The following is a 461,373-nucleotide window of genomic DNA, read 5'->3' on the forward strand; positions in this document are numbered from 1 at the left end:
CGGGGAGCTGCACTTGCAACGCGGCGTTTGGCTTTTCTTTCTTCGATAGCCTTCTGCTGGCGTCTTTTGATGTGCTCCTCATGCTCGGCGCTCCATGTTGTGAATTTCTGCATTGCTGCAGTTTCATCAAACAAACCCAATTTTACACCACGTAGTAAATGCTTCAGATACAATACCCCCTTGAAGCTAAGGATGCGGCGAACAGTATCTGTCGGTGTAGCACCCTTGTTCAGCCATTCCAATGCTTTTTGACGATCCAGTTCGATAGTCGCAGGAATTGTCAAAGGATTGTAAGTGCCTAACTTTTGGATGAATTTACCATCTCGAGGACTTCTAGCGTCAGCAACAACGATGAAGTAAAAGGGCCTTTTTTTTGAGCCGTGTCTTTGCAATCTAATTTTAGCTGCCATTTTAAATAGAAATTTAAGGCGTTAAAAAATAATAATTAATCCCGAATCAATAGGTTTTTTATCACTGATTTGGGGGATCAAAGGTATATAAACTTTTATGGAACTACAATAGAAAATTCGTTTAAAAATAAAATAATTCGAATTTGACAATCAATTACAAGTTTCAAACGTTTTCCTGACTTCACTATGACAAAGAAGGATGGAGCCCATTGACTAAAAAGGTTTCTTCATTCCGCCAAACCCACCGGGCATCATTTTACCAAAAGCGCCCATCTTATTCATGTTCTTCATCATGTCGCGCATTTGCTCAAACTGCTTCATAAAGGCGTTGACCTCGGCAATGTCTTTTCCCGAACCCTCGGCGATCCGCTTGCGGCGGCTGCCATTGATCAGGTCGGGGTTGGCGCGTTCGCCGGGCGTCATCGAGTCGATAATCGCTTCAATGCCTTTGAAACTGTCGTCGCTGATATCCAGGTCTTTGATCTGCTTGCCCACGCCCGGGATCATGCCCAGCAGGTCCTTCATATTACCCATCTTCTTGATCATCTCCAGCTGCGCCTTGAAGTCTGCAAAATCAAACTTGTTTTTGCGGATCTTGCTTTCTATTTTTTTTGCCTGCTCCTCGTCAAACTGTTGCTGGGCACGCTCTACAAGCGATGTAATGTCGCCCATACCCAGGATCCGCTGTGCCATCCGCTCCGGATAAAATACATCCAGCGCATCCATCTTTTCGCCATTGCTTACAAACTTGATTGGCTTATTGACCGTGTACTTGATCGAAATGGCCGCACCACCGCGGGTGTCACCATCGAGCTTGGTCAATACAACGCCGCTAAAATCCAGTCTTTCATTAAAGGCTTTGGCAGTGTTAACGGCATCCTGGCCGGTCATGCTGTCCACAACGAACAGTATTTCCTGCGGGTTTACAGCATTTTTAATATTTGCCACCTCGGTCATCATTTCCTCGTCGATCGCCAGGCGACCGGCGGTATCGATGATGACTACGTTCTTGTTTTTGCTCTTTGCACTGGCCACAGCGGCCTGGGCGATGCTTACCGCATCTTTGTTTTCCGGCTCCAGGTGCACTTCGACGCCGATCTGTTCGCCGAGCACACGCAGCTGCTCCATTGCCGCAGGGCGATAAATGTCGGCTGCCACCAGCAGCGGATTCAGTTTCTTCTGGCTTTTCAGATAATTGGCCAGTTTTCCGCTAAAGGTCGTTTTACCGCTACCCTGCAAACCTGCGATCAGGATTACAGCAGGGTTGCCTTTAGCGTTGAAAGGCGCTTCTTCGCCTCCCATGAGCTCTGCCAGCTCATCTTTCACGATCTTTACCATCAGCTGTCCGGGGCTTACAGCGTTGATCACTTTTTCTCCAACCGCTTTATCCTTGATTTTATCGGTAAAATCTTTTGCTATTTTATAGTTCACATCCGCATCTACCAGTGCGCGGCGTATTTCTTTCACGGTAGCGGCCACATTCAGCTCGGTAATTCTGCCCTGTCCTTTAAGATTCTTAAAGGCGCTGTCTAATTTATCCTGTAAATTGTTAAACATCGTACTGTATTATTAAAAACGGAGTGCAAAGATAAGAATAGTCAGCAAGTGAGCGGACGGAAGTCAGGCATCAGAAAGGAAAAGTCCGCCGTCAGAAAGTTCATAACGCAACCATGCCTGTCCATCGGCTTGAGATGCGGTACTTTGAGGCTATTTAAAAATAAATTTTGTTTGTTTGATAAATTTTATATAATTGCGACTTATTGAGTATTAATTTTTAGTGAAGATGAGTAAACAGAAGTTCACATTGGAGTATCCCGTTCGCTGCTCCCCAACTATATTGTATGAGTTTTTAGCAACTTCTAACGGGTTGGGAGAATGGTTTGCCGAGCACGTGGAAGATCGTGACGGTAAATTCTATTTTGGCTGGAACGGGAGTTACGAAGAAGCGGACGTTCTGGAACAGGAAGAGGAAAGCTTTATCCGGTTCAAATGGACAGGCTCTCCTAAAGATGAATATTTTGAGTTCAAGATCGATAAATCTGAAATCACGAACCAAACAATACTGGTGATCACCGATTTTGCTGAAAAAAGGGATATTAAAGATCAAAGCCAGCTTTGGGACTACCAGGTAAAAGACCTGTTCCATCGCCTGGGCAATTAATCAGCAGATTGACTGCTTGCCGGAACCGTTTCTAAAATGGCCCTGATCCAATCGAATTGTCTCATCAATACTTCGGGCGAACTTTCAATTTGCTCAATATCTATTGCTTTTGCCAGTTTTATAAAAGGCGCGGATTGTATTTCTTCCTTAAAGCTTTCGGGGGTATGATCCTTAAGGGACTGATAAGCAGGTTGCGACACGTCGTGCAGCCATTCGTCACCACTACAACACAACACAAAGCCATTTTTCTGCAGCACAGAAAAACCTTCAATGAGCCGGGGTGCAGCCCATTGCTGCCACTGGCCGGATACATGAAGGGTGGTACTTAAAAATTGTCCCCACCAAAACAAGGTCCTGACCGCAAAAATATTTTCCTTCACAAAACAACGGGGATGATCCAGCACGATCCACGGAAGTCCCAGGTAATTTTCCCCGCGGGAGATCTTAGCGCCGGAGTGCAACACTTCCGCCGGCAAGGCAGACGATTGCAGCTGCTCCGACTGCCACTCCGCCAGTTGCTCAAATGCGGTTTTGATGTGCTGAAGTATTTGATTCTTTGTTAAAATCCATTCAGCATTGGTAACAAGCGCGATATGCTGGGATGAAAGCTGTATTTTTGCTGATTGCATTCGGTAAAGATATACTATAACGGAGGTGAAGAAACTAGATAAACTCATCATAAAGGCTTTTATTGGTCCGTTTGTGGCCACTTTTTTCATTACGCTGTTTGTGCTGATCATGCAGTTTTTCTGGCTGTGGATAGACGACTTCGTAGGGAAAGGATTGGACGCGGGCACTATTCTGAAGTTTATCTGGTATCAAAGTGCGGTACTGATCCCACTGGCGCTGCCGCTGTCTGTGCTGCTGTCTTCGCTGATGACCTTTGGAAACCTGGGTGAGAGCTTCGAATTGGTGGCTATCAAATCGGCAGGTATTTCGCTGTTGCGCTTCATGCGCCCGTTATTTATTGTGGCCAGCGGTATCGCATTGGGCGCTTTCCTGTTTTCGAACTATATCATCCCCGTAGCCAACCTGAAATCGCGCACCTTGCTTGCCGATATTGTGCTGGCAAAACCCGCATTCGCGATCAAAGAAGGTGTCTTCTTTGACGGCATCGACAAGTTCGCAATCAAAATAGGAAAGAAAGAATCCAACGACAGCATCATCAGGGACGTGATCGTTTACCAGGACAACCGCAACGACCTGCAGGATAATTTCCTCGTAGCGAAGGATGGTGTGATGAAACCCTCTCCGGATAAGCGTTTCCTGGATATTGTGTTTAAGAATGGCTGGAGATATGAAGAGCGCGGCAACCGCAGTGACTCGTCAACAGAGTTTGTGCGGCTTGGATTTAAGGAGTATAAAATGCAGATGGACATCAGTGCGTTTAACTTCAAGAAGTCAGACGACAGTGCCAACATCAACAATGAGAAGATGTACAACATGCGGCAGCTTGATGCCGCGATCGACTCGATCTCCAGGTTCAACAACGAGGTCTCGAATAATTTTGAAAAGAACATGTTCTCCAACCTGGTCATTTTAAATTACCGGGACAGCGTGGTGAAAGGCGGAAAACTACCCGATTCCATCCTGAATTTTCAGGCGAACATAGACGCGTATATGTCGGATAAAAAAGACTCCGTCAAACGCGCCAGGGATTCCGTCGCCACAGCCAAAGCTAAAAAGGATTCGTCGCGACTGGCGGCCAAAAATGCGAGGTTGAATAAGCGTAAGAAGAAGTCCGGTGCAATGCCCAAGTTCTATATCGATTCCGTGTTGTCCAAGCCCGCTGCGGCTGATACAGCAGGAAAAGCAAAAGCCGATAGTACAAAGAAGGACAGTACAAAAAAAGATACCGCGACAACCGCCAGGGCGCTTCCTGGTAAGAAAATAAAAAGAGATCGCAACAGTTTCGATGCACTAATACCGGATAGCGCGCGGGAACAGATCAGAGAACGGGCCATCAGCAATTTGGAAAGCCTGAAGACCAACCTGGATATGAATGCCGGTAATATCGTTGAGCAGGAAAAGACCTTGCAGAAATATAAGATCGAGTGGCATGATAAAATAACATTAGCACTCGCCTGCCTGGTATTATTTATGATCGGTGCGCCGTTAGGGTCCATTATCCGGAAGGGTGGCCTGGGCATGCCGATGATCTTTGCCATCGTCTTCTTTATGGTGTTTTACTTTGTACGTACCCGCGGACAAAAACTGGCGCGGGAAATGGAGATGAGCGCATTCACCGGAATGTGGCTGGCGATCTTTGTGCTGACGCCTATCAGCATTTTCCTGATCTACAAAGCGATGCATGACTCGAATCTGTTCAGCAAGGAATTCTATACAAGGCTGAAGCGCAAAATATTAAAGCGGTTCGGGAAAGAATAGGCAATAAGCAATAGGCAAACGGGGAACAAGCAAAAGGTAAGGGGCAGTTACCATGAGCAATAAATCACCCGCCAGCTTTTCTGTTTCGCCTGCTGTCATTTGTAGCCGTCATTTTATTATTTATAACTCTCAACTATATGGAACAAGCCGCTCCGCAACTTCAGAATTTCAGAGTGCAAAGGTGGGTGGCGGTGGTATCTGTGATTTTACTGGTAGTAAAGTTTGTAGCCTATTACTACACCGCCTCGGTAGCTGTATTGACCGATGCGATGGAAAGCATCGTCAACGTAGTGGCCGGCCTCATCGGCCTGTACAGCCTGTATGTGGCGGCACAGCCGAGGGACCAGAATCATCCTTATGGACACGGTAAGGCCGAATTTCTTTCCGCAGCGATCGAGGGCGTACTTATCGGTATTGCAGGTATTTTTATTTTATACGAGGCGGCTATGAAATTGATACATCCGTCTCCGGTCAAAAGAACAGACCTGGGTATTATCCTGATTTCAGCAACCGCGGTGATCAATTACATATTGGGCGCTATTTGTGTGCGACTAGGCCATAAAAACCATTCGCTGGCCCTTGAGGCAAGCGGGAGACATCTGCAGACAGACACTTATTCTACGTTAGCCGTCATCGCAGGATTGATCCTGGTGCACTTTACCCAACTGATCTGGATCGATTCGATCGTAGCTATTTTACTGTCGCTGTTCATCCTTTACACTTCCTACACGATTACGAGAAGATCAATCGCTGGCATTATGGACGAGGCTGATACACAATTGTTAAGTGAAATGGTGGCGCTGATCAACCGCAACCGGGGAAGCAATTGGGTAGACCTGCATAACCTGCGCGTGATCAAATACGGAAGCATTTTGCATATCGATGCCCATCTCACTGTGCCCTGGTATTTTACAGTCGTGCAGGGGCATCACGAAGTGGACGTTTTTTCAGAGCTGATCCGCAATGAGTATGGATCTTCCCTGGAGCTATTTGTACATTCTGACGGCTGTATCGAAGGCCCGCAATGTCCTATCTGCCTGAACCAGGAGTGTCCTGTGCGAAAGCATCCGCTGGGAAAAAAGATCGAGTGGACTTTGGAAAATGTTTTAAAAAATAAACGTCATAATACTCAAACTACATCATTAATTTTGTAGACTTGTATTTATGCTTACCAAAAAATCGCAATATGCCTTTAAAGCACTGACTTATCTGGCAGATAAGCAAAAGGATGGTCCTGTCCTGATCTCAGAGATTTCTCAAAAAAAAAAGATACCGCTTAAATTTTTAGAGAATATCTTGCTGGAGCTCAAAAAGGCGGATATTCTTGACAGTAAAAAAGGCAAAGGCGGAGGCTACTTTTTCAAAGTGGATCCTGCCACCATCAAGATGGCTAAGATCATACGGCTTATTGATGGTCCTATTGCCATGCTGCCATGTGTAAGCCTGTATTTTTATGAGCGATGTAAGAATTGTAATGAAAAACACTGTGGCCTGCACGATGTGATGGTACAGGTGAGAGACGCTACCCTGAATATTCTCGAAAACAGGACGTTAGCAGATTTACGCGATTAATGATGTAGGCTACATAGAAAATAATAATTACTTTACATAGCTGAATGTGCAAAACTCACATCTTTGCACAAGTTCAGATAAATAATCACTGCTTTAAAAAACTAATTGCTGGCGACCTTGCCGTAACAAGGAGATGGCCCTTACGAAGCCTCCACTTCTCCGGTTATAACTCCGTAAAAGTTCATTAGCAAAAGAATAAACCGATCGCACACAGATCCGCGACGTTGGCTTTCGTTTCGAAATCCTTCAGGTATCGTAACGTATTGAAGTGTATGTTAGGCTTTAGACGAGGCTTGTATGTGATGCAACTAATCTTCATTCACGTTATGGACGCATGTCAAAAGGATGTTGAACTCCGCCAATTATAAGCCAGCCGCGGCGGCTATCTAACGGAGACGCTTATCTTTCCCGGGTTTGGTGGGACGTGAGAACATAAATCCTTACACAGTAACTGTCGCTTTTCTGCAATGGGTTTTATCGTCCGTTCCGATTATCGACAGTCTTTTTATTCTTTCCTTAGGCTGAAGGTATGGCTTACAAATTCGGCAAAGCGCTTTACATCAAATGGTTGCATTTGATGCAAATGAAAGGGACGCCGATTGCTTAAAAATATCGATACACTTTCTGGTCGCATTATTGATTAAATACATATATTGTGTTGAGAAAAACAAAAGCTACCATTGATGAATTTAAATTGTTAGCTGTTGCCGCTTGGGTGATTAGACACTAATGCTTTGAAAAACTTTAAAACAAAATTTGCAAGACACATTGCCGTTTTTATTAAAAAGCAATGCCTTGACGCTAGCGCTTTGCAGCGTTTACAACGACCTGGCGATGTGCGTATTTTTCCAACGAATTAACTACTACATGAGACATGATCAGCGCTTAGAGAAAGAGCGCATGATATACCTGAGAAAAAAATACACGGAAATATGAACCATCATCTTCAATCACTCCAATCTGTGTTTTGGAAAAAAATAACACAGGCCAGAAGGACGGCGTTTATAGCTTGTCTGTTAACGCTCACCTTGACAGCATCTGCCCAAAAGAAACTTAACGTATCGGGTGATGTCGTCAACAGCGCGGGACAACCCGCCATTGGCGTCAGTGTAGTCGAAAAGGGGACCGTGTCTGCAACGGTAACGAGCGAGCAGGGTAAATTCAATATCACAGTGTCATCGGGCGATGCGATTTTAGTGTTCTCTTCCGTCGAGTATGAAACGAAGGAAGTGCCCGTCAACAATCAGTCGTCTCTCAAAGTGGAAATGTTGAGAAAAGATGGCGGCCTGGAAGAAGTGGTGGTTACGGCGTTGGGAATTCAAAGGAAGGCAAAGAGTCTTACTTATTCAACGCAGGTCGTAAAAGGTGAAGATATCACAAAAGTGAAGGACGCAAATCCTATGAACAGTCTGATAGGTAAAGTATCCGGGCTGCAGATCAACCGTAGTTCTTCGGGCATTGGTGGTTCGGTAAACATTACGCTGCGCGGCCTAAAGTCGCTGAGAAGTAACCAGCCCTTGTATGTAATAGACGGGTTACCGGTGACCAATGTAGCGGGTAGCGGTCCCACCGGAGCTTTTGGCGGGAACACGGATCGGGGCGATATTTTAAGCACTTTGAACGCTGATGATATTTTAAGTATCAATGTTTTGAAGGGGGCATCGGCATCTGCTTTATATGGAAGCGAAGGCGCCAATGGCGCCATTATGATCACCACCAAAAAGGGGGCGTCAGGTAGCGTCAAGATTGACATTTCAAGTTCGGCGATGATAGATCAGGTGTTTTACCTCCCCAAGCTTCAGTTCAGGTACGGGCAATCGCCGACTGCTAAAAATGATAGTGAAGAAAGCTGGGGGCCTAAAGGCGAATTCAAAGATCATGTGAAGGATTTCTTCAACACCGGAAGTACTTTAATTAATAGTGTCGCTTTGAGCGGTGGCACCTCAAAAATGCAGAACTATTTTTCATACGCCAATACGACCAATAAAGGCGTATTGCCTACAAATACGTTTAAGCAGCACACTCTTTCTTTCAGAAACTCAACTAAGTTTTTTGACGACAAGCTTAGCTTTGACGGAAGCCTGATGTACTCTTCGCAAAACATTCACAACAGGCCGTCTTCCGGATTTTACTACGGTGCGTTAGCCGGAGTTTATATGTTTCCACGTGGTTTGGATTTTGAATATTACAAACAAAATTTCGAATATCTTTCGCCTAGCAGAAACCTGATGCTCCAGAACTGGTACAACATCAATGCCGACGCCGGCCTTTCAGGGACACATTATACTCAGAACCCTTACTGGGCACTTTATAGAAATCCGACAGATCAGCTAAGGCAAAACCTGATAGGTTCCATCAGCCTTAAATATATGCTGAACGATTGGTTGACCCTGAGCACCAGGGGAACTTTGAATCAGATCTGGAATAAGTATGAACGGCGGGTATATGCGGGCACACAGGGGGTCTTTTCGGGACAAACTTCCACGCAGCTGCCCGTCGATAACGGCCGGTATCTGCGAGACGAAAGTTCAGGCCTTAACATGTATGGAGATATATTGCTGGTCGGCAATAAGGACCTGTCAGATGATTTGTCGCTAAACTTCACAGCAGGTGCGTCCATTTCAGACTTCAGAAACAACGGCTGGGAGCTGGATGCGAGAAAACTAAAAGCGGCCAATGCGTTTTCCTTAAACGCTATATTCAGAGAAGAGCCCAATAGCATCGCTAATCTCGTTGAATCATTTGGCAGATTTCAAAAGCAGGCCGTGTTCGCATCTGCTAACCTGGGATTAAAGAATATGATCTTCGTAGACCTGACCGCGCGCAACGACTGGTCATCCACGCTTTCCAACACACCCAGTGAAAAATCCGGATACTTTTATTACTCGGGTGGCTTGTCTCTTGTGTTGAATGAGTTGGTGAAAATGCCTGGGTGGAACAACCTGAGCAAATTGAGATTCACCTATGCTCAGGTAGGTAATGATGTGGCACAGTATGCTTCTATCACACCTGAAGCCAGATTCGGAAATGGAACCATTGATATTAACAATTCGGATATATTCGAGAATCAACCGCTTCGGCCCGAGTTGAGCAAAAGTTTTGAATTAGGGTATGAAGGTCGCTTTTTTAAAAACAGGTTGAGCCTGGATGTCGCTTTATACAAAACCAATACACAAAATCAATACGTATCCTTTACTGGTCCTCCCGGCTTGCTCAATACCACTTTGTATCTGAACGCGGGCAATGTTGAAAATAAAGGGATCGAAATTGCCCTGAATTATGATGTTATAAAGCAAACGGCCTTCAACTGGACGACGGGTTTCAATTATACGGCCAACCGGAATGAAGTACTGGAACTGCATCCTAAGTTGGGTGCGACTTATCCCATCGGGGGCAATTTCAATGTACTTCGTGTAGGCGGATCCTTTGGCGACTTCTGGGGCAGAAGGTTTCTCAGAAATGATGCAGGAAAGATAGTGGTGAGTGATGACGGTGTGCCGCAGAATACTTCAGACGGATATATCGGTAGTTCCAATCCTAAATCGATTGTGGGGTGGAACAATAGTTTATCCTACAAGGATTTCTCATTGTCTATGAGTATTGATGGTCGGTTCGGAGGAGATGTGATCAGCATCACACAAGGTTTCCTCAACTCTTTTGGTTATAGCGAGGAAAGCGCCGCAGCCCGCGATGCGGGATTCTTAACAATAGATGCTGTAACCCGCGACGGCGCTGCTGTCACGCAGACAACCGCTGAAAAATGGTATAAGGGCATTGGAAACAGGGATGGTATCATTGAAGGCCAGGTATATGATGCCACAAATATCCGGTTGAGAGAAGTGTCTCTCGGATATCAGATTCCGGTTAAATCAAAAATTATTAAACGGGCTAACGTCAGTCTTGTCGGCAGGAACTTGTTCTTCTTCAAGAACAATGCGCCCTACGATCCTGAGTTAAACACTACAACGGGCGTTGGAGGTCAGGGCTTCGACATTTTCGGATTACCCACCACCCGTAGTTATGGACTTAACCTTAAGCTGAACTTATAACAACATCATCATTGACTCATTTTAAAATACACAATATGAAATGACCATAAAAATTTTTGAGCAGATCATATCCAAAGCGATGAAAATTTTTATGCAAAATTCCCTGCCCGTTCGGTCAGGCGGGCATGTGGCCATTAAAAACAATAAAAAATATACACATGAAATTTCCAAAATATATGCGGCTCATTTGGGGCTGTCTTCCTGCCTTACTTTTAATAATAACAGGATGTACAAAAAACTTTAAGGATCTTAATACTGATCCAAGAGCCTTAACAGAAGAGCAGTTAGATGCTGACTTCACCTACATCTCGGCATTGCTGCAGCAAGCACAAAGAAACATTATTCCCCAGTCCGTAGGTACCTACCAGTTAGCGCAGAATCTTTCCAGCGACGCCTATGGCGGGTATATGGCTATTGAAGCAGATTTTGCTTCTAACGCAAATAATCTTCATTACAACCTCATTGCCGGCTGGAATAATAATATATGGACCAGCCGCTACAGCAACGTAATGAACCCTACCTATAAAATTATTGAACTCGCAAAAGACAATCCTAATTTTAAGGACCTGGAAGCCTTTGCAAAAATTATCAGGGTTTCAGCCATGTCGCGGGTTAGCGACAAAATAGGACCGGTTATATACAGCGGATACAATGTGTTGAATAGTGAGGGCTTTGTAGCTTATGACGCTCAGAAGGATGTATACCCTTTATTTTTTAAAGATCTTGAGACCTCAATCAACATTCTGAAGGAACTCTCAAATAGTGCCGTATCCGCCCAAATGAAAAAATCAGACTTAGCTTATACAACTGACAGTTACAAAAACTGGCTGGCGTATGCAAACACCTTGCGATTGCGGTTGGCATTGCGCGTCGCTTATGTTGACCCGGCATTAGCCAAAGCCCAGGGGGAAGCATCGCTCAACCCCGCTAATGGAGGTTTACTTACTGAAAATAGCCAAAACTGTTTCATTGTTTTAAGTGTTCCGCATCCGCTCAACATCATTGGTTACGAGTGGAGCGATACGAGAATGGGTGCTCCCATGGAATCCATTTTAGGTGGGTTAAAAGACCCCAGAATCGAAAAGTATTTCGAACCAGCCACGGATCCTCTTCTTGCAGGCCAATACAAGGGCATTCGGGCAGGCATCAACATTGACGCAAAGTCTCGATACGACGCTTACTCAAAACTGGATTATTTTGTTCAAGACAAAATGCAGCTGATGGTAGCCGCCGAAGCCTGGTTTCTGAAAGCCGAAGCTGCATTGAGAGGTTGGGCGAACGCGGGCGACGCACAAACAAATTACGAAGCCGGTATTGACCGTTCTTTCGAAATGTATAATCTGGGAGACAAGGCAGCTGCATACAAAAACGATGGCACGAGCAAGCCCAAGCCTTATATAGATCCGAAGTCCATTACGCCAGGCGAGAATAATGTACCCGAGGGATCTCCTCATCTCAGCACGATCACTATCAAGTGGAATGAGGCCGATACAAGGGCCAGAAAATTAGAAAGAATCATCACACAGAAGTGGATCGCCCTTTTCCCGGATGGCGAAGAGGCATGGAGCGAATACAGAAGGACGGGATATCCGGTACTGTTTCCCATTGTAGCTAACAAGAGTGGCGGTGTAATACCAACTATTCCAGGCATCCGCAGGATACCTGTTCCGCAAATAGAATATACCACCAACAAAGGTGGTGCTGATCAGGGCGCGGCTACGCTGAACGGTCCCGATAACGGCGCTACGCGGCTTTGGTGGGACGTAGAAGACAAAAGCTTTTAAAAATTGCTGATAATCAATATTTAAAGGCCGTATCAACCCCAAATACGGCCTTTATATTGAAACCAGACAAGGCAAAAACCCGGTCCAAAATGCCCTTTTCAAGTTATTACCCTACCAAGTTGGTAGGTTTTGAGAAATGGCCTATATTTGCAGTCCACTTTTAAAATTATACTATTATGTCATTAAGATTAGGCGATATCGCACCAGACTTTACGGCACAATCCACCGAAGGTGAAGTGAAATTTCACGAATTTTTAGGTGACGGATGGGGAATATTATTTTCTCACCCAGCAGATTATACGCCCGTATGTACCACCGAATTAGGTAAAACAGCGTTATTAAAAGAGGAATTTGCTAAAAGAAATACTAAAGTTTTAGCAGTAAGTGTGGATCCGCTGGATAGCCATATCGGGTGGAAAGGTGATATTAACGAGACGCAGAACTGCTCCGTTGAATTTCCTATTCTCGCTGACCCTGACAGAAATATCGCGACCTTGTATGATATGATCCACCCCAACGCTTCCGAAAAAGCAACGGTGCGTTCTTTGTTCATCATCGGTCCGGACAAAAAGATCAAACTGATCATCACTTACCCTGCTTCCACAGGTAGAAACTTCACAGAGGTGCTTCGCGTATTAGATTCATTGCAGTTAACTGCCAATCACAGCGTGGCCACTCCTGCAGACTGGAAACACGGTGAAGATGTGATCGTCGTGCCTGCTATCAGCACTGAAGACGCTATCAAAAAATTCCCTAAGGGTGTGAAAGAGGTAAAGCCCTACCTTCGCTACACGCCACAACCTAATATTTAGCTGACTGTTGGCAGATGACAGTTGACGGTGTATCGCATCTGTCATCTGTCACCTGTCAACTATCATCTTTCAAACAATGTTCTCGGAAAATCAAATACAGGAAATAGAAAACGCTTCTCTGGCAGAAGCCATCGAAATCGTATCGAAGCAGTTCCCTGCGGAGACCGTTTTTTCAACTTCTTTAGGACAGGAAGACCAGGTATTGACGCACGTCATCGCGCGCAACAACCTGCCCGTTCGCATTTTTACCCTCGATACAGGCCGTCTGTTCTATGAGCATTACGAATTGCTCGAAAAAACGAATGCCCGTTACAAAACCAACATACAGGTCTACTTTCCTGAAGGTCCGGATGTAGAAAAGTTTGTAGCGGAAAAGGGAGTCAATGCTTTTTATGAGTCTGTAGAAAACCGTAAAGAGTGTTGCTTTATCCGGAAAGTGAAGCCCCTCAACAGGGCGCTGCAGGGAGCGAAAGTTTGGATCACCGGCCTTCGCGCCGAACAATCAGACAACCGGAAAGAAATGAAGATGCTGGAATGGGACGAAACCCGCCAGTTATATAAATTTAACCCGTTGATCCATTGGTCCTACGATCAGATGATTGATTTCATTAAGGAAAATAATGTTCCATACAATCCGCTGCACGACAAAGGCTTTGTAAGCATTGGCTGTGCGCCTTGTACCCGTGCGATCGAGCCGGGCGAAGACGCGCGCGCCGGTCGTTGGTGGTGGGAAGTGTCGCACAAGGAATGCGGACTTCATGTAAACAGCTAAAATAATTTTGGGCCCGGCTGTGGTGCTGCTATCTGCATAAATTCCGCCAGCTGGCGGGCACTGCACCCTCCGGAAAAGCCCGGCAACCATATATCGATTGTCCTCCGCTCCTTCAGGGAGAAAGAGGTTAACAAAATAAAAAATGAACAAGTACGAATTAGACTATTTGGAGCAACTCGAAGCTGAAAGTATTTTCATCATGCGCGAGGTAGCTGCCCAGTTCGAGAAGCCGGCATTGCTTTTCAGTGGCGGTAAAGATTCCATCACGCTCGTGCAGTTAGCAAAAAAAGCTTTTGCGCCCGGCAAGATCCCTTTCCCTTTGGTACATATCGACACGGGACATAACTTCCCCGAAGCGCTGGCCTATCGCGATGCATTAGCGAAGGAATTAGGCGCAGAGCTGATCGTACGTAAGGTAGAAGATACGATCAAGGCTAAAAATCTCACCGAGCCCAAAGGTAAATTTGCCAGCCGCAACTGGTTGCAGACACACACTTTATTAGACACGATTGAAGAGTTTAAATTTGATGCCTGCATTGGCGGCGCCCGTCGCGATGAAGAGAAAGCCCGCGCCAAAGAGCGGATATTCTCCGTGCGTGATGAGTTTGGCCAGTGGGATCCGAAGCTGCAACGCCCGGAATTATGGAACATCTATAACGGCCGCATTCACAAAGGCGAGAACGTACGGATATTCCCCATCAGTAACTGGACCGAGCTCGATGTGTGGAGCTATATCAAAAAAGAAAAAGTAGAATTACCTTCTATCTATTTTGCTCATGACAGGGATGTGCTCGTACACGAAGGCCAATTGATCGCTGTGTCTGATTTCATAACAATAGAGGAGACAGATACGATCGTCAACAAACGCGTGCGTTACCGCACAGTGGGCGATATGACCTGTACCGCTGCTGTCGAGTCCAATGCTGAAACTTTGGACGAAGTGGTAAATGAAATCATGGCTACGCGCATTTCTGAGCGCGGCGAAACCCGCATCGACGACCGTGTGACCGAAGCCGCTATGGAAGACAGGAAGAAGGGGGGCTACTTTTAGTCCCCCAGCCCCTAAAGGGGTGTTTATGTTCTTTTCAATAATACTTTTCATTTCTCGGTGTGATTCACTGATACAAAAATATATTCCCCTTTAGGGGTTAGGGGTTCTATGGACATTCTACGATTTATAACAGCAGGAAGTGTTGATGATGGCAAAAGCACGTTGATCGGCCGTTTGTTGTACGACAGCAAAAGCATCTTGGTAGATCAGCTGGAGGCTTTGGAAAAGCAGTCCAAAAACAAAAACGCTGACGGTATTGATCTCGCGTTGCTCACAGATGGTTTGCGTGCCGAGCGCGAACAAGGCATCACGATCGATGTCGCTTATCGTTATTTCAATACACCGAGAAGGAAATTTATTATAGCCGATGCGCCCGGCCATGTGCAGTATACCCGCAACATGATCACCGGCGCTTCCAATTCAAGCCTGATCGTGATCCTCATCGATGCGCGTGCCGGTGTGATCGAGCAAACACGCCGCCATTCGATCATCGCCTCTTTGTTGAAAATGCCCCACGTAGTGGTAGCCATCAATAAGATGGATCTGGTAGATTTCTCAGAAGAAAGATACAACGAGATCAAATCGGATTATGAGAAAGTAGCCAGTCAGTTGAAACTAACCAACATTACTTACGTTCCCATTTCCGCTTTGAATGGTGATAATATTGTAGCACCTTCAGAGAAGATGTCCTGGTACAAAGGACAGCCGCTGTTGCAGTTTTTAGAAGAGGTCGAGGTTTCCGAAGATATTAATCATACAGATCCGCGTTTCCAGGTGCAGTATGTTATCCGCCCCCAAACAAAAGAGTTGCACGACTACCGCGGCTATGCCGGCGAAATCGTAAGCGGCGTGTATAAAAAAGGGGATAAGATCACCGTATTACCTGCAGGCATTGAAACCACGTTATCCAAAATCGAAATTGCCGGCCAAGAAGTAGAAGAAGCTTTTGCGCCACAGGCCGTTGTATTGCATCTGGCCGATGATATTGACGTAAGCCGTGGCGATACTTTCGTTCACACCGGCAACCAACCAAAGGTGGAAAGTGAGATCGAAGTGATTCTGTGCTGGCTCGACAACAAGCCATTGATACAGGGCAACAAATATTTTCTCCAGCATAAAGGCAGGTTGCTGCGCACCATCGTTAAAGAGATCGAATATAAGCTGGATGTAAACACGTTGGAACACACGCAGGTTACCGATAATGTTAAACTAAACGAAGTGGTAAAAGCCAGGATTAAAACGGCTCAACCGCTGGTTTACGATCCGTTCGACAAGATCAGCGACTATGGCAATGCGATCTTAGTAGACGAAACCAGCAACAGTACGGTGGCGGCTGTATTGTTGTCGTAGTTCGTCATCCCGAGCGAAGTGAAACGTAGCCGAGGGATCTCCTTATAAAAAGAAGTAAGCTACTATTACATAAAAGATTTCTCACTCCGCTGTTGCTACGTTCGAAATGACGGGACGCAAAAATTTGCCGTATAGATTTAGTATAGAACAAATACCATTTATAAATAAGTAATGATCATTCCTCACCATAAAGCAGTAACTCCGCAAACCGGCATTGGGTCCGTCGTTCTTGCGGCTGCCGGGCCTGGCGATCATGATCTGATTACGGTAAAGGCTGCCAACGCATTGAAAGAGGCGGAGGTCGTATTGATTGATCGATTGGTAAGCGAGGTAATCCTGCATCGGTATGTTTCTGCCCATGCAGAAGTCATCCGGGTGGGAAAAGAATGTCGTAATAACGTATCCACACCGCAGGAAGTCATCAACCAGCTTTTGGTCAAATATGCGCTGGAAGGAAAAAGAGTCGTCCGGTTAAAAGGCGGAGACGTATCGATCTTTTCAAACGTGCTGGATGAACTGCAGGTACTGGTAGCGCATCAGATCCCGTATGAAATTATTCCGGGCGTGACTGCGTCTTTAGGGGCGGCGGCTTATGCCGGTATCCCGCTTACAGCCCGTGGCTATGCCACTTCCGTAAGGTTTCTTACTTATTACAAATCTGATATTGTAACAGACGAGCATTGGAAAGACCTGGCCAAGACCCACGACACGTTGGTTTTTTATATGTCGTCCGGGACCTTGCAAAATGTAGTAGCAAAGCTGATGGAGTTTGGTGTTGCCAAAGACGTACATGTGGCCGTAGCCGAGCAGGCTACTACCTGTTATCAGCGGATTCACGAGTGCAATATCTATGAATATGCTGCCAAACTGAAACATAAAAAATTTGCTTCTCCTTCGTTGGTCATTATTGGTAAAGTGGTGGCGCTGCACCAGCAATTTAAATGGTTAAAAAACAGCGAGCACGATCAACAATATTTTGTATCAGTAGGAGAAGGAATACAAAACATAAACGAACTTAATAAACCTGTAAAGCATGTTATCTGAAGATAAACTGCAGAAGATTAAAGATTTTACGTCCACGCTGTCGCGTGAGGAACTGATTTGGTTGAATGGCTATATCGCCGGGAAAGCGGGTGGATTGCAGGCTGCTTCAGGCAGCGCAGCGCCTGCCGGCATTGCAAAAAAGATAACGCTTGCTTACGGAACCGAAACCGGAAATGCTAAAAAACTGGCCACTCAGCTGGCGGGCATAGCGAAGAAGAAAGGCATTGGCGTTAAGCTAGCTGGCCTCGATCAGTATCGTTTTAATGACCTGGCCAAAGAAGAATATTTCTTTGTCGTGATCAGCACACAAGGCGAAGGCGAACCGCCCTTGCTGGCCAAAAAGTTTTATGACCAGCTGCACGAAACGCAGGTGGAATTAAAAAAGATGAATTTTGGCGTGCTCGGATTGGGAGATACCTCCTATGCGCAGTTCTGCAAAACCGGGGAAGATGTAGATGCACGACTGGAAGCATTAGGCGCCCATCGCATGTTACCCCTGAAGAAATGCGATGTAGATTATGAGGAAGATTCGCTGCACTGGATCGACAACGTGGTAACCGCTTTGCAAACCAGCGTAGGAAGCGTGCCTGCTACCGCGGCCGCGGCCCCCGCCGAAGAGAAAAAACCTGCGGGAAAAAAGCACTATAAAGGCACGATTGTGACCAGTATCAACCTGAATGATCGCGGTAGCAATAAAGAGACTTATCACGTAGAGATCAGCACGGATGAGGACCTGGATTATTTACCGGGTGATGCGCTGGGTATCATTCCACCCAACTGCGATGCGGCTGTTCAGCAAGTGATCGAATTAACAGGCATTGACCCCAAACTGGAAATACAAACCGCAAAAGTTACCGCTCCGGTAGAGGAGTTGCTTCAGAAACACCTGAATATTTTATATCCTTTAAAATCTACCATCAAGCAGTATGCGGCGATAACAGGTCATGACATACCGGAAGAAACCCGGTTGAGTCTTCCCGATCTGCTGAAGCAATTTCCGGTTAAGGACGCTAAGATGTTTGAAGAAATAGTAAAGATCCTGACGGCACAGGCGCCGCGCTTGTATTCGATTTCTTCTGCACCGGGAAGTCATGGGTTGAATGAAATTCACATTACGGTAAGCAAAGACGAGTATTATGTAGAAGATGAGAAGCGCACGGGCGTAAGCAGTGAATATTTCTCCACAAAGCCCGTCGGCACTGAGTTTGAGTTCTTCATCCAAAAACAGAAGCATTTCCGTTTGCCGGCAGAAGATAAAGATGTGATCATGATCGGCCCCGGAACCGGCATTGCTCCGTTCCGTTCTTTCATCGCTGAGCGCGATGCGCAGGCAGCAAGTGGCCGCAACTGGCTGTTCTTTGGCGAGCAGCATTTTGTAACGGACTTTTTATACCAGACTGAATTGCAGGATTATTTACAAACAGGTGCGTTAGCCAATCTTGATGTAGCTTTCTCCCGCGATCAGAAGGAAAAGATCTATGTGCAGCATCGTATGAAAGAGAAAGGAGCAGAATTATATGAGTGGTTGCAAAACGGCGCTTATATGTATATCAGCGGAAAACGCGAACCAACCAGCAAAGACGTTGAAAAAATGCTGGTAGATATTTTCAAAGAACACGGCAACAAAACGGAGGAAGAGGCAGAACAGTACCTGCATCAGTTAGTAGAAGAAGGACGTTGGGAGAAGGATGTATATTGATAGAGAAGTTAACAAGTTAAAAGGTTAATAAGTTGAAAGGGATAAAGGGTTCCTTGCCAACTTATCAACAGGTAAACATATCAACTATAAGATGAGCGAACAATCACCAGTAGAGAAAATAAAAATAGCCAGTAAAGGGTTGCGCGGCACGTTGAAAGAAAGCCTGCAGGATAATTATACGGGCGCAGTGCGCGAAGACGATACGCAGTTAATGAAGTTTCACGGCATGTACCAGCAGGATGATCGTGACAGGCGCGAAGAGAGGAGCGCGAAGAAGCTGGAATGGCTGTACTCCTTCATGCTCAGGTTGCGCCTTCCCGGCGGGTTTTTAACGCCGGAGCAATGGGTAGCGATGCACCATGTAGCGGGCGAGCATTCCACCGGAACGATAAAGATCACCACCAGGCAAACGGTACAGTTGCACGGCATTTTGAAATCGCATATCAAACCCACCATGCAATCTTTCAACCTGGCCGGGCTGGATTCTATTGCCACCTGCGGTGATGTGAATCGAAACGTATGCTGCACCTCCAATCCCGGAGAATCGCCGGTGCATGAGGAAGTGTTTCAGTATGCGTCCAAGATCAGCGAGATGGCGAAACCCAAAACCCGCGCCTGGTACGAGATCTGGATTGGTGAGGAAAAAATTGGTGAGAAGGTAGAAGAAGATCCTTTGTATAAAGACCGGTACTTGCCGCGTAAATTAAAGATAGGGATCGCTGTTCCGCCTAATAATGATGTCGATATATTTATCAATGATATAGCGTTGATCGCGATCATCGAAAACGACAAGTTGATAGGTTTCAACCTTGCTGCCGGCGGTGGTTTAGGTACTACCCATGGCAATCCGAATACCTACGCCAGGCTGGCTACCGTGCTGGGATTTGTAGAGAATAATGAAGAAAAAATATTGAAAGCGGTGTACGAAACAATCACCGTTCAGCGGGATTACGGTAACCGCAGCGATCGCAAACTCTCCCGCTTAAAATACACGATCGATAAGCTGGGCGTAGACAAATATCGCGAAGAGGTCGAAAAGCGTTGCGGCTTCAAGCTGGAGCCTGCAAAACCTTTCGAGTTTACCGAGCGCATCGACCGCTACGGCTGGGTGCAGGATCACCGCAAGAACTGGAACTACACCGTGTTTATTGAAAACGGGCGCGTGCTCGACGGGGAAGGTATCGACCTCAAAAGCTGCCTGTTAGAGATTGCGGAATTGGGTAAGTGCAACTTCCGGTTCACGGCCAATCAGAATGTGATCCTCACGGATATCAATGAAAAAGATAAGGCTGCTATTGAAGTGATATTGAACAGGTATGGCGCGATCGAACATACGAACAATGCCGGCGCATTGCGTAAAAATGCCATCGCCTGTGTGGCTTTCAATACCTGTCCGCTCGCGCTGGCCGAAGGACAAAGGTACCTGCCTACTTTGATTTCAAAGCTTGAACCGATACTGGAAAAGCACAGCATGCACCATGATAACCTGGTAATGCGGATGACCGGCTGTCCTAATGGCTGTGGCCGTTCTCCAAATGCTGAAATTGGATTTGTGGGCACCGCCTATGGAAAGTATAACCTGCACATCGGTGGTGACCGGCTGGGGCAGCGCTTAAACACTAAATATAAAGACAGCCTCGACGAAGCACAGATCTTGGATACCCTGGACGGCTTATTTGGTGTGTATCAGAAAGAGAAGAAAGGGGATGAGACCTTCGGGGATTTCTCATACCGCAAATGGATTTTGTGATTAGCAAATAGTTAATGGTTCATTGCGATGGATACCATGAGCCATAATTCATAAACCATGAACCCAACAAACATGAACAATAAAAGCTTTATCAAACTGTTGTTGCAAAACAATGCCCGGTTAGGGAATCTTCCTGACAAGGATCTCGCGCATCAGTTTATAGATGATATTTTTCAGTTTTTATTTATACCGAAAACCGGTGTGAATCAAAAAGAGACCGATCTTGAAAAAGGTTTGTATGCCTTGAAAAGTCATTTGGCAACATTGATCTATGATGTGGTAAATGACGGTGCCAAGTCGCAAACCCAGGCGGAGTCGTTCTTTGAGGCATTGCCCCGGGTATATGCAGACTTGCAAAAAGATGCAGCGGCCTTTATCGCCAATGATCCCGCCGCGTTGAACATCAGCGAAGTGCTGCAGGCGTACCCCGGATTTTATGCCATTGCGGTCTACAGGATCTCGAATCAGTTGTGGAAGCAAGGCATTAAAAACCTGCCAAGGATCTTTACCGAATACGCGCATAGCAAAACCGGAGTAGATATACATCCGGGCGCTACCATTGGCGACAACTTTTTTATTGATCATGGCACCGGCGTAGTAGTAGGCGAGACCACGGTGATCGGGAACGATGTGAAAGTCTACCAGGGCGTGACCATTGGGGCTTTAAATTCTGCCAAAGGCAAGAAGAAAACAAAACGTCATCCGACTATTGAAGATAATGTCATCATCTATTCCGGTGCGACCATCTTAGGCGGCGAAACCGTTATTGGCCGGGATAGTGTGATTGGCGGTAACGCATGGATCACCTTTAGCGTCCCTGCCAACTCTCTTGTTTATAACCAGAGCGAGGTCGCCGATAAGGATAGCTTCTCTCACAAAGATTCCGTAAGCAAGATCTTACAGGCTTCCAAAAAATAATAAGACGCGGCAGGACGAAGTCTGTACATTTCGTCCTGTTGGCAATCCGATATTCCGTATTTGATCTCTGATATAAGATCAACATTTTAATCACTGTATCCCTTCGAAACGAATTTGAGCGAAACCTCCCATAACAGTAATCCATCTGGTTCCGGTAACAACCTGTTTCCTGTCTTTATCAAGCTGGAAGGGTTGAAACTACTGGTCATTGGCGGAGGTCCCATCGGGTTAGAAAAGCTGCAGGCAGTGATCAAAAATGCGCCGGCCACTTCAGTAAAGCTCGTAGCTGTCGAGATCAGTGAAGCAGTCAGATCATTTGCGGCACCGTTACCCAATATCAGCCTGGAGCAAAGAGCTTACCTGATATCAGACATACAGGAAGCAGATCTCGTCATCGCAGCTGTTAATGACATCACGGTAGCTACGCAGATCAAAGCCGATGCAGATGCCTGCGAGAAGCTGGTGAACGTGGCCGATGAACCCGACCTCTGCGATTTTTATCTTGGTTCCGTAGTAAAAAAGGGCAACCTGAAAATTGCTATTTCCACCAACGGAAAATCTCCCACTATCGCTAAACGGCTAAAAGAAACGCTCAACGAAGCGATTCCTGATGAGATCGACCAGGTGCTGGATAACATGCAGGCTTTAAGAAATAAACTCTCCGGTGATTTTGATCACAAGGTCAAAGTGCTCAACAATGTTACCAGGTCGCTTGTAGACAGCCCGGACGAAGCTTTACAGGAATACGAAACCAACGACGAAGCAGCGGCGGAAATCGTCGAATCCACGGACGTCGTAGCCACCGCCCAGAAAAGTACGAACTGGTATCTGATCGTGTTGGGAATTGTTTTGCTGGTCGGATTGAGTGTGTATGCGTTGTATTCTTTCGGCCTCGTCGACGATGTGTTGCAGGTATTGAACAAAGACCATCACCTCTTCTACTGGATGTTGCTTACAGGCTTTCTCGCCGAGATCGTTGCCGGTTCTATGGGCATGGGTTATGGCGTTATCTGTACTACTATTCTGTTAATGATGAACGTGCCTCCGCCTGTTGTGAGTGCCAGCATTCATTCGGCAGAGTCTTTTACCACCGCTGCCGGCAGCATCAGCCATTTCAAGCTGGGCAATGTCAATAAAAAGCTGATGAAAGCGTTGGCTTTGCCCGCGATCATTGGTGCGGTGATCGGTGCATTATTACTGACCTATGTCGGTGAAAAATATGCTGCCATCACAAAGCCTTTTATTGCTGCGTACACCTTGTATCTCGGTGCGCGCATATTAATGAACGTCTTCAAGAGCAGGGACAAAGCTGTCATCAAAAAGAAAAAGACCAACATTCCGCTGTTGGGTTTGGTAGGGGGCTTCATCGATTCCTTTGGCGGTGGTGGTTGGGGCCCTTTGGTTACCGGCACCTTTATCAAAAATGGTCGCACCCCCCGCTATGTTGTAGGAAGCTCTACCGTCGCAAAATTCATACTGACGGTCACCAGTGCCGTTACATTTGTGTTCACTATTGGTATATCCCACTGGAACATTGTTGCAGGGCTCTTAATAGGCGGCATTATCACGGCGCCATTCTCAGCTATGCTCACCGCTAAACTTCCGGTAAAGAAAATGTTTTTAGTGGTGGGGGTGCTGGTAATCGTAATGAGCCTTATCACTATTTGTAAGGCCCTGTTTACTTAGAAAAATTTTTTGAGAAATTACCCTACTTGTTTGGTAGACTAATAATTTCATCTATATTTGCACTTCTATTTACGTTTTATGTATCAGGAAATACAATTTTCATGTTGTTGTAAGCCCCGTCAATACTGGATGCGCACTTGCTGTTAAGTAAGAGCTCATTCCTTTTTTTTATACAATTAGTCTACTTAATCTATAGACTATAATCGACGCTACTCTAAACCATTCCAAAATAAAAATCCAATAAGAACAATGAAATCGCAACCAAGAAAGTTTACGCGCATCGGTTCATCATCTGTCAGGTTCCGGCTCATCGCGACCCTGCTTTTCGTGGCTATTCCTTTTTTCACAAAAGCACAATTGACCGGTCGGGTGGTGAATGAAAATAACACAGGCCTACCTGGAGCAAGCGTTGTGATCAGGGGAACATCCCAAGGTATTACAACCGATACATCCGGCGTTTTCACGCTGACACCGGTACCGGCTACGCCCTTCACGATCTCCGTTTCATCCGTCAACTATGCGCCACGAAATGTGGTGATCCGGTCTGTTCAGGACACGGTGCTGATCCGGCTCGAAGTGGTTTACCAGACCGACACCGTAGTGATCACTTCCAGGAGAAGACGGGAGCTGTCGCAGGATGTGCCGATCTCCGTATCTGTGATCGGAGGTAGCCAGATTGCAGAAACCGGCGCTTTCAACGTAAACCGGGTCAAGGAACTGGTGCCTTCCTTGCAGCTTTACACCTCCAATCCCCGCAACACGGGGATCAATATCCGCGGGCTGGGCTCTCCGTTTGGATTGACCAACGACGGGCTCGATCCCGGTGTGGGCTATTACGTGGATGGGGTTTATTATGCACGTCCGGCTGCTGCAACATTGGACTTTATTGACATAGAGCGGTTCGAGGTGCTGAGAGGGCCGCAGGGAACTTTGTTTGGTAAGAATACGACTTCCGGTGCCATCAATATCACCACCAAAAAGCCAAGTTTCGTGCCCGGTGGCAACCTTGAAGTGAGTTATGGAAATTACGGCTATATACAAGCCAAAGCTTCTGTGACAGGTCCGCTCACGAGGCGTTTGGCCGCAAGAGTATCCTTCTCGGGAACACAAAGGGACGGCGTAGTCAAGAATGTCCGCACCGATAAGTATACCAATGATATCAACAACCTGGGCCTGCGCGCGCAGTTCCTGTACAATGTTTCAGACAATACCCAGGTGACGCTCGCGGGCGACTACAATAAGCAAAGGCCCGACGGTTATGCGCAGGTAGTAGCAGGCGTAGTTCCTACGAAAAGACCGGCATACCGGCAATTCAACGCCATTATTGCCGATCTGAATTATACCTTGCCGAGTACGAATGCGTTCGACCGGGTGATCGATCATGATACTCCCTGGAATTCGGGCAATGAAATAGGAGGGGGATCTTTCAACATTGATTCAAAGATCGGCCCCGGTACCCTGACCGCCACAACAGCTTACCGCTACTGGATCTGGGAACCCTCCAATGACCGGGACTTCACGGGTTTGCAGGCATTGGCCAAATCACAAAATCCATCGAAGCATAAGAGCTTTTCGCAGGAGATCAGGTATGCGGGAGAGATCAACAACCGGCTCAGTGGTGTGGTAGGTGTCTATTACATCGGCCAGGAAGTAAAGACCACGGGTACCGAAGAATCTGGCCGCGATCAATGGCGCTTCTCACAAAGCTCTACCAGCGACCTGTGGAAAACGCCCGGCCTGTTTGAAGGATATGGCATCAAAACCAATTCTTCTATTAAGTCCTTAAGTGCAGCCGTATTCGCCAACATTGATTGGGAAATCGTGAAGCACCTGCACCTGCTGCCCGGCATCAGGCTGAACTATGACGAGAAAACGGTTACCTACAACCGGGCAACTTATGGCGGCTTACAAACCACCGATCCGGCGCTGTTGGCATTAAAAAGGGGTGTTTACAGCGATCAGTCATACGACGCCGATGCCTATGAGCGCAATGCTACTTACCAGGCAACACTGGCTTACCGGCCTTCCGGGAGGATCAACACTTTTGCTACCTATGCCACCAGCTATAAACCTGTGGGAGTTAACGTAGCGGGCTTGCCCACGGTCAACAATCAGCCGGCAACCGATCTCGCTGTGATCCGCCCGGAATATACCAGGCATTATGAGGTGGGTGTTAAAACGACGCCGACCAACGATATCACGTTCAACGTTACCGTGCATCATTCGGATATCAGGGATTATCAAACCAATGTGCAATCGCCTGAGCTGGGCGTGAATAGGGGCTACATCGCCAATGCCGACAAGGTTCGTGTGCGAGGTGCCGAGTTGGACGCGACATACCGGCTCAACCATCATTTCCATTTTTACGGAGCTTTGAGCTATACCGAAGGGAAATATGTAAAGTTTACCAACGCGCCGCTGCCGTTGGAAGAGACCGGTGCCACGAATGCTGATGGCGTTCAGGTAGCGTTCAAAGATATCTCCGGCGGGGATCTGCCGGGTATTTCCAAATGGAGCGGCTCTGCGGGCGGGGAATATTCCACACCATCATCCTTGTTTGGTCGTGCCAACCGCTTCTTTATCGGGCTCGACGCATTCGGCAGATCTTCCTTTTCCTCCAGTCCTTCGCCTTCAGCTTACCTGAATATCCCCGGCTACAGCCTGGTTAATGCGAGATTGGGATTCCGCGCGGCGAAAGGCTTTTCTGCCTTTATCTGGTCGAGAAACCTGTTCAACAAAGATTATTATGAGCAACTGCTGCCGGCCGGTGGAAATGCGGGCCATTATGCAGCGGTGCTGGGCGATCCGAGAACCTACGGCATCACCTTAAATTATACGTTCAACGGCCGCAATTAAGACCCGGAAGGTTTTTGAAACTGCACAGGTCTTAACACTGGCGCTTCATCAAGCATAACAAAGGATTTTTTATTTTGGCAATCGATAGCCCGCTGTTTTTACAGGGGGCTTTTTCCTTTAAACCTTGCCCGATTCCCGGAGTCCAAGTGCCTGTATTTTACATCTTTCCAAACAGAAGTTGCAGGAAATTAACATTTAAAACGTCAAAGGGTGTATGAGAAAATGGCTGACGGTTTTTTGCTTTATACTGTACCAAACGGTGTCCTCGCAGGGAGTGCCTAAAGAATTGTACTTCCAGCCCGGATTTGCCTCCGGCGCGGGCGTTTCCAAGGTCTTCGAAGAGGTGAATTATATTCCCCTGCAAACGACCAAAAAAAGCCTTTTTGGGCGGATCCGGGAACTGATCGTTTCCGATCAATACTTTATCATCTGGGATTCGGATACCAACTTCATCTACTTTTTTGATAAAAAGGGAAAATTTATCAAGAAGTATCGCCCGCCCAACTGCACGATCAAGACGATCCAGTTAGACAAAGCACGGAATGCGATCTTCATTTCAGGCAGCAATAAAAATTTCAGCTTTTCAGCAGCAGAAGTTGAAAAAATGATGGAAGACCCTACCAACGCGTCTTTCGCGCGGTTCACCTGGTCGGCTTATTATGACTTGACAGATATTCAAAAGGAAAAAATAGAGCGCGTCAAAGGTTTTAGTCTTTCCCTGGTTTCGCCTGCCACTTACAACGATAATTGGTGGGCTTACAGCTATATATATTCCAATAGAAAATTTGCCGACAGGCTAGATTATCAACTGAAAATATATGATGGCAAAGAAAATATAAAAGGATACTTTCCTTACAATAAAAGAACAGACTCTTTTCATTACAAACCTGATCAGATCGTCTTTGTGCCCACTGAAGACAAAGACAGGATGTTGTTTACGCGGCCTTTCGATTACACTTTTTATGAACTGACAACAGACAGCGTCAGGGCGCTCTACAAACTCATCATGCCTATGGAGGTCTCATTGCCGAAGTCTTTCTTCTCTTTTCCGTTCCGCTCCCAGAATGACATTGATCAGTACCGCTCCCAAAATGGCAGCCTGGTGTGGGAGCTGGATAATGTTTGTAAGGCACAGCAATACCTGTTCTTTACACTCGATTACCACAAAAGCTGGCGGGAAAAATATTTCATGTATGATGAAACCTCCGGCCGCTTTTATAACACCACCAAGATCAGCGCCGACAGCACGAATGGCTTTTTGCCTGTATTGCCGGGCTATATACAATACAGGGATGATGAGTATATATACACCAGCGTGTCGTCCAACACTATGTTCCAAAGCCGGGATTATAATGAGAAGAGAGCGCCTCAATATCCGGCCGCTGTGAAGGAATATTTTGAAAAAGGGAACCGGATGGACAACCCCGTGATCATTCAATTAAAACTAAAAAATAAAATAGGATAATGCGGAGTTTATTGATCGTTTTAATCGTTTTGTTGCCTTCCGTGTTATTTGCTCAAAAAGACACAGCCCGCATCGGTTCGATAACGGGCATTGTGAAAGACTCTGCGGATGATTATGCCTTGCAATCGGTAACCATAACGGTATATAAAAATGCCGACTCTTCCCTGCTTACCTACCAGATCACTGGTGAAGATGGTGCATTCACACTCAGCGATATTCCTTTTTTTACGCCCGTAAATGTCAACTTTTCTTTCACGGGATACAGCCCCTATTCGAGAACAGTCACCCTTGATACGAATAACCGGGCCTTTAATTTCCGCAATGTGATGCTGCCCAAAAGCCAGGGCCTTTTGGATGAAGTGATTGTAAAAGCCGTAGTGCCCATTACCATGAATGGTGATACATTAGAGATCAATCCCGGCGCCTTCAAGCTGGACTCGAATGCAGTTGTCGAAGACATGCTGCGTCGTGTACCAGGTGTAACGATGTGGGGCGATGGAACCATTACGGTCAATGGCAAAACGGTCAATAACCTGTATGTGGACGGCAAGCCATTTTTTGGAAGTGATCCAACATTGGCTACTCAAAACCTGCCGAAGAACGCGATCGAAAAGATCCAGGTGTACCGGGAAGAAGATTATTCCAAAGACAACTTTGATGAAAATCCAACGGACTCTTTGCTGACGATGAACATCAAGCTCCGGGAAGATAAGCGGTTCGGCTACTTCGGTAAGGTGGGCGGTGGATTAGGTACAGACGACCGGTACGAGGTCGATGGCGCAGGACTGGCTTACAATAAAAAACTGAGAGGCGGCGCGGCTTTTAGTACCAACAATATCAATAAATCCGCGGGCTTGCAGGAGATGCTCCGGCAAAGCTCTTACCGCAATTATAACCCCAACAACCAGTATGTAGCCAACCTGAATGCGGATGGCATCAACCGGGTGCTGTTTGCGGGAGGCTTTATGCAATACGATTTTTCTGAGGTGAACAACAGCCGTTTAAATAACCAGATACGGGCGAATTATGATTTCAGGAATACGAACACCGTGCTCAGTTCACTGACGGATTCCAGGAACACGGCCTCCGATGAGATCATCCTGCAAAATTCCAGGCAGGAAAGCAACACGACTACTAACGCGCATAATGGCGCTGTGAACTATAACAAACGGGACCAGGATAAAGATTTTTCCGTTAATGCCAACCTGCGAAGCTCCGATAATAACAGGAGCTCCAACAGTTTTTCGACGCGGGCCAATGAAGGGGGTGCCGCTTTGAGCGAAAGTTCCAAATCCTCCTTCTCCCGTGGAAACAGCAGTGGCGTTGACTTTTCTACTTCTTTTAGAAACAAGGACGATGACGACCGCAACCTCAAAAGCTTTGGCATCAATTATAACCTTACTTACGATCAGAATGAAAATGAAAGCACGAGCATCACAGATTTTATTTCCTATGAAAATGCCAATGCCAACCGGTATTACAATCGCAGGAATGACAATACCTCCAACAATTTCAACAGCGCCCTCGGCATGAACTACAACGCGCTCAAGCGTTTGCTGTTCGGCAACTTCAATGTTTGGGATATCAATATGGTAGTAACCAATCACGTGAGTCTTTCCCGGTCAGATGCTGATATCCGCGTAAGTGATTACGATTCTCTGTCCGGAACCTATATTGCTAACGACTCACTGACGAATACTAACCGGGTGACCAGGATCATCGACCGCCCGGCGCTGCGCCTGTCCAAAAACTTTTCCCGGCGCCTGTCAGACCGCTTCAGCCGATACATTAACATCAATGCCAACCTGCAGGGGCAGCTGCTCAGCGAAAAAAATGAATCCAATTTTTCTTTTAGAAATATCGACCGGTCCTTCAACTTTTTCACGCCTTCTGCTTCGATCAGTTACAATTACCAGCGCTATAACAAGTATACTGTGGAAATGAACCTGTCCGGTAACTCTTCTCCGTCGATACCGACCATTGATCAGTTGAGGCCCATCGTTGATACCAGTGTCAACGTGTACAACATCAATTTTGGTAATCCCAATCTGCAGCCTTCTGTTACCAATGCGCTGAGCTTTAATTTCAATTACCGGCGCGAAGAGCCTTCCAAAAAAGCGGATTATAATTTCAACGTGGCAGCTAGTGTGAACGATATCAATGATGCCGTTGTAGACAGCAGCTTTTTCGACAAAGAGAGCGGCAGGAGAACGACCTACCTGATCAACATGGATGGCCGGCGGGTATACACGGCCAACTTCAGGGCAGGTACTTCTTTAAAGATGAAGAATAATAAAGTGTTACAGTTCAACTATTCCATAGGATATTCCAATACCACGTCTCCCAACTATATAGACGGCTTCTATACGATTGCCCGTGCGGATAATATCAATAACCGGCTGAATGTGTTTTACACACTCGGAGATATAGGAACAGTGCAGGTTTCCCAGAGTATTCAATCGAGCAACAGTACGCAAAGCCGCAATAATTTCGATGCGATCCGGGCCGTGAACTATGTAACCCAGGGCAACCTCAACATCAATCCGGTGAAGAACCTGACGATCAGCAATACCGTCAATTATGTCACTAACAACACAACGGGACAAAGCTCCACGCTATGGAACGCTTTTGCCACGTACCGCTTCCTAAGCAATAAACAGGCAGAGTTGAAGCTCTCTGCGATGGACATCCTGAAGCAAAACAAAAATATCACGACCACCGCGGTTGTGGGCAACCTGACAACGACCGTAAACAATGGCTTGCAACAATTCTTTATGGCGACGCTTTCTTATTATCCCAGGATGTTTGGCGGCAGGCAGTCCCGCTCAAGCCGCCGCAGCGAAGCCGGTGAAGTCCGCCGGGAGCGTCGCGTCGAAACGGAGAGGCGGACCGAACGCCGTTCATCCGGCGATAGCGGCACCGACCGGGGCCGGTCCGGTGGCATGAGAAGAAGGTAGTCCCGCTTCGAAGAACCCGCGCAAAAAACCGGATAAATTAACGGGAAGCGCTCCATCAGCTTACCTGCAGGATGCGCTTTTATCCTGGCTCTGAAGTGTAAAAAATCCTGCGTCCGCCACCTGTTGTAACCAGTGTATCGTTAACGATGCAAATTTCGTACATTTGCGCTCCGCAGGCGGATTTGTTTATTGTTCATCCTGCGTAATAAAATTGAACTAATAAAACGTTACGAACGTCCCCCGGTTCCCACGTTATATAAAGTTCCAATAGCAATATTGTAAACTTAAAATCGTCACGATGAGCGCAATAAGAGACTTATTGAACAAGCGCATATTGGTACTGGATGGGGCTATGGGCACCATGATACAGCGCTACCGGCTTACAGAAGAAGACTACAGGGGTGATCGCTTCAAAGACTGGCATACCGATGTAAAAGGCAACAATGACCTTTTAAGCATTACCCGGCCCGACGTTATCAAAGCCATTCACAAAGAATATTTACTGGCGGGTTCCGATATCCTCGAAACCAATACCTTCAGCAGTACATCTATTGCCCAGGCAGATTATGATATGCAATCCCTTGCGCATGATCTGAATGTGGCATCAGTACAATGTGCGCGTGAGGCAATAGATGAATTTGTCAATGAGCTGTCTGTTCCGGATGATCAGAAATCAGTCATCAGAAATCAGAAATTTGTGGCGGGAGCTATTGGTCCGCTCAATAAAACATTAAGCCTTTCTCCTGATGTCAACAACCCCGGCTACCGTGCCGTGACCTTTGATGAGGTGGTTGCTGCTTATACCGAACAAATACATGCCCTGATCGAAGCAGGCACGGATATTCTCCTGATTGAAACCATTTTCGACACGTTAAATGCCAAAGCCGCCATATTTGCTGCGAAAAAATATTTCAGAGAACATCCCGGAACAGAAAAAGAGATCATGATCAGCGGTACTATTACCGATGCTTCCGGGCGTACGCTCAGCGGACAAACCTTAGAAGCCTTCTATATCTCCGTAGCGCATGCCAACCCGTTAAGCGTTGGTCTGAACTGTGCTTTAGGTGCTAAAGAAATGCGGGCGCACGTAGAGGAACTGTCTCAGATAGCATCCTGTTATGTATCCGCTTATCCCAATGCCGGTTTACCCAATGCCATGGGAGAATACGACGAATTGCCTACAGAGACCGCGGCTTTCCTGGATGATTGGGCCAAACAGGGATTTGTGAATATCGTTGGTGGCTGTTGCGGTACCACGCCCGATCATATACGCGAGATAGCGAAAGCAGTAAAAGATATGACGCCGCGTGTGTTGCCAGTTGCAGAAGCAGCGTTGTAAAGAACATCTTCGCAGTAAGGCCAGCTTAACGCGGTTATCTATACAGCCAGAATCCGAGACACGAAAGAGTATCCCCAAAAATAGTTTGAAACAAAAATGTCAGAACAAGTTACCATAAAACCCTATCTCCGTCTTTCCGGTTTAGAGCCATTGATCGTTCGCCCCGAAACGAACTTCATCAATATTGGCGAACGCACCAATGTGACAGGCTCAAAAAAATTTGCCCGGCTTATCCGCGAAAACAAATACGAAGAGGCGTTGAGTGTGGCCCGCCAGCAGGTGGAAAACGGCGCACAGGTGATCGACATCAATATGGATGATGCCTTGCTGGACGGCGTTCAGGCGATGACTACTTTTATCAACCTGTTGCAGAGTGAGCCGGATATCTGTAAAGTGCCGTTGATGATCGATTCATCTAAGTTTGAGATCATCGAGGCGGGCCTGAAATGCGTGCAGGGCAAGTGCATCGTGAATTCTATCTCTTTGAAAGAGGGGGAAGCGAAGTTTATTGAACAAGCCATTACCTGCCAGAATTACGGAGCCGCGGTGATTGTCATGGCATTTGATGAGCAGGGGCAGGCGGATACCGAAGACAGGAAAGTGGAAATTTGTCACCGCGCCTACAAGATACTTACGGAACAGGTAGGATTCAAGGGCGAGGATATCATATTCGATCCCAACATTTTTGCGGTTGCTACGGGGTTAGAGGAGCACAACAATTATGGCGTTGATTTTATCGAGGCGACGCGTCGCATCAAGCAATTGATGCCGCTCGCGGGTGTCAGTGGGGGTGTGAGTAATCTCTCCTTCTCGTTCAGGGGTAATGAACCGGTCCGCGAAGCCATGCACTCCGTTTTCTTATACTATGCCATCAAAGCGGGCATGAATATGGGCATCGTGAATGCCGGTCAGCTTGTGGTGTATGATGAGATTGAACCGCAGCTGAGAGATTTATGTGAGGATGTGATCCTGAACCGGAACAACGAGGACAATGAGGCAACAGAAAAATTGATCGCGTTTGCTGAAACGGTAAAATCAGAAGGTAAAGTAGAAAAGAAAAATGACGCCTGGCGCCAGGCGCCGGTGGAAGAGCGCCTCAAGCATGCTTTAGTCAATGGGATCACCGATTATATTGATGAAGATACCGAAGAAGCAAGAGTAAAATATCCAAGACCCCTCGAAGTGATAGAGGGGCCACTGATGGCGGGAATGGACGTAGTGGGTGATTTGTTTGGCGCCGGTAAAATGTTTCTTCCGCAAGTGGTAAAAAGCGCCCGGGTGATGAAAAAATCAGTAGCCTGGCTGACGCCGTTCATTGAGCAGGAAAAGCTCAATAACCCGGTTGCCAACAAAGGCGGTGCGGGAAAAGTGTTGATGGCTACGGTGAAAGGGGATGTGCATGATATTGGTAAGAACATTGTAGGCGTGGTATTGGGATGTAATGGCTATGACGTGATTGATCTGGGCGTTATGGTGCCTGCCGATAAAATATTGGATACCGCAGAAAGGGAAAACGTGGACATCATTGGTCTCAGCGGCCTGATCACGCCTTCGTTGGATGAGATGGTGCACGTGGCCCATGAGATGAAGCGCCGCAATATGACGCAACCTTTGTTGATCGGCGGTGCCACGACTTCGCGCATGCACACGGCGGTAAAAATCGCTCCCCAATATGACAACGGCGTGATGCACATTTTGGATGCTTCCAGGAGCGTGACCGCAGTGAGCACCTTGCTCGGTAAAGAAAAGCAGGCGCTGCTTCAGAAAACAAATGAAGAATATGAGGGCCTGCGCAAGCAATTTGCCAACAAGAACAAAAAAGAACTGATCTCTTACCAGGACGCTGTTGCTGCGAAGGAACAGATGGACTGGGACAACTACGCACCCGTTAAACCGGCCCTGGATGGTGTGAAGGTGTTTAAGGATTATAGCCTGAAGGAGATTGCGCAGTATATCGACTGGAGCCCGTTCTTTATCGCCTGGGAAATGCCGGGACGATATCCCCAGGTGTTGGAAGATGAAAAGTTTGGGGCCGAAGCCAGGAAATTACTGGCCGAAGCTGAAAAAATGGTCGAGCGTATTGTCAATGAAAAATGGTTTACGGCAGATGGCGTGATCGGCTTCTGGCCGGCCGTAAGCAATAATGCAGATACCATTACTGTGACCACTCCAAACGGCGATGTGAAGTTGGAATCGTTGCGGCAGCAGTCTAAAAAGGCCGCCGGTCATGCCAGCTTTTCTCTGGCTGACTTCGTGATGCCAAGCCCAACCCTACGGGAGAGCCCGTTATCCGAAGAAGCAGCTAAAGTCCCATTGACGGACTACATGGGCGCTTTTGCCGTGACCATTCACGGGGCAAGAAAACATATTGATCAGTTTGCAGCGGCTTTCGACGACTACAATAAGATCATGGTGCAGGTGCTGGCGGACCGGTTTGTCGAAGCTTTTGCAGAGTGCCTGCATGAAAAGTCGAGAAAGGAATATTGGGGCTATGCAAAAGATGAAAATCTCTCCAATAAAGACCTGATCTGGGAAGAATATCAGGGGATTCGTCCGGCACCGGGTTATCCTGCCTGCCCGGATCATACAGAAAAAATAAAGCTCTTTGATCTGCTCAGTGTGACGGATAATATCGGTATCACGCTTACCGAGAGCCTCGCAATGGATCCTCCTGCTTCAGTTTGTGGTTGGTATTTTGCGCATCCTAAAAGCCATTATTTCGGTCTCGGAAAAATAGGGCGTGATCAGTTGGAAGATTATGCAAAGCGTAAAGGAATGAGCCTGGAAGAAGCGGAAAAATGGTTAAGCCCGGTGCTGGAATAGCATATCCGCTTTAGAAAGTATTTGTGCTGCATCAGATCGTTTCAGCAGAAAATATATCGGCTGAATCAATGTCTTGTATAAGCCAGCTGCCTTCGGCTATCTCAGCTTCCAATTCGCCGGAATCCCATCCACAGTAGCCGATACATATTTTGAGATCGTTGGAGGTAAGCTTCTTGTCGTTGATAAGCCTGATCACTTCTTTAAAATCGCCTCCAAAATAAAGGTCGTCAATCACATGGCTACCGCCAGGTATCAGCTCATTGCGGCGGTGGATGAAATAAAGATGTTCTTTATCGACCGGGCCGCCTTCGTATAATGGAAAAGCAGGACTGCTGCTGAATTCAACGAGCTCGTTTAAGGGCCGTTCAAAGACTTTATTGATCACGAACCCCAGCGCGCCTTTATCGTTGTACTCCGTGATAAGGATCAAGGAGTCATCAAAATTCGGGTCATCCATGGATGCCGAGCTCTGCAACAAAATACCGGGACGAATATGCATCTGCTATTTCTTTTTCTTGTACTTGATCTTCACGTTGGCTACACCCGCGTTGATCATATCTAAGCGCTTGGCCGCCTTTTTAGTCAGATCAATGATCCGGCCTTCCACAAAGGGGCCGCGATCGTTAATGACTACTTTTATTCTTTTGCCATTATTCAGATTTGTCACCTTTACTTTAGTGCCGAAAGGCAGCGTTTTATGAGCAGCCGTCATCTTCGTTTGCTTAAAAACCGCACCACTGGCGGTTTTCCGGCCGACAAACTTGTCAGCATAGTACGAGGCTTTCCCCGTCTCCGTTATTTTTCTGCTGCAGCTTACAAAGCCGAGAGCGCACACAAGAATGATTACCCAATATTTTCCGGACATAGTTTAATTATGTTATGGATCAAAAATAACAGATAGTTGGCACAACATGAGCATAACACCAGGCAGAAATGGCGGCTATTAGCTAATCAGGTGATTTAGAAGTTAAAGCGCAAGCTGCCGAATACGCCAAAGTTTTTGATGGAAGCAGCAGGCTGACTTTCGGGAAGAACCCGCCATATGAAGTCAACGCGCAATACACGTAGGATATTGTCAACACCGGTGCCCAGCTCCAGGTAGGTCTTACCATCTAATGATAAGAAGTTATTGCCCGGCTTGAAGTTCAAAGCCTTATTATCGGGAGACAGCGAGCCCCACAAAGCCTTGACGGTGTAGAACTGCCTGAACTTCAGGCGGGGCGCCAGTTTGAATATCCCGTTCCCGATATTATGTTCATAATTGATCCCGGCAAACTGATCGTGAATATACTGGTATCGGATCATAGTATTAAAAGCATACTTGTTATAATAATACAACTCATTGCCCGGAGCCACATCAAGAAAAGTATAGGGAGCAGTACCGAAGGTTTTTCCGGCATATACCTGGTAATTAATGATGCCAAAGGGAGGCGTTTTGATATAATCGGAAACGGCCACCAGCGCTTTTGAATAATGATACCTGCTGTTCAGGACACCCGGTACTGCTTTTGTGTAAGTCGCTTCCACAATGGGATAGGGGCTGCCCAGGCTCGCCCGGTAAAACGTAGATTCCAGGAATTTTTCAAGGAAGGCAAACCGGAGCCGAACAGCAAACTCTGTGGTTGTAAATCGCTTCATGCCGGGTTCGAAAGCCTCGGCTGGGAGCAGATTTGCCAAAGGTGTATAGGTTCGGTTGACCGCACTGGCCTTTACTGAAAAGCCGTTGCGCAGCTCATTAAAAAATTCAAAGCTGTATTCTTCCAGGTTGATGAACTTCATTGGTATATCTGGCTTGCGCACGGCAAAGGAAAAGATATTGTCAGAAGAGATCTCACCATAATATCGTTGACCGAAATCGAGGTCGTTTTTATAAGAGAGCGACCAGTATTGGCGGGGGTCTTTTCGGGGCAGGTAAAACAATTCGCCCATTCCCTTCAGTTTCCGGTCCTTAAAACCATAAGCCAGGTAGGTCTGGTACCTGAATTTCTTATTGAAATGCTTGTTGCTTCCCACGTCAAATCGCATCCGGAAGCCTTCCCATGCATTGCCCGAGAACCAGTTGTAGGCCGATCCGAATTGCACATTTCCGACATTGAAATATCCCGTGCCGATGAATTCGAGTTGCTTGGTCAGCTTTTGGTAAACAGGTGCATTTAAGATCGTATCGATCATCTTAACAATATTCCGTTCCGTTGTGCTCAGCTGTTCATGCCGCGCAGTATCCCAGTAGCTACGGTTTTTTTCCTGTGCATTGGTCAGTGTGATAATTTCCTCCTGTTCTTTGTTGAGCTGTAACTTTCTAACCACAGAGCTGTCATTCACTACCACGTTCCGGTAGGTGCTCGTTTTCCGGCCGATCAGTCCGGGTGTCTTATTACCGACGGGAGCGATGTCCACGACCAGCTTTTCACGGCTGACGAACCAGTTGCTATCGGGAAGGCGCGTGAATTCCTGGATGTAGCTGAATCGTTCCATGAAGTTCACATCTGCTCTTTTGTCCAGGGAAAGGTTCATCTTCTGAATAGCGAAAGTGCCAAAGTGTATCCAGCAATCACCTTCGAAGGTGTTCATGCCTTTTCGCCGGGGATGGAACAGCAAATGATAGTAGCGGTCTCCGCTGATATACTGCGTGTCAGCTACCGTATACTTATAATAGAAATCGCCATTATCGCTTACCGGGCTGATAAACTCTTTGTTGAATACATTAATGAAGTTGTTGTATACGTTGATCACCTGGTCCATTCCTCCCAGGAATTTTACCATGCTTTCGTTCTTGACGCCGTTCGTGTTCGCAGCGATAATTTCCTCACGACGTTTGAGCGGTTTTTTCTGGTAATAATAGTTGGATATAGCCTCCGTCAGGTAGGCCGGTAAGATCCGGATCCCTTCGGAAGTGTCTATGTTTTGATTGATCAGGTCGTTGAGCGGGCGCAGCGGTTTTAGCCGGGTAATTTTCTGAAGGCTTTTGAAATTCTTAAGATCTACTTCCAGTTTATTGTATAGCTCGTAAGAAAAGTTGTTGAATTTGTAGCGGTTGTTCTCCGGTTTGTGCTCAACCAGTTTCTTCCAAAGCCACAGGCCTTTATCGATCTTTGATTTCACGATCACCATGTCGCCGGTACCTCTTTCCAGGGGGATATTGACCGTCAGCTCGTTTGAGTCTTTATTGATCTTCAGGTAAAAAGGTTCATATCCGACATAAGTAACGATCAACGTGTCGGAAGGCCAGTCGCTGATCGAAAAGGCAAACCGTCCGGCAGAGTCTGTAATGGCGCCTGTATTGGTATCCTTAAACAGAACGGATGCGAAAGGAATCGCTTCCTCGCTATGTGCGTCTTTGACCAAGCCCCGCAGCGTCTTTTGGGAAAAGCCGGTTAAGTACCCCAGCAGGAAACAAATCAGGAGTAAAATCTTTAGGGTACGGTTCATCAGCTGCAAAGCTACGATTGTTTTAGATTGAAAAAGTGGCCCATGATACGCTTCCTTAAAGCAGAAAAAGAAGCGCCGCAAGGAGCTTTATATAGAAGCAAATTTTAATTATTTTTGTATCACTTATAAAATAAAAAAATATCTCATGTCACATCAAGCATCAGCCTTCGCCGAGATGGTGGATAAACTTCGGTATAAAAGCGAAGAGGAATTGAAGCATTTGTATCTGCTGATGTTTCAGGATGAGCTTGAGGATAAGTGGGCCGACAGCAAAAAAGATAACAACATGGCACCTGTTTCGGAAGAGATGATAGTATCCGCCATCATCGAAAACCGCTGCAAAGATCATGTTTAAGATCATCATAGACGCTAATGTGTGGATCAAATATGCCCGGGCGAAGATTATTGCGCCGTTATTAAATAGACTGGTGACCTATCGGTTAATTCCGGTCGTAAATAATTACCTTCTTTCAGGGATTTTTGAAGCGGTAAAGAACAATTGGATGCATGCGTCGGACGCTTATAAACTAATCTCCTATCACATGAGTGCTGATCCAAAAGATCATTACTTATTTGATCTTGCTATTCAGAATCGCTGTGTCTTTCTCATAACGGATGATTCTAAATTATTGGATCAGAAGTTCCCGCGTTTTTATATTCATTCTTCTTCCTGGTTTCTAAAAAAGTTTCCGGCATAGTGTTCCAGGCAATTCAACTTCATTAACTTCCATAACATGTTATCCGTACATAAATTTACTTTCAACCCGATCCAGGAAAATACATACGTGCTTTACAGCGACAATGGCGATTGCTGCATCATCGATCCGGGTTGCTACTTCGAAGAGGAGCGCCAGGAACTGGTTCGCTTTATTGCATCCCAACAGTTGAAGCCTGTGTTATTGCTGAACACCCATTGCCACCTGGATCATGTGTTCGGTAACAAATTTGTCAGCAATACCTGGAACCTGCCGCTGCACCTGCATCAGGCGGAGGAGATCGTGTTGAGCTTTGCTCCAAAATCTGCGGACATGTATGGACTGCCTTTCGACAATTATACCGGTGAGATGATCCACCTCCTGCCAGGCGAAAAGATCAGGATAGGCAACGATGAATTAGATATCCTGTTCACGCCGGGCCATTCACCCGGAAGTGTCAGTTTTTACAGCAAGGAAAATGGATTCATTATTAGCGGTGATGTGTTATTTAGCGGCAGTATCGGGCGCACTGACCTACCAGGCGGAGATTATGACCAGTTAGAGCAGTCCATTAAAACCCAACTCTACGTGCTGCCCGATGCCACAAAGGTTTATTCCGGGCATGGAGGCGGCACCAGTATAGGTTATGAAAAGAGAAACAACCCTTTTGTGCGGGAAGATTAGAAACGTGCATGCCTGTCGCAAAATGCCTTTAAAAAGTCGCTAACATGTATTTTCTTAAGTAATTCCGCAAAGTATGTTTGCATTATAAAATCAACAATAATGGAAACAACAGCTAAAGTACTTACAGTAACCGCAACGATCCAGGCGCCCATCGAAAAAGTATGGAAATTATGGACTACGCCCGAAGATATCCGTAACTGGAATTGTGCCTCGCCCGACTGGCATTCTCCCTATGCTAATCACGACCTGAGACCGGGCGGAGCCTTCTCTTATCGCATGGAAGCAAAAGATGGCAGTTTCGGTTTCGATTTTTCCGGAACCTTTGACGAAGTCGAAGCTGGAAAACTTCTCGCTTATACATTAGGCGATGGAAGGAAAGTGAACATCCGCTTTAGTTCTAAGGAAGGTGGAACCTATGTGGAGGAAAGTTTTGAAGCAGAAACCGAAAACTCCCCGGAGTTGCAACAAGAGGGTTGGCAGTCGATACTGGACAACTTTAAAAAATATGCGGAAACAACAAACGATTAGCATCATCCAGCTAACCACTTACACCATAACATCCATGCCTCAACAGCCCAACGTTGAGGATCCATGGAGCGATATCTGAACAAACTAAAAACAAACACATCATGAAAGCTACAAAAATCATTTATTGGGTGACCACCATTCTTATCTTTTTATGGGAAGGTGTTATGCCTGCTATGTACTCTCAGAGCGATCTTGCCAAACAAGGGCTGAGCCATTTGATGTATCCCACTTATTTTGGAACGATGCTCGTCGCTTTTAAAATAGTAGGTGCTATCGTGCTGATCATACCGTTTAGGCACTGGATCAAGGACTGGGCTTATGCAGGATTTGCCTTCACCTTCGTTTCTGCGGCCGTATCGCACGGAGTCATCGACGGAGTCAGTAATTTCCAGACGATCATGCCGATCCTCTTTCTGGCGATCTTATTTGTCTCTTATTACTGCTACAAGAAGATCTACGTCTTAAATCCCGCTTATGGCAAACGTTAAAACGCTAAGAACTTGTCCAAACGGGCATCGCTACTATAAAAGCAGCGATTGTCCCGTTTGCCCGGTTTGTGAAAAAGAAAACAGCCCCCAAACCGGGTTTTTGTCCGTGTTGACCGCGCCCGCCCGCCGGGCGTTGCAAAGCGCCGGTATTGAAACGGTCAGGGACCTGGCCAATCACTCAGAGAAGGAGATTCTTTCATTACACGGTATCGGCAAGAGTTCGCTGCCTGCCTTGCGGGAGGCTTTACAGGAAGCGAAGCTCAGTTTTAAACCAGATACTTAGGAGGGCTAATGTTTACAGCCACCTTTTAAGCAGGATTCGGAATAAAAAATTAACTTAGTCCAACTATAACCTGAGAAAACAAAGCTGGTTTGTAGAACATATATGTTTTTCAAACAAAATCCTGTTATAAAACTACTACTGCCATTCATTACCGGCATCTGTGTGCAATGGTATCTTCGGATACCGATCGCGGCGAGTGGTATCGCTTTCGCTGTTAGCCTGGCGCTGTACCTCCTGTTAAGCCGTCAAAGTCCTTCCAGGAAATGGAAATATGCCCCTGTGCACGGGTTTGTATTGATGATCGCTGTGTTTTGCGTTGCAATGATCATCACGTGGTTTAAAGATATCCGGCATGATCGTCGTTGGTTCGCTCACACGTATCAACCGGGTGCTGCTATTATGATTACAACCAGGGAGACTCCGGTAGCAAAGGACCGGTCTTATAAGGTGGAAGCAACAGTGGAGCAACTCGTCGGTCAGAAAACGACGGAACCCGTCAGGGGACGCATCATTATTTACTTTAAGAAAGACAGTGTAAACGCTGCCTTGCCTGCCGGAAGCCGGCTGCTGATCTATAAACCATTACAAGAGATACAAAATTTAGGTAATCCCGGCAGTTTCGATTATAAAAGATATGCGCTGTTTAATGGCATCACGCATCAGGTATATCTTACTGCAGCTGATTACGGTCGCTTACCTGGCCATCACTTATCATTTGTAGAAGAATTGCTGTCGCAAATAAGAAAGTATGTGCTTCATGCCATACAATCCAACGTCGCTGGAAAAAAAGAGGAAGGTCTGGCGGCGGCGATGCTGATCGGTTATAAAGAAGACCTCGATAAAAACCTGTTACAATCCTACACCAATACCGGTGTCGTACATGTCATTGCTGTGTCCGGTATGCACCTGGCTTACCTTTATTTTATCATCAGTTTTTTATTAAAGCCGCTACTCAGAAAACGGCAAACAAAATGGCTGCATGCCTTTCTCGCGCTGGCTTTGCTTTGGGGCTTTGCCTTGCTGGCCGGGGGGGTGGCTTCGGTTGTCAGGGCAGCCATCATGTTTACTTTTATCGCTCTCGGGCAGCAAATCAACAGGAAGGTATCTGTCTACAATTTGTTAGCGGCCTCGGCTTTGTGTCAGCTCTGTTATAATCCTTACTGGCTCTGGGATGTGGGCTTCCAGCTGTCTTATGTGGCGGTGTTGAGTATCTGTATTTTTAGCAAGCCCATATATCATTTGCTGTTTGTAAAAAATAAAATACTCGACCGGATATGGGCGCTGACTTCGGTGAGTATTGCGGTGCAGGTATTAACTACGCCTCTTTCATTATACTACTTTCATCAATTCCCGGTTTACTTCCTGCTGGGCAACCTGGTCGTGGTACCGGTTTCGACCGTGGTGCTGATCGGTACGCTGGCTGTAGTAATCGCCGCGCCGATTAACGCACTCGCTTCCGTTCTGGGGCGGATATTAGAGTCGGTCATTTGGTGGCTCAACACTTTTATCGAACGGATGGAGGCCTTTCCGTTTGCCTTATGGACGGGTATTTCGATTAACGAGGCACAGTTGCTCCTGTTATTCGTTATCATTTCAGCGGCAAGTGCCTGGCTGATGAAGCGATATAGAGCCGGTTTTTGGCTGGCTGCCACCGGTTTGATCCTGTTCTTTTCCATAAGAAGCTACTCTTTTTACCAGGCAGAACAACAGCAGAAGATTATTGTATACAACGCCAACAGGCTCAAAGCCATTGATGTGATCTCCGGCCGGCAGGTCTGGTTTCTGGGCGACTCGGCGCTATTAACGCATCAAAAATTAAAAGATTTCGTTTTGACACCTTCCCGCACTTTGTATCGGGCTGTTCCCGCCGACCAGATCAGCGGCGTCTGGCAGGAAGATAGTTTTATACGAATCGGTTCCAAAAGACTGCTGCTACTCGACCGTCCCTTAAATGACACTCCCAGATCCGGGCGGATGCAGGCTGATATTGTCATATTGTCCGGGAACCCAAAACTCTATATTTCCGAGCTGTGCCGGCATATCAAAGCCCGCCAGGTGGTGATCGACGCGTCAGTGCCCGCCTGGAAAGCCGCTTACTGGAAACGGGACTGCGATTCACTGAAAATTCCCTGCCATCGCGTCGCTACCGACGGCGCTTTTGTAATGAGCCTGCATTAGCGTACATTTGCGCACTCATTGAAATCCTTACATCATCGTTTATCACATGAAGAAACTGGGCTTGGTGGGCGGCATTAGCTGGGTTTCCACCATTGATTATTACAGGTATATCAACGAAGGCGTCAACAGGGAGCTGGGCGGCCTTAACTATGCCGAGTGCCTGATCTATTCAGTCAACTTCCGGGAGATCCATGATAATAACATGACAGGAGATTGGGACGCCACGTTTAAATTGCTTACACAGGCCTGCGATAGTTTGAAAAGAGCCGGGGCTGAAGCTATTTTGCTCTGCGCCAACACAATGCATTTGCTGGCCGACCGCGTAGCCGATCATATCCAAATGCCGCTGATCCATGTAGCCTCGGCGACGGCCGATGCGATACAGGCCAAAGGACTAAAAAAGGTGGTACTACTGGGAACCCGTTTCACTATGGAACGTGATTTTTTCAAAAATAAACTTTCAGAAAAAGGGATCGAAGCGATCACTCCTGACGAAGCCGACCGGTTGTACATCGCGGAAAAGCTGGAGATAGAGCTTTACAAAGGGATTTTAAAAGAGGAGACCAGAAAGGAGTTCATCCGGATCATTGACCAGTCGATCGCACAAGGCGCTGAGGGTGTTATATTAGGATGTACAGAAATCCCGTTACTTATTAAACAAGAACATTTAACCATACCGACCTTCGATACCACAAAAATACATTCCGAGGCGGCCGTGGCATTTGCTTTAAGTTAAATCAATATTTATCACATATCTATCATGAACAAAAAAATCCAATCGGCACTGATTTCAGTTTTTTATAAAGACGGACTGGAGCCTATCGTTAAAGAGCTAGCCCGCCTTGGGATTACCATCTACTCAACGGGCGGCACACAAAAGTTTATCGAGGACCTGGGCATAGAAGTGGTGCCGGTTGAAAACCTGACCACCTATCCTTCCATCCTGGGTGGACGTGTTAAAACCCTGCATCCATCAGTGTTTGGCGGTATTTTAGGCAGAAGAGATCTGGAAAGTGACGTGCAGGAGATGCTGCAGTATAAAATTCCGGAGATCGATCTGGTTATTGTAGATTTATATCCGTTTGAGGAAACAGTAGCGTCGACTTCGGAAGAAAAAGCGATCATCGAAAAAATAGATATTGGCGGGCCATCCATGATCCGCGCGGCCGCCAAGAATTTTAAAGATGTGTTGGTGGTAGCGGCTAAAAAAGATTATGGAGCTATTACGGCGCTCTTGCAATCTCAAAACGGAGAGACAAGTATTGAACAGCGCAAATCCTTTGCAGCCAAGGCTTTCGAGACAGTAGCGCATTATGATGTAGCAATAGCTAATTACTTCAACACCACTAATGAAGATGTGCAATACTTCTTCCATTCCGAAACACATCCGAAGATCATGCGCTATGGCGAAAACCCGCATCAGCAGGGCGTTTTCTACGGAGACTATGATAAGTTATTCGATAAATTAAATGGCAAAGACCTTTCCTATAACAACCTGGTGGATGTGGACGCAGCCGTGCAGTTGATTGCTGAGTTTGATACTACCTCGGCAGGAGAACAGGATGTGGTTTTTGCGATTATCAAGCATACCAATGTTTGTGGCGTCGCTTCCCGGAAAACGGTTGCAGATGCTTGGGGTACGGCTCTTTTGGGTGATCCGGAAAGCGCATTTGGCGGCGTGTTGGTAACAAACGGAACGATCAACGAGGTTACCGCCAATGCGATCAATGAAATTTTCTTTGAAGTATTGATTGCGCCTTCCTTCGAAGAAGGAGCGTTGAATATTTTGAAGTCTAAAAAGAACCGTATTCTGCTGCAACTAAAAGAATTGCCAAAAGTAAAAACGCAGTTCAAGTCAGTGCTGAATGGCGTGTTGCAACAAGCCACTGATGAGGGCTCCTACACCGATTGGAAAGAAGAAGGCGGCCGCACCGCAACCGACGAAGAAACAGCAGACCTGGAGTTTGCCAATATTATTTGTAAACACCTTAAGTCAAATGCCATTGCGCTTGTGAAGCATAAGCAATTAGTCGGCAAAGGCGCTGGTCAGACCAGCCGCGTGGATGCTGTAAGACACGCGATTGAAAAAGCAAAACAGTTTGGCTTTGATCTTAATGGCGCTGTGTTGGCAAGCGATGCGTTTTTCCCTTTCAATGATAGCGTACAAATCGCGCATAAAGCAGGCGTAACAGCTTTCATACAACCCGGCGGATCCATCAGGGACAAGGATTCTATCGAATATTGTAAAGAAAATGACCTCGTCATGGTCCTTACAGGAATGAGGCATTTTAAACATTAATACTTCACGCATAGCGTATGACAAAGGCAACGGATGTATCATTCGTTGCCTTTTTGTTTTTTAGCAGACGAGCTGTAACTTTAAGAAAAATAATAATACCTATGTCACTACTCCGCCACATAACAAGACTGCTTTTCACTTCCACCAATTAAAGGCTGCTCCGTGCGCTGCGAACTATTTAAAAAAGGGCAGTACCAAAAAATATTCATCTATTTTCGATTGGGATGGCCTTGTGCCGTATGTTTCCAAAGAAGTGACGAACGCGAAGCGGTATACGTTGTTAACAAAAATAGTCACTATAAAAAGAGGCAATTTAGTTGAGAAAACGAAAGCAAGGCGCTAAGTGTTTTTACTGAAAAAAGCCGCCTTTTAAAGCCGCTTTTTTTATTTATATCGAGTTGTAACTGGTTGATAATTTATAAAAAACAGGTTATCAAACCATCACCATTTCCAACTGAAGTTTCGCACATTGTGTGAATAACAACTTTAGAAATTCTCTCGTTTATGCGATTAATTTGTAAAAGGTTTTTGTGACAGCCGTTAACAATTACTTAAACGTGGCGAGGGGATAAGCGAACTGCGGCAGCGATCAACGACGGCCGATTGAAAGGCCCTGAATCCAATTCACTAAACAATTAATTTTTAATAAAAGGAAAGGCTATTTGCCTGATAGTTAGCTGCTTAACAGGTAGCGCTAAAGGGTCTTTGTCTCTCTTCGATTTTATAAACCTTATTTGCATAAATATTTTTAATTATGGGATTATTCGATAAACGTGTTAACTACAAGCCTTTTGAATATCCTGAGGTACTGAAATTTACCGCAGCGATCAACAATTCTTTCTGGGTACATTCCGAAGTGGACTTTACCGCCGACACGCAGGATTTTCATTCACACCTGACGCCTTCCGAGCGCAACGCCGTGAAGCGCGCCTTACTGGCCATCGCGCAAATTGAAGTAGCCGTAAAATCATTTTGGGGCAACTTATATAATCACTTACCCAAGCCAGAGCTTAATGGATTAGGCGCCACTTTTGCCGAGTGCGAATTCCGTCATAGCGAAGCCTATTCGAGACTGGTTGAAGTGTTAGGATATAACGATGAGTTTGGCAAGCTGATAGAAGTGCCGATCATCAAAGAGCGCATCAAGTATTTGTCCGGCGTGTTGAGCAATATCAAGTCCAATGACAAACAGGAATACAGCATTGCGTTGATACTATTTACCATTCTTATTGAAAACGTATCCCTGTTCAGCCAGTTCGCTATCATCCTTTCATTTACCCGTTTCAAAGGCTGGATGAAAAACGTAAGCAATATTATCGCCTGGACATCAGTCGACGAGCAAATACACGCCAACGCTGGTATTTACCTGATCAATAAGATTAAAGAAGAATATCCGGAAGTGTTGAATGAAGCCGCTTTGTCACGCATCACTGATATGGTGAAGGAGTCCGTGGAGATCGAAGAACAGATCCTGAACTGGATCTTTGAAGAAGGCGAAGTTGATATCATCAACAAAAAGGACCTGGTAAACTTTATCAAGTTCCGCGTGGATGAAAGCCTGAACAAAATCGGCCTTCCTTCTCAATACTTCATCAGCAGTGAGCAGTACCGCCCGATGCGCTGGTTTGAAGAAGAAGTGTTTGCGAACAGCATGGATGACTTTTTTGCAAAACGCCCGGTAGACTATACCAAGCACGATAAAAGCATCACGGCGGATGATTTATTTTAGTCCATCGACCCTGGACTTCGACTACAACAAAAGCCCGTTAAACAATATACTTACAAACCTGTTAAAAACTGTACAAAATGGAAGTAATGGACCCAATGATATCTAAAGAACTGTTGACAGAAAAAATGTGGTGGAAAAATTCCGAAAGCGAACAAATCCTGAACAGGGGTTATTTGCTGAAAGGAGAAACCGTAGAAGGCGCTATTGAGCGTGTGTGTGGTGCAGCCGCACAGCGTTTATACAAGCCGGAGCTGAAAGAAGCATTTATGGAAATGGTCGAGCGTGGCTGGATGAGTCTGAGCTCGCCGATCTGGGCCAATATGGGTACGGAAAGAGGTTTGCCGATATCCTGCTTCAATGTACATATTCCTGATAACATTGAAGGCATTACACACAAGCTGGGTGAAGTGATCATGCAGACCAAAATAGGCGGCGGTACTTCGGGTTATTTTGGCGGCTTGCGCGGGCGCGGTAGTGCAGTGACCGATAACGGGAAAAGCAGTGGTGCGGTAAGTTTTATGCGTTTGTTCGACACAGCCATGGATACCATTTCCCAGGGCGGTGTACGCCGCGGGGCTTTTGCGGCTTACCTGGATATAGACCATCCGGATATTGTGGAGTTTTTACAGATCAAAAGCATCGGGCACCCGATCCAGAATTTGTTCACCGGCGTTTGTGTGCCTGACTACTGGATGCAGGACATGATCGATGGGGATAAAGATAAACGTGAGATCTGGGCCAAACTGTTGGAAAGTCGTCAGCAAAAAGGCTTGCCGTACATTTTCTTTACTGATAATGTAAACCGCAACAAGCCGCAGGTTTACAAAGACCTGAACTATGCGATCAATGCCAGCAATCTTTGCTCGGAAATCATGTTGCCGTCTTCACCTGATGAATCGTTCATCTGCTGCTTATCGTCCATGAACCTTGAGCTGTACGATGAGTGGAAAGATACTGATGCCGTTCGCCTGGCGATCTTTTTCCTCGATGCAGTGTTGCAGGAGTTCATCGCTAAGACAGAAGACAACCATTACCTGGCCAGCGCCAACCGCTTTGCTAAAAGGCACCGCGCTTTAGGTTTGGGGGTATTGGGCTGGCACTCTTATCTGCAAAGAAATATGATCCCATTTGAGGGGCTGCGCGCTAAACAACTGACCAATATCATCTTTAGCAACATCAAGGAGCGTGCAGAAAAAGCTACTCAGGACCTGGCGCGTATTTACGGCGAAGCGCCTGTGCTGAAAGGATACGGTAAAAGAAATACAACATTATTAGCTATTGCGCCTACCACTTCATCCTCTGCGATCCTGGGACAAACCTCTCCGGGTATTGAACCATTCAGCAGCAACTATTTCAAAGCTGGTTTGGCGAAAGGAAACTTTATGCGTCAGAATAAATACCTGAAACAATTACTGGAACATAAAGGCCTCGATAATGAAGATACATGGCGCAGCATCATGCTGAACCATGGAAGTGTGCAGCAACTAACCGGGTTGACCAAGGAAGAAAAAGATGTGTTCAAAACGTTCAAAGAAATCAGCCAGCTCGAGATCATACAACAAGCGGCGATCCGCCAGCAGTATGTAGATCAGAGCCAGAGCCTCAACCTGAATATACCGAGCAACCTGCCGGTGAAAGATGTAAACAAACTGATGATAGAAGCCTGGCAGCTGGGCGTTAAAACATTATACTACCAACGCAGCCAAAGCGTGAGCAAGGAGCTGGTGACAAGTTTGGTGACTTGTAGTAGTTGTGAAGCGTAAGTAAGTAGATAAGTCTCAAATGCACGGGTGAGTACGACTTGTTCTGTTCGTGCATCGATGGCCAAAATAAAGAATCCCGGATGTCTGAAAGGAGATGCCGGGATTTTTTATGAATTAAAGTGAACATGTGCTGAAGCTTATTTGGTAAAGCGATTTTCACGAAGGAACTTCGCATCATCATCAAACAAACAGGAATGAATGAATCAAAATTTGCTGAACTGAGTAATGAAGCGCTTTTAAAAAGCGAGAAGCGCTTCAAGGGTTTAATGATAGCGCAAATCGTGGCGCTGGTGTTACTGGTCGTTGCCTCGGTAGTTATCACGATGAAGAAAGGTGTTGGCCTTTTCACGGTATTTCCCCTCATTTTCGTGTCCTTTGTCTTTATCTCACTCAGGTCTTTAAGGGAGATCCGGAAGGAAATTCAATCACGGCAATTGTAATCCTTGAGTAAGATCTATATATTCAGTGGCCTGGGCGTTGATCAACGTGTGTTTGATCACATTGACTTCGGCACTTTGGACATTCAACATGTTGGTTGGATCAAGCCGATGAAAGATGAATCGCTTCAACAATATGCCGGGCGTATGGCGGCTGCCATCAACACCGAAGATCCGATCCTTATCGGCTTGTCTTTCGGCGGAATGCTGGCGGTTGAGATATCTAAGATCGTTACTACAAAGAAGATCATCCTTATCGCATCAGCCAAGAACACCAATGAGCTGCCCCAAAACCGCTGGCTCGGATGGATGATTAAGTTGATCCGATATATCCCGAACTCCTTTTTTATTAAACCTAATTTTATCGCTGACTGGCATTTCGGTGTAGAGACCGATGAAGAGAAGCGATTGCTAAAAGCTATTTTGCAGGATACCGACCCGGCTTTCTTTCGCTGGGCCATGAACCAGATTATTCACTGGGACAACGAGCATAGTCCACCTAACTGTATCCACATTCATGGGGACAAGGATCGCATCATTCCTATTCAAAATATAAACGCTGACTTCGTCATACGCGGTGGAGGTCACTTCATGACGGTTAACAGACCGGATGAAATTGGCCGTATCATCCGGCAAGTGTGCCGGGATGGAATTTAATAATACTCCTCAGCAACCTCAATAATGCAATTGATTGACAGTGGGTAGACAGGGAAGGCTGCCATATTATTGCTCCAAGTTTTAATATCGTTTAGAATGATTTTTGTATTTATCCGATATTAAGGATAAATTTGTATTTTTGTGTATATGAAATGGCAGGACTATCCTTTTGAATTCGATGGTTGGGAAAAACACATCGAAAGGATCACGCTGAAAAAAGCGGAGCTGGATAAACTACGCCCGCTGCCTGCTTACGCTTTAAAAAGCATCAAGGAAAGCCTTGCCCTGGAATGGACTTACAATTCTAACAGTATAGAAGGCAACACACTTACCCTGCAGGAAACAAAACTGGTCATTGAAGAAGGGATGACCGTTAAGGGAAAGCCATTAAGAGAGCATTTCGAGGCGCTCAATCATGATGAAGCGATTGATAAGATCGAGTCATTGATCTCGCCGCGGTATGTGTTGAATGAAAGAGATATTCTGGATGTTCACGGGCTGGTTCTGCAAAATATTGAAAAGGATTTTGCCGGCAGATACCGCACTTCAGGTGTGCGTATTACGGGGGCTAATTTTGTTCCGCCCAATGCATTGAAAGTCGACGCTTTCATGTCTGAATTGATTGACTGGGTGAACGGCAGTGCCCTGGACACGATCGTCAAAGCGGCTGTTTTTCATCATCGGTTTGTGTGGATACATCCTTTTTTTGATGGTAACGGAAGGACTGTTCGCCTGGTGTTCAATCTTCTTCTAATGAAGGAAGGATTTCCTCCGGCTATCATTTTAAAAAACGACAGGAAGAAATATTATGATGCGCTGAACGCGGCTAATAAAGGGGATTATGGCAAGTTGCTGTTGCTGGTATTGCAGGCCCTGGAGCGCAGCGTAGATATCTACCTGAGTTCTCTTAATAACACATACGACGATTATCAATCTATTTCCAATATCGTTAATGAACCTGAAGTTCCTTACGGGCAGGAATACGTGAGCCTGCTTGCCCGAACAGGTAAAATAGACGCTTTCAAAGAAGGCCGCAACTGGCTGACGACAAAAGAAGCAATCATGGATTATATTGATAAGCGCGAACGGAAGCGCTTAAGGAATAAAAAAATGAAAAGTGAATAGGGCGTATTGTCTATTCACTTTTCATCATCATTTTAAATTTAAACTTACTGTTTCACTTTTCTCACTTCATAAAGGTCTGTTCTGCGATCCTTGATCGTTTTAACGGAACCGTAGTTGTGAAGCTCTTTCAATAGCGTAAGGTCCACATCGACGATCAGTGTCATTTCTGTATTGGGTGTCGCTTCTGCTTTTACCGCATTGGTAGGAAAAGCAAAATCAGAAGGCGTAAATACCGCGGCCTGTCCGAATTGAATATCCATGTTATTAACACCCGGCAAATTGCCCACGCAACCCGCAATGGCAACATAGCATTCGTTTTCGATGGCCCGAGCCATTGCACAATGTCTCACCCGCGTGTAGGCGTTCTGAGTGTCGGTCAAATAGGGTACAAACAGGATCTTCATTCCGTCCAGCGCCATCAATCGTGAAAGCTCGGGAAATTCGACATCGTAACAAATCAGCACGCCGATCTTTCCACAGTCTGTATTGATCGCAGCGATCTTATCACCGCCTGTAATACCATAATATTTTGTTTCGTTGGGCGTGATGTGGATCTTGCGATATTCGCTCAGCTTTCCGTCGCGGTGGCACAGGTAAGCAATATTATACAATTGCCCATCTTCCACCACAGGCATGCTACCGGCAATAATGTTTACATTGTATGCAATGGCCAGTTCCGAAATTTTAGTTCGTATCTGCTCTGTCTTGGTCGCCAGCTGATGCATAGCCTCCCGGGTGTCCAGGTGGTTAAACTCTGCGAGAAGCGGAGAGTTGAAAAACTCGGGGAATAAAGCAAAGTCTGCCTGGTAAGCGCTCAACGTGTCCACAAAAAACTCTACCTGGCCATAAAAGTCGTCCAGGCTGGAGAATTGTCGCATCTGCCATTGTACCAGGCCCAGCCTGATAATGCTGTCGCGCATCGCATTTTTCTTTTTGGAATAATAGATATTATTCCACTCCAACAGAACGGCATATTCCTTTGATTCCTTATCACCTTTCAAATAGTTGGTGAGCACTTTGACTACATGAAAGTCATTGGCCAGCTGAAAGCTTAATACAGGGTCATAAATTTCTTTGTTTTTTACTTTGGCAATGTATTCTTTGGGGCTTAGCTCTTCACTGTATTTATGATAGTTGGGGATACGGCCGCCTACTTTGATTTCTTTCAGGTTGATTGTTTCGCACAATTCTTTCCTTGCATCGTATAATCTTCGTCCCAGTCTTAGTTGCCTGAAATCCGGATGTACGAATACCTCTATACCATACAATACGTCGCCGCTATCATCATGCGTATCGAAACGATAGTTATCTGTTATTTCCTCATAAGTGTGTTCATCTCCAAACAACTCATAATTCACAATGATCGAAAGGGCGCAGGCTACTACCTTGCCGTCCACGGCCACGCAGATCTGTCCGTTTGGAAATACTTCCAGGAGCTTCGCAATGGTTTGTTTACGCCATATGCCCCCGATGCCATCATAAGCTTCAATCATCGACGCTCTCAGCTGTTCATAGTCTTCAATCTCAAGTTTTCTTACTTCTACTTCCATTAGTTGATTTTAAGTTAATACAAAGCGTACTGCACTGCAGCACAAATCAATATACAAAAAAAAGTTCAATACACATAACGCTTTATTTTAAGATTATGCTAACATGAGAAGCGGGTAAATTTTTGTTCGTTTCTGTGCCGTCGCTATCTTAGCTTTTCAATTGATAAGTGACATAGCAGTCTTTATTGTTGACACTAAACTGAGAGATCATGATAGCTCCATCTAAACCTTACAATGAAGCCGAGAGGATCAAGGACCTGTATTCCTATTCAATCCTGGACACGCTTTCGGAAGAAGACTTTGATAACCTGACCATTATTGCTTCCGGGATATGCCGTACTAATATCTCTATGATCAGCCTGGTCGACGAAAACCGGCAATGGTTCAAGTCGAAGCATGGATTTGATGCTGTTGAGACAGAACGCGACTACTCTTTTTGCGGCCATGCTTTGAATGCGCCCGACGACGTGATGATCGTGCCGGACGCCAGGGCGGATAAGCGTTTTTTCGACAACCCTTATGTGACTGGCGTTCCTAATATCATCTTTTATGCAGGTGTTCCTTTGGTAAGCGAAAGAGGCTATCCCCTGGGTACGCTGTGCGTGATGCACGATAAGCCCCGGCAACTGACCGACAAGCAGATCCACTCCCTGAAGGCGCTTTCTAAACAGGCGATGAACCTCATCGAACTGAGAAAGAAAAAGAGCCAGCTTGAAAATGCTACGGCCCGGCTGGATGTGAAAAATAAGTCCCTGGAAAAGTTCGTTTATTCCGTAGCGCACGACTTGCGATCACCCCTCAATAATATCATCAGCGCGACCGAGTTGTTAAGCATGGCCTACAGCGGCGATGAAGACGCGGAACATATGGTGGGATTGATCAAAGGATCTTCTACGCAATTAAAAAAGCTGATAGAAGATCTGCTGGAGCAAAGTCAGTCAGAACGCCAATTACGCGAGCAGCTGGCCGACGTCTCACTTAAAGAGCTTCATGGGGCGTTGTGCAATCTCTTCGTCTTTAATGACAGGTGTACGATTACTTTTAAGACCCACCTTGAAAACGTTCATATCAACAAACTGGCGTTAGAACAAATATTGATGAACCTGATCTCGAATGCTATTAAGTACAATGACAAGGATAAGGCGGAAGTTGAGATCGGTATTACTGACAAGGGCGATGAATATTGTTTTTATGTCCAGGACAATGGGAAAGGGATTCCAGAAACATTACGATCATCTGTGTTTGACATGTATGAGAGCCAGGAAGAGAAAGACCGGTTTGGAGAAAAGGGATTTGGCATCGGATTGGCCATCGTAAAAGAGCTGGTGGAAAAGATGGGCGGATCGATCACCTTTGATTCTACTGTTGGCGTGGGGACCCGGTTCATGTTCACGTTAAAGAAATAAACGGTGTTCTAGGAAGCCATTTCTTTTTCAAACTGCATCTGGTGAAGCCGGGCATAGAAACCGCCTTTAGCCAACAGCTCACTGTGAGTGCCGGCTTCCATCAATTTGCCTTTATCTAACACCAGGATCTTATCAGCTTTACGGATCGTGCTTAAGCGGTGAGCTATGACAATAGAGGTCCGGTTCTGAATGAGCTTATCCGTCGCCTTCTGGATCAGCAACTCACTCTCTGTATCGATCGATGAAGTCGCTTCGTCCAGTACCAATATCGAAGGGTCGTATAACAACGCCCTGATAAAAGATAACAGTTGCCGCTGTCCCAAAGAAAGGGTAGCGCCACGTTCCTTTACGTTGTAGTCATAGCCGCCGGGCAGCCGCATGATGAAATCGTGCATATCGATCATCTTTGCCGCCGCTATCACCTGGTCCTTTGTGATATTTGGATTGCGGAGGGTGATATTATCGATGATGGAACCTGAAAAAAGAAAAACATCCTGGAGTACAACGCCGATATTCTCCCGGAGGTATTCCGGCGACAGTCTCCTGATATCTATACCGTCAATTTCAATACTACCTTTCTGGATATTGTAAAAGCGGTTGATCAGGCTGATGATCGTGGTCTTGCCGCTGCCGGTATGACCCACGATTGCCACTGTTTGCCCCGGCTCAATTCCGAAGCTGACGTCTTTCAGGACCCAATGTTCATCGACGTAAGCGAAGTGTACCTCCTTGAAATCAATTTTGCCCTTTACGCGTTCGTCTGGTTGAAAGTAGCCGCCTTCCGGTGTTCTCTCTTCATCGGGATTATCTAATACTGTGAATACCCTGTCGCTGGCGATGACGCCCATTTGTACGGTATTGAACTTGTCTGCGATCATCCGCAGTGGCCGGAAGAGCAGGTTGAGACATAAAATGAAGGATACGATGACGCCTTGCTGACTTTGCTGCAGGTCAAGTGCTTCTTTTGCCGTGAACCACACCACCAGGCCGATTGATAAAGCCAGAACAATTTCAATCACGGGAAAGAAGACGGAGTAGGCAAAGATGGCGCTGATATTGGCGTTGCGATGTTGCTTGTTGATCGCTTTGAATTTATTGAATTCATTGCGTTCGGCTGCAAACGCCTGAACCACGCTCATGCCGGACAGATGTTCCTGCGCATAGGCATTGAGAGCAGCTACGGCATTGCGCACTTTGAAAAAGGATTTGTTGATACTCTCTTTGAAATAGTAAGTAGCCACGATCATGATCGGGAACGGGATGAGCGCGATCAGGGTGAGCTGCCAATCCACCCAAAACATGTAGACCAGCACGCAAATGATAGAAAGCAGGTCGGCAATGATCGGGATGAGCCCGTCTGAAAATATCTCGTTAATGGATTCAATGTCGTTGATGGTGCGTGTCGTCAGCGTGCCGATCGGGGTTCTGTCAAATTGCCGCAGGTTCAGCCCCAGGATCTTCTTGTACACGGCAACCCGCATGTCCTTAACAACGGCCTGGCCCAGCCATGCTGTGATGAACGAAAAAACAAACCGCATCGCTGTCTCCAGCAAGATGATCCCCATCTGGATCATCGTAATATAGATCACCATCCCCGGAATGGATTGCGCAATATATTTATCAACTGTAAGCTGTATCAGGAGCGGGCGCACGGGCGTTAACGCCGCCAGCACTACAGCTAGGATCACCGACCAGTAAAACCTGGATTTGTAAGGGGCCGCATACTGAAAGATGCGTCGCAATTTGGATACGTCAAAAAATACGTTCTTCTTTTCCTGCTGCATTAGACGCAAGATATAATAAATGGTTCATAGTGCATGGCTGATGGCCAATGGACTTGAACCATAAACCAGGAACGTGGATTAAATGTCTTCTTCGCCGGTCTCCTTTTTATAAGCCTTGATGAACAGGGCACCGAGATTCTTGTAAGGAGGGATGTAATCTTCCATACCGGTAATATTGGCCGCTGCTCTGAACTCTTTCCAGAACGGAATCCAATCGACATCTTTTTTCTGCCTTAGATTTTCCAGGAAGATCCGGATAAAGGGAAGGTTGATATCGCGATATCCCGTTTGTTTGGAAGAGATGATGTGAGCGTCGCTCGACTTTTTAAGAATCGAATCGATCAGGAAAAAGCCGCCACAGGATCCCATAAAAACCACACGGGAGGTAGGCGTAATGTAGCTTACGCTGGTAGGCGCATGGTAGCTGTGTCCCCGGTGAAAGGTCACCGTTGGTGATAAATTATTCTTTTCAAAGTATTCCTGCATCGCATTCTGGGCTACGAAGTCCTCGTCTTGCGTATTGGGCAACGGCCGGTTGGCATATACATAAATAGGAACGCCTGAGGTTGATTTTGCTACAACATATTTGCTGTTGCTCTGATCGACCCGCCATTTAGGATCATTATTAAAAGTGCGCACAAAGATGTCGAAGTCCATCATACCATCTTCGTCTCCATAGAAAAACATTTGCGTGATAATTTCTCCCTTTTCGTTGGTGAAGCTGTTAAAAGGAATATTATACACCGGGGGAATACCCAGCTCTTTGGTCAGGTCAATGTTCTTCGTTGGGTCCGCTGACATGAACAGCTTGTCCAGGATATTGTAAATAGCCATACCGCGCTTATTGTTCGCTCTGGCATTCGCCTGGTAATTAGATTTTACGTTAGCCAGCATCTGCTTAGCCAGGTCGGGCAAGGTTTCGTAAAGGCTTGCGTAAGAGTCCGCTACATCCACCCCATCTTCCAGTCCTTTGGATTTCTCCAGTCCTTTTACAAATGCGGTCATCAGGTCGCTCGCATTTTGCTTATTGGGAAAGGTAGTGAGAAAAGTTTTTAACGTATTGTAACCCGCAGCCTGGCGGATAAACTTCCGGTAATGATCAAATGACAATGTTACGAGCAATGAATCGCCCCGGTTGTTGATCTTGCTCATCATTAACGGGAATACGCCACTTGTATAACTGCTCGTGTATATCAGACCGTCAGTCAGCACTGCCAGATAATATAGTTCCTGTGCGGTAAGATCTTGCAGACAACGGAATCGTACCGCGTTGGGAGATTCGTGCAAGGCATTGATCTCGTTTACAAACTCGTCACTCGCTTTCTTTTTCATCCACGCTGCAATCACATCGTAGCCAATGGCCGTATCGCCGCTCAAGGCACGGCGGCTGTAATCCATGCGTGTTTTCACCAGTAGGCGGTAATATTTTACCCTGTCATTTTTTGCCGCATCCAGTTCCGCCATCGTCACTTTTCCTTTCACCAGATTATCGAGGAAAGGGAAATAGATCTGGCCGCTTTTCATCTCCGACAGGCCGACCACTGTCTGCACAAAATTGTCGTCCTTAATACCCCTTATTTTGTAAGAAAGTTTGCCACCGCCCTGGGCGTAAGAATATAATTGCTCAGGGTAAAGGCGTCCAATGGCTTTGATCAGGCTATCCGCATGTTTGGAGTCTGTGTATTTCGTTAACCTGTAAAACGTTTTGTCCGGGTATTGCCTTGCATATTTCAGGATCAGCAGGTCTTTTAATTCACTATAGTCCGGGTTTTCTTCAAAAATGCGCGGCAAGGTTGCCGTGTAGACAATATCATATGAAAAATGCTGTAAATAAGGAATGATCGATTCTTTGGCAGTATTTACCTCGATCAGCTTTTTGTACAGGGAAAATATTTGCAGGAAATGGCTGGGCAACACTTCTTTTTTTCTCCAGCCCGTGCGCATGTGCCTTAAAATATCGGTAAGGCCCACCAGGTAGCCGGGTTTCAGGCGTTGTTCGATTTGGGCATCTGTTTCCACGAGGTAGCGGATCGCATCAACCTGGTTGTTAATAGCCGCGGTAGCCAGCTTGCTCACGCCCGGATTATTTTCGATTGCAAATTCATCATCTTGCTTGCCGTCGCTGCCCAGCAATAACTTCTTTTCTTTAAGTATGTTGTCGTGAAAAAGCTGCCGGTTGATCGGAACGGTGACGCCATTGCCTTCGCCCTGGCTCCATAAAGCTGTTGCGCAAAAGAGAGATAAAACCAATGAAAATAAAGCCTTTCCTGTCATAACTATAGATTGATCTTGCCTGCAAAGGTAATTTGATATATAAACGTAAAAAGTTAAAAGATGTTCTGGTTGGCGGTTTGGTTGCAATCTGAAACAGCGCCTTACGCGCTGTTGATTCATGATCCGCTTGTTGCCGGACCTTTGGCGCATAACGCATCAGTGCCGGTGTTTGTCCGGGAATATATTGGGTCAGCCGCTCCCGGTCTGAAGAGCGTTACACGTTGGAGTAACGGAAAGCAGCGTGGCGCCGCTGTACCAATGCCAGAATGCCAAACAATACGGCACAATAAAACAGGTCACCGGCAAACGCATTGAAAAACATCTCTGAGCTCATGCTATTATAAAAAGGCAATGCGCGCAGATAAGTAGTCGCCAATGTAAGGCCCGGTTCGTGCATAATCGTTCCTGCGGCAAAATAATTTCCCACCCAAACGCCGAAATTGGAAATGATCCAAAAGATTGCGGACCCGGTCAGGGAATATCCCAACACTTTCACTGTTTTAGGCTGGTGCAACGATGTGCCGAGCAGCACGATCAACAACATGCCTGCGTATACAAAAGCCTGGGAAATAATCACAAAAGGCTGAGAGAAGCTGTAGATTCCCATCTTCCCTGTCAGCTGCAGTGCAATATCCGAGATGAGATAGGCTCCGATGGGAACCAGGTAGGCCTGCCATTTATTTTTGAACTGGGAGCCGCCAAATAAAGCCATCGCTACCAGTGGTGAAAAATTGTAAGGATGAGGTAACAGCCGGCTCATGGCTGCCAGAACGATCATGATAATAAGCAAACCTGCTCTTACATTTAATTTACTCATGGTACAAAAGTAGTTAGTTTTATAAATTTGCATCCTTAATACCATAAAAATGAAAAAAATAATTATTGCGCTGCTGCTTATGGGTCCGGCCATTTTGGGATACGCGCAACCCCCTGCGGGGCCTGCTGAGGTTGGAAACGTGTACGGCGCGAAAACGACTGACAAGGGAGTGGAGCCGCTGGCAAAAATCACTAAAAAGCTGTCAGAGAAGGACTCAGTGTCAACAAAGATCACCGGCAAAGTATTGGCTTCCTGCCCTAAAAAAGGGTGTTGGATGGACGTAGAACTGGCGGATAAGAGTAAAATGTTTGTGAAATTCAAGGATTACGCCTTTTTTGTTCCAACAGACATCGTTGGCAAAACCGTGGTGTTGGAGGGCATCGCCTTTAATAAAACCACCTCTGTGGCCGAACTACAGCACTATGCGAAAGATGCCAAGAAGAGCCAGGCAGAGATCGATGCCATCAAGGAGCCGCAAAAGCAACTTCGTTTTTTAGCTGATGGTGTTTTGGTGGTAAAATAGCCGTTGTAACAGCAATTTCCGGATTAAAGCGAGATAAAAATTTGGGAACGATCAATTCCCATTATTTGTAATAATATCCTACTTTTGCAGCCTGAAAAATTAAGGCTGGGAAGCAGCCATAACAAAACCAATTATAAATTAAGTATATGCCAGAAATTAAACCCGACGAAATAAGCGCCATATTGCGGGAACAATTAAGCAATTTTAATGCTCACGCAGACCTGGAAGAAATAGGTACTGTGTTACAGGTAGGGGATGGTATCGCCCGCGTATACGGGTTAGGAAATGTACGTTATGGGGAACTGGTTGAGTTTGAAGATGGTGTACGTGCTATTGCGCTTAACCTGGAAGAAGACAATGTGGGTGTGGTATTGATGGGAGAAGGTAAAGACATTAAAGAAGGATCCAAAGTGCGTCGCACCGGCCAGATCGCCTCTATCAAAGTGGGCGAAGGCATGGTAGGACGTGTGGTAAATACATTAGGTAACCCGATCGATGGTAAAGGCCCGATTGCCGGCGAGTTGTATGAAATGCCGCTGGAGCGTAAGGCACCGGGTGTAATTTTCCGTGAGCCGGTAAAAGAGCCGCTGCAAACGGGTATTAAAGCTATCGATGCGATGATTCCTATCGGTCGCGGACAGCGTGAGCTGATCATTGGTGACCGTCAGACAGGTAAAACAGCGATCGCTGTAGATACCATCATCAATCAAAAAGAGTTTTTTGACGCTGGCAAACCAGTATACTGTATTTATGTAGCGATTGGTCAGAAAGCATCTACCATTGCCGGTGTGATGAAAACTTTACAGGACAATGGCGCTATGGAGTACACAACCATCGTTGCGGCTTCTGCTTCCGATCCTGCACCATTGCAGTTCTATGCTCCTTTCGCGGGCGCTGCTATCGGTGAATTCTTCCGTGATACCGGTCGTCCGGCGCTGATCATTTACGATGATCTTTCCAAGCAAGCGGTGGCTTATCGCGAAGTATCGCTGTTATTACGTCGCCCGCCAGGCCGTGAGGCTTATCCTGGTGATGTATTCTACCTGCACAGCCGTTTATTGGAGAGAGCTGCGAAAGTGATCAACAATGATGAGATCGTGAAAAACATGAACGATCTTCCTGAGTCTATCAAACACCTGGTAAAAGGTGGTGGATCGTTAACCGCGCTTCCCATCATTGAAACTCAGGCGGGAGACGTTTCTGCTTATATCCCTACGAACGTAATTTCTATCACTGACGGACAGATCTTCCTGGAATCGAGCCTGTTCCTTTCCGGTATACGTCCTGCGATCAACGTAGGTATCTCTGTAAGCCGCGTGGGTGGTAACGCTCAGATCAAATCGATGAAGAAGGTAGCTGGTACCCTGAAGCTGGACCAGGCGCTTTATCGCGAGCTGGAAGCGTTCTCCAAATTCGGTGGTGACCTTGACCCGGCTACTAAAAACGTAATTGATAAAGGCGCACGTAACGTAGAAATTCTGAAGCAGCCACAGTATTCTCCTTTCGCCGTAGAAAAGCAGGTGGCGATCATCTACCTGGGAACCAACGGATTGATCAAAGAAGTACCGGTAAGCAAAGTGAGAGATTTTGAAGATCATTTCCTGATGGAAATGGAAAATAAATTACCTGAAGTAATGGCCGAATTCAAAAAAGGAAATCTTCCTGAAGACGGAATCAAACAGATGGTAGAGCTGGCTAACAGCCTGATTCCACAGTATAAAAATTAAGCTGCGGCCTCCGTTCACTTACTTGACTGACGGAGAGCTAAAGTATATATTTTAATTTTTTAATAAGCCTTGTTCTACGGAACAAGGCTTACGCTTTCTGGAATTATTTTGGAATGCGTATATTAGCTGGTAAAAAATCATATGGATCGCCCTATAAATTGCTTGATCGTTGATGATAATAAAGTTGCACGCATGTTGTTGCAACAAATCCTCATTAAAATTGAGGGTATTAATATACTTGGCGAGTTCGACGATCCGCTGAAGGCGAAAACATATATCGAAAACAATGCGATAGATATATTATTCCTCGATATTGAAATGCCTGGTCTTACAGGGCTGGAGTTATTGAGAATGTTACCTAATCGTCCGCTCACCATTTTCACCACAGGCAAGCCGGCTTATGCGGTGGAGGCTTTTGAACTGAACGTGGTCGATTATATCGTCAAACCTTTCTCCCTGGCGAGAGTTATGCAGGCCGTTGAGCGGGCTAAAGAATTGTTGAATAGTGAAAACGTAAGAATAGGCAAGGATGATTCCAGTGATTTTGTGTTTGTGAAAGACAACAGGATCATCCGGAAGCTGAACATGAACGATATATTATGGATTGAGGCGAAAGGAGATTACATCAAGGTGAATGTACCGCAAAAAAGTTATGTGGTACACGGCAGTTTGAAAGCCATAGAGGACAAATTGCCTTCCCAGAAGTTCATGCGCATACACAGAAGTTATACCATCGCGTTAGATAAGATCGATTATATTGAAGACAGGATTGTTTATGTACACGGCCAGGCCATTCCTATATCAGAATCTAACAAAGACGCACTGCTGAAGAGCCTGCAATTACTTTAAGGTCGCCAAACAGTTATGAATCAAAAAGGTGTCGCTTTTTTCTCCATTGTAATATTAGCGTTGGCATTGATGGCGTTGATCGTAGTGACGCAGTTTTTTACAAACAAATCTACATCAGCGCTGACAGTGGGTAACCACCAGGCCGTGGAGACCTTTGGGCTTAACAATAACCTTCAGTTATTGGTCAACATGTCTTTTGAACTGGAGAGAAAGTTCAGAAGTGCGCGGGTAATGACTGACAAAAGCAGGCACAACCCACTTGCCGATTCCTTAACGGCCTTTGGGTATAATGCATTCCTCATCGTCAATCAGGGTCTTCCGGAAGGGCAGGCAACAGCGGAGCGCATCAATAGTATTATCGATTCGCAGGTCCACTTTTCAGAGAGAGTAATCCAGGAAGCCAAATCCGAAGATAAAAGCCGCCTGTCGCTTGCTATCGATTCACTAAGGGCATTGGGACCGGGGCAGAAGGTGCTGGAAAATTGTACAAAACTGCAGCAGGAACTGCGCAATAATCTGCAGCATACCCTGGACAAGAACTCTGATCAGGCCAGCCAACTGTCTTTTTTCAATCGGGTATTAGCTATTTTCTCCATCATCGCGATCCTGGTGTTGGCTACCATTATTATCCGTCGCCAATCGCAGCAGCTAAAGCTCATCGAAGAGCTGAAGGCCGCAGAGCTCGCAGCGCTTAAAAGTAAAAACGCCAAAGACGAGTTCCTGGCCAATATGAGCCATGAGCTGAGAACGCCTTTGAACGCTTTGATCGGCTTTGGAAAATTGCTTGACAACACGGAGCTCAATACACAACAAAAAGAATACGTTGATATTATCAAGTCGAGTGGGTATAACCTGCTTCACATTGTGAACGATGTATTAGACCTTTCTAAAATCGAAGCGGGGAAACTGACTGTGGCTCACCGGCCCTTCAATCTCTACGATCTTTTTATCAGGATCGAAAAGATGTTCTCCGCCACCATCAGGGAAAAAGGCCTTCGTTACAAGTACTATATCGACGAACATATTCCTGAATTTGTAATCGGAGACCCGGACCGGTTGCAGCAGGTTTTTATCAACCTGATCAGCAATGCGATCAAGTTCACATCAGAAGGCGGCATAGATGTAAGCGCCGGCATCGTATGGATAGACGAAGAGCAAAAATTTTATAAGCTCAGTTTTACTATCCGCGATAGCGGTATCGGAATACCTAAGGACAAAGTGGCTACGATATTCGAGCGGTTTGAACAGCTGGAACAAGGTACCCAGCGGCAACATGGCGGAACAGGTCTGGGATTGACCATCGTAAAAAACCTGGTGGAAAGAATGGGCGGCTCCATTTCGGTATACAGCCATGTAAATGAAGGATCTGAGTTCAATTTTACCTGTATACTTGAAAAGTCAGCGGCGGTAGAAGAACCGGCCAAAAAGATGACTACCCGCAGGTTTTCGTTTGAAGGATATAAAGTATTAGTGGTAGAAGATAACAGGGCTAACCAGGTGTTGATCAAGCATCTGTTCAATAAATACAAGCTGCAGCCTCAATTGATCGATAACGGTCAAAAAGCCGTCGATCTTTTGAAAGAGACGTCGTTTGACCTGATCTTTATGGATATTCAAATGCCGGTAATGGACGGCTATACGGCAATTTCCACCCTGCGAAATGAACTAGATATCAAAACACCTGTTATAGCTATGACGGCCTATGTTTCGGAAGGAGAGGTGAAAAAGTGCCTGGAGGCGGGTTTCTCCGATTATATGGCGAAGCCGCTGGATGAGGAATTACTCGTTCAAAAAATGACCACGTATCTTCATCATGTCGAAGTGGAAGAGCCTGTGGCCGAGGTCCAACAGGATGGAGAGCTGGAATTCCTGAAAACAGTCGTGGGCGATAACCGGGAGATGCTGACAGAGATCCTCAACGAGATGCGCTGGCAATGGGATCAGGATAAAAAAGACCTCTTGTTTGCGGCTGAGCACAAAGACCAGGAAGGCGCTCACAGGGTGTTGCACAGGATGAAGTCTACCTTCTTATCGTTGGGTCCTAACCATTCCGTATATAAAATCCTTTCAGAGCAAGGCAACCGGCTGGCAGGCGACGCGGAGGAGCTTTCTATGAAGAGTGCCGCTTTTGTGGAAGAAATTGATTTGTTAATCAACAAGACGCTGGATTATGCCATTGAGGAATAAAGCAATGTATACGAAGATGACCAATTCTTCGTTAAGTATATTGTGGGTCGGCGCAATGATCCTCCTGTTGGCCATGCTGTATAACTGGAGAAGCAAAGAGGTGCCCCATTCCGAAGTGGTGGGTATGACTCCGAACAAAAAAGGCATTTTCGTCGATCAATTGCTGTTATCTTCAAAAGATCTTACATTGGTAGAAAGTGTTAATCTGATCAACCTCTCACTCAAGGGAGAAGGAGATGGCAAATCGGCTGATCCGGACTCTGTATCTTACTCCGCTCCTGAAAGGAAGTTGAAATATTCCAAAATTTTGAAAAACAAGATCAGGGAGATATCTGAAGCACCAGAAAATAATAACGACGGCTATATTATCAAGCCGTTACCCCAATAACACGGACATGCATACAAAGACGCTGGTTATAGCACTGGTTTCGTGCATCCTCCTTTTTTCATGCAGCACGCAACAACGCATGTGGTCGGCCAGAAAAAAGACGGAGGAGGCAAGGCGCACCATTGAAAGAGATACCGTAACCCTGAATGCCATTCATTTTTCAATCATAGAGAAAGATGAGAATGAAGCCGTCGATAGTTCTCTTAGTAACAGGTTCGAAGAAGTGATCGGCCAGCTCAGGCAGGATCTCAACGGGATCGAGAGAACCGTGAAGGCCGTGGAATTCTTCATGGACAACCGGTCCAACTTCAGCGGCCCGGCTTACAATGCGTCGGTGGCGGCACACGTGAGCCGGCTGGACTCCTTTATTCTTCAGAAAGAAAAGCGGGACCGGATCTATGAACTGCTGAATGAGGCCGTCCGGATCAAGGCTTTTGAAAAGTACTCCCTCGGTGCGTTCTTCGATCCCGGTGTCTATAAAATGTCCCCATCCAGCTTCAACCGCCTGGAGCAATCGTTTTTGCCGGCGATAGATTCCATGGCGACTCTTTCCAACCGCTATGCTGACTTAAAAAGAAGCATTCACCTGGTTGTTGTTGGCTATGCCGACGCGCTACCCTTTAGCACGGAGACCCCCCTTTATAAAGAACTCAAGAATTATTTGAAAGTGGAAGAACCTACCAGAGCACAACTCAATCTGGCGCTTTCCGACCTGCGGGCTGCTGAATTTTTACGCAACCTGAATCTGATTTTAAAGAAAAATGCTGCCAAGTTCGTCAGTTTTGACCGCCTTACTGTTGGTAACAGCAGTTACGGACGGGGCGAAGCGCTGCCATTCAAAAATCTCACGGATTATACCGACAATGACGAGCGTAGACGGGTCGTTGTATTCTATTGGGCGATCCTGCCTGAACTGGAAAACCTGCATTTAGCAAACGTCAAAAAGCCTTAATCGAAAAAATAAGGCCATTCATCGAATTTTTAAGCCGTTTCATCGAATATGACTTATTTCACCTGGAAATTTGAGCTATCTTCATGTCGGTTTAGAGGGCTTAGAGTGGGCTTCGGGGCCTTTCCAGGTCAATCGTTCGCCCCTCTTTTTTTTATGGCCCTTTCCCTCTTGCTAAAACAATGAATATGGACCTTAAAAGTCGCATTACATCACATCTTAATCTCGAAAATGATTTGATCCTGTCTGCCAGCGATTACTTTAAAGAGCCGATAGGGTACATTGAAAAAGCAGTCGACCTGATCACGGAAGCGACATTGACCGCGCTCAACGGGCAATTCGAAAGTTTGGAGAAATCAGATGAGTTATTGAAAATAGGCAAGGAATGCTCGGTCCTGAAATTTCGTGATTTCTTCGGGCCGGACTATTATATTTTACAAAAGGGGAGAGGAATAAACTCAGAAATATTTGGAGTAGCGCTTGTCAATACGATAGACGAGATCGCCAAAGAATGCAAAGTAAGAACCAAGACCGTTAATTTACTGATGGCGTCTACCACTCCGGCTATCTTAAGCCTGCTTCATACCGTCAATAAGGATCGCCGACTGACGCCGCTGGAAGTTCACAAGGTTTTGACCACAAATAAAATCAAAGCCTACACTTTGAAGATCGCAAAGATGGCCAAAAGGCTGGTCACGAAGCCCGGTTTCACCAGGAAACCCAGATAACTATTCTTCAATCTTTTCGTCTACAAGCTTCGAAGTTACTTCGGGCATTACCTTTTTGATAGGGTTAGATCGTTCGTCCTGGTATTCTTTCCGGTAACGAATGATATCCACGCATTTATAGACCGCTTCCAGGAAGGACGCCGGATCGGCAATGCCCTTTCCGGCAATATCAAATGCAACTCCATGATCGGGCGAGGTGCGCACAATATTCAGACCTGCTGTATAATTGATGCCTTCGCCTATTGCCAATGATTTGAACGGAATTAACCCCTGGTCGTGATACATGGCCAATACCGCATCAAATTTCTCATGTTGCCCGCGCGCGAAAAACGCGTCCGCGCTGAACGGCCCAAATACCAGCTGGCCTCGGTTTTTAGCTTCCCGGATTGCCGGCTTAATGATCGTGTTTTCTTCGTCGCCGACCAGTCCATCGTCTCCTGCATGTGGATTGAGCCCCAACACGGCGATGCGTGGTTTACTGATGCCGAAGTCCGTCGCCAGAGATTGCTGGATCAGTTCGAGTTTGCTTAAAATAAGCCCGGTGGTCAGGTGGCTGGCGATGTCCTTCACCGGTACGTGTTCCGTAACCAATGCCACCCGCATATTCTCTGCACACATCATCATGACTACGTCCTTGGCCTGGAAAGCATCCTTCAAAAACGGCGTGTGGCCGGTATAAGAAAAGGATTCGCTTTGCACATTGCTTTTATGAATGGGCGCAGTCACCAATCCCGCAATAGCCCCCTCCTGCAAGGCCTGAACCGCCGAACGTAGCGACAGCACCGCATATTTGCCACCGGTCTCGTTCAAAGCGCCCGGAGTGACGGCGATCTCTTCCTCCCAGCAGTTAAAGATATTGACCTGCTTGGGGTTGACACGGGAGAAATCTTTGATCGGGTTGAAGCTGAAATTGGCATCAGTAGCCAGTTTCCTGTAAAAATTGATGACCTTGTTATTCGCAAATATGATCGGGGTGCAGATGTCCGTGATTCTCGAGTCAGAAAAAGCTTTCACGATCAGCTCAATGCCAATGCCATTGATATCTCCACACGAAATTCCGATTGCAGGTTTATTTGTATTCATAAAACGTAGTGTGTAAAAGTAAACAATTATTTTTTAGTGATCGCAGGCTGATCGGGGCTGTTGTACCGCGTAAATAATCCGGTAAAAAATCATTTCCTGACAACTAACTTTGCGCCATGTATGTACTAAAGAAATCTTTGGGGCAGCACTTTCTTAAAGATGAAAATATCTGCCGCAAGATTGTGGAAGCGCTTCAAAAAGATCCGCTGGATCAATTGCTCGAAGTAGGTCCAGGTGGAGGAGCGCTCACCAAATACCTGATGGAGCTTCCCGGCATCCGCTTCAAAGCGATTGAAATCGATGATGATAAAGTGGCTTATCTGTCAGACACCTACCCGGCTTTGAAAGATAAGATCATACATCAAAGTTTTCTCGATGCAGATGTGCCGTTTGAAGGGCCTTTTACCGTGGTGGGTAATTTTCCTTATAATATTTCAACCCAGATCCTTTTCAAGATACTGGACTGGAAAGAGCAGGTGCCCGTAGCAGTAGGCATGTTTCAGAAAGAAGTCGCACAAAGAGTGGCTTCGCCCGCCGGGAGTAAAGTATATGGGGTGCTTAGCGTGCTGATACAGGCCTTTTATGAGGTGCATTATTTATTTGATGTACACGAAAATTGTTTCAACCCGCCACCCAAGGTCAAGAGCGGTGTGATTAAAATGTATCGAAGAACTACAGTGGAGCCGATGAAAACCGAACGGCTTTTCTTCACCCTGGTAAAAACAGCTTTCAACCAGCGCCGTAAAACCTTGCGTAACGCAGTTCGTTCACTATTCGATGCCGGGGTGCTGTCTGATCCAATTTTCGATCAACGTGCGGAGCAACTGTCAGTGGCGGATTTTGCTGCTTTGACTTTCAGGATGGGGTAATCATAATATTGTTATTAAAAAAGAAGAGTCCCTAAGCCCAGCGTATAAACGCGAGCGGATAGCGGGACATTCATCAACCATAAAAAGAAAATATACGCGGATGAAAAAAGTGATCATTACCGGTAATGCACATCCGGTTTTGCAGCAAACATTGACTCAGAAAGGCTTTGATGTTTCTTACGAGCCTGCAATCTCGTATGAAGAACTGAAAGCGAAAGGAGCAGGTGTTGCAGGATTAGTGTTAACCACGCGGATCAAAGTGGATGCGGCTTTGATCGATGCGATGCCGGAACTGGAGTGGATCGGCAGACTTGGAAGCGGCATGGAGCTGGTAGATGTGACGTATGCAAAAGAAAAAAATATTCTGTGCGTGAGCAGTCCCGAAGGCAACCGGAACGCAGTAGCAGAACATTCATTAGGGATGCTGTTGATGTTGATGAATAAAATGAATATTGCGATCCCCGAAGTAAAACAAGGCATCTGGCTACGCGATGAAAACCGGGGCACCGAGCTATCTGGTAAAACAGTGGGCATCATCGGGTATGGAAATACGGGCAGCAGCTTTGCCAGGTTGTTGCAGCCGTTCGACGTAAAACTACTCGCTTACGATAAATTCAAAGTGGACTTTGGGACAGACTTTATACACCAGGCCACACTGGAGCAGGTTCTGGAAGAAGCCGATGTCATCAGCTTCAATGTGCCCCTTACCCCTGAAACACGATACATGCTGAACGCGGAATTTGTGAGCAAGCTGAAAAAGAAACCGATCATTGTAAGTGCCTGTCGCGGCAAGGTCATCAACACGGCCGATCTGATCGACGGATTGAAACAGGGGCTGATATCCGGCGCCTGTTTGGACGTGCTGGAAAATGAAAAGCTAGACAGCTATATGCCCGCAGAAAGGGAACAGCTCGAACAGCTGCTTTCTTTCCCGAATGTAATCGTCACGCCTCATATCGCTGGTTATAGCCATGAGGCCTTCCTGAAAATGGCTACTGTCGTACTGGAAAAACTCGGGCTATAAGGCGTCGATTCTTTAACAATTCGTTTATTTATATTAACGGATCTTTTCATTATATTTGTAACAATTGATAGCAACGCTCTGGTTCGTGTCCGGAGCGTTGTTATTTTTTTGTTTAAAACATAAAATGACGAGTTATGAGTGCTATTCAGTATGTAACGAAGGAGACGCTGGAGCAAATGAAGGAAGAACTGCAACACCTGAAAGGGGTGGAACGTCCTGCTGCGAGCAGGGCTATTGCTGAGGCGCGGGAAAAAGGAGATTTAAAAGAGAATGCCGAATATGATGCAGCCAAAGAGGCGCAAGGCCTCCTGGAGGCCAAGATTGCTACTTTAGAAGGAGCCCTTGCTAACGCGCGCGTGTTGGATGAGAGCACTATTGATACCAGCAAGGTGTCTATTTTGACCAAGGTAAAGTTGACGAATCTGAAAACTAAAAAGCAGGTTACTTACCAACTGGTGAGCGAACAGGAAGCCGATCTGAAAGCTGGAAAAATTTCAGTAAGTTCTCCGATCGGACAGGGCATCCTGGGCAAAGAACCTGGTGAAGTGGCCGACGTTCAGGCACCTGCCGGTTTGATTCAGTTTCGCGTAGAAGAAATCAGCTTATAAATTTTTTTTATTTGAGAACCGGCTACGGCCGGTTTTTTTTATTGATAACCTCGAAAGTTTGAAGCGATTTGTTTAGAGATACTTTGGTTAACTTTGAATGGATCCTACTCGAACAATAAAACGCAGCATAAAAGAGAAACGCATCTTAAGCTCCCTGATTGCATCATCTCAGCAACTGCATCATGTCCAAAAAATACCGCTTATTACGGCGGATAAGCAGTTCAAGACCATTGAGGAGCTTGATCTGGTACTTTACGAACCTTAGATTAATAATACAGCTCATGACTATATTTTCAAAGATTATTGCAGGAGATATACCTTCCTATAAAATTGCAGAGAACGATCAGTTCATTGCATTTCTTGATATCATGCCGCTAAGGAAAGGCCATGTATTGGTTGTGCCCAAAATTGAAGTAGACAAGTTATTCGACGTTCCGGACGATTATCTTTCCCAACTGCTGGTGTTTGCCAGACCTATCGCAAAGGCAATAGAAAAGTCTTTTGACTGTAACCGTTGTGGCGTAAGTGTGGTGGGCATAGAAGTACCTCACGCACACGTACATCTAATCCCGATCAACGATGCCAATGACCTCAACTTCTTGCAGCCCAAATTAAAAATGGATGAAGCGGAGATGAAAGAAACGCAACAATTAATACTTAGCCATTTATTATGACCGGCATTCATGAAGCGCCAGCTGATCTGGTTTTGACGCAGCCTTTCCATACCTGATCATGAAGGTGATGCTCAGCAGGAAGCCGATAAAGGCCATGATTGCACCCACGAACGCAGGATATTGATAGCCTAAGCCAAAAGTCATAGGCAATCCACCCAGGTAAGCGCCTACCGAATTGGCCATGTTGAAAGCCGCCTGCATAAAAGCTGCTCCCATCATGGCAGATTTTTCCGCCGAGCGGATCATCAGGATGTTAATGGGCGATCCCACAGCCATGGCCAACAGGCCGCAGATAAAGGTCAGCGATACCGACAGTGCCTGGTTTTCGGAAAAGAAAAAGACCGCGATCAATGCTGCCACCAGCGAGATAAATAAAATGGCAGCTGCCTTCTCGGGTTTCATCTTGTCTGCCATAATACCTCCGATAAAATTACCAACTACCATGCCTGCCCCTGCGATCAGCATCATGTACGACACCGATTGCGTCGAAAAGCCGGATACATGGGTCATCAAAGGCGATATATAACTGAACCAGGCAAACAATCCGCCAAAGCCGATCGCTGTGATAAAGATGATCAGCCAGGCTTTAGGCGTCTTAAAAAATTGAAGTTCATCTTTGATGCTCGTTCCTGCGTTCAAATGAACGGGAGGTAACCAGAGCTTGATCGAGAAGGCCGTCAGCAGGCCGATAAAAGCGACAATGACAAAAGCCCAGCGCCAGCTAAACTCGTGACCCAGGTAAGTTACCAATGGTACCATCACCACGTTGGCAATCGTCAGTCCGGCAAACATCATGGATATCGCCTGTGCCTGTTTGCCTTCCCTGGCAAGCCGTGAAGCCACTACTGCACCGATTCCAAAAAAAGCACCATGAGGCAAACCCGAAAAGAAACGGGAGATCAATAAGGTGTAATAGTCAGGAGCAAAAGCCGAAAAGGCATTGAAAAAGGTAAACAGTCCCATCAAAGCGATCAGCACTTTCTTGGGGCTGTATTTCACCGAAGCTGCTACCAATAAAGGCGCACCCACGATAACGCCGATCGCATAAGCAGAAATAAGATATCCTGCTTCGGGGATACTCACCTGCAGGGATGCCGCAACATCCTGCATCAATCCCATGATGATAAATTCTGTAGTACCTATTGCCAATCCCCCTAACGCCAGGGAGAATAATTGTTTATTCATTATGGATAATATTAATGGGGCGGCTTAGTAGCGAATGGGCCTTTGGGCTGCCTTTCTCTTGTTTATGATCAATTAACACGTTAATATTGTGTTATGGATACACAAAAGTAGTCAAATTTGTTTAATCGTTTAAACAAATGATCTAATTTTGTCTTTCAATTTCCTGAACCGGCGGATCAGGCTCGAACTAAACCTTCCTTCCGACCTGGTGTCATAGAACAAAAGTGTTTTCAGAAAGTTCAGGATCATAGACAACCCGGAGCTGCCAGCTCAACCCATTATTGTTGACAGCAACCGGTATCATACGACAAAGACGAAGTAATGGAATGTGAACTGCGTAGAACTAAGAGGTGCATTCTTTATAAAAGTTTTGGTCGATTATTTCATATAAAAGCTACTACAATGAAGAGAATAGCAGTCGACATGGATGGCGTACTCGCCAATTGTTTTGAACAATTTATCAGGTATGAATATGCCGAAACCGGCATCAGGAAGACCCTCCAGGATGGTCTTGGTAAACCTGAAGGCGAAGCTTTTGAACGTGCAAGAACGTATTTATATCAACCCGGATTCTTCAGGGATATGCCGGTGATACCCGATAGCCAAGAAGTACTTTACAAACTGAATGAGCAGTTCGAAGTGTTTATTGTTTCTGCCGCTACGGAGTTCCCCCAGTCGCTGACCGAAAAGCAGGCCTGGTTAAATGAGCATTTCCCATTCATCCACTGGCAGCAAATGGTTTTCTGCGGTTTTAAAACGATCATTCACGCCGATGTGATGATCGACGATCATTTTAAAAATCTCGACGGATTTAAGGGGCGCACGATCCTGTTCACCCAGCCCCACAATGAACTGGCCAGTGAGGGACGACATAAGCGCGTCCGCGGATGGAAGGAGATCGAGCATTTGCTGCTCAACCCGCAAATGCACGCGGAACACAGCGCCCCGGCTGATTTTTCGCCTGCTATCAGTAAGTATGCGTAAGTGATCAGTTAGGGGCGGTTGACCCGCGAGCAATAAGTTCGGCGGGCACCAGCCGTAATTGTTCCGGTATATTTCGTTCGAGGCGATCCATCAACAGTCGAGTGGCCGTCTGACCCAGTTCGCACATGGGTTGCTTTACAAAGGAAAGCTGGGGCTGTACAAAATCAAATACTTCGCTTTCATCGAATCCGATCAGCTGGATATCCTTAGGAATATTGATGTTCTTTTGCTGTATATATTGCAGTGCATGAACGGCAATACGGTTCGAGGCAAAGAAAATGGCGTCGACAGCAAGCGAACCCAGTAAAGTGGCTATGGCTTTGGTGATTTCTTCTGCATCGTGGTTCAGTCCAACTTTTTTTACAAGACTGGCGGATGTTGGGATCTTGTAGTCTTTAAGCGCCTTGCTATATCCTTTTGTCCGGTCGTTCAGGTGGTGAAGTCGAGTCTTATAATTGATCAACCCGATCTTCTTCCTGCCGTTTTCAATGAACAGCTTCACTGCATCATAAGAGGCCTGGAAGTTGTCTACATGCACACAATGCGTTTCGATATCCGGAAAGTACCGGTCCACGATCACAAAAGGAAACTTCGATTTTTTTAATTGAATGATGGTATCCTCGGCACCTTCGGGCGGCAGTAAGATCAATCCATCGACCTGTCTGTTTAGAAAGGTGTTGACCAATTGTTCAAATTTGGACAGGTCTTCATCCGAACTTCCGAAGAGCACCGTATAGCCATGCTTTGCCCACTCGTCTTCTATGATCCGTGCCAGGGTGCTCGAAAAGGGATTCGATATGTCGGCCACGATCAAGCCGATTGTGTTGGTTTTGTTGGTCTTTAAGCTTTTTGCAATCTGGTTGGGGCGATATTGTAATCGCGCTGCAGTTTTCCTGATCCGCTCCGCAACGTCTTTATTGATCCGGTTGATGAACCTGTTGTTCAACACATACGAAACCAATGCAACGGATACACCCACTTCGCGGGCAATATCTTTTAAAGAAACTTTTCCGGGCTTTTTCTGCATATCAACAAAAATAAACTAATACTGTAAAGGTCGTGACCTGATTACGGATGTTGTGATCCTGGCAAGTATCAATAAGACTGCTTTCCGCAAAGGTGCTAACCTGCTTTTTAAACACCGCTCATCAATTTGGTGCTACAATTTCTTTCTCAAGATGTACTTTCGTTGAACGCTTCACTAAAAACTATTCAGATGCTAAAAAGAATTTTTTGCTTTTGCTTATCACTGATCTGTCTTTCAACTGGTATCGCGCAGTCCGTCAACTGGTCGGCTGATGGCGCTGCTTACTACGCGGTGGAGGAAGGTGCTGTTGTACGTTACACACTTCCTGGTAAGGACAAAAAAGTGTTGGCTGACAAGGCAAAGTTGACGCCTGCCGGCAGAGCCGCACCGATTGAGATCAGGAGTTTTACGATCAGTGATAACGAGTCCAAAATATTGATCTATAATAACACGCGCAAGGTATGGCGACAGGACACCCGTGGCGACTATTGGGTGTATGATGTCGGAACGGGCAAGTTGCAACAGTTGGGCAAAGGCAGACCGGAGGCCTCGTTGATGTTTGCAAAGTTGTCGCCCGACTATACTAAAGTGGCCTATGTAAGTGACTATAATTTATACGTTGAAGATCTGGCCACCGGAACGGTGAAAGCGTTAACAACCGATGGCGACCGTAAAAATATCAATGGCACGTTCGATTGGGCTTATGAGGAAGAGTTTTTCTGTCGCGACGGATTCAGATGGTCGCCGGACAGCAGGCAAATCGCTTACTGGAAAATTATCACCGGCGATACCAAGGTATACAATATGGTCAACAATACAGACTCTATTTATCCCGCATTGATCCCTATTGAATACCCGGTGGCAGGAGAGAAGCCTTCTGTTTTTAAGATCGGTGTGGTGCAACTGTCGGATGCTTCCACAAAATGGATGAACATCCCTGACGATGCGGTTTGGGGCTCTTATGCGCCGCGCATGGAATGGGCTGCTAACAACGATGAACTCATTGTGCAACATTTGAACAGGCGGCAGAATGAAAGCAGCCTGATGTTGTGCCAGACAAAAACAGGGGCATCTCAATCCATCTTGAAAGAACAGGATAGCGCCTGGTTAGATATTTTACCCTTGTGGGATGAAGATTATGCCAATGGGGGCTGGGACTGGCTGAATGGCGGTAAGGAATTTCTATGGCCTTCCGAGAAAGACGGATGGCGGCACCTGTACCGGATCAGCCGCGATGGTAAGAAACAAACGCTGATCACAAAAGGAGCATACGATGTAATGGACATTGCGGCGGTTGACGAAAAAGGCGGGTATGTTTATTTTCACGCGTCTCCTGAAAACGCCACTCAGAAATATTTGTATCGCACCAAACTCAATGGCAGCGGCAGTTTGGAGCTTTTAACTCCTGAAAAATATAAAGGTACCAACAGTTATCAGCTTTCGCCAACAGCAAAATATGCCATTCATAGTTTTTCAAATTATTACACCCGTCCTTCAATGGATTGGATTTCGCTGCCTGCACACCAGGCTATCGGGACTTCGCAGGTGGATGTGGCAGTCGCTGCTGCCGATAAATCCAAATCGAATGTGGAGTTTATCAAGATCACCACAAGCGACGGAGTAGAAATGGATGCATGGATGTCAAAGCCTCATGCGTTTGACAGCACAAAGAAATACCCGGTGGTTTTTTATGTGTATACAGAGCCCTGGGGACAGACGGTTAAAGACAGCTATGGAGCGGGCCGCAACTTTTTGTATGCAGGTGACATGGCAAAAGACGGATATATCTATGTTTCGATAGATAGCCGCGGAACGCCGGTTCCCAAAGGAAGAGCGTGGCGTAAGTCATTGTATAAAAATATCGGTATCCTGAACATCCACGACCAGGCCATGGCCGCGAAAGAGCTGCTGAAGCGCCCCTATCTTGATGCAGACCGCGTGGCTGTGTGGGGCTGGAGCGGTGGCGGTTCTACCACGTTGAACCTGATGTTCCAGTTTCCGGAGATCTATAAAACAGGCATTGCTGTAGCGGCAGTGGGCAATCAGCGCACCTATGACAATATTTACCAGGAGCGTTATTCAGGCATTCCTCAGCAGGATGAAACGCCCTATGTACAAGGGTCTCCGGTTACGCATGCTAAAAATCTCAAGGGAAATCTTTTGTATATACACGGGACGGGCGATGACAATGTGCATTATAACAACGCGGATATGTTGATCAATGAACTGATCAAATACAACAAGCAGTTCCAATTGATGAGCTATCCCAACCGTTCACATAGCATTTCGGAAGGAGAAGGTACAACGGCACATCTACAGACATTGTATACGAACTATCTGAGACAATACTGTCCGCCGGGCGGAAGGTAAAGGCAAGTAGAAAATAACAAGTAAAAGGGCGGGTAAAACTATCAATGTTTTTACCCGCCCTTTGATATGATCCAATTCTGTAATTAAAGTCTTATCACTTCCGCCTTTCCGCCCAAAGTTCGTTAAACGACTTCTTTGGAAACGCCAGTTTGCTTCGATCCTTCGTCCAGGCGCCTGCTATACTGTTGATGAATTGCGTCTTCACTTTACCATTGCTTACATTCATCCACTTTCTTTTGAGCATAGCGGTCTTCCACATTTTCCAGGCCACATGCTCCACGAATGGGGCATAGCCCTTCTCCTGAGCCTCATGCCTGTTCTCCAGTAAAAGTTCATGCAGGTTGATGCGGACTGCGCAGACTTCCGTGCAGTTGCCGCACAAAGAAGACGCATGGCTTAAGTGTTTCCATTCCTTCATCGGTTTCAGATGCGGTGTGATCACTGATCCGATCGGCCCGCTGTAGGTGGTGTCATACGTGTGGCCGCCAATATTTTTATAGACAGGGCAGGCATTGAGGCAAGCGCCGCATCGGATACAATACAATGCTTCCCGTGTTTTCTCATTAGCCAGCATGTTGGTGCGGCCGTTATCGAGCAGGATCACATACATTTCCTCCGGTCCGTCCGTTTCGCCCGCCTGGCGGGGCCCTGTAACGATGGTGCTGTAAGAGGTCACCCGTTGCCCTGTTCCGAAAGTGGCGAGCAAAGGCCAAAACAGCGCCAGGTCTGCCATAGAGGGGATGACCTTTTCAATGCCGGCGATAACAATATGGGTTTTAGGCATCGAGCAACTGAGCCGTGCATTACCTTCGTTCTCGGTGATAGCGATGCCGCCTATGTCGCTGATGATAAAGTTAGCACCCGTGACGCCCACTTCAGCCTCTGTGTATTTTTGCCTCAGCTTATCACGCGCTATCAGGGTCAATTGTTCTGCGCTCAGGGCAGGATCTGTACCCAGCTTGTCGGCAAAGAGCCGCGCGATATCGTCCTTGCTTTTGTGCATCGCCGGCGTTACAATGTGATACGGCGTTTCGCCGTCCAGCTGCTGGATGTATTCGCCCAGATCTGTTTCGATGCTTTCGATGCCTTGTGCTTCCAGGTGTTTATTGAGGTGGATCTCCTCCGTCACCATGCTCTTGCTTTTTACCACCGTTGAGCAGTTCTTCTCCTGGCAGATAGCGATGACGGCGTCTGTGGCCTGCTTTGCATCCTCACACCAGATGACTTTGGCGCCTCTTGCCGTTACCTGGGCCTCAAATTGTTCGAGTTGCTGATCGAGGGTTTCAATGGATTTCCATTTCAGGTTTTTCGCCCGCTCCCTTGCCAGGGCCAGATCCGCAAATTGCTGTTTACCCAGGGGCACCGTGGCATTATACCGACCGATGTTAAAATTGATCACCTGCCGGTGGTCGCGGTCGGCCGCTTTTTCTTTGCTTTTTTTATTAAAGGCTACAGAAGTATTAGACATATATAAATCAAGGATGGCTGGAAAAATAAGCAGATCAGGATTCGTGCTGATGCGCAGCTACCGCTTGCTCGAGCACTTCATAAAATTCCTCTCCGTATTTTCTCACCAGGGGTTCTTTTAAAAACTGGTAAACCGGGACCTTTAGTTTTTCGCCGAGAGAGCAGGCCGGGCTACATAGTTTCTTGCGGGGTTCATAATTGAGTCTTTCATAATCGCCATGTTTGCCGGGATAGGCGATAATAGGATACAGGTGGCAACTGATCGGTTTTTTCCATTTGATCTTCCCGTCGTTGTAAGCCTGTTCGAAAGCGCATTTGATGAGACCATCTTTTTCGCGGTAGGCATATACGCAGATTTCATTATCGCTGGGAAGGGTAGGCGTCACCCAACCAAATTCTTCGTCGTATTGATATCTTCCTTTTTTTTCGACCTCTTCAATGGCGTCCTTTGTCATGTAAGGTTTCACCACCTCGTAATACCGGTCCACTTCTTTCAGCTCCGCCTTGCTCAATGGCGCTCCTGCGTCTCCCTCTTCGCAACATCCTCCTTTGCACTTGGTCAGATCACACACAAACTGCGCCTCTGCGATGTCGTCGCTAATTATCTTGTTTTCGATTATAATCATGATGCAAAAGTAATGCAGCAGGGCTCAGGTTGTTCCTATTACTTGGGCTTAATTACGATCTGGGCTTTTTTGACACGGTTGCGTTCCACTTCGAGCACGGTAAATTCAAAGTCACCGGTGCTGACAACGCTGCCTTCGTTGGGTAATTCGCCGGATATTTCATTGATCAGTCCCCCAAGTGATTCATTATCACCGCGCACTTCTTCGAAGGTATCGACAGGGAGCTGCATGGCCTTACATACATCCCGCAGCATGGTGCTACCCTCAAATATATAAGTGTTATCGTCGACCTTCTTGTTGTTGATCTCATCCTCATCAAACTCGTCTTTGATATCTCCGATCACTTCTTCCTGGATGTCTTCCATTGTGATGATACCGCTTGTTCCGCCAAACTCGTCTACCACGATGGCAAAATGCATGCGCTTCTTCTGGAACTCCAGTAAAAGATCTTCAATCAATTTTGAGTCCGGTACAAAGTAGGGAGGCCGGATGACGGCATGCCAGTCAAAGTCTTCTTCGTATAAATGAGGGATCAGGTCCTTTGTATTCAAAATGCCCTCAATCTCATCCAGATCGCCTTTATACACAGGGAGCCTGGAGTACTGCAATTCTTTGATCTTGCCGACCAGATCGCTGAAGCTGGTATTGTATTCGATCGCGCTTACATAAAGGCGGCTGCGCATCACTTTTTTGACAGAGATCTTCCCGAATTTCACGATGCTCTTCATGATGTTCTTTTCTTCGGGCGAAGCTTCTTCGTCTGTCTGTACGTCGATCGCTTCGTCAAACTCCTGCAGGCTGTTGGCCTCGGCATTGTCGGTGCCCAATGTTTTTCCCAATCCGTCCGCGACAGCAACAATCCCTTTACTGATCCGCCTCAGCAGATAGTGAAGGATCTCGACAATAAAGAGCAATACCGGCCACTCGTAAGCAAAGCGCAGGCTATTTTGTCTCGCCCATACACGCGGAAAGATCTCCAGCGGAAATATGATCAGCAAGGCGATCAACAGCCACTTAACGGCGATCGAATATCCGCTATGCAGGTATTCCGGCGGGGTATATTGATTGATCAGGTAGTTCGTAAGAATGATAAGACAGATGTTCAGTACTGTTTTAGAAATGATCATCGTGGCATACACTTCCTTGGGCTCATCCAGGAGATCGATAATGCGCCTGGCGGCGGGCTGCTGTTTGGTTTTTAAGATATCAATGTCTTTTTCATGCAGCGAAAAGACGGCTGCCTGTGAGCCCGAAATCGAAAAGGACAAAAAAACCAGCAGTAACAATACCACCACCAACACGGTGCTGCTTTGGGCATTAGCCTGCAGTTCGATCTGCAGCAGGCGGTCAAAAAGTAAAGTAGTTATTAAGGGTGTATACAAAACAGTATCGATTAGTTATTTACGCTATGTGACAGGTATTTCCAACGCTTAATAATTGATGTTTCCTGTTTCTTCATTCTCTTCTGAGGGCCGCTCTCCGGGTCCTTGTTCGTCGTGGTCATGGGCCAGCCCGTCCACTTTTTTATCCAGCATGATCAGATTTTCGCCCACCACTTCTGTGATGTATTTTTTAACGCCATCCTTGTCTTCCCAGCTACGCGTGCGCAGTCTGCCCTCAATATACACCAGGCTTGATTTGTGAAGAAATTTTTGCGCCAGATCCGCCAGGCCTCTCCAGAGAACGACCGTATGCCATTCGGTCTGGGAAACCAGTTTGCCCGATCTGTCCTTAAACGTCTCGGTGGTTGCCAGTGGAAATTTAGCCACGGCAATATTGCCTTCCAACTGTTGCACTTCGGGGTCTTTACCTAGGTTGCCGATCAACATAACGCGGTTAACTCCTCTCATATTGAATATAAATTTTTCTTATGTAAGTATGTATTAAGCGATTGGTACTCTAAAATTAATTTTTTTTAATTAATTGAAAAAATTAATAAAAAAACGATGGTTTTTATCGCCTTTGAAGGAAAGAGCCTGTGTTTGCATCGCATGGCAACAACGAAAGTCTAGGGAGTGTAACGGTCGGATAAATAATCATTTATGATTTTTGGAAAAGAGGTGGCCCCTAGTTCTTCTGTATTGAGCCAGCTGAATGGATCCAACGATGAAGGACGGTCAGCAACCGTGCTTTCAATAAAAAATGCATGGATCTGCTGGTGCGTCAGCTTTTGAGTGTACTTCCTGCTGCGAACGGTGCCGGTAACCGGCTGATGGATCCAGCCTGACTGAATTGCCGTTGAATATACAACGTCTGCCGCCTCATCTGTCTCCGTTTCGATCATGGGAAACTCATGCAGGTGTTGCCATATGTCCTTTCCGGTGCGCTCGCGCACCGCAATCCGACCCTGATGCGTGACCACAAAAAAATGGAAATACCGCTGCCGCTGCCTGATCTTTTTTTCTTTCACCGGCAGAACAGCAATTTTATTTTCTAAAAACGCGACGCAATATTTTTTGAATACACAAATATCGCAAAGAGGGGCGGCCGGCTTGCAGACCGTCGCACCAAAATCCATGATAGCCTGGTTGTATGCCGCCGGAGCCTTTTTGTCCAGCACCTGCATCGCGAGCTCTGTAAACCGTTTTTTCCCGTTCGTGCTATCGATAGCATCCGCTATACCAAAGACCCGCGACAGGACCCTGAATACGTTGCCATCCACCACCGCGTGGGGCAGATCATATGCAAAGGAGGCAATAGCCGCCGCTGTGTAAGGGCCCACTCCTTTCAGTTGAAGGATGGCATCGTACGTTTCAGGAAAAATACCACCTGCTTCATTATAGATATAGCGCGCCGTGGCAATGAGGTTGCGGCAACGGGAATAATAGCCGAGGCCTTCCCACAATTTAAAGACCTTTTTTTCGTCGGCTGTCGCAAGATCGCTGATCGTAGGAAATGCCGATATAAAGTTGTTATAATATGCCAGTCCCTGCTCTACCCGGGTCTGTTGAAGTATAATCTCACTCAGCCAGATCTTATACGGATTCCGTTCTCCCTTCCATGGCATCTGACGATGATTCTCTGAATAATGCCATTTTAACAGCAATTTTGAAAAATTATTGAATGTCAGAGGTTTATGTGTTAAATTGCCCAACAGTTTTTAATAATTTCTTAATGAGTATAAAAATTGGATTAATAATTGTGTATGAAAAATGAAAGATGCATAATCTGCTGTTTTACAGTTTACTCTATTAGTTAAAATAACATTAAAATCTATGCGAAAGGCAGACTTAGTAAATAAGATTTCCGACAAAACGGGTATTCCCAAAGTCGATGTATTAGTTACCCTCGAAACCATGTTCAAAGAAGTCAAAGATACGTTGGCCTCGGGGGAGAATATTTATATCCGCGGCTTCGGTAGCTTCATCACGAAAAAGCGAGCTGCAAAAATAGGCCGGAATATCAAGAAAAACGTAGCAGTGCACATTCCTGAGCATTACATTCCTGCATTTAAACCAGCGAAGGAATTCAGTATTGAAGTAAAGAAATTAAAAGAGCCTAAACCAGACACAGGACCCGGTGAAGACGGGGACGATTAAAAAATGCTCCCTCTTAACTGGCTGCAGCTAAGTTTTTCTCAACTTATTTTTAAACAATTTATAGGGTATTGGGGTTACCTTTGCAGTTCAAACTTTTTTGATTGTGAAGAAACCTCAATATTTTACTATTGCTATTGCGGTAGTGGTGCTTTGTGTTTTACTGGCCTTTGGCCAGACAAAGCCCGGTGCTGCGCACGCTGCTCATGAGGGCGATCAACACGATCACGATGCTCCGGCATCGGCCGCACCTCTTTTAACATCTTCGTTTTCAATTGATAGCGCTTTGGTTATGGCTAAGGGCAAGTTATCCCCCGAGGTGGCTACCGAAGTTACGGAGATGGAAACTGCTGTGCGTCAGTCAACCGACAATGAACAAAAGTTGCACGCTTTTCACCAGCTTTCCCAATTCTGGAAGGAAAAAGGGAAGGCGTTCATTCCCTATTCCTGGTACATAGCTGAAAGCGCAAGGTTGGAAAATTCAGAAAAAAACCTCAATTTTGCAGGCCATTTGTTTTTGGACAACCTGCAGAACGTGGAAGATCATGAAATGGTGAGGTGGATGGCCCTGCAGGCAAAAGATTTGTTCGAAAGATCTTTGAAGTTAAATTCGGATAATGATTCGGCGAAGGTCGGCCTGGGAGCGACATACATGTTTGGAGGTATTTCCAATGCCCCCATGGAAGGGATCGGGAAGATCCGCGAAGTGGTGGCTAAAGACAGTACCAACATTTATGCACAAATGACCCTGGCGATGGGCTCGCTGATGAGCGGACAAACCGTGAAGGCAATGGAACGCCTGGAAACAGTTACGCGCATTGATCCGGATAACCTGCAGGCTACTTTGTTACTGGCGGATATTTACGAGAAGCAAGGTAAAAAGGAGACTGCTATCCAATATTATCAGAAAGCATTAACGATGTCGGGTTCGCACGCGGAGATGAAGACTGAGCTTACAAAAAGAATTAGTGCTTTAAAAAAGCAGAATTAACTATTATATTAACAAGATTTAAATTATTTAACTATGCCTTGTGGTAAAAAAAGAAAACGTCATAAAATTGCAACTCACAAACGCAAAAAAAGACTGAGAAAAAACCGCCATAAAAAGAAGTAACCTTTCTTTTTATTAAAATATTCTACATAGAACCCCGTAGATTCATTTGCGGGGTTTTATGTAATTATATTCGTTTTCGGATACTTTATCGTTATATGCATTTCCAGCCTTCAATGCCATATACTTCTTGCCTGCATTAATAACGTATAAAGTTATTTAGGTTTACTTTTAAGGCATAGCACATGTTCAGTATGTAATGAATAAAGAAATTGTAATTAATGCCGCTCCTACCGGTGTGGAAATTGCTTTGTTGGAAGACAAGAAACTGGTAGAGTTGCATAGCGAAAAAAGCGATGCCCGCTTTGCCGTGGGAGATCTGTATCTCGGCAAAGTCAAACGGCTGATGCCGGGGCTCAATGCAGCCTTTATTGACGTAGGATTTGAAAAAGATGCATTTTTACACTACACCGATTTAAGCCCCTACGCCAAGTCGCTGCTCAAATTTACCAACCAGGCGATGTCCGCCACCGAAGCTAAACCTCTCGATTTTTCAAAATTCCAGGTAGAGCCAGAGATCGTAAAAACGGGAAAGATCGGCGAAGTTCTGGGTGGCAAACCTCATGTTCTCGTTCAGATTCTAAAAGAACCGATCGCGGCCAAAGGACCCAGGCTAAGTTGTGAATTATCGCTCCCCGGCCGGTTTGTGGTAATCACTCCCTTTAATAATATCGTAGCTGTCTCAAAAAAGATCCATTCTTCTGAAGAGCGAAAAAGGCTGCAAAGAATTATTGAAGCGGTAAAACCGAAGAATTTCGGGGTGATCGTTCGTACCGCAGCGGAGGGAAAAAATACGGCAGAACTCTATGAAGACCTGGGCAACCTGGTTAACATCTGGAATACGGTACAGCAAAACCTAAGAGGTGCGGTCGCTCCTTCCAAGATCTTCAGTGAACAGAACAAGACCAACAGTATTTTAAGAGACCTGCTGAGTGCCGACTACAACCGCATCGTAACGAACGATAAAAATATTTACACCGAGACCAAAAACTACATCCAGAAGATCGCACCTGAAAAGGCTGAAATCGTCAACCAGGCGCAGGGAAATGTTTTTGATACGCTGGGTATTACCAAGCAGGTAAAAGGGTCTTTTGGGAAAACCGTCACGCTCAACAGCGGCGCTTACCTGATCATCGAGCACACCGAAGCGTTGCACGTGATCGACGTGAACAGCGGCTACAAGAATGTGGGGAACAACCAGGAGCAGAATGCGCTGGAGACCAACCTGGAAGCCGCCGCAGAAATTGCCCGGCAGTTGAGGCTCCGCGATATCGGCGGGATCATTGTGGTTGACTTTATCGATATGAAGCTTTCTGATAATAAGAAAAAGCTGTTCGATAAAATGGAAGAAGTGATGACGGCTGATCGCGCCAAGCACTCTGTGCTGCCCATTTCCAAATTCGGCCTGATGCAGATTACCCGGCAGCGGATGCGTCCCGAGGTAAACATCAACACCCAGGAAGTATGCCCCAGCTGTAATGGCAGTGGGAAAATATCTTCCACACTGGTGTTGGAAGATGAGATCGAAAAGAACCTCAGCTACCTGATCACGCACAAGCATAAAAACCTGAAATTGGTGGTGAACCCCATCATGCATGCTTATCTCACGAAGGGGCTTTGGTTCAGTAGCAAGATAGCGAAGTGGAATAAAAAATTCAATCAGAAAACGCGTCTCGAAAAAGATAACGCTTACCAGTTAACCGAGTATCATTTCTTCGACGCGAATGATGACGAAATAAAATTTTAAGCCTGTTAAGCCACCAGGCAGCAAAGGCGTACCACGTTTGGTTTATCGTAATCAAACGTTGTGCGCTTTTTTTGTTTTTGGGGGAAATATACAGCGTGTTGATGCCGCTGTTCTTAATTCTTATTCAGCAAAAACCAGAACGGTTTCAGGTGTTCATTTTCTGCCGCAGCCAGTATCTTGTTTTTTTTCGAGGTAATGCCGCGTCGCGTGACCAATTCATGCGCCTGGCAAAATCCTTCCTGGTTGTCCACGGAGGCAACAATATCATTGATGCATTCCACGCGGGTATCAATCGCTTCCGGCTGAATGGCATCGTCTTTAATGATCAGGATAATATCTCTTCGATACTTGCTCATGTTTAGAGTCAAATGCACAAGTGTGCTTTAGTAAATTTACTTTATTTTACAATTAATTATTCTTAAAGGTTCAATTTTATACTAATTTTTTGATTGAAGCTAATGCCACAGTACCAACGGCCGGGAAATGGAAGATCCTGGTAGCCCCGCTTGATTGGGGACTGGGACACACCACCAGGTGTTTTCCGGTCATTAATGAATTGATCAATAAAGGTGCCACTGTGATCCTCGCGGGCAACGCCGTCCAGCGCCGTATTTTAGTGGAAGCATTTCCCCAATGTTTGTTTTTGCACCTCGAAGGCTACAATGTAAAGTACAGCCGCTCGGGAAGGGGATTTTTGACTAAACTGTTTCGCCAGCTGCCACGCCTGGCCTCGGCGATCCGGAACGAAAACCGTTGGTTAAAGAGTGTGGTCAAAGAACAGGGCATTAACGGGGTCATCAGCGATAATCGTTTTGGCTTGTACCACCCAACCGTTCCTTGCGTATTTATGACCCACCAGCTCCAGATAAAAACCGGCTTGGGTTGGCTGGGTGACTGGCTGGCGCGCAGGGTGAACTATCAGAAGATCAACCGCTTCTCTCATTGTTGGATACCGGATTTTGAGGAAGCGTCTAATCTTGCGGGAACGCTTTCCCACCCCAGTGTGCTGCCAGGCCTATCCTGCCGGTATATCGGTCCGTTGTCGAGGATGACGCCGGGCATCAAACAGCTGAAGGGCGACAAGATCGTCGTGTTGCTTTCCGGGCCGGAGCCGCAAAGAAGCATTTTCGAAGCGCGTGTTTTTGAGCAGGTCCATGATTGGCGCCAGCCGGTGATCATCGTTCGCGGGCGACCTCTTGATCCGGAGGTGCCTGTTGTTGCTAACGCGATCGTTTATAATCATTTACCAAAAGAAGAACTGGAGGCCTTACTAAAAGAGGCTGCCTACGTGATCTGCCGCAGCGGGTACAGCTCGGTTATGGATATTAATGTCGTGGGCGTAAAGTCCGTTTTGGTGCCCACGCCCGGGCAGACAGAACAGGAGTACCTGGCCCAATACCTTATGCAGCGCGGCTTTGCCATCGCCTGCCGCCAGGACCGGTTTCAGCTACCGCAGATCTTGAAACAAGCCGAGGGCTTTAGCTACACCGGGTTTATAGATACTGACGCGAAGCTGATGTCAACCGCTGTTGACCAGTTTTTAACCGACTGCAATAAAAAGGTTTTTTAGAATTTAACCAGGAATCCCACGCCGAGCATCGACTTGATCTGCATCGCCGGGGAAGTGTTTTCCGGGCCGAATAATCGCGCATCGTCGTCATAGATCATGTCCAGGCTGTACGTTACTGTCAGGAATTTAGTCAGCTTCATGTTGATGAGATTGGTCCAGAACAGATCGACGTTTTTCGGTTCTTCGAGGTAGTTGGAATATAGATCGAGTTTGCTTTTGTAAGAAAACATTTTATTGATCTCTTTATAATAGTTGAGCGAGGCAAAGGAGCCGAACTCGGTCTTGGCATGCTGGCCCATTTCAACGCCGTAGGCCCCTGCGGCGGATAAAGAATCGTTGGTAACGATCGTCCAGCGAACGGTAATGGGCGACACGAAAGCAGAAAAATCTTTATTGGGTTTCCATTCAAAACCGGGACTCAGCAGTACGTATGCCGGAGACAGAAAATTTGAGCTCAGGTTCCGCACACCGTCATCTTCGTATGTATATCCTTTGAACATCTGCGACCGGAAATTGAACAAAGCGCCTGCATTCCACTTAGGGCTGATTGCATAGCCGTATTTTGAAACCAGGTCAATCCGGTCGTCGTTTTTCCTGCTTCCCAGGGAAGTGGTGTTGATATAGCCCAGATTCAGATCTAACGTGTTATCCCAGCTATGCCTGTTTTTCTTATAAAAAGCGTAAACGCTCAGGTTGCCGTTGACCGACAAAGAAAATTTATCGCCCCCCGCGGCCCAGTTGCTGAGTGATCCTTGCGCAATGTTCAGTCCTACAAATCCTCCTGTTTTCCATGTTTTATTCGTGGTATCGGAGGGGTCTTTCTTGATGGTTCTTTCTGCGTCTTTTTTCAGGCCCCTTACCATCTCATCCTGGGAAGTGGCTTTCAAACTGATAAGTACTAAGGCAGCTACAATTATTTTTTTCATTCGTAAATTTTGATTTAATGGTCAGCGCTTATCCGACTCGTTTCGGATACTGACCGGTTTGATTCTTTTATTAATGGCTTTGTTTCAATTAGTGTGTATCCGGACGCTGGAAATAGAGGCCCCGGCAGATTTCATTTCAGCCGCTCTGTCAAAGAAAAACAACTTGCATTCCTGGTGTTCCTGGGAACAGCGGGTCAAAGAAAACAAAAAGTTTAATTATATCAGCAGTATTGCTGCTTTTTTTACGAAGCAGGGCCGTCGGAAGACATCCTTGATTCGTCACTTACATGAATACCTACCGGTCGCAAGCCGGCCATCAGGCGGTGTACCGATAAAAATCGACGGGCAAAAGGGAGAGTTTCTAAAATTAAAATTATATTTGGCTAGCTGGGCGATGCTTATGCAGCGGGAAGAATGTGAGATCGGTGGTACAGGGATGGTGCGATTGACGAGATAGGCGCAAGCGGTCTAACACCGATGAAAAACGCAGGGGGGAGGTGGAGCATGAGATAAGTTTTGATGGAACATTTCCGGGCAAAAAAAGGTCTTTAACACAATGCTGTACAGGTGTAGCAGCCAGACGAAGGTTGTTGATCCACCCTTATCAACAAAAAAACCTTTCCGCTTGTAACGAAAAGGTCTTTTTAATGCTGTAGGGGGAGGGGTCGAACCTCCACGAGGCGGTTAGCCGCAACACAAAGTTAGTGGTCAATCCTGGTCGGCCTGACGGTCGGCTCTATGCTGTGTTTATCCCGTGCTCCTCACCCTCGAGACAAGAGGGCATGTCTGCCAAAAGTTTCATCACCCCACAATTTTTAAGAACTTTACCTGCGTTGCAGGCTTTGTTAAGACAAAAGTAAATATTAGGCGCTATTCGTTCCAAATATTTTAATAATTTTTTTTAAAATATAGTAATTTTTCAATAAATTGCGTTTATCATTTGATTATATCAAATTTAAGCTGCTTAAATATGAATTCTAAATTAAATCTTGATCGCCTGGATTTGCAGATTATTGAGCATATGATGGATGATGCTGAGATATCGTATGCCGATCTGGGGAAGAAATTATTTGTATCGGGCGGCACCATCCATGTCCGGATTAAGAAGCTGCAAAAAGACGGTGTTGTGAAGGGAACACGTCTGAACCCGGATCTCAAGCTGCTGGGTTATGATGTCATTGCGTTTATCGGCATTTACCTTAAAGAAAGCTCTCTCTACGACTCTGTAGCCAAAGAATTGCACAAGATCAAAGAAATTGTCAGGCTGAATTACACTACGGGTAATTACAGCATGTTTGCCGAGATCGTGTGTAAAGACATTTCCGAATTGAGAGTGGTCCTGCATGAAAAACTTCAAAAGATCAAAGGGATTGAAAGAACTGAAACACTCATTTCTCTCGAAGAAAGCTTTTCCCGAAGCGTGCGCATTTTAGACTAAGGCGGCGCTGATCAGGGCTCCAGCATTTTCAGGAAGTCGGCCTCAGTGATGATCTTAACTGTATTTAATTTCTTAGCCTTATCCAGCTTGCTGCCTGCATCTTCACCAACGACCAGGTAATTTAGTTTTGCGCTGACGCCGCTCAATATCTTACCTCCTTTGGCTTCGGCCATCGCCTCTGCCTCACTTCGTTTTAATGTAGGTAACGTCCCGGTAAACAAGAAAGTCACATCTGCCAGCTCTCCGCCGCCATGCATTTGTTTCTTACTATTTTTCATTTCGACTCCGAGGTCCTCCAGTTCTTTCAGCATGCTGATGTTGTCTGCATTGCTGAAGAAATGAACGATACTGCCGGCCACTTTGGGGCCGATATCCTCCAAAGCCTGCAGGTCTTCCAGGGTCAGTTCTTTCAATTCAAGCAGGTGACTTACCTTTTGTGCTAATACTTTCGCGGTCGTCTCGCCGACGAAGCGTATGCCCAGGGCAAATATGAGCCGGTGCAAGGGTTGCTTTTTGCTTTGCTCGATCGCTTCTTGAAGTTTCTCGATCGATCTGGCTCCAAAACCTTCCAGTTTGCCAATGGCATCAAAGTCAAGTTTATAAATGCCGGGGATATCTTTGAGCAGACCCAGGTCGTAAAACTTTTTAATGTTCGCTTCTCCAAAGCCTCTTATATCCAGCGCATCTTTGCTCACATAATGGATCATCCGCTCCACTACCTGTGCCGGGCATTCGATGTTCACACAGCGCCAGGCGGCTTCGCCTTCTTCTTTAAATAGCTTGCTTTCGCAGATCGGACATTGTTGGGGAAACCTGATCTGTTGTTCTTCGCCGGTGCGCAATTCGGACAACGGCTTTACAATGTAGGGTATCACATCGCCGGCTCGCTCCACCAGCACGGTATCGCCAATCATCAGGTCTTTTTCCCGGATCACGTCTTCATTAAAAAGGGAGATAGAGCTTACCGTCACCCCGCCGATGTACACGGGTTCGATCTTGGCGACGGGCGTGATGGATCCCGTGCGGCCAACCTGGAATTCTACGTTCAGCAATTTGCTGGTGCCCTGGCGGGCTTTGAATTTGAAAGCCATCGCCCAGCGCGGGTGGTGGGAGGTCATGCCCAATTGTTCATGCAGGTCAAAGTCGTTGACCTTGATCACCATCCCGTCAATTTCATAAGGCAGGTTGTCTCTTTCTTCTTCAAATTTCAGGCAGTAATCAATCACCGCGTCAATGCCGTCAAATACACGCATCTCTTTCAGGGGGCTTCTAAAGCCGAGGTCCCATAGGAGCTGCAAAGAGCCGGCATGCGTTGTTAAGGCCTCCGGAATCTCTTTTCCAGGCATCAACGTGTAATCGCTGATATGATACACAAACGCTTCCAGGTTCCTTCTTCTCACCTCCTGCGGATCTTTGATACGAAGGGTACCGGCTGCCGCATTCCTCGGGTTGGCCAGTGGCGCCAGACCTTTTTCTACCAGGGCGTCGTTGTATTTCTTGAAATTATTCTTATTCATGAGCACTTCGCCCCTGATCTCAATTTGCTGTATGCCATAATCGGAGAAACGGGCAGAAAGGGGCAGGGAACGGATCTGTCGCACATTGCTTGTCACGTCATCCCCGGTGACACCGTTTCCGCGCGTAGCGCCGCGAACCAGATAGTCGTTTTCATAGATCAGGGAGATGCTTCCCCCATCAAACTTTGGTTCTACGCAATAGGTAAGCGTATCAAGTTTGGACAGCTGCTTCGCTTTCCGGTCAAAGTCCTTGAGATCTGTTTCGTTATAAGAGTTATCAAGCGATAACATCGGCACCAGGTGGGAAACAGTAACGAAGTTGCCGGTAAGTTCCTTGGCAACGCGTTGCGTGGGTGAATCTTTTGTAATCCAGTCCGGATGCGCGTTTTCGGTTCTTTCTAATAACTTGAACAGCTGGTCATATTCCCCATCCGCTATCAACGGATTGCTCAGCACATAATACCTGTATTCATGAAAGCGCAATGCTTGTTTTAATACCTCGAGTTGTTCCCGGCGGGCGACCAGGTCTTCGGATTCTTTCAGAAACTGTTGCGTGCTATCCTGTAGTTGGATGGTTTTTTCTTTGCTGTACATATTGATCGATAAAGGCGCGTTAAAAGTAAAGTTTTTCTTTCAGGAATGGTCTTCCGGTCTGAACTTTAAACGTGTTATTGCGGGGTGTTAATGGAGCGGTTGCCCGTTTTGTAACAGCGTAAAAACTTTTCGGCAGGCAGTTTGCATCCTTAAAAAAATACATTACGTTTGTGTATATAGCACACGTTTACTGAGATGGTACAACATTCAAATTTAAAAAGCGCAGCTGCCGAAAAAAGCAGTCATCCGGAATACTTCAATATTGCGGTGTCGGTGGATTGCGTCATTTTTGGTTACGAAGAAAAAGAACTGAAAGTACTGCTGATCCAATCTGACTTTGAGGAGTTTTCCGGGCTGCATTCTTTGTTGGGTGACCTGGTTAAACCGGATGAGGATCTTGATGCTGCGCCTTACCGGGTGTTGAAAGAGCGTACCGGGCTGGATGATGTCTTTTTACAGCAGGTGCACACGTTTGGACGCGTGAACCGGCACCCTTCCGGCCGCGTGGTGAGCACCGCCTATTATTCGCTGGTACACATCAACAGTCATAAATTAAATATTGATACCAACGACCTGCACTGGCATCCCGTACAAAAAATAAAAAAGCTGGCCTTTGACCATAAAGAGATCCTGGATACCTGCGTGAAGATGCTGCAGGAGCAGATCATGGAATATCCTGTGGTTCACAACCTTTTGCCGGAAAAGTTTTCGCTTCGCGCATTACAGGAGCTGTATGAGGCGATCCTGGGAACGCCGCTCGACCGGCGCAATTTCAGGAAGAAGATTGCGCTGAAAAATTGGTTGTCTGAGCTGGAAGAGCTGGAAGAAGGGGTAACGCACCGCCCGGGCAAGCTGCATAAGTTCCGGGTAAAGGCGCAGCAACCTGCTTCTTCAAAGAAAGCGAAATAGATCGCTGCTTTATTGTTTTTCAATTAAAGTTACTGACCGGAAAAAATACCGCCCAGGTTTACGGTAATGGAACAATGCTCCTGCAGGGTCAAAGTGATGTTGTCTGAAAAGGACCGTAATTCATACTGACCATTTTTCAATTCATAGATGTCGATGGTTTCCGCTTCCGCATCTACGATCAGGTAGTACTGGACCTTCTCCTGTTCATAAAGCTGGTATTTGGTATTCCGGTCTTTTAAAGCGGTGGAAGGCGAAAGGATCTCAACCACCAGCGCCGGTGGAAAATCAAGGAATGGTTTCGTGATGGCTCCGCAAACGATCAATATATCAGGGATCAGTACGGTGTCATCGCTTATTTTATAGTCTATCGGTTGATAAACATTGCATTTAATGCAGTCAGAATTCCGAAGACTTAACATGAGCTCCGTACTTAACTCAGCCGCCACGCGCTGATGCCCCGGCATGGGATTTCCGTGTAGGGTAAGCCTTCGATTAACTCACAATGGCCTTTCCAGAAAGCTCGATCGGCATAAGTGTAATAAGGTAACAGTTTGTAGTGGTTGCGTCTCATCACATAAATATATATATAATGGGTTTAATATTTTCAGGTGATGTGCGCGAAAAATAATAAGAAATGCGGCCATCTGTCTATCGGTTAAAATTAACAGGTCAAAATTTTTACTGAAAATGAATTAGTTACAAAGGTGTCTTAAAAAATAGTTGCCGTTCGTGCACTTTTGTTGAAAGAAGGGGTGTACTTTTGCACTCCTTTTCTGACAGGTGTCGGATTGGGCCGGGGGATAGCCCGGTTTTTTTTATAACAAATTGAATTAATTAAAATGAGCAAACAACATTTCACCACGAAGCATGCGAACGAGGCTACCGTGCAGCGTAACTGGTACGTTGTGGACGGTACTAATCAAACCGTAGGTCGTATGTGTTCCCGTATTGCCGCTATTTTGCGCGGTAAGAACAAAGCGTCTTACACTCCACACGTAGACACCGGGGATTACATCATCGTTATCAACTGCGAAAAAGTTAAGCTGAGCGGTAACAAAATGGACCAGAAAGTGTACGATACATTCAGCGGATATCCCGGTGGACGTAAAGAAGAGCTGGCGAGCGATCTGCAAAAGCGCCGTCCTGAAGTGATTATCGAAAGAGCGGTAAAAGGCATGTTGCCTAAGAACCGTTTAGGTCGTAAGATGTACAAAAAACTTTTTGTATACGCCGGCGGTACTCATCCTCATACTGCACAACAACCTAAGGAGTTAAAATTTTAAATTCTGTATAAAGTATATAGTATTCAGTATTCAGACCGCATTTACCCAGTCTTTATACTAACTTCTAAATACTAAAATCTTCAATAAATGGAAAAACAAAAAAACGCAGTTGGTCGCCGTAAAGAAGCAGTTACCCGTATATTCATCAGCAAGGGTACCGGCACTATCACTGTGAACGATAAAGACTATAAAAATTACTTTTCCCTGGTATATCTTCAAAACCAGGTAGAACGTCCTTTAAAAACAATCGAAGCTGCAGACAAATATGATGTAAAGATCAATGCTGCGGGTGGTGGTGTTAAAGGCCAGGCGGAAGCTGCTATGCTGGGTATTGCCCGTGCATTGGTAGACCTGAATGCTGAGTATCGCCCTGCTTTAAAAGCTGCCGGCTTGCTGAAGCGTGATCCACGTTCTGTTGAGCGTAAGAAATTCGGTCATAAAAAAGCGAGAAAAAGCTACCAGTTCTCTAAACGTTAATTTGTTTAGATGTTTAAAGTTTAAGGTTAGCATCCTTAAGCAAACTTTAAACTTTTTACTTCAAACTTTAAACTTATACTTTAAATGGAAAATAATAATACATCATTACAACAGCAGCTTCTGGAAGCGGGCGTTCATTTCGGTCACCTGAAGAAGAAATGGAATCCTAAAATGTTGCCTTACATTTTTGCTGAAAAAAAAGGTATCCACATTATTGATCTGAACAAAACGGTGGAGTGTCTGCAGGAAACAGCAGCTGCTATGAAACAAATCGCACGCAGCGGTAAAAAAATCCTGTTTGTTGGTACTAAAAAGCAAGCTAAAGATATCGTAACCGAGTGCGCTCAAAGAGTAAGCATGCCTTATGTAACTGAGCGTTGGCTGGGTGGTATGCTGACCAACTTTAACACCGTTCGTAAGAGCGTGAAGAAAATGCAGAGCATTGAGAAAATGCTGGCGGATGGTTCTTTCGACAGCATCACAAAAAAAGAGCGCCTGACCTTAACCCGTGATAAAGATAAAATGGAGAAAGTATTAGGTGGTATCGCTCAACTGGGCCGTGTACCTGCTGCTTTATTCATCGTGGACATCGGGCACGAACATATCGCATTGGCTGAATCTAAACGCCTGGGTGTAACTACTTTCGGTGTGGTAGATACCAACTGCGATCCTAACAAAGTAGATTTCGCTATCCCTGCTAATGATGATGCAACAAAATCTATCGCTATTGTGGTGAACTACATCACTGCTGCGATCGAAGAAGGTTTGGCTGAAAGGCAAGCGGCAAAAGATGAAGATGTAGAAGACAACTTCGCAGACGAGAATGAAAAGCAAGCAGCAAAGATCCAGGCAGAAGCGGAAGCTGAAGCAGGTCGTGGCGGTCGTGGCCGTAGCGCCGGACAAGGCGGCGGCGGTGGCCAACGCAGAAGAAGCACTGGCGGCGGAGCAAGAAGCGGAGCACCGAGAAGATAATTAGTTGTTAGACCATGGTCCATAGACGATTGACCATGGTCTATGGACTTTTTATTGTCCCGGCTGATGAATACAGCTCATCAAAATTGTCCGTCCGAACGACAGCCTGAGCAGATCATGCTGGTAAGGATGTTATTCGGGGGCAACGAAGTTGATGCTTATTCTCAGCCCGGCTCAAATAATAATTAGCAAAAACATTATGGCAGATGAGCCGATATGTCTCAGCTCATCTGTCGTAAATCATAAATTTTTAATTATGTCTACAGTAACAATTACAGCACAGGATATTAACAAGCTGCGCCAGGCTACTGGTGCGGGGATGATGGATTGCCGCAAAGCGCTTACCGAAACTAACGGTGACTTTGAAGCAGCGATCGACTGGTTGCGTAAGCAAGGTCAGAAAGTGGCCGCTAAACGCAGCGATCGTGAAGCTAAAGAAGGTGTGGTAATCGCACAAACAACTGCCGATAACAAAACTGGTATTGTGGTGTGTGTAAGCTGCGAAACTGACTTCGTATCTAAAAATGAAGACTTCGTTGCTTTTGTACAAAGCATCGCCGACGCTGCGATCAGCTCAAACGCGAACTCTATCGATGAGCTGAACGAAACAAGCGTTAACGGAACGAAAGTAGCCGAGTTGATCAACGATAAACTGGCTTCTATCGGTGAGAAGATCGCGATCACTAAATTTGAAAAGATCAACGCACCTTATGTTGCTTCTTACATCCACGGTGCTTACCGTATTGGTGTATTGGTAGGTCTGGACAAAGAATCTGCTGAAGCAGGTAAGGACGTAGCGATGCAGGTAGCGGCTTTAAGCCCTGTAGCAGTAGATGCTGACAGCGTTCCTGCTGATGTGGTAGCTCGTGAGAAAGCGGTGATCATGGATATCATGAAAGAAGATCCTAAGATGGCGGGCAAACCAGAAGAAATGCTGTCTAAGATCGCTGAAGGTAAACTGGGTGCTTTCTTTAAAGAGCAAACTTTAACAGCTCAGGCGTTTGTAAAAGACGGCGGAAAATCTGTTGGAGATTACCTGAAAGAGAATGGTGTGAAAGTGATTGAATTTAAAAGAGTAGCGTTAGGTTAATCCACGCTTCGATGATAAGTTGAAAAGCGCTTCGGAAACGAAGCGCTTTTTTGATATCTTGGAAAAGTGTAGCTTGCGTCGTCGTGGTTTGCTAGCAGCGACATATTTTGGGTTGTATTCCAGTAATAATTTTTGGCGGAAAACTTATATTCTTCATTGCTATCGATTGCAGAAATGAGCCAGTTTGACGAGCCTTTTTTTAAGAACGTATTTCATCAGAACTATGACAAGATTTACTCTGGCTTTTTGAAAAAGACGAAGTCTGAAACTATTGCCGACGAGTTAACTCAACAAACGTTTATTAAATTTTGGGAATACAGATCCTCATTTGATTTTTCGCTACCCACATTATTACAGCTTCACCGAAAAGCGAAGCTGATTTTTATTGATTGGCTCAGGAAGGAAGCGCATCAAAGGAAAATTAAATCAGAACTTTTAGATGCCGGCACAAAAAAAGATGATTCACATACAAATATTGAGCTTACCAATACTATTCTTTTCGCTTTGGAACAACTTCCCAATATGAGAAAGAAAGTATTTCGCATGTCTTATATAGAAGGGTTTTCGAGGAAAGAGATAGCAGAGCATTTAAAAATTTCTCAAAGAACAGTTGATGCCCATTTAGCCAAAGCTTTGCAGCAATTAAGAAAAGCGATTGCTTTATCTGCTGTATTATCCGCAATTTTAAAATAAATTTTTCCGGAGTAGGTAATTTCTCATTTCCAAACGTACAATAAGTTAAGTATGTCTGATAAGGGTATAAAGCCTTTAATTGAGCGTTTCTTGGCCAATAAAAGTGATTACGTAGAGGCGGAGGAAATCAGTGGGTTTTTAAAGAACGATATAGCGGCTTTGGACGAAATTGATTTTTTTGAAACGCTGCGACCGGAAGAAGTGGTGCGCGTACCAAAGGCTCACAAAAACGCAGTATTATTTAAAGTACTGAAAGGCAAAAGCCGGATCAGGGTTTTGGTATCCCGGACGGCAATTGCAGCAAGCATTGCAGTGTTGCTATTTTTTGGGGTTCAATATATCAATCATCCGGCTGTTCCCGCGGGTCATACCGAAAGCAGTATAACGCACCAGACCATAAGAAATAACACGAAAGGTTTGATGAATTACACACTGCCCGACAGCTCGGACATTGTTCTTATGCCCAATGCGGAAGCGATTTTTAGAAGTGACTTTAACAACAGAAGGCATATTTCGTTGCAATCCGGCAGTGCATATTTTAAGGTATCAGAAAATGTATATAAGCCGTTCATAGTAACTGCTAATGGGATAGATATAACAGTATTGGGTACGGAATTTTGGGTGCAAGACTTTAAGAGTACCGACCAGGTAAGTGTTACTCTTGAAAGAGGAAGCGTGCAGGTGAATGCCGGAGATGGAAGTTTTAAAATGGATACGATCGTTCTACAACCCGGACACACCTGTTTTATTGATAAATCAACAGGTTCCGTATCGGTTTATGCCAGCAAAGTAACCAAGAGTAAAAAGTCTGTTGGCATAAAGGAAAATGAGCAGCCACCAGTTAAAGGGGACGTCGTTTGGACGAATGCAGAAATTCAATTTTATAACACGCCGATGAAAAGTGTACTGAGAGGCATCGAGAATACATATCATGTTAAAATCATTGAAGAGCCGGGCATGGAAAAGACTTATTTAACAGGACGGGTTTTCTTTTCTGATTCTTTAAACACAATTATTAAAACAATTTGTGAGTTGAGCGATATGTCATATGAAAACAAAAACGATACAATATTTCTAAAAAGACGTCATTAAAGAACAGAGCTGTAGGTAGCTGCGAGTTGGAAAACGCCGATGCTTGCCAGTATTCTGCGCGGTCACGGAGGCCATTTGCTGAACTAAAACAAACGGATATGAAAAAAACTGCAATGGGAATTTTTTGTATGATTGTCATGTGCTTATGTGTGACAGACGCTTATTCACAAGCGGTGGATGTAAAAGGGAAAGTGCTTTCTGAAAAAGGAGAGGCGCTACCATCTACAACCATTACCGTTGAAAGTGTGAAAACCGGCGAAAAACAAACCCTTACTTCAGATTCGCTGGGATTGTTCGAGCTAAAAGCACTGCGGGCGGAAAATAAGTATCACCTCTTATTTGAACACGTCGGCTATGAACCGGAATCTATTTACAACTACTCAGTGCTTCAAAACGAAAACAACCTGCTAATGGTTCGCATGAAGGTTATTAAAAACAGCTTGGACGAAGTGGTGGTGGTTGGATATGGAACGCAGAAGAAAGTGTCCATTACAGGTTCCGTCTCAACGATTAATGGTGAAGAGCTAACTACTGTACCTGCGGCAAATACTGCTAATGCACTGGCGGGCAAATTGCCGGGTTTGGTTGTTCGTCAGAGCAGTGGACGGCCCGGAGCAGACGCTCCCAATTTTAATATACGGGGTTTTGGAAGTAATAATAGTTCTGATAACCCACAAAACGAAGGGCCTTTAGTGATAGTAGACGGAGTTCCGAGAGAGTTTACCCAGATTGATCCCAATGAAATTGAAAGTGTCAGCGTTTTAAAAGATGCGGCTGCTGCAGTTTATGGTATACAATCTTCAGCCGGTGTAATTTTGATAACTACTAAGCGAGGAAGAAAGGGGAAGCCTGTAATTTCGCTCAACTCGACCTATTCACTGCAGCAAAACACAGCGCTCTCTAAGTTTGCAAACTTTCAGGAACATTATAGATCATTGGCCTATGGCGATGCCGGAGACCAGGAAGAGGTTATTTCAAATCTTGAAGGCAGAATTACTCCCGAAAGGCTGGAGGCTTTGCAGAACGGATCCGACCCGGGTACCGACTGGATTGGCCTCACCATCAGGGACTACTCTCCCTTTCAGCAACATAACGTAAATGTTAGAGGAGGAAGTGACAATATTCGCTATTTTGGATCGTTGGGCTATTCCAATCAGTCTTCAATATGGAAGTCCGGCGATTTTCCTTTTATTCGCTATAATGCAAGATTGAACCTTGATGCAACGATAAATGAATTCTTGAGCGTAAGTCTTGACTTCGCGTACCGAAAAGAAGAATCAGAAATATATGCCACCGATGGAGAAGGCGATTTTAGCCAAATCGCTTTGTCAGAGCCCGGGTTTCCATCTTCCCTGCCAAACGGTTTTCTTCCGGTTTCCAATTCAACTCTTGCTAACTATAATCCTATAGCTATTACAACCAAAGATATTACAGGCTCTAACGCAACTACGTATGATGTGTTTACCGGTAATTTAGGAGCAAGGTTCAAGTTGCCGTTTTTTACTCAGATAGAATCTTTCCTGAATTTTGGTGTGGATAGAAATTTCAAATTTCAAAAAAATTTTTACAAACCGTTTACTCCGTATTATTATAACGGAGAAAGTTATACCGCCGTGCCACCAACTGCAGATTCAAGGCTTGCCCAGTCGCAAACCAATGGCCAGAGCATCACTACCCAGATTGGCGTAAGGTACAATGAGGATTTTGATAAGCATAGTTTATCCTCTGTCTTTTTAATGGAATCGCGATCCATCAATTCGGCTTTTTTTACGGCAAAACGTACCAGCTTATTGTCAACAAGCATTCCCTACCTTTTTGCCGGAGATCCGGGTACACAGACCAACAACGGCAGCAATTCCAATTTTGGCCGCTTAGGTTATATAGGAAGAGTTAATTATGCTTATGACAATAAATACCTGTTAGAACTTTCCGGCCGGTATGACGGCTCCCCATATTTCCCCAAAGAAACCCGGTTTGGCTTCTTCTCTGGTGTTTCAGCCGGCTGGGTAATTTCGAAAGAGTCTTTCTTTAGTCAGGAGTCTTTCGTACACAACTTAAAGCTTCGTGCGTCTTATGCGCAACTTGGAAATGACAATGCCAACAGTTACGATTATATAGAGGGCTTTGATGTTGTTACAGGCAATGGCGGTTATATTATTAACGGGAAATATAGCGCAGCGCTGCGAACACTGGGCATTCCTAATAAAAGAATTACCTGGCAAAGAAGTAATACTTACAATGTGGGCCTGGACGCTCAGTTTTTCAAAGGAGACCTGGGTGTAGAAGTGGATGTATTTTACAGGAAGAGGTTTAACCTGTTAAGACGGGATGACATTACGCTACCATCCGTAACAGGAGCCGACGTACCCTTGTCTAATATTGAAAGCAGGGATAACCGAGGTTTTGAATTCCTGGTCTATTATAGAGGAGACTTCAAAGACGGTAACTTTAGAACAACGGCTAATATATCATGGAACAGAGAGAGGTATTTGGATTATGTTGAGTCTGAAACATTCGAAAATGCGGATCAGGAACGAATAAACAGACGCTCAGGCCAGTGGGTAAACCGAAGCTTTGGTTATGTTTTTGACGGATTCTTTAATTCGCAGGAAGAGATAGATAATGCTGTTATCGACTACAGCGGCGGGAATGGCAACGGGAGTATAAAACCGGGAGATATACGGTTGAAAGACATCAATGGCGATTCGCTTATAAACTCCAACGATCAGGTGGTAATAGGAAGAGGCGGAACTCCCGAAATTATTTTCGGTTGGAATAACCAAATAAAATGGAAATCTTTCGATCTGGAGTTCTTCTTTCAGGGTGCTGCCAACTTCAACATCGGCCTGTCTGATCTGGCGAGAAACGTGGACACCAGGGTTCCATTGAAGTATGTAGCAAATAATGTCTGGACGCCTGAAAAGGGTAATAGCGCTGAGTTCCCGGCAAGGAGCTCGGGAATTACTAATAAAGGGAACATCGATAAATACTTTTTAAACGGTAGCTATGTGAGGCTTAGAAACCTGGTTTTAGGTTATAGCCTACAAAAAAGCTTTCTTTCAAAAATCGGATTCTCTCAGGCACGATTCACTTTAAGCGGCACCAACCTGTTACTTTTTGATAGATTAGGAATATATGACTTTGACGCCGAAGTAGGCTCGCCGCTCCAATATCCAATTCAGCGCGTATTTAGTATCGGCATGAATTTGTCATTCTAAAAATAGCGGTCGACTAACAAAACAGACACATGAAATGATTATGAAGATTATCGGTAGTTTATACCTCCGTCCAAACGGTGATAACCGATGATAATTTTTATGCAAAATTCCATGTAACAATTGAAAAACGATTTAAAAGTAAGCACATGAAACTTTTTCAATTATCAGTAATAGCAACAACATTTTTATTATCATCCTGCTCAAAAACTTTGGACGTTGGCCCCCTTGATATAATAGGTGGTGACGCCGTTTGGAAAGACGAAAGTTTGATTAACGCATACTTTAGTGGATTATATGACGAAGCGGATCTGATTTATGGCCTGGACGAAACCAACAGCGGTAACTTCCTGGCCCAGTATCATGGAACTACACATTTTGGCGCAGAAGCTACCAATCGCCAAGGTGGACAGATGAGCTTTACTGATGGTAGGCTGGCGGGAGACCAGACCAACATTCCGATTGGCAGCTGGCGTTATGAATACGTCAGAAATATTAATACAGCAATTGAAAATTTGGCCGGGAACGTTGATCTGACAAAAGATTTCATTGAACAGAAGTTAGGAGAGGCTTATTTTTTTAGAGCTCATGTTTATTTTGAAATGGCCAAACGCTACGGAGGCGTTCCAATTGTCGATAAAGTGATTGATGTTACTACAGGAAATACAGAGGAATTCTATGTGCCGAGGAGTACGGAGGCAGAAACTTACGATTTCATTTTGCAGGACTTAAATACGGCTTATAGTTATTTAAAAAATAAGAGTTATTTAAAAACGGCAGTATCTAAATGGAGCGTGCTTGCGCTGAAAAGCCGGTCCATGTTGTATGCAGGTAGCATTGCTGCTAATAACGCTAAGTTGACTGTAAAAGATCCAAACAATCTGGTAGGCATCGACATTTCGCAGGCTAAGAAATATTACACAGCTTCGTTGGAAGCATCTAAAGAAATTATTAATGAAGGGCCATTTCGGATTAAGAAAGACGAAGCTGACCTGACTGCAAATTTTAGAAACCTTTTCATCACAGAAAACAGCGAAATCATTATGATGATGGAATTTTCCGGCTTGGGTGGAAGGTATAATGATTTGGAAGCACTTACTCATCCCCGGGTTAAGGCCTATGAGTATTGGGGAAATATGGTGTCACCCTATTTGGAAAATATCGAAGCGTTCGAATACAGAGACGGAACTCCCGGCAACATGCTGCATGGCACCAATAATACACTCAGAGCGTCCTTCAAGAAGGGGAGCTTTTATTCATTAGACCAACTGTTTGGACAAAAAGATTACAGAATGAAGGCTACCATAGCTATCCCACAAACAGAATATATCGGAGAACCCATTTATTACCATCTTAGTGTAACTGACGTCGGATATGCCAATTCAGCAGGGGTACCCCTAAAGGCCCAAAATCAAAATACCGGCCCCAACAGAGGGCACACAGGGCTGGGACAGCTGAAGTTTTTAACCGGAACGCCTTTTTTGCTAGGGGAAGGCTCTAACGATGTGCCCATTTACAGATTGGGGGAAATCTATTTGAACTTTGCAGAAGCTGCCTTAGGAACAGGTCAGGAAACAGGAAAAGCGTTGATGCTTGTAAATGAAATCCGCAACAGAGCGGGGCTGTTGCCATTAACAGCCTTAACGCTTGATAATATCATTCAGGAGAGGCGGGTAGAGCTAATGTTTGAACACCATCGCTATTGGGACTTAAGAAGATGGAGAATGGCAGAGACAGAATTAAGCAAAAATTATAGCGGCATCGACTGGGTTTGGAATGTAGAGCAAGGCACTTACCAGGTTACTATGAAACAAAATGTAGAACAGTTTAGCCGCTTGTTTAAGCCTCAGCATTATTATTTTCCCATTCCGCAAAATGTAATCAGAGATGACAAGCTTACTCAAAATCCTGGTTATCAGTTTTAGCGGTAAAGCAATCATCATTACAAGCAGGCAGGTATATGCAATGTTCTTACCTGTTCGGCATACAAAACAAGTCGCATGAAGTATATTTTATTCTCGTTCGCTTCCTTAATGGTATTACCATTTTTTGCAAACGCTCAATACGACGATAACAAAAAGCCCAATATTATCGTAGTACTGGTTGATGACCTCGGCGTGTCCGATTTGGGGTATGTTCAAAGTAAATTTTCAACTCCCAATATCGACAGGCTAAAGAAAAACAGCGTGTTTTTCCCGAACGCAAGAGTTACCACACCAACTTGTAGCCCCAGCAGGGCCATTTTGCTAACGGGGAAATCATCGTTAGATCATGGCATAATCAGGCATATTCCCACTACCAGTAAAAAAGATGGCTTTGATGAAAGCGGAGCGACCAGCAAAACTTATAACTATTGGGAGCCGGACCCCGCAAGAGTTCCATCCAAAAACTGGTTAGACCTGACGCAGATTACCTATGCCGAAGAGCTTCAAAAAAGCGGTTATTATAATGTGTTTATCGGCAAATGGCATTTAGGTCATCAGCCTTTTTATCCCACTCACCAGGGGTTTGATGAGCAGCACCTCGTTACGAATGCCGGTGCACCCACGCACTACTACCCGCCGTATTTCAGCAGTTCACAAGATGTGCAATTTGATCTGCCTTATCTTACTGACTCACTAACCTCGCTGGCTTGCAACTTTATCCAAGGATATCATAAGCAACGGCCGTTTCAACTTTCATTATATTATTATAATGTTCATGGCCCCCATCAGGGTCGAAAGGATTTGGTAAAGGACTATTTGGAAAAAGGGCTTTCAAAAATTGATGCTGAGTATGCGGCAATGGTTACTTCAGTAGACGAATCACTAGGGAAAATTATAGAAGTGTTGAAGAAGAGCAAACAATGGGACAATACTGTTTTGTTCTTCGTCGGTGACCAGGGCGGATATTTCAACAACGTACCTTATCGGGGAAGCAAAATGAAAGAAACTCTTTTTGAGGGTGGAGCAAGAGTACCATTCTTTATATACGCCCCCCAGTTTTTTAAAGCAAAAACGATTCAGAAAGCTGTTACTACGAATGACATTTTCCCTACGATTATGGAGTTTGCCGGCAAAAAAAGTGCGCCAAAAAATAAGTATAAAGAAAGCCTCAGTTTATTTCCGTTGATCAAAAGCGGGCGCTTCCCCAACCGGATTATATATTCTTACAGAGCTTACGAATCTTTATATGCAAGCCTGTTGGATAATCAATGGAAATTCCTTGCATACAGAGATGGGCGCACACACCTGTATAATCTGGCAAATGACGTTTCCGAACAACACGATATAAGTAAACAGCATCCCGGTAAAGTAAAGTATTTTATTAAAAAACTTAAACAATGGGAAGCCTCAAAACGGGTTCAACAATACAGCCCGTTTTATAAATATTCGATGGAGAAACTCTGATAGCCGATTGCCCGGCAATAAAAAGCAATAAATGATAAAAATAACAAAAAACAGTGTGAATTATTTTTACACCCAGGAATGTAGAAGCGCAACTTGCCTGAACCAGGCATCGGCGCTTACGCGGACAGGTTTCAGCCAGAAAAAATCAGAGCGAATCCGCCAGCTAAAATACCTGCGAGTGAAAGAAGCTGTCTTATATATACTCTTCACTGCAATGTTTTCATTTGCAAATGCTATGACCCAACCTGTCAGGTGTACCTCTCCCAATAAGAAAGCGACAATCCTTGTAAACTGCGAATCGGACTTGAACTATTCGGTAGTGTTTAATAATGATACCCTGATAACCACCTCTCCAATTAGCTTCTCTTTGAAAACGATAGGCCAGCTTAATAAGTTCAAACTATTGAAAGCTACGTCCTCCGGTGTATTGGACCATTGGACAAGGGCCTGGGGCAAGAAAAAGAAGGTGATCAATCATTTTAACGAGCAAAAAATTGAACTTCAGGAGCGTGTAAGCGGGATTCTGGTAAACCTGTATATCCGCGCTTACGACGATGGCGTGGCGCTTAGGTATGAGTTCGCGGCTCAAAAGGGATTGAGTGGTTTTGAACTTTCGGATGAGAATATTCATTTTGCTTTTTCAAAAAACTACTCCGGCTGGATGGCGGATTACAAAAAATTCCGGTCTCATCAGGAAGATTTTTTCCTGCAGAAAAATCTTTCCGATATTACAAGCAAGCAACTAATAGGGTTGCCCGTGCTGTTGCGAGCCGCAGATGATCGCTACATGGTGATTACAGAAGCTAACCTGACAGATTGGTCAGGTGCGTCTTTGGTAAGGGCCGATACAAAAAATACGCTGGTCACCAAACTCTCCCCTTATTTAGACGACCCCCAGGTTGCTGTAAAAAGAAAGGTGCCGGCAATATCGCCATGGAGAGTAGTGATGCTGTCCGAGAACCTGTCAGGCTTGATTGAGTCCGATCTGATAGCCAACCTCAACGATCCAAGCGAAATAAAAGATATATCATGGATTAAACCTGGTGTTTCTGCCTGGGATTGGTGGTGGAGCAACAAATATGCGCCCTCAGCGAATTTTGAACTGGGTCCTAATCAGGCCACAATGAAATTTTATATCGATTTTGCTGCTGAAATGGGCTGGGAATATCAACTTGTAGATTGGCAATGGTACGGCTCACCATTTGCACCTGATGGTGGTGAGGACGGAAATCCGAAAAGTGACATTACGAAGCCAATAGCTGGTATCAACATTGAAGAACTGGTAAAATATGCTAACAAAAAAGGGGTTAAAATAATTATATGGCTACATTGGTGGCATTTACAAAGGCAAATGGATGAAGCTCTCGCGCTATACGAGAAATGGGGCGTCTCAGGAATAAAAGTTGATTTTATGGCGAGGGAGGATCAGGAAATGGTAAACTTTTATCACGAAGTAGCTAAAAAGGCGGCGAAACACCATCTGCTCGTAAATTTTCACGGCGCGTACAAACCGACAGGCATAAGCCGCACCTATCCCAATCTTATCACCCGCGAAGGCGTTTATGGCAATGAACAAACGAAATGGTCTGACCGGTTAACTCCTGAACATAACGTTACGCTACCTTTCACACGTGGTCTGTTAGGGGAAATGGATTATACACCAGTTGCTTTTCGCAATGTAACGCCAGAGAACTACGCGACTGAAAAAAATACTAAAGATCATTCTCCGGTCGTACAATCAACACGTTGTCACCAACTGGCAATGACAGTAGTTTATGAAAGCGCATTAGGCGTTTTTTGCGATGCACCTGATAATTATAAAAAAGGAACCGGGCTCGACTTTTTAAAATTAGTCCCTACTACCTGGGATGAAACAAAGGTGCTGAATGCCGCTGTGGGCGACTACATTACTATTGCCCGCAGGTCAGGCGCTGATTGGTTTATTGGTAGTATGACTGATAGTTCACAACGAAATTTTGTAATAGACTTACCCTTTTTAGAAAAAGGGAAATATCGCGCAACAATTTGGGAAGATGCAAAAGATGCCGATGTCAATCCTATGCATGCTGTTAAAAAGGAAATGGAAGTAAAAGACGGCGGCCGTATCAATTTGAAATTGGCTAAGGGAGGCGGAGCCGTTGTTTATTTACAAAGAATAAAATAGACCAAAGTTCGCGAGATACCTATATGTCATATAGAGTTAGGGGGTTGATGTGCTTTATAGGAAGCATTTTATTTTGTAACCAGTATCTTCTTAGCATAGGCTACACACTTACTCACTTCTTTCACCGCGTCCGATCCTTCAGGGATTTTATATTCCAGTTCGATGGAAACCGGGATGTCATATTTCTTTTTCTTTAGCAGCAGGAGTATTTCTTTGATCGGGGTATCGCCTTCTCCCCAGGGAAGGTTGGCGGCTCCGCGTTCTTTGGTCTGCCGGTCTTTCATGTGAAAGGAAGTAATGCGATGATGTTTTGCTTCGATGAAAGCCCGTAAAGACGCTTTCGTGTTGGCGCCTCCTGCGGCAATATAATGTCCGCAATCAAGATTGATCGAATTATAGGGCGACTGGCTCAAAGCCAGGTCCCATACGGTATCTGTGGCCTGGGTGTGGTTGTGATAGCCCACATATATTTTGTGCTTCAATGCCAGGTTGCCCAGGCGTTGGGAAAGTTCAGGATCTTTCGGCAGCTCGACGGTGATCGATCGGGCGCCCAGGACCTTCGCCGCTTTCATTACGTATTCAATTTCTGCATCCGTACTTTTCATCGTCAGGGCGTCCGGTTGTTTATAAGCATAGATCTTCACGCCGGCCTTATCGAACATGTTGCGTACCTCTTTGAACCGGTCCATCGAAACAGAAGCTCTCCATTGAGCCAGCTGGTCCTTGTCTTTGGTAGCAGGCTTTCCGGCATACACTTCCACCGCGTCGCCCATGAGCTCAACGGCGCTCAGGCCGCATTCTGTAATGTATTTCAGGATTTGGGCAATGTCGCCCGGCATACTTCGGAAAGAATAGGTGATTGTGCCTATCTGCACGCCACCAAATTTTGACGACGGCTTTGCCTGCCATAAACTATTGGCCCAGCTTTCAGAGCTGGCAAGGAATAAGCCTGCGGAGGCCAAAGACATTTTTGCAAGGAATTCACGGCGGGAGCGGCTACGGTTGGAAGACATAGTAATATCGTTAGATTGAACTTTAAAATTAGGCAAGTCGCAGCGAATTCAGCGTTATTTTTTGATCAGAGTCTTTGTCATTTTACCCATTGATCGATCAGGTCGTTGAGCTCTTCTTCAAGCCCTGTGTCAGGCATGGTTGTACCTGCGCGCCGGTACCAGTATCCCGCGTTAAACTGATCTCCTTCCACCCGGTGCAGGTAAGCGTGTAAGCGGTCAAACTCTTTAGTCCCTTCGCGCGCCTGCGCGACTTCGTGGGCTTCGTCCCACTGACCTTTTGCTGCATACCATAAACCTTTTTGCAACTCACTAAGTGTTGCGGGCGGCGTATTTGTTTCAAGGGATTGGCGAAAAGAGAGGATATCCATCATATGTTATGTTTAGAATGTAAGCGTTTCAATAGTGGCCGCTTCATAAGGAGGGCAAGCTCCTTTTTTGGACGCGACAAAAGCGCCTATTTTGCAGGCAAATTCAAGTGCGGTTTCAGGCGTTTCACCTTTCAAATGCCTGGATAAAAACCCTGCGAGGAAGGAGTCTCCACTGCCGATCGTGTCAGCTACCTGCACCCGGTAGCCTTCGTGATAATAAAACCGGTTGTCATAAAGCAACGCAGCGCCATCCGCGCCTTTAGTGATGATGATCACAGGAACGGAGAACTTTGTGCTTAATAACTGCACTTGCTTTTCGAAGTCTGTTTCGCTGCCATACCAGCCCGCAATCAATGCCAGCTCGTGGTTATTCAACTTCAGGATATCAGCCTTTTTCATCAGGTGCTCTAAAGTCGACTTCTCATAATGGGGCGGACGGAGATTGATATCTACCACGACTTTCTTCGCCGCATTCAGCAGCGAATACAAACTTTGCCGGGCATGTTCGCTTCTGGCTGCCAAACTGCCGCAAACAAAGTAGGAAGCCGCGGACACCTGGTCCAATAAGGCTTCCGGCGCATCAATAAAATCCCAGGCCACGGGCGCCACGATGTCGTATTCCATCTCATTACCTTTTTGTGTGGCGATCACGATACCGGTTTCGTGATCTTTGTCGGTCTGAACCAAAGAAGTGTCAATCTGGTGGCGCTCTAAAAAATGAAGCAGCTCCCGCCCATTCTCATCATTCCCTATTTTGGAGATCAACCCTGCCTCGATGCCCAGCCGGTTCAGGTGATAGCAAACATTCATCGGCGCTCCACCTGGCACTTTTTCGTCAGGCAACACATCCCAAAGTATTTCGCCGAAGCAAATTGTATTCATAGTCTTTAATTGGTATTTACAATGTGAAGTTTATCTTTCCGCAATCAATTTCTTTATCGTTAATTCTATAAAAAAGATTTTGCCCTTTTCCTTTTAAGCCAAGACCAGTACGCAATGTACCACCTACGCCATTGTTAGAAAGAGCTACAACATGAAAACTACTTGATTTTCCTGGAGGAATAGTTCTTTTTAATGAAGATGATCTATGAAGAGATTTATCTAAAAATGATTTTACTGTGAGGCCATAATCAGGCAAAGGTTCTTTATCAATCGTCATGGTGTCAGCAGAAAGAAGCAATTTCATAAAGTTACCCGATGAGGATGGAATCTCGAATGCGTTTAAGGGAAAATCAATTTCCAAGTCAAGAGGATTATTTGTGTCATTGATAACCTGAGTCCAAAACACAGCGTAGACATATTTCTTACCACTGGAATCTGTATAGTTTTGTCCACCTTTTGGGAGACTGTTTTTTATTATTAAGCGTCCGTTGTTTGACTGCCTATATTCATATTTGGTATTGATATATTTTTCGTTGTAGTCCGTTGCCGACTTTTGATCTCGGGCACTTTTTGCCGAGTTTAAAGTTTTCATATTTGCGCTGTCCGGTGTTGATTTACCGCCTTGCTTACAGGAAAAAAAACCTGTTGCTGCTAACATCAATATTATTGTATTTTTTCTCAATTTTAGGTTTGTGCATTCGTTCTTATACTGATATCGGATTTACTCTTATTTGTCCGCCAACTGCTTTTAAAACTTTCATAATAGTTGAAAATTGCGGTTTAGCTCCTTCGGATAGTGCTTTGTACAGGCTTGGCCTACTCATTCCTGTTTCTTCAGCTATTTTGGTCATGCCAATTGCCTTGGCAATATGTCCGATTGCGGCTACAATTTCAGTATCACTTCCTTCTTCCAGAGCCGCATTTAGATATTCAGCAATCATTTCATTACTGTCTAAATAGTCTGCTATATCAAATTTTGAGGTTCCCATTTTTACTTTTTTAGCTTGTTCCAAATTTCTTTCGCCTTTTCTATGTCTTTCTGTTGAGTGGCCTTATCTCCGCCAATTAGCAGAAGGATAATTTTTTCGCCAGTTTCTTTGAAGTAAATTCTGTAGCCTTTAGCATAGTCGATTTTCAATTCGCTAATTCCGTTTCCAACCGATTTACAATCTCCAAAATGTTCTTCGTTTTCCAATTTTTGAAGCCTAAACAAAATTTTTGCTTTTGCTCTCAAGTCAATCAACTTCTTAAACCATTTGTCAAATTCTGTGGTTTTTTCAATAAAGTACATTCTTTAAATTGTATTCATTTGGATACAAAAATATATAAATGTTTCGAGTTAGAAAGCTTTGTTTTTAGGGTTTTGCTCCTCCGAACATTGGCCGAAGGCAAACTTTTGTTTGTAATCAAAAAGATGATCATTTGTGTTAAAATCTATTAGCCCCTTTTCTTAAATCCATTCGTCGATTAGTTTTAAATCATCGTTACTGATCTTGATCTGCATCGCCCTGGCGTTTTCTGTTGCCTGCTGCGCATTGCGTGCACCGGCTAAAGCAGCTGCTACAGCAGGTTGGTGGAACGTCCAGGCCAATACTAACTGCGCGATCGTAGCGTCGTATTTTTTCGCCAGGTCCGCCAGGTGATCCGTTAATTTCTTCACCTTATCAAAATCGAATTTTTTGAAATAGTTATTACGGTGATCGTCAGCTGGCAGGGAAGACATGTTTTCATATTTGCCGGTCAACAGGCCCCGCTCCATCGGGCTATAGGCAATGATGGAAAGATCATGTTGCTGAGCATAAGGCACCACTTCAGATTCAATGTCTCTTTTCAGCATACTGTAAGGCACCTGGTTGCTTTGAAGCTTTACGGTTTGTTCCGCTTCTTTCAACTGCGCCGCATTGTAATTACACACGCCTATGGCTCTCACCTTTCCGTTCTGCAACATTTTTTCCATCGCCCTCATTGTTTCGTCAATAGGTGTAGTAGTGTCCGGCCAATGCAACTGGATCAGGTCGATATAATCTGTCCCCAGTCTTTTCAGACTGGCTTCCACATCTCTCAATGCCGTCTCGTATCCACCGTAGCGGTAGATCTTTTTGGGGTTACCGGCATTATCTTTTCCTTCGAAAGCAAAGTCACCTTTCTCCATATCCCACACCATCCCAAACTTGGTGAGGATCTGGACCTTGCTGCGGTCGTAACCTTTGATCGCTTTGCCCACCAGCTCTTCACTGTAGCCAAAGCCATAAACCGGCGCAGTGTCGATAGAAGTGACGCCGTTGCCGATATAAGCCTGAATGGCCGCTATGGAATCTTTTTCTTCGTTCCCGCCCCACATGAAGCCACCAATGGCCCATGCGCCCATTGTAATAGGGGTTATTTCCACGTTGCTGCTACCTAATTTTCTTTTCATATGTACGTAATTTTTTTATGATCCCGGCTAATAAATATAGGGCCCGCCCGGATGACCAGTCGGACGGGCATCGGTATTGCGTCGCACAGCGTCATCTTTAGTACTGCTATCAACCTACATAAACGATGATTACCAATTAGCAAGTTGACGGTCGATAAGAAACCACAATGCCATTTAACAAGATTAAACTTTTAAGCCCTCAAACTTCAAACCATTATCATATCAACTTTTGAACCCTCGTCTGTCTCTATTATTTTGAGTCAGACGGAGACCGTCAGACCTCGTCAACTTTTCAACTTATAAAACCCTTAAACTTTTCAACTGTTCCCTATCTTCGCCAGACAATTAACCATAAAATAAGTAGAATGCAGCCTAAATACAAAAGGATTTTGTTAAAACTTTCGGGTGAGTCTTTAATGGGCAACAAAAACTTCGGTATGGATGCCGATGTGATTACCCAATATGCCAACGAAATACAAGCCATTGTAGACCTGGGCGTGCAGGTGGCCATTGTAATTGGCGGAGGAAATATCTATCGCGGCATGAACGAAGCGCAAACCGGTATTGAGCGGGCGCATGGCGATTACATGGGCATGCTGGCCACCGTGATCAACGGTATGGCTTTGCAAGCCGGGCTCGAAAAAGCCGGGATGTTTACCCGCCTGCAAAGCGCTATTAATATGGAGCAGATTGCGGAACCTTATATCCGTCGCCGTGCCATCAGGCATCTGGAAAAAGAGCGTGTCGTGATCTTTGGTGCCGGTACGGGTAACCCCTATTTCACAACCGATACCGCCGGCTCGTTAAGGGCTATTGAGATCAATGCAGATGTGATCCTGAAAGGCACGCGCGTTGACGGCGTGTATACGGCAGACCCCGAAAAAGACGCTACAGCCACGCGTTACAGAACCGTCTCTTACCAGGAATGCCTTACTAACAATCTCCGTATCATGGATATGACGGCGTTTACCCTTTGCATGGAGAATCATTTGCCGATCATTGTCTTTGATATGAACAAAGAAGGAAATCTTGCCAAAGTGGTGTTAGGCGAAGATGTGGGCACGTTAATTAGTTAATGGTCCATGGCTGATAGCTGATGGCTCATTGTTGAAAATGCTGCACTTCGTTACGATCATTATATAAATTACGATCCCTGCGTTATGAACATTGCTGACATACGTATTCAATACGCACAGAAAAGTTTATTGGAAGCTGAAGCTTTGCCTGATGCCATTGATCAGTTTGGTCAATGGTGGCAGGAGGCCCTGAACGCAGCGTTTACGGAAGTCAATGCGATGACCCTTGCAACGGCAGATTCGGAGGGCAACCCCGACGCCCGGATCGTCTTATTGAAGAACTTTTCAAAAGAAGGGTTCACCTTTTTCACTAACTACGAAAGTCAAAAGGGACAAGAGCTGGCGCAAAATCCCAAAGCCTGCCTGGTCTTTTTCTGGAAGGAGGTTGAAAGGCAGGTGCGCGTCACCGGCAAGGTTTCGAAGACCAGCCGGGAAGAAAGCGAGGCCTACTTTTTTTCAAGGCCGGTGGGCAGCCAGTTAGGCGCCTGGGCTTCGCCCCAAAGCTCAGTGCTGGAAAACCGCGAGCAACTCGCTGAAAAACTGGCAGCACTAAAAGACAGCCTGGATGCAGGCAACCCCATCGGTAAGCCGCCTTATTGGGGCGGATACATTGTAAAGCCCATCGCCATTGAATTCTGGCAGGGGAGGCCCAACCGCCTTCATGACAGGCTGCGATATACTTTGCAGGCTGATCAGAGCTGGAAGATAGAGCGTTTAGCACCTTAAAGAGTTTAGCTGATAAGTTGATAGGATAAGGCTATGGCCATTCTCGCCTAAGTTCCTTACTGGAAAATTTCCCGATCTCGTAAGTATAATTTCCCGATCCGGCATCTCTTCATTCCGGGGAAATCTAATTTTTGCAGGAAAAAGTTTCTTATGGCCTGTGATTTTCAGTCCCTGTATTACGGAGAAGATGGATATGTGGTGCGTTGCAAGCAATGCGGCCACTACCAGGTAGCGTTCATTTCGACCATGCTCACGTTGAATGAAGCCGATTTCTTTGTCTTTTGCAAGCAAGTAAACTATAAGGCGGCGCAATCCTATTCGAATGTGAATCATGACTCAAAGATCATCATGATCGCCACCCCTTCGACCGATGTACAGCTGATACTGACCCCTTCAGAACTATGCCGCCTTCAGAAAACGCTCGAGGAAGCCGACACCGAGATCAAAGCGCAGGCAATGCTATGCCTATTTAAATAAGAAAAATCGCAGCATCAAAATCTACGACCTGCTATTAAGCCGCAGTCAGCCCAAATACAGCGCGTTCATAAGAAGCGACAACCTGGTTCTGTATTGGGGATTCCCATTGTTCTGGAAGAGAAAAGCAGATTAAGTCGCTATGTGCCCGTTAACAGAGCGGTAATGCGTTGCTACCCTTGAGCGAAAAAATAAATATTACCCGAGGGACACTTATCAATCCTGACATATCGCTGTTCCACAAAAAGAGCCTGTATCAACGATCGGGCAATAGGTTAAACTATTACCAGGCCGTATTGATACAGGCTCGTATAAATTTTTTTTGCAGACCGCGGATGAGCGCGCAACTGCTTAGTTAGCTGCTTCTTCTTTTTTGGCCGCTAATTTTTTCTTCACTTCAGGAGAAATCGCAGGGCGGCTTTTGCCGTAAGATCCTTTAAAACGTTTTCCTTTCGCGGTTTTTTTATCGCCTCTTCCCATAATTGAAATTTTTTGCAAAAGTACTAAAAAAAGGGGATATAGGCCATAAAAACGGCCCGGGTCCTAAACTTTCAGGATTCGCTCTTCCCGGGGGCGTGGATATTATCGGAGAGGTTGGGTATGGCCGTCTCCGCTACAGGCTGCGTAACCGGCATGCGTGTATCCGGCCGGTATTAGGCATAAAAAAATGCCCTGCAATGCTGCCGGGCATTATAGAATAGGATTGTCTACTGTTAGATTTTAGAAGAAAGCTCTTTACCAGCTTTGAACTTGGCAACTTTTTTAGCTTTGATTTTAATAACAGCGCCTGTTTGTGGGTTACGACCGTTGCGGGCAGCCCTTTTAGTAACAGAAAAAGTACCAAAGCCAACCAAAGTTACTTTATCGCCTTTTTTCAAAGTTTTAGTAACGGCTTCTACGAAAGAGTCTAAAGTGGCGTTAGCCTGTGTTTTAGTAATACCGGCATCTTTGGCAAGCTTTTCAATTAATTCTGCTTTGTTCATAGTAAAATTTTTAATGAGTTTATTTGGAAAACAAATTTAGAAGCTTTTGCATCATACGAGCAAAATATTTTGTTATAATTCATTTTATGAAATCTTCTAAAAGGCAGATGCAGCAAGCGTTTGCGCAAATCGGAGCGAGCAGCATTCACTGGATTATTTTTGTCGGTTTCTCTGAAACCCGCTCCAGTAAAGGCTTTCAGCGCTTTTTCTCGCAAATACAGTCCTGTAGGGCCTTTTAGAGTAATATAGCATTTTTTTGGAAACGGCAAAGAGCAAAAAAAATCTTTTGCACATTCAATTCACAACTTCCATAACGGTCCGGAATGCGATGAATTGATTGCCCCATTGGTCGATTGTTTCCTGCCGGAGCGCGGTAGAAAAGCGGGCCAGGTACTGTTCGTAATCCGCTTCGCTGGCCGCATGATACTGGACAGCGTAGGTGGGCCCTTCGGCGTCATCTACCCCTTTCAGGCGGAGGATCGTCGCTTTAAAAAAGCAGCCGGTTGCCAGTACGGCCGGGATATGATGTTCTTTCATCCAGGACAGCCAGTCGGACTGGATGGCCTGCGACACTTTTGTGGTGACGTTGTAGATGAGGAAGGTGGGCTGTTCCATCAGGGATTTAATTTTAAGTAGATAGGGCAGTGGTCGCTGTGTTTCACGTCCGGAAAAATCTCAGCATCGGCCACTTTACTTTTTAACGGATCTGTGACGGTGATATAGTCGATACGCCAGCCTTTATTATTCAGGCGGACACTGGGGAACCGCTGGCTCCACCAGCTATACCGGTGGGCAGCTTCGGGGTGAATGATCCGGAAAGTGTCGTTGTAACCTTCGCTGACAAACTTGTCCATCCACGCGCGTTCTTCCGGCAAAAATCCGGATGACTTTTTGTTGCCTTTGGGGTCGTGGATATCGATCTCTTTATGAGCGATATTATAATCCCCGCAAATGATCAGTTTCTGATGCTTCTTTTTTAATTCATTCAGGTAAACAAAGAATTCATCCAGCCACATGTATTTAAAGGCTTGTCTGACATCACCACTGGTGCCGGACGGGAAGTAGGCGTTGATCAAACGGATGTCTCCAAAATCCAACTGGATCACCCTTCCTTCATCATCGCTGACCTGGTGGCCTGTTCCATATTCCACATGGTCCGGTTGTATTTTTGTGAAAACCGCCACGCCACTGTATCCTTTTTTCTGAGCAGAAAACCAGTAGTCCTGGTATCCGAGCTCATGAAGGGCGGCGCAATCGATATTGTCTTTTTCTGCTTTTGTTTCCTGCAGGCAGATGATATCTGCAGGATCGGTTTTTAACCAGTCTATAAATCCCTTTTTAATGGCAGCACGTATCCCGTTGACGTTATAACTGATTATTCGCATGGTCTTGTCATTAAGTGAAGCAACAAAAATAAGATGTTGCTTCGTTATCGTTTTAAATTTATATTCGCCTTAATGGTGGGCAGGCCCTGGTCTGTCCTAATCGCTAATTGGATTTTATATATGCAAGAAAAAAAGAAAAAGGCGGAACAGATTGCTGAACCTATCATACCCGCGAAAGAGCACGTGTACCTGGACGGACCCAAGAGCAGGGGATATGAGTTTATCTTTTTGTTTAAAGTGGCCTGGGAGTTTTTAAAGGGCTTTAGAAACCTGCATTTCATGGGGCCTTGTGTTACTGTCTTCGGTTCGGCAAGATTCAAGGATGATCATATTTATTATAAGAAGGCCGTCGAGTTTGGCCAACGTATTGCGGGTACCGGATTCACAACTATGACCGGGGGCGGCCCCGGCATTATGGAAGCGGCAAACCGCGGCGCTTTTGAAGCCGGCGGACAATCGGTGGGCTGTAATATTAAGTTGCCCTTTGAACAGCATTATAATAAGTACCTCACTAAGGCCGTCACCTTTGAGCATTTTTTTATAAGAAAGACTTTGCTGATAAAATACAGTTATGCTTTTATCATCATGCCGGGAGGCTTCGGAACAATGGATGAATTTTTTGAGACATTAACCTTGGTGCAAACCAAGACCATTACGCAGTTCCCGATCGTATTATTCGGAAAAGATTTTTATGCAGATCTGATGGTGGCGATAGAGGATATGGCTGAAAAAGGAACGATCTCGCGGGAAGACCTGGACCTGGTGTTGCTCACGGATGATATCGACGAAGCTATGTCCCACATCAGCAAGTACATTACTTCTAATTACAAGATCAAGCGACGTCGACGTATTCCGTGGTTTTTCGAAAAAAAATAATCCTGTTCGGGATGGCAATGAGGGTGCGTCGTTTCCAAAGATCTACAACGTATCAGGAATTTTTATAGTTTCCTGATGAAGGAAAAGAGATGGACGCCCATCTCTTTTCCGGATTTTATTTAAATGAATAGCCGATTCTCAGGTGGACGTTGCCAGCTACCTGTCCTCTATTTTTGAACTGTTCTGCGTTTTTCCCAAAAAAGTATCCGTAGCCGATTCCGGCACCCACTTCATAGTTAAACTTACCTTTTACCCTTCTGATTCCCCAGGAAGGTATCACAAATAAATCCTGGTAAGGCGTGACGTTTTTGTCCTTAGAAATAACGAACCAGTCAGGGTGGTAGCCTGTGTACAACGAAAAGAAATTAGCGCTGTTTTTCGCCACGCTTTTTTGTCTTTCTGCTCTCTTCTCGATATTATAATAAAACCGGGGCTCCAGGCTGATGACCGGAATCAGCCCTGCTGCAAACCCCAGGTCCTTAGAACGCCTGGCGTCCCAAAAGGCGGCATCCAGGCCTATCTCACTTCTGAGCGCCCATTTATTGCCAATTCTGGATTCATTATGTAGCCACAGGCCAAGAACTCCGGTTTGAAGGCCCCAGGTAGACTTTTCGACCTGTGGCGTGGCTGTTTGCGAGAAGGCTTGAAAAAGCGGAAAAAGGGATAAGAGTAGTAATGTTACTTGTTTTGTCATAATAAGTTTTAATTGTTTACTAAAATGCTTCACAGCGTTTCGAAACGGATGCATTGATTTAAACGAGGCCTCGTTTTGGTTTCGGAACACAAAAGTAGGGGTAATGAAATGATCCGGTTTTTTGATAAAGTAGAGATTTATTGATGTTTTTTTGCGTTTTCTCTAAAACTTCAACTAGACAAACGGTTGCGCTTGAATAAAAATCAAAAACTGATGCTAATCAAGAAATATATTATAAACTTTTAAATTTATTAATTTTTTAATATTGTAATTAATTGTAAATTAAACATTTATGAGTAATATTAGCTGGTTATCGTGCGCTGGAGCGCCTAACCTGTGTGGTACTGAAGGGGTTAGCGGTTTACGCAGTAAGAAAGTCAGGATGGACTGGCCGCGTTGATGCGTGAGTGAAGCGGATGTGGGTTTGTTATTGATTCGGCTTCAGAAAAGCCGGGAATCGTTTTGCTATTTAAAATATAAACGGATAGCCTATGCCCACCTGTAATTGGCTGCCTTTGAAAAACGGGTAGGCAAAAAATTTGTTCTGATAGGCAGCATTTGGTCCGTCGGGGCTGGGATCTTTTACTTTATAAGCATAATCAAGGCGGATCACGAAAAAGCTGAAGTCCACCCGCAGGCCGACGCCCGACCCGATGGCCAGGTCTGTACCCAGCCTGGAAATGTTAAACCGCTCCTCTGGTCTGCCGGCTTCCTGTTTGAGAAACCAGATATTACCAATATCGGTGAACGCGGCTCCGTTGATGGGAATGCCCGCTACGTTAAATAAAGGCATGCGGTATTCTATGTTGGCTTCGAGTTGCACATCTCCAAAGCGATCGGGAACGATCTCCTCACCTTCTATCGAAGGGTCATTGTCAAAGTATTTAATAGCGGAACCAGGGCCTAATCTTCTTAGCTGCCAGGCCCGCATACTGTTGGGGCCGCCGCTGTAGTATTGCTTAAAGAACGGCAATTGCGCGCGCTTCAGCGGGTTGGCAGTGGCGTCCAACTCATAACCTATGCCGCCGAAGCCGCGTAGTACCAATCCGCTTTTGCTGCTTAACTTGATCAGTTTGGCATACTCTGCGTCAAACTTGACAAAGCGATACAGTTGTTCGTCGAGGAAACTGTTTTGGACCAACCCGGTGAGCAGGCCCGAAGCCTCAAGGTTCATCCTGATCACGTTGATATTTCTTTTGTTAGCGCTGTTCCAGGGCATGGAAAAATTGGCGATAACAGAAGTGATCAGACCATCAGAAAACAGATTTTGTATCGAAGGGTTTTCTTTAATCAGCGTTTCAAGGCTGTCTCGCTTGCGGATATAAGAATATTCAATATTCGGGATCTTCACACCGAGATTGAAGCTGCGGTTGGATATCGCATAATCTCGCGCACGCCAGAGAAATTCGTAGCCCCAGGAAGTATTGAAACTGGTAAGGTTAAAAAGAAACCTTCTTTCCGTATTGGCGGCATTGAAACTGAGGATGGATTGAATATTACCCCGGAAAGACTCTCTGAAATTATTCATGCCTGGAAATACATACCTTGGAAAGATCAGCGAATTGCTGAGGCTCAGCTGTTGCGTTTGAATCAGCTGGTTCGAATTGAAGCCGCCGAGTTCCACGCCATATCTCACGTTGGTGTTTAATAAATTGGCGCTCCGCAAAAAGTTCCGGTTTTGCAGTCCCAGGTTCATACCCAATCCGACAAAGTTTCCGCTGATCACGCTTTGGCTGAAACTGCCTTCAAAGTTCGTGGTGAAATTATATTTTGGCGCCGGCGTCAGTCGCATTACAAAATCAACGGTGTCCGAAGCTTCACGGGGAATTTGCGCGATGTCTACCAATCTCCAGGTGCCCAGGTTGTTAAATCGGTTGAGCGTTCTCAGGTAACGGTTCTGCCGATACAACTCGCCGCGGGTGAGATAAATATATTGCGGGAATATCTTGGGTTTAAACTTATTCGAATGCTGTACCACGGTCACATTCCGGATCGTTTCCGACCGTTGCTGCCGATTGGTAGTATCCATGCGGGTATCTGGATAGACCGTGACATTTCCTACATAGAATTTTCGGAGATTGTTAGAGTCTTCGCCGCTTTTACGCCTGATCTCCAGGTCTGCTGTTGGATTTTCCTGGCGTTCCCGGAGCTTTTGGAATTGGCTCATTTGTTCTAACGGGTCTAATGTAGGTTCCAGAAGGTCAAAATCCAGCGTGTCCCAAAGACCGTACAGGTTACCGCGGGAGAATAAAAGATACCCGTTGTTGCGATACAATTCCACCAGCCGGTCCAGTTCTGCTGAAATAGGCGCCTGAGCAAAAGGATCTCCCTTTCTGATCAACGCATCTTTTTCGCTGCTGTCTGCCAGCGTCTGAAGCCTGTCGTTCTGCATGGTGTAAGCAAGCGAATCAATACGGGTTACCGGTCCGGGCCATACATTGAAATTAATGAAGGCTCTTTGCTGATCTCCCACCTTTTTAATGCTCGTGGTATAATTGATAGAATCATTGAAATATCCTTCGGCAGCAAGGTAGTTATTCATAAACTCGGCTGACTTGTTGATCAGCGCCGTATCCAGCGGCTGCGGGTTCTTTAAAACTTCCCAGAATACTTTGTCAAGTTTCCTCGCCGCGATGCTGTCATCCAGCTGTTCATACAAACCTCCTTCCAGTCTTGCTGCTTCATCGTTCTTCAGGCCTTTTTGTTTCACGTCGATTTTTGTTTCGAAAATATAAGGCGCATTTTTGGGTTCGTTTCTCACGATAGTGAAAAGGGTGCAGGAGGAAAAAACGAATACCATTATAACTGGTAAGAGAAGAAGCGGCGTATTTTTGTATGATCGAACGTTTTTATGCAATTGATTGATTTATCTTAACAGGATGCTTACAAAATCTGAGGTCAAATATATTCAAAGTTTAAGCCAAAAAAAATTTCGGGACAGCGAAGGACTGTTTGTGATCGAAGGACCAAAGATCGTGGAAGAGGCCCTGATCTCGCAACACCTGAAAATTAAGAACCTATATGGTTTGCAAGAGTGGATCAGCGGGCACGCGCCTGTGATAAAAGGTCTGGCGGTTGTATCCGTTTCTGAAATGGAGCTATCCAGGATTTCGCAACTGAAAACCCCCAACCAGGTAGTTGCTGTTGTCCATATTCCGCAGATCAAAAACACAAATTCGGATGACCAGTTGATCCTGGCGCTGGATGGGATCCAGGATCCGGGTAATTTGGGAACGATCGTCCGCATCGCAGATTGGTTCAACATCAGGCAGATTATATGCAGCAGTGACTGCGCCGATGCCTATAATACAAAAGTGGTGCAGGCTTCTATGGGAAGTATTTTCAGGGTCAGCATAGTATATACAGATCTGTCTGATTGGATGGATGAGCATACAGACCTCGTTTTCTACGGAGCCGCGCTCGATGGCATGCCGCTTAAAAGCTATCGACCCGTGCAAAAAGGGGTATTGGTGATTGGCAACGAGTCAAAAGGGATACGAAGTGAAGTCATGAAAAGAATTCACCAAAGAATAACGATCGAGAAATGGGGCGCGGCTGAATCGCTAAATGCCGCGGTAGCTACAGGTATCATCTTGTCGCACCTGAAATAGAAGTTGGTCGAGGCAATAGAAACCAGGAGGGTCGGGCAGAGCTGTTTGTAGTTGCAAGTTGTTAATGACTACTACCTGAAGTGTATCGCCTTGACAGGTTGTATTTTTTTAACGATGTAAGAGGGGATGAGCAACACCAGCATGCAGATCAGGAAGGTGATGCCGCAAATGGCAATTACCTCTCCGGCGGTTATTTGCACCGCTGCCCTGTCCATATAATAAGCTTCTTCATCCAGTTTAATGAAACCGGTTTTGATTTGTGCATAGAGGATCGCCAGGCCGATGGCCGCGCCGGTCAAAATGCCGCGCAGTGCAATGATCAGGCTGTGTCGCAGAAATATCTTTTGAACCATCCAGTCAGATGCTCCGATCGCTTTCAGAACACCCACCATTCTCATCCGTTCCAAGACCAGTATGATCAGACAGGTGATCAGGTTGATCACGGCCACGACGATCATGATGCCGATCAATACGTTGCGGGTAGTGTCCTGCATATTCAACCAGTCAAAAATATTCGGAATATAATCTTTGATATTCTGCACGCTCCAATCCTCGTCAAAACCCGGTAGTGCAGACAGTTGCTGCGTAGCTGCATCGACATATTTATAATCAGTCAACACCACTTCATAACCACCGATCTGGTTGTCCTGCCAATCGTTGAGACGTCTTATCAGCTGAATATCGCCAACAGCAAAAGAGTTGTCAAAATCGCCTACACCGGTTTTAAAGATGCCGCGTACTGTCAGCCGGTCAGGTCGCTTGGAGCCGTCCGGCCGGATAAAATAGATCAGGACCCGGTCGTTCAGTTTCAGGTTTAATTCACGCGCCGTTTTCTGGGAGATCATGATGTCCCGGCTGTAGGTGCTGTCGTTAAAACGGATAAAAGTTCCTTCTACCATGAACTCCTTAAGGTTGGCCGCATCATATTGCCTGTCAAGGCCTTTCACCAGTAGTCCCTGCAGGTCGTCTTTCGTTTTGAGAATGGCATACCGGGTAGCAAACGGATAGATGGCTTTTACATAAGGCAGGGCCTTGATCTCATGAACGATCTCCGAATTCTGTATGATAGGAATTTCTTCAGAGATCAGCGAAGAATAAGGCAATGCCTCCTGTACCCGCACATGTCCCCAGAAGCTGAACACTTTTTCACTGACCTTTTTCTGAAAACCGTTAGCAAACGCCAGCGTCAAAATCATGGCTGCTACGCTGATGACAGTTGCAACGATCGAAAGCCTGATGATGAACCGGGAGAAAGATCTGTTCCGGTTGAATGCGATCCGATTGGCTATGAATGCTGAAAAGTTAATGGTTGAAAAGTTGACAGGATAGGTAAATAGGGAGTAGTAAGTAGCAGAGCAGGATTTCCCTGCTCACTATTTTCTACTCCCTGTAAAATTATTTAGTCTTTTTGGCATCTTCCAGGAACTTGGCCAGGCCAATATCTGTGAGCGGATGTTTTAACAAACCGAGGATGGGATCCAGCGGACAGGTACATACATCGGCGCCTGCTTCTGCACAACGAACGATATGATTGCTGGTGCGGATAGAAGCCGCCAGGATTTCTGTCTTATATCCCTGGATGTTGAAGATATGCGCGATCTGCTCGATGAGTTGCACGCCGTCCCAGCCGCTGTCGTCTATACGTCCGATGAAAGGGGACACGTATTTCGCTCCCGCTTTCGCTGCCAGTATAGCTTGTCCGGCGCTGAAAACCAGGGTACAGTTGGTCTTGATCCCGTTATCCGTAAACCATTTAATCGCTTTTACACCGTCTTTGATCATAGGTACTTTCACTACGATATTGGGATGCAAGGCGGCCAGTTTTTTACCTTCTTCTACGATTTCTTTGAAATCGGTGCTTACGACTTCAGCGCTGATATCGCCGTTTACAATATTGCAGATATCTACATAGTGTTTCATGACCGCTTCCTCTCCTTTGATGCCTTCTTTTGCCATCAGTGAAGGGTTGGTGGTAACGCCATCTAAGATGCCCATGTCATATGCTTCCCTGATCTGGTCGAGGTTCGCGGTGTCGATAAAAAATTTCATTTGATTATTTTTTTTGATTGTGATAGCTGTACTGTTAAAAACAGGTATGTCGCATCGCTGCCGGCCGGCGAATCACGAATACCTGAATATATTGTGTTCGCAAACCTGTCAGCACTGCCAATGCTAAAGTAATACAATAAAGCTAAATGAGGTGGAGTAGGGGAATAAAAAAAGCAGGCTACTCACATCGCGCCGCTACAACCGTCTATCCTTGCTGCCTTCCGGCCCTGGGGAGTTTCAACAGGAGCTGGCCGTATGAGACCTGCAACTGCGAAGGTAGGGATTATTTCCCAAAGGGTAAAATAATTAATGAGAAGAAGACTCTAAAAGCAGAAGTTTGCGTGCCTTAATTTAAGATCAGGTTGATTTAGGAAATATTCTTTTTACCGGGATCTTGTTTTGTCATAATGACGCTTTATACAATGATGCTATTGTGATCCGGAAAAAACTCATAAACTACTACATAAGGGAAGCGGTTCAATTTCCCTTGCCTTATTCGATAACCGCTAACGGTCTGATTTGTATTTTATAAGACATGGCGCTTAGCTTTGTCCCTAGCCATTTCTTTTACTTCATCCCAGCTGTAGGATGTTCCGGTTCCATTAAGATAACTTTCCCGTTCCGCCTGGATCAGTTTTCTCCTTTTAGCAGTAATATCTAGTTCATCTTCAAATAAAGTATAGATGGCTTCGACCTTCTTATCTTCAATTGTTTCGAGGAAATAATGCAAGCGCTCCGGGATGGTTTCTGTCTGCATAATGATCTGACTTTCTACAGATTTACATGAACTTGTGCATTTTGGGGTGACCGGTTCAGCAGATGGCTATGTTTCAGATCGGAAAAAGCCTGATGTTGCAAAGAGCTTGGCTTGTCGTTTGGCTATCTTGCGTTCTGATACTCTTCCTTCCACTCGTGCTTCCATCTTCGATGGCTCCAAAGCCAGTTGTCAGGATACTGCCGGATATTGGTTTCCAGGTAGTTAACAAATTGTTGGGTAAGCTCCAGGTCCGTGTTTGATTTGGGGTGTTCGGTGGCTATTTCGAAGCGGGTTTCGTAATATCCCCTTTTAATGCGCCGGATGGTGGCAAAGGCAATCACCGCATCGGTAGAAATCGCCATCTTGGCTGAGCCGGTAATAAAAGCGGTTTTGCGCCCGAAGAAATCGAACCAATTGGTCTTATCGATCCGGCCGGGACTTTGATCTGCGATAAGGCCAATACAGTAAAGGCTTTTGCGATAGGGCAGAAACTCGCGCGTCATATTGGTCGCAGGAATGAGCACGGCACCTCCTCTTGATCTCATTTTTTTAAAAAGCCGGTCAAAGACCTTGCTCGACAAGGGCAGGTAGACGCCCAGGTATTGATGCTTCACTTTTTTTGCCAGCATGCTGTTGCCCCATTCCCAGTTGAAATTATGACCTAAATGGACCTGCACCGGCCGGCCTTGTTCGTAATAGTGGTTGAGCAATTCCCAGTTGCCACTGAACCGTTTTTCAAAAAAGGAATCAGGGGCGGAGAGCAGCTTGAGCGATTCGATCATCGAATCCAGCAATTTATGATAGAAGCCTTTGCAGATCGCGATCCGCTCCTGCTCCGACTTTTCAGGAAAGGCGATCAGCAGGTTATTCATCACCACCTTTTTACGATACTGAACCACATGGTACAATATGCCATATATGCTATCTGATATAAAATGCAATATCCGAAGCGGGAGCAATGATACAAGGTAAAAGAAGCCGTAAAGAAGGTAATACATTGTTGGTCGGCTATAATTGCCGGATTCTGATTTTTTTAGGTGTGATCGTTATAAATACCGGATGTTGTAACAAATGGGTTCGCAAGAAAGTTTTGACTGTTTCGGCCATCAATTCAAACTCGGCAAACTGATATCTCAAAAGATAATGCTCAGTCCCGTTATATGATGTGCAAATACCCACTCGTCAAAATCTTTGTCTTCCGTTGAGAGTAAATAATTATTTTTTACGGCCCATTGAATGACCTCTTCGTCTCTTATTCCTTTGGCGGGTTCACCAATAGCGATGACTTCAAACCCCTCTTTTCTAAGCGTTTTTATTATATAAGAATGAATATTTTCATCTGCCAGAATCATCATGCGACAGCAATAACCTGTTCGTTGGCGATTACGTCAGAAGCATAAGCAAGGGCCGCTAACACAGCTTCCTGGGTAAGCGATGGATAAGCCTCTAATAACTGGGCTACAGTTGCTCCCTCCGAAAGGCGGAGGATGATTAGCTCCACCGCGATACGAGTACCTTTAATGACAGGCTTTCCTAGCAGAACGGAAGCATTAGACTCTATGTATGCTGCATAATTCATACAAGTATACTTTTTACAAAGTTAGTGAAACCCCTCTATTGTCCATGGACCATGGTCCACAGGCCACTCTACAAAACAATATTTTGTACCAGTTCGCTCTTAGCCGGGTAGTCTGTATTATAGTTGAGGCCGCGGCTTTCTTTGCGGAATACGGAACCCTTTACGATCAGGTATCCCACTGTAATCAGGTTGCGAAGTTCGAGAATATTAGGTGAAAGCGTGCTGGTTTTATACAGTTGCTCCGTCTCTTCCCATAACAGATCCAGCCTGCGGCTGGCGCGTTCCAGCCTGATGTTATTGCGGACGATGCCCACATAATCACTCATGACCTGTTGTATCTCTTTCAAACTTTGCGTAATTAATATGAGCTCCTTCGGGGTACTCGTGCCCATGGCGTTCCATTCAGGAATATTGAGCTTGAACGTAGGATGTTCAGGCAGTTCATTGTTGTCCACCTTTCCTGAGACATGGACAAAGCAACGGTGTGCAAAGACCATTGCTTCGAGCAAGGAATTGCTTGCCAGCCGGTTGGCGCCATGCAGGCCGGTGCTGCTGCATTCGCCCACTGCATACAGGTTGCGGATCGAGGTTTGTCCCCACTCGTCCACTTTGATGCCGCCGCAGCTGTAGTGCGCTGCCGGCGCTACAGGGATCATATCTTTTGTAATATCAATGCCGGCACTTTTGCATTTTTCGTAAATATTGGGGAAATGTTCGGTGAACTGTTCTTTACTGAAATGGCGGCAATCCAGCCACACGTGCTCCGTACCGGATATCTTCATTTCATTATCGATCGCACGGGCAACGATGTCGCGGGGCGCCAGATCCCGGCGCTCGTCATATCGCTCCATAAAAGCTTCGCCGTCCTTATTCCTTAAAATACCGCCATCTCCACGCACCGCTTCCGTGATTAAAAAAGCCTGCCCGCGCAGGCCGGGTTCGTACAAAGCCGTCGGATGAAACTGTATGAACTCCATGTTTTCAATCCGGCCTTTCGCGCGGTAAACCATCGCTACGCCATCTCCCGTGGCAATGCCCGGGTTGGTAGTGGTTCGATACACCTGCCCGTTGCCACCGCTTGCGAGGTAGGTGGTTTTGGCCAGGATGGTTTCGATCTCGTTAGTATGCAGGTTCAACACGTACACGCCATAGCATTCAATATCGGGCGTGGCTTTCGTGACAAGGTAGCCCAGGTGATGCTGGGTAATGATGTCTACGACAAAGCAATGCTTGACGATCTCTATATTATCCAGGCGTGCTGCGGCTTCCAGCAGGGTGCGCTCCATTTCCCAGCCGGTAATGTCCTTGTGATGAATAATGCGAAACTCGCTGTGGCCGCCTTCTTTACCCAGTTTATAGTCGCCGTCTTTTTCTTTGTCGAAATTGGCGCCCCTATCGATCAGTTCTTTCACACGGGCGGGCCCGTCCTTCACTACGATCTCTACCACCGACTTGTTGCACAGCCCGTCACCGGCGATCAACGTGTCTTCAATATGTTTCTCAAAGCTGTCCGTTTCAAAATCATTCACCACCGCTACTCCGCCCTGGGCATATTTGGTATTCGTCTCGTCTGCTGCCGCTTTGGTGATCACCAAAACCTTTTTTTCGGGATACTTCTCAGCCATTTTGCAAGCGTAGGTAAGGCCGGCAATCCCTGTACCAATCACTAAAAAATCTACTTGTTGCATGTGATCATTGAATTTATAAACCAGGCGGCAGAATCGGAAAGATAAATTCCCGCCGGCGCCTGTACCGTTGGGCAGGCTCCTTTTTCTTGTCCCGGGTATGACTCGTCACGCCAACGGCGTACAGCATCAAACTTACATGAAATTCTTATTCATCCATTCCGCCGGTGCCGCTAATTTGCGAGCGTATCTGTTCCAGGACAAAAACGCTGACACAGGTAACGCCGTTTCCACTTTCAATTTCGCAGTCCCACTGCAGCGTCCGGTAAGCAAGCAGGTCTTGTATGAAAGCCTTTGCCATCAGGCGTTGCGGCGTACTTAAGATGATACGCTTCTGACGGGCTAATGATTGTTTAAGGACTTCGAGCAATCCGGGAAACATCCCGGGATCGTAATTGACATCGCTCAGTAACAGCACATCATGAAAAGGAGCGTCAGCAATGTTGGTCCAATCCAATGTCATGGCCTGAACATGATCCAGCCCCAGATGCCGGATCGATTGACGGAGCACCTCAACGGCCAGCGGCTCAATATCTGACAGGGTCACCTGTTTGGCAGCGCGGGCTGCATATAAGCCCGGCAAGCCCAGACCGGCGGCTATTTCCAGTACAGACTGATTCAGGATATAATGCGGATGTTGATCGAGAAATTGGCAAAGACCCAGAGCAGCGGGCCAGATGCGGGCCCAATAGGCAGCGCTTCCGTTACCTTCATATTTTTGGCGAATAGCGGTTGGGATAGGCACCAACAGTTCCTGCACCGTGTCTCCGATAGCAAACGATTGCAGCTCAGTAGGAAATGATAAACTCATGGTGGGAAATAAGGGCGGAACTCCTGCTAACTTTTAAGCCGGTTCAACCCAGGCTTCGTTTTCTTTCAGCAAATTGATCAATTCATCTACCGCCACTTCACTGTTCACATTTCTCTTGACCACTTCTTTTCCTTTGTACAAAGTGATCTTGCCGGGACCGCTGCCTACATAACCAAAGTCGGCATCAGCCATTTCCCCCGGTCCGTTTACGATACAGCCCATGATGGCGATCTTAACCCCTTTAAGGTGATTGGTGACCGATCGGATTTTGGTGGTGGTTTCCTGTAAGTCAAATAATGTTCTTCCGCAGGAAGGACAGGAAATATATTCGGTTTTGGAAATACGCATGCGTGTTGCCTGCAAAATGCTGAAAGCTGTATTGTTCATGAACTGCTCCGGCGACTGGTTGCTAAGGTAGTTGCGGCCGGAGGCATTCAGACTGGCTGCTTTCTCGTACGCATCCTGGCTCATGCCCAGGCAAATGCCATCTCCGAATCCATCTAAGAACAATGCACCGGTTTCTGTGGCAAAATGAATGAGGTGCTCGTCCGGCGTGGCCCAGTTACTGTCTGTGATGAATACAACCGGATTGGTAATACCTTTTTCCTTTAACCGGATGCAGGTGGCTCTCAACGTTTGCATGGCATTCTTTTCCCTGCTGCTGAGGCATAGTACCACGTTGGGTTTCTGACTGATTGCTTCCATATAATGTTCATCTGAAGGACAATCGACCATGACAAAATGGATGTCGCTTTCCGGCGTATCGATCGTAGCAAATTGTTGGGCTTCGTAAACAGGGAAGCAGGTATGTTTGTCCGTCGTTTGTAACCATTGCGCATAAGGCATGATCACCTTCAAAGTCCCGGGCAACGCAAATCCGATCTCCGGTTGATGGATGTACACATAATCAGCTGCTGCATCAGCAATATTCCATTTATCGTCTGCTTCGTTGTAGGTATAGCCAATACCAGTTAACGACGCAGGCGTGATCGTTTTCAGTTTACTGAGATCTGCAATCACTACCGGAACCTGGCCCCCGCCGATATTGTTCACGGGGATGGTTTGGTGTCTCCTGAAGCTGAATGGATGGTAGGCTGCTGATACATTGACTGGCTGATCGCCGGATTGCACAGCTGGATTTTCATTTCTCCTGACAACCTGTGAACCGGTCAACTTGTCAACTCTTTCATACCTCTTCACAATATCCCTGCACACGGGTATCTCCAGCTCGGGGTCTTCCGTCAGTGATACGCGAATGGTATCGCCGATTCCATCTTCCATCAGGGTGCCGATGCCGACTGCAGATTTGATGCGCCCCTCTTCTCCGTCACCCGCTTCGGTTACGCCCAGGTGAAGCGGGTAGATCTCCTGAAATTCTTCATCCATTTGTTTGATCAGTAAGCGATAGGCCTGGACCATCACCTGCGGGTTGCTGGCCTTCATACTGAGTATGATCTGGTGGTAATTTTCCGCACGGGCGATGCGCAAAAATTCCATCGCGCTTTCCACCATGCCGATGGGCGTGTCTCCATATCGGCTCATGATCCGGTCGCTCAGGCTGCCATGATTGGTGCCGATGCGCATGGCCGTGCCATATTCCCTGCATATTTTAACCAGGGGGGTGAACCGTTCGCGGATGCGGTCGATTTCTTCCGCATATTCTGCATCGGTGTATTCGATTTGTTCAAATTTCTTTTTGTCCACGTAGTTGCCGGGATTGACGCGCACTTTCTCGACAATGCGGGCGGCCACTTCGGCAGCATTAGGAGTGAAATGGATGTCTGCTACCAGCGGCGTGGTATATCCACGTTTTCTTAATTCGTTTTTAATCGGCAGCAGGTTTTCGGCATCTTTTTTAGAAGGCGCTGTAATACGCACGAGTTCAGCACCGGCTTCGATGCAGCGTATGGTTTGTTCGACCGTAGCGATGGTATCCATCGTGTCCGTCGTCGTCATGGTTTGAACGCGAATAGGATGATTGTTGCCCAACAGCAGGTCTCCGATTCTTACCTCCCTGGTTAACAATCTTTTGTATTGAGAGAGCGATTCCGCAAATAATTCCATGGTGCAAAGATAGTAATTCATACAAAGGCCGGATCGCTAACATACAAAGAGTTGATAGCCGCAAAAGATGTTCTCATCATTGAAGCTCCTTATGGACTACCTTCGGGGCCTTGTATATTCCCGACAAAAAAATTTATGTAAGTTTAGATAAATTTCTCTCCCATGCACCCTGTTTTCAGTAAGATCTACCAACATCCTCTTTTGTCAGCAACAGATCTGGAAACCCTTGCGGCAGCGCATGAGCCGGTTGCTTTTTCCAGGGGCGACCTGATTTTAAAAGCAGGCAGAACGGCAAACGAATACTATATCCTGGAGGAAGGTCTGATCAGGGCGTTTGTGCATAATTATAATAACGACGAGATCACTACAGAATATTTTACGGATGGAGAAGCGGTCATTGCTCCCGCTTCGCTGTTTCAGCGCATCCCGTCGCAGGAAAACCTGCAGGCTTTAACCGACTGCAGCTTATGGAAGATCGGGTTTGACGCTTTCCAGGAGCTGTATCACAACGTGCCAGGCTTCCGGGAGTGGGGCAGGCTCTGGTTTTCGCACCAGCTTTTTGCAGTAAAGCAGCGGTCGTTGGACATGATCACAGAAACCGCCACCAGCCGCTATCTCAAGCTGGTCAAAGAGAAACCACAGATCATACAGCACGTGCCCCTGAAGCAGATTGCTTCCTACCTGGGTGTTACTGACACCTCGCTGAGCAGGATCAGGAAGGACCTGGTGAAATCTTCCCAGGGCACGGCTGTCTAAAATGCGGACGATTGTTTGTCTTCTGTCATTTCTTGCCAAATGACAAGTTATTGCGTGATAACTGTTTCTACATTTGATGCATCAAAAGCATCTATATGGAAAATCAAAAAGCAAACCCCGTCGTATGGTTCGAGATCTATGTAGACGATATGGACAGAGCCACCCGGTTTTATGAAACAGTGCTGAACACAAAATTAGATCTGATGTCCGACCCCACTGATCAGTCCATGCAAATGAAATCCTTTCCCGGCAACATGGATGGTTTCGGCACTTCCGGAACCCTCGTTAAAATGGAAGCGCAGAAGGCGGGCGGCAGCAACACCATCCTCTATTTCGCTTGCGAAGATTGTGCGCAGGAAGAAAGCCGGGTAACTGCTGCCGGAGGCACCATTCATCAATCTAAGATGTCCATCGGCGAATATGGTTTCTGTTCTATCGTGACAGATACAGAAGGCAACAGGATCGGGCTTCATTCAATGAAATAATAATCTATGCTTCCGATAGTCGTTAGTGTCGTAGTACTGCGACCACTCGAAACCGTGTGGAACGCCTGGACATCCGCTTCCTGTATCGCCCAATGGAATGTTCCGTCAGAAGAATGGCAATGCAAGGTCCTGAGCAATGAACTAAAGCCAGGCGGCAGCATCCACTTCCGGATGGAAAAGAAAGACCTCAGCGAAGGCTTTGACCATCGCGGTGTTTACACGAACGTGATCCCTTTTGAATTAATTGAATACAAGCTGGATGACGGACGAGCGTCCGTTATAGAGTTTCAGCAGATAGATAGTAATACCATTATAAAAGAAAGTTTTGAACCGGAGGCACAGACGCCGAAAGAGCTGCAGGCAGCTTTCTGCCAATCGGTGCTCGATCGGTTCAAACATTTTACAGAGCAGCCATGAGCACAATACATTTAATTGCACATATCTCATTAGACGGATTTGTGGCGGATGAAAACGGCACCCTTGAGGGGTTTGAGCCGGGGGAGGATAACCTGTCCTATGTCACTGGCATAGCCGAGCAGGGAGATACGATGTTATCCGGAAGAGTTACCTATGATCTGCTGAATGTTTACTGGCCGACAGCCGCCTCCAATCCGGCAGCTACCAAAGCAGAGATCAGGTATAGCAACTGGTACAACAAAGCGAAGAAGATCGTCGTATCCCGCACGAAAAGCAGCGGGCAAGACCTGGTATGGAACGATGATATTATTATAAAGACCAGAGATCTCAAGTCTCAATCGGACAAACCCATAATGATCTTCGGTAGTCCTTCACTGGCGGGCCAACTGATGCAGCAACAGCTGATTGATGTGTACTGGATCTTTATCAATCCGGTTCTATTTGGAAAAGGCGTTCCGCTCTTTACGACGCCCGACGGGTTTAAGAAATTTAAACTTACAGAAACAAAAAAGTTTGTAAACGGCGAGATGGCATTACGATATCATCTGCTAAAATAAACATCGACTCACTCATTGACGCAAGCTATAAAATTCTCCATCTTATGACACCTGGTGCATACGGTCACAAAAAAGTAAACGGTATTGAATTGTATTACGAGATCTATGGATCGGGAAAGCCGTTGACTTTGATTCATGGCGGAGGATCTTCGTTGCGGCCGGACTTTTCGGAAGTGATCTCCCGGTTGTCCGGTACCTTTCAGCTGATTGGAATAGACCTTCAAAATCATGGGCGTTCCCAACACAGGGAGGTGCCAGAGACTTTCGAACAGGATGCAAGCGACATCGTGGCTTTATTGGATACATTAGGGATCGAACGGTCCTCCTTCTTCGGTTTCAGTAACGGCGCTACAACGGTTTTAAAATTGGCGGCATCATTTCCCGGACGGGTAGATAAGATCATTGCCGCGTCTGGCGTGACGAAGCGCAGCGGTATGATCGATGGTTTCTTTGACGGGATGAGCCAGGTGACGATCGATCACATGCCGGGTTATTTAAAAGAAATTTTCCTGCAACTTAATCCGGGTGCAGAAGAACAATTGCTGCATATGTTTGAAAGCGACCGCCAGCGGATGATCGATTTTAAAGATTGGGAAGATCGGGAACTAAAGGAGATCCAGGCGCCTGCTTTGCTGATCGGCGGAGACCGGGACGTGGTGAAGACTGCACATTTTGTCGAGATGTCACTGCTGATACCGGATGCCAGGTTGATGATACTTCCGGCCGGACATGGATCGTTTATGATGGCAGATGAAAACCGTATCACCGATCATGCATTGATCGATTTCACGGTGGCGCAAATTCAAAAATTTTTAAACTAAAAAATATATAACTATGCCTAAATTAAATCCCTATCTCAATTTCGATGGTAAGGCGGAGGAAGCCTTTACTTTTTACAAATCAGTTTTTGGAGGTGATTTTGCGGGAGAAGTTCATAAGCTGGGCAATGCCCCTGGTGGCGAAAATCTATCCGAAGAAGAAAAGAATCGCGTGATGCATATTGCACTTCCTATCGGCAGCGATTTGCTGATGGCCTCCGATATCGTTCCTTCTATGGGACACAAACTGGTAGAAGGCAACAATAATTACGTATCTGTTTTTCCGGATTCACGCGAAGAAGCCGACCGGTTGTTCAACGGTTTATCTGATGGAGGGGAAGTTGAAATGCCACTGGCAGACCAGTTTTGGGGCGACTACTTCGGCAGCTTCACAGACCGGTATGGTGTTAAATGGATGATCAACTATCCGTCACAACAACAAAACGCTTAATCTAACATTATGGATCAGAAAATTATTGCGAAAGCCTCGATAGGGATTCAGAAGCCGGTGAGTACTGTGTTTGAGGCGATCATCGATCCGGCTATCATGACACAGTATTTCATTTCGCAAGGCTCTGGAAAAATGGAACAGGGCGCTGTGATCCAGTGGTCATTCCCGGAGTTTGAAGGAACCTATCCGGTAACCGTTTCAGAGGTTGTTGCAGAAAAGAAAATTGAGTTTGTGTGGGATCCAAAGTCGGTCGTCAAGATCGAGCTTGAAAAAAGATCGGAGTCGGACACGGTAGTAAAAGTATTTGAAGAAGGTCATCAGGCAGATGAAGAGGGGATCAAATGGGCGATCGGCCAAACCGAAGGCTGGTCTAATTTCCTGGCTTGTATGAAAGCCTGGCTGGAGTATGGTGTGCATCTCCGGAAGGGCGCTTTCGATTTCATGAAAAAATAATTCCGGATACCGGACCATAAGATTTCCTATGTCACCGACACACGATAAAGTTGTTCCGGCATTTTTCGCGTGTTGGTGGCATCATTTTTTTTATACGTCAACTTAATGCTATACTTTTTTTGGTTGGACCCTGCGGCTCAGCGCGTCTCTTCGTTTGTATCCGCGATCTGATCATCGAGGGTTGATGTCGATTTATCTAAAGCTTTATCCGGATCGCTTTCCAGCGCGTGGGTATCTTTGTTGTACATACCGTCCAGCTCATCTACCATCGTTTCTTTCCAGAGCGGCGTGCCTGTAAAATAAGCGCTTCTTCCGATCATGTGTGCGGCAATAGGCGCAGTTAAGATCAGAAAAAAAATAATGGCAATCGCTTTGGTAGTGACCGAAGCATCATCAGGAAACATGATAGCAGCGCAGATCAGAAGTAATCCGACGCCAAGGCTGGAAGCCTTCACCGTTACGGAAAGACGCAGGTAAAAGTCTGGCATCCGCAGGATACCTATCGAGGCGAACAGAATGGATAATGCCCCTAAAGTGCTGAAGACGGCTAAAATTATATCAATCATCTTTTTGTTTTTCTATATAATAAGAAAAGGCAATCGTGCCCAGGAACGCGATCAGCGCCAATATAATGGCCACATCTAAAAGGATCTTCTGGTTTTGCCTGATGCTATATACGGTAATGATCCCGATCCCGATAGTGATGATCAGATCGAGTGCTATCACACGGTCCACAATCGCCGGCCCTTTGAACAAGCGGATAAATACCAGCACGACCGACAAGGTCAGTATCGGTAAAATCACAAAATCAAAATAGTTTGCTAATGTCATCGTAATAATTCCAGCAAACGGCGTTCCATGCCGTTCTTGAGTTGGTGAATAAAAGCTTCCGGCGTCTTCAGGTACATCGCGTGTATGTACAACGCCTTTTTGTCTTCGCTTACATCCAGGATCAGGGTCCCAGGTGTGAGAGAGATCAATGTGGACAAGACGTTGATCTCGAGGTCAGATGCTGCGCTCAGCGGGTATCTCACTATACCCGGCCTGAAGAAATACCTTGGCGTGATCACATCGTAGGCTACCTGCACATTGGCCTTGATCATCTGGTACAAAAAGTAAAAGGCAAAACTGAACAGCTTCGGCACCCGGAAGAAATAGCGCCGCTCCTGCTCATTGCGGTTCATGATCCATAAAACAAAGAAACCCAGCACAAAGCCAAAAAGAAATCCCGTGTAGGAGAGCGATCCTGTCAACGCCACCCACAGAAAGGATAATAACAGGTTCATTAAAAAGTTCTTTACCATATCGCCCGATTAATTTTTAAATACAGCGTCCACATAGGAGTGGGGGTTTAGTAACTCATCCGATATCCGGTCTACTATCTGCACGATCACTTCTGCATTCAAGCCTATAAACAGGGATGCTGTGCCCAGTATCCCGATAGGCAATACCAGCAGCACTTTCCTTGAAAAGGGCAGCGGCTCAAATTTATTTTCCGCCACTACATCGGAGGGAATATCTTTCCAGAATACCTCCGCCCACATTTTAGCAATTACATACAAAGTCACGAGGCTGCCTAAGATCAATGCGCCTATATAAAAGTACTGCTGCTGTGTAAATGCTTCTCTGAAAAGATACACTTTAGGCCAGAACCCCGACAAAGGTGGTATACCCACAAGAGACAGCAACACGATGGCGATGAGCAGGGAAATCCGCGGATACTCCTTGTACAGCCCGCCCAGCTTTTCCAGGGTGATGACACCGCGGAGCTGCATGATAAATCCGGATATCAGGAACATATTGGTTTTGACCATGATGTCATGGATCAGGTAGAAGATCGTGCCCATCAATGCTATCTTCGTAAACATTGCAATGCCGCCTACCATAAACCCGATATGACAAACGATCAGGTAAGAAAACAGCCGACGGATATTCGTTTTGTTAAGCGAGCCAAAAGCACCGGTGATGATCGTCAACACGGCAATGACCATTAATAATTTTTTGGTAAAGTCGTCTGGAATAAAGATCAGGCTGTTCACCCGCAACAGCGCATAGATCCCTACTTTCGTCAACAACCCGCCAAAAGTGGCCGCTACTGCCGAAGGCGGTGTGTGATAAGAAGAAGGTAGCCAGAAGTATAGCGGGAACACCGCTGATTTAATACCAAACCCCAAAATAAAAAAGACAGACGTAATACCCACCAGGGATTTGTTTTGAACGTCGTGCATTTTCAGGGAGAGATCCGCCATATTCAACGACCCGGTCATGCCATACAAAATGCCGATACCGGTCAGGAAGAACATGGATGCCAATATATTCATCGACATGTATTTCAAAGCGCCCTCCAGTTGGTTCTTTCTTCCACCCAGTGTCATCAATACAAAGGAAGCAATGATGATCACCTCGAACCAAACGTAGAGATTGAAGATGTCGCCCGTGAGAAAGGCTCCGTTCAATCCCATTAAAAGAAAATGGAAGATGGGGAAGTAGCCGTATAGCATCCGCTGCCGGCTCAAGCCGACCGCAGAAAAGATAGAAACGGCGAAGCCGGCGATAGATGTGAGCAGCACCATTGTGGCGCCCAGAAGGTCGGCTACAAATACAATGCTGAAAGGCGCTTTCCAGTTAGAAGCGTTGATGGTGATGGTTCCGTTCCAATAAACGTGTTGCAACAAAGTGCCTGCAGCCATCAGCGCCAGCAGCGCCCCGCCAACAGACAGGATCCGCTGCGTCACCGTTTTCCGCCAGGCGACCAGCTGGAAAATAGCGATCAGCAAATGAATAAATACAGGGGCCAAAATAAGGTTGTCGCTCATATATCCTCTTCCTCGGGAGTATTTAAATTATCTAAATCATCTGTTTCCAACAAAGCATATACGCGTTTCAGCAATACGATCGCAAAAGCGGTGAGGGCGAAGCTGATCACGATCGCTGTAAGGATAAGGGCCTGCGGAACAGGATCGGCATAGGCCCGGTCCAACACCTCATCGGCAGAACCTATAATCGGTGGCTTTGCTTTAATAATGGCGCCCAGCACAAAGATCAGGATGTTGGTGGCGTTTCCCAGGAGCATGATACCGAGTAGTAATTTCACCAGGCTTCTGCGGAGGATAAAATATACACCACCCGCATACAGCAGCCCCATCACCAGTATTAATAAGAGTTCCATATCTAATCGTCGGTTAAAGCGATCGTGAATAATATTGTTAATACAACACCGATCACCACCAGGTACACGCCGAGGTCGAAGAACAGGGCCGTGCCCAACGATCCGATGATGGGCACTTTTCCTTCGAGCCACAGGCCGGTCATAGGCGGCAATCCGATCACCACCGGCAGTAATACGCTCAGCGCTGCAATGCCCAGTCCCAGCGGTATCAGCGAAAGCGGTTTCCTGCCCAGCAACTTCATGGTCGCATCCGTACCATTGGCAAAACTGTGCAGCACAAAGGCAATAGAAGCCACCAGGCCACCCACAAAGCCTCCGCCGGGATAATAATGTCCGCGTAGCAGAAGGAAAATCGAGAACAACAATAGTATCGGGAGCAGATACCGTGTTGCTGTTTGCAAAATGCTGCTTCTCATACTATTCTTTTTCTGAAGGTTTTAATCTTAATCGTAACAAATTGTAAACACCGATAGCTGCAATGCTCAGCACTACCGTTTCAAACAAAGTATCAATGCCACGGAAATCTACCAGGATCACGTTGACCACGTTTTTACCTTTAGCGAGGTGATACGCGTTATCGCCGTAGAAATCACTGGTGGCGGTAGTTATCGGTTCATGATGCACCTGCAATGCCACCATACAAAGGATCAATCCAAAGCCGAAGGCTACTGCAATATCGCGGTATCGTTCCCTTTTTGTACCGAGGTTGAGAAAGGGAGGCAACTTATAGAGGACGAGTACAAACAACACCGTAGTCAGCGTATCGATCGTGAACTGTGTCATAGCCAGGTCCGGCGCGCTGTAAAATACGAACATCAGGCAGATGCAATATCCGATCACACTCATAGACACCACCGCTGTGAGGCGGAGCCGGGTGGTAAGCATGATGAACAGCGCTCCGATCAGGATAGCTACGATGGCAACTTCGTATACGCTGAGCATGGCGAGATTGTAAAAATTAATATCCACGGGGCCGCTGAGCCAGAGTTTATAAGCCAGCAGCAGCTCAGCAAATACGATGATCTGCAGGTGGTAGGAGCGCAGGTAACCGTTATGAAATTTGCCGGTATACCACTCTGACAGCCGGAAAACACCGCTCACCAATTGCTCAAAAAGATGCCCCGGCGCCAATCGGTTGAACGCGGCTGTGATAGGGGCTTTGCGCGCAGAAGGCTTATTCACCAAATAGATAAATGTACCTGCTGCGAGCGTCAGCAAACTCAACAATAATACAGTATTGAAACCATGCCAGATCTTCAGGTGAAATTTCATATCACTACCAAGCATCGCATTGGCGGCCTGCGCAGAAAAGAGCTCCCCGATGTAGCCGGGCATTAATCCAAATAGCACACCCAGGATCGACAGCAGCAGCGGCGGCAGCCACATGGAAGTATAGGGTAGCCTGATGTTGGCGTAGGCAGCCGGTAGCTTTCCCGTAAAGGGTTTGATGCCCGCCATGAAGCCAGCCGCCACCAGGCCGATATTGGTCAGCACCGCCAGTATCGTTAAGATCACAACCGGCAGGGGCGTCGCATGCAAGGTGGCCTCATAGATCAGGTCTTTGCCAATAAACCCGAAGGAGAAGGGAATGCCCGCGCTTGAGAGCGCTGCCAGCAGCCCGGCGATAGCTACCGGCAATAGTACTTTTCTCAACCCGGACAATTGAGTAATATCCCGGGTATGCGTTTCGTGGTCCACGACGCCGGTGACCAGGAATAGCGACGCTTTGTAGAGTGCGTGCACCAAGATAAAAACGCTGGCCGCAATCACCGCATCGCGTGTGCCGATGCCGATTAAAAACGTGAGCATGCCCAATGCCGCAATGGTCGAATAAGCCAGGATACTTTTCAGATCTGTCCGCAACAGGGAATGAAAGGCGGCGTACAACATGGTGAAGCCGCCCACGATCATGAGCGTATAGTTCCAGAGGGGCGTGTTACCGAGGATGGGATCGAAACGTGCCAGCAGGTAAATCCCGGCTTTCACCATAGTCGCTGAGTGTAAATAAGCCGATACCGGTGTCGGCGCCTTCATAGCGCCGGGCAGCCAGAAGTGAAATGGGAACTGTGCAGATTTGGTGAACGCGCCCATAAAGATCAAACCCAGCGCCAGCGGGTATTGCGCATGATCGATAATGATATGCCGGCTGTAAATCAGTTCAGCAATGGAATAAGTGCCGGCTATGTTTCCGAGCAGCAGCAGCCCGGCCAGCAGGAAGAACCCGCCCAGCCCTGTCACAGAAAGCGCGACCAGTGCGCTTTTCCGGGAATCCGGGTTCGTATTATTGAATCCGATCAGGAAAAACGAGCTGATGCTCGTTAGTTCCCAAAAAATGAAAAGCAATAAAATATTATCCGAGAGCACCATGCCCAACATGGCGGCCATGAACAAACTCAGGTAGCCGAAGAAGCGATCAAAATAGGGATGCCCTTTAAGATAGGTGCGTGCATAAAAATAAACGGCAGTCCCAATACCTGTGATCAGCAGCGCGAAAAGCAACGAAAGCCCGTCCAGCCGGAAATCCAGGTTCACATTCAGCGAGGGCACCCAGGCGGTGGACTCGAAAAATTCCTGTCCCAAAGAAATATTGGGGATCAGCCTCAGGTAATAAATAAAAAGGGCGACCGGCAACAAGGTCAATAAAATGCTCCACTTAGATTTCAGGAATTTGCCTAATGGAACGATTAGAAACGAAGTCAGGAAGCCAGCGAGGACCGTTATGAGCATGTATAACAGATTTGATTTCTGATTCGGCTAAAAATAAGAAAAATAGGGTGTTTTTCCGCAAAAACATCAGTATTTACTGCGAGAAAGCAAGGTCTGTTCAGCGCGGCAATGAGTCCGCTATTTGAATTGTACCTTGCCGTCCTTTTCCATCACCATGCGTCCTTCGTCCACCCAATAATTAATCACGGTCCAGATATGATCCCGTTGAAACCGGCTCAGTTTTGCAAAAACAGCTTCTGTTGGCAATGGTGTTTGCAATGTCTGTTTTAGCTGCTCTGTGATGCTGTCAAACGTGCTCTCAGAGAGTGAAGCCTTTTTCTTTTTAAGACAGTTATCACAGATGCCGCAATCGCTGATAGCGGTGTCTCCAAAGTAACGTCCGATGATCTGGCTGCGGCAGTTGGCTCGGTCATGAATATAAGATATGATGGTAGCGATGCGTTCGTCAAAAAGTGCTTTTCTTTTTTCATGCTCTTCCAGGCTGATCGTAAGCAATGCCGTTTTGATGCGGGTGCGCGTAAGCATGACCTGCGGCTCATCTTTTTGCGGCTCATAAATGATCACCCGGTCTGCGTGAAGCCGGTGAAGTTGCTCTTTCACCACTGCAATGTCATATTTCAGCAGGTGAGCGAGAAAGCCTTCAGAGATATAAACGGGATAATCATAAATTCCCTCGTAGGTTCTCAGCAACGTTTTGATCAACGGCTCGAAATCCGGAAATGTCTTTTCATATTCATAAAGGTCGGCTTTGTAAATATGAAAGCGGACGGTGGCCTGACTGAAGACCTGTTCATTGAAAGTAAGCCAGCCGTCCTGTTCCAGCGCCTTCAATCCATAAATGGTTGTCTGGACGTCCTGGTTAAATTTTTTTATAAAGTCCTTCAGATTAAAATCATAGCTGTGCCCGGGCGGCTCGCCTTCCGGCAGTTGCAGGTAATGTACCACATTGCGGTAAACACTCCGGATGGTCTCCGTGTCTGGGTAACGAACATCAGGCAGGGCCTTTAACTGTTCGAGTTCATTTTCATCATACAGCAAAACGGCGAAAGCTTTCTTACCGTCTCTTCCTGCGCGTCCTGCTTCCTGGTAATAATTTTCGAGGCAGTCGGGAACATCTGCGTGAATCACTACCCGCACGTCCGGCTTGTCGATGCCCATTCCAAAAGCGTTGGTGGAGACGATCACCCTGGTCTCATTTTTGATCCAGCGCTCCTGCTTTTGTGTCCGGTCGGCCGTCGAAAGGCCCGCGTGGTAAAAGTCAGCGTCGATGCCCTGTGCGTTCAGTTGTTCGCTCACTTCTTTTGATCGCTTCCGGGTCTTACAATAAACAATCGCCGGGCCTGCTACACTGTTCAATATGGATATGATCTTGTGAATGCGCGAGGGCACCTGGAAAACGCTGTAAGATAAATTCGGCCGTTCGAAAGATTGCCTGAAGATGCGAAACTGGTGATCGCCGTCCGGCGACAGCTTTTCACAAATGTCTTGTTGTACCAAAGGCGTCGCGGAAGCGGTCAGCGCGATCACCGGCACGCCCGGCAGCTCGTCGCGCAATGCGGCAATACGCAGGTAAGGCGGTCGGAAGTCGTAGCCCCATTGCGAAATACAATGGGCCTCGTCAATGGCAATCAGGTTAACGCCAAGGCCCGGCAGGTATTCTTTGAATAGCGCTGTTTCCAGGCGCTCAGGCGATACGTATAAGAATTTACAATTGCTGTGAGCAGCCGTCTCCAGGATGCTGATGACATCGCGCCGCTGCATGCCTGCTTGTATGCTGAACGCTGTAATATTTTTTCGCCGGAGGTTTTGAACCTGGTCGTTCATCAAGGCGATCAACGGGGAAATGACCAGGCACAGGCCTTCTTTCATGAGGGCGGGCACCTGGTAGCAAAGAGACTTTCCTCCGCCGGTAGGCATGAGCGCCAACACATCATTGCCCTGACAAATGGCGTCAACAATTTCCTCTTGCATAGGCCGGAAGCTGTTGAAGCCAAAGTATTCCCTGAGGGTTTGTTGTGCTTGTGTGCTCATATAAAGCGTATTACACCGGCCCTAAAATACATTAAATGTATTAATCCGTAGCAACCTGCACCAATGAAGTTTCGCGTCGCCGGCAGCTTATACCACCAGGCAACCGGCGCTCAGATTTTTCTTAAGGCGGGATGGAGTTTCATTCATGACCTGTTTGAAGATTTTGTTGAAATAAGTCACGTTGTTAAAGCCGCACTCAAAGCAGACCTCAGAAATGCTCTTGTCCAGGTGGAGCATCGTACAGGCCTTGTGGATGCGGTAGCGATTGACAAATTCTGAAAAGGTAATATTGGTCGCCTTTTTAAAGAAATTACAGAAAGAAGGTACAGACAGGCCCACCAGCCCTGCAACGTGCTCTATCCCGATCTCGTTCTGGTAGGAGTCGCTTACATAATTAAATATCTTCTGCAGACGTGTCCTGTGTTTGGATAATAAGGTCGAAGGAAGAATGTCTGAATTAAGCAGGTCGTAATCACTGGTCTGCGCCAGCGTTTCAAAGATATCCAGAAAGGTGAGCAATCTCTTGAAAGGAGGCTGGTCGATCATTTTCAGCATTTTCCTGCCCACCTGCTCCTGCACTTTTGGTGAAAAAGCGATGCCGAATTTCGAAAGCTCCAGCAGTGGCTCAATGGCTTTCATTTCAGGAAAATTAAATGAGAATACTTCCGGCTTCACCTGGAGGACCACTTCTTCGTGAAGGTCGGGTGAATTCAGCCCAAATCCTGAGTGGGGAAGGTTGCTGCCTATCAGAACCAGGTCTCCCTGTTGATAGGTGCTCAGATGGTTGCCAACGTGACGCGTACCGGTTCCTCTGGGTACATATACTATTTCAAATTCCGGGTGATAATGATATTGCCAGACGAAGTCTGAGCCCCTGACCATTTTGTGGTGCAGCAGGCGGAAGGAACTTCCCGGATCGGATTTGACGATCTCATATTCAATTTTCATAGTGATCTAGTTTTCTCATGAGTTTATGTGGGCAAGGACGGCAGCGAAAAGGTACTCCTGTTGTTGAGGAACGCTGCAATGCATCCGCTGTCACTACCAGATATGGTCAGCGCGTTTGAAAGGGTCGCTTTTTCACATGGCTGTCTTTTTCGAAACGCTCTGCTGTCATTTGATAGCTATACTAAAAATAACAAAAAGATTAATAGAGTTGAAGAAAAAGTGTATAGCGTTCTATTTAAACGGGTACCCGTTGATGAACTTTGAAAGAGCAGAAGGGGACCTCGCCAGGGTGACCTTCCGGCCTCGTGGTCAGCCGGTGATGCCTGATCGGACCACAGGATTGCTGCTTTTAAAGAAAACGATATGATTGCTATACATATTCCACCGAATGCGGGTGCGCTCTTTGCCGATGTGCAGGCACAGCGTATTTTCAGCGATCAGAAGACTTTTGCCGATGCGGTGCCGCTGCATTCCCTTGCTTATATCGGCGCCAAGTATGCGCATGAGAAGGAACAGGCAGGTTTTGACCTGATGCAGTTTGTACAGGACAATTTTATGTTACCGACCCAGCATCAGCCACCGGCGATAAAGGCGCAGAAGCCGATAGCAGAATATATCAATGGGCTATGGGACCAGCTTACCCGCACCAATACCCGGGATAAAGGCTCCCTGATCGGGCTTCCTCATCCTTACGTGACACCCGGTGGCCGGTTTGAAGAGCTGTATTACTGGGATAGCTATTTCACCATGCTGGGACTGATCGAAAGTGGCCGCATCGATCTCGTGGAAGGGATGGTTGATAACTTTACTTACCTGATCGATAATATCGGTTTTATTCCCAACGCGAACCGGACCTATTACCTGACGCGCTCCCAGATCCCGTTTTATTCCTCCATGATAAGATTGCTGGAGGAGGTTAAAGGTCCTGAAGTACTCATAAAATATTTACCGGCTTTACAGAAGGAGCACCAGTTCTGGATGCGGGGAACCGACCGCTTGCAGGAAAACTGCGGTGCTGCGGAGCGGGTGGTCCGTTTGCAGGACGGTGCGATTCTCAACCGCTACTGGGACGATGAGAATATCCCCAGGCCGGAAGGGTATGCGCTGGATATTGCCGTTGGGCGTCCCACAAGCCACAACCAGGAGCTGTATCGAAACATCCGCGCGGCTTGTGAATCCGGGTGGGATTTTTCCAGCCGGTGGCTGAGCGACGGTGAAAATTTGCACAATATTTGCACGACGGATATCCTTGCTGTAGATTTAAACTGCATGCTGCTTCACATGGAGAAAACAATTCTTGCCGCCTGCTCTCTTTCCGACAGACATACCATGAGAAAGGAATACGAGCGCCTGGTCGCCCGGCGTACGGCAGCTATTGAACGGTATTTCTGGGATGGCCGTACACGTATTTACAGGGATTATCATTTCAAGCAACAGGAACCTACCAGTGCAGTGACGCTGGCGATGCTCTACCCGCTGTATGTGGGAATCAGCCCGGATGATCGCGCGGCGGACGTGTTGTCTTTTGTTGAACAGCATCTCCTGAAAGAAGGCGGCTTGCTGACAAGTGATATGGTATCCGGACAACAATGGGATGCCGTGCAGGGCTGGGCACCGCTGCAATGGATCGGCTATTCGGCGGCCCGGCGTTACCGGCACGACGAACTGGCCTGTAAGATCCGGGCAAACTGGATGAATAACGTAGAACAGCGATATGAAGCCACCGGTCACCTGATGGAAAAATATCCGGTAGTAAAAACGGCCGACGGGGCTCATACCGGAGGAGAGTATCCCAACCAGGACGGCTTTGGATGGACAAATGGCGTGTACCTGAAAATGATGCACAGCGCCTGAATCACCAATCAAATTTTAAATATCTATAAACGTGTGCCAATGAACTTTTTTAAAACCTTAAACGCGATGATTATGAAAAAACGCTCTTTTTCTTTGAAGAGGGGGACCCGGCTGGCAGGACTGATGGTGCTGCTGCAATTGTTATTTGCTTTTGATTATAGCTACGGACAGGGAGGCGGTATCAGCGGTAAAGTCACCAACGAGAAAGGTGAAACGCTGCCCGGCGCTACTGTCACGCTGGTCGAAAAGAATGTGCAGTCCTCGGTAAATGCCGAAGGCCAATACACTTTTACTAATGTGGAAAGCGGCACGTACACGGTGGAAGTCACTTTCGTCGGCTACACCACTGCTACGAAATCGGTGACCGTTACTGCTGGTGCGGTAGCAACGGCTGATATCCAGCTGGCGCCGGAGATACAGAATATCGAAGAAGTGGTCGTGATCGGTTATGGTACCGCCCGTAAAAAAGATGTGACGGGAGCGGTGGTCACTATCAGCGAAAAAAACTTCAACAAAGGGATCGTGACCAACCCCGACCAGTTGATACAAGGTAAAACACCGGGTATCATGATCATTAACAACACAGGGCAACCCGGCGGCGCCACAACAGTGCGCATACGCGGTAACTCTTCTATCCGCGCAAGCAACAACCCGTTGTTTGTACTGGACGGAGTGCCCATGGCAGGCAACTCGCCTTTACCCGAAGGCCGCGGAGAATTTTCTTCTGATCGCGGTAACCCACTGAGCTATCTGAACCCGGGCGATATCGCCAGCATGGATATCCTTAAAGATGCCTCTGCTACAGCAATTTACGGTTCGAGAGGTGCTAATGGTGTGGTGATCATCACTACTAAAAAAGGAAGGGTCGGCGATCCTGTAATCTCCGTAGGCGCTTCCGCAGGCGTATCTAACATGCGGGAGAAACCACAGATTTTAGATGCTGCACGTTTTCGCGAAGCATTAGCATTCTACACGCCGCAAGAGGCCGATAATGCAGACTTTGGAAGCAATGTGGATGCATTTGATGAAATTACAAGAACTGCAGTAACTCAAAACTACTATGCAGATGTATCAGGTGGTAGTGCGAATGGTAAGTATCGCCTGTCCGGAGGATACCTTAACCAACAGGGCATTATCATTGGTTCGCAGTTAAAAAAGTACACTACCAATTTTACAGGTAACTACAAGTTTCTCGAAAATAAAAGACTGGGACTTGATTTCTCTTTGTTTTTTACACAATTGAACAACCAGTATGCTCCTATCAACGTAGGCGTTGGTTCTCAGGGAAATATTATATCCCAGGCTTTGCAATGGAATCCAACCCGTCCGCTGAGAGATGAAAATGGCGAATTGACTTTTATTAATAGTTCTACACGCAACCCTCTGGCGAGTTCGGAAGCTTTTAAAGACAGGGCGGTTACCAACACATTAGTGGCCAACCTGTCGCCTTATTATAAATTCACGGACGACCTGGAATACCGTTTTACGTATAGCGTGATGCGTCAAACCGGTAACAGGGAGGGTGCGTTCAGAGCGGGCATCCTGGATCCTGCTAACATTAATAACGAGCAGGCCTTTATCTCAAATACGGGAGAAACCAATCAGCAAATGACACACACCCTCTCGTATAACAAAGATGTGTCTGATGACTGGAGTATCAATGCTGTTGCGGGTTATGAGTACCTGGATTATAACTTCAATAACAACATTAGCTTTGCCGGCGGCTTCCGCTACCTCGGCCTTGATTATTTTGATTACTTGCAGTACTCAACTATTTCGACCCGCGAGCTGGCGTCTTACAGGAGCCCGACCAACCAGTTACAGTCGCTGTTTGTGCGCGGCGGGTTTAACTATTTAGATCGTTATTTGCTGACCGCCACCGTTAGACGTGACGGATCGACCAAGTTTGGTGTGAATAACAAGTATGCGATCTTCCCTTCTTTGGCCGTGGCCTGGAATGTAGCAGAGGAAAGCTTCCTGAAGAATAACGACAACATCGACCAGTTGAAAGTAAGATTGGGATGGGGTAAAACCGGTAACCAGGAGTTTCCTTCCGGGGCGTCCCTGAACAGACTGGTGTTTGGTACACAAAGCATCAGCCAGGCCAACTATGGTAACCCCGATCTGAAATGGGAAACCTCAACGACCTTCAACGCCGGTATCGACTTTGCGATCCTGAACAACAGGATCTATGGATCGGTTGATTATTTCCATAAGGCCACTACAGATGCCTTGTTTGAACAAACGCTGGCACAACCTGCACCGGCAGGTCGCATCTGGGTAAACCTGGATGGTGAGATCGTAAACAAAGGTGTGGAGATCTCGCTTACAGGAAATATTGTTCGAAGCGAAGACTGGAACTGGGACCTGACCGGTAATGCTACTTTCCTTAAAAACAGCGTGAGCGGCCTGATCGGTTACTACGAAACCGGCGCACTTCGAGGCCAGGGATTCTCTGGTGTGTTGGGACAAAGAATGGTCAACGGCCAGCCATTGAACGTTTGGTATATCGCTCAATACGAAGGTCTCGATCCCCAAACGGGAACCAGCATGTATCTTGGAAGAGATGGTAGCATCAGCACGACAAATGATCCGGCGATCAATAAGTTCTATTCGGGCAGTCCTAACCCCACCACATTGCTCGGTATTTCTACCAATGTTCGTTATAAAAAGCTCACACTGGGGGCTAATATGAACGGCGCGATGGGGCATTATCTGTTTAATAACACGAGTGCTACCGTGTTGGGTGTAAGTAACCTTTCTTTAAGAAATATAGGTTCGGCTTATTTCAATACGGATATTAAAGAGTCTACATCCAATTCAGCATCACCGTCTACCCGCTATCTGGAAAAAGGAAACTATCTGAAAATGGCCAATCTGACGTTGAGCTATAACGTGGGAGATATCGGAAAAACGCTGAAAAATTTCAATGTATCACTTACCGGTCAGAATTTATTTATTATCACGAAATATACAGGTTTCGATCCTGAAGTTAATACAGATGGCGCTACTAATGGTATTCCTTCGCTCGGTATTGAGTATCTGCCTTACCCGCCGGCAAGAACCATTTTACTGGGCGTTAATTTTTCGCTCTAAACAACCATCTGAAGATTCATAATTACTAAAAACACACAGAGATGAAATCTAAAAATTTACTATACATACCTTTAATATTAGGGACGTTTGCCGCCATAACGCCGTCCTGTACGAAACTTAATGAAGAGTTCAGGAGCGAACTGGAGGAGGGAGCCAACGTAGAAGCCACAGGTCTGCTGGTAACCGCCTACACTTCATTGAACACACCTTATCAGCAGGAGCAGCGATGGGTGATGCAGGAAATCTCAACCGACGCTGCTATGGCGCCTACCCGGGGCGGTGACTGGGATGATAATGGTATGCACCGCGCAATACACTTACATACATGGAACGCCGATAATGGTTACATGAACAACACTTTTGTAAGCCTCGGTACGGCGATATTCAACGCCGCTAATGTGTTGCGCTACAGCCCAAGCGAACAGCAAAAGGCGGAGGCCAGATTTATTCGCGCTATCGCTATGTTTGATATGCTTGATCTATACGGTGTGGTGCCCTTAAGAGAAGGTGAGTCCCTGGAAGATTTCAGAATTCCGCCTGAAGTGCTGCAACCACAAGCCGCTATCGATTATATGGTTAAGGAGCTCAACGAGATGATGGGCGCCTTGCCTAATAATGATATAGCCTATGTGGCTAACAGAAACGCAGCGAAAGTACTGCTGATGAAGATCTACCTAAACAAAGGCACATTCCTCAACAGGCAGTCGCCGACATTTGATGCAGCTGATATGAATCAGGTGATTACGCTGGCCAAAGAGATCACGGCTTCAGGCTTGTATACTGTTTCGGCGCCCGGAAAGTATTTTGACAATTTTGCGCCGGACAACGATGTGAAGTCCACTGAGAACATCTACACGCTTCTAAATAAAAACGGAGAAAGAGGTGGAAGTGTCGACAGGACCTGGAATACAATAGCTCACTACAATATGAGTCCGGGCGGATGGAATGGCTGGTGTACTTTGTCTGACTATTATGATAAGTTTCAGGCAACGGATGAAAGAAGGGGCATTTATTATGATTATCCGGCGGACACGACCTACAACAGAACCAAAGGATTTAAAAGACAGAACGTAGGTTTTTTTGCAGGCCAACAGTATAACTGGAAAACCAATGAACCATTGAATGCAAGAAACCCGGCTGGCGCACCTTTGGTATTCACCAGGGAAGTAGGCATCAGGACCTCCGGCGCTACGCTTGAAACAGCGGGCATCCGTCCAATGAAGTACGCGTTCGATTATGCAGTAACGGGACAAAGAAATAATGACTGGGTGGTATATCGCTATTCCGACGTATTGCTGATGCAGGCCGAAGCAATCCTGCGCGGTGGTACCGGCACGGTAGGAGAGGCGCTTGCACTGGTGAACGGCATCAGGGCAAACCGCGGCGTTGCTGCATTTACCAGTCTCACGCTCGATAATTTGTTAGACGAACGTGCACGCGAACTGTACTGGGAAGGATGGAGAAGACAGGACCTGATCCGTTTCGGCAAGTTCCTGGAACCATGGCAGGAAAAAGCTGCCGATCCCGATCCGAAGACGCTGGTGTTCCCGATCCCCAGTCAGCAAATTGCAGTAAACCCCAACCTGGTGCAGAACCCCGGGTACTAAAAATACTTTTTAAACGATTCAAAAAAGGCCATAAATCAATGGCCTTTTTTTCATTTTTGCAACATGATACCACACTGGAAGGTCCGCATGTTCTTATACATCAATTACTTTGTGTTTGCCATATTGCTCAATAGCGTGGGCATCGTGATCGCCAAGTCAATCAATGTTTATGGTGTCAACGAACAAACCGCCTCTGTTCTGGAAGCGTTCAAGGATTTGCCGATTGCCATTGTATCCTTCTTTATCGCGTCCTTTCTGCCCAGGCTGGGTTATAAAAGAGCCATGCTTATTGCCTTGTTCATTGTCTTTGCGGGTTGCCTGGGCATGCGCTTTGGCAACAGTTTCTGGGCGGCAAAAATGATGTTCCTGTCCGTGGGTGTCAGTTTTGCATTGATCAAATTATCTGTTTACAGTCTTGTAGGAATAGTGACCGATACACCGCAGCAACACTCGTCTTTAATGAGCTCCGTCGAAGGGGTCTTTATGGTAGGCATTGCCACGGCATACTTCCTGTTTCCGGCCTTTTACTCTGACACTGATCCAGATGCCTGGCTGAATGTCTACCTGGTGTTGTGCGGTTTGATCGCTATGTCTTTTTTGCTTCTTGCTTTTTCAGGCATCTCTGTACCTGCTGAAACGGCCGGAGCCAACTGGAAGGACGATATCAGGAACTCAATACACTTGCTGGTCATTCCTTTAGTACTTGTATTTATTGGTTCTGCCTTTTTCTTTGTGATGATCGAACAGGGGATTATGACCTGGTTGCCCCGCTTCAACGAAAAGGTATTTTTGTTTTCAGAGAAGCTAAGTGTACGGATGGCTTCCTTACTGGCCATTTCTTTAGCGGCCGGCCGGTTTATCGCGGGATGGATGTCCAGGAAAATTTCCTGGGCCGCTATCGTGATCGGTTGCGCAATTCTTGCCATTCTGCTGCTACTGGCCATACTTCCGAAGCTGCAGGCGGTAAACACCTTAGAAAAGTACACATCATTTTCCGAAGTGCCTTTACTGGGTTATATGCTTCCCTTGATCGGATTGTTTATCGCGCCGATTTATCCATTGCTCAATTCTACGGTCTTAAGTCACTTGCCTAAAAATCTGCATGCACCTATGTCGGGGCTGATCATTATTTTTTCTGCGCTGGGCGGAACGCTGGGATCGAGGATCGTGGGCACCTTGTTTGGTAGTATCGGGGGTGTCAACGCTTTTTATTTTTTAATCATTCCTATCTTGCTACTGATCATCTCCGTTTGGATGATTCAGAAACTAATCAAGAAGCGCATTGTCGCTTCATCTTAGTGAACCATATTTTATCAGCAGTAAACCAGGTTATCAGTTTTTCACCAGCTGGCGGACGGTTCGTTACACCAACTAAAAGGCACCGACGCATATGTGCTACAGGCTGATCAGCAATAGCAATGTTGAAAACGTTTATCAGTATAAACGAAAACTTTTTCTGTCAACCTTTTAACTTCCCAACCGCTCAGTTCACGCCACTTTCTTCACTAACAACCGGCTGCTGTTGGCGGCCAGCACTACATCGCTGAAGGCCATGATCAGCGCGCCGAAAGAAGGTGTCAGGAAGCCCAGGGCGGCGACCGGTATGGCCACAATATTGTAGGAGAACGCCCAGAAAAGATTTTCTTTAATGGTTTTGTAAGTATGCCTTCCCAACCCCAGGGCCATAGGCAGGTTCTTCAATCCCTGGTTCATTAACACGACCTGTGCGGTTTGCATGGCTATCTGCGAGGCGTCGCTCATGCTGATGCCGATGGTTGCTTTCGCCAATGCCGGTGCGTCGTTGATGCCATCGCCAACCATTGCCGTCGGTGTCGCAGCATTTTTCGCTGCGATGATTTGCAATTTCTCTTCGGGTGTTTTCTCCGCAATGACTTCGTCGATGCCCAGTTGAGCAGCGATCTGATCGGCTTTTGCTTTTTTGTCACCGCTCAGCAAAATCGTCTTGATATTTTTACTGTGAAAATATTGCACCACTGCTTCAGCTTCGGGACGCAATTCATCAGCAACGTCGATATACCCGATCAAGGTGTTGTTCTCTACCAGGTAGATATTATGTGTATCATCCTGAGTCAGGTGAGCAGCGATCTTGTAAGACCCCGCGCGATATTCATTGCCACTTTTATCATGCGCGCGCATACCTTCTCCCTTGATCTCTTCGATCTTCTGCCAATGTATGGTTTCTTTACTTTTCCACTCACGTGTGAACGCTTTGGCGATGGGATGATTGGAGTATTTTTCAAGCGAATAGACCAGCGATTGAAAAGCCGTGTCGGATATACGTGGGTCCAATATCTGATAACCCGTAATTGAAAAGTTGCCCGTGGTCAGTGTACCTGTTTTGTCAAAGACCACCTGCCTGATGTTTTTGAAATTTTCCAGGCTCGTGGCGTTTCGGAACAATATTCCGTTACGGGCGCCGCGCCCTAAACCCACTGCGATGGCAGCCGGCGTCGCCAGCCCCATAGCGCAGGGACAAGCAATCACCAACACGGCAATAGCCCGCATAAGCGAAGGCGTAAATTCTTTCAGCACCACCCAGTTGATGATCAGTGTCAGCACGGCAATCCCTAATACGACGGGTATAAAGACGGCGCTGATTTTGTCTGCCATTTGTTGAACCGGAGGTTTCTCGCCCTGCGCTTCCTGCACCATGTTGATAATGCCCGACAGGACGGTGTCCTGCCCTACGGCTGTAACTTGCGCTTTCGCGGTGCCGTTGGTAACAATGCTGCCACCAATCAGTTTATCTTTCGCCTGTTTTTCTACAGGCGCACTTTCGCCGGTGATGATGGCCTCGTTCACACTCACTTCTCCCCACAGGATCTTACAATCTGTTGGCACTTGTTCCCCGTCTTTGATGAGGATCAAATCTCCTGTGCGCAACGCGCTGCTTTCCACCGGAAATACATTTTCCTGGTACTCGTTGTCATAGGCGATCATGTTGGCCATTACCACCTGTGTCTGGGCCAGCTTTTTCAGTTGTGCCTGCGTCGAGTCTACCGCCTTTTCTTCAATAAAGTTGCCCAAGAAGACCAGTGTAATCACCGTAGCGGCGGTCTCGAAAAAGATGTACTCATCTTGTCCCGTGAAAACACCGTACAAGCTGTAGACAAAAGCAGCAGTGGCTCCAATCGCGATAAGCACGTTCATATTTGGCATACCGTTGCGCATGCTTTTCCAGGCGCTGACGCCAAAAAAGGACATGCCTACTATATACACCGGCAGACACAGGGGCAGCTGCACGTAGGGCTGCATGAGCCAGCTGTGATGCATAGCAGGGATCATGTGCAGCATCAGGATCAATGTGAAAGGAAGGCAGAACCAAAAACGTTGTGCATTATTTTTCAGGAATGCTCCTTTTTCTTTTCCATGATCGTGGCCGTGTGCATGACCTTTGTCATGAGTGTCACCAACCACGGTGTAGCCGAGATTAGACAATCCTTTGGAGATATTTTCAGCGGACATGCCCGGCTGCTTTTCGAAGCTGACATTGCCGGTGGCAAAGTTGACTTTCACGTCTTTTGCGCCTTCTTTAGTCAGGTATTTATTGATAGTCAGTGCGCAGGTAGCACAATCCATACCTTCCACCTTCCAGTTTATTTTCTCGTTCGTTTCCATAACTCCCTATTATAACATGCAAAGTTATAGCAAGGTTGACGGACGTCCCGGCGGTAAAAATGATATTATTATAACCAGGTTGCAGAAACACTGGTTTTTATTGCAATAGCGTTGCGAATCGGATCCGGCAGGTAGATCAAAGCCCGTTCTTAACCGAGATCACCTTCACGAATCTCGATCGGTAATAATCATTGAGGGCTGTTATGGTCACACCGCCTGCGTTCCCCGAGCTGGAATGAATAAATCTCAAACTGTCTGAGTTGGTAGTAACAATGCCCATATGTCCCACAACCGCCGATGCAGCGTCGGTGCCGGTAAACAGGATCAGATCGCCGCGGCGGGCATTTGAAAGGGATACTTCGGTGCCTTTGTCTGTAAAGTCCACCGAAGAGCGTGGTACATTCAGGTCAAAATGATTGAATACGTAAGTGATGAACCCCGAACAGTCAAAACCTTTTGCCGGATCGCTGGAAGCATAGAGGTAAGGAACACCGAGGAGGGACTCGGCAAAATCAACAATGGCATTCAGCGGGATTTCGCGCTGCCAGCCGGAGGACTGTCTGGTCGGGTTTTGCAAACTGTCTCGTGTTTGCGGCAGGGTGTCAGCCGGGTACGATGCCACCGCGGGATTATCTGTCTCCCCGGGCTTCCCGCTCCTTGTAATTACCCAACCATAGATCAATAGGCCGGACAATACCAATAATATGATGATAAAGTATTTCAAGTTTTCGATTGATGAAGCACCGGAAATGATGTGCAAGAAGTGAGCCATAAACGTGTGGAGGATCTTGGCGACGTCGGCGTCATTACCCGTTTTTCAGGTCAGGCCGGGAGATCGGGGAAACGGGTGGAAATGATCAGCTTAAGCCACCATCTTTAGCGCCGGGAAAAAATAAACACATGGAAAATTTTGTGTACGTTTGTTAGCATCTAAATTAATTTAATAACGAATATGGAATACAGAATTGAAAAGGATACCATGGGTGAGGTAAATGTACCGGCTCATGCTTTTTATGGCGCGCAAACACAGCGTTCTATTGAAAATTTTAAGATAGCGCAAGATATCAACCGCATGCCTAAAGAGATCATCCACGCGTTTGCTTACCTGAAGAAGGCGGCGGCGATCACCAACCAGAAAGCGAAAGTGTTGCCGAAAAACAAAAGTGTCCTGATCGGAAAAGTATGCGATGAGATACTGGACGGAAAGCTGGATCAGGAGTTTCCGCTGGTGGTTTGGCAAACGGGTAGCGGCACGCAAAGCAACATGAATGTAAACGAAGTGGTGGCGTATCGCGGACATGTTTTGAACGGGGGCAAACTCACTGATAAAGAGAAATTCTTACACCCTAATGATGATGTGAATAAAAGCCAGAGCAGCAACGACACGTTCCCCACGGCTATGCATATTGCCGCATACAAGATCCTGGTGGAAGTGACCATCCCCGGCATTGAGAAACTGCGCGACACTTTAAAAAAGAAGAGCAAGCAATATATGAAAGTGGTGAAGATCGGCCGTACGCATTTTATGGACGCGACGCCACTCACACTGGGACAGGAGCTAAGCGGTTATGTATCACAACTGGATCATGGTTTGAAAGCCATCAAAAATACATTACCTCATTTGAGCGAGCTGGCCCTCGGCGGGACTGCGGTAGGAACGGGTATCAATACGCCTGAAGGTTATGCCGAAAACGTGGCGGCTGAGATTGCGCGGCTTACCAAACTGCCTTTTAAAACCGCTGAGAATAAGTTTGAAGCGTTGGCAGCACACGATGCGATCGTTGAAGCACATGGTGCGTTGAAGACAGTGGCGGTAAGCCTTATGAAGATCGCCAATGACATCCGGATGCTTTCCAGCGGTCCGAGAAGCGGGATCGGCGAGCTGTTCATTCCTGATAATGAGCCGGGCTCTTCCATCATGCCGGGCAAGGTGAATCCCACGCAGTGCGAGGCGCTCACCATGATCGCTGCCCAGGTGATGGGGAACGATGTGGCAATCAGCGTAGGCGGTGCAAACGGTCATTTTGAACTGAACGTGTTTAAGCCGGTCATGATCTACAATTTCCTGCACAGCGCGCGTTTGATTGGTGACGGATGTGTTTCTTTCAATGATAAATGCGCTGTGGGATTGGCCCCTATTGAAAGCAATATTAAAAAGCATGTGGATAATTCACTGATGCTGGTAACGGCGCTCAATCCTAAGATCGGATATTATAAAGCGGCGGAAATCGCTCAGAAGGCCCACAAAGAAGGGACGACGCTGAAAGCAATGGCTGTGAAACTGGGATACCTCACAGAAAAGGAATTTGACGAATGGGTGGTGCCGGGAAAGATGGTAGGAAAGATATAATTGATGTATAAATAATCAAGCCACAGATGCACGGATAAGAATGAGATTATTGGTGCATCTGTGGCTTTATCAACGCGTCTGACCGTCCCGGTCTGACGCGTTTAAATAATAAACCAAAACTAAACGAATGAGAGAAATTGTTTTCGCCATTGCGTGCAGTGTTTTCTGTTTGAATACAAATGCTCAGAATGCGTCGCTGCGAAGTATAGCCAAACTTGAAAGTGGCCCTGGCGGGATAGGTTTCGGCTATGAGCTAAAGTTAACATCGGAATTTACTTTGGATCTTAATACCGGAGTGGGTGGAAACTATGAAATTTCCGAAAACTCCTTTTCTTACGTTCTTGCAAATAGTGATTACGAAATTCCAGCGATATACCTGAATATTGCCCCGCGGTTTTACTATAATATCAGAAAACGTGCCCGAAAAAACAAAAGCATACTTTATAACTCGGCTAATTATTTAGGACTAAAAATAAAATTTGCTTCTCCATTAGAATCGGAATATAACACTGGAGCCGCGTTAATAAATGCCCACTGGGGTCTACAACGTCATATTGGCCGTAAATGGATCATCAATACTCATTGTGGTTTGGGATATGCTGTTGCTTTAAGTCGAACCAGCGTTATCCAATATGATATTGGATATCCGGCAAGTACTGTCAGCTATCCTTCTACCGGTACATTCTACCCTGCGGTTGATGTGAAATTTGCTTATATTCTTTCTAAAAAGAACTAATCGAGCAGATCCGGTCTTCTTTCCTGGGTGCGCTGAACAGATTGTTCATAGCGCCAATCTTCAATTTTTTTATGATCGCCGCTCATCAATACATCCGGTACTTTATGACCTCTAAAATCAACGGGACGGGTGTACACCGGAGGTGCGAGTAAATTGTCCTGGAAAGAATCGGTAAGGGCAGAAGTCTCATCGTTTAAGACACCCGGCAAAAGTCTGCCGATAGCATCTACCAACACTGCTGCAGCCAGCTCGCCGCCACTTAATACATAATCGCCAATGGAAATTTCTTTGGTAATATATTGCTGGCGGATACGTTCGTCAATGCCCTTATAATGTCCGCAGATCATCAACAGGCTATTCTTTAACGAAAGGGTGTTCGCTATTCGCTGATTCAGTGTTTCACCGTCAGGCGTTAGGTAAATGATTTCATCGTATGATTTTTCCTTCGACAGTTCTTCGATAGCATTTGCAAGGGGTTCGCACATCATGACCATACCGGCTCCTCCGCCATACTGGTAATCATCAATCTGTCCATACTCGTTGACGGCCCATTTGCGCAGGTGATGCACCTGTACTGTCAGTAAACCCTTGTCCTGTGCGCGTTTCATAATGCTGTGTTCTAAGGGGCTGACTAATAATTCAGGAAGTACGGTAAGTATGTCGATGTGCATGAAGTGATTTAAATATTTTTGATTTTGGATTGGACTGCAGATCCCGGTCTGTGTTTATACCTGGCTGTAGTCCAGCGTTCAAATCTACGTGTTTATTCACCATCCATAAAGTCGTCGAGGTCGCGGCGTTCTTTCTTCGTGGGGCGGCCGATTTTACTCAGGCGCTTGCCGCTGTAAAAAGAGGCAGCCTGCATTTTCGCCTTTTCTAATTCCTCTGGCGGCGTGAGATCGACATAATGTTTAACGGCTTCTTCATATTTAACGCGGGTATGCAGCAGCCCCGTTACTTTGATGCGCCACTTGCGTCCTTCGGTACGCACATCATAAATATCTCCCAGGTGCACATTCTTACCTGGCTTAGCCGGTTCTTCCTGATATTTCACCCGGTTATCGTTACAGGCATCCGTGGCCAGCCTTCTTGTTTTAAACAAGCGGATAGACCAGAGATATTTGTCGAGTCTCAATTTCTCCTTGTCCATAATAGCAAAGATTGTAATTTTTCCGCATTTCGTAAACATCCACACAAAAGGCAGAGGTAGTTTTGCGGCCTGAAATGAAGAGATTAGCCGCTAAATATTTCTGTTGCTGCTTTTTATTGACTGTCTTAACGCCCCTCACCTTATTTGCTCAACAAGCGCAAATGCTTAAAGGCATTGTGGTTGACGGAAATAAGAAGCCCATTGAGTTTGCTACGATACAGATTGATGAGATTGGCTCGCGTACTATTACTACCACATCAGGAAGTTTTCTGATCAGGATACCGGGTACATTAAGCAAATTTCATGTTACAGCTTCAAGTGTTGGGAAACGGACGGTAACCAAAGAGCTGAATCTCTCTGATTTGTCTACATCTCAGACGTTTATATTATTGGATTTGAACCTATCGTTACCAGAAGTCGAAGTAAGCAGTGTTAGGAAAAAAACGAATACGTCTAACTCCTCTATCGTATTTGACAGGGAAGCTATAGAACAGTCGCAGTCGCTCAGCATAGCGAATGTATTAAATTATTTGCCTGGCAAAACAATACTTAAGGCTAACGTTTCGATACAAGGCCCGCAGATGTTAACTCTTAGGGACGCCACGCCTATGAATGGGATGGCAGCCAGAAATAATTCCTTTGGAATTTCGGTTGTTATGGATGATGCCGTGTTATCGAACGACGCCAATATGCAATCGATGAGTTTAAACGTCAGGGGCTCGGCGCGCGAGATTAATCCGCCAGAGTCAAGCAAAGAATATCGAAACGGAACGCTGTATGGCTATTATGGCAATACTGCCAGAGCTGACAACGGTGTTGATTTAAGGGAAATACCTGTAGAAAATATTGAACGGATCGAGGTCGTTTCCGGTGTGGCATCTGCAAGGTATGGAGATTATAGCGCCGGGATGGTCATTATTGATCGTCAGGCGGGCGTCACACCGTGGAGGCTCAACTTAAGAAATAATGAGGCTACCCAAAATGTTGCGCTTTCTAAAGGTATGCGTTTGTCGCCGCGGCTCGGAGCCGTCAATTTCAGTTTAAACTTTTTGAATAGTAATGATGATCCTAGAAATAGGTTGAAATCCTATGAAAGGGTTTCAGGTAATCTTATGTGGAGCTATCAGCGGTCCTCGTTTAAAAATACTGTAAGTGTGGATTATTCGAATACCATGGACCACTTTAAAATAGATCCGGATGCTAAAGACGATAGAGGCGCAAAGTTTACCAATTGGAGCGTCGGGATTAACAACAGGTCGACTCTTACTATTAAAAAGCCCTGGCTTGATAATATTTATGTGCAGGCCAACTACAGGTGGGGCGTCCAGGAATCGTATGATCAGTTTTATTTGAATTCTGCAATTGCAAAACCCATTGTCGACGCTACGGAGACCGGGATCCATGAGGGATATTATGTGGCAGGATATTATCTGGCCGTAAGGCAAATCATCGGTAAACCGGTGAGCGCTTCTGCAAGAGTCGAAACCAATACTTCCTTAAAATTAAATGGTGGCGGATATCATTTGTCCGTCGGGGTTAATTACAGTTATAATGCAAACAAGGGAGCAGGAATTATTGTGGATTCGGACAGACCGAGGTTTGATGACCAATCCCGCAACAGGCCGTATTACAGAACACCTGATTTGCAAAATGTGGGAGTTTACGTGCAAAACAATTTGAGCACAAAATTATTTGGAAGGTCCTTTTCTGCTAATGCGGGTATCAGGGGCGATATTCAGAATAATTTCTTTACCGTTTCACCCAGGATTAATCTCAGTTATAAGATCAATAAACGGCTAAACTGGCATGCTGCCTATGGTATTGCCACAAAAGCTCCGTCTTTATCTCAGATAAGCCCCGGCGACGTTTATATTGATATTCCCTTAGCGGATGCCTATAATGGTTCGGTAAATGAAAGCGTGTACTTAGCATATACCCAGGTAATAGCCATGCAAAATGAAGCGCTGAAGCCTTACAAAAGTTACACCTATGAGACAGGCGTCAACTATAATTACAAAAAAATCAACCTATCTGCCACTTTATCCAGATCAACCGCTATCAATGGATTTTCGCCTGCAACCCGGTTATTCCATATTGAATTACCGGTTTATCAGATTAGTTCTGTTCCCGGTATGAAACCCACATATAGTGTCATACCTGATTCGACTGTCGTATACACAAAGAACTATAACAAAATTGAAAATGGTAATTACGCACGCAGTAACGGTGTTGAACTCATGCTCAATACGGAGAAAATTCAAACGCTCCAAACATCATTCAGCGGAAGCTTCGCATGGTATAGTACGTATTATAAGCAAAACGGCACGTATACCAGAATACCAGATGAGCCGAGGTTTGATATGGAAGCTGTGTATGGTGTGTTTAGACGAAACGAAAATAAAGGCACTGCGATAAAATCTACCGCGATCTCTAACACACATATTCCTAAGCTGCGGATGGCAGTAATACTAACCGGGGAAATATTTTGGGTGAGCAAACAAGAACTACTTTCTTCAGCCATCTACCCTGTCGGATATTATACTAAAGATTTTGAATTCTTTTCGTTAACACCCGAGCAGGCGATGTCGCAACAATATGCGCATTTGTTAGAAAGCAATCCCAGACTCGCCACCACCCATAAACCCAAATTTGTGTATGCAAACTTACATGCACGGTTAAGCAAGGAGATTGGTAACAATCTTAGATTTTCCTTTAATGCTTATAACTTTTTAAACATAAGACCAAAAGAGACTACTGAGTCGGGCATTAATTACTATAACGGGCAGCCTTCCTATGGCGCCGAATTAACTATAACAATTAAATAAGAGAAATATGAAACAGTCATTATTGGTAACACTGCTAATTTTAGTTTTGATTTCATCCTGTAAAAAAGATGATATCATCCCCGGAGTTCAACCCATTACTATAGTTGCGAAAGCCGGCTATGACGAATCTAATAAAGATTATGGATTCCCTTTGTCAGACATCAGTATCACATTAAAAAACACGACAACGAATTCAGCTTTATCTAAAATGACTGACAACAGTGGTGAGGCCGTTTTTAATGGCGTGACTCCCGGCGTTTATAATGTTGAAGCTACTTTCAGAGTAGCAAAGGCTCTTTATGAGGACAAGACCGGGCTGGTTGTGAACCAGGAGGAAGTAGTGTTTAACGCAGTATTAAACAATATTACTTTAAACGGTACAACATCCAACAACATTACGTTGCCTTTATCGGCCGGTAGGATCGGCGACTGGGTCATTAAGCAGATATATTATGAAGGTAGCGGAGGACAGGCCGCTGCTTTCAGAGACCAATTTATTGAGATCTATAATAATTCAAACGACACATTGTATGCGGACAGCTTGTATTTTGGTGTTTTGGCGGGGTCTGGTAGCACTTTAAGAAGCATTGACATCGAGAAAGGATATTATATTTCAAATCCGAACGATATCTTATATAAACAATTTGATTGGAGTAAATCGTTAGGCATGTCCCCAACGATGGGAGCTTCAGCAAATAACGACCATGTGTATATTCGCACGTTGTTTAGAATACCAGGCAATGGAAAAGATCATCCGGTATTGCCTGGAAAAAGTATTGTAGTCGCAGCCTCTGCGCAAAATCATCAGGCTGCTTATGTTGGCGCCGATGGCAATGCGATCACGGTAAAAGATCCTTCTTTAACTGTTGATTTAAGCAATGCCCACCTTGAAGTCTTTTTACGAAATATAATAACAAACCCCTTTTCTTCAGATGTTGATAACACCAATGTTGAAAATGTAATTGTCTGCGAAACGGGTGGTGACAGAGATCTGATTTTGGATTTAACAGGCAGAGACGCTTATTTTATTTTTAAAAGTGACAAACCATTTCCTGCCTATGGTCAGCCCGCAAATCCAAATAGTTATCCCAAGTATCCTGACCCCTCTGAAACCGCTATTACAGCGGCTACCGACTTATATTATCAAGTACCTAACTCTATTATTATAGATGCTGTCCAGGTGCAGAATACCATAGTGAACAATCGCCATCCAAGACGACTGGTGGCTTCGCTCGATGGCGGAGTAACAAATGTGCCTGGTGGTTTATACAGTTCACAGTCTGCTATAAGAAAGACTGCGAAGATCATAAACGGCCGGGTCGTATTAATGGATACCAATAACTCTACTAATGATTTTGATTATTTACCTAAGGCTGCTCCAGGCGCATTTAAATAATAGTCGTTTTAATCTGCTTCTACAGTGATGATGAACAAAGTAATTCTTCTCTTATCTTTCTTGTTCTGCATATCAACGTCAATGGTGGCGCAGAAGGATATTTCGCCTGCTTCTTTGCATACCAGGAATTATGAGAACAATTACCGTTTTAATTTATCAGATCCCGTAACCCAGGCTAATGTGGATTCAATCAGGTATCTGGATATTAACCTGGGTTATTTAAATAAAAAGGGAGACAACATATTTGCCCAGGAGTCTCCGGATGAACAAAGTTTTCATTTTAGCACGGAAGGCTCAAGGCGGTTAAAAAAGTACATTGTCGGCGGAAGCTTTGGTTACAGAAACCGGAATGCAGATAGCATTGCTTACACATTTCGGAACGATTTATCTAATTCAGCACCTTATTATTTATATGCATCCCGGAAGGGTAATTGGAAGGCAATCGATTATTCATTAAATGGTACCGTTTCGAGGCTACTGATGAATGACAAGTTGATCGTTGGGGCAGGTATAGACTACTACACTGCCAATTGGTGGCGCAGCAATGACCCCCGGCCGGAATATTTTACATACAAAATGAATATTGATGCGGCAGTTGCACTAAAGTTTTTAACCAAACATAAGGCCGGGGTACAGGCCGGACTTATTAGAGGCAGTGAGGACACGCGGGTGGGATATCAAAACGGAGATTACCGGAACAGCATGCAATATCCTGAATATATCACCTGGCTTCAGGAAGGCTACGGTGCCCAAAACAATAAAGCTTTCATACTGGATTTGACGGGAAATATTACCGGTTCAAAAATCGTGGGGCTATACGACGGCGCTTTTAATTTTGGTGAATTTACCGTTAAGGCAGTGAACACAAAAACACGTTCCAGGTTTTATAGCCGGGCGGCTCAAAGTACGGTAGGAATAAATGAAGATGAGTATGGCAAATATTATGAAGACTTTTGGGACGCTGTGTTGTGGTGGAAATATAAATCATCAAAGAACGTATGGAATGTGAAACTGGATTATCAAAATCACTCTGGCAATGACTATAACATTGTTTATGGAGGCAACAACTACGTATATCTATATGAAAGTATAGGCTTGTCACCATTGTTTGAACACAAACGGAATGATGGGCCACAGTATGAATTGGGGGGATCGATGGATTTGAATTATTTATTAAGAGCTGACGGGACCAATGCTCTGAGAACGGCTTACCAATATATCAATGTCAATGCGTTCGGTGGATATTTCTGGTATTTGTCGCCCCGATCATTTTTTAAAACATCCGCAGGCGGCGGAATATATAAGCCCCAATCTGCCAGCCTTACAACTGTCACGCAGGTCACAGAATTTATTGAAAACGTAGTGTACAGGGATTACTATTACTACAACTCTCCAGCGATTACCACTAATCTGGAGCTCAAATATTCATTCTCTTTTAAAAAGGTTAATCCATATGTACAATTTAACATGCAGTATAGGAGCATGGATTTAACGGATGCGAATGTCCCTGCGATGAGCTTTCCCGGAAAAAATAGGTTGTCATGGCATTTCACTATCGGTATGTTGCAGTTCTAGCTTAATTTTTATAACTCTATGCGTAAAGCCTCTCTCGTTTTAACTATCATCATAGTAATTGGTATCTCGTCCTTTTCTTATACCAATTACTCTGCTCAACTTTTTAAGAATTACAACGACTCGTTGAGAAACCTGTATAGCCGACCGGTTGGTCAATGGCCGCAACCCACGATCGATTCGGGAGCTATCTGGAGCGAACTCGCACCGATCGCTAAGGACACTGGCTGGTTGTCGATCGATAAAAACCCCGTAACACGGCTGGGTATGTATCTTTTCTTCGATCCGCGTCTTTCCGGTTCCAGCCAGATATCCTGCAGCAGTTGTCATGATCCGGACCTGGCCTGGCAGGACGGAAGGGTAGTGGCTTTGGGAAACGATCACCTGCAGGGACAACGGAATACTCAAAGCCTTTTGAACGTATTCATTCAAAAAAAATTGTTCTGGGACGGGCGTGCCCGGGACTTTGAGTCACAAATGGTAGAGCCCCTAAGCGCGCATCATGAGATGAATATGGATGTGCCGGCGTTGCCCGATAAGCTTTCAAAGATTAAAGGCTACGAAGCGTTGTTCCGCGACGCTTATGGAGACGGTGCCGTTGATTTTGACAGGATCGCCAGGGCATTGGGCGCTTTTCAACAGGTGATACGAAGCCGCAATACCCGCTTTGATCAGTTTATCAAAGGTGACTATAACGAGTTTTCGGATGATGAAATTGCCGGACTGCATTTATTCAGGACCAAAGCCAGGTGTATGAACTGCCATAGTGGCCCATACCTTACAGATACCAGCTTTCATAATATTGGCCTCACCTACTATAAAAGAAAATATGAAGATCTTGGATTGTATAATATCACCAAAAACAAGGAAGATGTGGGGAAGTTCAGAACGCCATCTTTGCGGGAGCTCGAAAGAACACGTCCCTGGATGCACAACGGTTTGTTTGACAACCTGGAAGGCGTGATCAATATGTACAATAGCGGCATGCCTCAGAAACCTAAAACGGAGGAGCAAAAGGCGGATCCTATGTTTCCCAAGACCGACCGGTTAATGCAGCCGTTACAATTGACAAAGGAAGAAAAGGCGCAATTGATTTCGTTTTTACACACACTTACCGGCGTGCCTTACCGGATGCGACGACCGGAGCTGCCGAAGTAAGGCCGGAGTTTCATTTAGAGTAAGCCGCGAGCTCCGGGGCGTCAGACCGTCCCGGTCTGACGCGGTGATCATCGTCAACATCTTTGAACTTTACACGCTGCCACGAATACACAGCTAGAATACGTTAATCTCTACTTGCTTAATGACTTATCTGCATGCTTAGTTGACAGCCAGTATAGCTACCCTACCTTCGGGCATTCGTGGTATTGCGACATAATCAACTAAGGCGCTTGATCATTTTTATATTGCACCGTTCATAGGAGGCTGACCCTACGGGTACTTCTTCAAAGCCAAACTTCCGATACAACGTGATAGCCGGCGTCAGTTTAGTATTTGAATATAAGACCAGCTCTGCATGTCCTTTCGCTTTTGCTTCATCAATACAATGTTGTATCAGCAGGTTCGCATATCCCTTTCCCTGGGCTGATGGCGTTACCGCCATTTTAGTAAGCTCGAGTTCGTGATGTTCGTTGTACATCAACGCCACGGTCCCTTTAGGCACGCCGTCTTCTACTACAAAATAAATATTGCCGCCTTTGTCTAATATGTATTGTTCCGGGTTAGACAACACTTCCACATCATACGGTTCGGGCACGAAATAGGCTTCCAGCCAGGCCATATTGTATTGCTTGAAATAGCCGGCCCACTCAGGTTTGTAAGATTGGATCTGTCCCATACTGTTCCTTCCTGAAAAATTTATTCTGCAAAAAATTGATGGAAATAGGGGATGGCCTCTATGCCTTTGTAATAGTTCTCAATATTGTACTTTTCGTTCGGACTGTGAAGTCCGTCATTATCCAGGCCAAATCCCATAAAAATGATCTTGGTGCCCAGTTCACTTTCCAAAGTATGACAGATAGGAATACTTCCGCCGCCTTTTACGGGAATCGGCGTTTTGCCAAACGTGGTTTCCAGTGCTTTGCTGGCCGCCTGGTATCCTTTGCTGTCTATGGGCGTGCCATAAGGCTCACCGCCGTGATGCTCAAACGCATTGACGGTCACGCTGGAAGGAGCTATTTTTCTGAAGTGATCCAACAGCAATTGGGTTATTTTATCACTGGTTTGATTAGGCACGAGCCGGGCTGATATCTTCGCCGTAGCCTTGGCCGGTAAAACGGTTTTCGCTCCTTCACCTGTGTAGCCGCCCCATATACCGTTCAGCTCCAGTGTTGGCCTGATGCCGGTCCGCTCATAAGTGCTGTACCCTTTTTCACCCCAAAGCTCTTTGATGCCTATCTCGTCTTTATACTCCTTTTCGTCAAAAGGCGCTTTATTGATCAGTTCGCGTTCTTCGTCTGAGAACGTTTGCACGTCGTCATAAAAACCGGGAATTGTGATATGATTGTTTTCATCGTGGCAGCTCGCGATCATCTTTGACAAGATCACGATCGGGTTGGCCACAGCGCCTCCATAAGTGCCGCTATGCAGATCGCGTGCCGCTGCCGCTACCTCCACTTCAATATAGCTTAAGCCTCTCACGCCGGTGTCCAGAGAAGGGTTTTCCATGCTCAGTAATGAACTGTCGCTGATCAGTATCACATCTGCTTTTAAAAGCTCTTTATTGGCCGCTACAAATTTTCCCAGGTTGGGCGATCCCACTTCCTCTTCCCCTTCAATAATGAATTTAATGTTTGTCGCCATGGTGTCGGTTTTCACCATAGTTTCCAGGGCTTTTACATGCATGTAGAACTGGCCTTTGTCATCAGCGCTGCCGCGGGCAAATACTTTACCGTCTGCAATGGTGGGTTCAAAAGGCGGCGTCTTCCACAATTCCAGCGGCTCCGCAGGTTGCACGTCGTAATGTCCGTATACCAGTACTGTAGGTTTTGCAGGATCTGTGATCTTCTCGCCATACACCACCGGGTGTCCGCCGGTTTCCATCACTTCAGCCTTATCACAACCGCTGGCCAGCAAAGACGCTTTTACGGCCTCGGCACAAGTGATCATATCTTCCTTATGTTCGCTTTTAGCACTAACTGATGGTATGCGCAGCAGATCCATCATCTCCTGCAGAAAGCGTTCTTTGTGCTGCTCCTGGTATGCGGTCCAAACGTTATTCATGTGTCTGTTTTTTTTTAAGTTCATTGCCCCTCGGTAAACGGGCAGGAATAGCTAAAAAGCGCTCCCTTGGGGAGTGTGATACCTTTCTTACTATTCCATATAAATAATATGTAATGTAGGTCACGAAGGTAACAGATTTACCTTATGTACAAAATCCGCAGAAAAGGTAAGTCAACCGCTGACTGGAAAAAGCGTGATGGATTGACGCGTTCAGAGGAGCGTTTTAAAATTTAATAACCATTGTTTGTCTGATTCTTAACGGGTTCGCCTTAATTTCGCGACCTAAACAAACTGACTCTCTTTACCCAAACATTCAACAATGAAAAGCTGCGCAACTGCCCTCCTCGTGCTAAGTGTCATTCTATTATCCTGCTCGAAAGGCAGTGACGGAACCGATGGTACCGACGGTGCTGACGGAAAAACAAGTCTGATCGATTTTATCAACGAACCGGCCGGCGCCAACTGCACCAATGGCGGCTATAAGGTGGTGACAGGTATTGATAAGAACAATAACGGCACACTGGAAGCTGCCGAAATCCAAAACACCAAATACATCTGTAATGGCGTGGGCGGCGGAACCAGTGGCATCAACTCACTGATCTCCTTCGTGGCGGAGCCTGCAGGCCAGAATTGTGCAAACGGAGGATACAAGGTCAATTCGGGCCTGGACATTAACGCCAACGGCACGCTGGAAACCACTGAAATTAAAAACACACAGTTCATTTGTAATGGTGCACCCGGTCAGAGCGGCGGCACGGGAGCGAATGGGTTCAATACCCTGGTGGCGGTGGTAGATGAATCTGCCGGTACCAACTGCGCCAACGGTGGTAAAAAAATTAACTACGGCCTGGATCAAAACCGGAACAATGTGCTGGACAATAATGAAGTGACCACCTCTTCTTATATCTGTAATACTTCCGGAAGCAATGGTAGCAACGGATTGAACAGCCTCGTAAGCGTTGTTGCGGAGCCCATCGGCGCCAACTGTGCAGGAGGTGGCAACCGGATCAACTATGGTTTAGATCAGAATCGTAACAATGTGCTGGATGCAACTGAAATCACCAACACCACTTATATGTGTAACGCCAACCGTGTATATGCCTCGGTGGTGAGCCAGGTGGGTACAGGAGCGCCCGTCGGAATACCGCTGGTCAACAATCTTGACATCACGATCACCTGGGCGAGAACGGGTGTAGGTCGATATACCGGAACGATCAGCAAAAGCGTAAACATTCAGAAGACCATTGTTCTGAGTAACAACACGGGTGTGACCACGACCCTACAAAACGCTACTACGATCCTTTTAGACAACCGCTGTGCGGTGAATACTTTTTGTGATGGGTTCACCAATGTAACCGTGGGTCTGTTGGTGGTAGATTAATTGCTGAATCTTTATAAAGGGATCTGACTCCGGAGCAGTGCCACTTGTTGGGTAACTGCTGTTATCGCCTGGTCGATGTCTGCTTCGGTGGTGAATCGGCCTATGCTGAACCGGAGGGCTGAACGCGAAAGCGATTCGTCAAGTCCCATTGCCGAAAGCACATAGGAGGGATCGAGGCTGCCACTCGTACATGCCGATCCCGACGAAAGTGCGATCGTTCTATTCAGTGCCGCCAGGAGTTGACTGCTGTTCAGCTGAGCGAAGGAAATATTCAGTATATGCGGAAGCCGCCGGGTTTTATGCCCATTGAGAAAGCTCTGTGGTATGCGGAGCAATCCTTGCTTCAGCCGATCTCTCAGATTTTCCAGTCTTGTTTGCTCTTCCGATAGCTGGTCGCCACATAAGGCGCAGGCTTTACCAAGACCGACAATGCCGGGCACATTGAGCGTGCCGCTCCTGATTTCCTGTTCCTGTCCGCCACCGGTGATTTGAGGCGTTACCTTGACGCGCGGATGGCGCCGCCGGATGTAAAGCGCACCCACACCCTTGGGTCCATAGATTTTATGAGAGCTGAAGCACATCAGGTCTGTCTGCCACTCATTGACTGACACAGGAATTTTTCCAACCGCCTGGGTGGCGTCGCAAAAGAACAGCACGTTATGTCGCTTACAGATAGCGCCGATCTCTTCCACCGGTTGTATGACGCCTGTCTCGTTGTTGGCTGCCATGATCGCCACTAATACGGTGGCAGGTGTGACGGCTTCTTCCAAGGCCTCCAGGCTGATAAGTCCGGCTGCGTCTACATCCAGGAAGGTCACATTCGCACCCTTTTTCTGCAGCGTTTTGCAGGTGTCCAGGACAGCCTTATGTTCCGTCCGCGCCGTGATGATATGATTTCCTTTTACGGCGTACATATCCAGCACACCGCGCAGCGCCAGGTTACAGGCTTCTGTAGCGCCGGAGGTAAAAATAATTTCGCGTGCATCCGCGCCAATGAGCTGTGCCACCCGTTCGCGGGCCTGCTCCACCGCCGCTTCTGCCTGCCAGCCATAGCTGTGCGTGCGGCTGGATGTATTACCAAAGTAGGTGGTAAAATAAGGCGTCATCTCGGCTACCACCCGCTCATCACAGGGCGTGGTTGCGCTATAATCCATATAAACCGGAACGTGTTGGGTCATAGGATAAAGGTACTTAAAATGCCAGTAGATGAATAGAGAAGGGGCGATGGGCAATGAGCAATCGGCAATGAGCAATGAGCAATGGACAATGGGCGATGAGCGATAAGCAGGATGCAATGAGCAATCGTTACATGTTTGTTTTATCAGGACAAACCTTTGCGATGATTATTGAAAGTGGAAGGTTGGGTGTTCAGGGAATCCCGGTCACTGCTGTTTATCCGGATCTTGCCTACTAAACGGTTTCGGCTGTGTTAATACCCAGCAGGCTGAGGGCTTCGTTGGCGGCAATCTGGGAAGCGTCTTTTTTATTGAAGGCACTTCCTTGCGCGATAGTAGTGCCGTCTACCACGGCAGCGATGGTAAATAATCTTCGTCCGTTTTCAATCTTCTCGCTGAGGGTGACAAATTCAAGGGCTTTCCCATTTTTATTGGCCCAGCCGTATAGTTTGTTTTTGTGATTGATTTCCAGCACTTCCAGCTCGTCCATGAACATGTGCGGATTGATGATGTATTGCTGTACCCAGCGACAGGTACGCTTGTAGCCATAGTCCAGGTAAATCGCGCCGACCAGCGCTTCCAGGGTGTTTCCAAAAATATGGCTTGTTTTCAGGCAGTTGTCAAGCTTATTGAACTTGGCAATTTTTTTAAGACCCATCTTCAGCGCCACGTCGTTGAGCTGCTGTCGATTGACCATCTTGCTGCGCATCTCTGTCAGAAATCCTTCCCCGTGATAGGGATACCTCCTGAACAGGTAGTCGGCAGTGATAGCGCTCAGGATAGCGTCGCCCAGGTATTCCAGCCGTTCGTTGTTCTCGTCAACATTTTCGCTGATAGACCGGTGGGTGAGCGCAGTCTTGTAGAGTTCAAAATTATCGGGCGTGAAGCCCAATATATTTTTCAACTCTTTCTTGAGTGCGGCATCAGAATTTCTGGTGAAAAGGTCTTTTATAAAACTTACCAAACTAACTGTATTTCTTGACAATTACGCAGGCATTGTGTCCTCCAAAACCAAAGGTATTGCTTAGGGCGGCGTTCACTACCCGCTGTTGAGCTTTGTTAAAGGTAAAATTTAATTTCGGATCCAGGTCGGGATCGTCAGTAAAATGGTTGATAGTGGGCGGAACAATGTTGTGCATAACGCTCTTGATACAGGCAATGGCCTCGATCACACCGGCAGCGCCGAGGCAGTGACCGGTCATGCTCTTGGTCGAGCTGATGTTCAATTCATAAGAGTGTTCTCCGAAGACATCAAGAATAGCCTTTGTTTCGGCAATGTCTCCCAGCGGTGTGGAAGTACCGTGTGTATTGATATAATCTATATCAGTAACCTGCATGCCGGCATCTTTCAGGGCTGCCAGCATTACATTTTTTGCCCCCAATCCTTCCGGGTGGGGCGCTGTAATATGATAGGCATCGGCGCTGGCACCACCTCCTACTACTTCGCAGTAGATTTTGGCACCTCTGGCTTTTGCATGTTCCAGTTCTTCGAGTATCAAAATACCCGCGGCCTCGCCCATTACAAATCCGTCTCTGTCTTTATCGTAGGGTCTGCTCGCTGTGGCGGGGTCATCATTGCGTTCGCTCATGGCTTTCATGGCGTTGAAACCACCTACCCCTGCTTCGCTGATCACCGCTTCGCTACCACCCGTTACAATGATATCGGCTTTGCCCAATCTTAACAGGTTGATCGCATCGATCATGGCGTTGGTGCTGCTGGCGCAGGCGCTGGTCACCGCATAGTTGGGACCACGCAGGCCATGGCGCATACTTACCTGGCCGGCGGCGATATCCAGGATCATTTTAGGAATAAAGAACGGGTTGAAGCGCGGCGTACCGTCGCCTTTTGCGAACTCCATTACCTCGTTTTGGAAAGTGATAAGACCGCCAATACCGCTTCCTAATACCACACCCACCCGGTCGGGGTTGAAATTGTCTTTGTTGAGGCCGGCGTCGGCAAAAGCCTGATCACTGGCCACCAGGGCTAATTGTGAAAAGCGGTCGATTTTGCGGGCTTCTTTTTTATCTAAAAAGTCGGTAGCCTCAAAGTTCTTTACCTCGCATGCAAAGCGGGTCCTGAACTTAGAAGCATCAAACTGGGTAATAGGTGCTGCTCCCGAAACGCCGTTAATTAAACCATTCCAATACTCGTCTACTGTATTGCCCAGGGGCGTTAAAGCACCCATGCCAGTAATTACAACCCTTTTTAATTCCATAAGCTACGCAGCTCTACGTTAAAAAAACCGCCTTTGTATGGGTAACCACTTCAAAGGCGGATATAAATTTCGTTCATTATTTGCCTGATCTTAACCGGCAATTGAAGCATTTGTTTTCTAAAAATTATTACTTAGCGTGCTCTTCTAAGTACGATACAGCCTGGCCTACAGTGGTAATTGTTTCAGCCTGCTCATCAGGAATAGAGATGTTGAATTCTTTTTCAAATTCCATAATCAACTCAACGGTATCCAGAGAATCCGCGCCCAAATCGTTGGTAAAAGATGCTTCGGTAGTTACTTCTGCTTCGTCAACACCTAACTTGTCAACGATGATTTTTTTTACTCTTGATGCAATGTCTGACATATCTGATTGTTTTTGTTTGTTGAGTGCAAAAATAGAGTTTTTGACTAAATAAGTATACTAAACAAAAAAAAATGTAAAAATGTTCCTGAAGGCCAAATTATTTGGGTTTAAGCCGAAAAAAATCGGTATTTTTCGGCTGCCTTTCGAGCAAAAATCAGCAAAGAAACCAGACCCTTCATGGCTTTAAAAATCATAGACTACGGCACCAAAGAGTACGATCAAATGGTGGAACTGCGCAACGAAATATTGCGCAAACCTCTGGGCATGGAGCTGGAAGGAACTGACATTGCCGCCGACCAGGAAAACATCCTGATCGGAGCCTTTGAGGATGATAAAATGCTGGGTTGCTGCATGCTGGTACGTGACGGCGCTAACGGTGTTTTGTTAAGGCAAATGGCGGTAAGAAACCAGCTTCAGGGAAAGGGGATCGGGCGTGCGCTGATGGAGTTTGCCGAAACGATCGCGAGGGACATCGGCTACAATGAAATCGCGATGCATGCCCGAAGCAGCGCAAGCGGGTTTTATGAAAAAATGGGTTACATGACCACCGGCGAAGAGTTCTTCAAACTTTCTATCGCCCATATATTAATGGTAAAGCGGATCTGACGTTCTCAGATCTTACTCTTCAACATTTCCCGGAGCGCCTGAATGTCCTCGAGCGTTTCAAACGCATCTTTCGGAACCAGCAGGAACGAACGGGTATCAAAATACAGGTGGAAAAAATTGGGCGTTTCTTTAAAACTTTGCAAAGCACTGTAAGCCCAGCTTCTTTTACCATGCGCATGTTCCAACACGAAATCATCTGAATGAAAATGCATCGAGAACCGGTGCTTAAAGGTTTCCGCTTTTTTATAGACCACAGATGGGAGCACAAACCAAAGACTTACCATGAGAATGATCCACAAAAAGGAATAGGTCAAGAATGCAACAGGAGTGATTTTGCCCATGATATATAATATAAGGGAGAGTATCGCAAACGCATTGACCAGGATCACCATGATCCGGAGCTCCGTTTTCGATATAAAATGATAGCGTAACGCCTGTATTACCTGCTTTTTGTTGTAGTCAAATGTGATGGTCATCTTTTGAGTTGTGCCTTTTTAAAGATAAAGTGAACTGCTTTATAGATCACCCGACCGGTCGCCAGATCTCGGGGCCGGGCTTTTTGCCGGAAAGATTTTCTAATATCCAAAGTATAAATTCGTTCTCGGATTGATCCGCTTGTTGGATCATCTGCCGGAATGCGGCGCCCGAAAGCGGGAACAAAGCCGTGAGGTCGATCCTCCATTTTCCCTGCTCCTTATAAAAATGGTAATAGAAGGGCTGTGCCTTCCCGCCTACGACCGCTTGCCCTTTCGCAAAATTTCCGGAAACCATGATATCACCTATCGTGCTATTCATCACACCATTCTTTCCGACCATTCCGTGATCTACGGCATATATAAACAGGTTTGTTCCGTTAAACTTCAGGAGTGATTCTTTCGACACGCGGTGCCTGACGGTAAGGACCATGATCTTATCGAGAACAGGCAAAGTTTCAAGTTTTAGAGAGTCCGCCGTTTTCGCCAGGGTTAATATATTGTCAAAATAGGTCAGGGTTCTGCTGTCTACCCAACTGAAAGCCGCTGCTCCCTGATCTTTCAGGATCGCATTTTTATAGCTCTCGTAGCTGGCTGCCACGAGCTGCTCATCGGCAGTATGAATGCGCGCTATCGCGGCGCTGTCACCGGCTTGCTGTCCGAAGCAAGGCCGCCCTGTCCAAAAAATAAAGACTAATAAAATATATGAAGCAATTTTTCTCATGCGGCGATAAAGTGTAAAAATAAAAAAAGCGGAGCTATCGGCGCTCCGCTTGAATTATTTAACTGGCTCATGAAGTTTATTTGTTCATCATAGACTTCGCCTCGATGCTCAAAGTAGCGTGCGGAACGGCGCGGAGACGGGCTTTGTCGATCAGGTTACCGGTAACCCGGCAAATACCGTACGTTTTATTTTCCACGCGCATTAACGCTTTTTCCAGGTGATCGATAAATGTAATCTGGCGGCTGGCCAACTGGCTCAGTTGTTCGCGCTCCATGCTCACGCTTCCATCCTCCATTGTCATGTAGCGACCTTCGTCCATATCACCCCCTTCGTCCCGGCGGGTAATAAGCCCCTGTAAATAGGCCAACTCTTTTTTTGCGGCATCTAGCTTTCTTAGGATAATTTCCTTAAACTCCTGCAGGTCACTGTCTGAATATCTTACTACTGATTTCACTTTTTCGTTTTTAGGGGTGTCTAATATACTTTTTGTAAAATCCGGTTGATATTTCACTGAACTTTTTGTTGAAAGCTTAGGTACAACCGGAGGTTTTGCAGACTGTTCCTTTTTGGGGGTAACCTTGGCAGCTGGTTTTTTCGCGCTTTTAGCAGGAGCGGCAGCAACTTTTTGAGCAGGCACTTTAGCGGCGGTAGCTTTGCTTTTTGCAGTAACAGGCGGCTTGGTAGCAGCTTTTGCAACAGCTTTTACCGGGGCAGCCTTTTTGGGTGCAGCTTTGGCCGCAGCAGTTTTTTTAGGAGCAGCCTTAGGAGCAGCTTTTGTAACTTTCTTTGCCGGAGCCGCTTTTTTGGGAGCCGCTTTTGCGGGCGTAGCTTTTTTGGCCGCTGCCTTTGCAGCCGGTTTTACCGCTGTTTTGCTTTGCTTTTTAGCGGGTGTCGCTTTTTTAGCTGGTACGCTTTTTTTTGTCGCCATTTAATTACCCTTTTTTAGAAACAATCGTTTGTAAAATGTTATCGTTAACATCAATTTCTATACCACTACCTTTCGTAATTGCCTGAAAATATAAATTTTCTGCGAGAATTTCCGCGCAAATATAATCTTTATACGCTGTTAACGAGTTTTTTAATGTCTCCGTAGTGTCAATAACAACATTTATCTTATCCGTAAGTTCGAAACCACTGTCTTTCCGGATTTTCTGGATGCGATTGACAAACTCGCGGGCGTCTCCTTCCTGTTGCAGTTCCGGGGTAACGGTAATATCCAGGGCCGCTGTAAGCGCTCCTTTCGAAGCCACCGTCCAGCCGGGGATATCTTCGCTGCTGATGTCCACTTCGTTTACCTCGATCGTGATGGTATCTCCATCGATCTGTAAAGGATAACTGCCATCGCGTTCCAGTGTGCTGATATCTTCCTGCGTAAACTGACCTAAGGCGGCAGATACCGCTTTCATTTTTGGTCCCAGCTTTTTACCCAGCGCTACGAAGTTGGGCTTGATCTTCTTTTTGATGAAGCCTTCCGTTTCGGTGAGATAAGATACTTCTTTGACGTTTACCTCGGACTTGATCAATGCCTCCACTTTTTCCAGCTGCTCTTTCATCGCCGGGTTTAATACCGGGATCAGCACTTTCTGAAGCGGCTGGCGCACTTTGATGTTTACTTTCTTTCTCAGGGACAATATCAGCGAGGAAGCGTCTTGTGCCAATTGCATTCTCTCTTCCAATGCCTGATCGATCAGGGCCTCATCCGCCTTAGGGAAGAAGGCGTGGTGCACGCTTTCAGCGCTATGGCGGTTGGTGATGCTATTGAGATTGCGGAACACAGCATCTGTAAAGAATGGCGCGATCGGTGCCGCGAGCCTGCAAATCGTTTCCAGGCATTCGTACAAAGTCTGGTAAGCTGATATTTTGTCGGCCTCATAATCGCCTTTCCAGAAACGACGGCGGCAAAGGCGCACATACCAGTTGCTCAGGTGTTCGTCTACAAAATCTTCGATCAGGCGACCGGCTTGTGTTGGCTCGTAGTCGTCCATCGCCGTGGAGACATTTTTCACCAATGTATGTAAAGAAGAAATGATCCAGCGGTCGATTTCCGGCCGTTCGTTCATTTGCATGTAAGGCTCGGTGAAAGTGAAGCCATCCACGTTGGCATACAAAGCAAAGAACTGATACGTATTATATAATGTGCCAAAAAATTTACGTTGTACTTCCTTGATCCCGTCGAGGTCAAATTTCAGGTTATCCCATGGCGAGGCATTGGTGATCAGGTACCAGCGCGTGGCATCGGCTCCGAACTTTTCAATGGTATCAAACGGATCTACCACATTGCCCAGGCGCTTACTCATTTTATTGCCGTTCTTGTCCAGCACCAGGCCGTTGCTGACCACTGTTTTGTAGGCTACATTTTCAAACAGCAACGAGGCGATAGCATGAAGCGTATAGAACCAGCCACGGGTTTGGTCGACGCCTTCGCAAATAAAGTCGGCCGGGAAATTATTTTCAAACGGTTGATTGAACGGCATCGGATCGCCGGCCTTCAGCTTTTCATGATCCAATCCCCACTGGGCATAAGGCATAGCGCCGCTGTCGAACCACACGTCGATCAGGTCCGGCTCGCGGTGCATCGGCTTGCCGCTCTCGCTCACCAGGATCACTTCGTCTACATAAGGTTTGTGCAGATCGAGAATGCCGTCGTGCAAATAATGCTTATTCACTTCGCCACCCAGTACTTCACTGGCCTTTTTGATCTCTGTATTCAATTCGTCGATAGACCCGATGCACTTTCTTTCTTCCCCGTCTTCGGTACTCCACACGGGCAGCGGCGTGCCCCAGAAGCGGCTGCGGCTGAGGTTCCAGTCCACCATATTTTCCAGCCAGTTGCCAAAGCGGCCATCACCGGTGGATTTAGGTTTCCAATGAATGGTTTTGTTCAGCTCCACCATTTTATCACGCAGCGCGGTTGTTCTGATAAACCAGGCATCCAGCGGATAATAAAGGATGGGTTTATCCGTGCGCCAGCAGTGCGGATAATTGTGTTCGTATTTCTCAACTTTGAAGGTGCGACCCTTCAGCTTTAGCTCGACGGAGATGTCGACATTCACATCAACATAGGCCGCATCGTCTTTATAATTTTTTACAAAGCGGCCGCTGTATTCCCCTACGCCGTCAATGAACTTACCTTCCCGGTCTACCAGCGTTACAATACCCAGCTTGTTTTTTTGTCCCACCTTATAGTCATCTGCGCCAAACGCAGGTGCCGTATGAACGATACCGGTACCATCTTCAGTCGTAACAAAATCGCCCAACACCACTTTGAAAGGATCTGCGTCAGGGGTGATGGCCCGAACGGCTTCCAGGCTGTTCGCTTCAAAAGGCAACAATTGCTCATAACGTACGCCTTCCAGTTCCTTCCCGGTAAAAGTGGCGATCACTTTCCAGGGGATGATCTTATCTTCCTTCTGATAGGTTTCAGGATCTTTATCCCGGCCTTCTTCTTTAAAATATTTATGTAACAAAGCCGTTGCAATAACGACCTGCTGCGCTTCATGCGTGTAAGGGTTAAAGGTAGCCACCAGGCTATACTCGATGTTGGCGCCTACGGTCAATCCCAGGTTCGATGGCAGGGTCCAGGGGGTAGTGGTCCAGGCCATGAAGAATACGGCGTTCTCCACAGAAGAAGGAGCCTGAGAAGCGTTTGACGCCGCAAACAGGCTTTGTACAGTCGGATTTTCGGCGTTGGTTCCGTCCTTAGGAATGCGGAACAGCACAGTGGCGCTGGTATCTTTAACGTCTTTGTACGTGCCGGGCTGGTTCAGTTCGTGCGAACTTAAGCCTGTTCCGGCTGCCGGTGAATAAGGCTGGATGCTGACACTTTTATACAACAGTCCTTTGTCGAACAACTGCTTCAGCAGGTACCAAAGCGTTTCGATGTACTCGTTTTTAAAAGTGATATAGGGGTCGTTCAGATCCACCCAGTAGCCCATTTTGCGGGTCAGGTCGTCCCACTGACTTTTAAATCTCAACACCGCTTCGCGGCATTTTTGATTGTATTCTTCTACGGTAATTTTTTTACCGATATCTTCTTTGGTAATGCCCAGTTCCTTTTCCACGCCAAGCTCCACAGGCAGACCGTGAGTATCCCAGCCGCCTTTGCGCTTTACCTGGAATCCCTGCATGGTCTTGTAACGGCAAACCAGGTCCTTCAGTGTCCGGGAAATCACGTGGTGAATCCCCGGCATTCCATTGGCGCTGGGTGGTCCTTCGTAAAATACGAACGGCGTTGCGCCTTCCCGGATCGACACGCTTTTTTCAAACGCCTCATGCTCTGTCCATTTCGTTAAGATCTCTTTTTCAATAGCGGGCAGATTCAAACCCGAAAACTCCTGATATTTTGCACTCATAATTCGCTAAAAAATGAGTGCAAAGGTAGGGAATATAAGGGGTTTTATCGAAATGAGCAGCGATGGTCGACAATCTGTCCCTCAAAAATATTATCTTCCCGCTCCAGGCCCTGTATATAGATGGAACCCGTGCGAGCTGTACAGGTTCAAATCACTTAATTTTCTGCTATTTATATGACGCTCAACATCTTTTTAAGACCCTCTTTCATTGCAGTTTTGATTGGTTGGTATATCACTTCCACCGCCCAGGTGGCTGTAAATGATTTGACCTGTGAATTCCAAAAAGACCTTTTAGGAACGGATATCGCCCGGCCAAGATTGGGATGGAAGCTCGACGGTGCGAAACCAGTGCAGCAGCGATCCTACCGAATTCGCGTGGGGACAGACCCCACCTTGCTGGCGCAGGGAAAGACCGATGTCTGGGACAGTCGCGCACAACAATCTGGCGCCCAGCTGGTCTATTTCAACGGTGCGCAATTGAAGCCGCATACACGTTATTGGTGGCAGGTCGAGGTAGCTACCGATAAAGGCTCCTTTACTTCCAGGCCGTCCTGGTTCGAAACAGCCAAATTATCACCGGCAGATTGGGCAGCCCGCTGGATCACGGATGGGCATGATGTCGAATTTGCAGCATCGCCGCGCTTCAGAAAGGAAATCAGTGTGGGTCGCAAAGTGCGTTCAGCGCGCTGTTATATCAGCGGACTGGGTTATTATCAATTATATATAAATGGTGTTTGCATCAACCCCATGACGCTGGATCCGGGCTTCACGGATTACAGTAAAAGAATTCTTTACCAGACTTACGATCTTACAACTGCCATCAGAAGCGGCAAGAATGCTATCGCGATACAGTTGGGAAACGGGTGGTTCAATGAGCAAACGCCTACCGTGTGGAACTTCCATCAGGCGCCCTGGCGCCGGCGGCCGCAGGTGATGTGTGAGCTTCGGATCACTTATACCGACGGAACCACGTCGGTGATCGGTACCGACGACAGCTGGCTTACGAATACCGGGCCTTTTGTTTTTGACAATATTCATGCAGGCACTACCTACGATGCCCGCAAGGAACAGCCTGGCTGGGCCGCGGCCGGCTTTGACGACCGCAACTGGCACAAGGCAACGGTGACAGACGCGACTGCAACGCTGGTGGAAGCGCAGGCCATGCCCTCCATAACAGTGACAGATACCATACAACCGGTAAACGTCAGGAAGATCAATGACACTTGTTATGTGTTTGATATGGGTGTCAACTTTGCCGGTGTGCCGCATTTGGAAATTTCCGGTCTGGCAGGTATGAGGGTGACCCTGCGACACGCGGAAATGACGGACTCCGCGGGGCGCATCGATCAACGGAATATCAATATGCACCTCCGTCCCAGGAATGAAAGAGATGTGATCCAGACCGATATATATGTGTTGAAAGGAAAAGGCAAAGAGGTATTTGCCCCTGCCTTCACTTATCATGGCTTTCGCTATGTGGAGATGACATCGGACCGGCCGATACCGATCCGCGACCTGGCATTGAAAGGCCTGCGCATGCACAGCGACGTGGCTACCATTGGCCACTTCAAAAGCTCAGATCAGTTGCTCAACCAGATTTTTTCTATTTGCCGAAACTCGTATCTCAGTAACCTTTTCGGTATTCCCACTGATTGTCCCACCCGTGAGAAAAATGGCTGGATGGCCGATGGTTTTATGGTGCAGGAGGCGGGCATGTTCAGTTATGACGCTGCAAGCATCTATGCCAAATGGGTAAAAGATATGACCGATGCGCAGGAAGAAAATGGCGATGTGCCGGGAATCGTGCCCACGTCCTGGCACTGGGATTCCGACTGGGCCGGGCCGGTTTGGGACGCGGCTATTTTTATCGTGCCGACGCTGCTTTATGAATATCATAACGACCTGGAGAGTATCCGCAATATGTATCCTACCGCACAGCGGTACCTGAAGTACCTGACCACGATCGAAAATGAAAAAGGTTTATTAACGGACGGCCTGGGCGATTGGTTATACTACAAAGCGATCACACCAAAAGATTTTATGGTCTCCTGCTATTATTACTGGGACCAGGTGTTAATGGAGAGAATGGCGCTGCTGCTCAACCGGCCAGCTGATGCTAAGCTCTATGCCGCCAAAGCCGCGTTGTTGAAAGAAAAAATCAATACTCATTATTTTGATGCAGCCTCATTGAGTTATGCTAATAAGACCCAACTTTCGTATGCCTTACCATTGTATATGAATATTGCTCCCGGAGAGCAGCGGGAAGCATTAGCAGCGCAACTGAACCAAATGATCATTGCCAATAACTACAGCCTGGACTTTGGATTTATAGGCAGCCTGATCGTTCCCGAAGTATTGTCTTCCTACGGTTATACCGAAACGGTTTATAAAATGGTGACGAAGAAAACACTGCCTTCATGGGGTTATTGGATCCAAAATTATGACGCCACCAGTCTCTTTGAAACCTGGGATGTAGGTCGCAATATCGGCGATGCATCAAGGAATCATCCATCCATGGGTGCGATTGCCGCCTGGATGTATAAAACGTTGGCGGGCATTCAAAGGGACACTACCGCTACGGCTTTTAAAAAGATCATCATAAAGCCTGCGTTTATCAAAGACCTGGATTTTGTGGAAGCGAGCCATCAATCATTGTACGGGACGATCACTTCTTCCTGGAAACGCACGGGCAAAAAGATTCGCTTAGACATTACGATCCCCGCTACTTGTACAGCAGCGGTTTTATTGCCGGGTCGGGCTGCACAAGCGGTGAGCGGCGGTAAGCACAGCTTTAGTTTTGAAGAGTAGGGGCTTGACCTCACCCCCTAACCCCCTCTCCGGGAGAGAGGGGGAACCGCCAGACTGAAGATGGCCGGAAGAGATGGTTTGGGTCCGCTTTGCTTCCCGTCCCTGTGGGCCGGGCAGGCGTTCACCATGACGGAGCTGTCATTTCAAATAACATAATTGCTCCTATTGGAGACTTACTATGAGTACCGTATGGATATCATTCGTCGTTCCCGGCACAGCAGGGGAAGGATCTGTTTTCATGAAGGGAATGGATGATTCCTTATTGCGATTCGTCGTTTCGACCGGGCACAACGAAGTGGAGGAATCTCGTGCAATAACCGAAGATCATTCGCTTCTACTGCGTTCTGCTCACCATAACAATACGGGAGCGGCTTCATGAGTATTCGTCGTTCCGAGCGGAGCGCAGCGTAGTCGAGGAATCTCGTGCAATAACAAGAGAGGGTTCCCGCCCCCGCCAGAATGATCTTTCGGGCTGGCGAACGGTTTCATCCGGGCGGGAGCAATTTGCACATCTATCAGATTGCTCGGCTACACTTTGTTTCGCTCGCAATGACGGAGCTGTCATTTCAAATAACATAATTGCTCCTATTGGGGACAAAGCTGGGAACCCGTTTGGTTACTTAACTTGAGATGGTTCCTCGTTCCCGCCAGAATGATCTTTCGGGCTGGCGAACGGGTTCATCCGGACGATGGCCCCCGCAACGCTGTTCGCGATCTGCACCAAAGCCACAACTTGTCCGGCAAATAAAAAAGGTTGACAAGGGCTTATCTTGTCAACCTTAAACTTATTAACATTGTAACTTTCCTTACTGCACGTGCTTTGCCAAAACAGCCGCTATTTTCTTATTCACGTCAGCAGCCGTAAGTGTTTTAGCTTTCCACTCATCCGCCATTTTAAACAGCGTGGTCATGATTTCATCATCGCCTACTTTCTCTGTCAATTTGATGGTAGATTTTGCATCGAGTACTTTATCCCATTCCTGCTGCACCGCAGTCCAGAAGCCTTTATGTTGTTCCCAATATTGCGTCGCTGCTGCACAATCTTCCGCATCAAGCTTTTCATAGCCATTCAAGCCTTTCTCTTCAGCTATTAATTTACGTTGCCCGTCTGCACTCAATATTTTTTTATTGTCCTGGATGTGATCATATCCTTTTTCTGTTATAACAAGGCGATTGGTGCGCTCTAAAATATTATAGTCCGAGCGTTGCGTGTATTCGCGGCGGGGTAACGGGGCGTCTGCCGTATTTTCCCATTGTGTATGGCCGTTCACCACCTGCCAGGCAGAGGAGCCCTGGTAGCGCGGCGCGTCAGTCACTTCCCAGACAGATTGGCTCCACTTGCCTTTCACATCGGCTTTGTCCAGGGTTACTTTTTCCCACACCTTATCGCCTTTGTAGTTCCACTGTACCGGGTTTTCGTAGGTCCAATCCTCGCGCCAATGCTTCACCACATGCCCGTTGCCTACAATTAATAGATGTTGTATCACCACCCGGTTCTTCGTATTGACAATCGGAAGCGCCAGTTCAGTGACGCCCATGATCTGTTCGCGCTCGTGAAATTTATAATCCTTATCAGGAGAAAATGTTTCGGCGTATTTGAAGCTTACTTCAAAACATCCACAGAGTTTGTCTACGTTTTCTTTACCGGTTTGCGCGATGGCCGGCGCTGCAAAAGCAGTAGTTAACAGCACAATAGCTAGTTTCTTCATTGTGTTTCTTTATAGTTTATAATGATCTTTAAAGTTACTTGATTAATTCGTATTTGATTTCAGGCTTGCCGCGGGTACCGCCGTCTGAAGTGGCGAAGCTGGTAAACTTCAACTTATAGATGTTGCCTTGCGGATCCTTAACCACGTAAAACCTTTCTTTCCTTGTGAAAGGAGCTGGGCTGGGGGGCGGACCACCTGCGTAGCGCCAGTTGCTACCGATAACCCACCGGTCACTACTAAACGAATACTTGCTTACACTGTCTTTGTTAAATTTATTGAAAGCGTCGTTTGTAATAGCAGCATCTGCATACACAACTTGGAATGCTTGAACACCTTGCAATACATTGAGTGCAACAAGATCTGAGAAAGGATACATAACATCCACGCCAAAATTCGTTTTAAATGCAGAATACGTCCATTGAATGTCCCAATTCTGCTTTGCAGGGAATCCGTTGACGACGTTTCCATTGTCTAAAGAAATATATACAAACTCACCGTCCCCTCCTTTGGAGATTTGAACGGTATTAAAGTTGGTCGCGTTTAAAGCAGCGTATTGTAACGTGTAACCATTCCCGTTTCGTGCTACTTTTATTTTCATGTAATCACGCGGAGCAATGCCTCCACGCGTCCCACGGTTCAATACAAATACTTTATTGTCGGCCGCATTTGCGGACGCGCTGATCAATGTTTCAGAAATTTTACCACTAAAACCGTCCATTTTGCCAAGGTCAGCAGAAGAGGGATTGTTTTGATCGAATTCCAGTTTAATACCAATGGTATCAGCGCTTCCAACAGCATTAATATCCGTTTTGGTCGTCGCTGTGGCATAAGCTCCTGTCGTGTTGTTCATAATCACGCGGAAATCAGAGCCGGTGTAAAACCCCAGATCCCAGCTATTCCTTTTGACAGATGACTGTTTATCGGCACTGAAATCTACAAAGACCGAGTTTCTTGCATCTGAGCCAGGCGATGATATGTTGGGGTTTTCTTCTCCTGTCAGCCCATTCAATTGCATCGTGCTGCCGCTGGATGGTGGTGGCAAGGGGATGTCGACATCTTTGTCACCACAGGATGCCAATGCAGCTATTATACTGATAGCTATAAATGTTTGTTTCATGTGTATACTTTTTTATGGTTATTAATGTTCACATGCCCGCCTGACCGAACGGGCAGGGAATTGGCATTTCATATTGTGTGTTTTAGTTTTTAATGATCACCTGGAACGGGCCTGTATTCGTTAAGGAATTTCGGAGCCCATTTGCTGTGAATCATTTATGATAGTTAAAAATGAGTGTCATAAAATAAGACCGGCCGTAGTTGAACACATAATCTCCACCGTTAGCATGAGCGCCACCGCTTTGCTGTGTGCTTACGACGCTTGTTACATTAAATACATTCCGGATGCCTGCTGTAAGGCTGAGGAATTTATTGATATACTGGCCCGCACTAAAATCTCCGTAATGGAATGCGTCTCTTGCCCCCAGCGTAATGTTTTCGCCGTCGGTGGTCTGGTAGATCTGGCGTTTCCCGTTAAAGCGGTAAAAGAAATTGATTGACGTACGGGTAGCTGCAATGTTGTACATAAGGTCCGCATTCAGCTCCGGCGTCCAATTAAACCTGGGAATATCTTTACCACGGAAATTTTCTCCAATGAAGCGATTGTAGCGACCCAACAGGATGGCACCAACGCCTGCCTCCCAATTGGTGGCTGCGATCCTCGCTCTCGCGGAAGCGCCTGCCGTGCGGCTTTCATCTACGTTGATATAAATATTCCGGCTATTATCATTGGGATCTGTCCCAATGCTGATCAGGTTGTCAAACCAGTTGTAAAAGCCCCCTGCCTCTGCGGTGAATCGCCGGTTATTTTGCAGCGCTTTACTATACACTAATGAAGCGTTCAGGCTTTTAGATTGCTCGGCTTCGAGATTAGGATTGCCATAGATCTTATGATTGGCATCGACAAATTCGAAGTAGAGCTCGCGCAGTGCAGGTGCCCGATAGCCGTAGGCATAAGCGGCGCGCAGGGCGAATGCCTTGTTAAGCGTGAACAGGGTGTTGATGGAAGGTATCACCGGCGGAGCATCGTAAATACTGTTTTTTATAAACCGCAATCCCGGCCGGATATTGATCCAGTCAGCAGGCTGGTATTCTGCCGAAGCAAAGAAGGAGAAGTCGGTGATTTCCGGCGCTCCCGCAATCCTGCGCCCGGTGGCCGCTTCGCGGTTCAGCTCGATGCCCGGTTGAATGGTTATCTTTTTTGAAAACCGATACTGGAGACTATTGCGCCAGACGAATGTTTTGAAAGTCGAAGTGTCCTGCGTTCCCGGATCGGTAGTCAGTTCTTCCGTGTGATTGAGCAGGTCTTTCCGGATGGTCCGGGTAAAGCGCTGGTAATCGGTATAGCTGAAAGCATGGGTCAATGAAGCTTTTGGGGCGATACGCCAATGGCCTTGCAGCTGATGCATCATACGACGTGTGTTGTAGAACTGGTCAACCGTCCTGTATGTATCCAGGTTGATCGGGCCTTCAGACGAGATCTTTTCCCATAAATAATCATTCCGGTAATAAATATTGAAATTGTCATTTTTATATCCGAAGCGGAGCGAGGGCATCCACTGTTCTTTGGGTTTCCATTGATGGGCGCGTCCATATTCATCCGGGCGAAACCCTTTAAAATCGGTATGTCCCAAGGATAGCAAGCCATTCCATCCGTTTTTGTCCCAGGCCGCATTGACATTCTGAACATGCAGTCCTTTGGAAAAGGGCTTGTATTCAGTGCCCACGCTTTCTTCCTGCGCTTTGGCGTTGACCCGGAAAGAATTGGGAGATGCGGCCTTGGTGATAATATTAATTACACCTGCCAGCGCGTCCGTTCCATAAACGGTGCTCATGGGTCCTTCCACAATTTCAATCCTTTCGATCTGCGACACATCCAGCTGGTTCAGGCTTTCCCGTGTATCGCCACGGTCCAGCATCGGCAATCCGTCCAGCAATATTTTTACATTTCTGCCGGCAACACCCATGAACGAAATATCTGTAGTACCAAGTGTATTATCGTTCGACAGGCCCATACCCAGTTCCGTGTTCAGAACCTGCGTCAGGTTGGTCGCACCTTTCAATGCGATCTTCTCCGCGGTGATCACCTGGATTTTGTAAACAGATTTATGAAGCGACTGAGGCTTGTACTGACCGGTGCTTATCTGCACTTCTTCCAGCGTAAGCGCAGTATCTGTCTGTGCATCCACCGTGAAGCCTGCAGTTAGTGCAATCAACGTTAGCCATACTGTTTTCATGTCTGTTCCCATGTCCTTTCTTATCAGAAACAAAAGTCAATGAATGCAGGGGCAATCATTTGTGAGATCGGGAAAAACAGTTTACGAGATCGGGAATTTTTTTTACTTTTTCATGACACATGGGGTGAAAAATAGCAGTAATGGCGTGGTGTATACCAGACATGAGATGAAAGACTCCAAACTTGGGGTTGTGAACGCTGTGGATGGCGTTGATAACCCCATCATTGGGGTATAAGACCTCGTCAGAAAAGCAAACTACGTCAGGTTTGAGATGTATAACGCCATCAATGAATTGAATCACGTCACTTGTGGACTGGTGGACGCTATAGTTGGGATAAACAACCTCTTGCTTGAGGTGTCAGACTCCAACGTTGGCTTAGATCACCCCTTCATAAGGCGGACAGGGTGCATCGATGTCAAACATTATTGACGCCTGTCTACAAACTTAACCGGCTTTCTTACTCCGTCGGGGAACTGCATTTTCTGCATCGTTTCTCCATTGATATATTTTATATGGGGTGTCACTCTCAAACGGGCTTGCAAATAGGCTTTGATCTTATTATGCGTTTCCTCGGTGTCACTCTCCGGCAGAAGATAGAGCAGCACTTCATCGGTTCCGATCTCATTGTTGTACACTTCTACCACATATTCCCTGATCGCGTCAATGCGATGAATGATTTCGAACAGGGCAGGAGCAAATAACGTGGTGCCTTTGTATTTGATCATTTGTTTTTTGCGGCCGATGACGGGCGAGAGCCTTAAGGTGTGGCGACCGCAGCTGCAGGGCTCGGGGTAAGCTTTGCAGATATCCCCTGTTTTATAACGCAGCAACGGCATGCCTTCCACGCCCAATGTTGTAATCGTCACTTCGCCCGGCTGTCCGTTGGCTACCGGGCGGCCTTCGTCGTCTAACAATTCTACAATGAGTAGCTCGGGATTCAGGTGGCCGCCTTTACCGGCCTCACATTCGGTAAAGGCCGTTTGCATTTCTGTAGAGGCGTAAGTGGAGAACAATTGAATGGGCCATTTGCTGGTGATCTTCGTTCCCAGGATATTCAACTCCAGATCTTCGCTCCTGATATTCTCGCCAATGCAGATGGCCTTCTTAACGGACGACCGGTGAATGTCAATGCCGTTGTCCTCCGCGTATTGAATGAGCTTAATAATAAAAGACGGCACGGCAACGATTGCTGTGGGCTGAAGCCGTTCGATGGTTTCCCATTGCAGTGAAGGTACTCCGGGGCCGACACGCACCACGCCGGCGCCCAACTTGCGAATGCCGCTATAATAGGCCATCCCCGCCATGAATTGCCGGTCGAGGGTGAGCATCAATTGATAAATATCTTCTGAAGTGCCGTTGGCACAAGCGAAAGAACAGTACTCGTTGTAGGCGAGTCGCTGCAGGTCGTTTTCTGTCAAAGCGATCGTAACGGGACTTCCCACGGTGCCCGAAGTGGCGGTGTATTCAATGATCTTGTTTTTCCCTACACAAAGAAAGTCGGGGTTCTGCTGCTGCAGTTGCTCCTTTTCTGTTACAGGCAGTTGTGCGAGGTCTTCAATCGTTTTGATACTTGTTATGTCGATGGCGTGTTGCCCGAATAATGCTTTATAATAGGGAGAGTGGGCCTGGAGATAAACCAGCAGATCGGCCAGTTTTTTTTCCTGGTAGGTTTTGATATTAGATGCCTTCTGGAAAGAAAGGGAGGGTAATTCATTCATGGTCCAAACCTACGGAATATTTGCATTGTGGCTACGATGCGCCGGGGTAAACGCATCTGACTATGCGTGAGACGCTGTCCGACTGCTTCTTGGGATAAACGCATATGCGTCAGACCGAGACGGTCAGACGCGGGTGAGGCGCAGTAGAATGGTAAGTTAACCTGTTAATACGCGCACTAACGCCGAATAGGGTAACTATTGCTTCTTGGGACAAACGCATATGCGTCAGACCCCGTCCGTACCGGCACGGGCGGGCCTGCCCGAAAGGTACAGGCGGGCGGGGCGGTCAGACGCGGGTGGGATCATGGCAGAAAAATTGCAAGACCCTTACCGGTGCGATAGGCGTTTCTGTTATATAGCCGGTGGATTAAAATCCTTCCGTCGGGCAAGCGTATAATATATTAAATAATATTTTATGTGTTCTCGGTGGTGTTATGATCGCTAATATTATGTTTGTTTTTATGGTTTTTTTAAATATATTTCATTTTTAAAGTAAATCAAAAAGTGCTTATGATTCCAACCCGAATTTTAGAATCTTATAATATTCAACCTGACGTATGGGATGAATTGATGAGCGAGCAGGGTATCAGGAGGAGCTACAACCAGCTGGTCAACACGATTGACGCGTTGCCGCCGGAAGAGCTGGGGGCCAAGGACGAGCTGGCAAAAAAGCTGTTCATGACCCAGGGGATTACCTTCACCGTGTACAGCGATAATGAAGGGGTAGAGAAAATCTTCCCTTTTGACATCATCCCGCGTATTATCGAAGCGAGAGAGTGGGCCACCATCGAGGCGGGCGTCAAACAACGCCTGAAGGCCTTGAATATTTTTCTTAAAGATGTATATCATCAGCAGTTCATCATCAAAGATGGCATTGTTCCGGCTAAGCTGATCTATTCGTGTCCGCTGTTTCTGCGTGAAATGATCAATGTGAACGTTCCCTTCGATATCTATTCGCATATCGCAGGGATCGACCTGATCCGCGACGCCGACGGCAGCTTTTACGTGCTGGAAGACAACCTGCGCACGCCTTCTGGTGTATCTTATATGCTGGAAAACCGGGGCATCACGTTCCGCATCTTCCCGGACCTGATACCCCGCAACAACGTAAGGCGGGTTATAGAATACCCTTCTCTTTTGTTGCAGAATCTGCTGGGTCTTGCGAACCGGCAAACGAGCAATCCTACGGTCGTGCTGCTCACGCCCGGCGTGTACAACTCCGCCTATTTTGAGCATACCACCCTTGCCCGGCTTATGGGCATCGAACTGGTAGAAGGCCGTGACCTGGTGGTGGAAAACCATCATGTATATATGAAGACGACGAGCGGCCTGCAGAAAGTGGATGTGATTTATCGCCGGGTGGATGATGACTTTATCGATCCGCTTACCTTCCGGCCAGATAGTGTGCTGGGCGTTCCGGGAATCTATTGGGCCTACCGGAAAGGCAACGTGGCGATCGTGAACGCAATGGGCAATGGCGTGGCTGATGACAAAGCCGTGTACTCCTATGTTCCGGATATGATCCGTTATTATCTTAATGAAGAACCGATCCTGAAAAATGTGCCTACCTACGAGCTGGATGTCCCGGAAAACAGGACAATCGTGTTTAACAATATGGACAAAATGGTGGTGAAGAAAACCAATGAGTCCGGCGGCTACGGCATGCTGATGGGCAACAAGGCGACCGAAGAAGAAATGGAAGCGTACAAGAAAGCGATCCTGGAAGATCCGAGAAACTTTATCGCGCAGCCGATCATCAATTTATCTTCCTCTCCCTGCTATATCAATGGCAAGCTGCAACCGCGCCGCGTGGACCTGCGGCCATTTGCTTTGTACGGACCGGACGGCATTAATATCGTTCCGGGGGGCCTTACGCGGGTGGCGCTGAGAGAGGGCTCGCTGGTCGTGAACTCCTCGCAGGGCGGGGGTAGCAAGGATACCTGGGTCCTGAGCGAGTAGCCAGGAGGTGGTGCTGTCAGCGCCGCTGAATCGCCCTTATCTAAACCATATATAACCATTCACAAATCAGAAATTTTAGAAACATATGTTAAGTCGTGTTGCAGAATCAGTGTATTGGCTGGCCCGTTATATGGAAAGGACCAATGGGTTGCTGCGGGTGTTACGTACGAATTACGTGGCTTCCCAGGATGAAATGAAAGAATTTAGCTGGAGGTCGGTATTACAAACCTACGGCTATCTGAACGATACACAAATTGAAGCGATCCAGTTCAACTCGCGTGCGGTATTAGACTACGTGATGCTCGACCGGAACAATGATGCATCGCTGATCAATAATATCACCCGCGCGCGGGAAAATGCGAAAGCAGTACAGGATCATATCACCAAGGAAATGTGGCACAACCTGAATGCCTATTACCTGTTGATCCGTGAACAGGGGATCAGGAACACCATCCGGCACGGAGATCCGATCACCGCATTGGATGCCCTGCTTCAGCACAGTTTGTTTTTATACGGAACGATCACCATTACCATGACCCGCGGTGAGGCATACAACTTTTTAAATATAGGACAGTATATAGAAAGAGGCATTATCTCGACAGATGTGACGGATATCAAACTAAAAGAAATCGATTATAATCTGGATCACGAAGCCGCGATACCATCGCTTCGGTACCTGCTTTATTCATTGTCCGGGTATGAAACTTACTTGAAATTATCAAGGGGTATTGCGATTGCGAAAGCGGATACGGTGATCAGGCAGGTTTTGTTTGATGTAAACTTTGTGCATTCTGTATTGTACTGTAAGGAACATATCAGCCGATATTTCCGGCGCCTGCAGACGCAAAGTATTCCTGAAAGTTACCAGCAGCTCGATTTCCTGATCGGGAAAGGGTTGAGCAATCTGAAATACAGCACCTGCGATCTCAGGGACGGAAACAGTATCAAAGGGCTTCTTGCCCAGACCCGGAGCGATATTCAGAACATCTCCCGGGCTTTTAACAAGCATTACTTCAGACATACCTGATCCCTACTCATTTTAATTTACCAGAACTTAAATTACAAGCATGCCTTCCTTTAAAATAAAACATATTACCCGTTATACCTACAGCAGCCCGGCGATGGAATGCACCAACCAGATCATGTTGTATCCTATCGAGGATCAATGGCAGAGTGTGGCAAGCCATACGATCACCGTTACTAAAAATCCGCCGGTGGATACCTTTGTCGACTACTTCGGCAACCGGCTGGGTATGTTCTCCATCGTGGAATCTAACCGGGAGCTGATCATCTGTTCCGAAGCAGAGGTCGTGACCCGCGCCGTTGACACTCCTGTTAATGAAGCACCCGCCGCAGACCAGTGGAAGCAATTGGAATCTGTTCGGGAAACCTTTCCTTACATTGATTTTATCCAACAGGAAACGTTCGAGAACGTGGATGAACTGAAAGCCTTTATTGGCGGTATTTTCAACGCTGATCAAAGTCCTTTTGAGAACGCACAGGCTTTTTCAACGTATATTTTTGAAAACTTCAAATACAAAAAAGGCATTACGAGTGTAGAAACGAACGTCGACGAAATATGGAAATTAAAAGCCGGCGTGTGCCAGGATTTTGCACATTTCCTGTTGCTGATATTGCGCAGGATCGGTATTCCGTCGCGGTATGTCAGCGGGTATATTTGTCCGAGAAACAACGAGTTCCGGGGCGAAGGCGCCACGCATGCCTGGGTGGAGGCTTATCTTCCGGATTACGGATGGATCGGGTTAGACCCTACGAACAATTGTATTGCCAGCGACCGGCATATCCGGTTGGCGGTGGGTCGTAATTTTTCTGATGTCACCCCGGTAAAAGGTACCTACAAAGGTTCTTCTGATCATGTATTGGAAGTGCTGGTGTCGATCGACAATAAGGCGGTCGCGCCTGTTGAAGAAATGCACAACCAGCCGCAATTCAGTTATAAAGCAGATCACCCGGCAGAACCCGTTTCCAGTAATTCCTACCGGTTTTATATGGAGCAGATGCAACAGCAGTAGAGGAGAAAGTCCATAGTTGATCGACCATGGACCATGTAGGGCGCCGAAGTGTTTAACGCTCAAAACGGAAAGCTCCGGTTGTCCGGATGTAAGCTATCGTCTATGGACCATCGGCCATGGACCATAATCCATACGCCATCGTCCATGGAGCGTGGTGACGTGTTGAATGCTCAAAACATAAAGTGCAGTGTTTAAGGATGTAGACTATCGACCATTGACCATACGCCATTGACTATAGTCCATACGCCATTGACCATAATCCATACGCCATTGACTATAGTCTATACGCCATCGTCCATAGGCCATCGACCATGGACCATAGTCCATCACACATCCGTTTCGCCTGTTTCTTTTTTATACGCCTTGATAAAAATAGCGCCGAGATTTTTATAAGGAGGGATGTAGTCTTCAAATCCTGCGACATTTGCGCGGCTCTTGAATTCCTTCCAGAACGGGATCCAGTCAATATCAGACCCGGTTCTCAGCTTTTCGGTCAACAGGTAAAAGAAGGGTTTATTGATCGCGGTGCGGCCGATCTGCTTTGACGCAATGATATGCGCGTCATCCGATTTTCTCAGGATGGAATCGATCAGGTTAAAGCCGCCACAAGATCCCATGAACACAATCTTGGAAGTGGGCGCCATGTATCCGATGGTTGCCTCCGCGTAGTAGCTATGTCCCCGGTGTATCGTCACGGTAGGGTGCAGGTTCTGCTCGTCCAGGTAGGCATTCAGGGCCTGCTGTGCCTTATCATCCAGTCCTTTATTTTCATCCAGCGGACGGTTGGCGTAGATAGACACCGGCTTGCCTTTTACCGACCGGATAACGACCCACTGTTTGTTGCTGCCGTCGATCTTCCAGTTGCCGCCACCAAACATATTGAGAAAGCCATTAAAAATGTTTCTGCCATCCTGGTCGCCATAGAAAAACACCTGTGAGATCACTTCTCCTTTTTCATTGGTAAGGGAGGAGAATGGTACATTGTACACCGGCGGAATTTCCAGTTCGCTGGTCAGGTCGACATGATTCGATGAGTCGGCGGAAAGAAACAGGTTGTGTAAAATATCATAGATGGCAATGCCTTTGGGATTGTTTTCTCTTTTGTTGCGATCCAGGTTGTCCTTCACATTTGCCAGCATGTCTTTAGCCAGATCGGGTAAGGTCTCAGCTACGCTGGCATAAGAGTCTGCGACATCCACACCGTCTTCCAGGCCATCGCTTTTTTCCAGCCCGGTAACAAATGACTTCATCAGGTCGTGCGCGTCGGAAGCATTGGAAAAGCTGCCCAGGAAGTCTCTCAGCGTGTTGTAGGCCGCTGCCTGGCTGATAAATTTGCGGTAATGGTCAAAGTTCAGCTTCTTCAATAGTTCATCACCTTTTCTGTCGGCTTTGCGCATCATCAGCGGGTAGACTCCGTTTGTATAGCTGCTGGTATAGATCAGTCCATTGGTCAATACGGCCACATAATACAACTCTTCGGCCGTGAGCGGCTGGAGACAGCGGAAGCGAACGGCATCCGGTCTTTCGTGGAGGCCATTGATCTTCGCTACAAAATCATCCTTAGCTTTTTGTTCCAGCTTTCTTAGCAGGCTGGTGTGACCCAGCGCCGTATCGCCGTTCATCGCGCGTTGCGTGTAATCCATCTGGGTTTGCACGAGAAGGCGGAAATATTGCACGGGGTCGTTTTTAGCCTTGTCGATTTCTTCCATGGTAATTTTGCCCTTTACAATATTGTCGAGGAAGGGAAAATAGAACTGGCCACTTTTATTAGGATTGCGGGCCATGGCCACGACGCTGACGATCAGCGGGTCATCTTCAATGTTCTGAATGCGATAGCTGAGTTTATTGTTCGCCTGGGCATAATCATAGATGAGGTGAGGATAGCGGTGTCCGATGGAGCGGATGAGGCTATCCGCCACTGATGCTTCCGGATAAGTTCGAAGGGCGGCAAAGGTTTTTTCAGGGTACCTGTCTGCCAGTTTCAGCAGCATCAGGTCGCGCACTTCGTTGTTATCAGCGTGATCTTTAAAGAAATCGGGTTGTAAGGCGGCATTGGCAATATCGTAGGAAAGTGGGCGGATAATACTGGCAATGGACTCCTTTTTTGTATTGGCTTGCATCAGCCGTTTATAGGTGGCGATGATCTGCGGTAAATACTGGATGGAAGACTGGCTGCTGCGGCTATACGTCTTTACATGCCGGAGAATCTGTGTCAGCCCGTCCAGGTAATTCGCTTTCAGCCGTTGATCAATCGAATCATTCGTTTCGATCTCATATTGAAGAAAATCCACCCGCTTGGTTGCCGCGTCTGTCACGGCAGCATTCAATTGGGCATCGTTGGAGATGGTCAGTATCTTATCGGCTTTCCCGTCGATCGAGAGCAATGCAGCCTGGTCTTTATCGACCTTTTCCTGCAACATTTGCCGGTTAATGGCCACAGTATAGGCGGGCACGGTATCGACTACCACTACTTTTTCAGGCTCTTCTCTTTTTCGTTTTTTTCTCTTGAACAGTTGGGAATGGGCATCGGCGGAAAAGAAGAGCAGCAGCAGGAGGACGGGGAGGGATCTTTTGAAATACATATTCGATAATAATTTCATAGCATGATGTCTGGGTAAGATCAAAAATTATCAGATTATTAAAAAGTATGGGAAAAGAAGCAATAATTAAGCCGTTTTTTGATAAAAACGATGTACTGATAACGATCCGGGTAAGCGTTTCGCATATTAAATTTACATTAAGTTGGAGGGGAAGAACGGGCTGGGGTATCGATATAAAACAAATTACCGTTACGTTTGCTTTAAATTATCATTAAAATGGAAAAGGGCCACAAAATCCTGATTGCAGACGATGAGCCGGATATTCTGGAAATTTTATCCTACAATCTTGAGAAAGAAGGATATACAGTAATCACTGCAAGAGACGGGGACGAGGCGATTGAGAAAGCTTATCAAAGCAAACCCAACCTGATCATATTGGACATGATGATGCCGAAAAAAACGGGGGTGCAGGTTTGCCAGGTGTTGCGGGCGCAAACCGCTTTCAAAGACACGCTGATCATGTTCCTGACGGCGCTGAACGACGAAATCACCCAGGTGCGCGGCCTGGAAACCGGAGCCGACGACTACGTGAGCAAGCCGGTGAGCCCGAAAGTTTTATTAAGCCGCGTGGCTGCCCTGCTGCGTCGCGTGCACAAAGACAATTCGAAAGCGGTGAAAGTCGGTAATATCAATATCGATCCGGAGAAGTTTTTGGTGCAGGTGGACGACAAAGAGATCGTACTAGCCAAAAAAGAGTTTGAGCTGCTGTACCTCCTCGCGCTGAAGCCCGGTCGCGTTTTCCTGAGAAACGAAATCCTGAATGCGATCTGGGGTAACGATGTAATTGTCGGAGACAGGACCATCGACGTGCACATCCGGAAGATCCGGCAGAAACTGGACATGGACTGTATCACCACCGTAAAAGGTGTGGGGTATAAGTTTGAGATTTAAAAGATCACCCAATGGCAACAGCTTTCCCGCCGCGGTTTCATCCGGCAGGCGGAGGTTTATGTTGCCGGTTTATCACCGAAGGAATGAATCCTAAAAACCTTTCTCCCAAGCAATTATCCTTCTATACGGCCCTCGCGTTAGCGGTGCCCGTCAGCCTGTTGTTATATATCGTCGACCAGCGATGGATGTTCACCTTAGTAGCTTTTGTCGTGTTGCTGGCAGGAGGCTATTTCCTGATCTCCTTTGTGCTGGACAATTTCATCTACCGGAAGATAAAGCTGATCTATAAATTCATCTACCAGACGAAGGCTACCAAGCGGGAAGAAACCTATTACAAATACATTCTTCCTAAAAAGAGTATCGGAGAAGTAACGGAAGATGTGGAGGCCTGGGCACAGGAGAATCAAAAGCAAATGGATCAGTTGCGGGCCAATGAGCAGTTCAGGCGGGAGTTTCTGCAAAACCTGTCGCACGAGTTCAAAACACCGATCTTCACGATCCAGAGCTACGTGGACACTTTGTTGCAGGACGAGCCGGACAGCCCGGCGTTGCGCCGGAAGTTCCTGGAAAAAACCTCGCGAAACGTGGAGCGGCTCACGGCACTGTTGAGCGACCTGGACGAAATCTCCAGCCTGGAACGCGGAGAGCTGGTGCTGGTAAAAACCAATTTTATCGTTCAGGACCTGTTGAAAGACACTTTTGAAAGCATATCGATAAAAGCAGAATCTAAAAATATCAGCTTCAGCATCAAGAAAGGTTGTGAAGCCTGGATCATTGTCAACGCCGATAAGGAAAAGATCCGCCAGGTGGTGCTTAATCTTTTTGAAAACGCCATTAAATACGGGAAGAAAAATGGTACGATCAAAGCGGGCATTTATCGGACGGATGACAAGCGCATCCTGATCGAAGTGAGCGACGATGGGGTAGGCATCGCAGAAAAAAATCTCCCGCGCATCTTTGAGCGCTTCTACAGGACTGATGTTGGGCGGAGCATGGACGCGACCGGCAGCGGGCTGGGACTTGCTATCTGTAAACATATTATCGAGGCGCACAACCAAACCATTCACATCCGAAGCACACCAGATATCGGAACAACCGTTGGATTTACGTTAAGAGCGAAAAAAGATTAGGACTCTATCAGCCGGGGATCTTCACATACACCCATTTGGATCCGGCGTCTGTAGGGAAATATCCCTGCATCGTGTAAAGGGTATCTCTGGAAATTTCAAAGTAGACCTTCGGATTATCGACGCCATCAAACTGAATCCTGGAGCCGTATCGTCCTCTCGGGATGACCAAGCCAACAGATTCTTCAACACCCGGATCATCTACAATCTGATATTTCCCGGACTTTTTTAATTTACCTGTCTCGAATTCGGAGTAGTTATTGCCCTTAAACTCTAAACGGTTGCCGTTACCTGGTTCAAATGTGCGAGACATCTGACTGTAAGCAGCTCTCAATTCCCACCTGCCGTGTAAATCTCGGTTTTGGGTGACGGTTGAATTTTTTTTACAGCTGAAAAAAGATACTACAAGGGTTGCGACAAGAACTGTGTATTTCATGTTAATTAAGGTGTTATATATGCTATATAACGGGAATTTATCTAAAAACGCAACACCTCTATTAATGGCTACATCGGACCATGAACACCCAATTTAAAATTCCGTTGTTCTACTTCAACCTTCCGACTTTCAACCTCCCTACCCCTTATTCGCCAACTGCCCGCAGGCAGCATCAATATCCTTTCCGCGGCTGCGGCGCAGGCGGACATTCACCCTGTTCTTTTCCAGGTAACGCATGAAGGCGTCGACCTTTTCTTCAGATGGTTTGGTAAACTGAGCAAACTCAATCGGGTTGTATTCAATCAGGTTTACCAGGTCAGAAGGCACCTGGCGGTAGATCTTGATCAGTTCATCCGCATCTTCCAGGGAGTCGTTGAAATTATTAAACAGGATATATTCAAATGTAATCTCGTTCTTGGTCTGCTTATAAAAGTAGTTAAGAGCCTCCACCAGTGACTTGATGTTGTTACTGTCATTGATCGGCATGATCTCGTGTCGCTTTTTATCCGTCGCCGCGTGGAGCGATAGCGCCAGCTTAAATTTCACTTTGTCATCGCCCAGTTGTTTGATCATCTTGGCTACACCCGCTGTCGAAACGGTGATCCGGCGCGGGCTCATGCCCAGGCCCTCCGGCGAGGTGATCTTTTCGATCGCTTTCAACACATTCCTGTAGTTCAGCAGCGGCTCGCCCATACCCATAAAGACGATATTGGTCAGCTTCTTATCATACACTTCAAGGGATTGCTGATTGATCAGCGCCACCTCGTCAAATATTTCGTCGAAGTTCAGATTGCGCTTCCTTTCGAGATAGCCGGTCGCGCAGAATTTACAGCTCAGGCTACATCCGATCTGCGAGCTCACGCAGGCCGTTTTCCGTTCTTCCGTAGGAATTAAAACGCCTTCAGTCAGGTGGCCTTCTGTGGTCCGAAAGCGCGATTTGATCGTTCCGTCTTCAGAATGCTGCGTAGTATCTACCTTGATGGCGGGAAAAGAGAACTGGTTGGAAAGCTTCTGGCGCAGGTCTTTGCTGATATTGGTCATTTCCTCGAATGACTGTACGGGCTTCAGCCACAGCCAGTCATACACCTGCTTTGCCCGGAATTTTTTCTCACCGATCGATAAAAAATATTTTTCCAGCTGATCCAATGTCAGATCCCTGATGTTCTGTTTTCCTGAAGCCATTATGCAAAGATACGTGAGGTTGCCCATAGTCTATAGACCATTGTCCATGCCTATTGCCTATTTTTCTATCTTTGCGCCCATGAAGATTTTGATGGTCTGTTTGGGAAATATTTGCCGCAGCCCCCTGGCTGAGGGTATTTTACAGCATAAGGCCGATGCAGCCGGCCTCGATTGGACAGTGGATAGCGCAGGCACGAACGGATATCATGTCGGGGAAGCGCCTCACCAGCTTTCTCAAAAGGTCGCTAAAGCGAAAGGGTTGGATATCAGCGGACAATGTGCGCGTCGCTTTGTCGTTGATGACTTTGAAGCATACGACAAGATCTACGCAATGGCCGAAGATGTGATAGATGAAATGAAATGGATCGCCAAAGGAAGGTTCGACGAGACGAAAGTGGAGTTGCTGATGAACGAACTGTACCCCGGAAAGAATATGGATGTTCCGGATCCCTGGTACGGACCGGAGCCCGGTTATCACGATGTTTATGATATGATCGACCAGGCCTGCGATGCGATAATTAAGAAGTATAAATAAGAGGACAGTTGAGAGTTCACCGTTGACAGTAAAAATGCAAGTGCAAGTGCAAGTGTAGAATGAATATTAGCATCTAATCAGTCAACTTTCATCAGTCAACCGACAACTAAAGGATAAGAGGACAGTTGAGAGCTCACCGTTGACAGAAAAAATGCAAGTGTAGAAGAGCATTAGCATCTAATCAGTCAACTTTCATCTGTCAACTGACAACTAAAGGATAAGAGGACAGTTGAGAGCTCACCGTTGACAGTTAAAAAATGCAAGTGTAGAATGAGTATTAGCATCTAATCAGTCAACTTTCATCTGTCAACCGACAACTAAAGAAATGAAACCAACGATACCACAGGGAACCCGTGATTTTGGTGCAGATACCGTGCGTAAGCGCCAATTTATTTTTAATACGATACAATCCGTTTTTGAGTTATATGGTTTTCAGCCGCTGGAAACACCGGCCATGGAAAATCTGGATACCCTGATGGGTAAATATGGAGAAGAAGGGGATAAGCTGATCTTTAAGATCCTGAACAACGGACTGGATAATGAAGCCAAGTTCGAAAAAACCCGAGCGGGCTTTGATAAAGTCCTGGAAGGAAAGTCGAGCAAAGACATTACCGAGCGGGCGCTTCGTTATGATCTCACCATTCCGTTTGCCCGCTATGTGGCCATGAATCACCAGCAATTGCCGATGCCTTTCAAGCGCTACCAGATGCAGCCCGTATGGAGGGCCGACCGTCCGCAAAAAGGGCGATACCGCGAGTTCTATCAGTGTGATGCAGATGTGGTGGGCAGCCGGTCGTTGCTGAACGAGATCGAATTGATCCACATCTACGCTACGGTTTTCAACAAGCTGAATATTGACATTGAGCTCAGGGTTAACAACCGTAAAGTGCTGGCCGCTTTAGCAGAGGTTTGCGGCGGGGCCGACAAGCTGACCGACATTACGATCGCTATCGACAAGCTCGATAAAATTGGTATTGAAAAAGTAAAAGAAGAATTATCAGGCAGAGGGTTGACGGATCTTCAGATCCGGATCATCGAATCTTTTCTTTCCATAACCGGCAGCAACGAAGAAAAATTAGAGCAACTTCAGCATATTTTTGCAGGTAACGAAACAGGTTTAAAAGGAATCGAAGAACTGCAATATCTTGTAAAAAGCTGCCAACCGTCAACCGTCAACTGTCAACTTGTTCTTGACCTCACCCTGGCGCGCGGCCTGAACTACTACACCGGCACCATCTTCGAAATCAAAGCACGAAACGTGCAGATCGGCAGCATTGGAGGCGGTGGTCGTTACGATGATCTTACCGGCTTGTTTGGGGTTCCGAATATCCCCGGCGTAGGCATCTCCTTTGGCGTTGACCGGATCTACGATGTGATGAGCGAGCTCGATCTTTTTCCCGGGGAAGTGGCTGCCGGAACCCGGCTGTTATTCTTCAACCTGGGTGAAGCCGAAGTTGCTAAAGCCATGGAGCTGGCGCAGCAGCTGCGTTCCAGCGGTATCGCCTGCGAAGTATACCACGAAAACAGCAAGTTTGACAAGCAATTTAAATACGCTGAAAAGAAGGCCATTCCCTATGTAGGCATCCTCGGCAGCAAGGAGCTGGAGCAAGGCATCGTGAATATCAAAAACCTGGAGACGGGCGATCAGCAGCAGGTAAGTTTTGTGAGCGGAGATTTATCAGACTTTTTTAATTAGCGGAACATCTGGTCTGACCGTCCCGGTCTGACCAGATATTTAATGGACAGCCTTACTTAAACTTTCCATGTTTTTAAAATTGGTTTATCGTCGTTTCGACCGATGTTTACCTCAAAGCAAAACGAGTGCCGGAGTGGATGGGGAGGAATCTTCTGAACAACAAGAAGATGGCTCGGCTTCCCGTCCCCGCCAGATGGATCTTTCGGGCTGGCGAACGGGTTCGTCCGGGCGGGCACTGCGTTACGCTCGCAACGACGTGTGTTGGTGTTCTTTAGTTCGACAGTTGGATCGTTTATATAGGTTGCCATATATTCCACCAATCAAGTGTGCGACGCAATTTCGTTGCCATATATTTACTGTTGATATCATAGAAAACCCCATTCATTTTTTTTAAAGTAATTTTCTCCTCTGTCCGTTTACTAATTCAATGGCGGACGGAATTGCAATAATGGCTGATGACAAGAAGCAAAATATTGTTGACACTGTAGCAAATTACAGTAAGCGGCTTTTTGGATTCATTCGCGGGAAGGTCAACACCGACGCGGATGCAGAAGACATTTTGCAGGATGTTTGGTATCAGTTTGCCAATACGTCTGCCACGCAGACGATAGAAGAGGTCAGTGGCTGGCTGTTCGCTGTTGCGCGCAACAAGATCACGGACCGCTACCGCAAAAAAAAGCCGGATCTGATCGATGATTATCAATACGAAGGGGAAGACGGCGAATTTCATTTCAAGGATATTTTACTGGCTATAAATGACAACCCCGAGCTGGAAGATTTTAAAGAACTGTTTTGGGAGTCATTGTTTGATGCGCTGGAAGAACTGCCGGTGGCGCAACGGGAAGCTTTTATTCTCAACGAGATGGAAGACATGACTTTGCAGGAGATTGCTGATAAAAGCGGTGAAAGTATCAAAACGGTGATCAGCCGCAAGCGCTACGCCGTACAGCATCTTCGCAAACGGCTTCAGTATTTGTACAACGAACTAATTAATTTTTAAAAATATTTTTATGAACAAAAGAAAATGCGGGCGACCGCCCAAATTTGTGATCGCGTTTTGCGCCATAGCCGCGATTTTTATATTCAGTGCCATTGTAATGCTGCTGTGGAATGCCATCCTTCCTGATGTGCTGGCAGTGAACCCCGTAAATTACTGGCAGGCCATGGGCATCCTGATCTTAAGCAAAATACTGTTCAGCGGATTTGGCGGTCCGAAAGGACGAGGCCGCTTCAGATCGCCGGGCGATCTGCGCGAAAAATTCCGCAGCATGAGCGACGAGGAAAGAACCCGCTTCAAGGAAGAGTGGAAACAGCGATGCCGGGGCCGGTTCTAGTGCGTTTTTCTCACCTCGCGCAGCTTAAAACATTTTCGAAACCCTTACGCCTTAAACGTGAGGGTTTCGCCGTTTTTAACCATGATCACCTGGTGCGCCAGTCCAATAAATAATCCGTGCTCCACCACACCCACGATGCTGTTCAACTGCTCCTGAAGCACCGCCGGATGCTCGATCAGGCCGAAGTCGGCGTCGATGATCACATTTCCCTGGTCCGTAATATATTCTTTCCCTTGTCCGACCCCGTCATCGGGGCGGGCGTCTTTCATCCGGATCATGCCGATGCCGCCGATCACCTGTAGCTGCCGCATCACGTAAGCTTTAGCAAAAGGGATTACTTCTATCGGTACTTTAAATTTTCCCAATTGATGCACCAGCTTTGAGCTGTCCGTCACAATGATCTGTTTTTTAGTCAGGGACGCCACGATCTTTTCACGCAGCAGTGCGCCGCCGCCACCTTTGATGAGTTCGAGGTTTTGGGTAAATTCGTCAGCGCCGTCAATGGTGATATCAATCGAATCGATCGTATTGATATCTACCATTGGAATGCCGAGTTCAGCAGACATTTGCCGTGTTTGTTCTGAAGTGGGCACCGTCTGAATGTTCATGCCGTTTTTGATCATATCACCAACCGCCTGAATGGCGTAATAGGCCGTAGACCCGGTTCCCAGTCCCACGATCATTCCGCCTTTAATTTCTTTCACGGCTTCCAGTGCCGCCATCTGCTTTTCGTTATTTGCTTGAGCCATAATTTTTTTTATGTCTGATATCCGATGTTGGATGTCTGATATCTGATGTACGTTTTTAAAACAGGGCATTCGCTTATTAGTAATGATGATCAATCCCCGTCCATGGCCTGCAACAAAATAGCGCAGGCTTTTTCAATCTCGGCTTCGGTGATCGTCAGCGGCGGACAGATCCGCAGGCAGTTAGAAGCGAAGAGAAACCAATCCGTGAATGCTCCGGATGCGATGGCCCGGTCGATGATCTTTTTGTTGGTCTCAAAACTGTCAAACGCCACTGCCATTAACAAGCCAAAGCTATTGACAGAGCGTATTTTATCGTGTTTCAGCAAGGATAAAAAAAGCTGCTCCTTTTGTGAAACGGATTCGTAAAGTTTTTCGGTCGTCAGCACCTGCAACGCTGCAAGACCGGCGGCGCAACATACCGGATGTCCGCCGAAAGTAGTGATGTGACCCAACACCGGGTTGTCGGCCAGCGTCATCATGAGTTCCCTGTCAGCCACAAAAGCCCCCAGTGGCATACCGCCACCTAAGGCTTTGCCTAATAAGACCACATCAGGCACAACATCAAAATGCTCAAAGCCCCAAAGCTTACCCGTCCTTCCGAAGCCGGTTTGGATTTCATCCAGTATGAGCAAGGTGCCGGTTGCGGTGCAGCGTTCCCTGACCGCCTGTAACCAGTTGATATCAGGCGGATTGACGCCCGCTTCCGCCTGAACGGTTTCAAGAATGACGCAGGCCGTTTCATTGCTGATTTCTTCGATCAACACTTCGCTATTGTAAGGCAGGTGCAATATGCCCGGAAGCAAAGGCCGGTAAGCATTGCGCCAGTATTCGCTGCCGATAATACTCAAAGCTCCTTGAGTGGAGCCATGATAGGATTGATCGCAGGCAATGATCTTTGTACGATTCGTAGCTCTTTTAGCCAGTTTCATCGCGCCTTCAACGGCTTCCGCGCCGGAATTGGTAAAAAAAACGGCATTCAGTGAATCCGGTAAATGAAGGGCCAGTAAGGAAGCATACTGCACCTGCGGTGCTTCGACGAGCTCACCGTAGACCATGATATGCAGGTAGGCATCCAGTTGCTGATGGATGGCTTTAACGACTTCAGGATGGCGGTGCCCTACGTTTGCCACACTAATGCCGCCGATCAGGTCAATATACGTGCTTCCGTTCGCATCGAACAAGGTGCATCCCTCTGCTTTCACCACTTCCAGTGCCAGGGGGGCCGTAGAAGTCTGCGCCACATGACGTAAAAAAAGTTCCCGTTGGTTCATTGCCGCGAAGGTACAAAATGGACGACGGTTTTAATTGAGTGACAGTATGTAGGCCGCCATCATTTTTGCCTCCTCCATAGATAATTCCGGGTGAGACGTCATCACCGGGTAGCCCCAGCTTCTGCTGCCGCCGGATATAATTTTTCTTGCGAGGTAATCAAGATAAGCCTCGTTAATGGGATATCTCTTTGAAATATCTTTAAAAGCAGGTCCTACAGATTTTTCATCTTCCTTGTGGCAGGTGTTGCAATCCGAATAGCTGATCAGCACTTTTCCTTTTTCAACCAGTTCCGGGGAGACGTACTCGTCTTTTCCGGGTATCGGTTTGATATAACCGTTCGCAGATATGGCGCGAGGGCGCCCAGGTTCATTTTTGCAGCTGAAGGTAGAGATGGTTACCAAAACTAACACGATGCTTGTACACAAGGCAATAAGATTGCTGCCTGTCAAGCTCCTGCTTAGGAAAGCAAACCCGGGTCGCGCTAAATTATTTTCAAATCCCTGTGCTGTAGAACCACTCATCCGTTTTAAACAGGTATGTTTTCAACCAGGAGTTTATTGCCGGACTTATCGTAGTATGCGCACGTCTTTTGAGGAATAGAAACCAACCACTTTTCGATTCCCGATTTGGCCGCATCCTCACAAAAGGTGGGGTAATTGGTCTGGCCCTGCTGATGTGCTTTAAGATCCGACATCAATTTGCCCGCGTCAGAAGTGTCGGCGATGTCCAGGATTCCATACTTTGCTGGCGAAGTGATGATGTGATTGCCTGTGGCATCGTAGTAGACGCCATGCCCATCTGCAACAAATGTCTCATAATCCGAGACTCCTAATTCCTGCAGGTCCCGGATATAAGCAGGGAAGTCTGCGCCTGATCGTACTTTGCTGTGTGCCGATTGGATTTCTTCCAGGGTAAACATGGGCGTGGTTTTAATGGCAAAAGATCGCAAGCTTTTTTCAAAAATAAAAATACAATGATTTTACTGAAAATATGGTTGATCTGATCACCAACGGGGATTCACAAAACCTGACTTATGTGTAGGGAACTGCCTATTCTACCTCCGTATATTTTTCAATGATATCTTTTCTTGCCGGTGTCCAGCAGGTAATGATTTCGCCGGTTGGCGTGAGGCATTCCAGATTGTGTGGAAGGTCGGTATGCACATGCACCGAATCTCCGGCAGTTAAAATGGTCTTTTCATTGCCGTTAGTGGATTCAAATTTGCCGGAAAGCACGGTGTTCGCTTCCTGGTTGATGTGATGGTGTGTACCGCTAAAACCTTTGCCGGTAAACCATAGCCGGGCAATCATCATTTCATCGGTATAAGAGATCACCTGGAGGGTTACATCGTCATTAAGTGTATATTTCTTGTATTGCTTTTGCATGCCGTTGTTTTGATTTAAAAAATGTTTGGGTTCCTGGTTCGTTCGTTACAGGTCTTCAATGAATATAAGACTTTTTAATGTAAAAACCTCGTTGCTATTTATTCAAGGTTCTCAAGGCTTTTTTGATGATGTATTTTGTCTCGGTAGTGTTGCTCTCCGCTTCCCAGCGCTGGCAAAGGTCCTTTACAAATGCTGCTTGCGTCTTGCTCGCATCGTTCAGCCAGTTGCCTACGCTGTCCCGGACATATTTTGCTTCGTCTGATTTTAATGGCTCTAAGATGGGCAATGCCAGTTCGGGATGCTGTTTTAGTACTTCGATGTGCGCGCACCAGACGCCCCTGGGCCTGGTTGACTCTGTCGCAAAGCGCCTGATGTTTTCGTCGTTACTCCCGGTCCATGTGGAAAGTATGTCGATGCTTTCGCGAAGATGATCTGTTATTTTTGACCTTACAGCCATCCAGCAGACCTCCCTCACGCCGAAATGGCTATCAGCCGAAAACGGTTGAATTTGTTGCAGGATCTCTTTGATGTTTAACCGGTCATCTTTACCAATCACATACGTCGCCCAGCAACGAACCAGATCAGCGGCATGCTTCGACATCGTCTCCATAAACTCCTGGTCATTGTGTTGCGTGGTTTGCTCAAAAAGGCCCGTTCCTATAGCCTCGTTTACGGTGTTGACCGCTTGCTTTTTGAGCTGGCTGATCTTTTTCAAAACGGGCTTCAGGTATGCCGTTCGCTGATGTTGGTGAAGTACATTTTCCAGCAGCAGTCGCTGGTCTACGGCCAGCCACTCTACGAGATTGGCGGTTTCGATAGCGCCTTTATTTAACTGTTGCAAAATATCCGCCGGAATGTCTTTTATGGAGCGCGCTCCTTTTCGTTGGATTGAAGTCATACAATTTTGATTTTTTCAAGAAGAATCAGGTTTAGCGGGTTTCTTAGCGATGTTGCTAACAGTTTTCGGTCAGATCGTTATTTAGTTCCGACTATTTTGATATCCTTGTTCGTTACTTCGATCGCCTGTGTATTGCTGATCGGAATAAGGTCGATCTGGTCTTTATACTCGTTTAGTATTTTGGCTGCTACCTGCTTAAAAGGTTCATTTGAATAGTGCGGTAATGTAAAAAAGTCAACAATGGCTAAAGCATTGTAATCCGATAGTTGATCAGCTTTTCTTTTATCATCCATTTTTTCGATGTAACCTATGTTTTTTGACATAATGATCGCCCCCGCCGAAGCGCCGATATACAGCTTTCCTTTTTTAATCGCTTCAAGGAGCGTTTTGTCTGTTCCCGAATTCTTTAACTCCTGCAGTAAATAGAATGTGTTGCCACCGGAGATATAAATAAAATCATTTCTTTCTATCTTTTCCTTAACTGTATTCTTCGATTCAACCGATACATCTAACGGGTCTACAGCTATGCCAAGCTGTTCGAAAGCCTGCCGGTCCCTGGTTACATAATCTTTGTATGTTTCGGGGTTACTTGCTGTTGGGATAAACGTAATGGTTTTACCTTTTAACTTCTCACCGATAAAAGGAGCCAGATAGTTCGCAACATCAACGAACGAAGAGCAAAGAAAAAGTTTCATTATTATTCTGTTTTACTTAAAGACATTTATTAGTTTCTATTAAGATAATCATTCCACCACACTCAAAAATTCATCCTGATTGGAAACCACGATGATGGATTGGATTTTCCCGTCCGCAGATACTTCTAAATATTGTGCTTCCCGTACTTCAAAGGCTTTTTTTGTGGGTTGATACGTCTTGTTTTTGTAGGTGTAAACGCCGTCGTGATTACCATGCATTGTATAGCCAATGGCAGAACGGTTGGCTTCTGTGACGCTTCGGTCTAATTGGTAAGTGATATTAGAAAATGCGGCAACGCGATTTTTAAGGGTGTCAATAAATGCGGATGAGCCGCTGATCATATCCCCGTTCCAATTAACCTTTACATGGCTTGCCAGTAACTTTTCCAAGCCTTCCCAGTTGCGGAAATTGAAATGCCTTACATAAAGGTCAGCTGTTGCCGATGTAACTGCTTTGGGAACAGTAGGGTCAATAGAATAAAGTGATACGTTCTGATGATTTCCGACGGTATCCTCACCCTTTATTTGCGCTTTCAATTTATCCAGTTGTGTAATGGTCAACAAATCTTTCATCAATCCGTTTTCGTCCATCACAAAAAACTCTGCGCTCATCGCTTCCACCTTATTTCCCGTGGGCGGCAAATCCCCGAATGGGCCTTTTTGTACGCCCTGCAATAAGTAATGCACGGCAGCAACATTATCTTCAACGATTACAATCCGGTCCCTGAGTTGCATGCCTGGAAACGGGACGTCATACCGTTTGATTCGTTGTACAAAATTGTCGCGGCCCACCAGAATGGCGTTGTTGGAATTGACATAAATGTCTTCCGTTACCAACGGCCCGTTTTTATCGAACTCGCCCGCACTGAAATTCTTGTGAAAGCTTGACCCGTTAGCTCGTACCAGGTTGGTGTAATCTGAGATTGTCTTTTCTGCATGCATAGTTGATGGATTGTTTTTGGCTTGATCGCAGGAGTTAAATACTGTGGCCGCCATGAAGATGGGTAATAAGTTTCTCATGTCAATAAATTGTTGAATGCCCAGGGATCGCACTGATTGCGGATTGTAAGCACAGATGTACAGTAATATTTGGTCGACGCACAATGTACACATTTTTTTTAAGAGTATGTGACGGGCCTCGTTCTGATGCACTGGAAAGTGATTTGTCCGGATCTCCGGTTAAAAATTTGCTGTAAGTTTGTTAGCATTCAGCTATATGAACAACGCACATAACACAATTAGAATTGTTACGGCCGCGTCCCTGTTTGACGGCCATGATGCTGCAATTAACATCATGCGGCGCATCCTGCAAAGTAAAGGAGTGGAGGTCATCCATCTCGGACATAACCGTAGCGTTCACGAAATTGTGGAATGCGCTGTTGAAGAAGATGCGCACGCGGTAGCTATTACCAGTTACCAGGGCGGTCACCTCGAGTTTTTCAAATACATGTATGATATGTTGGGGCAAGCGGGATGCGGACATATCAGGATCTTTGGTGGCGGTGGAGGTACGATTCTTCCTGCGGAGATGGAAGAGCTGCATGCTTATGGTATTGAACGGATCTATTCGCCCGATGATGGGCGCAGCATGGGTTTGGAAGGAATGATTGAAGACCTGTTGAATCGCATTAAAAGACATGCTGCTGATTTCTTGAAAGCTCCCGATGCCTGGCTGGACGAAGCGCCGTTGCGGGAAGCAAAGGACATCCGGAAGATCGCAAGGGCGATCACTTTAGCTGAGTCAGGTGAAAAAACTGTGTTACGTCAGAACATTAAGAATGATGCAGTGGTGCTGGGCATCACGGGTACCGGCGGCGCAGGCAAGTCTTCCGTGACAGATGAATTGGTAAGGAGATTTTTACGAAGGTATCAGGACAAAACCATCGCGGTTATCTCAGTCGATCCTTCCAGGAAAAAAACGGGCGGCGCTTTATTGGGCGACCGCATCCGCATGAATGCTATTTCTCATCCGCGCGCCTACATGCGGTCTATGGCAACCAGGAACGATCATATGGCGCTGAGTAAAACGGCCACGGAAGCCATTCATATTTGTCGGGAAGCCGGGTTTGACCTGATCATTTTAGAAAGCGCGGGCGTTGGACAAAGCGATGCGTCTATTGTCGAATATTGTGATGTAAGTATGTATGTCATGACGCCGGAATATGGCGCCGCATCTCAATTGGAGAAGATCAATATGCTCGATTATGCTGATATCGTTTGCATTAACAAGTTTGATAAGCCCGGCGCGCAGGACGCGTTAACAGACGTTAAAAAGCAGTATAAACGCAATCACCAGTTATGGTCAGCCCATGACGCCGATCTTCCGGTGATCGGCACCGTCGCGGCACAATTCAATGACACAGGTGTGAACGGGTTGTTCGAACAAACGCTACGAATTATCGAAGAAAAAAAAGGCGTTCGTTTTGATGAGAAAGAAGAACAAGCCACTCATGAAGCGTCAATCAGTGAACCATCTCACACGATCCCTCCAAAGCAGGTCCGATACCTGTCTGAGATCGTTGAAAGTATTACCGCCTACGACCGTTGGGTGCAAAGCCAATCAGCCATTGCCTCTCAACTATACCAACTGCATGGCGCGAAAGAACTGTTAACTGCATCTGAAGAAATCGACAAAAAGATCGGTGAGCTGTCTGCTCAACTGGATGTAGCCAATCAAAAACGGTTGAACGATTGGCCCTTGCTGAAGGAAATGTACCACAACTCCTTCTTTGAATATAAGGTTCGTGATAAAGTGATCCGCCAGCCGCTTGTCAGTGAATCGTTAAGCGGTTTAGCGATCAAGAAAGTCAGCCTTCCTGCCTATAAGGATTGGGGCGATATTTTAAAATGGCAGCTACAGGAAAACCTGCCGGGAAAGTTTCCCTTTGCAGCAGGCGTCTTTGAGCTGAGGCGGCAAAGTGAAGATCCGACGAGGATGTTTGCGGGCGAGGGTGGGCCGGAGCGCACCAACAGGCGGTTTCATTATGTAAGTGCCGGTCAGCCTGCCAGGCGACTCAGCACGGCCTTTGATAGCGTTACCCTGTATGGCGAAGATCCGGCAAGGCGTGCTGATATTTACGGGAAGGTGGGCAACAGCGGGGTTAGTATAGCAACGGTGGATGATGCAAAAAAGTTGTACAGCGGTTTTGATCTCTGCGATCCCGCGACATCCGTATCCATGACGATCAACGGTCCGGCACCCATCATACTCGCTTTCTTTTTAAATGCAGCAATTGATCAGCAATGTGAGAAATGGATAACGGACAATGGGCAATGGGCGATGGTCGATAGACTTGTCAGTGAGAAACGTAAAAGCATTCCTATTCCATCTTATTTTGGTGACTTACCAAAAGGTAACGATGGTTTGGGTTTAAAGTTGCTCGGCTTAAGCGGTGATGAAGTGTTGCCACCCGAGGCATACCGGAAAATAAAAGCCGATACGCTGGCCCGGGTTCGCGGCACGGTGCAGGCAGATATATTGAAGGAGGATCAGGCGCAAAACACCTGCATCTTCTCCACCGAATTTGCGCTGAAGCTGATGGGCGATGTCCAGGAGTATTTTATTCAGCATGAAGTGAGGAACTTTTACAGCGTCAGCATCAGCGGATATCATATTGCCGAAGCGGGTGCCAATCCTATCACACAGCTGGCTTTTACCCTGTCGAATGGATTTACCTATGTTGAATATTATTTAAGCCGGGGCATGCATATCGATGATTTCGCACCCAATCTTTCCTTTTTCTTCAGCAACGGGATGGATCCCGAATACAGCGTGATCGGCCGGGTGGCCCGCCGCATCTGGGCCAAAGCAATGAAGGAAAAATACGGGGCGAATGAGCGGTCACAAAAACTCAAATATCACATTCAGACCTCCGGCAGGAGCCTGCATGCCCAGGAGATCAAGTTTAATGATATACGAACGACGTTGCAGGCGCTCTATGCCGTGTATGATAACTGCAATTCTTTACACACGAACGCTTATGACGAAGCCATTACCACGCCGACCGAAGAAAGCGTGCGCCGCGCTATGGCCATCCAGCTGATCATTAACCGGGAGCTGGGTAGTGCAAAATCCGAGAATTTTTTACAGGGAAGTTTTGCTGTCGAAGAATTGACCGACCTTGTGGAAGCGGCTGTGCTGGCGGAGTTTGAGCGCATCAACGACCGGGGCGGGGTGCTGGGCGCTATGGAAAGGATGTACCAGCGCAATAAGATACAGGAGGAAAGCATGCATTATGAGATGCAGAAAAACACGGGAAACCTGCCGATCGTTGGCGTCAATACATTTTTGGATAAAAAAGGCAGCCCGACCCTTCTTCCTTCCGAAGTGATACGCAGCACCGGTGAAGAAAAAGACCGGCAGATCCACAACCTGGAAGCCTTCCACGAGCGCAACCAGGACTTGGCTGCAGCGGCACTACTTCGGTTAACAACAGCCGCCCTGGAAGAAAAGAACCTGTTTGAGGAGTTGATGGAATGCGTCAAATATTGCTCGCTCGGACAGATCACGCATGCACTTTATGAAGTGGGTGGCCAGTACAGGAGGAGCATGTAACGAGAATCGTCGGGCAATATCCCTGGTCATTCCTCGCCACGACGTGAAGGGCTTTCTGATCTCAGCGATTAAGTTTGCTGCAACCGCATGCGGCGATGGACTATTTCACAAGGGCATACCAGAACTTCAGCAATCGATCAATATTTGTTACCTCGCCTTTTTTAGTGCTCGTTTCGTGAAACTCAGATGAGGCTGCCCGCAGCTGTTCACTCAATAAAAATTACTTTTGTGCTCCCATGACGGCGCGAGCGGATCACCATCCTCTTCCGATCACAGTTGTGGAAATCACGCAGAAAAATATAAAAAAGGTGCATCAGAGGATGCATTTACCCATAAATAAAAATTCATGAAAATCATTCCCCTTTCTGAAGGCAGTTTTACTGTGGATGCCTCCAAAAAGTTTGTGCCCTTTAAATTAAGTGAAGACGAGTTGGCTGGCCGGAGCCGCGGAAGCATGCTGGTAGAGATCCAGCCGTTTGTGGTCATCACCAACGATGATGTGATCCTGCTCGATACGGGCCTGGGTCTGACAGACGAGCACGGTCAGTTTCAGTTGTATCAAAATCTCCGCGAACAGGGAGTCAATGCCAGCGACGTCACCAAGGTTATTATGAGCCACCTGCATAAGGATCATGCCGGAGGGCTGGTGAACCCTTACACGCGCCACCTGAGTTTTGAAAATGCCACCTATTTCGTACAGAAGCAGGAATTAGAATACGCTTTTGAGGGAAGTAATGCTGCATCCTACCAGTCAGACATGCTGGAATTGCTGCGCACTTCCGACAATGTGGTGCTATCAGAAGAGGAGGCCGGGACCATCTCTGACGGAATCACCTATCAGGTCACAGGCGCCCATTCCAAATACCACCGGGTAATCTGGATCAAAGAAGGGGCAGCAACTGTTTTTTTCGGAGCCGACGACGCTCCACAGCTTTCCCAGATGAAAACCCGGTTTGCCGCCAAATATGATTATGACGGGAAAAAAGCCATGCAGCTAAGAGAACAATGGATGGAAGAGGGGAAAGAGTGGTCTTTTCTGTTTTACCACGATATCAAAACACCGGTACATCGATTTTCCGGAGCGTAAAGCTAAAAAAAAAGGCCTGCCCTAAAAAGAGCTGGCCGTTGCTAACCTATGAAAAACACCAAGTGCAAAAATAGGGAAAGATTCAGACAAAAAAAATTTTTTAAGAAAAAAAAGTTTAAACATTAATTTTTTTTCCCGCCCTGCTTCCGGTTTTTCAGCTCATCTCTGACCTTCCGGCGGAAGGTTTGCTCACTGGTAAAAAAGGATGTGGCCCGTTTCATTCCGATCACTTTTGCCATCTGTTTTCGGGACGAAATCTTCAAGGCCAGGATCTTTTGTTCCCGCTCCAAAGGGTCTTTTGTGGCACCAATGATCTTCTTTCTTTCTGTCAGATAAGCTTTCACCAAAGGGCGCATTCCTTTTGCTTCTGAAGGAGTTAGCTCCAGCGTTTGGGTCACATACTGAAAAAAAACGTCATTGATTTTGGATGGATCTTTTTGCTGTCCCTCTGTCATCTGCTGAACGCCCAGCAGGATCATCAGCAGCAATATGATTTGTCTGTACATATTCGATCGAGATTAAAATAATTCATTCGCGTTGCCTGTCTCTTCCTGTAAAAAGGTTTGTAATTCCTGGTTACTGATGCCGCGGAAAAGTTGATTGCCATCAAGGCTTTTTTTCCTGGCTGCTGAGGCGGCCATAGGGTCTTCTCCCTCCTCAGCAAATTCTGCAAGTTCACTGCTTTTCACCTGGTAGATGGCAGGTTGTGGCGCCCGGGTGTTGGCGGTCGTTGCATGATGTCCTTCACGCGGATTCAAAAACCAGGCAGCGCTGAAAGCAATGATACCTGAGATCATCGCGGCTGCAGCCAGCTTGTACCAGGCCATCACTTTCCCCGGCTGCGGTTGTTTCTCTGTTTTCCGGGAAATGGAAGCCTCCAGCGTGTCAAAGTAGTGATCCGGAACGCGATACGTCGGTTGTTGAGCCAGGCCCTCGGGGAGGATATATTCTTGTGGTCCGATGTCCTCTAATTGATCAATAATATCGTGGGTCACCGAGTCAAAATAGCCGGTGGGCGTGGAATACGGCGTATCCACAGGTTTCGGGGTAGCGTCTTCATTTAAGTCATCCAATAATTGCGATATCTTTTTCTCTTCACTCATATAAAATAGTAGACTGATAAATTAATTAAAAATTTAATTCGTTCACCAGGTAGCTGTGTATCTTTTTGGCAGCATGATGATAGCTTGCCTTAAGCGCACCGGTAGACACGCCCAATATCTCGCTCATTTCGCTGTAGGGCATTTCGTCAAAATACCTGAGGCTGAACACGAGTTTTTGTTGTTCAGGGAGGCTTTGTATCGCCAGTTGCAGCTTCCACTCGATCTTCGACGAATCAAAATATTCGTCGGCTTTGATTTTTTCCGCCAGGAACGATTCAGATTCACCGCCGGCTTCGACGCGTTTGATCTTTCGCTGTTTTTCCAGGTGGGTGATGCTTTCGTTGCTGGCGATGCGATACAACCAGGTATATAACCTGCTTTCTTCGCGAAACCGGTCCAGTCCTTTCCACATTTTAATAAATACATTCTGAAGCACATCATCTGCATCTTCATGACTCACTACCAGCCTGCGAATATGCCAGTAGAGTTTTTCCTTGTATTTATCGATGATCTGCGAAAAGGCCTTTTGCTTCGTGGCCGGGTCACGAAACAGCAATAAGAGTTCTTCATCAGAAATATCAGGACGCGCCATCAAACAATAATTATGACTTGATAAGTTTAGAGAGGTTTAAACTACTTAAAATAATCTGTCGGGCGTAAAAAAATAAACCCGCGTCACCAGGACGCGGGTTGCAGATCATTTATACTTTTGGATACTAACCATTTTTCCGGCTCATCACTTTCTCTGCGGCGGCAACGATGTCGGATACATCCATACCATATTTCTTCAAAAGTTCTTTCGGAGTACCGCTTTCGCCGAATGTATCTTTAGTACCAACATATTCGATCGGAACCGGGAAATTTTTAGCAGCGCATTGTGCGATGGCATCTCCCAGTCCTCCGATGATATTATGCTCTTCAGCAGTCACAACACACCGGGTCTTCCGGATCGATTTCAACACAGCTTCTTCATCCAGGGGTTTGATAGTGTGGATATTGATCACTTCGACGCTGATTCCTTTAGCTTCCAGCTCCACACCAGCCTGGATCGCGTTCCAAACCAGGTGCCCGCAGGCAAAGATGGTTACGTCGGTTCCTTCAGAAAAATATTGTGCCTTCCCGATCTGGAAGTCTTCTTCTTTAGTAAAGATCGGCCAGCTGGGACGTCCGAAGCGCAGGTAAACAGGTCCTTCGTATTCCGCGATCGCGATGGTAGCGGCTTTGGTTTGCGTGTAATCGCAAGGCACCACCACGGTCATGCCGGGCAGCATCTTCATCAGGCCGATGTCTTCCAGGATCTGGTGCGTAGCACCGTCTTCACCAAGTGTAACACCCGCGTGAGATGCACATATTTTTACATTCTTGCCGCTGTAGGCAATGGATTGACGGATCTGGTCGTATACACGCCCGGTGCTGAAATTCGCAAACGTCGTAGTGTAAGGGATCTTCCCGCCGATGGAAAGCCCTGAGGCAACGCCCATCATGTTGGCTTCGCCAATACCACACTGAACGAATCTTTCGGGAAACTCTTTAATGAAACCATTCAGTTTCATAGAGCCCAGCAGATCGGCGCTCAGCGCAACGATGTTTTCGTTTTTACGCGCGGCTTCAACAATACCGTCCCCGAAACCACTCCGGGTATCCTTATTTCCTGTTGATTGAATATCTTTTAGAGCCATCTCTTTTGGTTTGTACTTTGTTATCTGGCAAACGTACTGAAAAAAACGCAATCAGCTGGAGGTTGTTTTTTTGTGCAGGCACAACATTTTTCTTCTCGCTCTCGGTGCTTCTTTGCCTATTTTCCTGGAGGTCTGTGTGGCATCAAACCTCCGGGATGCGCCAGACAGATATCACCAAAAATTCATATCTGAGTAAAAATCTGTTAATAATAACCTAAAGCCGAAAAATAGCCTTATTTATGCTTTTGCTTTGTTACTTTCGGGTAATTTCTCCACCTTTGCCAACACAATTTTGAATATATAGAGAATGGGACTTTTTAACTGGTTTACTCAGGAAATAGCAATGGATTTGGGTACCGCAAACACCCTTATTATACATAATGATGAAGTCGCTGTAAATGAGCCGAGTATAGTGGCGCTGAACCGCAATAATCCGAAGGAAGTGCTCGCGGTAGGCAAGCGCGCGTTGATGATGCACGAGAAGACACACGAAAGTATCCGCACGGTGCGACCTTTGAAAGACGGCGTGATTGCGGATTTTAATGCGGCTGAGCTGATGATCAGGGAGTTGATAAAGCTGGTATATCCCAAAAAGCCGTTATTTCCTCCCAGTTGGAGAATGATGATCTGTATTCCTTCCTCCATCACGGAAGTAGAAAAACGTGCTGTAAGAGACAGTGCGGAGCAGGCCGGTGCAAAAGAAGTGTACCTCATCCATGAACCCATGGCGGCGGCGCTCGGTATCGGTATCGATGTTGAAGAGCCGGTAGGTAATATGATCATCGATATTGGCGGTGGAACAACAGGTATTACCGTGATTGCGCTGGCGGGTATTGTCTGCGACCAGAGTATCCGGATTGCCGGTGATGAATTTACCGCTGACATTATGGAAGCGCTCAGAAGGTATCACAGCCTCCTGATCGGTGAGCGCACGGCCGAGCAGATCAAAATCCAAATCGGTGCGGCTATGAAAGACCTGGACAATCCACCCGACGATATTCCTGTAAATGGTCGTGACCTGGTTACCGGTATTCCCAAACAGATCATGGTAAGCTACCAGGAAGTGGCGGAAGCTTTAGATAAAAGTATATTCAAGATTGAAGAAGCGATACTGAAAGCTTTGGAACAAACACCTCCCGAGCTGGCCAGTGATATTTATCGCCGCGGGTTATACCTTACCGGCGGTGGTGCGTTGCTGCGCGGCCTTGATAAAAGACTGAGCCAAAAGATCAAACTTCCTGTTCATATTGCAGACGATCCGCTGAAGAGCGTGGTAAGAGGTACGGGCATCGCGCTGCAGAATTACGACAGGTATCCTTTTGTAATGCGGTAGAAAAATCGGGCTGAATCGTAGAACCATTATTGTATTCAAAATACTTCCCTTCAAGGGTTAGGGGCAATGCGTAATATCTTTTTATTCATCCGGCGCTTTTCTGTTTTTATCCTTTTCCTGATATTACAGATCATTTCCCTGTATTTCCTGTTCACCGACAACGGGTCTCACCGTGCCAAAGGACTTGGATTTGCAGGCGGCGTTACCTCCTATTTCAATAATAAGTATAATCTCCTCGAAAACTTCCTCACTATGCAGGAAGAGAACCGGCGTGTGCATCGGCTCAATGATTCTTTAATGAATTTACTCAACGCCAACTTCGTCAAGGTGGATTCCGGAGCGGCCGTGATAGCCGACACGCTGAACCGCGACACTTCCGGACGTATGCGTCAATACAGATGGCGCAGCGCGCAGGTGTTGTATAGCACCGTAAGCAGCGATAAAAATTATCTGCAACTAAACCGCGGCCGCAGTTCGGGAATCCGGGACGACATGGGGGTTTTCAGCTCCAATGGCGGCCTGGTGGGAAAAGTGATCAACACGGGTGAGCATTTTAGTGAAGTAATGAGCCTGCTCAATGTGGTAAACCGGATGAGCGTGCAAATGAAGCGCACGGGAAGCGGAGGCATGTTAAGCTGGGATGGGAAATCTCCGCAGGAGCTTACCCTGAAAAACATTCCAAAAACAGATTCTGTAAGAAGGGGAGACACGATCGTTACCGGAAATTACTCCCTGAGCTTTCCGCCGGGACGCCTGGTGGGCACGGTGTCCAGGGTGCTGAGAGATAAGGCTACCAACTTCTTTATTTTAAAGATCAGGCCCACGGCCAATCTGAGCAATCTTCAGCAGGTGTTTGTGGTGGAGAACATTCATTATGACAGTCAACTGGGTCTTGACAGGGAAACGCAAAATATGGTAGAAAAAAAAGGAGGTAACAAATGAGTGACCTCGTAAGAAATACAATTCGCTTTTTCCTGTTTATTTTTCTGCAGGTGTATGTGCTAAATGTCATGCCCCACCTGCATCAATTGATCACGCCCTATATCTATTTCCTCTTCATCTTGTGGCTGCCCTTTTACATGAAAAAGGGGTGGGTCTTGTTGCTGGGCTTTTTCCTGGGCTTGTCGATCGATTATTATACGATGACTCCGGGGCTGCATGCGGCCGCTTGCACACTGGTCGCTTTTCTGCGTCCCGTTGTGATCAATCTTTTTGCGCCCAAAGACGCTACTGAGTTCAGCTACAAAGAGCCGTCTCCAAAAGCCATGGGCTGGACCGCCTACCTGCTGTTTGCGTTGATCCTTTCCTTCTGCCATAACTTCTATTTGTTACTGCTGGAATTGCTTTCATTCGGATCATTCCTTCATTTTTTAATGAAGACCCTGATCACCACGGCAATCAGCATGTTGATGATCGTGATTGCAGAATTGATCTTCCCGCGTAAGCTGAAATTCAGATCCAATACGGCTTAGAGCGCAGTCAAATCGTGCATAACATTTTTTCTTTCACCTGGTGTTCTTGGAAGGTGCTGCGGTAAAAAGCATTATGACTTTAACAAATGTTATGCACCCACGAAAGGCCTGGAATCACCGATATCAGTCTGGTTGAAGTCGGCAATCCTTTTTTGTCAAAAAGAACATTAAAAAATTTTAAGTAATAAAATTCAAAGCGATTCACAACTGTTTGTACTTTTACAATTCGAAGTAATACACCGCTAAAGTTTCCCTTTTTAAGATGTCCGTTTTTAATCAGTCGAGAAGTTACATCATACGCGCCATTTTCCTGTCAGTATTCCTGTTGATACTGGGTCAGTTGGTAAATCTGCAGATCTTTAGCCGGAAGTATCTTCAGCTGGCCAGGGACAACGCCGTTTTTGCCAAGATCGTTTATCCCGAACGGGGTATCATCTTCGATCGCAAAGGCAAGCCCGTGTTGAATAATGTCATCATGTTTGACCTGATGGTCACACCTGCTGAAGTCCGGAACATAGACACCATGGCCTTTTGCCGGCTGATGAATATTGACACGGCCGAGTTTAAAGAGAGGATCGTAGAAGCGATCATCAAAAATTCGCGGGTACGGCCTTCCAGTTTTATTTCCCTGTTAACGCCCGAAATGCAGGCGCGGTTTGAAGAAAACAGCTGGCGTTTCAACGGGTTCAACCTGCAGGCGCGTCCTGTGCGGACCTATCCTTCCAATGTAGGCGCGCAGGTGCTGGGTTATATCGGCGAGGTAAGCCCCCGGGAAATTGAGCGCTCTTCCAGGTATTACCGGATGGGCGATTATATCGGCAAGAACGGCCTCGAAAGCTCTTACGAAGACGTGTTGAGGGGACAACGCGGGGTAGAGTACATGATCAAAGACAACAAGAACCGGCTCGTGGGCCATTTTGAAGATGGAGAGTTCGATACCACTGCAGTCGCCGGGAGAGATCTGAAAACCTTCCTGGACGTGGAACTGCAAACCCTGGCCGAAAAATTATTCACCGATAAATTAGGCGGGGTGGTAGCCATCGATCCCAAAACCGGCGGTATCCTGGCGATGGCATCCGGTCCGACTTTCAACCCTAACGACTTAACCGGTCCCGACTTCAGAAGAAATTACAGCGAGCTGCAAATGCTGGCGACCCGGCCATTACTCAACCGGGCCATTAAAGGGCAGTATCCGCCCGGATCTACTTTTAAACCGATCGGCGGACTGATCGCGCTGGATCAGGGCGTGATCACGCCTTCCTTTGGCTACCCCTGCGGCGGGCGGTATTATGGCTGTGGTTTTGGCAAGCCAGCCTGTACCCACGCTGGTGGCGGACATGCCGCGAATCTCCGGTTAGCGACTGCCAATTCCTGCAACTCTTACTTTACAGATATTTACAGGAAAGTGGTAGACAATCCCCGCTATGGAAGCGTCAAAAAAGGATATGCCGTGTGGGAAGAGTATATGCACAATTTTGGCTTCGGTGTGAGGCTGGGTGTGGACCTGCCCAGTGAGGACAAAGGGAATATCACTACCGTAGCGCGGTATGATAAGATCTATAACAATAGCTGGAATTCCTGTACCAACCTGACGCTGGGCATCGGGCAGGACCAGATGCTTGCGACGCCGCTCCAGCTGGCCAACTCCGCCTGCATCATCGCCAACAAGGGGTATTATTACACGCCGCATTTCGTGGATAGCATAGAAAACGAAACCATCGCGGATACTGCGCTCCTGGCGCGGTATCGCAAAAAACACGAAGTGTTGACGCATATATCTGACACGGCGTACAACGCGATTATCAGAGGAATGGAAGATGTGGTCCTCATCGGAACGGCGAGAACGGCTCAGATACCGGGCATCAGCGTATGTGCCAAGACAGGAACCGCTCAAAACTTTCACCGCGGCAAGGAGCAGAAAGAACATTCTGTCTTCGTGTGTTTTGCTCCCAAAGACAATCCTAAGATCGCCATCGGGATCGTGGTGCAGAACGCCGGTTATGGCGCCACCTGGGCGGGGCGGATGTCCCGGATACTGATGGAGCAATATTTACTTGACAGCTTAACTCCCAAAAGTAAGGCTGACCTGGAGCAGATTTCTAATTCAAAGATCATCCCTGCATTTATCCCGCGCGAACAGTTTATCATGGATTCCACCAGCGCTGCCTTCTATGCCAATCTGAGAAAGGACAGCACGCATTACTGGAAATACCTGAAAGGCGGAAAAGCGGAAAAGAAAGATACGACCCGGCAGCAGTCGCCGCTTCGGACCACAAAGGTTCCGGCGAAGAAAACTGCGGAAAGAAAGGAATACTGGGCCATTACGGACAATAAAAGAAATCTTCGCAAAGCGACCAATATCTAGCCATGAATCAGCGAAAAACGGAAATATCAAAAGGCATCGACTATGTTCTGATCATCGTCTACCTGATCCTGGTGGCAATTGGCCTGCTGGCTATTTTTGCGGTGACTTACACCGACGGAGACCCGGTGCTGGAGAGCTTTGTAGGGTATAAGACTGATTATAGCAAGCAGTTCTATTATGCTTGCGTAGCCATGGTGCTCGGGCTTTTCATCCTGCTCACAGACAGTAAGTTTTTCCCGGCAACGGCTAATTTATGGTATGCAGGAGGGATCCTGCTCTTGCTGCTTGTATTTCCCTTTCACTCGGCGGTCAAAGGAACGGAGTCCATCATCCGGATTGGCGGCTTCCAGTTTCAGCCGGCAGAATTTTGTAAAATAAGTGTAGCGCTGGCGTTAGCCAAATATCTTTCGCTGCCCGAGATGGACTTTTCAAAGCCCAAGTCGCAACTCATAGCCGCAGGGTTGACGCTGTTGCCCGCGGCATTGACGATCCTTCAGAAAGAGACGGGGTTAGCGTTGGTCTTCTTCGCCTTCTTTCTCGTGATGTTCCGGGAAGGGTTGCCTCCGGCCTATATTGTCATCGGCTTTGCCGCGGCCGCCCTGGTGATTGCTACCTTGCTCGTAGATAAAGATATACTGGCCGTTGTACTGACCATTATTACAGCCATTGTTATTTTTTTCAGCCAGCGCCAGATCCGGAGGAACAGGGGATTGCTGGTCAAAATTATCCTGATCTGGTTGCTTTGTGTCGGCGTGCAGCGGTTCGGCGTTCCTTTCCTGTTTACGCATGTTTTCGAAAAGCACCAGGTAGAGCGGATCTTCAGTACCATCGGGCGGGATATCCCGGAGGAGTATATTAAAGGGGAAATCAAGCTCGATGCCAAAGGAAAACAGAAAAATACGGCAGATTATAACGTAAAGCAATCCAAAATCGCGATCGGCAGCGGCGGCATCGTGGGCAAGGGGTTGCTGAGCGGAACTCAGACCCGGTATGGTTTTGTGCCTGAGCAACGTACCGATTTCATATTTGATACCATCGGAGAAGGGTTTGGTTTTGTAGGAAGTTTTGTCCTCTTGGGTTTGTACCTGCTGTTGCTGTTCAGGATCGTGACTATAGCGGAGCGCCAGCGAAGCGCTTTCAGCCGCTGTTATGCCTACGGTGTAGCGTCTGTTTTCTTTTTTCATATCTCGATCAACCTCGGAATGACAGTGGGGCTCGCCCCGGTAATTGGTATTCCGCTGCCGCTCATCAGCTATGGAGGAACCTCTCTTCTAACATTCACCATCATGCTTTTTATCCTGATCCGCCTGGACGCCGACCGGCAAATGGTGTTGCGGTAAGGCGCTTCTTACAGAAATTGCAGAAATATTTTTTTCCTGTTTTCTGTGTATTTCAGCGTGTTCTGCGAGGTAGTCACATTTTTTTCAAATTGGTGTAACTTTTCTGTTTCTCGTCCGTATCAGTAATATAGGAGCGCGTTTAGATGCTCTTATGAACGAGAAAAAATATTTTCGTACAGCTATTTAAAAAAGCGATTATCATCAAGCCCCTCGCTGTTTATGACGGAGAAAGAATATAATGACTGTGTTACAAATTATGCCGATGCATTGTATCGGTTTATGTTTAAGTCTTTGAGACACAGTGCGGATGCGGAAGACATGGTGCAGAATGCGTATGAAGTGTTGTGGCAAAACAGGATGGGGATCCAGCCGGAGACAGCGAAGGCTTATCTGTTCAAGGTAGCTTATAATAAGATGATCGATCATTTCAGGAAAAACAATCGCACCGAGTTGTACGAAACTTTCGACAACCTGGACAAAGGAGTAGAAGAGAAACGAAATAATTTGAAGGCGGTATTGGATCAGGCGTTGGGTCGTTTATCCGAGCAAAACAGGTCCCTGGTATTATTGAAGGATTATGAGGGATATAGTTATGAAGAGATAGGGTCCATTACAGGTTTAAATCCTTCGCAGGTAAAAGTGTATCTGCACCGCTCGAGGTTGCAGCTGAAGGCCTACCTGGTGAACATCGATAATCTGGTATAGTTTTTTAAAAGAAGAATAAATGCAAATTAACCAACATAATTATGAAGAGTTCTTTCTGATGTATGTCGATAATGAGTTACCGCAGCAGCAGAAGGAAATGGTAGATGCGTTTATTGAACAGCATCCTCACCTTGCGCCGGAACTGGAATTGCTGAAACAAACCGTGTCTGCATTCGATGCGGATATCCGGATGGAGCACAAAGAGCAATTGGTCAAAAAAACCGGAGCGTGCACCGATGAAGAGCTGCTCACATTCCTCGACGGTGCAGCAGATCCCGGACTGGTTGAAAAAATAAAGAGCAGTGCGAAGAGTGATGCGGAGGTGGACCGGAGGCTGGGGCAACTGAAAAAATTATACCTCCCCGTTGAAGAAATACCTCATCCGCGAAAGGAGCAGCTGTATAAACAGACGGTGGTCAGAAGAATGGATTGGTGGAAAATAGGCGTAGCCGCATCTTTGTTATTGTGCATCAGCGCCTGGATGTTTTTATACAAAACGGAAGATGATGTAGTAGCGCCGCCAATCGCACTGCTGGACACCGCCCGCCAGGAGCAACACGATATCCAACCACCGGTTGAAGCCGATATGAAGCCAGCGCCGCAGGTTACGGAAGAGACGCCGGCCGCGACTTCACCGGAAGATGCTGACTCCCGGGGAAAAGAAATAGTAAAAGAGCGGAAGGTCGAAAAAGAAAAGAGCGCTGACAGGACCAGGCCGATCCCGGCTACTAAAGAAACAGTGATCAGCCGGCCGCCTGTTGCGAAACAAGAGGCCAAACAGGAAACAGCCGAACCGGCAACGGTAGCCGGTGCTGTAACCCCTAAACCGGTGACAGAGCCAGCGCACACGAATCCCGCTAAAACGGCGACTGCTTTGGAGGAGCCACCGGTTAAAGAAAAGAAAGGTTCTTTTTTCAAAAAGATCGGCAAAAGAATCGGCGACCGGGCACTTGATATCCTCACGGATGGAGATGATGACATTCAGGTAGCAGGCTTCGCTATCAATCTCAAAAAGTAAATGTAATAGGCACGCAGTTGTTCTACTTCGCCATGGCAGATGGGCTTGCAGTGTCTATACCCTTATATGTTTTCCCAATCAATTTCAACCATTCAAAAATTTACTCGAAAAATATGGTACGCAAAATTTTATCATTGGCTATAGGTGTAGGGTTGTGCACAGCTTTGTATGCACAGACGGATACATCATCTGTTACGGTGCAGGTCATCACCGATAAGGACAACCGGAAGGTGATTGTGGACAAGGAAGGCGCAGTATGGGAAAAAACAAGCAAGCGGAAAAATGTCAGCACCAACTGGTTCGGCGGTATAGATTTCGGCTTTGCCAATTTTGTAGACAACACCGATTATGCATCTGCCGGTGCGCAGTCTTTTGCTCCCGGAGCCGATGCCTCATGGTTCGACCTGCGCAATGGCAAATCTGTCAATTTCAATCTTTGGATCTTAAGTCAAAAGGTAAACCTGATCAACCACCATGTAAACCTGAAATACGCACTGGGCCTGGAGTTGAATAATTATCGCTACAAAAGCCCGATCCGGTATCAGGCGAATGCTCCTTACGTTATATGGGACAATACCGATGGACGCGCTTATACCAAAAATAAACTGGCCGCTGATTATGTAACGATTCCGCTGATGCTCAATTTTGATTTTGGCAGAACCGGTTCGGTGTCAGTAACCAAAGGCAAGGATAATAAAGGCGTTAAGATCAGTGCTAAAAAATCGCGCGAGTGGGGCTTCAGCGCTGGCATTAGCGCAGGCTATCTCTATAGCGCCCGCAACAAGACGGTTACTTCGGACGAAGGAAAACAAAAGCTGAAAGACAATTTTAATCTTAACCCCTGGAAGCTGTCGTATGTAGCAGAGATCAACCTGGGTTATTTCAGCCTGTATGGCTCCTATGCGATGAAAAGCATGTTCAAAGATGGTCTGGATATGACCCCTTATACCGTCGGGATCAGATTTTAAAGTTTTTGTATATTGCGATCATATAATATGATTAATCGTTTTGATGTATAAGTATCTTTTTATGATCGCAAGCCTGGTTGCTTTTGTCACAGAGGCACATAGCCAGGAAGATCCCAAACCTGACACATTGGAGATCGGTGGCATCACCATTATCCGGGACAATGCACCTTATGCTGAACCCACTAAGAAAAAAGGCTTCTTAAAAAAATTAAGCAGCCGCGCCAATCCCAAGGAAATTAAGACTCAATGGGGCATTGTGGACATCGGTGTTTCCAGCTACGTTGACAATACCGATTATGCGAGCGCTGAAGCCAATGCCTATGCGCCCGGGTCGAATGAAGAATACATGGAGCTGCGGCCGTTCAAATCCCGCAACATCAATATCTGGCTGGTCACACAGCAGTTCAACCTGATCGAGCATTATGTCAATTTTCAATATGGCATAGGAGTAGAGCTCAATAATTATCATTACCAACAGCCGGTCCGTTATGAAGCGCAGACGCCGGCAGTTGATAACGCACCGATCGTTTATCTCGATGAGACGCCGAACAGGACGTATAAGAAAAATAAACTGGCGGCTGATTATATCACTGCACCGGTGATGCTCAACTTTAACCTGACGCCCTATCGCTTATATCCCTTTGAGCTCAGTGCAGGGATCAGTGTTGGGTATCTTTATTCGGCCCGTAACAAATTTGTAAATTCCGACCAGGGCAAGAACAAGACCCGGGGCGATTTTGACATGCGGCCCTGGAAGCTGTCCTATGTTGCAGAAGTAAACCTGGGCGTGATCCGCCTGTATGGCTCTTACGCTTTCAGAAGCATGTACCTCCGGGGTTTAGATATCACGCCTTATAACTTTGGTATCCGGATCAAACCCATGGAAGTATTTGGCAAGGTTGAAACGCCTTAATGTTATCTGGTCCATCAAGCTTTATAAACCGAAATCGCCCAACGTGTCTACCATATCTTTCACCGCCCCGCTTCAGAAGTTCGCCTCCAATGGCGATAAAACCGGCTGGACCTATATTGAAGTGCCGGCCGAGCTGGCCCAACAGCTGCAACCCGATAGTAAGAAGGCCTTTCGTGTCAAAGGGAAGTTAGACAACCATCCCATTGAGCGCGTCACGCTGTTGCCCATGGGCGGTGGTGATTTTTTGCTGCCAGTAAATGCAGCCATGCGAAAAGGGATCGCCAAACGGAAGGGTGCCATGGTAGACGTAAAGCTCAGTGTCGACACCACAGCCTACGAACTCAACGCCGATTTGATGACCTGCCTGGCCGATGAACAGGAAGCGCTGGCATTTTTTGAAACGCTGGCTCCCTCGCACCAGCGATATTTCAGCAAATGGATCGACGACGCAAAAACAGAACAGACCAAAGTGAAACGTTTATCACAGGCGATTTTCGGGTTGGCTCATCAAATGGATTATGGCCAGATGATCCGCTATCACAGAGGAAAAGTGTAGTGTTAGTTGAGAGGTTTATATGTTGAAAAGTTTACAAGGAGGATTGAACCCGGTCTTACGGTCTCCGTCTGACCGGTTCTTTGCCGAGGCTCAACCCGAATAGGTTTGCCAGCACTTACCCGGTCTGCCGGTCTCCGTCTGACGGGTCTGTGCGAAGATCGGAACCAGATATTCGGTTAATCCTTCCTGATTGAAAGAAGAAACGCCAAGGATAGCAAAGAATAGCAGGATGATTTATAATCGGGACGATAAACCGAGCGTGGCAACAAAGATCATATATATTTTTAGCCGGGCTCATAAAAAACTTCAAATCACAAATCCTAAATAAGAAATCAAACTTCCTGCCTTATTTTTGCGCCCTATGGCAACAGAGACAAATAGGTTTCAGGCGATTATATCGCATTGTAAAGAGTATGGTTTTATTTTTCCCAGCAGCGAGATATATGACGGGCTGCAGGCCGTTTACGACTACGGCCAGTGGGGCGCTGAGCTGAAGAAAAACATCAAGGACTACTGGTGGAAATGGATGACGCAGATGCAGGACAATATCGTCGGCATTGACGCGGCGATCTTTATGCATCCCACTACCTGGAAAGCCAGCGGACACGTAGACGGCTTCAACGATCCGATGATTGACAACAAGGACAGCAAAAAGCGGTATCGCGTGGATCACCTGATTGAAAGTTATACTGATCAGCTGAAGGCCGAAGGCAAAGAGCAGGAAGCTGCCGCCATCATTAGCCAGATGGAACAGGCAGATGCAGCCGGCAATCTCGCTGGTTTGAAAAAAATTATTGATGACAACGCTATAAAATGCCCTGTGAGCGGCACGGCCAACTGGACCGATATCCGCCAGTTCAACCTCATGTTCTCAACTGAGTTCGGTTCTACCGTTTCTTCTGAAGATGAGAACAACAAGGTATACCTGCGTCCGGAAACAGCGCAGGGCATTTTCGTCAATTTCCTGAATGTGCAAAAGACCGGCCGGATGAAGATCCCGTTTGGAATTGCACAGATTGGTAAGGCCTTTCGTAACGAGATCGTAGCGCGCCAGTTCATCTTCCGCATGCGCGAATTTGAACAGATGGAAATGCAATTCTTCATTCGCCCTGGCACCCAGAAAGAATGGTATGAATACTGGAAACAGGCCCGCCTGAAATGGCACCAGGACCTGGGCATTCCTGCTACAGAATATCGTTTTCATGATCATGTGAAGCTGGCGCATTACGCCGATGCGGCATGTGACATCGAATATAATTTCCCGATGGGCTTTAAGGAGTTGGAGGGCATTCACAGCCGTACAGATTTTGACCTGCGCAATCACCAGGAGTATAGCAGAAAGAAAATGCAATACTTCGACAATGATGTGAATCCTGAAACGGGCAAGCCTTACGGTAATTACATCCCTTATGTGATCGAAACCTCTATTGGCCTGGATCGTATGTTCCTGTCCATGATTTGTGCTGCCTATACCGAAGAAGATCTGAGCACAGAAGAAAAGCAGGACAGCCGCGTGGTGCTGAAATTGCCGGCAAAGCTGGCGCCGATCAAATTGGCCGTCTTCCCGCTGTTGAAAAAGGATGGTCTGCCTGAAATCGCCGCCGAAGTGATGGCCAGATATCGTGGTGAATTTAAATGCTTCTACGAAGAGAAAGACGCCATCGGTAAGCGCTACCGCCGGATGGATGCCTTGGGAGTGCCCTTTTGCGTAACGATTGACCACCAGACAAAAGAAGACAACACGGTTACCATCCGCTACCGCGATACGATGCAACAAGAACGGATCTCTATCGAGCAGATCGCGGCAATTGTCGGAAATGCGGTTAAATAGGATTAATCGACCAGTTCATAGCAGCTGCCATCGTGATTTAACTTTTTCAAATATAGATTGGCATTTTTTTGGTAAATTAGTTAGTCTGATCAAACACTAAAAAAAATAATATATGAAAAAGGGAACCGGATTAATAGCATTGGGCCTCGCAGCCTGGGCTTATTGGAAATACAAAATGACACCCGAACAAAAACAAAGCGTTAAGGATAAGGTGTCTGAAACAGGTAAAAATCTGTGGGAGAAAGTCCCTCAGAATATTAAGGACGCCGTGGGCCACAAGCCAACCCAGGAGCCTGTTTAAAAACGAATGAATGAATGTCGTAGACCCGGGAAATATCATCAACCCGGGTCTATGACATTTTTGTTACCACTACTTTCCCCGGGAAGCAACGGCTGTCTGAATCGCTTTCTTTCTTCCCCTGAGGTCGGTCACGCCTTCCAGCCCGCCTTCTTTTTGTGCATCTTCGATCGATTTGTCGATAAACTTATACACGTCGTCCCATCCATCAAAGCTATGGTCCAGCAAGGTATGGATGCCATACATCTCCACCTCTGCGTGGGAAAATAAGTAGTTGGACAGAAAATGCTTCGCCAGCATCCTCTCTTCTTCAGAAGGGTTTTCGGTCTCGTTGGCTTTGGTCAGTTTATAAATCGATACATTTCCATGCGGTGAATAACCTTCCCTGTTAGAAATAGGAGGATGCGTGGATACTTCATGAACAAAGTGTCCGATCTCATGCGCCAGGATATATTTCAGCACGTTCCTAGGGTTGGAATATCGCGGATCTTTAAGAATGTCTGACACATTTTTAGGGTCAACGGCGATTTCCCGCTTGGTATATTCCGCAGAAAAACCATTAAAATCGTCTACAAACACCAGCTTAACGTTCCTCCTCCGGAAAAAGTAGTGCTGCATTTCATAAAACATCTGTTCGATATCCTTCAGCCCTCTTCTTGAGATTTCCTCATCAGACAAGATTTCATAATCTTCTGTGTTCAGGTCTACATAAGGGAAAGATGTAAGGGAATGACTGTGTTTAGACACACAGGACATTATACCAAGATCATAGGTTTGCGCCACGGGGTCCTTCTCATTATGACCAGGGGCTTGCTGTTTGGGAACCGAGAACGGAAACGCGCAAACATTAGCGGCCGGTTCAGGCTTGTCGCTCTTAGTGAGTTGCTTCTTGTTGCAGCTTCCTAAAAGAGCCGCCAATAATAATAACGATAACATGTTGTTCATCATATAAAATGTTTTGGTGAAAGCGGAAAGACGGGGAATGATGAAAAGAGTTACAGCCTAAGAAGTAATTAATAATACTTTATGAAAATATGTTAAGTATTTTTATTTTCTCTAACAAATAGGGGAGACCCGGTTGTAGAATTAACAAATCACGCCAAACGGAGCGATGATAAATAATAATAGCCGCCGCAAAAGAGGACCCGCCGATCCGCTTCGAAAACTGTAAAGGAACGGGCAAAGAAGTTGAAAAGATCAGGGAAAATAAGGTTGGTTCATGTCAACAATAAAAAAACCGCCGCGTTATCAGCGCGGCGGAAAAAAATCATGATACAATTTCGACAAGCTAAGAGGCCCATGTAAATATAAGAATTGTTTGTGAAAAACGCTAACAATTGTTAGGAAGCGTTTGCAAAATTTTTGTAGCAGAAGCTCCTTTGACTACGGTATTTGTATTTGCAGCCCATCATAGGCCAGGTACCGGTTCGGAGGCAATTCCTGTTGCACCTCATCATGCAGGCCCATTTGATGCGACAAATGTATAAAATAAGCTTCGGGTATCTGCAATTCGTCAGCCAAAGCGAGCGCTTCCGATAGGGTGAAATGCGAGATGTGCTGCTCTTTCCGGAGCGCGTTCAGGACCAGGATTTTTGAGCCTCTTATTTTCTCTTTGGAGGCTGCATCAATGCGGTTGGCATCCGTGATATAGGTAAAGTCCCCAAGCCGGAAGCCGAGCACAGGCATGTAAAGATGCCACACAGGCACCGGTGTGATGGCCAGTCCTGCCGCATGGAAAGGCTCGTCTCCGGAAATAGTATGCAGCCTTATCGAAGGAACACCGGCATATTTCACGGCTGCAAAAGCGTAGTCAAACTCGATCTGCACCCGGTCGAGCGTCGCCGCCGTCGCAAAGAGATCCATCGGCTTTTGCTGGAAATAATTGTAGGCCCTCACATCATCCAGTCCGGCGATATGATCCTTATGAGAGTGAGTCAGCAAGATGGCATCCAATCGGTGCACCTGGTGCGTGAGCATTTGCTGCCGGAAATCCGGCCCCGCATCAATCACCAGTGTCTGGCCTCCGGATTCAATCAGGAGGCTCGATCGCAGCCGTTTATCTTTCGGGTTGGCAGACGTACACACTTCGCATGGACAACCCACCATGGGCACACCGGAGCTCGTGCCGGTGCCTAAAAAAGTTATTTGTAGCGATGGGTAAGACAAAGTAAAAAGTTGCGTGTGTGTAGGTGCTTGGTTTATTCGGTTTCGGTGTCGTCTTCGTTTCTGCTTTCAGCAATTTCTGTAAAGAGCCGCTTAGAAGGATCGTCCAGCTGCTCCACATCAATTTGTAATTGCGGGATGATTTCAATCAATGCGTTGATCCGTCCTTCCGTTTGCAGGAACTTATTTAAGACTACTACTTTTTTGTTATCTAAAATACAATAGCCACTTTGGAAGTTACCGCGCTCATATCTTAAGATATAACCGCATTGTTCGGGTATCGCTTCCAGCTTATCCAATGTATTCTGCGTATACTTGATCATCTTCTAAATTGATGCGGCAAACTTACATGAAATCTTTTTATCTAAGAATGGCCTCCGGCAGGGATAAAGCTTCATATAAAGTTGTTCCGGGTCCGAAAACAATATGAAATCACAGGGAATATAAGCAATAAATAGAAGATCCCGCCGGTTATATCGTATTATAGCGCGGACGGGTAAGGGGTTATGCCATGGATGCCTTTCGATCGAATGCACTCCAGGCGGGTTGAATAGGAGTAAAGGAAGAGATTTCTGAACGGACAGTAGGATGATCTTGCCGGATGGCTTTTTATGATCCTCGAACAGGGTACTCCCTGGCGAATGATATAAGTCACCGGCGAGCACTACATTTGCATATTTATTACTATGCCAGAGGCTCGCAAAATAATCAATGATCCGGTCTATGGTTTTATTACCATTGATCATCCCCTGCTGCTGCAGATCATTTCGCATCCCTGCTATCAACGGCTGCGGAACATACACCAGATGGCTTTTGCGCACCTGGTGTATCCCGGCGCTGTTCACAGCCGCTTACATCATTCTCTGGGCGCCTACCATCTGATGTGCACGGCGCTCAGTGAGCTTAAAAATAAAGGCATCGATATCAGCTCTGAAGAAGAGCTGGGCGCGAAACTGGCTATTTTGCTGCACGATATCGGTCATGGTCCTTTTTCCCACGCGCTGGAACATGAGCTGATCAGGAATGCGCATCACGAAGGCATTTCTCTTTTGATCATGCAGAAGCTGAATGCTGAGTTTAACGGACAGTTGCAGGTAGCCATTGATATTTTTACCAATAAACATCCTAAAAGATTCCTGCACCAACTGGTTTCCGGTCAGCTCGATGTGGACCGCATGGATTACCTCAACCGGGACAGCTTTTTCACCGGTGTGGCGGAGGGTGTGATCGGCTATGACCGCATCATCAAAATGCTTACCGTAAAAGACGACAACCTGGTAGTGGAAGAAAAAGCGATCTATTCGATTGAAAAATTCCTGCTCAGCCGCCGGTTAATGTACTGGCAGGTATACCTTCATAAAACTGTAGTAGCTGCCGAGAAGATGCTGATCATGGTCATACGGCGTGCGAAGGCCTTGATCGCGATGGGTGTCGAGGCCCCCGCTGCAACCGCTGCTTTTAATAAATTCCTGCAGGCTTCGACGGGAGAAGTTGACATCGTATCGCTGTTGGATGATTTCTGTGAAATGGACGATCACGACGTGATGGCCACCGTGAAGAACTGGTGCTGTCACCCCGATAAGATCCTTTCTGTGCTGTGCAAAGCGATCATTCACCGGAAGATCATGCGCATCCGGTTGCAGTCAACGCCGATCGATACAGCGTTTCAGCAGCGGCAGCAACAGGAAGTAGCTGCAGCGATTGGCGTGGATGAAAGTGACGCGGGGTATTTTGCTTTCGGCGGTGAAGCTACCAACCTGTTATATAATCTGAATAACGAGAGTATCAATATCCTATATAAAGATGGCACGCTGAAGGACATTTCCCAGGTCGATAATCCGCTAATTAATGTAAAGATCAGCGAGCCTGTTAAAAAATACTACTTTTGCTATTTAAGGGTCTAGGAACCAATGTCATTACTTAATGAAAACGCAAAGATTGCCCCTTGCGGTTTTACACAATTTTTAATGAATGAGTTGGCAAAAGACCCAAAGTTTAACGTTTAATATTTTTTTACTTACCTACTTTCGACGCTTAACAAAAATCATTTTAAAGATCTACGAATGGTATTCTCTGCATCCCAAATAGCGCTGTTAATTAATGGTAAGGTAGAAGGCAATGCCGATGTAACGGTTGGTTCATTTGGAAAGATTGAAGAAGCGGGTGAGAATCAATTAAGTTTTCTGGCCAATCCCAAGTACGAAGAATATCTGTACACTACCAAAGCCAGTATCATCATTATTAATGAAACACTCGAGCTCAGGCAAGCGGTGCAACCGACGCTGATACGCGTGAAAGACGCCTACAGCGCGTTCGCCACATTGCTCGGAAAATACCAGGAGTTCAGACAACAGCAACTGAAGGGGATTCAGCAACCAGTTTATATGGCGGCATCCGCCAGCTATGCAGACGATGTTTACATCGGTGCGTTTGCTTATCTGGGCGAAAATGTAACCATAGGATCGGGATCCAAGATCTATCCCGGTGTATACATTGGTGATAATGTAACCATTGGACAAAATACCACCCTGCATCCGGGTGTAAAAGTGCTGCACAGTTGCCAGCTGGGCAATAAAGTGACCATTCATGCCGGAACCGTGATCGGAAGTGATGGCTTTGGTTTTGCGCCCCAGGCAGACGGCAGTTTTTCCAAAGTTCCCCAGATTGGAAATGTGATTGTAGAAGACGATGTAGAGATCGGGGCCAATTGCACGATTGACCGGGCGACGATCGGATCGACCATCATTAGAAAAGGAGCCAAGCTCGATAACCTGATCCAGATTGCTCACAATGTGGAGATCGGCTACAGCACGGTGGTGGCCGCGCAGGCAGGCATCAGCGGAAGTACTAAGGTTGGTAAAGGCGTGATGATTGGCGGACAAGCGGGCATTGTAGGACATTTGCATATCGGCGACGGAGCTAAAATAAATGCCCAAAGCGGCGTAAGTAAAAATCTTGAACCTGGTAAGGCGGTCACCGGATCTCCGGCTCATGAATACACTTCCGCATTGCGAAGCCAGGCATTGAGCCGTAAGCTGCCCGAACTAGAGCGCCGGATCAAAGAGCTCGAACAGTTGCTGCAACAGTTAAAGCCAACATTGTAACCAGCATGTCCTTTCCGATTGGCGCACAGATCTGGGCCTTGAGGCATTTACTGCGTGAAAATCCCATCGGGGTTTTACAAAGACTTGCCAGCGCGGGATACTCGTTCGTCGAGCCTGCCGGCTTCGATGCTGAAAACAATACGATACAAGGCTTTGCTACCGGCCTTTTCAAAGACTTGCTTACTGAATCCGCATTATCGATTGTAAGCGGACATTTTTATCACAGTGCTGATACAGCGGATATTGCTTGCGAAACCGCAGCAGCGCTGGACATGCAATACATTGTACATTCTTATTTTCAGGACCAGATGGCTCATAATGTCGATGCTTACAAGAGAGCAGCCGATGAGCTTAACGAGATGGGCGCTGTCGCAAAAAAGTACGGCTTGCAACTGGCCTATCATAATCATGCACATGAACTGGACAGGATCGGCGATCTGCTGCCGTTCGACATATTGTTGCGACATACCGATCCTGAATTAGTAAGCTTTCAACCTGACCTGGGCTGGATGGTTTATGCGGGCCATGATCCTGTTGTATTCTTTGAGCAACATCCGGGCAGATTCCCCTTATGGCATTGGCGTGATATAGATCCTGTTACGAGGAAGTCAACGACGATTGGTCATGGTATGGTCGACTTTCCTTCTATCCTTGCTGCAAAGGCCAAGGCAGGTCTGCAGTATGCAATCGTTGAAATGGCTTCAGACACTGAAGATGTCTTAATTAAAATGGTGGAGAGCCGTCAAAATATGTCTTAGCAGAAAAAGCGTTTATAAATGGCAAAAGAAAAGCGGCCCGTCGGAGCCGCTTTTCTTTTGAGAGCAACCTGTCAGAACTTGTATGCAATGCTCGCCACAAAGTTCCGGGGCTGTTGAGGATTGATCGACCAATAGCCAATATAATATGTTTGGTCAGTGATGTTATTGACGTTTGCAGAGATTCTGAATTTCTCACCGTTATAAAATAGTGAACCGTTCAGCAGCGTATAGCTGGGCAAAGTAAAGACACCTGTAAGGCTGTTGTCAATCACTTTATTTTTTCCGCCGTAGTTACCGCCAAATCCCAGTCCGAAATTTTTAAGACGGCCGGAAGTGAATTTATAAGTGCCCCAAAAGTTAGCCAGCGTTTGAGGTCCTTGTCCTCCGGGACTGCGCCCCACTTCATTATAAAAATCGTTTGGCGTAGCTGTATTGCCTTCTACGACTTCTATTTTGCCGTGGCTAAAACCAGCAATCAGATTTAGCTGGGGCACCGGATTAGCGTTGAAGTCCAGCTCAAAACCCCTGCTTCTTGTTTTGCCACCTTGTATCGCGCTGGTTGGCGAATAAAACACACGATTAGCCACTTTAATATCATACAAAGAAAGGGTAGCAAACAATTTGTTGGCCATCAGGTTGGCTTTAGCGCCTACTTCTACCTGGTTAGCGCTCTCCGGTTTAAATGCTTTAATACCCAGGCTGTTTCCTGCGCCATCAAATACCTCGGATGGCGCAACATTATAGAACGTATTCATATAGTTGGCAAAGATTGCCAGCTTATCAATAACGGGTTGATACACTAAGCCAAACTTGGGCGAAAAGGTCAGCTGGTCATAACCCTTGGTATCGGTGTTCGTTTCATTTTCAAAATAATCAAGCCTGATGCCCACCATCGCTGAAAAAGCCGGAGTGAAGTTAATCACATCAGACGCATAAGCGCTATAAGCGCGATTGGTGATTTTTGTGTCTGAATGCTTGGTCGCAGCCAGTGTGGTATCAATGAAATATTTATTTAGCCCATCTCCGTTTGATGCATCCAGCGTGATGAAACCGCCCTGCGGATTCACTCTTCGGGTAGGTATCCAACCGGAGCTATTGTTTTTTACGGTGCGTGTCAGGTAATCCAGACCGATCAATAACCTGTTCCTGAGGCTGCCTATCTTAAAGTCTCCGTTAAAGTTTTGCTGCGCATCAAACGTGTTGGTATTATAGTCCTGGTTGTTGAAATACTGGTAAAAATAATTTCTTTGTGTCGGCTGATCGGGATCTGTACCCCAGATGTAGGTGTAAATGCCATCAGATTTGATGTTGCTGGCGGAGATAACGGTTTGTGAAGACCAGGTATTGTTGATCTTATATAAAGCCTCTGCCTGCGCATTCTTCCTCGGGTTTCTGATCGTTAGATCATTACTGGTAAAGGACAACTTAGGGTCCAGATTCAATTCGCTGATCGTCTTAAAATCCAATGGACTTGCACGATCGGTATTAAAGAACACGGGCGGAACAGCGCGCTTTTCTTCCAAAATCTCCGCCAGTAAAGACAACGAAAGTTTGTCATTCACTTCGTAAGCCAGTGTTGGCGCAATAAAGAAGGATTTTTTGAATCCGGCGTCCTGGAAACTATTTTCGGTATGCAGCGCCGTATTCAGCCGGAGCGCAATCTTTTGGGTTTTGCTTAATGGTGTGTTGATATCAGCAGTCAGTCGATGCAGATCAAAGCTGCCAATGTTATACGCCACTTCTCCGCCAAAATCATAGTATGGCTTTTTGGTGATTGTGTTTATGATGCCGCCATAACCATAGAAACTTGCGCCAAACAACGTACCGGACGGCCCTTTAATAACCTGTATCTCTTCTATGTTTGAGGGGTCAAGATTCCCGCTCACCAGCCCGGGAAAGCCATTGATAAGAGCCGGTTGTGCTTCAAATCCCCTCAGCGAAAAGTAAGCGCCACCATCGCCTCCGCGGCCTGTAGATGCCCAGGCCCGCGTAATGCCTGGCACATTTCTAAACGCATCATCATAGTTTACTATTGCCTGGGCCTTCATCAGCTCAGCCGATACACTGGAATAAACCTGTGGATTCTCCAGGTTTTTCAATGGCATTTTCGCGACAGTTGAAGTAGCGGTATTCTTGCTTTTTCTTGCTGAAATAATCACCTCCTCCAGCTCCTCTTTATTTTCACTTAAAACAAAGGAAACGTTGGTTGTCGTTTTAGCGGTAACCGTGACCTGCTGAGCCTGACCAGCCAGCTCCACAAATGAAATGGAAAGCGTGTACGTTCCTGGCAACACATTCTTAATCTCAAATGCTCCGTTTTTATCTGCTACAGCTCCTTTGCCAGTACCTTTCAGGGTTATGGACACCGACTCGGCCGGCTGACCATCTGAAGTCGTTACCGTACCCTTTATGGTCCCGGTTGTTTGGGCCAAAGCGGCCGTGCTGATCAGTAAAAAAGTGAAAAGTAGTAATAAAGAATTGCAAAATTTAATGTTCATCGTGCCTGGTTTAATTGAAGCGGCGAAATTAAACCCAAGACAAAGAGGGCTGTTTACGATATGCGGAAAATTATCATTTGTGTTTTAGCCGGTACTTAGCCGATACAAGCTTCGCCTTTTTAATGATCACGTCTTTCAAGGGTCTGTCCCGGTCTGCACCTTTACTGGTAGGTACCGCTGCAATACGATCTACCACTTCGAGACCGCCCACAACTTTACCAAACACAGTGTAGTTCCGGTCCAGGTGAGGTGTGCCGCCCCGGGTAGTGTACGCAGCGCGTTGATCGGCGGGTATCTTACGACCGTTCAGTCTCTTCATTTCCAGGGTATCCAGTTCCCCTGGTCTCCATACCTTTCCCTGCACGATGTAAAACTGGCTGCCGCTGCTGGCTTTCAAGGGATTCACGTCGTCGCTTTCCCGCGCCGCAGCGATGACCCCTTTTTCATGAAAAAGATCAGGTCTGAATTCTGCGGGTATGCTGTAATCAGGGCCGCCTTCTCCCAATGGTACGCCGGGAGCTGCATTACGACTGTCAGGGTCACCCGCCTGGATCATGAATCGATGGATCACCCGGTGAAATAAGACGCCGTCGTAATAGCCCGACTTCACCAGCTTCAGGAAATTATCCCGGTGTTGCGGCGTTTCATTACTGAGCTGTATCAGCATGTCTCCATGGTTGGTCTGCAGCAGAACCGCTTTTTTATAGTCAGCCTGGCGCAGCCGGTTGGAAGATGCGCAGCCGAGGAGCAGTGAAGCCATCAGTAGAAAGAGAGCAGAACGCATTACCATTCGTTTTCTTCAAAATAAAGTAGTACATGATCTTTCAGGAAGTTCTCCTGCTCGATAGGGTTCAGGTCCGGCATAGGTTTCAGCTGCCTGTAATGAGGCCAGCCGTCGGGGTCTTTGTCTTCCAGTTCATAATAGCCGCTGGGAGCCAATAACCGGCACACGGCAATATGCATCAGGTCCTGCTTTTGTTCTTTGGTAAATTTTTCCGCTACCGTTCCCAATTCCTGGATACCAATCAGGAATAGTATCGCTTCCATGTCGGGCTTTTTACCGAAACGCTCTACCAGCTTCGCTTCCAGGTTCCACCAGCGTATCTGAAGGTCATCATTATTTAACATGCGGCAAAAGTACGAATTTGTCCATCGCTCAAAGAAGATAGTCTGCCCGTCCCGGCTATTTACTGATCAGGAAACAGCACCGGTTCAGCTTGCCTTCAAAATCAAAAGGAGTGGTGGCTTTTGTAATGTCTTTTATAGACGTGGCTTTTATCGAAGATGCTTCCAGCTGGAACCGGGTATAGTTGTTACTGAAATAAAGCGATCCGCCCGGAGCCAGGGCATCGAGACATTGATTGACCAGCCTGACATGGTCTCTTTGAATGTCCAGGATATCATTCATTTTTTTACTGTTGCTGAAAGTGGGGGGATCCATAACAATCAGGTCAAAAGACGCCGGTGCTAATGTGTCCAGGTACTGTAACACATCCGCGGCCACGAACCGGTATTTTTCCGAATCGTCATAACCGTTGGTTTCCATATTCTTCTTCGCCCATTGGATATAGGTGTTAGACAGGTCAACGGTGGTCACCTCGCTGGCGCCGCCTGCAGCAGCATACACCGAAAAGGATCCCGTGTAGGCAAAGAGATTCAACACTCTTTTTCCAGCTGATTGTTCCATCACCATCTTTCTTGTGATGCGATGGTCGAGGAATAACCCGGTGTCTAAATAATCGGTAAGGTTGACAATGAACTTCAATCCATGCTCTTCAACAATAGATTCATTTTTGGCGTTGTCTGTTTTCTGGTATTGATCATCACGCCCTGCCTTTCTTTTCCGGAGCTTGATGAAGATGTTTTCTGCAGCGGTATCGAGCACTTCCGACATCACTTCGCGGCTTTGCTGCAGCCAGTATTGATGCGCTTCATCAGTCAGGTTGTGATTTCTTTTATACTCTGAAACATGTAGCTGGTCGGCGTATTTTTCAATGATCAACGGAAATTCCGGGAGGTCATGGTCATAAATGCGATAGCAGGTTACCTGCTGCTTTTTAGCTTGTTTTTGCAAGTGCCTGAAAACCTTTGTTAAACGGTTTTTAAACATTTCGAATTTGTCCGGTCCCGTCATTGATCCAATATTTTTTGCGAAATTAGCGCTTCGCGCAGGTTTACAAGTTGATAAATTAAAAACTTATCAAGGTTTTCGTCGCTTATCAACGGGTCAACTTATTAACTTTTCAACGGATCACTTACGCAATAGTCGATATTGAAACAACGGGCTCTTATGCCGCCGCTAACGGGATCACCGAGATCTGTATCATTATTTTTGATGGTGAACAGATCATCGATCGTTACGAGTCTCTCATCAACCCGCTCCATCGCATACCGCCCTATATCCAGGCGATGACGGGCATTTCCAATGAAATGGTCGCGGAAGCACCTGCATTTGAAGAAGTGGCGGAGACCATCTACGAGCTGTTGAAAGACAAGGTGTTTGTGGCGCACAATGTCAATTTCGATTATTCTTTTATCAAGAGCCAGCTGTCCTATTGTGGTTATGAATACAACGCGCATAAGTTATGCACTGTAAGGCTTAGCCGCAAGATATTGCCCGGTCATCAGTCTTACAGCCTCGGCAAGCTATGTCATGCGTTGGGCATACCACATGTCAATCACCACCGGGCCGGAGGGGACACCGATGCTACTGCTCAGTTATTCCGGATGCTGCTGGAGCAGGATGCGGAGCAGCACATCATTAAGAGCCTCAAGCGCACGTCGAAGGAGCATGTGTTGCCGCCGAACGTACCCAGGGAAGACTTTGAAAAGCTACCCTACACGGCGGGCGTTTATTATTTCCACGATGAAAAAGGAAAAGTGGTCTATGTAGGGAAAGCGAAAAATATCCGTTATCGTGTCAGCAGCCATTTCAGCAACAATGCGACCACCCGGCAAAAGCAGAATTTCATGCGCTATGTTCATCGCATCAGCTTTGAAGAATGCGGTACTGAGCTGATGGCTGCGGTGAAGGAATCATCCGAAATCAAAAGGCTTTGGCCAAAATTCAATGCCGCCCAAAAGAGGCGGGAAGATATGTATGGGGTCATCCGGTACTATGATCAGAACGGCTACATGCGTTTAGCAGTAGATAAGGTCAGCAGCAGGTATGAAGTGATCAGTTCTTATCATCACCTTGAAAACGCCAATGCTGCTTTGAGACAGTTGGTGCATCAGTTCGATCTGTGTCCGAGGTTATGCTTTATTGGCGCACATTTGTATGATGAAAAAATGCACGGGCTTTTATGCAAAGGCGCCTGCGAGAAAAGAGAGCCTGAAGATCTGTACAATGCCCGGGTGGAGCGCGCTGTGGAGAAACTACGGAGCCTTCCTTCTTTCGTGATCATAGATAATGGAGTCACCAGGGAGCAGCAATCCTGCATTTTAGTGTGGCAGGGAAAATTCTACGGGATGGGCTTTATCTCCAACGATATTGTAGTAGAGCACGCGGAAGCGGTAAAAGATCTTATAACGCCTTATAAAGAAAACAGCACGATCACTAATATGCTGTTCAGCTATGCCAAGAGATATCCTGCCAAAGTGAAAATATTTGCTGAAAGTATCGCCCAACAGGCCGATCTGATCTGACCCTGCGCGGTTGGTCAGGCGGGCGTCCCGGTCTGATCAGAAAAGATGGTTGACCCGATCTGACCGTCTCGGTCTGATCAGAAAAGAAATTTTCGGTCTGAGCCCGTCCCGGTCTGATCAGAAATGGCGGCAGGACGCTTCCCTTGCCTGATCAAAAACAAAACATAAACCATTGACCAGATGGCCCGAGTCTGATTGATAAATGGCATACCCGGTCAGAAGTCAAAGCTGCCAACCATGAACTTTTTTGTTTAAACTTGCATCTTCAAAATTCGATTCAGTAATATGTTCCGCGTTGGCGGACCACACAAAACACAACGAATGAAATACCTCGCAGCGATTGCAGCCCTCGTTCTTTTAGCCTTCCAACCCGTTAAGAAAAAGAAAGTCATATTTTTCGGTGATTCCATTACCCAGCAGGGAGCGGCGCCCGGTGGCTATATCCCTAAGATAGACAGCCTGTGTAAGGAAGACAAGAGGCAGCAGGATTTTGAATGGGTGGGCAAAGGCGTTAGCGGTAACAGGGTGTATGATCTTTTTTACCGGTTTCAGGAAGACGTGCTTGACCAGGAGCCGGATATCGTTATCGTATACATAGGGATCAATGACGTCTGGCATAAAACCACCAGTGGCACCGGTACTGAATTTAAAAAGTTCGGAGCGTTCTATGACAAGATGATCACAAAGATGAAAGCCCTTGGCATACAGCCGGTCATGTGCACGCCTTCTGTGATCGGCGAATACCACGACGACACCAACCTCCAGGACGGGGATCTCAACTATTACGCGAAATGGATCCGCGAATATGCCGCCAGGAATCAGATTCCGCTCATTGATCTCAGGAAAGCTTTTATGGACTACCTGGATCAGCATAATCCCAACAACGAAGAGAAAGGCATCCTTACCCGCGACCGTGTGCACCTGAATGATGCCGGCAACCTTTTAGTCGCACAGGAGATGTGGAATGCAGTCAAAAAATTAAAATAAGCGCTTGGAGGCACTATTAGAAGGTTACACGGTTACCCACTGGATTTTACTGGCTTCCGCCGCTTTTTTTATCGGTCTTTCCAAGGCCGGATTGAAGGGCGTTGATATGTTGAACGTCACCCTGATGGCGATCGTGCTCGGTGGCAAGGCGTCCACCGGCGTGGTGTTGCCGCTCCTTTGTGCAGCCGACCTCATGGCGGTTACTTATTACCACAGGCACGCAGAATGGAAACATTTCTGGCGACTGATACCCTGGATGGTAGCAGGCGTGATCATCGGCGTGTTCTCCGGACAGCATATGGATGAAGCGCTGTTCAGGAAAGTAATGGCGACGATCATCGTCATTACGGTGATCATCATGCTCTACCTGGAAATAAGAAAGACGATGGTTGTTCCCTCCAATACATGGTTTGTGTCCGGCATGGGCCTCGTGTCCGGGTTTACCACGATGATAGGCAACCTGGCCGGCGCCTTTGCCAATATTTATTTCCTGGCTATGAGAATGCCTAAAAATAATTTTATAGGCACAGCCGCCTGGGTGTTTCTCGCCATTAACTTTTTCAAACTGCCATTTCAGATTTTCTTCTGGAATAACATTACATCAGAAAGCTTGCAGACCGACCTGCTTTTATTACCCGCTTTGCTGGCAGGCTTCCTGCTTGGCCTTAAGGTGGTCTCCCTGATCAAAGATAACAGCTACCGGAAACTGATCATCGTGCTTACTTTTATCGGTGCGATCTTTATATTTCTGAAGTAGTTGAAATTCCGGAGACCTGGAAATAAAAAAAGGTTCCGGTGATAGCCACCGGAACCTTTTTGTCTCAGGTAATGAGGAGTTATTGCTTTTCTCCTATTTTGATCACTTTCGAGTAAGTAGTAGTCCCGTCTATATCGGTTTGTCCGATACGAACATAGATCTCAGGGTACTCGTCTGTATCAATACGATCTTTTTTTCTGCACGATAAGAATCCGGTCGTGATGATGATAGCCAATACCGGCGTCAAAACAAACAATTGAAGGCGGCGGACTTTGGGGAACAGTCCTGCAAACAAAGCGATCAATACGATTGACATCATTAAAGAGAAACCGGCCATGCTTACTACATCTTTCCAGTCTTTGGTAAAGGTATAGGTCAGCTCAGTATCCGAGTTGCCATCTACTGCGGCAGAGGGCACTGTTCCGATTTCATAGAACTTCTTACCATCTTTAGAGGCTTCGATAGTGAACTCCTTGTTATTACTTTCTTTTAATGTCTGCCAGTCGATTTTGAGCTGATCTCCGCTAAACGCACCTTTGATGTATCCGAACGTTACCGGTAATACGCCACTCGTCCAGGTGTAAAACGCCACATTGTCATCTGCCTGGTTGGAGTTAGGTGCTGCTCCTGGTTGTACATTAATTTCCGCGCCATTCCCGTTGGATGTATTATCCTCGGATTGAGGGGAGAATACGGTGTAGCGGACGTTGACATTAATTGAAGCATTCAACGGGGCTGGGATGGCCTGGATCTGCGTTCCGGACAGCAACCCTTGTTCGTTGATCGCCCAGCTAAAATAAGCCGATCCGGGGCCGCTGACCTCTGGCGCTCCATCCGTGAGTACGAATTCCATGTCATTCAGGTCTACCGTAACGCCCACATCAGCGCCGTTAGGGATGCCTGCATTGGCGTTCAGAAAGTTAAAGGTCAATACTGCTTCCTGGCCTACCTGTCCCGGATTGGGTGAAATATCTGGTGTTGAAAGCCCCGGGTTTTGGGCGCTGGCCGTTTGAAGGAAAGCGCTGCAATACATGAACACGACAATTGTAATAAATAATTTTTTCATTGCTTGATTGATTTAATTGATTTAAAGGTGATCAGCTTCAGGAAACTGCTATTGACTTCTATAATTTAAGGTTTCAACATCTGAATTATTCTGCACGTTGGCGTCTCCGTTAGTTCCATAGAAGAGATAGCTCAACATATTGTCTTTACCGCCACCGCTGGTAGGAGGTGTGTAGGTCACGGTGAATCCTAGCCTGCTGGATATAAAGCCTGCGTCGGAGCTGGCACTCAATCCTTCTTTTCTCCTGAAGGTGTAGAACCCGTTTTGCGGTCCCAGGTATTCCCATTTCGTGTTTTCTACAGGGGCTCCGTTGAAAGTAGTAGCGGTTGGGTCAAAGGCAAAGTTGCTCAGGCGGGTCGTAATCGGAACCAGCACGCGGATCTCTTCGTTGGCTACCAACTTGGTAAGATTGAAAACTGTGATGCGGATATATTCTTTAGTAGCACCTCTTACCTGGGTGGGCGATAGGGTCATGCTGATGGTCAGATCAACACCCGCGCCTTTTACATAGACATACAAGGTGGCGGTCGCCTGTCTTGACGGGTTCGTTGCGTCCGAAATGGTGTAGGTGAACGCCGTGGTACCGTTGAAGTTGCTGGCCGGAGTGAACGTGAAAGTACCGTCGCCGTTCAGCGCCAGCTGACCTGTACTATTGCTGATGTTCTGGGTGGCCACGTTGATCGCATTACCCAGCGGATCCATGTCATTGGTCAGTACATTGCCGGTAACCTGCTGACCAGGGTCTGTCTGAAGGTAATCATCACCGGGAATCAGGTTACTGGCGATAGGGATGCCGGCACCTCCGCCCGGAGTCACCCTGATGATCACATACGCGCTGCCGCAAGGGGTTCCGCCGGGTTGTTCACACACATTATAAGTGACGGTGTCTGTTCCTACAAAGCCGGGCAATGGGGTGTAGGTGATGGTGCCATTCGGGTTCACAACGGCCGTGCCGTTTTCAGGTGCTCCGGAAATCGTGGGAGTTCCTAACGTCTTACCAGCGTTGCTTGCCCGGTCGTTGGCCAGTACCTGGATGGTTGTGCCGGCATAACCCGGTGAGCCATCATTTGTGCTGGCGCCTGCCACGTCCGTATTGACAACAGGAGGATTAGTGGTGGTGTTAGACGCATCTGTAACGGTAATCGTCAGGTTTTCTTTATAGCTCGTGTTGGTAGCAGGATTGAGCAAAGTCACTTCGTAGCTATAAACGCCTGCCTGTGTGGCAATGAAATCATAAGTACCATCATTGCGAAGCGTCAGCGTTGCTCCCGAAGGATTGCTGTTACCATCGGCTCCGCTGGCCGGAACGGCTCCTGTGTAAATAGCATTCGCGGGCTTTTTATCATTAGAAGCTACCGATCCCGAAACCTGTTGATTCAGCGTCGTGTAGTTGATATCAGGCAACGTGTAGATCACGGAACAGGATAATCCCGGGATGCCCGGAGCCACAAACCTGGTATCGATAGTGGGATAGAACACATCTATATCTTTAAGTGCCCCAACGGTTGTGGTGGTCGATATCTGGATCTCGTCGTAAGGCAGGCTTGTCATGAACCCGAGATTATAAACGCCTGCCGTGTTATTAAGGATCGGTATAATCACCTGAAGACTCAACAGTTCACTGGCCGTGCGGGTTTCTTGTTGCACACCATTATTATAAGTTGTGATCCTGATAGAGCTGAGCAGGTCTGCATACAGCAGCGAATTATTATTGTTCCTGATGAGGAACCCTGCTATTGTTCCTGCAGGCATGGTGTTCGCTGGTATGGCCACTGAGATAGATCCGGTGGTGAGCACGCCTGCAGTGATCCTGATATTTGCAAAGTCAGTAGCGCTCGAATTATTATCTACAACCTTTTCTATATCAGTAATAGCACAACTAGCGCATACCGCGGAAGAGAACCCGGATCGCGCACTTTCGATCACGGCACCATATTGCGGCGTTTTGATGATATTTGCGGTATTGCAGGCCAGGGGCACTTCACAATTCTTCTGTATCATCAAACCAAATATCTGTATGGAGCCCAGGTTGGCGCCCACGGGTTGAGAAAATTCAATTTGTACTTCGTCAAACGGTACATTAGCTACCACCCCGACCGTTTGCCGGATGTTGTCACCAAGCAAACTGGATTTTGCCCCGACTATAATACCGCTTCCTGTGCTGGTTTGAACAACTGACCCGCCGCTCAGAAGCCGGATGGTGGCTGAGCCTAAAACAGTGGCATTTAAAAGAGCAGTTGTTTGCACGTCAAAGCCGATATAGCTGTTGGCCGTGTAGGGGGTAAGTGCTTTTTTCACAGAGATGCGGCCGGTGCTCAGCGCTGTTACTGCCAGGTTCATCGTAGCGGCAGTGTTAGGATTGCCATCAATGACGTTGTTCAGATCAGAGATGTTGTTGCCCGCCGCAAGCGTTCCCGATACTCCGGTGTTCGGCATGTTAATATAGATCGGATCTGTTGTCGAGGACAGGTTGGTGAGGGTGTTGCAGGTGAAATCAGTGGTGCGGTCACAAAACTGTTTGATCACCGCGGCATACACCGACGTGGTGCCCAGACTGAGATTGGCCGGCTGAGAGACGGTATATCGCACTTCATCAAAAGACAGGGTAGTGTTGAATCCTAATGTATAACGTCCCGTTCCCGACAGCAAGGGCGCGGAAACGAGCAAGGAGCTGGCAGACACCGATTCCCTGAGCACACCCCGCTCGTAAGTGCTGATCGTGGATGCGGAAAGCACACTAAGCGACAAGGCCGTGCTGTTCGATATTTCGAAACCGGCAAAATAACCTGCAGGGCGGCTGACATTTCCAGCTTCTCTTACAGAAATGTATGCACTTGATAAAGCACCTAAAAGTGGCAGTGTAATCGTTGCTGCATTGTTGGTGTTGGCGTCCACTACGTTGCCTGTATTGCTAAACACCTGGCTCAACAAGCTGACGTTTGTAATGCCTGCTGTGCCCGAGCTCACGACAGCGGGTGAGGTATTCTGAACCAACGGAGTATTGGTGTTACAAGCCGGTGCGGCACCGGCCTGAGGCCTTACCACCTCGGCATAATATACGGTACGGGACCCGGCGAGCCCTATCGGAGCCGTGAAGGTGATCCTTACACGGTCAAAGGCCTGACTCGTCACAAAACCGACCTTGGCGGCTCCGCCACCCGCCACCGATAACGACAGAATGCTATTACCCGGATTGTATGTTTCCTGGAGGGTGGTGCCTAAGAAAGTTTGTACGGTGATGGTAGCCGCCGCTTCCAGTAACCCCCCGGTAGAAAAGACAAACCCGGCATAGGAGCCGGCAGGGTAAACATTGGCGCCCGTTGCCAGGTTATCTTTTACTTCCAGCCACGCAGAACCACCGAGCGACGCTACGTAGGTCCAGGTGGACGGGTTGGTGAGGTTAGCGTCCTTAACATTGTCTTTATCACTGAAAACGTTGATACCGGCAACCTGGCTGCTATTAACGGTGAGGTTGGTGAAGACATCCGTAGTCAACGGCCGGTAAACATTGACCGGCGCATTACTGCTTTGCGCCATGGATGAATGGGTCCATAGAGCAAGGTTCAGCAGTAGGATGAACATCTTGAATACGGGTTGGACGGCCCGACGTAGGGGGTAGGTATATGTCATACTTAAAAGTTTTCTACAGATCAAGTCTTCGTCGTTAGTATGGGCAAAAGGTTCCCTAATCAGGCCAGGCCCGATTTAAAAACTACTACGGCGTAGAAAATAATCGCTTATGACTTGCGGGCAACACACAGTTCAGGGCACTATCTGCAACGCAGACCAAGGGGGAAGTCACACAGCTACAATCAGACAACGGCGAAACGGCACTTTCAGGTTATCATTTTCTAAGGTTGAGCAGATCCGCTGATTATCTGTTATTAAGCGCTTACTGGGCAAGTGATCCGGTTCAAGGGTTAACTAAGGGTTTTTAGATTAAACAAAATTCTTATCCACACTTTGTAAATGCTTAACAAATTTTTTTGAAACAATTAACATGCCACCGAGCTGTAAAAGCTGATTTGTGGATAAAAATTCACTCAACGGTGGTATTTTAGGATAAGCGGATCGCGCATCTGTCAAATTATCAATGACAAGACTAAATTGTCACTGTATAGGGATAATTTAAACCTGACAGAATGTTACGTCTTAGGTGGTGAAAGTGTATAATGATCTGAAAGGCAGAAAAATAGGGCTCATAGGGTTGTATGGTTTTTGGCAAATGGGCAAATTCTGCCCGCAGGAAACGTTTCTTTCTGAATTATCTACCGGAAGGCTAAATAGCCAGGCAAAAAAAAGCCGCCACTTTCGTGACAGCTCTTTTAAACTTTTATTCGCTTACGAATTAAGCTACTTCTACATCAGCACCGGCTTCTTTCAGTTTAGCTGCGATTTCGTCAGCTTCTGCTTTGCTCACACCTTCTTTAACAGGTTTTGGAGCGCCGTCAACTAATTCTTTAGCTTCTTTCAGACCTAAACCAGTCAAATCTTTAACGATTTTAACTACGTTTAATTTAGAAGCACCGCCGCTTTTCAGGATTACGTCGAACGCTGTTTTTTCTTCAGCAGCTGCGCCGGCACCTTCGCCACCGCCAGCAACTACTACTGCAGCAGCAGCAGGCTCGATTCCGTATTCAGTCTTTAAGAAATCAGCTAATTCCTGAACTTCTTTTACAGTTAAACCTACCAGGCTTTCTGCTAATGTTTTAATGTCTGCCATTGTGTTTTAATTTTTACCGTCTTCATTTCCATTTTTAAATGTAGGATCCGACGGCGGGTTTAAAAAAATTTGTGATCCTTATCCCTAAAGGAATAAGGTGATTTATAATAAGAACTAAATCCTAAATTGTCTCCATCGTCGTTCCGACCGTAGTTTTGCTTTAAGCAAAACGAGTGGAGGAATTTCTTACGCGGTACATGGAGATTGCTCGGCTCCTCTTCGTTGCGCTCGCAATGAAGATTACCTCAACTAAACTTACTCAGCTGCTGGTTTGTCATCTGCAGCCGGCGCTTCCGGAGCTGCTTCAGCTGCGGGCGCTTCTGTAGCAGGAGCTGCTGCTTCGGGAGCCGCTTCTTCAGTAGCACCTGAGGCAGCTTCCTTGTTTTGTAACGCACCGATAACACGCTGAATAGGAGACAGCAACAGGCCAATCACCTCACCAATCAGTTCATTTTTGGTTTTGATTTTGGTTAATGTCGCTAATTGGTTGTCACCTGCATACAGATCACCATTGATGAACGCTAATTTCAACTCTGGTTTTTCTGCTTTGGCTTCGCTACGGAAAGAGCTTAAAATAACAGCTGGTTCTTTAGGATTTTCCGAGAACATTAAAGCCGTTACTTTATGTAATGAATCGTAAACACCTGCATACTTTTCAGCATCGATGGATTCTAATGCTTTTTTGATGAGTGTGTTTTTAGCTACGCGCATTTCTACTTGTTTGTCGAAACAAGCGCGGCGCAGTTTGCTGATTTGCTCTACTGAAAGAGATTCAGTGTCAGTTATGTAGAAATTGTCGTACTGAGAGAATTTGCCCTTCAATACTTCAATCACTTCGTTTTTTTGATCTTTAGTCATTTTATTTCGATTTTGACCTCATACCGGCCCTCGAAAAAGAGGGAGGTTAAGAACGATGTTTAAAAATTGCTTTCCGGTAAGATCTGCTCCGTTGGAGCGACCCTTAGGAGTGGCTTATTAATGAACAAAACCTTTTGTATCCAAAGCAATGCCCGGGCTCATAGAGCTGGCCATGCTGATACCTTTAAGGTAGGTACCTTTTGCTGTAGATGGTTTTGCTTTGATGATAGCGTTGATGAACTCCTGTCCGTTCTGCGCGATTTTCTCAGGAGAAAAGCTTACGCGGCCGATAGAAGCGTGGATGATACCCGCCTTATCTACCTTGAAAGCAATTTTACCACCTTTTACCTCGTTTACTGCTGCTGCCACATCGTTGGTTACTGTACCTGTTTTAGGGTTAGGCATCAGGTTACGCGGACCTAACACTTTACCTAACTTACCGATCTTAGGCATAACAGCAGGAGTAGCGATGATTACATCAACGTCAGTCCAACCGCCTTCAATTTTCTGGATAAACTCGTCCAAACCTACATGATCCGCTCCTGCTTCTGTAGCAGCAGCTTCTTTATCCGGAGTGCAAAGCACTAAAACTCTTTTTGTTTTACCGGTGCCGTGTGGCAGGGTAACAGTGCCGCGGATAGCCTGATCTGCTTTCTTAGGATCTACACCCAAACGAACGTGCAGGTCAACAGAGGCATCGAATTTTGCGACATTTATTTCTTTCACCAACGCAGAAGCTTCGTTAAGCGTATACGCTTTGTTGCCATCCACCTTGGAATTTACAGCCTTTCTTTTCTTTGTAATTGCCATTGTAATTCTTTTAAAGGTTCTTTAATGGATTAATTTTCCCAAGGGGCTTTACCTTCTACAGTCAGTCCCATGCTGCGGGCAGTACCGGCAACCATTTTCATAGCGCTTTCGGTAGTGAAGCAGTTCAGGTCAGGCATTTTATCTTTCGCAATTGCCTCAACCTGATCCCATGAAACTTTACCCACTTTAGCGCGGTTGCTTTCTTTAGAACCTTTTTGAATTTTAGCCGCTTCCATCAACTGCACAGCAGCAGGAGGCGTTTTAATTACAAACTCAAAACTTTTGTCGGAATAAACGGTGATTAATACAGGAAGTACTTTTCCTGGTTTGTCCTGTGTGCGCGCATTGAATTGCTTACAGAATTCCATGATGTTAACACCTTTGGAACCCAGCGCCGGACCGATTGGAGGTGCAGGATTGGCCTGGCCACCCTTACACTGCAGCTTTACATAGCCGGAGATTTCTTTTGCCATTTTTAAATGATTTATTGGTTCAAACGCTCTCCCGATCTTCGGGCAAGCTCCCAAATTCCTCAGTTTCACACAATTTGCATTAAAGATGAAGAGACTTTATCGGCTCCTCAAACCTATACGCCGTCGCGTGAAATTTCTTTAAAGAACTAATTGGGGCTGCAAAGGTAAGGAGAATACTCGAAACCTGGAACAGATGATAGCGTTGCCGATCAAAATTAATGACTCTGGGTGTGAGAGATACTTGTTAGTTTTGAAATATGAAAATCCTAGCGCTCCTTGCCTTGCCCTTTCTGAGCTTTACCGCCCATGCTCAACCCGGACAATTATTTGATTCTCTTGGAATTATAAAAAAAGACGCTGTATGGAAGAAGATCAGCGATCAATTTATTTTTACCGAAGGGCCGGCATCTGACAAAAAGGGAAATGTCTATTTCACCGATCAGCCAAACAATAAAATCTGGTTTTTTAATGCGAAATCCGGGCAATTAAGCGAGTTTATGGACAGTGCAGGGCGAGCCAACGGGTTGTACCTGGATGCCCGGGGCCATATTATTGCCTGTGCGGACCAGGACAATGAGTTATGGCGCATCGATCCGAAAGGAAGCGTTACCGTATTGCTGGAAGCGGTTGACGGAAAAAAGTTGAATGGTCCTAACGATTTATGGATCGATCAGCAGGGAGGAATTTATTTTACAGACCCCTATTACCAGCGGGAGTATTGGACGCGCAAAGAGCCGGAAATGGCACGGCAAAATCTATATTACCTGCCTGCGGGTGCCAATCAGCCGAGGGTGGTCGATTCTTTTTTGGTAAAGCCTAATGGTATTATCGGCGATGGCCGGCATTTGTTTGTTGCAGATATCGGAGATCATAAAACCTACCGATACAGCATCCGCCCCGATGGGAGTTTGTCGGGAAGAACTTTGTTTGTATCACAAGGCTCAGACGGAATGACATTGGACGAACAGGGCAATCTATACCTTACCGGCAATGGCGTGACGGTCTATAACAAAGAAGGCATTCGCATCGCGCACATTCCAGTGCCTGAAAAGTGGACTGCCAATATTTGTTTTGCAGGAAAGAAAAGAAATACGTTATTTATCACTGCGGGTAAAAGTGTTTATACCTTGCCCATGTCAGTGAAAGGTAAACGGTAAAGCTACTTGCAATAAAAATCATTTTCGGAATAAGCTTGTTAGCAACATAACTCAATTGTATCGCATAGTTTTGCAGTCCTTATGAATCATCATTATCTTGCTTTTGGTCTCCCGATCATATCTGAAATCGAATTGCCGGCGTTAGTGCGGGTAGAGCAGTTTGAAGGAGACCAGGCTCCGGTGCATGTTAAATTAGGAAAAGTCCCTGAAACCCCTGCCGGGCCTGCCGTTCAGGCAGACGCGTTTACGTGGTGTAATGCAGAGGAGATGGTGTATCGATTACCTGAAAGAATCAAATTTTATGTGGCTTATGGAAAGGAAATTATCATTGAATCGATAGCTCCAGATCCGGCTCAACATCTCATCTATTTTTATTCGAACGCACTGGCAGCCGTATTGTTTCAGCGCAACCGTATTCCGTTTCATGTATCAGGCGTTTTTACGGCACCCGGAAAAGTAACGCTGTTTGCCGCGCCTTCAGGAACGGGTAAGTCTACGCTGTCGGTCAAGCTCCAGGAGCGAGGCTACGCGCCGTTTACAGATGATACGGCTGTCTTGTCTGTCAAAGACGGGAAGTGCTATGCCCAGGCTTCTTATCCTATGATCCGGTTGTGGCAAAACACGCTGCAGGAGCAAGTTTTATTGAAAGAGGCTGACAAAAAGAAACTCTATGAGGATGATGAATTAGACAAGTATGGTTTCTCCTTTCATGATCGTTTTGATCCCGGAGTGGTCGAAGTAGAACAAATTATTTTTTTGCAGCAGCGGGAAGACGCCTTACAGATTGAGCAGCAATCCATTAAGAATGCCGAAGCCTTTCAGGAGCTCAGTAATAATGTATATCGTTGTCACTGGCTTTCAGCAATGAAGAAGAGCCGGGAACAATTTTTACTAACCGGTGATATTTTAAATTCAGTGCCTTACTCGCTGATTGTCAGACCCCCAAGGGGGAAACTCATCGATGAATTTGCCCTTTTCATCGAAAAAATTTTGACAAGAAAAAACAAATAGTTATTTTCACATTTCTATATTATATCATATAAACCATTTAAATTTATACTATGGAAAAGAAACAATGGATTACACCAGAAGTAACCGAAATTCAAATCAACAGCAGTCCTTCTGATAAAACGGACAGCCTGGGAAGTGCTGCCTCCTAATCAACAATCGAAGTCAACGCAAATATGATTGTACTGCCTGCTAAACAGTGGCGCCCCCTAAAACCGTGACGGTGTTATGAGTGTGTTGCTGGGTAATTGGCAGTTTAGTAACGCGTCCATCGCACAGGATCTCTTATCAGGGATGTTTGATGCTGTGAACACCATTCCTCATGACCATTCACATCGTTTGGAAAGGCAGCAAGTTGCCTTTGGCACTTTAATCCGGCACAATACCCCCGAGTCATTCAACGAAACCGGTCCTGTTTTTTTTGGCGAAAAAGAAGTCCTCTTTTCGGCACAAGGCCGTGTGGACAACAGAGCGGCGCTATCAGAAAAGCTTCATCTTCGCAACGCGTCAGATAAGCCGGACAGCTATTTCATGCTGCAGGCCTATTTGAAATGGGGTAAAGCATGTATCGGGCATCTCCGCGGTGACTGGAGTTTGGTTGTTTTTGATTTCAGGGAGCAGGAATTATTTATCGGGAGAGATCCTTTGGGATATACCTCTGTTTACTACTATTCCGATTCAACCGGGTTCTACTTCAGTTCCTCCATCAAGGCGCTTTTGCAATTGCCCTCTTACCGGAAAACGCTCAATGAACTTCATCTCGTAAGAAATCTGACACTTTGGGAACAAAAAAAGTCAGAGCAAGACACTTATTTCCAAAATATTTATTCGCTCCCTCCGGGACATACGTTAACGGTTAAGAACAACCAGGTAACGGTCGAAAAATATTGGAACCCGTGCGATTGTTCTCTTCGGGATTATAAGAACAAGCAACAATACGCAGATGAATTTGGAGCAATTTTCGACAACGCTGTAAAGGCACGCCTTCGTTCTGATAAGCCGGTGGCTTCTTTGCTGAGCGGTGGTCTGGATAGCAGTACGGTCAGTTACACCGCAGCTGAGCTGCTTAAGAATGTAACGCCGCTTACTACCTTTAGTCACATACCTCACTATACACGCGAGTTAAAGGGCGACAAGCTGGGGCAGTATAAGATACTCGACGAATCGCCCAATATTAACCACGTTGTACAAGCCTCGGGCAATATAGCGCCTTATTTCCTGGATTCGGGAAGCTGTAGTTTGTTAGGCAGCATGAATGAATTTTTGGAAATCTATTCAGGTCCTATCCACGGCGCCAGTAATGTATACTGGCTGATGGACTTATACAAGGCGGCGGTGCAACAAGGTTGCGGAACCCTGCTGACGGGTGAAGGCGGTAATGGAAGCGCTTCTTTTGCGGGAGCTGATTACCTGTTGCCCCTAAGCATTTCGAGGTTTGTTGCCAGCCCTTATTTATTTGCACGGCGCGAAATCGGCAGGCCGGTAAAAGCTTTTTTGACGAAGATGCTCAAGGGGAAAAGATCATCTGTCAGCGGGATGGAGCGCTATGTAAAACAGGTTTTCCTGGTTCCCTCTGTTATTGAGCGATATCAGATCATCGAAGATATCAGAAAAAATAACCTGCACTTTAATCCCGTGGTGAGCGATATCAGGCAGACTAAGGAATTGTTTGTTGATCTGTATAATACCAGAAGCCTTACCGGCGCGGTAATGGGCCATTACCTGGGATTTGAGCTTCGGGATCCTTTCACGGATCAGGACCTGATGGAGTATTTCTTCAGCATTCCCAATGAAGCTTTTTTCGATAACCATTACAATAACCGGATGCTGGTGAAGCGTATGATGAAAGGCAAAATTCCCGATGAGGTGTTGTTTGCCAAAAAAGGTGGTTTGCAAAGTTCAGATATCGTTTACCGTGTCCGTGCCCAGGCAGAAGAGATAAAGGAAGCGCTGCGCACGGTACAAACAAGCCCGGCAGCTACCTATTATATCGATGTAACGGCCTTGTCGAAAAATTTTGATGCCTGCCTGGCGAGCCCTTATGTAGAGCCCTATGAAATGCAACGTGTGTTAAAAACGCTGCAATTTGCATTATTTTTACAGCAGCATTTTGATTAAGCGGTTGAACCATCATTTCGCCAAAATGAATGGTCAAGAGCAAAATATGAAGTGGAGATGATGCTTCATTTAAATTCTAATACTTTTGATCCTATGAACTATCAATTGAATGCAAAGGATATTTTAATTACTCAACTGGGAGATGAAGGCGTTGCTTTTAACAGCGAAACCAACGACTATTATTCTTTAAACGAAACATCGTTTAAAATTCTAAAAGGCATCGAAAGTGGCGCTTCACTCGAGGAGATTTGTAAGCAGCTCGAAGGAGCGTATAATATATCGCCATCCGATTGCGAAGCTGCCGTAAAAAAAACACTTCAGACATTTATTGCAAAAAAACTGGTGATCGAAAAATGATAAAAAAAGCCGGATCCTTTCTTAGACTGAGCTCAGTGCGAAAACTATTGACGGTCCAAACGCTCGTTTTATCATTTTACAGTTACATCTTATTCAGGTTTTTTAAAAGGTCCGCAAAGTTTGGAGAAAAGACAACGCCCGTTCCCGTCGGCCAGACGTATGATAAAAAAGTGGCTGACATCGCCTGGGCGATTCGGGCTGTGGCGCAACGAGTACCCTGGAAAACCGTATGCCGGCATGAGGCCTACCAGGCAAAACGCCTTTGTGATCATTACCGGATTCCCTGTCTTATTTTTATCGGTATTAAAAAGAATGTCGAGCAAAACCAAATAGAGGCACATGCATGGACGATTGCCGGAGGGAAAATAATTACCGGCTTTTGCAACCCGGAGGAGTATGTGGTGCAGCGTGTTTATAAGAATCAATGGCAATAACAATTAAAAATTTTAATGCATCGGAGTTAAGGAAAAACCTGGCTCGTTCCTTACAATTGTTGTGGGAAACAGACAAGTCACTTGCAATCCTTAGCTTTTCACTCCATATGTTGCAGGCTTTATTGCCCGTGTTGTCATTGTATTTTATTAAAGTGCTGGTTGAAAAAGTAACCGCCCGGAGCGCTTTCTCAGATATTGTTCCTGTGATCATTTATTTTCTTGCGGCACAGTTGGCATTGGCACTGGCACAGCAATATGCCAATTACATTTCAAACATCTTTCAACTGAAATTGACCGACCATTTGTCCCGGCGCGTTTTGAGCAAGGCGGTTGCCGTTGATTATGACTATTATGAAAATCCCGGGTACCACGATAGCCTGCACCTTGCTCAACAACAATCTTTATATAAAGCCGGCACTTTACTGACCAGCTATAATTCTTTTCTCACTTCAGGCTTCGCCCTGCTGTTCCTCTCCCTTTTATTTATCAGTATGCAATCCTTTTTTGGATTGCTCTTTATCTCTTTTTCTATTCCGCTTGCTATCATCAAATGGTACTTTGGGATTGCCCTGATGCAGCAGGAGAGAAGAATGGCGCCGATGGAACGCGAGGCTAATTACCTGCATCACGTCCTGACAGGCGTGAGCTTTGCTAAGGAGACCCGCGTCTTTGGGTTCGGATCATTCTTCATCGAAAAGTTTACAAACATCCGCCATTACATCCGCCTTCAAAAGACCCGGCTTAACAAGCGCCTGACCCACTATAGCCTGATCGCCGACGCGGCCGAGATCATAGCCATGGCCGTTATTTTTGGAATGCTTGCCAAACAATCGGTAGAAGGATCTATTACGCTCGGTTTGTTTGTTATCTACATACAAGGTTTTCAAAACCTCCAAAACAATTCAAAGAATTTTCTGCAATCATTAGTGCTGATCCTACAGCAACGTGTTTTTTTGCAGGACTTGTTTTCTTTTCTGAACATCAACACGGCCGGCCGGGCAATTCCTCAAAAAGCATTCCCTTCCATTTCCGAAGGGTTGATGATAAAAGATCTTTCTTTCAAATATCCCCAAACTGAGCGGCAGGTATTGCACAACGTTTCTTTGGAATGCCGGCCAGGACAGATCGTTGCAATCGTGGGTGAGAATGGTTCCGGTAAATCTACGTTGATCAAATTGTTAGCCCGGTTGTATGAAACACAAACGGGAACCATCTCGTTTGACCAGACAACTCTTGAAACAATAGCGTTGGAATCATTTCAGCAACACACCGTTTTTCTTTTCCAGGACTTTGAAAAATATTTTTTTACGATCGAAGAGAACATCGTTTTGGGAAAACCTGCGGAGGATAAAGGGATAAAAGATATTGAGATGTCGGCAGAGCGATCAGGGGCTGCTGCTTTTATTTCAAGGCTGAGCCAGGGATATCAAACCCGCATGGGTCGTATATTTGAGGGGAGTGCCCAGCTGAGCGGGGGAGAGTGGCAGAAGCTGGCCTTGGCGAGGGTGTTTTACAGGAGCGATGCTGCGCTTATTGTGCTCGATGAGCCCACCAGCGCTTTGGATGCCCAGGCAGAGTTTGAGATCTTTAACCAGATCAAATCGATAGCAAAAGATAAAATGGTTATCCTGATTACACACCGGTTGTACAACCTGAAGATTGCTGATTACCTGTATGTCATGAACGAAGGACGTATTGCCGAATCCGGGACCTTTGATGAGCTGATCTCACAGAACGGAGTGTTTACCAGGCTTTACAATATGCAACAACTATGATTGCTATTCAGAAAATACAAGAAAGATATGGCAGCGAGGTAGCGCTGTTGCTTCTTTGTTGCCGGTTGCACTTTGAAACGACCAACGCCGAAGCGGTACAGGAGTTTGTTATTGCGAATGCTATCGACTGGGACGAGCTCCTGGAGCTGGCGGCGGCTCACCGGATCGAGCCGCTGATTTGTCACAGGCTTACCGCGCTGAGCATTCCGGACCAAGCGACCACACGGGTGAAGCAAAAGCAGCTGCGATTGGTGCAACAGAGCTTTAAACGGGCACTGGAAACGGAAAGGATTATTCATCTCCTTCGCGAAAACGATATCAACTGTGTAGCATATAAAGGGGTGGCTTTTTCCAGCCAGTTTTACGGAGATCTGGTTTCGCGGGAGTCCAGCGACATTGATCTGGTAATCGCCGCCGAAGATTTTGAGAAGGTATGGCCTTTAATGGAGCAGGATGGCTACGCTTTCCAGAGCCAGGTGGAGTATGATATTTTCAGGGAGGATATATTTGAGCGGAAAAAAGATCTGAGCTTTAACAGATACAGAGATGGGGCGAGAGAATTTCATGTGGAGTTTCACTGGCGGCTCAGCGAAAACGCGCTCCAGATAAAAAGAGAAACCAGCGCCCGGCTATTTAAAAGCAACACCAAGATCTTTTTAGCAAAACGGGAGGTGGAAACGCTGGAAAAAGAGGCGCATTATCTGGCGGTGTTAATCCATCATTCCAATAATGATGCGCTGAGCATTTTACGAAACCTGGTGGATGTTGCGCAGCTCGTTAAAGCAGATGCTGGTATCAATTACCAACATTTAAACCAGGCGATAAAAGACCTGAACCTTTCTAAGGCGGCGGCCGTCTGCGCTGATCTTGGCCAAAATTTGTTAGGTGTCTCGCTGCCATTTTCGGCAGAAAGTTCTGCGGTTATTCCTTCGCGGATGCGGGAACATTTTATTGAACGCCTGCTTGGAAGGAAGTGGGTCGGCGATCACTTTAGGGTCAAGCTATATAGCAAAAGCATACTTTACCTGAAAAGTAATTTCAATGAAAAAGCGCGTTACCTGATTGCCTGCCTCAAACTGAGATTTACACCTTCCGTAAAAGATCTAAGACTTTTCAAACTGCCACGCCCGCTGCATTTTCTATATGTGGTGTTGAAACCTCTTCGCTCTGTGTTTAGTCCATCCAGTACTTTAGAAGAGAAGCAGATCGCTATGCGCGACAGTGAAAAGCCGGCCTAACGATCTGCTCATTCATTATCTTATCAATACCATCTTGCCATAACCCTTATTGAAATACCGGTCGGTATTATCATTGGCAGCTTTGTACTTATCCAGGCGCTTGCCATTCAGGTTGGTCAGCACACGATACAGGTAAACGCCATTGGCCAGCTTCTGACCATATTGATCCGTACCATCCCACTTAAACTCGGTGATGTTTCTTCCGATACGTAATGGCCCCAGCTCTGCCTTGGTGATCTCGCGTACAATTTTCCCGGTAATGGTTAAGATTTGTATGCGGATGTTCTGAGGTATTTCAGACCCGGTTAATGTAAACACGAATGCCGTGGAAGTAGTGAACGGGTTGGGATAATTCAGCAGATTCGAGATCATTTCCTTGTTGATCACCTGGAACGCGATTTTGTAGTTCATTGCTCCCGAGCTATTACCGCTTTCATCCTCGCCGCCTACCTGCAATTCGTATTCTCCGTCGGTGAGAAGATGCGGCCTGAACTTCACCATTGCAGTCTTCGCATCGTTCGTGCCCTGTCCCGGAGGGATGAACTGCAACGTGTCACTGTTAAACTGGTAAGTTCTCAATATGCCGTCCGGGTGTCTCAGCTGCACCTTAATAAGATCCGGGTTATTGATGGGTAGATATTTAGAATCATCTGTGAGTTTGATCTGAATGTCGGGCTTGCTTGACACGATATCCCGGTTGATAATATGAAGACCGTCGAAAGTTACATCCATGTAAGGGCTGGTCGTATCACCCCGAACAAAGAACGTCTTCGACAGCAGGTTATTAAATTGATACTGTTCCGGCTGGTATGCTTCAGGCGGATTCACCTCCAGCGAAAACGTGTTGGTCCCTGCAAGCGATTTGGTATTAATCGAAGTATGCAGGCGTACGGTATCTCCGCCCATCAGTGGTTTCGTCTTGGGAAGGAAGTATGCCGTTTCGTTATTGTTTCGATCCCTGACAGTCAGCTTCGCGCTTAAACTATCAAATGCAAAAGGACTGATATTTTTAAAGGCCACGCCTACATCCAGCGGTTGCCCGGCTTCTACTGTATCCAGCGCCTGGAAATATAAGTTTGAAGCCACCGCGCCTTCGGCTATAGGATCACTATAAACATTCCAGTACTTTAGCTGGTAGGGTGTCCTGTTTATCGTGTCTCTCGATTGCAGCTCCAATCGTAATCCGGCATAAGGCGCTGGGTTGATTGAAGAAATATCGACTGTTTTCTGAGTCACCGGAATGTTGGATATTAACGCAGACTCATTGCCGTTTTCCTCAACTCCGTAGACAGTGAGGAAGCTTTTGTCATCTGTTGATGGCGTCTCCAGGCTGGTCCCGTCCCACGTTACGGTCTTCCAGGATTTAGCTTTAGCAAACACCTGCGATTTCATACTGCCCGCGGCTTGATAAACGGGTAAGTCGACTTCCACTCTCACCAGTTCTGAACCTGTAGTTCCGACCTTCTGAGCCAAAGGTATAGCATGGCCTTTCTGATAGAAAAAGATATATGAGACGATAGAGTTGATCTCATCTATTTCGCTGAAGCCGAGAGATCTTAGCTTGTGATATAGCGAATTATTACTTCCAAAGATAGTGGTGTCCCCGCGCCACACAGATGGCAAAACCGTAGATCCTCTCTGATTGCTCGTCATGCCTACATAATAATCATTGGGTAGGGAGTCTAAGAAATTCATCACCACTTTTCTTGCTGCAGGGGTGGAAATATCGAACTGGAAAAATTTAGGGAGCCGCGGTAACAGGTTCCCATAAGGGATCGGCCGGTAACTACCGTAACGGCCGCTTGTCACCAGGTCTTCATTCTCCAACGGGGCTAAGCTTCCATTTTTTAGAACGTAAAAGCGAAGGGAGTTTTCCTGCGGGCTTAAGCTACCGGAAACGGTTCGTATATAAGCCCCTTGTCCACCTACACCATCAATCAGGTAAGCTGCATCGATCGGGTTGTTTGTTGCAGACGTGATTTTGTTGTTTACGACAATATGTGCCGAGACGCTGTCGAATAAGAATACACCGTCCTCTTTGTAATATAAATCATTGAAGAGATTTTCATTCAGCTGATAATAATGTGACTGGCGAAAACCTGTCCCGGAGCCAGGGATATAAGTGAACGAAGCGCTGCTCCAAACTGGTGCGTCCTGGTTAGCCGGAACCGCTGCGGTTCTCCAGTAATAAACAGTGCTGTCTCTAAAGGTGAGACCGGGTGTGAATTCAACCACGCCTCCGGCAGAAGTTTTTGTCTGCGTAGCTTTTAACGGGGAATTGAACAACTGGGTTGTGTCAATTTCCATAATGTATTGCCTGGTCGGAGCCAGAGGGCTTCCGGTGGACGCAGATAACAAAATATTTTGTGTATTTATTATGGAGTTGTCATACGGGTAAGCAGGACGAATGTTGTCGGCATAAATGAATACTTCTTTAGATACTGTATTATTTGATTCGAACAGCTCATCGATAAGATTGTCCGGATCAATAGAAATAGTAAACTTGTTGGTTCCTTTGTCATTGATCGGATCGATAGGTATCTTATACTGGATGGAATCTGAGTAACGGACCTTGGTTAAGGTATCCCTGTGTATGACTCTGGTACTAAGGTCCGGATAAGTTCGTTTCAATTCAATAATAAGATCTCTGTTAATAGCCTTTCCAAGGTTTGCTATCTGTGCATTGATCGTAAATGACTGATCGGCCACGGACAGGATCGCCGGATTGGTCGTTATCATTTGATCTTCTATCGCGTAATCCGGTTTTTCAAATTGATATAGCCGGACAGCAGGATCTCCGTTTAAAATAAATTGTTCGGCCTGCGCTCTGTTGTAGATATTGGTTTCTCCTCCCACACGCTGGAAAAAGTTTTGGATCGTTTTTTCAATCACTTCTCCGATGGTCAGTGCATAACCCTCTGTAGCCAACAGTTCATACAACTCGCGGTTGTATTGCTGAAGAGGATGAACATATCCGAAACTGGTAGCGGCCATCATACCAATACAGCCTCTTTCTTTAGCCAGAACAAATCTTTCAGCGAATGTGGTTGACTGGGACAGCCGGGGCTCATAATAGGCAAAATAGTCTCCTACATTACAGCCCATCATGTGGAACAGCGGATATTTTCCAATGTTGGCGGAAGCGGCAGGATCGTCTATCGGGAAGTTCAATTGAACAGAGCTGGAGTGCCCGAAATAAGTTAACAGGTTCACACCTTCGTTGATACGTCTTTTCAATAATTCCTGGCGCTTCTGCTGCTCTACCGTGTTGGTGCTTTTGACAAAGTCTGAAACATTTGCGCCGTAGAATGTGTCTGATACCATTCGCTTGCCTTCATTCAAGGTGCTGTACAATTCATTGACCAGGCCAGCATCATCCGCTCCCACAATATGCGCCAGGTTCTTTTTCCAGCGGCTGGCGTCAACACCGGGTACCGGTGCAAGATGTTGGTCATATTGTTTTATTTTTTCCAGGTATATGGCCAGCTCATCTCCATTGATTACCGAAACGCGGCTGATAGGCGTCAATGGCACGGAACTGGTACCTTCAGCTGCCAGTAGAATATCCGAAGGAGGAAAACCAAAAGTGGGGATCAGGCCCAGCCGTGAAGCAGCAGGCGCCGACTCATTACTCCGGGCTGACACGTACTTCAGTCCATACCCAATCAGAAAAGCAGCTTTTACCGGGCTGGAGTAATGGTTTCTGGCAAATCTTAAAAAATTTCTAATGGACAGGGGATGCTGTTTGATGCCGAAAGCAAACTGATCTATCAACTGATCGATCATGTATACTTTAGCATTATATCCTCCACCCGCAGCGGAGCTGCGATAGGCCCGGTATTCTTCCACAGGTTGCGCCCCGTTTGATGCAGTTAAAATATTTTCATGCGTGATCATCAGGTAGTTTCCCTGATTAGCTCCCGCGGCATAATTAACAAAATTCCTGCGTTCTAAAGATGCGATATTTTTGACATTGGCTGATGCGGTGTTGATCAGCACCAGCTTGGATGTGGCAGACGATGGTTGAAGATAAAGTTTTACAACAGAGGGAGTCGATACGTTGGCTTCGTAACGGCGACCGTTTGTTAAGTCAAAGAGTACGGGAATACCCGAAAAGTTAAATCCTGAAATTTCAAGGTATTTACCGGTGGTAGAACCGGCGGGCAAACTGAATTCAAAATTACTTGCACCGCCAAAGTTGAATGTTCGCGGGTAAGCGATTTCAATCAGACCCACTTTTAACCGGTTATTTGCGGTGCTGGCTTCGTTATTTACAGAAATACTTTCTGTAGCACCCGTTAAGCGGGATACAGGCACATTGCCCGATAACTTTAAGTAATTGAATGCGCGGAGCGAAGTGTTGAACAGCGCACCGTTATTCAACGCTACATTAATCGTGCGGTTGTTGGGACTGTTGCCCACCAGGTTTACCCTTACCTGGATGTCAGGTGCCCCGCTTCCTTTGTAAGGAAATAAATTTGCCAATGAAAAAGTCCTGGTTTTATTTTCTGTTATTTCACCGGAAGTCCAGCCCTCACCCTCTTCATACGAGGATGACATGGCTGCTTCAGAGACGCTGCCCACATAAGGCCCCAGATGGATGGACTCATTGGGGTAAACGCCGGCCGTATGTATAAAATAAGGCTCGGGACCAACACCGGTAGGAATAGTATTGGCGGTGGGTGTCAATCTTTTATTATTGCCGGCAGGGTTGACGGTCAGGAAGTAAACGGACGTATCCGTAAACAAGCTTTTGCTGCTGTTGATCTGCTCATCAGCGTTCCGGAACAAGGCCTGATCCGCCGTTCCGTCATTTGCTACTCCCCAGAACTCTATATAACCGGTTGCAGGCAAGGCGCCGTTTTGGCTGGAAGTATAGATGGGGATCTCCTGGCCGTTATGCCATAATTGAAATTGCGACACATCGGTGTTTCCCAGGTTTGCCGAGTTCAGGGTTGCCTGGGATATTCTATACAACCCGGTGCTGCCGACTTTAAACTTATAATAAGTTTTGTTGTAGTCGATCCACTCATTATTATATTGCTGGCTAAATGCAGGCAGCGTATAGAAAAAAGATAATATCAGAAACAGTTGCTTTTTCATCACAGAAGGAAATTAGTGTTTAGAATACGACGGATTTTCTTTTTCGCCCGATATCGAACTTCAAAGAAAAAACGTGTGTAAATAGCGGGTTGGATTGGTTAGCAAGATTAGCAAAAGCATAATCCACCACTAAAGATTTGATCCGGAAGCCGGCGCCCACGCTGGGTTGATAAATCCATACCCTTTTTTGGTTAAGGGTATCTCCGTCGGCAAGGCCTTGCTGGAAGTTGTTGATCCCGCCTCTTACAAAAAAGATGTTCTTGTAGCTGTACTCCAGGCCGACTTTGGGATCGATGCTGATTGGATCGCCGCTAACCACCGTGTTTCTCCGGCCGTCAAAAGTGAGATCAAAATCAGTTTCCGCCAGTATAGTTGAGGTCTTTCCAATATTAAAAAGCCGGGAGACGCCGAGGATCAGCCTTGGTGATGTCAGCTCGGTCGAGCGTACGGGTATTTCATTCTTCGTCAGGTAGAGCACTTCTTTTTCCCTGTCGGAAAAATTAAATGTCCAGGTGTTGAAGGTGCTGGTAACATCTTTCGCTACCGCGCCAAAACGCCAGTTGCCTTTAAATATCTGAAGGCCGGCGTCCAGCCCAAACCCCCAGGCTTGTGCAAACTTGCCGAGGTTGCGATAGATCACTTTGGCGTTCGCACCAAAGTTGATGGTCATATCATCTGTCTTTTTCAGGTTTTGTCCATACGACAAGAGGAAGGCGTAGTCTGCTGAAGAAAAGGTCTGAATATTATTGTAATCGAGGGAGCCATCGGGATTGACTAGGAAAAGGGTGTTAGCGATATCGTCTACCGCAAACCTCAGGGCCGTTACTCCTAATACCCGTTTTTCGTTATTGGTCGGCAGCGCCACGTTAATGAAGTCGTATTTTCCGATACCCGCGAAATATTCTGAGTGCATCAGGTTGATCTGCGTCTGATCCTGAACGTGAACCAGGCCGGCCGGGTTCCAGTAACCGGCCGTTCCGTCGTCAATAGAGGCTATTTGGGCACTACCCATAGCCAGACCTCTCGCGCCGGCTCCGATATTCAGAAATTCATTAGAATATTTTCTAAATTGTCCTTTCGCAAATAGTGAAATAAGCTGAAATAGTAACATCCAGCTACTGATTCGTATTGAGTTTTTTAGTATCACAAAAACAGCTGTTAAATGAATGATGGTTAGATGTCTTACATTGGTCGCAGGCTAGGGGTGTTTTCCATGTTGGCTGTCGGACCACCCACAAAATAACAAATTTTTATCAAGTGACCATAAAAAAAATCGATAAATGCCGCAAATTTATCGACAAACATACTAAAAACTTATTTTTGCCGCTATGGATTTAATTCAGGAATTGAAATGGCGAGGTATGGTGCAGGACATGATTCCGGGCACTGATGAGCAATTGAAAAAAGAGGTTACGACAGGCTATATTGGCTTCGATCCCACGGCTACCAGTTTACATATCGGAAGCCTGGTTCCCATTCTGCTGCTCGTGCATATGCAAAGAGCGGGGCACCGCCCGATTGCTTTGGTGGGGGGCGCCACAGGTATGATCGGCGATCCCAGCGGCAAAAGTGAAGAGCGCAACCTGCTGAATGAAGAGCAGCTCGCAGCCAACGTGGCCGGTATCAGGAAACAGCTGGAAAAGTACCTGGATTTCGACGCGTCGAAGCCGAATGCGGCATTGATGGTCAATAATTATGACTGGTTCAAGTCCATTTCTTTTATTGAGTTTTTAAGAGATGCAGGTAAACATATTACCGTCAATTATATGATGGCAAAGGATAGCGTGAAGAAAAGGTTTGAAGGCGAGGTAGGTATCAGTTACACCGAATTCGCGTACCAGCTGATGCAGGGATACGATTTTTTCCACCTGTTTCAGGAAAAGAACTGCAAACTTCAAATGGGTGGCAGTGATCAGTGGGGCAATATTACTACCGGGACAGAATTTATCCGCCGGAAGGCACAGGGGGAGGCTTTTGCATTCACTTGTCCATTGATCAGGAAAGCGGACGGAACAAAATTTGGAAAAACCGAGCAGGGCAACGTTTGGCTCGATCCTGAAAAAACCAGTCCTTACCAGTTTTACCAGTTTTGGTTAAACGCGAGTGATGCCGATGCGGAAAACTGGATCAAGATCTTCACCTTTTTGGAAGAACCGGTTGTAAAACAGTTGGTTCAGGAACATCAGGCAGATGCGTCCAAAAGAATACTGCAGAAAGCGCTGGCCAAAGAAGTTACCCTGTTCGTCCATGGTGAGAAAGCCTACGAAGAAGCCGTGGCCACTACAGAGAAACTATTTGCCAATCAGACCCAACCGGCGGAGGAGATGAGTATTGACGACCTGGAGGGCATGGCAGGGATCATAAAGTCTGCGATTGAAAAAGAGAAACTCGACGAGGGTATAGATGTTGTAAGCCTTTTAGCCGAAACGAAAATTGCAGCCAGCAAGGGCGAAGCACGCAAACTGATCCAGGGCGGCGGCGTTCAGGTGAACCGAAAAAAGGTGGAGGATGTTTCGCTCCAGGTCAGCACCGGGTTTCTTTTACACAGCAGGTATCTCCTCGTACAAAAGGGTAAGAAAAATTACTATTTAGTTGAAGTAAATTAAAAAAGGAGCCGGAAGGCTCTTTTTTAATGCAAAATGCATTTTTCCAACCTGCATTTATCTTAAAGTTCACGAATATTTAAAAAATAAATATAAGATATAACATATTTATAGAAAATGTATTATATTTGTGTTAACATTTTAAAAGCCTCGTGATTACCGTGCTTAAAAGCAGATGTTACTAATGAAGCTGTTTATTAGTTTTTAAGATTGAATAGGGAAACTGCTAGACTATTAAACTAAAACCTTCTAACCTTTGCTCACTAGATCAATTTCTGCGGCTAATTCCGGCTTGTTTTATTCACTACTTCGTATGCTGCTAAGCAGGAAGGTAAACGCATAGCTTATGAACCAACTATACTTCACTTTAAACATGACCGTGACCCTCATATTCACCGTCATATTCTTTATACTTTTTTTCGTCGCGTTGAGCTCTTTTTCGCAATAGCGCGAACGTACCGGCTTTATCCATAAGCTCCTCATAATCCGAATCTATGTCAACTATAAATTATAGTAACAGGCGAAGTATGCCTGTTCCAAAAAGATTCAAAAAAACACCACCTAAATAGAATATGCCGTTTCTAACCATTTAAAACGCCGATCATGGAAAACACCTTCTTTTTTTATTCTAAAGCACCACCGGTTACGCTACGAATAGTAAGCAACTCCGGATTCCGATGATCGGGATCCAGACAAAGCCCGGTATCGACCTGCAAACCTTTGTAAAGCACCTCATTTGGCCCCCAACTGTCATTGTTTTTGACGCGATCGCGCGTTCCCGTGCAATACTTGGCAGCGCCTGTACACCACTTCAACCAATAGCGCAGCCGGCAATTACGCTAAATGTCCCTTTATTATCTGAAAGGCGCAATGACTTTGTCGTTTTCCCATTCCAGACATCCCACTCAATATTAACAACCTAAAAAAACCCCTTTATGAAACCACATATAACACCTTTAAATACCTCAATTGTTAAGCTATCCATTACTTCTATCTCAGGCTTTATACGAACCCTCGTCGTCCTGATTTGCATTTTTTTATACGCACCGGTTAACGCACAAGGACAGTTGGCCCCGCCTGTTGAAAACCGCAGTGCTGATATGAATAACGCTGACCCTGACCGCTTATCGGGTTCCCTTTCAAGTCATGACCAATCCCTTCCGGTGAATTATGGGCCGATCAGCGCGATGGTCCGGAGCGGCATGCTGGTGGTAAGCTGGACTACCACCTTCGAAACCAATAATAAATTGTTTCTGGTTGAAGGCTCCATCGATGGAGATCACTGGGAGCACCTGGGCACGGTACTTTCGGGCGCGAAGGACGGAAACTCTGATAAGCCATTGGAATACAGATTTGAAAAGTCGTTCGATGGCGCGGAAATGGCAGGATTTTCCTCATTGTCCCTGTTATTGCTGGCGCTCGTTCTTATAGCGGTCTTTCCGGCTATGAGAAAAAAAGGTCTTTTCAGCGCAGTCGTGTTAATAGGTATTGCGATCAGCTTTACCACCACCTCCTGCCAAAAAGATAAGGTGGAAGCAGACGCAGGCGAAAAACCCATCAAATTCATACGTGTAGGTCAGATGGATATCGACAATGTCATCTATTACTCAAAAGTGATTAAGATGGTCGTGATGTAAATCCAGGTGCTTATATTAAAAAAGGTTTTAAAGTTTTGCCGGCTCTGATTTAAATTGTAATTTCAGAGAAACGGGCAGCCTATGAAACAATTAAGCACCTTGGCGTTGTTGTTATTGATTTCCGTGGCAACAGCGGCACAATCGATCTGGACAAATCCCATTGATGGAAGCATTTCCAGTACCACCAATCCTTATACAACGGGAGACGAGGTGGCCCCGGGTATAACGGTTTCCGGGATTGGAGCGAGTTCCCGTATCGCTGTAGTCACGAGCAGAGATCGTTTTAATGCCAGTTCGTGGTCCGCCACTTTTAATCAGGAGGAGTACTTTACTTTCACCCTTAATCCAGAGGGGCAGCAACTGATTCATTTTGAGAGCTTTCGCTTTTCATATCAGAAGTCCAACACGGGGCCAACGAACTACAGCCTGCGCAGCAGCATCGATAGTTTCAGCGAGGACATTGCCAGCGATGTATTGTCGCCATCGGGTACAGGAGACTTCTCTATTTCGTTAGCCTCTTCCGCCTTCCGGAACGTAAACGTTCCGGTCGAATTTCGTTTATATGGATGGGGGTCCACCTCCGCGGTTGGCACCCTAAGCGTCAACGATTTTCAATTCGGTGGAACGGTGTCAGGCACTGCATTGCCGGTAGTCTTCGGTGCGATTAAGGGTACGAGGGCAAAAGAAAGTCTTAGTGTTCAGTGGACTACTTTCAGCGAAAAGAACAACGGTCGTTTTGAAGTTCAATTATCCCGCAATGGCGTTGACTTTACAACAGCGAAGACAGTGCCTGCTGAAAGTGAGAATGCTGAAGGGATTCACCAGTATGAAGTAATTATTTCTTTAAGCGGGATAACTGTTGGGTTTCTCGCATCGCCATTCCTTTCTGTCCTGTTGTTTTTAAGGCGGAGGAGACGCTTGTCGGTTTTGTTCTTTATCTTGATAATCAGTTCGGTAGTATCAGGCTCCTGCACGAAAAGCAGTGCTGGTTTGCGGGAGACATCGGACGAGACGCTTTTTCTAAGGATCCGGCAAATTGATCAGGACGGTCGGTCAACTTATAGCAAGATCGTAAAAGTGGTCAGCTATTGATCAAGTGTAATATAAGGCGCTATCTTGTCAAAGTCATCCTTTGTTTGTGACACGATCTCCCGGATCGCAGGTATTGAAAGCGGCCCGTGCTCTTTTCTATGCTTCAATATATGATAAGCAGTGCGGCTGTTGATGAACGGGTGGTTATTGAGCTCGTCGTAGCCAGCCGTGTTTATGGGAATCTTTCTGATAAGGTTCGGATTGACCTGTAGTTGCGATCTGATCTGTTCGAACGTAGAATCAGGAACGCCGTAAGTTTCACCCACCTGTTCAATAGAGTGGAATCCGCCAAGCTTTTCCCGGAAGTTGACAATGCGCGTCGCCAGTTTATTCCCGATGCCGTATAACGATTCGAAAGCGGCGACATCGGCTGTATTGATTTCGATGACCTTGCGCGTCCGCCTGGCGGAGTAGTCAGCGCGGGGCTCCGGGGCGGCGGCGGACCAGGCGTTATCACCACGATCTTTGTAAGACTTCGGACTGGCTTCAGGTTCGATCGTAATGTACGGTTTCAGCCGTTCGAAATCTTCCCGGCTCAGATTGTAGATCTTTCCCAGGTCATCCGGTTTTCGAAACCTGCCGCCTTTGTTCCGGTAATTGATGATTGTTCTGACGGTCCGGTCGCGGAGGCCCAGTCGTTTCAACCCATGGGCGTCGAGCGTGTTGGGATTGAAAGCGAAGAGCTTACCTTCAGGAGCGGGGTTGGTAGTAAAATTGCCCGCATCTGTTGGCGGGCCGTCGATATCGGGAGCGTCTTCCGCGTTTTGGTTCGCTAGAAATGTCTTATCCGGCCGTTGTTGGTCGGCCAGGAGCAGGGAATCAGGACTCACTTCCGTAGTCATTTGTGCGCCGGAGCGAAAGAAGGGCAGCAACGCGGCGATCAGGACAATTGGAAGAAGGATGAGGATGGCGATCCGTTCTTTTTTAGAAAAGGAGAATAACTCTTTCAGGTAGTGTTTCGGTTGCATGATGAAGGTGATTTCTTTCAATAAAGGCAGGCAATTTCAATTTCCCGTAGAAATTACATGATGTTAAGTTAAGGTTACTCACTTCTAATTGGCGCGTAGCTCATCGCAGTTGGCATCAATCAGGGTGCCCTCTAAGTTACAAAAATTTATAATGACAGATATTATACATGAAATAATTTTGAAATATCAATTCCAGTCGTAACTTTGACAAGCGTCACAAATTACTGCTAGCCTGCGCCACGCGCTGCTAACCCGGACAACTGCCGAATCCAGCTGATAAGAAGACGTTCACTGTGAAGGATATAACAGGTCAGCCTTGTTTTAAGGAATAGCGGCGGAGTTTCCCGCTGCAGGCCCTGCTAAGGAGCATAGTTGGTTGATAGAGTAATATGTGGATGGATTCCGGGAATCAAAACTGGGAATATAAATTTTTAGACATGTCAAAAGCGGTTAAAAGAATCATCTGGATCTTTCTTATTGCAAACGTGGTGGGTGCTATTGGTGCTGGCTTTTTCGTTTACAGCAGCCACCTTGTCTTTTCTAATATATTGATGGGCATGAGCCTTTTATTGCACATAATATGGTTCACCCTGTTGCTTAAACTTCTTTTGACCAAAGGCCCCGCCAGGGGATAGGAAAGGAGAACCAAAGCTGTGCCTGTCCCGCAGATTCTAACCCCAAATTTACAAATAGGGACATTCCGTTAATGATCGTTACGTTTTTACTTGTGGCTTTAGGAGGGCTCACTTCTTACACCATATATAGGATCAGAAGTGATAAAAGTCTAACTTACAGGGAAAGAGACCATCTCACCTTTCTTCAGCTTTACTTTCCCGTTATCGGCGCAATAATATACTTCCATTTTTATAAGGAGCGCCTCAAGGAAGACCGGAAATCAGAAAAATGAAGAGCCGGCTGTCATTAGCTTTGGCCCGGAAAAATCGTTTTCCGGCCATTTTGGCAAATTTTTTGCTAATAAATTTTTTCTTAATTAATTATCCCCTAACTTTGCAGTCCTTTTATTTTGGCCAATAAAATTTTGACTGTACGAAATGTATTCAAGTAATTGAATTTCAACTGGATTTCTTTTAGCGATAAAAGTCTTCCTTTTTGGCATTTCTATGGGTCAATCATTAAAACCGGTTTATTATTTATGTCTGCTACAAGCGTAAAGCCGATAGCTATCGGCTCAAGAGTTAATTTCGGGAAAATCAAGCATTTAGCGGAAACACCCGATTTGCTCGAAGTTCAAATCCAATCATTTAAAGAGTTTTTCCAGCTCGAAACGACACCAGACAAGCGTAATATCGAAGGCTTGTTCCGCGTGTTCAAAGATAACTTCCCTATCACCGACACCAGGAACATCTTTGTGCTGGAATTCTTAGATTACTTTATTGATCCGCCCCGTTATTCGATCGACGAATGTATGGAGCGCGGCCTGACCTATGCCGTTCCACTCAAAGCCAAATTGCGCCTGAGCTGTAACGACGAAGAGCACGTGGATTTCCAGACAATCGTTCAGGACGTATTTCTCGGTAACATTCCTTACATGACCCCCCGAGGTACCTTTGTGATCAATGGTGCGGAGCGTGTGGTGGTGTCTCAGCTGCACCGGTCTCCGGGCGTATTCTTCGGACAGTCTGTTCACCCGAACGGAACGAAGATCTATTCTGCCCGCGTGATTCCTTTCAAAGGAGCGTGGATGGAGTTCGCGACCGACATCAACAACGTCATGTATGCTTACATTGACCGTAAGAAAAAATTCCCGGTAACGACCTTATTGCGTTCTATTGGCTACGAAACTGATAAAGATATCCTTGAATTATTCGGTATGGCCGATGAGGTAGCCGGTGACAGGAAATCTTTAGATGCTCATGTAGGTAAGAGACTGGCTGCCCGCGTACTGCGCACATGGGTAGAAGACTTCGTAGATGAAGACACTGGTGAAGTAGTATCTATCGAGCGTAACGAGATCGTGATGGAGCGGGATACGGTGTTGGATGAAGAAGCCATCGATACGATCGCTGACATGGAAGTGAAAAGCGTATTCGTTCAGAGAGAAGATGTGGGCGGTGACTACGCAATCATATATAATACATTAAACAAAGATACCTCTAACAGCGAGCTGGAAGCGGTACAGTTCATCTATCGCCAGCTTCGTGGCGCTGATGCTCCTGATAACGAAACAGCGCGTGGTATCATCGACAAGTTATTCTTTAGCGACAAGCGTTATGACCTGGGTGAAGTGGGTCGCTATAAGATCAATCGTAAACTGAATATTGATGCGCCTTTAGATCAAAAAACTTTGACTAAAGAAGACATCATTGAGATCATTAAATACCTGGTACGCCTGACCAACGGTAAAGCAGAGATCGATGATATCGATCACCTGAGCAACCGTCGGGTACGTACCGTGGGAGAGCAGTTATATGCTCAGTTCGGAGTAGGTCTAGCCCGTATGGCCCGTACCATCCGCGAAAGAATGAACGTACGTGATAACGAGGTGTTCACTCCGGTGGATCTGATCAATGCAAGAACACTTTCTTCCGTGATCAACTCGTTTTTCGGAACCTCTCAGTTATCGCAGTTCCTGGACCAAACGAACCCGCTGTCTGAAATTACGCACAAACGCCGTATTTCCGCGCTCGGGCCAGGTGGTCTGAGCCGTGAGCGTGCCGGTTTCGAGGTTCGTGACGTACACTATTCGCACTACGGTCGTCTGTGTACCATTGAAACTCCGGAAGGACCGAACATTGGTCTGATCTCTACATTGTGCGTTCACGCAACGATCAACGAGATGGGCTTTATCGAGACCCCTTACCACAAAGTGGAAAATGGTAAAGTGAACATGAAGAGCCTCAATTTCCTGAGCGCTGAAGAGGAAGATGAAGCAAAGATCGCGCAGGCCAACGCACCATTAGATGAACAAGGCAACTTCGTAAACGAAAGGGTAGCCAGCCGTGAAACCGGTGACTTCCCGATCCTGGACAGGAGCGAAGTAGAATATATGGACGTAGCGCCTAACCAGATCGTAGGTTTGAGTGCATCATTGATTCCGTTCCTGGAGCATGATGATGCCAACCGTGCGTTGATGGGATCCAACATGCAACGTCAGGCTGTTCCTTTATTACGTCCTGATGCACCTATCGTAGGTACTGGTCTGGAAGGTAAAGCGGCACGTGATTCAAGGATCCAGATCCATGCTGAAGGAAATGGTGTGGTAGAATTTGTAGACGCTAACGAGATTCATGTTCGTTACGACAGAGATGTGAATGAAAAGCTGGTGAGCTTTGAAGAAGATCTGAAAGTATACAAACTGACTAAGTTTATCAAAACCAACCAGGAGTCTTGCATCAACCTGATGCCGACTGTGAAAAAAGGTCAGAAGGTGAAAACCGGCGACTTCTTAACACAGGGATATGCGACTCAAAATGGTGAACTGGCGTTGGGTAAAAACCTGAAAGTGGCGTTCATGCCATGGAAAGGGTACAACTTCGAGGATGCGATCGTGATCAGCGAGCGTGTGGTAAAAGAAGACATGTTTACTTCCATCCATATTTCTGAATATGAACTGGAAGTTCGTGATACGAAATTAGGTGAGGAAGAATTAACCGCTGATATTCCTAACGTTTCTGAAGAAGCGACTAAAGACCTGGACGAAAACGGTATCATCCGTATCGGCGCACAGATCAAAGAAGGAGATATCCTGATCGGTAAGATCACTCCGAAAGGAGAAAGCGATCCGACGCCGGAAGAAAAATTATTGCGTGCGATCTTCGGTGACAAAGCCGGCGATGCAAAAGATGCTTCACTGAAAGCGCCCAACGGTGTAGAAGGTGTGGTGATCGGCAAGAAATTATTCCAGCGCGCTAAAAAAGATAAGAACGCGAAAGTTAGAGAGAAAGCCGCGATTGAAAAGCTGGATAAGATCCACGAGAAGAATGAGCAGGACCTGTTAAATGTGTTGTTGGAAAAGCTGGGTACTTTGCTGGAAAACCAGACTTCTGTAGGCGTGATGAACAGCTTTGACGAGATCGTGATTGGTAAAGGTTCTAAGTTCAACGCTAAAAACCTGGCTTCTCTGGACTACGCCAACATCAATCCGCTGAACTGGACCTCTGACGAGAAGATCAATGACCAGGTAAATACCCTGTTGCACAATTATAACATCAAGTTCAACGAAGAACTGGGCCGTTATAAAAGAGAGAAATTCAACATTTCCATTGGTGATGAATTACCTGCAGGCGTATTAAAACTGGCTAAGGTTTACCTGGCAGTGAAGCGTAAGCTAAAAGTGGGTGATAAAATGGCGGGTCGTCACGGTAACAAAGGTATCGTAGCGAAGATCGTTCGCCAGGAAGATATGCCTTTCTTAGAAGACGGATCGCCTGTTGATATTGTATTGAATCCACTGGGTGTACCTTCCCGTATGAACCTCGGACAGATTTATGAGACCGTGTTAGGATGGGCTGGTAAAGAGCTGGGCGTGAAATTCGCTACACCGATCTTCGATGGTGCTTCAACTGAAGAAATTGAGAAATATTGCGACGACGCGGGTATTCCTAAGTTCGGACACACGCACCTTTATGATGGTGAAACCGGCGAACGCTTCCACCAGAAAGCAACCGTGGGTGTTATCTACATGATCAAGCTTCACCACATGGTGGATGATAAGATGCACGCACGTTCGATCGGGCCATACTCCTTGATCACGCAGCAGCCGCTGGGTGGTAAAGCGCAGTTCGGTGGTCAGCGTTTTGGTGAGATGGAGGTGTGGGCACTGGAAGCATACGGCGCATCCAACATTCTTCAGGAGCTGTTGACCATCAAATCGGATGATATCATTGGCCGTGCTAAAACGTACGAAAGCATTGTAAAAGGTGAAAACGTACCTCGCGCCGGTGTTCCTGAATCGTTCAACGTATTGGTGCACGAGTTGAGAGGCCTGGGATTAGACCTTACGTTCGAATAAGGAAGCGACCATGGTCCATGGCCCATGGTGCATAAAGTGATATAATAAAAAAATTCTGAGTTGAGGTAAAATCTCAAATCATAAATCTCAAATCATAAATTGATTTATGGCTACAAAAAAAGAAAATCGTCCAAAAGCAGCGTTTTCAAAAATAACCATTGGCCTTGCATCGCCGGACTCTATACTTGAGAGAAGTTTCGGTGAAGTATTGAAGCCAGAAACAATCAACTATCGTACTTACAAACCCGAGCGTGATGGTTTGTTTTGCGAAAGAATATTCGGTCCGGTAAAGGACTACGAATGTGCTTGTGGTAAATACAAGCGTATTCGTTATAAAGGCATCGTTTGCGACCGTTGTGGTGTGGAAGTAACTGAGAAAAAAGTACGTCGCGAAAGAATGGGCCACATCAAACTGGTAGTGCCTGTAGTGCATATCTGGTATTTTAAATCACTGCCTAACAAAATTGGTTACCTGTTGGGAATGAGCTCCAAGAAATTGGAGACCATTATCTACTACGAGCGTTATGTCGTAATACAGGCGGGTGTGCGTGAAGATAAAGGCCAGAACTATGGTGATTTATTAACGGAAGAAGAATACCTGGACATACTGGATGCTTTACCCAAAGACAACCAGTATTTGCCTGATGATGATCCCCAAAAATTCATCGCCAAGATGGGTGCTGAAGCGGTTCATGATCTGTTACAAAGGATTGACCTGGATCAGTTGTCATTTGATCTGAGAAACTCGGCCGCTACTGAAACTTCTCAACAGCGTAAAGCAGATGCCTTAAAGCGTCTGAGCGTTGTAGAAGCTTTCCGTGATGCCAACACACGTATTACCAACCGCCCCGAGTGGATGGTAATGCAATACATCCCGGTGATTCCGCCAGAGCTGCGTCCTTTAGTACCTCTGGATGGTGGTCGTTTCGCTTCTTCAGATCTGAACGATTTATACCGTCGTGTAATCATCCGTAACAACCGTCTGAAACGTTTGATGGAGATCAAAGCACCTGAGGTGATCCTGCGTAATGAAAAACGTATGCTTCAGGAAGCGATCGACTCATTGTTTGATAATAGCCGTAAGTCTAACGCTGTTAAAGCAGAAGGCGGACGCGCGTTGAAATCTTTGAGCGACGTATTGAAAGGTAAACAGGGCCGTTTCCGTCAGAACTTATTAGGTAAGCGTGTGGACTACTCTGGTCGTTCGGTGATCGTGGTAGGTCCTGAAATGAAAATGCACGAGTGCGGTTTACCAAAAGATATGGCTGCGGAACTGTTCAAGCCGTTTATCATTCGTAAATTAATTGAAAGAGGTATCGTAAAAACAGTAAAATCTGCAAGGAAACTGGTAGATAAAAAAGAAGCTGTTATTTGGGATATCCTTGAAAATATTCTGAAAGGTCACCCGGTAATGTTAAACCGTGCCCCAACGCTGCACCGTTTATCCATCCAGGCCTTCCAGCCCAAGCTGATCGAAGGTAAAGCGATCCAGCTGCACCCATTGGTAACGGCGGCGTTCAACGCCGACTTTGATGGTGACCAGATGGCGGTACACGTGCCTTTAAGCAACGCTGCGATCCTGGAAGCCCAGTTACTGATGCTGGCTTCTCACAACATCCTCAACCCGCAAAACGGTACACCCATTACCCTTCCTTCTCAGGACATGGTACTCGGTCTGTACTATATCACTAAAGGTAAAAAGTCTACCGAGACTGAACCTGTACGCGGCGAAGGCAAAGCGTTTTACTCAGCTGAAGAAGTGATCATTGCTTACAATGAAAAACGCGTGGATCTTCACGCGTGGATCAAAGTAAAAACAGTGGTGCGTAACAATGATGGTCAGCTGGAAAATAAATTACTCGAAACGACCGTAGGTCGTGTGATCTTCAACCAGCACGTTCCTGAAGAAGTAGGATTTGTAAATGCGCTGTTGACAAAGAAGAACCTGCGTGAGATCATTGGTGATATCATTGAAATTACCAACGTTCCTAAAACCGCTAAGTTCCTTGATGATATCAAGCAATTAGGTTTCCGTACTGCCTTCCAGGGTGGTCTGTCATTCAGTATTAATGACCTGATCATTCCTGAAATCAAAGCTGAGTTACTGGAAAATGCGAAGAATGAAGTAGACGAGGTTTGGGACAACTATAACATGGGTCTGATCACCAACAATGAGCGTTACAACCAGATCGTAGATATCTGGAGCCGTGTCGATACCAGACTTACAGAGACTTTGATCCGCGAGCTGAGCTCAGATAAACAAGGTTTCAACTCGGTATACATGATGCTGGATTCAGGTGCCCGTGGTTCCAAGCAGCAGATCAAGCAGCTGGCCGGTATCAGGGGACTGATGGCGAAGCCAAGGAAATCGGGATCTACAGGATCTGAGATCATTGAAAACCCGATCCTTTCCAACTTTAAAGGTGGTCTGAACGTATTGGATTACTTCATCTCTACCCACGGTGCGCGTAAAGGTCTGGCCGATACCGCCCTTAAAACAGCCGATGCGGGTTACCTGACCCGTCGTCTGGTAGACGTGTCGCAGGATGTGGTGATCACCGAAGAAGATTGCGGAACATTACGCGGTATCAATATTTCAGCGTTAAAAGACAACGAAGATATTATCGAACCATTAGCAGACAGGATCGAAGGTCGTACCTCATTACATGATGTATACCATCCTCAAAGCGATGAATTGATCATTGAGGCGGGCACAGAAATTTCTGCATCCGTAGCTAAAAAGATCGAAGATTCCGGAATTGAGTCGATCGAGATCCGTTCCGTATTGACTTGCGAAAGCAAGCGCGGATGCTGCGTGAAATGTTATGGTAAAAACCTGGCTTCAGGTATACTGGCACAAAGAGGTGATGCAGTAGGTATCATCGCAGCCCAGTCGATCGGTGAGCCTGGTACACAGCTGACACTTCGTACCTTCCACGTGGGTGGTGTGGCCGGTTCTGCATCAGTAGAATCAACCTTGATCGCGAAGTTCGACGGTACCATACAGTTCGACGGTGTTCGTTCCGTAACAACTACCAATGCAGAAGGTGATGAAGTGAAAGTGGTAATTGGTCGTACGGGTGAAGCGCGTATCATCGATACGAAAGCCGACAGGTTATTAATTACTAACAATATTCCTTACGGTTCAACCTTGCTGGTAAAAGATGGCCAGAAGGTCTCCAAAGGTGATGCGATCTGCTCATGGGATCCATACAACAACGTAATCGTTGCTGAAGTAGATGGTGTGTTGAAGTTTGAAAATGTGATCGAGGGCGTTACCTACCGTGAAGAGTCTGACGAACAAACCGGTCACCGTGAGAAAGTGGTAATCGAAACAAGAGATAAGACCAAGATTCCTTCGATTTTGCTGGAAGGTAAAACCGATAAATCTTACAACTTACCTACTGGTAGCCATATCATGCTCGATGAGGGATCTGAAGTGAAAGCCGGTAAAGTGTTGGTGAAAATTCCTCGTGTGTTAGGTAAGCTGAAAGATATCACCGGGGGTCTGCCTCGTGTAACTGAGCTGTTTGAAGCACGTAACCCAAGTAACCCTGCTGTGGTTTCTGAGATCGATGGTGTGGTAACAATGGGTGCTGTTAAACGTGGTAACCGTGAGATCATTATCGAAGCCAAAGATGGCGTAACCAGGAAATACCTGGTGCCGCTTACAAGGCAGATCCTGGCTCAGGACGGCGACTTCGTAAAAGCAGGTACTTCTTTGAGTGACGGACAGGTTTCTCCTCAGGACATTCTTTCTATACAAGGTCCGTTCGCCGTACAACAGTATGTGGTGAATGAGATCCAGGAGGTATATCGTTTACAAGGTGTAAAAATCAACGATAAGCACATCGAGGTGATCGTTCGCCAGATGATGCGTAAAGTAAGCATCGTAGACCCGGGTGATACCCGCTTCCTGGAAGATGACCTGGTAGATAAGTTTGAGTTTGTTGAAGAGAATGACTATGTGTACGAGAAGAAAGTAGTAACCGATCCGGGTGACTCTTCCAAACTGCGTGCCGGCCAGATTATCAGCCTGCGTGATCTGAGAGAAGAAAACTCTGTATTGCGTCGTAACGATAAGAAACCGGTTGAGTTCAGGGATGCACAACCTGCCACTTCAGCGCCAACCTTGTTGGGTATTACCAAGGCTTCTCTGGGTGTACAAAGCTGGATCTCGGCTGCGTCGTTCCAGGAAACAACGAAAGTACTGTCTTCTGCAGCGATCCATGGTAAAGCAGACGATATGCTCGGTCTGAAAGAAAACGTGATCACCGGCCACCACATACCGGCAGGTACAGGTCTTCGCGAGTTCGAAAACATGATCGTAGGTAGCAAAGAAGAGTACGAATTGTTGCAAACTACCCGCGAAGCGATGGCTTTCGACGAAGAAGAATAATAACTTCAAAGCAATTTTTTATACAGGAGCAGTGCCGAACCGGTACTGCTCCTTTTTATTTCCCGTAATCGGTCGCTTTGCAGTGAATCCCATTCCGTTAAGCCTTTCATAAGAAAGAGATTAGTATGTGGTTTTTCCTGAATTGATCCTTATATTGCAGGTTTAAAACTATTTGTAATTTGTGGAATAAGCATAGGATCTCGGGTCAGATATCATATCGGCTTCAGAGGTCATGTAGCGCTGACTTCCCTCTGTGACAAAGGAAATTAAAGAGTTATTACATGAAACAGGCGTTAATAATTGTAAATGCTTTGCTGGTGATCGCGGTGTCGTTTTTATTGTATAAGCAATTTGCAAGAAACTCCGAGCCAGTAGTTACCGCTAAAACCAACTTCAAAGACAAGGATTCATCCAACAGAAAAGTGACATTCGCCTACATGAATCTGGATTCGATCCAGAACAATTATGAATTCGCTAAAGTGTTGCTGCGGGAAGTGGAAAAAAGAAAGGAAAACCTGGAAGCGGAAATCAACAAAATGGACAGGGCGTATCAAACTAAAATAGAAGGATACCAAAAGCGCGGAGCTACCATGACTGAAGAGCAGGTAAATGCCGCAAAGGTGGACGTACAGGAAACCCAGCGACAAATGTTTGAGAAACGTCAGTCATTGGAAAGTGAGTTTCAAAACTGGACAGCATCCAAGAACCTGAGCCTGATGAAAAATATCCAGGACTATCTGAAAAAATTTAATGCGGACGGAACTTATTCTTTTATTTTCTCTTACGAGCCAGGCCTGTTTTATTATAGCGATTCTACCTATGACATCACAAACCAGGTACTGAAAGGTTTGAATCAGCAGTACGAGACAGAAAAAAAGAATAAGAAATAAGGACTTAATTTATAAGGTCCACTCAACAATACTATTTTCCCACTCAGTTTTATAAGGAACGCTGACGCGGATATAATTATCCGTATAGCCTTCCATCATGCCATTTTTATTGTGGTTTTCGAAAAGTACTTTTCGGGTTTGTCCGGCATGTTTAGCTTCAAAGTATTGCATTTTCATGTAGGAAAGGTTGCGAAGGGCTTTATTGCGCTCGTGCCTTGTATGAATGGGCACCACAGGGCCAAGGTTTAAGGCGTGTGTGTTATCCCTTTCCGAATAAGTAAACACGTGCAGGTAAGAAATATCAAGGCCGTGCAGGAAATCATAGGTCTCCTTAAACTCTGCTTCCGTTTCACCCGGGAAACCAACGATCACATCCACGCCGATCGCACAATGAGGCATCAGCGTTTTGATCAGGCCTACGCGCTCCGCATATAACTCTCGTTTGTACCGGCGACGCATCATGCCCAGGATCTTATTGCTGCCGCTTTGCAGGGGAATGTGGAAATGGGGCATGAAGCGTTTACTTTCCGCCACAAAAGCCACCATGTCGTTTGTCAGAAGATTAGGTTCGATAGAAGAGATCCGGTACCGTTCAATGCCTTCGATCCGGTCCAGCTCAAGAATAAGCTTATAAAAATTTTCTTCCCGGTTCTGAAAAGAAATGGGTCCGTTTCCATCGGGCCCCTTCCCAAAGTCGCCCAGGTTGATACCGGTCAGCACAATCTCTTTTGCACCGCCGGCAGCAAGGCTTTCAGCACTTTTGATCACGTTCGCAATACTATCGCTCCGGCTTTTCCCCCGCGCCATGGGGATCGTACAGAAGGAGCAATTATAATCACAGCCATCCTGCACTTTCAGAAAAGTCCTGGTGCGGTCATTAATGGAAAAGGAGGTGTTAAAACCACTCACTTCTTCAATATCGCAGGAACAGATTTTAGTGGAATCGCCTTTAACGATGTCTTTGATATGTTTTGTAATATTGAATTTTTCGGCGGCGCCCAGGACCAGGTCAACCCCCGGGATTTCCGCGATCTCTTTGGGCTTTAACTGGGCATAGCAGCCCGTGATCACAACTATGCTTTCAGGCGATTTGCGCTGAATACGGCGCACCAGCTGGCGGCACTCTTTGTCCGCGTTTTCGGTAACCGAACAGGTGTTGATGACGTACACATCAGCAGCTTCAGTGAATTCCTTTTTCACAAAACCCTCATGTTCCATCATCCGGGAAATAGACGAGGTTTCGGAGTAATTTAATTTACATCCCAGGGTATGAAAAGCGACTGATTTTGCCTCCTGCATAAGAGTGCAAAGGTAGTTTTTTTGAGTAATACGACCTCACGGGTTTTAAAAACGGGTGAGGTCGTATTGACGGTGAAAGCCAAGAAATTGATGTATGTCAGGTTTTTCCCGACCAGATGGGGATGAGGCGGATCGCTACGAACCAGGCCTAACCTGGAAAATTTTATAATGTATTTTCTTTCCTAACCTTCCCGAACGTTAGGCCTTGCCCATCTCCTTACTCGATAAGATCAATTACATTTGCTTCTGGTATGCCACTGCTACGTTTTCTATTCAGTATCTATGCCGCGATCATTTTTATCGTGCTGATGCTTTTAATATTTCCGTTCGTCATCATTGCCAGCTTTTTTGGCAGGATCCGTGGGGGAAATATGATTTACCGGTTGTGCGTGTTGTGGGCGGATCTTTGGTTTGCGCTCACATGGATTAAGGTCACGCACAGATATGAGCAGCCATTCGACCATGATAAAAAGTATATTATTGTAGCCAATCATATTTCCTACCTCGATATCCCGATGCTCGTCAAAGCCTTTCGCAAACCACTGCGGCCGCTGGGCAAGATCGAAATGACGCGGATCCCCGTGTTTGGCTTTATTTATAAATATGCCATCGTCGCGGTAGACCGGAGCGACGCCCGGCACCGGGCATTGAGCCTGCGATTGCTTCGTTCCATACTCAATAAGGGTATTTCCATTTTTGTCTTTCCGGAAGGTACTTTTAACGAGACGCATGCGCCGCTGAAATCCTTTTACAACGGGGCATTTAAACTGGCGATCGAAACGCAGACGCCGATCAAGCCCGTGCTGTTCCTCGATACCTACGAGCGGATGCACTATCAAACTATTTTTTCATTGAATCCCGGTAAAAGCCGGGTAGTACATCTCAAAGAAGTTCCCGTTGATCACCTAACGATCAACGACGTTTCGATATTAAGGGATCAGGTGTATCGGGAAATGGAGGAAGCGATCATCAGGTACAAAGCGTCGTGGCTAACCACTGATGAATGAAGCCGACACACACCATGTCAACATTCATGAAGACAATTCTGTTCTGTATAAGTTATATTGCACCACATGCCGAATGACAACGGTTTATATGATCATAATAAGCAGCAGGTGTTCGCCGAAGTGGTGATCCCGCTGGCGCTACCGCTCAACTTTACCTGGTCGGTCCCGCCGCATTTATTGGATTCGGTGAAAGTCGGCTGCAGGGTCGAGGTCAACCTTGGAAAAAATAAACGATACGCAGGCATCGTAAAGAGAGTGCATGAAGAAGCTCCCGAATTTTTCGAACCCAAAGAGATCCTGAACATACTGGATGTGCAGCCGGTCATTTATCCTCAGCAACTTGCGCTGTGGCAATGGATGGCCGCTTACTACATGTGCACTGAAGGCGAAGTGATGGCCGCCGCATTGCCGGCTCATTTTAAGCTCAGCAGCGAGACTACGCTGGTGTTCAATGAAGAAGCGGGAGAGGACTTTACAGAACTGACCAATGATGAGTATTTAGTCGCCGAGGCGTTACTCATCCGCAAAGAATTAAAGCTGCCCGAAGTGCAGCAGATTTTGGATTCTTCCCATGTCTACCCGGTGATCAACAACCTGATCCAGAAAAGGATCTGTTACGTGTGGGAAGCGTTAAAAGAGACGTATACCCCCAAAAAAGAGACTTATGTATTGCTTAGCCCGGAATACAGTACAGAAGCGGCTTTGGAGGAATTATTAAATGAAGACAGACGCCTGCAGCGCGCGGAAAAGCAAATGGAGCTGCTGTTAGCTTATCTGCATTTTCAAAAGACAGAGGGCGAAATCACGAAGACGACGCTGTTAAAAAAAGCAGGGGCCAGCGAAGCGCAACTCAAAGGGCTGATAGATAAAGGCATTCTCCAGGCCGACCGGAGGACGGTGGATCGCATTAAGGGAGCTGCCAAAAACATAGAGATCCACTTTGAATTATCTGCCGCGCAGCAACAGGCGCTGGAAGAAATACAAACAGTACTGCCGGAGAAAAAAGTTTGCCTTTTGCATGGCGTTACTTCAAGCGGGAAAACCGAGATCTATATCCGGCTGATTGAGGAATACATCAGGAGCGGGCAACAGGTATTGTACATGCTACCCGAGATAGCGCTCACTTCCCAAACGATCAGGAGACTGCAAAAACATTTCGGAGGACATATCGGCGTTTATCATTCCAAATTTTCTCAGAATGAAAGGATCGAGATATGGAATAAGGTGAAGAGTGGCGAGCTCAAAGCCGTACTGGGCGCGCGCTCTGCGATGTTCCTTCCGTTTGAGCACTTAGGTCTGATCATTTGCGACGAAGAGCACGACACTTCTTACAAGCAAATGGAGCCGGCGCCGCGGTATCATGCGCGTGATGCGGCCATCTACATGTCTTCTTTATACGAAGATTGCAAGGTGCTGTTGGGTAGTGCGACGCCGTCTATAGAATCTTATTATAATGCTGTTAATGGGAAATACGGCCTGGTGAAATTGTCGCAGCGTTATGGTGATATTTCCATGCCGGTCCTTGAGATCATTGATACCCGGCGGTTCCGGTATAAAAGCGAAAACGAGGGCATTTTGACCCAACCGCTGCGCGATGCGATCCAGGCTTCCCTCAGCAACGATAAACAGGTTATCCTTTTTCAAAACCGGAGAGGTTACACGCCCTATCAGCGATGCAATGTTTGTGGCTGGGTGCCCCAATGTAAGTATTGCGATGTGTCTCTTACCTTTCATAAGTTCAGGAATCAGCTGGCTTGTCACTATTGTGGCACCACCTATCCGCCCATGCACACCTGTGCGGCCTGCGGCAATCATGATTTTGTGCATCGCCAGTTTGGCACGGAACGTATTGAAGAAGCGTTGCAGGAATTTTTTCCCGATGCAAAAACCGGGCGCATGGATATTGACACAGTGCGGGGTAAACATGCCCATGACCAATTGATACAAACCTTCGAGCAGCGAAAGATCGATATCCTGGTGGGGACCCAGATGGTGGTAAAGGGCCTGGACTTTGAGCATGTGGAGCTCGTTGGTATTTTGGATGCAGACGGCATCCTTTCCTTCTCCGACTTCAGGGTAAATGAAAGGGCTTTCCAGTTGATGGAACAGGTCAGCGGCCGTGCCGGCAGAAAACACGGCACCGGGAAAGTAATAGTGCAAAGTTCAAGACCGACACATCCGGTTTTGCTCAATGTGCAACAACACGATTATGAAGCCTTGTTTAACGAAGAAATTGCCCGGCGCGAGCAGTTCTTTTACCCACCGTTTTCAAGAATCATCAAACTCACTTTCAGGAACAAGATAAAAGACGTGGTACATGATGCAGCCCATCTTTTTGCCAACGCCTTGTCCAACCGTTATAAAGACTATCTCACCGGCCCCGCAGAGCCAGTAGTGAACCGGGTCCGGAACAATTACCTGATGGAGCTGCTGTTAAAGCTGCCCCGCAACGCCAAAGCGCTGGCTCAATGTAAGAGCGACATCCTAACCCAGGTAACCATCATGCACCAGGAAAAGCGGTACAAGTCCGTGGTAGTGATCCCCGATGTAGATGGGGTGTAGTTGGGTTCGGTAGACTGGACCAGGGACCATAGACCATAGACCATGACCTATGGTCGTTCTCACTTCACCTTACTCGTATCCACTACCCATTCGTCTGTTCTAAACGGAGCTACCGGCAATCCCTCCTTGTTGAAGATATTGGACATAGCGGTGTTGCTGAAGGAAAACCGCACGGCTACCGGCTGCTTCACCTTGGTGTTATATACAATGAGTTTGTTCTTTTCGATTTTGACCGTCGCAGGTACAAAATTTTTATCAGCACCGGCAATATAAAATTCCGTTGCAGACTTACCGGCGTTTAGCTTAAATCCGTTCGGTGCATGATCAAAATATAAATAAGCTTTGCTTCCGGCAATATCCATCCGGTCTAGTACCGGACTCTTGTAGTTGCCGACTTTCTGCTGATAAGTTTCGGCCAGTGCATAATTGGCCAGTCGCAGTGCCACATCTTTTTTATTCGTCGGATGAATATTCTTTACATCGTTTACCAGGTCCGAGATCACTACCATTCCCGTATGTGGAAGCTCAAGCGAAGCAGCTTGTTGCTCCCGTAGCAGGTTGCCCACATTGTGATTGCCATAGGTGTACGGCGCTATCTGTACATAATAAAACGGCAGTTCCTTTTGCCAGGCTTTTCTCCAGTCGCGGATCATCGATGTGAACAGGTGGCTGTATGTATAAGGAGCTGTTACGTTGCTTTCTCCCTGGTACCAAATAACACCCGCTATTTCAAATGGGATCAATGGATGGATCATGGCGTTATAAGCATAACCCGCTTTGACAGGCCACCAGGGCACTTCTTTTTGAACCGCTGCCGAACGCGCCAGGTCCTGATCGTTCAACACCGTCATCTCCGGAGTCCAGGTTTCGGCAGGAGTGCCGCCCCAGCTGGAATTGATAATACCGACAGGCACCTTTAATCGTTCCTGCAAGGCCTTCGCAAAGAAGTAACCGACCGCGCTGAAGCCTTTTAGCGCTTCAGGTCCCGATACTTTCCAGCTGCCGGGAACATCATCCTGCGGATATGGAGCGGTGATTTTTGGCACCTGGAATAGCCTCAGGTTGTTGTTGCCGCTTGAAGGCATTTCGTCCAGGATCTGTTGGAGTTTGTGGTTACTGCCCCATTCCATATTTGATTGCCCTGAACAAACCCAAACCTCGCCGATCATTATATTTTGAAGGGTGATCGTATTATTTCCCTTCAACGTTATAGTATAAGGGCCGCCTGCGGCAGGTGTAGACAGTTCTATGCTCCAGCGGGCGTTGCCGTCGGCGACCACTGAATCGCGCTGGTCATTCCAGGTCGTGGTGATAAAGACCTTCTCCGCAGGACCGCTCCAGCCCCAAAGCCGCACCTTTGATTTTTGTTGCAATACCATATTGTCACCGATGATCTGCGGCAGTCGTATGTTGGCGAATGCAGCCGTCGTGATCAGAGACAGCAATAAAACAAAAGTCAATCGTTGTGCTGTTATTCTAAGTGCTAAATTCATGTTGATCAAATAAAGTAATGGATCAGGCATCTATGGCATCTTACCTCATCCCGCTGTTATTAATCTTATTTCAGTTCAAGTGCAATCACCTGAACGCCGTCTTCTGTTTTTGCAATTTCGGCCGGCAAGGTTATCGATATTTTTTCCTGCCCCGCGTTTTTATAATCCAATGGACGACCGGTGTCCAGCATGCTGCAAGATGCGATGGTATTGCCATCAAACGGCAATTGAAGCGTCGTGCTGGCCAATGGTTTTATAATGGACGCATAGATGAATTTTTTACCCTCCACTGTGTTCGTGGTCAGGCAGATATCTTTAGGGGCTTCCTTTGATACCGGATGTGCACCGTAGACAGCCTGGCCGTTTGCATATAACCACCCGCCCATTTCCCTTAGCCGCCTAACGGCCATAGGGGGAAAGGTTCCGTCGGGTTTTGGTCCGATATTTAACAGATAGTTACCGCCTTTCGAGGTATTGTTGACCAGGTAGCCGATCATTTCAGCAGCCGTCTTCCAGTTGTAGTCTTTCGCATGCCAACCCCAGGAATGTACCATGGTGGCGGGCGTCTGCCAGGGGCGTTGCTGCAATGTCGATGGGTAATCGTTATCCATCATTTCGAGGAAGTCGATATCATTACCGGGATTCAGCCAGGAAATGCGGCCGTTGATCAGCGTTTTAGGACTTTCCTTCCGGATCAGGGCAATGAGTTCATCCCGTCGTTTATCCGAAATAAATATTTTCTCCTGCTCGTCTCCCCAGGTATCAAACCAGAACAGGTCGGGGCTATACCGCTGGATTAATTCCCTTACCTGCGGCAGACATTTTTCCCGCCAGTACGTTTCAAATTGCGCATCCGTTTTTTGAGGTGTCCAATGAGGTGTGGCGCCGCCGGGATGTTCCCAGTCCTCACAGTGTGAATAATAAAAGCCGTATTTCAAGCCATATTTTTTGCAGGCTTTAGCCAGATCGCCCAATATATCTTTTTTATAAGGGGTGCTTGCAATATCGTAAGTAGATACCTTCGAGTCCCACAGGGCAAACCCGTCATGATGCTTGGATGTGATCACAAAATACTTCATGCCTGCATCCCGGGCTTCCCTGATCCAGGCATCGGCATTAAACTTCACCGGGTCGAATTGCTTAACAAGCGCGCGATAAGCCGCTGCAGGCACTTCCAGCCGCTGCTGGATCCATTCGGCATACCAGCTTTGCCCGTTTTTAAAGCTGGCATCGGGAAGTGTGTGCCCGTCGTAGCTACCACCGAGGATGCTATACAGTCCCCAATGGATAAACATACCAAACTTTGCTTCTTTGAACCAGTCCGCGCGATTAGCATCGGTAATGCGTTGAGCGTTTGCTCCCGTCGCTATGATCATGAATAGAGCCAGCGTAATGCCTTTTACGTAAGATTTCATTCGAAAGTATTTATTGATTTAGTCGAAAATACTGTTGATGATCCGATTTTCCTCGCTTGATGCTGCAAAATCATCATTTTGATTCTTTGGCTATGATCGATTACCGATCAACCTGCTATTCATAGCCGTTTTCAATAGTGATCGTTTGCCCTTTCTTCAGACGGACAGATACAATTCCTTCATCGCCCGTGGTGAAAGATGACATCGGAATGCTCCTGCTGATCCATGTCCGGAAGGGTAATTTGATGCGTAGCAGGCCACCCTTTTCGGAAAAGATTTCAATAGTGGTCGGTACACCATTTTCCTTTTTTGCCGACACGATAAAAGCGCCTTCGGTCCTCAGCTGTTTAAAAGAAACGTTGTTCCAGCTTCGCGGCACGGCCGGAAAAACTTCAATATATCCGTCCCTGCTTTGAAGGAGTAGTTCATGCACTCCCTGAGCAAAGGCGAAGTTCCCTTCCAGGGTGAAAGGCCTGTAAGTAAAGTTAGAATACTGTCCGCCTTTTTGATCCCCGTTTAAGTGGAAGCTATTGGGTGAGCAAAAATTTGTCGAAAAGATGCGTAATTGTTTGGCAGCACTGTCGGCTTCATAAGCTCTTGCATACATCGAAGCCATCCAGCTAAAGGAATAGCCGCACCAGGCGCGGGTTCCATGCTTTTCAATTTGCGACAGCGAACGTTGAATGATACGCTGATCCTCTTTTTTGTTAACATCCAGGAGCGCCATGGGATAGATAGCCATGTAAGGCGAAAGGTGCCGGTGCGACTCACTGTTGTTTTCACCGGGCGCCACAGTAAGACCGGTTTCATTTACATCAAACGCCGGCAATTGCCGTAAGACAGCAGACCATTGAGCCGCTTCCTCTTTTTTATTGTTGGCGGAAGCCACTTCGCTTGCAGCTTTGAACAAGAACCGGACGAGCGCGAGGTCAAAGTTGGTCCAGTCTGAGAACCACGCGTGAATGCTGTTGTCATTGTATTCCGGGCTGGAGCTGAGCGGCAATGTCAGCTTCCCGTTTTTTTTCTGCATGATATTGTTCAGGTAAACCGCCACGTCATGAATGTAGGGGTAGGCTCTTGTTTTCAGAAAGGCTTGATCCATAGAGTATCTCCAATGCCAGTAAAAATGCTGCGCACACCAGGCTCCGACGGTGGGGCTGAGGGAATACTGAATCCAGCCGCCCATGGGATCTCCACTCAGCGTGGCCACACCCGGCGTGTTGATGCCTTCTACATCAAAGTATTTTTTGGTGTATTGTTGATTGTTAGATCGCTGGTTCCAAAGCCAGTTGATAAAACTTTCCGCTTCCGTTAATCTGTTTCCCGTGTAGGCGGGCCAATAGCTGAGTTGTGTATTGAGATCATTGTGGAAATCTCCTTTCCATGGCGGCAAACTTCCATTGTCAGCCGTCCAGACTGCTTGCAAGGTAATGGCAGGTGCATATGGGCGCGATACTGCGCCCAATTTATACATTTCCAGGTAGTATTGCTTTTCAATGATGCTGTCGGGAATACTAACAGCAGATTGAGACCAGTAATGATTCCACCAGGCTACATGCGACGTCCAGCTCGCCAGTGCTGTGGCGGTGTTGCTTAAGGCTGGTTGATCGATTTCGATCGACCAGGTTCCGCTTATTTTATTGCCCGGAATTTTTTTCCATTGCACCCTTACTTCATAGTAGTGCCCATCATAAGTGGGTTGTCTGTAAACAATGCTGCCGGATGATTGAGTTACGGTTCCTTTTGGATAGCCGAGCTTTTGAAGCCCTTGCCCCGCTTGGCTGTTGTCGTTATCGGGTGTTTGGGAATTAGCGTAGTTGTGCACCACCAGCTGAGGCGTCAGTGATGTTACCGCTTGTGTTATTTTGGATGCCGGTAGGTTTTCAAAGGAAAAGTAACCGGCGGTTTGTGTGGCATGTATGTAACACTTGAACCGGATACCGTTCTCAAAAGTTACTGTATTCAAGGCTGTTTTAATATCCAATATATTCGAACGAACCGCTCCGAGCATATTCATATCGAACTCCATGGCAGCAGCAGGCAGTTTGGTAGGATAGGGGGATTGATCATAAGGAGCGTCGCCAAGGCGCTGCGCAGAATCATAGGTTTTATTTTGTACCCAACGCTGCACATCTTTAAAATCAAACTTGTTAAGATCCAAAGCCGGCCGTTCATCCCAAAGATCGGCCCTGTCCAGGGAAAGCCTCAGGCGATTATCCTTTTGCCAGATCAGGGCGCCCAGGACGCCGTTTCCCAAAGGAATGGCCTCGTCCCATTTAGAAGCCAGATGTTCGAAGTTTAAAAAATGTTTCGGTTGCGGTTGCGCGAAACAAATGAAGGAAGTGAACACGAAAAAAGACAGCAACACTTTATATTTCATGGGGCAGTATGTTTTTTGGAAAAGATAATGATTATTTGTTTATCCGTAATGGCCTTGTCTCATTTAAGCTTTACGTAGTGCAGGATCAGATAAATTAAGTTTCACCATAGAGGTACCGACGGATACACAGAGCACCCCGGAGAAAATAAAGAAAAGGCCGGCACCCTTTAGTTTTGATCAGGGTTGAAATAATTCCACACGACTTTCGCTTTCGCATTTCCTACCACCGCCGCAATTTCTTCAAGACTCTTTTCGCGCACATTCTTCACCGAGCGGAAAGTCTGCAACAGCTGATCAGCCGTGGATTTCCCGATCCCTTTGATATCTTCCAGCTCATTTTTAAAAGTGCCCTTACTTCTTTTTTGTCGGTGAAAGGTGATGCCAAAGCGGTGCACCTGGTCACGTATAAAACGAATGAACTTCAGGCTGCTTCCGTTATATGGAAGCTTTAAAGATTCCTGGTCGCCGGTGAAGAATATTTCTTCCACGTTTTTGGCAAGGCCCACCAGCGTGATCATACCATGCAGTTCCAGTTCTTCGATGGCTTCCATAGCGGCACTGAGTTGCCCCTTACCGCCATCAATGATCACCAGCTGCGGGAAATCTTCCTGCTCTTCTTTGAGGCGTTTGTAGCGCCTGTAAACGGCCTCCTTCATCGATGCAAAGTCATTGATGCCTTGTACGGTCTTCACGTTGAAATGGCGATAGTCTTTTTTGCTGGGTATGCCATTTTTAAAGCAGACCATGGCGCTGACGGGATAGCTTCCCTGGAAGTTCGAGTTATCGAAACACTCGATGTGAACAGGAAGGTCCTGTAGCTGAAGATCTGTTTGCAACTGTTCCAGCACCTTCACCTGGTCTACATTCCGGTTGATCTTCAGGCGTTCTTTATTTTTTATTTCCTCGATGAAGTAGCCGGCATTTTTTTCGGAAAGCTCGATCAGTTTTTTGCGGTCACCGCCTTTGGGTACTACTATTTCCGTATTGGGCTCCGGATATTCAATTGCAAAAGGCGCAACGATCTCTACTGCATCACTGTTGAAAGTGCGCCGGAGATGTTGTATCGCATAAACCAAGATTTCTTCAACGGGCTCGTCCAGGTGGGTTTCCACCTTATTGGTTTGTGTCTGAACGATCGTACCGTCGCGTACCATCAGGTAATTCACATAAGCGATGTCCTTGTCCTTAATAATGCTGAACACATCTTTATCACCTCCCTTCATGCCGGTAACCACCGATCTTGATTGATAATAATCTTCCAGGTAGGCAATCTTCTTTCGGTTGTATTCAGCCTTCTCAAACTCAAGATTCGCAGCGGATTTTTTCATCTCCTCCCGGAAGTGACGAATCACCGGCGACAAGTTGCCTTTCAGCAGGTCTCTTACCTGCCGGATGTTGTCTTCATAATCAGCTTCCGTCTGGAAAGCCTCGCAAGGGCCTTTGCAATTGCCCAGGTGATATTCAAGACACACTTTAAATTTTCCTTTCTCAATATTGTTTTGCGTCAGGTTGAGATTGCAGGTGCGCAAAGGGATCGCGCGCCTGATAAATTCCAGCAATTCTCTCACCCGGAAAACAGATGTATAGGGGCCCAGGTATTCTGAGCCGTCATTCACGGGTTGCCGTGTCAGGTAAACCCTCGGGAAATGTTCATTCTTGATGACAATGTACGGGTAGGACTTATCATCTTTCAGGTTGATATTATAGCGCGGCTGGAACTGCTTGATCAGGGAGTTCTCCAGGAAGAATGCGTCCTGCTCGCTGTTTACAATCGTGAACTCGATACTGGCGATGCGCTGCACCAATTCATGTGTTTTGTAATTGGTGAAGGTTTTGTTGAAGTAAGAGCTTACCCGTTTCCGCAGGTTCTTCGCCTTGCCTACATAAATGATCTTTCCACCTGCATCGAAATACTTGTAGATCCCCGGCTGGTGGGGAATGGTGGGCGCTATTTTCGAGAAATCTTCCTGTGTCATAACCGTCTTCCGTCTTATTAAAAGTAGGAGCCTCCGAGACTTAATATTAGGGTAACAGTGGGCTTTTACTTTTGCCGCTATCGGGCGCTAAATTACAATCGATATCAACAGCATTAAAAATAAATAAAATCATGTCAAAGTGTTTCTTAGTAACAGCAGCATTCTTCTATTGTTTAACAGCCGGTGCACAGAGCCAGGTATCCGGCTATGTATATGTTGATGCCAACAACAACGGGAAGTTGGATAAAAAAGAAAGCGGCTTGCCCGGCGTATCCGTCTCTAACGGGAAAGATGTCGCTGTCACAGATGCCAAAGGCCGCTATCAGCTTCCGCTCGGCAATGACAATATTATTTTTGCGATCAAGCCTGCAGGATACCGTTTCGGGAACAGCGCCTACAACCTGCCGGAGTTTTATTATATTCATAAGCCGCAGGGTTCTCCCGGATCGTTGAAACACAAGGGCGTTGCGCCTACCGCGCCGTTACCGGAAAGCACCGATTTTGCATTGTATCAGCAGCAGGAGCCAACTGATTTCTCAGTGTTGGTGTTCGGTGATCCGCAGCCCTACAATGAACAGGAGCTGGGCTATTTTTCCAAGAGTATCGTAGACGATGTATCGCTTACCGGCAGCGTGAAATTTGGTATCAGCCTCGGCGATATAGTAGGTGATGATCTGAGCCTGCACACGCCGTATAAAGAGATCATGGCCAGGCTGAAGCTGCCCTGGTATAACGTGATGGGCAACCACGATATGAACTATGACGTAACCTCGGATTCCTTATCCGACGAAACTTTTGAAAAGAACTTTGGTCCGAATAATTATTCCTGGAACTATGGCAATGTGCATTTTATGATACTCGATAATATCCTTTATCCCGATCCGCGCGATGGAAAAGGCTACTGGGGTGGCCTGCGGCCGGATCAGATCGAGTTCATCAAAAACGATCTGGAACAGGTAAGCAAAGATCGTTTGGTGGTGATATCTTTTCATATTCCTTTTTACAACGAAGGTGGGGAAGCCATCCGGCTGGAAGACCGTCAGGCATTATTCAACCTGTTGAAAGACTTTGATAACTGTCTTTTATTGTCGGCTCATACCCATTTTCAAAAGCAGATCTATTATAAAACCGCCGATGGCTGGCAGGGCAAAAAGCTGGAACTGCACGAATATAATGTGGGAACCACATCGGGTGACTGGTATTCAGGAGAATTGAACGAGGCCGGTATTCCCGACGGAACGATGAGAGACGGTACACCACGCGGATATGCATTCCTGGACATCCGCAACAACGATTATAAACTGCGCTACAAGGTTGCGGGGAAAGATACCGGCTACCAGATACAGATCTATGCACCGAAGATTGTGGAGCACAACGGACGCGGTGGCGCACCTTTTTACGCCAACTTTTTTATGGGCTCGGAAAAAGACCAGTTGCAATATAAGATCGATGACGGCAAATGGGCGGATATGAAACCGGAAGCAACCTTCGATTATAATTACCTGAACCTGGTTACGCGTTGGGACAAGAGCGATACGTTGCTGCAAGGTCGCAGGCCATCAGCACCCGTGGCGTCGGGACACGTTTGGTCTGCAGCAGTTAACAAAAAGCTGAAACCCGGAACTCATACAATCTATGTAAGGGCGCTCGATCAGTACGGCAACGAATACCGGCAGCAGCACACTTATACTATTCAGTAAATTGTTTTTTCGCGATAAGTTGGAAAGAGCCCGTTGATGCGGGCTTTTTTGGTAACCTCACAGGTGTTCAAAACCTGAGAGGTGGTAGAAATCAAAAAGACCTGTAAACTATCAGCTTACAGGTCTTCGTATATTATTAATGGCCGCTTTTTAAGACGCCACTACAGGCGTGTCGACTAATATATCTCCGGTCATTTGCGGAGGAATAGGCAACTTCATAAAACTTAAAATAGTCGGTGCGATATCTCCCAGTTTGCCTTCCTTAATGGCGCCGTTCCACTTATTGTCTATGATGAACAAAGGCACGAGGTTCAATGTATGTGCGGTATTCGGACTGCCATCTTCGTTGACCATGAAATCTGAATTTCCATGATCTGCGGTCAGGAATACCACGTAGTCCTGGGCTAAAGCTTCGGTAACCACCTGCTCCACACACCGGTCCACCGTTTCAACGGCTTTGATCGCTGCAGAGAAAACGCCCGTATGGCCCACCATATCCGCGTTAGCAAAGTTGAGACAAATGAAATCTGCAGTTTGATTTTTTATTTCAGGCAGTAATGCATCCGTAAGCTCCTGTGCGCTCATTTCCGGCTGAAGGTCATAAGTCGCAACTTTAGGTGAAGGCTTCAGGATCCGGCTTTCTCCCTCGAAAGGTAACTCACGGCCACCGCTGAAAAAGAACGTAACGTGTGGATACTTTTCTGTCTCTGCAATACGGATCTGCTTCAGTCCGTTAGCAGCGACTACTTCACCCAGTGTATTGGTAAGATCTTCATTTTTGAAAATAGAATAGACCGCCGTGTACTTATGATCATAAACCGTCATCGTCGTATAATCCAGGTTCAGGCGCTTCATGTTGAAGTCTGAATTATCCGCCTGTGTCAATACTTCAGTGATTTCGCGGCAACGGTCCGTACGGAAGTTGAAGCACAACACATGATCTCCTTCTTTGATCGTCGCTACAGGCCGCTGGTCTCCGCCTACGATTACGGTAGGATTGATAAATTCGTCGGTGATATTCGCTTCATAACTTTGTTTCACCGCTTCGATCGCGCTGGGCGCTGTATCTCCCGTACCGTTCACCAGTGCATCATAGGCTTTTTGTACCCGCTCCCATCTTTTGTCGCGGTCCATGGCGTAATACCGACCGCTTACCGTAGCGATCTTACCCAGGCCGATCGTGTCAATATGTTTTTGCAGATCTTCAATAAAATGTAAACCGCTTTTAGGGTCGGTGTCGCGACCATCGGTAAAGGCATGCACGTACACTTCCTTCAGTCCCGCCGCTTTGCAGATGTCCAGCAGCGCTTTCAGGTGGTTGATGTGAGAGTGCACCCCTCCGTCACTCACCAGTCCCATCAGGTGCATGGGTTTGTTGTCAGCTTTACTGGCTTCCAGGGTTCTTACTAATTCAGGATTTTTTGCCAATTCCCTGGTCTTGATCGCTACGTTGATGCGTTGCAGCTCCTGGTAAACGATCCGGCCTGCGCCCAGATTCAGGTGTCCCACTTCAGAGTTACCCATTTGTCCTTCAGGCAATCCCACCTGTTCACCGAATGTCGTCAGGGTCGTGTGGGGATATTTTCCGTACAATGAGGTCGTAAAGGGCGTATTTGCGCTTTGTATCGCGTCGGCAGATGCAACTTTTCCTAAGCCCCATCCGTCCATTATAATTAAAATAGCTTTTTTTTGTGGTAAAGACATTTTTTTGACTATTGATTATCAGTTTTTTATATATTCTATCTTATTTTCGACAAGCGTAAAGGTAAAGAATGATCTTATAACAGGAACTGCTGTTTGGCATATTTTTAGCACTTTTGACAAAATATATAAACAATTAAAAATGAGGCACGCAGCTGGTTTATTCAATAAATAAGAGGCGCGCCGCAATCAGATCTTTTCAAAACAAGTCTGCCTCAAGGGCAGCACTAAAAAATCAAACTGATGAAAAAGTTAATTGGTATCGTATTCGTCACCGCTTCTTTATTTATCACTACTGCGTTATACGCTCAGAATATTGATGGAGTAGTGTCGGGTATAAAAAAGGGCGACGCCGCTCAGATCACAAGCAATGCCGGCCAGAGCTTTTCGCTTACCATTATGGACAAAAGCAGCAACTATAGCAAAGACGAAGCGCAGACGGCGTTGAAGAATTTCTTTTCGAAAAATGCAGTAAAGGGGTTTGACGTAAAGCATAAGGGGAATTCACCGAATGGACAGTATGCAATTGGTACGCTTTCCACTGCGGGCGGCAATTTCCGCGTGAATATTTTCATGAAAAAAGAAGGCAGCAAAGAAGTGATCAAGGAATTGCGCTTTCAGCTGATTGAGTAAAAAAACATTTGTTACAGGTAAAACGCCTCTCGTATAGGGAGGCTTTTTATTTTTACACATATTTTTTCCGGAGGTTAAATGCCTGAATCAAGCTGATAGCAGCCGGAAACATTTTGTCATCTTAGCATGGGTCTCGCTACAAAATATTTTTGAATGGATCAGGAGTTTCAACACAAATTGCAACACTTAATTGACGAAGCGCTGAAGGAAGATATCGGCACCGGCGATCATTCTACACTGGCGAGCATCGGCGCAGAAGAAGAAGGGCGGGCCGTTTTGAAGATCAAGCAAGATGGCATCCTCGCGGGAGTCGACGTGGCAAGGGCTATCTTCGAATACAAGGAGCCCGGCTGTAGTTTCGAGATCTTCAAAAAAGATGGAGAGCCTATGTTGGCTGGGGAAAAGGCCTTCGAAGTAGCGGCGCATGAGCACACGATCCTGCAGTGCGAACGGCTTGTTCTGAATTGCATGCAACGCATGAGCGGGATTGCCACGCTGACCAAACAATACACGGACAAGCTGAAGGGTTATAAGACCCGGTTGCTGGACACACGGAAGACAACGCCCAATTTTCGCCTGTTGGAAAAAGAAGCGGTAAGGATCGGTGGCGGCGTCAACCACCGGTTTGGATTATACGATATGATCATGTTGAAAGATAATCATATCGATTATGCAGGCGGTATTGAGAAAGCCATCCGGAAAGCGCATGATTATGTGGTGAAAAATCAGCTGGATATCAGGATCGAAGTAGAGACAAGGTCTATTGCCGATGTTCAAAAAGTGCTCGAAGTGGGCGTAGGAAAAGTGTTTCGCGTGATGCTGGACAATTATTCGCCGGAGGAGATCAGGGAAGCACTCGGCCTGATCGGCGGCCAGTTTGAAACAGAAGCCAGTGGGGGTATTAATCTCGATACAATAGAAAGCTACGCCGCGACGGGCGTCGACTATGTAAGCGTTGGCGGATTGATCCACCAGGCGAGAAGCCTGGATCTCAGTCTTAAAGCAGTTTTATAATTTCGGTGTAACGTTGTTGAATATAGTTTCCTCTTGTTTGGGAATCACTTCAACCATGTTCAACGACTTTTCAAACTTTCAATAAAATCATTCATGTCTAAAAATAAATCTCAAAATCCTTTTGTTTATAGTACCGATCCCGACTTCAGGTTTGAGGATGCTAATGAGGCCGCATCAACCCTGGCGCCTGCGGACCAGAAACTAAGACTACAACTGGAGACCAAGCATCGGGGTGGTAAAACGGCTACTGTGGTAATGGGCTTTGTCGGGTCCGGGAAAGACCTGGAAGACCTGGGCAAGAAACTTAAATCTTTTTGCGGCACGGGCGGGTCTGCCAAAGACGGGGAGATCATCATCCAGGGCGATCATCGCGACAAGCTGCTGCAATGGTTTCAGAAAAACGGGTACAGGAATGTCAAGAAAAGCGGTGGTTAACAAATAATCAGGCCATTGATCTTTTATTTACTATATTAATTAAGTATTTTTACGAAAACGCACTTTCATGAGCAGCATGATATCAGCAGGCATAATGGTGAATGTAGAGGTATTCTATCAACCCGAATACAGCAATCCGCTGCAAAATGAATACATGTTTGCTTACCGGATCACGCTTGAAAATTACAATCCCCACCCCGTAAAGTTGTTGCGCCGTCATTGGAATATTTTTGACAGCAATGGTGTGTACCGCGAGGTAGAAGGTGAAGGCGTTGTAGGGGTACAACCCGTGTTGCAGGCAGGCGAGAGCTATCAATACATGAGCGGTTGCAATCTCAGCACCGATATGGGCAAAATGAAAGGCGTCTATGAAATGGAAAACCTCGACCTCCGCAAAAAATTCCAGGTACTTATTCCTGAATTTGAAATGATCGTGCCCGCTAAAGCGAATTAGGCATTACCCTCCCTGACGAGCCACTCAACGCTCGAGCCTGTTTACCATCACAACTCCATTTGGCCGCTCTGGCTAATCATTCGTTGATCCGGAGCAATCCAAACCTCCGCCATTTCTCATAAAAGATCTAGTTGATGAAGTAACGAATTACGATTTGCATACAAATCATTACATATAAGCATTGTAAAAATGTATTTAGCTAAATATTTTAGTTGCTTAATTACTAATTATTTTAGTAAATTCGTGCTATGAACTCGCAAAGCACTATTCAAACCCCGGCCGTTGCAGAATACCTATTATTGATCGAGCCACGAAAAGACCTGAGTTATACGATCATGCAGATCAAACAGGCGTTTCATGAGAAATATAAAGCGCCCGACGCCTTGACGGGTAAGCCGCATCTGACGCTTGCTCATTATAAGCAGTACACCAGTTTTGAAGACCGTATCTGTCAAAGACTGGAGCGGGTAGCGATGCAGGTTGCGCCCCTGGCTATTGATCTCAATAACTTCGGGTCTTTTCCCTCCCACACCATTTTTATCAACGTTACTTCCAGGGCCACCGTTCAGCAGCTGGTCAAAACGATCCGGACGCCGTTGCAGAGCCTGATGAAGCTGGACAAGGACAACAAGCCCCTCTTTATTATGGAGCCGCATATCACCATTGCAAGAAGGCTGAAGCCCTGGCAATATGAACAGGGCTGGCTTGAGTACAGTCATCAATCCTTTTCCGGCAGGTTTATCGCCAACGCTATGACTTTGCTAAGAAAGGAAGAGGGAACACAGCACTATACCCTGGCTGCTAAGTTTAATTTTCAAAACCTGGCGATCAGAACTTCCCAGGCGGCGCTCTTCTAACCGGGCGCTGCACCCGCTTTTGCTAATAAAAACACTCGGACATGCAACAAAAATTAAAGCAAGACCATTTTAAAGTAGCCATTGCCAAAAAAGAGGAACAAACACAATACCTCCAGGGGCGTGGGGCGCAGATCAACACGCCCAATCGATTTCTTAAAAATGAACAGGTAAAGGAGCATATCGAGGCCATCGACGATTGGGAGGAACCTAACGTGGCGACCCAGTATATCGAACAGCAGGCTAAGACCATTGTAAATAAGGTGGAAAGTCCGGATGTAGGTATGGCCTACAGCATGAACGCTTACGCCGGCTGCGAACATGGCTGTATTTACTGCTATGCGCGCAATGTGCATGAATACTGGGGATACAGCGCAGGTCTCGATTTCGAACGGAAGATCATCGTTAAAAAAAATGCACCGCAGTTGTTACGCAAACAGCTGATGCATCCCAAGTGGGAAGTCATGCCGATCATGCTGAGTGGCAATACCGATTGTTATCAGCCGGCCGAGCGCAAGTACCGTCTCACACGGGGTTTGCTGGAAGTCTGTAACGAATTCAATCAACCGGTAGGCATACTTACCAAGAATTCCGGCATACTCAACGACAAGGATGTGCTGCAGGAAATGGCGCAGAAAAACCTGGTTCGTGCCATGGTGTCGGTTACGTCTTTTAACGAAGACCTGCGGCGCGTCATGGAACCCCGCACTACCACAGCTGTTCAGCGCTTAAAGGTTATTGAAGAGTTAAGTAAAGCGGGCGTCACGATGGGTATTATGATGGGACCGATGATACCAGGGCTGAACGATCATGAAATGCAACGCATCATGAAATCGGCCTCCGACGCAGGGGCTACTTTCACCGCTTATACCTTTATCAGGTTAAACGGCGCTATCAAACTGTTGTTTCATGACTGGCTGTATAAAAACTTCCCGGACCGGGCGGATAAGATCTGGCACCTCATTGAGCAAAGCCACAACGGAAAGGTCAACGACAGCCGCTGGGGATTGCGCATGCGTGGCGAAGGAAGCATTGCAGACATCATCGCGCAGCAGTATGCGAAATATGGAAAAATGTACAACATGAATGAGGGCAAAACAGGGCTCAACCTCAGCAGCTTCAAAAGGCCGGGGCAACAGTTTACTTTGTTTTAAAAGCTTGAACGCACCTAAATCCGGTAAGAGGGGTGCTGCGTCCCTAATCCGATTTCCTGTTCCCGCGCAGCAGCGCTACCAGCAGCAGGATGAAAACTGCTCCGCCTACGACCCAGACCCAGGGCTGCATAAAGAAGCTGTTGGCGTTTTCAGCCGGACTCTTGGTATCGATATCCACTTCTATTTTCTTAGTATCATCCTGGCCATAAACAAGGCTGACCCAAGTTAAGGCCAGACAGGATAACAAAAGTTTAATGCGGAGCTGTAGTAAAGATTTCATAATTTAGGTTTATCTCTTTTGGAATAAATATTATGCCAAGATCAGCGCCTGTGTCATGCACATATGTGAATAAGTTTATCCGTGCTGTGTCCATTTTAAGTGATAACGTTGTAGAACAGGCCATGCGCGCTTAGGGTGATTGGACGGATTGATTATCTGGCTCATTTTATCAGATTTCAGCATATCGATAATTAAACAGATGAAACGTTTATCCCATGCAATATCAAACAAAACAATGGAGGAAATTGACGGGCGAGTACCTCAAAAGCTACATTGAAGATGAGGTGCAAGGCGCCATACTCCGCGAAAAGGAGCTAGGTCATACATTGAAAGTATGTATCGGCACCGACAGCCAGGTGAAGGGTTCCCAAACAGAATTTGCTACCGTAATTGTATTCATCCGGAAGGGTCGGGGCGGCTTTATGTTCCTGAACAATGAGACCACGAAAGAAAAAATGAGTATCAAGCAGCGGATGATGACAGAGGTTTCTAAAAGCATAGAGATCGCTTATCACCTGAGCAGCGTGTTTACCAATCATAATGTGGATATGGAAGTGCACGTGGATATTAATACCAGCCCGCTCTACAAAAGCAATGACGCGCTTAAAGAAGCCATCGGATATATCACCGGGATGGGCTTCTCCTTCAAAGCTAAACCAGACGCGTTCGCCAGCTCATCCTGCGCCAATAAAGTGGTCCAGTAAAGGTTCAATGCAGAAGTCCGGCGCTGCGTCGTCAAAATAAAAGTTGCAGACCGAAAGATCAGTCTGCAACCGGATCAACATCTTGGCAATCATTGATTTTGCGTGGCCCCGTACCAATCAATTTTTCTTGAGTAGTACATGAGGATAGCGATGATGACAAACAAGCCAATGCTACCGAATAGCAACGAATAATCCTGTAGCTGTATCAGAATGAAAATATATCCGTAAAGCCCGCCCAACGCGATGGTAAAGCCTGCCGCCACTTTTCCCTTTTTAAACATACTCCAGACATACAGGCCGATCAGCGCCACCGTAGCCGCCGCCGCCATGAAGTAAGCAGGGTTAAAGCCCAGGTATTCTGAAATAGATAGCAACAAGGTATAGAACACACAGAGCGAAAATCCTACCAGTAGGTACTGCAAAGGGTGGATCTGTCTTTTCTGGATGATCTCCATAAAAAAGAACACCGTGAATGTAAGCGCAATAAAGAGAATCGCGTATTTAACCGAGCGCTCGGTCTTAGCGTAATTGTCCGTAGGCTGCACCAGCCTTACGCCAAAAGCAGATTCCTCCAGTTTATAAGTGCCATCGATCCAGGCCTGCGGATAATTCCGCGACACCTGCAGGACTTTCCATTGTGCTGAAAAACCGCTATCTGAGATCGTATGCGAAGTGGGTAAATACTGACCGTCAAATGCAGGATGTTTCCATTTAGAAGACAGGTCTACCGTCGAGTTTTTACCCACCGGTGTAAAGTAGAGATTTTCCGAGCCTTTCAGTTTAAGCTCAATCTCAAAATTGTTCGAGGTATCAGCGTTGAAAGCGATGGTGGCGGCAAGTCCCTTGCTGACGATCGGATTGTTGGGAACGCCTGCGTCCATAGCAGAGCGGAGCGTGTTCCATTTCAATACGACATCTTCCTCCAGTCCGCGGGCGTCATCCAATCCGAGGACCAGTTTGGCTTCGTTCCACACAATGTTTTCCGGAACCAACTGCAAAGATCTCAGGTCCTTAACGTTGAAGGTGCCGCTTAGTTTGATGGAAGACCGGTATAAAGTCACATCATACAGGCTCCGGTGGCGCACTTCAGGCAGCACGACACCATTGATCTTTAATGCTTCGGGCAATAAGAAAACAGATCTTACATTTTCAATGAGCGCACCATCTTTTCCCTTACTATACTCTTTGTAAGGCACGGTCAACACAGGCCCCACAATGGTTTGAGCCGACGCCCATTTGGAGCTGATCTCGTTAATAACTTCATTCTGGCGTTGCTCCCGCTCCTGTACCAGGCCTCTCAATAATGCCGCGGGAATGAGCATCAGCAAAATGAGAAAACCAATCAGGAAACCTTTGATGATCGTTTTGTTTCTTTCAAAAAAGCCTTGAGGCACTGATTGAGACTGTTTTTGTTCCATTTTTATTGTTTTTAGAAAGCGCTTTGAAATTCAAAGCTGTTAAATAAAAAAAATTCCTATCCTTTCAATAGTTTTTCAAGCGCATTGATATGTGCTTCAAAGGCCTGCCTTCCCTGCCGTGTGACTTTGTAAGAAGTCTTTGTTTTTTTGCCGACAAATTCCTTTTTCACTTCGATATATTTTTTCTGTTCCAACGCGGTGATATGGCTGGCAAGGTTGCCATCTGTCACCTGCAGGTGATCTTTCAGCTCCAGGAATTCCACCCAAGTGTTGACCACCAGCACCGACATGATCCCCAGTCGTACCCTGCTTTCGAAATCCTTATTTAACTGACTAATCAGGCTCATAATAAATAAATCAAATTCGCTTATTCATACTTTCTGTACATCACAATGCCGTATATGATATGTAAGACACCAAATCCAACGGCCCAGAATAACAACCCGTAACCCGGGGTAAACAACGCAATCAGTCCGAGCAATACCTCGCAATACCCCAGGTACTGAATGTCCGAATAGGTGTACTTCGCTGCACTGACCAGCGCTAATCCGTAGAATACCAGGGTGGCGGGAACGATCACAATGAAATTATGCTGGTACAAGCAAGCGATGCAAAACAGGCCACCTGCTATCAACGGAACACCCAGGGCCGTCACGAGTTGTTGCGTTGTCCTCGTCCAGATTTTCAGGCCTTTGCGTTTGGTCTTTCTTATGGTAAAGAAAATGCCCATCCCCACAGCGCCTACGAGGATAACGACCGCGAGTAAAAAAAGTTGCATGACCAGCGTCTGGTTGTAAATATCCGTCCTGCCATCGAAATAATTACTGCCGTCTGTATCGTAAATAAAATAGGCGGTCACAGCCCCTGCGAGTGCGATCACCCCGGCAACCACGCCGGACAGGCCGCTGAGCGAAATGAAGCGGGAAGATTGCTCCATCATCTTCCGGATATGCTGTAAATCGTCTTTTATATTTTCATTCATAAAAAGCGCTTTGAGATACAAAGTAAATGAAAAATGACGAAAACAAAAAAATAAAACCATCCCGGATGAGATGGTTTTATCTTATTAGGTCATTTATTTTTATCGACCGCGGCGGCCGCCCCGGTGATGGTCGCGGTCATCATGTCTGTCATGTCCGCGGCCTTTCCACTCTTTATGCCGGGGATGATAACGGCTTTCGTAATAACGATAGTTGCGACTGTCACGGATTACTGATTGTGAATGTACATTTCTGTAACGGCCATAGTCTGACAGGTCTCTCCTGTTATCGCGATAAGGCGCGTAATTCCTGTTCACCACCACCTTGTACGTGTTGTACAAATCGACGCGGCCATAATGACGGGGCAGGGAAGAGGCATAAATCCATCTGCTGCCACTTGGATAAATAAAGCGGGTTGAGTTGACATCGTAATAAGCATTGTAAGCGGGGAGATAATAATACCGGGCATAATCATAACCAACAGGTCCCCAGGCAGGTTGATTACCGATATTGATATTGATGCTTAGCTGAGCCGATGCGCTTTTACCGAACGAAAGCGAGATGAGCAGGATTGCGGCAATGATTAACTTCTTCATGATCTTAAATTTTGACTGTGACTATTATTGTTACAAGCGCTTTAAACATTAGACGGCAGGAGTGTTCCGGATGGTTGCGGTTTTCCCGATTTTATCAATTTATTAGGAATTGGCTTTCCTCAAAGGAGTTTGCCCGGGCCTTACGACGGATCGGGCCTGCGGCACTCAACAATGATAGACTGATTGACTGTGCTGAAGCGCGGCGTTACCAAAAGAACATCGAACCTACGGTTCTGCCCATACAGGATAAATTTTCTTTTAATACTACCTGATCATGTCGGCTGACTTTAAAACGGGTTATTCGTGCATTATCCATATCTGAATAAGACTGTTTTTTGCTAAAACATGATCGCATTTATAGATCTAAAGAACCATTCGTGCATTAGGGGCAGGCCTTCGATTATTCAATTGCCTGCCCGAGGCGTTCACTTCACCCAATTACCCAGTTATCACTTACATTTGCTACTATGGCAAAATCGAAGAAAGACCAACCGGTTATATTAATCACCAATGATGATGGAATTAGCGCTCCCGGTATCAGGGCGTTGTACGAGGCCGTGAAAGACCTGGGACAGATTGTGATCGTGGCGCCCGACAAACCTCAATCGGGAATGGGGCATGCCATCACGATTGGTCACCCTTTGCGGTTACAGAAATCGGATCTGTTTCCTGGGATCGATGCTTACTCCTGTTCAGGCACTCCTGTGGATTGTGTAAAGCTGGCAGTGGACAAAGTGCTGCACCGTAAGCCAGACCTTTGCTTGAGCGGGATCAATCACGGCCCTAATCATAGCATTAATGTTATTTATTCCGGCACCATGTCGGCGGCGATGGAAGCGGCTATAGAAAGCATTCCAGCGGTCGGCTTTTCCTTGATGAGCTACGATCACAATGCAGACTTTGCCGCGGCCAAGCATTACGCGCGCCTTGTGACGGAAAAAATGCTTAAAGGCAAACTGACCAAACATGTGTTGCTCAATGTGAATATTCCCGATTTTCCTTTGTCTGAGATCAAGGGGCATAAGATCTGCAAACAAGCCTACGCCAAGTACAAAGAAAGTTTCCTGGAACGCAAAGACCCCAGCGGAAAAAACTATTACTGGCTGACAGGCGAGTTCATCAATTTTGATAATGCACGCGACAGCGATGTGTGGGCCCTGGCGAATAGCTATGTCAGCATAGTGCCGGTACAATTCGATTTGACAGACTACGCCTTGAAAAAGAAGCTGGAAAAGAACTGGAAAGACAAGACAGACCGCAGCGTGAAGAAGCCGATCAAGAAAGTGGTACGAAAATCCATGCGCAAGTCAGAATGATGATTGTGACGATTTGAAAAGATCTCAAAGAAAATTGAATTACGCTATCAACGATACTCTTGAACCCCATTCACAAGAAATACTACATCATTGCCGGTGAGGCTTCCGGTGATCTTCATGGAAGCAACCTGATCGCGGCTATCAAACAAAAAGATCCGCAGGCGGATATCCGTTGCTGGGGTGGCGATAAAATGCAGGCGGCCGGAGGCAGGCTGGTGAAGCACTACCGCGACCTGGCCTTTATGGGCTTTATAGAGGTGGTGAAGAACCTGGGCACGATCCTGAAAAACCTGAAATTGTGCAAGCAGGACATTGAGCAGTTTCAACCCGACGTGCTGGTGCTGATCGACTACCCGGGGTTCAATCTCCGGATTGCCAAATGGGCAAAGCAGCAAGGCATCAAAGTCGCTTTCTATATTTCGCCGCAGGTGTGGGCCTGGAAGGAAAATCGGGTGAAGATGATGAAAGAGTGCATTGATCAAATGTTGGTGATATTGCCGTTTGAAAAGGACTATTTTGAGCAAAAGTGGCATTGGCCGGTGACCTACGTAGGCCATCCGCTGATTGAGGAAATTACTAAAAGACAAGGGGAGCCTAACGATCTTGTTATCAAGAAAGCTGACGGGAATCCGGCGGATCAACCGGTGATCGCACTGTTGCCGGGAAGCCGCAAGCAGGAAATTGAAAAAAAGCTACCGGTCATGCTGGAGGTGAGCAAGGCCTTTCCGAAGCATCAGTTTGTAGTGGCGCAGGCCCCCTCGCTGGAAACCTCTTTTTATGAAAGGTTCACCAGCCCTTATCCCAATGTCAGCATCGTCAACAACCGCACGTATGACCTGCTCAGGCAGTCTGTTGCGGCATTGGTTACTTCCGGAACAGCAACGCTGGAGACGGCCCTGTTTGGCGTTCCCGAAGTCGTATGTTACAAGGGATCTGAAATCAGCTACCAGATTGCGAAGAGAGTGATCAGCATCAAATATATTTCATTGGTCAACCTGATCATGGACCGGGAGGTGGTGAAGGAGCTGATACAAAGTGAGATGAACGTTGCTAATCTCACCCGTGAACTCAACAAACTCCTGCACGATGAGCAGAAACAGGAGCAGATCCGCCGCGATTACGAAGCATTGCGCCACCTGTTGAGCCAGGGAGGTGAAGCTTCTGCTAAGGCAGCGGAGATTATCATCGATTTAGCGCAATAGTTTTATCGCCAGGATGATCAGGCAGATAATAAAAAGGAAAATACTGAGCCGGTTGATATTGTGCATATAACCTACCCAACTGCTTTTTGGCCTGTCCGGATCTTTCTTCCTGAGAAAAAGATATTCTGCTAATTGTTTCCATACGCCCATAACGCTGAACGATTTTATTGATGTAGAAGACCAGGGTACTTTTATGAACCTGGTTCGATGGTGGTCTCTGTTTCGTTAATAGGCATCATCATATACGCCGTATCGTTTCTGAAACAAGCCGATATTAACACCCGCGCGAAGTACCGGTATGATCCTGATGCGCTGTGCGCCATTATTGGGGTCATACGACACGTCAACATACGGACTGTTACGGTCTTTCAGCACATCAGCCAAGACGGAAAAATAGAAGAAGGTGGTCCCGCCTTTGTTGCGGCCGGTCGATAATCCTCCTCCCAAAAGTAAAGATGTGGCGCCGGCCCGGTATTTTTCATCAGGCCTGGCAGAGCCGGATCCCGTATAATTGATGTTAGTGAAATTATGTTCCAACTGTGCCTGCACAAACAGGAAGGGAACGGGATAAGCCCTTGCGAATATGCCGGGGCCGAACACATGCTGGCGCAGCTTATCATTGTATTCATACACGTCGCGGGAGCCATTGAACACATAATTCAGCACCACGCCACCGTCTACATAATCATTGAGCTTATAACCCAGCACGGGGCTGGCTCCAAGCACGGACCCGCCGGTAAAAAAAGAGGCAGTTACACCACCACCCGTAAACAGATTGTGCTTTTTAAAGCCTTTCTCTTCCGGCAATTCAGGATCTTCATTTGCATTGCGTACTTTAACTTCTTCTTCCTGTGCAATGGTCGTGTTGCTGATCAACAAAGAAACTAACAGGACAGTGACTACACCAAACAATTTATTCATCTACTATTATGATTTTATAGCGTAAAATTAGTATTTATTTTTCTTGAGGTCTGCTAGTCAAATATTTTGCCCCTGTTCAGGATGCCATTCGGATCAAAGACCTTTTTAATATCCCTCATGATTTGGAGCTGCCGTTCTTCAAACATGATATCCATAAAACCTTTCTGGATCAAACCAATTCCGTGTTCACCGCTGATGGTGCCGCCCAGTTCTTTGACCAGCAGGAACAAGGCTCTTACAATGACGTCCATTTCCGGGTGCTGATAACTGTCCGGGACACCTTCTTTTTTGATCCGTATATGGAGATTGCCATCTCCGGCGTGTCCGTAAGCCACTACATCAAAGTCATGTTCCCGGCCCAATGCCTTTAAGCCTTTGATCAGCCGGGGTAGCTCAGCACGCGGCACCACCGCATCTTCTTCGATGGTATATCCCACCATTTTAACAAACTCCGCTACTTTGCGGCGCAATTTCCATAGCTCTTCTTTTTGCTGGGCGTCTTCGGCGAAAAGCAGTTCGCCCGCTTCGTATTGTTCCAACACGCCCGCGATTTGTTCCATTTCCTTAAACAGGACCTCCGTGTCATTGCCATCGACTTCAATCAAGAGGTGTGCTTCAATCGCGTCGTTGACAGGCACCGTGTGGCTGTCGACCATGTTGCTGACGATCTTGATAGCGTCGATCTCCATCAACTCCAATGCACTCGGAGTAAAGCCCGCCCTGAAAATAGCGCTCACTGCTTCACATGCTTTTTCGAGACTGGCAAAAGGGGCCAGGATCAGCAGGTCATATTTTGGCAGGGGAATCAGTTTCAGAACGATCTGGGTCACAATGCCCAGGGTTCCTTCGCTTCCAACAATCAATTGCGTGAGGTTGTAGCCCGTCGAATTTTTCAGAACGTTGGCCCCTGTCCAGATAATTTCCCCGGTAGGAAGCACCACCTGCAGATTCAGGACATAATCTTTTACCACACCATATTTCACAGCCCGCGGGCCGCCACTGTTTTCAGAAATATTTCCGCCGATAAAACAAGATCCCTTACTTGCCGGGTCCGGAGGATAAAAAAGGCCCTTTTCGGCCACAGCTTGCTGCAGCACTTCGGTAATGACCCCTGGCTCTGTGGTGACCTGGAGGTTCCGCTCGTCGATGTCCAGTATCTGGTTGAATCTTTCCGTAGAGACAACCACTCCACCCAGGTGGGGAAGCGCGCCGCCACTCAGTCCTGTGCCGGCCCCGCGGGGCGTGACCGGAATTTGATGTTCGTTGCAGATCTTTAAGATGGCGCTGACTTCTGCGGCGGTTCGGGGCTTTAGTACCACATGAGGTTTAAAGCTGAGGGTTTCTGTTTCGTCGTGGGAATAATGTTGCAGCGATTCCTCATCTGCAAAAAAATAGTCAATACCCACAATATTTTTGAACGATTGGGCGATATCGTCTGTTATGTTATTTTGTAATGGTTCCATCGCTGTAAATATAGTTTTTTATGTGATGCAACTGAGATCGGATGCGGATGCTTTTGCAGTCGGCAGATGATCCCGGTGCGCATTAGCCGATACCATCAACATACTTATCTTTGAAAGATTCTAAATAAATAAACATGGCCGGTATACTCGAACAAATAGGAAATACACCACTTATCGAACTCAATAAAATAGCTATTAATAAGAATGTGAAGATCTATGCGAAGCTGGAAGGAAATAATCCGGGCGGCAGTGTGAAAGACCGTGCAGCTTACGGAATGATCAAGGGTGCTTTGGATAGGGGAGAGATCCAGCCGGGCACCAGGTTAATCGAAGCCACCAGTGGCAACACCGGCATCGCATTGGCTATGATCGCCAACTTATTTGGAATCGATATCGAATTGGTAATGCCCGAAAGCGCCACCCGGGAGCGTGTGCTGACCATGCAGGCTTTTGGCGCGAAGGTAACGCTGACAGCCAAAGACCGCGGCATGGAAGGTTCGATAGACTACGCGAATGAGAAGTTGAAAGAAGGCGGGTACTTAATGCTTAATCAATTTGCTAATCCTGATAACCCGGCCATGCATTATAAAACCACGGGGCCGGAGATCTGGAGAGATACCAATGGTCAGATCACGCATTTTGTGTCTTCCATGGGAACGACCGGTACCATTATGGGCGTGTCAAGGTTTTTGAAAGAGGTGAATCCGGCCGTACAAATTGTGGGTTGCCAACCAACGGATAATTCAAGCATACCCGGCATAAGAAAATGGCCGGAAGCGTACTTGCCGAAGATATTTGATAAAAGCCGGATTGACCAGGTGATCGAGCTGGACGAGCGGGATGCCCGCACGATGGCTAAACGCCTGGCGCGGGAAGAAGCTGTTTTTGCCGGAATGAGCAGCGGCGGCGCTGTGCACGCAGCGGTCGAGCTGTCGAAGCAGATCGACAGCGGTGTTATCGTTTGTATCATTTGCGATCGTGGCGACAGGTACTTATCATCCGACTTATTCGATTAAATCGACGGTTTGCAATGACGGCGAAAGAACATAACCTATATTTTATTGCGGTCATTCCCCACCGGGAGCTACAGGAAAAAGTACGGTTGATACAATTGGATATCGCTGAACGGTTCAGCAGCCAGCGCGCTTTGAGGGTATATCCGCATATTACTTTAAAGGCACCGATGAAAGTGCCTGCCGCGCTGCACGACCGCTTGTTGCGATGGTTCAGTGGTCTTGCGCTTTCAGTCCCGCCTTTTGACATTGCGCTGGAAGGTTTTGGGGCGTTTCCCAATAAAAAGAATCCGGTCATGTTCATCCAGCCCCGAGAAAGTGAAGCGCTTCGGGTGATCCAGCAAGAGCTGGTGTCAGGTTTGCAATTACTGATCCCCGGGTTGATACAGCCTGTTGATAAAACCTTCCATCCTCATATGACTGTGGCCTACCGGGATCTGACGCCTGAGCAATTCAAGGTTGCCTGGGAAGAATTTCGGGATAGTGTTTTTCCTGATGTCTTTCATGTAGATGCAGTTCACTTGTTACAACATGACAAAGCGAAGTGGAATGTTATCTCCACCAAAAACCTGTAATGCTATTTCTTCTTGGGCTTAGCTACCAGTTCGTAAGAATGATCGATCCATTCTTGTAATTCACGCGGGGGGATAGCGCCGTCTACTACGACCGTGTTCCAATGTTTCTTATTCATATGATAGCCTGGCAACACGGTATCATATTGTTCCCTCAGCTCAATCGCTTTATCCGGATTGCATTTGACGTTGAATGATAAGGGGTCGTTGTCCATGCCCATCAGCAGGAAGATCTTCCCGTTAACCTTATATACAAGCGTATCAGGGCCAAAAGGCAGCGTTTCTTCAACGTTCAGTTTTTTTAAACAGTATTCGCGAATGCTTTCAATGTTCATGATCGATGTTTTAACGTAGATCTGCAAAGGTCCGGAACTGCCGGCTATTCAAAAAACAGGGTGCATAACATTTTTCTTGTTTTTCCTGGTGCTTCTTTGCGTGTTTCTTTTAGGACAGAAAACATAGTAAACTTTCTTTCACCGCATACACATTCCGGATAGTTCACGATTGTTGTTCGACAAACAGCACTTTAATAAAACATCGTGTATATGAAAATGGCCATCACTACTGACGGCCATTCCTATTTCTTTTTAAGTAAGTTTTACAGGATCAGGAGCGCGTCTCCGTAGCTGAAGAACCGGTATTTGTCTTTAATGGCTTTTTTGTAAGCTTCAACAGCCAGCTCGTAACCTGCAAACGCACTGGTCATGATCATCAGGCTGGTTTTAGGCAGGTGGAAGTTGGTCACCAGGGAGTCCGCAATGTTGAAGTTATAAGGCGGGTGAATAAAAGTGTTCGTCCAGCCTTCCGAAGGCTTCAACATTTTTTGAGCGGTGAAGGAAGATTCCATGGCGCGCATGGTAGTGGTACCGATCGCGCAGATACGGTGCCCGGTTTCCTTTGCCTTGTTCACGATCTTGCATGCCTGCTCCTCGATGCGGAAATATTCTGCATCCATTTTGTGTTTGCTCAGGTCTTCCACTTCAATCGGGCGGAAGGTTCCCAGGCCGGTGTGCAGCGTGATCTCCGCAAAGCGGATACCTTTTATCTCAAGGCGCTTGATCAGTTCGCGGCTGAAGTGCAGTCCGGCTGTGGGCGCTGCAACAGCACCTTCATGCTTGGCATACACGGTTTGATAGCGCTCTTTATCTTCTTCGTCCGGTTTGCGCTTAATGTATTTAGGTAAAGGTGTTTCACCCAACGCTTCGAGTTGTGTACGGAATCCTTCTTCGTCTCCTTCCCATAAAAATTTAATGGTTCGGCCACGGCTGGTAGTGTTGTCAATCACTTCGGCCACGAGCTCCTCGTTTTCTCCAAAATATAATTTGTTGCCGACACGAATTTTTCTGGCCGGATCAACGATTACGTCCCAAAGACGATTAGGTTTGTTCAGCTCGCGCAGCAGGAACACTTCTATTTTCGCACCTGTCTTTTCTTTGCGGCCATACATGCGCGCGGGGAATACTTTAGTGTTGTTCACTACAAACGCATCCTTATCATCAAAATAATCGAGGATGTCGCGGAAATGTTTGTTCTCTATCTCTCCGGTATGACGATGCACTACCATCATACGCGCGTCTTCTCTCTTTTTTGCCGGATGTTGGGCGATAAGGTTAAGCGGTAAATCGAATTGAAATTGTGAAAGCTTCATGTAGGATAATTCTTTTCTTTTAGTGATGCAAAATCAATAAAAAACAGTGAGATTGAAGCTGAGGTTGGGGGTTAAATTTGCCTCAATATGAGGCATTTTTATCCTGCCGAGCCCCGGTCTTACGGCACCGGTTTTCGATTTTGTGGCTGCAAAGGTAGTCTTTTTTTTGCATATTATCACCATTTTTTCTATTAAGTACTGTGTAATAGAGTGTATATCAACTTTCGGGCCGGGAGATACCGTCTGTCACGGCGTTTTGGTCAGTTGGCCACGCCCGGGCGTATCCGACCGGAGTTTGTTCCAAATATGGGCTGCCATCCGGGATCGTTTTTTGGTATGATTGAATATAACTGACCAATGCCTTTCTGCTGCCGAACCAGTCAATCATCGCTTCGCGTAACAACAGTGTGGGTTGATAGGATAGTAATGCAGGGTAAGCTGAATACCTGTACTCCGGAGCCGTCTTGCAAAATTGATGGCGCACAGGATTGGTTAGTATATAGCCGATGATAGACGTATGGTAGCGTTCGTTTTATGATCTCTTTTCGTTTAAATCGTTCTTCAACAGGCTACCGGTCCGGAGATCTTGCTTATTGATGGATTTAGCATATGCATTAGACATATTTGAAAAGGATTGTTCAATCGTAACAGGTTTTGAAACCTGTGAGGTATTCACTAAGCGGTTAAACCGCCTTCGGTATCGCGTCGATCAACCGCCTGGTGTAGGCTGTTTGAGGGCGCTCGTAGATATCATCTGCTGCTCCCATTTCCTCGATCCGGCCTTTATTCATGACGATGATGCGGTCGCTAAAATAGCGCACCACGCTCAGGTCGTGACTGATAAAGACAATCGTAAAGCCAAATTCTTTTTTCAGATCGTTGAGGAGATTCAGTACCTGCGCCTGCACGCTTACATCCAGTGCGGATACAGATTCGTCGCAGATGATAAACGACGGCTGAAGCGCCAGCGCGCGCGCGATTACGATTCTTTGGCGCTGACCGCCGCTGAACTCATGTGGATACCGACTGTAATGTTCGGGGAGCAAGCCTACTTTTTGCAGCAGCTCCAGTGTCCTTCGCTTTCTTTCAGCGGCTGTTTTAAGAATGCCATGTACTTTCAGCGGCTCTTCAATCGCAGCACCGATCTTTTTTCTGGGATTGAGAGAGGAATAAGGATCCTGGAAAACAATCTGAAGCTGTTGTCGCAATGCGCGTAACTGCCCCGAAGTGTAGAGTCGCAGGCTTTTGCCTTCGTAAAGCACGGTTCCTTTCGTTGCCGGGATGAGTTGTAACAAGGTTCTCCCCAGGGTGGTTTTTCCGCAGCCGCTTTCGCCGACAATTCCCAGTGTTTCGTTTTTATATACTTCGAAACTGACATCATTCACCGCTTTGGTATAAGTGACGGGCTGCCCGAGCCAGTTTTTTTTATTCGGAAACCAGACGGAAAGATGTTCCACTTTGACCAAAGGCTGATCAATATCAGTGAGCCTGGTAGCGACTTCAACAGCAGGCATCGGGGTAACGCCGGGCTCAGCAGTATTTAAAAAATCACTCACCACCGGCAATCGCGCCCCGCGCCGGTGGTGGACGGGGCGACAAGCCATCAATGCCTTTGTGTAGGCTTGTTGAGGCTGGCGGAACAGCTCAGCGGTCGCGCCTTCTTCAATGATGGCCCCCCTGTACATGACCACGGCCCGGTCAGCGATCTCCGCCACCACGCCCAGGTCGTGCGTAATAAAAATGACGCCCATGCCCGTTTCCTGCTGCAGCTCTCTGATCAATGTCAGGACGCTTTTCTGGACCGTCACGTCGAGCGCCGTGGTAGGCTCATCACAGATCAGCAAGGCGGGCCGGCAACACATGGCCATGGCAATCATGACCCGCTGCTTTTGTCCGCCGCTCAACTGATGGGGATAGCGGTCAAAGAGACTTGCCGGATCGGGAAGCTTCACCTTTTCAAACCATGCCAGGGCCTGCGCTTTGGCTTCCTGCGCAGACATGCGGTGATGCACCAACAGGGCTTCCGTCAGTTGTTGACCACAGGTGAAGACGGGATTAAGGGAAGTCATCGGCTCCTGGAAGATCATAGATATTTTATTGCCCCGGATCTTCTGCCGGTCACGCGTGCCTAACTTCAGCAGGTCAACAGCTTGGCTGCCGTCCTCGCTGAATAAGATGCGGCCGCTATCAATGACCGCAGGGGGAGCGGGAAGGAGCTGGAGAATAGAAAGCGACGTAACGGACTTTCCTGATCCGCTTTCGCCCACCAATGCGACGATTTCACCGTGCCCGACATCAAAAGAGATATGGTCTATAGCTTTGTGTAGCCCTCGCTCGGTAGCGAAGCTGATCGAAAGGTCTTGTATAGAAAGTAATGGGTCCGGCATTATCTTTTTGAATTACTGTCCGTTATTAGGGAGTTGATAAATTTCAAGAGGCTTTTTATCGTTCATGGAAAATGCTGAGGTTAAAGAAATCATGCAGAAAAAAGCTTTGTATCCTTCGTGAAAATTTTCATTCCCCAATTTAGTCTAATCATTTTTTGATCACCTCCAATACTTTTATGTTAAGCTTTTTAGTGGGTGTGGGGTAATAAGCCATGCATACCATGCACCTGTTGGGCCGGTTGTTGTCGACTTCAAAATAAAATTCATCACCCACTTTCAAGCCTTCCGGAAGATCGCAGGGGTTCTTTACTCCAAACGCATTTGTGTATGTGCTGTCGCTTTGAGGATTCGTCCACGAAGATTCGACTAAGGAAGTGTCGGCTGTTCCTTCGATCAGGCTAAAGGTATAATTGGAGCAAAGACCGGCGATCTCGAAGCGTGCTTTCAGTTTTCCTGAATTATTACCAGACGGTGAATTTTTGTGACTGCAGGATGCTGCAGATAAGAACACGGCGACGATCAACAAAGAAGATAGTACTTTTTTCATGTGTGTTAATTATGTTTTGAGGGTTAATACCAGACCAAACGCGCGGCCATAGGCAAGCAGCAAAACCGATGCCATCTGCAGGCTACAGCATTCTGTTAAAATCTTAAATGCCGGATCGTCTGCCGGTTATTGATCAGCTGCCGCAACGATCCGATGCCAATCTTTAAATGATTTTCTACATAATCAGCCGTAACCTTTTTATCGCTTTCTTCTGTTTTGACGCCTTCGGGGATCATGGGAGAATCGCTCACCAGCAGAAGCGCACCCGTTGGAATTTTATTGTAAAAGCCTACACTGAAGATGGTGGCTGTTTCCATGTCAATGGCGTAGGCCCTTATTTTTTTAAGGTACTCTTTGAACGGCTCGTCGTGTTCCCATACCCGCCGGTTCGTGGTGTAAACGGTGCCGGTCCAGTAGTCGGTTTTAGCTTCCCTTATCGTAGTGCTTACGGCCTTTTGTAAGGCGAAGGCCGGTAGCGCAGGCACTTCCGGGGGGAAATAGTCACTGGACGTTCCTTCACCACGGATCGCGGCGATGGGCAGGATGAGATCGCCGACTTTGTTGCGCTTTTTTAAACCGCCGCATTTCCCGAGAAACAGTACTGCTTCTGGTTTTATGGCAGTTAACAGGTCCATCACAGTAGCGGCTGTGGGACTTCCCATTCCAAAGTTGATAATCGTGATATCATCGGCTGTAGCGCATTGCATCGGTTTTCCTTCGCCGACGATATCGACTTTGTTCCACTCTGCAAACATTTTGACATAGTTGCTGAAGTTGGTAAGCAGGACGTAATTGCCGAAGTTCTTTAAACTTTCCCCGGTGTAGCGCGGGAGCCAGTTTTCTACAATATCTTGTTTTGTCTTCATATAAATTACTTTAGCTAAATTAATCTTTTATTTTTGGACTGATGATTTTGATCGAATACCCCAAGCCGGATTTCAGGATAGAACTGCGTAACAATCAGCCTCATATTTTTGATGGGATACGGCGGAAGTGGCTGCTGCTCCAGGACGAGGAATGGGTGCGCCAGAATTTTGTTCAATATCTTTTGCAGGTCATGCGTTATCCCAAATCCCTGGTGGCACTGGAAAAGGAGCTCTACCTGGGCGATTTGAAAAAGCGGTTCGATATTTTAGTGTATGATGCCGATCATCAGCCATGGATGTTAGTGGAATGTAAGAGTGAAAAGATATCTATGGCTGATCCTGTGCTTCACCAGGTGCTGCGGTATCATATTACCCTGCCCGCGCAATACCTGGTGATCACCAATGGCAACCATAGTTATGGCTGGCAAAAGAAAGACGGGCAACTGATCGAGATTGACGCACTGCCTGTATTTGGCGTTTAATCGACCGTCATACAGCGCGCAGCGACGGAATCTTAGGGGGAAAGTTTTTCATTACTTATTAAACCCTTCTGAACTTGGGGCTGACTATTAATTCTTTGCTGCCCGGTGTGTAGCTGTAAAAGCCTTCGCCCGACTTAACACCGAGGCTTCCGGCAGTGACCATATTTACCAGCAGGGGGCAGGGAGCATATTTCGGATGGCGAAATCCGTCGAACAACACTTCTAAAATGGAAAGGCAAACATCCAACCCGATAAAGTCTGCCAACTGTAAAGGCCCCATAGGATGGCCCATCCCCAGTTTCATGATGGTGTCGATAGATTCGACATCAGCTACCTGTTCGTGGAGCGTGTAAATGGCCTCATTGATCATCGGCATTAGTATCCGGTTGGCAACGAAACCCGGGTAATCACTGGCGATGGCGGGCGTTTTGCCCAATTGCTTACTAAGTTCAACAATGGTTCCGGTCACGTAATTATCTGTAGCATACCCGTTGATGATCTCCACGAGTTTCATCACCGGCACCGGGTTCATAAAGTGCATGCCGATCACCTGGCTGGGACGCTTCGTGGCGGCCGCGACCTTTGTAATAGAGATCGAAGAAGTGTTGCTGGCCAGGATGCAGTCCTGTGGTGCAGCTTCGTCGAGCTGTTGGAAAATTTCCAGCTTCAATGCTTCGTTTTCCGATGCGGCCTCGACGATCAGTTGAGCGCTGGATACGCCTTCGCTCAGATCCGTTTCAGTTTGTATATTTTGAAGTATGTCTTTCTTTTGTTCTTCGCTGATCAGTTCCTTTCCTATCTGTCGATCCAGGTTACGGGCAATGGTTCCGATGGCTTTTTCCAGCTGCGCAGCGGAAATGTCTATCAATGTTACATTGAAGTGGTGCTGAGCGAATACATGTGCAATACCGTTGCCCATGGTTCCTGCTCCGATGACTGAAACATTTTTGATCATACCAGGAATTTATGTATAGGTAAGATAATGAAAAAATCCCGACGGATACGCCCGCGGATTTCACAGGGTGCAGAACGTTTTTATCCTACGCTGCGCACTTTGCGGTAAAAAATCACATAAAAAGAAAAATGTTTTGCACCCAAAGACACTTTACTATTGGTTATGCCCGCCTTAGGCCCTTCTCCGTCTCTAGGTACCCGCCGGGAAACAGGCCCGAAGCGTTCCGGAATAGTACCGCCGGCTTCCGGAACCATCCGGACAGGTCGGCAACTGGTTCGGACAGGTTGCGCTATTTCTATTTAGAGGTCCGGAACGTATATTTCGGGGCGGAACAACCGGTACCAAGCGGCTTCGTACCGCGCGATAGGGGTGTAGAACCGCTTCAGACGGGTTGCCAACTACTACGAATGATTATAATAATAGTATGGATCAGTGCAGAACCACGCCGGACAGGTTCGGAACCGCGCCGGATACGTCCGGAACGTGTCATAGTATTGAAGTAACCTGCTGTCAGTGTTATCCGGCTATTGTAAAAGAAATGAATACAACAAGAGAGGTGGAAAGTTGAAATGGTGTGCCAATAATGATAAGATCATTTCACACCGGGCTTCCCTGCTGATCATTGTGTTCATGAGCCATAAGACCGGTATGATGTCGAAGGCAAATCCATTGCCGCTTAAAACTTTGTTAGACATTCGTCCCGGAAGCGCTTACTTATTGAGATTTGCCAGCTACACTTTCTGTAATTTTGACGGACCAATCAAACCTCGATCAGATATGATGATAAACAATAAGATCCTTGGCCTCATCGCGCTGTTATTACTATTGGCCGGAGGCATCGCTTTTTTCAGCACCAAGAAAGATACAAAAGAGGATGCTGTCACGGTTGAGGCCAGGATGATGCGAATTGACGAACTGACGAGTGAGAAAGTGGTAGTGCCCTACGTGAAGAAGAACCGCAAGTTGCCGGAATATTATATCAGTAAAAGTGAAGCCAGGAAGCGGGGTTGGGTAGCTGCGGAGGGTAATCTTTGCGAGGTGTTGCCTAACAGAGCCATCGGCGGAGATGGATTCAGCAACCGGGAGGGAAGGCTGCCTGCCGCTGAGGGGCGCAAGTGGTTTGAAGCGGATCTGAACTACAACTGCGGCCGCCGCAATGCCGACCGGCTACTATTTTCCAGCGATGGACTGATATATGTTACGCACGATCACTATAAAACTTTTAAGCAGCAATGAACCCCGTAATCTTCGATTTTGAGCGCATCGGAACGATGGAGGATTTTTATAAAGTGGCGCGCCGCGAACTGCAGCTTCCGGAGCATTTTGGTAACAACCTGGACGCGTTGTGGGATAGCCTTACAGGAGATGTGCCCCTGCCGGTTTCGGTACAATTTATCAACCTGTCCATGTCGCAGCTGGAAACCTTCGATAAGCTCATTCAATTGTTTGACGAGGCTGCCGAAGCGCTGGAAAGCGCACTTATTTTTGAGTATTACTTAAGAAAGCCATAAGTTGAAGCAAGCGTTGTTCAAGGCTTTGGATAATAATACCAAGAACTCAAGGGACTGGTTGTTACTTACCATATGCTTATTGAGGCTACAGCACAGGCGACGATAAATTCAATGTAGTTTTGCTTATGATTAAAGCTTTTTACGCGCTATCAGAGGCAGCTTGCCTGAACACATATTATAGAAGCTTAATGCTCGGGAGAAAAATGAATCCTAACTTACATTGGATCATTCAGAGCTTAACTATAATTGACTTCGCAGGCAAATATGCAGTCTTTGCAGAGAGCCAATGGCACAACGGCACACGTCGCCACGCAGACATAGCTACCGTAGCTAAGGAACTGGGGTTGCCATCTCCAAAGCAGGTCCTATTCTGGCATCACCACCCAAGCGACCTGCCTCTTAAAACCCCTGCTGATCATTATTGATCTCCAGCCAGTAGCCATCAGGGTCCTGTAGCCAGATCTGGCGGATCCCGTCGGTTCGGGAAGTGACGCCTCCTTTTTTACCGGCCACATCTTCCCAATCGATTTTCTTATCTTTTAGGAGCGCCATAAAATCTTCCAGCGAATGTACGCTGAAGCAGATATGATGGTTCTTGTAATAATCTTTTTTCGCTTCAGCTCCCAGTATCAGGTGTAAGGAAGTATGAGGGCCGGTCTTCAGCCATACATGTTTGCCTAATTTGAACGGCTCTTCAATTTGTTCCAGGCCAATGATATCCTTATAAAAGTCAGCTGACTTCTTGAGATCTCTTACATACAGGGCCTGGTGATTCAGTACGGCTTTCGGCGATTCAGTTTGTTGAGCACCCGCCACCAGGCAGCAGGAAAAAAACAGCGCTACAATAACAGCTCTTAACATAAGTTGATTTTACGATTGAAATTATTTTGTTTTGAATAGTTCGTCCTTGCTCACGATCTTGATCTTGTCGCCATCTTTCAAAGTCTGACTGACAACGCTGTAGGGCCCTGTCACGATCATATCGCCGGGCTTGATTCCCTGGGTCACTTCGATGTAGTTGATATCCTGTATGCCCGTCTTCACCACCCGCTTTTTCACCACGCCGTCCTTCATTACCATAAAGACCACTTCTTCCATATCGCTGTCGCCCGCGTCTTCGGCCGCATCTGTAGTGTTGGCCTTTTCATTTTCCTTTTTGGAATCGGCCATGCTTTTATCACTGCCTTTCACCCGCGCGTTGACTGCGGCAATAGGCACGGAAATGACATTGTCCTTTTGACGGGTTTTGATATCAGCGCGGGCGTTCATACCCGGACGGAAGGGAAATTTATTCTGACCTTTTTCAAGCAGGTCCTGGTAGGACGACTTGTCGAGGCGGATCCGCACTTCGTAATTGGTAACTTCTGTACTGACAGCGGTAGCACTCAAATCAGACTTCACGCTGCTGGCTATTTTGGTGACTACCCCGCGAAACTTGCGGTCGTTGTAGGCGTCCACTTCCACATCTGCCAGATCACCAATGCTCACTTTGACAATATCGTTTTCTCCAACATCCACGCGCACTTCGATCGTGTTCATATCAGCGATGGTCATCATCTCGGTTCCGGCCATCTGCGCGGTCCCTACCACACGCTCTCCCTTTTCGATCTTGAGTGAGGATACTACACCATCCATAGGCGCAACAATGGTGGCCCGGCTCAGGGTGATGTTAGCGGAGGTAAGCCCCGTTTGCGAAGAGGTTACGCCGGCTTGTAAGCTGCGGATATTCTGAAGCGCAGCGTTGTAATTGGCTTTAGCGGATGAAAGGCTGGCTTCGAATTGTTCAAACTCAGCTTTGGAGATCACTTTATCCTGATACAATTGTTTGTTCCGGTCATATTGTTGCTGTGCCTGGTCGAGCGTTGCTTTAAGCGCGCCCAGCGCTGCTTTGCTGTTGGCTACGGTTGCCTGCGACTGGCCCACACGTGCAGCAGCTTCGTCGCGTTGTAAGGCATACACATCAGCATACACGCGCGCTAACACTTGTCCCTTTCGCACGCTGTCGCCTTCAGCCACCGTCAGTTCGGTTACCTCGCCGCTGATATCCGGGCTGATCTTTACTTCGTATTCCGGGTAGATCTGCCCGCTGGCCGTTACTGTTTCTGTGATCGAGCGTTTAGCCGCTTTTTCAGCGGTTACCTGTATGCCGCCCTTATCCTTATTGAGGTTGACGACAATAAGAAATACCGCAGCGAGCACGGCACCTCCGATAATCAATATTTTTTGCCAACGTTTACTCATCCTGAATTATTTCTGATTTGAAATTTCCATTTAGCTTATTGCTTATTCCCCATCGCCCATCGCCCACCGCCCATCGCCCATTGTCCATTGTCCATTGCCCATCACCCCCGGTCCTTCACAACTTCAGCCCCTGGCCTTTATAAAATTCCAGCAGCTTCATCTTGAACACGTAATCATACTGTGCGGATATGAGATTGATCTTTGCTCTGAATAAATTATTTTGATTTAAGATCAGGTCGATAGGCTGTAGCAGGCCCACGTCAAATCGCTTCTTCGCAAAGTCATATGCCTTTTGCGCTGATGCTACCGCCACTTTACTCGCATTATATTTTTGTACGGCAGCGAGGGCATTGGTATGCGCCTGGTAAATATCCTGCTTCAGTGTTCGGGTGTCCTGCTCCTGCAACAGCTGCTGGTTCTCCAGGTCCAGCCTGGCCTTTTTCCAGTTGGTGCGGGCCATTCCCCCGTTAAAAATAGGAATGTTCAGGCCCAAACCCACATTCTGGCTAAAGTTATTACTTAATTGCCTGAAATATGTGTTTCTATCAAACCCTACCGGCTGGTTGGTCTGCGTAGTAATCGGGTAAGAAACGCCATTCACGTCCACGCTTCCAACGGTGGTGGTAACCATCTGGAAGCTATTAGGAATCGTTCTTTGTGCGTTAGAATAGCGGGTGTTCAATCCGCCAAAAAAGGACAAAGAAGGGTAGAGCCCTGCCCGGGCCACGGCGACATTCCGTTCGCTGGCTTTCAGGTTCAGCGTATTGATTTTTTGCTGAGGAAGATTTTCCAATGCCGATCGAAAAACATTGGCAGGATCCAGGTCTAACAAGCTTTCCACTGGGATTGCTTCTACAGGCGGTACCACGATATCGAACGGTATGTCTGCGTCGAGGTTGATCACTGCTTTGAGTTGCAGCAGCGATAAGATATAATTCGTTTCTGCAGTGATCAGGTTCGAGCTGTCTGTGGCGTATTGCGTTTCGGCCTCGGCCATGTTCAATTCGGGCAAAGCACCTGCGTCTACTTGTTTTTTAATAATGTCGAACTGCTCCCGGCTTTGTGCCACCTGCACTTTATTTACATTGATCTGTTCGCGGTTCAGGAGGGCTGCCAGGTAGGCGTTGGCTACGTTGAGGCTAACATCGTTCTTGGCTTTTTCGAGCCGGGCCACGCTGGCCTGGGCAAGGTATTCATTGGCTTTTACGGTGTTCTTTTTACTGAACCAGTTGAACAGGTCGAGACCTATATCAAGCCCATGATTGGCAAAAAGGATCTGGTTGGTGGTAAACTGGTTTGATGTCGGATCGATCGAACGTCCAAACTGGAACCCGCCACTGTGCTGGCTGCTGACCCGTGGATACAGCGCCAGGATGCTTTGATCCCGCGTCAGCTTATCAAATCGCGCCTGAACATCGGCCTGTTTCACAGAAATATTATTAACGATCGCATAGTCTACGCAGCGTTTCAGGTCCCATTTTTCCTGGGCAAGCAGGGAAATGGTGGAGAAAATAGTGAATAAAGCAATGGTAAGATGCCTCATAAGATTCAAGCTCTAAAATATTTAATTACATAAAAATACGATAGAATAAAGAAAACAGACGGCACATGGATGCGAAATATTATTAACGTGCCTGAGACAGTCCTGTGGTTGGCGCATGAGAAGGCCTACAACCTTCTCCTGAGTATCAATATAGTTTTTAGGAAACTGAGGGAGTAGGTCAGAGGGCAGTTGGTGTTTTGGCTCTTTTAAGGTTAAATACTAAATTTGGAGTCCTGATAGTGTGGTACAGGTCAGCAACGGTCCGGCTTTTAGCGTTTTAGAATCCAAGCCATAAAATTAACGTGATATAAGGATAAGCACAACCCGATATCCATATAATTATATCAGTTTTTTGTATAATTTCGTTTTTTTATATGAATACATCAATATGATCAATCAAAGACTTAAACAGCTTAGGAAGGCCAGCGGAATTTCGCAATCCCAGATGGCCGCCATTTTGCACAAAAGCCAAAACGCGTACAGCCTTATGGAGTCCGGCCGATCTAAGATAGACGCCGCATTAATACCAGAAATCTGCAAGGCGTTCAACGTACCCCCGCAAAAGCTTTTCGAATCGGACGAGGATATTACCAAAGCCAGCGAGGAGAAGCTGGAATACATCAAGATCATCAAATTATTGAAGGACGAGCTGGACAAGAAGAACGAGATGCTGAAGCTTTCATTAAAGGCACTGGCTGAATTTGAGAAGGTGGTAGAGAAAAATAAGGATATCGTAAACTTCCTGAATATCGTGAAAGGAAATTTGCAGGAACAATCGTCCTATCGGCAACCCGGCCGATAACAGCCGAAATAAAAAAGTTCCGGTTGTGCCGGAACTCTAATGCTATGAAATAGTAAAATATTAATTCGTTGCGTAGTAAGTCGTGTCTTCCATGCGACGCGCGCCGAGGTAACGGGCGGCATAGTAATTTTCATCCAGATCGCTTACCGTAACACCGCGTCCGGATGAAGCGTGTACAAACTTATTGTTACCTAAATACATACCTACGTGAGAAATGCCGCCTGTAGTGTTGAAGAACAACAGATCCCCTTGCCTTAAATTAGAAGATACCGCCATGGCCGCCGCTCTGAACTGCTCGCGGGCTGTACGGGGAAGTTCGATACCAAAAGCTACTTTATAAACGGCCCTTACGAAGGCGCTGCAATCGATGCCTCTTTTGGTGGTGCCTCCGTAACGGTAACGCGTACCATACCAGTCATCGATGGTTTCCAGCAACTTAACGTTGGTTAACATGCCTGGCAACATATTCAGCATAGAAGCATATTTGATCTGTACTTCTGTAGGGATCGCAAGTTTTACAGATGCCAGGTCTACTTGCGTAGCATCAATGTCCGCTACTTTGCTTTCCTGGATCACTTCTTCCACGCGGTCTTCGCGGGTAGCAGACTTCAGGCTAAATGAAGAAATAGCGACTTGCTGCGCCCGGGTTGGCTCAACGTGCGTTGGCACAGTCTTTGAATTATATTGATTGTTCAATTTTAGAGAGGTAGAACAGCTAGTCATTAAAACGGAGACGATCAACCCCAGAAAACACAAGCGTAGCATATTATTCAAATCCTTTTTAATTATTTATCCTGTCTGAAAAACGGAGCCCGTTATCAATTTTCGATTATTATAAACGGAGATTCCGGGATATTATTGCGGCCTTTTTAAATTTTTTATTTTATATAGTTTAAAGCCCTGATTTTAAATTTTTTGCAATTATTTTCGGGGATTGGGCGTTCTATATCACGCGTCCCATGGCAGGGTCGGTTATGCTTTCTGCTCCGGTTTCTATATGACCCGCAAAACGTTGCTGCATAGCGTTGTATCCGGTAATAGCCACTGAAAAATCATACCACTGGTTCGACTTGCTCAGGTTCAATAACACAGGCTTTTGTTTTTGGCCTTTTTGAAGCGTGTGGCGTACAACAGGGTTGCCATATGAATGATCTGTAATCACAACTTCGATCGGTTTATCCTCATTATTGGACAAAAGCAACTCAATATGGCCATTTAGCTTACCTTTTCGTTGGTACCTGCATTCGATGACCACCTGGGGATCGTGATCATTTCCGTTAAATTCTCTGAAGAATCCATTCGGTCCGTACACCCGCAGGTGATACCCGGGTTGCTCGAAATCAGCCAATTGCCAGCTTTCTATCGTTTGGTAACCGGCCGCCAACGTGAGGTTCCAGGACCGGTTGATCTCAAAAGCTTTATGATCTTTCAATGAGCGATGTTTTCCCATCGCATACACCCTGAAAGGTGCACCAATCGCTTTGTCGCCAAACTGTTGTTTCGATGACTCAAAGTTTACTTCAAACGTTTTTGTACTGCGGTTGAAGCGCCCGTTTACATACAGTTCGTAGGGGATGGCGCATGCCGGACGTGTGCCCGGCTCCTGGCGGGGCAGCCAGGCTGCAAATCGGCCGTTTTCCAGATCGGTTTCATTGATCTTGCGGTAGCCGGTTGGTTCGGGAGCAAACCTGGCATTGTGGATCGCCTCAATAAACGGATCGCGTTTGACAAAGCCGATCGGCTCCTGTTGTTCCTTAAATGCGCTGAACGCGGCGGTCAGATCACCGCTGATCGCCCTGCGCCAGGGATTAATATTATTGAAGCGTATATTTTTTCGAAACTTCCGGCTGCAAAAGGTTTCCAGGAATTGGAGGGTAGAGGTGTGCTCGAAAAGCTGTGAACAGACTTTGCCGCCGCGGCTCCAGGGGGAGGCAATGATCATCGGTACGCGGAAACCCAGTCCCACAGCGCCCTCGCGCGCCTGGGCCGCAGGAATGCCTTGTTTCACCTCGTGCTCAAAACGGACATGCTCGATTTCAGTATCGATTTCCGGTACGCATTTGCCTGTGCCGGGCACCTTGTTATCGGAAATCGAGAAGGGCGGCACATGGTCAAAATAACCGTCGTTCTCGTCGTATGTGATAATGAAAATGGTTTTCTTCCACACTTCCGGATTTTTGGTAAGGATCTCCATGATTTCCGACAGGTACCAGGCGCCGTACCAGGGCGCGCTGGGGTGGTCGGAAAATTTCTGAGGTCCTGCCAGCCAGGACACGGTAGGCAGCTTTCCTTCGTCTACGTCCTTTCTGAATTGGTAAAAGATATCTCCGGCCGGCACCTGGACCTCCCGCTCCTGCCCGTTGTCAGTGTATTTAAGCTGCGCGAGGCTTCGGTAATCAGGATCTCCGGTATTGGTAACAAAGGCGCTTTGAAATAATTGTTTTTCTTTTTCAGGCAATTGTTCGTACTGCTCCTGGTTCCATCTGGCCAGTTCTGCACGCGCGGCATCCAGGGCTTTTTGTTTGTTACGGATTGCGGCCGCGTTCTTTTCCTCATCCATCTCACCCGGACTGGCTTGTTGCAACTGATCAATTTCGCCGGGAAGGGTGTCTGCCTGGTTTTGAAGGCTTTGAATATATTTCGGTGCGAACTTTACGTTGTAGGCGGCGAAGAATTCGAGGAGATTGCAGCCAAAGTTGGCCAGCCAGCTGCGCTCTTCTCCCTTGAATCCGCCACCGGTCGATAATTCATTCTGATAAAATTTCCAGCTGATATCATTTGCTGAAAGCAGCTCAGGGAAGGTATCCCATTGCATTTTGGCTGCGCCATAGTCTGTATTGCGGATATTGGCTTTGGGCAGCCCGTCTTCTTCACTCATGATATTGGCGGTCCAGAAAAAGGAGCGATTGGGTGTGGTGCTCGTCATAACAGAACAAAAGTTCTGATCGCAGATGGTAAACGCATCGGCCAGGGCGTAATAGAAAGGAAGGTCCTCGCGTGAGTAGTGACCGAGGGTCAGCGGCATCGTCGCGTATTTCTTGTTGCCGGATTTTTTAGCCAGCAGCCACTGATCATATTTTCCCATATTATAAGCGTCTACCTGGCTGGCACGGGAGTGAGGCAGGTCGCCCATCCAGGTAACTTTCGAGTTCCTGATATCCAGGCGGAATGGGGCGTAGGTGTCGCCGTTTTCGTCTGTCTGGAACCATACCGGGTTCTTGTTAGGGAGCGTAATCGCGCGGGGATCGTTAAAACCACGCACACCCTGCAAGGTGCCGTAGCTGTGGTCGAAAGACCGGTTTTCCTGCATGAGGATCACGACATGCTCCGCATCCAGGAAGGTACTTCCAGGCGTGGGGTCGATAGCCATGGCGGCTTTGATCGAGTCGGGTACAAAAGCGGAAACTCCGGCTGCGCCTGAAAGCAGCATCGCCTTTTTTAGAAAATCTCTCCTGTTATCCATTATTCAGCAAGGTTTAGAGGTTTTAGAGGTTTAGAGGTTTTATCCGGGCCGTAAATGTAACGTACTGCTGCCAGTGGCCGGGCAAACGGGTTTTAAATTATTGTGATGAATCTCACCTGATTACCAGTTCATTTTGCGACGGAAGCTGCGGCAGGGGCAATCCATCATACGGCCTTTCAACTATCGCATCGTTTATTCGTTAATCAAGTAAAGGTGTGGATAATTTTTTAAATTCCCCACCACAAAGGGTTTAACGTTAATCGGCTTGGACTGTGCATAAACAGATTGGTTTAAAAATGAATTTTATTGCACTTTGCAACCAGTTAAAAGAAAGTTACGGATGAAGTTTTCGCATTTACACGTTCACACACAATATTCACTTCTGGATGGAGCTGCGCCCATCGGAAACCTTTATAAAAAGGCGATCAAAGATGGCATGCCGGCCCTGGCCATCAGCGATCACGGCAATATGTTCGGCGTATTCCAGTTTGTGGCAGAAGCCTATAAAAACCTGGATGAAAACGGAAAGCCCAAGGTGAAACCGGTAGTGGGCTGTGAGTTCTATGTTGTAGACAACCGGCATGAGAAGACATTTACCAAAGAAAAAAAAGACAAACGTTATCACCAGATATTACTGGCCAAAAACGAGTTGGGATACCGAAACCTCAGTAAGCTGACTTCCCTGGGTTTCATCGAAGGGTTGTATGGTAAGTATCCCCGTATCGACAAAGAGCTGATCCTCCAATATCATGAAGGGTTGATCGCGACCACCTGTTGCCTGGGTGCTTCCGTGCCGCAGGCCATTCTAAGGAAGGGCGAAGCTGAGGCAGAACAGGAGTTCAAGTGGTGGCTCGATCTGTTTGGAGAAGATTTTTACGTCGAATTGCAACGCCACGATATTCCTGATCAGGATAAAGTCAATGAAGTATTGATTCGCTTTGCTGCAAAGTATAAAGTGCCGATCATTGCGAGCAACGATTCGCATTATGTGGAGCAGGATGATTTCAACGCGCATGATATCCTGCTTTGCATCAATACCGGCGAAAAGCAGTCTACGCCTGCGTTCAGAGGAGACTTTGCAGATGATGATGTGAATATGAAGAACATGCGTTTTGCATTTGCAAACGATCAGTTTTACTTTAAGACAACCGATGAAATGTCGAAGCTGTTCCATGATATCCCGGAAGCTATCGACAACACCAATGCGATCGTAGATAAAATAGAACTGCTCGATCTGAAGCGAAGTATCCTCCTGCCCAATTTCCCGATACCCGAAGAATATAAAAAACACACGGAAGACGAGAAGACTGATAAAGGCGTCGTTACAGCTGATTCGCTGAACCAGTGGGAATATCTACGACACCTGACCTACCAGGGTGCCCGCGAGCGCTACGCCGGCGGCTTTGAGGGAGAAGTGAAAGAGCGCATCGACTTTGAATTGTTTACGATCAAAACCATGGGTTTCGCCGGTTACTTTTTGATCGTGAGTGACTTTATTAAAGCCGGCCGGGATAGCGGCGTATTCATTGGCCCGGGCCGCGGATCTGCCGCTGGTTCCGTGGTTGCTTATTGCATCGGCATCACTAATATCGATCCGATCAAATATAATTTGCTGTTTGAGCGTTTTCTGAATCCCGATCGTAAATCGATGCCGGATATTGATACGGACTTTGACGATGAAGGACGGCAGAAAGTGATCGATTATGTGGTGCAGAAATACGGCAAAAGCCAGGTGGCGCAGATCATCACTTACGGTACCATGGCTGCTAAAATGAGTATTAAGGATGTGGCGCGCGTTATGGACCTGCCGCTGGCCGAGTCCAATGTGCTGGCCAAGCTGATACCGGAGAAGCCGGGCATATCGCTGAAGCGCGTCTTGCACGCGCCGCTGCAACCCAAAGAAGGGGAGAAGTCATTGATAGAAAAGGAAGGCCTCGTTTCTGAAGACCTGGAAAACGTGCGGAGGATCCGGGAAATATATAACGGACAAGACCTGCAGAGCAAGGTATTGCACGAGGCAGAGATATTGGAAGGTTCTGTGCGCAATACCGGTATCCATGCGGCTGGTATTATCATTGCGCCCAAGGATCTCACGGAGTTGTTGCCGGTAAGTACCGCCAAGGATTCGGATCTCTGGGTAACACAGATCGAAGGTAGCGTGATTGAAGAGGCGGGCGTTATTAAGATGGACTTCCTGGGGTTGAAGACCCTTACCATCATTAAGAATGCTCTGGCACTGATCAAACTGAACCACGGGGTGGATATTGATATAGACAACATACCGCTGGACGACGAGGACACTTACCGGCTTTACCAGAAAGGGGATACCAACGGAACATTCCAGTTTGAAAGTCCCGGTATGCAAAAGCACCTGCGCGATCTGAAGCCGGATAAATTCGCCGATCTGATCGCGATGAACGCCTTGTATCGACCGGGGCCGCTGCAATACATTCCGAACTTTATCAAAAGGAAACATGGCGAAGAGGAAATAAGCTATGACCTGCCGGAGATGGAAGAGTACCTGGCGGAATCCTATGGTATTACGGTCTACCAGGAGCAGGTGATGTTGTTGAGTCAGAAACTTGGTGGTTTCAGTAAGGGAGATGCCGACGTGTTGCGGAAGGCGATGGGTAAAAAGCAGAAAGCGGTTCTTGATAAAATGAAGAAACAGTTTATAGACGGCGCGGTGGCTAAAGGGCATCCGGCGGATAAACTGGAAAAGATCTGGACCGACTGGGAGGCTTTTGCGCAATACGCCTTTAATAAATCACACTCTACCTGTTATGCTTTCGTGGCTTACCAGACCGCTTACCTGAAAGCGCATTATCCAAGCGAATACATGGCTGCGGTACTGAACAACGCCGGTTCACTGGAAAAGATCACCTTCTTTATGGAAGAGTGTAAGCGCATGGGCCTGGAAGTGTTGGGTCCCGATATCAACGAGTCGTTGAAAGGTTTTGCGGTGAATAAAAAAGGTGAGATCCGTTTTGGTTTAGGCGGCTTGAAAGGTGTGGGTGAAGCGGCGGTAGAAAGTATCATTGAAGAAAGAAATAACGGTGCTTATACTTCCATTTTTGATCTCGTCAAACGTGTGAATCAACGCACGGTTAATAAGAAAACGATGGAAAGCCTGGCTTATGCCGGAGCCTTTGATTGTTTTACAGAGTTACATCGCGCACAATATTTTCACACGGCACCGAATGACAACATGAACGGCCTGGAAAAGATCATCAAGTATGGCCAGGTGTGTCAGAACCAGGCTCAAAACAGCACCAACACACTGTTTGGTGACCTGAGCGAGTCCATGGAAATACAGGTTCCCAAGATCCCCGATTGTCTGCCCTGGCCGTTGGTCGTGCAGCTCGACAACGAGAAAGAGGTGACGGGCATCTTCATCAGCGGGCATCCGCTGGATGATTACCGCTTTGAGATGGAAAATTACGGCATCTCCAAAATCGGCTATGTCAACGAGTTTAAAGAAGACAAGGAGAAAGTAAACTCCAGCGCTACCTTTAAGATCATGGGATTGGTGAGTGATGCGCAACACCGCATTGCTAAGAGCGGCAACAAGTTTGGTAGTTTCGTGATAGAAGACTACAGTGGAAAACTGGAACTGGTGCTGTTTTCAGAAGACTATCTGAAGCATGCGGCCATTCTTCAGCTGGGCGCCACGGTGTATATCACCGGCTTCTTCAAGCAACGGTTTAACGGCGATTATGATTTCAAAATATCGTCCATCTGCCTGGCGGAAAGTGTAAAAAAGAACTTCACTAAAAAGCTGAGCCTGCAATTGCCTGCTGCAGATGTGACGGAAGATATGATCGCTTTTGTACAGCAAAACCTTAAGAATAATAAGGGCCCCAGTTCGCTGAACTTTATGATCAGGGATGAGGAAGAAAACATTGAAGTGGAACTGCTCACCAATGGAAAAGGTTTTGAAATGAACAACGATCTGATCCAGTTCCTGGCGGATAAAGAGAACTGGCGGATCAAAGTGGAATGTAATTAAACTAAAACAAGATCTCATCTAAAGCACCTTGCCAGATCGTTTCGGTTTGGGCAGGGTGCTTCAACTTTTCGCTTCTTTGCTTGTTATCTGATACATGAAAACGATGACCTGGAACGAATATCTGAGCTATACGCAGGAATTGCTGTCTGCAGAGCCGCCTCAGCCTCCCTACGACAATCCTGATTATTTTCATTACACTAAGATGAATGAGACGCGGATGCGGCGTTGGATCAAGACCAACCCTATTACTGAGGCGACAGCCGCTGTCGTCAAAGGCATCGACAGGCCGCAACATTGGACCGTGATCACGGAACCCTGGTGTGGCGATGCGGCGCATATCGTGCCGGTATTGTACCTGATGAGCCAGTTGAATGACCGGATCACTTTCGATCTTCAGTTACGTGACAGTGGTTCAGAAATAGACCAGTACCTGACCAACGGTTCTAAATCCATACCTATCCTGATCGTGCGCGATGAACAAGGGAAGGATATCTTTCACTGGGGACCAAGACCAAAGGAAGCACAGGAAATGTACCTGGACCTCGCTGCACGGAAAGCGGAGTTTGAAGTGATTAAAAATGCGATCCAGACCTATTATAATGCTGACAAATCGTTGAGCACTCAAAACGAAGTCGTAGACCGACTGACTGCGGTTAATTAAACATGCAGCGTATTGATCGTTGGTTCCGGAATAGCTAAGCGGGCGACGGACCAGGGCGCTTGCCGCTACGTTTCCGGCGCGTACAGGCGCGTAACAGCCACAAGACGCGCAGGGATCAATCGTTTATGAGTGAATGGCTTTATACGGTATCTGCATTGAAACTGTACTAAAATCAAGCTGACCAACCAAAGGGTGCATAACATTTTTTTGTTTTTATGTGCTTTTTTACCACAGAGTGAGCAGAGCGGGAAGTTGTTTAATCTTTTGAATATTATTCAGCAGAACATTTCTAATAATATCCTCATTGAAAGCGAACGGAAGCGCCCGCCCGTGCCGGGACGGACGGGAAGAAATCCCACCTAACCCGGTCTGACGGTCTCCGCCTGACCGTTTCTGTACGCAAGCACCAAGCAAATCATCGGATCAGAAAGCGCTACCAGCGCCAGCAACGAGTGCGGGGCCGCTGAAGCCATAAAGACCGGCATGAAATATCGCTCTTATTGGCACACGTGATCCGGCTCCATCCCTTTCGCAGAATGAAAAAGTTGAAACAACGCCAGGATAAAAATGTTATGCACCCCTAACCAAAGGCATAACATATTTTATGTTTAGTTTTAGCAGATAATATCACTCATGAAAAGACTGCTCAAATTTTTTGGGAAAATGCTGCTTTATTTGCTTGCTTTCCTGGTGGTTTATGTGATCATAGCGTTGACTGTTCCGCTGTTCGCGGTGCATAAAAAAGCAGATAATCTATCACCGAAGGATCTTACTATTTTTATTAAAACCAATGGCGTTCATGTCGATATTGTGGTGCCGGTGCAGAGCGAATGGATGGACTGGACGCAATATGTCAGGTATCAGCATACGGATCTGAAAGACTCAACCTATCCTTACGTTGGTCTTGGATGGGGCGACAAAGGCTTCTATCTGCAAACACCTACCTGGGCCGATCTGAAGTTTTCCACAGCTTTCAAAGCCATGACCGGCTTAAGTAGTGCCGCCATCCATGCGACCTTCTACCCGGTTATATCCCCTGATAAGTCGACGATCGCGATTCCCATCAGTAAGGAAGATTACAAGCGCTTATCGGAATACATCATTGATAGTTTCGATAAGGATGGCCAGGGAAACTCAATACCTATTCCGAGTGTTGATGACGGATACGGAGACATGGATGCGTTCTATGAAGCAAAAGGGTCTTATAATTTATTCCGGACCTGTAATACCTGGGCAAACAATGCCTTGAAGGCGGCGAATCAGAAAGCAGCTTTATGGGCATGGCGGGATAAAGATATCTTCCGGCATTACCGCAAGTGATGAAGTTGCAGAAGCAACAGCATGCCTGGTGATGGGCATCATACGCTGGAAGGAGCTGTTAGGATCGAACACGCGAAACACCCGATCAGGCCGTCAATTCCAGCACACGGCTGGTGCGTTCTCTAACCGCGGCCAGCAATTCGGGGTTCTCTTCGAGCTTTTGGCCATAGGAAGGAATGATTTTCGTCAGCCGGTCCATATTCGCTGCTGCCCTGTCGGGGAAACACTGATAGAGCAGCTTGAGCATGATCGACACCGCCGTAGAAGCGCCGGGCGAAGCCCCGAGCAGGGCAGAAATAGTCCCGTCTGCCGAGGTGACGATCTCGGTACCAAACTGAAGGGTAGGCCCATTCACCGGATCATTGTGAATCACCTGAACACGCTGGCCAGCTTCCTGCAATTTCCAGTCGGCTTTTTTTGCTTCAGGGTAAAACTGTTTCAGCACATTCATCCGGTCTTCAAACGAAAGGCTTAGCTGTTTGATCAGGTATTTTTCGAGGTCGATATTTTTGATACCTACTTTGATCAGCGGGAAGATATTCCAGTATTTTACGGTTCCGAAGAGGTCCCAGTAAGAACCTTCTTTCAGGAACTTGGTGGAGAAAGTGGCGAATGGACCAAATAAGATGGCTTTGTCTCCGTCGATAATGCGCGCGTCCAGGTGCGGTACACTCATCGGTGGTGCGCCCACCTCTGCCTGACCATACACTTTTGCACTGTGTTGCGCGCTCACCTGGGGGTTTTTACATACCAGCCACTGACCGCCCACGGGGAAGCCGCCGTATTTTTTTCCTTCGGGAATATCAGATTTTTGCAATAGCTCCAGCGATCCTCCGCCCGCGCCAATGAAAACAAACTTAGCCAGCACGTCGTATTTTTTTCCGGTGCTGAGGTTTTTAACTTTTACGCGCCAGCGTTTATCGCTCTGCTGTTTTAATTTCCTAACCTCGTGGTGCAGGTGCAATTGCGCCCTTCCCGTGTTTTGTAAAGAAGTGATCAGTGCACCGGTGATCGCTCCGAAGTTCACGTCGGTTCCCAAAGGGGAGTAAGTCGCTGCTATTTTTTCGGACGGATCTCTGCCTTCTACAATGAGAGGCGCCCATTCTTTGATTACATCTTTGTCTTCAGAATAGTGCATTTCCTGGAAAAGGCTGCTCTGCTGCAACGCTGCAAATCGTTTGCTCAGGTAGGTTACATCCTTTTCTCCACGAACAAAGCTCATGTGAGGCGTAGAACGGATGAAGTCTTTGGGATTGGCCAATCGTTCCTGCTCAATCAGGTAGGCCCAGAATTGCTTGGAGACCTCAAATTGCTCCATGATCGAGCGTGCTTTATCGGTATGCACCACCCCGGATGCGTCTTCGGGTGTATAGTTCAGTTCGCACAAAGCCGCATGCCCGGTGCCGGCATTGTTCCAGGCATCCGACGCCTCTTCGGCTACATCTTCCAGTCTTTCGAATATGTGAATCGATTTATCAGGTGCCAGTTGGTTGATCAGCATGCCTAAAGTTGCGCTCATAATGCCACCACCTATGAGGACTACGTCTGTCTCTATCGTCTCTTTCATGCCTATTCTGTTTAAGTTCAAAAATGCGGCGCGAAAATACTACGATTCGGCTATTTTACCTAAATGCCGGACTCGGTAATTTATATCAGACAGATTTTTTGACGGGAAGTTGACAAATTTTTACGAAAATCAGGGGATATTGATTGTATTATAATAAATTAAAAAGTGTTTGTTCAGGGTCATAAAATTCCAAAGAGGTCATTTTGCGTCCCATACGAAAAATTATCGCCCTAAGCGAATCGTTCATCTATTCAGATATATGGTGCTTTAATTTCCGATCAGCTCGCTTAGCTCCAGCCAGCGCATTTCCTTTTCATCTAAAAGGTTGGTCACCTCTCCGATGCGGTGAGAGCATTTCTGAAGCTCTTCGAAGGAAAGCGTCGTGTCGCTCAGCTGGTTGGTGATGGCCTCTTTCTCTTTGGTGAGGTCTTCAATTTCTTTTTGGAGCAGCTCAAACTCTCTTTTCTCCTTAAAGGAAACTTTTTTCTTTTCGGGCGCTGGTCCGCTTTTTACCGTCTCTGTTTTTGCGGTCGCCCCGGAAGGGTCAACCCCGCCCGTACCGATCGGGGACGTTCGGGCGGATGTCATCTTCTTTTTCTCCTCCTGCAATCTGTACTGCGTGTAATTGCCCGGAAAATCTTTAATCACGGCCTCGCCCTCAAACACTAGCAGGTGATCCACCAGGCGATCCATAAAATAACGGTCGTGGCTTACAATCAGCAAGCATCCCGGAAATTCCATCAGGAAGTTTTCCAGGACACCCAATGTCGGAAGGTCAAGGTCGTTCGTCGGCTCATCCAGGATCAGGAAATTGGGATTCCGGAATAAAATGGAAAGCAGGTGCAGCCGGCGTTTTTCACCCCCGCTCAGCTTGCTGATATAAGTATATTGTTTGTCGGCGTTGAATAAAAACAGCTCCAGGAATTGGGCGGCGCTGAGAGTTCCGCCTTTTGCCAACGGGAAATGCTCTGCAATATCTTTCACATATTCAATCACCCGCATATCCGTTTTTACATCCAGTCCCTGCTGCGAATAGTTTCCAAAAATAACCGTGTCACCGATGTTGATCTTTCCGCTATCAGGTGGCTGCAGGCCTTGAAGAATATTGATAAAAGTGGATTTACCGGCTCCGTTCTTTCCGATTATACCGACGCGTTCGCCTTTATTGAACGTGTAATCAAAACCTTCCAGTATTTTTTTATCACCGAAGGCTTTGTACACTTTTTTCATTTCAACCACTTTGCCACCCAGCCGGTTCATCTTCATTTGTAGCTGCACCTGGTCATTGGTCACCTGCTGCTTGGCTTTTTTTTCAATGTCGTAAAAATTATCTTCCCGGCTTTTTGATTTGGTGGTTCTGGCCTTTGGCTGCTTGCGCATCCATTCCAGTTCCCGCCGGTACAGGTTTTTAGCTTTATCAATACTCGCCAGCTCGTTTTCAATGCGCTGCGCTTTCTTCTCCAGGTAGTTTTCGTAATCTCCTTTATGAACGTATAGGTTGCTTCCTTCCATTTCCCAGATCTCATTACAGGCTGCATCCAGGAAATAGCGGTCGTGCGTCACCAGCAATAAAGTGACGTTTTCTTTGTTCAGGAAATGTTCCAGCCATTCCACCATCTCCACGTCCAGATGGTTGGTGGGCTCATCCATGATCAGTAACACATGCTTGTGCTCAAATCCAATATCGATCAGGGTTTTAGCGAGTGCCACCCTTTTCTTTTGCCCGCCGCTCAGGCTTTTGACCTGTGCATCCAGGTGGTGGATCTTTAGCTTGCCGAAGATCTGTTTCACTTTCGAATCAAAGTCCCAGGCATTCAATTCATCCATCTGTGCCAACGCCTCGGTGATTTTATCCGCATCTTCACTTTCGCTTGCCGACTCATAGCTTTTGATGGCTGCGATTACCGGGTTCTTATGGAAGAAGACATTATCCGCAATGGTTTTTTCGTCGTCGAGATCCGGTTCCTGTTCAAAAAGCACCACGTCTACGTCCTTGTTGATCCAGAGTTTTCCCTGGTCGGGTGTTTCTTTGCCCGCGAGGATCTTTAACAGGGTCGACTTGCCGGTACCATTTCGGGCTACCAGCGCAATCTTATCTCCCTCTTCAATGTGAAATGAAATGTCGGAAAACAAAGGCTGTATGCCATAACTTTTTTCTAATCCTTCTGCTGAAACGTAGTGCATTATAATATTCCTGATAATAATTTGCTGATGAATCGGCAAAGGTAGGCAATACCGGTCAGCTAATGCCAAAGCAGCGGCAAGCGCGCGATAGTTGAGGTGTTGTACGCAATTAGAACTTTTAAAAGCCGCCTTATGAAGAAGTAATTTGCAAGTTTTGTATATGAGGATAATTACCTAAAAACTTCTGTCAACCTTCTACAAACTACAAGAAAAGGGCTTTGCCAAATAAGAGGTTTTTTACTCCGATAATTTCATCTATCTCATCCCAAAAAACATGTAATCCGGCATTTTTAAAATTCTGCCTTTGCTTTAAAGTAGCCTTTTGCAGTTTCTTGCTCCAGGAAAGAGGAATATATACAACACGACCATCGTTCAGAACAAACGCAATTTCATCTTTTATGAAAGCTACGGATTCAATCTTGGGCAAACTGGAAAGTTTGATGTCGGAGACCGATCCTTGCTGAGCGTCCTTACGGCTTATATTTTTTGCAATACTCATAAAAAGATTTTTCAATTAGTAAGTAATTCTCTTCTATGATTTTCACGACCTTTTGAAGTTCGCCTTTTTAAATCAGGCATTGTCAGCTAAGATAGCCTCTCCTTGTTTGAGCCAGAATTTACACACTTTATTTGAATCATTGCCTCATGAACGTGAAGCGGTTCCCGGCAATCATAGCTTAGGAAGTAGAACCTGAGTCCTAATTTAAAGAACAATGTAGGCATGGTGATTAAAGGCTACAGTTAAGATATTCTATATCGATTTCAATAACCCGCCGTCCACCGGGATACTGGTGCCTGTTACATAACCCGCCTGTTCCGATGCAAGGAACGTCACGACATTGGCCAATTCCTCAGGCAAGCCCAATCTTTGCAGGGGAATATCTGCTTTCGATTTTTCAGTGATCGCTTCAATGGTTGTACCCTGCGATTGTGCTTGTGCTTCAAATAACTCGGTCAGCCGTTCCGTGTCAAAATTCCCGGTCAGGATATTATTCACCGTGATGTTGTATTTTCCTATATCGCGTGACAAGGTTTTGCCCCAGGCAACTACTGCAGCGCGGATCGTGTTCGATAACGCCAGGTTGTCCACCGGTTCTTTGATGGTCCGGGAGGTCAGGTTGATAATACGGCCAAACTTTTTTTCCTTCATTCCTTTCACCGCTGCCGCAGTGGTGTATTGAACGGTTTGGAACAATAAATTAAAAGCAGCCAGGTAATCCGCCGCTGTTTTTTCCAGCACTGTTCCCGCTTTGGGTCCATTGGTGTTATTGACAAGAATGTCTACTTGCTGCGTCTCGAAATATTTATCGATGATCGCTTTGTAGCCTTCAAGATCTGAAAAGTCCACCACCAGGTAGCGGTGGTGCTGTTCCGCCGTTGCAGGAAGCTCCTCCACGATCTTTTTGAGCTTTTCTTCATTACGTGCCATCAATGTTACGGACGCGCCGCTGTGTGCCAGCTGATGGGCTACCGCAAAACCAAGGCCCTGGCTGGCGCCGCCGACCAGGGCCTTTTTGTTAGAAAGAGATATATGCATGTTGACTGTTAATTAAGAATCATCTTTCTGTATCTTCCTTTCAGAAAAAGCCGGTTGTTTAAAGACTTCCCGGTTTTTTCAGTTTGTCAAAAGCCGCATCCAGATTGGCTCCCAGCGACTTTTCGAAAGCTGCTTTCAAGTCTTCCGGTTGTGGATGTTTATTGCTCCATTCTCTGAAATAGGCTTTGAACGCAGCATCAATTTTTTCCTGGCCGAACTGCTGTTCCAGCTCATACACCCAGATCGCCGTCTTGAGGTACGAAATAAGTCCATACTCTTGCGACGTTTTAAAATCGGCGGCCGGCTGATCAATCACGGCTTCCATCGGGATCTGACGCATCGCATTGTAGAGCGTAGCCTGGAATTGTGCTAACGGCAGATTTTTCAGTTCAGCGGGCACCTGGTCCCTAAAAATCGAATTATAACGGGATTTGTCGGCTTCATAGCGAAACTGGAAATAGGTATTCAATCCTTCATCCTGCCAGGTATGCTCCCGCTCGTTGCTGCCAAGCATGCTCATGAACCAGTTGTGGCCGATCTCGTGAGCTATCACGCCATCCAGGTATTCTTTGCTCGCATCCGGAACTGTGATCAACGTGATCATCGGATATTCCATACCTCCGCTTGAATTGTTTTTCGGTCCTTCAAACACCTGAACCGTTGGATATTGATAGTTGCCGATCCAGCGGCTGTAAGCCCTGGTAGCGTCTTTAGCGTAATCGATGCTGTTATTCCAGATGGTTTCCGGTTTGTTTTTATAATAGGTAAACGCGTCCACCACGGTATCTGCCCCCAGATGTAAGGTGTCGTATTGGATCACAACATTCTGCTCTGCAAAAAATGCAAAGTCCGGAACGTTTTTCGCGAGGTATGACAATGTCTTGTTACCCGGCTTTCCCTTGTACAGCTCAGGAGTTCCCGTGCGGTTCGTAGCATTCTTTTTACCAATCGATTTATACTGTTCCAGTTCCTCTTTATTCTGCAGCACACCGGTTGCGCCCACTACGTAGTTGCCGGGCAAAGTGATGCTCACCTTGTAATCGCCATACTCGCTATAATATTCACCCATACTCAGGTAGGGAAACTCGTGCCACCCGCTTTTATCAAATACAGCGGGCTTGGGATACCACTGCGTTGCCATGAACTGTCCATCAGCAAATCCGGATCTGGAAAAATAGGAAGGCAGCTTCACATGGAAATCAGTCGAGATCTTGGTGGAAGCGCCTGGTTTCAGGCCCTTAGGAAGAAGCACCTTGATAATGTCGATATAATTAGGATTGCTATGCGGTTCTGTCTTAGCGACTTTTCCATCCACTTTAAAGTTCAATCCATCGATATAGCCGCGTGTCACTTTGGTGAGATCTTCTTCTGATGTAGAATCATTCATCAGTTGCTGAAACAAAGCGGTGCTGTCATTTTTGTAGGCATTAGGCCAGATATGAAACCAGATATAGTCCAGTGTTTCAGGCGAATTGTTCGTGTACACTACTTCTTCTTTTCCCGAAAGCGCGTTGGCTTTGTCATCCAGCTTAACATCAATGGTGTAAGAAACATGTTGCTGCCAGTATTTGTCCTGGGCAATAGCAGATGTGGTTAACACTAATAAAAGGCCCAGATAGATCGATCTTAGCATATAAGTTTTTTTTGAAATGGAGCATGAGGATCACCGGTGATTACAACATAGCCGATCTTGCTCTCATGCTGATCCGGTCAGGGCCGGATCATCTCACTTTAGGTAATAAATTAACAGCCGAAAGATAAGCCAATTTTTATTCGCTTGTGCCGCGTTTTTATAAAAGGTAAGGTGCAACATCATAGCGGCGTTAAGAGTTTATTAAGGCTAAGCCAAAACCGTCCTAAAAACGTAACGGCCGGATATTCTTTTCGCCAAACGTAGGGGTTAGTGCTCATTGAGTGGTATTATTCATGTCAACACCCATTGTTTAAGGCAGGCAAGGATGTTATCCATGCCCCATTTAAAAATAAAAGACATGAAACAAATCATCACCACCGCATTCTGGCTCACCGCTTTTCTCCTGCTCCAGACGATCAGCCGGGCCGGCGATTTCGAATTAGTTAAGAAGGAGAAAAGCATTTCGGTTTATGAGCGGTGGATCCAACACAACGGGAATACGGTTCGTGAGCTTAAGGCCGCGTTCACCGTGCGGGCGGCTGCCGCAGAAAATGTGGTGGCGCTTTTGAAAAATCCGTCGCTGGGTAAAAAGTGGAATACAAACACCAAAAGTTTCAGGATTGTTCCCACGCAAAATGAAGCAGTGTGGCTGACCTATTTGTGCTATGATATTCCCTGGCCTATGAGCGATCAGGATTGCGCTCTTAAATATTATTTCAGCAAAACCGACCTTAATAAACCGCTGTGCAGCATCTATTTCGAAAGCGTGAATACCGCTGTATTCCCGCCACAGAAAGGGATCACCCGGATCAGTGGCACCAAGGGCAAATGGATGTTGCAGCAGTTGCCGGGCAACGAGCTGAAGATCACCTATCAGGTAGTGACCGACAAAAGTGCCAGTGTACCGCGATGGATTTCAGATCCGATCATCCACGATAATGTGATCACCACTATGTCTATATTTAAGAAATTGCTGGAGCAAAAAGCATAATTTATCGCCGGCTATACCGCGGGCGCTGTAACCGCCGATCGATAAAGAAAGAAACCAATATCAATCCGGCAGCAAATCCGCCCACGTGGGCTGCATAAGCAATGCCGCTGTCTTCACGACCCATGGCGCCCCAACCTTCTATTACCTGCAATGCGATCCACAATCCCAAAGCGATGAAAGCGTTAACGCGAATGATAAACGGTATCAGGAAGACGCGGATCTTATTGCGGGGAAACAACAGGATATAGCCGCCCAATACACCGGCTATGGCTCCCGAAGCGCCCAGGCTCGGCGTATACATCCCGGTGTGCGTGTAAGATGACATAAAGACGTGAGCCAGTGTGGCGAGGATGCCACACAACAGGTAAAACGCCAGGTACCGCCCATGGCCCATTACGTTCTCCAGGTTATCGCCAAAGATCAACAGGTACATCATGTTGCCGATAATATGCGCAAAGCCGCCATGCATGAACATTGCGGTGATGATGGTGCCGTAGACGGGAATAGGCGTTTCGCCCAGCCCGCCGCCTTTGATATCTGTATTACTCAAGATCTCTTCCGGTACGGTCGCGAAGCTCATGGTAAATGCTTCATTGGTTCCCAGGCCTTGTGCGAAGACAAATACCAGTATATTAACGATTATAAGAAGGTAATTGATGTAGGGTGTCAACGTGCGCCCCGTATTGTCATCGCCGATCGGTATCATATGATTTGGATTGTAAACGGAAGATAAACTATAAACAATAACGGACGAAGTGTTTGCCTAATATTTTAGAGAAGTTCCCCAGATTAAGATACATAACAAAATCACCAGCAGGATAATGAATGCTGGTCGCCAGGTTTCCCAAAACACCTGGCCCGCCAACGCTTCTTCCTTTTGCTGAAGTGCTTCCTTATGACTGCTGTTGAGCCGCTGCAATGTGGCAAAAAACTGGCCTTGTTCCGTGGCCGGCAACATGTTAGCCAGCTGCGAGATCTCGCGAACGATGGCATCATTTACACTGATCTCATTAAAATCGTTCAACAGCCCGATATGCGTTTCGTTCAGCAGCAACAGCAGGTTATCTTTGATCCCCTCTTTGTTCATTCTGTATACATCCATCTGGGCTATTTTGCCGCTGGCGGCCAATACCTGCCTCAATACATCCCCTGGTGTGCGTACCGGCAATTCAAAAGGCCGAGCGGAAGCCTTGTGCAGCCATCGCTCCTGGAGATACTGGTCTTTCTTTCCGGGGTCGGACAAGGTTTCGTATGCCTCCTTGATCAATGCGAAATAAGCAGCGGAGGATTGATTATCAGGATTTTTATCGGGATGATACAGCAGCGCCAGCTTCCGGTAAGCCGCTTTCACTTCGGAAAGGTCTGCCGAAGGAGAAATTTGCAATATTTGATAATAATCGATTGCCATTTGGGACAGCAAATATGTTAATTATTTCCCGAGAACCAGTCATCTGAAAAGGCAATCCGGGTACGATAATTCTGTGCTATTGATAATCAATCGCTTGAATAACCCTGGAATGGCCTGATTGTAAACTAAATCTTAAAACCAGTATCCGCCCGAAAAGTAAGCAACTTTATTGACAAGGCTGCGTCATATTAACAGAAGCTACAACTTCAGATTTTTTATAAAAGCAATGTTTAAATACAATAACATGAAAAGATTTATCAACTTATTAGGTCTCGGGTTGATGTTTGCTTTTGCAATGCTTCTGACCAAACCTGTTGGTGCACAACCACGGGTCGGAATCAGCATCAATTTCCAGACCTTCTACGACCAGTTAAGTCCTTATGGCGACTGGATCGACTATCCCGAATACGGTTACACCTGGCGTCCGCGTGTAGGATCGGATTTCCGGCCCTATGCTACCAACGGGTCCTGGGCTTATACCGCTGATAATGACTGGATGTGGAATTCCGGTTATGACTGGGGATGGGCTGCTTTCCACTATGGCCGCTGGTTCTACGATCCCCTCTACGGATGGTTGTGGGTTCCCGGTTATGAGTGGTCGCCAGCGTGGGTAACCTGGCGTGGCGGCGGCGATTATTACGGTTGGGCTCCTATCCGCCCCGGCATCAATATCAGTATCGGGTTTGGCGGCTACAATCCTCCCTATGATTACTGGACCTTTGCGCCCGGGCGTTACATGACCTCGCGATATATCAGTCGTTATTATTACCCTTACAGGAATAATGTAACGATCATCAACAGGACAACAATCATTAATAACTATGGTCCACGCGGCGGTACTTCAAGAGGAAGCAGGAGTTATTATACCAACGGACCAAGACGTACAGAGGTGGAAAGGTATACCGGCCGTATCAATGCGGTGAGTGTGCGGAATTCTACAAGACCGGGTCGTTCGTCTGTAAGCCGGAATGCTATATCGGTATATCGTCCGGCGGTCAGTAGAACTGAGGGTCGCTCAACTTATGCTCCCCGCAGTGTAGAGCGTTACGATCGCAACAGCGTGGCAAGCCGCAGTGGGTCGAGAAGCGAAAGAAGCACTGATGTACGTTCAGGCAGTTCAAGATCTGACAATAGTAACACGAGGGTGAGAGAAAATACTTCGCCCCGTCAGGAGGCAGCAGGCAGAAGCAATAACAATGGTTCTGTGGAAAGGAGTTCTTCTTCGCGCCGGTTTGGGTCCGCTACTGACAGATCAGATGCAGGTGACAGAAACGCGCCAACGAGACAAAGAAGCGCAGAAATACAAAATCGGCAGCAAGAGATGCAACGTTCCAGGGCCACACAACAGTCTAATGACCGTGCGGAGGCGATGAGAAGGAGTGCAGAAGCGCAGCGTGAAGCACAGACCCGACAAAGAAATGTGCAGAATGAGCAACGGGCAGCACAAATGAGGCAGGAGAGAGAATCGCAGGTAAGACAGCAACGCGAAGCTCAGGTAAGACAACAGCGGGAATCTCAGGTGAGAGCACAACGTGAAGCTCAGGTGAGACAACAACGTGAAGCTCAGGTGAGACAGCAACGTGAAGTACAGGCCAGGGCTCAGGCAGAGCAAAGGTCGTCGCAGCGCCAGGAGGCAGCACGTAGCAGAGAAGTTCAGATGCAGCGCCAGCAATCTGCTCCGAGGATGGAGCGGAGCGCACCAAGCAGAAGCTATGAAAGCCGCAGTTCCGGCGGATCCCGTTCCTCCGGTGGAGGTGAGAGCCGCGGAGGCCGGAGCAGGGGCGGAAGATAAATATTGGGTGAGGTTTAGTTTTTATATATTTAAAGTTTGCAAAATGGTTCCGGCTTTCCGGAACCATTTTTTATGGTATTGCTGCGACGCTTCGCTGATCGTTGGGAAAATCAGTTTGGTAACTAGTTAGATAGAGTTAAGATAATATCTTTATGTTTTCAAACGATCGCATGTCGTGTCCTGCATCCCTGGAATTCAACTATTTACTTTATTTTAGCTCCTTATGAGCTACAAAATGATTCAGACCATGCGTTGGTATGGTAATAACGATGCTGTTTCGCTGCGCGATATTCGCCAGGCGGGAGCCACAGGTGTAGTAACGGCGCTGCACCATATTCCGGTAGGTGAAATATGGACTACGGAAGAAATTCTTAAAAGAAAGCAAGCCATTGAAGCCGAAGGGCTGACCTGGGAAGTGGTAGAAAGCCTGCCGGTCCACGAAGACATTAAAAAACGTAACGGGAATTATAAAACCTGGATCGAAAATTATAAGGTAAGTATGGCCAACCTCGCAGCGAATGACGTGAAAGTGGTGACTTACAATTTTATGCCGGTGTTGGACTGGGTGCGTACCAACCTGGACTATCCTACAGCAACCGGTGCGCTTTGCCTGCGGTTTGGATGGAAGGAGTTCATTGCATTTGACGTATATATTCTGAAGCGTCCGGGTGCAGAAAAAGACTACGAAGAAGCCGACGTAAAAAAGGCCAAGAAGTTTTTTGAAAGCCTTAGTCTGAACGAGATCGAAAAGCTGAAAGTATCCTGCCTGATGGGGCTGCCAGGTTCTGATGGTTTGTTTACTACAGAAGAAGTGCTTTCCCTGCTGAGTCAATATGGACATATTTCTCCGGAAGAGTTGCAGCAAAACCTTTTTGCATTTTTAAATGAGATTGCCCCTACCGCGGAAGCGCACGGAGTTCAGCTCGCCATTCACCCGGATGACCCTCCTTATCCGATTTTAGGATTGCCCCGCATTATGAGTACGGACGCGCATATCGACGCATTGTTTAAAAACGTGCCTTCAAAAAATGCAGGACTGTGTTTTTGTACCGGTTCTTACAGCGCGAGGAAAGACAATAACCTGCTTGAGATGATCAGGAAGTATGGAGACCGCGTATACTTTTTACACCTGCGCAGTACCGAAAGAGACGAAGAGGGCAATTTTTTTGAAGCCAATCACCTGGAAGGCAACGGTAATATTGTTTCTATTATTCAATACGTCACCCAGTTGCAAAAGGAGCAGAACCGCCGTATTCCCATGCGTCCGGATCATGGCCACCAGATGCTGGACGACCTGGAGAAGCAAACCTATCCCGGCTATTCTGCGATCGGCAGATTGAAAGGGCTGGCAGAGATCAGGGGTGTGGAAGCCGCTGTACATCAGCTTCAGGGCGCATAACGAATATTACTGAGTTGAAACCTACCTAAAAGGAAAAGGCTGTCTTCAACAGGTGTTTGCACAACATTGGAGACAGCCTTTCTCTTTACATCTTTTACGGGGCGGTTCCTTTCTTACCTTCCGTCGCCATCCAGCAGATTGCCTAAACCACCTAAGATGCTGCCTTCTTCTTTTCTGTTGACGGTAGCAAAGGACAGAATGCGTGAAGCCAGGCGGCTTACGGGTAAGGTCTGGATCCACACAGTACCCGGGCCGGTCAGCGTGGCAAAGAAGAACCCTTCACCGCCAAATATTTTATTGCGGATGCCGCGTACCATTTCAATATTATAATTGATGGTTTGCGTGAAGCCCACAAGACAGCCCGTGTCGATTTTTAGACGTTCACCTACCTGCAGCTCTTTTTGAAATACATGTCCGCCGGCATGTACGAAGGCCATTCCATCACCTTCCAGCTTCTGCATAATAAAGCCTTCGCCGCCAAACAGACCAGTCCCCAACCTGCGCTGAAACTCAATGCCGACGGCCACTCCCTTGGCGGCGCAGAGAAAGGCATCTTTCTGACACACCACTTTTCCGTTGAAAAGAGAAAGATCCAGCGAAATAATTTTCCCGGGATAAGGAGAAGCAAACGATACCTTTTTCTTGCCGTGACTGATGTTTGTGTAAGCCGTCATAAAAAGGCTTTCACCGGTGAGGATGCGTTTGCCTGCGCTCATCAGCTTTCCCAGGAAGCCGCCTGTCTGGTTACTGCCATCGCCGAAGATGGTAGCCATTTCCACGCCTTCATCCATCATCATAAAGCTGCCGGCTTCTGCTATTGCCGTTTCCTGCGGGTCCAGCTCCACACTGACATACTGCATTTCTTCCCCGAAGATTTCATAATCTATTTCATGACTTGATTTCATGTTGTCCATTTATTTTTTGATAAATTTAATTCAATACTTTCTTCAATTGGTCTTCATCGAGTTGTTTTTCCCATCGCGCCACAACAACGGTTGCCACTGCATTTCCAACCATGTTGGTCAGGGCGCGGCATTCGCTCATAAAACGGTCGATGCCCAGGATCAGCGTCATGCCTGCGATCGGAACGTTGGGCACCACCGCCAACGTGGCCGCCAGCGTGATAAAGCCCGCTCCGCTAACACCAGCTGCACCTTTTGAACTAAGCATGGCTACCAATAGTAGCACGATCTGGCTTTGTAGCGACAGGTCGATGTTGCAGGCCTGCGCGATGAAGAGTGCCGCAAGGGTCATATAAATGTTCGTCCCGTCCAGGTTGAACGAATACCCCGTAGGTACTACCAGGCCGACAATCGGTTTGGCGCAACCGGCACGCTCCATCTTTTGCATCAGCGTCGGCAAAGCGGCTTCCGAAGAGCTGGTTCCCAACACTAAGAGCAACTCATCTTTGATGTATTTTAAGAACTTGAAAATATTAAAGCCGTTGTATCGCGCCACGGCGCCCAACACTACAAGGACGAAGAAAAGCGAGGTGGCGTAGAAAGTCACCACGAGCGCTACCAGGTTGCCCATCGACTCGATCCCATATTTACCAATGGTAAACGCAATGGCCCCGAAGGCCCCGACGGGCGCCAGTTTCATCAATATCGATACGATTTTAAAAACCGGATGTGCGAGGGCTTCCAGGAAATCCAGCACCGGTTTGCTTTGCGGCATCGTCTGCGAAATGGCAACCCCTAACAGGATGGCGATCACCAGTATCTGTAAAATATTATCGCCACTGAGCGGACTGACCAGCGTTTTGGGTATGATCTCGAAGATGAAGTTGATCAGCGAGCTGTCATGAGCCTTACTGACGTATTGCGAGATCGTGCTGGCCTCCAATGTTGCGGGGTCAATATTCAATCCTTTACCCGGCTGCACGATATTGCTGATGATCAAGCCGATGATCAAAGCCAGCGTGGAGAAACTTATAAAATATATGAAAGCCTTACCGGCGACACGGCCCACTTTCTTCATGTCATTCATGGACGCAATGCCGACTGTAATGGTGATGAAGATCACGGGCGCGATGATCATTTTTACAAGCGCAATAAAGCCGTCGCCGAGTGGTTTCATGGTTTCACCTACCGAGGGATAGAAGTACCCCAACAGCGCACCGATAACGATCGCTATCAATACCTGAATATATAAGACCTGGTAAAACTTTTTTTTCCTGGGCGGCAGATTTGTCGGTTGCTCTACAATCATTCAACGTTAATTTCCGGACAATATCGGAAAAATTATTCAAGCAATGAGGGCGGAACCAGCTTTTTTAACAGCGGCATTTTATCATTATCAACAACGATGAATTTCCAGTCTTTTAGATCGAAGGAACGGGCGATCACATCCTTCTCAGAATAGATATCAAAATACCCGGTCTGGGGATGATAGGTCACATTCTTTTCACCAAACTCGGACTGAAGCGCCAGCGTCAATAAGTGGTTTTGCGCATCCAGCGAGTCGACGCCGGTCGAATCTGCGGGAAGATCAAATTTCATTTTCAAGATATTGGCATACTTCATCTTCAGGAAATGAGCACTGTCTGATTGCTTAGCGTCGCTTACGAGCAGCACGCGTGGCGAATCAATAGAAAATGAAAAACCGGGCAGGTTAAACACCTGCTCCATCGCGGTAATCATCTGTTCTTTCGAAACCATATCGAAGAGATCTTCGATGAGAAAGTCAGACGCAGACCGGAAATCTTTTTTTATGACCAGGTCTGTATAATAAAGGAATTGATTTTCAGCAGCTTTTTTATAGGGCTGTGCAACAGCCGGCAACAGCAGCAGCTCCAGGCACACGACTATAATGAACATTTGTGTTTTCATACTGTTTCACGGGACTTCGATTCTTGAATAATGCCGGTTTTTGAGAGCTGAAACACGGATGCTTCAGCGCCGACTCTATTCTACTGCTGTTTTCATGCCAAAGATCTAAAATCTGCGATCCTTAAAATAATAGGCTTTATCAGCGTCGGTCACGCTGCGTAATACCCTGCACGGATTTCCCACGGCTATCACGTTGGAAGGGATGTCCTTCGTGACCACACTTCCGGACCCAATTACGGTATTGCTGCCGATCGTGATGCCTGCGTTGACGACAGTGTTGCCACCGATCCAGACGCTGTTCCCGATAATTATAGGAAAAGCATATTCGAACCCCGCGTCCCTGGGCTCGGGGTGAACAGGATGCCCGGCTGTGAACAAAGAGACATTGGGGCCAAACATCACATTGTGCCCGATGGAAACGGGCGCGCAGTCGAGTATTACGCAATGATAGTTAGCATAAAAATTTTCACCGATAGAAATGTTACATCCGTAATCGCAATAAAATGGCGGCTCTATATGAAAGCTTCCGCTCACCGCTCCAAACAGATCGGTGAGTAATCTTTTGCGTTCCCCGGTTTTATGAGGATGCAGGCTGTTCACCTGGTAGATCAGGTCTTTGGCATGTTGCCGCTCCTGAAATAACTGTTCGTCAAAAGACTGGTAGGGCAGGCCCGACAACATTTTTTCTTTCTCGACACTCATAATTACTTACAGGTTTGGATCATTCCTTGGTATATTCCGGATGCTGCGGAGGTAATTCTCCGACATTTTTTTCCTCAACGACGATTTCCATATGCACTGCATATTTAGACGGCCGGATGCCCACGCTATATTTTTCTGCATAGACCTGAGTGAATTCTGCACCAAAATAAAGAATGAACGAGGTGTAGTATACCCACAACAGGACGATGATGATCGTTCCTGCTGCGCCGAAGATGGCGCCAGGACTGGCTTTCGTGATATACAGGTCGATCAGGAATTTACCGATCGCGAATAATACCGTCGTGAAGGCGGCGCCGACCAATGCCGGCTTCCATTTGATAATGACATCAGGTAGGACCTTGAAGATGACAGCAAACAGGAAGGTGATCACGGAGAACGTGACTACATTATTGATGATGAAAAACAACCAACCCGAATCAATAGGGACCAGGTCCTGGAACCTGCTTTGTACGCTGCCCAGTATGCTGTTCAATATCAGCGACACCAGTAGCAGGAAGCCCAGGGAGATGATCAATGAAAAAGATTTTAGCCGGCTGGACAGCAGACCCATGATGCCTTTTCTGGGTTGGGCCTTTACCTTCCAAATCGTGTTTAAGCTATCTTGTATTTCCACGAACACTGCGGTGGCACCGACGATCAATGAGATAATGCCAATGATCAATGCTACCGTTGTTTTGCCGCTCAGACTCGCCTGCTGCACCAGGTTCTGTATTTGTAAGGCTGTATCGGCATCAGTAAACTGACTCACTTCCTCAAAAACTTTATTCTCGATAATTTCTTTTCTATAGATAAGGCTCGCAGATGCGATCACGATCGTCAACAGGGGAGCCATGGAGAACACGGTGCAGTAGGCCAGCGAAGAACTGAGCTTGGGCACTTTGTCCGCCGAAAACCCTTTTGCGGATGCGATCAGAACGTCTTTTGCCTGGCGAAGAAATGTCTTAGGTTTGCTAAAAATGCGTTTCATGTAATTCAGATGTTTGGTAATAACCTGAAAGGTACATCCAATAATGACGCCATAATAGCAAGAAAATGAAAATTATATAATTAGATGCAAACGATTGTCAGAAACAGACGCATCTGTTTAAACGACCAATCAGTTTGTTCTTGCTATCACCGCATTGATGTTATTCGATGTTCAGGAAATGAAATCCTGATAACACTATTCCGCATCACGTACCCCGGACGCATCGGGTTTTAGAACGGATAGCCGATGCCAATATTCAGGATGAGATTTTGTTTGCGCCAGGTGGGATCGCCAAAGTTGATCTTGTCAAACACCCAACGTTCGCCCGGCGGTAGCCATGGTTTTCTGAATGGCATAGCCAGGTCAAAACGGATCACGAAGATGGTAGCATCTACTCTCAAACCTACACCACCACCAACAGCAAACTCGCTGAAAGCGCGGCCGAAGTTGAATTTGCTGCCTTCGCGGGAGCTGTCGCTTTTGGCCGTCCAGATGTTGCCGGCGTCAATAAAAGCAGCGCCATGGATCACACTGAATAACTTGGCGCGCAGCTCACCGTTCAACATCATCTTGATATCCCCGCCCTGATCGGCGAAAATGCGGCTGGAGTCGGGATTGATATTATAGTTATAAGTACCCGGTCCCAGCGAACGGGCCCGGAAAGCCCTGATATCGTTGCTACCACCTGCAAAGAACTGTCTCACATAAGGTAGCACGGAGCTGTTGCCATAAGGAATACCATAACCGACATTAGCGCGGCCTGCCAGCACCAGCTGGGGTTTGATCTTGTAATAATTCCTGAAATCGGCTTCCAGCCTGATGAATTGATTTACTGCGGTGTTGAAAAGCGTTTTCTTTCCTTCTTCGTTTTTCTTTAAGAAGGCATTGACCAGGTTACCTGCTGTTTCTACAGAACCGAGGAAATAAATATTATTTCTTTTGCCTTCTTGAAACTGGTCACTATAAATGAAGTTGTAGTTAGTGCTGAAAATAAACTGGTTTTCATAATTACCTCTAAGGCTGGGTACCTGTGTCAACAAGGTTTCCAGGCTGTCCGTCGTTTTGAGCGTGCGAACATAGGAGATAGAAAAAGGATTGAAATTATGTTCGATGTAAGGGCTTCCTTTGAAGGTATATCCGTATTCCAGGTTACCGGACAGCATCGTAAAATAAGCTGCCCTGCTCAGCAACTGACCGCTTAATGTGATATGTGTTTTAGGTACAGAATTTTGTTCGTTCCTGAAATCTATGGGGGATACCAATCGCGGAAACACCAATCTGGCGCTGGCTCCAAGAGAGTAGGAGTTGGTGCGTGCACCACTCACCTGTGTTTCGAACCCACCGCTCAGGGTGGTAATCAATTGCTCTGCACCACGAAATACATTGCGGTTGGTATTGCTGATTTTTAGTTCAGATCCCACGAAGTTGTTGGACTTACTGGTGCCGGTTACCTGGAACGATAGCGACCGCTTTTTCTGCGGTGTCAGGTAAAAGTTGGCATTCATTAAATCGCTGCCCAGGGTGTCGAGCGGATCAAACTCTGCTTTCACGTATCTGAAGGTTCCGATGTTAACGAGCCTGTTAAGGCTGAGGCTATGATCATGGCGGTTATAGATCTCATCTTTTTCAAAAAAGATCAGGCGATCAAACAGCTGCGGCTTATAAGTATTCCGCGGATCGTATATTTTGAAATCGTTGTGGATGATCGGCGCTGATTGCCGGATCATAGAGTCCCGTCTCAGGCTATAATAAGGATAGATATTGATATCATTGATCCGGTAGGGCTTCAGGGCTTCAATCGGTGTGAGCTCTTTTATCCGCACATAGGCATTGACCTTGTTGTCGCCTATGGTACTGTCCACTTTAACAATGATATAATCAGGATTGAAAAAGAAATACCCGCGTTCTTTTAATTCGTTATCGATCCGTTCGCGTTCGGTAGAGAACGCATCGATATCATAATAATCATCTTTTTTCAGCACAGTCTTGTCAGATGTTCTCCGGATGAGATTCTCCAGCGCTGTGGGTTCTGTAGGAAACTGTATATCATTCAAACGGTATCTTTCCTGTGTGATGGCTGTGTACTTGGCTCTGCCGGTTTTACCTTTTATTTCAGTGTCTCCAGTCACACTTGCCTGGAGGTACCCTTTACTGATCAGGTAGCTTTGAAGAACATTGATATTGTTTTGAATTCTCACATCGCTCATCAGCACCGGTGGTTCGCCCAGTTTTGTACGCATCCAGTATTTTAATCCCTTTTGCTTTTTAGGTTCGCCTGCCAGGTTATAGAAAAACAGTTTGTACCGGAATCCCAATATTTTTTTGTTTGGCTCAGGCCGGGTTTTCTCTTCAAGCGTGTTTTTCAGATCTTTCTGGTTCGCCACCTGCTTTGCAGAGTCGGGGTTGACTTTTACGTCAGCGCCCGTGTACAGCACTTCTCCTTCTTTAAGATTTTTAGTAGTGCTGCAGGCGCCCAACATTGCCACCATAAAAAGACATAATATTCCGTATGTATTTCGCATGTTTCTTTTAACTCTTTAAACCTGTTTGCGCCGTGTCTGATACGGCCTTATTATTTCACTTAATTTCAAAAACATATGGTTCAGACTAATCTTTATCTGTACCTTCTCCCTCTTCTTCTTCTTTTCTGGCACGCCTTTCTTCGCGGCGTTGCTGCTTTTTCAAGCTGTTAAATATCTGCCTGAACTCATTATAATCGACTACCAACGCAAATCCTAATCCTGTCTCGATGATCTGGCCTTCAAGGATCACATCGGACTGGTTGCGGCGATACGCTCTGAGCCTGTAACGTCCATCGCGGGAGAGCAAATATTCTATATTCACATTACCTGCAATATTTGAACCGGACCGGTTATCGCGCCGGCCTCCTTCGAGTGCGAAGTCGCTACCTACGCTGATCGTGAGGCGGTCGTTCAACAAGCGCTTGGATACGGCCACTTCCAGGTCGGTCCTGGTTTCCTGGGAACCGGAACTGTAGTCTTCTTCCGAGTTAAGTCCGAATGAAAGGTCTACGCCTTTGATAAGATCTGACGCCAGGTTGTTCAGCTGCTGCGTCAATAACCGGCTCACGCTCTGGCGCGCCAGCATTTCAGGAGAGGTGCCCCCCGCAAGGCTTTCGAAAGGATTGTCCGATATAAACCTTCCCAGTGCAAGCAAAGCAAACACCTGCTTATTCAACTCGCTTTCGTTGCTGTTCACCTGCTGCAGGCGGGTATACACAATGCCATTAAACGCATTCTTCTCATTTTCCGGCATCGTGATCTCGAAGGCTATCTTCGGTTTCAGCAATTGCTCTGTCATTTTCAGATAAACGATAAACGGCAATTTCTGGCGATAGGTAGTTTGTGTAGACTGATCAAAGCTCTGTATCTGGTCCGCCACTAAATCAATAGGCGAAGTGTTGATATTATATACCGCGGTGATATTGATATTGGCTTCCGTCGGAGCTCCTGTCCAGGTGATCACACTTCCCTGTTGCAATACAAATCTGCGTTTAGCCAATCCACCAATGGATAAGTTGTAGTTGCCATCCGAAATCAGGTAACGGCCGGTCATCGCAAGTTTTCCGCTCGGATCCATGGTCACATTGAGTTCAGCTTCTCCTTTCACCAGCAGGGCATCGCCATTGGCCGGGTCCACCACCACAGTGATCTCCGCTTCCTTATCCGTCTGCAGGTTCATCGATACATTCAGGCCTTTAAGCGGCGACCTGGTGAGGCTGTCCACGTTGATGGCTTCGCGGCCGTTGTTAGGCGGCGCATCCATATCTACGAACTCGACAATACCATCCTGGTCCACTACGCCCGGATCATTGTCGGGAAGAGCGAAGAAGAAACGCGTGTCTTTGTTGATGCGCAGGGTGCCGGTCACGTCTGGCTGATTCATATCGCCCCTGATATTCGCATTGATCGTCACGAATACCTTTCCGTAAAACAATTCATTGTCTTCAACGGTAGAGTTCAGTGCGCGGAAATTATTGGCCCGTAAGCGCAGGTCAAATCCAAAGTTCGAATAGTCCTGTGTTTTAACCAGCCCGCTCAATATTAAAGCCTGATTCGCTGAGTCGCGTAACGTGAAGTCGTTAAAACGAATGCCTTCCTCGACAAAGGAAATGGACTCATTATTCAACCTGAAGTAAGAATTGAGCGTTGCAATATTCAGTCCTGCATTTTTGAAGTTCAGGCCGCCCAACACTCGTGGTGCCGTCAACGGTCCTTTGGCGGTCAACTGACCTGAAAGGATTCCCGTGCCATCCTTCACCTGGCCGCCCGTGAGGCTTTCGATATATTGTAAGTCAAACTTATTAATGTTGACAGTCATGTCGAGCGATCCTTTGTCAGAAGTATAATAGAACCCGTTGATCCGGACGTCGTGAATGCCGCTCAACGCTACATCTACCTTAAAGGCATCATCCGTGAAGTTATCTGCCTGAATCTTCAGATCTCCCAGCTCATCTTTCTGATATCTCAGTTTATTGACAGTCAGGTTGGCTTCAAACTGAGGGGAGGCCTGCAGGTTGCTGACATCCACTGTTCCGTTCAGTGTACCGCCCACCAGTGCTGTATCCTGCTCGGCATAGCGCGTCAATGTCTCGAGCATGAAATTATTGAACGCTACTTTAACAGGCGAATTGGGCGCTTCGGAAGTACTATTGATTGCCAGGGATTGCCCGTTATTGCTGATCTCGAAATCGCGTACATAGATACCGGCCTTTCCATATTGCAGCAGGTTGTTCTGCGCTACCTGCCACTTGTCGTAGTTTAACAACAGCTTTTGAGGATCCAGCGAGAACTGGTAGGTTTCATCGGTCACTTTGAAGTTACCGCCAATGACATATTTGTCCTGGTTCTTGCTGTCTCGCAGGAATACATTTATTCCAAGTGCGTTGTTGGCAGCGCTACCATTGATCGTTGAGTTGAAAAGCTGTATGGACGGGCTTTGCAGACTTGCAATATTTAACGCGTAGGCCAGTTGCGAAGTATCAGCATTGTTGATATTGAGCGTGACATTTTTAACATCGAAGCTATCATACAAAATATGCGGGAAATTGGCGTTAACCACCAGGCTGTCTCTTTCCGTATCAATTAGGCCATTCAGGGTGGAAGGCGCGAACGTATACAGGGAAGGAACAAATTCTTTCAGCAGTTTAGAATCATGCACCTGGATGTTGAACCGCATTCTTTGGGGATCGATCTTTTGAGCGGGTGCAAAAGCGTAGTATTGCTGGATCTCATTAATAAATGCCTGGCCGATCTGTGTCAACTGGTATTGCCCGTCAAGCGAAGCGTCGATGATATCCGATTTGAGCCGAAGGCTGTTAGCAGAGTCGCTTGCGAAGGCATTCAGGCTGATCGTATCCACGTTGATCAGCTTGCCATCCATAGCCAGCTGCAGACTTGTAATGTCAGCGTTGCCATTCAGATAGTCAGGGCTTGCCGTCGGAAAGTCCAGCGTCGTAAGCCCTGCAACTGTAAATTCCGAAGTAGCGAAGTTGAGCTTTTGCAAGTCAACCCTCTTGAGGTCGATCGTTCCTTTTACCGAAGGGTATTTGCCCGACATGTCTGCGTTGGCAACGATATCGAAGTTGGCGTTGGAATCCGTACTGCTGGTTTGAAGCGCCAGCGCCTGGCCCGCATATTTCCCGTCGATCTGTATATTTTGATAATTATACTTATTATAATACGCACTGACAATGGTTCCTTTTACAGTAGCATTGGCCGTTTTGGCCGAGGTTCCTGAACCTGCGACATTCATCCGAAGGGTAATCGCTCCCACATCGGTTCTTTTCAAAAGTCTGCCAACATTGAATTGATTCACGTCGAGCTGCGCCTTATAAGAAGGATTTTTCGTCGAGCCGCCCATGGCTGCCACAATGCGCGCCGATCCCATATCGGTTCTCAGATCAAGGTTCGTTGCAAATTTTTTCATACTGCCTTTGAACCGTCCGTTAGCCGCAATCTGGTTGGGGAGCTCAATGCTGTTGGGTAACGTGCCGCGCGGTAACAACGCATTCAGGTCCGCCTTCGATGTGGTGAAACGCCCGATATTCACATTGAAGTAAGCGCGGTCCATATCAGGAAGTCCTTTGATATTGCCCGATATATCTACGTTGGTGCTTTTTAATCCGTGCAGTCTGAATTTGTCGATGTTGACATCGCTGAGCTTTCCCTGCACTTTAGCCTCCATGTTCAATCGCTCATTCCGGTATTGCGATGGCACCGACGACGAAAAATAAGCAGCATCCGCCAAGCCTAAGACTGAGTTTTGAAACTCGATGTCCATTTCCACTCTTTCCGGGTGTTTGCTCAGGTCTTCCGGCGAAGTGTAAGTGACCAGGGTATTGTTGCTGATCAAAGTATTCGGCGTTTTGATCAACAGGTCTTCCACGCTGATCTGTTGATCGTTGTAAACGACTTTACCCTGTAACTCATTAAGCGCAAACCCACTGGTATCCACCAGTTTGCCACCGTTGATCGTGGCTTTGATACCTGCACTGTCGATCGCAATGTCTTTCCCGCTGATCCCCAGATTTTTGATGTTCAGGTGGTTGAAGTCCATCACACCTTTCTCGCGGGGAGCGGATAAATTGTCATATTTGATCGTGTTATTGGCAAGAACAATATTGTTGAGATAGAGACTGAATGAGGATTCTTTGGTGCTGTCAGCCGCCTTTTCAATCGCTTCTTCGTTGGACGGTGTCGGACGATATGCAAAGTCGATCACTGAGTTGGTCAGTTCACCATCGCTTGTCTGGTACTTACCATTCGTGAGATCGATCAGCAGGTCTTTAAAATTAAAGGTCTTCAGAAAGACGGAAGCCCGTGTGTCCGACAGCCGGTCGTCGTAATTCAGATCCACGTCGCCAAAAGCAAAATTGCGCACTTCGATCAGCGGCAGCCGGCCGCCCGATTCTTTCTCAGTGCTATCGATTGCTGCATCTGCTTGTTGTTGCAGCACCGTGAGCGGCTTGATTTGAAAATAGTGAAGCTGTGTTTTATTCAGCTCGAGCCGGTCCAGCACATAATGCATTTGTTCCAGGTCAAATTTGTCTACCCGTGCTTTGAGGCTGCCGAGACTTACGCCTGCGTCGTTTCCGGCTACATCATCTTTGAACTTGATGCGGATATTGTCAAAGGCAATCTTATCCAGCTTTAGTTGCAGCGGCGCTGTTGAATCTTCCGGAGTCTTTTCCGGTTGCTTCTCGGCCGACACGAACGCGTCTACCAGGAACTGGTAATTGAAGACTGTATCAGGGTTATTGCGCGTAATATTGGCGTTGACATTTTCCAGCTCAATATTGTTCACCGCAATCCGGCTCCGGATAAGACCGATCATATCGAGCTGCACAGCCAGTCTGCCTGCATACAGGAGCGTGTCATTTTTTTTGTCAGCTATATAAAACTTATCGAGCTGGAGCCCGGTCGGAAAGCTGATGCGGATCCGCTCCAGGCTGATCTCTGTGTCTGTTTTCTTTTTAAGGTAAGAAATGACTTTGTCCTTAACAAAGTTCTGAACGGACGGGATGGTAAGCGATACCGCGATAAGAATTACCAGCATGATAATACTTGCCACTACCCAAAGTACAATTTTTAAAACCTTACGTGCCACGTTACCCAAGTACAAATGTTTTTCGGTGTTGAAATCTTATTGCGTGATCGATGATTCTCAAGGCCGTCGATAAGGTTTGCCAGCCTTTGAACAAAAATAGAACTAATGCAAATTGCGTGCTACTTTTCGTGAGCCGGAATTTAAGCTTTAAACCTGTGTTAAAAAAATTCAAACTAACTATCAGACAGTTGGCTTGGTTTTGGTATTTGCTAACCCGATTTAAATACACACACTAAAACAGCAGTTATGCCTTTTATCAAAAATACGACAGGTTCTAAAGAAGTTGATATTTTTTATGAAGATCATGGAACCGGTCAACCCGTAGTGTTGATCCATGGATGGCCGCTCAGCCACCGCTCATGGGATCTGCAGGTAACGGCGCTGGTGACAGCGGGTTATCGCGTTATCGCTTACGACAGGAGAGGATTTGGAAAATCCGGCGCAGCGTGGAATGCGTATGATTACGATTCGTTGGCGGGTGATCTGAATGCATTGATCGATGAGCTGCAGCTGACAGGAGTGGCCCTGGTTGGATTTTCTATGGGAGGCGGAGAGGTCGTGCGTTACCTGACGAATTACGGAGCGGATAAGATTGCCAAAGCTGCATTGATCGCGTCGATCATTCCTATTGTTCCGCAAACACCGGACAATCCGGATGGCGTGCCCAAAGAAGAACTGGACAAGATCACACAAGCGCTGGAAACTGACCGCGTCGGATTTTTGAAAGCTTTTCACAAAAACTTCTACAATTACAGTCTTCTGAAGAAAGACGTCAGCGAGGGCAGACTGGATGCGGATTTCATCATCGCCTCGCAGGCTTCAGAAAATGCTACGCTACAGGCCGCCGCCGCCTGGGCCACTACTGATTTTAGATCCGAGTTGAAGAATGTAACAGTCCCTACTTTGATCGTTCATGGGGATGCAGACAATATCGTCCCTATCAAAACATCGGCTGAGCAGGCTGCTAAAGGCATAGCCAACAATGAATATCATATTATCGAAGGAGCCCCGCATGGATTGAATGCTACACATTCAGAAGAGCTAAATAGTTTGCTGCTGGGCTTCCTGGGCAAATAAGAATAGCAACTCATAAAAATATAATCATTATGGAAGACAATAACGGAAGAGAATTTTCAGTGCAGGCGGTCGTTGACGGACAATCGCAGGAAGTGCTGATCATGACCTCTGAAACTACCGATGGTATAACCTTTTACAATTGCCGGATACACGGAAACGAGATCACGCAGATACGGAAAGATGATCAGGTCTGGAAACAGGTTTGGGGCAATATTTCCGATGAAGATGTAAAATCGATTGGCGAAGCGATTGAAGGTTCAGTATTGGATGAGTAACTCTAAATTAAGTCAATTCTTAGAAGATGGAAGAAGCAGTTAATAAGCAGGTCGAGATCCTGAACGATCTTATACAGATCAATAATGATCGTATTGCCGGGTATGAAAAAGCATTAGACGGTATCAGTGAAGAGGAAGGAGAAGATCTTCAGCCCCTCTTTCAGCGCATGATGAACAATAGCCTGGATTATAACGAAGAGCTGGAGAAGATGATTGGCTTGTTCAACGGGGAGCCGGCATTAGGCACTTCGGGTGCGGGCAAGATCTACCGGGCATGGATGGACCTGAAAGCGCTGATTACGGGCGGCGACCGGAAGACGGTCCTCGAAAGCTGTGAAACAGGCGAACAGACAGCACTTCGGGCTTACGATGATGCGCTGGCGGAAGAAGAGCTGGCCGAAGAAAGCAGGCAGTTGATCGAAGCGCAGCGCGCTGATATATTTCAGGCTTTTGAAGAAATTAAAGCGTTGAAAGACGCGACTACATAAAAACCATTTTTTATCCTTTAAACCTTTTTCTATGAAACGATTTTTGATCCCTGTTGCCGCCGTTTTCGCGATGGGAGCACTGCAAAGTTGCGAGTTGGTCGAAGGCATTTTTAAGGCCGGCATGTGGTGGGCATTTTTTCTAGTAGCCCTGGTGGCGGTTGGTTTGTTCCTGCTGTTTCGCAGGAGATCCTGACGCCCGTCGAAAAGTTGGCAAGCATTTTGTTATATATATTGAACGAACGGAAAGGCTACGCATCAGGTCTTGCTCCACTTACCCAAATTTTAATAGTCATTTGCAACCCATTGCAAATTAGTGATTTGAAGACGTAAAGGTTTGACGCACCCCTAATGCACGAAACAAACAGTTTAAATTTTAAATATATATGAGAGACGCTTTAACCACCAGCTCACGAAATTTCAACGGCGGCGATGTTCCCGGAGATTTTCCGATCCGTTTCACAGGAGATGCCATTCAGTATTTATCAGGACCAACCTCGATCAATTTGAATGATTGGCAGTGGCATGAAGAGGAGATCAATGGTCAGAGACATTGTATCATTACCGACAGGTTATTTCCTGAAGTGTAGTGAATGGGGGAATGCTAGCCGGCCGGGCTGATGTCCCGGTGAAAAGATTGAAGTGGTTACAACTTACGTTGTAGCCACTTTTATTTATGGGTTAGCCTGAGACTTCGCATTGGTTCGAAGGCAATGCTTATCGGGTTCAGGACCTTCAGGCGTTACATCAGCTCATCTTCTGAACCGGTAATAGTAGGCAATATCATTCGATCTGCCCGACAGGAAGTCAAGAACGATCTGCCGGCCCTGCATTGAGAAAGTGATACCATTGCCGCCAAATCCTAATACAAAAAGAGCATTTTCATATGCCGGGTGAGCCCCGATATAAGGAAGGCCGTCCTTGGTGGATCCGAAGATGCCCGCCCAGTTAAAGTCTTCAATAAAGTCGATGCCCGTCATCAAAGACCTCAACTGACTCATGATCTCCCTGGATTTTTTTTCTTTGTTCTCCTGAAGATATGTGGCTGATGTGTGCTTGCTATCTGCACCGCCCACCAAAAGGCGGCCATCGTCTGTAGTGCGAAGATATAGGTAAGGCTCCCGTGTATTCCATACCAGCAGCCGGTTCAACTTGTTTTTGATCAGGATACCTTCCTCGCTTACGCAGGCAAAAGTGCTATGCAGGTTCGCGATCTTTTCATCAAACATCCCGACCGTTTCAAATCCTGTACAATAAATGATCTTTTTAGCTTTCACTTCGCAACCGTTCGCCAGCTTGATATGAATGCCTTTGGCTGCATGCCTCACCGTTTTAATATCTACCTGGTCATATACCTGCAGGCCTTTACTTGTGTTGTGCCTGATCAGCTCGTGCGCCATTTTGTAGGCATCCATGCTGGCGGCAGTTTTAGACAGGATGCCGCCAAAACTGTTAAGTCCATACTCTTTTCGGATCGTGGCGCTGTCCAACCATTTCACGCCCAGCTGATATTTCCTGCGGGCTTCAAATTCTTCATATAGCCCTACCGATGCGGCTTGGGTGTGTGCGAGGTAAAGCGATGATTTCTTTTGAAACCCGCAATCAATATTTCTTTCCTTCACCAATTGCTTCAAACCGTTGACTGCTTCGATGCCTGCTTTGTAACAAAGCGCAGCGCCTTCCTCTCCGATCATTTTTGAAAGCCGGTGAAGAGGAATGTCGATTTCATATTGCAGCATAGACGTAGTAGCGGCGGTACTTCCGCTGGCAATGTCATGTTTATCCAATAACAAAGTCTTATATCCTTCCGCTATCAATGCATCACTGATGAGCGCTCCCGTAACGCCCGCGCCCATTACCACAATATCTGTGGTGATATTTTCCTGAGCTGACGGATAGGTATAGAGAAGCCCATTCTTAAGGAGCCAGAAAGACTCGTAAGTTCTTAGCCGCATACTTTTCGAATTGTATGCTTTGCAAAACAATTATCAAACCAAGTTTTTATGGTCATTCGGGAACGATATTTGAAACAGTATAACAACAACTTTATGTTTTGAGTCTCTTACAATTTACCAACAAAGGCATTTATTGTCCACAGGGAGATTTTTATATTGATCCCTGGCAACCGGTGGATTACGCCGTAATCACGCACGGACATGGCGATCATGCGAGGTGGGGCAGTAAACACTACCTGGCGCATGACGCATCGAAAGGCGTGATGAGATCCAGGCTGGGCGATGATATCAGCATCGAAACAGTTCCCTATGGTGTTTCCAAAACGATCAACGGTGTGAAGCTGAGTCTGCATCCGGCCGGACATATCATAGGGTCTGCACAGATCCGGCTCGAGTACCACGGATATGTGAGTGTGGCTTCGGGGGATTATAAGGTGGAAGATGATGGCATCTCGACACCATTTGAGCTGGTTGCCTGCAATGAGTTTGTTACCGAGAGTACTTTCGGTTTGCCAATCTACAATTGGTTAAGCCAGCAACAGATCTTCAATAATATAAAAACCTGGATCGCTAAAAATCAAAGTCAGCATCGCACCAGCATCTTCATTGCCTACAGCCTTGGAAAAGCGCAGCGCCTGATGAAGGGTTTGGAAGGCGCCGGCCGGCTCTTTGTACACAGTTCCATTCAGCGGTTGAACGAGGCCATCAAAGGCGCTGGCATTGCATTGCCTGAGACCGAGATCTGGAATATCGAAACACCCAAAGCGGATGTCGAAGGAAACATCGTTATCCTGCCGCCGTCGCTGCTGGGCACTAATATGATCAAAAAAATTCCTAATGGCGCCATTGCTATTTGTTCCGGATGGATGCAGGTCAGAGGCAACCGTCGCTGGCAAAGTGTGGATGCAGGTTTTGCAGTGAGCGATCATGCCGATTGGCAGGGTTTGCTCGAGACAGTGAAGGCGACCGGTGCAGAGCAGGTGTATGTCACTCATGGATACACCGCCACGTTCAGCAAGTACCTCAACGAGATAGGGATCAGCGCCAGAGAAGTGTTAACGCAATATGGAAATGATGAGGAATCGGAATCGACCGATAGTACCGAAAAAGAGGAGGATGGAATATGAAGCATTTTGCCAGCCTGATACAATCGCTTGAGATCAGTAACAAGACCAATGACAAGATCGACGCCATTGTAGCCTACCTGTCTATCGCGCCTGACGATGACAAGCTCTGGTTGATCGCGTTGTTTACCGGCAGAAGACCCAAGCGGCCCGTAAAGTCTTCGCTGATCCGGGACTGGGCTTTAGAGTTGTCGGGTTTGCCCGAATGGTTGTTCCTGGAATGTTACAGCAACGTAGGCGACCTGGGAGAGACGGTGAGCCTGATCTTACCCAAGCCCCAACACCAGGTTGAAAAAAGTATTTCTCAATGGATGAAAGAATTGATCGAACTCGGATCTAAGACTGATGCGGAAAAGCGCGCTTATGTGCTGGATGCCTGGAACGGCCTGGATTACAGCCAGCGGTTTATTTTCAACAAACTTATTGGCGGTGGTTTCCGGATTGGAGTCTCTTATAAACTTTTGGTCAATGCATTGTCCAGGTTCAGCGGGGTTGAAGAGAGCAAGATGATGCACAGCATCATGGGTAAATGGGATCCGTCTGAAACCCGATATGCAGACCTGATTGACGCGGAACATATCAATGCCGACAACTCGAAGCCTTATCCTTTTTGTCTGGCTTACCCGCTGGATAAGCCGGTTGAGGAACTGGGCGAGCCCGAAGCATGGCAGGCCGAATGGAAATGGGATGGCATACGCGGGCAGATCATTAAAAGAAATGATGAGCTGTTTATCTGGAGCCGCGGCGAGGAACTTGTCACGGAACAGTTTCCTGAACTGGCGTTGCTGCTGGATCATCTGCCTGATGGCGTGGTCATTGATGGTGAGATCCTCGCGGTAAGCGAAGGGCAGGTGTTGAATTTTAACCAGCTTCAGAAAAGATTGAACCGCAAGGTGATTTCGAAAAAACTGCTTAGCGAGACACCCGTTGGTTTTTATGCATACGATTTGCTGGAGCATGAGGGTGAAGATATCCGCGAGCGGCCTTTCCGCAAACGCCGCGCCCTGCTGGAGCAGCTCATCGTACAAATACCATTTGGTTACGTGCTATTGTCACCGGTAGTCGATTTTGACGAATGGGATCAGCTCTCTATCCTGCGCGATGAAGCCCGCGATGTGAACAGTGAAGGCATTATGTTAAAAGCGAAAGATTCGCTGTATCATTCGGGCCGCAAAAAAGGAGACTGGTGGAAGTGGAAGATCAATCCGTTGTCAATTGATGCCGTATTGATCTATGCACAGAAAGGTAGCGGACGACGCAGCGGTTTTTATACGGACTATACTTTCGCGATAAGAGCCGGCGATCAGTTGGTAACGATTGCCAAAGCCTACTCCGGTCTTACCGATAAAGAGATCAAAGAGGTAGATAAGTTTATCAAAAATAACTCCCTGGAAAAGTTTGGCCCGGTACGTACCGTGAAGCCCGAACTGGTTTTCGAAATCGGATTTGAAGGCATTGCAGAAAGCAACCGGCACAAATCCGGCGTCGCGCTTAGATTTCCCCGCATCCTGCGATGGAGGCAGGATAAAAAAGCCGATGAGATCAACACGATCGAGGATCTGAAGGAAATGCTGGGAAAATACGGCTGATCTATTTCAGGCAGTAGCGCCGATACCCAATGTTACTTCCTCTGCGAGAAGTTGAAATAGCTATCTTTGGATAGAGCGGATGTCAAACTCCGAAAATCATTAAAGTCCAATAAGTATCAGTTAATCCTTGTCTTCCATCCGATCCACACCCGGCTATGCGATTGTTAAAGATTGGTTCGAATCTTTAGGCAATCGCCCGTTTGCTTTCCAGGAAGATACCTGGCAACGTTTTGAGGAAGGCTATTCTGGTTTGGTGATTGCCCCCACCGGTTTTGGTAAAACATTCTCTGTTTTCTTCTCGGTAGTGGTCCATTATCTCAATCACCCTGAAGCGTATGGCAACGGGTTGAAGCTGATCTGGATCACCCCCTTGCGTTCGCTGGCCAAGGACCTGGGCCGGGCCATGTCAGAAGCTTTGGAGCAAATCGGCCTCGATTGGGAAGTCGGTGTCCGCAATGGCGATACCACAACAGCAGAGCGGCAACGCCAGGTGAAGCGAATGCCCGATGTATTGATCATAACCCCGGAGAGCCTGCACCTGTTGTTTGCTCAGAAAAATAACACCGCCTATTTCCGGTATTTGAAATGCATCGCGATCGACGAGTGGCATGAATTGTTAGGCAGCAAGCGGGGCGTACTCATAGAGCTTGCCATTTCGCGGCTACGCCATATTGTACCGGAGCTGCGGATCTGGGGCATCAGCGCCACCATTGGTAATATCGATGAAGCGCTTAAAGTATTGATTCCCTACGAAGGGATGTCCACCACAATTGTCCGGGCCAGTGAAAAAAAGAAGACTGAAATTATATCCATCATCCCGGAAGAGATCGAAGTGCTGCCCTGGGCGGGACACCTCGGTACCAAGATGGCGGCCCAACTCATCCCGATCATTGAAGAAAGCCGTACGACACTTATTTTCACCAACACGCGCGGACAAAGCGAACTCTGGTACCAGGTGATGCTCACTGTTGCTCCCGATCTTGCAGGACAACTGGCGATCCACCATGGATCGATCGATATGGAGCTGCGGACCTGGATAGAAGACATGCTTCATACCGGGCAGCTAAAAGCCGTGATCTGTACGTCCTCCCTCGATCTGGGCGTGGATTTTAAGCCGGTGGACACGGTGATCCAGATCGGCTCGCCCAAAGGCGTGGCACGGTTCCTTCAACGTGCGGGGCGCAGCGGGCACTCGCCGTTTGAAACTTCGAAGATCTATTTTCTCCCGACCCATTCACTGGAGTTGGTGGAGGCCGCCGCCTTAAAAGAAGCAGCGCAGAAAGGCGTTATCGAGAGCAGGATCCCGTTGGTTCAGACCTTTGATGTATTGGTGCAATACCTTGTCACGCTGGCTGTGGGAGAAGGCTTCTTAGAAGAGCATGTGTATCAGCAGGTCCGGCAGACACACGCTTTCAGCTACATGGAGCGGGAAGAATGGTTGTGGGTATTGCGTTTCATCACGCAAGGGGGAGATGTGCTGACTGCCTATGAAGACTTTCAGAAAGTGATCGTTGAAGACGGTGTTTATAAGGTGAAGAACCGCAGGATCGCTATGATGCACCGGATGAACCTGGGTGTTATTGTAAGTGATCCCATGTTAAAGGTGAAGTTCCTGGGAGGCGGATATATCGGTATGGTCGAGGAATACTTTGTATCCAGGCTTAATCCCGGCGACACGTTTGGGCTGGCCGGAAAAATACTTGAGTTTGTCATGATCAAGGACATGACAGTGCTCGTCAAAAAAAGCAAAGCCAAAAGAGCGATCACACCCAGCTGGCTCGGCGGGCGCTTACCCCTGAGTTCCAACCTGAGCGCTTTTTTAAGACATAAGCTGAACGAGGCCCTGCATCCCGGATCCACCGAGCTGGAATTGAAAAAATTACACCCGCTTTTTAAGCAGCAGGAACGCAATTCCCATATTCCTAAAGACGACGAATTTCTCATTGAGCTGATCCAGACCCGGGATGGCTATCACTTGTTTATGTATCCCTTTGAAGGGCGACTGGTGCATGAAGTGATGAGCGCGTTGGTAGCGTATCGCATCAGCAGGATCCAACCCATCAGCTTTTCAATGGCCATGAACGATTACGGCTTTGAGCTGCTTAGTGACCAGCCGATCCCGCTTGACAAGATGAACATGAGCGAGATCTTGTCAGCCGACAATTTAACGGAAGATATTGCCCGAAGCATCAACGCGGCGGAAATGGCCGGGCGTAAATTCCGGGATATTTCCGTTATCGCCGGCCTTGTAGTTAAAAACTATGCAGGAAAATACAAAACCGATAAAAACCTGCAATCCTCTTCCGGCCTCATTTTCAGGATCTTTGAGCAGTATGATCCGCAAAACCTGCTCATGAGGCAGGCATACGAAGAGGTGTTCTACCAGCAATTGGAGGAGCCCCGGTTGGCGGCTGCCTTGCAGCGTATTCAACAAAGCAAGATCATTATTGTTAATGCTAAAGCCTTCACGCCGCTCAGCTTCCCGATAAAAGTGGATAGCCTGCGCCAGGATCTGAGCAGTGAAGAGCTGGATGTGAAAGTGCGCAAGATGCAGGAAGAAACGATGAGGCGCGCAGGCAAAAGATAAGCCCGCCTTGCGCCGTTAAAAAATCAGAGGAATGGAAATTGTTTGTAGCAGCGAAACATTGATCTTATCTCCCCACCGGGCGGTATACTGGCCCCGCAGGAAAACACTTTTGCTGGCCGATATGCATCTCGGAAAAACAGGATATTTCAGATCCAGGGGCATTGCGATTCCCTCATCTGTTATGGCCGCCGATCTGGATCGCCTCGACCTGTTGTTAAAGTTGTACCAACCGGAGGAAGTGATCATTGCCGGTGATATGTTTCATCACGATTATAATGCGGATATCCGGCGTTTCAAAGAATGGAGGGACGCCAGGCCAAACCTCGCATTCATGCTCGTTCCCGGTAATCATGATAAGTTACTGAATATTGACTACGCCCAGTTAAATATATCCCTGACAGAAGTGACCCATCTGGCAGAGCCCTTTGCCATCGTGCACAAACCGGAAGATGCCGCTACTTCCTTTTCCATCAGCGGGCATATTCATCCCGGTTATATTATGGAAGGGCGCGCACGGCAATCGTTGAGGCTTCCCTGTTTTATCGTGAAAGAGCGACAGTTGATATTGCCGGCTTTCAGCTTGTTTACCGGTTTGTATACGGGTTATGCTGCAGCCGAAACCGACCGGTATTATCTCGTCGGCACTGACCGTATTTATTGTGTATGATCGTAGCTTAAAACCGGCATGGTTTTTTAGTGAATAACAGTAAAAGAAAGATGGCTACATCAAAATCTAAAAATACCGACCCGATCGACACTGGAAAAGAAGTGAAGCAAAGCAACGATCCACGCATTGATCAGGATGTGCCCGGATTTCCGGATCATCCTTCGACAAAGAAAGATCTGAAGAAAAAGGAGCCTATTGAAAAGGCGCATAAAAAATAGAAACGCTCAACGGTGCCCGTTCCCGAAGCAACATCCTTCAGTTAGAAGGTCACTATATAAAAAACGCCGCAATTGCGGCGTTTCACTTTTTTAATTATCATCAACTGAATAGTTCCTGTTCTTCACGATCCTCCACCCTGATCTTCTTGATAAAATCGTCAAATTCCGGTCCTTCATGATTGCTGTAGGTGCCGTAAGCATCAATAATATAACCGATATCACCTTGCTGATCTTCTGTAACGTATAGCACAGCATTGTCAGCCGGATCGGAGTCACCTTCGAAGCGGAATGTTTTAAAGATCAGTAAGTCTTCGGGACGATAGACTTTGTTCAGGTTGTCGGCAACCATTTCTTTGTTGTCGTTCATTTTAATTTCGTTGTCAACGCCTTTCTGCCGTAGTTTTTCAATCACCTGGCTAAGCGTTGTCATTTCTACTGGTTGGTCCATATGATCAGATTTAGTTGTTGAAAGTTTGTATTACATAAAGTACATAAATTGAGCCAAATTGCTCAATTGTAATATGTTAAATTACGTGAAGGCCAGTCGGAACTGGTACTTCAAATGATACAGAAATTCGCCTCGTTCCGCGTGATGGTGGTCTTTTAAGAGTGCATAACATTTTTTCTTTTTATGTGATTTTTTACCGCGAAGCGCGCAAAGATTTGTTCGCAGAGAAGCGCAGAGTAGGAAGTTGTTTCACCTTTTGAATATTTTTCAGCAGAACATTTCAAGCGAACCAAAGCGCCCGCCCGTGCCGGGACGGACGGGAAGAAATCCCACCTAACCCGGTCTGACGGTCTCCGTCTGACCGTTTCTGTACGCAAGCACCAATCAAATCATCGGATCAGAAAGCGCTACCAGCGCCAGGAATTAGTGAGGGGCCGCTGAAGCCACAAAGACCGGCATGAAATATCGCTCTTATTGGCACACATGATCCGGCTCTGTCCCTTTTGCAGAATGAAAAAAGTTAAACAGCGCCCAGGATAAAAATGTTATGCACCCTCTTTTAAAGCCCTCAACAGGCCATTCGCTTTTCTGCCTTACTTTTGCGCTTCCATTAATTTCGATACTAAAAAATTAACCAGGCTTTCATGAAGCATAAAAACTATTATATCATAGACTTTGACAGTACGTTCACGCAGGTTGAAGCGCTGGATGAACTGGTGCGTATTTCTCTTAAAGACAACCCAGAAAAAGAAATTATCTTCAAAAAGATTGAGGATTATACGAACATGGCAATGGAGGGAAAGTTGTCCTTTTCAGAAAGCCTGGCCGAGCGGGTAAAACTGTTGGGCGCTAACAAAGACCACTTAAAAAAACTGGTTACTCACCTTAAGAAAAAGGTATCTAAATCCTTTTCGAGGAATGCACCTTTTTTCAAGAAGCATGCTGATGATGTACTGATCGTGTCTGGCGGGTTTAAAGAATTCATTACGCCCGTCGTTAAGAAGTTTCACATCAAGAAGGAAAATATTTATGCCAACACCTTCCTCTTTGATAAGGAGGGAACGATTGTCGGTTATGACGATCAGAATCCGCTGAGCCAGGAGGGCGGCAAGGTGAAGCTGATGAAGATGCTGAACCTCCAGGGAAACCTTTACGGCATCGGTGATGGCTATTCCGATTTCCAGTTGAGGGAAAGTGGAATGATCAAAAAGTTTTTTGCTTACACTGAAAACATTTCAAGAAAAAGCGTGACTGCGAAAGCAGACCATGTCACGCCGAGCTTCGATGAGTTCTTGTACATCAATAAATTGCCCGGCGCTATTTCTTATCCTAAAAACCGGATCATCTGTCTCGTATCAGGAAAAGTACCTGATGCTTGTGTCAACCTGTTGAAAGAAGAAGGCCTGACGATTTTATCGGATACCGAAGCAGACGAAAAGACAATTCAGAAGGCAGGTGTGATGCTTATCGGGAAAGGAGCGGCCATCGACGAAAAACAACTCAGGAAAGCCACGCGCCTGAAAGTGATGGGCTACCTGGGCGCCGCCAAAGAACAGCTGCGCCTCGATGGATGGACAGAGAAAGGCGTGGTGGTATTTGACGACGAGAAAGGAAAAGAAAAAGGAGCTGAAGCTATTACCAAACGGATCATCGATTTTATCAATAAAGGTTCCATCAGCAAGAGCATTAACTTTCCTGCACTCCAGCTTCCGGCGGTGAACAAGACCCACAGGATCATCCATATTCACAAAAACGTGCCGGGCGTGATGGCAGAGATCAATACCGTATTGGCCAGGCATGCCATTAATATCAGCGCACAATACCTGATGACCAATGCTGCCATTGGATACGTGATCATCGACATCAACAAAGATTACGACAAGCAATTATTAAAAGAGCTGAAGGCAATTGAACATACCATCCAGTTCAGGATCTTGTATTGATGACAGCCCTCTTTTGATACGATGATGTAAGTGCCACATTTCGCCGGATACAGTGCGGCAGCGGGTTCTGACAGATTCATCAGAAACAAAACAATAAGCTATACCTGCTGTTCTTATGCAACCTGTGATAGCTTGCATAAATTGCCGGTATGTGATCAAATGGTTACCAGGTTCATGATCCGGATCATCGCGATCCGATCTTAAACGGCAGAATCGCTTTGATGTTAATACTTCTGCCCATGTCATACATGCCCAGGCGCCCGTTGCGCGACGCGCTGTAATACTCAAAATATTTCAACCGGCTGAGGTGCGATTGATAAGCGACGTTGAACAGGTTACCTGCCTGCACCTGGATCGTAAAGGTTTGTAATCCTGCATACCTGATTTCCGCCTGTACTCCACAGTTAATGATGTGATAGGCAGGTGTAGCCGTCTCCGTATTATTGTAGCCGAAGAAGCGGTTTTGTTTAAAGGAATATTCTGATTCTATAGTAGGCGTTATTGCTACGACTCTTCCCTGGGGAATAGAGATCCTGTGCGAGAGCGTACTGAAGACTCTTGCAGGTGGGATAAGGGGCAGATAAGCTCCGTTAATGCCAGCACCTTTAAATTCCGGGTTCCGGTTAAATCCGTACACCAGCGCTACGCTGTTGCTGAATTGAAAGCCTTCCATACTTCTCGGATGAATGGCCCACCACAGTTCTGCGCCATACAGTTGGGCCTTTCCCTGGCGATACTTGTAGGTACGGTTACCCTGTGCGTCCACCAATGGTTGTCCTGCTTCGTCCACCTCCAGACTTTGATAAATGTAATTCTGAATATGGTTATTAAACAGGCTGATATCTCCCGAAAAATCTGCGAAACGTGCGATCAGTCCCAGGTCCTGCTGCAGCGAAAACTCTGGCTCAAAGTTGCGGTTACCGAGGTAGATAATGTGGGCGCCGGGGTCCAGACCATTAGAAGCGATCTCCGTAATGTTAGGCGCCCTGTATGCTCTGCCGACATTCGCTTTCAGACTGAGTTGCTGATTTAGCTTGTAGGTGGCGCCAACGCTGGCAGAGAGGCCGCGAAAGATCTTTTCATACGCAGGAAATTGCAGCGCCGCGTCCGCCACCGGCACGAGGCTGTGCCGGTCAAATCCAGTTTGCGGGTTATTCAGGATATAAAAGTCGTTCCATTTCACCCGGCGCAGGTCGTAGCGCACACCGCCGCCCAGCGTCCACCTTTCGGATCTCCATTTGAGAAACACGAAGGCCCCTCCATCCAGCAGGTCGTAATCCGGAATAGGGAAGTCCGTTGCGTCCAGGTTTTTGTTGCCCTGTCTCATCCCGTTGATACCGATGGTAGTCTGCAGCTGAGCAGTCAGGTCCCGGTTGTAACGGACGCTATAATTTAATGTGTTCAATCGCACCAGCATGCCTGCCTGCGAGGGGCGGGTGGGGTGGTTAAATTCTTTGCGGATATTTTGCTGAGCCGCCAGGTTTACATCGATGGTGCCCGCACCGAGTTCGTAAACATTATGATTAAACACGCGATAATGCTGGATGCGCTGGTGCAGGGGCGACAGCGTATAGGAGTTGAGTTCGGACGTGGAAACAACAGGTCTCGCGGAAACGATATCAGCTTCTCCTTCGAAAACCTGCCTGGTGAATCTGCGGGTCAGAGAATCGCGGCTGCCATCAGGAATGCCTTGTTGGTTATCATACAAGCTGAAACCGAAATTAGCGAAGCCCTTGTCACCCGTGATGCCTGCTATGAGCGAAGCGGTCTTTTCTTCGAAGCCTGTATTGTACACACGGCCATCGATCTTATTTCGATAGTTTTTAGCCAGCCGGTATGATCCGGCTGCTGAAAGGGCGAAGCGCTTTTGGCCATAATCCAGGCGCAGGCCGGTGCCGGCCAGATTATTGTTTGACTGGTATTCACTGGTCACATTTCCGAATAACCGGCCCCCGGTGTTGCGCGGCTGGTAAGAGAACATGCTGACCACGCCGGCCAGTGCATCCGAGCCAAACATAAGACTGGCGGGGCCTTTGATGATTTCCGCACGTTCCATGTTGTAAGGATCTACCTCTATACCATGTTCATCTCCCCATTGCTGTCCTTCCTGCCGTATGCCGTTATAAAGCGTCAATACCCGGTTATAGCCCAGCCCGCGAATGAAGGGTTTGGACACGTTGGGCCCGGTTTTGACTACGTTGACACCAGGCGCATTTTTAGCTAACGCGTCAATGATATTGGGCACTGCAGCCTGCTGTATCTGCCTGGAGGAAATGGCTACAACTGCCACTGGGTTTTCCCGGATAAGCGTGGCTCCTGTGAGGCCCGTCACTACGACCTCCGTTAATGTGTCGCGGGGCAATAGGTCTACCAGCAATTGAACGGGCCCGCTTGCTTTTAGCGTTATCTTTTTTTCGAAGCTTCTGAAGCCGGCATGTGTCACCTCTATAATGTAGGGTCCGGCAGCAAGGCCATCGAAGACAAATCGTCCGAGACTGTCTGTTACCAGGGTGCGGTTTGTGCCGTCCAGGTGAACTGTTGCCAGGGGTAGCGGTAAGCTGCCTGCATGCACACGGCCGCGGATAGAAGTCTGTCCGTTGATAGAATATGACAGCAAGCTAAAGATGAAAAGTAATAGCGGTACTTTCCCTCGCATCAATCGTGATGGAAGTATTTGACCGAAGTGTTTGGAACGATAACTTTTCCGGCGCGGTGCTGATGCCGGGTTTAACGGGGATACGCTGCTGAGGGATCGTTTTGCGCAGGTAAAAAATAGCGAGCTTTGATTCATGTCTGAAAATAGTTATGGATACAAAAGTATAAAGTTAGATTAGTCTAACAAAAATATTTTGATGAATCTTTTTATCTTTATGTTATGTTATCGCAGACTGAAGAGAATTATTTGAAGGCGCTTTTTCATATTACGGAAGAAGCAGAACAGAAAGCAGGGGCCGGAACGAATGAGCTGGCGGCTACTTTGGACGTGAAGCCGGCCACCGCCAACGACATGCTTAAGAAGCTGAAAGAAAAAAAGCTGATCGTTTATGAGAAATATAAGAAAGTGACTTTGACGGATCTGGGTAAGAAGCAGGCGATTGATATTATTCGCAAGCACCGCTTATGGGAAACGTTCTTGTATGAAAAGCTGCAGTTCACCTGGGACGAAGTGCACGAAGTGGCCGAGCAGCTTGAACATATCCATTCCCCCAAGCTTATTGCACAATTAGAGAAGTTTCTCGGATATCCCGAATTTGATCCGCACGGAGATGCAATCCCCAATGCGCAGGGCGTATTGAAGCGCAGTGTGCGTTATACCTTGTCGCAGGTTGAAGCAGGCCGTTCCTGCAAGCTGGTGGCCGTGAAAGACAACAGTGCTTCCTTCCTGAAATTCGTTGTGAAAGTGGGTTTAGGGTTGAGTAGTAAGATCAAGATCGTGAGCAGGCAGGAGTTTGACGCATCCATGGAGATAGAAGTGCGTGGAAAAAAATCAATTGTCAGTCAGAAGTTTGCCGAGAACATCTTTGTGACCCTTCTTTAAACCTATTTTACGGTCAGCACAGTCCTCAGCCTGATATCTTTGGAAGAAGCGCCGATCATAATGCGGAAATTACCTGGCTCTACCACCGTCTGAAGATCTTTGTTTAGCATGGAAAGTAGTTCCGGGGTTATTTTAAACACTACCACCTTTTTTTCACCGGGTTGCAGGTGTACGCGTTGAAACCCTTTTAACTCCATAACCGGTCGTACGACGGACGCCAGTTCGTCGTGTATGTAAAGCTGGGCTACTTCGTGTCCTGCCCGTTTCCCGGTATTTTCTACGGTAAATCGAAGCGTGGCGCTGTCTGTGGACGCTATTGATTTTTTATCCAATTGCAGGTTGCTGTACGCAAAGGTTGTGTAGCTCAGGCCGTATCCGAAGGGAAATAAGGGCTGACCGGATAGGTTATTATAATCATCTCCGCGCCCTGTGGGCCGGTGATTATAGACCAGGGGAAGTTGCGCCTCATGCACCGGGAATGTAACGGGCAAGCGGCCTGCCGGGTTGTAATCTCCGAAAAGAATGTCGGCAACTGCGGTTCCACCCGCCTCCCCGCCATACCACGTATGGCCGATCGCAGCCACACTATCTTTCCAATTATTCATGGTAATCGCGCTTCCTCCCACTAATAAGACCACCACAGGTTTGCCGGTTTGAGCTACGGCTTTGATCAATGCTTCCTGGTGTCCCGGAACACCGAGCATGGCGCGGTCGAGAAACTCTCCTTCGGTGATACCTGCAACGACAATGGCAACATCTGCCTGCGAAGCGATAGCAACCGCTTCGTCGATCTTTTGTTGTGATCGGTCGGGCCGTCCCTCATCCCAAACCAGTTTGACCGTACCATTCCCGTTGGTTTCGTAGAACTCTACTTTGATGGGATATTTTTTTCCTGCTTCAAAATGATGGTCTTTCAGCACAGTTTGATAAGAAAGCTTCTGCCAGTTATCGATGATCAGTTTGTTATCGATATAAAGCCGGTAACCGTCGTTGCCTTCGAGGCCGATTTTGTAAGTGCCGCTTTCAGGAACAGTCAGCATGCCGGTCCACCTGGCGGAATAAAAGTCGCGATCCAGTTGGGGTGCAGGTGCGTAGAGCGTCCAGGCAAAGTCTATATTTTTATCGATCCTTGTCACTGCCGGAGCTTTGCTCATATCGAGCCCGTCGAAATATGTTGCTTTCAACCCGGGCTGTTTTCCGGTGGAGAGGAATCGGGTATCGATCAACCGGTAGCTGCTATCGTAGCGTCCGGCTCCTTCGGCGTATAGAACGTGGGCGCCGTTGCCGATCTTTTCCCGGATGCCTTGCAATATGCTGATCTTATGATTGCCAGACCCTGAATAACCTCCCAGGCGGGCTTCTGTGGCATCGGATCCCAGCACGGCAATGCTCCTGATAGTTTTTGACAAGGGGAGTACCTGGTTTGAATTTTTCAGTAAGACAAAAGATGCTTTCGCTGCTTCCAGCGCCGCGGCTCGGCCTTTTTTCAGCAAGCTTGCTTCGTCTGATCTTTCAGGAATATAAGGATCCTCGAACAAGCCAAGCTCAAACTTGGCGCGCAGCACTCTTGAAACGGCATCATCGATGCGTGCTTTACCGATCTTGCCGTTTAAAAATGCGGGCATGAACAGTTTGTGATGTTCATAGTCGGTCTGGAAAATAACATCCAGTCCGCCGTTAATGGCATGTGCGCCGCTCTCTTCATAATTCCTGGCGGTATGATGCAGGACTGTTTCGCCGCCAACGGCATTTGCATCCGAAATCACAAAGCCCTGGAAGTTCCATTTCTTTTTCAGCTGATCGATAAGCAACCACCGGTTCGACGAAGCAGCCGTGCCGTCTACTGAATTGTAGGCCGTCATAATAGAACGTGCTCCCGCCTTTTGGATCGCCTTGATAAACGGAGGAAAATGAATTTCATTGAGCAGGCGTTCGTTCCAATAAATAGGGTAGCTGTCGCGCCCGCCATCGCCCACATTGGCGACGAAGTGTTTGGGCGTAGTGATGATGCCGCGCTGTTCGAAAGCGCTGATAAACGCAACGCCCATGCTGCTTACTAAAAAAGGATCTTCGCCATAGGTTTCTTCTGTCCGGCCCCAGCGCACGTCGGACGCGATGTTCACAACCGGTGACAATATCTGCTTGATGCCACGCGCCTTTACCTGCTCTGCAATTGCTGATGCAGCCCGGTGTACGATCGAAGTATCCCAGGTGGCGGCCAATGCGATTGCCTGTGGAAACGAGGTGGCTTCGCTTCTCACGAGCCCGTGCAGGGCTTCGTCGAAAGCAATGATAGGGATGCCCAGTCTTGTCTTCTCTACGAAATATTTTTGTATGCTATTGATCTTTTTGATAACCAGCAGGGCATCCTCGCTTGTGTTGTAGGTGAGTAATTGACCGCCGGCATCGCCCTTCGCGCCGGCGCTTACCTGGAATCCGAAAATACCATTGCGGTATTGACCGGGTTGGGCGGCGTCAAGATCGCCTGGGATCATGAACAGCTGCCAGAATTTTTCTTCGGGTGTCATCCGCGACAACAGATCGGAAACTCTTTTTTCAACCGGTTGATTCCGGTCCTTGTACAAGGGTTGCTGCGCATTCAGGGCTAAAGAAATGACAGCGGCCAGGCAAAAACAAGACAGCCTGAGAACAATTGCATGCATATAATTGGCTTATGCTGCAATGTAAAAAGTTAATCCGAGACTGGAAGTGGTTGCGGGATGTTTTAAAAAGTGAGAGATAGCGCATACAACAAAAAAAGCCGCCTCCAAGAAGCAATCCTGGAGGCGGTTCTAATCAATTATTGTCAAGGGGCTACCGGGAATGAAGCGCGATAGCCAACACTTCGTCCATCTTATCTACGTAATGGAATTTCAGTCCTTTGATAAAAGAAGCTTCTACTTCTGCAACGTCTTTTTCGTTCTGAGCGCAAAGGATGATCTCCTTTAATCCTGCCCGTCTTGCAGCCAGGATCTTTTCTTTGATCCCGCCTACGGGCAGTACCTGTCCGCGCAGCGTGATCTCGCCGGTCATTGCAAGGAAAGGCTTCACCTTCTTGCCCGTTAATACCGATGCGATGGCCGTCATCATGGTGATACCGGCGCTGGGTCCGTCTTTGGGCGTAGCTCCCTCGGGTACGTGTATGTGGATGCTTTTTTTACCAAATAAAGAATTATCAATATTGTATTTTGCCGCGTTGGACTTGAGGTAGCTAAGCGCGGTGGTGGCACTTTCTTTCATCACGTTACCCAGGTTACCGGTCAGGCTCAGATCTCCTTTTCCATCGCTGAGGTTGGCTTCTATAAAGAGAATATCCCCGCCGACGTAGGTCCATGCAAGTCCTACTGCTACGCCCGGCACATTTACAGCTTTGTACAGGTCGTTGTTGAATCGGGGCTTGCCCAGGATCTGCTGCAATTCCTCCAGGTTGAGCGAGGTGTTCAGGCTTTCTTCCATGGCGATCTTTTTTGCCCGGTTGCGCATCAGGCTGGCGATGAGCCTGTCGAGCTCGCGCACCCCACTTTCGCGTGTGTAGTCGGCGATCAGCCGCTCCAATACTTTATCCCCGATCTTGAAACTGCTTTTGGGAATGCCGTGCATTTCCTTTTGTTTCGGGATCAGGTGTCGTTTAGCAATTTCGATCTTTTCTTCGATCGCGTATCCGCTAAGGTTGATGATCTCCAACCGGTCTCTCAAAGCAGGTTGCAGATTCTGAAGGTTATTCGCTGTGGCGATAAACAATACCTTGCTCAGATCGTATTCCAGCTCAAGGTAGTTGTCGTAGAAGGTATTGTTTTGTTCCGGATCCAGCACTTCGAGCAGGGCGCTGCTGGGATCTCCGCGGAAATCGTTACCCACTTTGTCGATCTCATCCAGAACGATCACGGGATTGCTGCTCTTTGCCTTTCTGAGCGATTGCAGGATGCGGCCGGGCATCGCGCCGATATAGGTTTTCCTGTGGCCCCTGATCTCGCTTTCGTCGTGCAGGCCACCGAGGCTCAGGCGGATATATTTGCGGCCCAGTGCGCTGGCAATACTTTTGCCTAATGAAGTTTTACCGATACCGGGAGGACCAAAAAAGCACAGGATCGGGCTTTTCATATCCCCCTTCAGTTTCAGCACCGCCAGGTATTCCAGGATCCTTTCCTTGATCTTCGCCATACCGTAATGGTCATGATCCAGGGTCTTCTGCGCATTTTTCAGATCATAATGATCTTCGGTATATTCCTCCCAGGGCAGGTCGAGCATCAGATCGACATGGTTGTACACCACAGAATAATCCGGCGTGCTGGGGTGCATGCGTTCCAGCTTTTCGATTCCCTTCTGGAATGCTTCTTTTGCAGCAGCCGGCCATTTTTTGGTCTCGGCTTTTTTCAACATTTCTTTTATTTCCTGCGAGTTGGAGTCGCCTCCCAATTCTTCCTTAATGCTTTTCAATTGCTGCTGCAGAAAATATTCGCGTTGCTGCTTATCCAGCTCGGTCCGCGTTTTGTTGGTCACCTTGTTTTTCAACTCGACGAACTGCAATTCTTTTTGCAATAATTCCATCAGGTTGGAAGCGCGCTCTTTGATATCTTTCAGCTCCAGCAATTTTTGTTTTTCCTGGATGGAAGTGTTCAGGTTGCTGCTGACAAAGTGGATCAGGAAAACAGGACTTTCAATATTTTTTAGGATCAGCGTGGCTTCTGAAGGGAGATTGGGCGATTGCTGGATGATATTGGCCGCGATATCTTTGATATTTGATATATATGCCTCGAAGTCGCCGTCTTTCGGGATTTCGTTTTCAACCAGCTTGTTGGTCCTGCCTTTGAAGTAAGGCTCCTCCGCAGTGATTTCCGTGATGGAAAACTTGCTGCGCCCTTGTATGATCACCGTTGTGCCGCCGTCCGGCATTTTGATCAGTTTGATGATCTTGGCGATGGTGCCGATCTGTTCGAGATCATTGATCTTGGGCTCTTCTACATTGGAATCTTTTTGTGCGACCACACCGATCAACTTATCACCTTTATAAGCGTCATTGACAGCCTGAATGCTTTTGTCCCGGCCTACCGTGATGGGCAGCACCACGCCTGGAAACAAAACCGTATTTCTCAGCGGTAAAATCGCAATTTCTTCGGGAATGATATCCTGGCTATCGTCTGCATCATTTTCGTTAAGCGGAAGGATCGGCATAAAATCCATATCATCTTCAGGCTTCGTAAACACTTTACTAAAATCCATAATTTTATTTTTAAAGACAAACTGTCATATACTGCTGCTGCAGCTACGGCTGCAAAGTAGTGTATGAAAGGGTCTAATGATCGGCAATATTAATGCCATGCAGTATAATGGCGAAAACTTGTCGCAGAAAATAACCAGCAGGTGCCATACCTGCAAAAATACTGGCGTTGTTGTGCAAAGTGGGTCGGCCTTCAGACGTGCATCGGGTTAGAACGCTACCCCCACACTGAACTGTAAAGCCTGATTTTTCCATTTTTCCTGCTGCACGGCGTCGCCTACGTTGCTCAGACCAATCACGTAGCGGGCAGAAAAGCGAAACATACTGATGTTGAGGCCAGCACCTCCCACCATGGAAAAGTCGCCCTTTTTAAAGGCATCTTCGCCGTTCTCCAACAATCTTTTTTCTTTATTCATAATGATGCCGAATCGTGGCCCTGCTTCGATATGCAATGGTCCGAACAAGCGCATGTTTAATAAAATGGGAATCGAAAGGTAATTCAGTTTCACCTTTAACTGATCATTGTTCAGGCTGGGAATGGTGTTGGTAAAAGAAGTGTCCGTGGTCGCAGTGGTTTGTGAAAACAGAACTTCAGGGTTGATGCTCCACTTGTCACCCAGGCCGATCTCGGCAAATCCACCCGCCAGGTAGCTGTAGTTGAACTCTTCTTTAAATGTTTTGCCGCTGATTTTCGCAGCATTAACACCGGCTTTGACACCGACATGAAACTGAGCCCTGGATGTAAAGCTTATTAGAAGCGCGGCAGCCACAATAGCGAACGATTGCTTATTCATAATGATAAATTTAAATGGATGATGGTTTTGAAAACAAAAGTAAGTCTTTTTCAACCGTATACGCTTTACTGATATAACGGACCGTACAGGTTTTTAAAAGCTTTGAGATCGGGCACTTCTCTATGAAAGTGTATCCAGTTCGATAACGGTGATTTCGGGTAAAATTCCTACACGGCCGGGATAGCCGATGAAGCCGAACCCACGGTTTACATACAGCTTCTGCTGTTGCTGTTCGTACAATCCCGCCCAATGTTTATACACGTATTGCACAGGACTCCATTTGAATCCCGGAATTTCCACGCCAAATTGCATGCCGTGAGTATGGCCACTTAAAGTGAGGTCCACATCGGTGTACCGGGTGCTTACCTCGGCATCCCAGTGCGAAGGGTCGTGACTCATTAATATTTTAAAGGGATATTGCTCTGCACCCTGCATGGCCCGGCTCATGCTGCCGTAGCTGTGAAAGCTGCCGCGTCCACTGATATTCTGCACGCCGATCAGCCCAATGGAGGCTTCACCTTTTTGCAGTGGTAAATGCTCGTCCAGCAACAGACGCCAGCCCATGTCGGCGTGAATTTTTTTCAGGTTATCGAGGTTTTGCTTTTTATCGGTCTCATTTTTCCAGGCCACGTAATCGCCATAGTCATGGTTGCCCAGCGTAGAATACACGCCCATAGGGGCTTTCAGACGACTAAAGATCTTTTGATATTCACCCACCTCTTCACTTTTGTTGTTCACCAGGTCGCCTGTAAAAAGGATAATATCCGGCTTTTGCTCTAAAATAAGGTCCACACCTTTGTTCACAGCTTTGTAGTTCGTAAAACTGCCGGTATGAATGTCGGAAATGTGGACGATCTTCAACCCTTTAAAGGCTTCAGGCAGGTTGGCAAAAGGCATCTTCACATTTTTAACCTGGTAATTATATTTATTGCTCAGACCATAAATAAAGGAAGAAAACAGGCTCCCCCCGGAAACAATACCCAGCCAGGTCAGAAACGAGGAGCGGGAAATGCGGTCGCCGCTTTCCCCTGCGATTTCACTGATCTCGTTATTAGCCGAAAAGAGCTTGCCCGCAATCCACTGAACGGAGCGCCGCAGGTCATCTACAAAAAAGAACAGCGCAGCGACCAGTTTGCCCATAAAAAAGGCGAAGACCATCACAAAAGCGACACTTCTCAGCAGCTTGTTTTGTTCGCCGGACTGGATATAGGGCAGTAAAAAGATCAGCGCCAGTGCTATAACCGACAAGGACCAATAGACGATGGTGTAGATCGTGCGCCCACGCGTACCGCCGCCAAATAAGGATCTTACGGAGAAGAACACATAAAGGTCGATGAGGATCATCACCGCAATTAAAATCCACCAAAACGGTCCGTTGCGCATAACTAAGACTTTTTATAGCAATCAAAGCTAAGGAGTAATTCGGACAATGATTCATGGACAATAGACCAGGGTGCATAACATTTTTATCCTGGGCGTTGTTTCAACTTTTTTCATTCTGCGAAAGGGATGGAGCCGGATCATGTGTGCCAATAAGAGCGATATTTCATGCCGGTCTTTATGGCTTCAGCAGCCCCGCACTCATTCCTGGCGCTGGTAGCGCTTTCTGATGCGATGATTGGATTGGTGCTTGCGTACAGAAACGGTCAGACGGAGACCGTCAGACCGGGTTAGCTGGAATTTCTTCCCGTCCGTCCCGGCACGGGCGGGCGCTTCGGTTCGCTTGAAATGTTCTGCTGAATAATATTCAAAAGGTTAAACAACTTCCTTCTCTGCGTGCTTGCGAACAAATCTTTGTGCACTTTGCCGTAAAAATCAGATAAAAAGAAAAAATGTTATGCCCATAGACCTTTGAACATGGATTTCCTCTTCCTACTCCCGACTTCCAACCTCGGACCCCCGACCTCCAACCTCCGACTTCCCCTCCCTGTTCATTCCTGCTTCAAAAACTTTACATTTGCGTTTCACTAAGATGTATTCATTTTTTCAACTTATTAATCCTTAGATCGCGGTATCAAAATATGGCAAAAATTATTGGAGTAGCAAACCAAAAAGGGGGGGTCGGTAAAACTACGACTGCGATCAATCTGGCCGCAAGTTTTGCCGTACTGGAATACAAAACCTTGCTCGTAGACGCTGATCCGCAGGCCAATAGCACAACGGGTGTGGGCTTTGATCTGCAAAATATCACGCAAAGTCTTTATGACTGTATGGCTAACCAGACGCCCGCCGGGCATGTGATATTAAAAAGTGAAATACCTAATCTCGACCTGATCCCGTCGCATATCGACCTGGTAGGGGCCGAGATCGAGATGATCAACTATCCCAACCGGGAGACTGTTCTGAAGGAAATTCTCGATGCGGTGAAAGATCAGTATGATTTTATAGTCATCGACTGTTCGCCCTCTCTGGGACTGATCACAGTGAATGCACTGACGGCGGCTCAATCGGTGGTTGTGCCGGTACAATGTGAATTTTTTGCGCTGGAAGGGCTGGGCAAGCTGCTCAACACGATCAAGATCGTACAAAGCAGGCTCAACACCGACCTGAAGATAGAGGGTATCCTGATGACCATGTATGATGCCAGGCTGCGCCTTTGCAACCAGGTGGTGAATGAAGTACGCCGCCATTTTGAAGAACTGGTGTTTAATACGATCATACACCGGAATTCGAAGCTTAGCGAAGCGCCGAGCTTTGGCAAGCCGGTGATCTTATACGACGGCAACAGCAAGGGCTCGGTAAATTATCTCAACCTGGCTAAAGAGATCTTGCAGAAAAATGATATGACAAAGATCTCTAACGAAGAGCGCATATTGGAATAAGCGTTTCTTCAGTGGGAAGGAGCAACGCACAATTAAAAAATTGAAACTATTGAATGGCTACACAAAAATCAAATAAAGACGCATTGGGAAAAGGCATCCGCTCCCTGTTGGGCAACATTGATGCTGAATTGAAAAGTGGTGCAGGAGATCTTAAAAAGACGGTGGTGGAAGCTGCCACTAATATATCTAAAATTCCCGTCAGCGATATTGAAACGAACCCTAAACAGCCTCGTACAGATTTCGACGAACAGGCGTTGCAGGAGCTGGCACAGTCGATCAAAACGCACGATATTATCCAGCCGCTTACTGTGTCTAAAATGGCTAATGGTAAGTACCGGCTGATTGCAGGGGAGCGCAGACTGAGGGCTTCCAAAATTGCAGGTATCAAGGAAGTGCCGGCTTATATCCGTCAGGCGAACGATGCGGAATTGCTGGAGCTGGCATTGCTGGAAAACCTGCAGCGGGAAGATCTGAATGCGATGGAAGTTGCCCTGAGCTATAAGCGTATGATGGATGAGCTGGATTATACGCAGGACCATGTGGCCGAGCGCATGGGGAAAGACCGGAGTACGGTTGCCAACTTCATCCGGTTGTTGAAACTACCGCCAGATATACAGCTGGCAGTGCGCAATGGCAATATTTCCATGGGCCATGCGCGTGCGCTGATCAATGTGGATACGGTGGACAAGCAATTATTTATTTTCAAAGAAATAAAAGAGAAAGGACTTTCGGTCCGTCAGACCGAAGCGCTGGTCCGTAACCTGTATAAAGAAAACGGCTCTAAGAAGCCGGTAAAAAGCAATTTATCCGCTCCGTTTCAGCGGATTGAGGATAAGCTGGCTACGCAATTTGATACCCGGGTGAAGCTGAAGCACAGCTCCAAAGGACATGGGCAGATCACGTTCGATTATTATTCTGTTGAAGAGCTGAACAAGCTGTTGCAAAACTTTAACGTGTCAATAGATTAATCTGTATTTTCTTTGCATCATGCATTTCGTTACAAAATTAATTCTTACTGCTTTCTTGGGTTACCTGGTGAGCATCAGTGCGGCCCATGCCCAAACTGTTGACACCGCTGTGGCGCGCAAGCTCCTGGAAGCACAGGACACCGTTGTAAAGCCGACCATTGAAAATCCAGCGTTTAAAGAAACTGATTCCACAAAACTTCGTGATCCCAAGGCGCGCAAGCCTAGTGCGGCGGCGCTCCGGTCTGCCATTTTACCCGGCTGGGGACAGGTATACAATCGGAAGATCTGGAAAGTGCCTATTGTATATGCAGCACTGGGTGCGACGGGTGCCATCTTCGTTAATAACCTGACCTGGTACAACCGGACCAAGTATGCCTATACAATTGCCTACAACATTACACAGGGGAAGGACTCTATAGGGAGCCCTGGTTATCAAAAGGTGCATGAAGACCTGCAACGGGTGTTTTTTGAGGGCAGTCAGGGTGTGCAGCCGGAATATTTGCGCACTAACAGGGATTACTTTCGTAAAAACCTGGACTACGCCGCCATCTATTTTATTATTGCCTGGGCGCTCAATGTGGTAGACGCGACGGTAGACGCGCATTTAAGCAGCTTTGATATTTCTCCCGATCTTACGTTCAAGATACAACCGGGATATAGTGAAATGGCCCGAACCGCCGGAATGAGTTTTATCGTGAGGGTAAAATAGAAAGTATTCATTTTTAAAATTAGTGAAGTAACATAAGTATATGAAAATAGCGATCATTGGATATGGTAAAATGGGCAGGGCGATCGAAGAGATAGCGGTATCACGCGGTCATGAAATTGTTTTGAAGATCGATGAATCGAATCTCGATGCGTTCAATGCCGCGAACGTGGCAAAAGCAGATGTGGCGATCGAATTTACAGGGCCCCACACTGCCTACGAAAACATTTTGAAGTTACTCAGGTTTGGTATTCCCGTTGTAAGCGGCTCTACCGGCTGGCTCGATAAAATGGATACGGTAGAGCAATTGTGCCAGGAAAAGAATGGCGCCTTTATATATGCCAGCAACTTCAGTGTGGGGGTGAACCTCTTTTTCGAGCTGAACAAGAAGCTGGCCGCATTAATGCATCCGCACAAAGAATACAACGTGTCGCTGGAAGAAATCCACCACACACAAAAGCGCGATGCCCCCAGCGGTACTGCTATCACGCTGGCCGAAGGCGTAATGGAAACCTACACTGAATTAAACAAGTGGGTGAACGATACGACTCCCGGAAATGATGAGCTGCTGATCGTAAGCAAAAGGATCGATCCTGATCCCGGTACGCACACGATCCGGTATGTATCTGATATAGACGATATAAGCATCACCCATTCTGCACACAACCGCAAAGGGTTCGCGCTGGGCGCCGTGATCGCCGCAGAGTTTCTGAAAGATAAAAAAGGGATCTTTGGAATGAAGGAAGTCTTAGGAATCTGACAGCTATCAAATAAATTGTTGAAGCGCCGCAAGAGATTGCGGCGTTTTTCGTTTAAACATTTGTTAAACAACTTGCTTCATGCAATGGTTAACAAATTATAAAGAAGATGGCGATTTTCTTTGCTGGATGAAAACACCGCTACTTCTAACTGCAATGCTAATAGGTTCGTTGACTAGTCATGCGCAAACAGATACCGTTAATAAGATACATTTGACAGATTCAACGAAAACCGTTAAGTCGAAAGAGTGTCATCCGGCCACGGCCGCAATTCGCTCAGCTGTTTTTCCTTGATCAGGTCAAATATATAACAAGAAGCTTTGGAAAGTACCGGTCGTATACGCGGCTATAGGTGCAACCAGCGGCCTTTTTTGTTTAATCTGAAATGGTACAAAAGATCTCGAGACGGGGTGCGCGTGGTACAGGCTTTAAGCAGGTTGCCAAAAAATGAGCGAGATTACACTGCCTATTTTGCGTTAGACCTGATAGTTAGACTGACGTATGAGCAGAATGGGATTAACGCTGTTATATTTTTGAGAGACGACATTAGAAAAAATGTTGATTATTCTGCCATTTATTTTCTGCTTACCTGGGGCTTAAACGTGCTGGATGCCACTGTTGATGCACATTTCAGCCAGTTTGATGTGTCGCGTGATCTATCCATTAAAATCCGGCCAAGCTATTTGGCTTATTCCCGAACAGCGGCAGTGAATATTATTGTTAAAATAAAATAGATGTATAGCAATTATTCATTGCTGGTAAGGGACGTGTTGTCATGAACACATGAATGAATTTAAAGTGAAACGGAAGTCGAGAGGGCGTGCTTATCGATATTAAAGGTCACGTCTTCGAAGCACTACTTTAGGGCTTGGTACCTGGTTGCGTTATGAGATCATTTCCCAACCGCTTTGCTTACACGCTGTGCCAGCTCCATAAAGGCTTTCTTACTGATCTCATCATCGCTCATCATCACCGGAACACCGAAATCGCCGCCCTCCCGGATGCTTTGCACCAGCGGGATCTCTCCCAAAAAGGGAAGCTCATATTCGGATGCTAATCGTTGTGCGCCTTCCTTTCCAAAAATATAGTATTTGTTATCGGGTAATTCCGCCGGCGTGAAGTAGCTCATGTTTTCAACCAGTCCTAAGATACGGGCATTGAGTTGTGCCTGGCCGAACATCGCTATACCTTTCTTTGCATCGGCAAGCGCCACATCCTGGGGTGTGCTTACGATCACGACGCCCGCCACTTTGATCATCTGGAGTAAAGTCAGGTGAATATCACCAGTGCCCGGAGGCATATCAACAATGAGGTAGTCAAGATCGCCCCAATCGACATCGGTCACAAACTGCCTGATCGCGCTGCTGGCCATAGGCCCGCGCCAAACGACAGCTTTGCTCTCGTCTACCAGCAACCCGATGCTGAGCAGCCGGATGCCAAAACGTTCTAACGGTACGATCACCCCTTTACCATTCACATCCTTCATCATCGGTCGTTCGCCGCGCACGCCAAACATGATGGGCACGCTCGGCCCGTAAATATCAGCATCCATCAGACCTACTTTAGCGCCGCTCTGTGCGAGTGCCAGCGCCAGGTTGGCCGAAACGGTGCTTTTGCCCACGCCTCCTTTTCCACTAATCACGGCAATTACATTTTTCACTCCGGAAAGAGGAGCTTTGGGATCTTCTTCATATGCAGTTGCTGCCGCAGGCTTGTTTTGAAACGACACTTTGATCACCGCATTTTTGTCTACCAGGTCTTTAATGGCTTTGATCGATTCGCTTTTCAATTTCAGCCGCACGTCGGCGTCATCGGTGTCAACAATCAGACTAAAAGAAATATAGTATTTTTCAATCGCCAGGTCCTGTACGATACCAGCTGTCACAATATCCTTTTCATTACCAGCGTAGTGCACTGTCTTCAACGCATCCAATACTTTTTCTTTCGTCATTATTAAAGCTTATGTTAAATTCAAATATAAATGTCAAAGTTAAACACCTATAAACCCAAATTGTTGTCTTTATTAAAATTCATGTACTTAATTTTGGCACAGTGAAGAAAATTGTATTGTTTTTTATAGCGCTGTTATGTAGCGGTCTGGCGGCGCAGGCGCAGTTTGAGAAAGCCCGCGATTCGGTAGTTCAGCTTTTCGGGATCATCATGACAGCAGACAGCCTTGAAGCCATCCCAGCTGTGAGCGTTACGGTAAGAGGGACAAAGCGCGGTACCATTACTAATAATGACGGTGTGTTTTCCATTGCGGTGCTTAAAGGCGATGTGATCGAGTTTTCCCACGTGAGTTATCAGCCCGGATCTGTCACCGTCCCCGACACTTTAAAAGGAACTCAATATAGCGTTGTGAAGACGCTGGTGCAGGACACCACTTACCTACCTGTGGCCATCATCCGCCCAAGGCCTACCCCCGAACAGTTCGCCAGGGATTTCGTCAACACCCCGGTTGCTGAGGACGAACTTGAGATACTACGCAAAGCCAACACCCCCGAAGCGCGGCGTGCCTATTTGGCTAAATTGCCTCATGACGGCCGCGAGATGACCAACCGCCAATTGAATAATGTCTTTCAGCGGGCGCGCTACCAGGGACAAATACCGCCCATGAATATCTTTAGCCCGGCAGCCTGGGCAGAATTCATCAATGCCTGGAAACGAGGCGATTTCAAGAAGAGGTGATAAGGGAGGGGATAGTCTATGGTCCATTGTCTACAGTCCATAGAAGAAGTTCCATTTTCGGGAAGCCTATCATTCGGGAGCAATCTTTTTACCTAAGAATTTGTTTACTCACAACACGGAATTCCTGAAACACTTATCCATCACCGTTAGTACCAAAAGCTTATTGTAAACGGTCTATGGTCGATTGTCCATGGTCTATCAGCCACACTCACAATCCTTTCAATACTTTTTTGATCAGGTCTTCCAGTTGCAGATCCGGATCGGTTTGCAATAATCTGGCGACCTGCTGGTCGGCCTGCTGCCGGTTGATCCCCAGCGCAATCAGCGCTTCTAAAGCATCCTGCTTCACCGTCGATCCTGCTACAACGCCCTGTAAAGGCGCGACATCAGTCTGTTGTTTTCCGACCTTATCTTTCAGTTCCAGCACTGCCCGCTCGGCCGTTTTTTTGCCGATGCCTTTGATCCGTTCCAAAGCCCGCGCATCTCCGTGCAATATGGCAGTGGTTATTTCCTCCGGCTTCATGTAAGAAAGGATCAGCCGGGCTGTGTTTGCCCCGATCCCCGACACGCTGAGCAGGGATAAAAAAATATCCTTCTCTTTCGTATCGGCAAAGCCATATAAAAGATGGGCATCCTCGCGAATCAACAGGTGCGTATAAAGGAGTCCGGTTTGCTGGTCCTGGATGGCTGAAAATGTGTTCAGACTGATGTTGACCTCATAGCCAACGCCCTGTACGTCAATTATTACGGCAGAGGGGCTGATGCTGGCAAACGTTCCTTTTAAATACGATATCATTTTGCGAATTTCAAACAATAAATCTCAAATCACAAATTATAAATTCCTTTACCTTTGGCATCTCCCGGGAGCGTGATCCGGATAAAATCTTTTAGAAATCAATGAGTAACAAAATTACAGCGGCAATTACTGCAGTTAACGGCTATGTACCAGAAGACAAGCTAACCAATTTTGACCTTGAAAAGATAGTAGAAACGAATGACGAATGGATCAGGACGCGCACCGGCATCGAAGAGCGCAGGATATTGAAGGGCGAAGGAAAAGGAGTTAGTGAAATGATCGTACCCGCAGTGGAGGGATTGCTTAAAAAGCGGGGTATTGATGCTGCAGAGATTGACTGTATTATTGTTGCGACCGTGACGCCGGATATGGTGTTTCCCGCTACGGCCAATATTGTGGCCAACAGGGTGGGAGCGGTCAACGCCTTCGGATATGATATTTCCGCCGCATGTTCAGGATTTTTATATGCCCTCACTCAGGGTGCTGCTTTTATTGAAAGCGGCCGTTATAAAAAAGTGATCGTGGTAGGCGCTGATAAAATGAGCGCTATTGTGGATTATACCGACAGGACCACCTGTATTATTTTTGGAGACGGCGCGGGCGCAGCTCTGCTCGAACCTGCCACGGAAGGTTTGGGTATCAAAGACAGTATTTTGAAAAGCGATGGCAGCGGTGCTCAGTACCTGAGAATGAAAGCCGGCGGCAGCGCTTATCCTGCTACCGCGGAAACCGTTGCCCGGCGCGAACATTACGCCTACCAGGAAGGCCAGACCGTTTTCAAGTTCGCAGTGAAAGGTATGGCAGATGTTAGTGCCGAGTTGCTTGAAAGAAACAGGCTGACGGGAGATGATATCGCCTGGCTGGTGCCTCACCAGGCCAACCTGCGCATTATTGACGCTACTGCCAACCGGATCGGACTTCCTAAAGAGAAGGTCATGATCAATATTCAGAAATATGGAAATACGACGGCTGCGACCATTCCGCTTTGCCTTTGGGAATGGGAGAGCAAACTCAAAAAGGGCGATAAGCTCGTGCTTGCAGCGTTCGGAGGTGGTTTTACCTGGGGCGCAACGCTGATTGATTGGGCTTATTAAGAGTTGACAGTATTATTTTACAGACGCTGCTAAAACTGCTTTAGTCAACCCGAAAACGTATTAATGCTGATACAGGCTGTTCGCCTGTCATCGGTCAAATTATCAACCATCATCTTAAAATGAAAGAAGAGATTACGATCCGCCGGGCTACCGCGGCTGATTGTTCCCGCATACTCGAGCTGGTGCGGGAGTTGGCCACCTATGAGCGCGCACCTCAGGAGGTGACGATCAGCCTGGAACATTTTACCGAAAGCGGATTCGGGACAAACCCCGTATGGTGGGGCTTTGTAGCCGAGTATACCGGCCAGATTGTGGGATTTGCTTTGTATTATATCCGTTTTTCCACCTGGAAGGGGCAGGCGATGTACCTGGAAGATATCCTGGTGACGGAAGCCATGCGGGGAAGAGGCGTCGGAACTTTGCTGTTCGATACCCTGGTCGGGGAAGCCAAAGCTAAAAAGCTGAAGCGGATTTGCTGGCAGGTGCTGGATTGGAATGAACCGGCTATTAATTTTTACAAGAAGTACAATGCCGGCTTTGACGGAGAATGGGTCAACTGCGCCATCGAAATATAATTAAAAACCCCCGCATCAAGCAGGGGTTCTTTTTTGGTATAAGCAGTGTTGACAGAAACTAAAATGAATAAACTGCAGCTATAAGGAAGCTACCGGTGCTCTTGGTTAAGCTACCGTCGTTCTTATAGAAATAGGGGTCTTTAGCGTTATCAAGCCTGAACTCGGGGATGAACGTTAGCCCGGTTACCGGTTTGATGTTGAAAGAAAGCGTTGCCTGGGTGATCGAAGTTCCGAAGATCAATCCTCCTTTATCCGTGTCGTCAAAATATTCACCACGTAAGGTGATGCCGAATTTTTCAGAAGGGTCTACATTCACGTAGAGCGCAGAGCCCCACCATTTCTTAGATACATCTTCGAACTGGTCAACGATCTTTACCGTTCCGTCATATCCGAGGGAGAACATGTCGCTTACTTTGGCGGTAGCCGTAAGGCCGATCTGGTTGTGGTTGTTATCAGCCAGGTCCTTTCCACCTACATAATTTAAAAAGGCGTTCACAACTTCTGATGTTTTGCTCACCTGTGCGATCACGTTCTTCTTAGCAAAGGAGGCCGAGAGAATATCGGTAGGGTTGGTCACACCGGCCATTACGCCAAAACCTTCACCTATATTATAATCGATCTTTAAACCTGTGTGGGAAAACGGTCCGTAAGAGAACATGTAGCTCATGCTGTAGTTCCTGTTCAGCTGCGGGTCCAGCACCTCGTATCCCAGGTGTGTTCCCCATTTACCCGCTGATATCCTGATCTTGTCAGTGGGGTTGTAGACTACATAAGCTTGTTTGATCGCCTGCAGGAGAGATGATCCTGAACTGGTCCCGTCTTCCCCCGTTATCGGCTCTTCAGCATAGGAAAACTCCCGCGCTCTTGTGCCAAAGCCCAGGTCTACTACTACGCCGGCTTTTCCCTTTGTGTAGCTGGCCTTTAGGGAGGCCATCCCCAGTTCAATCGAGTTTTGAGAATTGGTAAAGCTGGTCAGGTTGTTCGTTTCACCTACAGATTTTGCATTCTGAAAATTGTAGCGGTAGTAGGCGTCAACCGAACCATTGATCTGTAAATCGCCAGCGGGTTCTTCAGTTTCGGTTTCAGTTTGCGCAAACAAGGCAGTTGTGATGAAAAGAGCTTTGGTTGTTAGTAGAAGAACTTTTCCTTTCATTTACTTTAGTTTAATGTTAAAAAAGTGGTTAAGAGATCTGTCGTAGACAGTTTTGGTTATATTATATCTAAATATATATACGTTTTCCAGCAAAATTTCCATCATTCTTTTAATATTATTTCATATTAATTAATTGTAAAAGTAACAATATTCAATAAAAAACAATCAAAGTTTGCTTATTTGAATAAATATTATTTATTGTAATATATTTTCGGAGTGGTTAATTGGAAGATTTCCGCTGTATTGCGCCTTAAATGCCGTGTGGCCAGAAAAAATTATTTACATTATTTATTTAATGTATGTGTTTGGACCGGCTTTCTATTTTTAACATATGAGCGCCATCCAACCCTTCAGATGGAAATTTTTATGTACGTTTGCGCCCTAAATTTTTTTTATAATGGCAAATACTTCTGACATCAGCCGCGGCATGATCTTAAAACTCGATGGCAGCCTTTACTCGGTAGTAGAGTTTGGTGAAAATAAAACGGCTCGTGCAGCTGCTAAAGTGTGGGCAAAACTGAAAGGTGTTGACAATACCAGGACCATCGAAAAAACATGGAACTCCGGCGACACTATTTACCCCGTAAGAGTTGAAAAAAGAGCGTATCAGTATCTCTACCAGGATGAAACCGGTTTTAACTTTATGGACAACACTACGTTTGAGCAAATCAGTGTTGCCGAAAACCTGATCGATGCACCTCAATTCTTAAAAGAAGGGCAGGAAGTAGCCATCGCCATCAATACGGAAACTGAACAGCCGGTAAGCGTCGAATTGCCCGATAAGATCGTAATGCTCGTGACTTACACGGAGCCAGGTCTGAAAGGTGATACTGCTACCCGCACCCTGAAGCCAGCTACAGTGGAAACAGGTGCTACAGTAAACGTTCCTTTGTTTGTCAATGAAGGAGAGCTGATCCGTGTCAATACAAAGACCGGTGAGTACGTAGAAAGAGTGAAAGAATAAATCAATTGGCTAGAGATTTGCCGGATCAATATTGCCGCTTTTGTGGATGGCTTCGGTGTGCAAAAATTAGCGGTAAATCTTCTGTTTATCTTATCGATTTACTTACCTTAGTTGTTCTTTTCTAAGGCTGTTAGCGAAATAATCATTAATCCAAAAGCTGTCAAATTGAAAAATATGGACTTCAGACAAATTCAGGAGCTGATCAAGATGATCAATAAATCCAATATTGGAGAATTCAATATTGAGCAGAAAGACTTTAAACTATCTATCAAACAAAAGGAAGAGCCTGTTACACAAGTAGTGTCTGCGCCACCTTTCTCTATGCCGACCCTGCCAATGCCTGTGGCTCCTGCACAAATAACAGCGCCTCAAAATCAGCAGCCGGCACCTGCGGCAGAAAAGCCTAAGGCGCCCTCAGCTACTTCAAGCAATAATACTATTGTAAGAAGCCCGATGATCGGTACCTTCTACCGCAAGCCGTCTCCGGATAAACCTAACTTTGTAGAAGAGGGTGATATTATCACTCCGGGTAAAGTGATATGCGTGATCGAGGCGATGAAATTATTCAACGAGATTGAAAGCGAGATCAGCGGGAAAGTCGTTAAGATATTGGTAGACGACGCTTCTCCGGTTGAGTTTGATCAGCCGCTGTTTGAGGTGGAGACCGCTTAGTTGTTCAGTTAGCTCATTAAAGCAGCAGCTAATAAAGAATTTGCGAAAGCCTTTGCTGAAATGAGTTCAGACGATGCTGTGACCCAAAAACGTGGCAGGCTTTACAACTGAATCTGTAAACAAAGTTGCGAAGCAAGTATCGATGATGGCTCCCTGAATACTTAAACGGGTATCTTTCTGATTCAGCACGACCCGTTAAGTTGAAGCAATGAGCCGGACTGTAATAATAGTAGCTACTTCAAAACGAAAGATCCTTTCAGTTACATCTTAAGTTGTTTTATATTTTAAAATTATTGTGGTTGAATGTTATTAACGCATTAGCATATCAGCACATCAGCACACTGACAGTATGTTCAAAAAAATATTAATAGCCAATAGGGGGGAGATAGCATTAAGGGTGATCAGAACCTGTAGAGAAATGGGTATTAAAACCGTAGCGGTTTATTCTACAGCCGACAGCGAGAGCCTGCATGTGAAGTTTGCCGACGAAGCCGTTTGTATCGGTCGCCCGGCCAGCTCCGAGTCCTATCTCAATATTCCCAACATCATGGCTGCGATCGAAATCACGAATGCCGACGCAGTGCATCCCGGGTACGGATTCCTGGCAGAGAATGCCAAGTTTGCCAGTATCTGCAACGAAAGCGGTGTGAAATTTATCGGTCCTACGGCTGATATGATCAACAAGATGGGCGACAAGATCACGGCCAAGGAAACCATGATCAAAGCCGGTGTGCCGGTGGTGCCGGGAGGTGAAGGCCTTTTGGAAAGTGTTGAAGAAGCAAAGAGCCTGGCAAAGGATGTGGGTTACCCGGTTATTTTGAAAGCCACTGCGGGCGGTGGAGGTAAAGGTATGCGTATCGTTTGGGATGAGTCGGAAATGGAAAAAGCCTACGACACGGCCAAGATGGAAGCTGCCGCCTCGTTTAAGAACGACGGTATCTACATGGAAAAATTTGTAGAGGAACCAAGACATATTGAAATCCAGGTGGCGGGCGATCAGTTCGGAAATGTCTGTCATATGAGTGAGCGCGATTGCTCTATCCAGCGCCGTCATCAGAAGCTGGTCGAGGAATCACCCTCTCCGTTCATGACCGACGAACTGCGCGCAGCAATGGGTGAAGCAGCCAAAAAAGCGGCTTCTGCCATTGGTTATGAGAGCGTAGGTACGATCGAGTTCCTGGTGGACAAACATCGCAACTTCTACTTCATGGAAATGAATACCCGTATACAGGTAGAACATTGCGTGACAGAAGAAGTGATCAACTTTGACCTCATCAAAGAACAGATAAAGATTGCCATGGGAGAAAAGATATCGGGTAACGATTATTTCCCCAACATGCACAGCATCGAATGCCGGATCAATGCGGAAGATCCTTTCAACGATTTCCGTCCTTCACCCGGCAAGATTACCAACCTGCATGTTCCGGGTGGTCATGGTGTGCGGGTAGACAGTCATGTGTATGCTGGCTATACCATTTCTCCGTACTACGATTCCATGATCGGTAAGCTGATCACCATCGCACGTACGCGGAAAGAAGCGATCGACACCATGTACCGCGCTTTAAGCGAGTATGTCATCGAGGGCGTAAAAACAACGATCCCTTTCCATCTCCAGCTGATGAAGAACGAAGATTTTATCAAAGGTAATTTCAACACGAAGTTTTTGGAAACATTCCAGTTGAAGCGATAAGGATCTCGAACAACGAATAACAAAACAGGCGCCCGGGAAAGGCGCCTGTTTTATTTAGCAGCTATTGCTAAGTTATCTTTTTGTCGTGGTCATAGTCATGTCGATCGCCGTAGCCATCGGAATCTTCTGGCCTTGCACTTCAATGTTGCCCTTTAGGTTTTGCGTTATTTGGGATTCCATTGAGATGCCGGTGTTCATATCCACCTGGGAGGTCGCCGTGAGGTCTCCCGTCAGGTCTAAAGACATTTCCATACCGTTGCTGTTGATCTTGGAGCCTTCCGCCGTTCCAAGCTGGCTCACAGTGTTGATAAATGCTTTATCGCCCTCAACTTTTGTCAAAGTGTGGGTGTTGAGCGCTTTGATGGTAAACGGATATTCGATAGTCATGCTGTCAGTCCAGCTGTCTCCCACTTTTACTGGTTTGCCGGGGTAAAAGCCGAATGCCTGCTGCATCATATTTTTAAGCGCGTCCTCTCCTAAAACCGCTTTCATCGTCTCTTTCTGCACGTCATTGGTTCCTACCTTATTCACTATTTCTTCCGCGCCCTCTACTTCCAGCACTTTTCCATCAGGTGTCAGGATAACGCTTACTGCTTGACCTTTCAATGCTCGGAAACTTTTGCTGGCTTCATTGGATGTGTCGGTATCGTCGCTGCTCATGGAAACTTTCTGGCCCATCGCGTCCATATCCATTTTGATCTTGTCGTAGGTGATTTTTAGTTTTTTATTCTCGCCTGAATTCGTGATATCGTAGAGCATGTTCATATCGTAGTTCATATTGATATTGATTTCCTGCCCCATTACGTTTTGTATCACTTTCGATTTCACCGTAGAGATTGCGATGTACTTACTGCCATTCTCCGGCTTAAAAGATAGATTGTAGGATTTTTGTGCCAGGGTCACGGTAGTAGCAGCGAACAGGAGCGACGCGCTGATCAACAGTGGCTTTATAAAATGTTTCATTTTTAATGATTTATTGGGTTGAAAGGGATCGAACACGTTTTGCTCAACCGCGCGATCTGATTTGTTGCAGCGATATTGCCGCTTGCTTGTCTGATCAAGCATATTTGATGCCACTAATACCGGCTGATTACCGGCATTGTTATTTTAAGGTTTTAATCAGCTTTTCGTTCAGCGTCACATAATCCTGGTTTTTAGCAGCCGCGGCCAGTTCTTTCGATTGCTCCGCGGCCTTTTTGGCTTCCGCATTTTTGCCCAGTTTGGCCAATGCTCTCGCCTGGTGATGTTTGATCCAGAAAGCCTCCGGTTGTGCTGCCGCTGCTTTTTCAAACCATGCCGCCGCCTTATTCAGATCTTTTTCATTTTCCAGGTAATAAAAAGCTGCCTGGAAATACGCTGGTTTGTCCGATTTCATCGATTCATCGATGGACGCCATGACCTTTTTGTCGATATCCGTTTTAATGGGTACGCTCACCATTATATTGTCCCAGATGATGGCCAGCTCGCAGCTTTCGTTAGTAATGTCTTCAAAAGAGATGGAGAAGTTCTCCAGTTGAAAGGGGAGTTGAACAGGCGACGCTTTCACGCGCACTACGTCTTCTTCCGGCTTATAAGCTGCAGGGCTGGTAACATCGGTTTGCTTCGTAATGATGATCGTCCAGGAATCAGCACCGGGAATGCTTAGTAAACCATATTTACCGGCAGGAATTTCTTTGCCACCGATGATCACATCGTCTCCAAAAGTGAGCGTCGTTGCGCCGTTAGCGCCCGTTCTCCATACTTTGCCAAATGGAACCAGGTCTCCGAATATCTTACGTCCTTTAACTGCCGGGCGGCTATAAGACAGTTCGATGCTTGATAAACCAAATTCCTGTTTGACCGTTTGGGCCGGGCTGGGTGCGGGTAATTTCAGCTGGGCGTTAGCAATGGTTATGCCGAATAATAATACAAGTGATAATGCAATTTTTCTCATTGATTGAATGTTTTTATTAAAGTATAAAATTAGTAAAATAGCTGATTATTAGGGGATAAATAACATGATCGTGTCACTTTTGTTCTGACCCTGGTGTGGGGATGCATCGGGACCTACGGCATGATTACCGAAATGCTGTGCACCTTTAACCAGTCTTCCATGGAATGCTGTGTAATCTGGGAGACACTCATTCCCTGCGCAGATGTATTTCCGGATTGTCCCCTTCAGGAGCGGAACCCCGGATGAAATGCTTCCAACGTTTTGCGTAGGAACTCTTTGTCCAGGTGTGTGTAGATCTCAGTGGTGGTAATGCTTTCATGCCCCAGCATTTCCTGTACCGCGCGGAGGTTAGCGCCGCCTTCAATCAGATGCGTTGCAAAAGAATGCCGGAACGTGTGAGGCGAAACGGCTTTCCTGATACCGGCTTTTTCAGTGAGCGTTTTGATGATCAGGAAGATCATGACCCGGGTCAGCTTTGCGCCGCGTTTATTGAGAAAGAGAATGTCCTCGTTGCCGGGCTTGATCCGGATATGCGTGCGAACGTGCTGCCGGTAAAGGTTAATATGCTTAATAGCGGTGTTGCCGATCGGAACCAGTCGCTCTTTATCGCCTTTCCCGACCACTCTCACAAAACCAACGTCCAGGTACAGTTGTGATATCTTTAGATTTACTATCTCGCTGACCCGTAGCCCGCAACTGTAAAGGGTTTCAAGGATCGCCCTGTTTCGGGTGCCTTCTGGTTGGCTCAGATCGATCTGCTCCATTATCTGTTCGATTTCAGCGAAGCTGAGCACATCAGGCAGGGTGCGCCTGGTCTTTGGCGCTTCAAGAAGGAGCGTCGGATCTTCCCGGACAATATCTTCGATCAGGCAGTATTTATAAAAGGCTTTGATGCCGGAAATGATACGGGCCTGTGAAGTGGCCGACATCTCCAGTTCGCCGATCCATTGTATAAAAAACTGCAAATCCTGCAACGTGATTGTTGCAGGATTTTTTTGCAGCTCTTTTAGTTCAATGAATTGGGTGAGCTTATCAAGATCGCGCAGATAGGCTTCCGTGGAATTGGCCGAAAGCGATTTTTCTAACTGCAGGTAAGCTTTAAATCCTTTTTTGTAAGGCTCCCACATAATTTATTTAAAAGTAAGCGGGCTGTTATGCACCACCTCTTTTTTATCCACGATCAGTTTAGCGTAGATATTGCTTTTCGTGATATTCACCGAGTCGATCAGGCTGTGAACATTATCATAGTCGATTTCTGTTACGCCTTTATCCGTGAGTAATTGTTTCGCGGTTTGTCCGGTTTTCATGTCTTCCACATAAATGAACGTGTTGTCGTAATAAGCGGCCAGACCGTCTTCCACTTTAAACTTAGGATCGAAGCTATTAATGGCGCTGGTGAACTTGCTGGTAGCGCCGTCTTTCTCAAAAGGCAATTTCAATAAATAACCACGACCGGTAGCGCAATCATTGAATTTGATCCACGCGTATTTAGCATCAATGATTTCGCAAGTCAGAAATTCTTTGGAAGGTCTTACCTGCTTGTCAATAAATTCAGAAAAGATAATGTCTTTGATCACGCCCATTCCTCCTTTTTCCCAATGAATAGAGTCGATCTGGCAATCTTTAAAACTGATCCTCACAAAAGGATTCCCTGCCTCTTTGGATTCGAACTTCATGGGTTCCGTAATACAAGTGGTATCACTGCAAAAAGGTTTTGAAGCAGTTTCCCCGCCTCCGTCTTTACAACCAACAAAAGCCAGGGTGGCCATTACAAACGTTAAACTCAATAATTTCATGTGCATGTTTAAAAAATTAATTAGGTTGCTGAAAGCAACAAACCTACATAAAATTACCGATCAAAAGCCGATGTTGTTCCGCTTGTATCCATAAACTTGCGATCGGGGTCTGGAAATAAAAAAAAGAGCCGTCCCCGGTCTGACGCATATTTAGCTTATTCAAAGAGGTAATAATCATTGTTATTTCTAAAGCGATTCGCGTTTGCGCGGAATTACTCTGGAGCTACAGGAACACATCTTCCAATAAAAAGAACGCTGGTTCCATACCTTTTTGAAACGTGATAGCCACCACATCATACTGAATCCACCGGTGCCCGGGATGTAAAAAAAGATATTCATCTGCTGCATTTTTGAGATACCTGAATTTCTTCCTGGTCACATTTTCTTCGGGATGCCCATAGGAAGAAGAGCTGCGGGTTTTCACTTCAACGAAATGTAATTTTTTACCTTTGGTAGCGATGATGTCTATTTCATGATAACCGTGGCGCCAGTTCCGGCAGACAATGGTATAGCCCCTGGATTCCAGGAAGCCCGCTGCCAGCGACTCGCCGTTTTTACCAAGGTCATTATGATGAGCCATTTCTTATCTTTACCTGAATTTACATAAAAAGACTATGCAATTGTTAGCTCCTTTAAGCGGAAGTATTAAACATTATGATTGGGGTGGCACATCCTATCTTCCTTCACTGTTACAAATCGAGAATCCCAATATGCAGCCCTTTGCAGAATATTGGCTGGGCGTGCATCCGCAGGCGGATTGTAAGGTGACCCTGAGCAACGGCGAGGTAGTGTTGCTGCGCGATTATATTGATGCCCATGCAGCCGATGCCCTGGGAGAAAAGGTGTTTAAAGCATTTGGTCATTTGCCTTATTTATTAAAGGTCCTCGATGTGAAGGACATGTTGTCTATACAGGTGCATCCTTCCAAAGCCGAGGCAGCTATTGACTTTGAACAGGAGAATGCCAAAGGCGTCCCGTTGAACGCTCCTGACCGCAACTACAAAGATGCGAATCACAAGCCTGAACTGATGGTGGCGATGAGCGAGTTTTACCTGCTACACGGTTTTAAACCGGAGGAGGAGCTGCTGGCGGTATTGGACAAGGTAAAGGAACTGAAAGTCTTTAAAGCTGCTTTCAGGAAAAAAGGATACAAAGGCTTGTATCAACTGGCGATGGAAATGCCCCAGGAGGAAGTAAACGAGTTACTGCAGCCTTTGGTGGCGCGCATCGTGCCGCTCTATCAAAGCAACCAGTTGCAGAAAGATGATGAACATTTCTGGGCGGCCAGGGCAGCGCTTACATTTAGCAGACCTGGTATCATCGACCGTGGCATATTTTCCATTTACTTTTTCAACCTGCTACACCTTCGCCCGGGCGAAGCGATCTTCCAGGATGCCGGTGTGCCTCATGCTTATCTCGAAGGACAAAACGTGGAGATCATGGCTAGCAGCGACAATGTGTTGCGCGGCGGACTTACCACTAAACATATCGACACTGTAGAGCTGCTGAAGCACACAAAATGTGAGCCGACGCATCCCAAGATCATCAAGCGCTCCAAAAAAGACAGCCAGTCCTACAAAGCGCCTGTAAAAGATTTCTCGTTAAAGTCTTACCGGTTGCGGAAGGGCGAAAGCGTTGAACTGGACATCGCCACCGCCGAGTTGTTTTTACTGATGGAAGGAAAAGTGAGCTTGCAATCAAAAAGAGTAAAAGTGGTATTGCAGCAGCCTAATATTACGGCCGCTGCGTTTTCAGGAGCTAAGGTGATGGTCAAAGCTTCAGAGGATTCCTGGCTGTTCAAAGCGTCCGCCTTTTAGTCTTCTTTCTTGATGACTACTGTTTTGTTAAGGGATCTTCTTTCGGGGCCTTGTGTCATAGAGACAAGTTTGCCGTTTTTGAATTCGAGAATATTATCGTAGTAATACGCATCGCCTTTGTGCACCACCTGATCGTAGAAAAGCGTTTCCTGTAAGTCGCCCGAATCATCGGTGTAAAAGCTTTCCTTGTAGGGCCGGCCAAATTTCTTGATCACGGCGTCTTTGCTCATGCCGGGTTGAATATTTCTGGAGTCGAAGCTCACCATATGAAACGCTTTGCAGGAGGGCAACAGGATGATTAGTGAGAAAATCAGGGCGTAGAAGATTTTGCTCATAGGAACGATTTTTTTATATCAGTAAATGTATCTGAGCCTGTGGGATCTCCTTGCAATCCAGGCAGGTGCAGCTCTGCTAAATGACGTTCCATCAAATCTTTAGGTTGTAGGCTTGCAGTCTGATTTTTGGCTTGTACCTTAGCCATTTTTCTGAAGACTATTCATGACACGAAAGGAACGCTACCAGTTTGTGATTGATTATTTTTCGGTTCATATGCCTGAACCCGAAACCGAGTTAGTGTATGACAATCCATACCAATTGCTGGTGGCAGTAATCTTGTCTGCGCAATGCACAGACAAGAGAGTCAATATGACGACGCCTTATTTGTTCGAAAAGTATCCGGATATCAGTAGCCTCAGCCAGGCAACACCTGAAGAAGTTTTCCCGCTTATAAAAAGCATTTCCTATCCCAACAATAAAAGTAAACACCTGGTAGGCATGGCTCAAAAAGTGCTTCAGGACTTCAATGGCGATATACCGATGACCGTCAACGAGCTGGTCACCTTGCCGGGTGTGGGTCGTAAGACAGCCAACGTCATTACTTCGGTTATTGAGAAGCAACCTAACATGGCCGTTGATACCCATGTCTTCCGTGTCAGTAAAAGGATTGGCCTCGTTCCGCTCAAAGCATCAACGCCTCTGGCTGTGGAAAAGGAACTGGTGAAGCACATCGATGCCGGGCTGATCCATAAAGCGCACCATTGGTTAATTCTGCATGGTAGATATACCTGTGTCGCGCGCAGTCCGAAATGCCGTGAATGTGGTTTGCAACAGGCCTGCCTGTGGTTTCAGAAAAATAGCCAGGACTTTAATTAGCATGCATATCAACCAGGTCCCATCCTTTTTTACCGGTCTTTAAACGGTGTTGAAAGCGTAATATAGAAGATAAATAGTGGCTTACTTTTTGTCTTCAAAACAGTTATGCGCCCTCAAAGCCCTTTTACTGTAGTAGACAGAAATACGCCCATTTTAGCATTTGCCCTGCACGATGGACATCAGATCGATGATGCGCTGAAAGGTCATTTGCTGCTCGGCGAACAGGAGCGATCCCGCGAAGAAGACCCGTATACCGGCTATATGATCTCAGAACTGCCAGTTACCACGGTGACTGTCCACACTTCCCGCTTTCAGCTCGATCTTAACAGAACCAAAGAGAAAGCAGTCTATCAAAAGCCTGAAGATGCCTGGGGCCTAAGCGTTTGGAATGAGCTGCCTGCCGAAAAAATAAAAACCCTTCATGCAGAGTATGATTCTTTTTATGATGGCGTAGGTGCTTTGCTGGAAAAGGTGATTGCGGCTCACGGAAGTTTCTTCATCCTGGACGTACATTCTTACAACCACAAGCGGCAAAATGCGTTCGAAGCAGCGCCCGAGGCAACCCACCCGGAGATCAACTTAGGCACAGCTTATAATAGACCGTCATGGAAAGCGTATTGCGACCGCTTTAATAGTTTTTTGACCGGGGCTCCGGTTTTGGATCGTCCGTTAGACGTCCGTCAAAACGTGATCTTCAAGGGAGGCGCATTTTCGCAGTGGGTTATCCGTCATTATGGCGATCACGGCGCGGTTTTTTCCATCGAATTTAAAAAGACGTTTATGGAAGAGTGGACCGGTGTTGCCGATATTCCTCATGTCAACAGGCTCAAAGAATTATTAGGATTATCGGTAAGCTTTTTGCAGCAGGAAATCAAACGAGAAAAGGAGGATGTAAAATAATGACCGAAGCCGGCCAGAAAATACTCAACCGCCTCCAGGACAAACTGAAGAAGTCTGATCCTATTCATATCAGTTTGCCTGGAAACGGTATCCTGAAAATTGAGAAACCTGTTCCCTTTCTGCTGGTTTACCGCATGAGGGACGGCAAGGATTATTTCGCCAACCGGCTCGGAAAGATGGAATCTTCCTACCTGATCGTAGACGCCGAGAGTAACGGGCTGCTGACAAAAATTGTGCAGATGATCAGCAACCTGTATGCCGATAAATTCAAAGGATTTTTATTGGTAGAAACCTGGCTGGCAAAGCCAGCATACCAGTCTCCTTTCACCGTGGTGATCAACCAGAAAAGCGCCATCAATACCGCGCGTAAGCTGGACGCCGAGCTGAATAAGATTCCCATCCCGGCATGGGACAAGAATTCGGCGATCAGGAAGCAGGACGAACCGCCTGCACCGCCGGATCAAAAACCATTGCTCTCAAAAGAATACCTGGAAAAGCAAGGGATCACGATGATGGGACTGGAGATTGCACCTGTTTATCTGAACGAAGCCACAGGCAAGCCTTATCCTTTATTCCTGCGCGAACTGAGAGCAGGCTACAGCAAGGCATTAAGGAAAAGCTTCTTCGAATTCATAAGGCTTCAAACCTCTTTCAGCGCGTCTCACTTCCAGATGCTGGGTACGACTATCGTTGATGATAAGGCACGCGAGATCGACCGCGAGCTGGCGGCCTACAGCAAGCTGTTCGACTTCCTGATGTTGGTGACGCCTATCAATGTAGACGAAGCCTGGACTGAATTTCAAAAAACCAACTATGAAAAGAATCCCGTTTTTCATTACCGGCCCATGCCCGTGGATCCGGAGATCATTAAAAGAAAGATCTACAACCTTCCCATTGAAGACATCACCGATCCGACCATTGCGTTTCTCTTTCGTGATAAGCGCAAGGAGATCGACCGGATGTTAAACATGATGCAGGAGCGCGAAAAGCATGATTTCATGCTCAGCAGTTTACAGCTTTTTGGCCCCGTGAGTGAACAATTGTTGGACATTGCAAAGGCGCTGTTAGTAGCTGTGGATGTGGGTCCTGAATCCGGTAGCGACGCGAAAAGACTCAACGCCGCGCAGTTTGCGTTGCTGGCGCAAAAGGAGTTGAAGTGGCTGCGTTCGCAGGATGCCAGCATCTCTACGAGCGTGCGCATTGCCGATGACATTGAAGGTATCCTTGTGTCTAAGGGCGTGTTAAATATCAACTCAGGTTTCGGTGTATCCAGGAAGCGCGCGCAGCCTCTGTTGCAGCACGAGATCGGTACGCATGTGGTGACCTACTACAATGGTAAGGCGCAGCCGCTGGAATTGTTTTCCATTGGGGTGCCGGGATATGAAGAGTTGCAGGAAGGTCTGGCGGTATTGGCAGAATACCTGAATGATGGCCTGACCAGCAGCAGGATGCGTACCCTGGCGGCGCGCGTGGTGGCCGTGCATGAAATGGTAAGCGGCAAATCCTTTGTGGACACTTTTCATCTGCTTGCAGATAAATATAGTTTTCCGCATCACTCTGCTTTCAATATCTGCATGAGGGCATACCGGGGTGGAGGGCTCACGAAAGATGCCGTGTACCTCAAAGGGTTTTTAAACATCATTAATTATATCAAGAAGGGAAAAGACCTGAACCAATTGCTGATCGGCAAGATCAGGGAGGACTATCTGCCGGTGGTGCAGGAGTTGATCCACCGGAATATTCTGTTGAAAGCACCGATCACACCCCGCTTTTTGTCGGGGGAGTTCCGTCAGAAAATTGAAACGATCAAAAAAGAAGGTAACATTTTTAAAATGATTCAACAATAACGCCGGCGACAACTCCGGTTCAGCCATTAACAACATAAACATACAGTAATGCGAATAGCCTTTGTTATCAACGACTACGATAGAGAAGAACCCTACTTCACAACAACCCGCCTGGCCTTGCAGGCATTGCAGAGAGGACACGAGGTATACTACATTGCCGTGGAGGACTTCAGTTACACAGCTTCCGGTCAGATGGGGGCCCACGCGCGCAAAGCACCTTCCAAAAAATTCAGAAGCCCGAGCATCTTCATGGAAGAAGTGTTCAAAGTAGAAAAAAATCTGATTGAATCAAAAGACCTGGATGTGCTGATGTTGCGGAACGACCCTTCTGCCGATCTCGAAGAACGGCCATGGGCGCAGTATTCAGGCATTGTGTTTGGTCAGCTGGCAAAACGCAACGGTGTGCTGGTGCTCAACAACCCGGACATGCTGGCCAAGGCCACCAATAAAATGTACTTCCAATATTTTCCCGAAATTATCCGGCCCGAAACCATTATCACGCGCAGCGTCCGCGAGATCCAGAGCTTTTATACCGCGCATAAAAAGAATATTGTATTAAAGCCATTGCAGGGATCGGGCGGTAAAAATGTCTTTTTGGTTAATGAACAAAATAAAAACCTCAACCAGATCGTGGACGCCATTGGGCGCGATGGCTACATCGTGGCGCAGGAATATCTTCCCAAAGCCAGCAAAGGCGACGTGCGGCTGTTCCTGCTTGAAGGAAAGCCTATTGATATCAATGGGAAGATAGCGGCTATCCATCGTTCCCAGGCGCAGGGCGATATCCGCAGTAATATTCACCAGGGTGGATCGGTATCCCCGGCTAAGATCACGAAGAAGATGCTGGAAATCGTGGATGCGGTGAGTCATAAATTGGTAAAGGATGGTATGTTTCTTGTGGGACTTGACATCGTAGGTGACAAAGTGATGGAGATAAATGTCTTCAGCCCCGGTGGCATGGGACATGCTTGTAAACTAAACGGAGTAAATTATTTTGATCTGGTGATCAAAGCTATTGAGGAACAACTGTAGGAAATTGACGTGACGGTTTAAGGGTGCTGCATATATTAGTCAATCGTTGACTAATATTAACTCAATAGATCAGTCCTTTTGAGACTTTGCTATTTTCAATACCAAAAACCATCACATGTTACATCTAAACCAGGCCCTCTTCCCGGCCCGCATGCGCGCGAGCCTGAGAAAATGCATTGCACTGGCAGTGCTTGTATTCATCTTCCACCCGCCGATCCGAGCCGCGGATCCGCATTTCAAAATCACCTTTCAGGCAGATCACGCCGTTACAGGTACGGTGATCAGCAACACAGGAAGCCCGATCTCCGGCGCCAACGTAACCGTTAAGAGTACGCAACAAGGCACCACTACGGATTCCAGCGGGCGATTCAGCATCAGGATGCCTTCGGGCAACGACACGCTGATTGTCAGCTACATCGGGTTTGCTACGTTGGAAGTACCCGTCAATGACCAGATGCAGATCACGGTGACGCTCGGCCCCAACCAGGGCCAGATGGATGAGGTCGTCATTGTCGGATATGGTACTCAGAAGAAATCGAATATCACCGGTGCCGTTTCTTCCATCAATACGACGAAGATCAATAATATTCCGCTCACGAATATGTCCAACGCGCTTGCTGGACGGGCAGCTGGTGTCACCGTGGTGAACACTTCCGGATTGTCCGGCGCCTCTTCCACCATACGTGTGCGTGGTAGCTTTGGCGAGCCGGTCTACGTAATCGACGGGATCATCAAAAGCAAGTCGGCTTTCGATGCGTTGGATCCTAATGAGATCGATCAGATGAGTATCCTGAAAGATGCCGCCAGTGCTTCAGTATATGGTGTGCAGGCGGGTAACGGCGTGATGGTGATCACTACCAAAAAAGGAACGACAGGTAAACCTGTATTTGGGTTCCAGACTTCCTATACCACCTCAAGGCCAACGCAAACATTGCTGGCGGACATGACTACCGCAACCGATGAGTTGATCTATCAGAACCGGGTAACGCAATGGAACAATGAATACAACAACCGACAGGATCCGATGCCCAACACACAAACCATCTTTGATTATTTTAAAGACCGGTCTTACAACGCGAATGATTGGGTTTGGCGCAACCCGTCCAATCAGAAGTATTTATTAAGCGTCAGCGGCGGTAGCGAAAAGATCAATTATTACTCAATGGTCAGCTATACCGGGGAGAAAGGATCTTATATCAACCTCGACTACAAGAAGTTCAACATGCGCAGCAACGTGACGGCAAGATTGAGCGATGCGATCTCCGTCAACCTGAACATTGCGGCTGCTCAGCAAAACTCCGACCGCTTTTACTGGCCATTCACCGGCGATGATGATTATGATGTCAGCGACTTTTACCGGGTGACGTTCAACTGGCCCAAATTATTTCCGTTCTATTTGAATGAAGACGGAACCGTTGCCGACCAGATTACCAAATACCCGATCCAGCCCGCGATCGGCAGCTGGCAGCTGTGGAATGTGGTAGACATGGTGCAGGGTGACAGATATATTAATACACGCCGCAGGCAATTCAATCCTATATTGACATTAGATATAAAACTGGATCAGTTCGTAAAAGGCCTTTCTACCAAGCTGGTAGGTAACTATGAGGCCAACGACCTGATGCGCAAATGGTACCTCACGCATCAGTACAATTATAAGTTTATCTCTGCCGACCCCACCAACAACCCTTACATTCCAGGGCCGCCCGATCCTAACCAGATCAATATTTTCACCTTCAGTCAGAACCAGCCCTTCCTACGTTATAACATTTACACAGGCTGGCAGTACCAATTCAACTGGTACCTGAACTATGACCGTAAGTTCGGTAAACATGGTATCAATGCGATGGCCGTGTTTGAACAGGCAGACAACCGGCGCATCAGCGCGACGGCCCAGGGCTTTGCCCCGGTCACTTCGATCGATCAGATGTTTGCTTATTCCACTTCTTCGGGAAACCGGTTTGGTGATGCTTTCGAATTTATTGATCCGGCGATTACCCGGCAATCATGGATTGGTCGTTTGAATTATAATTTCGACGACCGCTACCTGGCGGACTTTTCCTTCCGGTACGACGGAACGGTATTAGCTGCCAAAGATCAGCGCTGGGGCTTCTTCCCATCAGCTTCATTGGCCTGGAGAATATCTCAGGAGTCTTTCTTTAAAGACAATGTAGACTGGATGAATGAATTAAAGCTACGCGCCAGCTACGGTACCACCGGTAACCTGGTAGATGTGAACAATAACCAGATCGGCAATTTTCTTTACACGGATACCTACACCAACACCGGGGGATACATGTTTGGCAACACCTATTATATTACTGTAGGTCCCGGGCCAACACCAGTGCCGGGCATCACCTGGGCAACCAATTATGAAACCAACCTCGGCCTCGATTTTGCCATGTTGCGCAACAAGCTGTCTGGCTCTATCGATGCATTCCTGAAGAAACGGAAGAATATTTTAGGTGCCCGCACCATTACGCTGCCTGTGACTTACGGGCAAAGCCTGGCGCCTGAAAACTACGCTGCTAATTCCACCAGAGGTTTGGAGGTAGCGCTTCAATGGCAGGATAAGGTGGGAGAGATTGTATACTCTGTTTACGGCAATCTGGGTTATGCCAAAGACCGTTGGGATGTACTGGATCCGGCCAATGCTTCCTACTATCCTGGCCAGCCGCAGGATTTTCGCTATCCGGTGGGCTATCCGGCCAACCGCCTTTTTGGGTATGTGGCTGAAGACCTGATCCGCACACAAGCAGAGCTGGATGCGTTACTGGCCAGTGGCTACACCACATTCGGAAGAAAGCCTTATCTGGGAGCAATCAAATATAAAGATATCAGGGGGGCTGGTTTTTCTGATACTCCGGATGGAAAGATCGATGACAACGATGTGGTGCTGTTGAGTGATAACGGCGCACCGCGCATCAATTACGGACTTGGGTTTACTGTTTCCTGGCGCGGCCTTTCACTGGATGCGCTCCTGCAGGGTGTTGGAAAATATGACCGGATGGTGAGCAACCAAGATGGGGAAGGCATGCGGCAGCATGGCGGATCGATAAGGCCGTATTATCCGATCTGGACCACAGATGTCTGGACACCTGAAAATCCCGATGCCCAGTATCCCCGGCCCATCGGTCAAAACTGGTTAGAGTCCGGGACATTAGGTTCCAGCTTCTGGCTGCGCAATGGCGCCTACCTGCGGCTCAGGAATATTAATATTGCCTACGATCTTCCTGCCAGCTGGATCAGCAAGATCGGACTTACCGGCACGCAGCTGTTTTTAAATGGTACCAACCTGCTCACCTTTTCGGAGCTTAAAGAGTTTCATGATCCCGAACAAAAGAATTACGACTCTTATCCCATCATGAAAACCTTTACCATAGGTCTTAACCTTAAGTTCTAACAGCACCTGTTATTGAAAATTTCAGTCAATAAAAAATTAACGAATGAAACGTTCATTATAAAATTTTCATTTTTATCACACAGGGAAATGATCCCGATAGCTATCGGGATATACCTGACAAGTTCCATTCGATCGTTAAAAACATAAATATTTACGAATGAAAAAGTTATCAGCTATATATCTTTCGGCGGTGTTACTTCTCGCCGGCTGTTCAAAAGTGCTGGATATACCCAACCTGAGTGGTTATGATCCAACGCTTGTTTGGACAGATCCCAATGTTGCCAACGCATATCTTGGCAACATCTATTCCAGCGCTTTCGGTAACTGGAATATTGGTCTCGACGGTCAAAGTGAGCAGTTAACCGGTGTGCCCTTTCCTGCTGACGTAGTGACTACGGTGAATGCGGGGAACCTCGTTGCAATTCCCGGTACCGGTAACAATGACTGGTCTACCAACTACACGCGCATCCGCCTGATCAATGACGGTATCGCACGGACCAACGGCGGATCATTATTGCCCAATGTAAAACAAGCGTTGTTAGCACAGTTCTATTTTTTGAGGGCCTACACTTACTTCGGTATGGTAAGAACCTATGGAGGGGTTCCTTATCTGAAAGTGCCGCAGGACCGGTATGCAGACGAACTGAACATTCCACGCAATTCCACAGAGGAGTGTTTTGATATGATGATCAGTGACCTGGATTCTGCTCTGGGGCTGCTTCCCAAACGCATTACTGCTTCTTCAGGAGACTGGGGCCGGATTGATGGCAATTTTGCCCTGGCTTTTAAAGCCAAAGTGTTGTTGTATAAAGCCTCACCGCAATTTAACCCTTCTAATCCCTGGAACAACAGCTATTGGGCAGAGGCCTATATGGTGAACAAGAATGCCTATGACAGCCTCAGCGCGCAGGGCTACACACTGATTAGTGATTATGCCCAGATCGCGCTTTCCGAAAGAAACGCCGAAGTGGTCTTTTCTGTGACGAACCTGTTTCCCAACAAGGTAGCGGCCTGGGACAACGGCGCCCGCCCGGGTTCTTTAAGCCGCGGCCCTGCGTCTGTCGCTCCCACATGGGAACTGGTAAAAGCCTTCCCTATGAAAGACGGCAAACGATACAATGATGCATCAGGCGCTTATTATAAAAACGATGCGGAATTTTTGCAGTCATACTGGGAGAACCGCGATCCCCGTTTCGAAAAGTCCGTCGTGTGGAATGCCCGGCCTTACCCGGTTGCAGGCACAGTGCCTGGTTACCGTCAATATACACCGCTCGGTGTTGCAGATGCCCTGGATAACTACGGGGTCAATCCTAACTCAGCTACCAGGTCAGAAAATAACAACAGGTACAGTGGCTTCTTCATCTTAAAAAACAGCAATCTCTCCCTGACGCAAGCGCAGGTACAGCAATACGACGTGGATTATGTCGTGATGCGGTTTGCCGAGGTGATGTTAAATTATGCAGAAGCGGCCAACGAAACAGGGCATCCTGCAGAAGCGCTCACCCTATTAAGAGCGATCCGCGCGAGGGCGGGCATAGAGCCGGGTAATAGCAGCAATTATGGAATAACGGCTACGACCCGCGAACAAATACGCCAGGCGATCATGGATGAGCGCAATATAGAGTTCTGCTTTGAAGGGCTCCGGTTCAGCGATCTGCGCCGCTGGCGATTGTTTAGCGTATTAAATGCGCAACAAAAACATGGGGTAGAAGCCATTGCGATCAATGACAACGGCACGGAGATGCCCCTGACTGCAGCCAGGCAAATGGCATTGGCAAATCAACTGACGGAAGGCGATTTTAAATACAGCTTACTGGACGCACCGCAATCAGGAGTGAAGGTCAATACCCTGCCTGACAGCTATTATTTCGCTCCGATCCAGCAGAGTGTTATTGCAGCAGGAAATAAAATACAACAAAATAAAGATTGGGGAGGGACGTTCAACCCGACTCTTGAATAAGTGAGTTCTGAGTGATTCAAAAGCCTGTCCAGCTACTCATTCATAGCCGGACAGGCTTTTTTATGCATCCATTCTTTCAATACTGACTAACCTGAACTTAGCGAGGTTCTCATGCTTACTCGATTTGCAGGTCAGGTAGTGTGGATACTCTATAATTTCTCTTTCAATATCAACCCGGTAATGGCCGTTATTGCTGGTCGTAACATCTACCGAATAATGATCTCCTTCATGATGCAGCAACCGCGTATGAATTTCGAAATCTATATCATAGTTCTGTAAATGCGCGCGCAAATGGCCTTCTATCGCCTGTTCATAAAACGAGCGCCGGCTGGTGCCGCGAAACTTGTTTTTATAGATCTTCCTCAGCAAGGTTCTCACCATGATATGTCCCACATCTTCGACCGCCACATGCCCATAGTAGATACCAAAAGGCATGGCAACGACATTGGCCGCAAACCGGTCACCGCCTACGTGCGTACATTCCCAGACGTTTACATCCGCATTGAAGGATTCAAAGAACTTAAAAACCGGAAAGCCGAATTTGGCGCAGCACTTATCCTTTTTCCCATTGGTGCAGATCACGAAGAAAGGATCTGTTTGCCACTGGGTGTCAGGCGAGTTAATATGAGCTTCCAGGTCTACAGAAGCCACTTCTTCAATAGGCACCTCGAGCGTAAAGTACTTGTTACGCGTGCAGTCTACAAATGAGATCTTACAATCTTTAAAGTTGGTCTTTTTATTCCTGGTGAGTAACACCTTACCTTTTAACGACCTGGCGAGCAACTGGATGCTTTTCAGCCACTGTCTGTCAAAGTGTGCATCGATGATCTTTTCAGGAAAGGGATTGCTGTGCTCGATCAGAATAAAAGAGCTGGAATTGGCCGCGGTTCCGGTCAGCTGCTCTTTAAAATACCTTGATGCTGCGCTGCAAAAAAAAACCTGTTTGTTTAGACTGCTTTCCAAATATGCTTGCTTTATAAGTCAAATGTATACTGCCTTTCGCTTGTCTCTGATGTCTGTAAACCGCCCGTTGGGCAGGGGCGTTGAAGAAGATTATTCGTTAATATAAACAATGCCTTCCCGGATTAGTTGTGTGATGAGTTCCTTTTTTGGGGCATCCTCCGACGGCAGGTCGTTCAACGTGAATTTTTTATGTTCGAAAATGAATTCTACAGAGGGTTTCAGGGCATCGGAAAATTGTATCGCCTTGCCCAATAGTTGTAATTCATGCCCTTCGTCTTTCTTTACAAACTGGCAGATCACTCCTTCATTCAGGGCCAGCTTCGTTTCCGGCGTTACCTTATTGATATTCCGGATGCTCTCAAAATATCCATGGAAGGGTTGTGGCTGTGCAGATCTGAAACTTTTATTCAGTCGCTCTATGCCTTTATCTAAGTCTAGCTCGGAAAGGGTTTCCTTAAGCGCGTCTATTTTTTCCAGGATGCGTTCTTTAAGATCATCTTTCCAGAATGGCACTGCCTCGCGGAATGCTTTAAATTCCTCTAATTGAGGAAAGATCTCGCTAAAATATCTTGCCCAGGTAAAAGATAAGACGCCAATTGTGATGTGTGACGATATGCCATCATCCGCTACCGCATCGTGCACATACCCGCGTGGTACATACAGGAAGTCGCCGGGACTCAGTTGCAGGGTATGCAGAGGCTCCTTCTGGTAGTCTTTACTGACAAAAGACTGGTTCTTGGTAGGCAATTCCTTTTCAAAGCCGTACAGGTGCCAGGTCTTGGTCCCGGAGATCTGCAAGACGAATACATCATGCGTATCCCAATGCGGATTGAAGCCCTGCGACTGATTAGGCGTTATGTAAAGATTTGCCTGCACGGGGGAGTTGAATTTTTTTGACAGCTCCAGGCAGCAATGAGAGAGATGGTCAAAATACCGCTGTCCCGCCTGGATCACGAAGGTTGCTCCGTTGTTGAACAGGGAGAAAGCCTTGTCTGTATTGATGATGCCGTCTTTTCGGTGGTGGCCGATCGGCGTGCTCTTAAGTGTATATTCCCCGTTCGGGATCTCTTTCCCGTTTTTAACGATCCGCACCGAGGGGTAAAAAATATCCTGGCGTTCCAGGTAATCCGAAATTTCTTTAGTAGTCAGTATGTCCTGGTAATAAGTCTCGTCATTTCTTTTGATATACAAAATATCCTTTTCGTGATAGTTGTTGAAAAAGTCGTCAACTGTGTAAGGATCTACAATAGATTCGAAAAATTGCTTCATCGTCTGAGTTTAGTAAGTCGCAAAATGCAAAAAAAGCCGCAGAAATGAACCTTTACTGCGGCTTTTGAAAAAATTAGTTGATTGATTGGAAAACTTATGCTCCGGTTCCGGCACTGTCAGTACCGCCATCTCCGTCTGCTCCTCCATCTCCATCGGCACCTCCGTCTCCGTCTGCGCCTCCGTCACCATCAGCACCACCGTCTCCGTCTGCGGCATCTCCACCGTCAGCACCGCCATCTCCGTCGCCATCGTAAGCACCTTCAGTACCTGTAGCCTCGTCTAATCTTGTCACCAATACTTCTTCATTGTTCAGTTCCATATTTGTTGTTTCCATAAAATAACTTTAAGGTTTAGTAAATGAGATTTCTAAACTAAAATAAGCATTTTTTTTCATTTAAAAATCAAACCTCCTTTGATTTTTTCTTTACGAAATGATTAACAAATGTCACGCATGGTTTATCTTCCGTCCTTCAAAATACATAACATGCGTTATTGTTTCATTGCTTTTCTATTCCTTTCCAATTTAGTGTCGGCACAGACTATCACCTATAAGAGCAGTGATGCCGGGTGGAATGGTGATTCCCTCGGCAATCATCGTTTCGTGGTGGAGCTGACGGCTGCCGAATATCAAAGAAACAACAAAGTAGCCCACGTGATCATTCCCTGGCGGAGACGCGATCCTCAACCGGAGGAAAAGCGCATCATCATTGTTCATGAGCGCGGCAGCAAGCCTGTGGGCAACAGTAAAATCATCAGCGCCAGCAATGAAGCAGGCAATATCCTCTTCGAACCGGCTGATGGTCCCGGGAAGTATTATGTGTACTATATGCCTTACAAAAATGAAGGCCGCTCCAATTATCCGAAAGGTGTTTATCTGAAACCGACCGAAGCAGACGCATCGTGGATCAGGCAAACACAACTCAGGAAAGCGTATGCTGAGGCTTCCGCAATGAGTTACGAAGCGCTGGATGCGTTCAATAGTTTTTACCCGATGGAGATCATTGCCACAAGAAACGAAACAGACCGCTTGTTGCATTATGCCTCCGATAAAAGCTATATCGTCTTCCCGGAAGATCGCATGCATCCCATCAAGATGAAGGATTATCTGCCGAAACGCTGGATCGAACGCGGGATCCGGACCACCTTCAGCGACACCGCGGATCGTGGTGAATACCTGGCGTTTCAATTAGGAATATATGCGAGGGAACAGTTGAATAACGTCCGGATTCAATTTTCAGATCTTACTGGTAGCTCAGGTAAAAAGATCGCTGCCCGCAACCTTTCTTGTATCAACACGGCCGGTGTCGATTATAAAGGGCAACCGCTGACGAAGACGGTTAGTATTGAACGCGGAACGGTTCAGCCAATGTGGTGTGCAGTCCAGGTACCCGTTAATGCTGCTTCCGGTGTTTACAAAGGACAAGCGACCCTATCAATCGATGGGCAAGATCCTCAAACCATCCAGCTAACGGTGCATGTGACCAACGCCGTGGCCAAAGACGGAGGTATTGATCAGCCTGAAAAGCAAACCCGCTTATCGTGGCTGAACTCTATGCTGGCGCAGGACAATTCAGTGATAGCGCCTTATACACCGCTGAAAGTGTCCGATACGTCGGTACAGCTTTTAGGCCGGAAAGTGGTGATCAGCCGCACCGGGTTTCCCGCACAGATACAAACCTTTTTCACCCCGGAAATGACGGACATAGGGTCGGAGGCCAACAATATGCTGACCGAGCCGATGCACTTCCATATGATAGATGGCCGCACAGGGGAGGAGGTGAAATGGAAAAGCAATGGTGTGCAGTTTCTGCAGAAAGACGCGGGCACCGTAGCCTGGCGGGCGGTCAACAGTTCGGAAGCACTGCAAATGCAGGTAGATGCCGCGTTGGAATTCGACGGCTTCCTGGCCTATACAGTAAGGTTGATTGCGTCCCGTGACATGGCATTCAAGGACATTAAATTTCATATGCCCATCGTTCCTGGATTCGCGCGCTACTTCATGGGTCTCGGATTGAAGGGGGGCGCCCGTCCCGATTCCGTTCTCTGGAAATGGGATGTGGCCAATAAGAACCAGGATGGCGGCTGGATCGGTGCTGTCAATGCAGGGTTGCAATTTTCACTTCGTGACCAACATTATGTAAGGCCGCTGAACACGAATTTTTATCTGCAAAAGCCTTTGTTGCTGCCCGGTTCCTGGGGCAATAACAATGAGGGTGGTATCGATATTTTTCAACAAGGCAATGCGGTTTTAGTAAATGCCTACAGCGGCCAGCGCCAGATGAAAAAAGGCGACACGCTGTACTACAATTTCAATCTGCTGATTACTCCGTTTCATACGCTCCAGACAGATTTTCAATGGCAGAACCGTTTTTACCATAGATACGAATCGCTCGACAGCATCAAGGCCAAAGGCGCCAACGTCGTAAATATTCATCATGCCACGCCGATCAATCCATATATTAATTATCCGTTCATCGAATGGAAAAAGATGAAGGCTTATATCGATAGCGCTCACGCATTAGGTTTGAAAGTGAAGATCTATAACACAGTTCGGGAGCTATCTAACAAAGCTTATGAAACATTCCCCTTGAGAAGTCTCGGCCATGAAATATATTCACCCGGGCCGGGTGGCGGTTTTAGCTGGTTGCAGGAACATGTGGGAGACGATTATATCGCGGCCTGGTTTGTTCCTTCTATAAAAGACGCGGCCATCGTTAACAGCGGCATGAGCCGTTGGCATAACTATTATGTAGAGGGGATGAACTGGCTCGTGAAGCACGTGGGTATTGACGGTATCTACCTCGATGATGTTGCTTTTGACCGTATCACGATGAAGCGTATCAAACGGGTGCTGATGCAGAACGGGCATCCCGGTATTATCGACCTGCACTCTGCCAACCAGTACAATAAAAGTGATGGATTTAACAACAGCGCTAACCTGTACATGGAGCATTTTCCTTACCTGAACCGGCTTTGGTTTGGAGAATATTTTGATTATGAAAACAATGATCCCGATTTCTTTTTGACCGAAGTCAGTGGCATCCCCTTTGGGTTGATGGGCGAGATGTTGCAGGACGGAGGGAATGCCTGGCGCGGCATGATCTATGGCATGACGAACCGTTTACCCTGGAGTGACGGGGCCGATCCACGGCCTATCTGGAACGCGTGGGATGAATTTGGAATGCAGGGCGCTGAGATGATCGGTTACTGGAGCCCGGGCTGCCCGGTGAAGACCAGTCACGACCGGGTGCTCGCCACTGTGTACAGGAAAAAAGGCGCTGCTCTGGTATCCATTGCCAGCTGGGCAACAGAAGATACCCATGTACAGCTACAAATCGATTGGAAACAGTTGGGGCTAAACCCTTCTGAAGTGACAATAGAAGCAAAAGCCATTAAAAATTTTCAGCCGGCGCGTGTATTCAAACCGGGAGAAAGCATCCCGGTAGAGAAAAATAAAGGCTGGTTGCTGATGATTAAATAACTTTAAAAAAAATAAAATGCCCGCTATATGAACAGAAAACTGTTTTTAAAACACATGTCGGCTGCAGTGGCAGCGACGGCCGCTTTTCCCGCGTTTGGAAAGAATGGATTGTTTCAACCCGGTGCCAAGCCATTTTTTGAGATATCCCTGGCCGAATGGTCACTGCACAAAAGTCTCTTCGCCAAGGAGATCACCAATCTTGACTTCCCTGTGATGGCTAAAAAAGATTTTGGTATCAGTGTGATCGAGTATGTGAATGTCTTCTTTAAAGACAAAGCCAATGATACCAAATACCTGAACGAGCTGTTGCAGCGTTGTAAAGACAATGGCGTAAAGAACCACCTGATCATGTGTGACGGGGAAGGCGAACTGGGCGATACGGATACTGCCAAAAGAAACAAATCGGTGGAGAATCACTACAAGTGGGTTAATGCTGCTAAACACCTGGGCTGCGCTACTATCCGTGTTAATGCCGCAGGCAATGGAACGCGTGAAGAAGTAGCCGCCGCTGCAGCGGAAGGCTTGAGCAAACTGGGCGCCTACGCCGCGAAGGAAAAGATCAATGTGATCGTGGAAAACCACGGTGGCTATTCATCTGATGCCGGCTGGTTAAGCGGTGTGATGAAGAAGGTCAATATGCCCAATGTTGGTACGTTGCCTGACTTTGGAAATTTCTGTATCAAAAGAGATCCTAAAGACTGGAAGATCTGTGTGGATGAATATGACCGGTATAAGGGAACGCGCGACCTGATGCCTTTTGCCAAAGGAGTCAGTGCCAAGAGCTATGATTTTGATGAGAGCGGGAACAGCATTGAAACAGATTATTTCAAGATCATGAAGATCGTGAAAGATTCAGGCTTCAAAGGTTATGTAGGTATCGAATATGAAGGCGACCGGCTTTCAGAAAAGGAAGGCATTTTGAAGACGAAAGCCTTGCTGGAGCGCATCCAGAAAGAAATGTAAGGAATAACCAACTCTTGTAGTAGTTAAATATTTATCTAGGCAAAGCCGCAATCTTGGGAGCGGGAAAAAAAGTGATGGTCTTAGTTAACAAAAAGGCCATGCTGATTTCCCGCTTCTTACTTTGCCCTTTTTGTTACTCCGGACTCCCGACTTCGGACTTCGGACTTCCGACCTCCTACCAATTATTTCCCTGCTCCTCATTGATCCTTTCAGACACATCAGTGGGTTTCCTCTCCCGCCAGTGAGGGTCATATTTCACGAACCACGACAGCCAGAGACTGCGGGACAAACGCATCAGCCAGGGCTGCAGTACGATCAGCAACACCGCGTTAAAAATAATCCAGTACATGAATCGCTTGTCTTCCAGCGAAAAACCTACGATAATCCACCAGGCGATAGCGCTGGCAACGCTGAGTGCGACGGCGAGCATGTAGCTTACATAGCTGGTCCCATAGAAAAAACCCACTTCCAGTTCCGTTGCTTGTCCGCAGACAGGGCAGTTCTTATTCATTTTCATCATGCCGCTCAACTTCAGGCTGAGTGGTTTTTCAAATAGCTTTCCCTCGCGGCAGCGCGGGCAGTAGCAGCCCAATACAGCGCCGAGATAACTTCTTTTTGCCTTCGTTTCTTCCTTCATGTCGGTTATTTTTTAATTGAAGCAAGGATCTTTTCCATTTGCGAACTGCGACTTCCTTTGATCAGAAAATAGGTATCGTTAAACGCCTGTTGCGCTGCCCAACTGGCAGCATCAGCTGCATGATCAAAATAGCGGAACTCCGTTTGGAATGGTAAGAAGGGTTGTCCCACGAGGACCACATCCTGCCAGCTATACCGCTTGATCAGGTCAACTAAGGCCTGGTGTTCTTTTTCGGTCTCTTCACCCATTTCGGCCATAGCGCCCAGCATTAATATTTTTTTCGTAGCGCTGACTTTGGAGAAATTCTCAACGGCCAGTTTCATACTACTGGGGTTGGCATTGTATGCATCCAGGATGATCTGGTTGCTGCCGGCTTCCACCAGCTGCGAGCGACTGTTCGACGGTTGATAATTACCGATAGCAGCCCGAATCTTATCGAGAGGAACATCAAAATGATGACCCACCGCGACAGCCGCCAGCACATTAGGCAAATTGTAATCGCCTACTAATTGCGTCGCGATCACCTGCTCCTGCCCGCCGACAGCAACACTCGCTTTGAGCAAGGTGCCTTCGCCTGCAATATTTCCGGTGACATCCGCCGCTGCTGTACCATATGTTACCAGCTGTGCGATCCCCTTGCTCATGCTCTGCAGGTAATCATAATCCTTCATGATAAACGCGGTAGCATTGCTGCGGGTCCTCAGGTAGTCAAACAGCTCACCTTTGCCTTTTCGCACGCCCTCAAGGCTGCCAAAGCCCTCCAGGTGTGCCTTTCCGCAGTTGGTGATCAGTCCATGAGTAGGCTCTGCCACGCGGCAATAACCTTCAATTTCATGCAAGTGGTTTGCGCCCATTTCTATCACGGCGATGTCCGCGTCTGGTCTGATCTTAAGAAGCGTCAGCGGCACTCCGATATGATTGTTGAGGTTGCCCTCGGTGGTATATACTTTATATCGTTCGCTCAACACGGCGTGTATCAGCTCTTTGGTCGTCGTCTTCCCGTTACTTCCTGTAATGGCTAAAAAAGGAATCGGGAATTGCCTGCGGTGATGATTCGCTAAAGCCTGCAGGGCAGACAACACGTCTTCTACCAGGATCATTTTTTCCCGGTAGTCTGGGCCCGCGTCCGCATTGACCTCTTCATCGATGACGGCATACGCAGCACCCGCATCCAGTGCGCTTTTAGCAAACAGGTTGCCATTAAAGTTAGGGCCTTTGAGTGCGAAAAAAATATCGCCCGGCTTCAATTTGCGGGTATCTGTTTGAACGGAGGGGTATTGTTGATATAGGGTATAAAGTTCCTCAATATTCATAACTGCAAAAATAGCTAAACCCGGTTGTTTAAAATATTTGTGGCTTACCTTAGCCGCAAAATATAAATCATGAGCTATAGAATAGGCAGTGGCATAGACTTTCATCAATTGGTAACCGGCCGCGATTTGTGGATAGGAGGTGTGCTGATCCCGCATACAAAAGGTGCGATCGGTCACAGCGATGCAGATGTTTTGTTACATGCGATTTGTGATGCACTGCTGGGCGCGCTGGCGTTAGGCGACATTGGGGTTCATTTTCCTAATACTGATGAAAAGTATCGCAATATCGACAGTAAAATATTACTAAAGCACTGCATTGAGCTGATCAAAGAGAAAAAGTACAAAGTAATCAATATTGATTCGACACTGACATTGCAGGAACCTAAGATAAAGCCCTTTGTTCCTAAAATGCAGGAAACCATCGCGGAAATTTGCGAAATACTGGTGGAGGATGTGTCCATAAAAGCAACCACCACAGAAACCATGGGCTTCGTAGGTCGTGAAGAAGGACTGGTGGCTTATGCCACGGTTTTGTTACAGAAGATTTAGCATACCTCAGGAAGGTTTTAGTTGGTTGCTTCTACCTCAGACGCCGGTATTGAAATATGCCATAAGGTGTCGGCGCTCAGATCTACATCATACCCTTTCCACTCGACAAAGTAGCCTCCATTATAGAGCGAAGAAGAAAAGATTTCAGGGTCCGCCAGAGGTCTGAAAACTTCTTTGTCTAAAAAAGGTTTAATATCAGCAACTCTCCTCGAACCGTCGCTGAAAAGACAGTTCAATTGAAAGTCCGCGAGAGCGTTTATGTTGGTAAGGGTTCTCATTTTAATGCCTCTATTTTAAATATCTGTTGTCCCGACACAGCCAGCTTCCAATTTGCCAGCAGTTCATCTTTGTGGATCTCAATCCACGCCATGACCAGCTTCAGCTTATCGTTAGGAAATTTACCTGTGAGAATGTTCCCCTCGGGAATTTGTATTGCTGCTGCGAAGTCCGCATATTCAACATGGACATGCGGGACATGATGTTCCTTGTTGTCGTAATAAAACATCCTGACGATTATGCCATAGAACATAGATATTATAGGCATATCAAACAGTTTTAAGCAAAGTTAAGATTTTTACCCTCCTAAGATATTAACTTTTATCCTAATTGCCCCTTACTCTTCAAACTTTTCAAACCGTTAACTTTTGCAGTCTGTCAACCTTTAACCACAACAGGTTATCTTTGCCGCTATGGCACAACTTGAAGTTAAAATCGTTAATAAATCACAGCATCCGTTACCTGCATATGCCACCTCCGGTGCATCCGGAATGGACCTCAAAGCGTCTATCGAAGAAAATGTAGTGCTCCAGCCGCTGGAACGCACGTTGATCCCTACCGGCCTGTTCATTGAGCTTCCGGAAGGATACGAAGCCCAGATCAGGCCCCGCAGCGGGCTGGCCGTTAAACAGGGGTTGACCTGTCTCAATACCCCGGGCACCATTGATGCAGATTACCGCGGGGAAATCAAGGTGATCCTCATCAATTTATCCAATGAGCCGCAGACCATTCAGAATGGAGACCGCATCGCTCAAATGGTGATCCAGAAGGTCGAAATGATCAGCTGGACGCCGGTTGATCACCTCAGCGAAACGGTGAGGGCTGCCGGTGGGTTCGGGCACACAGGAAAAAATTAAAAAATCAGGTTTGGGGCGACCCGGTATGGTTTTTCGGTAGGTATTACCGTTCCTGATTTTTGAATAAAACAAACAAACATGAAAAAAATATTAGCTATAGTATGTATTGCAACGCTTGCGTCTTGCAACTCAGGTAAAAAGGCGACGAAGACGCCTGTGCCGCCGCCGGTGGCTACTGTAGAAGATGAAAGCCCCAGTGTCGTGTTATCAAAATTAAACACGATCGATTTCAAAACCTTCTCGGGGAAAGTAGATGTAGACTTTGACGACGGAAAAGGAAACGGTAAAAGCGTGAGTGCCAAACTGATCATCAAAAAAGATGAAGCCATCTGGATGTCTGCCGGGCTGATGGGTTTTGAAGGCGTAAGAGCATTGATCACCAAAGATTCTGTCAAGATTCTCAACAAATTACAGAAGGAATACATCGCTACCAGCTTGTCCTATTTGCAGGATAAGATCGGTTTGCCGGTAGATTTTGCCACCTTGCAGGACCTGCTGATAGGTAACCCTGTATTTGTCAATAAGGATAACGCGAGCATGGTGAAAGAGGGCGGTAACTATGTCATTACTACACAGGATACGCGTTTCAAAAATTTGTTAACAGTGCTGATGCCGGGATACCTGCCATCTGTCAGTAAGCTCACCGACGTAGACGCCACTCAAAATCGCAGTGCGATGCTGGCCTATAACAACTATAAATCAGTGTCGGGAAGAAACTTCTCTGCCACGCGTGATATCCAGGTAGATTACAAAAATAAAATCACCATCAAGCTTGATTTTAGATCTTATGATTTTGATGGCGAAGTGAGCACGCCGTTCTCCGTGCCGTCAGGATACAAGACTAAACAATAATGGCGGGTCTTTATTTATGAACCAAAATTCAATACAGCTACCATATTTATCGATGCCTGTGGAGGCCCGGGTAAATCGCAGGCGTTCGGCCTTTGCCCGGCTATCGCGGTTTTTCCCGGCCGTGCTGGTAGCATGCTGCCTGTTAATCGCTTCATTAGCGTCGGCTCAGAAAACAAGCGATAAGTCGTCCATGGAAGAAGAGCGGCGCAGGTTACAGCTCGAGCTGAGGCAGATCCAGGAAGCGTACGACGCAGTGAAAGGAGAGAGTAAGAATACGCTGCACCAATTAGCCGCCCTGAACAAAAAAATCGAAGTCCAGGAAAAATACATCAACAATATCGGCAAGGAGATCAGGCTGATCAATGATGATATTTATTACAGCGCGATCGAAATAAAACGCCTCAAAAAGCAGATGGACACGCTGAAGGCGCATTATGCAAGAACGGTCGTGTATGCGTACAAGAACAGAAGTAACTACGCTTACCTCAATTTCATATTTTCTGCCAATAGCTTCAATGATGCCATGAAACGGGTGGCCTACTTAAAGAACTACCGCAATTACCGGCAGAAGCAAATGGATGATATTGTTAAAACCAGCAAGCTGATCGATACCCGGTATGCACAGCAGCTGGCCAGCAGGCAAAGGAAGGAAGGCGCTTTAGAAACGCGGACCAACCAGTTTTCAGTATTGGAGCTGCAAAAGGATGAAAAAGATTCTGTCGCAAGATTGTTGCAATCCCAGGCCGGATCGTTGCAAAAACAGATCGCGAAAAAGAAAGAAGAGGACCGGCTTTTAAAAGCAAATATTGCGGCGGTCGTTCGCAGAGAAATCGCCGAGGCGAAAAAGATCGCCCAGGAAGACGCGCGAAGAAGAGCCGCAGCTGAAGCCAAAGCCCGGCAAGAAGCCTGGGAACGTGAACGGGCGCTCGAAACGGAAAAGGCATTGGCGTCCGCAAAAGCACCTGAGCTTTCGAGACCAGGTACTCAACAACCCGAATCAGAGCAGCCGGTTGCTCCCTCCCGTGAATTAAAGTTTGACCCCGTCGGCACAGGCAAAACCAGTAATCTGCGCACCATCCCTAAAGCCGACAACTCGATTGTCGCCAATACCGGACCGATAGCCGCGCGGGCCGCCACCAGGCCGCCACCCGCACCAGTGGTGGAAAACAAAGTGCCGGATGGTGGATACCTGAACTTTAAGGCTGACGACATTGCATTAAACAGCGATTTTTCCCAAAACCGGGGCAAACTACCTTCTCCGGTAGACGGCGTGATCACCCTTGGATTCGGGCGTTATAAAATTGAGGGGGTTGGGCCCGATATCGTAGGCGACAACCCTGGCGTTACCTACACCGCCAGCGTAGGCGCGCCGGTCAGAGCGGTGTTTGAAGGAGAGGTGGTAAGCATATCTAAAGTAGGTGGCACTTCCTTTGTCGTGCTTAGACACGGGAAATACTTTACGGCCTACAGTAACCTGGCATCGGTAAGCGTGAGCCGGGGCGGCACGGTGGACCGCGGTCAATCCATCGGAACGGTTGGTGCTGATGAAGAAACCGGAAGCGGGAAGCTCGACTTCATCCTGATGATCGAAGAAAAAAATGTCGATCCCCGTGCGTGGCTGAGATAGTGGCAGAAGGTTAATGCGTTAAAAACGGTAGCGATGGAGCATGGTATTGTCAAAAAGGTAGAGATCATATCTGTAATTTCCAACACCAGAGATTCGCGGACGCTTTTACTGAAGCCGCTGGATGGCTGGCAGCCGCGTTACAAAGCAGGACAATTCCTGACCTTCATTTTCCATAATCATAACGGCGAGCAACGCCGGTCTTATTCCATTTCATCTTCTCCCGATGCGGACGAGCCATTAGCCGTCACCATAAAAAAGTTAGATAACGGCGAATTTTCCAGGCAGCTGGTTTACAAATCGAAGCCGGGTGACATATTACTTACGTCAGGCATCAGTGGCTTTTTCGTGCTGCCTGAAGAAGTGATTTCGAAAACCTTCTGCTTTCTGGCTGCCGGAAGCGGGATCACGCCCTGCTTCTCACTGATCAAAACCCTGCTGCTCACCACACGCCAAAAAGTATTTTTGTTTTACAGCAACCGCACTGAAGCCGATACCATCTTTCTGCATGAATTGCAAACACTGCAGACGCAGTATGCAGACCGTTTTTATATTCATTTCATGTTTAGTAACAAGCTCGATGTGTATTACAGCCGCCTCAGCCACTGGCTGCTAAGCCATTTGATCGGGCAGCATTTCAGTGATGTTGCTACACGAGATCTGCTTTTTTATATCTGTGGTCCTTTTGATTATATGCTCATGGCGACGATTTCATTGCGGAATAACGGTGTGGCCAATAGCCAGATCATCAAGGAAGACTTTAACCCGCTGCCACCCATTCGCGTGCCGCTGTCGCCAGACACCGACAGCCATCAGGTGACCATGCATGTAGGCGGCAAGGTGCACCGGATCGAAGTGCAGTACCCTCAAAATATCGTAGCGGCGGCCAAAGCATCTGGTATCAGCGTCCCCTATAGCTGCGAGGCGGGAAGTTGTGGAAGCTGCATCGCCACCTGCATTTCCGGCAAAGTGTGGATGGCTTATAATGAGGTTTTGGTAGATGAAGAAATAGCTAAAGGCCGCGTACTTACCTGCCAGGGTTTTCCTGTCGGCGGTGATGCTGAAATCGTATTCGACTAACTCAATGCGTTTCCCTCAATTATTTACTTTCTAAGATATCCAAAGCGTTTTGAACGCTGCCATGTTCAAGGAGCAGGGTTTTAGCCTGGTCATAATCGGCGATGCCTCCTTTAGCCATCAGGATTTTCACGGCCCTGTCGGTGATCTTATTATTCACTAACCTCACATGTACCATGCTATTGTCTGACACCCGTCCCAGCCGGATCATGGTCGTGGTGGAGATCATATCAAAGATCATTTTTTGAGCGGTGCCACATTTCATCCTAGTGCTGCCGGTGACAAATTCCGGTCCGGTAATCACTTCTACCGGAATGGCCGCCGTTGCGGCAATGGGTGAACCGGGGTTGCTCACAATGCAGCCCGCCGTAATGCCGTGGGCCTTGCATTGCTCCAGGGCGCCCAGGACAAAAGGTGTGGTGCCACTGGCCGAAATGCCAACGACGATGTCGGCTGCCGAGACATCGCGCGCTTTCAAGGCTTCCCATCCTGTGTGGGATTCGTCTTCCATTTCTTCAGGAGCTTCCAGCAAGCGATCCAGTCCTCCGGCAAGGATGACATTGACCATCTCCTTATCCACTCCATAAGTAGTAGGCACTTCGAGCGCATCCAGAACAGACAGGCGTCCGCCGCTGCCCGCCCCCACATAAAACAAGCGTCCGCCTGCCTGTAACTTTTCCACGATTGCTTTGATCAGTACATTGAGTTGAGGTAGTGCTTTTTCAATAGCCAGCGCTACTTTTTGGTCTTCCTCGTTGATAGCAGCGGTGAGGTCTTCGACCGTTCTTTTGTCAAGATGTCTGTAAAGAGAAGGTTGTTCGGTGATTCTTAGCATAAATAATGAATAAAGCAGCTATTAAAAATATCGATGACTATCTGTTATCAGAATCAATAAAAAGCTCGAAAGAATTGTTACCTGCTCTTGCATAAAAGTTTTTGAATCCTGCAGGCAGATCGTCATCAGAATGTCCCTATAAAAATACTATTTATTCAAAAATTTTAATATGTCGGATGTTGCTAATCTATCGCCATATGCTGCTGTCATGACAAGGGCATACGGGTAAAATAACTGTATAAAAAATATTTTTTTCTTTTGACACCCCGCCTACATTTGCAACCCGATAGCTAAGAAATTCAAAAAATATGGACCTGAAGTATATACAACAGATTGCAACTGAACTATCACTACCGCTGAAGAATGTGACCAACGTGCAGCTACTGCATGAAGAAGGTGCCACCATTCCGTTTATAAGCCGTTACCGGAAAGAAGCCACCGGCAACATGGACGAGGTTCAGGTGGGTGATGTAATTGATAAGATCAAATATTATGATGAGCTGGAAAAGCGGAAGGATACGGTGTTGAAAACCATTGAAGCCGCAGGGAAGCTGACACCGGAACTGAAGCTGCGCATAGAAAACTGTATCAACGCTACAGAGCTGGAAGATATTTACCTGCCGTATAAGCCCAAACGTAAAACGCGGGCCACCGTGGCTATGGAGAAAGGATTAGAGCCGTTGGCGAAAATGTTATTCGATCAGAACCAGGAGGTCTCCGAAGAAGTGATCACCAAGTTTATCAACGAGCAGGTAAAGGACAACGTAGAAGCACTGCAGGGCGCACGGGATATCATTGCAGAATGGATTTCAGAAAGCGAGCAGGCCAGAACGCTGATCCGGTCTATCTTCCAGGAATCTTCTTCTATTTCCGCAAGAGTGTTGACCACCAAGAAAGAATCAGAGGAAGCCCAGAAATACCGCGATTACTTCGAATTCAAAGAGCCTTTGTCTGATTGTCCTTCGCATCGGTTGCTGGCGATCCGCCGCGGAGAGAAAGAAGGTTTTCTGATCATGGATATTTCAATTGAAAAGGAATCGGCGATCGGTGAACTCAAGAATGTGTTTGTGAAATCTTCCGGCAGCGCCGGCCAACAAGTGGCTCTGGCTACGGAAGATGCTTACAGCCGCTTATTGAAACCGGCTATTGAAACGGAGTTTCGTATGAGCAGCAAAACGGCCGCTGATGAAGAAGCGATCCGCGTGTTCGCGGAAAACCTGCGCCAGTTATTACTGGCATCTCCGCTGGGTAGCAAAAGGGTGTTGGCGCTCGATCCCGGGTTCCGGACCGGCTGCAAAGTGGTGTGCCTCGATGAAAGCGGCACATTTTTGAAGTATACTACGATATTCCCGCATGCCCCTCAAAACGAGTGGGAGGGCGCAATTGCTACGATAAAAGACCTGGTAAACAAGTATAACATTGAAGCGATCGGTTACGGTAATGGAACGGCCAGCAAGGAAACGGAAAAGCTGGTGAGAAGCATTGACTTCGGAAAGCCGGTTGCCATCTTTATGGTCAACGAAAGCGGCGCCTCCATTTACTCAGCCAGTGAAGTGGCGCGGGAAGAATTTCCCAACGAGGATGTGACCGTTCGCGGTGCTATCAGCATAGGCCGCAGATTGTTAGATCCGTTAAGTGAGCTGGTAAAGATCGATGCGAAAAGCATTGGTGTCGGACAATACCAGCATGATGTCAACCAGAACCGTTTAAAGGAAAGCCTGGACAATGTGGTGCAAAGCTGTGTAAACTTTGTCGGTGTTGATGTAAACACCGCGAGCAAGCACCTGCTGACCTATGTGTCCGGATTGACCGCTACCACCGCGAAGAATATTGTGGAGTATCGCAGCAAGAATGGCGCGTTTGCATCGCGCGCTGAATTGTTGAAAGTGTCGATGCTGGGGCCGAAAGCTTATGAACAATGTGCGGGTTTCTTACGAATTCCTAATGCGGCGAATCCGCTGGACAACTCGGCGGTTCACCCCGAAAGCTACGGCATCGTGGAAGAGATGGCGCAAAAAATGAGCTGTACGGTACAGGATATTATTGCCCGGCAGGAGATCCGTCAACAGATCAATCCTAAGGAATTTATTACCGAAACAGCGGGTGCTTATACCATCGAAGATATTTTGAAGGAACTGGAAAAGCCAGGTCGTGATCCACGCGATACGATCGAAGAATTTCGCTTTGCAGAGGGCGTTGCCACCATGGAAGACCTGAAACCCGGCATGAAACTACCTGGCATCGTGACCAATATCACCAACTTCGGTGCTTTCGTCGATGTAGGAGTGAAACAGGACGGGCTGGTGCACGTTTCTCACCTGGCCAACAAATATGTGAGCGACCCTAACGAAGTGGTGAAGCTGAATCAGAAAGTGATGGTTACCGTGCTGGAGGTAGATGCGTCGAGAAAGCGGATCGCGCTGAGCATGAAAGAAGACCGGAAAGACGAACCCCGCCAGAGAAGCGGCGCCCCAACCCCCAAAGGCAAACCCGTTAATAAACCCAAGAGCAACTTCCATTCGAGCCTCGACGCTTTAAGGAAAAAGTTTGATAAGTAGCGCATCTAATTAGTCTGACCGTCCCGGTCTGACTAGTTATTTATGGAAACGTTATTTCAACATCAAAAGAGTTCAAAAACCTCAGGATAGGGTCCGGTTAAGCTTGGATACGAATAGTTTGATGCACGGCGCTGGGCTGGTCTGACCGTCCCGGTTTGACCAACTCAGCGACTCCACCGGAAAAGAAGTATAATAGCCCGGTCAAAGGATGTTGTGTGCTTTAAGTAAAAAGTTTGATAACGGGGCCACTTGTCTGACCGTCCCGGTCTGACAAGTGATCATTGGTCGAATGGGGTGGACCAGACCAATTAAGCTGCTTCGCCGGAAAAGAGATATAGTAACCTTTCCAAAGCTCAATGAGTGCTTTAAGTAAAAAGTTTGATAATGGGGCCCACTTGTCTGACCGTCCCGGTCTGACAAGTGAGATTAGCATCGAGCTATTCCGGTCAGGACGGTGAGACCGGCTATCAGCAGGTTACTTCATTACCTGAAAAAATCAAGCGAACTAAAGCCGCAGATCCGGGCGGCAAGTTCTTTGTTGCATATACTTCCCTGTCTTTTACGCGCGTAATCTTTAAAAGAGGAATATTCCCATTCGAAGGGATGCTGTACCAGGTTGGCTTCAACCGGGTTTTGGTGAATATAATTGAAGCAATTATAAATATAATCAGGGTAATTACACCAGTCCTTAAAGAGCTGATGATCTTCGTATAAATTCTTTGACTTTGTTTTTTGCCGGAAGAGAGAGCCTGATCGGTTGTACTTTGTATTATAGATTCTGGCATACCCGCTGAGCAATTTTCTGATTCCATTCGTAAGCAGATCGATATCTATACCGCCTTGTCGTATGATGTGACTGCTTTGTTGGGTCGTATATACCAGTAGATGAAAGTGATTCTTCATGAGGCACCATGCCAATATCTCGCAAGAAGGTTGGATCAATTGACGAAGAAGGTTCAGAAAAAGATAATAGTCCTCGTCACAACGAAAAATTGTTTCCTTATTATTGCCTTGGTTAAAAATATGATACGGTGTTTCTGGTGAAAATTTCATGTTAGCGGTTTGTGTAAATTTATCGAATTCAGCGAATATCTGGTCAGACCGGGACGGTCAGACCAGCTCAGCGACTCCACCGGAAAAGAAGCATAATAACCTGGACAAAGTATGTTGTGCGCTTTAAGTAAAACGTTTGATAGGGAGACCAACTTGTCTGACCGCCCCGGTCTGACAAGTTATCATTGGTCAGACCGGGACGGTCAGACCAGCTCAGCGACTCCACCGGAAAAGAAGCATAATAACCTGGACAAAGTATGTTGTGCGCTTTAAGTAAAACGTTTGATAGGGAGACCAACTTGTCTGACCGCCCCGGTCTGACAAGTTATCATTGGTCAGACCGGGGACGATGAGACCAGCTCAGGGACTCCACCGGAAAAGAAGTATAATAGCCTGGAAAAAGTATGTTGTGCGCTTTAAGTGAAAAGTTTGATAATGGAGCTCACTTGTCTGACCGTCCCGGTCTGACAAGTGAGCAAAAGAATGTTGTGCGCTTTAAGTAAAACGTTTGATAGCGCGGCCAACTTGACTGACCGTCCCGGTCTGACAAGTCAGACAAGCCTCGAGTTATTCCGGTCAAGGAGGTCAGACCAGCACCTTGCCATTATAACGTAACGATGACATTATAATAAAACGCTTTTGGTTAATTTTGCGCTATGGAAACAACAATAGTGACCAGTCCGGTGATCTTAACCGCCGGGGCTGTGAAAGAAATAAAGAGATTGATCAGTGAGCCGGGTTTTGATACCACCCAGTATCTGCGCATAGGCGTGAAGGGGGGAGGGTGTAGCGGTATGAGCTATGTGCTGGGGTTTGACGCAAAATCTGAAGCAGACAAAGAGTTTGAAATTGAAGGCATCAAATGCATCATTAATAAATCTCATGAACTCTATCTAGCTGGCATGGAAATCGACTGGAGCGAAGGCCTTGACAACAGGGGTTTTACCTTTACCAATCCTAATGCCAGCAGCACCTGTGGGTGTGGTACCAGTTTTGCCGTTTAGGCGCTTCCTTGCGCAGGAAAAGATGTTTATTTTGTGAAACGGCCGTTTGCGGAAGCAAGATCATTCGTTTCTGTTCCAATCGCGGTTCTATATATTTTTCACCGAAGATAAACTTTGCGATCTTTGCGCGATAATTCATTGAGCTTATGCCAGATATTCATTATTCCTCTTGTCCTGTATGTCATTCGGAAGAGCTGCAACCGGTTTTTAATGTTAAAGACTACACCGTCAGCGGACGGGAATTCGGGATCGTTCATTGCAATGCATGTACGGCCCGCATCACGCAGGATGTTCCCGGGATCGATGATATCGGCCCTTATTATAAATCAGAAGATTATATCTCGCACACCAATACCAGTAAAGGTCTTATCAACCGGCTCTACCAGGCCGTGCGCGTAAGAACCATGAAGCAGAAAGCCGGCATTGTCAGAAAGCATACCGCTTTAAAGGCCGGCAAGCTACTGGACATTGGCTGTGGCACAGGCACCTTTCTGCACACCATGCAGCAACAAGGCTGGGAGGTAACCGGACTGGAGCCCGACGCAGACGCCAGGCAGGTCGCAAAAGAACAATACGGCGTCGCGGCAAAGCCGTCCCACGAGCTGTTCCACCTCGAACCTCAACACTTTGATGCCATCACGCTCTGGCATGTGCTGGAACACGTTCACCAGCTGCATGACTATGTAGCGCAAATGAAACAATTGCTAAAAGCCAGCGGCGTTTTATTTATTGCCGTACCTAATTATACCAGCAAAGACGCTACCGCTTATGGGCAGTATTGGGCAGGCTATGACGTGCCCAGGCATTTATACCATTTTTCTCCCAGGGCGATGGAGCAGCTGCTCGCGCAGCATGGGCTTCAAATAGCCGACATGCTACCCATGTGGTTCGACAGTTTTTATGTAGACATGCTGAGCAGTAAATATAAGACCGGCCGTATCAGTTATATCGGCGCGGGCCTCCACGGCCTGGCTTCCAACATCAACGCGGTCGGCAATGTAAAAGAATGCTGCTCGGTAATTTATGTAATTCGCGCTGCATCCGCTTAAGCCGCCTTATAACGGTTACTTCCCAAACTGTACTTCGTACAGCTCCGGCCATTTTTTACCAGTGATATAGATTTTCTTGGTGTCGGCATCATAAGCGATACCATTAGGTACATTGTTTGGATCCATGCCGTTGATCCGTTGCCAGATATCCGAAACATCAATTTTTCCTACAATAAAACCGGTCTCCGGATCGATCTTCCAGATGTACGGCTGCTGCCACATGTTTGCATACACAAAACCATCAATATATTCCAGCTCGTTAAGGTTGTAAGCCAGCTCGCCATTGTGCGTCACTGATTGAGTGTGGAGCAGCTTAAACGTACCCGGTTCGTAGAAATATAAATTTCCAGAACCATCCGTCACGATCAGTTCCTTGCCATTATGGGTAATACCCCAGCCGTCCGTGTTGATTTCAAATTCCTTCAATTTCTTAAAGTCCATGTCGTAGGCAAACACTTTCTTTTCGGTCCAGGTCAGTTGGTAAATCGTATCGTTAAGAATGGTAATGCCTTCTCCAAAATCATGCTCGTTCAAAGGCAAGGCTTTCAGTGCCTGGCCATTTTCTATGTTGATCTTATAGAGATGAGAATTCTTGCTACTCACCGGAGGCGTATCCACGTCGCCGCCTGTGCCTTCATACATAGCGCCTTTATAAATGACGAGCCCCTGCGTAAAAGAGGACGTGTCATGGGGATAGCTTTTAATAATGGAAAGGCTGATATTCGGTATGGCACTACCGGCGGCGTTGCCGTTATCCGTGTTGCTGGTGTCAGAGCCTCCGTCTTTGCAGGCCGTAAAAGTTAGCGCGCATACAATGGATAAAATGAAATAACGTTTCATGGTATAAAAAAATAATGGTGCAAACGTACATTAAAATTTCTATCTGCCTGCGGAAGCTATTGTCGGGTGCATAACATTCTTTTTATGTGATTTTTTACCGCAAAGAGTGCGAAAAGATTTGTTCGTAAAGCACGTAGAGTAGGAAGTTGTTTAACCTTTTGAATATTTTTCAGCAAAACATTTCAAAATAATATCCTCACCCGGTCTGACGGTCTCCGTCTGACCGTTTCTGTACGCAAGCACCAAGCAAATCATCGGATCAGTGCGCAACCCTGTCGGATAGGTTCGGAACCCCGCCGGACACGTCCGGAACGCATATTTCGGGGTGGAACAACCGGTAGCGAGCGGCTTAGCACCGCGTGATAGGGGTGTAGAACCGCTTCAGACAGGTCGGCAACCGCTGCGAATGATTATAACAATGGTATGGATCAGTGCGCAACCCTGCCGGATAGGTTCGGATCCGCGCCGGACACGTCCGGAACGTATATTTCGGGGTGGAACAACCGGTAGCGAGTGGCTTAGTACCGCGCGATAGAGGTGTAGAACCGCTTCAGACAGGTTGCCAACCGCTGCGAATGATTATAACAATGATATTGACCGGTGCGCAACCCCGCCGGATAGGTTCGGATCTGCGCTAATCTACTTTCAGCCTCCCGATTACCGCCTTGCTCAATCCCGTTATCTTCATGATGGCTTCTATTGCATATCCCTCTTTCTTCATCGTGCGGGCGATTTCTTTGCGTTCCTTCTTTCTACCTTCTTCGCTTCCCAGTTCTTTTGCTGCTTTTTCGTATCGCTGCTTAATCTCGTATGGGGGTACATATTTGAGGCTCTGCTCCAGCTCCCTCATTACGCCGTTGTCCTGGAAACTAAAAAACTCGCTTTCGCTGATAATGATGTGGTCGAGCACCGGTACGTTCACGATCCTGCCCGTTTGTATCAGCCTGTCGGTAACATCAAGGTCGGCATGGCTGGGCTTCAAGATGCCGCCGGGGTGGTTGTGTACCAATAATATCTTTACCGCACGTTTTTGCAAAGCCACGCTAAACACCTCCATAGGCTCGGCAATGGTCTTGTTGATAGAGCCCATGCTTATCAGCTCAATGTTGAGGATGCGGTGGGCATTGTCGAGGCTCACCGTCCATAAATGCTCGCGGTTGCGGTCTATCTTGCTCTCCCGCATCAGTATCTGCCGCATGATGCCAAAGATATCTTCTGAGCACAAAATGCGTATCTGGTCTTCTTTTTTTAAACGTACGTTCATAACAGTGTCCGGCTAAATGATGGGCCTAAAAATAAGCATTATTTTCGGGCCGATACAGGCAGCATGCCCCACGAAAAATAGTAACGAGGCTGCCACATGCGACGGTGCATATTTGTAAGCTGTGTCAGGAAGAGAGACGTCATATTAAACCATTTATGAATGAAAGCAATATGATGATCCGAAGTGCTAATTTTGAACCAAATATACCCGGCTGTTGTTAACCACATAAGCCTTCTTTTTTAATTTATGAATACGACGAAAAACCCGTCCTTGTTATTGGTGATATCCGCTTTTGCAGCGGTCTACCTGATCTGGGGATCTACCTATTTTTTTATTGAAATGGCGGTCAAAAACATTCCGCCCATGATCCTGGGCGCTACGCGCTTTTTAGCATCGGGGAGCATCATGATGATCTGGGTTGCCTCGCGGGGCGAGCGGGTCTGGGACCGGCAGGCTTTGGCGCCGGCTATGATCAGCGGCCTGTTGATGCTGTTTTTAGGGAATGGCGCCGTCATATGGGCCGAGCAGTTTTTGCCCAGTTCCTTTGTCGCTATTTTCCTGGCATCGGCGCCGCTCTGGTTTCTCTTGTTGGATAAAGTGAACTGGCAACAAAACTTCCGGAATAAATTTACGTTGATCGGTGTGGCTATCGGGCTGATCGGCGTAGTTGCCTTGTTCTACGAAAAGATAGCCGCAAGCGGGTACCAGCAAAGCCTGCCTGCACTGATCATTCTTTGCCTGGCCAATATCAGCTGGGCGTTGGGATCGCTCTATTCCAAATACAAAGTTCGCAACACTTCCGCTTCTGTCAACTCTGCCTGGCAGATGCTGGCCGCAGGCCTGGCTTTTGCATGCACGGGGCTTCTCAATGGGGAGGCCGCGTCGGTACAATGGTCGGCTATTCCCGCTAAGGCATGGATGGCCGTGGGGTACCTTATCGTTTTCGGATCGATCATAGGCTATAGCGCTTATGTATTTCTATTGAGTGTCCGCAGCGCTACGCAGGTGAGTACGTATGCCTATGTGAACCCGCTGGTGGCCGTGCTGCTGGGCGTTCTGATCAACCATGACCGGCTCTCGGCCATGCAATTGGGAGGTCTCGCTGTTATTCTTTTCAGTGTCTTTTTTATTAACCTGGCCAAACGCAATCAACTTAAAATGAAAGCACGCCTTGGCGCCGAAACTTAGCGCGCCCTCTTGCAACTATTTTACAGGTTCTGTGTTTTTAGTTAGTGGTATCTAAAAATAGGTGCCCGTCCACACCCGCATCAGCCCGAAAAGGATGTGGTCCGTTTATATTTTACAATAGCTTCAACACATAATTCAGCGATCATGAGCGACCAGGATTCAGGCAGGATCAGGTATTCTATATTAGATCTGGCAACGGTTTGCCAGGGCGATTCCCTTCAAAAAACTTTCGAAAGAAGCCTGGCAACGGCCAGGTTTGCAGAGCAGCAAGGGTATACCCGTTATTGGTTTTCTGAGCACCATAATATGGAGAGCGTGGCCAGCGCCGCAACGTCCGTATTGATCGGCTATGTAGCCGGAGGTACGCAAACCATTCGCGTCGGCTCCGGGGGGATTATGTTACCCAACCATGCTCCGCTGATCATTGCCGAGCAATTTGGTACACTGGCTTCGCTTTATCCGGACAGGATCGATCTCGGCCTGGGAAGAGCACCGGGAACCGATGGCCTGACTGCCATGACCATTCGAAACAGCCCCATCAACGCGCCGTATGATTTTAAAGCAAACATCCGGCAGCTACAGACTTACTTTAGTGAAGATAACAAATACGCCAAGGTGCGCGCACTTCCGGGCGAAGGTGTTGATGTTCCCATCTGGGTGCTGGGCTCCAGCACCGACAGCGCCTACCTTGCGGCTCAAATGGGCCTGCCTTATGCCTTCGCTGCACATTTTGCACCGGCGCAACTGAAGCAAGCCTTATCTATTTATAAGGAATATTTTACTCCATCCGCCGTGTTGAGCAAGCCCTATGCAATGGCGTGTGTAAACGTAATCGCTGCCGACACAAACGAGGAAGCAGCCTTTTTGTCAACCTCCATGTTCAAAATGTTCCTGGGCATATTTACCAATTCCCGTTCGCCGCTGATGCCGCCTTTTGAGCCCGAACAGCTCGCGGATCTCTGGACGCCGGAGCAGGAATATGGCGTGAAACACATGCTTTCCTATGCGTTTATTGGTGACCAGCAAAGTATCGCAGCCGACATCGCAGCTTTTGTGAAAGAGATGGGCATTCAGGAGGTTATGGCTATTTCCCAGATCTTCGATCAACAGAAAAAAGAACACTCCTTCCGCTTGTTTAAAGAAGTGATCACTGTTATTTAGGGTTTCTATCAACCCGTTTATATAAGTTGCCATAAGCACTACAAATGAACGGAGCGTCGCAAGATCGATGCGTTGTATTGACAGCTGACCTGGTAGCAAATCTAATTGCCTTTAAACTCGGTGCATAACATTTTTTTTATGTGCTTTTTTACCGCGAAGCGAGCAAAGATTTGTTCGCAAAGCACGCAGAGATAGAAGTTGTTTAACCTTTTGAATATTATTCAGCAGAACATTTCAAAATAATAAGCTAACCCGGTCTGACGGTCTCCGTCTGACCGTTTCTGTACGCAAGCACCCATCAAATCATCGGATCAGAAAGCGCTACCAGCGCCAGGAATTAGTGCGGGACCGCTGAAGTCATAAAAACCGGCATGAGATATCGCTCTTATTGGCACACATGATCCGCCTCCATCCCTTTTGCAGAATGAAAAAAGTTGAAACAACGCGCGGGATAAAAATGTTATGCACCCTTTAAACTTTTATTCCGCCGGCATTATCCCTAAATTAGTACCTTCAACACCTAAACAAAAAATTGTATGGATAACGCGATTCAACAAAAAGTCGATCAATGGTTGCAGGGTAATTACGATGCTGATACCAAAAATGAAATCAAAAGATTGCAGTCCGAAAATCCTAATGAACTGGCCGACTCATTCTACCAAAATCTTGAATTCGGAACCGGGGGGCTCAGAGGTATTATGGGCGTTGGTACCAACCGGATGAATAAATATACGGTAGGAATGGCTACGCAGGGATATGCTAATTATCTGAAAGCTTCCAACAGCGGTGAAGTGAAAGTGGCCATTGCCCATGACAGCCGCAATAACAGCCGTTTCTTTGCCGAAACGACTGCTCATGTTTTTGCCGCTAATGGAATAAAAGTCTTTTTGTTTGAAAGCCTTCGTCCTACGCCAGAATTATCTTTTGCGATCAGGACGCTCGGATGCCAGGGCGGTGTGGTTTGCACGGCGTCGCACAATCCCAAAGAATATAACGGATATAAAGCCTATTGGAATGATGGAGGGCAGCTGGTACCGCCCCATGATAAAAATGTGATTAAAGAAGTTGAAAAGATACAGTCGGTAGACGATGTGAAATGGAGCGGGGAAGAAGGAAATATCACCATCATCGGAAAAGATATGGACGAACAGTATATCGAAATGGTGAAGGGACTGAGCGTTTATCCTGAAGTCATTGAAAAGCACAGCGACCTTAAGATCGTGTATACGCCGATTCACGGCACAGGCATCACTTTGGTGCCACAGGTGCTGGAGAAATTTGGATTCAAAAATGTTCATATTGTTAAAGAACAGGAAACGCCCGATGGTAATTTTCCTACGGTGGCCTACCCCAATCCGGAGGAAAAAGAAACGATGAGCATCGGCCTGGATAAAGCGAAAGAGCTGGATGCCGACATCCTGTTGGGTACGGATCCGGATGCCGACCGCGTAGGTATCGGTATCAAAAATCATAAGGGCGAATGGGTGCTCATGAATGGTAACCAGACGGCCGTGCTCGCATTCAACTACCTGCTCGAAGCCAGGAGGGAAAAAGGCATTGCGCAGCCTGATGATATGATCATTACCACCATTGTAACCACCGGCATGGCCGATGATCTCGCGCGGGGCAATAATGTTAATTGTTACCGGGTGCTTACGGGCTTCAAATGGATCGCGGAAATGATCCGGCTGAAAGAAGGCAAAGAGAATTATGTGATCGGAGGCGAAGAGAGTTTCGGCCTGATGATCGGCGATAAGATCCGCGATAAAGATGCGGTCAGCGCAGTGGCTTTGTTATGTGAAATGGCCGCTTACGAAAAAGATAAAGGCAAAACACTGTTCGATAAATTGATCGAGCTGTATATTAAATATGGCTTCTATAAAGAAGACCTGATCTCGATCACTAAAAAAGGAATGGACGGTCAACAGCAGATTGCAGCGATGATGCAGGAATTTCGCGATAACCCGCCCAAAGTGATCAATGGCTCAAAAGTGACTACCGTACTGGACTACGATAACGGGGTTGCCACTAATGTGCAAACGCACGATGTGACACCGATCGACCTGCCGAGATCAAATGTGTTGCAGTTCATAACAGAAGATGGCTCGCTCATCTCTGCTCGTCCAAGTGGTACCGAACCAAAAATAAAATTCTACTTCAGTGTGAAGGAACGCCTGGAAAGTGCAGAACAGTTTGACGAAGTGAATGAAAAGCTGGATGCGAAAATCCGCGCGATCATCAGCGACATGAAATTACAGTAGTTGTTTGCACTATAGGGTCAGAAGAGCCGCCTGAAGCCAGGTGGCTCTTTTACATAGGAGAAAACAGTACAAGGATCCCGGCAAAAGATGAATTTCGTCTGATCAAAACGAACCAGATAAGAAGCCGCTGCCCGAGGGGGCAACCAGCTTTGAACGTTCAGAGGCAACCGTTTATTGTTTTTCTTCGATAGATCTATAATGATATTCCGGTCTGGCTTAAGATAGATGATACATGGCGTAATAATCGATGAATTCTGCCTGAACTTCTTTCTTCCGTTTGAAGAAAATCCTTCTGACGATTCTCAGGCAAGATGCAATGAACGATTTAAATACACTCGCAAATTTTTTGTCTTTCATGATGCGTGGTTTATAGGCTTAAATAAATATCCAATGTTGATTGGACGAATTTATGTGGCAAAGAGGGTTAAAATTAGGGTATTTTTCCCGTAGGAGGGGGTACCCTATTTGAGTGTGGATAAACTCCCGGGCGGTTGTAGACAACCGGCGGCCTGGACCAAAAAGCGGTGCAGGAGAGTCAAGCGAGCTCGTTTGGCGGTAGCCGGACCTGGTCGGGCCGTCCCGGTCTGGCAGATCACCTTAAACCCCTGTATGCAGTTTCAAAAAGTTTATTTTTGGTCATCAACTATGCAACGCAGATTTTTTCAGAAATGGCTCGGATGGATCATGCTCCTGGCACTGGTGATTTCCATTAAAGTTCTGTCGATCGATCCGTCCTGGGTAGAACAGTATTACACCTACGGCGCCTACCCGGTTATCGCCACCACTTTAAGATATTTGTTCGGCTGGCTACCTTTTAGTATAGGCGACCTGCTGTATCTTTTTGTCGTCATTTTTCTCGTTTATAAGATAAGAAATCTTGTCAAAAGGGTCAGGCGCAAAGCGTTCTCCCGGGCATACGCGAAGCAATTTTTCCGGAAAAGTCTCTTCGCGGTGTTGTTGATCTATGTTGTTTTTTACGGGATGTGGGGGCTGAATTATTCACGTGAGGGTATCGCTAACCAGCTTGGACTGAAAGTGGAAGACTATGCCACCAGGGATGTGGACACGCTGGTCAGTCTGCTGCATACCCGGTTAAACGAACAGGCAGCTCTTCTTACCGGAAGCATGCGCGACTCCTTCTCAACCAAGCGGGATGTGTTGTACAACGCAAGCCTGCTCTATGAGATCGCTGGCGAGCGCTACCCGTTTTTAGCGCATCGCGGGTTTTCGGTGAAGCCTTCGATGTTCAGCTACCTGGGTAATTACATGGGTTTCCAGGGATACTATAACCCATTTACCGGTGAAGCGCAGGTCAATACAACCATCCCGCCGTCAGTAGAGCCCTTTGTGGCTTCGCACGAGATCGCCCACCAATTAGGTTATGCTAAAGAGAGTGAAGCCAACTTTGTGGGCTTTTTATCCTGCCGCCTTCATCCTTCAGTCAACTTCAAGTACTCCGTGTATTTTGATATGTATCATTATGCAATCCGGGAACTAGCTGTAACAGATTCGGTAAAAGCAAAAATGTACGACAGCACGCTGCACCAGCAGGTAAAAAAGGATATGGCAGATTACATCGCGTTTTATAAAAGATACAGGAACCCTGTCGAACCGTACATCGATAGGTTTTACAGCTACTTTTTGAAAGCTAATAACCAACCCAATGGCAGGAAATCTTACAACGAAGTGGTTACCTGGCTGATCGCCTATTATAAGAAGTATGGGAAAGCTGTGATTTAAGCGTGCCTGATTCGTTACTGTACCTGAACGTAGCTAACGCATTTACTATTCCTTTGTCATGCCCAGGATGTTGACGACGGGTGCCACAACCGCCTTGCTCTTGTCATACACGTAGTCTACATAAATGTTCACCTTGTCCCCGTTTCGAAGGCTCCGGATAAATTTCACGTAGTTCAGGTTGTAATCCTTTTTATAATAGTTGCTCAAAAGCACTCTGAAATTTTCAAGTGGGTCTCTTCCCGCTTCTCCGTTTACGAGATGCGTTTTGTATTGCGTTACCTCGAAGTTGGCATAGTGGCCAGAGGCACCACAGGACACAGGGCATTGCAGTGTATAAGCGGTACAAAGTTCGTAATGGATATCGGTGAGCCGGGCTTCAAAAATGTGAGTGGAGGTGTAGGGTTTTTTGTCTACGGTTTCAGGTATAGGCATTTCGAGCTCTTCCGGGCTCTCGTTGATGGCCGTTGACTTAGAACATGAGCTGAAAAGAAAGGCCCAGATAGCTACACAAGCGAAGTATTTACTCATAACAAGCTAAAGTTGAAGATTTAGAAAAGAAGATATTTTTAGGAGAGACGTGGAAAAAGTGACAGGTGCAACACCAGGCAATTTTTATCTTGTCACTTAAATCATTGATTTTTAACCAGGTATTTCCAGGGCGCTTATGGCTTCTAATCCCTTATAAATCCGTACCTTTGCAGTCCGAATTTTAAACCCTTCGGATTTTTTTATGAATTTTTATTTTAAACAATTAAACGCTGATGCACAGGAGAACGCGGGTGCTACCGAGCCGGTAGAGGAAGCTTCTGCAGCGACAACAAACACACCTGTGGAGACGCCAGCTCCGGCTCCTGCAGCTGAAGCGGTGGAAACTGCGCACGACGATTTCGATTGGAGCGTAGACAAACGTAATGTATCTTCTTATTCAAAAGAAGAAAAAGAGAAGTATGACAAAGTTTACGAAAACACTTTCATTCAGTTGAACGACGGTGAATTGGTAAACGGTACTGTTGTAGGACTTACCAAGACCGATGTGGTATTGAATATCGGTTTTAAAAGTGATGGCCTGATTTCTCTGAACGAATTCCGTGATCTGCCCGGCCTGTCTATCGGTGACGAGGTGGAAGTGATGATCGTTGAGAAAGAAGACAGGGACGGTCACCTGAACCTGAGCCGCAAACAAGCCCGCACTACACGTGCCTGGGAAAAAATTGTTGAGGTTAACAAAACAGGTGAAGTGGTTACAGGTCTGGTTACTTCTAAAACTAAAGGTGGCTTGATCGTTGACGTATTTGGAATGGAAACCTTCCTTCCAGGTTCTCAGATCGATGTTAAACCCGTTACTGACTACGATCAGTTTGTGGGTAAAACCATGGAGTTCAAAGTGGTTAAGATCAACGAAACCATTAAGAATGCGGTGGTATCTCACAAAGCGCTTATCGAAAGCGATATGGAAGCACAACGTGCTGAGATCATCGGTAAACTGGAAAAAGGTCAGGTACTGGAAGGAACTGTTAAGAATATCACAGACTTCGGTGCGTTTATGGATTTGGGCGGCTTAGACGGTCTGTTGTACATCACCGACATTTCATGGGGACGTATTTCTCACCCGAACGAGGTGCTGAAAATGGATCAGAAACTGAACGTGGTGGTATTGGATTTCGACGACGAGAAAAAACGTATCAGCCTTGGCTTGAAACAACTGACTCCTCATCCTTGGGATGTATTGCCTGAAGATATCGCTGAAGGCAACACTGTAAAAGGTAAAGTAGTAAATATCGAAGACTACGGTGCATTCCTGGAAATCTATCCGGGTGTTGAAGGCCTGGTTCACGTAAGTGAGATCACATGGGCGAACACACCGATCAATGCTAAAGACTTCTTCAAACTGGGCGATGAGCACGAAGCGAAGATTGTTACTTTAGACAAGGATACCCGTAAGATGAGCCTTTCTATCAAACAATTAACTGAAGACCCATGGAATGATATCGAAAGCAGGTTTGCTGAAGGTACCAAGCATGAGGGCGAAGTTAAAAACATCACTAACTACGGTGTGTTTGTAGAATTAGCACAAGGTATCGGCGGTATGATTCACATCAGTGATCTGAGCTGGTTAAAACGCTTCAACCATCCTGGTGAGTACACTAAGGTAGGCGAGAAGATCGATGTGATGATCCTGGGTATCGATAAGGAAAACCGCAAACTTCAGTTGGGACACAAACAACTGGAAGAAGATCCCTGGAATACTTTACAGGATACCTTCGCTATCGGTACTGTTCATGACGGAACCATTACCCGCAAAGACGACAAAGGTGCAACTATACAGTTACCTTACGGCTTAGAAGGTTTTGCTCCTAACCGTCACCTGGCTACCAAAGATGGAAAATCTTTGAACCTGGATGACACGGCTCAGTTTGTAGTGATCGAGTTCGACCGTAACGAAAAACGTATTGTTGTATCTCATGCAAGAGTGTGGGAGCAAGAGCAATATGCAGAGCGTGAAGGTGTGAAAAAAGCAGAGCGTGCAGAAGCTGAGAAAACCAAGAAAGTGGTGAAGTCTATTCAAAGCAAAGTAGAAAAAGCAACCTTGGGTGACCTGGGTGTGTTAGCTGATCTGAAAAAGAAAATGGATCAGGAAGCTAATGCAAAACCAGCATCTGATGCAGGTTCTGACGAAAAAGCATAATGGATTTTCTTTAATAGCAATGCCCCGGCTCAGGTCGGGGCATTTTTTTTGCATGAAGTTACACGAACCAATATGGTAATATTATGATGCGCATACGGATACTTTTCTTACTGATGGTGACGGGCTTTTCTGTTGCTCATGCCCAGGTCAAAGAGCTCGACATTAATCTTATCGGCTATGATTATCCTTTCGAGGTACAATTCATCACTATCAATGCTCAGCAACAGCAGCTAAAAATGGCTTATATGGATGTGAAGCCATTGGCTCCTAACGGGAAAACAGTAGTGCTGCTCCATGGCAAAAACTTCAATGGTGCCTATTGGCGGGAGACGGCCAACGCTTTGAGCAGGCATGGTTTCAGAGTGGTCATCCCGGATCAGATCGGTTTCGGAAAGTCTTCAAAACCGGAACATTTCCAATATACTTTTCAACAGCTGGCCGCCAACACGAAGCAGGTGCTGGATACCTTACATATCGCGAAGGCTGTCGTTCTCGGCCATTCCATGGGCGGGATGCTCGCTACCCGTTTCGCCCTGATGTTTCCTGGCACGACAGAACGATTGATATTAGAGAACCCCATCGGGCTGGAGGATTGGAAGCAGGTGGTTCCTTACCAAACGGTAGATGACTGGTACCAGAGAGAGTTAAAGCAATCTTACGAAAAGATCAGGCAGTATCAGATCAAAAGCTATTATGATGGTCAATGGAAACCAGCCTACGATGAATGGGCACGCCTGCTGGCCGGCTGGACACTGAATAAAGAATATCCTTTAATAGCCTGGAATGCGGCGCTGACCTACGATATGATCTTCACACAGCCGGTGGTTTACGAATGGGGTCAGATCAAATGCCCGGTACTGCTGATCATCGGCACGCGCGACCGGACGGCCTTAGGGAAGGACCTGGCACCCAGGGAAGCCCAGAGTAAGATGGGGCTTTATAACCAGCTCGGCAAACAGACCGCTGAAAAAATCCCCAACGCTACCCTGGTGGAGCTGGACAATATTGGTCACCTACCGCATATAGAAAGCTTTGACCGGTTCATCAGGCCGTTGGTTGACTTTCTCGATAAATAACGCAGCGTTTCGCTGCCAAAGATTTCTTTTAGCAGTTGAATTTCAATTTTTGTGCTTTGCCGGTAGAATGCGTAACTTTCTGATCTAAAAACCAAACAAAAATGAAAATCGTAAAATTCATCCTTTGCCTCCTGTTCGGGTTAATGTTTATTCATTCGGGGTTAAACAAGATCTTTCAATACATGCCCCCACCCGAACTCACCGAAGAACAAATGAAAATTTTTGGCGCGTTCATGCAGATCACCTGGCTGATGCCCCTTGTTGCGGTGGTGGAAATTATCGGCGGAATCCTGTTCATCTTTCCCAAGACCCGTGCGTTGGGCGCTATCGTGATACTGCCGGTGATGGTCGGTATCGTGTTGCACCACGCTGTAATGGATCCCGGAACACTGGCTATTCCGTTGGTGCTCTTCGCCATCAACATCTGGATGATCCTGGATAACCGCAAAAAATATGAAGCGCTGGTTAGTTAACATTTCTGATCGGAAAGACAAAAAAAGCCGGCTTCAAGCCGGCTTTTTTATATGCAAATATTCTCTTAGAAATTGTAGGTAACGCTCGCAGACCAGGTTCTTCCCAAACCATAGAAGTATCCAAACCCGTCTCTTCTTGAAATATATATATGGTTCATCAGATTTCTAACATTTCCTCTGAATGTAAACTTCTGGTTGCCGAGGTTGAAGTTGTAAGTGGCACCCAGGTCAAATACCGAATAAGGCTTTAATTTTTCAGACTGATAAACTTCCCCTGCCAAAGCAGATTCGATCACATCTTCCACATTTACGTTGCCGTATAAATTTGCGAAATAGTTCCAGTCCATATCAGCATAAAGATTAGGGAGAATTCTGTACTTGGTGCCGAGTCCCACAGATGCTTGAGCAGCATCACCAACGTTTACACCGGAAAGATTTACCTGACTATTTCCTTCAGATACGATGTCGCGTGTCACCTCATCGCGAACCTGGAACGGAGATGATCCGTCATATTTCCAATCGCCCCATGAAGCATATCCGCGTAAGAGCCATTTAGAAGTAAGATCCGTATTGAAATCCAGTTCAACGCCTTTGTGCAGCTGGGTTACGCCTGTAAGCAAGTAGGTAACGTTTTCATAGACCGTACCGTCAGCGGCCTCGTAATTACGGGTATCGTAGGAAGCGAAACGGTTATCCCATTTGGTATAATACGCATTTACATTAACGCGCAGGTTTCTGAGTGATAATTTGTAGCCGCCTTCAAGTCCGAAAATGTTTTCGTTATCTACTTCGGGATCCACGAAATCAACTGTGTTTTGGATAAAGATGTTATCCAGGAACGGCTGGCGGGAGTAGTTGCCGATGTTGGCAAAGAAAGTGTGCGTATTTCCAAAGGTATACGCAGCTCCTCCTTTGATATTATATCCTAATTTATTATCCACTTTGGATTTTGCTTCGCCGCCTTCGTAATTCCAGCGATCAAATTTCTGGTAAGACTGATTGGATGCTGCACCTTGTATAAAAGCAGAGAATCCGCCTTTCTTAAATTCTGCCTGACCAAAAAGACCCTGGTAATTGATCTGCTCAGAGTTATCATAACCGATGCGATCTTCTTCCTTCGCAGGATTAAATAGTGCTGACCAAGGGTTTGCCTTATAAGTCTCCGTTACAACATAACCTGTTCCCCTTGCAGTGTTAGAGCCATCCCGGCCACGAAGTCCGAGCGTATTCACTAATTGCTGGAAGTGGTCTCCGCGATAAAAACGAATATCCGCCCCGATGTTATAGGTGAAATATTTTTTTGTGTCAAAATTGAAATTTGTTACTGCTCCGTACCACATGTGATTATTGGCAGAAGCGCGAAGCACTTGTCCGTTTCCGCTGGATCCGCCTGTGCTGATACCTCCTTCGATGGTTTCATTGTAACGGGCAATACCATCCCAGTTTACCAGGCCGTTATCCAGGTATCCACCACCAAACGGAGCCAGTTTGGTGCTGAACGTACCGGTTCCTAAAGTTCCAGTACCGCCGCCACGCCCTGCTGAAGCGTAAACTACCGTAGAAAGAGAAGATTTGTCGCTGATATTCCAGTCCCAGTTCAGGTTGGCTACTGGTTTGTGATAGTAGTTCTTTCTGATAGAAAGACCTTCACCGTTGTAGTAGCCGTAGTTCGAGTTTCCTTTAATACCGGTAATGTCGTATCCGGGGGTATTGATAGAAACTATGTCTCCTGCACTGTTCCTGTTGTAAGAAGTGGTGAATGGCTTAGAATAGTTTTGATCGTGCCATTGCGGAGCACCGAACACCATAAAGTTCAGGTTGTGATTTTCGTTAGGCTTATACCCTACAGAGAAAAAGTAGCTTTGACCTTCTCCAGCCGTCCCTATCGCATATTTACGGTCTGCTCTCCAATAATCAAGCATGAAAGAAAAGCCCCATTTATTATTCAGGCCAGTGTTGTAACCGACAGTGGCTTTTGCGTAGCCATCGTTACCCGTTAACAGTCTTACCATTCCTCCTTTACGCAGCTCGGTAGCACGTGTGACAATGTTGATGGTACCACCTACAGATGAGATCGCTAATTTAGAAGAACCTAGACCACGCTGCACCTGGATGGCATTGGCAATATCGGTAACACCTTGCCAGTTAGACCAGTACATATTTCCATCTTCCATGCCATTTATAGGCTGACCATTCAATAAAAACGCCGTATTAGATTGATCAAAACCGCGGGTAAACATCTGACCGTCTCCAAATCCACCTGCCTGGTTCGTCACATAGATCGATGGCGTGTTTTTCATGATTTCCGGAAATTCTACGTTACCTACACCTTTGTCGAGGATTTCAGTTTTACCGATTGTCGACACCGCAATGGGAGTAGACCTGTCCTTAGCAAGGTCGATTACACCGCGTCCCACCACCACTACTTCTTCCATGTTCTGGTCGCTGGCCTCCAGCACGATTACACCTAAATTAGCCGATGTAAACCTTAGGGTCTGGCTTACATAATTGATATGCGTAATCGTTAGACTGCCTGATGTCTTTTGAGCGTTGAGCGAAAAAACGCCATCAGCGTCGGTAGTGGCCGAAATAGTCGTGCCGTCAACAGTCACAGTAGCGTTCGGGATTGGTTCATTTCCATTCGTAACAACCTTTCCGGTCACCGACTGCGCGTTAACAATTGCCATTGACAGAACTGTCATTGCAATTAAAAGGGATAGTTTTCTGAGCATAGATGAGTATTTATGCCGCAAAGAAAAGCAATAAAATTTAACATTTTTCCCGCCAATGTTAACAAATTGTAATACCGCCTTTAACATATATAATTATTGATCGACATCAACATATGAGCGTTGACGTGAACAATTTTCGATTTCTGAATTGAAAGCTTTAAGATGACTAAAAAAAAGATCCACTGAGAAGTGAATCTTTTTAACAAATGATAATAATCTATTATAAGTAACTCAGGTTCGTTTTTGCGTTCAACTGAAGCAAGGTTTCGTACATCAACCGGATTGTATTTTCTACATCGTCCTTGTGGATCATCTCGACGGTCGTGTGCATATACCGTAATGGCATGGAGATTAGTACAGAAGGGCAGCCGTCATTGGCATAGGCGAAAGAGTCGGTATCTGTTCCCGTGCTGCGGCTTAAAGCACGCCATTGCACCGGAATCTTCTTATCAGCTGCGATTTGCTCTACAAAAGCCAGCAGTTTATTGTGAATAGCCGGACCATAAGCCAGGGAAGGACCTTTGCTGCAGGCAATATCGCCTTCTATCCGCTTATTGATCATGAAGTGATTCGTGTCGTGCGTAACATCAGTGATAATAGCAACATCCGGTTTGATCCGGCGGGCAATCATTTCCGCGCCCCGCAGCCCGATCTCTTCCTGCACCGCATTAACAATATACAGGCTGTAAGGAAGTTTTTTCTTATTCTCTTTCAGCAAACGCGCCACTTCCGCGATCATGAAACCACCGATCCGGTTGTCAAAGGCACGACCCACGTAAAAGTCATTGGCCAGTTCATCAAAACCATCCTGGTAGGTAACTACGGCACCGATATGAACGCCGAGCGCTTCCACTTCTTTTTTTGTTCTCACGCCACAATCGATACAAAGGTTCTCCACCTTTGGCTGGTTTTCATTCTCTTTTCCTACACGGGTGTGGATGGCCGGCCAGCCGAAAACGCCCTTCACAATGCCCTGCTTGCCATGAACGTTGACCCGGAGACCGGGTGCGATCTGGTGATCCACACCTCCGTTTCTTTTCAGGAAGATCAACCCGGTATCGGTGATATAATTCACAAACCAGCTGATCTCGTCTGCGTGCGCCTCAATAACCACTTTAAAGGGTTGCCCGGGATTGATGATGCCCACAGACGTGCCGTAAGGATCCACAAATTGCTCGTCAATATATGGCTCAAGATAGTCGAGCCACAACCTCTGACCCCAGGACTCAAAGCCTACGGGCGATGCGTTATTGATATACTGTTTCAGGAATTCCATCGAGCCGGTAGTCAATACCGGCGCTGCTTTAACCTCTTTTTCTTTAGTATTTTTTGCTTTTGCCATATGCTGTTATTAGCTCCAAACCTACATAAAATTTTTCAGGACTGGCTTGCTGAATCGGCGAACCGGTCAAGGATTTTCCGGTGCCGGACCCACGTACGCTGGAAGCGCGTACAGAACTGTCAAAAACTGTTAAAACTTGTGATTTCCGCCGGCAACAAGCATCTTTTACCCTTATCCTGTCGTCCCAAAATAAAGAATCAGCATGAAGCGGTTTTTACTCATGGCAGTTTTTGCTACTTTCTTCTTTTTCAGTTATAAAAGTGCCGAGGCACAGCGTGGCCGGTATTACAGATCTTATCCGGTATTCCGATCGCGTCCTATGGTGTCTGTCGGGATTGGCGGTTTTTATGGCCCGCGTGTTTGGGGTCGCGGTTGGAGACCGGCAGTAGGTGTCAACGTTGGCATCGTAGTGCCACCGCCCGGGGCCAGGGTCCGCAATCTGCCGCCCGAAGCAACCAAAACGGAAATCAACGGAATCACCTATTATGTACATAACAACCTGTATTTCAGGGAAAGAACAGATGGCGGATTTGAAAGGGTAGAAGCGCCTGTCGGGGCGATGCTGAGAAGGCTGCCTATGGGTGCGAAGCTGACGAAGATCGAAGGCCGGTATTATTATGAGAAAGATGGGATCATTTATTACAAATGGGATGTTGATGGAACGACGAGTTACGAAATTGTAGGAAAAAACGGGACGTTGAGCAGCAGGGAAGAAGAGGTGTATGATGAGCCGCTGGACGATGATCCAATTGATAACGACACGTATGTGGAAGAGGAACCGGTTCAACCGGAAATTAAAAAAGTGGTTCCTGGCAAGAGTGCCGGTGAAGATAGCTACACCGTACGGCCGCAGGTAGGCGATCAACTAGAAAGGCTTCCGCGGGACAGCGAACCCGTGACGATTGATGGTCAAAAACGATATAAGTCTCCCAACGGAATTTATTATAAAGAAGTAACGGTAGACGGCAAGACTTTTTATGAGGTGGTTAAAGTTGATTAGTCTGGTTTTATTGATTGTTTTTTTGTTTTAAACTAAGAAACCGCTCCCAGGAGCGGTTTCTTGCTGAATATCATATTGTCGTGCAAGTTATTGAAACGACATCAATATAGAACTTTCCTTGCTTTCAAGAGTAGAGCTGCCCATCAGGTATTCGTCTACTTTTCTTGCACATTCGCGACCTTCGCTGATGGCCCACACAACCAGGCTCTGACCGCGGCGCATGTCACCCGCTGCAAAAACTTTTGCGACATTGGTGATGTATTTTCCTTCCTCCGCTTTCACGTTACCGCGATTGTCAAACTCTACACCCAATTGTTCTAAAAGGCCGGTCTGCTGAGGATGTAAGAAGCCCATCGCTAATAAAGCGAGCTCACATTTGATCTCTCTTTCGCTACCAGCTACTTCTGTAAATTTCGCCGGTTGACCAGGCGCCGGAGTGGTCCATTCGAGGTCCACTACCTTTAGTGCTGCCAGATTACCATTGCCATCGCCGATAAACTCTTTGGTCGCAATGCTCCAATGTCTTTGCGCTCCTTCCTCGTGGCTGCTGGTGGTCTTTAACAACATGGGATAAGTGGGCCAGGGCATAGCGGTTGTTCTTTCCTTCGGCGGGGTAGGTAACAACTCAAACTGGGTCACCGACGCGGCTTTGTGCCTGTTGCTAGTACCCACACAGTCGCTACCGGTATCGCCACCGCCGATCACTACTACGTTCTTGCCGGTTGCCAGCAACTCTTCACTTAATATATTGCTTTCGATATCCTTATTGGCCAGGAAATCTTTGCCCGCGACACGCTTATTGTTCTGCTTCAGGAAGTCCATCGCAAAATGCACGCCTTTTAATTCGCGGCCAGGTACCGGCAGGTCGCGCGGAACCGTACTTCCCCCGCTCAGAACGATCGCATCGAACTGGCGCAGCAGCTCTTCCACTTTTACATTCTTACCAACATTTGAATGGCATTTGAATGTTACACCTTCTTCCTGCATGTGAGCAATACGTCTGTCGATCACCCATTTCTCCAGTTTGAAATCGGGGATGCCATAACGTAATAATCCGCCTGGCTGCTCATCACGTTCAAACACGGTTACCAGGTGGCCGGCATAATTTAATTGAGCCGCTGCCGCTAATCCTGCGGGGCCGCTGCCGATCACAGCTACTTTTTTTCCGGTTCTGACATTCGGCGTTCTCTTCGCTACGAATCCTTTCTCAAACGCGATCTCTATAATATGCTTTTCTATTTCCTCGATAGCTACCGGAGGCTGGTTGATGCCCAGTACACAACTCATTTCGCAGGGTGCAGGACAAATACGGCCGGTAAATTCGGGGAAGTTATTGGTAGAAGCCAGTATATCGTAAGCTTCCCGGTATTCTTTTCTGTATACCGCATCGTTGAACTCGGGAATTACGTTGCCTAAAGGACAACCGCTGTGACAAAAAGGAATGCCACAATCCATACAACGGGCGGCCTGGTGATTTAATTTTTCTTCAGGAAATAACTGCACAAACTCGCGATAATCCTGAAGTCTTTCCTCCACCGGTTTTTTTGATGGAAGCTCTCTGGTAAATTCTAAAAATCCTGTTGGTTTACCCATTTTTTATGTCTGATTTAGGATGTCTGATGTAAGATGTCTGATTTAGGATGTTTAATGTAAGATGTAAGATCTGTGTCACTACCTGAAGCTTTTTCACCAATCCTCTTGGTGTGGCGATTCTTCAATTGTAGTATAACAATTCTCACATCCTACATCCTAAATGGTTTATGCTATTTGCTTTTGTTCCACTTTCGCCTGCATGATCTTCTTGTATTCGCTTGGGTATACCTTCACGAAGTTTTTGAGTTGGTTCTCAAAATCATCCAGGACGAATTTGGCTACAGTACTGTTAGTATATTGATAATGCTTCTCTATTTCTTTTTGAAGGAAAGCGGCATCTTCCGCATCCACCGGATCAAGCTCAACCATTTCCATGTTGCAGTTGCCTGCAAATTGCTGAGCCGTATCGTAGATATAAGCGATACCACCGCTCATACCTGCGGCAAAGTTCCGGCCTGTGCTTCCCAGGATGATTGCGCGGCCCCCGGTCATGTATTCACAACCGTGATCACCCACGCCTTCCACTACCATAGTGGCACCTGAATTACGCACAGCAAACCTTTCACCGGCTTTACCCCGTATAAACGCTTCACCGCTTGTAGCGCCATAAAAGGCTACGTTTCCGATAAGGCTGTTTTCTTCGGGTACAAAACCGGCTTGTTTGTCGGGGTAGATGATCAGCTTAGCGCCGCTCAATCCTTTACCGAAATAGTCGTTGGCATCACCTTCCAGTTCCAGTGTAATTCCTTTGTTACAGAAAGCGCCAAAGCTTTGGCCGGCGGTACCTTTCAACTGAAGGTGAATGGTATTTTCCGGTAACCCGGCGTCGCGATACTTTTTCGTAAGCTCGTGCGACAGCACCGTACCAGCAGCGCGGTCGGTATTGACAAGGTCAAACGATGCTTTAACCGGCGTACCGTTTTCCAACGCAGGTTTTGCTGCTTCAATGAACTTCCAGTCGATGATGGTATCCAGTCCGTGATCTTGTTCTTCGGAGTGATAGATACCCACGCCTTCTTCAGCAGGCTCTTTGTAAAGAATAGGAGAGAGGTCAAGACCTTTGTATTTCCAGTGATCGATGCCGTCTTTGATCTTCAACTCGTCCACCTGGCCTACCATTTCATTCACAGTCCTGAAGCCCAGTTCTGCCATGAGTTCGCGCATTTCCTGGGTGATGAACTTGAAGAAGTTTACCACGTGATCCGCATTTCCTGAGAAACGTGCTCTCAGATCAGGATTCTGTGTAGCAATACCGACAGGGCAGGTATTCAGGTGACATTTACGCATCATGATACAACCTTCCACTACAAGAGCGGCGGTGGCGATACCCCATTCTTCCGCACCTAACAGGGTGGCGATGACGATATCTCTTCCGGAGCGCATTTGTCCGTCTGTCTGTAACACCACGCGGCTGCGCAGTTTATTTTTAACCAGTGTTTGCTGTGCTTCAGCTACGCCCAACTCCCAGGGAAGACCTGCGTGGCGAATCGAGCTTAACGGTGAAGCTCCGGTACCACCATCATGTCCGGCGATCAGCACCACATCTGCTTTGGCTTTGGTCACGCCCGCGGCGATCGTACCTACGCCTGCTTTACTTACCAGTTTCACATTGATCCTTGCATGGCGGTTGGCGTGTTTCAGGTCGAAGATCAGCTGTGCCAGATCCTCGATCGAGTAGATGTCGTGGTGAGGAGGCGGCGAGATCAAGCCTACACCCGGCGTAGAGTGCCTGGTGCGTCCGATCCAATCGTCTACTTTATGACCCGGAAGCTGTCCGCCCTCTCCGGGTTTCGCTCCCTGTGCCATTTTGATCTGCAACTCGTCGGCTTCAGTGAGGTAGAGGCTGGTCACCCCAAACCTTCCGCTGGCCACCTGTTTGATAGCACTGCGCATGCTGTCGCCGTTCTCCAGCGGGTTGTAGCGCGCTTCGTCTTCTCCACCTTCACCGGTATTGCTTTTTCCGCCCAGGCGGTTCATGGCAATGGCCAGGGTTGTGTGGGCTTCCCAGCTGATAGAGCCAAAGCTCATCGCACCGGTAGCAAATCTTTTATAAATATTTTCTGCCGGTTCTACTTCGTCGATAGAGATAGAAGGACGGCTGCGTTTGAAGTCGAACAGGCTGCGGATGGTGATCGCTTTTCTACCTTGTTCGTCAATCAGTTTGCTGTATTTTTTGAATGTGTTGTAGTCCCCCATTCTTGTTGCATACTGCAACAGGTGGATGGTTTGCGGGTTGAACATGTGGGCTTCCCCTTTGCGTTTCCATTGGTAAAAACCTCCGGTAGGCAACTGATCCACGGGTAATTGCTTGCGGGTGAAACCAAACTGGTGCTTCGCAAGCGCCTCACGCGCAATCTCGTCGAGGCCCATGCCTTCGATACGTGATGTAGCATTAGTGAAGTAGTTGTTCACCACATCTTTGTTGATACCGATGATCTCGAATATCTGCGCGCCCTGGTAAGACTGCAGCGTGGAGATCCCCATCTTGGAAAACACTTTCAACAGTCCGTCGCTAACCGCCTTGATGTAATTTTTGTGAAGTTCTTCAACGGATTTATCAGATTGTATTTTTCCCGTTTCTTTTAACAGGCGAATGGTAGAGAATGCCAGGTAAGGGTTTACGGCTGTGGCGCCAAAGCCGAGCAGGCAGGCAAAATGGTGTACCTCCCAAACGTCACCTGCTTCTACTACGATACCTACTTTTCCACGCAAACCTTTTTTGATCAGGTGGTGATGGACCGCAGAAACCGCCAGCAGCGAAGGAATAGCAGCGTGATCGCCATCGATCGCCCGGTCTTGTAATACCAGTACTTCAAATCCGTCATTCACGGCGTCTTCCGCGTAGCGGCAGAGCCTGTCGAGCGCGCGGCGCATAGAACCTGCTTTACCGTCTGCTACAAAGTAGCACTGAATGGTTTTGGCCTGGAAGCTACCCGTGTCGATGCTTCTCAGTTTTTCCAGTTCGTAGTTGGTAAGCACCGGCTGTTTCAATGCTACTACGTGGCAGTCTTTTTCATCTTCAATCAGCATGCTGCCGTTATTTCCTACAAAGGTGGCAAGAGACATCACCATGCGCTCCCGGATCGGATCGATGGGAGGATTGGTTACCTGCGCAAATAGTTGCTTGAAATAATAACTTAAGTGCTGCGGCTGTTCACTTAAAATAGCCAAAGGCGCATCAACGCCCATTGATCCGATCGGCTCTTTGCCGTCGGTAGCCATGGGAAGAATGATGTTTTCTACATCTTCGGATGTAAATCCAAATGCCTTCTGATATTTGAAGATCTGGTCGTGGCTCAGGTTGCTGAACATTACCCGGGGTTCGGGCAGTTCGTTGAGCATGATCTTATATTGGTTCAACCAATCGCCGTAAGGCTTCTGGTTGCAAATCGTCGTTTTCAATTCATCATCGCTGATGATACGGCCTTGCTCCATATCCACGAGGAACATTTTACCGGGCTGCAGCCTGCCTTTCTCGATGATAAGGCTTTGGTCTACCGGCAAAGCGCCGGTTTCAGATCCCATGATCACGCGTCCGTCGGTGGTTACGCAATAACGGGAAGGACGCAGTCCGTTTCTGTCCAGTGTAGCGCCGATCATCTTTCCATCCGTGAAAGAAATCGATGCAGGACCGTCCCAGGGCTCCATCTGGCAGGCATGAAACTCGTAAAAGGCTTTCTTGGCCGGATCCATGTCTTCGTTGCCATCCCAGGCCTCGGGAATCAGCATCATCATTACATGAGGTAACGAGCGACCGGTCAATGCCAGCAGCTCGATCATGTTATCGAGGCAGGCAGAGTCACTCTGATCGTTGCTCACGATCGGAACCAACATATCCATTTCTTCATCCGTGAATAACGGTGATTCGAAGCTGGACTCGGCAGAACGTAACCAGTTGAGGTTACCTTGCAGGGTGTTGATTTCTCCGTTGTGAGCGATAAAACGGAAGGGCTGTGCCAATCTCCAGGAAGGGAAGGTATTGGTGGCAAAGCGGGAGTGTACTAACCCGAATGCGCTCACCGCCCTTTTGTCCGACAGGTCGTTGTAATATTCACGAACCTGGTGGCTGGTCAACTGGCCCTTGTATATAACAGTGCGGCAAGACAGCGATGAAATATAAAATCCTACGGGATCTTTTTTCACGGCGTTACCGGTGATATGTGTAGCGTATTTGCGAAGGACAAAAAGTTTTCTTTCAAACTCGATGGCCGTTTTGACGCCGGCCGGCCGCTCGATGAACACCTGCTCAATAGCCGGCTCCACATCCAGGGCGCTGGGGCCGATGCCTGAGTTTTGTACAGGCACTGCTCTCCAGTGAATGACGCTCATGCCCATTTTTTCAGCGGCACGGTTGAAGATATCTCTGCATTCTTCACGGAGGCGCGGCTCTTTAGGAAAGAATACCATGCCAACAGCATATTCTTCGATTGCCGGAAGCGTGATGCCTAAATGCAACAGCTCATCATAAAAGAACTCATGAGGGATCTGGATCATAATACCTGCACCATCGCCGGTATTAGCTTCGCATCCGCAGGCTCCCCTGTGCTCCATGTTTTCGAGAATGGTGAGCGCATCTGAAATGGTCTGGTGATTCTTATTGCCTTTAATGTTTGCAACAAAACCAATTCCACATGCATCGCGCTCAAAAGATGGGTCATAAAGACCTTTGTTTTCTGTCATAGTTCCTTATCAAATTTTTACAAAAAAAATTTTGGTTTTTCAATATGGGGAAGGCAATCGAGAGCCGTGTAAATTAATTAAAAAAGTCGGTAATTTGACGAAGCGGCTGTTTGCTGCGCTTAAAATTATTATTTATTCAAAAAATTGGGAGAAATGTTAAATAATTTTTAATGAATACCGTTTCTATCATTAGCTCTGTATGGCTTCGGTAGCGTAATTGGGCACGCTGTTTCTAATCGCAATTTAATGATAAATAGTCGGATAGACAATTAACGTTTGCCATCGCCGGATTGGTCGGGATAAACCATTTTTTATAAGTGTTTTATGTATCAGGTCCTGCTTTAATTTTTGCGGCAAACTCGTAGGGAAGCCAGCATTAGCAGTGTAATGGACAATATCTCATGAAGGAAACAGGTTCGTATAAACGCAGGAAAGGGCCTATGTCCAAAATGAATAGACGGTCAGCTTGATATAGTGCTCCGGGCGTAGAAATCGCTATAATGCAACGGCTTGTCACAATTGATTTTTTCAGCCTGCTCACCAGCATAACCGGTGCTGTGGCGACTTGTCGCGCAGCACCGGCCGAATATGAATCTGCGGTGATTATACCAAATAGCTAAACAACGCGTCGTTCTTGTTCAGTTCGGTATAACTGAAGTTGCTTTCTTTCATGTTGGCGATCAGTTGCTGGTAATCGGTCTTCTGTTTAAGTTCAATGCCCACCAGCGCGGGACCGCTTTCCTTATTGGTTTTCTGCATGTATTCAAAGCGGGTGATATCGTCGTCCGGGCCCAGTACATTGTTTACAAAGCTTTTCAGCGCGCCGGGTCGCTGTGCAAAATCGATCAGAAAATAGTGTTTGAGCCCTTCGTATTGCAAGCTGCGTTCTTTTATTTCCTGCATGCGGTCGATATCATTATTGCTTCCGCTGATGATACATACTACATTTTTGCCTTTTATCTTTTCGCGGATCAACCCCAATGCAGCGATAGAAAGCGCGCCGGCGGGCTCTGCAACGATGGCGTCTTTATTGTACAATTCCAGTATTGTGGTGCATATCTTACCCTCCGGCACTAATACTACCTCATCCAACACCGGCTTACATTTTTCAAAGGTGAGATCACCCACCCGTTTTACGGCGGCCCCATCGACAAAACGATCTATGGCGGGTAGCTCCACCGGGTGCCCGGCCTTTAATGCTGCTGTCATAGAAGGCGCACCCTGGGGCTCGGTGCCGATCAGCCTGGTATCGGGGCTGACCTTTTTGATAAAACTTCCAACACCAGCGCAGAGTCCGCCGCCGCCGATAGGAACAACGATATAATCGATTTCCGGAAGCTGCTCGTAGATCTCCAATCCAACGGTCGCCTGTCCTTCGATCACCTTCTCATCATCGAAGGGGTGAACGAAAGTCATCTGGTGATCAGCGGTGAATTTTTTCGCGGCATTGGCGCAGTCGTCATAAGTATCGCCGATGAGTACGATTTCAATATTATCGCCTCCAAACATTTTGGTTTGACTGATCTTTTGTTTGGGCGTGATTGACGGCATAAAAATGGTGCCCCGGATGTTCAGCGCTTTACAGCTGAAAGCAAACCCCTGCGCGTGGTTTCCTGCGCTGGCACATACTACACCGCAGTCCAGTTTTTCTTTGGGCAAAGAGCTCATCATATGATAAGCGCCGCGAAGTTTATAGGAACGAACGACCTGCAGGTCTTCTCTTTTCAGGTAAATATTGGCTCCGAATTGACGGCTCAGGTTGGTATTTAATTGTAAAGGGGTCTTCAACACTACGGGCTCCAAACGCTGAGCAACCTCGCGGATGAATGCTAAAGAAAACTGATTTGAATTGGATGACATGATATTACGATGCATGATAAATAAGCTTCAAAAATACAACTATGAGCCGAGTGATCCTTACTTATAGATCTTACACCCGGTGGGAGCGGCAGATATAACGCCCTGTTGCGTGGTTGTCGCTTTTTATTACTAAGTTAGCGGCTGGTTATTTTTTAAGAAACAAGCCATGACCTTAAGGACCAAACACAGTGCTTCACCGCTCAATATTTTCACGATAATGACCACGCTTGCCCGTGAGGAAGGGGCCCACAATCTGTCTCAGGGGCTGCCCGACTATCCGGTTGCGTCCCGGTTGATCGGGTATCTGAAGGAGGCGGGGGATAACGACTATCATCAATACGCGCCCATGCAGGGTTTACCGCTGTTGAGAGAAAATATTGCGAAAGAGTTGAACGAAAGATACCCTGGCGAAAACTGTCAGCCGGAAAACATTGTGGTAACGCCGGGCGCTACGTATGGCATCTTTACGGCACTCACAGCATTGATAGAAAAAGGGGATGAGGTGATTTATTTTGAACCGGCATTTGATTGTTACCTGCCGGCGATTGAGATCAATGGCGGTGTACCCGTGAAAGTGACCTTGAGTGCGGCCGATGGGTTTGCCATTAACTGGCCATTGGTAAGGGAGAAGATCACGAACAAGACAAGAGCCATCCTGGTCAACACGCCACATAATCCGACCGGGTATGTCTGGGCTCAGGCAGATTGGAATGAATTAAGTTCATTGCTGGAAGGTCGCGATATCTACGTTATTTCCGATGAAGTGTACGACAGCATTGTGTTTGACGGCGTGCCGCATATTCCGGGATTTTCACAGAAGGCGATTGCTGATCAAATAATCTCGATCTACTCCTTTGGTAAGGCGTTCCATATTACAGGCTGGAAAGTGGGCTATTGTGTGGCTTCAAAAGAGATTATTGAGGCTTTTAAGGCGATCCATCAATATCTGACCTTTAGCGTCAACACACCCGCGCAATATGCGTTGGCGCGGTATCTCGAAGTATACGACCGGTCGGAGGCTGCTAATACGTTACAGCTAAAACGGAATCTGTTGTTAGATGCTTTGAAGACATCTAAACTGAAACAACTGCCGGTGAGCCGAGGTACCTATTTTCAATTGTACGATTATACCAGCATCAGTGATTTACCGGATGTTGAATTTGCAAAATGGCTGACGAAAGAATATAAAGTGGCTACCATACCTTTGAGTGCATTTCATCAACAACCGGCGGAAGACAGGATCGTCAGGCTTTGTTTTGCTAAAAGAGATGAGGTGCTTCAGGCTGCTACCGGCGCTTTATCAGCGATATAGTTTTTAAACCGGGTCCGGACTTACAACTGCATTGATATGAAACGAACACAACTGCTTATTATCATTATTGCATTATTGCTGTTGTCGGCTTATAAAACTTTGCCCGACAGGAAAGACCGGCGATCGGGAGGCCAGGTGAGCTTAGTGGTGCTGGGGAATGTGCAGGACGCCGGGTCGCCACACATCGGTTGCCGGAAAGATTGCTGTAAGCAATTATTTATACAACCTGATCCTGAAAGAAGGGTGGTGGCGCTCGGGTTGGTTGATCAGCTGTATCAGAAGAAGTATTTGTTTGAAGCTACGCCTGACATCGCAAGACAATTAAAAGATTTGAAGAAACTGATTCCCGGCGATGACCGGGAGATGCCGGACGGTATATTTTTGACTCATGCACATATTGGTCATTATGCGGGGTTGATGTATCTGGGAAAGGAAGCGGTGGATGCCAGCAACGTTCCTGTTTACGCGATGCCGCGCATGGATTCGTTTTTACGTCATAATGGCCCCTGGAGTCAACTGGTGGCGAGAAACAATATCATACTCCGGGATATGCATACTGATAAAAGCGTCACATTGAGTGATCACCTGCAGGTCACACCACTGCTCGTGCCTCACAGGGATGAGTTTTCCGAAACAGTGGGCTACATCATAGCCGGGCCTCGTAAAAAAGCACTGTTCATACCAGACATCGACAAATGGGGAAAATGGGAGCGGAACATTATAGCCGAAGTAGCGAAGGTCGATTATGCTTTTGTGGATGCTACTTTTTATAGCGGCGATGAAATCAATAATCGTGATATATCTCAGATTCCTCACCCGTTTATTATCGAAACCGTAAAGAAGCTGGATCACCTGCCGGCAACGGAAAAAGCAAAGATCCGTTTTATTCACTTTAACCATACTAATCCTGTTCTAAACCCTGATAGCAAGGAGACGAAGGACCTCATCCAAAGAGGGTTCGGAATCGCTCGGTTGGGGGACAGGGTGGAGTTGTGATTACAAATGAAAAAAATCATATAATAAAAATTTCCTGTAAATGAACAACCAAATTCAACTGTCCGCTGAGTTTAAAAAGCAAGCCGTTAAGGCGGTTTCAGGCCTTGCACTTTTTGTGGTGGTGTATATCATCCTGCTTGTGCTGAGCATCACCTTCGGTGTTTTTTGTTTTTACGCTGCGTATTATGTCGTTACATCCATGGGTGGACTTCTTTCAATAGCGATAGGTATCGCACTTGCAGGATTAGGGCTGGCGATTATCATCTTCATGCTTAAATTTGCTTTTGTATCCAATCAAAACGACCAATCCCACTTGCTTCTTATTACCCGTGAAGATGAACCGGAGCTTTTCAAAATGATTGATGAGACCGCGGACCAGGTAGGAACGGATCGTCCAAAAAAAGTTTTTTTATCTTCAGAAGTTAATGCTTCCGTATTTTACGATTCCAGTTTTTGGAGCATGTTTCTGCCTGTCAAAAAGAACCTGACCATCGGCATTGGGTTGATAAACGCAGTCACTGCAGATGAATTGAAAAGCATCCTGGCTCACGAATTCGGACACTTTTCCCAACGATCAATGAAAGTTGGAAGTTATGTTTATAACGCTAACAAAATTATTTACAATCTTCTTTTTGACAATGATGTATATAATAAGACCTTGGAATCCTTCGGTAATATAGGTGGGATCTTTAGTATGGTCGTCTCTGCAGGATCATATATCGTAGTTGGTATCCAGTATGTGTTAAGAAAAATGTACCAGGTAGTAAACCTGGGATATATGGGACTGTCGAGGCAGATGGAGTTTCATGCCGACGCAATTGCTGTAAGCATCACAGGAAGTGATCCTTTGAAAAATGCTCTATGGCGGTTGCAGCTATCAGAATTTGCTTTTAACACTGTGCTGGATTATTACAATAGACGGATTCCGGACAACATTTTGTCGGCTAATATATACGGGAAACAGAAGCTGGTGACCGACTTTCAGGCGTCATTGTATCGCGTCGTTTGCAAAGGGGGATTCCCCCTGGTTTCTGAATTACAGGAAGCGAGGTTCAATAAATCCAAGCTGGAAGTTAATAATCAGTGGGCATCACACCCCTCAACTAAAGAACGTGTGGCGAAGATGGAAGCATTAGGGTTCAAAAGACCTGAGTATGATTTTACGCCGGCCAATGATTGCCTCAAGCGGGGAGCCTATTACCAGGAGTACTTTACCAGCATGATATTCGCCAACGTAGCATATACGGACGCGAAGCAATTTGAAACAACGGATGCATTTGCAGCAGGGTATAAAGATGAATATAAGCAAAACAGCTTCCCTGAAATTTACCATGATTATTATGATAATTATGACGTTCCGGTATTTGATGTTGCCGAAAAAAGCAGCGATGTTGATATCTCTTTAGGACAACTCTTTGCAGAAGATAAAGTAGAATGGGTGTATCAGCGATTGGGACTGCTAAATGATATTATGCTTTTGCAACAAATTAAAAATGGTGACTTTAAAGTGAAAACGTTTGATTATAATGGCATCCGGTACAAAAAGAAGGATGTTCCCGAATTGATCAACCAACTTGACGCAGAAAAAGAAAAGTTGAGTCAACTGCTGAAGGAAAACGATAAGCAAGTGTTTTCGTTTTTTTACAAGCACGCAGAAACAAAAGGCCTTGCAGACGAACTGATAAAGCGCTACAAGAATCTGTTTACTTACGATGCGAGCTATGAAAGAAGGGCGGAATTACCCAGGAAGGTGGAGGAAGCTCTACGGTTTACACAGACTTCAAATTCGGCCGATATCATAGAGTCGAATTTTGAAAACCTGAAGGAAGATGATGAGCGGTTGAAGGAAGAAATGAAAGTATTCCTAAGCGAAGATTTATACGCTCCTGCTATATCGTCGGAGATGCGGCAAAGTATGGAAGCTCACATTCACAACACTGAGGCTTATTTCGTGATAAAAAGTTATAACGAAGATGCCCTGCAAAAATTAAATGATGCCATTAATCATTATGCTTTTGCTTTAGGTCGAACTTATTTCTTTTTAAAAAAGGATCTTTTAGAGTTTCAAATGTCACTACTTTCTTCCGCAACGTAAAGGGTTTGATTAAGCAAAGCCGGTATCGATAAAAACAACTTATTTTATAGGAACAGCGCCAACGCTCCTGCCGCGCTCCAGCACCAGCTTCTGCGTCAGGCATTTTGGTAATTGCGTTTCGAAATGGCCTACATAAATGATCGTTACACCGTTTTTACTGATCTCATCCACCAGGTCGTTAAAATACTGCGTTTGCTGCTGATCTAATCCCTGGCAAGGTTCATCTAATACCAGCAATTGAGGGTTTTTGATGATCGTGCGGCCTAGCAAAGCCAGTCGCTGCCTGCCTAACGGAAGTGTGGTCAGCAGTTCATCTTTTACCTCAAAAAGATCGAGAAATCGCAACAGCTCTTCGAGTTGCTGTTTCTGTGCATAACGAAGCCGCTGGTATTGACCATTGGCGTCAAAAAAGCCGGAGGCAACACTTTCAGATACGGTAGCATTCGCATCAAAATACCAATGAAGCTCGGGGGAAATAAGCCCCATCCTCTTTTTAATGTCCCAGATACTTTCTCCGCCGCTGCCCCGTTGTACACCGAATAGCTGGATATCGTTGCCATATGCCTGCGGGTGGTCGCCGGTGATCAGGCTGAGTAAGGTAGACTTGCCGGAACCATTATGTCCTTGCAGCAGCCAACGCTCGCCGGCATTCACCTGCCAGTCAATGTTGATCAATACTTGTTTTTCATCATATCGTACGTTTACCTGATGCATGCTGATCAGGTTGTGCGAAGTGTATTCCGGCTTTGTTTGAAGAAAGGCGGGCAGTGGCCCCAGTACCTTTTTTGTGGCAGCCCTTTCAGATCTTCCTTCTACGAATTGCCCTGCCTGGATCGTGATGAAACGGTTGATGCAATCCGGTAATTCGGCATCGTTGCTGATCAGCAGCAAAGTGCCTCCTTTACCGGCGTACTCATCGAATAGCTGATTGAGGTGGGCACGTGACTTAGTGTCCAATCCGGTGTAAGGCTGATCAATAATCAGCAGTTGCGGACTGAGCCAAAGCGCTTTGATCAATTGCAGCTTCTTATGCTCGCCGCTGGAAATTTCGAATAGCTGTTCGTCTAAAACTTTTTTGTAGTCAAAGGTGGAAGTCAGGTTATCGAGTGTTTCCGGGTCTAATGCATGCTCTGCTCCAAACAATTCCAGTTCGCGTGCTACGGAAACAGTGTCCCGCCTTTGCTGATGATTATATCGTTGCTGGTAATAAAAATTGCGGTCGCCTTCGAGGTTGGCGAAGCGATACCAGTTCTCCACGAACAATACCTCTGCGGGTAGACTGCTCGCCGGATCAAAGGCGACGCTCAGCTGACCTGTATATTTAGCAAGCCCCGCGATCGCTTTACCAAACGTGGTTTTACCGCTGCCGCTTTCTCCTGACAGTACAAGATGTTCGCCATGATTGACGGTAAATGAAATAGAATGCAACACGGTCTTGAAGCCGTATTGAACGGATAATTCTTTTGCTTGAATGATATACATTGATAGAAAGTGCAGGATTTAAAAGACCTCACAGGTGATTATACCGGTGAGGTCTTAATGTAAGGTTCGCTTATATAGGATGAATCATATTCATCACTTGACGAGTGCGACGCAAGACTGATGCTATTTGTTACTCAGCCCGGACACTAAATAGATTACGCTGTTTTAATAGCTTTCATTGCAGTCATCGCCTTTCTCAGAACGGCGCCAACTTTTTCAACCTGGTGCGAACGGATCGCTTCATTCACCTCTACCAGTTCCTGGTTGTCTACTCCATTGTCTTTTCCTTCGTTGAAGTTTTTTCCAACCAGGTCAGTATCTACTGTTTTCATGAAATCGGCCAGCAATGGCTTACAAGCCTGATCGAACAGGTAGCAACCATATTCGGCTGTGTCAGAAATAACACGGTTCATTTCAAACAGTTTTTTACGAGCGATCGTGTTAGCGATCAACGGCGTTTCGTGTAAAGATTCGTAGTAGGCTGATTCAGGCTTGATACCCGCTTCTACCATTGTTTCGAAAGCCAGTTCCACACCCGCTTTCACGAAAGCAACCATCAATGTGTAATTGTCAAAATACTCCTGCTCGCTAATCTTCATATCGCCGGCAGGTGTTTTTTCAAATGCTGTTTCTCCGGTTTCAGCTCTCCATTTCAGCAGATTGGCGTCTCCGTTTGCCCAGTCTTCCATCATGATGCGGCTGAACTCACCACTCATAATATCATCCTGGTGTTTCTGGAACAACGGACGCATGATGGTTTTCAATTCTTCAGATACTTTAAACGCTTTGATTTTTGCGGGATTGCTTAAGC

General features: G+C 46.8%; 388 protein-coding genes and 1 other RNA gene (2 of these 389 cut by a window edge). 211 read left to right on the forward strand and 178 right to left on the reverse strand.

Features of this window, described 5'->3' with window-relative positions; all coding sequences use genetic code 11:
* Positions 1-410, reverse strand: partial view of a 30S ribosomal protein S16 gene (gene rpsP / locus ACU37H_RS12960; RefSeq protein WP_472703770.1) — the 5' portion only. It extends 55 nt beyond the left edge of the window; 410 of the gene's 465 nt are visible here — the first part of the coding sequence; it begins with the start codon at positions 408-410; its stop codon lies beyond the left edge, outside the window.
* Between the two features lie 213 nt (positions 411-623).
* The gene (ffh, locus tag ACU37H_RS12965; RefSeq protein ID WP_472703768.1) at positions 624-1,967 is read right to left on the reverse strand and encodes a signal recognition particle protein; all 1,344 of its coding nucleotides are present in this window, start codon (positions 1,965-1,967) and stop codon (positions 624-626) included.
* A gap of 226 nt (positions 1,968-2,193) precedes the next feature.
* On the opposite strand from ffh, the gene ACU37H_RS12970 reads away from it, so the two are divergent.
* The gene (locus tag ACU37H_RS12970; protein WP_472703765.1) at positions 2,194-2,571 is read left to right on the forward strand and encodes an START-like domain-containing protein; all 378 of its coding nucleotides are present in this window, start codon (positions 2,194-2,196) and stop codon (positions 2,569-2,571) included.
* On the opposite strand, the gene ACU37H_RS12975 is transcribed toward ACU37H_RS12970, so the two are convergent.
* Positions 2,568-3,200 (reverse strand): hypothetical protein, encoded by a 633-nt coding sequence (locus ACU37H_RS12975; RefSeq protein WP_472703763.1) that lies wholly within the window; start codon positions 3,198-3,200, stop codon positions 2,568-2,570. The genes ACU37H_RS12970 and ACU37H_RS12975 overlap by 4 nt on opposite strands.
* A 25-nt stretch (positions 3,201-3,225) precedes the next feature.
* Between ACU37H_RS12975 and ACU37H_RS12980 the strand changes: the two genes are divergently transcribed.
* From ACU37H_RS12980 to metH, 19 genes are all read left to right on the forward strand, one after another.
* Positions 3,226-4,959 (forward strand): LptF/LptG family permease, encoded by a 1,734-nt coding sequence (locus ACU37H_RS12980; RefSeq protein ID WP_472703761.1) that lies wholly within the window; start codon positions 3,226-3,228, stop codon positions 4,957-4,959.
* 137 nt (positions 4,960-5,096) lie between these two features.
* Positions 5,097-6,113 carry a cation diffusion facilitator family transporter gene (locus ACU37H_RS12985; protein ID WP_472703759.1) on the forward strand — a complete coding sequence of 339 codons (1,017 nt, stop codon included), beginning with the start codon at positions 5,097-5,099 and terminating at the stop codon, positions 6,111-6,113.
* A gap of 10 nt (positions 6,114-6,123) precedes the next feature.
* Positions 6,124-6,531 carry an RrF2 family transcriptional regulator gene (locus tag ACU37H_RS12990; protein WP_472703757.1) on the forward strand — a complete coding sequence of 136 codons (408 nt, stop codon included), beginning with the start codon at positions 6,124-6,126 and terminating at the stop codon, positions 6,529-6,531.
* 932 nt (positions 6,532-7,463) lie between these two features.
* The gene (locus tag ACU37H_RS12995) at positions 7,464-10,580 is read left to right on the forward strand and encodes a SusC/RagA family TonB-linked outer membrane protein (protein ID WP_472703755.1); all 3,117 of its coding nucleotides are present in this window, start codon (positions 7,464-7,466) and stop codon (positions 10,578-10,580) included.
* Between the two features lie 158 nt (positions 10,581-10,738).
* On the forward strand, positions 10,739-12,364 hold the full coding sequence (locus tag ACU37H_RS13000; RefSeq protein WP_472703753.1) for a SusD/RagB family nutrient-binding outer membrane lipoprotein: 1,626 nt from the start codon (positions 10,739-10,741) through the stop codon (positions 12,362-12,364).
* Between the two features lie 176 nt (positions 12,365-12,540).
* Positions 12,541-13,176, forward strand: coding sequence for a peroxiredoxin (locus ACU37H_RS13005; RefSeq protein ID WP_472703752.1), 636 nt, complete (start codon positions 12,541-12,543; stop codon positions 13,174-13,176).
* A 76-nt stretch (positions 13,177-13,252) separates the two neighbouring features.
* Positions 13,253-13,948 (forward strand): phosphoadenylyl-sulfate reductase, encoded by a 696-nt coding sequence (locus tag ACU37H_RS13010; protein WP_472703750.1) that lies wholly within the window; start codon positions 13,253-13,255, stop codon positions 13,946-13,948.
* A gap of 142 nt (positions 13,949-14,090) precedes the next feature.
* A complete protein-coding gene (gene cysD, locus ACU37H_RS13015) occupies positions 14,091-14,999 on the forward strand; it encodes a sulfate adenylyltransferase subunit CysD (protein WP_472703748.1) in 909 nt (302 codons plus the stop codon).
* Positions 15,000-15,107: 108 nt separating this feature from the next.
* A complete protein-coding gene (locus ACU37H_RS13020; RefSeq protein ID WP_472703746.1) occupies positions 15,108-16,349 on the forward strand; it encodes a sulfate adenylyltransferase subunit 1 in 1,242 nt (413 codons plus the stop codon).
* 171 nt (positions 16,350-16,520) lie between these two features.
* On the forward strand, positions 16,521-17,393 hold the full coding sequence (gene cobA / locus ACU37H_RS13025) for a uroporphyrinogen-III C-methyltransferase (protein ID WP_472703744.1): 873 nt from the start codon (positions 16,521-16,523) through the stop codon (positions 17,391-17,393).
* Positions 17,383-19,092 (forward strand): diflavin oxidoreductase, encoded by a 1,710-nt coding sequence (locus tag ACU37H_RS13030; protein WP_472703742.1) that lies wholly within the window; start codon positions 17,383-17,385, stop codon positions 19,090-19,092. The genes cobA and ACU37H_RS13030 overlap by 11 nt, the downstream gene beginning before the upstream one ends.
* A gap of 91 nt (positions 19,093-19,183) precedes the next feature.
* Entirely contained in the window at positions 19,184-20,842 is a 1,659-nt protein-coding gene (locus ACU37H_RS13035) for an NADPH-dependent assimilatory sulfite reductase hemoprotein subunit (RefSeq protein ID WP_472703740.1), read from the forward strand.
* 57 nt (positions 20,843-20,899) lie between these two features.
* Entirely contained in the window at positions 20,900-21,760 is an 861-nt protein-coding gene (gene epsC, locus ACU37H_RS13040) for a serine O-acetyltransferase EpsC (protein ID WP_472703738.1), read from the forward strand.
* A gap of 114 nt (positions 21,761-21,874) precedes the next feature.
* Positions 21,875-23,446, forward strand: coding sequence for a TSUP family transporter (locus ACU37H_RS13045; RefSeq protein ID WP_472703736.1), 1,572 nt, complete (start codon positions 21,875-21,877; stop codon positions 23,444-23,446).
* A gap of 249 nt (positions 23,447-23,695) precedes the next feature.
* Positions 23,696-26,302: a TonB-dependent receptor gene (locus ACU37H_RS13050; RefSeq protein ID WP_472703734.1), complete on the forward strand. Its 2,607-nt coding sequence runs from the start codon at positions 23,696-23,698 to the stop codon at positions 26,300-26,302.
* 214 nt (positions 26,303-26,516) lie between these two features.
* Complete coding sequence (locus ACU37H_RS13055) at positions 26,517-27,767, forward strand: 6-bladed beta-propeller (RefSeq protein ID WP_472703732.1); 1,251 nt, start codon at positions 26,517-26,519, stop codon at positions 27,765-27,767.
* On the forward strand, positions 27,767-30,724 hold the full coding sequence (locus ACU37H_RS13060) for an outer membrane beta-barrel protein (RefSeq protein ID WP_472703731.1): 2,958 nt from the start codon (positions 27,767-27,769) through the stop codon (positions 30,722-30,724). Before ACU37H_RS13055 ends, ACU37H_RS13060 begins: the two co-directional genes overlap by 1 nt.
* A gap of 298 nt (positions 30,725-31,022) precedes the next feature.
* Positions 31,023-32,063, forward strand: coding sequence for a homocysteine S-methyltransferase family protein (locus ACU37H_RS13065; protein ID WP_472703729.1), 1,041 nt, complete (start codon positions 31,023-31,025; stop codon positions 32,061-32,063).
* A 96-nt stretch (positions 32,064-32,159) separates the two neighbouring features.
* Positions 32,160-34,886: a methionine synthase gene (gene metH / locus ACU37H_RS13070; protein WP_472703727.1), complete on the forward strand. Its 2,727-nt coding sequence runs from the start codon at positions 32,160-32,162 to the stop codon at positions 34,884-34,886.
* Positions 34,887-34,917: 31 nt separating this feature from the next.
* Here the strand turns inward: metH and ACU37H_RS13075 are convergent, their stop codons facing one another.
* From ACU37H_RS13075 to ACU37H_RS13085, 3 genes are all read right to left on the reverse strand, one after another.
* Positions 34,918-35,385 (reverse strand): YqgE/AlgH family protein, encoded by a 468-nt coding sequence (locus ACU37H_RS13075; protein WP_472703725.1) that lies wholly within the window; start codon positions 35,383-35,385, stop codon positions 34,918-34,920.
* Between the two features lie 3 nt (positions 35,386-35,388).
* Positions 35,389-35,751, reverse strand: coding sequence for a septal ring lytic transglycosylase RlpA family protein (locus ACU37H_RS13080; RefSeq protein WP_472703723.1), 363 nt, complete (start codon positions 35,749-35,751; stop codon positions 35,389-35,391).
* A 95-nt stretch (positions 35,752-35,846) separates the two neighbouring features.
* Entirely contained in the window at positions 35,847-38,315 is a 2,469-nt protein-coding gene (locus ACU37H_RS13085; RefSeq protein ID WP_472703721.1) for a DUF5686 and carboxypeptidase-like regulatory domain-containing protein, read from the reverse strand.
* A gap of 145 nt (positions 38,316-38,460) precedes the next feature.
* Between ACU37H_RS13085 and ACU37H_RS13090 the strand changes: the two genes are divergently transcribed.
* The 14 genes from ACU37H_RS13090 to ACU37H_RS13155 all read left to right on the forward strand — a co-directional run bounded on the left by ACU37H_RS13090 (position 38,461) and on the right by ACU37H_RS13155 (position 51,181).
* Positions 38,461-38,670 carry a hypothetical protein gene (locus tag ACU37H_RS13090; RefSeq protein ID WP_472703719.1) on the forward strand — a complete coding sequence of 70 codons (210 nt, stop codon included), beginning with the start codon at positions 38,461-38,463 and terminating at the stop codon, positions 38,668-38,670.
* Positions 38,663-39,013: a hypothetical protein gene (locus ACU37H_RS13095; RefSeq protein ID WP_472703718.1), complete on the forward strand. Its 351-nt coding sequence runs from the start codon at positions 38,663-38,665 to the stop codon at positions 39,011-39,013. The genes ACU37H_RS13090 and ACU37H_RS13095 overlap by 8 nt, the downstream gene beginning before the upstream one ends.
* A 36-nt stretch (positions 39,014-39,049) precedes the next feature.
* Positions 39,050-39,694, forward strand: coding sequence for an MBL fold metallo-hydrolase (locus ACU37H_RS13100; protein ID WP_472703716.1), 645 nt, complete (start codon positions 39,050-39,052; stop codon positions 39,692-39,694).
* A 99-nt stretch (positions 39,695-39,793) separates the two neighbouring features.
* Positions 39,794-40,222 carry an SRPBCC family protein gene (locus tag ACU37H_RS13105; protein WP_472703714.1) on the forward strand — a complete coding sequence of 143 codons (429 nt, stop codon included), beginning with the start codon at positions 39,794-39,796 and terminating at the stop codon, positions 40,220-40,222.
* Positions 40,223-40,323: 101 nt separating this feature from the next.
* Positions 40,324-40,710, forward strand: coding sequence for a DoxX family protein (locus tag ACU37H_RS13110; protein WP_472703712.1), 387 nt, complete (start codon positions 40,324-40,326; stop codon positions 40,708-40,710).
* Complete coding sequence (locus tag ACU37H_RS13115) at positions 40,697-40,993, forward strand: RNA polymerase alpha subunit C-terminal domain-containing protein (RefSeq protein WP_472703710.1); 297 nt, start codon at positions 40,697-40,699, stop codon at positions 40,991-40,993. The genes ACU37H_RS13110 and ACU37H_RS13115 overlap by 14 nt, the downstream gene beginning before the upstream one ends.
* Positions 40,994-41,095: 102 nt before the next feature.
* The gene (locus ACU37H_RS13120; protein ID WP_494407551.1) at positions 41,096-43,171 is read left to right on the forward strand and encodes a ComEC/Rec2 family competence protein; all 2,076 of its coding nucleotides are present in this window, start codon (positions 41,096-41,098) and stop codon (positions 43,169-43,171) included.
* Between the two features lie 46 nt (positions 43,172-43,217).
* Entirely contained in the window at positions 43,218-43,907 is a 690-nt protein-coding gene (locus ACU37H_RS13125; RefSeq protein ID WP_472703707.1) for an aspartate/glutamate racemase family protein, read from the forward strand.
* Positions 43,908-43,931: 24 nt separating this feature from the next.
* Entirely contained in the window at positions 43,932-45,470 is a 1,539-nt protein-coding gene (gene purH / locus ACU37H_RS13130) for a bifunctional phosphoribosylaminoimidazolecarboxamide formyltransferase/IMP cyclohydrolase (RefSeq protein WP_472703705.1), read from the forward strand.
* Positions 45,471-46,224: 754 nt separating this feature from the next.
* Complete coding sequence (locus ACU37H_RS13135) at positions 46,225-47,199, forward strand: ribonucleotide-diphosphate reductase subunit beta (protein ID WP_472703703.1); 975 nt, start codon at positions 46,225-46,227, stop codon at positions 47,197-47,199.
* Positions 47,200-47,285: 86 nt separating this feature from the next.
* Positions 47,286-48,962, forward strand: coding sequence for a ribonucleoside-diphosphate reductase subunit alpha (locus tag ACU37H_RS13140; RefSeq protein WP_472703701.1), 1,677 nt, complete (start codon positions 47,286-47,288; stop codon positions 48,960-48,962).
* 194 nt (positions 48,963-49,156) lie between these two features.
* A complete protein-coding gene (locus ACU37H_RS13145; protein ID WP_472703699.1) occupies positions 49,157-49,402 on the forward strand; it encodes a hypothetical protein in 246 nt (81 codons plus the stop codon).
* A 3-nt stretch (positions 49,403-49,405) separates the two neighbouring features.
* On the forward strand, positions 49,406-50,056 hold the full coding sequence (locus ACU37H_RS13150; RefSeq protein WP_472703697.1) for an alpha/beta hydrolase: 651 nt from the start codon (positions 49,406-49,408) through the stop codon (positions 50,054-50,056).
* A 147-nt stretch (positions 50,057-50,203) separates the two neighbouring features.
* A complete protein-coding gene (locus ACU37H_RS13155; RefSeq protein ID WP_472703695.1) occupies positions 50,204-51,181 on the forward strand; it encodes a Fic family protein in 978 nt (325 codons plus the stop codon).
* A gap of 44 nt (positions 51,182-51,225) precedes the next feature.
* Here ACU37H_RS13155 and ACU37H_RS13160 read toward each other — a convergent pair whose 3' ends face one another.
* The gene (locus ACU37H_RS13160; RefSeq protein WP_472703693.1) at positions 51,226-52,731 is read right to left on the reverse strand and encodes a GNAT family N-acetyltransferase; all 1,506 of its coding nucleotides are present in this window, start codon (positions 52,729-52,731) and stop codon (positions 51,226-51,228) included.
* Positions 52,732-52,940: 209 nt separating this feature from the next.
* Here ACU37H_RS13160 and ACU37H_RS13165 point away from each other — a divergent pair, with 209 nt between their 5' ends.
* Positions 52,941-54,137, forward strand: coding sequence for a sensor histidine kinase (locus ACU37H_RS13165; protein ID WP_472703691.1), 1,197 nt, complete (start codon positions 52,941-52,943; stop codon positions 54,135-54,137).
* Positions 54,138-54,145: 8 nt separating this feature from the next.
* Here ACU37H_RS13165 and ACU37H_RS13170 read toward each other — a convergent pair whose 3' ends face one another.
* From ACU37H_RS13170 to ACU37H_RS13180, 3 genes are all read right to left on the reverse strand, one after another.
* Positions 54,146-55,921 carry an ABC transporter ATP-binding protein gene (locus ACU37H_RS13170; RefSeq protein ID WP_472703689.1) on the reverse strand — a complete coding sequence of 592 codons (1,776 nt, stop codon included), beginning with the start codon at positions 55,919-55,921 and terminating at the stop codon, positions 54,146-54,148.
* Positions 55,922-55,999: 78 nt separating this feature from the next.
* Positions 56,000-58,195 (reverse strand): hypothetical protein, encoded by a 2,196-nt coding sequence (locus ACU37H_RS13175; protein WP_472703687.1) that lies wholly within the window; start codon positions 58,193-58,195, stop codon positions 56,000-56,002.
* A gap of 214 nt (positions 58,196-58,409) precedes the next feature.
* Positions 58,410-59,012 carry a DUF6580 family putative transport protein gene (locus ACU37H_RS13180; protein WP_472703686.1) on the reverse strand — a complete coding sequence of 201 codons (603 nt, stop codon included), beginning with the start codon at positions 59,010-59,012 and terminating at the stop codon, positions 58,410-58,412.
* A gap of 49 nt (positions 59,013-59,061) precedes the next feature.
* Between ACU37H_RS13180 and ACU37H_RS13185 the strand changes: the two genes are divergently transcribed.
* The 7 genes from ACU37H_RS13185 (at position 59,062) to ACU37H_RS13215 (ending at position 66,363) form a co-directional block, all read left to right on the forward strand.
* Positions 59,062-59,535 (forward strand): DUF4920 domain-containing protein, encoded by a 474-nt coding sequence (locus ACU37H_RS13185; protein ID WP_472703684.1) that lies wholly within the window; start codon positions 59,062-59,064, stop codon positions 59,533-59,535.
* 146 nt (positions 59,536-59,681) lie between these two features.
* Positions 59,682-61,262: a F0F1 ATP synthase subunit alpha gene (gene atpA, locus ACU37H_RS13190; protein WP_472703682.1), complete on the forward strand. Its 1,581-nt coding sequence runs from the start codon at positions 59,682-59,684 to the stop codon at positions 61,260-61,262.
* A gap of 192 nt (positions 61,263-61,454) precedes the next feature.
* Entirely contained in the window at positions 61,455-62,111 is a 657-nt protein-coding gene (locus ACU37H_RS13195) for a LytR/AlgR family response regulator transcription factor (protein ID WP_494407552.1), read from the forward strand.
* Between the two features lie 15 nt (positions 62,112-62,126).
* On the forward strand, positions 62,127-64,298 hold the full coding sequence (locus ACU37H_RS13200) for an ATP-binding protein (protein WP_472703678.1): 2,172 nt from the start codon (positions 62,127-62,129) through the stop codon (positions 64,296-64,298).
* Between the two features lie 4 nt (positions 64,299-64,302).
* Entirely contained in the window at positions 64,303-64,686 is a 384-nt protein-coding gene (locus ACU37H_RS13205) for a hypothetical protein (protein ID WP_494407553.1), read from the forward strand.
* Between the two features lie 7 nt (positions 64,687-64,693).
* Positions 64,694-65,638, forward strand: a complete 945-nt coding sequence (locus tag ACU37H_RS13210) for an OmpA family protein (protein ID WP_472703675.1) — start codon at positions 64,694-64,696, stop codon at positions 65,636-65,638.
* Positions 65,639-65,823: 185 nt separating this feature from the next.
* Complete coding sequence (locus tag ACU37H_RS13215) at positions 65,824-66,363, forward strand: hypothetical protein (RefSeq protein WP_472703673.1); 540 nt, start codon at positions 65,824-65,826, stop codon at positions 66,361-66,363.
* On the opposite strand, the gene pdxA is transcribed toward ACU37H_RS13215, so the two are convergent.
* Complete coding sequence (gene pdxA / locus ACU37H_RS13220) at positions 66,364-67,446, reverse strand: 4-hydroxythreonine-4-phosphate dehydrogenase PdxA (protein ID WP_472703671.1); 1,083 nt, start codon at positions 67,444-67,446, stop codon at positions 66,364-66,366.
* A gap of 116 nt (positions 67,447-67,562) precedes the next feature.
* On the opposite strand from pdxA, the gene rsmA reads away from it, so the two are divergent.
* The 4 genes from rsmA to ACU37H_RS13240 all read left to right on the forward strand — a co-directional run bounded on the left by rsmA (position 67,563) and on the right by ACU37H_RS13240 (position 70,621).
* Positions 67,563-68,315: a 16S rRNA (adenine(1518)-N(6)/adenine(1519)-N(6))-dimethyltransferase RsmA gene (rsmA, locus tag ACU37H_RS13225; RefSeq protein ID WP_472703669.1), complete on the forward strand. Its 753-nt coding sequence runs from the start codon at positions 67,563-67,565 to the stop codon at positions 68,313-68,315.
* Positions 68,316-68,415: 100 nt separating this feature from the next.
* Complete coding sequence (locus ACU37H_RS13230) at positions 68,416-69,339, forward strand: NAD(P)-dependent oxidoreductase (RefSeq protein WP_472703667.1); 924 nt, start codon at positions 68,416-68,418, stop codon at positions 69,337-69,339.
* 134 nt (positions 69,340-69,473) lie between these two features.
* Positions 69,474-69,947, forward strand: coding sequence for a transcription elongation factor GreA (greA, locus tag ACU37H_RS13235; RefSeq protein WP_472703665.1), 474 nt, complete (start codon positions 69,474-69,476; stop codon positions 69,945-69,947).
* A 281-nt stretch (positions 69,948-70,228) separates the two neighbouring features.
* Positions 70,229-70,621 carry an HIT family protein gene (locus tag ACU37H_RS13240; protein WP_472703663.1) on the forward strand — a complete coding sequence of 131 codons (393 nt, stop codon included), beginning with the start codon at positions 70,229-70,231 and terminating at the stop codon, positions 70,619-70,621.
* Here ACU37H_RS13240 and ACU37H_RS13245 read toward each other — a convergent pair.
* Positions 70,616-71,806, reverse strand: a complete 1,191-nt coding sequence (locus ACU37H_RS13245; RefSeq protein ID WP_472703661.1) for an MFS transporter — start codon at positions 71,804-71,806, stop codon at positions 70,616-70,618. The two genes, ACU37H_RS13240 and ACU37H_RS13245, sit on opposite strands and share 6 nt — an antisense overlap.
* Before the next feature lie 402 nt (positions 71,807-72,208).
* Between ACU37H_RS13245 and ACU37H_RS13250 the strand changes: the two genes are divergently transcribed.
* Positions 72,209-72,790, forward strand: a complete 582-nt coding sequence (locus ACU37H_RS13250; protein WP_472703659.1) for a 5' nucleotidase, NT5C type — start codon at positions 72,209-72,211, stop codon at positions 72,788-72,790.
* Between the two features lie 4 nt (positions 72,791-72,794).
* Here ACU37H_RS13250 and ACU37H_RS13255 read toward each other — a convergent pair whose 3' ends face one another.
* Positions 72,795-73,817, reverse strand: a complete 1,023-nt coding sequence (locus tag ACU37H_RS13255; RefSeq protein WP_472703658.1) for a LacI family DNA-binding transcriptional regulator — start codon at positions 73,815-73,817, stop codon at positions 72,795-72,797.
* Between the two features lie 189 nt (positions 73,818-74,006).
* On the opposite strand from ACU37H_RS13255, the gene ACU37H_RS13260 reads away from it, so the two are divergent.
* Positions 74,007-76,187, forward strand: coding sequence for a S9 family peptidase (locus tag ACU37H_RS13260; RefSeq protein ID WP_472703657.1), 2,181 nt, complete (start codon positions 74,007-74,009; stop codon positions 76,185-76,187).
* Between the two features lie 94 nt (positions 76,188-76,281).
* Here the strand turns inward: ACU37H_RS13260 and ACU37H_RS13265 are convergent, their stop codons facing one another.
* The 5 genes from ACU37H_RS13265 to mutY all read right to left on the reverse strand — a co-directional run bounded on the left by ACU37H_RS13265 (position 76,282) and on the right by mutY (position 81,287).
* The gene (locus tag ACU37H_RS13265) at positions 76,282-77,655 is read right to left on the reverse strand and encodes a LutB/LldF family L-lactate oxidation iron-sulfur protein (protein ID WP_472703655.1); all 1,374 of its coding nucleotides are present in this window, start codon (positions 77,653-77,655) and stop codon (positions 76,282-76,284) included.
* A 34-nt stretch (positions 77,656-77,689) separates the two neighbouring features.
* Positions 77,690-78,280 (reverse strand): DUF3109 family protein, encoded by a 591-nt coding sequence (locus ACU37H_RS13270; RefSeq protein ID WP_472703653.1) that lies wholly within the window; start codon positions 78,278-78,280, stop codon positions 77,690-77,692.
* Positions 78,281-78,318: 38 nt separating this feature from the next.
* Positions 78,319-79,662 carry a gliding motility-associated protein GldE gene (gldE, locus tag ACU37H_RS13275; protein ID WP_472703651.1) on the reverse strand — a complete coding sequence of 448 codons (1,344 nt, stop codon included), beginning with the start codon at positions 79,660-79,662 and terminating at the stop codon, positions 78,319-78,321.
* Between the two features lie 48 nt (positions 79,663-79,710).
* Positions 79,711-80,130 (reverse strand): single-stranded DNA-binding protein, encoded by a 420-nt coding sequence (locus ACU37H_RS13280; RefSeq protein ID WP_472703649.1) that lies wholly within the window; start codon positions 80,128-80,130, stop codon positions 79,711-79,713.
* A 158-nt stretch (positions 80,131-80,288) separates the two neighbouring features.
* Positions 80,289-81,287 (reverse strand): A/G-specific adenine glycosylase, encoded by a 999-nt coding sequence (gene mutY / locus ACU37H_RS13285; protein WP_494407554.1) that lies wholly within the window; start codon positions 81,285-81,287, stop codon positions 80,289-80,291.
* A gap of 208 nt (positions 81,288-81,495) precedes the next feature.
* Between mutY and ACU37H_RS13290 the strand changes: the two genes are divergently transcribed.
* The 3 genes from ACU37H_RS13290 (at position 81,496) to ACU37H_RS13300 (ending at position 84,674) form a co-directional block, all read left to right on the forward strand.
* A complete protein-coding gene (locus ACU37H_RS13290) occupies positions 81,496-81,819 on the forward strand; it encodes an HU family DNA-binding protein (protein ID WP_472703645.1) in 324 nt (107 codons plus the stop codon).
* A 103-nt stretch (positions 81,820-81,922) separates the two neighbouring features.
* Positions 81,923-82,807: a tetratricopeptide repeat protein gene (locus ACU37H_RS13295; protein WP_472703644.1), complete on the forward strand. Its 885-nt coding sequence runs from the start codon at positions 81,923-81,925 to the stop codon at positions 82,805-82,807.
* 319 nt (positions 82,808-83,126) lie between these two features.
* The gene (locus ACU37H_RS13300) at positions 83,127-84,674 is read left to right on the forward strand and encodes an Rne/Rng family ribonuclease (RefSeq protein WP_472703642.1); all 1,548 of its coding nucleotides are present in this window, start codon (positions 83,127-83,129) and stop codon (positions 84,672-84,674) included.
* Between the two features lie 113 nt (positions 84,675-84,787).
* Here the strand turns inward: ACU37H_RS13300 and ACU37H_RS13305 are convergent, their stop codons facing one another.
* Entirely contained in the window at positions 84,788-85,030 is a 243-nt protein-coding gene (locus tag ACU37H_RS13305; RefSeq protein ID WP_472703640.1) for a hypothetical protein, read from the reverse strand.
* Between the two features lie 89 nt (positions 85,031-85,119).
* Here ACU37H_RS13305 and ACU37H_RS13310 point away from each other — a divergent pair, with 89 nt between their 5' ends.
* Positions 85,120-86,244 carry a glycosyltransferase gene (locus ACU37H_RS13310; RefSeq protein ID WP_472703638.1) on the forward strand — a complete coding sequence of 375 codons (1,125 nt, stop codon included), beginning with the start codon at positions 85,120-85,122 and terminating at the stop codon, positions 86,242-86,244.
* Here ACU37H_RS13310 and ACU37H_RS13315 read toward each other — a convergent pair.
* Complete coding sequence (locus ACU37H_RS13315; RefSeq protein WP_472703637.1) at positions 86,241-87,170, reverse strand: DUF3078 domain-containing protein; 930 nt, start codon at positions 87,168-87,170, stop codon at positions 86,241-86,243. The two genes, ACU37H_RS13310 and ACU37H_RS13315, sit on opposite strands and share 4 nt — an antisense overlap.
* Positions 87,171-88,140: 970 nt before the next feature.
* Between ACU37H_RS13315 and ACU37H_RS13320 the strand changes: the two genes are divergently transcribed.
* The gene (locus tag ACU37H_RS13320; RefSeq protein WP_472703635.1) at positions 88,141-88,608 is read left to right on the forward strand and encodes an Lrp/AsnC ligand binding domain-containing protein; all 468 of its coding nucleotides are present in this window, start codon (positions 88,141-88,143) and stop codon (positions 88,606-88,608) included.
* 11 nt (positions 88,609-88,619) lie between these two features.
* On the opposite strand, the gene ligA is transcribed toward ACU37H_RS13320, so the two are convergent.
* On the reverse strand, positions 88,620-90,719 hold the full coding sequence (gene ligA / locus ACU37H_RS13325) for an NAD-dependent DNA ligase LigA (RefSeq protein ID WP_472703633.1): 2,100 nt from the start codon (positions 90,717-90,719) through the stop codon (positions 88,620-88,622).
* A gap of 195 nt (positions 90,720-90,914) precedes the next feature.
* Between ligA and ACU37H_RS13330 the strand changes: the two genes are divergently transcribed.
* Positions 90,915-91,628, forward strand: coding sequence for an NUDIX hydrolase (locus tag ACU37H_RS13330; protein ID WP_472703631.1), 714 nt, complete (start codon positions 90,915-90,917; stop codon positions 91,626-91,628).
* A gap of 29 nt (positions 91,629-91,657) precedes the next feature.
* On the opposite strand, the gene ACU37H_RS13335 is transcribed toward ACU37H_RS13330, so the two are convergent.
* Positions 91,658-92,092, reverse strand: a complete 435-nt coding sequence (locus ACU37H_RS13335; RefSeq protein WP_472703629.1) for a Uma2 family endonuclease — start codon at positions 92,090-92,092, stop codon at positions 91,658-91,660.
* Between the two features lie 375 nt (positions 92,093-92,467).
* Here ACU37H_RS13335 and rplM point away from each other — a divergent pair, with 375 nt between their 5' ends.
* The 10 genes from rplM (at position 92,468) to ACU37H_RS13385 (ending at position 106,003) form a co-directional block, all read left to right on the forward strand.
* A complete protein-coding gene (gene rplM / locus ACU37H_RS13340; protein ID WP_472703627.1) occupies positions 92,468-92,911 on the forward strand; it encodes a 50S ribosomal protein L13 in 444 nt (147 codons plus the stop codon).
* Positions 92,912-92,998: 87 nt separating this feature from the next.
* A complete protein-coding gene (gene rpsI, locus ACU37H_RS13345; RefSeq protein WP_472703625.1) occupies positions 92,999-93,388 on the forward strand; it encodes a 30S ribosomal protein S9 in 390 nt (129 codons plus the stop codon).
* Positions 93,389-93,472: 84 nt separating this feature from the next.
* Positions 93,473-94,360, forward strand: a complete 888-nt coding sequence (rpsB, locus tag ACU37H_RS13350) for a 30S ribosomal protein S2 (RefSeq protein ID WP_472703623.1) — start codon at positions 93,473-93,475, stop codon at positions 94,358-94,360.
* A 256-nt stretch (positions 94,361-94,616) separates the two neighbouring features.
* The gene (gene tsf / locus ACU37H_RS13355) at positions 94,617-95,450 is read left to right on the forward strand and encodes a translation elongation factor Ts (RefSeq protein ID WP_472703621.1); all 834 of its coding nucleotides are present in this window, start codon (positions 94,617-94,619) and stop codon (positions 95,448-95,450) included.
* Positions 95,451-95,606: 156 nt separating this feature from the next.
* Positions 95,607-96,143 (forward strand): RNA polymerase sigma factor, encoded by a 537-nt coding sequence (locus ACU37H_RS13360; RefSeq protein ID WP_472703619.1) that lies wholly within the window; start codon positions 95,607-95,609, stop codon positions 96,141-96,143.
* Between the two features lie 51 nt (positions 96,144-96,194).
* Positions 96,195-97,235: a FecR family protein gene (locus ACU37H_RS13365; RefSeq protein ID WP_472703617.1), complete on the forward strand. Its 1,041-nt coding sequence runs from the start codon at positions 96,195-96,197 to the stop codon at positions 97,233-97,235.
* A 98-nt stretch (positions 97,236-97,333) separates the two neighbouring features.
* Positions 97,334-100,453, forward strand: a complete 3,120-nt coding sequence (locus tag ACU37H_RS13370) for a SusC/RagA family TonB-linked outer membrane protein (RefSeq protein WP_472703615.1) — start codon at positions 97,334-97,336, stop codon at positions 100,451-100,453.
* 146 nt (positions 100,454-100,599) lie between these two features.
* Positions 100,600-102,375, forward strand: coding sequence for a RagB/SusD family nutrient uptake outer membrane protein (locus ACU37H_RS13375; protein WP_472703613.1), 1,776 nt, complete (start codon positions 100,600-100,602; stop codon positions 102,373-102,375).
* A 75-nt stretch (positions 102,376-102,450) separates the two neighbouring features.
* A complete protein-coding gene (locus ACU37H_RS13380) occupies positions 102,451-103,839 on the forward strand; it encodes a sulfatase-like hydrolase/transferase (protein WP_472703611.1) in 1,389 nt (462 codons plus the stop codon).
* A gap of 235 nt (positions 103,840-104,074) precedes the next feature.
* Positions 104,075-106,003, forward strand: coding sequence for a glycoside hydrolase family 97 protein (locus ACU37H_RS13385; protein ID WP_494407610.1), 1,929 nt, complete (start codon positions 104,075-104,077; stop codon positions 106,001-106,003).
* Positions 106,004-106,071: 68 nt separating this feature from the next.
* On the opposite strand, the gene ACU37H_RS13390 is transcribed toward ACU37H_RS13385, so the two are convergent.
* From ACU37H_RS13390 to ACU37H_RS13420, 7 genes are all read right to left on the reverse strand, one after another.
* Complete coding sequence (locus tag ACU37H_RS13390) at positions 106,072-107,016, reverse strand: sugar phosphate isomerase/epimerase family protein (RefSeq protein ID WP_472703608.1); 945 nt, start codon at positions 107,014-107,016, stop codon at positions 106,072-106,074.
* Between the two features lie 77 nt (positions 107,017-107,093).
* Positions 107,094-107,387 (reverse strand): hypothetical protein, encoded by a 294-nt coding sequence (locus ACU37H_RS13395; RefSeq protein WP_472703606.1) that lies wholly within the window; start codon positions 107,385-107,387, stop codon positions 107,094-107,096.
* A gap of 9 nt (positions 107,388-107,396) precedes the next feature.
* Positions 107,397-108,266, reverse strand: coding sequence for a carbohydrate kinase family protein (locus tag ACU37H_RS13400; RefSeq protein ID WP_472703604.1), 870 nt, complete (start codon positions 108,264-108,266; stop codon positions 107,397-107,399).
* A 16-nt stretch (positions 108,267-108,282) separates the two neighbouring features.
* On the reverse strand, positions 108,283-108,924 hold the full coding sequence (locus ACU37H_RS13405; protein WP_472703602.1) for a hypothetical protein: 642 nt from the start codon (positions 108,922-108,924) through the stop codon (positions 108,283-108,285).
* Positions 108,925-108,970: 46 nt separating this feature from the next.
* On the reverse strand, positions 108,971-109,279 hold the full coding sequence (locus ACU37H_RS13410) for an addiction module antidote protein (protein ID WP_472703600.1): 309 nt from the start codon (positions 109,277-109,279) through the stop codon (positions 108,971-108,973).
* Complete coding sequence (locus ACU37H_RS13415) at positions 109,258-109,557, reverse strand: type II toxin-antitoxin system RelE/ParE family toxin (protein ID WP_472703599.1); 300 nt, start codon at positions 109,555-109,557, stop codon at positions 109,258-109,260. Before ACU37H_RS13415 ends, ACU37H_RS13410 begins: the two co-directional genes overlap by 22 nt.
* A gap of 159 nt (positions 109,558-109,716) precedes the next feature.
* A complete protein-coding gene (locus tag ACU37H_RS13420) occupies positions 109,717-110,682 on the reverse strand; it encodes an aldo/keto reductase (RefSeq protein WP_472703598.1) in 966 nt (321 codons plus the stop codon).
* A 365-nt stretch (positions 110,683-111,047) separates the two neighbouring features.
* Here ACU37H_RS13420 and pyrH point away from each other — a divergent pair, with 365 nt between their 5' ends.
* The 3 genes from pyrH (at position 111,048) to ACU37H_RS13435 (ending at position 112,961) form a co-directional block, all read left to right on the forward strand.
* The gene (gene pyrH, locus ACU37H_RS13425; RefSeq protein ID WP_472703597.1) at positions 111,048-111,758 is read left to right on the forward strand and encodes a UMP kinase; all 711 of its coding nucleotides are present in this window, start codon (positions 111,048-111,050) and stop codon (positions 111,756-111,758) included.
* An 84-nt stretch (positions 111,759-111,842) separates the two neighbouring features.
* A complete protein-coding gene (pdxH, locus tag ACU37H_RS13430) occupies positions 111,843-112,484 on the forward strand; it encodes a pyridoxamine 5'-phosphate oxidase (RefSeq protein ID WP_472703596.1) in 642 nt (213 codons plus the stop codon).
* A 150-nt stretch (positions 112,485-112,634) separates the two neighbouring features.
* Positions 112,635-112,961 (forward strand): DUF6686 family protein, encoded by a 327-nt coding sequence (locus tag ACU37H_RS13435; RefSeq protein WP_472703595.1) that lies wholly within the window; start codon positions 112,635-112,637, stop codon positions 112,959-112,961.
* A gap of 348 nt (positions 112,962-113,309) precedes the next feature.
* Here the strand turns inward: ACU37H_RS13435 and ACU37H_RS13440 are convergent, their stop codons facing one another.
* The 4 genes from ACU37H_RS13440 to ACU37H_RS13455 form a co-directional block, all read right to left on the reverse strand.
* The gene (locus ACU37H_RS13440) at positions 113,310-113,438 is read right to left on the reverse strand and encodes a 30S ribosomal protein THX (RefSeq protein ID WP_472703594.1); all 129 of its coding nucleotides are present in this window, start codon (positions 113,436-113,438) and stop codon (positions 113,310-113,312) included.
* A 233-nt stretch (positions 113,439-113,671) separates the two neighbouring features.
* Positions 113,672-113,941 (reverse strand): HU family DNA-binding protein, encoded by a 270-nt coding sequence (locus tag ACU37H_RS13445; RefSeq protein ID WP_240832765.1) that lies wholly within the window; start codon positions 113,939-113,941, stop codon positions 113,672-113,674.
* A gap of 294 nt (positions 113,942-114,235) precedes the next feature.
* On the reverse strand, positions 114,236-114,556 hold the full coding sequence (locus ACU37H_RS13450; protein ID WP_472703593.1) for a DUF4286 family protein: 321 nt from the start codon (positions 114,554-114,556) through the stop codon (positions 114,236-114,238).
* Complete coding sequence (locus ACU37H_RS13455) at positions 114,556-115,326, reverse strand: exodeoxyribonuclease III (RefSeq protein ID WP_472703592.1); 771 nt, start codon at positions 115,324-115,326, stop codon at positions 114,556-114,558. Before ACU37H_RS13455 ends, ACU37H_RS13450 begins: the two co-directional genes overlap by 1 nt.
* 120 nt (positions 115,327-115,446) lie before the next feature.
* Here ACU37H_RS13455 and ACU37H_RS13460 point away from each other — a divergent pair, with 120 nt between their 5' ends.
* Positions 115,447-116,202 carry an LOG family protein gene (locus tag ACU37H_RS13460; protein ID WP_472703591.1) on the forward strand — a complete coding sequence of 252 codons (756 nt, stop codon included), beginning with the start codon at positions 115,447-115,449 and terminating at the stop codon, positions 116,200-116,202.
* Between the two features lie 115 nt (positions 116,203-116,317).
* On the opposite strand, the gene ACU37H_RS13465 is transcribed toward ACU37H_RS13460, so the two are convergent.
* Together ACU37H_RS13465 and tamL (ACU37H_RS13470) are read right to left on the reverse strand one after the other, a co-directional pair.
* Positions 116,318-116,896 carry a hypothetical protein gene (locus tag ACU37H_RS13465; RefSeq protein WP_472703590.1) on the reverse strand — a complete coding sequence of 193 codons (579 nt, stop codon included), beginning with the start codon at positions 116,894-116,896 and terminating at the stop codon, positions 116,318-116,320.
* Positions 116,897-117,365: 469 nt separating this feature from the next.
* Positions 117,366-119,696, reverse strand: a complete 2,331-nt coding sequence (tamL, locus tag ACU37H_RS13470; protein ID WP_472703589.1) for a translocation and assembly module lipoprotein TamL — start codon at positions 119,694-119,696, stop codon at positions 117,366-117,368.
* A 79-nt stretch (positions 119,697-119,775) separates the two neighbouring features.
* Here tamL (ACU37H_RS13470) and ACU37H_RS13475 point away from each other — a divergent pair, with 79 nt between their 5' ends.
* A complete protein-coding gene (locus ACU37H_RS13475) occupies positions 119,776-120,507 on the forward strand; it encodes a TrmH family RNA methyltransferase (RefSeq protein WP_472703588.1) in 732 nt (243 codons plus the stop codon).
* A 71-nt stretch (positions 120,508-120,578) separates the two neighbouring features.
* Here the strand turns inward: ACU37H_RS13475 and ACU37H_RS13480 are convergent, their stop codons facing one another.
* Positions 120,579-121,703, reverse strand: coding sequence for an ABC transporter permease (locus ACU37H_RS13480; RefSeq protein WP_472703587.1), 1,125 nt, complete (start codon positions 121,701-121,703; stop codon positions 120,579-120,581).
* Between ACU37H_RS13480 and ACU37H_RS13485 the strand changes: the two genes are divergently transcribed.
* Positions 121,702-121,836, forward strand: a complete 135-nt coding sequence (locus ACU37H_RS13485; protein ID WP_472703586.1) for a hypothetical protein — start codon at positions 121,702-121,704, stop codon at positions 121,834-121,836. The genes ACU37H_RS13480 and ACU37H_RS13485 overlap by 2 nt on opposite strands.
* Positions 121,837-121,902: 66 nt before the next feature.
* Here the strand turns inward: ACU37H_RS13485 and fsa are convergent, their stop codons facing one another.
* The 9 genes from fsa to ispG all read right to left on the reverse strand — a co-directional run bounded on the left by fsa (position 121,903) and on the right by ispG (position 129,452).
* Positions 121,903-122,556 (reverse strand): fructose-6-phosphate aldolase, encoded by a 654-nt coding sequence (gene fsa, locus ACU37H_RS13490; protein ID WP_472703585.1) that lies wholly within the window; start codon positions 122,554-122,556, stop codon positions 121,903-121,905.
* 168 nt (positions 122,557-122,724) lie between these two features.
* Positions 122,725-122,824: signal recognition particle sRNA small type (ffs, locus tag ACU37H_RS13495), an RNA gene on the reverse strand.
* Positions 122,825-123,082: 258 nt separating this feature from the next.
* Entirely contained in the window at positions 123,083-123,313 is a 231-nt protein-coding gene (locus ACU37H_RS13500; protein ID WP_472703584.1) for a hypothetical protein, read from the reverse strand.
* 122 nt (positions 123,314-123,435) lie between these two features.
* Entirely contained in the window at positions 123,436-124,311 is an 876-nt protein-coding gene (locus ACU37H_RS13505; protein ID WP_472703583.1) for a lysophospholipid acyltransferase family protein, read from the reverse strand.
* A gap of 135 nt (positions 124,312-124,446) precedes the next feature.
* A complete protein-coding gene (locus tag ACU37H_RS13510; protein WP_472703582.1) occupies positions 124,447-124,668 on the reverse strand; it encodes a DUF5615 family PIN-like protein in 222 nt (73 codons plus the stop codon).
* Entirely contained in the window at positions 124,665-124,892 is a 228-nt protein-coding gene (locus tag ACU37H_RS13515; RefSeq protein WP_472703581.1) for a DUF433 domain-containing protein, read from the reverse strand. Before ACU37H_RS13515 ends, ACU37H_RS13510 begins: the two co-directional genes overlap by 4 nt.
* Before the next feature lie 68 nt (positions 124,893-124,960).
* Entirely contained in the window at positions 124,961-126,580 is a 1,620-nt protein-coding gene (nadB, locus tag ACU37H_RS13520; protein WP_472703580.1) for an L-aspartate oxidase, read from the reverse strand.
* A 145-nt stretch (positions 126,581-126,725) separates the two neighbouring features.
* Positions 126,726-127,388, reverse strand: coding sequence for a class I SAM-dependent methyltransferase (locus tag ACU37H_RS13525; protein ID WP_472703579.1), 663 nt, complete (start codon positions 127,386-127,388; stop codon positions 126,726-126,728).
* 33 nt (positions 127,389-127,421) lie between these two features.
* Positions 127,422-129,452, reverse strand: a complete 2,031-nt coding sequence (gene ispG / locus ACU37H_RS13530; protein ID WP_472703578.1) for a (E)-4-hydroxy-3-methylbut-2-enyl-diphosphate synthase — start codon at positions 129,450-129,452, stop codon at positions 127,422-127,424.
* Positions 129,453-129,614: 162 nt separating this feature from the next.
* Here ispG and ACU37H_RS13535 point away from each other — a divergent pair, with 162 nt between their 5' ends.
* The 7 genes from ACU37H_RS13535 to ACU37H_RS13565 all read left to right on the forward strand — a co-directional run bounded on the left by ACU37H_RS13535 (position 129,615) and on the right by ACU37H_RS13565 (position 133,389).
* Positions 129,615-130,208, forward strand: coding sequence for a Crp/Fnr family transcriptional regulator (locus tag ACU37H_RS13535; protein ID WP_472703577.1), 594 nt, complete (start codon positions 129,615-129,617; stop codon positions 130,206-130,208).
* A gap of 95 nt (positions 130,209-130,303) precedes the next feature.
* Complete coding sequence (locus ACU37H_RS13540) at positions 130,304-130,693, forward strand: VOC family protein (RefSeq protein WP_472703576.1); 390 nt, start codon at positions 130,304-130,306, stop codon at positions 130,691-130,693.
* A gap of 6 nt (positions 130,694-130,699) precedes the next feature.
* Positions 130,700-131,110 carry an SRPBCC domain-containing protein gene (locus ACU37H_RS13545; RefSeq protein ID WP_472703575.1) on the forward strand — a complete coding sequence of 137 codons (411 nt, stop codon included), beginning with the start codon at positions 130,700-130,702 and terminating at the stop codon, positions 131,108-131,110.
* Positions 131,107-131,667, forward strand: coding sequence for a dihydrofolate reductase family protein (locus tag ACU37H_RS13550; RefSeq protein ID WP_472703574.1), 561 nt, complete (start codon positions 131,107-131,109; stop codon positions 131,665-131,667). Before ACU37H_RS13545 ends, ACU37H_RS13550 begins: the two co-directional genes overlap by 4 nt.
* A gap of 44 nt (positions 131,668-131,711) precedes the next feature.
* On the forward strand, positions 131,712-132,488 hold the full coding sequence (locus tag ACU37H_RS13555; protein ID WP_472703573.1) for an alpha/beta fold hydrolase: 777 nt from the start codon (positions 131,712-131,714) through the stop codon (positions 132,486-132,488).
* A 13-nt stretch (positions 132,489-132,501) separates the two neighbouring features.
* Positions 132,502-132,936, forward strand: a complete 435-nt coding sequence (locus ACU37H_RS13560) for a VOC family protein (protein WP_472703572.1) — start codon at positions 132,502-132,504, stop codon at positions 132,934-132,936.
* Between the two features lie 9 nt (positions 132,937-132,945).
* Positions 132,946-133,389, forward strand: a complete 444-nt coding sequence (locus ACU37H_RS13565; RefSeq protein WP_472703571.1) for an SRPBCC domain-containing protein — start codon at positions 132,946-132,948, stop codon at positions 133,387-133,389.
* A gap of 137 nt (positions 133,390-133,526) precedes the next feature.
* On the opposite strand, the gene mnhG is transcribed toward ACU37H_RS13565, so the two are convergent.
* The 9 genes from mnhG to ACU37H_RS13610 form a co-directional block, all read right to left on the reverse strand.
* The gene (gene mnhG / locus ACU37H_RS13570) at positions 133,527-133,955 is read right to left on the reverse strand and encodes a monovalent cation/H(+) antiporter subunit G (RefSeq protein WP_472703570.1); all 429 of its coding nucleotides are present in this window, start codon (positions 133,953-133,955) and stop codon (positions 133,527-133,529) included.
* A complete protein-coding gene (locus tag ACU37H_RS13575; protein WP_472703569.1) occupies positions 133,948-134,193 on the reverse strand; it encodes a monovalent cation/H+ antiporter complex subunit F in 246 nt (81 codons plus the stop codon). The genes mnhG and ACU37H_RS13575 overlap by 8 nt, the downstream gene beginning before the upstream one ends.
* A 23-nt stretch (positions 134,194-134,216) precedes the next feature.
* The gene (locus ACU37H_RS13580; RefSeq protein ID WP_472703568.1) at positions 134,217-134,693 is read right to left on the reverse strand and encodes a Na+/H+ antiporter subunit E; all 477 of its coding nucleotides are present in this window, start codon (positions 134,691-134,693) and stop codon (positions 134,217-134,219) included.
* Between the two features lie 9 nt (positions 134,694-134,702).
* The gene (locus tag ACU37H_RS13585; RefSeq protein ID WP_472703567.1) at positions 134,703-136,205 is read right to left on the reverse strand and encodes a proton-conducting transporter transmembrane domain-containing protein; all 1,503 of its coding nucleotides are present in this window, start codon (positions 136,203-136,205) and stop codon (positions 134,703-134,705) included.
* Positions 136,202-136,558 (reverse strand): Na+/H+ antiporter subunit C, encoded by a 357-nt coding sequence (locus ACU37H_RS13590; RefSeq protein ID WP_472703566.1) that lies wholly within the window; start codon positions 136,556-136,558, stop codon positions 136,202-136,204. Before ACU37H_RS13590 ends, ACU37H_RS13585 begins: the two co-directional genes overlap by 4 nt.
* A gap of 2 nt (positions 136,559-136,560) precedes the next feature.
* Positions 136,561-136,974, reverse strand: a complete 414-nt coding sequence (locus ACU37H_RS13595; RefSeq protein ID WP_472703565.1) for a Na+/H+ antiporter subunit B — start codon at positions 136,972-136,974, stop codon at positions 136,561-136,563.
* 1 nt (position 136,975) lies between these two features.
* Positions 136,976-139,285 carry a putative monovalent cation/H+ antiporter subunit A gene (locus tag ACU37H_RS13600; protein WP_472703564.1) on the reverse strand — a complete coding sequence of 770 codons (2,310 nt, stop codon included), beginning with the start codon at positions 139,283-139,285 and terminating at the stop codon, positions 136,976-136,978.
* 117 nt (positions 139,286-139,402) lie between these two features.
* Positions 139,403-141,316, reverse strand: a complete 1,914-nt coding sequence (locus tag ACU37H_RS13605; protein WP_472703563.1) for a RecQ family ATP-dependent DNA helicase — start codon at positions 141,314-141,316, stop codon at positions 139,403-139,405.
* Positions 141,317-141,403: 87 nt separating this feature from the next.
* Positions 141,404-142,264, reverse strand: coding sequence for a helix-turn-helix domain-containing protein (locus tag ACU37H_RS13610; protein ID WP_472703562.1), 861 nt, complete (start codon positions 142,262-142,264; stop codon positions 141,404-141,406).
* Between the two features lie 363 nt (positions 142,265-142,627).
* Here ACU37H_RS13610 and ACU37H_RS13615 point away from each other — a divergent pair, with 363 nt between their 5' ends.
* The 4 genes from ACU37H_RS13615 (at position 142,628) to ACU37H_RS13630 (ending at position 150,120) form a co-directional block, all read left to right on the forward strand.
* Positions 142,628-144,118: a trehalase family glycosidase gene (locus ACU37H_RS13615; protein WP_472703561.1), complete on the forward strand. Its 1,491-nt coding sequence runs from the start codon at positions 142,628-142,630 to the stop codon at positions 144,116-144,118.
* Between the two features lie 72 nt (positions 144,119-144,190).
* Positions 144,191-147,214, forward strand: coding sequence for a SusC/RagA family TonB-linked outer membrane protein (locus ACU37H_RS13620; RefSeq protein WP_472703560.1), 3,024 nt, complete (start codon positions 144,191-144,193; stop codon positions 147,212-147,214).
* Between the two features lie 41 nt (positions 147,215-147,255).
* Complete coding sequence (locus ACU37H_RS13625) at positions 147,256-148,821, forward strand: RagB/SusD family nutrient uptake outer membrane protein (RefSeq protein WP_472703559.1); 1,566 nt, start codon at positions 147,256-147,258, stop codon at positions 148,819-148,821.
* Positions 148,822-148,884: 63 nt separating this feature from the next.
* Positions 148,885-150,120 (forward strand): MFS transporter, encoded by a 1,236-nt coding sequence (locus ACU37H_RS13630; protein ID WP_472703558.1) that lies wholly within the window; start codon positions 148,885-148,887, stop codon positions 150,118-150,120.
* Between the two features lie 189 nt (positions 150,121-150,309).
* Here the strand turns inward: ACU37H_RS13630 and ACU37H_RS13635 are convergent, their stop codons facing one another.
* Both ACU37H_RS13635 and ACU37H_RS13640 read right to left on the reverse strand, forming a co-directional pair.
* The gene (locus ACU37H_RS13635) at positions 150,310-152,460 is read right to left on the reverse strand and encodes a heavy metal translocating P-type ATPase (protein ID WP_472703557.1); all 2,151 of its coding nucleotides are present in this window, start codon (positions 152,458-152,460) and stop codon (positions 150,310-150,312) included.
* Positions 152,461-152,596: 136 nt separating this feature from the next.
* On the reverse strand, positions 152,597-153,232 hold the full coding sequence (locus tag ACU37H_RS13640; protein ID WP_494407555.1) for a C40 family peptidase: 636 nt from the start codon (positions 153,230-153,232) through the stop codon (positions 152,597-152,599).
* A gap of 180 nt (positions 153,233-153,412) precedes the next feature.
* Here ACU37H_RS13640 and fumC point away from each other — a divergent pair, with 180 nt between their 5' ends.
* Positions 153,413-154,810, forward strand: a complete 1,398-nt coding sequence (gene fumC / locus ACU37H_RS13645) for a class II fumarate hydratase (RefSeq protein ID WP_472703555.1) — start codon at positions 153,413-153,415, stop codon at positions 154,808-154,810.
* A 127-nt stretch (positions 154,811-154,937) separates the two neighbouring features.
* The gene (locus ACU37H_RS13650; RefSeq protein ID WP_472703554.1) at positions 154,938-155,546 is read left to right on the forward strand and encodes a hypothetical protein; all 609 of its coding nucleotides are present in this window, start codon (positions 154,938-154,940) and stop codon (positions 155,544-155,546) included.
* On the opposite strand, the gene trmD is transcribed toward ACU37H_RS13650, so the two are convergent.
* A complete protein-coding gene (gene trmD, locus ACU37H_RS13655) occupies positions 155,543-156,217 on the reverse strand; it encodes a tRNA (guanosine(37)-N1)-methyltransferase TrmD (protein ID WP_472703553.1) in 675 nt (224 codons plus the stop codon). The genes ACU37H_RS13650 and trmD overlap by 4 nt on opposite strands.
* A 92-nt stretch (positions 156,218-156,309) precedes the next feature.
* Positions 156,310-156,696, reverse strand: a complete 387-nt coding sequence (locus tag ACU37H_RS13660) for an RNA-binding S4 domain-containing protein (protein WP_472703552.1) — start codon at positions 156,694-156,696, stop codon at positions 156,310-156,312.
* 161 nt (positions 156,697-156,857) lie between these two features.
* Here ACU37H_RS13660 and ACU37H_RS13665 point away from each other — a divergent pair, with 161 nt between their 5' ends.
* The 4 genes from ACU37H_RS13665 to ACU37H_RS13680 all read left to right on the forward strand — a co-directional run bounded on the left by ACU37H_RS13665 (position 156,858) and on the right by ACU37H_RS13680 (position 163,647).
* Positions 156,858-159,521: a TonB-dependent receptor gene (locus ACU37H_RS13665; protein ID WP_472703551.1), complete on the forward strand. Its 2,664-nt coding sequence runs from the start codon at positions 156,858-156,860 to the stop codon at positions 159,519-159,521.
* 7 nt (positions 159,522-159,528) lie between these two features.
* The gene (locus ACU37H_RS13670; protein ID WP_472703550.1) at positions 159,529-160,917 is read left to right on the forward strand and encodes a DUF4876 domain-containing protein; all 1,389 of its coding nucleotides are present in this window, start codon (positions 159,529-159,531) and stop codon (positions 160,915-160,917) included.
* An 81-nt stretch (positions 160,918-160,998) separates the two neighbouring features.
* Positions 160,999-162,492 (forward strand): DUF6850 family outer membrane beta-barrel protein, encoded by a 1,494-nt coding sequence (locus ACU37H_RS13675; protein ID WP_472703549.1) that lies wholly within the window; start codon positions 160,999-161,001, stop codon positions 162,490-162,492.
* Positions 162,493-162,510: 18 nt separating this feature from the next.
* Positions 162,511-163,647 carry a cytochrome-c peroxidase gene (locus tag ACU37H_RS13680; protein ID WP_472703548.1) on the forward strand — a complete coding sequence of 379 codons (1,137 nt, stop codon included), beginning with the start codon at positions 162,511-162,513 and terminating at the stop codon, positions 163,645-163,647.
* A 217-nt stretch (positions 163,648-163,864) separates the two neighbouring features.
* Here ACU37H_RS13680 and ACU37H_RS13685 read toward each other — a convergent pair whose 3' ends face one another.
* Complete coding sequence (locus tag ACU37H_RS13685; protein WP_472703547.1) at positions 163,865-164,323, reverse strand: GNAT family N-acetyltransferase; 459 nt, start codon at positions 164,321-164,323, stop codon at positions 163,865-163,867.
* 20 nt (positions 164,324-164,343) lie between these two features.
* Positions 164,344-165,708 (reverse strand): dipeptidase, encoded by a 1,365-nt coding sequence (locus ACU37H_RS13690; RefSeq protein WP_472703546.1) that lies wholly within the window; start codon positions 165,706-165,708, stop codon positions 164,344-164,346.
* A gap of 319 nt (positions 165,709-166,027) precedes the next feature.
* Between ACU37H_RS13690 and ACU37H_RS13695 the strand changes: the two genes are divergently transcribed.
* Entirely contained in the window at positions 166,028-167,089 is a 1,062-nt protein-coding gene (locus ACU37H_RS13695) for a DUF7151 family protein (protein WP_472703545.1), read from the forward strand.
* 11 nt (positions 167,090-167,100) lie between these two features.
* Here the strand turns inward: ACU37H_RS13695 and ACU37H_RS13700 are convergent, their stop codons facing one another.
* Positions 167,101-168,267 carry a cysteine desulfurase family protein gene (locus ACU37H_RS13700; RefSeq protein WP_472703544.1) on the reverse strand — a complete coding sequence of 389 codons (1,167 nt, stop codon included), beginning with the start codon at positions 168,265-168,267 and terminating at the stop codon, positions 167,101-167,103.
* A 74-nt stretch (positions 168,268-168,341) separates the two neighbouring features.
* Between ACU37H_RS13700 and ACU37H_RS13705 the strand changes: the two genes are divergently transcribed.
* Positions 168,342-168,503: a hypothetical protein gene (locus ACU37H_RS13705; RefSeq protein WP_472703543.1), complete on the forward strand. Its 162-nt coding sequence runs from the start codon at positions 168,342-168,344 to the stop codon at positions 168,501-168,503.
* Here the strand turns inward: ACU37H_RS13705 and rnc are convergent.
* The 3 genes from rnc to ACU37H_RS13720 form a co-directional block, all read right to left on the reverse strand.
* Positions 168,500-169,228, reverse strand: a complete 729-nt coding sequence (gene rnc / locus ACU37H_RS13710; protein WP_472703542.1) for a ribonuclease III — start codon at positions 169,226-169,228, stop codon at positions 168,500-168,502. The genes ACU37H_RS13705 and rnc overlap by 4 nt on opposite strands.
* Before the next feature lies 1 nt (position 169,229).
* Positions 169,230-170,480, reverse strand: a complete 1,251-nt coding sequence (gene fabF / locus ACU37H_RS13715; protein ID WP_472703541.1) for a beta-ketoacyl-ACP synthase II — start codon at positions 170,478-170,480, stop codon at positions 169,230-169,232.
* A gap of 127 nt (positions 170,481-170,607) precedes the next feature.
* Positions 170,608-170,844 carry an acyl carrier protein gene (locus tag ACU37H_RS13720; RefSeq protein ID WP_114792255.1) on the reverse strand — a complete coding sequence of 79 codons (237 nt, stop codon included), beginning with the start codon at positions 170,842-170,844 and terminating at the stop codon, positions 170,608-170,610.
* Positions 170,845-171,021: 177 nt separating this feature from the next.
* Between ACU37H_RS13720 and ACU37H_RS13725 the strand changes: the two genes are divergently transcribed.
* Positions 171,022-171,450 (forward strand): GNAT family N-acetyltransferase, encoded by a 429-nt coding sequence (locus tag ACU37H_RS13725; protein ID WP_472703540.1) that lies wholly within the window; start codon positions 171,022-171,024, stop codon positions 171,448-171,450.
* A gap of 5 nt (positions 171,451-171,455) precedes the next feature.
* On the opposite strand, the gene ACU37H_RS13730 is transcribed toward ACU37H_RS13725, so the two are convergent.
* The 4 genes from ACU37H_RS13730 to ileS all read right to left on the reverse strand — a co-directional run bounded on the left by ACU37H_RS13730 (position 171,456) and on the right by ileS (position 176,999).
* Positions 171,456-171,926, reverse strand: coding sequence for a YcxB family protein (locus tag ACU37H_RS13730; RefSeq protein ID WP_472703539.1), 471 nt, complete (start codon positions 171,924-171,926; stop codon positions 171,456-171,458).
* Between the two features lie 46 nt (positions 171,927-171,972).
* A complete protein-coding gene (locus tag ACU37H_RS13735) occupies positions 171,973-172,647 on the reverse strand; it encodes a hypothetical protein (protein ID WP_472703538.1) in 675 nt (224 codons plus the stop codon).
* 76 nt (positions 172,648-172,723) lie between these two features.
* Entirely contained in the window at positions 172,724-173,575 is an 852-nt protein-coding gene (locus ACU37H_RS13740; protein WP_472703537.1) for a TraR/DksA family transcriptional regulator, read from the reverse strand.
* 4 nt (positions 173,576-173,579) lie between these two features.
* Positions 173,580-176,999: an isoleucine--tRNA ligase gene (gene ileS / locus ACU37H_RS13745; RefSeq protein WP_472703536.1), complete on the reverse strand. Its 3,420-nt coding sequence runs from the start codon at positions 176,997-176,999 to the stop codon at positions 173,580-173,582.
* Between the two features lie 174 nt (positions 177,000-177,173).
* On the opposite strand from ileS, the gene ACU37H_RS13750 reads away from it, so the two are divergent.
* A complete protein-coding gene (locus ACU37H_RS13750; RefSeq protein WP_472703535.1) occupies positions 177,174-179,807 on the forward strand; it encodes a family 78 glycoside hydrolase catalytic domain in 2,634 nt (877 codons plus the stop codon).
* Positions 179,808-180,613: 806 nt separating this feature from the next.
* On the opposite strand, the gene ACU37H_RS13755 is transcribed toward ACU37H_RS13750, so the two are convergent.
* The 3 genes from ACU37H_RS13755 to ACU37H_RS13765 all read right to left on the reverse strand — a co-directional run bounded on the left by ACU37H_RS13755 (position 180,614) and on the right by ACU37H_RS13765 (position 184,821).
* A complete protein-coding gene (locus ACU37H_RS13755) occupies positions 180,614-181,516 on the reverse strand; it encodes a DUF6607 family protein (protein WP_472703534.1) in 903 nt (300 codons plus the stop codon).
* Between the two features lie 34 nt (positions 181,517-181,550).
* A complete protein-coding gene (locus tag ACU37H_RS13760) occupies positions 181,551-182,633 on the reverse strand; it encodes an HmuY family protein (protein WP_472703533.1) in 1,083 nt (360 codons plus the stop codon).
* Positions 182,634-182,784: 151 nt separating this feature from the next.
* Positions 182,785-184,821 (reverse strand): TonB-dependent receptor plug domain-containing protein, encoded by a 2,037-nt coding sequence (locus ACU37H_RS13765; protein ID WP_494407556.1) that lies wholly within the window; start codon positions 184,819-184,821, stop codon positions 182,785-182,787.
* Positions 184,822-184,852: 31 nt separating this feature from the next.
* Here ACU37H_RS13765 and ACU37H_RS13770 point away from each other — a divergent pair, with 31 nt between their 5' ends.
* Complete coding sequence (locus tag ACU37H_RS13770; protein WP_472703531.1) at positions 184,853-185,044, forward strand: hypothetical protein; 192 nt, start codon at positions 184,853-184,855, stop codon at positions 185,042-185,044.
* A 188-nt stretch (positions 185,045-185,232) separates the two neighbouring features.
* Here ACU37H_RS13770 and flxY read toward each other — a convergent pair whose 3' ends face one another.
* Positions 185,233-186,528 (reverse strand): flexirubin biosynthesis putative acyl-CoA ligase FlxY, encoded by a 1,296-nt coding sequence (gene flxY, locus ACU37H_RS13775; protein ID WP_472703530.1) that lies wholly within the window; start codon positions 186,526-186,528, stop codon positions 185,233-185,235.
* 510 nt (positions 186,529-187,038) lie between these two features.
* Here flxY and ACU37H_RS13780 point away from each other — a divergent pair.
* From ACU37H_RS13780 to ACU37H_RS13790, 3 genes are all read left to right on the forward strand, one after another.
* A complete protein-coding gene (locus tag ACU37H_RS13780; protein WP_472703529.1) occupies positions 187,039-188,487 on the forward strand; it encodes a circularly permuted type 2 ATP-grasp protein in 1,449 nt (482 codons plus the stop codon).
* A gap of 85 nt (positions 188,488-188,572) precedes the next feature.
* On the forward strand, positions 188,573-189,514 hold the full coding sequence (locus ACU37H_RS13785) for an alpha-E domain-containing protein (RefSeq protein WP_472703528.1): 942 nt from the start codon (positions 188,573-188,575) through the stop codon (positions 189,512-189,514).
* A 40-nt stretch (positions 189,515-189,554) separates the two neighbouring features.
* Entirely contained in the window at positions 189,555-190,520 is a 966-nt protein-coding gene (locus tag ACU37H_RS13790) for a transglutaminase family protein (RefSeq protein WP_472703527.1), read from the forward strand.
* Positions 190,521-190,846: 326 nt separating this feature from the next.
* Here ACU37H_RS13790 and ACU37H_RS13795 read toward each other — a convergent pair whose 3' ends face one another.
* Positions 190,847-193,120, reverse strand: a complete 2,274-nt coding sequence (locus ACU37H_RS13795) for a hypothetical protein (RefSeq protein WP_472703526.1) — start codon at positions 193,118-193,120, stop codon at positions 190,847-190,849.
* Between the two features lie 216 nt (positions 193,121-193,336).
* Between ACU37H_RS13795 and ACU37H_RS13800 the strand changes: the two genes are divergently transcribed.
* The gene (locus ACU37H_RS13800) at positions 193,337-194,011 is read left to right on the forward strand and encodes a response regulator (RefSeq protein WP_472703525.1); all 675 of its coding nucleotides are present in this window, start codon (positions 193,337-193,339) and stop codon (positions 194,009-194,011) included.
* Positions 194,012-194,022: 11 nt separating this feature from the next.
* Positions 194,023-195,141 carry a sensor histidine kinase gene (locus tag ACU37H_RS13805; protein ID WP_472703524.1) on the forward strand — a complete coding sequence of 373 codons (1,119 nt, stop codon included), beginning with the start codon at positions 194,023-194,025 and terminating at the stop codon, positions 195,139-195,141.
* Positions 195,142-195,148: 7 nt separating this feature from the next.
* On the opposite strand, the gene ACU37H_RS13810 is transcribed toward ACU37H_RS13805, so the two are convergent.
* Positions 195,149-195,451, reverse strand: coding sequence for a hypothetical protein (locus ACU37H_RS13810; protein ID WP_472703523.1), 303 nt, complete (start codon positions 195,449-195,451; stop codon positions 195,149-195,151).
* Positions 195,452-195,712: 261 nt separating this feature from the next.
* The gene (gene rlmN / locus ACU37H_RS13815) at positions 195,713-196,756 is read right to left on the reverse strand and encodes a dual-specificity RNA methyltransferase RlmN (protein WP_472703522.1); all 1,044 of its coding nucleotides are present in this window, start codon (positions 196,754-196,756) and stop codon (positions 195,713-195,715) included.
* 79 nt (positions 196,757-196,835) lie between these two features.
* Between rlmN and ACU37H_RS13820 the strand changes: the two genes are divergently transcribed.
* The 4 genes from ACU37H_RS13820 (at position 196,836) to ACU37H_RS13835 (ending at position 200,321) form a co-directional block, all read left to right on the forward strand.
* The gene (locus tag ACU37H_RS13820; RefSeq protein WP_472703521.1) at positions 196,836-197,291 is read left to right on the forward strand and encodes a low molecular weight protein-tyrosine-phosphatase; all 456 of its coding nucleotides are present in this window, start codon (positions 196,836-196,838) and stop codon (positions 197,289-197,291) included.
* 325 nt (positions 197,292-197,616) lie between these two features.
* Positions 197,617-198,987 carry a histidine--tRNA ligase gene (gene hisS / locus ACU37H_RS13825; protein ID WP_472703520.1) on the forward strand — a complete coding sequence of 457 codons (1,371 nt, stop codon included), beginning with the start codon at positions 197,617-197,619 and terminating at the stop codon, positions 198,985-198,987.
* Positions 198,988-199,414: 427 nt separating this feature from the next.
* On the forward strand, positions 199,415-199,987 hold the full coding sequence (locus tag ACU37H_RS13830; protein ID WP_472703519.1) for an RNA polymerase sigma factor: 573 nt from the start codon (positions 199,415-199,417) through the stop codon (positions 199,985-199,987).
* Positions 199,988-199,997: 10 nt separating this feature from the next.
* Entirely contained in the window at positions 199,998-200,321 is a 324-nt protein-coding gene (locus ACU37H_RS13835; protein ID WP_472703518.1) for a hypothetical protein, read from the forward strand.
* A gap of 44 nt (positions 200,322-200,365) precedes the next feature.
* Here the strand turns inward: ACU37H_RS13835 and rpiA are convergent, their stop codons facing one another.
* The 8 genes from rpiA to ACU37H_RS13875 all read right to left on the reverse strand — a co-directional run bounded on the left by rpiA (position 200,366) and on the right by ACU37H_RS13875 (position 206,340).
* Positions 200,366-201,070 carry a ribose-5-phosphate isomerase RpiA gene (rpiA, locus tag ACU37H_RS13840; protein WP_472703517.1) on the reverse strand — a complete coding sequence of 235 codons (705 nt, stop codon included), beginning with the start codon at positions 201,068-201,070 and terminating at the stop codon, positions 200,366-200,368.
* Positions 201,071-201,159: 89 nt separating this feature from the next.
* Positions 201,160-202,341 (reverse strand): aspartate aminotransferase family protein, encoded by a 1,182-nt coding sequence (locus ACU37H_RS13845; RefSeq protein WP_472703516.1) that lies wholly within the window; start codon positions 202,339-202,341, stop codon positions 201,160-201,162.
* 30 nt (positions 202,342-202,371) lie between these two features.
* Entirely contained in the window at positions 202,372-202,863 is a 492-nt protein-coding gene (locus tag ACU37H_RS13850; protein ID WP_472703515.1) for a c-type cytochrome, read from the reverse strand.
* Positions 202,864-202,868: 5 nt separating this feature from the next.
* Complete coding sequence (locus tag ACU37H_RS13855) at positions 202,869-203,261, reverse strand: DUF1398 domain-containing protein (RefSeq protein WP_472703514.1); 393 nt, start codon at positions 203,259-203,261, stop codon at positions 202,869-202,871.
* Between the two features lie 130 nt (positions 203,262-203,391).
* The gene (locus ACU37H_RS13860) at positions 203,392-203,727 is read right to left on the reverse strand and encodes a cupin domain-containing protein (protein WP_472703513.1); all 336 of its coding nucleotides are present in this window, start codon (positions 203,725-203,727) and stop codon (positions 203,392-203,394) included.
* Between the two features lie 94 nt (positions 203,728-203,821).
* On the reverse strand, positions 203,822-204,625 hold the full coding sequence (locus ACU37H_RS13865) for a DNA alkylation repair protein (RefSeq protein WP_472703512.1): 804 nt from the start codon (positions 204,623-204,625) through the stop codon (positions 203,822-203,824).
* 77 nt (positions 204,626-204,702) lie between these two features.
* Complete coding sequence (locus tag ACU37H_RS13870) at positions 204,703-205,320, reverse strand: Type 1 glutamine amidotransferase-like domain-containing protein (protein WP_472703511.1); 618 nt, start codon at positions 205,318-205,320, stop codon at positions 204,703-204,705.
* 48 nt (positions 205,321-205,368) lie between these two features.
* Entirely contained in the window at positions 205,369-206,340 is a 972-nt protein-coding gene (locus ACU37H_RS13875; RefSeq protein WP_472703510.1) for an ester cyclase, read from the reverse strand.
* Positions 206,341-206,536: 196 nt separating this feature from the next.
* Here ACU37H_RS13875 and ACU37H_RS13880 point away from each other — a divergent pair, with 196 nt between their 5' ends.
* On the forward strand, positions 206,537-209,875 hold the full coding sequence (locus ACU37H_RS13880) for a methylmalonyl-CoA mutase family protein (RefSeq protein ID WP_472703509.1): 3,339 nt from the start codon (positions 206,537-206,539) through the stop codon (positions 209,873-209,875).
* A gap of 346 nt (positions 209,876-210,221) precedes the next feature.
* A complete protein-coding gene (locus ACU37H_RS13885; protein ID WP_472703508.1) occupies positions 210,222-210,962 on the forward strand; it encodes an MBL fold metallo-hydrolase in 741 nt (246 codons plus the stop codon).
* A gap of 122 nt (positions 210,963-211,084) precedes the next feature.
* Here the strand turns inward: ACU37H_RS13885 and ACU37H_RS13890 are convergent, their stop codons facing one another.
* The 4 genes from ACU37H_RS13890 to ACU37H_RS13905 form a co-directional block, all read right to left on the reverse strand.
* Positions 211,085-211,468 (reverse strand): hypothetical protein, encoded by a 384-nt coding sequence (locus ACU37H_RS13890; protein ID WP_472703507.1) that lies wholly within the window; start codon positions 211,466-211,468, stop codon positions 211,085-211,087.
* 12 nt (positions 211,469-211,480) lie between these two features.
* A complete protein-coding gene (locus ACU37H_RS13895; RefSeq protein WP_472703506.1) occupies positions 211,481-212,065 on the reverse strand; it encodes a hypothetical protein in 585 nt (194 codons plus the stop codon).
* Positions 212,066-212,090: 25 nt separating this feature from the next.
* Complete coding sequence (locus ACU37H_RS13900) at positions 212,091-212,657, reverse strand: RNA polymerase sigma factor (RefSeq protein WP_472703505.1); 567 nt, start codon at positions 212,655-212,657, stop codon at positions 212,091-212,093.
* 124 nt (positions 212,658-212,781) lie between these two features.
* Positions 212,782-213,744: a transketolase family protein gene (locus tag ACU37H_RS13905; protein WP_472703504.1), complete on the reverse strand. Its 963-nt coding sequence runs from the start codon at positions 213,742-213,744 to the stop codon at positions 212,782-212,784.
* Positions 213,745-214,051: 307 nt separating this feature from the next.
* Here ACU37H_RS13905 and ACU37H_RS13910 point away from each other — a divergent pair, with 307 nt between their 5' ends.
* From ACU37H_RS13910 to ACU37H_RS13965, 12 genes are all read left to right on the forward strand, one after another.
* Positions 214,052-215,077, forward strand: a complete 1,026-nt coding sequence (locus ACU37H_RS13910) for a rod shape-determining protein (protein ID WP_427861762.1) — start codon at positions 214,052-214,054, stop codon at positions 215,075-215,077.
* Between the two features lie 66 nt (positions 215,078-215,143).
* Positions 215,144-216,019 (forward strand): rod shape-determining protein MreC, encoded by an 876-nt coding sequence (mreC, locus tag ACU37H_RS13915; RefSeq protein ID WP_472703503.1) that lies wholly within the window; start codon positions 215,144-215,146, stop codon positions 216,017-216,019.
* Positions 216,016-216,549, forward strand: a complete 534-nt coding sequence (locus ACU37H_RS13920) for a rod shape-determining protein MreD (protein ID WP_472703502.1) — start codon at positions 216,016-216,018, stop codon at positions 216,547-216,549. The genes mreC and ACU37H_RS13920 overlap by 4 nt, the downstream gene beginning before the upstream one ends.
* A 262-nt stretch (positions 216,550-216,811) precedes the next feature.
* Positions 216,812-218,914 (forward strand): penicillin-binding protein 2, encoded by a 2,103-nt coding sequence (gene mrdA / locus ACU37H_RS13925; RefSeq protein ID WP_472703501.1) that lies wholly within the window; start codon positions 216,812-216,814, stop codon positions 218,912-218,914.
* A gap of 2 nt (positions 218,915-218,916) precedes the next feature.
* Positions 218,917-220,254: a rod shape-determining protein RodA gene (rodA, locus tag ACU37H_RS13930; RefSeq protein ID WP_472703500.1), complete on the forward strand. Its 1,338-nt coding sequence runs from the start codon at positions 218,917-218,919 to the stop codon at positions 220,252-220,254.
* 219 nt (positions 220,255-220,473) lie between these two features.
* Positions 220,474-220,959 (forward strand): RNA polymerase sigma factor, encoded by a 486-nt coding sequence (locus ACU37H_RS13935; RefSeq protein ID WP_472703499.1) that lies wholly within the window; start codon positions 220,474-220,476, stop codon positions 220,957-220,959.
* Between the two features lie 19 nt (positions 220,960-220,978).
* A complete protein-coding gene (locus ACU37H_RS13940) occupies positions 220,979-221,977 on the forward strand; it encodes an anti-sigma factor (RefSeq protein WP_472703498.1) in 999 nt (332 codons plus the stop codon).
* 113 nt (positions 221,978-222,090) lie between these two features.
* Positions 222,091-222,945 (forward strand): porin family protein, encoded by an 855-nt coding sequence (locus ACU37H_RS13945; protein ID WP_472703497.1) that lies wholly within the window; start codon positions 222,091-222,093, stop codon positions 222,943-222,945.
* 43 nt (positions 222,946-222,988) lie between these two features.
* A complete protein-coding gene (locus ACU37H_RS13950) occupies positions 222,989-223,858 on the forward strand; it encodes an outer membrane beta-barrel protein (RefSeq protein WP_472703496.1) in 870 nt (289 codons plus the stop codon).
* Between the two features lie 43 nt (positions 223,859-223,901).
* Entirely contained in the window at positions 223,902-224,414 is a 513-nt protein-coding gene (locus ACU37H_RS13955; protein ID WP_472703495.1) for a DUF1905 domain-containing protein, read from the forward strand.
* A gap of 361 nt (positions 224,415-224,775) precedes the next feature.
* Positions 224,776-226,245, forward strand: coding sequence for a glycine--tRNA ligase (locus tag ACU37H_RS13960; RefSeq protein WP_472703494.1), 1,470 nt, complete (start codon positions 224,776-224,778; stop codon positions 226,243-226,245).
* A gap of 112 nt (positions 226,246-226,357) precedes the next feature.
* Positions 226,358-226,546: a hypothetical protein gene (locus ACU37H_RS13965; protein WP_472703493.1), complete on the forward strand. Its 189-nt coding sequence runs from the start codon at positions 226,358-226,360 to the stop codon at positions 226,544-226,546.
* 69 nt (positions 226,547-226,615) lie between these two features.
* On the opposite strand, the gene ACU37H_RS13970 is transcribed toward ACU37H_RS13965, so the two are convergent.
* From ACU37H_RS13970 to ACU37H_RS13980, 3 genes are all read right to left on the reverse strand, one after another.
* Positions 226,616-227,491 carry a hypothetical protein gene (locus tag ACU37H_RS13970; protein ID WP_472703492.1) on the reverse strand — a complete coding sequence of 292 codons (876 nt, stop codon included), beginning with the start codon at positions 227,489-227,491 and terminating at the stop codon, positions 226,616-226,618.
* Between the two features lie 435 nt (positions 227,492-227,926).
* On the reverse strand, positions 227,927-228,709 hold the full coding sequence (locus ACU37H_RS13975; RefSeq protein WP_472703491.1) for an MBL fold metallo-hydrolase: 783 nt from the start codon (positions 228,707-228,709) through the stop codon (positions 227,927-227,929).
* Positions 228,710-228,741: 32 nt separating this feature from the next.
* Positions 228,742-229,029: a hypothetical protein gene (locus ACU37H_RS13980; protein WP_472703490.1), complete on the reverse strand. Its 288-nt coding sequence runs from the start codon at positions 229,027-229,029 to the stop codon at positions 228,742-228,744.
* Positions 229,030-229,392: 363 nt separating this feature from the next.
* Here ACU37H_RS13980 and ACU37H_RS13985 point away from each other — a divergent pair, with 363 nt between their 5' ends.
* The 3 genes from ACU37H_RS13985 to ACU37H_RS13995 all read left to right on the forward strand — a co-directional run bounded on the left by ACU37H_RS13985 (position 229,393) and on the right by ACU37H_RS13995 (position 232,568).
* Positions 229,393-230,610: an HD domain-containing protein gene (locus tag ACU37H_RS13985; protein WP_472703489.1), complete on the forward strand. Its 1,218-nt coding sequence runs from the start codon at positions 229,393-229,395 to the stop codon at positions 230,608-230,610.
* 159 nt (positions 230,611-230,769) lie between these two features.
* On the forward strand, positions 230,770-231,810 hold the full coding sequence (gene lpxD / locus ACU37H_RS13990) for a UDP-3-O-(3-hydroxymyristoyl)glucosamine N-acyltransferase (RefSeq protein WP_472703488.1): 1,041 nt from the start codon (positions 230,770-230,772) through the stop codon (positions 231,808-231,810).
* Between the two features lie 5 nt (positions 231,811-231,815).
* Positions 231,816-232,568: a sugar phosphate isomerase/epimerase family protein gene (locus tag ACU37H_RS13995; RefSeq protein ID WP_472703487.1), complete on the forward strand. Its 753-nt coding sequence runs from the start codon at positions 231,816-231,818 to the stop codon at positions 232,566-232,568.
* A 71-nt stretch (positions 232,569-232,639) separates the two neighbouring features.
* On the opposite strand, the gene ACU37H_RS14000 is transcribed toward ACU37H_RS13995, so the two are convergent.
* From ACU37H_RS14000 to ACU37H_RS14015, 4 genes are all read right to left on the reverse strand, one after another.
* A complete protein-coding gene (locus ACU37H_RS14000) occupies positions 232,640-235,066 on the reverse strand; it encodes a TonB-dependent siderophore receptor (RefSeq protein ID WP_472703486.1) in 2,427 nt (808 codons plus the stop codon).
* Between the two features lie 73 nt (positions 235,067-235,139).
* Entirely contained in the window at positions 235,140-235,850 is a 711-nt protein-coding gene (locus ACU37H_RS14005; RefSeq protein WP_472703485.1) for a peptidylprolyl isomerase, read from the reverse strand.
* A complete protein-coding gene (locus tag ACU37H_RS14010) occupies positions 235,850-236,194 on the reverse strand; it encodes a hypothetical protein (protein WP_472703484.1) in 345 nt (114 codons plus the stop codon). The genes ACU37H_RS14005 and ACU37H_RS14010 overlap by 1 nt, the downstream gene beginning before the upstream one ends.
* A gap of 55 nt (positions 236,195-236,249) precedes the next feature.
* A complete protein-coding gene (locus ACU37H_RS14015; protein WP_472703483.1) occupies positions 236,250-237,140 on the reverse strand; it encodes a class I SAM-dependent methyltransferase in 891 nt (296 codons plus the stop codon).
* Between the two features lie 233 nt (positions 237,141-237,373).
* Here ACU37H_RS14015 and ACU37H_RS14020 point away from each other — a divergent pair, with 233 nt between their 5' ends.
* The 3 genes from ACU37H_RS14020 (at position 237,374) to ACU37H_RS14030 (ending at position 240,458) form a co-directional block, all read left to right on the forward strand.
* Positions 237,374-238,714: an exonuclease domain-containing protein gene (locus ACU37H_RS14020; protein ID WP_494407611.1), complete on the forward strand. Its 1,341-nt coding sequence runs from the start codon at positions 237,374-237,376 to the stop codon at positions 238,712-238,714.
* 321 nt (positions 238,715-239,035) lie between these two features.
* Positions 239,036-239,701: an SGNH/GDSL hydrolase family protein gene (locus ACU37H_RS14025; protein WP_472703482.1), complete on the forward strand. Its 666-nt coding sequence runs from the start codon at positions 239,036-239,038 to the stop codon at positions 239,699-239,701.
* 4 nt (positions 239,702-239,705) lie between these two features.
* Entirely contained in the window at positions 239,706-240,458 is a 753-nt protein-coding gene (locus ACU37H_RS14030) for a sulfite exporter TauE/SafE family protein (RefSeq protein WP_472703481.1), read from the forward strand.
* Positions 240,459-240,537: 79 nt separating this feature from the next.
* Here ACU37H_RS14030 and ACU37H_RS14035 read toward each other — a convergent pair whose 3' ends face one another.
* From ACU37H_RS14035 to rplK, 6 genes are all read right to left on the reverse strand, one after another.
* Positions 240,538-241,524 (reverse strand): hypothetical protein, encoded by a 987-nt coding sequence (locus ACU37H_RS14035; RefSeq protein WP_472703480.1) that lies wholly within the window; start codon positions 241,522-241,524, stop codon positions 240,538-240,540.
* A 48-nt stretch (positions 241,525-241,572) separates the two neighbouring features.
* Positions 241,573-245,154, reverse strand: coding sequence for an Ig-like domain-containing protein (locus ACU37H_RS14040; RefSeq protein ID WP_472703479.1), 3,582 nt, complete (start codon positions 245,152-245,154; stop codon positions 241,573-241,575).
* Positions 245,155-245,872: 718 nt separating this feature from the next.
* Positions 245,873-246,247, reverse strand: a complete 375-nt coding sequence (gene rplL, locus ACU37H_RS14045; protein WP_472703478.1) for a 50S ribosomal protein L7/L12 — start codon at positions 246,245-246,247, stop codon at positions 245,873-245,875.
* Positions 246,248-246,502: 255 nt separating this feature from the next.
* A complete protein-coding gene (gene rplJ / locus ACU37H_RS14050) occupies positions 246,503-247,105 on the reverse strand; it encodes a 50S ribosomal protein L10 (protein WP_472703477.1) in 603 nt (200 codons plus the stop codon).
* A gap of 117 nt (positions 247,106-247,222) precedes the next feature.
* On the reverse strand, positions 247,223-247,915 hold the full coding sequence (gene rplA, locus ACU37H_RS14055) for a 50S ribosomal protein L1 (RefSeq protein WP_472703476.1): 693 nt from the start codon (positions 247,913-247,915) through the stop codon (positions 247,223-247,225).
* A gap of 29 nt (positions 247,916-247,944) precedes the next feature.
* Entirely contained in the window at positions 247,945-248,388 is a 444-nt protein-coding gene (rplK, locus tag ACU37H_RS14060; protein WP_472703475.1) for a 50S ribosomal protein L11, read from the reverse strand.
* 257 nt (positions 248,389-248,645) lie between these two features.
* Between rplK and ACU37H_RS14065 the strand changes: the two genes are divergently transcribed.
* The 7 genes from ACU37H_RS14065 to ACU37H_RS14095 all read left to right on the forward strand — a co-directional run bounded on the left by ACU37H_RS14065 (position 248,646) and on the right by ACU37H_RS14095 (position 256,475).
* On the forward strand, positions 248,646-249,545 hold the full coding sequence (locus ACU37H_RS14065; RefSeq protein ID WP_472703474.1) for an SMP-30/gluconolactonase/LRE family protein: 900 nt from the start codon (positions 248,646-248,648) through the stop codon (positions 249,543-249,545).
* Between the two features lie 81 nt (positions 249,546-249,626).
* Positions 249,627-250,556, forward strand: coding sequence for a hypothetical protein (locus ACU37H_RS14070; protein WP_472703473.1), 930 nt, complete (start codon positions 249,627-249,629; stop codon positions 250,554-250,556).
* A 225-nt stretch (positions 250,557-250,781) separates the two neighbouring features.
* Positions 250,782-252,671: an asparagine synthetase B family protein gene (locus ACU37H_RS14075; protein ID WP_472703472.1), complete on the forward strand. Its 1,890-nt coding sequence runs from the start codon at positions 250,782-250,784 to the stop codon at positions 252,669-252,671.
* Between the two features lie 57 nt (positions 252,672-252,728).
* Entirely contained in the window at positions 252,729-253,028 is a 300-nt protein-coding gene (locus tag ACU37H_RS14080; protein WP_472703471.1) for a PqqD family protein, read from the forward strand.
* A 35-nt stretch (positions 253,029-253,063) separates the two neighbouring features.
* Positions 253,064-253,462, forward strand: a complete 399-nt coding sequence (locus tag ACU37H_RS14085) for a lasso peptide biosynthesis B2 protein (RefSeq protein WP_472703470.1) — start codon at positions 253,064-253,066, stop codon at positions 253,460-253,462.
* Positions 253,453-255,237, forward strand: coding sequence for an ABC transporter ATP-binding protein (locus ACU37H_RS14090; RefSeq protein ID WP_472703469.1), 1,785 nt, complete (start codon positions 253,453-253,455; stop codon positions 255,235-255,237). The genes ACU37H_RS14085 and ACU37H_RS14090 overlap by 10 nt, the downstream gene beginning before the upstream one ends.
* Entirely contained in the window at positions 255,234-256,475 is a 1,242-nt protein-coding gene (locus ACU37H_RS14095; RefSeq protein WP_472703468.1) for a nucleotidyltransferase domain-containing protein, read from the forward strand. The genes ACU37H_RS14090 and ACU37H_RS14095 overlap by 4 nt, the downstream gene beginning before the upstream one ends.
* A 15-nt stretch (positions 256,476-256,490) precedes the next feature.
* On the opposite strand, the gene porU2 is transcribed toward ACU37H_RS14095, so the two are convergent.
* Together porU2 and ACU37H_RS14105 are read right to left on the reverse strand one after the other, a co-directional pair.
* A complete protein-coding gene (porU2, locus tag ACU37H_RS14100; RefSeq protein ID WP_472703467.1) occupies positions 256,491-261,578 on the reverse strand; it encodes a putative type IX secretion system sortase PorU2 in 5,088 nt (1,695 codons plus the stop codon).
* A gap of 19 nt (positions 261,579-261,597) precedes the next feature.
* Complete coding sequence (locus tag ACU37H_RS14105) at positions 261,598-262,689, reverse strand: putative type IX sorting system protein PorV2 (protein WP_472703466.1); 1,092 nt, start codon at positions 262,687-262,689, stop codon at positions 261,598-261,600.
* A 217-nt stretch (positions 262,690-262,906) separates the two neighbouring features.
* Here ACU37H_RS14105 and tyrS point away from each other — a divergent pair, with 217 nt between their 5' ends.
* The 3 genes from tyrS (at position 262,907) to ACU37H_RS14120 (ending at position 266,910) form a co-directional block, all read left to right on the forward strand.
* Entirely contained in the window at positions 262,907-264,184 is a 1,278-nt protein-coding gene (tyrS, locus tag ACU37H_RS14110; protein WP_472703465.1) for a tyrosine--tRNA ligase, read from the forward strand.
* A 932-nt stretch (positions 264,185-265,116) separates the two neighbouring features.
* The gene (locus tag ACU37H_RS14115; RefSeq protein WP_472703464.1) at positions 265,117-265,818 is read left to right on the forward strand and encodes a hypothetical protein; all 702 of its coding nucleotides are present in this window, start codon (positions 265,117-265,119) and stop codon (positions 265,816-265,818) included.
* A gap of 81 nt (positions 265,819-265,899) precedes the next feature.
* Complete coding sequence (locus tag ACU37H_RS14120) at positions 265,900-266,910, forward strand: hypothetical protein (RefSeq protein ID WP_472703463.1); 1,011 nt, start codon at positions 265,900-265,902, stop codon at positions 266,908-266,910.
* Here ACU37H_RS14120 and ACU37H_RS14125 read toward each other — a convergent pair.
* Positions 266,904-267,878 carry a ComEA family DNA-binding protein gene (locus tag ACU37H_RS14125; RefSeq protein WP_472703462.1) on the reverse strand — a complete coding sequence of 325 codons (975 nt, stop codon included), beginning with the start codon at positions 267,876-267,878 and terminating at the stop codon, positions 266,904-266,906. The two genes, ACU37H_RS14120 and ACU37H_RS14125, sit on opposite strands and share 7 nt — an antisense overlap.
* Positions 267,879-268,315: 437 nt before the next feature.
* Between ACU37H_RS14125 and ACU37H_RS14130 the strand changes: the two genes are divergently transcribed.
* The 4 genes from ACU37H_RS14130 (at position 268,316) to ACU37H_RS14145 (ending at position 278,139) form a co-directional block, all read left to right on the forward strand.
* Positions 268,316-268,513: a hypothetical protein gene (locus ACU37H_RS14130; RefSeq protein ID WP_472703461.1), complete on the forward strand. Its 198-nt coding sequence runs from the start codon at positions 268,316-268,318 to the stop codon at positions 268,511-268,513.
* A 518-nt stretch (positions 268,514-269,031) separates the two neighbouring features.
* Positions 269,032-272,850, forward strand: coding sequence for a DNA-directed RNA polymerase subunit beta (gene rpoB / locus ACU37H_RS14135; protein ID WP_472703460.1), 3,819 nt, complete (start codon positions 269,032-269,034; stop codon positions 272,848-272,850).
* A gap of 106 nt (positions 272,851-272,956) precedes the next feature.
* Positions 272,957-277,249, forward strand: a complete 4,293-nt coding sequence (rpoC, locus tag ACU37H_RS14140) for a DNA-directed RNA polymerase subunit beta' (RefSeq protein WP_472703459.1) — start codon at positions 272,957-272,959, stop codon at positions 277,247-277,249.
* A gap of 281 nt (positions 277,250-277,530) precedes the next feature.
* A complete protein-coding gene (locus ACU37H_RS14145; RefSeq protein ID WP_472703458.1) occupies positions 277,531-278,139 on the forward strand; it encodes an OmpH/Skp family outer membrane protein in 609 nt (202 codons plus the stop codon).
* 9 nt (positions 278,140-278,148) lie between these two features.
* Here the strand turns inward: ACU37H_RS14145 and mtaB are convergent, their stop codons facing one another.
* Complete coding sequence (gene mtaB, locus ACU37H_RS14150) at positions 278,149-279,438, reverse strand: tRNA (N(6)-L-threonylcarbamoyladenosine(37)-C(2))-methylthiotransferase MtaB (RefSeq protein ID WP_472703457.1); 1,290 nt, start codon at positions 279,436-279,438, stop codon at positions 278,149-278,151.
* Positions 279,439-279,689: 251 nt separating this feature from the next.
* Here mtaB and ACU37H_RS14155 point away from each other — a divergent pair, with 251 nt between their 5' ends.
* On the forward strand, positions 279,690-280,445 hold the full coding sequence (locus ACU37H_RS14155; RefSeq protein ID WP_472703456.1) for a lysophospholipid acyltransferase family protein: 756 nt from the start codon (positions 279,690-279,692) through the stop codon (positions 280,443-280,445).
* Positions 280,446-280,511: 66 nt separating this feature from the next.
* Entirely contained in the window at positions 280,512-283,007 is a 2,496-nt protein-coding gene (gene priA / locus ACU37H_RS14160) for a replication restart helicase PriA (RefSeq protein ID WP_472703455.1), read from the forward strand.
* Positions 283,008-283,066: 59 nt separating this feature from the next.
* Here priA and ACU37H_RS14165 read toward each other — a convergent pair whose 3' ends face one another.
* The 4 genes from ACU37H_RS14165 to uvrC form a co-directional block, all read right to left on the reverse strand.
* Positions 283,067-284,500 (reverse strand): sialate O-acetylesterase, encoded by a 1,434-nt coding sequence (locus tag ACU37H_RS14165; protein ID WP_472703454.1) that lies wholly within the window; start codon positions 284,498-284,500, stop codon positions 283,067-283,069.
* Between the two features lie 65 nt (positions 284,501-284,565).
* Positions 284,566-285,915: an alpha-L-fucosidase gene (locus ACU37H_RS14170; protein WP_472703453.1), complete on the reverse strand. Its 1,350-nt coding sequence runs from the start codon at positions 285,913-285,915 to the stop codon at positions 284,566-284,568.
* Positions 285,916-286,030: 115 nt separating this feature from the next.
* Entirely contained in the window at positions 286,031-288,295 is a 2,265-nt protein-coding gene (locus ACU37H_RS14175; RefSeq protein WP_472703452.1) for a glycosyl hydrolase family 95 catalytic domain-containing protein, read from the reverse strand.
* Between the two features lie 167 nt (positions 288,296-288,462).
* Positions 288,463-290,271, reverse strand: a complete 1,809-nt coding sequence (gene uvrC / locus ACU37H_RS14180; protein WP_472703451.1) for an excinuclease ABC subunit UvrC — start codon at positions 290,269-290,271, stop codon at positions 288,463-288,465.
* Between the two features lie 131 nt (positions 290,272-290,402).
* Between uvrC and ACU37H_RS14185 the strand changes: the two genes are divergently transcribed.
* On the forward strand, positions 290,403-291,971 hold the full coding sequence (locus ACU37H_RS14185) for a calcineurin-like phosphoesterase C-terminal domain-containing protein (protein ID WP_472703450.1): 1,569 nt from the start codon (positions 290,403-290,405) through the stop codon (positions 291,969-291,971).
* 150 nt (positions 291,972-292,121) lie between these two features.
* Here the strand turns inward: ACU37H_RS14185 and gpmI are convergent, their stop codons facing one another.
* Positions 292,122-293,675, reverse strand: a complete 1,554-nt coding sequence (gene gpmI, locus ACU37H_RS14190; RefSeq protein WP_472703449.1) for a 2,3-bisphosphoglycerate-independent phosphoglycerate mutase — start codon at positions 293,673-293,675, stop codon at positions 292,122-292,124.
* A gap of 240 nt (positions 293,676-293,915) precedes the next feature.
* Between gpmI and ACU37H_RS14195 the strand changes: the two genes are divergently transcribed.
* The 6 genes from ACU37H_RS14195 (at position 293,916) to ACU37H_RS14220 (ending at position 298,216) form a co-directional block, all read left to right on the forward strand.
* Positions 293,916-294,305 (forward strand): DUF4783 domain-containing protein, encoded by a 390-nt coding sequence (locus ACU37H_RS14195; RefSeq protein WP_472703448.1) that lies wholly within the window; start codon positions 293,916-293,918, stop codon positions 294,303-294,305.
* A 153-nt stretch (positions 294,306-294,458) separates the two neighbouring features.
* Positions 294,459-295,319, forward strand: a complete 861-nt coding sequence (gene nadC, locus ACU37H_RS14200; RefSeq protein WP_472703447.1) for a carboxylating nicotinate-nucleotide diphosphorylase — start codon at positions 294,459-294,461, stop codon at positions 295,317-295,319.
* Between the two features lie 93 nt (positions 295,320-295,412).
* Positions 295,413-295,754, forward strand: a complete 342-nt coding sequence (locus tag ACU37H_RS14205) for a translation initiation factor (RefSeq protein WP_472703446.1) — start codon at positions 295,413-295,415, stop codon at positions 295,752-295,754.
* Between the two features lie 67 nt (positions 295,755-295,821).
* Positions 295,822-296,208, forward strand: a complete 387-nt coding sequence (gene apaG / locus ACU37H_RS14210) for a Co2+/Mg2+ efflux facilitator ApaG/CorD (RefSeq protein WP_472703445.1) — start codon at positions 295,822-295,824, stop codon at positions 296,206-296,208.
* Between the two features lie 248 nt (positions 296,209-296,456).
* Positions 296,457-297,065, forward strand: a complete 609-nt coding sequence (locus ACU37H_RS14215) for a 2'-5' RNA ligase family protein (RefSeq protein ID WP_472703444.1) — start codon at positions 296,457-296,459, stop codon at positions 297,063-297,065.
* A 41-nt stretch (positions 297,066-297,106) separates the two neighbouring features.
* Positions 297,107-298,216 carry a PA0069 family radical SAM protein gene (locus ACU37H_RS14220; protein ID WP_472703443.1) on the forward strand — a complete coding sequence of 370 codons (1,110 nt, stop codon included), beginning with the start codon at positions 297,107-297,109 and terminating at the stop codon, positions 298,214-298,216.
* Between the two features lie 43 nt (positions 298,217-298,259).
* Here ACU37H_RS14220 and ACU37H_RS14225 read toward each other — a convergent pair whose 3' ends face one another.
* Positions 298,260-298,496 carry a hypothetical protein gene (locus ACU37H_RS14225; RefSeq protein ID WP_472703442.1) on the reverse strand — a complete coding sequence of 79 codons (237 nt, stop codon included), beginning with the start codon at positions 298,494-298,496 and terminating at the stop codon, positions 298,260-298,262.
* A gap of 215 nt (positions 298,497-298,711) precedes the next feature.
* Here ACU37H_RS14225 and ACU37H_RS14230 point away from each other — a divergent pair, with 215 nt between their 5' ends.
* Complete coding sequence (locus tag ACU37H_RS14230) at positions 298,712-299,200, forward strand: ribonuclease H-like YkuK family protein (protein ID WP_472703441.1); 489 nt, start codon at positions 298,712-298,714, stop codon at positions 299,198-299,200.
* 89 nt (positions 299,201-299,289) lie between these two features.
* Here ACU37H_RS14230 and creD read toward each other — a convergent pair whose 3' ends face one another.
* The 4 genes from creD to ACU37H_RS14250 all read right to left on the reverse strand — a co-directional run bounded on the left by creD (position 299,290) and on the right by ACU37H_RS14250 (position 302,194).
* A complete protein-coding gene (creD, locus tag ACU37H_RS14235; protein ID WP_472703440.1) occupies positions 299,290-300,618 on the reverse strand; it encodes a cell envelope integrity protein CreD in 1,329 nt (442 codons plus the stop codon).
* Positions 300,619-300,674: 56 nt separating this feature from the next.
* A complete protein-coding gene (locus ACU37H_RS14240) occupies positions 300,675-300,965 on the reverse strand; it encodes a winged helix-turn-helix domain-containing protein (RefSeq protein ID WP_472703439.1) in 291 nt (96 codons plus the stop codon).
* Between the two features lie 20 nt (positions 300,966-300,985).
* Positions 300,986-301,600: a hypothetical protein gene (locus ACU37H_RS14245; RefSeq protein ID WP_472703438.1), complete on the reverse strand. Its 615-nt coding sequence runs from the start codon at positions 301,598-301,600 to the stop codon at positions 300,986-300,988.
* A gap of 99 nt (positions 301,601-301,699) precedes the next feature.
* Positions 301,700-302,194 carry a hypothetical protein gene (locus tag ACU37H_RS14250; RefSeq protein ID WP_472703437.1) on the reverse strand — a complete coding sequence of 165 codons (495 nt, stop codon included), beginning with the start codon at positions 302,192-302,194 and terminating at the stop codon, positions 301,700-301,702.
* Between the two features lie 467 nt (positions 302,195-302,661).
* Between ACU37H_RS14250 and surE the strand changes: the two genes are divergently transcribed.
* The gene (gene surE / locus ACU37H_RS14255; protein ID WP_472703436.1) at positions 302,662-303,510 is read left to right on the forward strand and encodes a 5'/3'-nucleotidase SurE; all 849 of its coding nucleotides are present in this window, start codon (positions 302,662-302,664) and stop codon (positions 303,508-303,510) included.
* A gap of 59 nt (positions 303,511-303,569) precedes the next feature.
* On the forward strand, positions 303,570-304,712 hold the full coding sequence (lpxB, locus tag ACU37H_RS14260; RefSeq protein ID WP_472703435.1) for a lipid-A-disaccharide synthase: 1,143 nt from the start codon (positions 303,570-303,572) through the stop codon (positions 304,710-304,712).
* On the opposite strand, the gene ACU37H_RS14265 is transcribed toward lpxB, so the two are convergent.
* The 3 genes from ACU37H_RS14265 to ACU37H_RS14275 form a co-directional block, all read right to left on the reverse strand.
* Positions 304,701-304,862 carry a DUF6728 family protein gene (locus ACU37H_RS14265; protein WP_472703434.1) on the reverse strand — a complete coding sequence of 54 codons (162 nt, stop codon included), beginning with the start codon at positions 304,860-304,862 and terminating at the stop codon, positions 304,701-304,703. The genes lpxB and ACU37H_RS14265 overlap by 12 nt on opposite strands.
* A gap of 75 nt (positions 304,863-304,937) precedes the next feature.
* Entirely contained in the window at positions 304,938-305,633 is a 696-nt protein-coding gene (locus ACU37H_RS14270; RefSeq protein WP_472703433.1) for a hypothetical protein, read from the reverse strand.
* Between the two features lie 53 nt (positions 305,634-305,686).
* Positions 305,687-307,096, reverse strand: a complete 1,410-nt coding sequence (locus ACU37H_RS14275; RefSeq protein ID WP_472703432.1) for an FAD-binding oxidoreductase — start codon at positions 307,094-307,096, stop codon at positions 305,687-305,689.
* A 134-nt stretch (positions 307,097-307,230) separates the two neighbouring features.
* Here ACU37H_RS14275 and cysM point away from each other — a divergent pair, with 134 nt between their 5' ends.
* Both cysM and ACU37H_RS14285 read left to right on the forward strand, forming a co-directional pair.
* The gene (cysM, locus tag ACU37H_RS14280) at positions 307,231-308,112 is read left to right on the forward strand and encodes a cysteine synthase CysM (RefSeq protein WP_472703431.1); all 882 of its coding nucleotides are present in this window, start codon (positions 307,231-307,233) and stop codon (positions 308,110-308,112) included.
* A gap of 14 nt (positions 308,113-308,126) precedes the next feature.
* Positions 308,127-308,684: a 2'-5' RNA ligase family protein gene (locus ACU37H_RS14285; protein ID WP_472703430.1), complete on the forward strand. Its 558-nt coding sequence runs from the start codon at positions 308,127-308,129 to the stop codon at positions 308,682-308,684.
* Between the two features lie 2 nt (positions 308,685-308,686).
* On the opposite strand, the gene ACU37H_RS14290 is transcribed toward ACU37H_RS14285, so the two are convergent.
* The 5 genes from ACU37H_RS14290 to ACU37H_RS14310 all read right to left on the reverse strand — a co-directional run bounded on the left by ACU37H_RS14290 (position 308,687) and on the right by ACU37H_RS14310 (position 314,129).
* On the reverse strand, positions 308,687-309,016 hold the full coding sequence (locus ACU37H_RS14290) for an MmcQ/YjbR family DNA-binding protein (RefSeq protein ID WP_472703429.1): 330 nt from the start codon (positions 309,014-309,016) through the stop codon (positions 308,687-308,689).
* A gap of 263 nt (positions 309,017-309,279) precedes the next feature.
* The gene (queA, locus tag ACU37H_RS14295) at positions 309,280-310,329 is read right to left on the reverse strand and encodes a tRNA preQ1(34) S-adenosylmethionine ribosyltransferase-isomerase QueA (protein WP_472703428.1); all 1,050 of its coding nucleotides are present in this window, start codon (positions 310,327-310,329) and stop codon (positions 309,280-309,282) included.
* 683 nt (positions 310,330-311,012) lie between these two features.
* A complete protein-coding gene (locus ACU37H_RS14300) occupies positions 311,013-312,716 on the reverse strand; it encodes an ABC transporter ATP-binding protein (protein ID WP_472703427.1) in 1,704 nt (567 codons plus the stop codon).
* Positions 312,717-312,864: 148 nt separating this feature from the next.
* Positions 312,865-313,263: a hypothetical protein gene (locus ACU37H_RS14305; RefSeq protein ID WP_472703426.1), complete on the reverse strand. Its 399-nt coding sequence runs from the start codon at positions 313,261-313,263 to the stop codon at positions 312,865-312,867.
* Positions 313,264-313,358: 95 nt separating this feature from the next.
* Positions 313,359-314,129 (reverse strand): AMP nucleosidase, encoded by a 771-nt coding sequence (locus ACU37H_RS14310; protein ID WP_472703425.1) that lies wholly within the window; start codon positions 314,127-314,129, stop codon positions 313,359-313,361.
* Positions 314,130-314,170: 41 nt separating this feature from the next.
* Here ACU37H_RS14310 and ACU37H_RS14315 point away from each other — a divergent pair, with 41 nt between their 5' ends.
* Positions 314,171-314,611 carry a type I restriction enzyme HsdR N-terminal domain-containing protein gene (locus ACU37H_RS14315; RefSeq protein WP_472703424.1) on the forward strand — a complete coding sequence of 147 codons (441 nt, stop codon included), beginning with the start codon at positions 314,171-314,173 and terminating at the stop codon, positions 314,609-314,611.
* 58 nt (positions 314,612-314,669) lie between these two features.
* On the opposite strand, the gene ACU37H_RS14320 is transcribed toward ACU37H_RS14315, so the two are convergent.
* On the reverse strand, positions 314,670-315,566 hold the full coding sequence (locus tag ACU37H_RS14320) for a 3-hydroxyacyl-CoA dehydrogenase family protein (RefSeq protein ID WP_472703423.1): 897 nt from the start codon (positions 315,564-315,566) through the stop codon (positions 314,670-314,672).
* A 513-nt stretch (positions 315,567-316,079) separates the two neighbouring features.
* Here ACU37H_RS14320 and ACU37H_RS14325 point away from each other — a divergent pair.
* Both ACU37H_RS14325 and ACU37H_RS14330 read left to right on the forward strand, forming a co-directional pair.
* Positions 316,080-316,802: a ribonuclease domain-containing protein gene (locus ACU37H_RS14325; RefSeq protein ID WP_472703422.1), complete on the forward strand. Its 723-nt coding sequence runs from the start codon at positions 316,080-316,082 to the stop codon at positions 316,800-316,802.
* The gene (locus ACU37H_RS14330; protein WP_472703421.1) at positions 316,799-317,077 is read left to right on the forward strand and encodes a barstar family protein; all 279 of its coding nucleotides are present in this window, start codon (positions 316,799-316,801) and stop codon (positions 317,075-317,077) included. Before ACU37H_RS14325 ends, ACU37H_RS14330 begins: the two co-directional genes overlap by 4 nt.
* 399 nt (positions 317,078-317,476) lie before the next feature.
* Here ACU37H_RS14330 and ACU37H_RS14335 read toward each other — a convergent pair whose 3' ends face one another.
* The 3 genes from ACU37H_RS14335 to ACU37H_RS14345 form a co-directional block, all read right to left on the reverse strand.
* A complete protein-coding gene (locus ACU37H_RS14335; protein WP_472703420.1) occupies positions 317,477-317,938 on the reverse strand; it encodes a VOC family protein in 462 nt (153 codons plus the stop codon).
* Positions 317,939-317,959: 21 nt separating this feature from the next.
* Positions 317,960-319,318 (reverse strand): efflux RND transporter periplasmic adaptor subunit, encoded by a 1,359-nt coding sequence (locus ACU37H_RS14340; protein ID WP_472703419.1) that lies wholly within the window; start codon positions 319,316-319,318, stop codon positions 317,960-317,962.
* A gap of 115 nt (positions 319,319-319,433) precedes the next feature.
* Positions 319,434-320,861 carry a TolC family protein gene (locus tag ACU37H_RS14345; RefSeq protein ID WP_472704297.1) on the reverse strand — a complete coding sequence of 476 codons (1,428 nt, stop codon included), beginning with the start codon at positions 320,859-320,861 and terminating at the stop codon, positions 319,434-319,436.
* 445 nt (positions 320,862-321,306) lie between these two features.
* Here ACU37H_RS14345 and ACU37H_RS14350 point away from each other — a divergent pair, with 445 nt between their 5' ends.
* Complete coding sequence (locus tag ACU37H_RS14350) at positions 321,307-321,663, forward strand: helix-turn-helix domain-containing protein (protein ID WP_494407612.1); 357 nt, start codon at positions 321,307-321,309, stop codon at positions 321,661-321,663.
* A gap of 60 nt (positions 321,664-321,723) precedes the next feature.
* Here the strand turns inward: ACU37H_RS14350 and ACU37H_RS14355 are convergent, their stop codons facing one another.
* Both ACU37H_RS14355 and ACU37H_RS14360 read right to left on the reverse strand, forming a co-directional pair.
* Positions 321,724-322,332 (reverse strand): C40 family peptidase, encoded by a 609-nt coding sequence (locus ACU37H_RS14355; protein ID WP_472703417.1) that lies wholly within the window; start codon positions 322,330-322,332, stop codon positions 321,724-321,726.
* 274 nt (positions 322,333-322,606) lie between these two features.
* Entirely contained in the window at positions 322,607-325,126 is a 2,520-nt protein-coding gene (locus tag ACU37H_RS14360) for a phosphocholine-specific phospholipase C (RefSeq protein WP_472703416.1), read from the reverse strand.
* A 340-nt stretch (positions 325,127-325,466) separates the two neighbouring features.
* Here ACU37H_RS14360 and dnaE point away from each other — a divergent pair, with 340 nt between their 5' ends.
* The 3 genes from dnaE (at position 325,467) to ACU37H_RS14375 (ending at position 331,116) form a co-directional block, all read left to right on the forward strand.
* Complete coding sequence (gene dnaE / locus ACU37H_RS14365; protein ID WP_472703415.1) at positions 325,467-329,135, forward strand: DNA polymerase III subunit alpha; 3,669 nt, start codon at positions 325,467-325,469, stop codon at positions 329,133-329,135.
* A gap of 103 nt (positions 329,136-329,238) precedes the next feature.
* Positions 329,239-329,796, forward strand: a complete 558-nt coding sequence (locus tag ACU37H_RS14370) for a thioredoxin family protein (RefSeq protein WP_472703414.1) — start codon at positions 329,239-329,241, stop codon at positions 329,794-329,796.
* 633 nt (positions 329,797-330,429) lie between these two features.
* Positions 330,430-331,116, forward strand: a complete 687-nt coding sequence (locus ACU37H_RS14375) for a TIGR02117 family protein (RefSeq protein ID WP_472703413.1) — start codon at positions 330,430-330,432, stop codon at positions 331,114-331,116.
* 85 nt (positions 331,117-331,201) lie between these two features.
* On the opposite strand, the gene mqo is transcribed toward ACU37H_RS14375, so the two are convergent.
* The 5 genes from mqo to ACU37H_RS14400 form a co-directional block, all read right to left on the reverse strand.
* On the reverse strand, positions 331,202-332,683 hold the full coding sequence (mqo, locus tag ACU37H_RS14380; RefSeq protein ID WP_472703412.1) for a malate dehydrogenase (quinone): 1,482 nt from the start codon (positions 332,681-332,683) through the stop codon (positions 331,202-331,204).
* A 267-nt stretch (positions 332,684-332,950) separates the two neighbouring features.
* Positions 332,951-334,867: an ABC-F family ATP-binding cassette domain-containing protein gene (locus ACU37H_RS14385; protein WP_472703411.1), complete on the reverse strand. Its 1,917-nt coding sequence runs from the start codon at positions 334,865-334,867 to the stop codon at positions 332,951-332,953.
* Positions 334,868-335,069: 202 nt separating this feature from the next.
* Positions 335,070-335,366, reverse strand: coding sequence for a DUF2442 domain-containing protein (locus ACU37H_RS14390; protein ID WP_472703410.1), 297 nt, complete (start codon positions 335,364-335,366; stop codon positions 335,070-335,072).
* 252 nt (positions 335,367-335,618) lie between these two features.
* Entirely contained in the window at positions 335,619-336,404 is a 786-nt protein-coding gene (locus tag ACU37H_RS14395) for an SDR family oxidoreductase (protein WP_472703409.1), read from the reverse strand.
* A gap of 58 nt (positions 336,405-336,462) precedes the next feature.
* Positions 336,463-338,037: a M1 family metallopeptidase gene (locus ACU37H_RS14400; RefSeq protein ID WP_472703408.1), complete on the reverse strand. Its 1,575-nt coding sequence runs from the start codon at positions 338,035-338,037 to the stop codon at positions 336,463-336,465.
* 358 nt (positions 338,038-338,395) lie between these two features.
* Here ACU37H_RS14400 and ACU37H_RS14405 point away from each other — a divergent pair, with 358 nt between their 5' ends.
* Positions 338,396-339,028 (forward strand): START domain-containing protein, encoded by a 633-nt coding sequence (locus tag ACU37H_RS14405; RefSeq protein ID WP_472703407.1) that lies wholly within the window; start codon positions 338,396-338,398, stop codon positions 339,026-339,028.
* Between the two features lies 1 nt (position 339,029).
* Here the strand turns inward: ACU37H_RS14405 and ACU37H_RS14410 are convergent, their stop codons facing one another.
* The gene (locus ACU37H_RS14410) at positions 339,030-339,734 is read right to left on the reverse strand and encodes a rhomboid family intramembrane serine protease (protein ID WP_472703406.1); all 705 of its coding nucleotides are present in this window, start codon (positions 339,732-339,734) and stop codon (positions 339,030-339,032) included.
* A gap of 57 nt (positions 339,735-339,791) precedes the next feature.
* Entirely contained in the window at positions 339,792-340,436 is a 645-nt protein-coding gene (locus ACU37H_RS14415; RefSeq protein ID WP_472703405.1) for a J domain-containing protein, read from the reverse strand.
* 244 nt (positions 340,437-340,680) lie between these two features.
* Between ACU37H_RS14415 and ACU37H_RS14420 the strand changes: the two genes are divergently transcribed.
* Positions 340,681-342,228 (forward strand): DUF6600 domain-containing protein, encoded by a 1,548-nt coding sequence (locus tag ACU37H_RS14420; RefSeq protein WP_472703404.1) that lies wholly within the window; start codon positions 340,681-340,683, stop codon positions 342,226-342,228.
* A gap of 223 nt (positions 342,229-342,451) precedes the next feature.
* Entirely contained in the window at positions 342,452-343,627 is a 1,176-nt protein-coding gene (gene uxuA / locus ACU37H_RS14425; protein ID WP_472703403.1) for a mannonate dehydratase, read from the forward strand.
* Positions 343,628-343,740: 113 nt separating this feature from the next.
* On the opposite strand, the gene ACU37H_RS14430 is transcribed toward uxuA, so the two are convergent.
* From ACU37H_RS14430 to ACU37H_RS14460, 7 genes are all read right to left on the reverse strand, one after another.
* Complete coding sequence (locus ACU37H_RS14430) at positions 343,741-344,532, reverse strand: TIGR00266 family protein (RefSeq protein WP_472703402.1); 792 nt, start codon at positions 344,530-344,532, stop codon at positions 343,741-343,743.
* A 25-nt stretch (positions 344,533-344,557) separates the two neighbouring features.
* Positions 344,558-345,838 (reverse strand): dicarboxylate/amino acid:cation symporter, encoded by a 1,281-nt coding sequence (locus ACU37H_RS14435; RefSeq protein ID WP_472703401.1) that lies wholly within the window; start codon positions 345,836-345,838, stop codon positions 344,558-344,560.
* Positions 345,839-345,870: 32 nt separating this feature from the next.
* Positions 345,871-346,458, reverse strand: a complete 588-nt coding sequence (locus ACU37H_RS14440; protein WP_472703400.1) for a hypothetical protein — start codon at positions 346,456-346,458, stop codon at positions 345,871-345,873.
* A 105-nt stretch (positions 346,459-346,563) separates the two neighbouring features.
* Positions 346,564-347,160, reverse strand: coding sequence for a sugar O-acetyltransferase (locus ACU37H_RS14445; RefSeq protein ID WP_472703399.1), 597 nt, complete (start codon positions 347,158-347,160; stop codon positions 346,564-346,566).
* 19 nt (positions 347,161-347,179) lie between these two features.
* The gene (locus ACU37H_RS14450) at positions 347,180-348,148 is read right to left on the reverse strand and encodes a YihY/virulence factor BrkB family protein (protein WP_472703398.1); all 969 of its coding nucleotides are present in this window, start codon (positions 348,146-348,148) and stop codon (positions 347,180-347,182) included.
* A gap of 230 nt (positions 348,149-348,378) precedes the next feature.
* Positions 348,379-350,670: a translocation and assembly module lipoprotein TamL gene (gene tamL, locus ACU37H_RS14455; protein ID WP_472703397.1), complete on the reverse strand. Its 2,292-nt coding sequence runs from the start codon at positions 350,668-350,670 to the stop codon at positions 348,379-348,381.
* 85 nt (positions 350,671-350,755) lie between these two features.
* On the reverse strand, positions 350,756-355,741 hold the full coding sequence (locus tag ACU37H_RS14460) for a translocation/assembly module TamB domain-containing protein (RefSeq protein WP_494407557.1): 4,986 nt from the start codon (positions 355,739-355,741) through the stop codon (positions 350,756-350,758).
* Between the two features lie 282 nt (positions 355,742-356,023).
* Here ACU37H_RS14460 and ACU37H_RS14465 point away from each other — a divergent pair, with 282 nt between their 5' ends.
* The 5 genes from ACU37H_RS14465 (at position 356,024) to ACU37H_RS14485 (ending at position 358,204) form a co-directional block, all read left to right on the forward strand.
* Positions 356,024-356,854, forward strand: coding sequence for an alpha/beta fold hydrolase (locus tag ACU37H_RS14465; RefSeq protein WP_472703396.1), 831 nt, complete (start codon positions 356,024-356,026; stop codon positions 356,852-356,854).
* A gap of 29 nt (positions 356,855-356,883) precedes the next feature.
* On the forward strand, positions 356,884-357,129 hold the full coding sequence (locus ACU37H_RS14470) for a hypothetical protein (protein WP_472703395.1): 246 nt from the start codon (positions 356,884-356,886) through the stop codon (positions 357,127-357,129).
* A 26-nt stretch (positions 357,130-357,155) separates the two neighbouring features.
* Complete coding sequence (locus tag ACU37H_RS14475) at positions 357,156-357,617, forward strand: ferritin-like domain-containing protein (protein ID WP_472703394.1); 462 nt, start codon at positions 357,156-357,158, stop codon at positions 357,615-357,617.
* Positions 357,618-357,648: 31 nt separating this feature from the next.
* Complete coding sequence (locus tag ACU37H_RS14480) at positions 357,649-357,810, forward strand: hypothetical protein (RefSeq protein WP_472703393.1); 162 nt, start codon at positions 357,649-357,651, stop codon at positions 357,808-357,810.
* A 190-nt stretch (positions 357,811-358,000) separates the two neighbouring features.
* Positions 358,001-358,204 (forward strand): hypothetical protein, encoded by a 204-nt coding sequence (locus ACU37H_RS14485; protein ID WP_472703392.1) that lies wholly within the window; start codon positions 358,001-358,003, stop codon positions 358,202-358,204.
* A 162-nt stretch (positions 358,205-358,366) separates the two neighbouring features.
* On the opposite strand, the gene ACU37H_RS14490 is transcribed toward ACU37H_RS14485, so the two are convergent.
* The gene (locus ACU37H_RS14490) at positions 358,367-359,569 is read right to left on the reverse strand and encodes an NAD(P)/FAD-dependent oxidoreductase (RefSeq protein ID WP_472703391.1); all 1,203 of its coding nucleotides are present in this window, start codon (positions 359,567-359,569) and stop codon (positions 358,367-358,369) included.
* A 98-nt stretch (positions 359,570-359,667) separates the two neighbouring features.
* On the opposite strand from ACU37H_RS14490, the gene ACU37H_RS14495 reads away from it, so the two are divergent.
* The 5 genes from ACU37H_RS14495 (at position 359,668) to ACU37H_RS14515 (ending at position 365,754) form a co-directional block, all read left to right on the forward strand.
* Positions 359,668-360,696 carry a ligase-associated DNA damage response exonuclease gene (locus ACU37H_RS14495; protein WP_472703390.1) on the forward strand — a complete coding sequence of 343 codons (1,029 nt, stop codon included), beginning with the start codon at positions 359,668-359,670 and terminating at the stop codon, positions 360,694-360,696.
* Positions 360,693-362,282, forward strand: coding sequence for an ATP-dependent DNA ligase (locus tag ACU37H_RS14500; protein WP_472703389.1), 1,590 nt, complete (start codon positions 360,693-360,695; stop codon positions 362,280-362,282). The genes ACU37H_RS14495 and ACU37H_RS14500 overlap by 4 nt, the downstream gene beginning before the upstream one ends.
* A gap of 127 nt (positions 362,283-362,409) precedes the next feature.
* Positions 362,410-364,869 carry a ligase-associated DNA damage response DEXH box helicase gene (locus tag ACU37H_RS14505; RefSeq protein WP_472703388.1) on the forward strand — a complete coding sequence of 820 codons (2,460 nt, stop codon included), beginning with the start codon at positions 362,410-362,412 and terminating at the stop codon, positions 364,867-364,869.
* Positions 364,870-364,900: 31 nt separating this feature from the next.
* Positions 364,901-365,536 carry a ligase-associated DNA damage response endonuclease PdeM gene (gene pdeM, locus ACU37H_RS14510; RefSeq protein WP_472703387.1) on the forward strand — a complete coding sequence of 212 codons (636 nt, stop codon included), beginning with the start codon at positions 364,901-364,903 and terminating at the stop codon, positions 365,534-365,536.
* Between the two features lie 50 nt (positions 365,537-365,586).
* On the forward strand, positions 365,587-365,754 hold the full coding sequence (locus tag ACU37H_RS14515; protein WP_472703386.1) for a hypothetical protein: 168 nt from the start codon (positions 365,587-365,589) through the stop codon (positions 365,752-365,754).
* A gap of 100 nt (positions 365,755-365,854) precedes the next feature.
* Here ACU37H_RS14515 and ACU37H_RS14520 read toward each other — a convergent pair whose 3' ends face one another.
* Positions 365,855-366,202, reverse strand: coding sequence for a hypothetical protein (locus tag ACU37H_RS14520; protein WP_472703385.1), 348 nt, complete (start codon positions 366,200-366,202; stop codon positions 365,855-365,857).
* A 644-nt stretch (positions 366,203-366,846) separates the two neighbouring features.
* On the opposite strand from ACU37H_RS14520, the gene ACU37H_RS14525 reads away from it, so the two are divergent.
* Entirely contained in the window at positions 366,847-368,145 is a 1,299-nt protein-coding gene (locus ACU37H_RS14525; RefSeq protein ID WP_472703384.1) for an HAD-IB family phosphatase, read from the forward strand.
* Positions 368,146-368,329: 184 nt separating this feature from the next.
* On the opposite strand, the gene ACU37H_RS14530 is transcribed toward ACU37H_RS14525, so the two are convergent.
* Positions 368,330-370,801 carry a TonB-dependent receptor gene (locus tag ACU37H_RS14530; protein ID WP_472703383.1) on the reverse strand — a complete coding sequence of 824 codons (2,472 nt, stop codon included), beginning with the start codon at positions 370,799-370,801 and terminating at the stop codon, positions 368,330-368,332.
* Positions 370,802-371,020: 219 nt separating this feature from the next.
* Between ACU37H_RS14530 and ACU37H_RS14535 the strand changes: the two genes are divergently transcribed.
* Positions 371,021-371,683: a metal-dependent transcriptional regulator gene (locus tag ACU37H_RS14535; protein WP_472703382.1), complete on the forward strand. Its 663-nt coding sequence runs from the start codon at positions 371,021-371,023 to the stop codon at positions 371,681-371,683.
* 2 nt (positions 371,684-371,685) lie between these two features.
* Here ACU37H_RS14535 and ACU37H_RS14540 read toward each other — a convergent pair whose 3' ends face one another.
* The 4 genes from ACU37H_RS14540 to ACU37H_RS14555 form a co-directional block, all read right to left on the reverse strand.
* Positions 371,686-374,346, reverse strand: coding sequence for a glycoside hydrolase family 3 protein (locus tag ACU37H_RS14540; protein ID WP_472703381.1), 2,661 nt, complete (start codon positions 374,344-374,346; stop codon positions 371,686-371,688).
* A 151-nt stretch (positions 374,347-374,497) separates the two neighbouring features.
* Complete coding sequence (gene lon / locus ACU37H_RS14545) at positions 374,498-376,903, reverse strand: endopeptidase La (protein WP_472703380.1); 2,406 nt, start codon at positions 376,901-376,903, stop codon at positions 374,498-374,500.
* Between the two features lie 207 nt (positions 376,904-377,110).
* A complete protein-coding gene (locus ACU37H_RS14550) occupies positions 377,111-377,695 on the reverse strand; it encodes a porin family protein (RefSeq protein ID WP_472703379.1) in 585 nt (194 codons plus the stop codon).
* A 120-nt stretch (positions 377,696-377,815) separates the two neighbouring features.
* On the reverse strand, positions 377,816-379,078 hold the full coding sequence (locus tag ACU37H_RS14555; protein WP_472703378.1) for a metallophosphoesterase: 1,263 nt from the start codon (positions 379,076-379,078) through the stop codon (positions 377,816-377,818).
* A gap of 638 nt (positions 379,079-379,716) precedes the next feature.
* Between ACU37H_RS14555 and ACU37H_RS14560 the strand changes: the two genes are divergently transcribed.
* From ACU37H_RS14560 to ACU37H_RS14585, 6 genes are all read left to right on the forward strand, one after another.
* On the forward strand, positions 379,717-380,517 hold the full coding sequence (locus ACU37H_RS14560; protein WP_472703377.1) for a ParA family protein: 801 nt from the start codon (positions 379,717-379,719) through the stop codon (positions 380,515-380,517).
* Between the two features lie 53 nt (positions 380,518-380,570).
* Positions 380,571-381,485 carry a ParB/RepB/Spo0J family partition protein gene (locus tag ACU37H_RS14565; RefSeq protein ID WP_472703376.1) on the forward strand — a complete coding sequence of 305 codons (915 nt, stop codon included), beginning with the start codon at positions 380,571-380,573 and terminating at the stop codon, positions 381,483-381,485.
* A 19-nt stretch (positions 381,486-381,504) separates the two neighbouring features.
* The gene (locus tag ACU37H_RS14570; protein ID WP_472703375.1) at positions 381,505-382,194 is read left to right on the forward strand and encodes a DUF5683 domain-containing protein; all 690 of its coding nucleotides are present in this window, start codon (positions 381,505-381,507) and stop codon (positions 382,192-382,194) included.
* A gap of 40 nt (positions 382,195-382,234) precedes the next feature.
* Positions 382,235-382,951, forward strand: a complete 717-nt coding sequence (gene dapB / locus ACU37H_RS14575) for a 4-hydroxy-tetrahydrodipicolinate reductase (protein ID WP_472703374.1) — start codon at positions 382,235-382,237, stop codon at positions 382,949-382,951.
* Positions 382,952-383,252: 301 nt separating this feature from the next.
* Positions 383,253-383,333, forward strand: a complete 81-nt coding sequence (locus ACU37H_RS14580) for a hypothetical protein (protein WP_472704293.1) — start codon at positions 383,253-383,255, stop codon at positions 383,331-383,333.
* Complete coding sequence (locus ACU37H_RS14585) at positions 383,321-383,683, forward strand: DUF5683 domain-containing protein (protein ID WP_494407558.1); 363 nt, start codon at positions 383,321-383,323, stop codon at positions 383,681-383,683. The genes ACU37H_RS14580 and ACU37H_RS14585 overlap by 13 nt, the downstream gene beginning before the upstream one ends.
* Before the next feature lie 158 nt (positions 383,684-383,841).
* On the opposite strand, the gene ACU37H_RS14590 is transcribed toward ACU37H_RS14585, so the two are convergent.
* Positions 383,842-384,900, reverse strand: a complete 1,059-nt coding sequence (locus ACU37H_RS14590) for an Mrp/NBP35 family ATP-binding protein (RefSeq protein ID WP_472703373.1) — start codon at positions 384,898-384,900, stop codon at positions 383,842-383,844.
* A 101-nt stretch (positions 384,901-385,001) separates the two neighbouring features.
* Between ACU37H_RS14590 and ACU37H_RS14595 the strand changes: the two genes are divergently transcribed.
* Positions 385,002-385,637 (forward strand): carboxypeptidase-like regulatory domain-containing protein, encoded by a 636-nt coding sequence (locus ACU37H_RS14595; protein WP_472703372.1) that lies wholly within the window; start codon positions 385,002-385,004, stop codon positions 385,635-385,637.
* A gap of 208 nt (positions 385,638-385,845) precedes the next feature.
* Here the strand turns inward: ACU37H_RS14595 and ruvA are convergent, their stop codons facing one another.
* The gene (gene ruvA / locus ACU37H_RS14600; RefSeq protein WP_472703371.1) at positions 385,846-386,433 is read right to left on the reverse strand and encodes a Holliday junction branch migration protein RuvA; all 588 of its coding nucleotides are present in this window, start codon (positions 386,431-386,433) and stop codon (positions 385,846-385,848) included.
* A 101-nt stretch (positions 386,434-386,534) separates the two neighbouring features.
* Here ruvA and ACU37H_RS14605 point away from each other — a divergent pair, with 101 nt between their 5' ends.
* Positions 386,535-387,527 carry a beta-ketoacyl-ACP synthase III gene (locus tag ACU37H_RS14605; RefSeq protein ID WP_472703370.1) on the forward strand — a complete coding sequence of 331 codons (993 nt, stop codon included), beginning with the start codon at positions 386,535-386,537 and terminating at the stop codon, positions 387,525-387,527.
* A gap of 119 nt (positions 387,528-387,646) precedes the next feature.
* A complete protein-coding gene (locus tag ACU37H_RS14610) occupies positions 387,647-388,102 on the forward strand; it encodes a GNAT family N-acetyltransferase (RefSeq protein ID WP_472703369.1) in 456 nt (151 codons plus the stop codon).
* A gap of 58 nt (positions 388,103-388,160) precedes the next feature.
* Here the strand turns inward: ACU37H_RS14610 and ACU37H_RS14615 are convergent, their stop codons facing one another.
* Complete coding sequence (locus ACU37H_RS14615) at positions 388,161-389,255, reverse strand: porin (RefSeq protein WP_472703368.1); 1,095 nt, start codon at positions 389,253-389,255, stop codon at positions 388,161-388,163.
* A 397-nt stretch (positions 389,256-389,652) separates the two neighbouring features.
* On the opposite strand from ACU37H_RS14615, the gene efp reads away from it, so the two are divergent.
* From efp to accC, 3 genes are all read left to right on the forward strand, one after another.
* On the forward strand, positions 389,653-390,219 hold the full coding sequence (efp, locus tag ACU37H_RS14620) for an elongation factor P (protein ID WP_472703367.1): 567 nt from the start codon (positions 389,653-389,655) through the stop codon (positions 390,217-390,219).
* 174 nt (positions 390,220-390,393) lie between these two features.
* Complete coding sequence (gene accB, locus ACU37H_RS14625) at positions 390,394-390,891, forward strand: acetyl-CoA carboxylase biotin carboxyl carrier protein (RefSeq protein WP_472703366.1); 498 nt, start codon at positions 390,394-390,396, stop codon at positions 390,889-390,891.
* A 349-nt stretch (positions 390,892-391,240) separates the two neighbouring features.
* The gene (accC, locus tag ACU37H_RS14630) at positions 391,241-392,581 is read left to right on the forward strand and encodes an acetyl-CoA carboxylase biotin carboxylase subunit (RefSeq protein WP_472703365.1); all 1,341 of its coding nucleotides are present in this window, start codon (positions 391,241-391,243) and stop codon (positions 392,579-392,581) included.
* Between the two features lie 72 nt (positions 392,582-392,653).
* Here the strand turns inward: accC and ACU37H_RS14635 are convergent, their stop codons facing one another.
* The 5 genes from ACU37H_RS14635 to ACU37H_RS14655 form a co-directional block, all read right to left on the reverse strand.
* Complete coding sequence (locus tag ACU37H_RS14635) at positions 392,654-393,544, reverse strand: DUF6263 family protein (RefSeq protein ID WP_472703364.1); 891 nt, start codon at positions 393,542-393,544, stop codon at positions 392,654-392,656.
* Positions 393,545-393,683: 139 nt separating this feature from the next.
* Positions 393,684-394,514, reverse strand: a complete 831-nt coding sequence (locus ACU37H_RS14640; protein ID WP_472703363.1) for a DUF2911 domain-containing protein — start codon at positions 394,512-394,514, stop codon at positions 393,684-393,686.
* A gap of 224 nt (positions 394,515-394,738) precedes the next feature.
* Positions 394,739-395,641, reverse strand: a complete 903-nt coding sequence (gene xerD, locus ACU37H_RS14645) for a site-specific tyrosine recombinase XerD (protein WP_472703362.1) — start codon at positions 395,639-395,641, stop codon at positions 394,739-394,741.
* Between the two features lie 3 nt (positions 395,642-395,644).
* Positions 395,645-396,310: a hypothetical protein gene (locus tag ACU37H_RS14650; RefSeq protein WP_472703361.1), complete on the reverse strand. Its 666-nt coding sequence runs from the start codon at positions 396,308-396,310 to the stop codon at positions 395,645-395,647.
* Positions 396,311-396,533: 223 nt separating this feature from the next.
* Positions 396,534-396,890 (reverse strand): YraN family protein, encoded by a 357-nt coding sequence (locus ACU37H_RS14655; RefSeq protein WP_472703360.1) that lies wholly within the window; start codon positions 396,888-396,890, stop codon positions 396,534-396,536.
* 34 nt (positions 396,891-396,924) lie between these two features.
* Here ACU37H_RS14655 and manA point away from each other — a divergent pair, with 34 nt between their 5' ends.
* Entirely contained in the window at positions 396,925-398,127 is a 1,203-nt protein-coding gene (gene manA / locus ACU37H_RS14660; protein WP_472703359.1) for a mannose-6-phosphate isomerase, class I, read from the forward strand.
* Here manA and ACU37H_RS14665 read toward each other — a convergent pair.
* Positions 398,124-398,462 (reverse strand): hypothetical protein, encoded by a 339-nt coding sequence (locus ACU37H_RS14665; RefSeq protein ID WP_472703358.1) that lies wholly within the window; start codon positions 398,460-398,462, stop codon positions 398,124-398,126. The genes manA and ACU37H_RS14665 overlap by 4 nt on opposite strands.
* Before the next feature lie 163 nt (positions 398,463-398,625).
* On the opposite strand from ACU37H_RS14665, the gene nth reads away from it, so the two are divergent.
* The 6 genes from nth to ACU37H_RS14695 all read left to right on the forward strand — a co-directional run bounded on the left by nth (position 398,626) and on the right by ACU37H_RS14695 (position 408,421).
* Positions 398,626-399,279, forward strand: a complete 654-nt coding sequence (gene nth, locus ACU37H_RS14670) for an endonuclease III (RefSeq protein WP_472703357.1) — start codon at positions 398,626-398,628, stop codon at positions 399,277-399,279.
* A 105-nt stretch (positions 399,280-399,384) separates the two neighbouring features.
* Entirely contained in the window at positions 399,385-400,179 is a 795-nt protein-coding gene (locus ACU37H_RS14675; protein WP_472703356.1) for an N-formylglutamate amidohydrolase, read from the forward strand.
* Positions 400,179-402,026: a peptidase MATCAP family protein gene (locus ACU37H_RS14680; protein ID WP_472703355.1), complete on the forward strand. Its 1,848-nt coding sequence runs from the start codon at positions 400,179-400,181 to the stop codon at positions 402,024-402,026. Before ACU37H_RS14675 ends, ACU37H_RS14680 begins: the two co-directional genes overlap by 1 nt.
* A gap of 48 nt (positions 402,027-402,074) precedes the next feature.
* A complete protein-coding gene (locus ACU37H_RS14685; RefSeq protein WP_472703354.1) occupies positions 402,075-403,058 on the forward strand; it encodes a glutathione synthetase in 984 nt (327 codons plus the stop codon).
* Between the two features lie 115 nt (positions 403,059-403,173).
* On the forward strand, positions 403,174-406,461 hold the full coding sequence (locus ACU37H_RS14690) for a SusC/RagA family TonB-linked outer membrane protein (RefSeq protein WP_472703353.1): 3,288 nt from the start codon (positions 403,174-403,176) through the stop codon (positions 406,459-406,461).
* A gap of 157 nt (positions 406,462-406,618) precedes the next feature.
* Positions 406,619-408,421: a RagB/SusD family nutrient uptake outer membrane protein gene (locus ACU37H_RS14695; RefSeq protein WP_472703352.1), complete on the forward strand. Its 1,803-nt coding sequence runs from the start codon at positions 406,619-406,621 to the stop codon at positions 408,419-408,421.
* Positions 408,422-408,481: 60 nt separating this feature from the next.
* On the opposite strand, the gene ACU37H_RS14700 is transcribed toward ACU37H_RS14695, so the two are convergent.
* The 3 genes from ACU37H_RS14700 to ACU37H_RS14710 all read right to left on the reverse strand — a co-directional run bounded on the left by ACU37H_RS14700 (position 408,482) and on the right by ACU37H_RS14710 (position 410,987).
* The gene (locus ACU37H_RS14700; protein WP_472703351.1) at positions 408,482-409,384 is read right to left on the reverse strand and encodes a ferredoxin family protein; all 903 of its coding nucleotides are present in this window, start codon (positions 409,382-409,384) and stop codon (positions 408,482-408,484) included.
* A gap of 90 nt (positions 409,385-409,474) precedes the next feature.
* Positions 409,475-410,653, reverse strand: coding sequence for a cupin domain-containing protein (locus ACU37H_RS14705; RefSeq protein WP_472703350.1), 1,179 nt, complete (start codon positions 410,651-410,653; stop codon positions 409,475-409,477).
* 94 nt (positions 410,654-410,747) lie between these two features.
* Positions 410,748-410,987 (reverse strand): hypothetical protein, encoded by a 240-nt coding sequence (locus ACU37H_RS14710; RefSeq protein ID WP_472703349.1) that lies wholly within the window; start codon positions 410,985-410,987, stop codon positions 410,748-410,750.
* Between the two features lie 150 nt (positions 410,988-411,137).
* Here ACU37H_RS14710 and ACU37H_RS14715 point away from each other — a divergent pair, with 150 nt between their 5' ends.
* Both ACU37H_RS14715 and ACU37H_RS14720 read left to right on the forward strand, forming a co-directional pair.
* The gene (locus tag ACU37H_RS14715; RefSeq protein WP_472703348.1) at positions 411,138-414,134 is read left to right on the forward strand and encodes a glycoside hydrolase domain-containing protein; all 2,997 of its coding nucleotides are present in this window, start codon (positions 411,138-411,140) and stop codon (positions 414,132-414,134) included.
* A 27-nt stretch (positions 414,135-414,161) separates the two neighbouring features.
* Positions 414,162-415,097, forward strand: coding sequence for a sugar phosphate isomerase/epimerase family protein (locus tag ACU37H_RS14720; RefSeq protein WP_472703347.1), 936 nt, complete (start codon positions 414,162-414,164; stop codon positions 415,095-415,097).
* A 175-nt stretch (positions 415,098-415,272) separates the two neighbouring features.
* On the opposite strand, the gene ACU37H_RS14725 is transcribed toward ACU37H_RS14720, so the two are convergent.
* On the reverse strand, positions 415,273-415,734 hold the full coding sequence (locus ACU37H_RS14725) for a DUF983 domain-containing protein (protein WP_472703346.1): 462 nt from the start codon (positions 415,732-415,734) through the stop codon (positions 415,273-415,275).
* A gap of 5 nt (positions 415,735-415,739) precedes the next feature.
* Positions 415,740-417,047, reverse strand: coding sequence for a UDP-N-acetylmuramoyl-tripeptide--D-alanyl-D-alanine ligase (locus tag ACU37H_RS14730; protein WP_472703345.1), 1,308 nt, complete (start codon positions 417,045-417,047; stop codon positions 415,740-415,742).
* A gap of 69 nt (positions 417,048-417,116) precedes the next feature.
* Here ACU37H_RS14730 and ispF point away from each other — a divergent pair, with 69 nt between their 5' ends.
* A complete protein-coding gene (gene ispF, locus ACU37H_RS14735) occupies positions 417,117-417,596 on the forward strand; it encodes a 2-C-methyl-D-erythritol 2,4-cyclodiphosphate synthase (protein WP_472703344.1) in 480 nt (159 codons plus the stop codon).
* A gap of 17 nt (positions 417,597-417,613) precedes the next feature.
* Here the strand turns inward: ispF and ACU37H_RS14740 are convergent, their stop codons facing one another.
* Together ACU37H_RS14740 and ACU37H_RS14745 are read right to left on the reverse strand one after the other, a co-directional pair.
* Positions 417,614-417,874 (reverse strand): DUF2442 domain-containing protein, encoded by a 261-nt coding sequence (locus ACU37H_RS14740; protein WP_472703343.1) that lies wholly within the window; start codon positions 417,872-417,874, stop codon positions 417,614-417,616.
* Positions 417,871-418,140, reverse strand: coding sequence for a DUF4160 domain-containing protein (locus ACU37H_RS14745; RefSeq protein WP_472703342.1), 270 nt, complete (start codon positions 418,138-418,140; stop codon positions 417,871-417,873). Before ACU37H_RS14745 ends, ACU37H_RS14740 begins: the two co-directional genes overlap by 4 nt.
* A gap of 145 nt (positions 418,141-418,285) precedes the next feature.
* On the opposite strand from ACU37H_RS14745, the gene dut reads away from it, so the two are divergent.
* The 4 genes from dut (at position 418,286) to ACU37H_RS14765 (ending at position 422,285) form a co-directional block, all read left to right on the forward strand.
* A complete protein-coding gene (dut, locus tag ACU37H_RS14750; protein ID WP_472703341.1) occupies positions 418,286-418,729 on the forward strand; it encodes a dUTP diphosphatase in 444 nt (147 codons plus the stop codon).
* Between the two features lie 78 nt (positions 418,730-418,807).
* On the forward strand, positions 418,808-419,581 hold the full coding sequence (gene lolB1, locus ACU37H_RS14755; protein WP_472703340.1) for a lipoprotein insertase outer membrane protein LolB1: 774 nt from the start codon (positions 418,808-418,810) through the stop codon (positions 419,579-419,581).
* Between the two features lie 16 nt (positions 419,582-419,597).
* Complete coding sequence (locus tag ACU37H_RS14760; protein WP_472703339.1) at positions 419,598-421,208, forward strand: murein hydrolase activator EnvC family protein; 1,611 nt, start codon at positions 419,598-419,600, stop codon at positions 421,206-421,208.
* 33 nt (positions 421,209-421,241) lie between these two features.
* Positions 421,242-422,285: a flavin reductase family protein gene (locus ACU37H_RS14765; protein ID WP_472703338.1), complete on the forward strand. Its 1,044-nt coding sequence runs from the start codon at positions 421,242-421,244 to the stop codon at positions 422,283-422,285.
* Positions 422,286-422,304: 19 nt separating this feature from the next.
* Here ACU37H_RS14765 and ACU37H_RS14770 read toward each other — a convergent pair whose 3' ends face one another.
* Positions 422,305-423,117 carry an N-acetylmuramic acid 6-phosphate etherase gene (locus ACU37H_RS14770; protein ID WP_472703337.1) on the reverse strand — a complete coding sequence of 271 codons (813 nt, stop codon included), beginning with the start codon at positions 423,115-423,117 and terminating at the stop codon, positions 422,305-422,307.
* A gap of 308 nt (positions 423,118-423,425) precedes the next feature.
* Here ACU37H_RS14770 and ACU37H_RS14775 point away from each other — a divergent pair, with 308 nt between their 5' ends.
* Positions 423,426-425,675, forward strand: a complete 2,250-nt coding sequence (locus tag ACU37H_RS14775) for a Tex family protein (protein WP_472703336.1) — start codon at positions 423,426-423,428, stop codon at positions 425,673-425,675.
* A gap of 483 nt (positions 425,676-426,158) precedes the next feature.
* On the opposite strand, the gene ACU37H_RS14780 is transcribed toward ACU37H_RS14775, so the two are convergent.
* Positions 426,159-426,728: a transposase gene (locus ACU37H_RS14780; RefSeq protein ID WP_472703335.1), complete on the reverse strand. Its 570-nt coding sequence runs from the start codon at positions 426,726-426,728 to the stop codon at positions 426,159-426,161.
* 656 nt (positions 426,729-427,384) lie between these two features.
* On the opposite strand from ACU37H_RS14780, the gene ACU37H_RS14785 reads away from it, so the two are divergent.
* Positions 427,385-427,732, forward strand: coding sequence for a HesB/IscA family protein (locus ACU37H_RS14785; protein WP_472706322.1), 348 nt, complete (start codon positions 427,385-427,387; stop codon positions 427,730-427,732).
* A 146-nt stretch (positions 427,733-427,878) separates the two neighbouring features.
* Positions 427,879-428,781, forward strand: a complete 903-nt coding sequence (locus ACU37H_RS14790) for a class I SAM-dependent methyltransferase (RefSeq protein ID WP_472706320.1) — start codon at positions 427,879-427,881, stop codon at positions 428,779-428,781.
* A gap of 15 nt (positions 428,782-428,796) precedes the next feature.
* On the opposite strand, the gene ACU37H_RS14795 is transcribed toward ACU37H_RS14790, so the two are convergent.
* Positions 428,797-429,621: a glutaminyl-peptide cyclotransferase gene (locus tag ACU37H_RS14795; protein ID WP_472706318.1), complete on the reverse strand. Its 825-nt coding sequence runs from the start codon at positions 429,619-429,621 to the stop codon at positions 428,797-428,799.
* A 634-nt stretch (positions 429,622-430,255) separates the two neighbouring features.
* Positions 430,256-430,885: a JAB domain-containing protein gene (locus ACU37H_RS14800; protein ID WP_472706316.1), complete on the reverse strand. Its 630-nt coding sequence runs from the start codon at positions 430,883-430,885 to the stop codon at positions 430,256-430,258.
* A 246-nt stretch (positions 430,886-431,131) separates the two neighbouring features.
* On the opposite strand from ACU37H_RS14800, the gene ACU37H_RS14805 reads away from it, so the two are divergent.
* From ACU37H_RS14805 to ACU37H_RS14815, 3 genes are all read left to right on the forward strand, one after another.
* Entirely contained in the window at positions 431,132-432,073 is a 942-nt protein-coding gene (locus ACU37H_RS14805) for an EamA family transporter (RefSeq protein WP_472706314.1), read from the forward strand.
* 144 nt (positions 432,074-432,217) lie between these two features.
* Positions 432,218-433,234 carry an LLM class flavin-dependent oxidoreductase gene (locus tag ACU37H_RS14810; RefSeq protein WP_472706312.1) on the forward strand — a complete coding sequence of 339 codons (1,017 nt, stop codon included), beginning with the start codon at positions 432,218-432,220 and terminating at the stop codon, positions 433,232-433,234.
* A gap of 536 nt (positions 433,235-433,770) precedes the next feature.
* A complete protein-coding gene (locus ACU37H_RS14815; protein ID WP_472706310.1) occupies positions 433,771-435,495 on the forward strand; it encodes a phospho-sugar mutase in 1,725 nt (574 codons plus the stop codon).
* A gap of 216 nt (positions 435,496-435,711) precedes the next feature.
* Here ACU37H_RS14815 and ACU37H_RS14820 read toward each other — a convergent pair whose 3' ends face one another.
* Entirely contained in the window at positions 435,712-435,852 is a 141-nt protein-coding gene (locus ACU37H_RS14820) for a hypothetical protein (RefSeq protein ID WP_472706308.1), read from the reverse strand.
* A gap of 288 nt (positions 435,853-436,140) precedes the next feature.
* Between ACU37H_RS14820 and ACU37H_RS14825 the strand changes: the two genes are divergently transcribed.
* On the forward strand, positions 436,141-437,235 hold the full coding sequence (locus ACU37H_RS14825; RefSeq protein ID WP_472706306.1) for a DUF3810 domain-containing protein: 1,095 nt from the start codon (positions 436,141-436,143) through the stop codon (positions 437,233-437,235).
* A gap of 45 nt (positions 437,236-437,280) precedes the next feature.
* Here the strand turns inward: ACU37H_RS14825 and ACU37H_RS14830 are convergent, their stop codons facing one another.
* A complete protein-coding gene (locus tag ACU37H_RS14830) occupies positions 437,281-437,763 on the reverse strand; it encodes a hypothetical protein (protein ID WP_472706304.1) in 483 nt (160 codons plus the stop codon).
* Positions 437,764-437,965: 202 nt separating this feature from the next.
* On the opposite strand from ACU37H_RS14830, the gene rpsA reads away from it, so the two are divergent.
* From rpsA to ACU37H_RS14845, 3 genes are all read left to right on the forward strand, one after another.
* Positions 437,966-439,921 carry a 30S ribosomal protein S1 gene (gene rpsA, locus ACU37H_RS14835; RefSeq protein WP_472706302.1) on the forward strand — a complete coding sequence of 652 codons (1,956 nt, stop codon included), beginning with the start codon at positions 437,966-437,968 and terminating at the stop codon, positions 439,919-439,921.
* Between the two features lie 83 nt (positions 439,922-440,004).
* Positions 440,005-440,997, forward strand: coding sequence for an alpha/beta fold hydrolase (locus tag ACU37H_RS14840; RefSeq protein WP_472706300.1), 993 nt, complete (start codon positions 440,005-440,007; stop codon positions 440,995-440,997).
* Positions 440,998-441,098: 101 nt separating this feature from the next.
* On the forward strand, positions 441,099-441,470 hold the full coding sequence (locus tag ACU37H_RS14845; protein ID WP_472706298.1) for a DoxX family protein: 372 nt from the start codon (positions 441,099-441,101) through the stop codon (positions 441,468-441,470).
* Positions 441,471-441,535: 65 nt separating this feature from the next.
* Here ACU37H_RS14845 and ACU37H_RS14850 read toward each other — a convergent pair whose 3' ends face one another.
* Entirely contained in the window at positions 441,536-444,157 is a 2,622-nt protein-coding gene (locus ACU37H_RS14850) for a TonB-dependent receptor (protein WP_472706296.1), read from the reverse strand.
* A 265-nt stretch (positions 444,158-444,422) separates the two neighbouring features.
* Positions 444,423-445,544: a M42 family metallopeptidase gene (locus ACU37H_RS14855; protein ID WP_472706294.1), complete on the reverse strand. Its 1,122-nt coding sequence runs from the start codon at positions 445,542-445,544 to the stop codon at positions 444,423-444,425.
* A 202-nt stretch (positions 445,545-445,746) separates the two neighbouring features.
* Between ACU37H_RS14855 and ACU37H_RS14860 the strand changes: the two genes are divergently transcribed.
* Entirely contained in the window at positions 445,747-446,544 is a 798-nt protein-coding gene (locus ACU37H_RS14860) for a DUF6515 family protein (protein ID WP_472706292.1), read from the forward strand.
* A gap of 87 nt (positions 446,545-446,631) precedes the next feature.
* Here the strand turns inward: ACU37H_RS14860 and ACU37H_RS14865 are convergent, their stop codons facing one another.
* From ACU37H_RS14865 to ilvA, 3 genes are all read right to left on the reverse strand, one after another.
* The gene (locus tag ACU37H_RS14865; RefSeq protein ID WP_472706290.1) at positions 446,632-448,137 is read right to left on the reverse strand and encodes a glutamate synthase subunit beta; all 1,506 of its coding nucleotides are present in this window, start codon (positions 448,135-448,137) and stop codon (positions 446,632-446,634) included.
* A 165-nt stretch (positions 448,138-448,302) separates the two neighbouring features.
* A complete protein-coding gene (gene gltB, locus ACU37H_RS14870; RefSeq protein ID WP_472706288.1) occupies positions 448,303-452,817 on the reverse strand; it encodes a glutamate synthase large subunit in 4,515 nt (1,504 codons plus the stop codon).
* A gap of 603 nt (positions 452,818-453,420) precedes the next feature.
* Positions 453,421-454,677 carry a threonine ammonia-lyase IlvA gene (gene ilvA / locus ACU37H_RS14875; protein ID WP_472706286.1) on the reverse strand — a complete coding sequence of 419 codons (1,257 nt, stop codon included), beginning with the start codon at positions 454,675-454,677 and terminating at the stop codon, positions 453,421-453,423.
* Between the two features lie 166 nt (positions 454,678-454,843).
* Here ilvA and ACU37H_RS14880 point away from each other — a divergent pair, with 166 nt between their 5' ends.
* Genes ACU37H_RS14880 through ACU37H_RS14890 form a run of 3 tightly spaced genes read left to right on the forward strand, consistent with a single transcriptional unit; the run spans position 454,844 to position 459,080 of the window.
* Positions 454,844-455,989 (forward strand): methionine aminotransferase, encoded by a 1,146-nt coding sequence (locus ACU37H_RS14880; RefSeq protein ID WP_472706284.1) that lies wholly within the window; start codon positions 454,844-454,846, stop codon positions 455,987-455,989.
* A gap of 36 nt (positions 455,990-456,025) precedes the next feature.
* Positions 456,026-456,985 carry an MBL fold metallo-hydrolase gene (locus tag ACU37H_RS14885; RefSeq protein WP_472706283.1) on the forward strand — a complete coding sequence of 320 codons (960 nt, stop codon included), beginning with the start codon at positions 456,026-456,028 and terminating at the stop codon, positions 456,983-456,985.
* 40 nt (positions 456,986-457,025) lie between these two features.
* Entirely contained in the window at positions 457,026-459,080 is a 2,055-nt protein-coding gene (locus ACU37H_RS14890) for a M48 family metalloprotease (RefSeq protein WP_472706281.1), read from the forward strand.
* Positions 459,081-459,119: 39 nt separating this feature from the next.
* Here the strand turns inward: ACU37H_RS14890 and ACU37H_RS14895 are convergent, their stop codons facing one another.
* Together ACU37H_RS14895 and ilvC are read right to left on the reverse strand one after the other, a co-directional pair.
* A complete protein-coding gene (locus tag ACU37H_RS14895) occupies positions 459,120-460,562 on the reverse strand; it encodes an ATP-binding cassette domain-containing protein (protein WP_472706279.1) in 1,443 nt (480 codons plus the stop codon).
* 155 nt (positions 460,563-460,717) lie between these two features.
* Positions 460,718-461,373 carry the final stretch of a ketol-acid reductoisomerase gene (gene ilvC / locus ACU37H_RS14900; protein WP_472706277.1) on the reverse strand. The gene runs 826 nt beyond the window's last position, so 656 of the gene's 1,482 nt are visible here — the last part of the coding sequence; its start codon lies beyond the right edge, outside the window; its stop codon occupies positions 460,718-460,720.

This window comes from Niabella sp. ZPM-14 (genome assembly GCF_055693045.2).

Excerpts from the sequence above, each read along its gene's own strand:
- ffh (WP_472703768.1), bottom strand. The coding sequence starts at position 1,967 with ATGTTTAACAATTTACAGGATAAATTAGACAGCGCCTTTAAGAATCTT.
- ACU37H_RS12970 (WP_472703765.1), top strand. The coding sequence starts at position 2,194 with ATGAGTAAACAGAAGTTCACATTGGAGTATCCCGTTCGCTGCTCCCCA.
- ACU37H_RS12975 (WP_472703763.1), bottom strand. The coding sequence starts at position 3,200 with ATGCAATCAGCAAAAATACAGCTTTCATCCCAGCATATCGCGCTTGTT.
- ACU37H_RS12985 (WP_472703759.1), top strand. The coding sequence starts at position 5,097 with ATGGAACAAGCCGCTCCGCAACTTCAGAATTTCAGAGTGCAAAGGTGG.
- ACU37H_RS12990 (WP_472703757.1), top strand. The coding sequence starts at position 6,124 with ATGCTTACCAAAAAATCGCAATATGCCTTTAAAGCACTGACTTATCTG.
- ACU37H_RS12995 (WP_472703755.1), top strand. The coding sequence starts at position 7,464 with ATGAACCATCATCTTCAATCACTCCAATCTGTGTTTTGGAAAAAAATA.
- ACU37H_RS13000 (WP_472703753.1), top strand. The coding sequence starts at position 10,739 with ATGAAATTTCCAAAATATATGCGGCTCATTTGGGGCTGTCTTCCTGCC.
- ACU37H_RS13005 (WP_472703752.1), top strand. The coding sequence starts at position 12,541 with ATGTCATTAAGATTAGGCGATATCGCACCAGACTTTACGGCACAATCC.
- ACU37H_RS13010 (WP_472703750.1), top strand. The coding sequence starts at position 13,253 with ATGTTCTCGGAAAATCAAATACAGGAAATAGAAAACGCTTCTCTGGCA.
- cysD (WP_472703748.1), top strand. The coding sequence starts at position 14,091 with ATGAACAAGTACGAATTAGACTATTTGGAGCAACTCGAAGCTGAAAGT.
- ACU37H_RS13020 (WP_472703746.1), top strand. The coding sequence starts at position 15,108 with ATGGACATTCTACGATTTATAACAGCAGGAAGTGTTGATGATGGCAAA.
- cobA (WP_472703744.1), top strand. The coding sequence starts at position 16,521 with ATGATCATTCCTCACCATAAAGCAGTAACTCCGCAAACCGGCATTGGG.
- ACU37H_RS13030 (WP_472703742.1), top strand. The coding sequence starts at position 17,383 with ATGTTATCTGAAGATAAACTGCAGAAGATTAAAGATTTTACGTCCACG.
- ACU37H_RS13035 (WP_472703740.1), top strand. The coding sequence starts at position 19,184 with ATGAGCGAACAATCACCAGTAGAGAAAATAAAAATAGCCAGTAAAGGG.
- epsC (WP_472703738.1), top strand. The coding sequence starts at position 20,900 with ATGAACCCAACAAACATGAACAATAAAAGCTTTATCAAACTGTTGTTG.
- ACU37H_RS13050 (WP_472703734.1), top strand. The coding sequence starts at position 23,696 with ATGAAATCGCAACCAAGAAAGTTTACGCGCATCGGTTCATCATCTGTC.
- ACU37H_RS13055 (WP_472703732.1), top strand. The coding sequence starts at position 26,517 with ATGAGAAAATGGCTGACGGTTTTTTGCTTTATACTGTACCAAACGGTG.
- ACU37H_RS13060 (WP_472703731.1), top strand. The coding sequence starts at position 27,767 with ATGCGGAGTTTATTGATCGTTTTAATCGTTTTGTTGCCTTCCGTGTTA.
- ACU37H_RS13065 (WP_472703729.1), top strand. The coding sequence starts at position 31,023 with ATGAGCGCAATAAGAGACTTATTGAACAAGCGCATATTGGTACTGGAT.
- metH (WP_472703727.1), top strand. The coding sequence starts at position 32,160 with ATGTCAGAACAAGTTACCATAAAACCCTATCTCCGTCTTTCCGGTTTA.
- ACU37H_RS13075 (WP_472703725.1), bottom strand. The coding sequence starts at position 35,385 with ATGCATATTCGTCCCGGTATTTTGTTGCAGAGCTCGGCATCCATGGAT.
- ACU37H_RS13080 (WP_472703723.1), bottom strand. The coding sequence starts at position 35,751 with ATGTCCGGAAAATATTGGGTAATCATTCTTGTGTGCGCTCTCGGCTTT.
- ACU37H_RS13085 (WP_472703721.1), bottom strand. The coding sequence starts at position 38,315 with ATGAACCGTACCCTAAAGATTTTACTCCTGATTTGTTTCCTGCTGGGG.
- ACU37H_RS13090 (WP_472703719.1), top strand. The coding sequence starts at position 38,461 with ATGTCACATCAAGCATCAGCCTTCGCCGAGATGGTGGATAAACTTCGG.
- ACU37H_RS13095 (WP_472703718.1), top strand. The coding sequence starts at position 38,663 with ATGTTTAAGATCATCATAGACGCTAATGTGTGGATCAAATATGCCCGG.
- ACU37H_RS13100 (WP_472703716.1), top strand. The coding sequence starts at position 39,050 with ATGTTATCCGTACATAAATTTACTTTCAACCCGATCCAGGAAAATACA.
- ACU37H_RS13105 (WP_472703714.1), top strand. The coding sequence starts at position 39,794 with ATGGAAACAACAGCTAAAGTACTTACAGTAACCGCAACGATCCAGGCG.
- ACU37H_RS13110 (WP_472703712.1), top strand. The coding sequence starts at position 40,324 with ATGAAAGCTACAAAAATCATTTATTGGGTGACCACCATTCTTATCTTT.
- ACU37H_RS13115 (WP_472703710.1), top strand. The coding sequence starts at position 40,697 with ATGGCAAACGTTAAAACGCTAAGAACTTGTCCAAACGGGCATCGCTAC.
- ACU37H_RS13120 (WP_494407551.1), top strand. The coding sequence starts at position 41,096 with ATGTTTTTCAAACAAAATCCTGTTATAAAACTACTACTGCCATTCATT.
- ACU37H_RS13125 (WP_472703707.1), top strand. The coding sequence starts at position 43,218 with ATGAAGAAACTGGGCTTGGTGGGCGGCATTAGCTGGGTTTCCACCATT.
- purH (WP_472703705.1), top strand. The coding sequence starts at position 43,932 with ATGAACAAAAAAATCCAATCGGCACTGATTTCAGTTTTTTATAAAGAC.
- ACU37H_RS13135 (WP_472703703.1), top strand. The coding sequence starts at position 46,225 with ATGGGATTATTCGATAAACGTGTTAACTACAAGCCTTTTGAATATCCT.
- ACU37H_RS13140 (WP_472703701.1), top strand. The coding sequence starts at position 47,286 with ATGGACCCAATGATATCTAAAGAACTGTTGACAGAAAAAATGTGGTGG.
- ACU37H_RS13145 (WP_472703699.1), top strand. The coding sequence starts at position 49,157 with ATGAATGAATCAAAATTTGCTGAACTGAGTAATGAAGCGCTTTTAAAA.
- ACU37H_RS13155 (WP_472703695.1), top strand. The coding sequence starts at position 50,204 with ATGAAATGGCAGGACTATCCTTTTGAATTCGATGGTTGGGAAAAACAC.
- ACU37H_RS13160 (WP_472703693.1), bottom strand. The coding sequence starts at position 52,731 with ATGGAAGTAGAAGTAAGAAAACTTGAGATTGAAGACTATGAACAGCTG.
- ACU37H_RS13165 (WP_472703691.1), top strand. The coding sequence starts at position 52,941 with ATGATAGCTCCATCTAAACCTTACAATGAAGCCGAGAGGATCAAGGAC.
- ACU37H_RS13170 (WP_472703689.1), bottom strand. The coding sequence starts at position 55,921 with ATGCAGCAGGAAAAGAAGAACGTATTTTTTGACGTATCCAAATTGCGA.
- ACU37H_RS13175 (WP_472703687.1), bottom strand. The coding sequence starts at position 58,195 with ATGACAGGAAAGGCTTTATTTTCATTGGTTTTATCTCTCTTTTGCGCA.
- ACU37H_RS13180 (WP_472703686.1), bottom strand. The coding sequence starts at position 59,012 with ATGAGTAAATTAAATGTAAGAGCAGGTTTGCTTATTATCATGATCGTT.
- ACU37H_RS13185 (WP_472703684.1), top strand. The coding sequence starts at position 59,062 with ATGAAAAAAATAATTATTGCGCTGCTGCTTATGGGTCCGGCCATTTTG.
- atpA (WP_472703682.1), top strand. The coding sequence starts at position 59,682 with ATGCCAGAAATTAAACCCGACGAAATAAGCGCCATATTGCGGGAACAA.
- ACU37H_RS13195 (WP_494407552.1), top strand. The coding sequence starts at position 61,455 with ATGTTGTTGCAACAAATCCTCATTAAAATTGAGGGTATTAATATACTT.
- ACU37H_RS13200 (WP_472703678.1), top strand. The coding sequence starts at position 62,127 with ATGAATCAAAAAGGTGTCGCTTTTTTCTCCATTGTAATATTAGCGTTG.
- ACU37H_RS13205 (WP_494407553.1), top strand. The coding sequence starts at position 64,303 with ATGTATACGAAGATGACCAATTCTTCGTTAAGTATATTGTGGGTCGGC.
- ACU37H_RS13210 (WP_472703675.1), top strand. The coding sequence starts at position 64,694 with ATGCATACAAAGACGCTGGTTATAGCACTGGTTTCGTGCATCCTCCTT.
- ACU37H_RS13215 (WP_472703673.1), top strand. The coding sequence starts at position 65,824 with ATGGACCTTAAAAGTCGCATTACATCACATCTTAATCTCGAAAATGAT.
- pdxA (WP_472703671.1), bottom strand. The coding sequence starts at position 67,446 with ATGAATACAAATAAACCTGCAATCGGAATTTCGTGTGGAGATATCAAT.
- rsmA (WP_472703669.1), top strand. The coding sequence starts at position 67,563 with ATGTATGTACTAAAGAAATCTTTGGGGCAGCACTTTCTTAAAGATGAA.
- ACU37H_RS13230 (WP_472703667.1), top strand. The coding sequence starts at position 68,416 with ATGAAAAAAGTGATCATTACCGGTAATGCACATCCGGTTTTGCAGCAA.
- greA (WP_472703665.1), top strand. The coding sequence starts at position 69,474 with ATGAGTGCTATTCAGTATGTAACGAAGGAGACGCTGGAGCAAATGAAG.
- ACU37H_RS13240 (WP_472703663.1), top strand. The coding sequence starts at position 70,229 with ATGACTATATTTTCAAAGATTATTGCAGGAGATATACCTTCCTATAAA.
- ACU37H_RS13245 (WP_472703661.1), bottom strand. The coding sequence starts at position 71,806 with ATGAATAAACAATTATTCTCCCTGGCGTTAGGGGGATTGGCAATAGGT.
- ACU37H_RS13250 (WP_472703659.1), top strand. The coding sequence starts at position 72,209 with ATGAAGAGAATAGCAGTCGACATGGATGGCGTACTCGCCAATTGTTTT.
- ACU37H_RS13255 (WP_472703658.1), bottom strand. The coding sequence starts at position 73,817 with ATGCAGAAAAAGCCCGGAAAAGTTTCTTTAAAAGATATTGCCCGCGAA.
- ACU37H_RS13260 (WP_472703657.1), top strand. The coding sequence starts at position 74,007 with ATGCTAAAAAGAATTTTTTGCTTTTGCTTATCACTGATCTGTCTTTCA.
- ACU37H_RS13265 (WP_472703655.1), bottom strand. The coding sequence starts at position 77,655 with ATGTCTAATACTTCTGTAGCCTTTAATAAAAAAAGCAAAGAAAAAGCG.
- ACU37H_RS13270 (WP_472703653.1), bottom strand. The coding sequence starts at position 78,280 with ATGATTATAATCGAAAACAAGATAATTAGCGACGACATCGCAGAGGCG.
- ACU37H_RS13280 (WP_472703649.1), bottom strand. The coding sequence starts at position 80,130 with ATGAGAGGAGTTAACCGCGTTATGTTGATCGGCAACCTAGGTAAAGAC.
- mutY (WP_494407554.1), bottom strand. The coding sequence starts at position 81,287 with ATGCCATGGAAGGGAGAACGGAATCCGTATAAGATCTGGCTGAGTGAG.
- ACU37H_RS13290 (WP_472703645.1), top strand. The coding sequence starts at position 81,496 with ATGCGAAAGGCAGACTTAGTAAATAAGATTTCCGACAAAACGGGTATT.
- ACU37H_RS13300 (WP_472703642.1), top strand. The coding sequence starts at position 83,127 with ATGAATAAAGAAATTGTAATTAATGCCGCTCCTACCGGTGTGGAAATT.
- ACU37H_RS13305 (WP_472703640.1), bottom strand. The coding sequence starts at position 85,030 with ATGAGCAAGTATCGAAGAGATATTATCCTGATCATTAAAGACGATGCC.
- ACU37H_RS13315 (WP_472703637.1), bottom strand. The coding sequence starts at position 87,170 with ATGAAAAAAATAATTGTAGCTGCCTTAGTACTTATCAGTTTGAAAGCC.
- ACU37H_RS13320 (WP_472703635.1), top strand. The coding sequence starts at position 88,141 with ATGAATTCTAAATTAAATCTTGATCGCCTGGATTTGCAGATTATTGAG.
- ligA (WP_472703633.1), bottom strand. The coding sequence starts at position 90,719 with ATGTACAGCAAAGAAAAAACCATCCAACTACAGGATAGCACGCAACAG.
- ACU37H_RS13330 (WP_472703631.1), top strand. The coding sequence starts at position 90,915 with ATGGTACAACATTCAAATTTAAAAAGCGCAGCTGCCGAAAAAAGCAGT.
- ACU37H_RS13335 (WP_472703629.1), bottom strand. The coding sequence starts at position 92,092 with ATGCCGGGGCATCAGCGCGTGGCGGCTGAGTTAAGTACGGAGCTCATG.
- rplM (WP_472703627.1), top strand. The coding sequence starts at position 92,468 with ATGAGCAAACAACATTTCACCACGAAGCATGCGAACGAGGCTACCGTG.
- rpsI (WP_472703625.1), top strand. The coding sequence starts at position 92,999 with ATGGAAAAACAAAAAAACGCAGTTGGTCGCCGTAAAGAAGCAGTTACC.
- rpsB (WP_472703623.1), top strand. The coding sequence starts at position 93,473 with ATGGAAAATAATAATACATCATTACAACAGCAGCTTCTGGAAGCGGGC.
- tsf (WP_472703621.1), top strand. The coding sequence starts at position 94,617 with ATGTCTACAGTAACAATTACAGCACAGGATATTAACAAGCTGCGCCAG.
- ACU37H_RS13365 (WP_472703617.1), top strand. The coding sequence starts at position 96,195 with ATGTCTGATAAGGGTATAAAGCCTTTAATTGAGCGTTTCTTGGCCAAT.
- ACU37H_RS13370 (WP_472703615.1), top strand. The coding sequence starts at position 97,334 with ATGAAAAAAACTGCAATGGGAATTTTTTGTATGATTGTCATGTGCTTA.
- ACU37H_RS13375 (WP_472703613.1), top strand. The coding sequence starts at position 100,600 with ATGAAACTTTTTCAATTATCAGTAATAGCAACAACATTTTTATTATCA.
- ACU37H_RS13380 (WP_472703611.1), top strand. The coding sequence starts at position 102,451 with ATGAAGTATATTTTATTCTCGTTCGCTTCCTTAATGGTATTACCATTT.
- ACU37H_RS13385 (WP_494407610.1), top strand. The coding sequence starts at position 104,075 with ATGACCCAACCTGTCAGGTGTACCTCTCCCAATAAGAAAGCGACAATC.
- ACU37H_RS13390 (WP_472703608.1), bottom strand. The coding sequence starts at position 107,016 with ATGTCTTCCAACCGTAGCCGCTCCCGCCGTGAATTCCTTGCAAAAATG.
- ACU37H_RS13395 (WP_472703606.1), bottom strand. The coding sequence starts at position 107,387 with ATGATGGATATCCTCTCTTTTCGCCAATCCCTTGAAACAAATACGCCG.
- ACU37H_RS13400 (WP_472703604.1), bottom strand. The coding sequence starts at position 108,266 with ATGAATACAATTTGCTTCGGCGAAATACTTTGGGATGTGTTGCCTGAC.
- ACU37H_RS13405 (WP_472703602.1), bottom strand. The coding sequence starts at position 108,924 with ATGTTAGCAGCAACAGGTTTTTTTTCCTGTAAGCAAGGCGGTAAATCA.
- ACU37H_RS13415 (WP_472703599.1), bottom strand. The coding sequence starts at position 109,557 with ATGTACTTTATTGAAAAAACCACAGAATTTGACAAATGGTTTAAGAAG.
- ACU37H_RS13420 (WP_472703598.1), bottom strand. The coding sequence starts at position 110,682 with ATGAAAAGAAAATTAGGTAGCAGCAACGTGGAAATAACCCCTATTACA.
- pyrH (WP_472703597.1), top strand. The coding sequence starts at position 111,048 with ATGCAGCCTAAATACAAAAGGATTTTGTTAAAACTTTCGGGTGAGTCT.
- pdxH (WP_472703596.1), top strand. The coding sequence starts at position 111,843 with ATGAACATTGCTGACATACGTATTCAATACGCACAGAAAAGTTTATTG.
- ACU37H_RS13435 (WP_472703595.1), top strand. The coding sequence starts at position 112,635 with ATGGCCTGTGATTTTCAGTCCCTGTATTACGGAGAAGATGGATATGTG.
- ACU37H_RS13440 (WP_472703594.1), bottom strand. The coding sequence starts at position 113,438 with ATGGGAAGAGGCGATAAAAAAACCGCGAAAGGAAAACGTTTTAAAGGA.
- ACU37H_RS13445 (WP_240832765.1), bottom strand. The coding sequence starts at position 113,941 with ATGAACAAAGCAGAATTAATTGAAAAGCTTGCCAAAGATGCCGGTATT.
- ACU37H_RS13450 (WP_472703593.1), bottom strand. The coding sequence starts at position 114,556 with ATGGAACAGCCCACCTTCCTCATCTACAACGTCACCACAAAAGTGTCG.
- ACU37H_RS13455 (WP_472703592.1), bottom strand. The coding sequence starts at position 115,326 with ATGCGAATAATCAGTTATAACGTCAACGGGATACGTGCTGCCATTAAA.
- ACU37H_RS13460 (WP_472703591.1), top strand. The coding sequence starts at position 115,447 with ATGCAAGAAAAAAAGAAAAAGGCGGAACAGATTGCTGAACCTATCATA.
- ACU37H_RS13465 (WP_472703590.1), bottom strand. The coding sequence starts at position 116,896 with ATGACAAAACAAGTAACATTACTACTCTTATCCCTTTTTCCGCTTTTT.
- tamL (WP_472703589.1), bottom strand. The coding sequence starts at position 119,696 with ATGGTATTCGTTTTTTCCTCCTGCACCCTTTTCACTATCGTGAGAAAC.
- ACU37H_RS13475 (WP_472703588.1), top strand. The coding sequence starts at position 119,776 with ATGCTTACAAAATCTGAGGTCAAATATATTCAAAGTTTAAGCCAAAAA.
- ACU37H_RS13485 (WP_472703586.1), top strand. The coding sequence starts at position 121,702 with ATGGCTGCTACGCTGATGACAGTTGCAACGATCGAAAGCCTGATGATG.
- ACU37H_RS13480 (WP_472703587.1), bottom strand. The coding sequence starts at position 121,703 with ATGATTTTGACGCTGGCGTTTGCTAACGGTTTTCAGAAAAAGGTCAGT.
- fsa (WP_472703585.1), bottom strand. The coding sequence starts at position 122,556 with ATGAAATTTTTTATCGACACCGCGAACCTCGACCAGATCAGGGAAGCA.
- ACU37H_RS13500 (WP_472703584.1), bottom strand. The coding sequence starts at position 123,313 with ATGCAGACAGAAACCATCCCGGAGCGCTTGCATTATTTCCTCGAAACA.
- ACU37H_RS13505 (WP_472703583.1), bottom strand. The coding sequence starts at position 124,311 with ATGTATTACCTTCTTTACGGCTTCTTTTACCTTGTATCATTGCTCCCG.
- ACU37H_RS13510 (WP_472703582.1), bottom strand. The coding sequence starts at position 124,668 with ATGATGATTCTGGCAGATGAAAATATTCATTCTTATATAATAAAAACG.
- ACU37H_RS13515 (WP_472703581.1), bottom strand. The coding sequence starts at position 124,892 with ATGAATTATGCAGCATACATAGAGTCTAATGCTTCCGTTCTGCTAGGA.
- nadB (WP_472703580.1), bottom strand. The coding sequence starts at position 126,580 with ATGCAACAAGTAGATTTTTTAGTGATTGGTACAGGGATTGCCGGCCTT.
- ACU37H_RS13525 (WP_472703579.1), bottom strand. The coding sequence starts at position 127,388 with ATGAGTTTATCATTTCCTACTGAGCTGCAATCGTTTGCTATCGGAGAC.
- ispG (WP_472703578.1), bottom strand. The coding sequence starts at position 129,452 with ATGGAATTATTTGCGGAATCGCTCTCTCAATACAAAAGATTGTTAACC.
- ACU37H_RS13535 (WP_472703577.1), top strand. The coding sequence starts at position 129,615 with ATGCACCCTGTTTTCAGTAAGATCTACCAACATCCTCTTTTGTCAGCA.
- ACU37H_RS13540 (WP_472703576.1), top strand. The coding sequence starts at position 130,304 with ATGGAAAATCAAAAAGCAAACCCCGTCGTATGGTTCGAGATCTATGTA.
- ACU37H_RS13545 (WP_472703575.1), top strand. The coding sequence starts at position 130,700 with ATGCTTCCGATAGTCGTTAGTGTCGTAGTACTGCGACCACTCGAAACC.
- ACU37H_RS13550 (WP_472703574.1), top strand. The coding sequence starts at position 131,107 with ATGAGCACAATACATTTAATTGCACATATCTCATTAGACGGATTTGTG.
- ACU37H_RS13555 (WP_472703573.1), top strand. The coding sequence starts at position 131,712 with ATGACACCTGGTGCATACGGTCACAAAAAAGTAAACGGTATTGAATTG.
- ACU37H_RS13560 (WP_472703572.1), top strand. The coding sequence starts at position 132,502 with ATGCCTAAATTAAATCCCTATCTCAATTTCGATGGTAAGGCGGAGGAA.
- ACU37H_RS13565 (WP_472703571.1), top strand. The coding sequence starts at position 132,946 with ATGGATCAGAAAATTATTGCGAAAGCCTCGATAGGGATTCAGAAGCCG.
- mnhG (WP_472703570.1), bottom strand. The coding sequence starts at position 133,955 with ATGATTGATATAATTTTAGCCGTCTTCAGCACTTTAGGGGCATTATCC.
- ACU37H_RS13580 (WP_472703568.1), bottom strand. The coding sequence starts at position 134,693 with ATGGTAAAGAACTTTTTAATGAACCTGTTATTATCCTTTCTGTGGGTG.
- ACU37H_RS13585 (WP_472703567.1), bottom strand. The coding sequence starts at position 136,205 with ATGAGCGACAACCTTATTTTGGCCCCTGTATTTATTCATTTGCTGATC.
- ACU37H_RS13590 (WP_472703566.1), bottom strand. The coding sequence starts at position 136,558 with ATGGAACTCTTATTAATACTGGTGATGGGGCTGCTGTATGCGGGTGGT.
- ACU37H_RS13595 (WP_472703565.1), bottom strand. The coding sequence starts at position 136,974 with ATGAGAAGCAGCATTTTGCAAACAGCAACACGGTATCTGCTCCCGATA.
- ACU37H_RS13600 (WP_472703564.1), bottom strand. The coding sequence starts at position 139,285 with ATGCTCATAACGGTCCTCGCTGGCTTCCTGACTTCGTTTCTAATCGTT.
- ACU37H_RS13605 (WP_472703563.1), bottom strand. The coding sequence starts at position 141,316 with ATGAGCACACAAGCACAACAAACCCTCAGGGAATACTTTGGCTTCAAC.
- ACU37H_RS13610 (WP_472703562.1), bottom strand. The coding sequence starts at position 142,264 with ATGAAAATTGAATATGAGATCGTCAAATCCGATCCGGGAAGTTCCTTC.
- ACU37H_RS13615 (WP_472703561.1), top strand. The coding sequence starts at position 142,628 with ATGATTGCTATACATATTCCACCGAATGCGGGTGCGCTCTTTGCCGAT.
- ACU37H_RS13620 (WP_472703560.1), top strand. The coding sequence starts at position 144,191 with ATGAAAAAACGCTCTTTTTCTTTGAAGAGGGGGACCCGGCTGGCAGGA.
- ACU37H_RS13625 (WP_472703559.1), top strand. The coding sequence starts at position 147,256 with ATGAAATCTAAAAATTTACTATACATACCTTTAATATTAGGGACGTTT.
- ACU37H_RS13630 (WP_472703558.1), top strand. The coding sequence starts at position 148,885 with ATGATACCACACTGGAAGGTCCGCATGTTCTTATACATCAATTACTTT.
- ACU37H_RS13635 (WP_472703557.1), bottom strand. The coding sequence starts at position 152,460 with ATGGAAACGAACGAGAAAATAAACTGGAAGGTGGAAGGTATGGATTGT.
- ACU37H_RS13640 (WP_494407555.1), bottom strand. The coding sequence starts at position 153,232 with ATGGCTCACTTCTTGCACATCATTTCCGGTGCTTCATCAATCGAAAAC.
- fumC (WP_472703555.1), top strand. The coding sequence starts at position 153,413 with ATGGAATACAGAATTGAAAAGGATACCATGGGTGAGGTAAATGTACCG.
- ACU37H_RS13650 (WP_472703554.1), top strand. The coding sequence starts at position 154,938 with ATGAGAGAAATTGTTTTCGCCATTGCGTGCAGTGTTTTCTGTTTGAAT.
- trmD (WP_472703553.1), bottom strand. The coding sequence starts at position 156,217 with ATGCACATCGACATACTTACCGTACTTCCTGAATTATTAGTCAGCCCC.
- ACU37H_RS13660 (WP_472703552.1), bottom strand. The coding sequence starts at position 156,696 with ATGGACAAGGAGAAATTGAGACTCGACAAATATCTCTGGTCTATCCGC.
- ACU37H_RS13665 (WP_472703551.1), top strand. The coding sequence starts at position 156,858 with ATGCTTAAAGGCATTGTGGTTGACGGAAATAAGAAGCCCATTGAGTTT.
- ACU37H_RS13670 (WP_472703550.1), top strand. The coding sequence starts at position 159,529 with ATGAAACAGTCATTATTGGTAACACTGCTAATTTTAGTTTTGATTTCA.
- ACU37H_RS13675 (WP_472703549.1), top strand. The coding sequence starts at position 160,999 with ATGGTGGCGCAGAAGGATATTTCGCCTGCTTCTTTGCATACCAGGAAT.
- ACU37H_RS13680 (WP_472703548.1), top strand. The coding sequence starts at position 162,511 with ATGCGTAAAGCCTCTCTCGTTTTAACTATCATCATAGTAATTGGTATC.
- ACU37H_RS13685 (WP_472703547.1), bottom strand. The coding sequence starts at position 164,323 with ATGGGACAGATCCAATCTTACAAACCTGAGTGGGCCGGCTATTTCAAG.
- ACU37H_RS13690 (WP_472703546.1), bottom strand. The coding sequence starts at position 165,708 with ATGAATAACGTTTGGACCGCATACCAGGAGCAGCACAAAGAACGCTTT.
- ACU37H_RS13695 (WP_472703545.1), top strand. The coding sequence starts at position 166,028 with ATGAAAAGCTGCGCAACTGCCCTCCTCGTGCTAAGTGTCATTCTATTA.
- ACU37H_RS13700 (WP_472703544.1), bottom strand. The coding sequence starts at position 168,267 with ATGACCCAACACGTTCCGGTTTATATGGATTATAGCGCAACCACGCCC.
- ACU37H_RS13705 (WP_472703543.1), top strand. The coding sequence starts at position 168,342 with ATGAGCAATGGACAATGGGCGATGAGCGATAAGCAGGATGCAATGAGC.
- fabF (WP_472703541.1), bottom strand. The coding sequence starts at position 170,480 with ATGGAATTAAAAAGGGTTGTAATTACTGGCATGGGTGCTTTAACGCCC.
- ACU37H_RS13720 (WP_114792255.1), bottom strand. The coding sequence starts at position 170,844 with ATGTCAGACATTGCATCAAGAGTAAAAAAAATCATCGTTGACAAGTTA.
- ACU37H_RS13725 (WP_472703540.1), top strand. The coding sequence starts at position 171,022 with ATGGCTTTAAAAATCATAGACTACGGCACCAAAGAGTACGATCAAATG.
- ACU37H_RS13730 (WP_472703539.1), bottom strand. The coding sequence starts at position 171,926 with ATGACCATCACATTTGACTACAACAAAAAGCAGGTAATACAGGCGTTA.
- ACU37H_RS13735 (WP_472703538.1), bottom strand. The coding sequence starts at position 172,647 with ATGAGAAAAATTGCTTCATATATTTTATTAGTCTTTATTTTTTGGACA.
- ACU37H_RS13740 (WP_472703537.1), bottom strand. The coding sequence starts at position 173,575 with ATGGCGACAAAAAAAAGCGTACCAGCTAAAAAAGCGACACCCGCTAAA.
- ileS (WP_472703536.1), bottom strand. The coding sequence starts at position 176,999 with ATGAGTGCAAAATATCAGGAGTTTTCGGGTTTGAATCTGCCCGCTATT.
- ACU37H_RS13750 (WP_472703535.1), top strand. The coding sequence starts at position 177,174 with ATGACGCTCAACATCTTTTTAAGACCCTCTTTCATTGCAGTTTTGATT.
- ACU37H_RS13755 (WP_472703534.1), bottom strand. The coding sequence starts at position 181,516 with ATGAAGAAACTAGCTATTGTGCTGTTAACTACTGCTTTTGCAGCGCCG.
- ACU37H_RS13760 (WP_472703533.1), bottom strand. The coding sequence starts at position 182,633 with ATGAAACAAACATTTATAGCTATCAGTATAATAGCTGCATTGGCATCC.
- ACU37H_RS13765 (WP_494407556.1), bottom strand. The coding sequence starts at position 184,821 with ATGGGAACAGACATGAAAACAGTATGGCTAACGTTGATTGCACTAACT.
- ACU37H_RS13770 (WP_472703531.1), top strand. The coding sequence starts at position 184,853 with ATGCAGGGGCAATCATTTGTGAGATCGGGAAAAACAGTTTACGAGATC.
- flxY (WP_472703530.1), bottom strand. The coding sequence starts at position 186,528 with ATGAATGAATTACCCTCCCTTTCTTTCCAGAAGGCATCTAATATCAAA.
- ACU37H_RS13780 (WP_472703529.1), top strand. The coding sequence starts at position 187,039 with ATGATTCCAACCCGAATTTTAGAATCTTATAATATTCAACCTGACGTA.
- ACU37H_RS13785 (WP_472703528.1), top strand. The coding sequence starts at position 188,573 with ATGTTAAGTCGTGTTGCAGAATCAGTGTATTGGCTGGCCCGTTATATG.
- ACU37H_RS13790 (WP_472703527.1), top strand. The coding sequence starts at position 189,555 with ATGCCTTCCTTTAAAATAAAACATATTACCCGTTATACCTACAGCAGC.
- ACU37H_RS13795 (WP_472703526.1), bottom strand. The coding sequence starts at position 193,120 with ATGAAATTATTATCGAATATGTATTTCAAAAGATCCCTCCCCGTCCTC.
- ACU37H_RS13800 (WP_472703525.1), top strand. The coding sequence starts at position 193,337 with ATGGAAAAGGGCCACAAAATCCTGATTGCAGACGATGAGCCGGATATT.
- ACU37H_RS13805 (WP_472703524.1), top strand. The coding sequence starts at position 194,023 with ATGGCAACAGCTTTCCCGCCGCGGTTTCATCCGGCAGGCGGAGGTTTA.
- ACU37H_RS13810 (WP_472703523.1), bottom strand. The coding sequence starts at position 195,451 with ATGTCTCGCACATTTGAACCAGGTAACGGCAACCGTTTAGAGTTTAAG.
- rlmN (WP_472703522.1), bottom strand. The coding sequence starts at position 196,756 with ATGGCTTCAGGAAAACAGAACATCAGGGATCTGACATTGGATCAGCTG.
- ACU37H_RS13820 (WP_472703521.1), top strand. The coding sequence starts at position 196,836 with ATGAAGATTTTGATGGTCTGTTTGGGAAATATTTGCCGCAGCCCCCTG.
- hisS (WP_472703520.1), top strand. The coding sequence starts at position 197,617 with ATGAAACCAACGATACCACAGGGAACCCGTGATTTTGGTGCAGATACC.
- ACU37H_RS13830 (WP_472703519.1), top strand. The coding sequence starts at position 199,415 with ATGGCGGACGGAATTGCAATAATGGCTGATGACAAGAAGCAAAATATT.
- ACU37H_RS13835 (WP_472703518.1), top strand. The coding sequence starts at position 199,998 with ATGAACAAAAGAAAATGCGGGCGACCGCCCAAATTTGTGATCGCGTTT.
- rpiA (WP_472703517.1), bottom strand. The coding sequence starts at position 201,070 with ATGGCTCAAGCAAATAACGAAAAGCAGATGGCGGCACTGGAAGCCGTG.
- ACU37H_RS13845 (WP_472703516.1), bottom strand. The coding sequence starts at position 202,341 with ATGAACCAACGGGAACTTTTTTTACGTCATGTGGCGCAGACTTCTACG.
- ACU37H_RS13850 (WP_472703515.1), bottom strand. The coding sequence starts at position 202,863 with ATGAGTGGTTCTACAGCACAGGGATTTGAAAATAATTTAGCGCGACCC.
- ACU37H_RS13855 (WP_472703514.1), bottom strand. The coding sequence starts at position 203,261 with ATGTTTACCCTGGAAGAAATCCAATCGGCACACAGCAAAGTACGATCA.
- ACU37H_RS13860 (WP_472703513.1), bottom strand. The coding sequence starts at position 203,727 with ATGCAAAAGCAATACAAGAAATATACACTTAATGACGATGTAACCCTC.
- ACU37H_RS13865 (WP_472703512.1), bottom strand. The coding sequence starts at position 204,625 with ATGACTTCAATCCAACGAAAAGGAGCGCGCTCCATAAAAGACATTCCG.
- ACU37H_RS13870 (WP_472703511.1), bottom strand. The coding sequence starts at position 205,320 with ATGAAACTTTTTCTTTGCTCTTCGTTCGTTGATGTTGCGAACTATCTG.
- ACU37H_RS13875 (WP_472703510.1), bottom strand. The coding sequence starts at position 206,340 with ATGAGAAACTTATTACCCATCTTCATGGCGGCCACAGTATTTAACTCC.
- ACU37H_RS13880 (WP_472703509.1), top strand. The coding sequence starts at position 206,537 with ATGAACAACGCACATAACACAATTAGAATTGTTACGGCCGCGTCCCTG.
- ACU37H_RS13885 (WP_472703508.1), top strand. The coding sequence starts at position 210,222 with ATGAAAATCATTCCCCTTTCTGAAGGCAGTTTTACTGTGGATGCCTCC.
- ACU37H_RS13890 (WP_472703507.1), bottom strand. The coding sequence starts at position 211,468 with ATGTACAGACAAATCATATTGCTGCTGATGATCCTGCTGGGCGTTCAG.
- ACU37H_RS13895 (WP_472703506.1), bottom strand. The coding sequence starts at position 212,065 with ATGAGTGAAGAGAAAAAGATATCGCAATTATTGGATGACTTAAATGAA.
- ACU37H_RS13900 (WP_472703505.1), bottom strand. The coding sequence starts at position 212,657 with ATGGCGCGTCCTGATATTTCTGATGAAGAACTCTTATTGCTGTTTCGT.
- ACU37H_RS13905 (WP_472703504.1), bottom strand. The coding sequence starts at position 213,744 with ATGGCTCTAAAAGATATTCAATCAACAGGAAATAAGGATACCCGGAGT.
- ACU37H_RS13910 (WP_427861762.1), top strand. The coding sequence starts at position 214,052 with ATGGGACTTTTTAACTGGTTTACTCAGGAAATAGCAATGGATTTGGGT.
- mreC (WP_472703503.1), top strand. The coding sequence starts at position 215,144 with ATGCGTAATATCTTTTTATTCATCCGGCGCTTTTCTGTTTTTATCCTT.
- ACU37H_RS13920 (WP_472703502.1), top strand. The coding sequence starts at position 216,016 with ATGAGTGACCTCGTAAGAAATACAATTCGCTTTTTCCTGTTTATTTTT.
- mrdA (WP_472703501.1), top strand. The coding sequence starts at position 216,812 with ATGTCCGTTTTTAATCAGTCGAGAAGTTACATCATACGCGCCATTTTC.
- rodA (WP_472703500.1), top strand. The coding sequence starts at position 218,917 with ATGAATCAGCGAAAAACGGAAATATCAAAAGGCATCGACTATGTTCTG.
- ACU37H_RS13935 (WP_472703499.1), top strand. The coding sequence starts at position 220,474 with ATGACGGAGAAAGAATATAATGACTGTGTTACAAATTATGCCGATGCA.
- ACU37H_RS13940 (WP_472703498.1), top strand. The coding sequence starts at position 220,979 with ATGCAAATTAACCAACATAATTATGAAGAGTTCTTTCTGATGTATGTC.
- ACU37H_RS13945 (WP_472703497.1), top strand. The coding sequence starts at position 222,091 with ATGGTACGCAAAATTTTATCATTGGCTATAGGTGTAGGGTTGTGCACA.
- ACU37H_RS13950 (WP_472703496.1), top strand. The coding sequence starts at position 222,989 with ATGTATAAGTATCTTTTTATGATCGCAAGCCTGGTTGCTTTTGTCACA.
- ACU37H_RS13960 (WP_472703494.1), top strand. The coding sequence starts at position 224,776 with ATGGCAACAGAGACAAATAGGTTTCAGGCGATTATATCGCATTGTAAA.
- ACU37H_RS13965 (WP_472703493.1), top strand. The coding sequence starts at position 226,358 with ATGAAAAAGGGAACCGGATTAATAGCATTGGGCCTCGCAGCCTGGGCT.
- ACU37H_RS13970 (WP_472703492.1), bottom strand. The coding sequence starts at position 227,491 with ATGATGAACAACATGTTATCGTTATTATTATTGGCGGCTCTTTTAGGA.
- ACU37H_RS13980 (WP_472703490.1), bottom strand. The coding sequence starts at position 229,029 with ATGATCAAGTATACGCAGAATACATTGGATAAGCTGGAAGCGATACCC.
- ACU37H_RS13985 (WP_472703489.1), top strand. The coding sequence starts at position 229,393 with ATGCCAGAGGCTCGCAAAATAATCAATGATCCGGTCTATGGTTTTATT.
- lpxD (WP_472703488.1), top strand. The coding sequence starts at position 230,770 with ATGGTATTCTCTGCATCCCAAATAGCGCTGTTAATTAATGGTAAGGTA.
- ACU37H_RS13995 (WP_472703487.1), top strand. The coding sequence starts at position 231,816 with ATGTCCTTTCCGATTGGCGCACAGATCTGGGCCTTGAGGCATTTACTG.
- ACU37H_RS14000 (WP_472703486.1), bottom strand. The coding sequence starts at position 235,066 with ATGAACATTAAATTTTGCAATTCTTTATTACTACTTTTCACTTTTTTA.
- ACU37H_RS14005 (WP_472703485.1), bottom strand. The coding sequence starts at position 235,850 with ATGCGTTCTGCTCTCTTTCTACTGATGGCTTCACTGCTCCTCGGCTGC.
- ACU37H_RS14010 (WP_472703484.1), bottom strand. The coding sequence starts at position 236,194 with ATGTTAAATAATGATGACCTTCAGATACGCTGGTGGAACCTGGAAGCG.
- ACU37H_RS14025 (WP_472703482.1), top strand. The coding sequence starts at position 239,036 with ATGAAATACCTCGCAGCGATTGCAGCCCTCGTTCTTTTAGCCTTCCAA.
- ACU37H_RS14035 (WP_472703480.1), bottom strand. The coding sequence starts at position 241,524 with ATGAAAAAATTATTTATTACAATTGTCGTGTTCATGTATTGCAGCGCT.
- ACU37H_RS14040 (WP_472703479.1), bottom strand. The coding sequence starts at position 245,154 with ATGACATATACCTACCCCCTACGTCGGGCCGTCCAACCCGTATTCAAG.
- rplL (WP_472703478.1), bottom strand. The coding sequence starts at position 246,247 with ATGGCAGACATTAAAACATTAGCAGAAAGCCTGGTAGGTTTAACTGTA.
- rplJ (WP_472703477.1), bottom strand. The coding sequence starts at position 247,105 with ATGACTAAAGATCAAAAAAACGAAGTGATTGAAGTATTGAAGGGCAAA.
- rplA (WP_472703476.1), bottom strand. The coding sequence starts at position 247,915 with ATGGCAATTACAAAGAAAAGAAAGGCTGTAAATTCCAAGGTGGATGGC.
- rplK (WP_472703475.1), bottom strand. The coding sequence starts at position 248,388 with ATGGCAAAAGAAATCTCCGGCTATGTAAAGCTGCAGTGTAAGGGTGGC.
- ACU37H_RS14065 (WP_472703474.1), top strand. The coding sequence starts at position 248,646 with ATGAAAATCCTAGCGCTCCTTGCCTTGCCCTTTCTGAGCTTTACCGCC.
- ACU37H_RS14070 (WP_472703473.1), top strand. The coding sequence starts at position 249,627 with ATGAATCATCATTATCTTGCTTTTGGTCTCCCGATCATATCTGAAATC.
- ACU37H_RS14075 (WP_472703472.1), top strand. The coding sequence starts at position 250,782 with ATGAGTGTGTTGCTGGGTAATTGGCAGTTTAGTAACGCGTCCATCGCA.
- ACU37H_RS14080 (WP_472703471.1), top strand. The coding sequence starts at position 252,729 with ATGATGCTTCATTTAAATTCTAATACTTTTGATCCTATGAACTATCAA.
- ACU37H_RS14090 (WP_472703469.1), top strand. The coding sequence starts at position 253,453 with ATGGCAATAACAATTAAAAATTTTAATGCATCGGAGTTAAGGAAAAAC.
- ACU37H_RS14095 (WP_472703468.1), top strand. The coding sequence starts at position 255,234 with ATGATTGCTATTCAGAAAATACAAGAAAGATATGGCAGCGAGGTAGCG.
- porU2 (WP_472703467.1), bottom strand. The coding sequence starts at position 261,578 with ATGAAAAAGCAACTGTTTCTGATATTATCTTTTTTCTATACGCTGCCT.
- ACU37H_RS14105 (WP_472703466.1), bottom strand. The coding sequence starts at position 262,689 with ATGTTACTATTTCAGCTTATTTCACTATTTGCGAAAGGACAATTTAGA.
- tyrS (WP_472703465.1), top strand. The coding sequence starts at position 262,907 with ATGGATTTAATTCAGGAATTGAAATGGCGAGGTATGGTGCAGGACATG.
- ACU37H_RS14115 (WP_472703464.1), top strand. The coding sequence starts at position 265,117 with ATGAAACCACATATAACACCTTTAAATACCTCAATTGTTAAGCTATCC.
- ACU37H_RS14120 (WP_472703463.1), top strand. The coding sequence starts at position 265,900 with ATGAAACAATTAAGCACCTTGGCGTTGTTGTTATTGATTTCCGTGGCA.
- ACU37H_RS14125 (WP_472703462.1), bottom strand. The coding sequence starts at position 267,878 with ATGCAACCGAAACACTACCTGAAAGAGTTATTCTCCTTTTCTAAAAAA.
- ACU37H_RS14130 (WP_472703461.1), top strand. The coding sequence starts at position 268,316 with ATGTCAAAAGCGGTTAAAAGAATCATCTGGATCTTTCTTATTGCAAAC.
- rpoB (WP_472703460.1), top strand. The coding sequence starts at position 269,032 with ATGTCTGCTACAAGCGTAAAGCCGATAGCTATCGGCTCAAGAGTTAAT.
- rpoC (WP_472703459.1), top strand. The coding sequence starts at position 272,957 with ATGGCTACAAAAAAAGAAAATCGTCCAAAAGCAGCGTTTTCAAAAATA.
- ACU37H_RS14145 (WP_472703458.1), top strand. The coding sequence starts at position 277,531 with ATGAAACAGGCGTTAATAATTGTAAATGCTTTGCTGGTGATCGCGGTG.
- mtaB (WP_472703457.1), bottom strand. The coding sequence starts at position 279,438 with ATGCAGGAGGCAAAATCAGTCGCTTTTCATACCCTGGGATGTAAATTA.
- ACU37H_RS14155 (WP_472703456.1), top strand. The coding sequence starts at position 279,690 with ATGCCACTGCTACGTTTTCTATTCAGTATCTATGCCGCGATCATTTTT.
- priA (WP_472703455.1), top strand. The coding sequence starts at position 280,512 with ATGCCGAATGACAACGGTTTATATGATCATAATAAGCAGCAGGTGTTC.
- ACU37H_RS14165 (WP_472703454.1), bottom strand. The coding sequence starts at position 284,500 with ATGAATTTAGCACTTAGAATAACAGCACAACGATTGACTTTTGTTTTA.
- ACU37H_RS14170 (WP_472703453.1), bottom strand. The coding sequence starts at position 285,915 with ATGAAATCTTACGTAAAAGGCATTACGCTGGCTCTATTCATGATCATA.
- ACU37H_RS14175 (WP_472703452.1), bottom strand. The coding sequence starts at position 288,295 with ATGAAATATAAAGTGTTGCTGTCTTTTTTCGTGTTCACTTCCTTCATT.
- uvrC (WP_472703451.1), bottom strand. The coding sequence starts at position 290,271 with ATGACACAGGAAGATTTCTCGAAAATAGCGCCCACCATTCCCCACCAG.
- ACU37H_RS14185 (WP_472703450.1), top strand. The coding sequence starts at position 290,403 with ATGTCAAAGTGTTTCTTAGTAACAGCAGCATTCTTCTATTGTTTAACA.
- gpmI (WP_472703449.1), bottom strand. The coding sequence starts at position 293,675 with ATGTCTTTACCACAAAAAAAAGCTATTTTAATTATAATGGACGGATGG.
- ACU37H_RS14195 (WP_472703448.1), top strand. The coding sequence starts at position 293,916 with ATGAAAAAGTTAATTGGTATCGTATTCGTCACCGCTTCTTTATTTATC.
- nadC (WP_472703447.1), top strand. The coding sequence starts at position 294,459 with ATGGATCAGGAGTTTCAACACAAATTGCAACACTTAATTGACGAAGCG.
- ACU37H_RS14205 (WP_472703446.1), top strand. The coding sequence starts at position 295,413 with ATGTCTAAAAATAAATCTCAAAATCCTTTTGTTTATAGTACCGATCCC.
- apaG (WP_472703445.1), top strand. The coding sequence starts at position 295,822 with ATGAGCAGCATGATATCAGCAGGCATAATGGTGAATGTAGAGGTATTC.
- ACU37H_RS14215 (WP_472703444.1), top strand. The coding sequence starts at position 296,457 with ATGAACTCGCAAAGCACTATTCAAACCCCGGCCGTTGCAGAATACCTA.
- ACU37H_RS14220 (WP_472703443.1), top strand. The coding sequence starts at position 297,107 with ATGCAACAAAAATTAAAGCAAGACCATTTTAAAGTAGCCATTGCCAAA.
- ACU37H_RS14225 (WP_472703442.1), bottom strand. The coding sequence starts at position 298,496 with ATGAAATCTTTACTACAGCTCCGCATTAAACTTTTGTTATCCTGTCTG.
- ACU37H_RS14230 (WP_472703441.1), top strand. The coding sequence starts at position 298,712 with ATGCAATATCAAACAAAACAATGGAGGAAATTGACGGGCGAGTACCTC.
- creD (WP_472703440.1), bottom strand. The coding sequence starts at position 300,618 with ATGGAACAAAAACAGTCTCAATCAGTGCCTCAAGGCTTTTTTGAAAGA.
- ACU37H_RS14240 (WP_472703439.1), bottom strand. The coding sequence starts at position 300,965 with ATGAGCCTGATTAGTCAGTTAAATAAGGATTTCGAAAGCAGGGTACGA.
- ACU37H_RS14245 (WP_472703438.1), bottom strand. The coding sequence starts at position 301,600 with ATGAATGAAAATATAAAAGACGATTTACAGCATATCCGGAAGATGATG.
- ACU37H_RS14250 (WP_472703437.1), bottom strand. The coding sequence starts at position 302,194 with ATGAAGAAGTTAATCATTGCCGCAATCCTGCTCATCTCGCTTTCGTTC.
- surE (WP_472703436.1), top strand. The coding sequence starts at position 302,662 with ATGGCAAAATCGAAGAAAGACCAACCGGTTATATTAATCACCAATGAT.
- ACU37H_RS14265 (WP_472703434.1), bottom strand. The coding sequence starts at position 304,862 with ATGGGCGTATGGAAACAATTAGCAGAATATCTTTTTCTCAGGAAGAAA.
- ACU37H_RS14270 (WP_472703433.1), bottom strand. The coding sequence starts at position 305,633 with ATGAATAAATTGTTTGGTGTAGTCACTGTCCTGTTAGTTTCTTTGTTG.
- ACU37H_RS14275 (WP_472703432.1), bottom strand. The coding sequence starts at position 307,096 with ATGGAACCATTACAAAATAACATAACAGACGATATCGCCCAATCGTTC.
- cysM (WP_472703431.1), top strand. The coding sequence starts at position 307,231 with ATGGCCGGTATACTCGAACAAATAGGAAATACACCACTTATCGAACTC.
- ACU37H_RS14285 (WP_472703430.1), top strand. The coding sequence starts at position 308,127 with ATGACGGCGAAAGAACATAACCTATATTTTATTGCGGTCATTCCCCAC.
- ACU37H_RS14290 (WP_472703429.1), bottom strand. The coding sequence starts at position 309,016 with ATGAACATTGAAAGCATTCGCGAATACTGTTTAAAAAAACTGAACGTT.
- queA (WP_472703428.1), bottom strand. The coding sequence starts at position 310,329 with ATGAAGCTTTCACAATTTCAATTCGATTTACCGCTTAACCTTATCGCC.
- ACU37H_RS14300 (WP_472703427.1), bottom strand. The coding sequence starts at position 312,716 with ATGCCGGACCCATTACTTTCTATACAAGACCTTTCGATCAGCTTCGCT.
- ACU37H_RS14305 (WP_472703426.1), bottom strand. The coding sequence starts at position 313,263 with ATGAAAAAAGTACTATCTTCTTTGTTGATCGTCGCCGTGTTCTTATCT.
- ACU37H_RS14310 (WP_472703425.1), bottom strand. The coding sequence starts at position 314,129 with ATGAAGACAAAACAAGATATTGTAGAAAACTGGCTCCCGCGCTACACC.
- ACU37H_RS14315 (WP_472703424.1), top strand. The coding sequence starts at position 314,171 with ATGATTTTGATCGAATACCCCAAGCCGGATTTCAGGATAGAACTGCGT.
- ACU37H_RS14320 (WP_472703423.1), bottom strand. The coding sequence starts at position 315,566 with ATGATCAAAAATGTTTCAGTCATCGGAGCAGGAACCATGGGCAACGGT.
- ACU37H_RS14330 (WP_472703421.1), top strand. The coding sequence starts at position 316,799 with ATGAACCCCGTAATCTTCGATTTTGAGCGCATCGGAACGATGGAGGAT.
- ACU37H_RS14335 (WP_472703420.1), bottom strand. The coding sequence starts at position 317,938 with ATGTTAAGAGCTGTTATTGTAGCGCTGTTTTTTTCCTGCTGCCTGGTG.
- ACU37H_RS14340 (WP_472703419.1), bottom strand. The coding sequence starts at position 319,318 with ATGAGTAAACGTTGGCAAAAAATATTGATTATCGGAGGTGCCGTGCTC.
- ACU37H_RS14345 (WP_472704297.1), bottom strand. The coding sequence starts at position 320,861 with ATGAGGCATCTTACCATTGCTTTATTCACTATTTTCTCCACCATTTCC.
- ACU37H_RS14350 (WP_494407612.1), top strand. The coding sequence starts at position 321,307 with ATGGCCGCCATTTTGCACAAAAGCCAAAACGCGTACAGCCTTATGGAG.
- ACU37H_RS14360 (WP_472703416.1), bottom strand. The coding sequence starts at position 325,126 with ATGGATAACAGGAGAGATTTTCTAAAAAAGGCGATGCTGCTTTCAGGC.
- dnaE (WP_472703415.1), top strand. The coding sequence starts at position 325,467 with ATGAAGTTTTCGCATTTACACGTTCACACACAATATTCACTTCTGGAT.
- ACU37H_RS14370 (WP_472703414.1), top strand. The coding sequence starts at position 329,239 with ATGACCTGGAACGAATATCTGAGCTATACGCAGGAATTGCTGTCTGCA.
- ACU37H_RS14375 (WP_472703413.1), top strand. The coding sequence starts at position 330,430 with ATGAAAAGACTGCTCAAATTTTTTGGGAAAATGCTGCTTTATTTGCTT.
- mqo (WP_472703412.1), bottom strand. The coding sequence starts at position 332,683 with ATGAAAGAGACGATAGAGACAGACGTAGTCCTCATAGGTGGTGGCATT.
- ACU37H_RS14385 (WP_472703411.1), bottom strand. The coding sequence starts at position 334,867 with ATGCACTACGTTTCAGCAGAAGGATTAGAAAAAAGTTATGGCATACAG.
- ACU37H_RS14390 (WP_472703410.1), bottom strand. The coding sequence starts at position 335,366 with ATGAGTATTGCAAAAAATATAAGCCGTAAGGACGCTCAGCAAGGATCG.
- ACU37H_RS14395 (WP_472703409.1), bottom strand. The coding sequence starts at position 336,404 with ATGCATATATCTCTTTCTAACAAAAAGGCCCTGGTCGGCGGCGCCAGC.
- ACU37H_RS14400 (WP_472703408.1), bottom strand. The coding sequence starts at position 338,037 with ATGCTAAGATCGATCTATCTGGGCCTTTTATTAGTGTTAACCACATCT.
- ACU37H_RS14405 (WP_472703407.1), top strand. The coding sequence starts at position 338,396 with ATGAAACAAATCATCACCACCGCATTCTGGCTCACCGCTTTTCTCCTG.
- ACU37H_RS14410 (WP_472703406.1), bottom strand. The coding sequence starts at position 339,734 with ATGATACCGATCGGCGATGACAATACGGGGCGCACGTTGACACCCTAC.
- ACU37H_RS14415 (WP_472703405.1), bottom strand. The coding sequence starts at position 340,436 with ATGGCAATCGATTATTATCAAATATTGCAAATTTCTCCTTCGGCAGAC.
- ACU37H_RS14420 (WP_472703404.1), top strand. The coding sequence starts at position 340,681 with ATGAAAAGATTTATCAACTTATTAGGTCTCGGGTTGATGTTTGCTTTT.
- uxuA (WP_472703403.1), top strand. The coding sequence starts at position 342,452 with ATGAGCTACAAAATGATTCAGACCATGCGTTGGTATGGTAATAACGAT.
- ACU37H_RS14430 (WP_472703402.1), bottom strand. The coding sequence starts at position 344,532 with ATGAAATCAAGTCATGAAATAGATTATGAAATCTTCGGGGAAGAAATG.
- ACU37H_RS14435 (WP_472703401.1), bottom strand. The coding sequence starts at position 345,838 with ATGATTGTAGAGCAACCGACAAATCTGCCGCCCAGGAAAAAAAAGTTT.
- ACU37H_RS14440 (WP_472703400.1), bottom strand. The coding sequence starts at position 346,458 with ATGAAAACACAAATGTTCATTATAGTCGTGTGCCTGGAGCTGCTGCTG.
- ACU37H_RS14445 (WP_472703399.1), bottom strand. The coding sequence starts at position 347,160 with ATGAGTGTCGAGAAAGAAAAAATGTTGTCGGGCCTGCCCTACCAGTCT.
- ACU37H_RS14450 (WP_472703398.1), bottom strand. The coding sequence starts at position 348,148 with ATGAAACGCATTTTTAGCAAACCTAAGACATTTCTTCGCCAGGCAAAA.
- tamL (WP_472703397.1), bottom strand. The coding sequence starts at position 350,670 with ATGCGAAATACATACGGAATATTATGTCTTTTTATGGTGGCAATGTTG.
- ACU37H_RS14465 (WP_472703396.1), top strand. The coding sequence starts at position 356,024 with ATGCCTTTTATCAAAAATACGACAGGTTCTAAAGAAGTTGATATTTTT.
- ACU37H_RS14470 (WP_472703395.1), top strand. The coding sequence starts at position 356,884 with ATGGAAGACAATAACGGAAGAGAATTTTCAGTGCAGGCGGTCGTTGAC.
- ACU37H_RS14475 (WP_472703394.1), top strand. The coding sequence starts at position 357,156 with ATGGAAGAAGCAGTTAATAAGCAGGTCGAGATCCTGAACGATCTTATA.
- ACU37H_RS14480 (WP_472703393.1), top strand. The coding sequence starts at position 357,649 with ATGAAACGATTTTTGATCCCTGTTGCCGCCGTTTTCGCGATGGGAGCA.
- ACU37H_RS14485 (WP_472703392.1), top strand. The coding sequence starts at position 358,001 with ATGAGAGACGCTTTAACCACCAGCTCACGAAATTTCAACGGCGGCGAT.
- ACU37H_RS14490 (WP_472703391.1), bottom strand. The coding sequence starts at position 359,569 with ATGCGGCTAAGAACTTACGAGTCTTTCTGGCTCCTTAAGAATGGGCTT.
- ACU37H_RS14500 (WP_472703389.1), top strand. The coding sequence starts at position 360,693 with ATGAAGCATTTTGCCAGCCTGATACAATCGCTTGAGATCAGTAACAAG.
- pdeM (WP_472703387.1), top strand. The coding sequence starts at position 364,901 with ATGGAAATTGTTTGTAGCAGCGAAACATTGATCTTATCTCCCCACCGG.
- ACU37H_RS14515 (WP_472703386.1), top strand. The coding sequence starts at position 365,587 with ATGGCTACATCAAAATCTAAAAATACCGACCCGATCGACACTGGAAAA.
- ACU37H_RS14520 (WP_472703385.1), bottom strand. The coding sequence starts at position 366,202 with ATGGACCAACCAGTAGAAATGACAACGCTTAGCCAGGTGATTGAAAAA.
- ACU37H_RS14525 (WP_472703384.1), top strand. The coding sequence starts at position 366,847 with ATGAAGCATAAAAACTATTATATCATAGACTTTGACAGTACGTTCACG.
- ACU37H_RS14530 (WP_472703383.1), bottom strand. The coding sequence starts at position 370,801 with ATGCGAGGGAAAGTACCGCTATTACTTTTCATCTTTAGCTTGCTGTCA.
- ACU37H_RS14535 (WP_472703382.1), top strand. The coding sequence starts at position 371,021 with ATGTTATCGCAGACTGAAGAGAATTATTTGAAGGCGCTTTTTCATATT.
- ACU37H_RS14540 (WP_472703381.1), bottom strand. The coding sequence starts at position 374,346 with ATGCATGCAATTGTTCTCAGGCTGTCTTGTTTTTGCCTGGCCGCTGTC.
- lon (WP_472703380.1), bottom strand. The coding sequence starts at position 376,903 with ATGGATTTTAGTAAAGTGTTTACGAAGCCTGAAGATGATATGGATTTT.
- ACU37H_RS14550 (WP_472703379.1), bottom strand. The coding sequence starts at position 377,695 with ATGAATAAGCAATCGTTCGCTATTGTGGCTGCCGCGCTTCTAATAAGC.
- ACU37H_RS14555 (WP_472703378.1), bottom strand. The coding sequence starts at position 379,078 with ATGCGCAACGGACCGTTTTGGTGGATTTTAATTGCGGTGATGATCCTC.
- ACU37H_RS14560 (WP_472703377.1), top strand. The coding sequence starts at position 379,717 with ATGGCAAAAATTATTGGAGTAGCAAACCAAAAAGGGGGGGTCGGTAAA.
- ACU37H_RS14565 (WP_472703376.1), top strand. The coding sequence starts at position 380,571 with ATGGCTACACAAAAATCAAATAAAGACGCATTGGGAAAAGGCATCCGC.
- ACU37H_RS14570 (WP_472703375.1), top strand. The coding sequence starts at position 381,505 with ATGCATTTCGTTACAAAATTAATTCTTACTGCTTTCTTGGGTTACCTG.
- dapB (WP_472703374.1), top strand. The coding sequence starts at position 382,235 with ATGAAAATAGCGATCATTGGATATGGTAAAATGGGCAGGGCGATCGAA.
- ACU37H_RS14590 (WP_472703373.1), bottom strand. The coding sequence starts at position 384,900 with ATGACGAAAGAAAAAGTATTGGATGCGTTGAAGACAGTGCACTACGCT.
- ruvA (WP_472703371.1), bottom strand. The coding sequence starts at position 386,433 with ATGATATCGTATTTAAAAGGAACGTTTGCCAGCATCAGCCCCTCTGCC.
- ACU37H_RS14605 (WP_472703370.1), top strand. The coding sequence starts at position 386,535 with ATGAGTAACAAAATTACAGCGGCAATTACTGCAGTTAACGGCTATGTA.
- ACU37H_RS14610 (WP_472703369.1), top strand. The coding sequence starts at position 387,647 with ATGAAAGAAGAGATTACGATCCGCCGGGCTACCGCGGCTGATTGTTCC.
- ACU37H_RS14615 (WP_472703368.1), bottom strand. The coding sequence starts at position 389,255 with ATGAAAGGAAAAGTTCTTCTACTAACAACCAAAGCTCTTTTCATCACA.
- efp (WP_472703367.1), top strand. The coding sequence starts at position 389,653 with ATGGCAAATACTTCTGACATCAGCCGCGGCATGATCTTAAAACTCGAT.
- accB (WP_472703366.1), top strand. The coding sequence starts at position 390,394 with ATGGACTTCAGACAAATTCAGGAGCTGATCAAGATGATCAATAAATCC.
- accC (WP_472703365.1), top strand. The coding sequence starts at position 391,241 with ATGTTCAAAAAAATATTAATAGCCAATAGGGGGGAGATAGCATTAAGG.
- ACU37H_RS14635 (WP_472703364.1), bottom strand. The coding sequence starts at position 393,544 with ATGAAACATTTTATAAAGCCACTGTTGATCAGCGCGTCGCTCCTGTTC.
- ACU37H_RS14640 (WP_472703363.1), bottom strand. The coding sequence starts at position 394,514 with ATGAGAAAAATTGCATTATCACTTGTATTATTATTCGGCATAACCATT.
- xerD (WP_472703362.1), bottom strand. The coding sequence starts at position 395,641 with ATGTGGGAGCCTTACAAAAAAGGATTTAAAGCTTACCTGCAGTTAGAA.
- ACU37H_RS14650 (WP_472703361.1), bottom strand. The coding sequence starts at position 396,310 with ATGAAATTATTGAGTTTAACGTTTGTAATGGCCACCCTGGCTTTTGTT.
- ACU37H_RS14655 (WP_472703360.1), bottom strand. The coding sequence starts at position 396,890 with ATGGCTCATCATAATGACCTTGGTAAAAACGGCGAGTCGCTGGCAGCG.
- manA (WP_472703359.1), top strand. The coding sequence starts at position 396,925 with ATGCAATTGTTAGCTCCTTTAAGCGGAAGTATTAAACATTATGATTGG.
- ACU37H_RS14665 (WP_472703358.1), bottom strand. The coding sequence starts at position 398,462 with ATGAGCAAAATCTTCTACGCCCTGATTTTCTCACTAATCATCCTGTTG.
- nth (WP_472703357.1), top strand. The coding sequence starts at position 398,626 with ATGACACGAAAGGAACGCTACCAGTTTGTGATTGATTATTTTTCGGTT.
- ACU37H_RS14675 (WP_472703356.1), top strand. The coding sequence starts at position 399,385 with ATGCGCCCTCAAAGCCCTTTTACTGTAGTAGACAGAAATACGCCCATT.
- ACU37H_RS14680 (WP_472703355.1), top strand. The coding sequence starts at position 400,179 with ATGACCGAAGCCGGCCAGAAAATACTCAACCGCCTCCAGGACAAACTG.
- ACU37H_RS14685 (WP_472703354.1), top strand. The coding sequence starts at position 402,075 with ATGCGAATAGCCTTTGTTATCAACGACTACGATAGAGAAGAACCCTAC.
- ACU37H_RS14690 (WP_472703353.1), top strand. The coding sequence starts at position 403,174 with ATGTTACATCTAAACCAGGCCCTCTTCCCGGCCCGCATGCGCGCGAGC.
- ACU37H_RS14695 (WP_472703352.1), top strand. The coding sequence starts at position 406,619 with ATGAAAAAGTTATCAGCTATATATCTTTCGGCGGTGTTACTTCTCGCC.
- ACU37H_RS14705 (WP_472703350.1), bottom strand. The coding sequence starts at position 410,653 with ATGAAGCAATTTTTCGAATCTATTGTAGATCCTTACACAGTTGACGAC.
- ACU37H_RS14710 (WP_472703349.1), bottom strand. The coding sequence starts at position 410,987 with ATGGAAACAACAAATATGGAACTGAACAATGAAGAAGTATTGGTGACA.
- ACU37H_RS14715 (WP_472703348.1), top strand. The coding sequence starts at position 411,138 with ATGCGTTATTGTTTCATTGCTTTTCTATTCCTTTCCAATTTAGTGTCG.
- ACU37H_RS14720 (WP_472703347.1), top strand. The coding sequence starts at position 414,162 with ATGAACAGAAAACTGTTTTTAAAACACATGTCGGCTGCAGTGGCAGCG.
- ACU37H_RS14725 (WP_472703346.1), bottom strand. The coding sequence starts at position 415,734 with ATGAAGGAAGAAACGAAGGCAAAAAGAAGTTATCTCGGCGCTGTATTG.
- ACU37H_RS14730 (WP_472703345.1), bottom strand. The coding sequence starts at position 417,047 with ATGAATATTGAGGAACTTTATACCCTATATCAACAATACCCCTCCGTT.
- ispF (WP_472703344.1), top strand. The coding sequence starts at position 417,117 with ATGAGCTATAGAATAGGCAGTGGCATAGACTTTCATCAATTGGTAACC.
- ACU37H_RS14740 (WP_472703343.1), bottom strand. The coding sequence starts at position 417,874 with ATGAGAACCCTTACCAACATAAACGCTCTCGCGGACTTTCAATTGAAC.
- ACU37H_RS14745 (WP_472703342.1), bottom strand. The coding sequence starts at position 418,140 with ATGCCTATAATATCTATGTTCTATGGCATAATCGTCAGGATGTTTTAT.
- dut (WP_472703341.1), top strand. The coding sequence starts at position 418,286 with ATGGCACAACTTGAAGTTAAAATCGTTAATAAATCACAGCATCCGTTA.
- lolB1 (WP_472703340.1), top strand. The coding sequence starts at position 418,808 with ATGAAAAAAATATTAGCTATAGTATGTATTGCAACGCTTGCGTCTTGC.
- ACU37H_RS14760 (WP_472703339.1), top strand. The coding sequence starts at position 419,598 with ATGAACCAAAATTCAATACAGCTACCATATTTATCGATGCCTGTGGAG.
- ACU37H_RS14765 (WP_472703338.1), top strand. The coding sequence starts at position 421,242 with ATGGAGCATGGTATTGTCAAAAAGGTAGAGATCATATCTGTAATTTCC.
- ACU37H_RS14770 (WP_472703337.1), bottom strand. The coding sequence starts at position 423,117 with ATGCTAAGAATCACCGAACAACCTTCTCTTTACAGACATCTTGACAAA.
- ACU37H_RS14775 (WP_472703336.1), top strand. The coding sequence starts at position 423,426 with ATGGACCTGAAGTATATACAACAGATTGCAACTGAACTATCACTACCG.
- ACU37H_RS14780 (WP_472703335.1), bottom strand. The coding sequence starts at position 426,728 with ATGAAATTTTCACCAGAAACACCGTATCATATTTTTAACCAAGGCAAT.
- ACU37H_RS14785 (WP_472706322.1), top strand. The coding sequence starts at position 427,385 with ATGGAAACAACAATAGTGACCAGTCCGGTGATCTTAACCGCCGGGGCT.
- ACU37H_RS14790 (WP_472706320.1), top strand. The coding sequence starts at position 427,879 with ATGCCAGATATTCATTATTCCTCTTGTCCTGTATGTCATTCGGAAGAG.
- ACU37H_RS14795 (WP_472706318.1), bottom strand. The coding sequence starts at position 429,621 with ATGAAACGTTATTTCATTTTATCCATTGTATGCGCGCTAACTTTTACG.
- ACU37H_RS14800 (WP_472706316.1), bottom strand. The coding sequence starts at position 430,885 with ATGAACGTACGTTTAAAAAAAGAAGACCAGATACGCATTTTGTGCTCA.
- ACU37H_RS14805 (WP_472706314.1), top strand. The coding sequence starts at position 431,132 with ATGAATACGACGAAAAACCCGTCCTTGTTATTGGTGATATCCGCTTTT.
- ACU37H_RS14810 (WP_472706312.1), top strand. The coding sequence starts at position 432,218 with ATGAGCGACCAGGATTCAGGCAGGATCAGGTATTCTATATTAGATCTG.
- ACU37H_RS14815 (WP_472706310.1), top strand. The coding sequence starts at position 433,771 with ATGGATAACGCGATTCAACAAAAAGTCGATCAATGGTTGCAGGGTAAT.
- ACU37H_RS14820 (WP_472706308.1), bottom strand. The coding sequence starts at position 435,852 with ATGAAAGACAAAAAATTTGCGAGTGTATTTAAATCGTTCATTGCATCT.
- ACU37H_RS14825 (WP_472706306.1), top strand. The coding sequence starts at position 436,141 with ATGCAACGCAGATTTTTTCAGAAATGGCTCGGATGGATCATGCTCCTG.
- ACU37H_RS14830 (WP_472706304.1), bottom strand. The coding sequence starts at position 437,763 with ATGAGTAAATACTTCGCTTGTGTAGCTATCTGGGCCTTTCTTTTCAGC.
- rpsA (WP_472706302.1), top strand. The coding sequence starts at position 437,966 with ATGAATTTTTATTTTAAACAATTAAACGCTGATGCACAGGAGAACGCG.
- ACU37H_RS14840 (WP_472706300.1), top strand. The coding sequence starts at position 440,005 with ATGATGCGCATACGGATACTTTTCTTACTGATGGTGACGGGCTTTTCT.
- ACU37H_RS14845 (WP_472706298.1), top strand. The coding sequence starts at position 441,099 with ATGAAAATCGTAAAATTCATCCTTTGCCTCCTGTTCGGGTTAATGTTT.
- ACU37H_RS14850 (WP_472706296.1), bottom strand. The coding sequence starts at position 444,157 with ATGGCAATTGTTAACGCGCAGTCGGTGACCGGAAAGGTTGTTACGAAT.
- ACU37H_RS14855 (WP_472706294.1), bottom strand. The coding sequence starts at position 445,544 with ATGGCAAAAGCAAAAAATACTAAAGAAAAAGAGGTTAAAGCAGCGCCG.
- ACU37H_RS14860 (WP_472706292.1), top strand. The coding sequence starts at position 445,747 with ATGAAGCGGTTTTTACTCATGGCAGTTTTTGCTACTTTCTTCTTTTTC.
- ACU37H_RS14865 (WP_472706290.1), bottom strand. The coding sequence starts at position 448,137 with ATGGGTAAACCAACAGGATTTTTAGAATTTACCAGAGAGCTTCCATCA.
- gltB (WP_472706288.1), bottom strand. The coding sequence starts at position 452,817 with ATGACAGAAAACAAAGGTCTTTATGACCCATCTTTTGAGCGCGATGCA.
- ilvA (WP_472706286.1), bottom strand. The coding sequence starts at position 454,677 with ATGTCATCCAATTCAAATCAGTTTTCTTTAGCATTCATCCGCGAGGTT.
- ACU37H_RS14880 (WP_472706284.1), top strand. The coding sequence starts at position 454,844 with ATGACCTTAAGGACCAAACACAGTGCTTCACCGCTCAATATTTTCACG.
- ACU37H_RS14885 (WP_472706283.1), top strand. The coding sequence starts at position 456,026 with ATGAAACGAACACAACTGCTTATTATCATTATTGCATTATTGCTGTTG.
- ACU37H_RS14890 (WP_472706281.1), top strand. The coding sequence starts at position 457,026 with ATGAACAACCAAATTCAACTGTCCGCTGAGTTTAAAAAGCAAGCCGTT.
- ACU37H_RS14895 (WP_472706279.1), bottom strand. The coding sequence starts at position 460,562 with ATGTATATCATTCAAGCAAAAGAATTATCCGTTCAATACGGCTTCAAG.